Source organism: Bradyrhizobium sp. SOJA106, from assembly GCF_059448745.1.
On the sequence record NZ_CM182549.1, the window covers coordinates 1,185,766 to 1,647,138 of the forward strand.

Genomic DNA, 461,373 nt, shown 5'->3' on the forward strand with positions numbered 1-461,373 from the left:
CCATGCCCTATAGCGGGCCGGTGTCGGCCTTTGGCGCGCTCGGCAGGGGCGAGGTGGGCTATTTCAAGATGCTGAACGAGAAGGGCGGCATCAACGGCCGCAAGGTCAACCTGATCTCGCTGGACGACAGCTATGCGCCGCCGAAATCGGTCGAGCAGACCCGCAGGCTGGTCGAGAGCGACGAGGTCGCGCTGATCTTCTCCTCGATTGGCACCGCCCACAACACAGCGATCGCGAAATATCTTCAGTCCAAGAACGTGCCGCAGCTGTTCATCGGCTCCGGCGCCTCCAAATTCGCCGACATCACGCAATATCCGCAGGCCACGATGGGCGTGCAGGCGCCGTTCCGTTACGAGGCGCGGCTCTATGCGCGCTATGCGCTGGCGAAGAACCCGAATGCGAAATTCGCGGTGATCTCGCAGAACGACGATTTCGGCCGCGATTATCTCGCCGGCCTGAAGGACGTGCTCGGCGAGAAATACGATGTTGTCGTCACCAATGCGACCTACGAGATTCAGGATCCGACCATCGATTCCCAGATCGTGAAATTGAAAGCGTCAGGCGCCGACGTGTTCGTGATCGCGGCAACGCCGAAATTCGCCGCGCAAGCGATCCGAAAGTCCTTTGAGATCGGCTGGCGTCCGATGACGTTCCTCTCCAACGTCGCAGTATGGATTTCGACGGTGATGGAGCCCGCAGGGCTCGAAGCCGGCACCGGCATCCTCTCCACCGCCTACGTGAAGGACCCCGACGATCCCGCCTGGAAGGACGATCCCGGCGTAAAAGGCTGGCGGGAGTTCATGACCAAGTATGTGCCGGACGCCGACCAGCACGATACCAACTACGTCAATTCCTACAACAGCGCGATGGCGCTGGAGGCGGTGCTGAAAGCCTGCGGCGACGATCTGTCGACCGAGAACATCCTGAAGCAGGCCTATGCGATTCGCGATCTCGAACTGCCGATGCTGCTGCCGGGCATCAAGGTCAACACCAGCCCGACCGATCATGTCCCGGTCGACCAGATGCAGTTCATGCGTTTCAACGGCAAGAGCTGGGAACGTTTTGGCGAGTTGCAGACGGGGAATTGAGGGTAGGGCGTGTACTCAAAAATCCGAGCGTCCGCTTTTGGGCCATGAGGCGACCAAGCTCGGGTCAGTCCGGGATGCCTGATCGTGACCCAAAGCGCACGAGTTGTCCGAAAGACAATCGCGTGGTCAGTCGAACTATTTTGAGACATTTAGATGTGAGCTACTTCACGTCTCTGAATGCCGAAGAAATGTACTTTGGTCCTCTGGTCATGTCCCTGGGAGACATCATGAGGAGAGCGACATGTCGAACCAGTATCGTCCTATGACAAGGGAAGAACTTGAATCGTTGCGTCCCATCAAGGCGACCAAAGAAAACCCCTATTTGCAGTCAAAGCGCGTTTTCGAGGGGGCGTATGTTTATGCTCCGGCAGGCTCTGAATTCACTTCGAAAGTGAGTCGCCAGCGTATCGGCGAACGAGCCGATGGACAGATTCTGTGGAAGGTCGGAATCGAGATTGCAGGCGGGACCACTCCTGGATTTCCCTTGGGCAATACGGTCCAGAGACATGAGCGAACCAGGACAGCGGGGAAGATTACAGGCCATTCATCGTACCGGCCTGAGTGGATGGATGTGAATTTTTCCCCCAAGACTGGAGTGCGCCCGCCGAAGCCCAAAATTCGCGATAAAAAAGGCCGCAAGGTCACACCGCTCACCGTGTTCCCCGGGGACGGGCGCCACATTCTATTTGACACGAGTTGGCCGTGGCTCCTGACCGGAAAAATCATCACGAGTGACAATGACACGGGTTCCGGCGTGCTGATCGGCGATCGGCTTGTCCTTACCGCCCGTCATCTCCTGCCCTGGAATAGCATTTCGACCGGGAGCTGGTGGATGAAATTTACGCCGCACTACTTCGATGGGACAGAGCCGTTCGGTTCTTCGTTCGTTAGTGACGCGCGCCACTACGGAACTGACGACACCGAATTCAATCTATCGCACGATTACGCGGTTCTGAGGTTGTTCGAACCTCTCGGGCATCAGCTCGGCTATATCGGCACGACCTCCTTCGATGACGATTGGCGAAATCTCAACGTCTGGTCCAACATTGGCTATCCTTTTGACGTCGGCGGTGGGGAACGCCCCGCTGTACAAAACTTCCAGCCAATGGAAGACGACTACGAAGATGATGATGGGCAGACCCTCGAAACGGAGGCCAGTCTGAACCATGGCAATTCCGGCGGGCCGTTTTTTGCATGGTTCGAAAATGGGACGCAGGTGCGCGCGTGTGGAGTGGTATCAGGCGAAGTGAGTTTCAATGGCGACGTCGACAATTCCGTATCCGGTGGCGACAACCTGGTGAACATAGTGGACTGGGCACGAGCGAACTGGCCGTTATAAGGGATGGCAGAATACTTGCGCGCTTAGTTCTTGTATCTCCGAGTCGGTTGAGCGAGATACGCACTTCGCCATCGCGACAAACTCGGCATGGCGTGTCGATGTCGGGGATGAGGGGCAAGGGCGATGCGGCGTCGACAAGCCGACGCGATTGACCGAAGCGCTCAGTCCAACGGCGCGGCTTGGTTCGCAGTGGCCGAGACGACTAGTTGTTTCATTCCCGTTACGGAATCTCAAAGACCGTCATCTCCTCAGCGATGCCGCGCAACGCCGCTCCCTTAGCGACTGGTTTGAGATTGTTGGCTTCCAGCAGCATGGACGTCTGCAGATTCTCGACCACGCGTCCAGTGACTACAATCGAGCGAGAGACTGCCAGCTCCCGCACGCGAGCGGCGATATTGACCGTTTGACCAAAGTAATCCTGGCGACCGTTCTGGATGACTGCGAGGCATGGCCCTTCATGAATCCCTATTTTGAGAACGAGATCCTCCCTCTTATGCTCTACATTAAGGCTCAGCATAGCCTCGCGCATGCGCAGCGCCGCAGCGACCGCCCGATCGGCGGTCGGAAAAGTCGCCATCACTGCGTCACCGATGGTCCGTACGATTGCGCCGCCGTGGGCGGCGACGATTTCTGTTAGGACGTGGAAGTGCTCGCGGACTAGATGAAATGCAGCCAAATCGCCAAGGCGTTTGTAGAGCGCCGTGGATCCCTTGAGATCGGTGAACAAAAACGTGAGGTTGGTAATTTGTAGTTGCTGGTCGGCGTCAAGCGTTTCGGTACCGTAAAGGTCGCGGAAGGTCTGGTTACACAGCAGACGCTTTCCAGTTAAAGGGTTTCCGGTGGGCAAGGAGATTGTGGACCGCGGTACCCATAACCCACACTGTGGGCAATATCCGGAAATTGGTGCGATTCTCCAGCAAAAGATGCAATGGCCCTGGACGAAGTTGTATAACCTCGGTTGGGGCTCTCACATTGTTGTAAACGACCGAAACATTCTGGCGCTCGCTCGTGGGCTCGCCGCTCACGTCAAGGAATTGGGCTGCATGTATCACCGGCTCAAAGACAACCACATATGCCGCTGGGATCGGCAAGGATAGCTGAGCCCTTTCGCCAGCCGGCAGCTCGACTGAATCAAGTATAGCGTTCTCCATTACCTGCTCAAAAGCTTCGGGGAGATCGACTCCCGAACTCCAAAGAACCTGTCGGTAATACTCCCAAATGGGAAGTGTTTCCGGACTGTGCCCCGCAATCCTGCGCACGCGCGCGGACACCGTGAACGCCACCTCGACCAATTCATCGAGTGTGAGCTTGAATCCCGCCGCACACAGTTCACATGCGTATTCTTCACGGCGCACGGTCCTCAGCGTGGCGTGGGTGTTGAGAACCCCTCCGCAGGCGGGGCAGAGCACGTTCCAAGATAGCTCGAATATGCCCATCTGCGTGGCATGCAGAAATGCTGCAATGGCACGCTCCTCATCGAGGCCGGCCTTCGACGCAAAATCCAGCACGTTGATGTGGCATAGCTTGTGGTCAGGAGCCTCACGGATGAGCCGCTCAATAGCATCCATCGCGTTGCCATCAACCGACTGCCGCAGCTCGTTAAGCAGTGCATGAGTTTCGCACGCCATCAGCACGTCCATCAGACGGAGACACTAGCGACATCTATCTCGTTGAGTCCGGTGATAATGCCGCCGGCGAGGTATTTGCCTTGCTATTCAATCGAACAAACGTCAGGAGAGTGTAACATGGAACTCTCCGTTACCAGACGCGTCCTGCGGACTACCTCGTCTGCTTGTACTACATTGTGAATTAGGCCCCACCGCCGCGGCCCAGCCGAATGCCCGTTGGGGCGTCGGCTGTCGGGCGTCGAGCAGAAGCTGATCGCGGCAGTCTGGAGCTCGTAGGTGTTCAAACTAGACTCCGGTAGCGCGCAGGAGTTCTAATGGTGCCTTGATCTACTTCACAATGGGAGGAACTCACATGAGGGAACTCTTGGTGATAGCAGGCTTGGTCGCATTCTCACTGCCGGCGACGGCACAAGACACGCCGATGCGGGTCACGCCAGAGGCAATTACGTGGGCCGAGAACCCGGCCTTCCCGAAGGGCGTCCAGACTGCAACTCTCGTGGGCGACCCGACGAAAGCAGGGGATGTGGTCGTCATACGGATCAAGTTTCCCCCAAACTTTCAAATGCCGCCGCACACTCACCCCTATTCCGAAGTTGTGACTATCATCAGCGGCAACGTCGGGACTAGCCACGGTGAAAAATTTGAGAAGAAAGGCGAGCCGTTAAAGCCGGGCTCGTTGTGGGTCTATCCGGCAAAACACGCTCACTACGCTTGGACCGGAAATGAGGAGGGGATTCTCCAAGTTCAATTCGTCGGTCCTGGAGGCATCGATTACATCAACCCAGCGGACGATCCGCGCAAGAAGTAATCGCAGACGCAGCGTCTGGTGCGACTCGGCGCTTCCGAAATAGAGGATGTGCAAACAGCGGGCTCACGTCGGTTCGGGACCCTTCTGCGAAGTTGCCCCGCGTCTGCCGTAGGTCGGCTCACCGCTCCAGAGCGGACCATATTTGCTCAACCTGAGTTCTTCGCATTTTGACCCATGGGCGATATGGGCCGGATTGAATCATGCAGTGCAGCAGGAGAAGCTCCCATTGTGCTATAAGTAGCCCGTCAAGGGCGGCGGATAGCTCGCGACACCCGGCGGAAGCTGGTAGGTTGTTGCCGTCAGGAGCTTGGCGATGACATCCATCGACGAACGCCTTCTCGAAAACAAGATGACCCAGATCGAGCAGGCCCGTACGTGGAGCCCGCGCGTCATCTCCAAGTTTGAAACGCTTATCCGCAGCGGCGACGAGGTCAGCCTCTATCGTGCCAACCCCCTGGCCTTCGCACGTGATCGCGGTGTGACCGAGCCGGAATCGATCGATCTCTTCCTCCACGCTGCGCGCGCCGGGCTGGTCGACATGCATTGGGACATTCTCTGCCCTCACTCGGGCCTGGTGCTGGAAAGCTTCGGCAGGCTGCGCGCGCTCCGGAGCCATTTCGTCTGTGGGCTGTGCGATATCGACGGTCAGACAGACCTGGACGACTTCATCGAGGTTTCCTTCTCCGTCTCGCCGCAAGTCCGACGCCTTGCCTTGCACGACGTGGACAATCTCTCGATCGAGGACCTGCACTGGAAGCTGAAATTCGCCAGCGGCGGTCGGCTGCCCGGCGGACAAACCCGGTTTGTCGATGTCCTGCGCGGCCTCGTCCGCGGAATGACCTATCTGCCATCCGGCGTGGTGACCACTGTGCAGGCCGAAATTGGGCCCGGCGCGCTATCAGGCGTCAACGTCCAGACGCAGGCCGGCTTCACGATTTCAGTCGTGGACCCCGCTGCCGTAGCGATGCCCAACGCTCCGACGATTGTCCGGATCGCCTATGATGGGCAGCGTTTCGCGCCCGCGGTTTCGATCGTGCCATCGGGGCCTGTGGTCTTCGAGATCAGCAACACCGGCCCCAAGCGCGGTTCGCTGCTCCTGATCAACTGGCCACCTGAGATCGTGGCCATGCCGGAGAAGCCGACGCTCGAATTCGACCCCTACGTCTCCGGCGGCATGCTGCTGACGCGTCAGACCTTCCGCAAACTCTTCCGCTCCGAGCGAGTGGATGAGGAGGAAGGTCTCGGGATCAGGCAGGTGACGTTTCTCTTCACCGACTTGAAGGGTTCAACCGCGCTGTACGAGCGACTCGGAGACCTCAATGCCTATGCCCTGGTCCGGCAACATTTCGCGCTTCTCGACACGGTCGCCCATCGGCATGCCGGTGCCATCGTGAAGACAATCGGCGACGCCGTAATGGCGGCGTTCTCCCGGCCGATCGACGCCGTGGCAGCGTCGCTCGACATCCTGCAGGAAATCGGCCAGTTCAACCGCGAGCACGGCCAGCCCGCCATCATTCTCAAGATGGGCGCCCACTGCGGCCCGTCCATCGCCGTCACTCTCAACGAGAATCTCGACTACTTCGGCCAGACCGTCAACATTGCAGCGCGGGTGCAGTCATTCGCCGGCGCCGGCGAAATCTGTCTGACGGAAGCGCTCTACACGGCGCCCGGCGTTCGCCAACTGCTGGCAGGCCACGATGTCGAGGAGTTCGACGCCCCCCTGCGTGGCGTCGAGGGCGACGCGCGAGTCTATCGCACTACTGGCCGATCGTAGCATTGGCTTGCGTGGAGGAGCACCGGCGGTTTCAATCGTGAATGTCAGCCTTTGTGCCCTTAGCGGTCCTCAGTCTTCGAGGACGTGATGTCTCCCTTCAGAGATGGAACAGACTCGTGCTGGAATGATAAGGACAAACCTAGCTCGTCGTGCCCGGGGTTGTCCCGGGCATCCACGTTCTCTGTGCTGCATCGCAAGGCGCGAATGACCGGGGACAAGCCCGGCCATGACGACGTATTCCAGCTTGCTATGGCGGGCAAAGGTGCGTAGGCGCCGTGCCCACCATCTCTCTCGGCAATCCCGCTGGAAGTGGTGGGCACGCTTGCGCTTTGCCCGCCCTACGATCTCACTTCGCCGCCGCTGCCTCGTCCGCCTTCTCCCTTACATGCACCACCGCGACATCGTCCGCATAGATCCGCTTCCAGCCCCTGAGCTGGTCGAGGATCTGCGGACCCGGCGCATCGGCGACCAGGATCGTCGCGTCGATCTTGGATTCATCGAGCAGGCGCGGCAGCAGCTCGGGCTTCTTGCCTTCGGTCGCCTTGAAGAAATCCATGATGAACTTCTCGCCATAGAGCTCGGCGCGGCCGTCGACATAGACGGGGATGTCGCGCGAGATCAGATAGCCGCCGAATTGATAGGCGTTGAAGATGCGCTTGGCGCCCACCTTCTCGATCAGATCCGCTGCCGCAACCGGTGTCTGCGTCATAGTGAAGATGAAGCGATGGTGGTCTATGTAGAGCGCGGTCGTGGTCCAGCTCGCGGCCGCGATCATCAACGCGCCTGCTACAGTGACATAGCGGGCCGGCCAGCGGGCGGCGCCGGCAGCATCGGCGGGCGGGCGCGGGAACATCTCGCCGAGCGGTTTTGCCAGCACCAGCGGTACCAGAAAGGCGAAAGCCTCGATGCTCCTGACATGGCTCAGCGCGCTCCAGGTCAGGAACAGGATCAGGAAGATGCGCGGCGCCGAGAGCACGAGGCCGCGGTAATAGCCGAGCGCGATGAGGCCGAGCAGGGCGCCTTCGAACGCGGTGAAAGTGGCAAAGTTCGCCGGCATCCATTCGAAGATCACGGTGAGCAGCTCGCCGAGGCTGAGGATGTTGGTCGCGCCCATCAGTGTGCGCCAGCCATAGGGCGTGGCACAGCTCGCGATCAGCGCGGCGATGCCGAACAGCACCCAGCGCATGAACAGTGAAAGCCGCTGTCCCTTCTCGGCATGCTCGACCGCCTCGAGCGAGATCGGGCCGATCAGCGCGAGGCCGAGCACGAAGCCGCCATGCAGATTGGCCCACAGCGCTATCAGCGGCAGCCAGGTCCACGACGGCGCGCTCCTGCGGTCGGCAGCGGCCATCAACAGGCCGACCCACGCCACCATGACCGGCAGCGCCAGGATATGCGGCCGCGCCAGCACGTGATGGATCGACAGCATCAGCGCCAGCATCGCGAACAGCACCGCGCGTGGCGCCGCGATCTGCGCGTCGAGCAGATGGACGAACACGGCGACCGTCAGCGCCATCCCGATCGCTGTCAGCATCACCGGGCCGGCCCAGTCCCATTGCGCATAGGAGAAGGCGAACAGGACCTGCGACAGCCACGACGTCGAAATCCACGGCGCACCGGTCCGCGTGAAGGAATAGAAGTCGGTGTACGGCACCGCGCCGTGATCGAGGATCCATTGCCCGATCTTGATCTGCCAGAACGAGTCGGAGTCCTGAAGCAGCGTGTCGCCGACATAGAGGAAGAACAGATAGGCTCCGGCGCTGGCGCACAGCGGCACCAGGGCGCGCGCGCGGCTCTGCACCGCGATGCTGTTGGCGAAGGAAAGGGACATGCCGCCTCGTCGTCCTGCTTGTTCTTGTCGGCTGGAGCATGATCCGGCCGCGACGGGCCGCGTTAGCGCAAAGTGCGTAGCGGTTTTCCGGGAAGATCATGCTCGAACAATAACCTGAAGCGCGATGAGCGATTAATCCATCGCGCGCCAGGCGGCATTGGACCACGGCCGGTCATAACTTGGGGTAAATCTGTGAGGCTGGCTTCGCTGCGAATGCGGACAATTTAACCGATCGTTTTCAATTCCCCTTTACCATCCGCGAATACGCGCAAACCGCTCCGTGTTTACGCAGCCGAGTTAACTGCGACGCAAGTCTTTGCCTCTACGTTCGGTTCCATGGTCGGGCGGCGCTGGGAAGCCGGGAAGACCAGATCAGTTGTAGCCTCGTGTACTCTTTGGAGCAGTCTATGAAGAACCTCGTTTCGCGTTTCGTGAAGGACGAATCCGGCGCCACCGCGATTGAATACGGCCTGATCGCTGCTGGCATCGCGCTGGCGATCATCACCGTCGTCAACAATCTCGGCAGCTCGCTGAACACCAAGTTCGGCTCGATCTCGTCCAGCCTGAAGTAAGATTGGACGACCTGGGAATTTGAGAGCCCCGCCCTGGCGGGGCTCTCTTCTTCTGGAGCTGTTGCACTCGAACGATCTCGACCCGCACGGTGCGCCGGCGATGCAGGGCATCGCCCTTGGCGACCTCTTCACCATGAGGGGCTTATCTCGCCGCAAAACACGACCTCGTCCAGAGGCGGCATTTTTCTTCGTATGCGTGTCCGGGGTCCGCGAGAGCTGGCGGCCTCGTGTTGACTCACCGTGACTGAGAAGGAAGCTGCGCCGGTGCGTCGTCGCGGACGTGAACCACAGCGATATCGTCCCCATAGAGCCGCTTCCAGCCTGGCAGATGGTCCATGATTCTGGCGACGGGGGCGGTGGTGTTCAGCAGCGTCGCGTCGATCCGGTAGGTCTCGAACAGACGCAGCAGAGTCTCCACGTTCTTGCCCTCGACGGCGTCGAAATAGTCGAGCACGAACTGCTCTCCATACAGCTCGGCCCGGCCATCGATGAACGTCTTGATGTTGCGGGTAATCAGATAGCCGCCGATCGGAGCCGTGCTGAATATGCGTTGCGCGTGCCGCCGTTCGAGCAGGTCGACTGCGGCCGCAGGACTGTTAGTGCCGGAGAAGGCATACCGGTACGGCGTGGCATAGGAGCGTGTGATACCCCAGCCGGCCGCGACGACCGCGAGCGCCGCGATTGCGGTCATTGACAGGGAGGACCGCGCTTGTTGCGCCACGGCTCTCGTCAATCGCAATTGTTCTGCGATCGGCTTCGCGACCACGAGCGGGGTCAAGAGTGCAAAGACCTCGATGTTTCTGACGTGGGTGAGTGCCGCCCACGTCAGGCCGAGCAGCAGGAGAATGCGGGTCCATGGCAGCACCAGCCCGCTGTAATAGCCGATGGCAATCAAACCCAGCAGTGCGGCTTCAAACATGCTGAACGAGCTGAAGTCGGCTGGCGTCCACTCCGAGATCAACGAAAGCACCTTGCCGAGGTTGAGGATTTTCGTGGCTCCGAGGAGTGTTTCCCAGCCGTACGGCGTGCAGCAGCTCGCGGCAACCGCAGCAAGGCCGAACAAGGCCCAGCGCGCTGCTAGTGCGAAACGGTCCTTGCGATCGGTGGACGCGATCGCATCGAGGCCAATGGGTCCAATCAATACCAGCCCGAGGACGAAGCCGCCGTGAAAATTGGCCCATAACACCATCAAAGGCAGCAACAGCCAAGAAGGCGCGGCGCGCCGATCGGCGGCCGCCAGCAGCCCGCCGACAAAGGCCAGCATGACGGGCAGGGCCAGCATGTGCGGGCGGGCAAGAAAGTGGCCCACCGACATCCAGAGGATCGGGATGACGAGCAGAAAGGCGCGCACGGGCTCCAGATAGGGCTCGAGCAGGTAGACAAAAATCGCCACGGTCGCACCGATCGCGAGCGATGTCAGGATGACTGCGCCCGACCAGTTCGATGGCTCGTAAACAAGCGCGAACAGGACTTGCGAGAGCCACGAACTCGAGATCCAGGCCTCACCGGCTCGCGTGAACGAATAAATGTCGTTGTAGGGAAGTGCGCGGTGTTCGAGAATCCACTGGCCGATCTTGATCTGCCACCACGTGTCGGTATCGCGCAGCATGACGTCGCCGATGCCCAGAAAGAACGCGTAGACAATGGCACCGATGCAGAACGGCATGAGCCAGCGTGCAACTCCACGGACGGGAACGCTGCTTGTAGCGGAAATCGACATGGGACTCTCGGGAGTTGAACGGCCACGCGGAACAGCGACAGCACGTGAGCATGCTCTCCTTTAAGTTGTGGTAAACTGGGCCGGTTCGCCGTGGCACGCGGTGCAAGGTTTCGTTTACCCGTTGCTCGTTTGCAGCGCGGAATTGCGTGGCGCCCATATGCTCATTTGCATCTTGTCATTCATCCTGAATAGTTGTTCAGTCTTTGCGGGGCGATTTGCATCTTTGCGTGACGAAGCGTTTGGTCGCAGGGCGTGCGGCCGGCGTGTGGGACAGGAAGCGCGCCATGGTTTATCGGCGGACGCATCAAGTGGTTAAGCGCCTGGCGGCGCGACGCAGCGCGATACTGGCCGCAGCGCGCGAGGCGGCGGCGGAAGGCGGCATGGCGGCAGTGCAGATCGCGCCGGTCGCGGTCCGGGCCAATGTCGCGGCCGGGACTGTCTACCGCTACTTCCCCTCCAAGGCCGAGCTGATCTCCGAACTGATCGCCGAGGTCTCCCGGGACGAGCTGGCGGCGATTCGCCGGGCGGCTGACGCCGCGCCGGGCCCGTCCTCGGCGTTGGCCGCGGCCGTCACCACCGTGGCAGTCCACACCCTGTCGCAGCGCCGCCTGGCCTGGGGCATCCTCGCCGAGCCGGTCGATGTCGATGTCAGCGCCTCGCGCCTTGCCAGCCGGCGCGAGATCGCGGGCGAGATTGCCGCCAGGATCGATGCCGCCGTCCGCGCCGGTCATTTGCCGGCGCAGGATACCGCGCTCGCCGCAACAGCCCTGCTCGGCGCGCTGCATGAGGCCCTGGTCGGGCCGCTCGCGCCCGACAATCTCGAAGATCCCGTGAAGATGCGCGATGCGGTGCAGACCGTGACGCTGCTGGCGCTGCGCGCGGTCGGCGTCATGGACGCCCGGGCCCGGGGTCTGGTGGTGCAGCAGACGCTGCTGCCGACGACCAAGGCACTGGTCGGGGCTGCCGGCTGAGCCGATCGATCGGAAGTGCTCTAATCTCGGATCGGCAGTTTTGCGCCGCGTCCCAGCGCGAACTGACCGACCGGCCCCTCGACGTGGAATTCGAGCCCCGTCATTCTTGCAAACAGGTCAATATTGCTGGTGCCGATGGCGCAGCCGCCAAGGCCCATGTCAGCCGCCGCAAGGTAGAACGTCTGGATCATGCAGCCGACATCCTTCAGAACCAGCGAATATGCGATCGAGCTGTATTTCCAGGAGATCCGCCCGAAACGCGCGGCGATCGTCATCAGGACCTGCGGCGGCCCGGATGCGTCCATGGAAAACTCGGCCGCCGCGAGAAGCTCCCGGAGCTGCTCGGGGGAGGCGTCGAGCGTGACCAGCGCGTGGCCCCCGGCGTCGTAATGGTAAAATCCGCGTGCCAGGCCCTCGCAGTTGGAGACCGCCAGATACAACTCCAGCTCATACGCACTGCCGGCCGCTGGATACGGCCGTGAGGTGTAGGTGACCTCGGAGCCACCGCCGGAATCGTCCCCGCTCTTCCATTCCGACAGCACGCGGGCGGTCGTGCCGAGAAACTGCGCGAGCTCGGGAAGCGTGACGGGATTCTGGTCGTCGAAATCCCGTGTCGAACGGCGGGCGCGCAGCAGCTTGGCGAGCGGTGACACTGGCGCGACCGAGGCGAATTTGTCGAGGGAGATCATCTTGCCGGGCCAAGGCGGGCGCAGCGCGGGCAGGGACGGAACGGCGGCGGCATAGGCGTATGCACCGCCAACGGGTTCGGTATGCCGGCCCTCCGTGCTCCGCGTGTGAAACAAAAGATCATGGAAATCCCAGAGAACGAGATTGCCGTCGCCTTCGTTCACCCGGAGGCCGTCTGCGTCTTTCGTATCGAGCTTGATCAACATCCCGCCGTTGAGCAGCAATCCGAGCAGATCGAGATCCAGCGCAGCTGCCTGCCTGCGCAGATTGCCGATCTTCTGAGGACGTGACAGGGCAGCGAGCGTGGCGGCGATGGCAGGATCGCAAATCCGGAACAGCGCGCCAGCGCGCGGCGATTCCAGCACCATTTCGTTGCCGCGCCGGCGCAGATAGGCAAAGCGCGACAAGGCGAGGGTATCGCCATTCGACAGCTTTGCGGGCTCCGGCCAGTATTCGGCAATCTGTGGCTCGATGATCACCACGTCTTGCATGTTACGCGGCGAGAACAGGCGATAGTCGAGGAGCCTGTGCCGCGCCAGCCGCTGCACCAGAGCATGAACCTGCCTCGCGACGATGCTCCTGTCGGCAAGTGAGGCGAGCGGCAGGCCGGTGGCGAGGGAGCCTGCGCGTTCGATCGCCGCGCGACTGTATTGTCCAAGGTTGAGCGACGTATCGCCGGACACGGCGGCAACGCTTCCGTCGGCCTGCATGTGCAGGGAGAAGCGGCCGTTCAGCCGGGCGGCGATGACAGGTGGGACTTTCCTGGCCAACTTTTTCCGCGAGGTGCGCACGGAGGCAGCCTTCAAGTGTGCGGCAGGAACGGGGTCAGCTCGCTTTCCAGGCGCGGGCGATCCAGTAGCCCAAGCTTCACCGGCACATCGTAGAGCCGGCCGGGTCCGAAGCGACGATAGAAATGCCGCAAGCCCGGGACGAGCACTCTGACGACGGGGACCTCGACGTCCGGCCGTGTCTGGTCGAGCACGAGGAAGTCGTATCCGGCGCGGACCGCGATCTCGACGCAGGCATTGACCTGGTCGCGCGTATTGTCGTGAAGCTGGATGTCGGGCGCCGGCGGGACGACCGGGTTGTCGCTCGGGATCAGAAACGGATAGTCCTCGAGCCGCAGGGGCGTGATACCGTCGAGCGACGGCTTCTCGCCGCTTCCGCCGCCCATCAAGCCAATCGACATGAATTGGGTCAGCTCGGTGAGCGAGCGCAGCAGGGCGATGCGGCGATCGAAATGCGCGCCGGACCCGAACTCGATGTTCTCGTGCCCATTTTGCATCCAGTGCATGATCGCAACATAGGAGGGAATGCCGAGATCGCTGGTGATGTCGAGGACCCAGAGCCGGCGTCCAGCATCGGCAAACTGGCGCTGCAGATCCCGTACGTAGGAATCCTCGAATTGCGTGAGATCGACTGCCGCACGTTGCACGCGATTGTACCACCAGATCGCATAGGCATCGCGTTCGACCAGCTCAAGAAAGCCCTGAACGATGGCTTCCTCGCGCGTGTTACCGGCCGCGCATCCGTTCGAATCCGTGTGGAAGCCGCCATAGAAGAAATACAAGAGGCCAGTCGGAAGATATTTGAAACGCTTGTCGCGCAGCGACCAGACCGGTGACCATTCGGTCCTCGTCGAGGGATCGAACGGCTCGGGGACCGGATGTGAATCGTCAGGCAGAGGGACATGCCTGTTCTGGAACTGCAGGTCGCTGAAGAATTGGACGTCGTTGGGCAGCAGCGCGTCGCCGGGAGCGAAGTCGGCGAAGCGTCGCGTCGCCCTGATCTCGTCACCCTGGAAAATGCCGGAGTAGCGCTCGATCGCTTCCATCAGCGCGCTGGCCTCGCCCTGCTCGGCCGTGGAGCCCTTGCCAAAACTGCCGCCGCTCAGGCCGGACCTGAGTTGGTCGACATTCCACGCCGGCGCAGAGAAATTGTGGTAGGCGAAGAAATTGGTGTTCATCGGCAGATCGACCTCGATCCGCTCGAGCCTGGACACCACGCCGGTCAACGGACTGACGTGTTTGCGGAATCGCGCCACAGTGGCTCGCGACGTCACGGTCCGGTATCCCCCGCTGGTCATGACGAGACGTTTGCCTTCGGCAATCTCGATCGGCGCTGCTGCTCGCCGCGGATTCCTCAGTTTCTTGCTGCCACAGGTCCGGCATTGCGGACGTTTCGCAACGTAGTGCTTGGCGATCGCGGCCCCGGTGAGGTCGACGCTTGCAATGTGGTCGCTGAGATCAGTACGAAATCCGGTGGCGATCGCCTTCGCGATTTCAATGGCAGCGAAGTGGACCGCGGTCTGCCCGACACTGTTGTTGACCAGGGGCGATGTTGCAATCGCTTGCGCCGCTCCACGGTCGAGAAATCCCTTGATCTCGCGATTGCGGATCATGCGATCGTGCAGGCAGGTCCAGCAGGCGCTTTCGCCCGGCTTGAACACCGGTCCCACCAATGGAAACACGCCGGAGGGCTGGACCAGCAGCCAGGGCGTCCCGTCAGCCACGCGTTCCTCGTTCAACTCGGCGAGCCTCGGTTCGAGGTAGTCGTTCACAAGCGTGACGATGAGCTTGGGCGACCGCCTGGTGATTTGGACGCCAAGCTTGGTCAACGCCGCGCTCAGTTCGCTGGCACCGCTGACGTCGACCGATTCCACCCGCACTGGCCAGTTGCGCAGGTTCTGTTCGGCGATTTCGGCGGGCAAGCCGATGCTTGCCCAGTATCCATCAATGGGGCTCGCGCGCGATGCTTCGCTGACGACGTAGCGACGCTCCAGCAGGCGCCTGATCGCTTCCTCGATCTCGGTCACGGGAAAATTCTTCGAGAGCTGGCGGATGATATCCTGGCCAGCACGGCCATTCTTTCCGATCGCGCTCGCGATTGCGCAATAGAGATCTCCGTGCAGGAAGAACTTGCGGTTCTCTGAATAGAGACAGACCACATTGGGAGGAAGCAGATAGGCGGTGAAGTTTGGCGCGAAACGCAAGATGTTCTTGCGCGGCGGCTTCGCGGTGCGGCTCTTTCGCTTGACTGTCATCGGGGCCGTACGCTGATCCTGTTTCCGCCATGTTCGATCGTCGGTGTACGACGAACGCCTTGCTGGCCCGACTTGTGTCGAGCACCACCGGATTGATTGATATGAGTTGGAACACACTCGCTCGCCATGGGCAAGCCGAGCAGGGAGGCGAAGCGAACGCGGTCGCCGCAAAAGCAAATTGGCCGAGTCGCGTGCGAGCCCGGCCAACGAAATTGCATCATGCCGATGTTGAGTCAGATGCTCAAGCCTAGCACCAGCGGCAGCGCCCCCATGATGCGCAGCATCCTGTGCAAGCTACCACTGGCCACGGCAGGCCGATCCAGCCAATGCCGCAGCCGCCACAACCACCACAGCCACCACAACCGATGCCGCAGCGACAGGCTCGGCAACCTGCGCAACCTCTGCAGCCACCACATCCTCTGCAGCCTCCGCAGCCGTGACAACCGCCGCATCCTCGGGCCAGCAGCACATGGCTCAATTCTTTTTTGTCGTAGGCCAGATGAAAAGTGGCGAGGCTGACATCGGCGAGTTCTTCCTCGCTGAGCGCCGTGTACCGACCGGAATTGGAGTTCGGGCTTTGTTGAACCTCGCCTGTCGGCAAAGCGGACGCTGCCGCGCTTCCCGCCAGCGAAAACGTCAGTCCGGCGAGGCCCAGCGCCGGCATTGCGGATTTGGTCTTTCTGTTCTTTTTCGAAGCCTGTCTCGTCCGCCGCATGGCCGCATCCTCCAGGGCTTCAAGTCCGTTCTTCGCGGAATGATCCTACGCCGAGCAAAAGGGGCGAGCAAGATTCGCGGATACACAAAATGGTATGAGCCCATTCGCACGCATTCATCTTCATGAACGACATCGCGGCAGTTTTTCGTCGATATCGATGGACGGCCGTGATGCGGTGCGCAATCGTGAGCGTGCTCAACGGAGAAGCGAACTTGGCCGATCAATTTGGACGCTTCGTTTGGTATGAGCTTCTGACGACGGATGTGCCGTCGGCAGCTGCTTTCTACGCGGAAATTGTCGGCTGGACCGTGAAGGATGCGTCGAGTCCGGAACTTGCCTACACGCTGCTGACCGCGGGTGCTGCTCCGGTCGTCGGGCTCATGGATCTTCCCGAGGAGGGGTTGCGGATGGGGGCAACGCCGAGATGGCTGGGCTATGTCGGCGTGGATGACATGGATGCGACGGTCGCGCAGATCCTCCAACTCGGAGGCGCCATCCTGGTATCTCCGACCGACAGCAATATCGGCCGCATTTCGGTGGTCGCCGATCCGCAAGGGGCGACGTTTGCGTTGGTCACACGGCTGGCATTTGGCCAGGCGCAAACAAGCGGGTCGGATCAGCCCGGGCGCGTGGGCTGGCATGAGTTGCTGGCCGAAGACCGACGCACGGTCTTTCCATTTTACGGCAAGCTGCTCGGCTGGCGACAAGTCGCATCCGACGTGGATCCGGCAAGCGTGTATGATTTGTTTTCGGCGGCCGGGCAGACGATCGGCGGCATGCTCACCAAGCTACCGAGCGTATCGCACGCCTGTTGGCTTCATTACTTCAATGTCGAGGACATCGGCGCCGCGGCCCGGCGGGTCATGACCGGCGGCGGGCGGGTCCTTCAGCAGCCGATCGAGTTGCCCGATGGCGGCTGGATCGTGCGATGTGTCGATCCCCAAGGCGCCCTGTTTGCGCTGCAGGGCGCTTGGGATCAAAAGGGCGTCGAGAGATCCTCCAGCTCGGAAGTCAGCTGGTCCTCCCAATGGGGCAGCATTGCTTCACGGGGCAGGATGGTGATCCCCAAGACCAAGCGCTGAAGCGCAACCAGCCGGCTACTGTGCATGGGGTTGTTTTCACGGTTTTGGTCAGCAGCCGGCCGGCCGCCTCAGATATTGGCCTCGCCCTCGGGCCCGACCGAGGCGATGCGGACCATGTTGGTGGTGCCAGGAATGCCAAGCGGCACGCCGGCGACGATGATGACGCGCTGGCCGCCGCGGACGAACCCGTCGCGGAACGCGATCTGACCGGCGCGGCTCACCATGTCGTCCTGGTCGCGCGCGTCCTCCGCCACCACGCAGTGCACGCCCCAGACCACGGCAAGCCGGCGGCCGGCGGTGATGTTGGGCGTGATCGCCACGATCGGCGGCTTCGGCCGCTCGCGCGCCACGCGCACCGCGGTCGAGCCCGAGCTGGTCCAGCAGATCAGGGCCGGCAGGTCGAGCGTCTCGGCGATTTGCCGGGCGGCGTCCGCAATGGCATCGCCCGCGGTGGCTTCGGGGGAGGGGCGCTGGGCGGCGACCACGGAGCGATAGGTCGGGTCGCGCTCGACCTCCTCGCCGATGCGGTTCATGGTCGAGACCGCCTCGACCGGGAATTTGCCGGCGGCCGATTCCGCCGACAGCATGATGGCGTCGGCGCCCTCATAGACGGCGGTGGCGACGTCGGAGACTTCGGCGCGGGTCGGCACCGGCGCCTGGATCATCGATTCCAGCATCTGGGTCGCGATCACCACCGGCTTGCCGGCGCGGCGCGCCATCCGCGTCATCTGCTTCTGCAGGCTCGGCACGCGCTCCAGCGGCAGTTCGACGCCGAGATCGCCGCGCGCCACCATCAGCGCGTCGGAGGCCTCGATGATGTCGGCGAGGCGATCGATCGCCTGCGGCTTCTCGATCTTGGCCATCACCGCGGCGCGGCCGCGAATCATCTTCTTGGCTTCGATCACGTCATCGGCGCGTTGCACGAAGGACAGCGCGATCCAGTCGACGCCGGTGACCAAAGCGGCCTCCAGGTCGGCCTTGTCCTTCGAGGTCATCGCCGAGACCGGCAGGTCGGTGTCGGGCAGGCTGACGCCCTTGCGGTCGGACATCTTGCCGCCGACCACGACACGCGTCACCGCGTGCTCCTTCGAGGTTTCCTCCGCGATCAGACGCACCTTGCCGTCGTCGAGCAGCAGCGCATGGCCGGGCCGCAGCGCCGCCAGGATCTCGGGGTGGGGAAGGTTGACGCGCGTCGCATCGCCCGGCGTCTTGTCGGAATCGAGCGTGAAGGTCTGGCCGTTCTGGAGCTGCACCGCGCCTTCGGCGAAGGCGCCGAGCCGCAGTTTGGGTCCCTGCAGGTCGACCAGGATGCCGATCGGCCGGCCGTAGCTGCTCTCGACCTTGCGGATCGTCGCCACGAGCTCGCGCATCTTGTCATGCGGGGTGTGGCTCATGTTGATGCGGAAGATGTCGGCGCCGGCCTCGAACAGGCGGCGGATCATCGCGAGGTCCGACGAGGCAGGTCCGAGGGTTGCGAGAATCTTGATACGGCGAAGACGCCTCATGGCTTACTTCCAGATGGGGGCGGGGGAGCTGGCGCGAGGCCAGGCGCGGCGGGGGGCGTACCACCGGGCGGACTATTGGGCAAACCGGGCACCCCGCCCGGGCCGACCGGGCCTGGCAGGCCGGGCACGCGCTGCTGCTGTGACGGCTGCTCGTTGGCGTCGGTGAGCTGCACCGTCCAGGCCCGCTGCTCGCCGGTATCGACCTCGAAATAGCCGGTCCGGTCATAGCCCCGTGCGAGGCAATCCTCGGTGCCGCGGATGGTGAATTCCTTGTCCCGCGAGCACATGAAGGCCTGGCCCGACCATTCGCCGCCGCGGTCATAGTCGATGGCGTAGATGTAATAGTAGCGGGCGACCAGCGTGCCCCGCAGCAGGGTCTCGCAGGAGCGGGAGGAGATGTTCCACCAACCCTCAGTGGTCCAGCCCTCGGCATCCTTGTAGCCGAGCGCAATGCCAACCCGGCTCGAAGTGTTGTTGCAGAGGCGGAAATCAGCGGCGGCCGGGCTTGCCGAAAGACACAATAGGCCAACCGCCAGCACCGGGACCAACCGGGCGAGCAGGCGAAGGGGGGAGCGGGAAGATTCGGCGATCATTGTCGCGGAACGTATACCAGATGATTGACGATTTGGCGTAGGGCCGGGGGAACCGCCCGTCAGGCCCCTGGGCTCGTGTGAGCCGCGATATGGCAAAATCTGTGACAGGACCCACCTGATCCCGTAAGGGTGACCCGATCAGGGGTCAGAGCCAATTCAGGGATCCAGCCATGGCCATCGACGACAAAACCAGAACGGAGCTCGAGGCGGCCGCTTTCCGCCGCCTGATCGGTCATTTGCGTGAACGGACCGACGTCCAGAACATCGACCTGATGAATCTGGCCGGCTTCTGCCGCAACTGCCTGTCGAACTGGCTCAAGGACGCCGCCGACGCCCAAGGCGTCGCGATGAGCAAGGACGAGAGCCGTGAGGCCATCTACGGCATGCCCTATGAGACCTGGAAGTCGAAGTACCAGGGGACGGCCACGCCCGAGCAGATCGACGCGATGAAGAAGGTTCATCCCCACGGCCACTGACTCTGTGTCCGTCATTCCGGAGCGGTCCGCAGGACCGAACCCGGAATCTCGAACTTCCGGGTTCGATGCTTCGCATCGCCCCGGAATGACCGTGTCATCTCCTGTGGGCGCGCTGTGGACGAGCGCGATGCTTGCTTGAACGCTGGGAGTGCGAACCCTAAGGGTTTTGCCAGCACGCGCGGTGGATGCCGGCGTCACCTCGTTTTGCCAGTTCCATTGGGAGTACCAAGATGGCCACCTCCGCCGCCGTCCGCGACGACGAACCCGCGACGAAATTTGCCAAGGACCAGCTCAAATCCATCATCGAGCGCATCGAGCGGCTGGAGGAAGAGAAGAAGGCGATCTCCGACGATATCCGCGACGTCTATGCCGAGAGCAAGGGCAACGGCTACGACGTCAAGGCGCTGCGTACCATCGTGCGCCTGCGCAAGCAGGACCCGAACGAGCGCGCCGAGGCCGAGACCATTCTCGAGACCTACATGCAGGCGTTGGGCATGCTGTGAGGCGTTTCGCCTCGAGTACGAACTGCCCTAGCCCCGGATGGAGCGCAGCGAAATCCGGGGTCTCGCGCAGCACCGCATCATCGTCCCGGATTGCGCTTCGCACCGTCCGGGCTAGGAAACCGAGCTCTTGGAAATCGTCGTGACGCTCAGCGCAGCGCCGCCGTGCGCACGACGAACGACGTCGTCTCGAGCTTGGCGGTGGCGCTGCCGGTAAAGCTGTCGCAGGACAGGCCCTGCATCGGGTCGTCGACAAAGCCCATCGCGATCACGGTCTGCGGCTTGACGAAATAGCTGCGCAGCGCGGCCATATCGAGCTCGCCCATCAGCGTCACTGACATCGTGCGGCTGGCGCTCGGCGACAGCATCACGATCTTGAGCCAGATGCTCTCGCCCTTTGCCGCGGAGAGCCGGGTCGCGGTGGCGACCAGGCCGTCGACGCTCTTGCCGACCACACTGTTGATCTCGGTGGCGGGCGCGGCGCTGCGCGAGGCGGGACGGGTGGAGCGCGGGATCGGCGCCGAGGCGGCAACCACGTTGGCGCGATCGACCGGGGAGGCCGCCGGCGCGTAAGCCAGCGCCTGAAGCGTTGTGTTGGAGACGCTCGCGGTTGGCTGCGGATCGGTCGCAGCCGCAAGCGCCTGGCGGGCCTTCAACGCCGCCACTTGCGCCGGGGTTGCCTGCTGCGGCGTAGCCGGGATGTCATCCCAGAAGCCGCGGGCATTGATGATATCGGCCGGCGTCTCGGGCTTGACGTCGGCAGATTTGCCGGCTGCGGGCTTGTCAGCCACCGGCGCGGGCTTCGGCTTGGGCGGCGCGACCAGCTGCGCATCGGCAGAGGCGAGCTGGAGGGTGGCTGCGACCTGCGGCGGCTTGGCGCGCGGCGTCGGCACCGGATCGGCGGGCTTGGCTGCGGCGGCGACCACGGTCGGTGCCGCGGACTTGGCGGTCGGGGCGGGTGCGCCCTCGTCGTCCTCTTCGGTGCTGGTGGCGGCCGGCGCCGATTTGCTCTTGAACAGGGCGGCAAAGAAGTTCGGCTTGCTGCCGGACTCATCGCCGCTGCCGCGGCGCTCGATCTCGGCCTTGGCGAGCTCATAGCCCTTCAGCGGCACGCCGTCGGTCGGCAGATGCACCGTCTTTCCGTCCGGGAAGACGCGGGCGAGCTGGTCATGCGTCATGCGCGGCCAGTGCCGGATGCTGCCGGTGTCCAGATGCACGAAGGGCGAGCCGGAGGTCGGATAGAAGCCGACGCCGCCGCGCTGCAGGCGCAGGCCGGCGAAGCGGATCTGCTCCAGCGGCACGCCGGGGATGTAGAAGTCCATCGCATGCCCCAGCATGTGCTGGCTGAAGCGCGCCACGCCGGAGGAGCGGCGGCGGAGCATGGCGTTGGTGGCGGGGGAGCGGTAGGAGGAGATGATCTGGATCGGCTGCTTGCCCTCGACGTCGCGATACACTTCCCAGAGGATGTCGAAGAGGTGACGGTCCATCACCGTCTCGTCCTGGGTGCGCCAGTCGCGCAGGAAATGGTTGAGCGTCTTCAGCGCCGCTTCGTCGTAGCGGCCGTCGCGCTTGAAGGTGATGGTGAGGTCTTCGCCGGAATGAGTGTGGTGGAACGAGAGCGTCTTGGTCTCGTTCAGCGCGGTGGCGTTGTGGACCGAGCCCGCGGCGGCAAGCAGCAGCACGGAAGCGAGGCCGATCCGGGATCCGGCCTTCACTCCCGCATGGGACAACGACAGCACAGCGAATTGGCGTGCGAGACCAGTCAGCACGTATGAGCCCACCCAGTCGACGAGCGTTCAAAATGGACTCTCCCGCCAACCCCGTTAGCGCGCGAAAGAGGATGAACGCTTTCTTAAAGCGAGAAGGTTAATTCGAGGTTGACCTTCCCGCCCCCAAACCAAGTCAGAATACGAACCTAAACGGTTGACTGTGGCAAAAAAACGCCCGGTGCCCGCATGCAGGTTGCACAAGGGTTAACGCTAAGCGGCCCCGTCTCTGAGACGGGGCCGCTGATTTCATTGCACAATTTCTGGAAGTGAGGCGCCGGGCCGGGCTCAGCGGGTAAACACCCGCTGCGGCCGGCGGCCGACCGGAGCCGGCGGCGGGGTCGGTGGACCGAACAGACGCTCGAAGAAGTTCGGACCCGACGAGCCGAAGCCGCCGCCATTGTTGGCGACCGCCACGCCCGAGGGCAGCGTGGTCGCCGGGCGCGAATAGCTCGGCTGGGAGTGCGCGACGACGTTCTCAAGATCCTTGCCGCGGCCGTTCTTCAGGATGTTGAGCATGGTCGCGTCGCGGCCATAGACGTCCTTGCGGAATTGCAGCTTGCCGGCCTCGTCCACGAACGCGGTCTGATAGGTCATGTTGACCGGGATCGGGATGGGGAATTTCAGGTCGATCTCGCTCTTGCCGTACATGCTGCGCACGCGCTCGGGCGTGTACTTTTCATTGGGCATGGCGATGTTGAGCAGCACGGAGGCGTACTGATCCGGGTACTGCACGCGCATGCAGCCATGGCTGAAGGCACGGTCTTCCTTGGCGAACAGGTGCTTGTCCGGCGTGTCGTGCTGATACACCAGGAACTTGTTTGGGAAGTTGAAGCGGATGCGGCCGAGCGCATTGGCTTCACCGGGCGGCTGCGAGATGTGCACCGAGCCGTCGCGGTTCTGTTCGAGCTTGAGGCCCATGCGCTGGAGCACGGTCGGGTCCTGCTGAAGCGCCGGCAGATATTCGTTGTAGACGATCGACGGCGGCACGTTCCAGGTCGGGTTGACCGTGATGTACTTCATCGTCTCGGTCAGCAGCGGCGTTGCGTGCTGGCCCGGCTTGCCGGTGACGACGCGGGTGGTCCAGATCTGCTGGCCGTGCTGCATCACCTTCAGCGTGTAGTCGGGGATGTTGAGGATGACATAGGCGTCGCCCAGCGCGGGCACGCCAAGGTCGCGCGGCAGCCAGCGCCAGCGCTCCATGTTCACCAGCACCACGTCGATCTGCTTGTCGCGCTTCGGCGTGTTGAGCGCCTTGACCGTCTTGTCATCGAGGATGCCGGTCGGCTTCATCTCGGCGCCGTTCTGGAATTTGCGCACGGCTTCGGCGACGGTGGCGTCGTAGCGGGTGTCGCTGGCGTTCTCGGTGATGCCGAGCTTGGCGCGCAGCTGCGGCACGCGCGGATCTTCCACGACGATCTCGGCCTGCTTCTTGCCGGCCGGGGTGTATTTCAGGGCCGGACCGTCGGCGATCTCGATCACAGGGCCGTTGCCCTGGCCGCGCAGCTCCGCGAGCTTGGCCTTCAGCTCCTTGTAGAGCTTCTGCGGTGGGTTGTAGCTGTCGAGCGCCGCGGACGCGTCCGCCGCGGTCGTGACCTTCGTGAGCACCTCGCCCGGGTCGACCGGATGCTCGGGATAAAGGATGTCGGCGCTGACCTGCGACCAATGCATGCGGCCGCTCTGCGCCTGGCGCGCATAGTCGAACATGCTGGCGGTGAGCTTCAGCTCGGCATCGGCGAGCGCATCGGGCGTCGTCGCGGCAGCGAAATCCGGCACCGGATAGTCGGCTGGATTGAGGCCGTCGGACGCCGCGTCCTTCAGCCGCGCGATCACCCCCTTGGCCGCAGCGGTCAGGCTGCCGCCTTGCGTCCATACCGGCGCGAAGTCGCGCGCGCCGTAGAACTTCTCGACGGCTGCGCGCTCGTTCTTGCGATCGAAATGGCGCGAGGCCTTGGCGCCGATGAGGTCCTTGAGCCTGTCGGCGACCGGCTGGTCGGCGGCGGGCACGTTGCTGGCGGCCTTCACGGGCTCGGGGGCCGGAGCCGCTGCGGCAGCGGGCGCGGCCGGCGTTGCCGTCGCGGTATCGGCCTTGGCAGGTTCGGTCTTCGCAGGCTCGCTCTGCGCAGGTTCTGTTTTTGCGGTCTCGCTCTTCGGCGCCTCGGGCGCGGGCGTGGTGGCGAGGTCGGCAGGCTTGGTCTCGACCTTCTCCGCGGCTGGTGCGGGAGCGGCTTCGGCCTTCATTGGCTCCTTGCCTGGTTCCTTCGCGGAGTCCTGAACCGTGGCCGTGGTATCGAGCTTGATGTCGGCGGCGGTCGGGGGTGGGACGTTTGCGGGCTCGGGACGCGGGATCGCGGCTTCGATCGCGAGCTCGGCAGCGCTGCTGCGCGCCTGATCCTGCGCCAAGGCCGAGCTGGCCGACACCGTGAGGAATGTCGCCGCGACCGTGATCAAGACACGGTCAAAGCCTGCACGGTGGTTCAAACAGTCACGCATTGTGTCGCACCCCTCGGGTGAACTGTTCCGCGTGGAACAGCTTCGTTGTCGTCCAAATGAGCTTCGGCTAGACCGCGCCGGCCTCGCGAAAGTTGCACGCCTGCACGCAACGACTCCTGAGCAGAGACTCCTACGCAGACGATACACAGGCCCCGGTTTTGCAGCCAGCGCTCCCCGGGGGCAACTCACCACAAACTGACTTCAGGGAGGCCTGTTTGCAACGGATTGTGCGCCCCCGCGGCGCGCTTTTCCCTGTGTCTGTCACTTCCAGGTCACGGTTCGGATCGCTGGCGAATTTTGACGTATTTCAACGGCTTGCGGCGGCCTCGCCAGCTCAGGCGAACCTCCGTTCGCATCAGGTTCAATGCGTCTCCTCGCCGCTTTTGCCGCCATGACCGGGAACCCCGGCCTCGTCGAGTTTGCGGTAGAGGGTGGAGCGGCCGATTTTGAGGCGGCGGGCCACCTCGGACATCTGCCCGCGGTAATGCGAGATCGCGAAGCGGATGATCTCGTTCTCCATGTCCTCCAGCGCGCGGACGTCCCCGGTCGCGGTCAACATGGAGAGCGAACCAGCCAAGGGCAGGGGCGCGATCGGTATTTCGCTACCCGATACCACTGGGGCCGCCGCCACCGGCTCCAGCATCAGCGGGGCGGTCGGGATCTCCGTTGCGGGATGCGGCTGCGTGCTGAGCAGCGGAAAGTCGCCAAGACCGAGCTGGTCGCCGTCGCTCATGACCACGGCGCGGTAGACCGCGTTTTCGAGCTGGCGGATGTTGCCGGGCCAATCGAGCTGGGAGAGGTGGGCCACGGTCTCGCCGCTGATGCCGGTGATCGGGCGGTTCTCCTCGGCCGCAAAGCGCGCCAGGAAATGCCGAAGCAGATGCGGAATGTCCTCGCGCCGGGCGCGCAGCGAAGGGATCGTCAGCGGCAGCACGTGGAGGCGGTAGAACAGGTCTTCGCGGAAATGGCCCTGCTTCACCCGCTCCAGCAGCTTGCGGTTGGTCGCCGAGATGATGCGGACGTCCACCTTCAGCGGCTTGCGGCCGCCGACCGCCTCGACCGCGCCTTCCTGCAGCGCGCGCAGCAGCTTGACCTGCGCGGTCAGCGGCAGCTCGCTGACCTCGTCCAAGAACAGCGTGCCGCCATGGGCTTCGACGAACTTGCCGGTGTGCCGTTCGGTGGCGCCGGTGAAGGCGCCCTTCTCGTGGCCGAACAGGATGGACTCGACGAGATTGTCGGGGATCGCGCCGCAATTGACCGCGACGAACGGCTTGGCCTTGCGCTCGCCGCTGCCATGGATGGCGCGCGCGAACATTTCCTTGCCGACGCCGGATTCGCCCTCGATCAGCACTGGGATCGAGGAGCCTGCCGCCTTCTGGGCGGCGCGCATGACCGGTGCCATTGCTTCGGCGCGGGTGATGATGTCGGAGAAGGTTAGCCGGCCCTCGCGGCTGTGGCGGATGCGCTGCAATTCGCCTTTGAGCGCGCTGGTGTTGAGCGCGTTGCGAAGTGAGACCTGGAGCCGCTCCACGCCGACGGGCTTGACGACGAAATCGGCCGCGCCGGCGCGCATCGCCGAGATGACGTTGTCGATGCCGCCATGGGCGGTCTGCACGATGACGGGGGTGCTGAGGCCGGCGTCGCGAATCTTCGCCAGTACGCCCATGCCGTCGAGGCCGGGCATCACGAGATCGAGGATGACGGCGTCGATGGGCGGCGCGTCGGGGGCGGTGAGGGTGGCGATCGCGGCGTCGCCGGAATCGACGACCACCGTTTCGTAGCCGCATTTCTGCACCATGTTCTCGACCAGACGGCGGGCTACAGCGTCGTCGTCGGCGATCAAAATACAGGCAGCCATGGTGTTCCCCGCACGCTACTACTATTTGTCTCGAATCGGGTCACTCTGGCCGAAGCCGATTAACGCACTCTTAAACCTTGATGCCCCCGCTCGCCGTCGCGATTGTTGAACACAGGTTTCCCTCACAATGAATTCGCGCTCCAAATCCGCCTCGAAGAAGTCTGCTCTCAAAAAGCCCGCCGCCAAGCCAGCACTCCGCAAGCCAAGCACCAAGAAATCTGCCGCCAAGGCAAAACCCTCCAAAGCCGCGAGCAAGACCGGCAGGCTTCCCGAGTGGAACCTCGCCGATCTCTATTCCGGGATCGATGCGCCGGAAGTGGCGCGCGATCTCGAAAAGATGGATGCCGATTGCGTCGCGTTCGAGACCGACTACAAGGGCAGGCTCGCGACAGGGACAGCAAACGAAGATGGCGGAAAATGGCTCGCCGTAGCCGTCCGACGCTATGAGGCGATCGACGATCTCGCTGGCCGGCTCGGCTCTTATGCCGGCCTCGTGCACGCCGGCGACAGCGTTGATCCCAAGATTTCAAAGTTTTACGGCGATGTGTCGGAGCGGCTGACGGCGGCGTCCACGCATCTGCTGTTCTTCGCGCTCGAGCTCAATCGTATCGATGACGATATTTTGAACCGCGCGATGCAAGCGCCGGAGCTGGCGCATTACCGTCCCTGGATCGAGGATCTGCGCAAGGAGAAGCCGTATCAGCTCGACGACAAGCTCGAGCAGCTGTTCCTGGAGAAGGCGCAGACCGGCTATTCCGCCTTCAACCGGCTGTTCGACCAGACCATCTCCGGCCTGCGCTTCAAGGTCGGCGCCAAAGAGCTCGCGATCGAGCCGACGCTCAATCTGTTGCAGGACCGCGACGGCTTAAAGCGCAAGGCTGCCGCGGAAGCGCTGGCAAAGACCTTCAAGGCCAATGAGCGCACCTTTGCGCTGATCACCAACACGCTCGCCAAGGACAAGGACATCTCCGATCGCTGGCGCGGCTTTCAGGACGTTGCGGATTCCCGCCACCTGAACAACCGCGTCGAGCGCGAGGTGGTGGATGCGCTGGTCGCCTCGGTGCGCGCGGCCTATCCGAAGCTGTCGCATCGTTATTACGCGCTGAAGGCGAAGTGGTTCGGCAAGAAGCGGCTCGCCTATTGGGACCGCAACGCTCCGCTGCCCTTTGCCGCAACCGACGTGATCGGCTGGCCGGATGCGCGCAAGATGGTGCTGACGGCCTATCGGGGCTTCTCGCCGAAAATGGCCGATATCGCTGAGCGCTTTTTCACCGACCGCTGGATCGATGCGCCGGTGCGCCCGGGCAAGGTGCCGGGCGCGTTCTCGCATCCGACCACGCCGTCGGCGCATCCTTACGTGCTCATGAACTACCAGGGCAAGCCGCGCGACGTGATGACGCTCGCCCATGAGCTCGGCCATGGCGTGCACCAGGTGCTGGCGGCCAAGAACGGCGCGCTGATGGCGCCGACGCCGCTGACGCTGGCGGAGACCGCGAGCGTGTTTGGCGAGATGCTGACCTTCCGGCGGCTGCTCGCGCAGACCAAGAGCGCAAAGCAGCGCCAGGCCCTGCTCGCCGGCAAGGTCGAGGACATGATCAACACGGTGGTGCGGCAGATCGCGTTCTATTCCTTCGAGCGCGCGGTCCACACCGAGCGCAAGAACGGCGAGCTCACCGCGACGCGGCTCGGCGAGATCTGGCTGTCGGTGCAGGGCGAGAGCCTCGGGCCCGCCATCGAGATCAAGGCGGGCTACGAGAACTACTGGATGTACATCCCGCACTTCATCCATTCGCCGTTCTACGTCTACGCCTACGCCTTCGGGGATTGCCTGGTGAATTCGCTCTACGCCGTCTACGAGCACGCGGCCGAAGGTTTTGCCGAGCGGTATCTCGACATGCTCGCTGCCGGCGGCACCAAGCATTATTCCGAGCTGCTGCGGCCATTCGGGCTAGATGCCAAGGATCCCAAATTCTGGGACGGCGGCCTCTCGGTCATCGCCGGCATGATCGACGAGCTGGAGGCGATGGGCTGAGGCGGCGGCGTTGCCGCGGGTTCCAACGGCCTGGGCCGAGACCTGGTCTCGCGGCTTCCCCCAACATTTTGCTACGTGGGATTGAACGTTGGCGCAAACCGCCAGACTAACTCAAGAGATATTGCGAAATTGCTTTTCAACTATTGATTGTCGATTGGTCGATTTTTGCCTGGTGAGGCACCCATGCTCGATCAAGGACCTGCCGCGCCGACTCCGGAGTCGAAAAACGCTGCCGCGATCGAGCAGGAAATTCCCTGGTGCGAGAAGCACCATCAGATCGTCCGCGACGAAATTGCGGCGATCAACACCCGGCGTGAGCCAGATCGGCGAATCGATCCCGATCGCCTTGAAAGCTGCCAGTTGCTCGACGTTACCGGGCTCGCATTGTCCGGCGGCGGCATCCGCTCGTCGGCCCTGTGCCTCGGCGTGCTGCAGGCGTTGAACCACCACAATTTGATCGGGCGGATCGACTATCTCTCCACGGTATCGGGCGGCGGCTATATCGGCACCTCTCTCAGCGCCACCATGACGGCTGCGCGGCGATTTGTATTCGGCGAGAGGCCGGTCGGTGGAACCGTCACGGCCGCCGAGATCAGCGACACGCCTTCGGTCGGACATCTCCGCAACTATTCCAACTATCTGATCCCGGCCGGGGCCCGCGATCTTCTCACTGGAATTGCAATCGTCGTGCGCGGGCTGGTCGCCAATGTCGGCCTGACGTTACCCGTCGTGCTGCTCTTGGCCGCCGTGACCGTGTGGTCGACGCCGCTGCGGAGCTGCCTGACGGATGCCAATGTCTTTGGTGTCAGCCTCAGCAACAGAAAGCTGTGCGAGTTGTACAATTTCGGCAGCGTCGATCGCTATGGTTTCAGCACGTTCGGCGCCGCGATTGCCCTGGTCATGTTCCTTTGCAGCGGGCTTGCCTATTTCGCATTGCGCTCTGTCCGCGGCAGCGGGCCCAGCGTCGTGCTCGCTTACGTTGGCGGGATCGCGTTGTTGCTGGGTGTTGCCTGCGATTTCGCGCGCCTCCTCCAGGTCCGACATTTTGCGCTGACGCTCGCGATCGCCATCCTCGGGGCCGTGCTGTTTTTCGGATGGGCTCTCAAGCAGTCACTCGCAAGCCCGCAGAATCGGCAGGAGTTCCGTTCCCATTGGCCGAGCGTGGGGGCGACCTTCCTGGTGCTGCTGGCAGTGATCGCCTTCTTCGAATTTCAGCCCTTCATGCTGGAGCAGATGTTCGATGTCGCCGAGAGCGCCGCAATCGGTGGACCGGCCGCCGGTGTTGCGATCGTCTGGATCAAGTCGCTGGCGGCCGCGGCTGCGCCAATTGGTGTTTTCGTCACCGCATTCAGGCAGCAATTCGCAGAACTGTTGAAGGGAAACGGCGCATCCTCGCAGCGCAGCTCGCTGATCCTCAAGATCGTCGCCAAGGTCGCGCTATGGATTGCGGGCCTCGCGCTTCCGCTCGTCGTCTGGGTCGCATACCTCTATCTGTCCTATTGGGGCATCTCCAACGACTTGTTCGAGAAATGTCCGGCGGGTCTGGGGGCAGCCTCGCAAAGAGAATGCCTGGCGAATGCCAAGTCGAACGTTCCCTCCGGCAACCTCGCCGGCAGGATCCAGTTCGATGCCGGCAAGGGCACATTGTCCGCCGAGATTACGCCGAAGGCCGCGCCGCCGGTCGTCGACGACACCGAGCGGTTGACGCCGACCTGGCACACGCCTGCTTGGCTTGAATTCCTGGCCGAAAAAGTCGGACCCGTGGTCCAGGTCCGTTTTCCCGATCTGTTCAAGGGCGAGGCTTCGGAACTCGCCTATTCCTACAGTCTGCCGAAGGTGATCCTCTACACGTTTGCCGGCATCGTCCTGTTCGCCATCTCGTTCCTGCTGACGCCAAATGCGAATTCGCTGCACCGGCTCTATCGCGATCGTCTGAGCAAGGCGTTCCTGTTCGACCCGACACGGTCGGCCGACGGGGGCGTCGCGCGCGCCGAAGCGAGCCTCGATCAGGGGCGCGATTTCCGGGCGCTCGATCGCATGAAGCTGACGGATCTCTATGCAGTTCCGGCCGAGGCGGCGCGAATTCCGGGGCTGCCGGCCACGCCGAAGCTGCACGCGCCCTATCAGCTCATCAACACGGCACTCAATATCCAGGGTTCGGACTTTGCCAACCGGCGTGGCCGCAACGCGGACTTCTTCCTGTTCTCCGCGCTGAATGTCGGCAGCGAGGCCACAGGCTATGCGCCCACCCGTCTCGTCCAGGACGATGAGCAAAGTCTCGACCTCGCGACCGCAATGGCGATTTCCGGCGCCGCGGCTTCCTCGAACATGGGGTCGAGTTCGATCAAGTCACTGACGCCGACGCTTGCGCTCCTCAACGTACGGCTCGGCTACTGGCTGAAGAATCCGCGCTACGTCGACGAGCGTGTGCGGCCGCAACGCCGTTCCACGCCGCTCTATTTCTGGTCCGAAATCTCAGGGCGCCTGTACGAGAACAGCGACAGCGTCTACCTCACGGATGGCGGCCACATCGAAAATCTCGGCGTCTACGAACTGCTGCGCCGGCGCTGCAGGCTGATCATCGCGGTCGACGCAGAAGCCGATGCGCCGATGAATTTCGGCTCCCTGATGACGTTGCAGCGCTATGCCCGCATCGATCTCGGGGTGCGGATCGACCTGCCGTGGATGCCGATTCGCGAGCGCACGCGTAAGCTCATGGCCCGCAATGCCGCCAAGGCAGGCGATCCCGCGGCGGCCGACGATCATGACGAGATGGTGCAAGACCACGTGCACGTCGCCATCGGCACCATCGACTATGGAGGCGATGAAAGAGGCTATCTCGTCTACATCAAGTCCTCGCTCAATGGCGACGAGAACGACTATATTCGCGATTACGCGCGCCGAAACGACCGTTTCCCCCACGAGACCACGGGCGACCAGTTCTTCTCTGAAGAGCAGTTCGAGGTCTACCGCGCGCTCGGTTTCCACATGGCTCATGGTTTCCTCTCCGGTGACAATCCGGTGGCGGTCGGGTCCGGCGTCGCGCCGCGGACGGCCCGGTTCACCGCGGCGGGCGAGCCCGCCGTCGATGCGGTGCGCGAGGCGCTTGGTCTCGCGGTGCTGCAGCGGCGTACGGCGAGCGTCGCCGCCACGATGATCGATCAGGGTTGAGCCGCACGAGAGCCGGATTCGCGGCAATCGGAATTCCAAATGACCTGATTTGCGGCAAAACCGCGCCTGCCTGCCGTTGCCCTGCCGGAAGGTTTGCGGTATCCCAGCCCAATATTTCGGCTCTCGACTGGGGACAATCCATGGCTGACCATAGCGAAGTGGCGTACACCACCGCCGACGGCAACGACTACGTTGCCCACGAGCAGACCTATGAGGGCTTCATCAAGCTCGTGAAATACGGCACGGCGTCGGTCGCGCTCATCGTGATCCTGATGGCGATCTTCCTGACCTGATCTGATCGATCTGGCGGCTGCCTGCGTCTGCGGCGGCAGCTGCCTACAATATTTGCATCCAAGCCGGTTCTAAAACCGGTAACGAACGTTGCGGGAGTAACGCTGTTTTTTTGTGCGTGCGCTGTCCCGCGCCGCCGGAGGGACTATGAAGATCGCCGTTGCCAAGGAAATCGATCCGTCGGAGCCGCGCGTCGCCGCTTCGCCTGATACGGTGAAGAAATTCAAGGCGCTGGGCGCCGAGGTCGCGGTCGAGCCAGGTGCCGGCCTCAAATCGGGCCTCCCGGATTCCGAATTCACCGCCGTCGGCGCCACCGTCAGCGCTGATGCGCTGAAGGATGCCGACATCATCATCAAGGTGAAGCGCCCTGAGGCGTCCGAGCTTGCGCAGTACAAGCGCGGCGCGCTCGTCATCGCCATCATGGATCCCTATGGCAACGAGGCTGCACTGAAGGCGATGGCCGATGCCGGCGTCGCCGCCTTCGCCATGGAATTGATGCCGCGCATCACCCGGGCGCAGGTGATGGATGTGCTGTCCTCGCAGGCGAACCTTGCCGGCTACCGCGCCGTCATCGAGGGCGCCGAAGCCTTCGGCCGCGCCTTTCCCATGATGATGACCGCGGCCGGCACCGTGCCTGCCGCAAAAGTATTCGTGATGGGCGTCGGCGTCGCCGGCCTCCAGGCGATCGCGACCGCGCGCCGTCTCGGTGCCGTCGTGACCGCGACCGACGTTCGTCCCGCGACGAAGGAGCAGGTGGAATCGCTTGGCGCGAAGTTCCTCGCCGTCGAGGACGAGGAGTTCAAGAACGCGCAGACCGCCGGCGGCTACGCCAAGGAAATGTCGAAAGAGTATCAGGCCAAGCAGGCCGCGCTCACCGCCGAGCACATCAAGAAGCAGGACATCGTGATCACCACCGCGCTGATCCCAGGCCGGCCGGCGCCGAAGCTCGTCAGTGCCGACATGGTCAAGTCGATGAAGCCCGGCTCGGTGCTGGTCGACCTCGCCGTCGAGCGCGGCGGCAATGTCGAGGGCGCCAAGCCCGGCGAGGTCGTCGACCTCGATGGCATCAAGATCGTCGGCTACACCAACGTCGCCGGCCGCGTCGCGGCCTCGGCCTCCAGCCTCTATGCCCGCAATCTGTTCTCCTTCATCGAGACCATGGTCGACAAGAAGGAGAAGAAGCTCGCCGTCAACTGGGACGACGAGCTCGTCAAGGCCACCGCCCTCACCAAGGACGGCGCGGTGATCCACCCGAACTTCCAGCCGAAGGTTTAAGGAGACCCGTCATGGAGCATGCAGCACAGGTCGTCGACCCCTTCATCTTCCGGCTGTCGATCTTCGTCCTCGCCGTCTTCGTCGGCTATTTCGTGGTCTGGTCGGTGACGCCGGCGCTGCACACGCCGCTGATGAGCGTCACCAACGCGATCTCCTCGGTGATCGTGGTCGGTGCGCTGCTCGCCGGCGGCGTCGCCAATGTTTCGAGCGGTTCGGGCTGGGCACGCGCCTTCGGCTTCGTGGCGCTGATCTTTGCCTGCATCAACATCTTCGGCGGCTTCCTTGTCACCCAGCGCATGCTGGCGATGTACAAGAAGAAGTCGAAGTAAGCGGCCACCTCGGGCTGATGGGATCAATGGGGACCTGAGATGAGCGCCAACCTCTCTGCATTTCTGTATCTCGTGGCGGGAGTGCTGTTCATCCTGTCGCTGCGCGGGCTGTCGAGCCCAGCTTCGTCGCGCCAGGGCAATCTGTTCGGCATGATCGGCATGGCGATCGCGGTCGCCACCACGCTTGCCAATCATCCGCCGGCAGACGGCCTCGCCTGGGTGCTGGTGATCGTCGGCATCGCGATCGGCGCCGCGATCGGCGCGGTGATCGCCCGTCGCGTGCCGATGACCTCGATGCCGGAGCTGGTCGCCGCGTTCCACTCGCTGGTCGGCATGGCCGCGGTGCTGGTCGCCGCCGGCGCGTTCTATGCGCCCGAGGCTTTCGATATCGGTACGCCCGGCAATATCCATACCCAGAGCCTCGTCGAAATGTCGCTCGGCGTTGCCATCGGCGCGCTGACATTCACCGGCTCGGTCATCGCGTTCCTGAAACTGTCGGCGCGGATGAGCGGCGCTCCGATCATCCTGCCGGCCCGCCACGTGATCAACGTCGTGCTCGCAGTGGCGCTGGTCGCCTGTATCGTCGGCCTCGTCGTCACCGGCAGCGCCGTGTTCTTCTGGCTCAACGTCATCCTGGCGCTTCTGCTCGGCGTGCTCATGATCATCCCGATCGGCGGCGCCGACATGCCGGTCGTGATCTCGATGCTGAACTCCTACTCGGGCTGGGCGGCGGCCGGCATCGGCTTCACGCTGGGCAATTCCGCGCTGATCATCACCGGCGCGCTTGTGGGCTCAAGCGGCGCGATCCTGTCCTACATCATGTGCCACGCGATGAACCGGTCCTTCATCTCGGTCATCCTCGGCGGCTTCGGTGGCGAGACGGCCGCTGCCGGCGGCGGCACGGGCGAGCAGAAGCCCGCCAAGCTCGGCTCGGCGGATGATGCCGCCTTCATCATGAAGAACGCCTCCAAGGTCATTATCGTGCCCGGCTACGGCATGGCGGTGGCGCAGGCCCAGCACGCGCTGCGCGAGATGGCCGACATCCTGAAGAAGGAAGGCGTCGAGGTGAAATACGCCATTCACCCGGTCGCAGGCCGCATGCCCGGCCACATGAACGTGCTGCTGGCCGAAGCCAACGTTCCCTACGACGAGGTGTTCGAGCTCGAGGACATCAACTCCGAGTTCGCACAGGCCGACATCGCCTTCGTGATCGGCGCCAACGACGTCACCAACCCGGCGGCCGAGGAGGACAAGTCCTCGCCGATCTACGGCATGCCCGTGCTTCAGGTCTGGAAGGCCGGCACCGTGATGTTCATCAAGCGCTCGCTGGCGTCGGGCTATGCCGGCATCGACAATCCGCTGTTTTATCGCGACAACACCATGATGCTGCTCGGCGACGCCAAGAAGGTCACCGAGAACATCGTCAAGGCGATGTAAGGCAAGAGGATGTGAGGCTGCGGCGATGGCCTTGAACCGGGAGTGGCATCGCCTTCATCGCATGCCGCTCCGGGCGAGGCGCGAGCGGCGGATCCGGTGGCACGTCGCGCACGCACAAGCCTGTGCGTGTCGCGGCATTCCCGCCAGCATCAAGTCCGACGTCGAGAAGCTGGTCGAGCCTCGGCGCGGCAAATAGCAGGGCAGGTCTGGATTGCGCATCGCGATGACAATCCTGAAATGGATCCTGATCGTCAGCGCCGTTCTCTATCTGATCGGACTGGCCGTGCTGTTCTTCAGGCAGCGCGAGATGCTGTTTCCGATCCCGCCGGTCGGCCGCACCGCGCCTGCCGCCGCCGGCCTCCCCGAGGCCGAGGAGCATGTTCTGACCACCGCCGATGGCGAGAAGGTCATCGTCTGGCACGTGCCGGCCAAACCCGGACGTCCCGTGGTGCTGTTCTTCCACGGCAATGGCGATTTCCTCGCCGGCCGCGTCGCCCGCTTCAAGGCGATCACCGCTGACGGTACCGGCCTCGTGGCGCTTTCGTTTCGCGGTTACGCCGGCTCGACGGGATCTCCGAGCGAGCAGGGCCTGCTGCAGGACGCCGCAGCCGCTTACGCGTTCACCGCGCAGCGTTACAGCGCCGATCGTATCATCGCCTGGGGCTTTTCGCTCGGCAGCGGCGTGGCGGTGCCCATCGCGGCCGAACATCCCGTCAGCAAGCTGATCCTGGAGGCGCCCTACAGCTCGACGGTGGATGTCGCCGGCTCGATGTTCCGCTTCGTGCCAGTCAGTCTGCTCATGCGGGATCAGTTCCGTTCCGACCAGCACATCGCACATGTCACGGCGCGTCTGCTGATCATGCATGGCACTAACGATCCCGCGATCCCGATCGCCTTCGGCGAGCGTCTGTTCGCGCTGGCCCAGGAGCCGAAAAAATTCGTCCGCTTTCCGGGGGGCGGCCGCGAAAACCTGGATGACTTCGGCGCGATGCAGACGGCGCGGCAATTCATCAACGCTCCCGGAGGCTGACGGCGGCGATTGCATGTCGCATAATCCTGTCGATGGACATGGGGGACACGACGACATGAGCGCACACGGACCGATGCCGCGGTCGGCCTGGCTGTTTCCCGCACTGGCGGTGCTGCTCTTCCTGATTGTCACCGCAACTGGCTACGGCTTCACCGTTTCGGCCGGCGGGATCGTGTTTGCGATCGTCCTGCTGGTGATCCTGTTCGGGACCGTGTTCGCAGCCGTGCATCACTCCGAAGTGATAGCGGAGCGGATCGGCGAGCCTTACGGGACGCTGCTCCTGACGCTTGCGGTAACCATCATCGAGGTCGCGCTGATCACCACGATCATGCTCGGCGACAAGCCTGCGCCGGAGCTCGCGCGCGACACCGTGTTCGCGGTGGTGATGATCGTCTGCAACGGGCTGGTCGGCCTCTGCGTTCTGATTGGGGGACTGCGCTACCGCGAGCAGGGGTTTCAGGTCTCCGGGGCCAACGTCTATCTCAGCGTCCTGTTCGTGCTGGCGACCATGACCCTGATCATGCCGAACTATACGCTGACGACGCCGGGACCGGTCTTTTCGGCGCTCCAGCTCGGCTTCGTCGACCTCGTGACGATCGTTCTCTATGGCGTGTTTCTCTACACCCAGATGGTGCTCCACCGGGACTATTTCGTGCACGAGTCAGAGGGCGGCGAGGGTGGCGCTGGCCATCTCTCGGCAAACATGCTGGCGCTCAGCATCGTGCTGCTGCTGATCTCTCTCGGCGCCGTGGTGTTGCTCGCCAAGAAGTTTTCGGTGGTGGTCGATGCCGTCGCCGCCATGATCGGCGCGCCGCCGGCCTTTGCCGGCCTCGTGGTCGCGCTCCTGATCCTGATGCCGGAGGGCGTCTCGGCGATCGCGGCGGCGCGCAAGAACGACCTCCAAAAGAGCATCAATCTGGCGCTCGGTTCCTCGCTTGCAACGATCGGCCTGACCATCCCGGCGGTCGGGATCGCCACCTATGCGCTCGACCAGCCGCTCGTGCTGGGCCTCAACCCCCAGAACACGGTGCTGCTGTTCCTGACATTCTTGTTGAGCATGCTGACCTTCGGCACCGGCAGGACCAACGTCCTGTTTGGGCTGGTCCATATGGTCGTATTTGCCGTCTACGTGTTCATGGTGTTCGTGCCCTGAAGCGCCACGCCCCAAAAAGAGGTTCCGATGCTACCCGCCAGCTCCGAGGTTCAGGTCGACAATGAAGAGGTCCGGGTGACCGAGTGGCGGCTTGCGCCTGGCACCGCCACCGGGCATCACACCCATGGCATGGACTACGTCATTGTTCCCGTCGTGGCGGGGGAGATGACCATCGTGGCGTCCAATGGCGAGCGGTCCAAGGCGCAGCTTGCGGCGGGAAAATCCTACTTTCGCAAGGCCGGCGTTCAACATGACGTACTTAACGAAACCTCAACCGAGATCGTGTTCCTTGAGATCGAGCTGAAGCCGTAAGGCTGGCATAACCATTTGCCATCGATCTGTCGCAGTTGATCCCTTACAATGCCCCAAAGTTCCCGCATCAGATCGCGCGGGGAGTGGCCGAGAAATGCTGAAATACCTCGCTAAAATCTCGATGGATATTTTCCCCTCGGTGCTCGCGACGATCATCGGGGCCTACATCGTTAATCATTACATCAATGCCAAGCCGGCCGACGCCCCTGCGGCCGTGGTCGCCCCCGCCGACGCCGCCAAGAGCGGCAAGCCCGCCGACGTCGCCAATGTCCCGGCGCCCGGTGTCAAGGCCAAGGGTGTCTCCGAGAAGAGCGTCTCCGACAAGGCCGCGGCCGAGAAGCCCGCCGACAAGTCCGAAACCAAGGCTGCGGACACCAAGGCTGCGGATGTTGCCCCCGCCGAGACCGCTTCGCACGCTCGCCCTCCCGCCCGTGAGAAAGCGGCCGCCAAGTTGCCGCCGGCAGCTTCTGCTCCGGCCGCACCGGTGGCGGAGGCCAATTCGGCACCGGCATCCCCGGCCGCGACGCCCGATGCCAACGATCTGGCGCGCGCCGCCATCGAGCGCCTGCGCAAGTCGCCTGAAGGCAGGGCTGCCGAGGCGAAGGCTGCCGAGACCAAGCCGGTCGAAAGAGCGCCGGAGCCTGCGATGCGAGACGCCGCCCGTGCCCCGGAGGCCCCCCGTGTCGTGACGGCGGAGCCGTCTGCGGTCCGTCCGTTGCCACCGCCGATCACGGTGTCCACGCCGTCCCCCGAGGCGTACGGCAATGGCACCTCGTCGCCGTCCTACACGGCCTCGGTCGGCAATGACGATCCGAATCGAATCACGCCCCCGGCTGACATTCCCGTTCCGGTGATCGCACCGCCGCTCGACCTGCGTGCCGACGCCGGCGCGTCCATGCCGCCGCAGAAGAAGACCAATGTCGCCGACGAGATGCTGTCCGGCATGAAGTCGATGTTCCACGCCGTTCTGCCGAAGAGCGGGACCCCCGATTAAGACGGCGCCTGCGCGGCGCCAAGAGCGTCAGCCGCCGACGCGGGCAAGACCGCTGCGGGCGGCATCGTCGCGCGGTCGAAGAGCAACCGCCTTGTTGTACGATGCCGCCGCCTTGGATTTGTCGCCGAGCCGCTCATAGGCCTGACCCCGGGCGATCCAGACGTGGGCATTGTGCGGATCGGCCTCGGAGGCCTCGTCGAGGTCGGCCGCGGCCTCCTTGAATTTGCCGAGCGCGAGATAGCTGTTGGCGCGGCCGAGCAGCGGCTCGGCCTTCTGCGGGTTGAGCCCGCTCGCGGCGCTGAAATCGGCGATGGCGAAGTCGTGCTGGTTATTGCCCTGATAGATCAGGGCGCGGCCATAGAGCGCCTGCGTATTGTAGGGATCGAGCCCGACCGCGCGATTGAACTCGTCGAGCGCCGACGCCGTCTCGCCTGACTTGGCGAGGGATTGGGCCTTCGCCGTATGGGCCTGAGCTTCGGTGACGTTGCCGGCGCTGACCGCGCTCTCGGCAGCGGCGGCCGCCTTGGGCGCCTCCTGCGGCTTGTCCTTCTCCGGCATCAACGATCCCAGGTCGAAAGAGCATCCGCACAGCGCAACTCCCATCAAAGTCAGCGCGAGCGGCTGCTGCCAGATCTGGCGGAGCCGCGCCAAGCCGCGCTCGGGGAAAGGGAAGGCCATCTACCGTTCGCTCGCGCTAGAACAGGATCCGGAAAAGTGTGCAGCACTCTTCCGAAAAGATCATGCTCGAACAACAATCCAAAGCGCGATGACGATTTATCCCGATCTCGTCGCGCGCCAGTGCCGCATCGGTAGCGCCCTGTCCCAGCAAGGCACCGCTCACAAAACAATAACGCGGGCCGGAGGCCCGCGTCATCGAAAACTGAGATCTTACACGTTCGGCAAATCAGCGCGGTCCGCGCGGACCAGCACCCGGACCGCCACGGCCACCGCGCTCACCACCGGGACCGGCGCCGAACACCGGCTTCGGCTTCATCGGCAGCAGGCCTTCGCGCTGCAGCTTCTTGCGGGCCAGCTTGCGCGCACGGCGCACGGCTTCGGCCTTTTCGCGGGCCTTCTTCTCGGAGGGCTTCTCGTAATGACCGCGGAGCTTCATCTCGCGGAAAATCCCCTCGCGCTGCATCTTCTTCTTCAGCGCCTTGAGGGCTTGATCGACGTTGTTATCGCGAACGAGAACCTGCACGCGGCATCCTCTTCAGTGGATCGGATTTGAATTCTGGTAAGTCAAAGGGGATGGCAAAACGCGCAAGCCCTTAACCTGAGGGCGCGGATGTATCAGACAAAACCCCTGATGTCCACCGGGCAAGCGGGTTTTCGGGCCAAGTTCAGCCATTAAATGCGGCGAAAATGCCCCATGCGGTCCTAATTTGGGGTGATTTGGTGCCCAACACGGGCCGTTTTCCGGAAGTTGATCCGGAGATCTTGCAATCAGGGGAGACGCCACATGGATATGAAGAAATACGCCGCCGAGGCCATCGGCACATTCTGGCTCACATTCGCAGGCTGCGGCAGCGCGGTGATCGCGGCCGGCTTCCCCCAGGTCGGCATCGGCCTCGTCGGTGTTTCCCTGGCGTTCGGCTTGAGCGTCGTCACCATGGCCTATGCGATCGGCCACATCTCGGGCTGCCACCTCAATCCGGCCGTCACGGTCGGCCTTACCGCCGGTGGGCGCTTTCCGGCCGGCCAGATCCTGCCTTACGTCATCGCGCAGGTTTGCGGTGCGATCGTCGCCGCCGAGCTGCTTTATGTGATCGCAAGCGGAGCTCCCGGTTTCGACGTCACCAAGGGCTTTGCGGCCAACGGCTATGATGCGCATTCGCCCGGCCAGTACAGCATGATCGTTTGCTTCATCACCGAGGTGGTGATGACCATGATGTTCCTGTTCGTCATCATGGGCGCCACGCATGGGCGCGCGCCCGCGGGCTTTGCGCCGCTCGCGATCGGGCTTGCGCTGGTGATGATCCATCTCGTCAGCATCCCCGTCACCAACACTTCGGTGAACCCGGCGCGCAGCACGGGCCCGGCGCTGTTCGTCGGCGGCTGGGCGCTGGCGCAGCTCTGGCTGTTCTGGGTCGCACCGCTGATCGGCGGCGCGCTGGGCGGGGTGATCTATCGCTGGCTCAGCGAGGAGCCCACCGGCGTCGTCGCCGGCGTGAAGACGGCGTAGCGGAGAGGCGGGATCGCAGCCTCAAACAATAGTCGCGGCTGCGGTCCCGCTACTTGAATTTCGGCGGCCTGACTTCGGTGACATGGCCCATCTTGCGGCCGGGGCGCGGGGCGCCCTTGCCGTAGATATGTACGGTCGCGCCCGGCACGCTCAGCCACTTCTCGTAATCGTGGATCTCGTCGCCGATCAGATTGGTCATGGTAACGACCTCGCCGTGACGCACGGGCTTGCCGAGCGGCCAGCCTGCGATAGCGCGGATGTGCTGCTCGAATTGCGAGACCGAGGCGCCGTCGAGCGTCCAGTGCCCTGAATTGTGCACGCGCGGAGCGATCTCGTTGACCAGCACCTTCGGCCCGGTGCCGTTGGCGAGCACGAACATCTCCACTGCGAGCACGCCGACATAGTCGAGCGCGGTTGCGATCTTGCCGGCGATGCTGCGCGCTTCCTCGGCGAGCGCATCCGGGATCGGCGCAGGCGCGCGCGAAATCTTCAGGATGTGGTCGCGGTGCTCGTTCTCGGTGACGTCGAAGCATTCGACCTCGCCGGTGGCCGAGCGCGCGGCGATCACGGAGATCTCGCGCTCGTAGGGCACGAAGGCTTCCAGGATCGCCGATTTGGTGGCGAGGCTGGTCCACACCTTGGCGATGTCGTCGCCCTCGCGGATGATGGCCTGGCCCTTGCCGTCGTAGCCAAAGCGGCGGGTCTTCAGCACCGCGGGCAGGCCGATCCTCAGGATCGCCTCGCGCAGCGAGGAGACGGAGGTGACATCGGCATAGGCCGCAGTGCCGATGCCGAGCTTGGTCACGAAGTCCTTCTCGGCGAGCCGGTCCTGCGTGGTCTCGAGGATCTTGCGGTTCGGCAGCACCGGGCGGCGCGCGTCCAGCACCATTGCAGCCGCGGACGGCACGTTCTCGAATTCGTAGGTGATGACGTCGACGTCGCCCGCGAACAGCTCCAGCGCCTCGACGTCGGCATATTCGGCGCAGGTCGCGTTCAGCACGACGTCGAAGGCGGGCGAATCCGGATCGGGCGAGAACACCTGGCAGCGCAGGCCGAGCCGCGCGGCGGCCATGGCCAGCATCCGCCCCAATTGTCCGCCGCCGAGGATTCCGATGGTGTCGCCGGGCTTCAGCTTCACCTGCTTTGCGTCGGTCACGCCTGGTCCTCCGGGCGCTCGGCAACCGCCTCGGTCTGCGCCTTGCGCCAGGCGGCGAGGCGGTCCGACAGAGCCGGGTCGGACAATGCCAGCACGGAAGCGGCAAGAAGCGCCGCGTTGATGGCGCCGGCCTTGCCGATGGCGAGGGTGCCGACCGGAATGCCTGCGGGCATCTGCACGATCGAATAGAGCGAATCGATGCCCTTGAGCGTCCGGGATTCGACGGGAACGCCAAACACCGGCAGCTCAGTCAGCGCCGCGGCCATGCCGGGCAGGTGGGCCGCGCCGCCGGCGCCAGCGATGATGACCTTGTGGCCGGCCGCCTTGGCGCCCTTGGCGAAGGCAAACAGCCGGTCGGGGGTGCGGTGCGCCGAGACGATGCGGGTGTCGGCGGCAATCCCGAGCGCTGCGAGCGTGTCGGCGGAGTGCCGCATCGTCTCCCAGTCCGACTGGCTTCCCATGATGATGGCGATCGGCGCGGTCATGACGTCAATTGTGCTCGGAAAACAGAAAGATAGGCCAGATTAACGGTTCCGGCCGGCGGCTCGCAAGGCGGTGGCAAGGAGAAGGGAATGCACTATCCTGTCTTGGTGAATCCCCGCAAGCCTTCATTGAGCAGGATGCCCATGAAGAAACCAAAAAGGGCGCATGCTGCGAAGGCCAAAAGGGGCCGGAAGACCAGCGTCAGCCGATCCAAAGCCGCCCCCAGGCGTCCGGCCAAGCATTCTGCCGAGCCGGCGCGGCGCGGAGCGCCTGACGGCAGCGCCAGGGAGAACGCAAACGCCATCCGCGATCTCAGGGGCAGGCTGAAGGCGGCGTTGCTGCGGGTTGCGGAACTCGAAGCCGCTGCCGATACCGATTTCTTGCTCGAGATTCCGAACCGGCGCGGTTTCGAGCGCGAGCTGGCACGCGCTATCGCCTACATGAAGCGCTACCGCGCCAGCGGCGCGCTGATCGTGCTCGATGTCGACCGCCTCAAACCGATCAACGATTCCTTCGGCCATGCGGCCGGCGACGAGGTGCTCAAGGCGATCGCGGCCACGCTGACGCGGCAGGTCCGCGCCTCTGACGTGGTCGGCCGGCTTGGCGGCGACGAGTTCGCGCTGCTGCTCTGGAATCTCAGCGAGACCGATGCCAAGGCGAAAGCTGCGGCCCTCGAGCAGGCGATCGACGAATTGACGTTCAGCTTTCGCGGCCAGAGCGTGACCGCGGGCGCATCCGCGGGCGTCACGCTGCTCGGAGCGCACTCCGAGGCAGGCCGCGCCCTGGAGGAGGCAGACGCTGCCATGTATGTGCGCAAGGCACGCCGGCGGCACGAGCAGATCAGGCTCGTCAGCAGCTGACTCTACAGCGTCGAGAGATCTTCCGGCACGTTGCCGAATTTCCGCAGCAGCGTGGCGTCGCCGAATTCGCCGGTCATGGGATCGCCGCTTCGGCTGAACGCGACCGCGCCGATGTGGCCTGCAACATGCGACATGATCTCGGCGCGCCGCAACGCGGCCGTCGAGCTCTGGCATTCCTCCGCGGTGCCTGCGACCGGCGACCCATCGGCATCGATCAGAAAGGGCATTGCAACGTAGTAGGTCACGTCCGACATGGCGTTGCTCCGGGACTAGAAATCAGGCGGCGCTGCTGTTGCTCCGCATCTTGCTGCGTGAGGTCTCTGGAATGCAGCCGGCCGAAATCGCCGCCTGCAATTCCTCGAGCTCGGCTTCGAGATATTCGTTGGCCATGATCAGCGCCTTGATGGTGCTGCGCAGATTGCCGTCGCACATCGCGATCGCCTGATCGCAGGCCTGTTCATAGTGGCTGTTGTCGAGAAGAGCGGTTGCCGACATCTGCGTTGTCCTCATGTGGGCTCCTTGCGGAGCCCTCTGGCTTTCCTGGGGGCGTTGAGCTCTCGAATGTTCCTATTTTGTTCTTTTGGAGTCAAGCGGATTTGGAAGGCGCTGAAGCTGCCGCGAAACGCCGGCGCGGGTCAGGCGATGATGTCGGGCGTGATCTGGTCTTCGATGAACGCGATGCGGTCGCGCAGCAACAGCTTGCGCTTCTTCAACCGCTGCAACCGCAACAGGTCGGGGGCGGGCGATTGATGCAGTGCATCGATCGCCGCATCGAGATCTCGGTGTTCCTGCTGCAACCGGGTGAGCTCGGCTTCGAGCTCACGCTCGTCTTGATTGGTCATGTCTGCGGTGGCCGAAAACCGATGGGCTTGAGATTAAGGCTGTGGATGCCCTGTGGAAATTATCGTCCTTGCGCGGCGTGATCGCAAGCGATCTCGGGCCGCTGCTCACCGATCTCCCGCGAGATATTTCAGCGATTCGCGGCAGCGCTGCGCAAGCGCATTGATATCATGGATTTTTCCAGCGCGGTTCCTTACTCACGGTTCGTTACATATGAATTTTCAAAAATGAAGCTGCGACAACGGATACTTATCGACAGAACGAATCGGTGATGTAGAGTTGCGCGTCCGGATCGAATCCTGAGGTTCAACCCTACCGAGGAGGTTTCGAATGACAATTCAGGCACATCTTGTTGAATTGGAGCGGAAGCACAAACTTCTCGAAAACGAATTGCACGAAGCTCTCGTGCACCTTTCAACAGACGACCTGCAAATTGTTGAGTTGAAGCGCCGGAAGTTGATGGTCAAGGACCAGATCGAGCGTCTGAAGCAAGGCGACACGCTCCACTAGTAACCCCCATAACAGCGTAGAGTTGATAGCTCCCTTTCATGCAGGGATGAGCGCTGTTGCGCTCGTCCCTGCTGGAAGGTCTGCACCGCGCAAGCAGGGATGTTTGCGCGGCGCTTAGAGTCCTGCGAGCTCGGCGACGTGGTCGGCGATCGCGAGCGACGAGGTCAGTCCCGGCGATTCGATGCCGAACAGATTGATCAGGCCTTCGACGCCGTGATCGCGCGGACCCTGCATCAGGAAATCCTGCGTGGCCACCGCGGGCGGCACGATCTTCGGGCGAATGCCCGAATAGCTCGGCATCAGCGCGCCGTCGGGCAGCGTCGGCCAGTATTTGCGGATCGCCGGATAAAAGCGCTCGGCGCGTGACGGGTCGACCTCGTAGTTGATCGTCTCGATCCATTCGACATCGGGGCCGAAACGCGCTTGCCCTGCCATGTCCAGCGTCAGATGCACGCCTAGTCCGCCGGGTTCGGGCACCGGATAGATCAGGCGCGAGAACGGCGCCTTCGCGTTGCAGCTGAAATAGTTTCCCTTGGCGAGATAGGCCGGCGGAATCCGGTCGATAGGCATGCCGTCGATGTGGCGCGCCACGGCGGTTGCCGAGAGCCCCGCGGCATTGACGAGCAGGCTGCACTGCAAGGTCATCGGCGCTTCGCCGCCGGCGTCGATCGCGATCACGCCGCCGGCCGCCCTGGCGCGGATCAGCGGGGTGTGAAAGGCGAAGGCCGCGCCGGCTTCCTCCGCCTCGCCGCGCAGCGAGAGCATGTAGGCGTGGCTGTCGATGATGCCGGTCGAGGGAGAGAGCAGCGCGGCGTCGCAGGCCAAGGCCGGCTCCAGTGCGCGCGCGGCCTCGCCTGACAGCAGCTGCATGTCGAGCACGCCATTGGCCTCGGCATGCGCCTTGATCGATTGCAGCTTCTCGGACTCTTTCGGACTGGTCGCGACGATCAGCTTGCCGCAGTTCTTGTGCTGGATGCCGCGCTCGATACAGTAGCGGTAGAGCGCGTGCTTGCCGCTGACGCACATGCGCGCCATCCAGCTGCCGGCGCGGTAGTAGATGCCGGCATGGATGACCTCGCTGTTGCGCGAGGAGGTGACGGTGCCGATCGCCTCGGCCGCCTCCAGCACGATGACCTCGCGCCCGGCCTGGGCGAGCTTTCGAGCCACCGCGAGCCCGACCACGCCGGCTCCGATGACGACACAGTCGACCCTATCCATGGTTGTGCAGCATATCCGCTGGAAGCGTTGGTGGCATCGAACCCGGCTGCAACGGCGCGGGGCCGTTTTCCGTTAAGGAAGCATTTATCATGTCAGGGCAATTGCCGTACTTCACGTCACATTTTTTCTGTTGCGCGTACAGGCGTTTACCCGATCCAAACCCGCGAGGCCAGACAATCCGACGTTGAAATCGCGGGTGGCTGATGGCTGAGAAGAACTGGCATGTGGGCAGCACGCTTCCGATTGCTGTGCAGGCGGTGCTGTGCCTAGCCGGCGCGGTGGCGCCCGCGCGCGCCTCTGCCCTCTCGGACAGCTTCGCTCCTCCGAGCTATCTCGGCCAGCTCGATCCCAACGTGGTCTGGGAGGTCCTGATCGCGGGCATCGTGATCTGCGCGTTCCTCGCCGCCATTGTGCTGTGGATCCATTCCTCGCTGCGGCGGACCAGGCGCCTGCAGTTGCGGCGCAATGCCTTCGTCTCCTCCGCCATGAACAATCTCAACCAGGGCGTGGTGATGACCGATGCGCAGCGGCGCATCATCTTCTGCAACGACCGCTATCTCGAGATCTACGGCCTGACCCGGTCGGATCTCCGCGCCGGCATGACCGGCCACGACATCCTCGAGCTCAGGCGCAAGCGCGGGGTGCTCGGCGGCGTCTCCGACCAGGAGTTCTACGAAAAGGCGGCAAGCCCCAACGGCCTGGTCACCGAGCTGCCTGACGGCCGCGCCATCCTGGTCAAATATTTCGTCCTGCCGAACGGCGGGTCGGTGGCGACCCATCTCGACGTCAGCGAACAGCGCAAGCTGTCGCGGCAGCTCGCCTCGACCAAGCAGTTCCTGGAAACCGTGCTCGACAACGTGCCGGCCTGCGTCGCCGCCAAGAACATCGAGGACGGCCGCTACATCTTCGCCAACAGCGCCTATGAGCGATTCTGGGGCTTTTCGCGCGACCACGTCGTCGGCAAGAACGCGCGCGAGCTGTTCACGCCGGCCTCGGCCGCGCGCATCGAGGCGACCGACCGGACCGCGCTGCTGGCGCCGGACGGCCAGTATCGCAACGAGTTCGAGGTCGAGCGCGGCGGCGAGCGCCGCATGGTGGCCTCGATCCGGATCGTGGTCCGCAACGAGAGCAACAAGCCCGAATTCCTGATGCTGGTGTTCGAGGACATCACCGACCGCCGCTCGCTGTCGCAGGAGCTGGAGAGCACCAAGAAGTTCCTGGAGCTCGTGGTCGACAACATCCCGGTGGCGCTGATCGTCGAAGAGGTCAAGGACGGCCGCTATCTGCTCGCCAACCGCAGTGCGGAGACGATCCTCAACCGCAGGCGCGAGGAAGCTACCGGCCTGACCGCGTCCGACATCTTCAATGCCAAGGAAGCCAAGCTGATCATCGCGCGCGACGAGGCCGCGATCAAGAAGCGCGGCATGATCACCGAAGAGCATCCGATCTCCACCAAGGACGGCCTGCGGCTGTTCCTGACCCGCCGCGCCACCGTGCTCAGCGATGCCGGCGAGCCGCAATATCTGATCAAGACCCACGAAGACGTCACCGACCGCCGGCAGACCGAGTCGCGCATGGCGCACATGGCCTATCACGACGGCCTGACGGACCTGCCGAACCGCGCCGCCTTCCTCCAGGCGCTGACTCAGATGATCGAAGCCTGCGAAGGCACCGGCGAGGAGTTTGCCGTCCTCTGCGTCGATCTCGACGGCCTCAAGGAGGTCAACGACGTCTTCGGCCATGCGCTCGGCGACAAGCTCCTGATCGAGGTTGCCCGGCGGCTCCAGGACTCCGCGCGCGGCGGCGTGGTGGCACGCCTGTCCGGCGACGAGTTCGGCCTCATCATCGACGGCAAGCAGCCGGAAGCGGGTCTCGCGCTGGCGCGGCAGATCGGCGAGGCCGTCGCCCAGGAATTCCAGATCGACGGCCGGCCGGTCCGCGCCGGGGTCACCACGGGTATGTCGATCTTCCCGCACAATGGCGCTGACGCCGCTTCGCTGCTCGCCAACGCCGGTGCGGCGCTGTTCCGCGCCAAGCAGAAGTCGCGCGGCACGATCAGCCTCTACCAGCCGGAGATGGACCAGCAGATCCGTGACCGCCGCGTGCTGCACCAGGACCTGTCGATGGCGATCAAGAACGGCGAGCTCTCGCTCGCCTTCCAGCCGCAGGGTATCGCGCGTCACAGCGTCGCCGAAAGCGACATCATCGGCTTCGAAGCGCTGGCGCGCTGGCAGCATCCGGTGCGTGGCCAGGTCTCACCGGGCGAATTCATCCCGATCGCGGAGGAGAGCGGCCTGATCGTCGAGATGGGCGAGTGGATCCTGCGCGAGGCCTGCCGCGAGGCGGCGTCCTGGCCGAATCCGCTCCAGGTCGCGGTCAATTTGTCGCCGGCGCAGTTCATGCATGGCGACGTGGTCGGCCTCGTCCATTCGATCCTGATCGAGACCGGCCTTGCGCCGGGCCGGCTCGAGCTCGAAATCACCGAGGGCGTGCTGATCGAGGACTTTGACCGCGGCCTGGCGCTGCTGCGCCGGCTGAAGGCGCTCGGCGTGCGCATCTCCATGGACGATTTCGGCAGCGGCTATTCCTCCCTGAGCTACCTCCAGGCGTTCCCGTTCGACAAGATCAAGATCGACCGCGCCTTCATCATCAATCTCGGCCGCAATCCGCAATCAGCCGCGATCGTGCGCGCCGTGATCGATCTCGGCCACGGCCTCGAAATGTCGATCATCGCCGAGGGCGTCGAAACTGTCGAGCAGCTCGCCTTCCTTGCCAAGGAAGGCTGCGACGGCGTGCAGGGCTATCTGCTCGGCAAGCCGCTGCCGATCGGGAAATATGCCGGCCTCGTCGGCCGCGCCGAGGCCATGGAGCTTGCGCTCAAGACAGGCTAGAGGGTTCGAGCGAAGTGGCCGCCGGTTCGCGTCAAGAAAACGCGTAAAAAGCAAAAATCTAGAGCCCCGTTCCGATTTCATCGGAACGGAAATGGCTCTACTGATGGTGAGCTTCGCTCCCACTCGACGGCTTCATGGCGGATTACGACCTTGCGATCATCGGCGGCGGCCTGAATGGTGTCAGCCTCGCCCGCGATGCGGCCGGGCGCGGCCTGCGGGTCATCCTGCTGGAGCAGGGCGATCTCGGTGGCGCGGCCTCGTCGGCGACGCCGCGGCTCATTCACGGCGATCTGTCGGTGCTGGAGCGCGGCGGGTTCTGGCGGGTGCGCCGGGCGCTCGCCGAGCGCCGGACCTGGCTTCGGATTGCGCCGCATCTGGTCCGGCCGATGCGTTTCGTCATTCCCGCCCATTCCGAGGAGCGGCCGCCCTGGCTGCTGCGCGCCGGCCTATATGTTTATGACGGCCTGACGAAGCGAGGCGGCCTGCCGCCGTCAGTGACCCTCGACATCACGCATCATCCGGTCGGCAACGCGCTGAAGCGCCCGTTCGGCATGGCGTTCGAATATTCGGACTGCGTCGTCGACGATTCCCGCCTGGTGGTGCTCGCGGCGCTGGACGCAGCCGAACGCGGCGCTGCGGTCCGTACAGGCGCGCGCTGCGTGCGCGCCGACAGGACCGACAGCTGGCGGCTTGCGGTGGTCGATCGCGGCCATCGCCGCACCATCACGTCGCGTGCGCTCGCCAACACCACCGGCGCCTGGACCTCGCTGGTCGCGGACACCGTGCTGCGCCAGCCGCAGCCTGCGATGGCGGCGACGCAAATGAGCCAGATCATCGTGCCCCGGCTGTTCGAGTCCGACAACGTCTACGTCTTCCAGAACAGCGATGGACGGCTGATCTTCGCACAGCCGTTCGAGCGCGACTTCACGCTGATCGGCACGGTCACGCATGACTTCACCGGCGATCCCGCCATCGTTGCGATGCCGGGCGCCGATGTCAGCTATCTCTGCGAGGCGGCGAGCCGCTATTTCCGCGAGCGCGTCGGCCCGACCGACGTGGTCCGGACGGTCTCCGGCGTCAACCTGACGCTGGCGTCCGCACGAGGGCGCGACGGGACGACGCTGTTTCACGCACGTCGGCGCAAGGCGCCGCTGATCACTATGTTCGGCGGCGACGTCACCACCTCGCGCCTGCGCGCCGAGCGCGCGGTGACGCGGCTGACGCCGTTCTATCCGATGTCGCGGCCCTGGACGGCGGGTTCACCGCTGCCCGGCGGCGATTTCGCCTGGGATCGTTTCGACACCGAGGTCGATCTCGCGCGCGACCGCTGGCGGTTCCTTTCGGAGCCGGAGGCCCGGCGGTTGGTTGCGGCCTATGGCTCGCGGCTGCCGGCAGTACTCGGCGAAGCGAAGAACCGCGACGAACTCGGCCCCGCGTTCGGACCCGAGTTGACCGGCGCGGAGGTGCGCTATTTGATCGCCCACGAATGGGCGCGCTTTCCGGAGGACATCCTGTGGCGCCGTTCCAAGCTCGGCCTGACCATGCCTCAGGCGGACCGCGATGCGCTGGCGGCGTTCATGGCGAATGTGATGTGAGGGATCCGCCCCGAACCGGTTGAGCAAAGGCCAATCGGCCGCTAGCGTGCGCGGAATCGGGGTTGGCAGGGATCATGACGGACGAGTTACCCAGAACGAATGCCGCGGCGGCGGGCGGAGATGCGCTTCCAGCGGCGGGCCAGCCGTTGCTGCGCATCGAGGGCATCGTCAAGACCTTTGGAACGTTCCGGGCCGTGGACGGCGTCTCGCTGGAGATCAAAGCGGGCGAATTCTTCGCGCTGCTTGGACCGAGCGGCTGCGGCAAGACCACGCTGCTGCGCATGCTCGCCGGCTTCGAGGCGCCGGACGAGGGGCGCATTTTGCTCGGCGGCAAGGACATCGCGCAGGCGCTGCCGCATGAGCGTCCGATCAACATGATGTTCCAGAATTACGCGCTGTTCCCGCACCTCTCGGTGCGCGACAACATCGCCTTCGGCCTGAAACGCGCCGGCATGGCGCGCGCCGAGATAGCGAGGCGCGTGGGGGAAATGGTCGCGCTGGTGAAGCTCGAAGGCCTGGAGACGCGCAAGCCTGACCAGCTCTCGGGCGGCCAGCGCCAGCGTGTCGCGCTGGCGCGTGCGCTGGCGCGCCGACCGCAGCTCCTGCTGCTCGACGAGCCGCTCGCAGCGCTTGACAAGAAGCTGCGCGAGAGCACGCAAGGCGAGCTGATGGATTTGCAGCGCCGGCTCGGCATGACCTTCATCATCGTCACCCACGACCAGGAAGAAGCCATGACGATGGCGAGCCGGATCGGCGTGATGAAATCCGGCAAGCTTGCCCAGGTCGCGCGTCCCCGCGAGCTCTACGAGGCGCCGCGCTCGCGCTGGATCGCGGAGTTCGTCGGCGACATCAATCTGTTCGACGGAGAGACCAAATTGCGCGACGGCCATCGTCTGGTGATCGGCACGCGTGACGCAGGTGCGCTGGTGGTGGCCGAGCCGCGCGAACAGGTCGGCGCGGGAAAATTCTCGGTCGCCGTCCGCCCTGAAAAGGTCAAGCTGTCGCGGCGTGCGCCCGTGAGCGAGGCCGGTCGCGAAACCGCGATCAATGCCCTCGACGGCGTGATCGCCGACGTCTGCTATCTCGGCGGCACCACCACATACAAGGTGAAGCTCGACACGGGCGGGACGATAGAGGCCTCTGTCGCCAACAGCGCGCGCCTCGATGTCGACGCCTTCAGCTTGAACCAGCATGTCATTGCCTGGTTCACGCCTGATGATTGCGTGGTGCTGCCGTCATGAGCACCCGCCGCATCTTCGCAAGGCCCGCGCGCTTCGCCGCCATCGCGCCCTATGTCTGGATGGTGCTGTTCTTCCTGGTGCCGTTCGCCTTCGTGCTGAAGATCGGCCTGTCGCAGACCGCGATCGCGCAGCCGCCTTACGAGCCGGTGTTCGACCTGACGGCGGGATGGGAGGCGCTGAAGACGGGCCTTGCCGGGCTGTCGATCGACAATTTCAGGCTGATCGGCTCCGACGACATCTACGTCTTCGCCTATGTCCGCAGCCTCACCGTCGCCGTCACGGCGACCGCGCTGTTGCTGCTGATCGGCTATCCCATCGCCTACGGCATGGCGCGCTTGCCGAAGCGCTGGCAGGCGGTGGCGATGGTTCTGGTGATCGTGCCGTTCTGGACCTCGTTCCTGATCCGCATCTATGCCTGGATCAACATCCTCCAGCATGACGGCCTGCTCAACCAGATCCTGCTCGCGCTGCATCTGGTCAGCCAGCCCGTGGTCTGGCTCTCGACCGACAGCGCGATGTACATCGGCATCGTCTATTCCTACCTGCCATTCATGATCCTGCCGCTCTACGCCACGCTCGCCAAGATGGAGCCGGTGCTGGAGGAGGCGGCCTCCGATCTCGGCGCGCCGCCCTGGCAGGTGTTCTGGCTCGTCATCTTCCCGCTGTCGCTGCCCGGTATAGGCGCGGGCGTGCTGCTGTGCTTCATTCCGATCGTCGGCGAGTTCGTCATTCCTGATCTCCTGGCCGGCTCCAATTCGCTGATGATTGGCCAGACCCTGTGGCTCGAATTCTTCACCAACAAGGACTGGCCGGTCGCCTCCGCCGCGGCGATCGTGCTGCTCGTCGTGCTGCTGCTGCCGCTGCTGCTCTACGAACGGCTGCAGAAGCGGCAGCTGGAGCAGGGGCGCTGAGGCGATGCGCAAGGTCTCCCGCCTGTCCCGCTTCAACGTCGTCTCGCTCGCACTCGGGCTGGCGTTCCTTTATTTGCCCATCCTGATCCTCGTCATCTACTCCTTCAACGCCTCGCGGCTGGTGACGGTGTGGGGCGGCTGGTCGCTGCGCTGGTACCGCGAGTTCTTCAATGACCGCGCCATGATCGAGGCGGCCTGGATGAGCCTTCGGGTCGCGGTCGCCTCGGCCACCATCGCTACGCTGCTCGGCACGCTCGCCGCCGTCGCGCTGTCGCGCGGCGAGGGGTTCCGCGGCCGCACGCTGTTCTCCGGCATGCTCTATGCGCCGCTGGTGATGCCGGAGGTGATCACGGGACTGTCGCTGCTGCTGCTGTTCGTGGCGCTGAACGCCGAGCGCGGCTTCTGGACGGTGACGATCGCCCACACCACGCTCACGATGTGCTTCGTCGCGGTGGTGGTGCAGTCCCGCCTCGGCTCGCTCGACCGCTCGCTTGAGGAGGCGGCGATGGACCTCGGCTGCAACCCGGTCCGCGCCTTCGCGTCCGTCACCCTGCCGCTGATCGCGCCCGCGGTCGTCGCGGGCTGGATGCTGGCCTTCACGCTGTCGCTCGACGATCTCGTGATCGCGAGCTTTACCACCGGCCCGGGCTCGGCGACGCTGCCGATCCGGATCTATTCGGAGGTGCGGCTCGGCGTGAAGCCCGAGATCAATGCGATCTGCACGCTGGTGATCGCGTTGATTGCGCTCGTCATCGTGATCGCCTCGCTCGCTTCGAAACTGTCGAGCTCGCAGGGCGAGAGCGCGGCGCCGCTGTAGGAGAAAGCGTCATCCCGGGCGATGCGGAGCATCGAACCCGGAATCTCGAGATTCTCAGGTGCGCAATTGCGCACCATAGTTCGCGCTACGCGCGCCCCGGAATGACAGCCTGTTTACGATTTCACCGCACCTGCGGTAAGCCCGCCCACCATGTAGCGGCGGAAGGCGTAATAGACCGCGGCCGGCGGCAGCGCGTAGATGAAGCCGGTGGTCATCAGCAGCTCCCAGGGCGAGTCGTCGGCGGCGAGGAAGTTGCCGAGCGCCACGGGCAGCGTGATCTCGCGGTCGTTCGACAGCAGTAGGAACGCGTAGAGATACTCGTTCCAGGCCAGCAGCACCGCATAGGTGCCGATCGCGACCAGCGAGGGCATCATCAGCGGGAGGTACACCAGACGGAATATCTGCAGCGTGGTCGCGCCGTCCATCACTGCGGCTTCATCCAGCTCGACCGGCAGCTTGTCGGAGGCCTGCTTGAGCACCCAGATCGCATAGGGGCTGGCGATCGTCACCATGGCGAGGATCAGCGACCAGTGATTGTTGAGCAGGCCGTAATTGCCCATGGTGCGATACATCGGCACGGCGAGGAACGCGGCGGGGATGAAATAGGTGAACAGCGCGAGGTTCAGCACCATGCGCCCCCCCGGCACCTTCAGCCGCGAGATCGAGAACGCCGCGGCCGTTGCGATGAACAGCGTCAGCACGCCGACCGCCGCTGCAATCAGCGTCGAGTTCCAGAACTGCACGTAGAAGTCGCGCAGGAAGTAATGCTGCTGCTTGAACACGATCTCGAAGTTGTGCAGCGTCGGGTGATCCGGCCACAGCTTGCCCGAGAACGCGTCCTCCTTCGGCGAGATCGCGAACAGGAACATGTGATAGATCGGGATCATCGTCCACAGGAAGACGGGAATGCCGATCAGCAGCAGCCGCGCTTCCGTCGCGACGTCACGGAGAGAGGGAAGCTTCATCGCGACAACCGTTTCATCATGAAATACACGAGCGGCAGGACGAACGGCATCGCGCAGACGATGGAGGCCATCGCCAGCGAGAGCTGGTCGAGCCGGAGATAGCGGATACCCAGCGTCGACAGCACATGCGTGAGGTCGGCCGGACCACCGCCGGTGAGCAGGTAGACGCTGTTGAAGTCGCCGAGCGTCCAGATCATCGAGAGCAGCGTGCAGGTGACGTAGAGCGTCTGCATCGACGGCCAGGTGATGTAGCGGAATTTTTGCCACCAGCTCGCGCCGTCGACCTCGGCGGCCTCGAACAGGTCGTGCGAGATCGCAAGGCGTCCGGTGATCAGGATCAGCGTCCAGAACGGCAGCGACTTCCAGATGTGAACGCCGATCGCCATGCTGAGCGCCACGGTCGGATCGTTCAGCCAGTTCGGGCCGTCATCGCCGGTGAAGGCGAAGATGAGGTGGTTGACCATGCCCCATTCGGGATTGAGCATGAAGCGCACCGACAGAATGGTCGGGATCGACGGCACCGCCCAGGGCAGGATGAAGATCACCGAGAGCCATTTGATCCAGGTGCGCTGCATGGCAAAGAAGCCGGACAGGAACAGCGCGATCAGCATCTTGATGTTGATGCCGATGACCAGGAAGACCAGCGTGTTGACTGCGGCACGCGCGAAGATCGGATCGTTGTACAGCGCGACATAGTTCGCCGGAGCGCGCGCCAGCCAAAGCCCGTAGCAGACGGGATAAACGACAAAAGCGAGGAAAACCAGCAGATATGGCGCGAGCAGGATGATGCCCCAGACCTGCGCCGGGGTCAGCCGCGACGACAGGGGTGGGCCGGGGAGGGCCTGATCGCCAGAGAGCGTGATCGCCATTCTTTCGGACTCTTTAAAGAGAAGCCGGCCGCAAAACGCGGCCGGTGTTGCTGTTGCACCTCTCCCCGCAAGAACGGGGAGAGGGAAGGATACATTAACCCGCGACCTGCTTGATGCGGGCGATCAGCTCGTCGACGGCCTTGTCGACCGGAACCTTCTCGCTGACGACCCGGTTCATCGCCTTGGCCCAGACGTTCTCGTTGTTCAGAATCGTGAACTTCCAATTCTTGGTGAAGTCGAACGCCGCGGTGCCGCCCTTGAACTGGGCGTAGACGGCCTTGCGGTGCTTGTCAGCCTGCCAGAACGGGCTTTCCTGGCTTTCCTTGGTGACCGGGAACCAGCGGCCGAGCGCGCCCTCGATGTAGGGACGGACGTTCTCTTCCTGGAGCAGGAAGCTGATGAACTGCTTGGCCTCAGGCTTGTTCTTTGCCGCAGTGAAGATCAGTCCGGTCTTGACGTCGGAGCGGTAGCGGATGGTCGAGCCATCCGGCGCCTTCGGGAAGGACGCCGTGATGATGTCCTGCTCATAGGCCTTCTTGCCGGCGTCGCGCTGCTCCTGGGTCAAGGCCTGGTTCTGCGAATCCTCGAACCACTTCGCCGCGATCGAGATCGTGAAGTTATGGGTCATCACGATGGTCTTGTTGTGGAAGGCGACGTTGTTGTCCGGGTCCTTCCAGGTGGTCGAGGAGGGCGGGGTGCAACCCTTGATGTAGGTGTCGGTGTAGTCCTTCATCGCCTTGATCAGGTTCTCGCGCACCTGGGGATCGTCGACGAGCAGCTTGCCGTCGTCATCGACCAGCTTGACGTGGTAGGCGTCCATGAAGGTGTAGAATGACTGGAAGGCGTCGGTCGATTCCACGCCCATCGGCTGGCCGACGGCGTAGATGCGCTGGCCCGTGGCCTTGCGGATCGCCGGCTGCACCTTGTCGCACCAGAACGTCCAATAGCCCGACCAGTCGTTCGGGATGTCCGAGAGCTTGAAGCCGGCCTTCTCCAGCATGTCGTTCCAGATCTGGACGTGCATGCTCTGCTGCTTCAGCGGGAAGCCGTAATAGGCCTTCTTCTTGGTAACGTCGTTGTAGAGGATCGAGGCGTCCAGCGTGTTCTGCACGAACCGGTCCTTGATCGGCTCCATGACGTCGGTGAGGTCCTCGAGCTTGCCCTCATAGGCCCACTTGCCCTGCGCCTGCACATCATAGGAATCGGAATAGGCGACATCGGGCACGGTGCCGGCATCGAGCGCGGCGACCGTCTTGGGAATCATGTCCTGGATCGCGTATTGCGACAATTCGACCTTGATGCCGGTCTTGGCTTCGAATTTCTTGATTGTCTCGATCAGCGCGTCGTCTTCGGAGCGGTAGAAGCCCTTGCCCCACCAGACCGTAATCGTCTTCTGCTGCGCAAAGGCAGGTGCAGTGACGGCAAACAGCCCAGCCGCAGCAACCGCCAGTGACACTGCGCCAATAACCTTGGATCTCACGTTTTTCTCCCTCAAACGGCCGGAGTTTTTAACCGGACGTATAAAACACTAGCGCATGGCGCTGAGCCGATCTAGCGGCATCTTGTCAGACCTAGGTCGTGGGGGCAGCGGGCTCGACGAGATGCTTAATGCGTGCATCGATCCAATCGCCGCATCAATTCGGCCGGATCAATTCGCAGCGGATCGGCCAATGCCGGCCGATCCGTGCTCAATTGGATTTCGCGTTCTCTTTCGTGTTCTCGGCCGTCGGCGAGTCCGACGGCGCGGGGCGCTTGACGCCGGTGATCTTCTCGATGACCGAGCGTACCGTGTCGCCGCTTTTGTCGTCCTTGCCCTTGAGCAGCGGTGCGGCAAACGGCGAGCGGCGGATCAGGACTTCCGAATCGGGGAGGATCAGAGGATCGTCCCAGGGGCCCTGCACCACGAAGGGCAATTGAAAGCCCGACGCCGTGTTGAGGCTCGCGACGCCCTTCATGTCGTATTCGCGCGCCGGCACCGACGCGGTGCCGGTCAGCGTGATCTTCGCCGAAGGTCCCTCGATGCGGATGTCCTCGGCGGTCGCAACACCGTCGGCGAATTTCAGCGCGATGGTGAGGTTGTCGTAAGGCGTCGAGCCGTTGCGGAAATTGCCGCCGCCCGACAGCGGCCGCCGCTCCAGCCGCTTCAGAAGCTGCTCGGCGTTGATGCCGGCGATTGCACCACCGTGCCCGGTCACGGTGGCGGTGCCGTCGAGCGACTGCACGAGGCCGAACGGGCTGGAGCCGGAGGCGACGAGGGAGACGTTGATGTTGCCGCGGCCGGACAGCTTGTTGAGTCCGAACAACTCGGAGGCACAGGCCTGGAGGTCGACATCGGTGAACTGGAATTGCGCCTTGACGTCGGCGACGGTGTCGGAGCGCGCGATCCCGAACGAGCCCTTGGCGATGCCGCCATAGACCTGGGCCTCGCCCACCGAAAGCGCCAACGTGCCGTTGCGCAAATTGGCTCCGATCGCGGTGCGGCCGAGCTTCGATGCGCCGACCGTCAGCCTGGCTGCCGACAGACGCATGTCGAGGTCGGTGGTCGAGAGGCCGTTGAGATCGAACAGCTGCCTGTTCCAGTCGCGCGCGCCGCTCGCGAGCAGGCGGAAGGTGGAAATATAGGGCGTGAAGTCGAGCGCGTCGGCGGCGAGCGTCGCCTGAAGCGTCTGCCGTCCGTTGTTGGCGTAGGTCATGACGCCCTCGGCGGTGTTGCCGTCGAGCTCGACATTGACGTTGGTGAGCGCGATCGATGGGCCGACGACATTGGCGCGCGCCTTCAGCGCGAAGCGGCCGAAGCCGCCGCTGCCAGGCTGCGGCTGGCCGGTCCAGCGCAGCGCATTGCGCAAGGACGGGCTGTCGATGGTGAGCGTGCCCTCCATCATCGCGCTGGTGCGGTTGGCGACGCTGCCATCGAAGGCGAGCTTGAGCGGAGCGCTGGCGATCCGCGCCTTCAGGCCCGAGCGGTCGCCGGAGAGGGCGGCGACGAAATCGGAAAAGCTGATCGAGCCGTCGACGCGCTCGCCGCGCCAGTCGAACTGTCCGGTCGCGGCGAAGGAGCGCGAGATCGAGGGCCAAGCCAGCGACAGGTCGATGTCCTCGAGCTTCTCGGTGGCGTGCGTGGCGGCATCCTCGTAATTCAGCACGCCGTCCTGGATCCGGATCTCCGAGAACGAGATCTGGTTGTCGGCGCCCGGCTTCATGGTGCGCGCGATGGTCTGGATGAACGGCGTCCAGTTGCTCTCGCCGTCCGGCTTCAGGCTGACATGGATGCGCGGCCGCAGCAGCGCCAGGTCGGCGATTTCGAACCGCTGCAGCAGCAGCGGCAGCAGCCGCAGATTGGCAGTGAGCACGTCGACATGGAGCGCGGGATCGGTCGTGCCGCCGCCCTTCAGGCCGACGTCATGGAAGGAGATGTAGCTCGCCGGCAGCACCGAGATGTCGATATTGCCCGCGACATTGAGCTCGAGCCCAGTGACGTCGCGGATCTGCGCCTCCACGGCCTTGCGCAGCGCGTCGCGGTTGATCAGCCATGAGGTCGCGATCAGGGTGATCAGCGCGATGCCGAGCAGCGCCGCGATCGGCGTCCCGAGGCGCTTCATTCCTTGGGCCATGGTCAATGGCATGTCCTGGTCGGGTTGGTCGTTGGAGCCGGAAGGGCGGGTCGGGAAACCTGCGTGCCCACGCCCAACCCCCGCAACTTGATGGGTTTTCTTGTCGCTTTCAAGGCCGCGGGCGGGTCTGCCCACGGTGTGGGCAGCTTCTACCACCGGTGACCGGAACGGAGAACCCCGTATCATTGACGGCTTCGGAGGATTTCGCCTAATAATCGCCGCCAATAAGGCGCGACGCCTGCCAGCCCAAGGTTCAGTCGAAGGTTTTTGCATGAACAAGGTCTATCCCGACGCCAAGTCGGCTCTTTCTGGCATTCTCAAAGACAACATGATGATCATGTCGGGCGGCTTCGGCCTCTGCGGCATCGCCGAGGAGCTGTCGGACGCGATCCGCGAGTCCGGCGTCAAGGGCCTGACGGTGGTCTCCAACAATGCCGGCGTCGACGGCATCGGCCTTTCCCGCCTGCTCGAAACCCGCCAGATCAAGAAGATGATCTCGTCCTATGTCGGCGAGAACAAGCTGTTCGCCCAGCAATTCCTCGCCGGCGAGCTGGAACTCGAATTCAACCCGCAGGGCACGCTCGCCGAGCGCATCCGCGCCGGCGGCGCCGGCATCCCGGCCTTCTATACCAAGACCGGCGTCGGCACGCTGATCGCCGAAGGCAAGGAAGTGAAGGAGTTCGACGGCGAGAAATATCTGATGGAGCGCGGCCTGTTCGCCGACCTCGCCATCGTGCACGCCTGGAAGGGCGACACCGCCGGCAACCTCATTTACCGCAAGACCGCGCGCAACTTTAACCCGATGATGGCGACCGCCGCGAAGATCACCGTGGCCGAGGTCGAGCATCTGGTTCCGGCCGGTGAACTCAATCCCGACCACATCCACACGCCCGGTATCTTCGTGAAGCGCATCGTCGAGGTCGGCACGGCCAAGAAGCGCATCGAATTCCGCAACACCCGCCCGCGTACCGCCGCCTAAGCGCAGGAGACTCACATGGCCTGGACCCGTGAACAGATGGCTGCGCGCGCCGCGAAGGAGCTGCGTGACGGCTATTACGTCAATCTCGGTATCGGCATCCCGACGCTGGTCTCGAACTACATCCCCGACGGGATGGACGTCTCGTTGCAGAGTGAGAACGGCATGCTCGGCATGGGCCCGTTCCCCTATGAGGGTGAGGAAGACGCCGACCTCATCAATGCCGGCAAGCAGACCGTCAGCGAGCTGCCCTCGACCTCGTATTTCTCGAGTGCGGATTCCTTCGGCATGATCCGCGGCGGCCACATGGATCTGTCGATCCTCGGCGCCATGCAGGTGGCGCAGAACGGCGATCTCGCCAACTGGATGATCCCCGGCAAGATGGTCAAGGGCATGGGCGGCGCGATGGATCTCGTCGCCGGCGTCAAGCGCGTCGTCGTGGTGATGGAGCATTCCGCCAAGGACGGCCCGAAGCTGCTCAAGAAGTGCAATCTGCCGCTGACCGGGGAGCGCGTGGTCGACATGGTCGTCACCGATCTCGCCGTCTTCACCATCGACAAGCACGGCGACGGCGGTATGGCTCTGATCGAGCTCGCCGACGGCGTCTCGCTCGACGAGGTCAAGGCAAAGACCGAAGCCGAATTCCGCGTCGCGCTGAAGAATACGTAAGGCTGTCGCGAAGGGGCGCGCATGACGATACGGTCTGCGCGTCCCGACGACGCCGGTCTCATCGCACTGATCATCCTGCGATCGATGCGTGGCTACCGCCCGCGCGGCTGGTTCGACGTTGCGCTCGGCTGGCCCGAAGCGGAATGCCTCGATTTCGTCGCGCGCGGTGTCGATGTGGCACGTCTCGCAGTTCTGGATCGCAGAGGTCGATGGCAAGCAGGGCGCGGCGCTTTGCGCCGTGCCGGCGGCAGGCACTGGTCCTGCGGCCTGGCGCGCGATCGAGGAAGTCGCTTCAGCGACCGGGCTCCCCGCTTCCGAGCTCGATGCCATCCGCAGACGCGGTACCTACACGCGCCCCTTGCCCGCCTTCGCGGGCAAGGGCCGCAGCAAGAGTTCCGCTACGACCTCGCCGCCCATACCTTGCCCCAGCGCGCCGACACGCTCGCCACCCACGACTCCTCGCGCACCAGGCGGAAGCCGAGATTGGCGGGCGGCACGCCTTGCGCGCAGCCGCCGGCGCGGGCGTCGCGGATGAAGTCGGTGACGTAGGCGCGGTGCGCACCTTCGGCGACGCGCACGCCGCAGTTGACGGTCGGGCGGCCGGCCCTGCCGGCTTCGTCGATCCGCGCGCGCACGAAGCAGGTCGAGGTCCATTCCCAGACATTGCCGGCGATGTCCTCGATGCCATGCTCGTTCGCGCCAAACTTGCCGAACGGATAGGCGGTGGTGTCGGAGAGGTCGCGCTCGGATTCGCGCTCGTAGCGGCTGAGCCAGCGCTTTGAGGGATCCTCGGCGTCCACCGGCGCGCCGTCGTCCTTGAATCTGGAGCCCGCGGCAAAGGCCCATTCCGCATCGCTCGGCAGGCGATATTTGTGGCCCGTCTTGCGCGACAGCCAGGCGGCATAGGCTTCGGCATCGTGCCAGCTCACCTGCACGACGGGGCGATCGAACGCGATCGCGACGCCGCGATCGAGCGCGCGGCAGCCGCCGTCCTGCACACAAAGCTGATAGTCGGATGACGAGACCTGATTGCGCATGATGTGCAGTGGCCGGTTGAACCGCATCGCGCGCAGCGGCACTTCCGCCTGCTGCCCGCCGCGAGTGAAGTCGCCGGCCTCGCGATAGGCGATATTGCCCGGCGCCACCCTCACGATAGCGGTCTCTTTCGCCGTGCCATGTACGCCAGCCATGTCGGAGACCAGCGGCGCCATCGCGATCGGCCCAGCGAGTCCAGCGGCGCAGGCCAATGCCAACTTCAGCTTGAATGCGATCAACATGGTCATCCCCGAAGGGAACAAGGGGCCGGTGATGACCGGCCCCTCGTCGCCTCTAGTTGGTGTTGGGAGCCGGTATCTCCGTGGGCGCCTTCACCTGGGTCATCAGATCGTCGTTCCACTTGCCTTCGACCTTGAAGTGCGCGGTGGCACCGAGGTCCGCGGCCTCGATGAGGTTATGCGTGACGTAGGCATAGATGCCAGGCTGCAGGAACTTGTACATCGCCGCTCCCGCGGAGCCGCCGCGGATGAACCAGGTCTCGAGCCCGACTTCAGGCGCGTTGGAGAACTTGCCGGTCTCCCAGACATAGTCGCCATGGCCGCCGATCAGATGCGGACGGCTGTCGCGATTGGCCTGCGAATGCACGATCAGCACGTTCTCGCCGACCTTGGCCGTCAGTGCGTTCTTGCCGGTGAGCGCGCCGACCTTGCCGTTGAACACGACGTGGGAGGGGATCAGCTTCTTCATCACCTCCTCGGTCTCGGTGAAGGCCTCGCCCGGCGAGTCGTAGGACTTGAACTTGCCGTTCTCGTCGCGCGGCACATACATATCCTGCTCGCCGATATAGTAGAGTTTGTCGTACCTCAGCGCGTGGCCCTTGCCGTCGTTCAGCCCGTCGCGCGGCAGCACCATCACTGCGCCGTTCATGCCGGAGACGACGTGCCAGGGAATCATCGGACCGCCCGGCGCGCAGTGATAGACGAACACGCCGGTGCGCGTTGCTTTCCAGCGCAGCACGACCTGCTCGCCGGGATTGACCAGCGTGAGCTCGGCGCCGCCGAGCGCGCCGGTCGCGGAGTGGAAGTCGATGTTGTGCGGCATGGAGTTGGTCGGGGGGTTGACCAGCGTCAGCTCGACATAGTCGCCTTCATGCACGACCATCAACGGGCCCGGCATCGAGCCGTTGAAGGTCATGGCCTGGAAGGTCGTGCCCTTGTCGTCGATGACCACCTTCTTCTCCTCGATGGTCATCCTGAATTCCATGATCTTGGGACCCTGCGTCGTCGCCTGTTCGTGCGGGTGCACGAAGGGAGGGGCGACCAGCTCGACCTTCTGCCGCGGCAGCTTGAGATCGCTCGCAGCAAATGCGGGTGTCGCGAGCATCAGGGCGGTCGCGGCGGCGCTGATCAATGCGGCTCTGCGGGTGAACATCGGAAAGCATCCTTCATGTGAAAGGGTTTTGATGACGGATGCAGTGTGCGCCGATCTACGCAGGCGTGTTTGCGCTGCGACAAGCTTTTGCTGGATTCGGCTCCGGTGAATTTCTGCAGAGGTTTGCCGAAGCGACATCGGCGATAGGGGGAGCATGACAACGCATCGCGCGACATCAGCCGCGCCAGCGGCAAGTGGTTCGCATGTTCGGTCACGGTGATGGTGAATGGCTGGATGCGCCGGCTAGAGCAGATGGATCGCAATCCAGACCGTGCCCCAAATCGCAACGGAGAGTGCGGCGAACACCGCCGCCATGACGGCCAGCACGCGCACGAGATGATTTGCGCCGGCAGAGGGCGTGGCCGGCACGGGACGAAAATCGTCGAAGCGCGGAATATGGCCGCGAATGCCGATCAGCCAGAGAACGAGATCGAGCGCGAACGACGCCATAGCCTATCTCCAGGAAGCGATCATTAAACGTCATCATCGGCCAAATCCGGCGCTCGGACTTTGAGCAAGCGCAAGGTGGCGCATCCGGAAACGGGTAATTCAATGCCGTCCGTGACCTGCCGCGCCATGGCGCGGCATCGATTTACGAATGGGTAAGACATGAGGACCGATCTCGCAGCGAGCTATGGCGAAGAACGTCTGCCGCGCTACACCAGCTATCCGACCGCGCCGCACTTCTCGGCGGCGATCGGCGCAGACACCTACGCCAGATGGCTGTCCGAGCTGCCTGCGGGCGCCAGCGCATCGCTCTATCTGCACGTGCCGTTCTGCCGCGAGATGTGCTGGTATTGCGGCTGCCATACCCAGATCGTCCGCCGCGACGGGCTGATCGCCGCCTATCAGCGGACGCTGCGCAGCGAGATCGCGGAGGTCGCGAAGACCATCGGCCGCCGCATCAGGGTCGAGCACATCCATTTCGGCGGCGGCACGCCCACGATCATGGCGCCGGACGCCTTTGCCGAACTGATGGCGGCGATGCGCCGTTGGTTCTTCGTGCTGCCCTCGGCCGAGATTGCGGTCGAGATCGATCCGCGCACGCTGACCGCCGAGATGGTCGAGGCGATGCGGCTCTCGGGCGTCAACCGCGCGAGCCTCGGCGTGCAGAGTTTTGATCCGGTCGTGCAACGCGCGATCAACCGCGTGCAGAGTTTTGAGCAGACGGCTGTTGTCGTCGGCATGCTCCAGCGCGCCGGCATCAAGGGGATCAATTTCGACCTGATCTATGGGCTGCCGCACCAGACCGTCGCCTCATGCCTCGATACAGTGCAGCGCTCGCTCGAGCTCGGGCCGGATCGTTTCTCGGTATTCGGCTATGCGCATGTGCCAAGCTTCAAGAAGCACCAGCGGATGATCGATGAGAACCATCTGCCTGACGGCCTTGCCCGTCACGACCAGGCCTGCGCGATCGCCGATGCGCTGAAGCAGACCGGCTATGTCCAGATCGGGCTCGATCATTTCGCGCGTCCCGACGACGCCATGGCGGTCGCCTTCGAGGACCGAACGCTGCGGCGCAACTTTCAGGGTTACACGACCGATCGCGGCGAGGTCCTGCTCGGATTCGGCGCCAGCGCGATCGGCCATCTGCCCCAGGGCTACGTTCAGAACGAGGTGCAGATCGGCGCCTATGCGCAGAGCATCACATCGGGCTGCCTCGCCACCGGCAAAGGCTACGGACTGACCGACGACGACCGGCTGCGCGCCGACATCATCGAGCGCATCATGTGCGAGTTCAGCGCCGATCTCGGCGAGATCTGCGCGCGCCATGGTGCCGAGCCCGAAGCCGTGCTGCAATCGGCTCCGCGCCTCGAGCCGCTGATCTCCGACGGCGTGGTGAGGCTCGACGGCGCCCGTCTCGCGGTCGCAAGCGACTCGCGCTTTCTGGTGCGCAGCGTCGCCGCCGCGTTCGACGCGCATCTCGATCCTGGAAAGCAGCTGCACAGCCGAGCGGTGTAGCCCGTCATTCCGGGGCGTGCGAAGCACGAGCCCGGAAATCCATCATGGAGCGCGTGACGTCGAGGAATGGATTCCGCGCTCGCGCCGAACGGCGCGCCCCGCAATGACGGCGGAGGAACTGGCATCAGCTTGCGCTCCAGCAAAGAAACCCACACCCGCTCCGCTATCGTCACTTCGGAACGGAGTTGTCCATGCCTTTCCGATCCGACGATCTGGTCGATGACATCATGCGCACGGCGCCGCACACGATCCGCGTGTTCCTCGCCTTCAGGATGGCATGTGTCGGCTGTCCGATCGCGACCTTCCACACCGTGGAAGATGCCTGCCGCGAGCACGGCATCGATCAGGACAAATTCCTCGCCGCGCTGTGCCAATGCGTGCCGGCGTGAGGCGGGTTGGAGTTCGCGCGGGTCGCGCGCGGATTCCCGCGTGAGGGCGGTCTTTCGCCGTAAGCGGAGCCGCCCTCACTCCTAATTTCAAGGTCGATGTGGCGTTCACCTCTCCCCGTAAGAACGGCAGGGATATCGCATATGCGGATAATGCTGCAGGTTCGATGTGCCTTGTGAACAGCCGATCGCGCCACAAACTCGTCATGCCCGGGCATAGCCGTCCGCAAGGACGGCGTCGCTTCGCTCGCCTATGTCCCGGCCATGACGATGTGGAAACGGTAGCGCCAAAAATCACACCGTTTTCATATGCGATTGCCCTGGTAAGAACGGGGAGAGGGTGAAGAAGAGTTATTTCACGCCGCACCGCTGTCCGCCGTCCGCTCCGCCAATACGACGATCCGGTGCGGATCGCGCAGGATGATGCGCTGGCGGCCGCTCTCGACGAGGCCCTGGCTCTCCCAGCCGCTCAGGATGCGGCTCACCGTATGCAGCGTCGTGCCGGTCATCTGCGCGATGTCCTGGCGGCTGATCGGGAAGTCGATCTCGATGCCGTGGCTGAGCTTCTTGCCGGATTGCTTGGCGAGCCGCAGCAGCGCATGCGCGACGCGCTGCTCGACCTGTTGGGTCGACATTTCCAGGATGCGGGTGTGGCTCTCCTGCAGCCGCGCCCCGACCGTCTGCAACGTGTTGGCGGCGAGCGAGGGAAATCGCTCGACCAATCGCGGCCAGGCCGAATTCGGCCAGATCAGCACCACGCTGTCGTCGACCGCCATCGCGGTCGCCGGATAGCGCACGGCGCCGATCGCCATCGCGAGCCCAAAAGTCTCGCCCGGCGCGACATAGCGCACCACGATCTGCTCGCCGGTCGGCGTAGTCTTGGCGGCGCGGACATGGCCGTGCAGCAGCAGGAAGAAGGATTGCGCGTCCGCGCCCTGCTCGAAAATGGCGGTATTCTTCGGATAGCGCGCCGAGCGCGCCTCGCGCAGGATCTCCTCGAGGTCCTCCGGCTTGACCCCGGCGAACAGCGGCAAATGCGCAACCAGCGATGTGTCGACCTTGGCCATTCTGCCTCCTTGGCATCAGGGAGTGTGATGGCACCTGCAATCGTTCTGCAGTTTGCGATAGCGCAAAAACGGGCCGGCCGGACGGCAGTATTTTTCCAGGCAAAGGTCCGAATTCACAGGAGTTGCCTCATGGCTGGCGCCCGATCCCGTAATTTTCAGGGCTGGCCGCTGTTTGCGAACAGTTTTCGGCCCTTTTTCCTGCTGGCCGCGATCGAGGCGGGCCTGTCGATCCTGGTCTGGCTGCCGATGTTCTACGGCGAGCTGTCCGTGAGCTCGGCCTTCGCGCCGCGCGACTGGCACGTCCACGAGATGCTCTACGGGTTCCTGCCGGCGGTGGTCACCGGCTTCCTGTTCACGGCGATCCCGAACTGGACCGGGCGGCTGCCGATTCAGGGCACGTCGCTTGGCGCGCTGCTGGTGGTGTGGCTTGCCGGGCGTGCTGCCGTGACCCTGTCTGCCGATATCGGCTGGGGCTTCGCACTCGTCGTCGATGCCGCCTTCCTGGCGCTGGTGGTCGCGGCCGCAACGCGCGAAATCATCGCGGGCGGCAATTGGCGCAACCTTCCGGTGGTGGCCCTGGTGCTCGTGCTGCTCGCGGGCAACGTCGCCTTCCATCTCGAAGCGCACTACGAGGGCGCGGCGGATGTCAGCATTCGAATCGGCATCACTGTGGTGTTGCTGCTGATCGCGCTGATCGGCGGCCGCATCATCCCGAGCTTCACCCGCAACTGGCTGGTCAAGTTCAATCCCGGCCGCCTGCCGGTGCCGTTCGGACGTTTTGACGGCGCTGTGATCGGATTGAGCGCGCTGGCCCTCATCGCGTGGATGGTGACGCCGCTCCACATGATCACTGGCGCCGTGATGGGGCTCGTCGGCGTGCTGCACCTTGTGCGACTTGCGCGCTGGGCCGGAGATCGCACCACGCGCGAGCGGTTGCTGCTGATCCTGCATGTCGGCTACCTCTTCGTGCCACTTGGCTTCATCCTGAATGGGCTGGCCGCCTTCGGCGAACTGCCGCCGAGTGCGGGCATTCATGCCTGGATGGCCGGTGCGGCCGGCACCATGACGCTCGCGGTGATGACGCGTGCGAGCCTCGGCCATACCGGTCAGGCGCTGACGGCCTCGCCCGCGACGCACGGCATCTATCTCGCGATCATCATCGCGGCGCTGGCACGGGTCGCTGCCGTGGTGTTGCCTGCGCACGGCGATGTGCTGCTGCACATTGCCGCGTGCGGCTGGATCGTCGCCTTCCTTGGCTTTGCGGTCGCATTCGGGCCGTTGCTCGCCGGCAGCCCCCGACGCGCACTCGCCATCATGGGCCTGCCGGCGCCTGCACGCTGAGCCAGGCTGCGTTCGCCGACAGCGGCCGCACGCCGCGCCGCCATTCCGTGATGCTGCAGCCGAAGCGACCGCGAAACCAGCGCGCCATCGCGCTCTGCGCGGAGAAGCCGAGCTGGGTGGCGATATCGGACAGCGGCCGGTCGGGATCGTCGATCAGCTGGATCGCGAGATCGGCGCGCTGCGCATCGAGGATGGCGGAGAAGCTGGTGCCGGCTTCGGCCAGATGCCGATGGATAGTGCGGCGGGTGCAGGCGAGGTGCTCGGCCACGCGCTCGACCGTGCAGTCGCCGCTGGGGAGCAGGCTGCGCACGACCTCGTCGACCTTCGCCTCCCAGCTTGCCGGCCGCGTTTCGATCGCCTCGATCCGCTTGCGCAAGTAGCTCGCGATCAGCGGGTGGGCGCTCGGGATCCGCCGCCGCATGTCGTGCGCCGACAGCAGGATCGCATCGTCGTCGGCATTGAAGAGTACACGGCAGCCGAAGAAATCACGGTAGCGCTTGCGGTCGTGCGGCGGCGGATAGTGCAGATGCACCTCCTGCGGGCGCCAGTCGCTGCCGAACAGCGACTGGATGATGCGGTGGATGCTGCCGAGCGCCATGTCGATCGATTGCCGTGGCGCAGTCGGCCGCCGGCCGCGCAGATGCAGGGTGACGGTCACCGTCTGCTTGTCCTTGATGACGTCGAGCTTCATGCCGTCATGATGGACATGAATGAAGCGCGAGAACGCTTCGATGGCCTCGCCGAGGGTCGCCTGCTCGCGCACAATCAGGCCGACGGCGCCAAAGTTGGTGAGGCCGCCGCGCTCGGCGAGCCGCAAGCCGAAATCTTCGGCACCCGACGCCTCTGCCGACAATTCGAGCAGCCGGCGCAGGCTCGTCACGGCAATAGGCGTATCAGGCTTGTCCAGCACGGCCAGTGGCAGCCTGACCTTGCGCATCATCTGCTTCGGGTCGAGCCCGACTGACCGGGCGACCTCCGCGTAGTAGCTCAAGCCTGCGCTGCGAATGAGGTCGGTCATGTGAACCGCTCGTGCCAGCCATTCCCGCAGATGTCCCGAAATGTAAAGTTTCTGTCCCGATCCGTCAAATCCGGGAACACGATGGAACGTACATAAGGGAAACCGAAGCACCGGCGCGAATGCCGTGCTCACGACGGCGTGGCAGGGCGATGCGGCCCGCCTCCGGACGCATTTGACCAAGACATTGCTGGATCGGGATTATGCCTGGGAACATGCTTTCCAAGGGTGAGGTATTCGTCATCGACACTGACGCCGCCTCCCGCGAACAACTTGCCAATGCGCTCCAGCAGAGCGCGTATGACGTGATCTGCTTTGCCGATGGCGCATCGCTGCTGTCGGAAGCCAAGGCGCGGATGCCGGCCTGCGTGCTCCTGGAGATGCCGCCGGATCGCTCGGCACTCGATGTGCTCAAGCGGCTGCGCGAGGAAAACTGCATGGCGCCGGTGCTGGTGACTTCGGCCAACGGCAGCATTTCCATGGCGGTCGACGCCATCAAGAGCGGCGCGGCCGATTTCATCGAGAAGCCGTTCCGCACCCACGACATCGTCGGCCGGATCGATGCCGCTATCGACGAGTCCGGCCAGCCAACCTCGAACCGCCAGCGCTGGTTGCCCGGCTGCGAGCCGCTGACCGGGCGTGAAGGCGACGTGCTCGAGCATCTCGCCGCCGGCCTCACCAACAAGGAGATCGCCCGGCGCATGCATCTGAGTGCGCGGACGATCGAGGGCTACCGCGCCAGCATCTTGAAGAAGGCCGGCGCCAGGAACGTGACCGATCTGCTTCGTCGCATCTTCGGCCAGGGCTCGCCCACTCAGGGCTAACGGCCTTCCGCTGCGGGACGATTCGTGCCGTGGCCATGGTGCCGCCGCAGCGGTGCCCCATGGAAACCTCAATCGAACCGGTTCCTCCGCTGCCGCGTCCAATCATGTTGGCGAGGCACTTGATCGCGCGTCCGGCTGGCGGCGCGGCGATACCGGCAGAGAGGAATTCATGCGCATCACCGTAAGATGTTTGGCAACGACGAGCCTGGTTCTGGTGACCACGGCGTTCGCGTCGCATTCATGGGCCGCCGATGTGGACGCCACATCGGCCATCGACGCCGTCACCGTTTACCCTGATGGTGCGACCGTCACCCGCGTCATCACGGTCGATTTGCCGTCCGGCGACTCCACGCTCGTGGCCAAGGACTTTCCGCTCGGCCTCGATACGTCCTCTCTCCGCGTCGAGGGTGAAGGCGGCGTCAAGCTCACCATCGGCACGATCGATGCGCGGCCGCCGCGCGCGGCGCCGGTTAACCTGCCTGAGCTCGAAAAACGCATCGAGGCCCTGAACGACCAGCGCGCCGATCTGCAGGGCGCGATCGACGCGGCCAATGCACGGCGCAAATTCGCGGAGCACTTTGCGGAAGCCGCTCCCGTCGGCATCGGCGAGAAGGGCGAGGCGCGGCCGATCGCCGAATGGCGTACGGCGTTCACCGCAGTCGGCGACGAAATTGCGAGCGCCGATACTGCCATCCGTGAGGCCACACGCAAGATGCGGGAGATCGACCGGCAGATCGCCCAGCTCGAGGTCGAGCGCAAGGCCAAGCCGCCGAGCAAGCTGGAGGTCCGCATGGACATCGCGTCGCCCGCGGCGACCAAGGCGACGTTGCGGATCACTTATAATATGCGCAATGCGCGCTGGCTGCCGCTCTATGATGCCCGGCTCGACACCGGCGCCAAGGATCGCAAGCCGCAGCTGGAGCTGGTCCGCCGCGCCGAGATCACGCAGTCGACCGGCGAGGACTGGTCCAATGTCGCGCTCGGTGTTTCCACCGTCCGCATCAGCCGCGGCGGCAGTGCCCCGGAGCTGGGCTCGCTGGTCGCACAATATCCGCAAATTCCCAAGCCGATGGCACTCGGCGCGGCCTCGGACTTGGCGCGGCCCGCCCCCGTGGCGCGGCAGATGCAAAGTCCATCCTTCGCAGCCAAGCTCGCGGAGTCGCCCGAGCCGCGTGAGCGGGCCGACGAACAGCAGGCGATTGCCGAGATCGGCGATTTCCAGGCGACGTTCAAAATTCCCGGCCGCGTCAGTCTCGGCGCCGCCGAGGGCGCCAAGAGCCTGCGCATCGCGTCGATGACGGTGCCTGCCGATCTCGCGGTGCGCGCCGCGCCGGTGGCGGATCCCACCGCCTTCCTCGAAGCCAGCTTCAAGCAGGCCGACGACACGGCGCTTTTGCCGGGCAAGGTCGCGATCTATCGCGACGGCGTCTTCGTCGGCCGCGGCAAGCTCGCGGCTTCGGCCAAGGACGACATCGTGCGGCTCGGCTTCGGTGCCGACGACAAGGTCAAGATCGAGCGCGCCGTGCTCAAGCGCAACGAAGGCTCGGCCGGCGTGCTCGTGACGACGTCGAAGACCGACGAGCGTTCGTTCAAGACGACGATCCGCAACGGTCACGACCTCCCAATTCGCGTGGCGATCGAGGATCAGCTGCCGGTCAGCGAGAACGAGGACATCGTCGTCGAGATGCTGCCCGCGACCACGCCGCCGACCGCCAGCAACATCCGCGACAAGCGCGGCGTGCTGGAATGGTCGTTCGATGCCAAGCCCGGCGAAGTCAAGGATATCAACTTTGTCTGGCGCGTCCGCTGGCCGAAGGATAAGGGGATGGTGATCGTGCCTGCGGGGTAGGGTGCTAGCCGAGAGCGCACCGCCTATGCGGAAACAGGATGGCTAAATTTCGGTCTGAATCGCCCGCATCGACTGCGGCAGCACATACGGCACGCCGTCATCACCCCTATGAACGATGGCGTCGATCTCGAAGATCTCGCGGATCCTCTCGCCCGTGACGATGTCCGCACGCGGGCCGTCGGCGGCAAGCCGGCCGCCGCTCAGGACGACCAGCCGGTCGGCAAAGCGGATCGCGAGGTTGAGGTCGTGCAGGATGGCGATCACGGCGGTGCCGCCAGCCGCGCGGCGGCGCGCCGCTTCGACGAGGTCGATCTGATGACGCAGGTCGAGGCTCGAGGTCGGCTCATCCAGCAGCAGCACGCCTGGCCCGTGCTCTGCCTCGCCGCCGGCGAGCTGCACCAGCACGCGGGCGAAATGGGCGCGCTGCTGCTCGCCGCCGGACAGCGTCGGCAATTGCCGGTCGCGGAAATGCGAAAGGCCCACCTCGTCCAGCGCCGCGTCGACGAGCTTGCCTGCCTCGCCTGGGCTGCGCTCGCCCGCGCCCATCAGCACGATCTCCTCGACCGTGAAGGGAAAGGTGACGTTGATGTGCTGGGACAGCATCGCGCGGCGCCCGGCAAGCTCGCGCGGCGTGTAGCTGCTGATGTCGCGCTGCTTCAGCCGCACCTCGCCCTCGCTCGGGCGCAGATCGCCGGAGAGCAGCCGCAGCAGGGTCGATTTGCCGGCGCCGTTCGGGCCGATGATCGCGACCGTCTCGCCGGCCGCGACCGTCAGGCCGACGCCGTCGAGCAGCGTCGCGCAACCGGCGCGCTTGCTGAGGGCACGCGCCTCGATCACGGCGCTCATAGCGAGGCGAGCCCGCGCTGCCGCAGCAGGATGCCGAGGAAGACCGGCGCGCCGACCGCCGCGGTCAGGATGCCGATCGGCATCTCCGCGGGCGCCACGATGGTGCGCGCCAGCGTGTCGGCACCGACCATCAGGATCGCGCCGAGCAGCACTGAAGTGGGCAGCAAAAGGCGATGCGCCGGCCCGATCACGAGGCGAAGGAGATGCGGCACCACGATGCCGACGAAGCCGATCACGCCGCTGATCGACACCGCGACACCCGTCATCGCGGAGACCATCACGATCGAGATCTTCTTGAAACGCTCGACGTTGACGCCGCCGTGAAAGGCATCAGCTTCGCCGAGCACCAGCAGATCGAGGCCGCGCGCGATGAACGCGCAGGCGGCAAGCCCGATAACGAGGACCGGCTCAAGCACCGCGGCCTTGGTCCAGGTCGCGCCGCTCATCGAGCCCAGCATCCAGAAGGTGATGTCGCGGAGCTGGCGGTCGTCCGCGATGAATACCAAGAGCCCGATGCCGGCATTGGTGATCGCGGTGATGGCGACGCCGGCGAGCAGGAAGATCGCGATCGAGGTTCTGCCAGCGCGACTGGAGATGCCGTAAAGGATTGCGGTCGTCGCCAGAGATCCCGCGAAGGCCGCGAGCGGCAACAGCTCGGTCTGGAGAAAGCGCAGTGTCTCGCCGAAGCGCGAGTCGGTGAACACGATCGCGCTCGCGGCCGCCAGCGCCCCGCCGCTGGAGACGCCGACCAGCGCGGGATCGGCGAGGGGATTGCGGAACAGGCCCTGCATGATGGCGCCGGCCGCGGCGAGCAGGCCGCCGACCATGGCGGTCGCCGCGATTCGGGGGATGCGGATCGACCACAGCACGAGCTGGTCGCGCGCCGTCATGGCATCGGCGGGCGTGCTGCTTGTAAAGCCGAGCGCCGCAGGCAGACGGGAGAGAGGGATGCCGGCTGCGCCGACCGTCAGCGCAACGACGGCGGTGACCACCAGCACCGCGACAAGGAGAGGGATCGCCACCGATGTGAACCGACGGCCCGCACCAGCTCGTCGCGGGCTCCGCGCCTCGACTCCGACCGCCACGCTCATTGCCGGCAATTAGCCGCCGACAGGGCCGACGTGAACGCGCCGCTCTCGGCCAATGTCGGATAGAGTTTGACGGCGAGATCACGCGCCGCCGCCGCCGTGCGCGGCCCGAAGCCGAGCAGGTAGAGCCCGTCCATGGTGATAAAGCTCTTGTTGGCGGCGACCGGCGTCAGGGCGAAGCCGGGATGGGCATAGACCGCATCGGCCTGCAGCGAATCCTTGCCGCGCTCGATCGAGAGGACGACATCGGGCTTGGCGGCCACGATCGCCTCGTCGCCGATGATCTTGTAGCCGTCGTAATCGTCGACCGCGTTCGCCGCGCCCGCGAGCTGGATGATCTCGTCGGCCGCGGTCTTGTGGCCGGCAACCATGGCGCGCCCGTTCTGGAGCGACATCACGAACATCACGCGCACCGGCTTGGTGACCTTGGCGCGCAGCGTGCGAAGCTGGGCGAGATCGGCGCCGACCGCGGCGCTGAGGCACTCGGCGCGCGCATCGACGCCCATGGCATGGCCGACCAGCTTGATCTTTTTGAGCAGGCCTTCCTCGGAGAAAGTCTCGGGGACCAGCACCAGCGGCACCTTCGCCGTCTCCAGAATGTCCATGGTCTCGCGCGGGCCCGAGCCCTGGATCGCCAGGATCAGGGTCGGATTGAGGCCGAGCACACCCTCGGCCGAGATCTGGCGCATGTAGCCGACATTGGGTTTGTCGTTCAGCGCTGCCGCCGGATAGAGGCTCGTGGTGTCGACGCCGACCAGCCGGCTCTCGAGCCCGAGCGCATAGAGGATCTCGGTGATGGCGCCGCCGATCGAGACCGTACGCGCGAAGTCGGCAATAGTGACGTCGCGATTGCGGGCGTCATGCACAATGATATCGGTGGCGTGCGCTGCGGAGGCGAGCGCGATCGTGCCTGATAGCAGGAGATTTGCGAGGGTGCGACACAATGTCATTGCGATCTACTTCGTCAGGATCAGCTTGTTCTGCGAGGTCAGGCGCAGGCGATAGCTGTCCTCGCCATGCGCGATGATGATCTCGCGCTCCGCCGCAAACAGCTCGCGGCTGTCGATCCGGCTCCCTCGCATGATGAGGGTTCTCGTTGTTGCAGAAGGGCTTTGCGCCGGCCCTGCCGCATCGCCGCTATGGTCTCCGGACGCTGCCGACATGGTCGTGTGATGCGCTTTCGAGTTCTTGAGTGCTGCCTGTTTGTATAAGCGGCGCGAAGCGCATTCCAACGGCTGCAATTTACAATCGATATAAACTGCAACCCGATGTCATTGACCGCCTGGGTGTTGCCGCGTAACCAATTGTGACAGCGGACAGCAGGTTCGCGACTCGAGAAAATCAGCCAGCCAGTCGTTCGCATGCGAACGCGCGCCAGCCAGACGACTCCAAAAATTGAAGTGAAGTGCAGGCTGGGGCTGATATGGCTGACGGGGCTAGGTATTCGCGCGCCCTGATTTTGGGCGCGTCGGTGGTTTCAATGGCGGCAGTGGTGACGGAGAGCAGCCTTGCGCAGGCCGCTCCGCCGCAAGCCGAAAACGCGTCGTCGGAACGGCCGAAGCAGCTCAGGCGCAAGCCGCCCAACCCGCAAGTCGCGCAGCAGGCAACGCCCGAAGCCTTGAACGCGCGTGCCCAGGCTGGCGGCACGGCGCCGGTTCAGGTGCTTGATACAATTACTGTCGCCGCAACGAAGACCAAGGAGCGCGCGATCGAGGCGCTCGCGCCGGTCAGCTCGATCTCGCTCGACCAGATCCAGGGGCTTCAGCCGAACCGGCTGTCGAACATCTTCTACGCGGTGCCCGGCGTGTCGTTCCAGGAGCGCGGCGACGATCCGGCGACCGTCATCAACATCCGCGGCTTGCAGGATTTCGGCCGCGTCGCCGTCGTCGTCGACGGCGCGCGGCAGAACTTCCAGCGCACCGGCCACAACGCCAACGGCTCGTTCTTCCTCGATCCTGAATTGATCGGCGGAGTCGACGTCGTGCGCGGGCCGACGGCCAACATCTACGGTTCGGGCGCGATCGGCGGCCTGGTCTCGTTCCGCACCAAGGACGTCACCGACGTGCTGCGTCCCGGCGAGCGCTGGGGCATCGATCTCTCCGGATCCTACGGCACGAACAATGCGCGCGGCCTCGGCTCGGTATTCGGCGGCGTGCGCGCCACGCCCGGCGTCGACATCTTCGGCGGCGCAGTCTACCGCACGCAGGGCAATTACAAGGACGGCAACGGCACCGAGATCGGCAACACCGGCAACCAGGTCGAAGCCGGATTGCTGAAGCTCACGGTGCGCCCGGCGCTCGGCCACGAGGTCAAGTTCGGCGCCACTTTCCAGGACTATCAATACAATATCGGCCAGTTCAACACCGGCCCGGTGGCGACCGCGGCCCAGCGCGCGCTCTATCAGGGCTCGTCGGTCTATGCGTCCGACGTCAAGAACTACACCGGCACGTTGACCTGGAACTATTCGCTGCCGAGCGACAATCTGTTCGACACGCACGTGTCGGTCTACGACAACCGCACCGACCAGGATCAGACCAAGACCTATCACTATTCGACCTCGGGCGCGGCCTATTGCGGCGCCGGCAATTTCGGCAACAACATCTCCGGCTGCATCGGCGATAAGCGCGGCTACACGCTGAACACGGTGGGCTTCGACGCCAACAACACCACGCGCTTCAATGTCGGCGACTGGCGCAACGCCGTGACCTACGGGGTCGATGCGTTCCAGGAGGACGTGATCACGACCGACAGCCGCGGCAATTCCAACATCACGACGCCGAGCGGCATCCGCACTGTGTCGGGCGGCTTCCTGCAGCTCAAGCAGAACTACGGCACGTGGTTCGAGGCCATCAGTGCGATCCGTTACGACCGTTACAATCTGCAGTCGGGCACGACCAATACCGGCGGCGACCGCTTCTCGCCGAAGATCACGCTCGGCGTCACGCCGGTCGCGGGCTTCCAGCCCTATGTCAGCTATGCCGAAGGCTATCGTGCGCCGTCGATCACCGAGACGGTGATCTCCGGCGCACATGCGACCGGCGGCGGACCGGCCTTCTTCGTCTGTCCGAACGGAACCGTCGGTCTGTTCTGCTTCCTGCCTAATGCGAATCTTCGCCCTGAAGTCGGCAAGAACGAGGAAGTCGGCATCAACCTGAAATACGACAACATCTTCAGCGCGAACGACTCGTTCCGCGGCAAGATCAACCTGTTCCGCAACGACGTGTCCGACTACATCGATCTCGTCGCCTCGGCGCCGGTCGCGGTGCCGCCGTTCGGCTCGTTCAGCCAGTTCTACCAGTACCAGAACATCGCCAATGCTCGCATCGAGGGCTTCGAGGCGGAGACGATGTACGATGCCGGCGACTGGTTCGTCGGCGTTGCCGGTCACTACATCAAAGGCAAGAACGTCCAGACCAATATCGGGCTCGCCACCATCACCCCGACCAAGGTCGTCACCACAGGCGGCGTCCGCCTGCTCGATCGCAGCCTGGTCCTGTCGGCGCAGTGGGCGTCCTACGGTCCGAACAACGACATCCCTGCCGGCTATGTGCCTTCGACCGGCTACGACCTGATCAACCTCTACATGACGTATGCCGCGACCAAGGACGTCGTGTTCTCGGCCTCGATCGACAATCTCCTGAACCAGTACTACCGGCCCTACGCCATCCCCGGCAGCTCGACCGACGGCACCACGCAGAACGACGTGCTGTGGACGAGCCCGGGGCCGGGCAGAGTCTACAAGGCCGGCCTGAAGATCCACTTTGGAGGTGCGTGAGCCCTGGGGGCCGCAACACCACAAACTTCCGCCGGGCCGCGCTGATGCTCCAGCGCGGCTTCGGCGCGTTTTCGTCTTGAGAAGAAGGAGAGACTCTTGTGTTCATCGCCATGAATCGCTTTCAGGTGAAGAAGGGCGCGGAGACTGCGTTCGAGACTGTCTGGGCTACCCGCGAATCCTATCTCGCCAACATGCCGGGCTTCGTCGAGTTTCATCTGCTGAAGGGACCAGAGGCCGAGGACCACACGCTGTATTCGTCGCACACGAGCTGGGTCGACAAGGCGGCCTTCGAGGCCTGGACGCGCTCGGAGGAATTCCGCCGCGCCCACGCGCGCGCCGACAACAGGACCGGCGAGAGCCTTTACCTCGGCCATCCCAAGTTCGAGGGCTTTGAGGTGATCCAGAGCGAGCGCAAGGCCGCGGCCGCTTAGATGGTGCAGGAGAGGAGCCGCACATGCTGAGCACCGATCTCGCCGAGCTCAAGGCGTATATGGCCGACAACCCCGGCGCGGTGATCGAGGACGTCGCGCGCGAGCGCAAGGTCACGCCGCGTGCGGTGATCGAGGCGCTGCCGTTCACCATGGTCCGCATCGGCAGTGGCGAGCATTTTGCCGCCGCCATGCAGGACATCGCGGAGTGGGGCGAGGTCACGCTGATCGTCCACACCGACGATGCGGTCTTCGAGTTCACAGACAGCGTTCCCGCGGGCGAGATCGGCCGCGGCTACTTCAACCTGATGCAGCCGAAGGGACTACACGGCCATCTCCGCCACGAGCGTTGCGCGGGCGTCGCCTTCGTCGAGCGTCCGTTCATGGGCAAGACCTCTGCCTTCGTCGCCTTCGTCAATGCCGACGGCGGCATCATGTTCAAGGTGTTCGTCGGCCGCGACGAGACCCGGGCGCTGCGCAGCGACCAGCACGCGCGATTCCGGCAGCTTGCAGACCGCATCGCCGCGTCGCCACTTTCTATCATCGGAGGATCAGGATGCAGGGCATCTCCAGGCTGCGGCAAATGATCGTCACTATCGCGCTGGCGCTTGCGCCGGCGCCGGCCTACGCAATCGACGAGGCGCTATTGCCGCGCAATCTGTCGCCCTGGGGCATGTTCCTCGGTGCCGACATCGTCGTGAAGACGGTGATGGTGGGCCTCGCCGTCGCTTCGCTGGTGACGTGGACGGTGTGGCTCGCCAAGAGTATCGAGCTGCGCCGCAAGGGCGCGCTGGCCCTGCGGCGCACGCGCGCGCTCGAAGGCAATATCAGGCTGGCGGAGGCGGCAGAGAAGGCCGGCGATGCGCACGATCCGGTGGCCCAGCTCATCCAGTCCTGCGCCAGAGAGGCGGAGCTTTCCGGAGGCGTCCTCGAAGACGGTCTTGAGGAGCGCGTGGCCCTGCGGCTGGAGCGGGTCGAGGCGGCGATGTCGAGGCAAATCGCGCGCGGCACCGGCGTGCTCGCGACCATCGGCGCCACCGCGCCGTTCGTTGGGCTGTTCGGTACGGTCTGGGGCATCATGAACTCCTTCATCGGCATCTCCGAGAGCCACACCACCAGCCTTGCGGTGGTTGCACCCGGCATCGCGGAGGCGCTGCTCGCCACCGCGCTCGGCCTTGTCGCCGCGATCCCGGCGGTCGTGATCTACAATCACCTCGTCCGCGGCATCGCGAACTACCGCGCGTTGCTCGGCGATGCTTCGGCTCAGCTGATGCTGCTGGTCAGCCGCCAGCGCGATCACAGGGACTTCCGTTTGGCGCGGGCGGCGGAGTAGGGCCATGGCTGCGAAGCTCGGCGCCCGCACCGGATCGCCGCTGAGGCGCGGCGACCCCGGCGATCTCGACGTCACCCATGAGATCAACGTCACGCCGTTCATCGACGTGATGCTGGTGCTCTTGATCATCTTCATGGTGGCCGCCCCGCTCGCCACCGTCGACATCGGCGTCGAGCTCCCGGCAACCGCCGCCGAGCCTTCGCCGCGGCCGGACAAGCCGACCTTCGTGACGGTGAAGCCGGATCTCACCGTCGCCGTTGGCGAAGACACCATGGCTCGCGATGGTCTCGCTGCGGCACTCGATGCCGCTACCAAGGGCCGCAAGGACGAGCGCATTTATCTCCGCGCCGACAAGGCGGTGAGCTATGGCGATCTGATGGAGGTGATGAACACCTTGCGCAATGCCGGCTATCTCAAGGTCGCGCTCGTCGGCCTTGACGGACGCAGCTGATGGCCGCCGCGAACGCCTTTGCCCTGCACGAGCCGCTTGGCGAGCGCGAAACCGCGCGGTGGGGCGTCGCGGCCGCGGTGATCGTGGCGTTGCATGTCGCCGCTGCGCTGATTGCAATGAACTGGATCAGGTCGGAGCCGGAGCAGGGCGTCGGCCTGCCGGCGATCATGATCGACATGTCGCCGGTCACCACGGCGCCGCAGCCGACACTGGACAACGTCGCGCCAGGTCCGCTGATGCAGGAAGCCGACGCTTCGCCGCCCGAGCCGGTGCAACAGCAGGCTGTCGAGGAGACCATCACGCCGACCCCGCCGCAGGAAAAGCCTGACGTGGTGGCGCCACCGGAACAGAAGCTCGAGCCGACATCGGCGAGGCCCGCGCCGGCGAGGATCGTGCCGGTCGGAAAGCCGGCGCCCGAGAAGCCCAAGGTGGTTCGCCGCGAGGCGAAGAAACCGTCGGACGCAACACCCGCGCCGCGCACCAGCGCCCCGCCGCGCGCCGAGCGCGAGGCGCCGATGGCATCGGCCATGAGTGCCGGCTCAGTCGCTTCAGCGATCGCGTCCTACAATCAGCGCGTCCGCGCGCATCTGATGCGCTTCCACGCATATCCGTCCGGCGGCAATGGCCAGCGCGGCGTCGCAAGGCTGAGCTTCACCGTCAGCCGCAGCGGGCAGGTGACATCGAGCCGTCTCGTCGGCTTGTCAGGCATCGCCGCATTCGATGCCCAGGCGATGTCGATGGTCCGCCAGGCCTCGCCGTTTCCGCCGATCCCCGACGAGATCAAGAACGGCTCGATGAGCTTTTCGATTCCGGTGGAGTTTACGGTGAGGTAGCCCCCGCTGTCATGCCCCGGCTTGACCGGGGCATCCAGTACGCCGAGGCCTCGCGATCTAATCGCTGGCGCCGCGGCGTACCGGATCGCCCGGTCAAGCCGGGCGATGACAGTTGGAAGGAGGCGGGCCTTACCTCGCCTTCAGGAAATCGGCGACTTCGAGCAGCATGAACTCGTCGTCGTCGGCCTTGTTGGGATCGCGGCTGGAGGAGAACGGCAAATTGTTGTCGTTGCCGACAATAATGTGGGTGTCGTCGACGCGATCGACGTTCTCGATGGTGAAGAACGGAAAGGTGTAGACGCCGTCGTTGAGCGGCTTCCTGGCCTTCTTGTCGGGGTCCTGGATCTTCAACAAATCGATATAGCCGATCTTGCGCACGGGCTTGCCGACATTGGCGTCCGAGAGCTCGATCTTGTAGATGCGCTTGAACTTGGCGATGTCAGGGAAGCAGTTCTCGCCGCGCTGGCCTTGCGGGCAGGCCTTGTCGGCGGTGCCTTCGCCATTGTCGCGCTCGATGATCAGGCCGGCGGTCGGGTCGATCATGTTGAAATCGCCGATGGCGTTGCCGTTCTGCTCGAACACATACTGCCAGTAACGCCCGGTGAATTTCTCCGCGGCGACGTCGAATTCGAGGATGCGGGAAGCTTCCTTGCCGTCGACCTTCTCCCAATCCTTCTTCTCGGCATCCCACAGCGGGCCCTCGAGCAGGCCGTAGAGGAACTTGCCGTCCTTCGAGGAGGCAAAGCCTTCATAGCCCTTGGAGCGGCGTAGGTTGACGTTGGTGTAGGTCTGGCCCGGCGCGCCCGGCGTTGCCACTGCCCAATTGTCGGGCGAGCGCACCGGCTTGCCGTCGGCAACCGTCTCGAACACGGCGAGGATCTTGCCCGATTTGTCGGCTTTCAGGATGTACGGGCCGAACTCGTCGCCGATCCAGAAGACATCGCCGATGATCTGAAAACCTTCGGTGTCAAAGTCGGAGCCAGTCAGGTAACGCTTCTGGGTGTCCTCGTGCACGATGCGGAAGGGGACCTTCTTGTCGGGATCGTGCAGGAAGACGGTCTCCTGGCGCTCGATCTTGCCGCTGGCCCAATCCATCTTGTAGCGGTTCAGGTACAGCATGGAATCCGGCGAGTTGGCGCGGGCGCCCATGCCGTTGTCGGTGATCACCCAGAAAGTGCCGTCGGGCATGGTCTTGATGCCGGAATGGCCCTGCAGCGGCTGTCCCTTGAACGGCAGCGAGACGCCGGTCGGACGCTCATAGGACTTCCCCATCACGGTGCCCAGCGCGTCGACACGCTTGCCGGTGGTGTACTTGCCCGACGTCTTGAGATCGGCGGGTGCGTCGCTCGGCGCGTCGATGAAGGTGGCGGCTGGCATCACCACGTGGCCGGCGAGCTTGGCCGGGAACTCGCTCTCGTTCTGGGCGAGCGCGGTGCTCGCGGTGAGAATGATCGTTGCGACGGAGGCAAGAAAGGTCGCGCGCATGTGCGTCTCCTGTTGGCGGACGACGCCTTATGCGGATCGCATATTGCAGTTTTGTGAAGCCGGACCAAACGCCGCAGCGCTCTTCGCCTCTCCGCGCTCGCGGGGAGAGGCCGGAATTTGCGCCAGCAAATTCCGGGTGAGGGGCTGCTTCCGCGAGTCCGTCTCTCATTGTATTCGCGGAAGCAGCCGCTCACCCCAATCCTCTCCCCGTAGGAACGGGGAGAGGAACGAGAGAACGAGTCTACTCCTTGACCGCACCGGTCAGCGAGGACACGTAATAGTCCACGAACAGCGAATAAAAGATCGCGACCGGTAGCGACCCGAGCAGCGAGCCGGCCATCAGCGCGCCCCATTGGTAGACGTCGCCGGTGACGAGCTCGGTCAGGATCGCGACCGGCACGGTCTTGTTGGCGCCGCTCTGGATGAAGGCGAGCGCGTAGATGAACTCGTTCCAGGACAGCGTGAAGGAAAAGATGCCCGCCGAGATCAGACCGGGCACCGCCAGCGGCAGCGTGATCCGGCGCAGGATCTGCAGCCGCGTCGCGCCGTCGACCAGCGCGCATTCCTCGAGCTCGTAGGGGATCGACTTGAAATAGCCGATCAGCAGCCAGGTGCAGAACGGCACTAGGAAGGTCGGATAGACCAGGATCAGGGCAAGCGGCGAATCGAACAGGCCGAACTGCACCACGACGGTCGCAAGCGGAATGAACAGGATCGACGGCGGCACGAGATAGGCGAGATAGATGCCGAGGCCGACATAGGGGCTGCCGCGGAAGCGCAGGCGCTCGATGGCATAGGCGGCGAGCGTGCTCGCGATCAGCGACAGCGTGGTCGAGCCGATCGCGACCAGCATCGTGGTCTTCAGCCAGCGCGGGTAGGCGGTGTTGAACAAGAGGTGCTTGATATGCGCCAGCGTCGGCGAGGAGATCCAGAACGGATTATGATCCTTGTAGTTCATCAGCTCCGCGTTCGGCTTGAACGAGGTGATCGCCATCCAATAGAACGGAAACAGCAGGATCAGCACGAAGCAGCCGAGCGGCAGATAGATCATCATCAGCCGTCGCAGCCCGGAATCCCAGGCCATGGTGTCGGGAGCGGCTTTGGCCACGGCAGAGCCTTGCGCGACGGTATCAGTCATTGCTCTCTCCCTGCTGCCATTTGCGGCGCGCCAGGCCGAAATAGGAGAACACCGTCGCGAACACCAGGAACGGGATCATCGACACCGCGATTGCGGCGCCTTCACCGAGCTCGCCGCCGGCGATGCCGCGCTGGAACGCCAAGGTCGCAAGCAGATGGGTCGAGTTGACGGGCCCGCCGCGGGTGATGGCATAGACCAGCTGGAAGTCGGTGAAGGTGAAGATGATCGAGAAGGTCATGACGATGGCGAGGATCGGCATCATCATCGGGAAGGTGATGTAGCGGAAGCGCTGCCAGGCGCTGGCGCCGTCGAGCATCGCGGCTTCATAGAGCGAGGGCGAGATGGTCTGCAGGCCCGCCAGCAGCGAGATCGCGACGAAGGGAATGCCGCGCCAGATGTTGGCCGCGATCAGCGAGAACCGCGCCGGCCAGGGCGAGCCGAGGAAATCGACATTGCCCGATCGCCAGTGCAGCACGTCGACCAAGAGATAGGAGATGATCGAGAATTGCGGATCGTAGATCCACCAGAACGCCAGCGCCGAGAGCACCGTCGGCACGATCCAGGGCAGCAGCACGATGGCGCGCAAGAGGCTCTTGAATGGAAAATGATTGTTGAGCAGCAGTGCGAGCCAGAAGCCGAGCGCGAACTTCCCGAAGGTCGCGACCGCCGTGTAGAACACGCTGTAGAACACCGCGTTCCACCACAAGGGATCGGTCAGCAGGTACTGGAAATTTTCGACGCCGACGAAGATGCCGCGCCGCCCGATCGTGGTGTCGGTGAAGGCGAGCCAGATGCCGAGGCCAAGCGGATAGGTCAGGAACACGGCGAGCAGCCCGAGCGCCGGAGCAAGACACATCGCGATCAGGAACGGCTTGTAGTCGAACAGCCGCACGACCCAGTTCGGCTGCCGGGCCACCACGCTGTGCGTTGAAAGAGCGGTTACGGACATCGGATCTTTGTCTTTTCAGGGCGCCACAAGGTCATTCCGGGACGATGCGCAGCATCGAACCCGGAATCTCGAGATTCCAGATGCCCAAATTGCGCACCTGAGGTCTGGTGCTTGCGCACCATCCCGGAATAATGGCCTGTCATTGCTCGCGCAATGATGTCCGTCTTGCTTGCCTCTCACCGGCCCTGCCGCCGGAAGTATCGCTTGCAGCGCTGCTCGGCTTCGGCGGCCGCGGCCTCCGGCGTGGCAGCGCCGGTGGCGACGGAAGCGCACATCTGGACCAGCACGTAATCGGCGCTGACCGCACCGGTGGCGGTCGAGATCGGGCCCTTGTAGCCGTCATAATAGGTGCTGTTCATGGTGTCCTTGAACAGCTTGACCTTGGGATCCTGCGACCAAACGGCGGCCTCGGCATAGGCGGCCAGCGGCTGGGACCAGTAGCCGCTGTTCGCATTGAGCCACGGTTCGTACTGGTCCTTTTCGAGCATGTATTGCAGGAAGGCTTTTGCGGCGTTGGGGTACGGGCTATGCTTGAACACCATGGCGTTCAGCGTCAGGCCCGCCATCGGTGATACCTTGGCGAGGCCCTTGGGCAGCAGCTGATGTTCGCTGTCCTCTGCGATCGCCTTGGTGGCCGGGTCGTTCTTCAGCGAGAAGTATAGTGAGACCCCGTTGGCCGTCAGCGAGATCTCCTGCGAGGAATAGGCGCGGTTATTGCTGACGTCGTTCCAGGACGGCGTACCGGCGATGAAGGTCGGGTACAGCTCCTTGACCCAGTTCAGCGCTGCGATCGTCTCCTTGCTGTTGATGGTAACATTGCCCTCTTCGTCAAGCAGGGAGGCGTTGTGCGACCACAGCGCCCAGTTGGCGAAGCCGTTGCCATCGCCCTTGGCATTGCCGAGCGCGAAGCCCGCCGGCTTGCCGGCCTTGTGCAGCTTGCGGCACACGTCGACCACGCCGGCATGATCTTCCGGAACCTTGTCGAAGCCGACCGATTGCAGGACTGACTTGCGGTAGATCAGGGGGCCGGCGGTGGCGCCGAACGGCAGGCCGATCCAGGCGTCGCTCTTGTTCCTCTTGCCGTAGCGCTGCGCCAGCGGCAGCCAGCCGCCATACTTCTTGCCAAGGTACTCGGCGATGTCGGTGAGCTCGATGAGCTTGTCGATGTAGATGTGGGGTGCGTCGGAGAAGCCGATGATGACGTCGGGGCCGGCGCCGGAGTTCGAGGTCACCGCGGTCTGCTGGTTGATGTCTTCCCAGCCGACGAAGTCGACCTTGACCTCGACGCCCGTCTCCTTGGTGAATTTCGCCGCGTTGGCGCGGAACACGTCCTCGTCGGCCTGGACGAAGCGCACCGGGCGCAGCATGCGCAGCGATGCGCCTTTCTCGATCTCGAGCTTGGGTGCCGGAACATCGGCAGCTCTGATATTGGATGTTTGCGCTGCAGCGCCGGTGGCGGCAAGTGTTGCGGCGGATAGGCCCAGCGCCAAGGCGTCACGACGTGTAAGGTCGCTCCTCATCAGTTCCTCCCTGTTGTCGTCCCTTCCCGGCGTTGATCGCCGGTGAAGGGTCTCGTCCGTTTGTGGCGCGTATGCGCGCCGTCCGCCTAACTGTTCGGTCCGCGATCCATGCTGACGGGCTGCCAGCGGCGAAGCGCGGTGTTTTGCAGCACCGACGGGTTGACACAGCTTACTGGCCACATGCCCTGAAGCACCAGTGACAATTCGTAGCCCACGCGGCGCTTGCGCGCCTCGTCAAACCGTGCCGAGGCCGAGGCGACATGGGCGGTCAGGGTCACGTTCTCCATGCCGAGCAGCGGGTTGTTGTGCGAGGGCGGTTCCTTCTCGAGCACGTCGAGGGCGGCATGGGCGATCCAACCCTCTTGCAGCGCCTTGATCAGGCTCTCCTCGTCCACCGTGGCGCCGCGGCCGGTGTTGATGAAGATCGAGCCTTTCTTCATCTGCCGAAAGTGCTTCTCGGTCAGCATGTGATGCACCTCGGGTCTTGCGGGAGCGTGCATCGAGACGAAGTCGGATTGCGACAGCACCTCGTTCAGCGTCGCCGGGATGACGCCGTGGTCGTACATCAGCGTCTCCTGGATGAACGGATCATAGGCCATCATGCGCAGGCCGAAGGGCGCTGCGCGTTTCGCAACCGCGCGCGCGACGCGGCCGAACGAGATGAAGCCGAGCGTCTGGCCCAGCAGCCGCGGGATCTTCAAGAGCGCTGGCCGGCCTTCGGCCCAGCGGCCGTTGCGTACCATGCGATCCTGCTCGACCAGGCGGCGGAAGCCGGCGAGCAGCAGCATCATGGCGTGGTCGGCGACCTCCTCGATGAAAGTGTCGGGGATGTTGGTGACGGGAATGCCGCGGGCGGTCGCGGCCTTGACGTCGACGCTGTCGACGCCAACCGACCCGAGCGTAATGACCTTGCAGCTCTGCAGGCTGTCGATGATGGTCTTGGTGATCGGGATACCCTTGGCATAGATGGCATCGGCATCCTTCGCGGCGGCGATGAACTCGGCCTCGCTCGCGGGGGCTTCGATGATCTCGGCATCGATCGGATCGAGCGCCTCGCGCTCGTAGGAATAATCGCTGCCCGCGACCGTGAAGCTCGCGCCCTTCGGCGTCACCACCCTGTATTTCGGCATTCTCTGCTCCCGATTTGGTTTCTTGTTGTGACCCGGCCTTCTCCGGGCCTTTGCGTCTTTTACGCGAAATCGAGGCGGGTGCGTACAATTGCCGGTTGTCCGGACCGATGATTATTCCCGGTTTTGCCGGCATGGTCAGGGCTTCTACGGAGGCACGTAAGTAACTTGCTAAGGGTCCCTCCCTAAAAGTTGATTCAATTTCGATCGATTCACTCGCGTGCCGATATCCTTTTTTTGCCCGGAGCCATCCCGTGAAGTTGAGCAATCTGAAGATCGCCCCCAAGCTTGGCATCCTTGTCGGCGTCACCTTGTTCGGCCTTTGCATCTCCGGAGTTCTCGCCGGCTATCTGATGAAGCGCGAGATGGTGAATGCGCGTATCGACCAGACCAAGGCAATCGTCGAGCTGGCCCGCAACTATGCCGCGACACTGATGAAGCGGGTCAATGCCGGCGAGATAACCAAGGACGCCGCACTTGCGGAGCTGCGTCGCTACGGCAACGCGATGACTTACGACAAGGGCTCCGGCTATCTATTCGGCACCACCTATGACGGCATCACGCAGCTCGCGCCGGATCCGAAGCAGATCGGCCAGAACCGCATGGACGTGGAGACGAACGGCCGCAAGCTGTCCCGTGAGATCATGGACGGCGTCAGGGCCAATGGCGACATCCTTCTGTTCTACGAATATGTGAAGCCCGGTCAGCCGGAGCCTATCCGCAAGCTCGGCTACGCGGTCGCCGTGCCCGGTTTCGAGATGTATCTCGGCACGGGCGCCTATCTCGAGGACATCGACCAGAAGATGGGCCCGGTCTACTGGCTGCTTGGCCTTGCCATGCTCGGCATCGTCATCGTCGCAGGCAGCGTCGCCTGGATGATCGGCCGCAGCATCAGCCGTCCGCTGGCATCGCTCGGCGCCCGCATGAAGGATCTCGCCGAGGGCAAGCTCGAGGGCGACATTCCCGGCGTCGGCCGCAGCGACGAGGTCGGCGCGATGGCGTCCACAGTCCAGATCTTCAAGGACAACGCGTTGCGCATCCGCGACCTCGAGAAGACCGAGGCGGATGCCAAGGAGCGCGCCGCGGCGGAACGTCGCAGCGCGATGGAGGACATCGCCAACGACTTCGAACGCAGCGTCAACGGCATCGTCCGCTCGGTCTCCTCCGCCGCGGCCGGCATGCAGTCGACCGCACAGTCGATGACCGCGACCGCGAGCGACGCCTCCTCGCGCGCGGCCACCGTCGGCGCGGCCTCGCAAAAGGCCTCCGGCAATGTCGGCACGGTTGCCGCCGCCGCCGAGGAGCTGTCGAGCTCGGTTGCGGAAATCTCCCGCCAGGTCACCCGCTCGACCGAGGTGGCGAGCAAGGCCGTCAACGACGCCGAGCGCACCAACGCCACCGTCCAAGTGCTCTCCTCCGGCGCGGAGAAGATCGGCGAGGTGGTCAAGTTGATCCATTCGATTGCGGCACAGACCAACCTCCTGGCGCTCAACGCCACCATCGAAGCGGCGCGTGCCGGTGAATCCGGCCGCGGCTTCGCCGTCGTCGCCTCCGAGGTCAAGGCGCTCGCCAATCAGACCGCGAAGGCGACCGAGGAGATCTCGGCGCAAGTGGCGGCCATGCAGACTTCGACCAGCGACGCGGTCGCGGCCATCGCCGGCATCACGCAGACCATCGCCGAGATGAGCGAGATCACCGCCGGCATCTCCGCCTCGATCGAGCAACAGGGCGAAGCTACGCGCGAGATCGCCCGCAACATTCAGTCGGTCGCGGCCGGCTCGAACGAGATCAACGCCAACATCGGCAGCGTCACCTCGGCCGCGGAAGCGACCGGTGCGGCTGCCACCGACGTGCTCGCCAACGCCCGCGAGCTGGACAGCCAGTCCGGCGCGCTGCGCAGCGCAGTTGACGGCTTCCTCGCCAAGGTGCGTGCGGCGTAACACAGGCCTCGTGCCCCGGACGCATCAGCGCGTTTACGCGCGTCTTCGACGCGCTATGGCAGCGCTTCTTCAGCGGCGCGCCGCAGAGCCGGGGTGCATGCTGCGGCAATCCGGGTCCCGGCTCAGCGTCGCACCGCTTCGCGCTGCGCCGCGTCCGGGACACGAGACCGTTCTACTGCTTCTCGATCCCCGCGTCCCGGATCAGCCGCTCCCACAGCACCAGCTGCTCGTTCACGAACGTGCCGAGCTCCTCGGGCGTGCCGGAGAACGCGTCCATGCCCAGCGTGGCGAGCTGGGCCTTGATCTCCGGCTTCTCGACGATCTTCCGGATCTCGGCATTGAGGCGCGTCACGATCTCCCTGGGCATGCCGGCCGGGCCGAAATAGCCCTGCCAGGACGAGATGTCGAAATCAGGCACGCCGGCCTCCTGCATCGAGGGCAGGCTCGGGATCAGCGGCGTGCGGTCCTTGGTGGTCACGGCGAGCGCGCGCAGCGCGTTGCCCTGGACGTGGGGCAGGCCGGTCAGGATGTCCACGAACATCATCGAGACGCGGCCGCCCATGACGTCGTTGAGCGCCGGCGGCGAGCTCTTGTAGGGCACATGCAACAGGTCGAGCCCGGCCTTGTGCGCAAAAGTCGCACCCGACACGATCGCCGAGGATGAGCCCGAGGCGTAGCTCAGCTTGCCTGGATTGGCCTTGCCGTAGGCGACCAGCTCGGCAACGCTCCTGGCCGGCACATCGGGGTGGATCACCAGCATGAAGGGCAGATCGCCGGTGCGGGCGATCGGGGTGAAGTCCTTGACCGGATCGTAGGTCAGGCTCTTGAGCAGATAGGGATTGGCCGAATGCGTGGTGTTGGTCGTCACCAGCAACGTGTAGCCATCGGGCGCGGCGCGCGCGACATAGGTTGCGGCGATCATGCCGTTGGCGCCGGCCTTGTTCTCGATGACGATGCCGACGCCGAGCGCCTGCGACAGATGCTGCGAGATCAGCCGCGTCGTGGTGTCGGTGCCGCTGCCGGCGGCGAACGGCAGCACCAGCGTGATGTTGCGGCTCGGCCAGGTCTCGGCGTGCGCGGCGCATGCCGCGGCGAGGCAGAGCGCGGCCGCGCCGGCGGTGCGCAGCGTTCGGATCAATGATGTCAGCATGTTCAGACGTTCCCTCTTTTTCGTTGGCGGGGAACCTAGCTTGTCCAGCTAAAAATCAAAAGACGAGAGTAACTCGATCTCGTGCCCCGGACGCCATCAGCGCGTTTACGCGCGTCTTGGACGCGCTATGGCAGCGCTCCCTGGCGATGCGAAGCATCGTCCAGAAGCGGTGCGCTACAGAGCCGGGGCCCATGCCGCGGCAAGCTGGCTCCCGGTTCAGCAGCGCATCACCGCGTGCTGCGCCCCGCTCGGGACACGAGACTTGTCGTGCGCCCGCGGCGCGGAATTACTTTACCGCAGAGCCCTGCCGCGAGGCGATGATGACGCCGGCGAGCACCAGGGCGTAGCCGATCAGATGAAACGGCTGCAGCTTTTCGCCGAGCAGCAGGATCGCCATCGCGGAGCCGAACACCGGCACCAGATGGAAGAACGGCGCGGCGCGGTTCGGGCCGATCAGCGCGACGCCGCGGTTGAAGAAGAGATAGGCGAGCGTCGAGGGGAAGATCAGGATGTAGCCGAGCGTCATCAGCGTCACGCTGTCGAATTGCAGCGCGCTGCCGCTCCTGGCTTCCCAGATCGCGGTCGGCAGCAGCATCATCGCGCCGCAGCAGGTGGTGAAGGACAGGAACGAGAGCTGATGAACTTTCGGCCGGCGCGGGATGAAGGCGGAGTAGATTCCGAATGCCACCAGCGAGGAGGCGAACATGAGGTCGCCCCTGTTGAAGCTGATGCCGGCGAGTGCGGCGAGATCGCCGCGCAGGATGATGATCAGCACGCCGAGCAGCGAGATCGCGATGCCGGCGAGTTGTGCTCCGGTCAGCCCGACGCCGAACAGCACCAGCGACCACAGCGCCACGAACAGGGGACCTGCCGACTGGATCAGCAGCGCGTTCAGCGCCTCCGTGTATTGCAGCGCCCAGTACGAGATCGCGTTGTTGAAGGCAAAGCCGACCAGCGAGAGGAACAGCATGAGGGGCAGGCTGTTGCGCAGGGCGGGCCAGTCGCGCTTCAGATGCGGCCAGGCGAACGGCAGCAGGATCAGGAACACGCCGAACCAGCGGATCGTAGTCACCGTCAGCGGCGGCACATGCGCGCCGACATGGCGCGCGAGCACGATGTTGCCGGCCCAGAACAGCGAGCTCAGGCTGAGCAGCAGATAAGGCTGGTTGTTGAGCCAACTGGCCGGATTGGCGGCCTTTGGCGCGGGCGAAGCGATCGTCATTGGCGTTGGCAACGAGCTTGCGCCGGATCGCCGATATGACACAAGTCACGCCGCCGCAATGCTACAATGCGTGCACCAGCTGCGGAGGTGTCATTGGCGGTTAATATGTTGAACATCGAAGGCCTGACAGTCTCTCCGCGTCTGACAGATCGTTAAGAGTGGGCGAAGGCGCGCTCTTCGCGCGCCGTGCTCGCCATCCTCTCCGTTGCGGCTGGCATGGCGGGCACGCTTCGCGTTGCCCGCCCGACGAGGGCGAATTAACTCGCCTGCTTCCTCGACGCCACGAACACGCCCGACAGCACCAGCGCAAATCCGATAAAGTGGAAGGCCTGCGGGTGCTCGCCCAGGAACGCCATCGCCATGATCGAGCCGAACACCGGCACGACATGGAAGAACGGCGCGGCGCGGTTGGCGCCGATCAGGCGGACGCCGCGATTGAAGCAGAGATAGGCGAGCGTCGAAGGAAACACGGCGACATAGAACAGCGTCAGGAGGTTCGGCCCGTCGAGCTTCATGACCGGGCGCGCCGACAGCTCCCAGATCTCCAGCGGAATCAGACACGCCGCGCCTGCGCCGAAGGTGAAGGCGAGGAACGACAGGCCGTGCATCGGCGGCCGCTTCAGGGTCAGCACCGAATACAGCGCGAAGAAGATGAGCGCGACGATGAAGATGAGATCGCCCTTGTTGAACGCGATGTTCGACAGCGCGGTGAAATCGCCTTGCAGCAGGATGGTCAGCACGCCGCACATCGACAGCAGCACGCCGAACGCCTGGCCTGCGGTGAGGCGGACGCCGAGGATGGCGAGCGACCACAGCGCCACCAGCAGCGGCGCGGCCGATTGCAGCAGCAGCGTGTTGAGCGCCTGGGTATGCTCCAGCGCCCAATATTGCAGCGTGTTGAAGGCGCCGATGCCGATGATCGAGAGCGTGATCATGAGGCCGAGCCGACCCCGGATCGCGGGCCAGTCCTGGGCAAGGTGCTTCCAGGCGAACGGCAGCACCAGCACGAAGGCGAAGGTCCAGCGCAGGAACGAAAGCGTTACCGGCGGGATGTGGCCGGCGGCCAGGCGCCCGACGATGGCGTTGCCGGCCCAGCACAGCGCGGTGATGCTGAGCAGCAGATAAGGCTGGTTGGCAATCCAGTTGTGACCGGAGGTCTCGGTGCCCGTGGTCTGCCCGGTGGCGGTCATTGTGATTGTTATGGCCCCGCGTCATGCGCCGGGGCCCCGACCCGGCGATAGCAGGGCCGGCTGATCGCCCGGCCTGGCCCAAAGACACGGAAATCGCGGTTGCATCAACCTGGGGCGGGTGCATCGCGACCATGCAGCGGCGAAGGCGGCTTCTCACGCTTTGGTCGAAGGTGTGGCGCCGGCCGCCAAGGTTGCGAGATTTTAAGGGGATATCAAAGGCTTGGGCCGGCCTCCGGGGCCCGAAAAAGCCCCGTTCTTGCTTGCCTAGAAGGGCCGCTTCCTTTATCCGGTGGGGTTGCCTCGCGTGCGAACGGCCTTGGGCCGGGAATAGGGCTGGGCGCTAGGCACGATCTTAGGAAAAGTGGGTCCCGGTTTTCCGTTCGGATCGTGCCACCTACAGAGAAATCTTCGAAGGATTACCCGCGAATGGCCAATGTTGTCGTCGTCGGCGCCCAGTGGGGCGACGAAGGGAAGGGCAAGATCGTCGACTGGTTGTCGGAGCAGGCGGACATCGTCGTCCGCTTCCAGGGCGGTCATAACGCCGGCCATACGCTGGTGATCAACGGCAAGACCTATAAGCTCGCGCTGTTGCCCTCGGGCGTGCTGCGCGAGGGCAAGCTCTCCGTGATCGGCAACGGCGTGGTGTTCGATCCCGCCGCCTTCCTCGACGAGGTCACCAAGCTGCGTGCGCAGGGTGTCTCGGTCTCCCCCGACAATCTGCGTGTCGCCGAGAACGTCACCCTGATCCTGCCGCTGCACCGTGAGCTCGATGCGTTGCGCGAATCCGCGAGCGCGGCGACCGCGATCGGCACGACCCGCCGCGGCATCGGCCCGGCTTATGAGGACAAGGTCGGCCGCCGCGCCATCCGCCTGATGGACCTCGCCGACCTCGACACCCTGCCGCACAAGATCGACCGGCTGCTGGCGCATCACAACGCGCTGCGCCGTGGTCTCAACCTGCCGGAGTTCGACGGCAAGGAGATCCTGAAGGAGCTGAGCGCGCTGGCGCCGCAGCTGTTGCCCTATGCGGAAACGGTGTGGCGGCTGCTCGATATCGAGCGGCGCGCCGGCAAGCGCATGCTGTTCGAGGGCGCGCAAGGCGCGTTGCTCGACGTCGACCACGGCACTTACCCCTACGTCACCTCGTCCAACACGGTGGCGGCGCAGGCCGCGACCGGCGCCGGCCTCGGGCCGGGCGCCGTCGGCTACGTGCTCGGCCTGTGCAAGGCCTACACGACCCGTGTCGGCCAGGGCCCGTTCCCGACCGAGCAGGACAATGAGACCGGCCGCAAGATCGGCGAGCGCGGCCGCGAGTTCGGCACCAACACCGGTCGTCCGCGCCGCTGCGGCTGGTTCGACGCCGTGCTGGTCCGCCAGGCGGTCCGCACCTGCGGCATCAATGGCCTGGCGCTGACCAAGCTCGACATCCTCGACGGCTTCGACACGATCGAGGTCTGCACCGGCTACAAGCTCGACGGCAAGGAGATCGACCATTTCCCGGCCGGCGAGGGCGCCCAGGCCCGGGTCGAGCCGATCTACGAGACCATCGAGGGCTGGAAGGAGCCGACCGCCAATGCGCGGTCCTGGGCCGACCTGCCGGCCCAGGCCATCAAATATGTCCGCCGGATCGAGGAATTGGTGGGGTGTCCGGTCGCGCTGCTTTCCACCAGCCCTGAACGTGAAGATACTATCCTGGTGCAAAATCCGTTTGAGGCTTAACGATATCTTACCGGGAGGCGCGTATAGTTGAGTAGAAATGGCTGATTACTATCCGCTGATCGCCCGCGCTATTGCCGCCCTGGACCCCAACGCTCCCGGCGAAAGCCGTCGTGCGCTCTATGAGCGCGCGCGCACGGCGCTGATCGCGCAGCTGCGCAGCGTGCAGCCGCCGCTCTCCGAATCCGAGATCACCCGCGAGCGGCTGTCGCTGGAAGAGGCGGTTCGCAAGGTCGAATCCGAGGCCGCCCAGCGCGCCCGCGAGGCCTCGCGGCCCGGTGGCGGCGGTGGGCGCGGCGGCAGCGGCGATGCCTTCCGGAGAGCCAGCACCCGCGCCGCCGAGGGCAATGCGGCCGGGCCTCAGCCGGGTAGCCCGCCCCGCACCCGTCCGGCCCCGCCGCCGCCGCGGGCCGACCGTCCGTCCTTCAATGCCGATGACCAGGGCGATGCCCAGCGTCCGCCGCGGGCGCCGCGTTTCGACGCCCCGCGCCAGCCGGGTCCGCCCGCTCCGCCGATGCCGGAGCCGCCGGCACCTCCGCAGGCCGGGCGCGATCGCGCCGGCGGGCGCCGTCCGCCGGACATCGGACCGCCGCCGCTGCCGCCCGCGCCGGGCGTGCGCGGCTTCCGCGACATCACCGCCGACGCCAACGATCTCGGGAGGGCCGCTGCGCAGGCCAACCGTGCCGCGCGCCGCACCTACGCCAACGTGCCCTCGCCCTCGCCGGAATTCGACCGGCTGGAGCCGAGCCTGGAAAACCGCGCCGGCGAGCAGGACGCGCCCTATTCCTACGACGAGTCGGTGGAGGAGGCCGAGGGCTACACGCCACCGTCGCCGCGTCCGCGCATCGGGCCGGAGCGCGACGCCAAGAAGCGCGCCCGCACCGGCTCGATGTTCCCGTTCAAGAGCGCGATCGCCATCGGCATCGTGTTGATCCTGGTCGGCGCCGGCATCCTCTGGGGCAAGCAGCTGGTCCAGACCGCGACCAATCTGTTCAAGTCCTCGCCGACCCAGGTGGTGGAGGCGCCGAAGGATCAGTCACAGCCGCAGAGCAAGCCGAAGATCCCGGATCGGGTCGGCCAGCCCTCCGCCAGTGACCAGCCGGTCGCGCCGGTGGCGCAGAAGGTCGTCCTGTACGACGAGGATCCGTCCGATCCGAAGGGCAAGCAATATGTCGGCTCGGTGGTGTGGCGGCTCGAGCCGATCAAGGCGTCGGGCAACCAGAAGGCCGACGTCGCCGTGCGCGCCGACATCGAGATCCCCGACCGCAAGTTCAAGATGACGATGTCGTTCCGCCGCAACACCGACTCGTCGCTGCCGGCGAGCCACACCGCGGAATTGACCTTCATCCTGCCGCCGGATTTTTCGGGCGGCAGCGTCTCCAACGTGCCGGGCATCCTGATGAAGTCGAACGAGCAGGCGCGCGGCACGCCGCTCGCCGGCCTCGCGGTCAAGGTCACCGACGGCTTTTTCCTGGTCGGCCTCTCCAATGTCGATGCCGACCGCGCGCGCAACGTCCAGCTCCTGAAGGAGCGCTCATGGTTCGACGTGCCGCTGGTCTACGCCAACCAGCGCCGCGCCATCATCGCCATCGAGAAGGGCGCCCCGGGCGAGCGCGCCTTCAACGACGCCTTCGCGCAGTGGGGCGACTAGCCCAACTACTTCGACGTCGAGCCGATTGGATTTTCCGGCGAGCCAAGGCCCGAGCCGGAGCTGCCGATCGGTTGCCCGTTGGCGGTATGGCCGACGCCGACCCCGGCCGCACCGACGGCACCCGTTGATTGGTCCGCTCCCGGTGCCGTGTTCGAACCGTTGATGGCCGTACTCCTCTGAGCGGACGCCGTCGCGCTCGGGCCAACGAGCGACGGATCGGACGGCACGAAATAGTTCGTCGCCTTCCTCGGCGGCGCGATTGCGCCTGTGGTGCCCGTCGTTCCCCTCGTGCCGCCTGTGGTTCCGCTGGTGCTGCCCGTCGGTCCTAAATTGGTCGCCGGCCTGATGGTGCTGGTCCCGCTGTACGCGCCATAAGTGCCGGCACCATAGGCTCCGTTCCCGTAGGCGCCCGTTGAACCCGCGGCCGCCGCGCCCGCGGAACCGGTGCCGCCCGAGCCGGCGGCAGCTCCGCTTGTGCCTTGCGCAAGGGCCGGCGTGATGATGCCGTCAAGGACGATCGCGACCAGCGTTCCAAATGTCCGTGAAGCCATGATCCGCTCCGATTGCTCGTTCGAAACGGATCAATGTCGGGAACCCGACAATGTTTCCCGTGAGGCCGGACGCGCGGCGAGCGCGCGTTGTCGCACCCGCCGCTGCTCGACGCTGTCGGCCGCCCGCTTATTGCGCCGCCGCTTCCCGCTTGCGCGCGGCTGCGGCCGCCGCGTGCTCGCGGTCCATCACGGCGCGGCAGCCGGGGCTGACACGCGACTTGTTCCGGACCATGCAGGCAGTGATCCTGGGGATGTCCGGGATTTCACCAGAGCACAACCGCATCGCGTCGGCGGAGCACATTTGCTGTGCTTCGGACGAGAAGGCAAGGCCGGGTGACGTCTGGAGTGCGATGGCGGCGGTGAAGGCGAATAGCGAAACGATGGTGTGATAGCGTGACATGTAGAATGGTCCCCGAGTTCCCTAGGGCTTGAGCCACTTTGATTTTGGGGCGCCGCACGCGGCTTGATCTGCCGCATGTCACAGCCTTCACGCCGGGAGCTTACTCCCGCATGTGGTCGCTCGATTTCCTGATGTCCGAATCGAAAAGTGCTGCGCCGCCCGATTCGAGTATGCGCCATTGTCACGCAGCTGCAATGGTCAACGAGAAGGAATTCGCAGTTGTTGCGCGCACGTCACGCGGAAGGCAGCAATGCGCGGGTCACATCGGCCGATCCGACGATGCGTCCGCGTCGTCCGCATCATCAGCGCCGAGCGCGGCGGCGTGTTCCTCGAGGGCGCTGACGCCTTTTGGCGTGAGCTCGAACAGATCGCCGTCCTTCATCACATAGCCGCCCGCAATCAGCTCGCCGATCTTGCCGTGCCGATCGTCGGCGAAGGCAACCGATTGGCTGATGTCCCTGAGGATCGATAGTTGCTCGTCGCGCAGCATGTCTGACATCGCCGATCTCCGCAGGGGCTCGATCCTCACATGCCGTGGCTCTGGAAGACCTTGCTGCAGGCGCGCGACAGCTTGGCGCGGTTGGCTTGCAGGCAGCTTTGCACCGCGCTGTCATTGCCGAGGTCCTTGCGGCAGAGCCGCGAGGCGTCCCGGGAGCACGCGTTCTGCTCCTGCGGCGTGCCCATGTGGCCCTGCGCAAGAGCGGGAGACAGGCCGCTCATGGCAACCAGCGTGATCGTCGCCAAGACAAGTTTGCGGGACATTGGCGGCTCCAATCCGGCAGCAATGATTCAGGTCCTGTCTGAACTCGGCGCCTTGCCACTTGTTCCCCTTGAGGAGGGGCCCGCGCCTGCTGTTCAAGGTTCCCGCGGCGCTGCTATAACGAGGTGGAGTAACGAGGGGTTCGATGAAACGCTATCTGGTGTTTGCGCTGGTCGGTCCGTTCGTCGGCGGGTTTCTCCTGCTGCTGACCACCACCTACCAGTCCGGCTATTGGGCCCAGACCAGCCTCGGCGAGGTCGGCAAGCTGTTCGCGGTGTTCTTCAAGACCCTGCAATACAGCTACCTGTTCGGCTTCCTGCCCTCGCTGATGATCGGGGCGGTCGACGACATCCTGCTCCATGTCAGGCGGATCGGCCCGGTCGTGCGCATGCTGCTGGTCGGCCTGTTCGCCTTCCTCCTTGCCTCGCTGACCTACAGCTCGCGCGGGCCGGATTCCGGCGTGGTTCAGTTCATCCTGTACGGCCTGGTCGGGCTCGTGCCGGCCGTGATTTCATCCTGGCTCGTGCATAGATATATCGAGGAGCCGCAACCGGCAGCGGCCCCGACCTGAGCGCGCGACGTTCGAGCGCGGCAGCAACCTCCGTCACGCCGTTGCGTTCTCCAGAGACCATGACCATGTCCGATGACGACATCCTTGCTCCGCGCAAATCCCGTTCGGGAGGGCGCTCGCGCGCGGGTTTTTCGGACCGCGAGGCGCGCGGGCCGATCATCGACCAGGAGGGGCATGAGATCCGCCCCGAGACGCTGGATCAGGGGTTTCGCGAGTTTCGCTTCGAGTTCGGCAAGGACAATCCGTTCGCCGGCAGCCCGTTCGGCAGTCTCACCCGTGAGCAGCGCATCGCGCGGCTCGAGGCGATCGCCAAACTGCTCGACGTCGCCTTCATCCTGCCCGGCACCAATATCCGCTACGGCATCGACGGGCTAATCGGGCTGATCCCTGTCGTCGGCGACATCATCACCACTGCGATCTCGCTGTGGCTGGTGCGCGAGGCGCGCGCCTTGGGCGCGCCCTGGTACATCACCGCGCGGATGCTCGGCAATGTCGCGGTCGATGGCGTGGTCGGCATGGTGCCGTTCGCCGGCGACGCCTTCGACGTCATGTTCCGCGCCAACATGCGCAACGTGCGCCTGCTCCGCCGCTGGCTCGACAAGCAGCCGCGGATGTAAGGCTGTTTGCCCCCTCTGGCTCCCCTCTTTTTTGTCCCGGACAAGGTGCAGCGCGTAGGCGCTGCGCCGCAGAGCCTGGACCCAGGAAAGCCGCAAGTGACGTTGATGCGCGGGCCCCGGCTCTGCAGCGCACCGCTGAAGGAGCGCTGCACTGCGTCCAGGGCACAAGAGTTCGCCTTGTTTCTGCAAGCGGGGGGAGGGAGAACCAAAACGCAAAAAGCGCGACGACCGTTCGGCCATCGCGCTTCCTGCGCACATCGGAGGCTTGCGAAGAAACTTACGCCGCGTCGGCGTCGGTCTCGGCGGCCTGCGCCGGCTTGGGACGGCGGGGCAGCGGGAAGGCGTCGCTCTCATAGAGCGAACGGATCCCGTTCTGGTCGAAGCGCGCTTCCTCGACTTGGAGATAGGCGCCGTTCAGTGAATCCGTCGGCAACTGCTCCATCGCGAACTGCACGGCCTCGGCCGCGGTGCCGAACCGGCGATAGGTGAAGCCGGCGCGCTTCTTCTTGCGGATCGCGGCGGGGAACAGTTCGGCGGAAGTGTTGAAGTTGAACGGACGCAGTGGACGCATGGTCAAAGACCTCGTGATCTTCTCTGGGGCTTCAAGCGCGTGGGGTTTGGGAGGGCAGGGGCCGCAATCGAGCGAGCCCGCCGCACATGTCATTTTCGCTCTTTAATATAGGCCGATTTGACGGAATTGCGACCCCTGCGGCGGGAAATGATGAATCCATGCATGGCAGCCCCGCAGGCGCGAGAAATCCAGTAATTGCAATGACTTGAATGGTTTACAGTTTGCCAAGAAGCAACAGCACGATCAGCACCACCAGAACGACGCCGCCGATTCCCATGCCGGAATGGCCCATGCCGTAGCCGTAGCCGCCGATCCGGCCGGACCAGCCGCCCAAGAGATAGATGATCACCAGGATGATCAGGATGGTCCCAAGCGTCATGGCATCCTCCCTGGCGGCCGGCGGACTGTGCGCATCGGCCCCACCGCCAGGAGAGAAAAGCACATGAGTGTCATCGGGTTTCACTGGGGAACCCAATGATGCGCAATAATTATTTCGGCTCGAGCTTCAGCGCCGCCGAGTTGATGCAATAGCGCAGGCCGGTCGGACCGGGACCGTCGGGAAAGACATGGCCGAGATGGCCGCTGCACTTGGAGCACAGCACCTCGGTGCGGATCATGCCGTGGCTCAAGTCCCGCTCCTCGTCGATATGGCTCTCGACGGCGGGCTGGGTGAAGCTCGGCCAGCCGCAGCCGGAATCGAACTTGGCATCGGACTCGAACAGTACATTGCCGCAGCCGGCGCAGACATAGGTGCCGGCGCGGTGGTCATGCTCGTACTCGCCCGTGAAGGGACGCTCGGTCGCCTTCTCGCGCAGCACCGCGTACTGCATCGGCGTCAGCTCGCGCCGCCACTGCTCCTCGCTCTTGATGACTTTGTCGTCGGTGGTTTTCGCCTTGGTGTCGGGCATGGGTCTCCCGTTTCTCTTGCGATCTTTCGATCAGTTGGTCGCCTTGCTGGCACTGACCAGCGTCGGCTTCTCGATGTAGTTATCCGCGAACAGCTTTTTCAGGTTCTCGACCTTCGGAAGGTCGTTGTAGGCGATGTAGGGCTGGTTCGGGTGCAGCGTCAGATAATCCTGGTGATAGGCCTCGGCCGGATAGAACGCCTCCAGCGCGCCGACCTTGGTCACGATCGGCCTATTGAACACCTTGGCGCTGTCGAGCTGGGCGATATAGGCCTCCGCCACCTTCTTCTGCTCGTCGGAGGTGGTGAAGATGGCCGAGCGATATTGCGTGCCGGTGTCGGGGCCCTGGCGATTGAGCTGGGTCGGATCGTGCACCACCGAGAAGTAGATCTGGAGAATCTTGCCGTAGGAAATCTTCTTCGGGTCGAACTTGATCTCGACCGACTCGGCGTGGCCGGTCCGGCCGCTCGAGACGCTCTGGTAGTCGGCGGTCGCCTTGGTGCCGCCGGCATAGCCGGAGACAGCGTTGACGACGCCGGCGGTGTGCTGGAAGACGCCCTGCACGCCCCAGAAGCAGCCGCCGGCGACCACGGCGGTCTGGATGCCGGTTGCCGGCGCCGCGTCCATGGCGGGAGCGGGGATCACGACCGCGTCCTCGGCGGCCCGTGACGGCATGGCGAAGGCCAGTGTCGCGGCGGCGGTGGCGGCGAGCAGGGACAACAGGACAGGTCGGCTCATGGCGGATCCTCTTTCGGAAGGCCTGACAGTCTAAGGCGGTTAGCGGCGGGCGAACAGCCTGCCCGGCGATTTCGGACATCGGAGATACGGAACGAGCGGGCGATTGTTACAGAAGGAGAGACACGACTGCGTGAGGCCGCTGGAGCGGCGCGCCCTCACAGCAGCGAATTGAACCAGTCGAACGCCGTGGATTGTCCGTTCAGCGTGGTGCTATCGCCATAGAGGCTCGCCAGGAAGGTGACGCGATGGCTGGCGCCGCCGACCGGAACGCCATTCGCGAAACGCCCGCCAGCGGCGACCGCCGGCCTCACCAGGCGCGGGTGCAGCGCCTCGTCCGCCAAACCATAATAGAAGCGGATCGGGGAATCGTAGCCCCAGAAGGTCGCGCCATTGTTGCCGAGCCGGCGCAGCAGCCGGCTGTTGGTCTCCGTGGTGAAGCGCTCGAACAGCCCATCCACCGGGAAATCGGCTGCCGGAGGAACGCTGCTCGCGGTCTCGCCCGCCAAGCTATAGTCTGCCCAGTATTTTTCCGCGAACGCCTGGTATTGCGGCTTGATCGCGGTCTTGAACAGATCGCTCAAGCCGCAATACCGGCGATAGCTTCCGAGCAGCACGATCAGGCAGGGCGTGATCCAGGCCGGAGGCATCGGATAAGACGTCTCGGTGGCTGGAATATAAGAGGCCGGGTTCACCCAGTAATGGAAGCTTTCGGCCAGATTGTTGAAGGGGCTCTGCACGGCGGTCGCCGTCACCTTCATGCTGCGGCGCTGCATCTCCTGCTTCAGCCATTGCGTGTTCAGCGCGCCTTGCGACCAGCCGTTCAGAAACAGCGCCGATGGGCGGAGGCCGGCCGTTCGCAGCTCGCGCAACCCGGCAGCGAGCACGTCGAGGCAGCATTGCACCGTGGCAGCCTTGACCGCATAGGCCTCGCCGCGACCGTCGCGATAGGGGCCCTTGCCGATGTAGTCGGCGGCGATGACGGCATAGCCGTTGCCGGCGAAGCGCTGGATGTTGAACAGCGTCTCCAGCGAGTCGACATTGTCGCGGAGCTGATAGTTCTCATCGCCGAGGTGCAGCAGGTTCGACGGAACCTGGTCGAACGACAGGATCGTGCCATGCTGCCAGGACACGACCGGCAACGCACCTCTGATGCCGACGGGGAGTGCGACGAGCGCGCTCACCTTCACCCGCTCCCCGGTTTCCGGTACGCGCGTGAAGGTGACGATACGGCGCAGCTCGACGTCGTGGTGCGCGGCATGCTTTTCGGAGAAGTCCTTGGGCAGGATGTCGTGTTCGTTGAACACGCCATAGAATTTTGCCGCGAGCGCATTCAGGCGTTCCTTCGAGACCCGCACCGGCTTCTCGGAGTGCTCGATGCGAAGCGGCGCGGACTGCGCGATCGCCGGCGCGGCGAGCGAGGCAGCGAATGTACCAGCCGCGACGCCGGAAGCTTTCAGAACGTCGCGACGGCTCGCGCGGGCCTGATCAAACGTGTTGAGGTAGTCGGGTCTTCCGGTGTTCATGCGCGTGCCCCATGCGGATCGCATGGTGATACACATCAAAGCCTAGCGCATGGTGAATGCATTGCGCGGCGCGTCACCTTAGTCACACCACCACGCTCAACCGCTTCGCCGCCCGCGTGATTCCGGTATAGAGCCACCGTGCCCTGGAGTCCTGAAACGCAAAACTCTCGTCGAACAGCACGACGTCGTCCCATTGCGAGCCCTGCGACTTGTGCACCGTCAGCACGTAGCCGTAGTCGAACTCGTCATAGGGCTTGCGCTGCTCCCAGGCGATCTGCTCGATGCCGCCCTCGAAGCAATCGGCGCGCACCGACACCTTCGTCACCTTGTGCCCGAAATCCTCGTCGGGCGAGAGCCGCATCGACAGGATGCGCGATTTCGAGCGCGAGGTATTGCGCGACTTGACGCGCCACAGGCCGCCGTTGAACAGGCCCTTCTTGCGGTTGTTGCGCAGGCACACCAGCTTGTCGCCGGCGACGGGAAACTGATCCTCGATGTTCTGCCGCTGGCGCACCCGCATGTTGTACGCGCGCCGCGTGTTGTTGCGGCCGACAAGCACCTGGTCGGCGCCCATGACGCGATCAGGGTCGAGCTCCTTGCGCGACACCACCTCGCTCTCGCCGTAACGGCCGATGTCGAGCTCGCGGCCCTCGCGCACGTCCATCGACATCCGCACGATCGGATCGTCCTGGGCCTGGCGATGCACCTCGGTCAGCATCGCGTCCGGCTCGCAATTGGTGAAGAAGCCGCCGCCCTGGATCGGCGGCAACTGCGCGGGATCGCCCAGCACCAAGAGCGGACATTCGAACGACATCAGGTCGCGGCCGAGTTCGGCATCGACCATGGAGCATTCGTCGATCACGATCAACTTGGCCTTGGACGCCGGCGCGTCGTCCCACAACTCAAAGCTCGGCTGCTCCTCGCCGGATTCGCGGGCGCGGTAGATCAGCGAGTGGATGGTGGAGGCCTGGTCGCAGCCCTTGTTGCGCATCACGAGCGCCGCCTTGCCGGTGAAGGCGGCGAACTTCACCTCGCCGTCGACGCCTTCTGCGATGTGGCGCGCCAGCGTGGTCTTGCCGGTGCCGGCAAAGCCGAACAGGCGGAACACCGGCGGCGTGCCGCCTCGTCCGGGTTTTGCTTTCAGCCAGTCGCCAACGGCCTTGAGCGCGGCGTCCTGATGCGGGGTGAAGGTGGCCATATCTGTCTTGAAAGGGCGAAACGAGGCGATTCGCCGTCCTCCCAAAACTAACCATTCGCCCTGGCGGTTCAAGCGCAGGGCAACCGCATCTCAAGACACGTCCCGTGGCCCATCCTCCGAGACGCCCGCCTTCGGCAGGCCCTCAGGATGAGGACGGCGTGCGCGGCAGCGGTTTCAGAGGGCAAAGATCCCGCTCAGCCTGATCCTGAGGAGGCCGCGAAGCAGCCGTCTCGAAGGTGCTTGCTCGGACCTCACCAAGCGCGGACTGCCTTACTGCCAGCCCGGAACGCCGCGCATGTCGGGCAGGTGGTGGGCGATGCCCTTGTGGCAGTCGATACAGGTCTTCTCGCCGGTGAACAGGAAGCGCTGGTGCGCCACCGAGGCCCGCGGCGACTGCTTGGTGATGTCCATGGAATCGGCGCTGTGACAGTTGCGGCACTCAAGAGAGTCGTTGGCCTTGAAGCGCGCCCATTCATGCGCGGCGAGCTCGAGGCGGTGGTCGAGAAACTTCTCTCGCGTGTCGATCGTGCCGAAGATCTTGCCCCAGACCTCCTTGGAGGCCTGCATCTTGCGCGCGATCTTGTCGGTCCAGTTGTGCGGCACGTGACAATCCGGGCAGGTCGCGCGCACGCCGGAGCGGTTGGTGAAATGGATGGTCGACTTTAGCTCGGCGTAGACGTTGTCCTTCATCTCGTGGCAGCCGGTGCAGAATTTCTCGGTATTGGTGAGCTCCAGCGCGGTGTTGAAGCCGCCCCAGAAGATCACGCCGGCTATGAAGCCAGCCAGCACCAGTGTGCCCAATGCAAACACCGTGCTCGGCCGCGTCAGCACGCCCCAGAGCTCGAGCGCGAAGTCCGAACTTCGCGCGATGAAGCCGCGCTTGGCCTTCAGCTCCTGCTCCAGCTTTTCATTGGGCCCGTCAGCAGTCGTCGTCATCGCCGGCCACCGGGGCTTGCGCGCGACAGCAGCGTGTCGATGTCGGTGAAATCGTTGCTGACCGGCGGCGTCGCGGTGTTCTGCGGCACGTGGCATTCGGTGCAGAAGAACCGGCGCGGCGATATCGAGGCCAGGAACTGGCCGTCGCGGTCCATGAAATGCGTGATCGAGACCATCGGCGCCTGCGATTCCGCCGTGCGCGCCCGCGCGTGGCAGGACAGGCATTTGTTGCCGTTGAGGTCGATCTGGTAGCCGTCGATCGTGTGCGGGATGACCGGCGGCTGCTCCGGATAATTGCGCGACTCCCGCTCGGAGGTGTTGCGGTTCGGCAGCATCGGCGGCGCCGGGCCCTCGTCGTTGAGCGGGGTCGCGCCGCGCAGGCCCGACGTCACCGTCTGCGCGGTCAGCGAGCTCGCGCCGGCCGCGATCGCGACCGCGAGCACGGCTATGCCAAATCGTTTCATCATGACAGGTTCACCCGCTCGATACGCACGGCGCATTTCTTGAAGTCGGTTTGCAGCGAGATCGGATCGGTGGCGTCCAGCGTCACCTTGTTGATCAGCTTGGACTCGTCGAACCAGGGCACGAACACGAGACCGCGCGGCGGCCGGTCGCGGCCGCGCGTCTCGACGCGGGCGCGGATGAAGCCGCGGCGCGAGACCACCTTCACCTCGTCGCCCCGGCGCAGCTTCATGTCCTGCGCATCGTCGGGATGCATGAAGCAGACCGCCTCGGGGAATGCCTTGTAGAGCTCGGGCACGCGGCGCGTCATGGTGCCGGAATGCCAGTGCTCCAGCACGCGGCCGGTCGAGAGCCAATAGGGATATTCGTTGTCGGGCGATTCCGCCGGCGGCTCGTAAGGCAGCGCGAAGATGCGCGCCTTGCCGTCCGGATAGCCGTAGAACTGCACGTCGGTGCCCTGCTTGACGTAGGGGTCGCTGCCCTCGCGGAAGCGCCAGCGCGTTTCCTGGCCATTCACCACCGGCCAGCGCAGGCCGCGCTCTTTGTGATAGCTCTCGAACGGCGCGAGGTCGTGGCCGTGGCCGCGGCCGAACTGGGCGTATTCCTCGAACAGGCCCTTCTGAACATAGAAGCCGAACGCCTTGGATTCCTCGTTGGCGTAGCCCTCCTCGATCTCCGCAACAGGAAACTTGTCGACCTGGCCATTCTTGTAGAGCACGTCGAACAGCGTCTTGCCGCGCAGCTCCGGCTTCTTGGCGATCAGCTCCTCCGGCCACACCTCCTCGGTCTTGAAGCGCTTGGAAAACTCCATGAGCTGCCAGAGGTCGGATTTGGCCTCGCCCGGCGCATTGACGAGCTGGTGCCAGAACTGCGTGCGCCGCTCGGCATTGCCATAGGCGCCTTCCTTCTCCACCCACATCGCGGTCGGCAGGATCAGGTCGGCGGCAAGCGCCGTCACGGTCGGATAGGCGTCCGAGACCACGATGAAATTGTCGGGGTTGCGGAAGCCCGGATAGGTTTCCTCGTTGGCGTTGGGGCCGGCCTGCAGGTTGTTGTTGACCTGCACCCAATAGGCATTGATCAGCCCGTCCTTCAGCATCCGGCTTTGCAGCACGGCGTGGGCGCCGTTCTTGTCGGGAATGGTGCCTTCGGGCAGCTGCCAGATGTGCTCGGCGTGATCGCGATGGGCCTTGTTGGTCACGACCATGTCGGCGGGCAGGCGGTGCGAGAAGGTGCCGACCTCGCGCGCGGTGCCGCAGGCCGAGGGCTGGCCGGTTAGCGAGAACGGGCTGTTGCCGGGCGAGGAGATCTTTCCGGTCAGGAGATGGATGTTGTAGACGAGGTTGTTGCACCAGACGCCGCGGGTGTGCTGGTTGAAGCCCATGGTCCAGAACGAGACCACCTTCGTCTTGGGATCTGCGTAGAGCTCGGCCAGCGCCTCCAAGCGGTTGAGCGGCACGCCGGACATTTTTGCCGCCTTCTCCAGCGTGTAGTCGGAGACGAACTTGACGAACTCGTCGTAGCTCATCTCGGTGGAGTCGTTGGCCTTGGCCGCGCCCGTGGCCTTCTTCTGCAGCGGATGCTCGGGCCGCAGGCCATAACCGATGTCGGTCTGCCCGCGCCTGAAGATGGTATGGGCGTTGACGAAATCCTTGTTGACCTGTCCGGTCGTGATGATGTGGTTGGCGATGGCGTTGAGGATGTAGAGATCGGTCTGCGGCACGAACACCATGCCGATGTCGGCGAGGTCGAACGAGCGGTGCTCGAAGGTGGAGAGCACGGCGACGCGGACATGCGGCGCGGAGAGCCGGCGGTCGGCGAGGCGCGTCCACAGGATGGGATGCATCTCCGCCATGTTGGAGCCCCACAGCACGAAGGCGTCGGTGGCCTCGATGTCGTCGTAGCAGCCGGCCGGCTCGTCGATGCCGAAGGTGCGCATCATGCCGGCCACCGCCGAGGCCATGCAGTGCCGCGCGTTGGGATCGATGTTGTTGGTGCGGAAGCCGGCCTTGAACAGCTTCGAGGCCGCATAGCCCTCCCAGATCGTCCACTGGCCGGAGCCGAACATGGCGACGCCGTTCGGCCCGCGTTTCTTGATCGCCTCCTTCCACTTCGCCTCCATGATGTCGAAGGCTTCGGTCCAGGACACGGGTGTGAAGTCGCCGTTCTTGTCGTATTTGCCGTTCGTCTTGCGAAGCATCGGCTGCGTCAGACGGTCGTGGCCGTACATGATCTTGGAGAGGAAGTAGCCCTTGACGCAGTTGAGGCCGCGATTGACCTCGGCCTTGATGTCGCCATGGGTGGCGACGACGCGGTTGTCCTTGGTCGCGACCATCACGGAGCAGCCGGTGCCGCAGAATCGGCAGGCGGCCTTGTCCCATTTCAACTCGCTGTTGTCGCGCTCGGTGACGAGATTGGCGGCAAGCGAGGGCGCGGGCATGCCGGCAGCGGCGGCCGCGATCGCGGCGGCCTCGAGCTTCAGCATCTGGCGGCGGTCGAGCTTCGGCGATGTCATGATGGCTCTCCGGCCCTTAAGTCGTTTCGATGGCGTGGAAGACCAGCGCCGCGGAATAGACGTGGCGCAGCGACTGGATGGTGTTGAGCAGGGTGCCGAGGCTGCCGGTGTCCGGCGCCTCGGTCACGACGACGAGTTTTCCGCGTGGATCCCGTCCATGAATTTCGCAGCCGGGGAGCGCGGCGATCTCGGCTTCCAGCTCGGAAAGACGCTCGGGCCGCGCCTGCACGACGATGCTGGCGATCTCACAGCCAGGCGGGGAGATGACGCCCTCGGTGCTGAGCACCCGGCCGGTGATCAATGCGCGGCGGTTGAGTGTGGCCTTGTTGAGTAAGCCCTGGGCCATGATGGCTGTCTTTCGCTTGTCGGAATCAATGCGGGGAGGGTGGCGGGCCGGGAGGACCGGCGAACATCTGGTAGATCCAGACGCCGAGGCCGTAGGAGCCGACCGTTCCGACCGCGAGGACCGGCATCACGACCGCGGTCAGGAACAGGAAGGCGAAAATCTCCATGCGCCTACGGCGCACGCGCGAGGTCGTGTCGTCAGGGCCCGACATATTCGGTCTCTCTGAAATTCTATGGGAATTGGGACGGCATCCGGGCCGTTGCCTTGCCGCACCTTAGATGCAGCAGGATCGCTAACGCGTTGATCTGGATCAATTCATCGGTTTGCGCGGATGTCGCAGCACCCCGCCGAAAGGCTGCTGATTGCGACCTACAGCCGAAGGATCGGGTCTCCCGCGCGGCGGAATTGCCGCTCCATGGACAGCGCCGCCTCGCCCATTAAGATGCCCGCAACAACAAGCGGGCAAGAAAACTGGGAGAGGCGTCATGAAGTTCGGCATCTTCTACGAGCTGCAGCTGCCGAGGCCCTGGGCCGCGGGGGACGAGCTCGCCCTCTACCAGAACGCGCTCTCGCAGATGGAGCTCGCCGACAAGCTCGGCTACGACCACGCCTGGGTCGTCGAGCATCACTTCCTCGAAGAATACTCCCACTCGCCCTCGCCGGAATCCTTCCTCGCAGCTGCAAGCCAGCGCACGAAAAACATCCGCCTCGGCCACGGCATCCTCCAGCTCACCACCAACCATCCCGCGCGCGTTGCCGAGCGCGTCGCGGTGCTCGATCTGCTCTCCAACGGCCGCTGCGAATTCGGCATGGGCGAGAGCGCCTCGATCACCGAGCTGACGCCGTTCGGCCGTGACATGGAGACCAAGAAGGAGGTGTTCGAGGAGGCCGTCGCCGCGATCTTCCCGATGTTCAAAGACGCAGGGTCCGAGCATCACGGCAAGTATTTCGACATCCCCTTGCGCAACGTTGTGCCGAAGCCCGTGCAGAAGCCGCATCCGCCATTGTGGATGGCCTGCTCGCAATTGCCGACCATCGAGCGCGCCGGCCGTCACGGCTTTGGCGCGCTCGGCTTCCAGTTCGTCAGCGCCGATGCCGCACACGCCTGGGTGCACGCCTACTACAACGCCGTGACAAAGCGGCTGCACAAGCTTGCCGATTAAGAGATCAATCCGAACATGGCGCTGGTCTCGTTCTTCATGTGCGCCAAGACCGACGAAGAAGCGCGCGCCCGCGCCGACGGCGCCACCTTCTTTCAGTTCGCGCTACGCTTCTACGGCGCCTCGCAGAACCGACAGCGTCCCGCGCCCTACACCGTCAACATGTGGGACGAGTACAACAGGTGGAAGCGCGACAACCCGCAAGCGCAGGAGGCGGCGCTGCGCGGCGGCCTGATCGGCTCGCCCGAGACGATCCGAAAGAAACTGAAACGCTTTCAGACCTCGCACATCGATCAGGTCATCCTGCTCAACCAGGCCGGCAAGAACAGCCACGAGCACATTTGCGAATCGCTCGAGCTGTTCGGCCGCGAGGTGATGCCGGAATTCCGGAACGATCCGGCGCAGGCTGCGTGGAAGCAGGGCGTGATGAGCGGCGAGATCAAGCTCGAAGAGATCGACACCGAGGCTTTCACGGATCGCTACGGCAAGCTCGCGATCAATGTCGCACCAGCCAAGACGGCGGCGGAATAGGCCGTTCGACAGGTCATGTTGCTGACGCAATCTCTGTCTTAACCGGCGGCAACTTAAAACACTTCGTGGGAACCACTCTGGTTCGCGCGACGGTTCCATAGCCAAGGGGTTGGCGCGATTCCGTAAAACACCGGTGCAAGCTTCATGAACGCGCCTGCGTTCGCTTGCCCCGTTTGCGACGTCGGGAACCGACGATCGAAAATCACAGGAGATATGATGCTGTTCCGCTCGAGCGCCGCAATCTGCGGCGCCCTGATCGCGCTTGCCGTTTCCGTTGCCGTTGCCCGGGGTGAAACGCGGGGAGTTCACTCAAACGTCGTCGATGCCGCCTCCGGAAGCACGGTGGTCGGCGCTGCATCCATGTACAATCCGTTCAAGCCCGGCAAGGAGGAGGGCGGTCCGAGGACAGCTTCCGGCGAGCGCTATGATCCCTCTGGCTGGACGGCTGCCATCAAGACGAGCTTGCGCAGGAAATTTGGTGGGGTGCTATTTGGCGAGAGGCCGAAATATGCCCTCGTCGAGGCCGTCGGCAAGAAGGTCATCGTCAAGATCAATGACGTGGGACCGCTCAGGCCCGGCCGGATCATCGACTTCAACGAGCGCACGATGCGCCATTTCGATCCGAGCCTGGAGCGGGGCGTCATCAAGGACGTGAAAGTGAGCCCGCTTTCAGGAGACGATTGGACATTGGGGCCGGTGGGCTGATGCAGCAACGAGGGAGGAGCGCTCCCTCTCTGCTTGCGAGAGAGGGTGTCTGCGCAAGCGAGAACCCCGGTGTGGGCAAGCCAGTCCGCTTTAGCTTCTGCCGTACTGGGCTTGATCGTAGGACTGCAGGATCCGGACAAAATCAGCCATGCTGGATCGATCCCGGTTTTCGGCGATAGCCGCAACCTCGGGATTCGATGTGGATTGGCTCTCTTGCCAAAACCGCATCAGGAGATCTGCGATGTTTCTCATGGCGTACTCTCCGGCCAAGCGTGGCAGCGGACACCAGTTGAGCGGCGACGCGCCGCTAAAGCATGATCCGGAAAAGTGCGAAGCGGTTTTCCGGATAGATCATGCGTAAAATCCAAAAGGTCGAGAAAGGCCGGCGGGCACGACGCCGCCGACCTTGCCCCGCAACTGCCGGCTCGCAAGACCGGTTCCGTTGCTTTTCACTCCGGATTGATTGGTAGCATCAGGCACTCGGATCGCGCCATTGCGCACCGGTATGAAGGGCACATACTTAGGTAGGCGCGGGCTGGTGAACCGGCTCAGTTGATCGCAGCCGCTGCCTACGCCGGCTTCCGGTAGAATTTCCTTGCTGCTATCCTCCGGCAAAAGGCATCTGACGGAGGAAGCGATGCGTTCCCAGGGGGCAGGCTCCGGCTTGGCGGCCGGCGACGTCACGCCCGCAGTGCTCGCCATCGGCCGGTCCGACTTTCCGAAGGTCCTGATCGACACGCTGCGCCGGCAGGCCGGGGTCGGTCACTGCATGGTGTTCGCGCTGAGCCGCGCCGGCGCGGCGAGTTGCCTGCTCGATGCCGGCAACATCCCGATCGGCGGCGATCTCGGCGCCGCGTATGCCGGGCAGTTTCACGAATCCGATCCGAACCGCGATGCGCTGTTCGAGGGCGATGGCGGTGCGCCGATCATGCTGCCGTCGTTCGCGCCGCGCATGTACGGTGCGCGCTATCGGAAAATCTTCTTTCAGGATTCCGGCATCGTCGACAAATGCGCCACCGCGATCTGGAACGGCGACACCTGCTTCTATGTCAATTTCTATCGCATCACGTCCCAGGGGCGCTTCGGCGATGTCGAGCGCGCGCGGCTGCAGACAATCGCGCCGGCGATCGGCGCCAGCGTCGCGCGTCACTTCCAGCAGGCCGCAGCGCCCGACCAGAACCTCGCCGCCCTGTTCGCAACGCGCGCTCCATTGTCCGCGCTGACGCCGCGCGAGCAGGAGGTCTGCCGCCGCATCCTGCTCGGCTTCAGCTCCGAGGCGATCTCGAAAGGACTCGGCATCAGCCTGCATTCGACCCTGACCTACCGCAAGCGCGCCTATCAGCGGCTCGGCATTTCCTCGCAGAACGAACTGTTTGCGATCGTGCTGCGCCTGCTCGCGGGGCCTGATGGTTTGAACTGAGGAGACTCATCGTCCGGGATGTCTGCTTCCGAGGAGCAAAGCGGACATGACTTCTCAACTGGTGCGCTGGCGAGGTTAAAAAAGCAACCGTGCGAGCCTCGCAAGGTTCTTCCTAGGAACCGCCTTTATACTTCTTCGATTAAGTATCGTCGTTTGCGGAGCCGACGATGTGTGAGAAGTGCAGCGAGCTTGACGAGAAGATTGAGCACTACAAGGCGCTGCTGTCCCGCATCACCGACAAGATCACGCTAGACGGCATAGCCGAGCTGATTGCCGAGCTGTTGGCGAAGAAAGCTGAACTCCACCCGGAAGCCAAAGAGTAAGGCCGCCTCAGTTGGCGTCCGGTACTGCCCGTATTGACCCGCGGCGTCCTGACTCAGGTTTGATTTTGTGCTATTTGGGCCTGTGGAAGGGGAACGCATGGACTGAGCGTCCATTAATGACGTGAGCAGCCAAACAGGGGGTCGCTCATGGGTATCGAGCGTATGCATCCGCCGAAGTACTGGCGGGATCGCGCGGAGGAGTTCCGCACCAAGGCCAATAACTGCGAGCACAAACAGGTCGCGCAATCACTCCGGAATGTGGCCAAGAATTACGAAGATCTAGCCAACAGAGCTGAGCTGATCCGCACCGTCCAAGACGCCGCAGAATAAAGCCGCTTCGTTGGCCCTGCGCTCAGAGGAGCAGCGGCCCCGCCAATACTCTTACATATGGCGAGGTCGCCTGCTCGACGGGCTCCGGGGCTAGATGATTCGAGCCCGAAGGCGGTTAGACTGTACGCCTATCCGCCTCGGATGAGGATTGCGCCAAAGGAGCACTCAATTCGAGGTGTCCTAAGTCGCCAGAGCAGGTGGCCTCATTCAGTACCCCACGGGCGGCGCTGGCCGGTTCCGACCACAGTGGCCTGTTTTGTTCTTTAGAGTGGCCTGATTAGGCGTATGCTATCCGGATGGACCTTCGGCTTGTCCGGGCACACATCTAGCTCAGGCTGAGCGCCACGTTGCGCTGAGGGACAAGCATATTGCCGCCAGATCGAAATTATTGATGGGCTGGAACGCGCGGGCCGATCGATCGACCTCGCCTTAGACATTCCAACCGCGTACCGGTTGCTCCGGGCTTCGCATGTTGAGCACAGGGATACGACCCGCAGAGCGCTGGGAATGAGAGACAGCTTTCTCGGCCTATCCCAAGCAGCGCAACCCTCCACGCCGGACCGTCGGCCATGCCCGTACCTGCCAAACAGATTGCCAAGCCGCGGAACAAAGCTAACGCAGGTTAATTAATCCGGTACTGAAGCCGGAGGCTGCCATGGAGCGAAAGCTGGATCAGCTTAAGCAGCAGGCGTTAGTCGTGGTTGTTTTGAGCACCGCAACCTTAGTGGTCTGTCTCTCCTTCGTCGTGATCGCACCTATGCGGTGACCTATGACGAGGCACTATTTCGACTTGAGCGATGGCTATTCGCTCGTCGTTGACGAGGAAGGGATCGAGTTGAAAAATTCGAAAGCAGCGCAGGACGAAGCCCTGCGCGCTCTCTCTGTTTCGTCTCTCAGGCAGAGCAAGAGGCGTCGAGTTCCTACCTTGGCGAGATGACAATCCAAGTGCGAGACGAGAAGGGGCGCGTGGTTAGCGAAGTTTCCCCCGGCTATCCCGACGAGACACTAGAAAGACGCCTCCGTTGGCGGCTTCTTTCATTTCAGGCCACGTTGACGTCCGCTGCTGCCGCATCGCGACAGGCTACGCTCGACGCCTAGACGTCGGCCCTAAGGGGTAAACCCGGACGCCATTTTGGCCGGGCCGACCCGGCGCGATTGACCCCCAACAGACATTCCGCTCAGCATTTGTTTGATTCAGGAATATGCGCCGCGAGCTAGCGCTGTCCGTATTCATCCGACGCCGGCGACTAAGTCTGGGCCGCTCGCCATTCGGATGAGTTCGTGCAGGAACCTTGCCCCTGCCTGGGATGTTGGAGAGCAATTGCAATAACTTAGGAGGAACTCGCATGAGAACTCTGCTATTGGCCGGTGTACTGGCGGTCGCTGGTTTCGCGATCGCCACCCCGATCTCCATTGCACCCGCGTCAGCTCAAGTTGCCGTTGATACTCCGCTCGGCGGCGTGAGAGTGGGCCCGGAGCGGCGCTACTATCGAGAGTACGATCGACCCGCTTATCGCGCTTACGGATATGATCGCGGATATCGCGGTGAATGCCGCACCGTCACGATCGAGCGCGACGACGGTTCGGTCCGCAGAATCCGCCGTTGCGACTAGCAGTACCGGACTAGAAGATTGATGCCGGGCTCTTCGCAAAAGAGCGCCCGAAAGAATTGGGAGCTATACTAAGGCCGCTTCAGTTGGCGGCCTCTTTCATTTTACGAATGTTGCCTCGCCAGGAGCGCAACCCTGGCGTCAGCTCATTGAGGTGGACGGAAATATTCGGTCGAGTTGCCAATCGGCGATCATGACCGGAAGCGACAGTTTGGACTACGGACAACAGGCCAGTTAGGAACGTGCGCGCTTAGCGCGGATTTCAGTCTTGGTAGTTTCGCGCGGTTTCAGGGACCATCCGCGATGGCGCTCCAGACCCGCCATGGGAATAGGCTTTTGGCGGCGTTGCCCCCAGCCGATTTCAACTTGCTTGCGCCCCACCTTCAGAAAATGTCTTTCGGCTTCGATGATGTGCTGGTGCGAACAGGAGACGAGTTCAAGCAGGTCTATTTTCCCCTCAGCGGCGCCATATCGTTCTTAGTCGAAATGTCGGACGGTCATATTGTCGCGTCCACTCTCATGGGCTCAGAAGGAGCGGTCGGCGCTCTCTCCGTTCTAAGTCCCTTGCGGTCGAGGTCGCCAGTCACGGCAACGTCCTATGTGGCCGGAACCGCGCTCCATGTACATGTTCCGCAATTGCAGCGTGCCTTTGAGCAAAGCGCTGCGATCAGGCGTGTTCTTCGTTTCCATTTTCGCACGCAATTGTTGCAGCTTCAGAACGTAGCAGCCTGCAACGCGGTCCATTCGGTGGAATGCCGTATGGCCCGATGGCTGCTCGACATTCACGACCGAGTTGCGGATAGCCGAATTCAGTTAACGCAGGAGGCGCTAGCACAACTCCTCGGGGTGCGCCGAACGACTGTGACGCTGACGATGCGCAAAGTTCGAGCCGCCGGCGGCATCATTTCAGAACAGCGAGGAATGCTGGAGATCGACCGAGCGCGGCTCGAGACGATTGCATGCGAGTGCTATGGCGTAATGCGAGACAGGGTCAACCGCCTGTATGACGAGGAGCTGCCTGTGGGCTCGCCGAACACTGCACATGCGCAGCACTCGCCTTCCTCATGAAATCTAGTAGTTGGACTGCGCCGGTGGAGCGGAGGTTTCTTGCCGGTATTGCCCTGTTCAGTCCCTGCCGAACGGGTGGTGAACGAGAATCCGAACCGTCACGCTTGGATGACGCTCACCGTCGAGGAGTATACCCTCGAGCTGCGGGAGATTATCAAGAAGCTCCCCCGCAAGCTGTATCAATCCAGCGGTGCTCGGCGTAACGTCCGCAAGAGCCCGTCGCCGGCCAAATATCAAGTGGTGCCCACAACTTTGATGTCGCCGAACAAGAGTCCGGCGTTAACCATAGCGAACGGCTCCCGTCCGAGCGAAATCGCTTCGAAGTTTCTTAAATTTTGCTGGGTACGTCTCTTGGGCATGGTGACCTGGGCAGAGACATGAGTAAGCGGGCGAAGCGTGGAAAGGCAGCGGCCCTCGCGATACCCATGGCCGCGAGAGTCGCAATTGGCGCCGTAGCCGTCGCCGCATTGGGCTACGGTTTGCTGTCTCGCCCGGCGAGCGTGCAACCGGCACGCAAGCCGTCCGCACAGGAAGCCAAGGCATCTTCAACGCCGGTCTACGTCGCACCGCCAGTTCATGCATCCGCGCCGGCTCCGGCTCCGATTCCGACCCCGGCGCCGCTGGTCGAACCACCAAAAGCCGACGCTGAGGTTCCCGGAGCATTGGTCCGGCAGGTGGTTGACTATGCCAGCCGCCAGCCCCCAGGCACCGTGATCATCGATACCAAGAACACGTTCCTTTATTTCGTTCTGAGCGACACGCAAGCGATGCGCTACGGCATCGGTGTTGGTCGCGAGGGCTTCGCATGGTCAGGCGAGCAGACTGTGGCTCGTAAGGCAGAATGGCCGGATTGGCGTCCGCCCGCGGAGATGATTGGGCGTCAGCCTTATCTGCCGCGGTTCATGGCAGGCGGTCCCGGCAATCCGCTCGGCGCGCGGGCGATGTATCTCGGCGAGACCGAATTTAGAATTCACGGCACCAACAAGCCCGACACGATCGGCAAGCGGGTGTCGTCCGGCTGCATCCGGCTGACCAATGAGGACGTCGTGGACCTCTATGAGCGGGTGAAAGTCGGAGCGAAGGTGATCGTGCTCCCGGCAACCGTTGCCCGCCGGCCATTCCAGGGCGCGCCGTCCGACGCCGCGTTCCGGTTGCCGGACCCGGCATCGCCATCGAAGCGGCCCTTGGCGGCCAACGCGCAGATGCTGTCATCCGGACCGAGGATCGCCGAGGCCCAGTAGCTCCGCCTGTCCCTGTCGCTAGGGACAGACGCCGGCGCCGCGGCGCGCTAGTCTGACCTGGAGGAAACGAGAATCCAGGGGAGCCAGGCTTGAGCACCGCGCCGCGTATCGACATCGACCCGGCCGCCTTCTGGGCCGACCCTTATCCGATGCTCGCCAAAATGCGCAAGGAGGCGCCGATCGCGTTCGTGCCGCAGCTCGGCTCGACGCTGCTGACGAGCCGCGACGACATCTCGATCTCCGAGAAGCAGATCGACGTATTCTCCTCGCACCAGCCCGCCGGCCTGATGAACCGGCTGATGGGCCACAACATGATGCGCAAGGACGGCGAGGCGCATCAGGCCGAGCGGCGCGCGATGTTTCCGACGATCTCGCCGAAGACGGTGAAGGCGCACTGGACCGCGCTGTTCCAGGCTCATGCCGATCGCATCCTCGATTCGATCGCCCCTGGGCGGATCGACTTCATGCGCGACTTCGCGCTGCCGTTCGCCGGCGAATGCCTGAAGTCGATCACCGGCCTCACCAACATCCGATACCAGGACATGGATGTGTGGTCGCAAGGCATGATCGAGGGCATCGCCAACTATGCCGGCGATCCCGCGGTCGAGGCGCGCTGCCACGCCGCGACATCGGGCATCGATGCGGCGATCGACGACATCCTGCCGGTGATGCGCAAGAAGCCCGACCAGAGCATTCTGGGTGTTCTGCTCGCCTCCGGCATGCCGATGGAGAGCGTACGCGCAAATGTAAAGCTCGCGATCTCGGGCGGCCAGAACGAGCCGCGCAAGGCGATCGCGGGCACGGTGTGGGCGCTCTTGACCCATCCCGAGCAGCTCGATCTTGTCAGGCGCGGTGAAGTGTCCTGGCTCCAGGCCTTCGAGGAATATGCCCGCTGGATCTCGCCGATCGGCATGTCGCCGCGCCGCATCGCCAAGCCGTGGAACATCCGGGACGTCACGTTCGAGCTGGACGAGCGCGTGTTCCTGATGTTCGGCTCGGCCAATCGCGACGAAGCGCATTTTGAGCGCGCCGATCAGTTCGACGTGCGGCGCGACACGTCCAAGAGCGTCGCCTTCGGCGCCGGCCCGCATTTCTGCGCCGGCGCCTTCGCATCGCGCGCGATGATCGCCGACGTCGCGCTGCCGACCGTGTTCGCCCGCGCGACGCGGATCGAGATTGCCGATGACGAGCCGGTACGGATCGGCGGATGGGCGTTTCGGGGCTTGCAGAATTTGCCGATGAGGTGGTTGCACTAGGCCGGCCCCTGCGCACGAACGGTGTCATCGCCCGCGAAGGCGGGCGATCCAGTATCCCAGAGACGGTCGTTGGATCGGAGGCGCCGCGGCGTACTGGATTCCCAGCCTGCGCCGGGAACGACAGCGGAGGTGATGGAGGGAGCTCCGGGCCACGGTGATGCCGACCGCGATGATGGCATTATGCCCCTGTTTTGCCCGACGTGTCAAATCTTCTTCGGATAAACGGGAGGCATTGTTTGCGCTCGCCCCAATCTACTGTGCATGGGGTTGTTTTCGCGTTTTTGTTCTGACCGTGAGAGCGTCGGACGAATCCGTGCCGCTCTCACATTCGCGTGCGGAAAAATTCCGTCTGCATCACTGCGAGCGGTTGAAAGATTATTCATGCGCGCCGCCACGCGCGCAGTGCGCGCATCGCTATTTTTCCCGATGTCTCGACAGCTCCGCCGACCCACACCATCATTGCCGCATCGCAATGAACGACGGCCACGTGCGGCCTGGAGTGATGAATGCAGCGTCGTGACTTCCTCAAGCTTTCCGTTGGAACGGCCGCCGCCGCTGCGTTCGCATCGCCCGCAATCGCGCAAGGCGCGGTGAAGGAGATTCGTATCGGCTACCAGAAGAACGGCGTGCTCGTCATCACGCGCCAGCAGGCCGCGCTGGAAAAACATTTCTCGGCGCAAGGCATCGAGGTGAAGTGGGTCGAGTTCTCCTCGGGGCCGCCGATGATGGAAGCGATGAATGTCGGCAGCATCGATTACGGCGCGGTCGGCGATTCCCCGCCGGTGTTCGCCCAGGCCGCAGGCGCCGCGATCGTCTATGCCGCGGGACAGCCGATCACCAACGGCCAGGGCATCCTGGTGCCCAGGGATTCGCCGATCCGCGCCATCGCCGAGTTGAAGGGCAAGCGCATCGGCTTCACCAAGGGCTCGAGCGCCCACAACATCGTGGTGCAGACGCTGGAGAAGGCGGGGCTCACCTATGCCGACATCACGCCGGTCTACCTGACGCCGCCCGACGCCGGCCCCGCTTTCGCCAATGGCAGCATCGAGGCCTGGGCGATCTGGGATCCGTATTTCGCGATCGGCGAGACCAAGCAGAACGGCCGCATCCTGATCAATGCACGGGAGGTCACCAAGACCAACTCCTTCTACATCGCCAACCGCGATTTCGCGAGGAGCCACGGCGCGGTCCTGCAGCAGATCGTCGACGTCACCACCGCGACCGCGAAATGGGCCGAGCAGCACCGCGACGAGGTCGCGAGATCGCTCGCTGCCGTCACCGGCATTCCGCTTGATATCCAGACCATCGCGGCCAACCGCTCGTCCTTCGTGGTCGGCCCCGTCACCGACGACATCGTCGCGACCCAGCAGGGCGTCGCCGACCGCTTCCACAAGCTCGGCCTGATCCCGAAGCCGATCGTGATCCGCGACATCGTCTGGCGCAACCCGGCCGCCTGACCGTGCCGACCAACCTTCCCACGCACAAGGGTTTGAACATGAGGCGTATCATCCAGCGTCTGATCGCGGCCGTCATGCTGTCGATCGGCATCGTCGCCGCCGCGGTCGGCACCTCCTACGGCCAGGACAAGGTGGTCCGCATCGGCTACCAGAAATATGGCAAGCTGGTGCTGCTCAAGAGCAAGGGCACGCTGGAGCCGAAGCTCGCCGCCGACGGCTACAACGTGGTGTGGACCGAATTTCCCTCCGGCCCGCCGCTGCTCGAAGCGCTCAATGTCGGCGCGATCGATTTCGGCAACACCGGTGAAGCCCCGCCGATTTTCGCGCAGGCCGCCGGCGCGCCGATCCAGTATGTCGCCTATGAGCCGCCCGCGCCGAAAGGCGAGGCGATCCTGGTGCCGAAGGACAGCCCGCTGAAATCGGTCACTGAGCTCAAGGGCAGGAAGGTCGCGCTCAACAAGGGCTCCAACGTCCACTATCTCCTGGTCAAGGCGCTGGAGAAGGCGGGCGTCAAATATTCCGAGATCGAGCCGATCTTCCTGGCACCGGCCGATGCCCGCGCCGCCTTCGAGCGCGGCGCGGTCGATGCCTGGGTGATCTGGGATCCGTTCCAGGCTGCCGCGGAAACCGCCACCGGCGCGCGCACGCTGGCCGACGGCACCGGCATCGTCGCCAACTACCAGTTCTACTTCTCCTCGAAGAAATTCCTCGACGCCAATCCGAAGGTCGTCGACGCCGTGCTCGCCGAGCTCAGCGCGGTCGACGACTGGGCCAAGGGCGACATCCACGCGGTCGCCGAGCAGCTCGCGCCGGCGATCGGGCTTTCGGTCCCGGTGGTCGAGGTGGCCTTGAAGCGGCAGGCCTACGGCATCAAGCCGATCACCGATGCCGTCATCGCCGACCAGCAGCAGGTTGCGGACGCGTTCTTCGCGCTGGGCCTGATTCCCAAATCCATCAAGATTTCCGACGTCGCGCGGAAGTCAGGATCGTGAGCAGAATCATGAGCAAGCCAAGCAACGCCAACATCCTCTGGTTCCTGCCGACCCATGGCGACGGCCGCTATCTCGGCACCGGCATCGGTGGCCGCGAGGTCAACTTCAACTATCTGCGCCAGATCGCCCAGGCCGCCGATCAGCTCGGCTATTACGGCGTGCTCTTGCCGACCGGGCGTTCCTGCGAGGATTCCTGGATCGTCGCTTCGAGTGTTGCGCCATTCACCGAGCGGCTGCGCTATCTCGTCGCCGTTCGCCCCGGCCTGCAATCGCCGAGCGTTGCCGCGCGCATGACCGCGACGCTGGACCGCATCACAGGCGGCCGGCTGCTCGTCAACGTCGTCACCGGCGGCGATCCCGTCGAGAACAAGGGCGACGGCATCTTCCTCGCTCATGATGAGCGCTACGAGGTCACCCGCGAGTTCCTGGGCGTCTATAGCGACCTGCTCGCCGGCAAGGCGGTGAACGTCGAGGGCAAGCACATCCGCATCGAGGACGGCAAGCTGCTGTTTCCGCCGGTGCAGTCGCCGCGTCCGCCGCTCTATTTCGGCGGCTCGTCGGATGCCGGTATCGATGTCGCGGTGGACACCGTCGACAAATATCTCACCTGGGGCGAGCCGCCGGCGCTGGTCGCCGAGAAGATCGCCAAGGTGAGGGACATCGCGAGCGCACGCGGCCGCGAGCTCTCCTTCGGCATCCGACTTCATGTGATCGTCCGCGAAACCAACGAGGAAGCCTGGCGCGCTGCAAATGATCTGATCAAGCATGTCAGCGACGACACAATCGCACGGGCGCAGAAGAACTTTGCCCGCATGGACTCCGTCGGCCAGCAGCGCATGGCGCAGCTGCACGGCGGCAGGCGCGACAAGCTCGAGATCGCCCCGAACCTGTGGGCCGGTGTCGGCCTGGTGCGCGGCGGCGCCGGCACGGCGCTGGTCGGCGACGCCCAGACGGTGGCGGCGCGCATCAAGGAATATCAGGATCTCGGCATCGATACCTTCATCATGTCGGGCTACCCGCATCTCGAGGAAGCCTATCGCTTCGCCGAGCTGGTGTTCCCGCTGCTCTCGCTGGAGCAGCCGAGCAACGTGACCAAGCTGCACTTCAATGGTGGTCCCTTCGGCGAAACGGTCGGCAGCGACTACCGTCCGCAGCACAGGGTGTCCCAGTCATGAGTCTGATCGACAGCGTTTCACTTCCGCGCGGCGTCCGCCTGCCGCGCGTCGACGGTCTCATCCAGTGGATCGTGCCGCTCGCCATCATCGCGATCTGGCAGGTCGCCAGCGTCACCGGCTTGGTGCCGACGCGCGTGCTGCCGGCACCGAGCGACGTCGTGCTCGCCGGCTGGAAGCTGCTGCTTTCCGGCGAGCTCGGCCGCAACATCTGGGTGTCGTTCTGGCGTGCTTCGATCGGCTTTCTGATCGGCGGCGGCATCGGCTTCGCTTTCGGGCTCGCCAACGGCCTGTCGCAGCTCTCGGCCAAGCTCACCGACACCACGCTGCAGATGGTGCGCAACGTGCCGCATCTGGCGCTGATCCCGCTGGTCATCCTCTGGTTCGGCATCGACGAGAGCGCCAAGCTGTTCCTGGTGGCGCTGGGCGTGTTCTTCCCGATCTACCTCAACACGCTGCACGGCATCCGCACCGTCGATCCGCAGCTGATCGAGATGGGCCGCATCTACGGCATGACCGACGGCGAATTGTTCCGCCGCGTGATCTTCCCGGGCGCGCTGCCCTCGATCTTCGTCGGCATCCGCTTCGCGCTCGGCATCATGTGGCTGACGCTCATCGTCGCCGAGACCATCGCGGCCTCGTCGGGGCTCGGCTACATGGCGATGCAGGCGCGCGAGTTCATGCTGATCGACGTCGTCGTGCTCTCGATCCTGATCTACGCCCTGCTCGGCAAGCTCGCCGACAGCGCCTCCCGCGTGCTGGAGCGTCTGACGCTCTCCTGGCACCCCGCCTTCCAGAAACGTTGAGCAAGAATACTGGGAATCACATGCAGACAGCGCTTCGTACCTCTCTTCCCGAGACCGAGCTCGCCAGCCGCGCCAGTTTCGCGCCGCACGCCCGCGTGCTGCGCGAGGACCGGCCGGTGCAGGCCAGCGGTCTGCCGCTCAGCATCTGGGGCCTGCGCAAATCCTTCGGCGACAACGAGGTGCTGCGTGGTATCGACCTGCACATCCCTGCCGGCCAGTTCGTCGCCATCGTAGGCAAGAGCGGTTGCGGCAAGAGCACGCTGCTGCGTCTCATCGCCGGCCTCGAAAAGATCGATGCCGGCAGCATCAGCTTTGGCGACGAGGTGCAGGCGGAAGACATTCGCGTGATGTTCCAGGAGCCGCGGCTGTTACCCTGGGCACGCGTGCTCGCCAATGTCGAGGTCGGCCTTGGTCGTGATCGTGCCTCCGCCGATGCGCATGCGCGGGCCGAGAAAGCCCTGGGCGAGGTCGGGCTTGCCGACAAGCGCGACCAGTGGCCCTCGGTGCTGTCGGGCGGGCAGAAGCAGCGCGTCGCGCTCGCTCGCGCGCTGGTGTCGCGCCCGCGCGTGCTCGCCTTCGACGAGCCGCTCGGCGCGCTGGACGCGCTGACCCGGATCTCGATGCAGCGTCTCCTGGAGCGGGTCTGGCGCGACCAGGGCTTTACCGCGATTCTGGTGACCCACGACGTCTCCGAAGCCGTCGCGCTGGCCGACCGGGTGCTGGTGATCGAGGAGGGTCGCATCGCCCATGACGTCACGGTTAACGCCGTCCGGCCGCGCGAACGCGGCTCGGTCGAGCTCGCCGGCCTCGAAGGCTCGATCCTGAGCCATCTTTTGTCGGCGGACGATCGTACCTAGATAAAGAGGAACCCCGCTTCGGGGAGCATGCCATGAATGTAGTGCCCCGCGACCTCATGACCGAAATTCCCGTCTCGCCCGCCGATTTCCGCGGCGCCATGCGCCATCTCACCGGCGGCGTCAGCGTCATCACCGCCGGGCGGGGCAAGGACATCAGCGGCATGACGGTCACATCCGTAACCTCGCTGTCGGTCGAGCCGCCGACGCTGCTGGTCAGCATCAACCGCGATGCCTCCTCTTTCCCGCTGATCAAGCGCCACGGCGCCTTCGGCGTGAGCATCCTCAATGCCGACCAGCTCGATATCGCCGAGCGCTTTGCCGGCAAGGGCGGGCTGAAGGGCGCCGATCGCTTTGCCGGCAGCCACTGGGTGACGGCGGTCTCGGGTGTTCCGCTGCTGGTCGGGGCCTTGTCGGTGTTCGACTGCGAGGTCGAGGAGATCGTCGAGCGCCATTCGCATGGCATCGTCATCGGCCGTGTCAGGGACGTCAGGAACTCGACCCGCAACGCGGCGCTGGCCTATTGGCACGGGCAATATGTGGCGGTCGACCAGGACGAGGACGCGGCAAAGCTCGCCGATGTCAGCGTTCCCTCGCGCGCCCGCCGCGGCGTTTGATCGCCCTCCCCAGGCTGGTCTTTTGCTCCTCATCGCTCTAGAAGCGCCCTGAGCCGTTCCGCCGGGACGGCAATGGAGCGGAACGATGAAGCGCGTCGCGACCTTCGCCTTCTACGCCATCGGCGCGCTGGCGATCGCCTATCTCGCGCTCTACGCTTATGCGACGTTCCGCGGTCAGCCGATCATTCCCGGCGACCCCATCCACATCTTCCGCAAGCCGGATGCGCCGAGTTATTCGTGAGGCTCTCTCCTCGTCATCGCCGGGCTTGACCCGGCTTGTCCCGGGCATGACGACGAGGGTGTGGCTACCCCCGCAAAATCGCCAGCGCCAAGGCCTGCGCGCGCGGCACGATGCTGTCGATCTCCAGATATTCCTCCGGCGTGTGCGCAAGACCGCCGACCGGCCCGAGGCCGCAGATGGTCGGCGTGCCCACGGCAGCGGTGAAGCCGGAATCGGCGCAGCCGCCCGAGAACTCGCCCTGAAGGGTCGTAAGGCCGACCTGCCTTGCCGCCGCCTGATAGCTCTCGAACAGCGCCTTCGACTCCGCGCTCTGCACCACCGGCACGAACTCGCCCTTGATCGTCAGCGTCGCGCTGGTGCCCCGCACGTAAGATGTCGCGACGATCGCCTCGATCGCGCCCATGATCCGCGCGCGATCGGCGGGATCGACATAGCGCAGGTCGATTTGGCCTTCGGCGTAAGGCGCCGTGGTGTTGACCGACTGTCCTCCGGAGACCAGGCCGACATTGAGCGTGATGCCCTTGTCGAGATCGGTCAATGCGTGGATGTGGACGATCTTGTGCGCGAGCTCGCCGATCGCGCTGACGCCGGCGGCAAAGTTGGCGCCGGAATGCGCGGCCTTGCCGGTGATGGCCATGTGCATGAAAATGCCGCCCTTGCGCCCGGTCACGACATTGCCTGTGGGGCGGCCCGGCTCGGAATTGAACACGGCACGCGCCGCGCGTCCCTCGCGCTCGATCACCGGACGGGAGGATGGCGAGCCGATTTCCTCGTCCGAGGTGATCAGCACCTTGATCGGATGCGGCGCGCCGCCGAATTTGTGGAACGCGGTCGCCACGAACACGTTCATGACAAGACCGGACTTCATGTCGGCGACGCCGGGCCCGTAGGCGCGGCCGTCCTTGATCGTGAACGGCCGCCGCCCGGCCTCGCCCTTGCCGAACACGGTGTCGCGATGCCCCATCAACAGCACCGGCTTCTCGTTGCTGCCGGGTTTTGCGACTTCGGCATGAATGGCATCGCCGAACGTGGCATCGCTCTCGCGCCGGCAGGGAATGCCGTGCTCGGCAAAATGCCGCTCGAACCGCGCACCGACCGCATCGACGCCCTCCTTGTCATAGGATCCGGAATCGATGTTCACGACATCGCGCAGCAGGTCGATCATGGCCTGCTTCTGCGACGCCAGCCAGTCCGTGATTTGAGCTTGAGACATTGTCATCCTCGCGTGGTTCTCACGGGAGGTTATAGGACCTTGCGCAGGCGCGACCTAGTCGCCGAATGCGATGCGGCCATGTGTTCGGCGCTTCGAAACGGCAGCCGGCCTAGCGGCTCGGCTGTGCCATCGCCTCCACACCGCGGAGCTGCGTCGCGACGGTCAGCGCGCCGATCTTTCGGCCCATGTCCTTGCCGACTTCAGTCGAGAAGCGGTAGTGAAAGCCGGCCCAGATGCGCGCGTTGGAGACTTCGTCGCTGTAGTCCTGGAGCCGCGACCATTTGCGCGTGACGCCCGGTGCGGTGGGGCTGGTCAGCGAGAACTCGCCAAAATCTCCAACGACAGTTTGCAGCACGGTCGAAATCGCGGCCGAGACGATGCAGTGCGCGCAGGGATATTCCGGATGCATCGGCGTGTCGCCGAGCGGCAGCCAGGACGGATCGCGAGGCGTTGCGGCGTTCGCCGTCAGATCGGCATTGCGGATGGCGGTGATGGGGCGCCAGAAATTGTAAGTGTACTTGGCGTCGAACACGGCGACGATGGCATCGTTGCCGGTCATCGACGTCAAGGCGAACAGACGGGCGCAGTCGACGAGATCCATGCCCTTCGCCATCGCAGCCTGCCTCACGATCGGGTTGTAGGTGCGGGCGCCGACAAAGAGCCAAAAGCGGCCGATCGTGGTTTGCTCAGGCGTCCGGGTCAGGCTGCCTCGGCCGCCGACCTCGCGGATTTCGTTGACGTCCCTGGTCCAGACCTCTGAATCGAGCGCCGGCGGCGGTCCGGGGCGGAACTGCGATCCCGACGTCATGACCCAGGGCGTCGTCGCGCCAGTGGTCGAGAAGAGCGGGACCGCGGTTGGAACATAGGCGCCCGGCGTGGTCAGCGGTCGGTACGTTTCCACGGCGCTGCTGCCGTCCCTGGCGCGAAGCTCGATGATCCGCAGCGCAGCCTCTTTCCCGAGCGCGATGCCGGCGGTCTTGGAGTCGCTGTCGGCAATCGGTGCCAAAGCATTCGTCAGCGTCGCATCCAGATCGGGCTTGAGGTCTGGGTAGATCGACAGCAGCACGTCGTGGGCTGCAACTGCCGCTGCGGCTTCGCGCGATGTCGAACGGTCGGCGGACAAAGAGAGCTTATAAGGCGCGTAGCGGTGGTCGATCGCGTTGACCGCTTCGAACATCGCGACGTGCATCATGGACAAGGCGCGGCTGTGCGGCGCCGGAAGAATTTGCTTCTCGGCGGCGATCGCGTCGGCCTTGGCGTTCCAGTCCATGATCACGTCAGCGCGCGCAAGCGGCGCCGCGGCTATGATCAGCATTGCAATCAGCGACAGGCGGGAAATCGTCCACGACGAATAGTTCATGGCTTGTCCTTTCGGTTTGAAGGACGTTCGCAAGGTGGATGCGGCACCCGGCGGACATCACGCCGCGCTGCATCCACACTCTAGCGCTCCCGGCGCATCTGGCTTGTGAACTGCTTCACTTTGCTTGCAGCCGCCGATCGGGTTGGTCCGTCCGGTTCGAGGCCTTCTGATCCGTCACCTGAGGTGCTTCTCAGCGGCCTCGAAGGACGACACCGGCTGCCGCGGTGGCCGTGCATCCGTCGAGGCGCCGCGCCCGATGCGTTGCATCGTGCTTCGCCCTTAGCATCACGGAGCCGGCGCTAGTGCGTGTGGTGAAAACGAAAATGCCCGGGACCAGCCCGGGCATGCGTATCGCTCAACCAGCGTGGGCGCTTTACGCCCCCACCATCGGCATCCGCGGATATTCACCCGGCGTGCCCGCCGGCGGGATCGGGATGCCGCCGTCGGCGTATTCATTCAGCTTGTTTCGCAGGGTGCGAATCGAGATGCCGAGGATGTTGGCAGCGTGGGTGCGGTTGCCGAGGCAGTGCTTCAGCGTCTCCAGGATCAGGTCGCGTTCGACGTCGGCGACGGTGCGTCCCACGAGCGCGCGCGTCACCTGCTCGGCGGCCATGGTGGCGTGCGCCACGGCCGGGGGCGTCTTGGCGAGGTCGAGACGATCGCCGTCCGGGGTGATGATCGCATCGGGGCCGATCTCGTCGCCCTGCGCCATCAGCACCGCGCGATGCATGGTGTTCTCGAGCTCGCGGACGTTGCCCTGCCAGCGGTTGGTGGAGAGCACCCGGCGCGCCTCCGCCGAGATCGGGCGCATCGGCACGCCGTTGGCCTCGGCATATTTCTTCACGAAGTGCTGGGCGAGCTCCATGATGTCGGCGGGACGCTCGCGCAGCGGCGGGATCTTCAGGTTCACGACGTTGAGGCGGAACAGCAGGTCCTCGCGGAACGTGCCCTCGCGCACGGCTTCGGCGAGGTTGCGGTTCGAGGTCGCGATGATGCGGATGTCCACCGGCACCGGTTTGGTGCCCCCGACGCGGTCGATCACGCGCTCCTGGATGGCGCGCAAGAGTTTGGATTGCAGGCGGACGTCCATCTCCGAGATTTCGTCCAGCAGCAGGGTGCCCCCGGTCGCCTCCTCGAACTTGCCGATACGGCGGGCGACCGCGCCGGTGAAGGCCCCCTTCTCATGGCCGAACAGCTCGGATTCCAGCAGATGCTCGGGGATCGCAGCGCAGTTGATCGAGATGAACGGGCGCTTGGCGCGCGCCGAGCGGGTGTGGACGTAGCGCGCCAGCACTTCCTTGCCGGTGCCGGATTCGCCGGTAATCATCACCGAGGCATCGGAGCCTGCGATCTGCTGCGCCAGCTTGATCACGCGCGCCATGGCGTCGTCACGATAGACCAACTCGCGGGAATCGTTGGCGACGGCGGCCAGCACCGCGGCGATCAGCTCCGGCTCCGGCGGCAGCGGGATGTATTCCTTGGCGCCGGCATGGATCGCGGCGACCGCGGCGCGGGCATCGTTGGTGATGCCGCAGGCGACGATCGGGGCGTGGATGTGCTCGGCTTCCAGCCGCATCACGAGGTCGCGGATGTCGAGGGCGACGTCGACCAGCAGGAGGTCGGCGCCCTTGCCGCCGCGCAGCACGCGCATCGCCTGCTCGTGATCCTCGGCATGGGTCACGGTGGCGCCGTTCTCCATCGCGATTTTGGTGGCGGTGGTGAGCTGGCCCTTCAATGTGCCAACGATGAGAAGCCGCATGTCAGTCTCCTGTCCGTCTGGTCGCGCTATTGCGCGTTATCACGTGCGCTCGGTCTTGATGATTTCGGTCATGGTCACGCCGAGCTTGTCCTCGACCAGGACGACTTCGCCGCGGGCAACCAGCTTGTTGTTGACGTAGATGTCGATGGCCTCGCCGACGCGGCGGTCGAGCTCGAGCACGGTGCCGGGCCCGAGCTTGAGCAGCTCGCCGACATCCATCTTGGAGCGGCCGAGCACGGCGGAGACCTGCACCGGCACGTCGAACACGGCTTCGAGGTCCGCGGCTGCGCGCGCCGCATATTCGTCCTCGTTGTAGCCGATGTCCGCGCTGGTCGGCGGCAGCGGGCCGTTGAGATCGGGCAGCGGGACCTGTCCGTCGGTGTCGCTCATGGCTTAGCTCCCCCTCCGGGACGCGATATAGCGTCCGACCATTTCGTCGATCTTGGCCGCGATGGCGCCGCGCTCCAGCACGACACCGCCATCGGCCCATTCGATCCGGCAATCGCCGGTGGCAATTTCAGGTTCGGCCAGGATCACCAGCCGGCCCTCGAAGCCGCTCTGCTTGGCGAGCCGCTCGATCTTCTCGCGGGCCGCGTCGTAGAGCGCATCGTTGATGCGGACGACCAGATGCGGCGTCGCGACCAGGTGCGAGAAGCAATCCTTGACCAGCGCCATGATCTCGCCGAGCGGCTCGGCGGCGACGAGGTCGGCGCACAGCTTGCGCGCCACCGCAATCGCGACCTCGACCGCCTCGGTTTCCATCCTGGTTTCGATGTTGCCGATGCCGGCAGCGACGCCCCGGATGCCGATGTTGATCTCTTCCATGGCCAGGGCGACGCGGCGATCGCTCTCGGCCTTGGCTTCGCGCTGGCCGGCGGCAAAGCCATCCTGATAGGCGCGCGCCTCGGCTTCGGCGACCTTCTGGGCGATCTCGGCCGCGCTCGCGGCCTTCTCGCGCGGCGAGCGCTCGGGCGCCGCGAAGTCGGTATCGAACAGGAATTTTGCCGGGGCGGCCATCAGTACACCAGCTCGTCGTCAGCGCGGTTCTTGGTCAGCATGATCTCGCCCTTGGCGGCGAGGTCCTTGGCGAGATTGACCAGCAGCGCCTGCGCCTCGTCGACGTCGCGCAGGCGAACCGGACCCATCGCCGCCATGTCGTCCTGGAGCATCTTAGCCGCGCGCGAGGACATGTTGCCGAAGAAGAAGTTGCGGACGTCCTCGTTGGCGCTCTTGAGCGCGACGCCGAGCTTGTCCTTGTCGACGTTGCGCATAAGGGTCTGGGCCGAGCCGGAATCGAGCTTCACGAGGTCGTCGAAGGTGAACATCAGTGCCTTGATGCGCTCGGCGGATTCGCGGTTGTCCTCTTCCAGCGAGGTGATGAAGCGGGTTTCGGTCTGGCGGTCGAAATTGTTGAAGATTTCCGCCATCACCTCGTGAGCGTCGCGGCGGCGGGTCTGCGACAGGTTGGACATGAATTCGGTGCGCAGCGTCTTCTCCACGCTCTCGATCACCTCCTTCTGCACGGCTTCCATCTTCAGCATGCGGTTGACGACGTCGAGCGCGAGCTCCTCGGGGAGGATGCCGAGCACGCGGGCGGCGTGCTCCGACTTCAGCTTCGAGAGCACCACGGCGATGGTCTGCGGGTATTCGTTCTTGAGGTAGTTGGCGAGCACCTCTTCCTGCACGTTGGAGAGCTTCTCCCACATGTTGCGTCCGGCCGGGCCGCGGATCTCGTCCATGATGCCGTTGACGCGCTCCGGCGGCAGGTACTGCTGCAGCAGGCGCTCGGTCGCATCGAAATTGCCCATCAGCGCGCCCGAGGCCGACATGCGCGAGACGAATTCGAGCAGCATGTCCTCGACGGTGTCGACCTCGACGGTCCCGAGGGTGGACATTTCCAGCGAGAGCTGGCGCACCTCGTCGTCATCGAGCAGGCTCCAGATCTTGCCGCCATATTGCTCGCCGAGCGCCAGCATCAGGATCGCGGCGCGCTTCGGGCCGGACAGCGCCTCGGTCTTGCCGCCGGCACGGTTGCCGGCGCGTTGGCCGAGCGTGGAGATCACGCTGGTGATGTCGTTGGAGTTGGCATTTTGCAGCGAGGCGGCCATGTCAGATCACTTCTTGATTCACTTGGCTAATTACTTGGCTGGCTCAGTGAGCCACTGGCGGATGATGGCGACGGTTTCGTTGGGGTTGCGCTCGGCGAGCTCGCCGACGCGGTGAACGGACTGGGCGTGGACCTGGCCCTGAATGGTGGCGACGTCGATCGCGCTGGCGGCGCCGCCCGGCAGGAGCGGCTGGCCGCCGGCGGCAGGCGCGGCCTCGTCGCTTGCGGCGGGACCTGCGAGGACGCCGGAGATGGCCGCGGCAACCTCATCGGAGGCGAGGATACGCTTCACCAGCGGGCGGATCACCATGAACAGCACGACCAGGCCGAGCAGCATCATCACACCGAGCTCGACGAAGTACATGACGTCGTCCTTGGTGAACTGGAGCATGCCAAGGAAGCCGCCAGGTTCGCCGATCGGGGCGGTGGAGGGCGCATCCGCAAAGCGCAGGTTGACGACCTCGACCTGGTCGCCGCGCTTCTGGTCGAAGCCGATCGCCGAGCGCACCAGCGCGGCGATGCGGTCGAGCTGCTCCTTGGTGCGGTCCTGATAGGCCAGCTCGCCCTTCTCGTTCTTGGAATAGATGCCGTCGACCAGCACCGCGACCGAGATGCGGTTGACCCGGCCCGCTTCCGTCACCTCGGTCTTGGTGGTGCGGGAGATCTCGTAATTGTTGGTCTCTTCCGTCTTCTTGCTCTGGTCCTTGGCCGCAACGCCGTTGTTCTGCTGGTTGCCGGGCAGCTCGTTGTTGACGGTGACCTGGCCGTTGTTGTCGGCGGTCATGCTCTGCTCTTCGCGAGTCTGGCTGGAGCGCAGCACGCGGCCCTCGGGGTCGAACTTGTCCGAGGTCTGGGTGACCTTGTTGAAATCGAAATCGGCCGAGAGCTGGACGCGGGCGCGGCCCGAGCCGACCACGGAGGAGACGATGTCCTCGACCTGCTTGCGCATCCGCTTCTCGAAGGCGATGCGGCGCTCATCGCCGACCGCCTGCTCGGGGTCGGTCGCGGCGCCGTCGGCGAGCAGCTGGCCGGCCTCGTCGACGATCGAGACCCGCTGCGGCTTCAGCCCGTTGACGGCGGAAGCGACGAGATGGCGGATGGCGCGGATCTGCTGCGCCTCCAGCGAGCCGCGGACGCGGACCACGATCGAGGCCGACGGCTCCGGCGCCTCGCGCGCAAACAGCGGGCGCTCGGGCAGCACGAGGTGGACGCGGGCGGCCTGGATGCGGTCGATGGCGCGGATGGTGCGGGCGAGCTCGCCTTCGAGGGCGCGCAGGTGGTTGATGTTTTGGACGAAGGAGGTGGTGCCGAGCGCGTCCGACTTGTCGAACACCTCGTAACCGACGCCGCCGCCCTTGGGCAGGCCGCCCTCGGCGAGCTTCATGCGCAGCCGCGTGACCTTGTCCTTGGGCACCATGATGATGCTGCCCTCATTGCGCAGCTCGAACTGGATGCCCTGGCGTTCCAGGTCCTTGATGATGCTGGAGGAATCTTCGACGCTGAGGTCGGTGAACAGGGTCGTCATCTGCGGCGTGGTGACGCGCATGATGACGAAGGCGAAGAAGCCGATGAGCGCGGCGGTGACCGCGATCATCGCCCCGAACCGGGCGGCACCGATACTTTTTAAGAAATCCGCAAGACCTTGCAAGCAACCGCCCCGACAGCTTCGACCCGCATTCCAAGAGCGGCCGACTGGGCAATTATTGCCTAGGTGATGGTTTCGATATGGTTAACGAAGATTAAGAGGTGGGACAAAAGTCGCGCCAAAAGGAAACATGAAAAAAATCGGCCTCGCGGGGCGAGGCCGATTTTGTTCAAAAGCCGCAGTTTTCCGGATCGCTTACTGGCGATATTGCTGGATGCGGGTGGTGCGAAGACCCGCCAGACCGTGCTGGTCGATGGAAAACTGCCAGGAGAGGAATTCGTCGACCGTCAGGGTATAACGGCTGCAGGCCTCCTCGAGCGAGAGAAGTCCGCCACGCACAGCGGCGACGACTTCGGCCTTGCGGCGGATGACCCAGCGTTTGGTGCCGGGCGCGGGCAGGTCTGCGATCGTCAGCGGACTGCCGTCCGGCCCGATGACGTATTTTACCCTCGGGCGATGGGGTTCTGTCATGGCGTACTCACAAACTCTCAACCACTGAACTCACGCGGTAACCCTACGCCGGGCGGCTTAAAAATCCGCTAAGCCTAAGGCTTCAATACAATTCTCGTTGAATCTTGCGGGAACGCGGCCGGCCCGGGGGGCCGAAAACGCGGTTTCGCCGGGCCGGGCAGGGCAGAAGGTAAATACTTTACTAACAAACAGAGGCCTGAGCGCAGTGCCGCAAGGCTCTCTACCGTCATCACGTGGCGCGCTCCGCGCGAGCCCGGCACCTATAACCCCAGGGAGTAGTTTGGCGAAGACTTGGGGGTTACGACCGCATGCGAAAACGACTTCCTCGGGTCATGAAAATTCCGCCTCTGTGCGCAATTGCGCACCAGGCGTGGAGATGACAGCTCGTGTTCGGCGACCGTAGTGGGCGTCAATTGCTGCTGGTCGCGATGATGCTCTTCACCTGGCTCAGCGTGTAGCTGGCGCCGTCGATCGTCAGCAGGGGCGGCGACTGGGTCAGGTCGACGGAGGACACCACGCCCTGGACCTGCGCAGCGATGCCGACATTGTTGTTCGCGACGTCCTTGCCGGTGGCCGAGATCGTGTACTTGCCGTCGGGCCATTGCGTGCCGTCATTGCCCTGGCCGTTCCAGGTGAAGGGAATGTCGGTGCCGGCGGCCGCCGTGTATTTGCCGGTGAACACGGTCTGGCCGCTGGCATTGGCGATGGTGATGTTGACGGTGGAGTCGGTCGGCACGTTGAGGTGCCAGGTCGCTGACGATTTCGTCATGGTCGCGGTCGAGCCGTCGACCAGGGCCGTCTTGCCGACGAAGCCCAGCGCCTGGGTCGCCTGCGTGGTCTGCTGCAACGTGACGAGCTGGGACAGCGAATCGTTGGTCTTGAGCTGCTGCTCGACGCCGGCGAACTGCACCAGTTGCTGAGTGAACTGGTTAGTGTCGAGCGGATCGAGCGGGTTTTGGTTCTGGAGCTGCGTCGTCAGCAGCGTCAAGAAGGTCTGGAAGTTGCCGGCGAGCGTCGAGCCCGTGCTCGAGCTCAGCGACGAGTTCGATGAGGATTTCGGGATATCCGTCGTCCCGGAGACGGGCGTAGGCGCGGTGGTGGCATTCGTGGTGGTCATTGTCGAATACTCCTCACACTCTGATGTCGACGCCGCTGCTCGATCCGAGCATGCGGCCGTAGCTGCGCCCGACCGGCGCGGCGGCAACGCTTTCGTCCTCGCTGATGATCAGCCGGCGGGCGTCGCCGCCATTGTCGTTGTTCTGGCCGGAATTCTGGCCCGATGAATTCTGGTCGCGCAGGCTGAAGGAGAGGCCGTTGCTGCCGGTCTTGAAGCCGGCATCGTCCAGCGCGCGCTGCAATTGCGGCGCGTCCTGCTTCAGCATCGCCAGCGTCTCCGGCTTCTCGACCGTGAGATGCGAGGTGACCTGGCCGTTGCGGTCGACATTGATGCGCACGTCGATGCGGCCGAGCTCGACCGGATCGAGGCTGATGTCGAACCGCGTCTTACCGGCGCGTGCGGCGGCGGCGATCTCGATCGGGACGGCGTTGAGCGGCACGGCGGTATTGGTGGCCGCGGTCGCGGTGAGCGTCGCGGTCGAGGCGGTCGCGGCCGACGTCGTATTGGACACCGGCGCCTGGATGGCGGAGGCGGCCTGCGCGCTGGTGTCGGTCTGCGTCGTGACGGCTTGCGCGCCTGCATGGGCGTGCGTGGTCGTGGCGGCTGGCGTCGCCTCGGTGGCGCCGGCCTTCGCATCGGCCTTGGCGTCGAGAGGACCGGAATCGGCTTGCGGCTTGGTGCCTTGCGCATGCGCGGCGTTGGCGGTCGTTGCCGCCGCCGGCGCTTGCGTGCTTGCGCTGGCCTTACCGGAGTCCTGGCCGATATTGGAGACGTCGGTCTGGCCTTGCGCGGTAGCGGCGGCCTTGAACGAGGTTTTGGGCGTGCCGAGGTCGGCGACGGCGATCAGCCCGCCGCTGGTCTTGGCGTCGGTCGCGTTGGCATCGGTGGTGGCGGCTGCCGTATCCCCGAGCGTTGCCAAGGTGTCGGCATCGACCCTGGCGCCGGCCGTCTTGGCGCTCTTGTCACCGGGTGTCGCGGTATCGGTCTTGGTGCCCACGATCTGCGCCGCGGTGGAGGCGCTGGCGGCTAGGCCGGCGGCCGCGATCGTCAGTGGCGAGGCGGTGGCATCGCTGGTCCGGCTCGCGGCTGCGTTGGGGTCGACCGGCACGACGGGTGCGGCAACCATGACGTTCGGATCGGGCACGGCCGCCTGCGTTGCGTCGCTTTGTGCGGCCGCCGCGGCATCGACGGCGGCGGCAAGCCCGTCGGTGGAGTCGGCCTTGTCAGCCTTGGTCTCGTCGGATTTGTCGGCCGGCTTGGCGTCGGAGGTCTCGGACTTGTCCTTGGTCTTGCCGGCCTTGTCCTGACCCTTGTCCGGATCGGTCGTTGTGTCCGTGCTGGCGCTCGTGGACGGATCGGTGTCGTCGCTCGCTTTGCTCCGCGAGGAGGGATCGGGCGATAACGTCTCGCGCGTACTGTGGTCGGAAGCGGACGAGGACGACGTCGCGGAATCGGTCCGGCGCGGCGCGGTGTCCTGCGTGCCTGCGTTGTTGCTGATCCCCTGGGTGTTGCTGTCGACCAGCGACCCGAAGGAGTCGGAGGTATCTTTGCTGCCCTGCGACTTGGCAGGCTTTTGCTGCGCGCTCGGAACTTGCACGCTGGCGGCTACATCTGACGTCCGACCGACCACAGGCGACCCCTTGGAAACATCTTCGGCATAGGAGGTAGCAAGGAGTGGGCCAGCGTCCCCAGCATGTATTTTAGATAGCAAAATCAATACGTTGTTGAGTCGTCATCAGCGCCCGCGGCCCCATCCAGCCTCGCCATTTCTGCCGCCCCGGCAAGAATTGCCCTAGGCTGCCGTCCGGCGTGATTGCTTCACCGGAATAGCGCCTATATTAAAGAGGTAGCTCTCAGCCGCTTTCGACCGGGCAAGCCGTGCTCTTCGGGAACCGAAGTTCCCGGGAGCGCCGATGCTCCGGTCAGAAGCAAATTGCGGATCGACGAACGCCGCCGTCACAAGCTTTAAAGTCATGCTCAACAGTCTGGATCTCGAAGGCCGTCCTGAGGATACCAGGGTCGTCGTTGCCATGTCAGGCGGCGTCGATTCCTCGACGACGGCTGCGCTGCTCAAGGCTGAGGGCTATGACGTCGTCGGCATCACGCTCCAGCTTTACGACCATGGTGCGGCGACCCATCGCAAGGGCGCCTGCTGCGCCGGCCAGGACATCCACGATGCCCGCGATGTCGCTGCCAAGCTCGGCATTCCCCATTACGTGCTCGACTACGAGGATCGCTTCCGCGAATCCGTCATCGACAACTTTGCCGACTCTTACGCGCTTGGCGAGACGCCGGTGCCGTGCATTGAGTGCAACCGCTCCGTCAAATTCCGCGACCTGCTGAAGACCGCGCGCGAGCTCGGCGCGCAGGCGCTCGCCACCGGCCATTATGTCGCCTCGCGCCGTCAGGGCGACGGCTCGCGCGCGCTGGTCTGCGCCGCAGACGGCGATCGCGACCAGAGCTACTTCCTGTTCGCGACCACGCAGGAACAGCTCGATTTCCTGCGCTTTCCGCTCGGCGACATGACCAAGCCCGAGACGCGCGAGCTCGCGCGCCGCTTTGGCCTTGCTGTCGCCGACAAGCACGACAGCCAGGACATCTGCTTCGTGCCGACGGGCCGCTACACCGATATCATCACGCGCCTGCGCCCGAACGCGATGGACCCCGGCGACATCGTCGATCTCGACGGACGCGTGCTCGGCCGGCACAACGGCATCGCCAATTTCACCGTCGGCCAGCGCCGCGGCCTCGGCATCGCGGCTCACGCGCCGCTGTTCGTGGTGCGGCTCGATGCCCCGGGCCGCCGCGTCGTCGTCGGCCCGCGCGATGCGCTGAAGATGCACCGCATTTCCTTGCGCGACGTCAACTGGATCGGCGGCGGCGACATCGACCGCGCCATCGGCAATGGCCTCGAGATGTTCGTCCGCGTGCGCTCGACCCGCTCGCCGCAGCCGGCCTGGCTGCGCGGCGGAGGCGGTCATTACGAGGTCGAGCTCGTCGCCGGCGAAGAGGGCGTCTCGCCGGGACAAGCCTGCGTGTTCTACGACGCGCCCAGCGGCCAGGCGCGCGTGCTCGGCGGCGGTTTTATCCAGAGCGCGGCCGCGAAGGTGACGGCGAGTTCAGCGAGGCCACTCGCGGAAGCCGTCCGCGGCTAGTAATTTTCCGGGGCAGGGGGCATGGCAGCAGACATCTCGCGGGCCGGGGTCGAGAAGGCCTATGGCCGCTGGGCGCCGGTCTACGATCTCGTGTTCGGCAAGGTTTTTGACGCCGGCCGGCAATCGACCATCGCGGAGGCTGACCGCATCGGCGGCCGCATCCTCGACGTCGGCGTCGGCACCGGTCTGTCGCTGTCGGATTACGCGCGCACCACGAAGATCTGCGGCGTCGACATTTCCGAGCCCATGCTGCGCAAGGCGCAGGCGCGCGTGCGAAGCTTGCGGCTCTCCAACGTCGAAGTGCTCTCGGTGATGGATGCGAAGAATCTCGCCTTCCCCGGAAACTTGTTTGACGCAGTGGTCGCGCAATATGTCATCACCGCTGTGCCCGACCCCGAAGGCACGCTCGACGAGTTCGTGCGCGTGCTCAAGCCCGGCGGCGAATTGATCCTCGTCAACCACATCGGCGCCGAGAAGGGCCTGCGCAAACTCTCCGAGCTCGCCTTCGCGCCGCTCGCCCGTCGCCTCGGCTGGCGCCCGGAATTCCCGTGGGCCCGCCTTGAAGGCTGGTCCGACAGGCACGGCGGCGTCACACTCACCGAGCGCAGGCCGATGCCGCCGATGGGCCATTTCTCGCTGATCCGCTACCGCAAATCGTAATCGCGAACGGCGGCAGTGCACCACCCCCCTTTCGCTTGCCAAGCGGGAGAGGTGAGCGGAGCGCGTGGCGGCGACCGAAGCTCATCCTGGCATTCGCAAACCCGGATCACATCGCACTCCGGCTGGGAACACCCCGCGAGCCCCGCGCGTTTCCTTCCCATGCGCACGACATCAAACATCATCCTGGCCAGCCTCATGATCGCCACCTCCGGCAGCGCGATCGCGCAGGCTCCGCCCGCCCCGGCGACGCCGCCGCAACAGACCGCGCCGCCATCCCCGCAACATGCGGCCGGTTGCACACCCCAGGACCGCCCGAACCGCGCTGCGCCCGATGGCACCACCACCGGCCAGTCCCGGGAACCGCTCGGCGACAAACTGGCGAAGTCCGATGGCGTGATCTGCCCGCCCGCGGGCGTCGACCCCGAGATGCACGCCCCGGCGCCCGAAACCGGTGGCAACACCCCGGTTATCCCGCCCCCCGGCAGCCCCGGCGGCGACCCGAATGTAAGGCCGAAATAGGTTCCTTCTCCTTCGCCTCTGCCCGCGCTTGTCCCGGCGAAGGCGGATGCGGGAGAGGCTCAACTGCGCACGGATCGTGATTTCGGGTGAGTGGCTCTCCGCGAGTCTGGTGCACGAAATGGGCGCGTTCGGCCCCGAACGGCGTGACTTCGGCTTGAAAAACGGGGTGAATCACCCGTCAATCGCCGCCAGCTTGCTTGACTTCCCGCCGCCCCCTTCCTTATATGCCGCGCGTTCGCGAGATCGGCCTCATTGGCTGCCGCGATCCCTGTGGCGGGGTAGCTCAGCTGGTTAGAGCACGGGAATCATAATCCTGGGGTCGGGGGTTCGAGTCCCTCCCCCGCTACCACCTTTCCCCACACTCCTTTGACTTGGTTGGGATAGGCCTTTTCCCCGAGCAGGGCATTTAGCCGGCCTGCTATCTCCACGGCTACACCACCTGGGCGCGCTGGATCGCGGAACACAGTGACCGTCTCGACTAGGTCTCTGATGGCTTCTGCGGCCTCTCCGTCGCCCGCACTGGCACCTTTTGCTAGTGATTCTTCAAGCCGACCGAGTTGCTCCTCGTATCGTTTGAGGATGGCCGGATGTAGCGCGACTTCCTTCGGGGCGAGCGGTTCGCTCTGCAACTCCTCGGATATCCGCTTTCGTTCCGCATCCAGTGCGGTTGATCTCGGTCCGAGAACAGACGGATCGCCATGTCCTTTTGCGATCGCATCCACCAGCCGGTCGATCTCGCGGTTTAATTGCCCAAGTTGCTGCTCAAGGCGCTGCCGTTTTGCGTTTGATGTAGCTGCGAGGCGCTTCCGCTCCTCTAGATATGTGTGCACGTACTCCGAAAGAACCTTCGGCGCGCGCAATTCGGCCTTTAGCCCGCTGAGGACTGCACTCTCGACGGTGTCTAAATAGAACGTCTTGGCGTCAGGACACGTGCCACTTTCGGTGGCCGCCGAGCAGCGAATCCGAACGCGCCCCGATTTGTCCCGTCCATTCGTTGCCATACCCGAGCCGCATGAACCACAACGGAGTAAGCCAGATAGCATCCGACGGGGCCGACGTTGATGGCTGGGGTGGCCGTGGCTGCGCTCCCCTTTGCGTTGCTGGGCAGCTGTGAACAACTCTGGACTGACAATTGCAAGATGCGGCACTTCAGCAATCTGCCAGTCACTCCTCGGATTCGGTCGTGACAGGCGCTTTCCCGAGTCGGGATCTTTCACCATCCTGACTTTGTTCCAGATAAGGCGCCCCATATAAAGTTCGTTCAGCAGAATGCCGGCGCCCCTCTCATGATTGCCATTGATTGTTGAGGCATTCCAGGCTCGCCCGCGCGGAGGTGATACCCTCTCCTTATTGAGATCATGCGCGATTTCCCGAGGCGTACGACCGTCCACGTATTCCTGAAATATGCGCCGGATCACTTGTGCCTCAGTCTCGACAACCACTCGTTCGCCGCTTCTTCCGGTGACCGCGGCGTACCCGTACGTCAGGCCGCCGCCAGCCAAACCTTGCTTGACCCGCCCCGCTTGGCCGCGACGCACTTTGTGCGCATTGTCCTCACGATAGAGTTGTCCGACCAAACCGCGAAGGCCGACCAGCACGGTGTTAACGACTCCCTCGTGGACCGCCCGGATCTCGATCCCGAGAAATGACAGCCGCTTATGAATGCCAGCGAGATCTTCCATGTCGCGAGACAGGCGATCGAGCGCTTCGACGATTACCACGTCGAAGGATCTCTCTCGCGCCTGGTCCAACATCCGCAGAAGGCCTTCACGGCCCATGACGGACCCGCCTGAACGAGCCCGATCTTCATGGATACTGACAACAGTTAAACCTTCGCGCTCGGCATAGCTTTGACAAAGTGAAAGCTGATCCTCAATCGATCGCTCGTTCTGCAGATCGGTCGAGAATCGAGCATAGATTGTCGCTCTTTTCCTTGTCGTCTCTTCGATTAGCGAGCTCTCTTTCATGATCTTCCCTCGCGGCCACACGAGCAAGTACTCGCGCGAGACGTAAGATCGCCTTGTCTGGATTCCTCTGCAAGAAAAATTTGCGATCAGCTTCCCGCACGATCGAGCCTCTACGCCATCGCGAGGCTCAACGAGGTGCACGCACCTGCGCTGGCGCCAGTCGACAAGTGGTGGTGGGCACTGATCATCTCGAGCATCCTGCTCGGATGATAACTAAGTGCAACGGCCGCTATGAGCTCGTCGTGCAATCGGGTGCTTAAGCGATGAAAAAGAGAGGAGCGAACGGCTTGCTTGTGCCGAATTGATACTGCTCGGAGGGGCATATCGTCTCAATCTAGCGAATACCAGGGTGGAAACTCCGGGCTCCGTCACGGGACTCTGTTCCAGCTATCGATTTCGCCACCAGTTCGCTCTGATTGGACCCGATGGCTCAAATGTCTCTAGCAGGTCTATCCAGGCGAGCGGAAATGGTCTTCCCGGGTCGGGGAACGATCGGCGGACTACTAGGGCCAGGCCTATGAGCCCGGATATTGCGTGAAAACGGGTACCGGAACGAAATTCAGTCTTTGGAGTCGCTTCTTTTTGAAGACCCTCGATATCTCCCGCGTCGCCGCGTGCGCGGCACCCGAAGCTTCTTGTGTTACCTGAGAATCTCGCCGAACTGACGAGCTAAGCGCGTCGGGAACTATATTGTTCGGCGCAGTTACAGCTTACGAACGGCATCTTGGTCTAGGGACCGACCGCACGCGGTAAGCGCGCTTGACACAATCGTCACCGGCGTCGAGAGACAACCTTCAAGTTTGACGAAGTTACCTCGTGGCCCTTCGCCACCAGATAACTTCCTCGATGAAACAGGCGTTCGAACAAGCAAAGCGCACCATAGGTACCGACCTTTGATGGAATCGATGCCCTTCGCTGGCCCAGGACCCTTGTCCATGAGCGAAAGATGCACCGACGAGAGGCGGGAATGACGAGCCGCAGGATGAGACCCGAAGGTCCGATCAATTGATGTCCTCCTTTGCTTTACATGCGTCTCGGTGACGGCCAAAGGCGGCGACCTACCAAGCTTGTTGACTTTGATGCGACTATTCCTACTCCCGTTTGCATTGAGGATTGGGTCTCATCGTGCCGATGAGCTCTGATGCGTCTTCAACACGTCGGCCACCGCGGAGGACGGGTCCACTGTCGCGATGTTCTCGACGGTTTACAACGTAGTGCTATTGCTCACGGCAGCCGTGTGCGCATCGGAATGACCGATATACGATCGACCTCAGCGTCAGATCCCAGAACCCATCACTTGCTTATCTTAAGTGAGAAGCACCGCGGGCAATCTAGGCTGAGGAGGCACCGTCATCAGCTGTCCATCCGGGCACCCACCGGAGCAGCGGCAAGTTCAACCTGCCCGGGATCAGCGGAGTAAACGCGCATATCTTCAAGTTTGACCAGCAGTTTCTCGATTGCTGTGCATGACCACCAATGCTGGTAGGTCAACCGAGGACGCTCTATCGCTAAAGTGCCACCGGACCCTTAGGCGACGGGCCTCGCGGGAAGGCCGGGTGCCTAACCTTGTGATCCCCCGGGGTTAACTACTGAGCCAGCGGCACGATAGGGAAAGCTCCTTCCTTCCTTCCTCCACTGGGGCCGAGTCATCTCGCCCCTACCTGAGCGAAGCGGATGCGGCAGAGATAGCGCATTTGTCCACCCCCCGGGTGGATATAGGCGCCGAGTCACATCCGCGCTGCTGTCGAATTCGCCAGCTACCAAGCCTCATCAGGCCCATTAGCCGGTAAGCGTCAAAACTAGACTCAATCGCATTCTGACGAAACGGACACAATCGTCTTCGGTACGAGAACCCAGCGTGGAGCGCGCCCCGGTAAGCGGGCGCGACGTATTCGGGTTCGAAAGCAACTGATGGGCGATCCGAATGGCCAGTCCTGCGGGTCAAAGTGCCGGCACGAGCCGGGGCGTGAGGTCAATCAGTCATAAACGTGCAGTGGATTGGCTGCGCGCTATCCGGCGCAGGCCCGGCGCGGCTGCCGCTGATCGCAAACATGCCGAGTGGCTACTATCCGCGGCGTAAACGTCGATATTGCTCTCGGCGGCAAGCGGCCACATGGGCCGCTTTTGATTATGTAAATTGCTGCGCAGTCTGTCAGCTTTCGGTAAGCCAGCCCCGATAAACAATCGTTGGGTTTAACGGGGGCGTGGCAGGGACAGCGCATGAGCTGAAGGACCACCATGTGCCGAGTTACGCTTCCGTTAAGCTCATTGCACCGCGGATGCTGCAGGGATCGTGCCTCATGATGCCCCGAGGCGCCGAGCCGTGTTCGCACTGCTGCTTGTAGCCGGTTAGCGGGGTTGCAGGGACAGCGCTGCCCCGTGGGGGACGAGCGCCGAGTGCTAAGTTCAATTAGCAATGAGGGCGAGCAGGGACAGCGTCTGCTCCAGCGCAACCAAACGGAGCCGGCCGCCGCATTGCACTGCTTCCGATCAATCATCACCAACCCTCTGGAAGGGAAGGAGGTTGCCTGCGAGGCCCGGCCGCTGTATCTTGGTGGTGCAATTGTGTCCGCCATGTGTGTGGCGACGCCGACGCCGACTGCGTTGCCGAGTTCTTTAACGCGGTACTCCCTGTCGTGGCTTTCGAGGTCTCGGATAATCTTTCCAAAGGAACTGCTTCTATCGCGCTCCGTCTGGATTTACTCCGTCAACGTTCTCGCGTCTCTCATGCGCATTTGTGTCATTCTTGTTTACGCAAGGCGCACGTGTCTGGGCATGCTGGTGTCTCAATTTCTCCAAGGCGAAGACCCAGCTTAGATTGCCGCCGGTGAGGACGGGACCGACCGATTATGGTAGGTGCCCTTCGGTACTTCTAGAAGATACAAGTTGATAGCCTTGAGGATTTGAGCCTCCCGGGAGCAAAGGTGGCCAGCTCCAGTCTTCGTGACCGGGTTGGCCACCAGCGCTTGCGCGCAGCTACAGGCGAACAAATGCATATATTCGAGCGGCATATCGCATCCTTGCGGTCGCAAGCCCTTGCGGTGCTTGCGGCCAATCAAGCCCGTGCCGCCGATCAGTCTCTGGGACCATCAGATCGCAACGCTGCTACATTTAACATCGACGAAGTTCAGGCGATGCTAGCCATACTCGATTGCATGAAGCCCAACCTGCGGCCGAAGGAAGCACGGCAGATCGCTGCGCGCATACGCGCGCTTCTAGAGGACCACAGGGGGCAGCCGCTTCGAATAGGATGTCTGTGAGACCACAAGATGTGAGTTTTCGGTCGGTTGTCCATCCCTGAACGAGGAAGAAGATGTCCATTAGCGTACTCCCCGTGAGGATCGAACGGATACCCAAAAGAATGCGCCTCTGACGCTGAATGGCGGAGGGGCCATAGTACCAATCGTAATCGTAACGTGGCGTGACGAAGACTGCAGCGGGCTGAACGTTGTGTCCGGGCAACCCTGTAAGCCTTGTTGCCGGCGATCAGCGGCCAATTCGACAAACCTTGGTTTAGTGCTTTGCAGCCGATGCTATATCACCCACTTACCTTTGTAGAGTTGAGCGCCGGTTAGATCGTTTGTACTTTCGATGTCGAACCTGGATCATTCGATTTGCGGTTCAGTGCGAAGTCTGAACTGATGCCTTTGCCAGAAGTCGGCGCGTTCCAATCAGGTGTTGAGACGAACATCTTGTTGCACGCAAAAGGGCAGGAGCTTCCTAGAAGGTGCCACTATCGAGATCCCGATCAGCCCCCGATCAGCGGAATAGTACTCTATTTGAGCGACGAAATTGCAAGCGGAGGATAGGGCGTCCTGCGCTCGCGAGCGCCCTTAGAGTAGCCAATAACGCGGCGCTTGTGCTCGGGTCTTTAGTACAGTCGCCGCATTGATGATCATCGCTGGTGTACGTTGCCGGCGAATTTGCATCCCCCCTCTTGAAATGCGAGTCGAGATGGCATTTACCGAGCTTTTCATCAAACGTCCGGTATTGTCTGTCGTCGTTAGTTGCCTGATCTTACTGATCGGCTTTCGTGCGGCCACCGTACTGCCGATCCGGCAATATCCCAAGCTATCTAATACGGTTGTCAATATCACGACTTCCTATCCTGGGGCCTCGGCCGACATGATTCAGGGGTTCATCACCACTCCCCTGGAGCAGGCAGTCGCTTCCGCCGAGGGCGTCGACTACGTTATTTCCTCATCGGTGCTCGGTACCTCCACGATCCAAGTCTACATCAAGCTCAATTTTGATCCCAATGAAGCGCTCACCGAGGTGCTCTCCAAGGTAAACTCAGTCAAATACTTAATCCCGAAGGAATCAAACGATCCGGTCGTCACTAAGTCAACCGGTCAGGCGACCGCTGTCATGTATATCGCCTTCTCCAGCGAAGAACTGGCGGCCAGCGCGATCTCCGACTACCTCTCGCGCGTTGTGCAACCCGTCATGTCAACCGTCGACGGCGTCGCAGCGGCAGACATCCTGGGTGGCCAGAGTTTTGCGATGCGGCTATGGCTCGATACCGCGAAAATGGCAGGGCACGGCGTGTCGCCGGCCGAAGTTTCGGCTGCAATCGCCGCTAACAACTTCCAGGCCGCGGCCGGCCAGACCAAGGGCTATTTCACTATCTCCGATGTCACGGCAAATACGGATCTGCGGAGTGTCGATGACTTCAAGCGCATGATCGTCAAATCCAATGACGGTGGCTTTGTGCGCATAGCGGACATTGCGACAGTCGAGCTTGCCGCGCAGACCACTGACACTAGCGTCGCAATGAACGGCGAGCACGCTGTCTTTATCGGCGTCCGGGCAAGCCCGCAAGGCAATCCGCTAAACATAGCGCGAGGCGTTCGGGCTCTGTTTCCAGAAATGGAGCGTAACCTGCCGCCGTCACTGAAGATGAACGTGGCCTACGACTCCACCAAATTCATTCAATCGTCGCTCGATGAAGTGGAGAAGACGCTCATCCAAGCCGTCGTGATCGTGGTGGCGGTAATCTTCCTATTCCTGGCCTCGCTGCGGTCGGTCATCATTCCTGTGGTCACTATACCGCTCTCGCTTGTTGGAATCTGCAGCATGATGTTGGCGCTGGGGTTTTCATTCAATCTCCTGACTTTCCTTGCGATGGTTCTCGCAATCGGTCTCGTGGTCGATGACGCGATCGTTGTGGTGGAGAACATTCATCGCCATTTGGAAGAGGGCGCGCCGCCTCTAGAGGCTGCTATAAGGGGCTCGCACGAGATCGTCGGCCCCGTTGTCTCCATGACGATTACCTTGGCTGCGGTATATGCCCCAATCGGGTTTCTCGGCGGCCTCACCGGCGCGCTGTTCCGCGAGTTTGCGTTTACGCTGGCAGGAGCGGTGATCGTGTCAGGCGTGATTGCTTTGACACTGTCGCCGATGATGTGCTCGGTCTTCCTGAGGCGCGCAGAGGAGGGGCGGTTTGCAACATTTGTGAACCGCGGGTTCAGCACCATGACACGATGGTACGGCCGAAAGCTCGACCGCTCGCTCGACTATCGTCCGATTACCGGCCTGTTTGCGGTGACCATGCTGGGCCTCGTCGGCTTTCTTTATGTGAATACTTCCAAGGAGCTCGCACCCGAGGAGGATCAAGGTATCGTATTCGCTCTAACCAAGGCGCCGAGATACGCCAATATCGACTACCTCGATTATTACGGCACCAAGCTAGAACACGCGCTCCAAAAATTTCCAGAGACCGATTTGAGCTTTGTGCTCAATGGTGTTGGCGGCCAGCAGAGTGGCATGGCCGGCATGTTGCTCAAGGCATGGGACGAGCGCAAGCGCTCATCGATCGTGCTTAAGTCGCTTGTCCAGGCCGAGCTGTCCAAAATTGAAGGCATCAACGCGTTTGCCTTTAGCTTGCCGCCACTTCCGGGCGGTTCGGATGGCCTACCAGTGCAGATGGTGATCAATTCGACGTTTGACTTCCAATCCGTCTACGAGCAGATGTCGAAGCTGAAGGAGGCCGCGCGGAAGAGCGGTCTGTTCATGGTGAGCGACTCCGACCTCGAGTTCAACCAGCCGGTGGTACGAATCAAGGTTGATCGATCCAAGGCCAACGAGCTTGGCATCACCATGCAGACCATCGGAAACGCGCTCGCCACCTTACTTGGCGGAAACTACGTCAACCGCTTCAATTTGCAGGGCCGCTCCTACGAGGTGATCCCGCAGGTGCCCCGCGAAGAACGCCTGGCGCCGCAAGCAATCGGGAGCTATTATGTGAAGACTGCGGCAGGCTCGATGCTTCCGCTGTCGACCGTAGTCTCCATCGAGACTGCAACCGATCCGAACGCGCTCACCCACTACAATCAGCTCAACTGCGCGACCTTTCAGGCTGTGCCGATGCCCGGCGTCACGATCGGTCAGGCTGTGGACTTCCTGGAAGCGGAGGCGAAGAAACTGCCCGCAGGCTTCAGTCACGACTTCCTTGCCGACGCGCGCCAATATGTGCACGAGGGTAACCAACTGGCCATTGCCTTTGCATTTGCACTCATAATCATATTCTTGGTGCTTGCGGCACAGTTCGAAAGTCTGCGCGATCCCCTCATCATCCTGATCAGCGTGCCGATGGCAATCGTCGGCGCCTTGATCCCGCCATTCTTTGGCTGGGCGACGATGAACATCTACACACAGATCGGACTGTTGACACTGGTCGGGTTAATTTCCAAGCACGGCATCCTGATGGTTGAGTTCGCCAATGAGCTGCAGCTCAAGGAGAGACTTGACCGTCGCTCGGCTATAGAGATGGCGGCGCGCGTCCGACTGCGTCCAATCTTGATGACCACTGTGGCGATGGTCACCGGCTTCATACCCCTGATGATCGCAACGGGAGCTGGCGCCGCGAGTCGCTTCTCGATCGGGCTCGTGCTCGTCGCGGGCATGTCTGTCGGCACGCTGTTCACGCTCTTCGTGCTGCCGGCGGTCTATGTCGCGATCGCGTCCGATCATCGTGCCGATGCGAGCTCCGGCCGCGCGAAGATCGCTGCCGATCTCGACCTAACCGGCGCTGCTGATGCCCAGATGGCCAAGCAATGACGATAAAATCAATCCCGGTTCGCTCAGTGTGGATGCGCGAAGGAGCCTGCGATCGATTCACGCTCCCTTACGAATCGAGATCTTCACGCGGCGTTGGCTTTGCGAGGTTTGTAGGCTTTGCGACAAAGCCACAGTGAGCGTTGCGCCTCAGGTTGTCGCAGATCAGCAAAAACTGTCACCCTCTTATGGCCAGCTTAACTCGGGAAGGAATAACCGAAGCACCCTATCCACGGGCTCGACGATCACCGTCCGCTTGCCTAGTGAGGTAGTCCACTAGTGTTTGTGACGGCATTGCATTTGCAGGGATAAAGAATGCCAGCTTGAGGCCATCATGGTCGAAGCGCCGCCTGCAGGCGACGCACGCAGGATGAGGGGCGTCGCGCTCGCGAGCCCGTTCTCTCAGGAGCGCCCGTGATACTGCCTTCTAATTGGTCTGCCGGCCTGCTTGGGACTCGGCTCGCATTTTTTGTGGCCGGATTCGGCCTCGCGGCCTGGGCGCCTTTGGTGCCACTCGCCAAGGAGCGGCTCGCGGTCGGTGACCGCATGCTTGGTTTTTTGTTGCTCTGTCTCGGAACCGGATCCGTTATCGCTATGCTTTTGACCGGCGTATTGAATGCGCGGTACGGCAGCAAGCCCATTATCCTCGGGGGTGGACTTGGACTCGCGATCATGTTGCCGTGCCTCGGAATTGCCAACACACCTGTCAGGCTCGGTGCTACGCTGTTTGCTTTCGGCGTTTCACTCGGCTCGATCGATGTAGCCATGAACATTCACGCGGTTGAATTGGAGCGCGTCACGGGCCGTCCATTGATGTCTGGCTTCCACGCCCAGTACAGCATTGGGGAATTCACCGGCTCTGCCGCAGTGACCTCGCTCCTGTCGCTGCAACTTGGCCCGCTTTTTTCGACGTTGGTCTGTTCGGCGTTGATGACGATCGCGATTGGATCGGCGTGGCCGGGGTTGCTCGCGGCGGGGGCGGGGCGGCAGGGGCCATCGTTTGTCTTGCCCGATCGCAGTGTGTTGCTAATAGCTGTGCTCGCGGCTATCACTTTCCTTGTCGAAGGTTCAATGCTCGATTGGAGCGCTTTGCTTCTCGTTGAACGAGATCTTCTCGCGGAAGCGAGTGGGGGCATTGGTTGTATGCTCTTCTCACTCGCAATGGCCGCAGGCCGTCTCGGCGGAGATGCCGTGGTGGCGCGAATCGGTGACCGTGCCACATTGATGCTCGGGACTCTGCCGATCGTAACAGGGTTCTTGGCTGTGGTGGCCGCGCCCGTTGCGTTAATTGCTATGGCGGGGTTCCTTCTTATTGGATTGGGTATTTCAAATGTTGTACCTGTACTTTGTCGACGCGCCGGCAAACAGAAAATGATGCCCCCAGCCGTTGCGGTCGCGGTCATCACGACAGCCGGCTATGCGGGTATTCTCATTGGGCCCGCCGGCATTGGGCTCGTCGCACACATGTTTGGCTTGGGCGTGGCATTTGGGATGTTGGGCGCGCTCATGTCCATCGTTACGCTGTCAGCGAGGATGATGAGAGACGATCGCTAAGGCGTTGGCCGAGTGGAAAGGGACACCAGCACGCTTCCGACTAATGGACGTCCAGCGGTCGGCACTTAGCGGCTAGAGACGATGAGCTCTCAACTTCATGGTAGCAGGTCTCGATCATGGCGATTCTCCTTTTCCTGCAAGTGGTTGGCTGCGTTGTAGCTAGAATACACCGCGTCACGTGGGTTCTTGGCGTCCGACCGAGCCCGGTGACAATGAACGCTTGTCAACTGCGAAGCAAAGAAGGACGTGAGCGGCAAGTCCGCTAGGCTGGACATTCACCGCGGATTGATGCCTAGAATTTGGCCGGTTATTCGCGGAACAGGCAGATCACTTTGGTGCCGTTCATCGCTGTCGGCGCGATACGCCCGGTATGCCAGCTGAATGCCGTCCTCAAGCGAGGTCGTGGCGCGCCAGCCGAGCCCGGACAGACGCCCGACGTCGAGCAGCTTGCGCGGTGTGCCGTCAGGGCGCGACGTGTCGAATCTGATCTCACCGCGATAACCGATGGCGGCCGCGACCATGAGCGCTAACTCGGCGATGCTGATGTCCTCGCCGGTACCGATATTGACCAGTTCCGGCGAGGAATAGGTCTTCATCAGATGGATGCAGGCGTCGGCGAGATCGTCAACGTAGAGAAATTCGCGGCGCGGCGTGCCGGTGCCCCAGACCACCACGCTCTTCGAGCCCGCGAGCTTCGCCTGGTGGAAGCGGCGGACCAGGGCGGCAATCACGTGGCTGTACTCGGGATGATAATTGTCGCCGGGACCGTAGAGATTGGTCGGCATCACGCTGATGAAGTCGCTGCCATACTGGCTGCGATAGGCCTCCGCCATCTTAATACCGGCGAGCTTGGCGATCGCATAGGGCTCGTTGGTCGGCTCCAGCGGGCCGGTCAGCACGGAATCCTCGCGCAGCGGCTGCGCCGCCAGCTTCGGATAGATGCAGGACGAACCGAGAAACATCAGCTTCTCGGCGCCGTTCAGGTAGGCGGCGTGAATCACGTTGGCCGCAATCGCGATGTTGTCGTAGATGAACTCGGCGCGCAGCGTGTTGTTGGCGACGATGCCGCCGACTTTGGCGGCAGCAAGGAAGATCACCTGCGGCCGCACGCGGGCGAACCAGTCGAACACGGCGGCCTGGTTGCAGAGATCGACCTCGCGGCGATCCACCGTGACGAGCCTCGCATCCTCCCGTTCGAGACGGCGCACCAGCGCGGCTCCGACCATGCCACGGTGGCCGGCCACATAGACGCTCTTGCCTTTCAGCTCAAACGCTGTGCTTGCCACGGCCAGCGTCCCGTTTTGCGTCCGCCAGATCGCTCGCCACCATCTCCTCGACGAGCTCTGCAAACGTCCGTTTCGGCTTCCAGCCGAGCACCTGGCGTGCCTTGCTGGCGTCACCGACCAGGAGATCGACCTCGGTCGGGCGGAAATAGGTGGGATCGATTCTCACCACGGTCTTGCCGCTCGTCTCGTCGAGGCCGGTCTCGTCGACGCCCTGCCCGCGCCATGCGATACGGCGGCCGACATGGGCGAAAGCCAGTTCGACCATCTCGCGCACCGAGCGCGTCTCGCCGGTGGCGAGCACGAAATCATCAGGCTTGTCGGCCTGGAGGATCATGTGCATGCCTTCGACGTAGTCCCTGGCATGACCCCAGTCGCGCTTGGCTTCGAGATTGCCGAGATAGAGCGTATCCTCGAGGCCGACTTCGATGCGGGCGACGGCACGGGTGATCTTGCGGGTGACGAAGGTCTCGCCGCGGATCGGGCTCTCGTGGTTGAACAGGATGCCGTTGCTTGCGAACATGCCGTAGGCTTCGCGGTAGTTCACCGTGATCCAGTAGCCGTAGAGTTTGGCGACGCCGTAAGGCGAGCGCGGATAGAACGGCGTCGTCTCCTTCTGGGGGACCTCCTGCACGAGGCCATAGAGCTCGGAAGTCGAGGCCTGGTAGAACCGCGTTTCCTTCTCCATGCCGAGGATGCGGATCGCCTCGAGGAGGCGCAGCACGCCGACGGCGTCGGCATTGGCGGTATATTCCGGGCTCTCGAAACTGACGGCGACGTGGCTCTGGGCGGCGAGATTGTAGATCTCTGTGGGGCGGATCTGCTGCATCAGGCGGATCAAATTGGTCGAATCGGTCATGTCGCCATAGTGCATCAGAAAGCGCACGTTGCCGGCACGCGGATCCCGGTAAAGATGATCGACCCGCGCGGTGTTGAACGAGGACGATCGGCGCTTGATGCCGTGCACGGTGTAGCCGAGATCGAGCAAATACTCGGCGAGATATGCGCCGTCCTGCCCGGTCACGCCCGTAATGAGCGCAACGCGCCGCTTTGAGTCCTGAGCCGCCATGGTCTCCCTTAGTGGCGCCGCAAAGAAAAACCATTGCGAAGCCGTTTTTCGAAAAATCTAGATGCGCATGCGCGCTTCACCCGCAATTAAAGGACAGCGTTGGTTAGCTCCAGTCATACACGTCATGCAGGAATGCGCACTATATACATTCATTTATATTTGGACTGAAGGATGCCAACACATTCAGATTCAAAAATGAAGCCCAGTACCCCTAGCAGCGCGATGTTCCTAAGCAGGCGAGACGGATGGCAAAACGCCCTTACGCGTGCTCGGGCGCGCTTGCCCGTGGCGATATTTGCAATGAGACAAAAGAGAGAGTCTGTGCTCCTAATCTATCCTCAGGAGCATGAGTTCATTTCGCGTGGTCTCGTCATGGCGCGGGAGATCGACAAGCTGAGGTCGCATTCGTCAATGCATTTGTCGGAATGACGGCACGCAAGTCAGCACACAGCCAAAGCCTGCTCATAGAGCCGCAGTCTACAAAGTGTTGTTAACTTCCAAATAGAATACGCAATCTTGTAGGTCGACGCATCGACCATGATCAGTGCCGTTGCCAATATCCAACTCGTGGCAGGCGGTGAGAGTCGACGCGCAACAAAGTGAGAAAGAGTAGAAAACGTTGGTATAGATCGTCGAACGTTTCGATATCCAGAGCTTACTTTCGTACAATGGAGCTTCGGCGCCGATCCTTTAACCTTGGCTGAGCGTAAGTTGCCTCGGTCCAAGTATGATAAGTCTCCTAAACCCGTGCCGGAAAACGTCTCCAGTAACTGGGACAATTCAAGCTAGAGCTGCTGCGTCGTTTGTACTCGATCGGCAGCCAAAAGCGCAATGTAGCCGGGCGAAGCGATGATGGCTGAAGGAGATCTAACTCACGCTTGTGAATGCGGCGGAGATACAGGCGGCCGCGAAAACCGAACTTGACACCTGTTACCATCGGGCAATCGAATTTCATGACGGGTTCCTGACCCCTTAAACTTGGGCTGCATTGATCGATATGTGTGGAATTGTTGGTATTTTGGGGCGTGGTCCGGTCGTTGGACAGTTGGTCGCCTCGCTCAAGAGATTGGAATATCGTGGGTACGACTCCGCAGGCCTCGCGACTCTCGAAGGTCTCCATATCGAGCGCCGCCGCGCTGAAGGTAAGCTGAGAAACCTTGAGGAGCGGCTGCGCTATTGTCCGCCGTCGGGACACACGGGAATCGGTCATACCCGCTGGGCGACTCATGGAAAGCCGACCGAGAGCAATGCTCACCCGCATGCGACGGAAAATGTCGCGGTCGTTCATAACGGGATCATTGAGAATTTCCGCGAGCTGCGAGCCGAACTGGAGCGGAATGGAGCCAATTTTAACTCAGAGACAGACACAGAGGTTGTGGCGCATCTCGTCGAATCTTATCTCAAGGAGGGTTACTCGCCACAGGATGCGGTACAAGCTTCGCTGCCGCGGCTGCGCGGTGCCTTCGCGTTGGCATTCCTTTTCAAGGCCCACGACGATCTTTTGATCGGCGCGCGTAAGGGGTCGCCCCTTGCGATCGGACATGGTAACGGCGAAATGTATCTCGGATCGGACGCGATCGCGCTCGCGCCTTTGACCGACACCATCACCTATCTTGAAGACGGCGACTGGGCCGTGCTTACGCGCACGATGTACGTGATCTATAGTGCAGACGGATCTGTCGTCGAGCGGGAAACATCAAAGTCTGGCGTATCGTCACTCCTTGTGGATAAAGCGAATTATCGCCACTTCATGGCCAAGGAAATCCACGAACAGCCGACAGTGGCCGGCAAGACATTGGCGCACTATCTCGACACGGCGGCCAAGCGCGTTGCCCTGCCGCTCACATTACCGTTCGACTTTAAATCCATTCAGCGCATCTCAATTACCGCGTGCGGCACTGCAAGCTATGCCGGGCACATCGCCAAATACTGGTTCGAGCGGCTCGCGCGCTTGCCTGTCGAGATCGATGTAGCGTCCGAGTTCCGCTACAGGGAGGCGCCATTACGCCGGGGCGATCTCGCGATCGTCATCTCGCAGTCGGGCGAAACCGCTGACACGCTAGCTGCGTTGCGATACGCCAAGGACCAGGGCGTGCACACGATATCTGTGGTCAATGTCCCGACGTCGACGATTGCGCGGGAGAGCGAATCCGTTCTGCCGACGCTGGCGGGGCCAGAAATCGGCGTCGCCTCCACCAAGGCATTCATCTGCCAGCTGATGGTATTGGCTGCGCTTGCCATAGCAGCAGGCAAAGAGCGCGACAAACTGTCTGAGATCGATGAATCGAAGCTTGTCCTTGCGCTTATCGAAGTGCCGCGGTTGATTGCTGCGGCGCTGTTGATTGAGCCGCAGATCGAGAAGCTCGCGCGTTATATCGCCGACACAAGGGACGTGCTCTATCTCGGTCGTGGCACATCGGCCCCCCTGGCGCTGGAGGGCGCACTCAAGCTGAAGGAAATTGCCTATATCCACTCAGAAGGTTATGCCGCCGGCGAGCTCAAGCACGGACCGATCGCACTTATAGATGAGGCAGTGCCTGTGGTGGTGATCGCGCCGTATGACGAGGTCTTCGAGAAGACCGTCTCGAATATGCAAGAAGTTGCGGCTCGGGGCGGCAAGATCATCCTGATCACCGATTCGAAGGGTGCTTTGGAAGCGACGGTGGACACACTAATGACCATTGTGCTGCCGGAGATGGTCGCAAGCTTTACGCCGATGGTCTACGCCATTCCGGTTCAGCTCTTGGCTTACCATACCGCACTCGTAAGGGGCGCGGACGTGGATCAGCCGCGTAATCTGGCAAAATCGGTGACCGTGGAATGAGGCGGCAGTGCTATATTGGAGCATTGAGGCCATTAATGGAGTGGGCGAGCTCAAGGAGAACGATCCCAGTATCAACAGGTCTCAATCATAGACCGATCCAGCTCGATGAGCAGAGTAAGTCCTGCTTGCGTCATCATCGTCAACTGACCAACGCCAAAGGGGGTGAGCGTTACGTTCCTGTCGTTCGAGCGGAACGGGCGATAACAAGTGGAAATTACACACAATTGGGAGATCCAAGTCGCCTCTTCGGTCACCCAGCCTACTATCTGCTTTGCAGGGCCAAATCAGCCTGAAGCTCGGTGCACAAAAGTGGCTCTCTAACTCATTCTCCCCCTTGCCGAAGCCGACCAACAATGCATGCACTTCGAGCCCCGGTGACGATCGCTTAGGATTAGCAGTCCAGTTTGTCGCTTCGGCGCGTAGCAGCGGATCACGCAATCCGGTTGGACCATAGCACCACCGCGACCCTCCCAGCTGCTACGCGTCACCAAATGGATTGTTAAGCGCACATTCCCGCGCAAGGTCGAGGACCTAAAAGACGGTTTTCCCAGGCGAGGCTCCGTTATCATCGTCCTGCGGTCGGGCTGCGGACAGCCAATCTCTTGCTTTGTCGAGCGCTCTCGCGCCAGCTCCACTCTGTAATGGAGTATATAGCCTCGATCCAGACGAGTTAAGAAGGGCTTAGGGTCGTCGATTGCTTTGGGTGAGCATTACGTTGAACGTCGACCTGCAGAATGAATCGAGCTAGCGTGCGCTTCCGGCCCTCGCAGCGATGAGGTTGTTCTGCACCAACGTAGCCGCCCGGCGATAGTCGGTAAAACATGGACAAGCCGACTAATTTGCCACTCGCTCGCGTTTTAGCCCAAGTAGCGTGTTTCACCGCGGAGTGGTTGATCGGTGGCGAGATCGACGCGTGGGGCGTTTAGATCGGAGGTCCGCTCAAGCCGCAGGTTGATTGCATCAGATGCGGTCTCCGCCGTCATACGCGTTTAGTGCGGTGTCGAGGCACTGGATTAACGCTTGGCCGGCAAAGGGTTTGGCGAGGAAGCCAATCGCTCCGGCGCCCAGCGCTGACGCGCGCACGCGGTCGTCGGGGAAAGCCGTAATGAAAATGAATGGTGTGTCGTACCCACGTGTCCGCATCTCTGCCAACAGCTCCAGGCCGCTCATAGCCGACATCTGCACATCGGCAATGACACAGGATGTCTCGTCCAATTGCGGGGACCTCAGGAGTTCCTCGGCCGACGCAAATATCCGGGCGATGTAGCCACGCGATTTCAAAAGATTCTCTGTCGCCGCACGGACTGAGGCGTCGTCGTCAACGACGGAAATCAAAGGCGTGGACAAGACGAGCCCTCCTGAAGGGGGAATAGCGGCTGCAAGCATTAGCCACTTTCGGCGAAAAGTGGGCTCGACCGATGAAGTTGTAAAATCATACTTGGGTTTGTTCAGGACGATTAGCGCCAATTCCCAGCGTCTCAGTCATTCTGATCAACTCGGCCAGCGAGCGTGCACGCATCTTTTTCATTACTTTTCCGCGGTAGATCTTGACCGTAATCTCGGCGAGCCCAAGCTCGGCGGCGACCTGCTTGTTCATCAGGCCGGCAGCGACCAGTTTCATCACCCCCTGCTCCCGGGGGCTTAAGTTCTCAAATAAAGACTGCAGGTTCGCGACCGTCTGCTGAGCCTCCCGTCTTTTGCGATCGCGTTCGGTCGCCGCAACAACGGCATCAAGCAGTTCCTGATCGCGAAACGGTTTGCTGAGAAAATCGACGGCTCCTTCCTTCATGGCTCTGACGGTCATTGGAATGTCGCCATGGCCGGTAATGAAAATGATCGGAATATGTATGTTCAACCTCGCTAGCTCAGTCTGGTAGTCAAGCCCGCTCAAGCCTGGCAGCCGGACATCAAGAACTAGACAGCTAATAACGTCCGGAATTGTGCTCTGCAGCATTTCGCGGGCGGATCCGAATGCAATGACGTCTAACCCTACCGATTTAAAAAGATTGGTAAGCGAGCGACGCATTGAGATATCATCCTCGACGACGAAGACGGTCGCCTTCGTCGAGGCCTCGGGATTGCTGCCTTCATCTGGCGCGTCAAATCGTGCTGTCACGAGACGGCCTCCTTATGCAGCGGCAAGGCAAACTGGAACGTCGCGCCCGGTCCATTTTTGTGGACCATTGACAATCGTCCTCCATGAGCTTCCACGATCGACCGGCAGATCGAAAGACCCATTCCAAGGCCAGTCGATTTGGTGGTGAAGAAGGGATCCAAGACGCGGTCCGCGTCGTTCTCGGCGATGCCGACGCCGCAATCGGTCACGGCAAGGTGGACGTGCCCCACATCGTCCTTCGATGATTGAATCAGCAGTTCGCGCTTCCTGTCTGTAACTGCGTCCATGGCTTCGATTCCGTTCATCACCAGATTGATGATCACCTGTTGAAGCTGAATCCGATCGCCGAGGATCCTAGGTAGTCCTTCCGTCAACTCGGTTCGTAATGTCACTCGGTGGCTCACCAGCTCTCGTGTTACCAGCGCAATGATGTCCTTAACGACCTCATTGATATCGAGCGGCACCATCTCAATCTCGCCTTTCTTCGCGAGCGCGCGAATACGACGGATCACCTCGCTTGCCCGGATTGCGTCTTCGATGATCCACTCCACCGAAGAGCGCGCGGCGGAAAGATCAGGCGCTTCCCGGCCCATCCAACCGAGGCACGCATCCGCGTTGCTGATAATAGCGGCGAGTGGCTGGTTTATTTCGTGGGCGATGGAGGTTGTCAGCTCTCCTAAAGTCGTTACACGCGTCACATGCGCAAGCTCCGACTGCGCCTTTCGTAGTTCTTGTTCGGCTTGATCGGCGCGAATGGTAGCGGTGATGTCGGTGCTGACGCCACGGTAGCCGAGAAACTTGCCCTTTCCATCGAAAAAAGGCTTGCCACTCGTGCGGACATAGATCGGAGAACCTGTCCGATTCACGGTGCGGTAGACGAGATCCCGAAACGGAAGATGGGCCTCCAACGTCGCCCGATGCTGCCGCCACTTCTCGGGTTCCTCTTCGACGTCGCACGCAATGTCCCAGCGAAGCAGGCCCATCAATCCTGTCGCCAAAATTCCCGCAGCGCTGGTGTGCTCGGACAAGCGAGTGACCTGATGATCCGGCCCGGTCTCCCAGAGCCAGTCGGAAGCTGTTTCGGCGTAGTCGCGAAAGCGCTGTTCGCTCTCGCGCAGCGCGGCAAGTGTGTTTTCCAGGCGTTCCCTAGCTGCGTGTTGCTCGGTCACATCCATATGTGTTCCGATCAGCTCGCTGACGTTACCATCGCTGCCGATCACCACGTGCGCAACGGAGTGTATGCGTCTTATCCCGCCATCTGGTAGAAGGATACGAAAATTATATTCGAACCGCCCCTCCTTGTGTTCAATCGCCTGGCGCTGCACCTCCTGTAGCCGCGGCAAGTCCTCCGGATGGATGCGCGATCGAATGGTCTCGATCGATACCGGCTCTTGTGGGCTAAAGCCAAACAGGCGATCGACCTCGGCGGAGCGATATATGAAATCTAGACCGTAGACGTCCCAGGACCAGCTGCCTGTGTGACTGAGATGCTGGGCCTCGGCCAGATAGGCCTCGCTGCGGCGCAGTTGCTGTTCTGCTCGCCTCGCCGCCGTAATATCCGTAGCTGCCCCAACAAACTCGATGTCCCCGGAGGCTGTTCTCGTCGCTCGTGCCTGCGCATGGATGTGCTTTACCGAGCCGTCCGGTAGTAGAAGCCGGTATTCGTGCTCGAAATCGCTCGGGTCTCGCATCGCGCGATCGATAATTTCTTTAACCGAAGCCCTATCATCTGGATGAGTGCGCTCAACGACGAGCTGCGGCCCCGGCGGCACCGTGTCAGGATCTAATTGGAAAATCCGAAACGTTTCCTTGGACCAGAAGGCCTCGCCCGTAGTGGGGTTCCAGCTGAAGCTGCCTGTGTGGCTCAACTCCTGCGCCTGGGCCAAATGTGCTTCGCTCCGCTGCAGAGCAAGTTCGGTCCGCCTTCGTTCCGTGATATCTTCGCAGGCGATAAGGACAATGGGCTGCTCATCGCCCCAGAGCATGGCTTTGGCGTTTTCACGTACCCACAACACCGAGCCGCCCTTCCTGACTTTCTGGACGTCCCACGTGCGCGTTTGTCCGATATCCGCCAGGCACGTCCGAACGCATTCGCGAACGAACGCGCGATCCTCTTCGAGGAATACGTCCAGCACGGATCGACCGATCAGTTCAGCACGAGCATAGCCGAGTTGTGTCGCGCCGAGCGTATTGACGTTGAGGACAGTGCCAGCTTCATCGACCATGAAGTACATGGCCGGATTGTGCTCGAAGATGGCGCGCCACCGTTTCTCGCGATCCTCCAAATCGGCCGCACTCCGCTGAAGCTTGGCCGCAACCACACGCGCAGCCTCTCTTTCCTGGCGGAGCTTTCCGATCAGGTGCGCTCCCACAATCGAGGCAATAAAGAATGCAACAACCACCGGTAGATCTTGGGGGTCATCAATTCGCAGGCTGAACGCCGGCGGCGCAAAGTAGTAAGCGAGAGCAGCGATGGCTACGATGCAAAGTGCGGACGACGCGATGAAGCTGCCCATCAACGAAAACAGCAATACCACTAACAAATAGGCGAACGCCGTCGCGGCGAAATGCGCGTGAAGGTATAAGCAAACCAGTGTTACCACGGCCAGCGTTAAGCTGCCGAAGGTAAACTGAGGGGCTGAACGTTCCAAACTGCTGATCTGGCTACGCATTTTGATACCGTCCGGCCTGTTCTCCGGCGGGAGAGCTATAACATTTTAGGCAAAAATAGGGCAATATCCGGCACCAGCACCCGCTGCCGAGCGCTTCCGAGATCGTTTGTTGGTGCTGAACTGAGCACGCCCGGGAAAAAAATGCATCACAGACATACGTATAGTTGTCCTAAACCTTTCAATATGGCGCACTGACGCCTGCAATCGAAGATTAGATGTCTACTTTCGTGCGCTGCCGATAATTGTGGCCAGGCGCTCGAGGCTGCAGCCGCGGATAACTCCCTCACGCCAGCCACGAGGATAGCGGCTGCAGTTCAGTCAAGACGTTGAGCCGGAACAATCAGGCGCACCTCGCCGAACCGGAAAGAAACACTGACAAGCTGCCGGTCCACTCATCTCGCTGGTACGATCGGTCATGCGGAAGAAAGCGCAATGGTCATGTGCCGAGATACGAGGCGAAGTTTCGCGACTGCTTTGTATGCGCTAGCGCCATCACGCCTAGGTGCGAAGCACTTGTCTCCGAGTGGTTAGCCGAAACGAGCGCGCGCAGCGACGCCGAACCGACACTAGCCGTGCACGAGCTGCCACGGCTCTGTCGAGGTGCCATCTTATCCGCGCTCATCACACCCGTCACGATCTGAGGCGGCAGCGCGGACCGTAACAAGGGACGACGAGTTGCGTCAGCACGATCGCGACCACGTCATTGGTCTGACGAGGCAAGCGCAGTGACCGCGCACATGGCGATTGTCCGGAGCAACGTCTAGAGCCGTCAGGCTGGACACATTCTGTCGCAGTCCTGTTATCTGGCAGCGCAAAATGCCGCAGAAGCGTTCAGATGGCCGGGAGCTTGACGGGGAAAGACGCGCTTAAAAATGACTATAAAAAAGCTCCTACTCTTTTGCTCGGCTGGCATCTTTTTTAGGGCAGCCGCCCGGGGGCGGCGCAGGCAGGGGCTGCGCACTGGAGATCGCGCGAGATAGTTCCGGCTACTGTCAAATCGACTTTGTCGATTCGAACTACGAGAAATATTGCTGCGCTTGCCTTCGACGCGTCTTTGAATGGCGGCGGTTAGGATCCGGGACCTATCTCATCGTGTGTCAATAGTGGTGGACACGTTGGGCTGGTTGAGCCGAGCTTGCAGCGTCGCGTGCTCGAGCTCGTCCTCCCACCAGGATACGAACACGGCGGCGATGCCATTGCCGGTGATGTTAGTAAGGGCGCGCACCTCGCTCATGAACTTGTCGATCGAAAATACGATTGCCATGCCTGGCACCAGCGCTGGATTGACCACCGACAACGTCGCAGCGAGCGTGATGAAGCCCGCGCCGGTGACGCCGCTTGCTCCCTTCGACGTTAGCATTGCCACGAGCAGGATCGTGAGCTGCTGGCCAAAGGTGAGATCGACCCCGAGTGCCTGCGCAATGAACAATGTTGCAAGTGTCATATAGATATTGGTGCCGTCGAGATTGAAGGAGTAGCCAGTTGGCACCACCAGGCCGACCACAGGCTTGGAGCAGCCCAGCCGTTCGAGCTTCTCCATTAATTGCGGCAGCGCGCTTTCAGAGGACGATGTGCCGAGCACGATCAGAATCTCGTCCTTGATATAGACAATGAACTTGAAGATTGAAAAGCCGACGAGGCGCGCGATCAAACCGAGCACCACCACAACAAATAACGCCGCCGTCGCGTAAAACAGCGCGATCAGACCGATCAAATTGCCGAGTGCTGCCGGCCCGAACTTGCCGATAGTGAAGGCCATGGCCGCGAAGGCGCCGATCGGAGCCGCTTTCATGATAATAGCGATCACGCCGAACACCGCGTGCGCGACGTCGTCAATCATGCCTCGCAGTCGCTCCCCACGGTTTCCCAACGCCATCAGTGAAAAGCCGAATAGGATCGCGAACAGGAGAACCTGCAGAACATCGCCGCGGGCGAAGGCGCCGACCACGGTTTCGGGAATGATGTTGAGAAAGAAATCGACGGTCTTCGACGCTTCCGCCTGCTTGACGTAATCGGCGACCGCGCCAGCATCGGGCTTGACCGCAAGGCCATGACCGATTTGAACCAGGTTGCCCATAAGAAGGCCCAACACCAAGGCAAAGCTGGAGACGATCTCGAAATAGACCAGCGCCTTGACGCCGACGCGCCCGACTTTCTTCGCATCCTGAATATGCGCAATACCAGATGTGACGGTGCAGAAAATAATCGGCGCGATCACCATCTTGATGAGCTTGATAAACCCGTCACCGAGCGCCTTGACCCAGTCGTTGGTCGCGACAGACGGCCATAGGCAGCCGACCATGGCGCCAATCAAGATCGCGATCAGCACCTGCACGTAGAGAATCTTATACCAAGCTTGCGACGCGCGTGCGGGCACCGCGGTTGCTATGGTGGTCATGACGCTTCCTTCCCGAATATACTCGCATGCGAGCCACCGCGTCATTGAGAGACGACAGCGTCATACGAGACTCATCATTTTAGCCGTGTCCGATGAAGACGGTTCCGAGAGCCGGTGCGTCGTTCCAAAGGCAGGCGTTTAGTTGCGTTATCCTTTCTCGTTAAGCAAGATATGCACCAGTTGGCCAAAGTGCGCCCGATTAAGCAGTCTCGACCAAACCGTCTGTCTCCGTGCGGTATCGGTTTGATTGCTCGGCTCGCGTTCGCAAGGTCGAACAAAAAGTTGTAGCCAGACGCGTAACTTGGTCGGCTGAGCGCATTAGCGAAGTCCCTTCTCGGGATGGAAATCCGAGCGTGATCGATATGCGACAACTGCTGATGGATGCAACAGTAGATGACATTGGTAAAATTGATAGTTTGGATTGTAATCATCCACGCGATGGAAGCCTGGTTTAGGAGCTCGATTGCGCGGCAATGATCTTGAATCGATGCACTGCCTTATCGCTAGCGGCAAAGCTCGTTCGTGCACGGGGCATTTGCCTCCAGGCCTGTGCTAACGATGCGCATTAGGCAGGTTGATCGAGAAGCGGCCTTCGCTCTCGGCCTCTCAGCGCCTTTTGCAACGTCGCAGAAGCAGCATCACGATGATTACTCAGCTAGTTCGTTCGCGTTGCTTCCAAGGGGGCAGGCTTCCTGCGATCCCCTCCACTGCCGGCCCGGCGAGAGCGGCGTTTGAGTCGCCGACAAACCACATAGGCATCTTTGGCAGCGTCAAATTCTCCCGTTCCGTTGCGCAGCCGTCGCTGTCTGCTCGGGAACAGAGATGCCAGAAATCTGACATAGCGTTAGGTCCACGCCACAGCGACATCGACGTCTATGCGAATTTCTCCCATGTTGCGCATATCGCGCCGCGCAGTTCGCACGCGGCACGGGAATTGCTGATTTCAAACGAGGAGGCGCCGCTGTCAGATGGATGGAGCGGCCCTGTCACAGGAGTGCCGATGAGACTTGCGACGCTGTAAACGATGCGCGTGAATGTGGCGGCCGCCATGAAGTGCGGCGCGACTAAAAGGCGATCCGCACCACATACCTGGGCGAGCTGGACGTGCAGGCGATCACTGGGCCCGTAAGGCGACCTGCTTTTCACTTTTTGGCTGACGCACATGGATGTCTTTTCGGCAGAGATTGCGCAATCCGTTGCGCTCACGATTGAGCTAGCCAGCGTAACGACCGTGATCCTCCTCGTGATTGGTGTGCCCCTCGCTTGGTGGCTAGCGCGCTCAAAGAGTCTTTTGAGCGAGGCGGTGGCGACGATGATCGCGCTGCCGCTAGTGCTACCGCCGACGGCTCTCGGCTTTTGCGTACTCGTGTTGCTCGGCCCAAACGGACCGGGTGGCGTTCTCGCCTCTTTGTGGGGCGAGCGCACGCTCGCTTTTACCTTCGCAGGAATCGTGATCGGCTCGGTCCTATCGGCGCTGCCGTTGGTGGTGCAGCCGATCCGTAACGCCTTTGCTGCGATAGGAGACCACGGGTTGGAAACTACGGGGCGCGTTTCGTCGTTGTACGGCTTCATTACCGCCAGGGGGCCGCTGGCACGATTGGAGTTTGTTAGAGCCGCCGTGGTCGGCTTTTCTCATACGATCGGCACATTCGGCGTCGTGATGATGATCGGCGGCAACATTCCTGGGCGTACCAAGGTTTTGTCAGCCTACGTCGTAGACTTCGTTCAAGCGTCGCGCTGGCGCGAGGCGAGTGTGGTTGCCGGCGGTATGGTGATGTTCGCCTTTGCGGCAATCGTCACCTTAGCCCTAATCGACAGACACTGTGCCAGGAGAGGCGCCGAACCCTCTTAGGTTAGCCGGCTGGACATATCCGATCACGACCGAGCAACAGTATTGCAAGCCGGATGCATCAATCCTTGCGAGGTTACAATGAACAAGCTTATTATCGCCGCGGCGGCTGCTGGGATCGGCTTCAATTCAGTGCACTCCGCGCCTCTGCCCGAAGCGGCGGCCCATGACGTCGGCGTTTCTCAGCAGCGCCTCGCCAAGCTCGACGAGTTCTTCGCTCGCGAAATCGCTAGTAAACGCGTGCCGGGTGCGGTGGTTGCAGTCGCCAGGGACGGCAAGCTGATTCACTACAAGGCATACGGGCAACTCGATCCTGCAAAAGGAAAGTCGATGCGGCTCGACGCGATGTTCGCGCTTGCGTCTATGACCAAACCGATGGTGGCCGTTGCGGGACTTATCCTCATGGAGCAAGGTCGCCTGCCTCTACGGGCCAGGCTTACGGATTACTACCCGGAATTCGCAAACATGAAGGTGGGGGTGCCACAGCATGACGGCTCATTGGAATTTCAAACGCAGAGTTCTCCGATCTACATTCACGACCTCTATCGCCACACATCCGGGCTCACCTATGGCGCGCCTCCCGAAAGCTCAGACCAAGTGGCGCGTCTCTATCCCGATTTCGCCGCTCCGCCACTAAGGGGCGATAAGCAGGCGTTCATCGAAGCCATTACTAAGCTGCCGCTAGCGCACCAACCGGGGACGGAATTCGAATACGGCTTCTCGATCGATGTGCTGGGAGCTGTCGTGGAACAGGTCAGCGAACAGCGATTGGGCGACTATCTTGCCAGAAACCTGTGGAAGCCCATCGAAATGCAGGATGCCACTTTCCATTTGTCTGAATTGCAACGCGAACGCCTCGCTCATCCATTTCCAGCCGACCCGCTTACGGGAAAGCCACAAGATATCGAGCTCCTCGAAAGTTCGACTAAGTTTGACTGCGGGGGGGCTTGCGCATTTGCCACAGTCGGTGACTACGTGCGCTTTGGACAAATGCTGCTCAACGGCGGGGAGCTGGATGGGCAGCGCATTCTCGGTCCGAAGACGGTGCGCCACATGATTTCCGACCACCTCGGGACAGAGATCAAAAATAAGGTCGCCAATGTGGAGGCGCACCGTGCCGGCTTCGGCTTCGGGCTCGGAGTAGCTGTACGCATAAACGAGGGTCTCTCGGCGGTTCCGGGCAATCCAGGTGAGTTCACTTGGACTGGCGCCTACGGGACACAATTTTTCTGCGACCCAAAGGAGCGTCTCGTCGTGGTCGTTGGAACGGCAGCGCCCGGAGAAATCCGGAAGTATTACCGCGAACAAGTTCAATATATCGTCTATGCTGCAATAATCCGATAATCCGCTTTAGGCCGAAAGGCTCGGCCGATCGTTTTCAGGGGTCGGCAGACAGTGCTGCTACTGCGCATCGATGTCGACTGAAGTCGGCGCCGTTACCTGCTATCAGCGTTAGCGCGGATCACGCCATTGCTTCAACAACGGGATCGCCTCCGCTATCGCGAAGAAGCTCTTGCAGGCGGGTTTGGTGTCGCGATAAGCCAAGACGATCGCGAATTGCTATCGATCGGCTCGCGGGACGAGCGCTCCTGTGATGGCTCTGAAAGCCCAAGCTCTCGCTTACGATCCTGCGGCGATGCCGTGCGGCGAGGCGCTTTGAATCACAGGCAGATTGGATCGATCAGACCTAAAAAGCGAGGGCGGTGTTCGCGCCGCGGCTTACCTTCGTCGCTCGAGAGCCCCTTTGGTACGGGCTGCTTGCGCAGTTGCGACTATGAGCGGATTAACGCCCTTGGTCAGCAATCGGCAAGTCTGATTAGCACTGGAGGCAGTTCGGGCCCGTCAACTGACACCAATTCCATTGAACAACCAGCATGACGCGCGAGTGTCGCGGTCGTGCAAACGCGAGCAAGACGTAATCGCCGTGCAGTGGTAAAACATCGCGATGCCGTGTTGAAGTGCTCACATGGACGTCCAAAACCGGACACCATTGGCATGACAGATCAATCGCGCCGCTTGTGGCTCGCTGGCTGCTTTCGACAGTCCGCAAATCCCGAAGCGGTGACATGGTATCTGTTAAGGGTTTCCCTTCGATGGCTTGTTTCTTGCTGAACGTCAGTAATTCGTTACGACCGACGACAACTCACATGGAACGCTTCATGGGTGGTGCAACGGAAACGTTCTACAGCGTGATCAGACGTCAGGGTATGACACGTCGTAGTTTCCACAAATTCTGCAGTTTGACTGCCGCGAGCTTGGGACTTGGTCCACTCGCCGCAAGCAGTATTGCTAACGCCCTGGAGACCAAGCCGCGTTTGCCAGTCATTTGGCTGCACGGGCTCGAGTGTACCTGCTGCTCGGAAAGCTTTATCCGCTCGGCCCATCCCTTGATTAAGGACGCGCTGCTGTCGATGATTTCGCTCGACTATGACGATACGATCATGGCGGCGGCGGGACATCAGGCCGAAGCCATCTTGGAGGAAACTCGTGCAAAGTACAAAGGCAGGTATGTGCTCGCCGTCGAAGGCAATCCACCGCTGAACGAGGGTGGCATGTTCTGCATTGACGGCGGCAAGCCGTTCGTTGAAAAGCTCAGGTCCATGGCGGAAGAGTCCATGGCGATCATCGCTTGGGGCACGTGTGCGTCTTGGGGATGCGTGCAAGCGGCCAAGCCCAATCCGACTGGCGCGGCGCCGATCGATAAGGTGATCACCAACAAGCCGATCATCAAGGTGCCCGGGTGCCCGCCTATCGCAGAGGTCATGACCGGCCTCGTGACTTTCATCACCACGTTCGGAAAGCTTCCGGAGCTCGATCGCCAAGGGCGTCCAAGTATGTTCTATTCCGAGCGCATTCACGACAAGTGCTATCGGCGTTCCCACTTCGACGCTGGCCAATTCGTCGAAGAATGGGACGATAAGTACGCACGCAAGGGCTATTGCCTGTACAAGATGGGCTGCAAGGGGCCAACCACCTACAATGCCTGTTCGGCCCTTCGGTGGAACGGCGGCGTTTCATTTCCGATTCAATCCGGCCACGGCTGTTTTGGCTGCTCCGAAGACGGCTTCTGGGATAAGGGGTCATTTTACGACCGACTCACAACCATCAAGCAGTTCGGGATCGAGGAGAACGCCGACCAGATCGGCATGGCCGCTGCCGGCGTAGTTGGGCTAACCGTCGCTGCCCATGCGGCGGTCACCGCCGTGAAGCGGTTGACCCACAAGTCGGATCCCGCAGCCCACAAAAGCAAACCGAGTTGAGGAGGGGACGACGGTGGCCGTCCAGACACCGAATGGGTTCAATGTTGATCGTTCAGGCAGGCGAATCGTCATCGATCCGCTGACGCGGATCGAAGGCCACCTGCGTGTCGAAGCCAATCTCGATTCCGAGAATGTGATCCGCAATGCGGTCTCGAGCGGAACGATGTGGCGGGGCATCGAAGTCATCCTGCGCGGGCGCGATCCTCGCGACGCCTGGGCGTTCACCGAGCGGATTTGCGGGGTCTGCACCGGCGCCCATGCGCTCACCTCCGTGCGCGCAGTTGAAAATGCACTAGGAATTGCGATTCCGAAGAATGCCAATTCGATCCGCAACATCATGCAGCTGTGCGTGCTCGTGCATGATCACCTCGTACATTTCTATCATCTGCACGCGCTGGATTGGGTCGACGTGGTCTCCGCGCTCAAGGCCGATCCCAAGTCGACCTCGGCGCTCGCGCAGTCTATCTCGCCCTGGCCGCTGTCGTCCCCTGGCTATTTTAAGGATTTGCAGATCCGGCTCACCAAATTCTTCGGATCAGGGCAACTCGGTCCGTTCAAGAATGGCTATTGGGGGCATCCGGCCTACAAGCTGCCACCGGAAGCGAACCTGATGGCTGTAGCGCATTATCTGGAAGCGCTGGACTTCCAGAAGGAGATCGTCAAGATCCAAGCTATCTATGGTGGTAAGAACCCGCATCCGAACTGGCTGGTCGGCGGCGTGCCCTGCGCGATCAACACCGAGGGACCTGGTGCGGTGGGTGCGATCAATATAGAGCGACTGAACATCGTGGCCTCGATCATCGACCGTTCGATCGAGTTTGTCGAGCAGGTCTACCTGCCCGACATTGCCGCGATCTGCTCGTTCTATAGGGACTGGCTCCATGGCGGCGGACTTTCGAGCAAGAGCGTGATGTCCTATGGCGACATCCCCGAAAACGCAAATGACTATTCCGCCAAAAGTTTCAAGCTGCCGCGCGGGGTCATACTTGGTGGCGATCTCAAGGAGATCCTGCCGATCGACCATGGTGATCCCGAGCAGATCCAGGAATTCGTCGCGCATTCATGGTATAAATACCCCAACGATTGCTGTGGACTGCATCCCTGGGACGGTATCACCGAGCCGCGTTTTGAACTTGGGCCAAAACTCAAAGGCAGCAAGACGGATATCGAGGAACTCGACGAAGGCGGCAAGTATTCCTGGATCAAAGCGCCGCGCTGGCGCGGCCACGCAGTGGAGGTCGGGCCGTTGGCGCGATACATCATCGGTTATGCGCAAGGCAAAGCCGAGTTCAAGGAGCCGGCCGAGAGACTACTCAAGGGGCTCAATCTTCCCCTGACTGCGCTGTTCTCGACGCTTGGCCGTACTGCGGCGCGGGCGCTCGAATGCCAATGGGCGGCGCATCAGATGCGTTATTTCCAGGATAAGCTGGTAATCAACATCAAGGCAGGCAATACGGCAACTGCTGATGTCACCAAGTGGAAGCCGGAAAGCTGGCAGAAGGAGGCCAAGGGCTACGGGTTCAGTGAGGCCCCGCGCGGCGCGCTTGGGCACTGGATTAAGATCAAGGACGCCAAGATCGACAATTATCAATGTGTCGTGCCGACGACGTGGAATGGATCTCCTCGCGATCCCAAGGGCAATATTGGCGCCTTTGAAGCCTCCCTGATCGGTACCCCGATGCTCGATCCGCAGCGGCCCCTGGAGATCTTGCGCACGATCCATTCCTTTGATCCGTGCTTGGCTTGCTCGACCCACGTGATGAGTCCTGACGGCCAGGAAATGGCTTCGGTCAGTGTTCGTTAGCGACATGCTTGATAGAGCCCGGAAGCTCCTTGCCAGCGTCGATGCGAAACCCACTGAACGAAGCATCGGCGCTGGCACCGCCTTCGCGCCGGTGCGACTGTGGCATTGGGTTAATGCGGGGGCCATTCTGATGCTGAGTTTAACCGGCTATGTCATGGGAACCGGTACACCCGCGATGTCGGGAGAGCCAAGCGACAATTTCCTGTTCGGCTATATCCGCTTTGCTCATTTCTCGGCGGGATATGTGCTCAGTATCGGCTTTCTTCTGCGGATCTACTGGGCGTTAATCGGAAACGCGCATGCCATGCAGATCTTTTGGTTGCCGCTCTGGCGTAGGTGCTTTTGGCGCGAGGTGTACCACGAGATTCGCTGGTACGCGTTCCTGACAGTTGAGCCCGAGAGGTGGCTCGAGCACAACCGTCTTGCTCAGCTCGCGATGTTTTTCATGTTTACGCAGACGATCACGTTCATGGTCGTCACAGGCTTTGCACTCTATGGGCAAGGTGCCGGTACTGACAGTTGGCAGTACACGTTATTCGCCTGGGTATTTTCAATTTGGCCGAACAGTCAGGACGTCCATACCTGGCATCATCTCGGCCTGTGGGTGATCGTGACCTTTGCGCTGGTCCACATCTACGCGGTGGTCCGGGAAGACTCATGCCGCGCCGGAGCATCGCTTCTGTGATATCGGGTGAGTGCGGGTTTCGCGATTGACTGGGAAGCGGATGCATCCGGAAAACAAGAAAAGGATCCTGGTGCTCGGCATCGGCAATATCCTGTGGGCGGATGAGGGATTCGGCGTACGGGTGGTCGAGGAGTTTCACCGGCACTACGCGATCGATGACAACGTAACCGTCCTCGATGGCGGCACACAGGGACTCTACCTCATCAGTTTTCTGGAGCAGGCCGATTGCCTGATCGTGTTTGATGCCATCGACTATGGATTGCTGCCCGGGCAGTTGAGGCTGGTGCGAAATGACGAAGTGCCAAAATTTACGGCCGCCAAGAAGGTGAGCCTGCATCAGACCGGCTTTCAGGAGGTCTTGAGTGCGGCCGACCTGCTTGGCCGTCGCCCGCGAGAGCTCGCTCTCATTGGCTGTCAGCCGATGAACCTGGAGCATTGGGGCGGTCCGCTGACCGCCCCGGTACGCGTCCAGATTGCACCTGCGATTAAACTGGCTTGCAAACTCCTGGCGCAGTGGGACTCGCCGGCAAAGCCGCGGACCGCGCCGCTGCCTGCATCAGAAGGGCTGTTGGCGAACAATATCGACCGTGCAAGCTATGAGATGGGGGCGCAGCCGATCTAGCGGCCGCGACCGACCATGTGTCTTGGCTTGCCAATGACGATTGTCGAGACCGACGGCATCATGGCGCTTTGCAAGTATGGCAATGAACAGCGGCGCGTCTCGGTCATGCTGCTCTCCGACGCCTCGGCCGGCGCCAAGGTGCTCGTTCATATCGATACCGCGGTGCGGCTTTTGGACGAAAATGAAGCAAGGCTGATCTCGGAAGCACTTGAAGGGCTCGAGGCCACCCTCAACGGCCAGGACTGCGATCGCTTCTTTGCGGACTTGATCGGTCATGAGCCGCAATTGCCCGAGCACCTACGCTAGCAGTTCCGCTCGCCGGTTGCGCCGACCAAGCTTGCTCACAAATCGAATTCCAGTCGCACGTAACCTCGGCATGGAAAATGTCAGGGCTTCTGATTGGCACACGCCTTGCTATTACCCTCCTAGCAGAACCGAACAGTATCAGAAAGGCGTGTGATGAAGTTGCAGCCGGCACAGCATGGTCTGGCGCGGCCCGCTGCGTCCGACGTGGAGCGCGTCAGCGTCGATGCGCGCCTGGTCGCGCACGCTCCCGTGAGAGTGGCCGTGATGCCGCTGCCAGCGGCCGATCCCACATATCTGCTTCGGATCATCCAGGTCGCATTCTTACTTTCTGAGATGGTCAAGACGTTTCGGCGGCGCAGGCAAGGAGCAGTGCCTGCGCGCGCTGTAGGTGGCGAACTGGTTAAGTGGCTCGACCTGCGAGGCCCGCCGACGCCGATCCTCTGCCGACGGCACGATACACTCCGCCTGATCGGTAGGAGACCGGTCCGTTTCGTCGCGATCGATCGCATTTCGGTACCGAGGGTTCGGCCACACGCCGGCAGCGCTTGTGTCGGCAAGTGCATTGCCTCACGATGCAGCCAACGGAACATCGCGTTATGAAAACAGCGATCCGCGTTGTTTCCGACGTCGCCGTCGGGGCGGCGAATGACCTTGCCACAGGCGCTGGAAATCTCGATGTATTCTATAGCGGGTTGACGAGTGCGACTGCGCTCGCCAAGCGCGCTTGGCGCGACGGCGACGAGCTTGCAGGAACCTATCCGAATGCCACCGCGCTATTATCGAATGCCGCTGCTGCCGTTGGCAGCCAGAGAAGCGGCGGTCGGACACAACTGTACGGGCTCGCGCATCTCAGCGATCCCGAGCGCAAGCTGATAAGCGAAGTGCTCGGAGCGGGTGAGGTCGCCGGCGTGGTTGCGCTGCCGGATGGCTCTTTGGCGCATATCCGTGAGTCCGTGCTTGCAGGAATTTGGCGCGTGCGCATCGGAAGCGAGCCGGCGCGCGAATATCTTGAGGTCGGAGCGATCCCGCAGATTGTCCGGCGCGCCGCAACTGACCTGACGTCCGCGGACCTTGCGATCGGCCCGGCGCCGGACGGCGCGATGAACGTGCGACCGGTGCTCGCTGAAATACGCGAGCGGGCCCGCGTCTGGCGCGTTGGAATGCGCGCGCATGTCATCAATCTCACCTTGCTGCCGATGAGCGTTATCGACCTGGCATTCCTGCAGCAAAGCCTGGGCAATGGTCCGGTCCAACTCATCTTCCGCGGCTACAGCACGTGCCGAGTGCAGGCGACCGGGATCAGGAACGTCTGGTCCGTGCAGTTCTTCAATTCTATGGACAATATCATCCTTGATACGCTGGAGGTCGGCGGCGTGCCGATGGTTGCGTTGGCTGCCGACGAGGATTTCCGGGACTCTGCCGAGCGCATGCAGGAAATTATTGCGGCGTACTTCACATGAAGAGCTTGGAGAACGTTCGCCGTCCGGTGGGATCCCGCAGTCAGCGACCGCCGGCATACGTGGCGCAGGAGTTGGTGGAGCGGTGCGCATGAGCCTCGCTGCCAGCAACAAAATCGATATCACCGTATCGCTAGCTGCCGACGTAGTCGCCGCGATCGAGATCCTGCCGCGAGTCCGGCCGCCGCTGGCACGGCTGTTCGCTGGGAAACAAGCCTCGTCGCTGCTCAAGCTGCTGCCGCGGCTCTTCGCATTGTGTGCCGCTACACAGCAAATTGCACTGCTGTCCGCGGTCGAGATGGCGCGCGACGAAGTGATCACCCGCACAACAAAGCAGCGCCGTATTGCGCTTATCGTTATTGAGCGCGTTGCGGATTTGCTACGCGGCCTGCTTGTCGGACATCTTGCGCAAGACATCGCGGGCGCGGCGGCAATCCGCTCCCTGGTGCGGGGAATGTCAGCGCTTCTCGGCAGCGCACACTCACCCTCGGGCTCTGCCCAACGCGAAGCAACAGCGCGGATCGTGGGTGCGCTGAACGCGCTCGGTATGTCGGATGAGGGGCGCGCGGTGAGGTCCGGTAGCCCATTGGCGCTTCGCATTGCGGCGCTTGATGAGGTCGGCCTCAAGCCAATTCCGGCGGAGCACTCGTTCCTGTCCGTTGCTGACGACCTCAACATCGTTAAACGGCTGCTCGTGGATGGCCCGACATTTTGCTATCGTCCAGATCTTGACGGACATGTGCCTGAGACGGGTCCATGGGCGCGCCAAATGACGCGTGATCGGCTCCCGCCGAGCCCCTCCCCGGCCGAGCGGCTGGGTGCCAGAATTGCTGAAACCCTCCGGTTATGTGCCTGGCTCAAGACCGGTGCTCAGATTGACTCGGCAGAGCATGGGATTATCGAAAGATACAAGTTGGGGCCCCGCCGTGCGGCGGCCGCGGTCGAATGCGCCAGGGGGCGTCTCTACCACGGGGTTGAGCTCGATCCTCAGGGCCGGATATCCCGCTTCGAATTCCTTGCGCCGACGGAGTGGAATTTCCACCCGTGCGGACCGCTTGTCCGCAGCCTGCAGGGAGCGGTGCTGACGGTTGGACGACGTCGGGATGCAGTCGATGCGGTAATTGCATCGCTCGATCCGTGCGTCGGGTTCACTCTCAATTTTCGCGAAGTTGGCGATGCATGAAATGGCGATTTGTCTCGGCATCATTCAAATCGTCGAGGAGGAGGTACGTCACCGACCGTTCTCGCGGGTGCGGAGCGTCTGTCTAGAGATGGGAGCGTTGAGTCATGCCGCGCCTGAAGCGCTCAGGTTCTGCTTTGCTGTCGTTGCAACGCGGACGGTTGCCGAGGGTGCAGTCCTTAATATCGTCGAACTGCCTGGCCTTGCCTGGTGCATGAGCTGTTCGAACAGCGTCGAGATTGCGCGCCGCGGTGAGCGCTGTCCTTGTTGCGGCAGCTATCAGTTGCAGGTAACCGCGGGCGAACAGATGCGCGTGAAAGAGCTGGAGATCGATTGATGTGTACCGTTTGCGGCTGCACCGAAGGGACGCCGTCGACCAAACGCGCCAAGGCGCATGATGTGGAGCGCCATGAGGGATACGCTGCCCATGTGCCGGGCGATTGCGATTGCCATTGTGCCCGTCCGCATGGCGACCAAGGCCCGCAGCGTTCAAACCATGCTGGCGATAGTCATAGTCGCCATGCTCAGTCTGCCCATCACCAGGCTCATGGTGGGCAGGCGCTTCTGAGCGGCGCCGGGCCGGCTGGCTTGAAGGTCGCGGGCATGAGCAGAGAGCGGGTCATTCAGATCGAGCGCGATATTCTTAGCAAGAATAATGGGATTGCGGCGCACAACCGCGCGCTCTTTCTCGCTAATGACCTGCTTGTATTTAATCTTTTATCCAGTCCCGGTGCAGGTAAAACGACGCTACTCGTTCGCGCGGCGTCTGAGCTCAAGCGCAGCCGGCCGGTAGGGGTTATCGAGGGCGACCAGCAGACCTCGAACGATGCCGAACGCATCCGGGCCGCCGGCGTGCCAGCCATTCAAGTTAACACCGGCAAGGGCTGCCATCTCGACGCCGCCATGATTGGCGAGGTTTATCGCCGGTTGCCGCTGCTCACGGGTGGTATTCTCTTTATCGAGAACGTCGGTAATCTGATTTGTCCTGCAGCCTTCGATCTCGGCGAGGCTTGCAAGATCGTACTGCTATCCATTACCGAAGGTGAAGACAAGCCGCTCAAATATCCTGATACGTTTGCCGCTTCTTCGCTGATGGTGATCAACAAGATTGATCTGGCCCCGCTGCTTGAGTTCGATTTCCGCAAGACGATCGAATACGCAAGACGAGTCAATCCAAAGATCGAGGTGCTCCTAGTTTCGGCTCGTACGGGTGAGGGTCTTGGCGCGCTCTACGCCTGGATCGATAGACAGGCAGGGCATCAAAGGCGCCCCGTAGAGGATATAAGGCGATGAGCGCCGCAACCAACTGCGACCGAACGCGGCTGAGGGTGCGCGTGACTGGGGCCGTGCAAGGGGTCGGCTTTCGTCCTTACGTCTATAGACTCGCCATGCGCTACGGATTGGCGGGGTTTGTCATCAATGGCGCCGAGGGCGTTACGATCGAGATCGAGGGCAACCGTGCGTCGGAGTTTGTAGCAACATTGCCCCTCGAGGCGCCTCCATTGGCACGCATCGACAACATCTGCGTTCGGGAGACTTCCGCGCTTGCGGCAAAAGAGTTTTTTATCGGCATGAGCGAAGCCGGCAAATTGTCAACCCAGATCGTCGCTGATGCTGCTGCCTGCCAGCAATGCCTCAGCGAGCTGTTCGATCCAGAAAGCCGGTATTACCTTTACCCCTTCATCAGTTGCTGCCATTGCGGCCCACGCTACACCATCGCCGAACGCCTTCCGTACGACCGCCGCAACACCGTGATGCGGGCTTTTAGGCTGTGCGCCGCCTGCGCGGCCGAATATGCCGATCCGGCGAGCCGCAGGTTCCATGCGGAGGCGATCGCGTGTCCGGCATGCGGGCCTCGGCTCAGCCATGGGATCAGCGCCATTGTCGCGGCAATCGCGGGGGGACAAATCGTGGCGATCAAGGGGCTCGGAGGATACCAGCTTCTTTGCGATGCGCGTAACCAGGACGCCGTGCAGCGTTTGCGCAGGAGAAAGCAGCGCCTTCAGAAGCCGTTCGCGGTTATGGTCGATTCCATAGAGCGCGTCAGCACCATCGCGGAGGCGAACGCGCCCGAGCTTGCGCTGCTCCAATCCGTAGCGCGTCCCATCGTTCTTCTGTCTTCGCGCAACAATTTGGCGCCCGCCATAGCTCCTGGCTTATCGCGCGTGGGTGTCATGCTGCCTGTAGCGCCGCTGCATCACGTCATCCTTCATGCGCTTCGCTCGGCAGGAGCATGTGCGCGGACCGGCCCGGTTATCGTCGCCACCAGTGCCAACCTTTGCGGCGAACCGCTCCTGACTGACGACGCGCAGGCGCTGCGGCGGCTCAAGGGGATCTCCGACCTTATCGTGACCCATGATCGCGACATAGTGACCCGTGCTGATGACTCCGTGGTGTCGGTGGTGGCTGGCCGGCCGCAATTTATTCGTCGTGCCCGTGGCTATGTTCCCGAACCGATCAGGCTTGCGAAGTCTGTGCCGCCTGTGCTCGCCGTCGGCGGTGCACTGAAATCGACCGTCACGATCACGCGGGACAACGAAGCGTTCGTCTCCCAGCATATTGGCGATCTGGATACGGCCGAAGGCATCCGTGCGTTCGAGGAGACGATTCGACACCTCACATCGAGCCTTGATGTAGAGCCGGTCGCCATCGCCCATGATCTGCATCCTGATATGGCTTCTACCCGGTTTGCGGAAGCAAATGGCCGCGTGCTGGTCGCTGTCCAGCATCACCACGCACACGCTGCCGCAGTGATTGCCGAGCATGGCCATGCGGGACCAGTGCTTGCCCTGGTGCTCGATGGCCATGGCCTTGGCCCCGAAGGAGGTAACTGGGGTGGCGAGCTATTGTTGTGCGAAGGGACGGGGTTCCGACGCATCGGGCACTTAGCGCCCCTGCAAATGCCCGGTGGAGATCGTGCAGCCCGCGAGCCGTGGCGGATGGCCAGCGCAGTATTACACGGGCTCGGCCGGGGTAACGAAATCGGGCTGCGCTTTGCGGCGCGACGACAGGCCGGATCTGTGTCGGCCTTGCTCGATCAGCCGGGCGGGACCACCACGACCAGTGCGGGCCGGCTGTTCGACGCGGCAGCGGCGCTGCTGGGGATTGCGAGTTTGCAAACCTATGAGGGCGAAGCGGCGATGAAGCTCGAGGCGCTGGTGCGGCGGACTGCAATTCTCGAAGGCGGCTGGACGATCGATGGCGGCGTGCTGTCACTTCGTCCGCTGTTTGCGCGGTTGATTGGAGATGACACTGACGCGGTGGGCGGCGCCGGGCTGTTTCATGGCACCTTCGCCGCTGCCTGCGTTGACTGGGTCACGCGGTCTGCGCGAACAACGGGCGTTAATACCGTCGTTCTGAGCGGCGGCTGCTTCCTGAACGCGGCGCTGGCGGATGAAATCCCGCGCGGTTGCAGCGCTGCCGGCCTTACCCCGCTCGCGCCTCGGCGGGTGCCGCCCAATGATGGTGGTTTGAGCCTTGGCCAGGCCTGGATTGCCGCTCTGCAGATAGCTCAACAGTCGTCCGCCAGGGGAGGAACAGCCTGATATGTGCCTTTCGGTTCCGGCAAAGATTGCGAAAATTCTTCCCAACGACATGGCCATAGTGTCCATCGACGGCATCAGTCTGGAGATATCGATTGCTCTCCTCGACGAGCTCAAGCTCGGCGATTGCGTTCTTGTCCATGTCGGCTATGCGCTTGCCAAGATCGATCCGACGGAAGCCAAGCGCACGCTGGAGCTGCTGCAGGAGCTAGGCAGCGCAGGGGAACGCCGATCATGAAATATGCCGACGAATTTCGCGACAAGGCCGTCGCGCAGGGAATTGCGCGTGCGATTGGCGCCGAGGTCGGTTCGCAAAGAGCCTATCGCTTCATGGAGTTCTGCGGTGGACACACTCATGCGATCTCCCGCTACGCCCTGGAGGATCTGCTGCCCGCGAACGTCCGCATGATCCACGGGCCCGGTTGTCCCGTCTGCGTTCTGCCCGCGAGCCGAATCGATATGGCGATCCGGCTTGTTGACCGACCAGAGGTCACTCTGTGCGTCTACGGCGACCTGATGCGCGCGCCTGGGTCGCACGGACAGTCCCTATTGCGAGCTAAAGCGCTCGGCGCCGACATTCGGATAGTCTACTCGACGCTCGACGCTATCCGGCTCGCCGAACAGGCGCCGAGCCGCGAGGTGGTCTTCTTTGCCATCGGATTTGAGACCACGACGCCCCCAACGGCCGTGATGATCCGAATTGCCGAGAAGAAGCGGCTGAAGGGCCTCAGCGTGTTCTGTAATCACGTGCTTACACCCTCTGCGATGCACAGCATTCTCGAGAACCCCAAAATCCGCGACACCGGCGGGGTTGCAATTGACGGCTTCATCGGGCCTGCACATGTCAGCACCATTATTGGAACGCAGCCTTACGAGCCCCTGGCGGAACAATTTGGCAAGCCGATCGTGATCGCGGGATTTGAACCGCTCGATGTGTTGCAGGCGATCCTGATGCTGGTGCGACAGGTGAACGAAAATCGCTGCGAGGTGGAGAACCAGTACAGTCGCGCGGTGACGCGTGAAGGCAATCGGCGTGCCAAAGACGAGATATCGCAGATATTCGAACTGCGCGAGCAGTTTGAATGGCGTGGGCTCGGACTCGTACCCAACAGCGGACTGAAGCTGAAACCGGCTTACGCGCAATTCGACGCTGAGACGCGTTTTGCGATCCACGACCTGCATGTCGCAGACAATCCAGCCTGCGAGTGCTGCGCGATCCTGCGTGGCGCCAAGCGGCCAGTCGACTGTAAGCTGTTTGGAACCGTCTGCACGCCGGAAACACCCATAGGTTCCTGCATGGTATCGTCGGAAGGCGCTTGTGCTGCGTATTGGACCTATGGCCGAGTTCGCCATGAATCCTTGAGGCCGACGTCATGAGCGTAGAGGGCTATCAACGCAAGCTCGACGTCGAGAACGGACGCGTTGATCTTTCCCACGGATCCGGGGGCCGTGCCATGGCACAGCTGATCTCCGGCCTTTTTCACCAAGCCTTTGGTAATGAATGGCTCGCCCGTTCCAATGATCAGTCGGCGTTTGACGTCGCGGCAGGCAGGATGGTGATGACGACCGACGCCTATGTGGTCTCGCCGCTGTTCTTTCCCGGAGGCAATATCGGGTCATTGGCTGTGCACGGCACGATCAATGATGTCGCGATGTCCGGCGCGCGTCCCCTCTATCTGTCGGCCAGTTTTATCATCGAGGAGGGCTTCCCGTTTTCTGATCTGAAGGCGATCGCGGATTCCATGGGCGCTGCAGCGCGCAGGGCCGACGTTCACATCATTACCGGAGACACCAAGGTTGTTGAGCGCGGCAAGGCGGATGGTCTGTTCATCTCTACAACCGGGATCGGGATTGTGGCCGATGGGCTCGATCTCTCGGCCGACAAGGCAAGGGTCGGGGACCGTGTGCTGGTGTCCGGTAGCCTCGGCGATCATGGGGTGGCGATCATGTCAAAACGTCAGAACCTCGCTTTTCAAACCGAGGTCGTCTCGGATTCCGCAGCGTTGCATAACCTCGTAGCGCTCATGGTTGCCGCCGGCGGTAGCGGCATCCGGGTGATGCGCGACCCCACGCGGGGTGGGCTTGCCGCGACCCTCAACGAGATTGCGCATCAATCCAAGCTCGGGTTCCGTCTGCAGGAAGCATCTATTCCGGTGAAGCCGGCGGTTGGGGCTATCTGCGAACTCCTTGGACTCGATCCGATCCATGTCGCCAACGAAGGCAAGCTCGTTGCGATCGTCGAGCCTGATTTGGCCGATGCCGTGCTTGCAGCCATGAAGGCGCACCCGCTCGGGTCCGACGCAGCTGATATTGGCGAAGCGGTGGCTGACAACCGGAAATTTGTGCAGATGGCGACCGGTTTCGGCGGTCGACGAATCGTCGATTGGTTGTGGGGCGAACAATTGCCTCGGATCTGTTGACCAGCTGCGCATCGTCCAGAACCAAGTTTATGATCAACGGTCATGAGCCGTGACCCATCGCCATTAGCTTTGGAAACGATCCCTTCTATAGGCAATCTGCCCAACCGGCAGACTGCGACTTCGCTCTTTGGGCGTGCTGAATTTGAGTTGTTAGCTTTTCCACGAGACGAGAACGCAATTCGAAACGATTCACCGCGGTCGCGCAGTTTCGACGGTTGCTCAGCGAGCATGGTCACACGATCCGCTCGGCACCCGTGGGTTTGAAATCCTGCGAAGCTTGTCAAATATCGTTGAATTTCTGCGCCATTTTGACGGCGGCGTCGCAACATCGCTGCTCGCTTCCGATTAGAAAGGCGCTTCAGGCACGGAGTTTTCAAATGAAGGTCGGAGTCCCCAAGGAAATCAAGGCACACGAATATCGCGTGGGCCTTACCCCGGGAGCTGTCCGCGAATACGTGGCAGCGGGCCACCGCGTGATGATCGAGACCAATGCCGGCGCTGGCATTGGTGCAACCGATGACGATTACCGCATTGTTGGCGGAACGATTCTCACTTCCGCAGCTGAGGTATTCGCATCGAGCGAGATGATCGTAAAGGTTAAGGAACCTCAGCCGTCCGAGTGGTGTCAGCTGCGGGAAAATCAGATCCTGTTCACTTATCTGCATCTGGCCCCCGACCCGGATCAGGCCAAGGGTCTCCTGAAATCTGGATGCACTGCGATCGCCTACGAGACCGTAACTGATCCGCATGGCGGTCTTCCGCTGCTGGCGCCGATGAGCGAGGTCGCGGGTAGGCTCGCGATCGAAGCGGCGGGCAGCGCCCTGAAGCGGAGTGCAGGCGGACGAGGGCTGTTGATCGGTGGGGTGCCCGGTGTTCAGCCTGCCCGAATCGTGGTGATCGGAGGTGGCGTCGTTGGAACGCACGCGGCACGCATGGCGGTTGGTCTGGGCGCAGAGGTGACCATCATCGACCGTTCAATACTCCGGCTCCGCGAGTTGGACGAGCTATTCGAAGGACGCGCTCGCACCAGGTTTTCAACTATCGACTCTGTGGAGGAAGAGGTATTTGCGGCGGATGTGGTGATTGGCGCGGTGCTCGTTCCAGGTGCGAGCGCGCCGAAGCTGGTCCGCCGGAGCATGCTGAGCTCGATGCGCAAGAGGGCGGTGCTCGTGGACGTCGCTATCGATCAGGGCGGCTGCTTTGAGACATCGCACCCAACCACTCACGCTGATCCTACTTACGAAGTGGATGGCATCATTCATTATTGCGTGGCCAATATGCCCGGGGCCGTGCCGCTGACCTCGAGCCAGGCACTGAATAACGCGACGCTGCCGTTTGGTTTGGCTCTGGCCAACAAGGGCTTTTCCGCCGTGCTCGAAAATCCGCATTTGCGCGCAGGCCTCAACGTCCATCGGGGCCGGCTAACTTACGAAGCGGTGGCCAAAAGCCTCGGGCTGCCCTTCTCACCAATCGAACAGGCTGCGGCCTGATCCCAGAGGCCCTTAGGGGCATTTCCTCCCTGACTTAGGCCACCCTCCGGGGTGGCTTTTTTTTTCGGCTCCATCGATCTGCTGACCGGCGCCGGCATGCGTTTCGAACGTGGAGCGAAGCGGAGGATCGCTAGACGAACACCTCGCTTAAGTCGCCGCACGATGCGAGACAATGTACTTTCGGCCCATACAGCGCATATGAATGCAGTTTTTCCAAGTAATCCGAGCCAATTGAGAATGCGTCCGTGGGGGGCCGCGATAACCGGAGCGACTTTGTCTGGCTTGATCGGCCGCGATTCTGACTGTCTGCGGAGACGCCAACCGGGCCGGTGATGACTGCGCGGGTTATTTACCGTGGTGCGGTCGCCGGAGCCGCCGCTGTACCGCTGAGTGGAACCATCAAGATGCGGCTCGGGGTCGACCCGACACACCGGCGGAGAACTTTTTGAAGTCGCGCGGCGCATCCATCATTGCCGCGGCGCGGCGGCCTTAGCAAAGGATCGCAGATCGTTCCCTGAGTTTGGCGAACGCGGTTCACCTGATCGCTGACTGCCGTGAGATGGACCGTGCGCAAACCACGGCATCGAGCTCAAGCTACTGTCATGCGCGTTGTAGGATTTACGACACAGTGTCGAGGCGGCGAGTTGCGCTATCAAAAATAGCTCAGACAAAATCAAGTTAAACTGTCTGGCACAAGATTTGAAAGCAAGAAGCTGCCCGCAACTTTCGCTCATGGAATCGCAGTGATGGCCTACAAGATAATCGCATCCCAGTGCTCCGTCTGCGGTGCATGTGAGTTCGAATGTCCCAATGCCGCGATCAGCCTGAAGAACGATATATATGTGATCAATCCGACCCAGTGTACCCAATGTGAGGGCCACTTTGACGTGCCGCAATGCGCCGTCGTTTGCCCGGTGCCAGATACCTGCGTGCCGGCATAGGTGGAGTAGTCGATGAGAGGAGCTCCTGCGCGAAACATGATGAAGACGCTATCGACAGCGGCCGTCCGTCGGATTCGTCTTCTGATTCTCTCACTCGCTGGCCCCGAGTTGCCGGCGACTTGCGCGATCCGCTTGGATCGATTGCGGCGGAATCCCCGCCGGCGGGAGTTGTCGTTGCCCCAGTGGAGCGGGCAATGGTAGCTGTACAAGAGACGGTCGAGCGCGTCCGGCGCATCGACGTCGACGAGTATCGATATGGCTTTGAGACGCTGATCGAGTCCGACAAGGCTCCGAAGGGGCTGTCGGAAGAGATCGTAAAGTTCATCTCGCAGAAAAAGAATGAGCCCGCCTGGATGCTCCAGTGGCGGCTGGAAGCCTATCGGCGCTGGCTGACCATGACCGAGCCGACCTGGGCGCGCGTCGACTATCCCAAGATCGACTTCCAGAACATCTACTATTACGCGGCGCCGAAGCCGAAGAAGACGGTCTCATCGCTCGACGAGATCGATCCGGAGATCCTGAAAACCTACGACAAGCTCGGCATCCCGTTGCGCGAGGTCGCGGCGCTCGAGGGCGTTGAGTCGCCACCCGGCGGCGAGCAGACGCCGAACCGCAAGATCGCGGTCGACGCGGTGTTCGATTCGGTATCGGTTGCGACCACCTTCAAGGCGGAGCTGAAGAAGGCCGGCGTGATCTTCATGCCGATCTCGGAGGCGATCCGCGAGCATCCCGAGCTGGTTCAGAAATACCTGGGCTCGGTGGTTCCGACCTCCGACAATTTCTACGCGACGCTGAACTCGGCGGTGTTCTCCGATGGCTCGTTCGTCTACGTGCCGCCCGGCGTGCGCTGCCCGATGGAACTGTCGACCTATTTCCGCATCAACGAGCGCAACACCGGTCAGTTCGAGCGCACGCTGATCATTGCGGACAAGGGCTCCTACGTCTCCTATCTCGAGGGCTGCACCGCGCCGCAGCGCGACGAGAACCAGCTGCACGCGGCCGTGGTCGAGCTCGTCGCGCTCGACGACGCCGAAATCAAATATTCGACTGTGCAGAACTGGTATCCGGGCAATTCGGAAGGCAAGGGCGGCATCTACAACTTCGTCACCAAGCGTGGCGACTGCCGCGGCAACAATTCCAAGATCTCCTGGACCCAGGTCGAGACCGGTTCGGCGATCACCTGGAAATATCCGAGCTGCATCCTGCGTGGCGACAATTCCCGCGGCGAGTTCTACTCGATCGCGATCTCGAACGGCTTCCAGCAGGTCGATTCGGGCACCAAGATGATCCATCTCGGCAAGAACACGTCGAGCCGGATCATCTCCAAGGGCATCGCCGCCGGCAAATCGCAGAACACCTATCGTGGTCTCGTCACCGCGCACCGGAAAGCGACCGGCGCGCGCAACTTCACCGCCTGCGATTCCCTGCTGATCGGCGACAAATGTGGCGCGCACACCGTGCCGTATATCGAGGCCAAGAACTCCTCGGCGACGTTCGAGCACGAGGCGACGACCTCGAAGATCTCCGAGGACGTGCTGTTCTACTGCACCCAGCGCGGGCTTTCGCAGGAAGAAGCCGTCGGACTCGTCGTCAACGGCTTCGTCAAGCAAGTTCTGCAAAAGCTGCCGATGGAGTTCGCAGTGGAAGCGCAGAAGCTGATCTCGATCTCGCTCGACGGATCTGTCGGATAACCAAACCTCCCGCGAGCCCCTCGAATGCGGTTCGCCAGATGACATTTCAGGGATCAGATCAGAATGGCTCTACTCGAAATCCGAGATTTGCATGTTGGTGTCGAAGACCGCGAAGTTATTCGCGGCCTCGATCTTAACGTCAATGCGGGTGAGGTGCACGCGATCATGGGGCCGAACGGCTCCGGCAAGTCGACGCTCTCGCATGTTATCGCTGGCAAGCCCGGTTATGAGATCACCGGCGGACAAATCCTGTTCAGGGGCGAGAGCCTGTTGCGGATGGAGCCAAATGATCGCGCCGCCAAAGGCGTGTTCCTGGCATTCCAGTATCCGGTCGAGATTCCCGGCGTCACCACGATGAACTTCCTCCGGACCGCGCTGAATGCGCAGCGCAAGGCGCGGGACAAAGAGGAATTCTCCACCCCCGAATTTCTGAAAAGAGTCCGCGAGTTGGCCGGTTCGCTCAGCATTCGCCAGGACATGCTTAAGCGTGGCGTTAATGTCGGCTTCTCCGGCGGCGAGAAGAAGCGCAATGAAATTTTGCAGATGGCGTTGTTCGAGCCGAGTCTGTGCATCCTGGACGAGATCGATTCCGGCCTCGACATCGACGCGCTGCGTATCGTCGCCAGCGGCATCAATGCCTTGCGTTCGCCGGAACGAGCGATGATCGTGATCACGCACTATCGGCGGCTTCTCGACCATATCGTTCCGGACGTTGTGCACGTGATGTCTAAAGGGCGGATCGTGAAGAGCGGCGGCAAGGAACTCGCGCTGGAGCTCGAGGCTTGTGGCTACGGCCAATTCGAAGACGCGGCCTGACGGCTCTAGGAACTCCGATGAAGCAGGTTTTACCCAAAGCCGACCCCGAACGCGCAATTGGCAATGTTTTCGCTGCGGCGCGTGGACGGCTGCCTGGTGCAGGCCTTGTCCCCCAAATCCGGGCGAGCGCATTTGATGTCTACGAGCGTACCGGCCTTCCGCACCGGGGCATGGAGGACTGGAAATACACAGATCTGCGCGCCCTGATCGGCGAGGTGCTGCCACTCGCTCCGCGACCGGATGCGGAGGCGCTGGTGCGCGCAAAGGTGTCGGCCGAGCAAGTGTCTGCCGATCACGCGGTCAAACTGGTTTTGGTGGATGGCATCTTTGCGCCGGAGCTATCCGACCTCGGCAGGCTGGAAAATGAAGTTGTTGTGCGGTCGCTGCGAGATGTTCTGGAGAATTCGGTCCCTGGCGACATGGCAGGTCTGGTGCTGTCGACGACGAGCGATTCCGCTATCTCGCTCAACGCCGCAATGGCGACGGATGGCCTGGTGATTACGGTCGCCGACGGCAACGCGGTGAATCGTCCAATTCAAGTCGTTCACGTCGCAACCGGCGTGTCGGTGTCCACCTTTACACGCTCGTATCTACAGCTTGGTCGCGGAGCACGTGCGGCCATCGTGGAAAGTTTCGTCTCGGCTGAACGCGCGAGCGGCTATCAAGCCAACGATGCGATCATCGCGCTGGTTGGTAACGAGGCGAGCCTTTCGTATATCCGCGTCGCAGCCGCTGCCCCTGACGCCGTGAATATCTCGTCGGCGATCATCGCAATCGGCTCCAGGGCTAAGCTCGACCTCTTCAGCATGACCTGCAGTGGCTCCATCAGCCGCTATCAGGGATTCATCTCGCTGGCTGGCGAGGGAACCAAGGTCTCGGCGAATGGAGTTAATCTCATCAGGGGCGAGCTTCACGCCGACACAACGATGGTGGTCGACCATGCCGTGCCACATTGCACCAGTCGGGCGAAGTTCCGCGCGGTCATCGACGATCGCGGCCGGTCGGTATTTCAGGGCCGAATTGTCGTTCGTCCTGCCGCCCGGAAGACGGACGCCACCCTGACAACGCGAGCGTTGCTCTTATCCGACCAGGCCGAGGCCGACAGTAAGCCGGAACTTGAAATCTTGGCTGACGACGTGACCTGCGGGCACGGCGCGACATCGGGTGCCCTGGACAACAGTCTTGTATTCTACCTGCGCGCTCGAGGGCTATCCGAGAAGGGCGCGAAGTTGTTGCTGATTAAAGCGTTCCTTGGCGAGTCGATTGAGGAGATCACTTCCGAGAATTTGCGCGATTTCGTGACAACTCAAGCTGAACACTGGCTGCAGGCGGGGCGATGAGCGCACATCCCGCCGTGAGCAACGGCAGTTACGACGTCAACCGTGTCCGTACGGACTTTCCTGCGCTCGCCATGACGGTGTATGGCAAGCCGCTTGTTTACCTCGATAACGCTGCATCCGCGCAAAAGCCCCACGCGGTGCTTGACCGTATGATGCAGGTGTACTCCAGCGAATACGCCAACGTTCATCGCGGTTTGCACTACCTCGCTAACGCGGCGACCGAGGCGTATGAAGGCGCCCGTACCAAGGTGGCGCAGTTTGTGAACGCGCGTACAAACGAAGAGGTCATCTTCACTCGGAGCGCCACGGAGGCGATCAATCTGGTCGCCCAGACGTTTGGCCGTGAACGCATTAATGCGGGTGATGAGATCGTTCTCTCGATTATGGAACACCACTCGAACATTGTGCCATGGCACCTTCTCAGGGAACGACTCGGTGCAGTGATCAAATGGGCGCCAGTGGATGATGACGGAAACTTCTTGCTCGATGATTTTGAGCGACTGCTGACCCCGCGCACCAAGATGGTTGCAATCACACAAATGTCGAACGTGCTCGGCACGGTATTGCCGGTGAAAGACGTGGTGAGGATCGCGCATGCTCGTGGTATCCCGGTGCTGGTCGACGGCTCGCAAGCTTGCGTGCATCTGAGCGCCGACGTCTGCGACATTGATTGCGATTTCTACGTCATGACGGGCCACAAGCTCTATGGTCCGACCGGGATCGGCGTGCTGTACGGCAAGGCTGAGCATCTGGGATCGATGCCGCCCTTCAACGGTGGCGGGGAGATGATCCGCGAGGTCTCGCGTTCCTGCGTCATTTATGGTGATCCGCCACATCGGTTCGAAGCGGGTACGCCGCCGATCGTCGAAGCCATCGGTTTAGGGGCGGCCATCGATTACATCAATTCAATAGGCAAGGTTCAGATCCGCAGGCACGAGAGCGTACTGCTCGATTACGCGCAGGAGAGGCTGGCGGGGATCAATTTCATGCGCATGATCGGGAGCCCGGCGGACAAGGGACCGATCATTTCCTTTGATATGAAGGGGGCGCATGCGCACGATATTGCCACCGTCATCGACCGCGCCGGTGTGGCGGTGCGGGCGGGGACCCATTGTGCGATGCCGCTGCTCAAGCGCTTCGGCGTGCTGGCAACGTGCCGTGCGTCCCTCGGACTTTACAATACACGTCAAGAGATCGATGTGCTCGTGCGTGCGCTTATCAAGGCGCGGCAGCTGTTCTCATGATTTGGCGAGCCTACGATGTTCAGGTGGCAAGGCAGCTCGCATTGAGGTCTGGAGGATGAGGTCATGCACCTCATCGCATAACAGCAGGTAAGCACCTGTAGGTCGCAGCAAGCATAGATAAGATTGGCAGACCTGTGTCGGCCAGCCGCCCTTGCGGCCGGCCTTCCTGTGCAGCGCCTTCGGCGAGGGCGATCGCAGAGTACTGCGATCGCGGGACACGTTCGAGAATTGGGCGGACAATTTCACGCATAGCCAGCCCTTGTTCCATTTCGAACAGGGCCAAGCCAAGAGTTCTCTGCCTAAAGCGTAATGTCGGGTTCGCAACAAGAACCCCCATACCCGCACGAGGCCCGCTAAGCGATTTTGATTGCTATGTTTTCGGTGCTCATGAGGCGCTGGCATGCTGGTTGCAAAAGTCTTGCCCAAGAAAGCCGCTCTCGCAACAGCTAACATTTGAAGGACATCAGATGAGTCTCGCCACGACCCAGAGCATCGAAGAAATCAGGGCTCGCAACAAAGAGCTGATCGAGGAGGTGCTGAAGGTCTATCCGGAGAAAACCGCGAAACGGCGTGCCAAGCACCTCAACGTTCACCAGGCCGGCAAGTCAGATTGCGGGGTGAAGTCCAACATCAAATCCATACCTGGCGTGATGACGATCAGAGGCTGCGCCTATGCAGGGTCAAAGGGAGTGGTCTGGGGACCGATCAAGGACATGGTCCATATAAGTCATGGCCCGGTAGGCTGCGGTCAATACTCGTGGGGCTCGCGACGCAATTATTACGTTGGCACGACGGGGATCGATAGCTTCGTGACCCTGCAGTTCACCTCCGACTTCCAGGAAAAGGATATCGTATTCGGTGGCGACAAAAAGCTGGTCAAAATTCTTGACGAAATCCAGGAGCTGTTTCCGCTCAACAACGGCATCACAATCCAATCGGAATGCCCGATCGGATTGATCGGTGACGACATCGAGGCCGTGTCGAGAGCAAAATCCAAGGAATACGGCGGCAAGACGATCGTCCCGGTCCGTTGCGAGGGCTTTCGGGGTGTGTCGCAGTCACTTGGCCATCACATCGCCAACGACGCGGTGCGCGATTGGATTTTCGACCAGCTCGAGTCCGATGGCAAACCAAAGTTTGAGCCGACGCCGTACGATGTTGCGATCATCGGAGACTACAATATCGGCGGCGACGCCTGGTCATCGCGAATTCTGCTAGAGGAGATGGGCCTGCGGGTGATCGCGCAGTGGTCAGGCGACGGTTCACTAGCTGAACTCGAAGCAACGCCGAAGGCAAAGCTCAACATTCTGCATTGCTACCGTTCTATGAACTACATCTCGCGCCACATGGAAGAGAAGTTCGGTATCCCCTGGTGCGAGTATAACTTCTTCGGACCTTCAAAGATCGCGGAGTCGCTGCGCAAGATTGCTGGCTATTTCGACGACAAGATCAAGGAAGGCGCCGAGCGGGTGATTGAAAAGTACCAACCGCTGGTGAGCGCTGTGATCGCAAAATATCGCCCGCGCCTGGATGGCAAGACGGTGATGCTGTACGTCGGTGGGCTACGTCCGCGTCATGTGATTGGCGCATACGAGGACCTCGGCATGGAAGTCATTGGTACCGGATACGAGTTCGGTCACAACGACGACTATCAGCGCACAGCTCAGCACTACGTAAAGGACAGCACGCTCATCTACGATGACGTTAACGGCTATGAGTTCGAGCGCTTCGTCGAAAAACTCCAGCCTGACCTTGTCGGCTCGGGCATCAAGGAAAAATACGTTTTTCAAAAGATGGGTGTGCCGTTCCGGCAGATGCACTCCTGGGACTATTCGGGCCCCTATCACGGCTATGACGGCTTTGCCATCTTTGCCCGCGACATGGACATGGCCATCAACTCGCCCGTCTGGAAGAAAACGAAGGCTCCCTGGAAGGAAGCTTCGAGGGCCAAGCTCCTGGCTGCAGAATAAACCAACTCATTCTCGCTCTGTGGGAAAGCCGGGGCGACACCAATCTCGATAGTGAAGGATTTCAACAATGGCGCAGAGTGCCGAACACGTGCTCGATCATTTCGAACTGTTCCGAGGTCCAGAATACCAGGAGATGCTGGCCAAGAAGAAGATATTCGAGAATCCTCGCGATCCCGCCGAGGTCGAACGCATCAAGGAATGGACGAAGACGGCCGAATATCGCGAGAAAAACTTTGCGCGGGAGGCGCTAGCGGTAAATCCAGCCAAGGCATGCCAGCCGCTTGGCGCCGTATTCGCTTCTGTTGGCTTTGAGGGCACGCTGCCCTTCGTCCACGGCTCGCAAGGCTGCGTGGCCTATTACCGCAGCCATCTGTCGCGGCACTTTAAGGAGCCGTCTTCCTGCGTCTCCTCGTCGATGACGGAAGACGCTGCCGTATTCGGCGGCCTGAACAACATGATCGACGGGCTCGCGAACAGCTACAACATGTACAAACCCAAGATGATTGCGGTCTCGACCACCTGCATGGCCGAGGTGATCGGCGATGACCTCAACGCCTTCATCAAAACGTCGAAAGAAAAAGGCTCGGTTCCGGCGGACTTCGACGTGCCATTCGCCCATACGCCGGCGTTCGTCGGTAGCCACGTCACCGGTTATGACAATGCGCTCAAGGGCATTCTGGAACATTTTTGGGATGGTAAGGCCGGAACAGCGCCGAAGCTGGAGCGCAAGCAGAATGGGACGATCAACATCATTGGTGGGTTCGACGGCTATACCGTCGGGAACCTTCGCGAGATCAAGCGCGTCTTGGCGTTGATGGGCATCCAGCACACCATTCTCGCGGACAATTCTGAAGTCTTCGATACTCCGACAGACGGCGAATTCCGGATGTATGACGGAGGCACGACGCTGGAAGATGCGGCCAATGCGGTTCACGCCAAGGCGACAATCTCCATGCAGCAGTGGTGCACCGAAAAAACGCTGCCATTCGTGGCTGAGCATGGGCAGGACGTCATATCCTTCAACTACCCGGTGGGCTTGTCCGCAACGGATGACTTTATCGTGGCGCTGTCACGCATCAGCGGCAAGGAGATTCCCGAGCAACTGGCGCGAGAACGTGGCCGCCTGGTCGACGCCATCGCTGACTCCAGCGCGCATATCCATGGCAAGAAGTTTGCGATCTATGGCGATCCGGATCTTTGCTATGGGCTGGCTGCGTTTCTGCTCGAACTCGGCGCCGAACCGACCCATGTGCTGTCTACGAACGGCAGCAAGGCATGGCACGAAAAAATGCAGGTGCTGCTTGCGAGCTCGCCATTTGGGCAGGGCTGCCAAGCCTATCCGGGCCGAGACCTCTGGCACATGCGCTCACTCTTGTTCACCGAGCCAGTCGATTTTCTGATTGGCAACACCTATGGGAAGTATCTGGAGCGCGATACTGGAACGCCACTGATCCGCATCGGCTTTCCGGTTTTTGATCGGCATCACCATCACCGCTCCCCCCTATGGGGCTATCAGGGCGGCCTGAATGTGCTGGTGAAGATCCTGGACAAGATCTTCGATGAGATCGACAAGAAGACAAACATTCTTGGCAAAACTGACTACAGCTTCGACATCATTCGTTGATGAGCGACCGTGGCTGTGCCATCGCCCAATCACTCGGCGATGGCACAAGCACACGACCGTTGACCATGCAATTAGTTTGCGCTGAGAGGAAAAATGGATGAGTTCACTAGCGACCGCGGTCCAGAATGTTTTTGACGAGCCGGGCTGCGCCAAGAACGGCAGTAAGTCGGAGACTGAACGCAAGAACGGCTGCACCAAACAACTCCAGCCGGGTAGCGCTGCCGGCGGCTGTGCTTTCGATGGCGCCAAGGTTGCGCTGCAGCCGTTCACCGATGTCGCTCACTTGGTGCACGGTCCGATCGCGTGCGAAGGCAATTCCTGGGACAATCGCAGCGCGGCGTCGTCAGGCTCGAATCTGTGGCGCACCGCGTTCACAACCGATTTGAGCGAAACCGATATTGTATTCGGAGGCGAGAAGCGGCTCTGCAAAGCGATCAAGGAGATCATCGACAAGTGCGACCCTCCCGCCATCTTCGTGTATCAAACGTGCATCCCTGCGATGATCGGCGACGACATCAACGCAGTCTGTAAGGCAGCATCTCAAAGGTTTGCAAAGCCGGTGATCCCGATCAATTCCCCGGGCTTCGTCGGCTCGAAGAACCTCGGTAACAAGCTCGCAGGCGAGGCGTTGCTCGACTATGTAATCGGGACGCAAGAGCCAGACTACACCACTCCCTACGATATTAACCTAATCGGGGAATACAACCTTTCGGGAGAGCTCTGGCAAGTGAAGCCATTGCTAGACGAGCTTGGAGTACGGATTCTCTCCTGTATCTCCGGCGATGGCAGGTATTGCGAAGTCGCTTCATCTCATCGCGCGCGGGCGGCGATGTTGGTGTGCTCAAAGTCCATGATCAACGTCGCACGCAAGATGGAGCAACGCTACGGCATCCCGTTCTTCGAGGGGTCGTTCTACGGTATTCAAGATTCGAGCGAATCGCTGCGTCAGCTTGCCCGGTTATTGGTTGAGCGCGGCGCGCCTACAGATCTGCTCGGGCGCACTGAAGCGGTGATCGCGCGTGAGGAAGCGTGGGCCCGGGCTGCGATAGAACCGTACAAGCCACGATTCGAAGGCAAGAAGGCCTTGTTGATTACCGGCGGCGTCAAGTCATGGTCAATCGTTGCGGCACTCCAGGAAGCCGGGCTTGAGTTAGTCGGAACCAGCGTCAAGAAATCAACCGGGAAAGACAAGGAGCGCATCAAGGAGCTCATGGGGCAGGATGCGTACATGATTGAGGACATGACGCCGCGCGAAATGTATCAGATGTTGAAGGGAGCAAAAGCGGACATCATGCTATCGGGCGGCAAGTCGCAGTTCGTCGCGCTGAAAGCGGCGATGCCCTGGCTCGACATCAACCAGGAGCGTTGCCACGCCTATATGGGCTATGTCGGAATGGTCAAGCTGGTGGAGGAGATCGATAAGTCGCTCTCCAGTCCGATGTGGGAGCAGCTTCGTCGACCGGCACCATGGCAGGCATTGGCCAAGGCGATGGAGCAGATGCAATCGCCGGCGGCGATCGCCTCCGATCCGGCGCTCGGCGAAACCGAGCGCCGCTCGAGGAAGATCTGCGTGTGTAACACGGTCGATCTGGGCACTATTGAGGATGCAATCTACGCGCACGGCCTGAGGAGCGTCGCAGCGGTGAGAGAGCATACCAATGCGGCCGGTGGCTGCTGCCAGCGACGCATCGAAGGTATCTTGGTGTCCGAGCCATCTGCCATGCGACAGGCGGCAGAATAGGGAGGCGTCATGGCCATCGTCACGGCGACGACGAAAGCCTGCGCTGTGAACCCGCTGAAGATGAGTCAGCCGATCGGCGGCGCATTCGCCTTCATGGGGTTGCGCGGCGCGATGCCGCTTCTGCACGGTTCTCAGGGATGCACATCCTTTGGGCTCACGCTCTTCGTCCGGCATTTCAAAGAGGCAGTACCGCTGCAGACCACCGCAATGAGCGAGGTCGCGACCGTACTCGGCGGGTATGAGAATCTCGAGCAGGCGATACTGAACATCCACAACCGTACCAAGCCAAACATCATCGGAATCTGCTCGACCGGTGTCACCGAGACCAACGGCGACGATGTGGATGCCTACCTCAAGCTAATCCGGAACAAGCATCCGCAACTTGCAAAGTTGCCACTGGTGTATGTCTCGACGCCTGATTTCAAGGGCGCGTTCCAGGACGGGTGGGAGAAGGCTGTGGCACGCATTGTGGAGGTGGTGGTGGATGGGCCCAATGCCAATCGGTTGCGGGATCCATCCAGGGTGAATGTTCTCCCGGGATGTCACCTGACGCCCGGCGACATTGATGAACTTCGTGTCATACTGGAAGATTTCGGGTTGTGCCCGTCCTTCCTTCCTGACGTAGCAGCATCGCTCGATGGACATATCCCCGATGAGTTTACGCCTACGACCATCGGCGGCATCGGCGTCGACGAAATTGCGAGCATGAGCCGCGCCGGATGGACGATTGCAATCGGGGCGCAGATGCAGCGTGCGGCAGAGGTCATGCAGCTCAAGACCGGCGTGCCTTTTCGTGTCTTCGAGCGGCTGTGTGGTCTCTGTCCGAACGACGAATTCATGACGTTCTTGAGCGAGATCAGCGGTCGCCCCATACCCTTAAAATATCGGCGCCAGCGCGGTCAGCTAGCCGACGCAATGCTGGACGCGCACTTCCACATCGGTGGTCGCAAAGTTGCTATCGGCGCTGAGCCAGACCTTCTGTTCGATTTGTCCGGCATGCTGCACGACATGGGCGCTCAGGTGGCAGCGGCCGTGACGACCACTCAGTCGGAGGTGATCGAGCGGATCAAGACCAAGGAAGTACTCATCGGCGATCTCGAGGATCTGGAAGCGCTTGCCAAAACACACCATTGCGACCTCTTGATCACGCATTCGCATGGCAGGCAAGCGGCGGCGCGGCTGAAATTGCCGTTCTATCGCACGGGTTTTCCGATGTTCGATCGGCTTGGTGCGGGACACCAACTATCCGTGGGCTATCGTGGTACCCGCAATCGGATCTTCGAAATCGCCAACCTCGTGATCGCGCACCGCGAGGAAAACGATCAGCCTACGCCCGATAGATGGCGGACTGCGTCCGGACTGCCACGTTACTCGGGCGATCGCAGCTCCACCGGCGAGGCTGGGGAGGCGTTTGGATGAAGGTTGCGTTTGCTACTCAGGACCTGAGACGAGTCGATGCCCATTTTGGTTGGGCGAAGAATATCGCAATCTACGATGTCACACCTGGCGGGCACGTGTTTCTCAAAGCGATTGAGTTTGAGGGCGATCTTAAGGAAGACGGCAACGACGACAAGTTGGCGCCGAAGATCGAGGCGATCAAGGATTGCGCAATCCTTTACGTCGCCGCCATTGGTGGTGCCGGAGCTGCGCGAGTGGTGGCCAACAAGGTCCATCCTATCAAGGTGAACAAACCAGAAAGCATTCTGGTGTTGCTCGAAAAACTCGAGCGCGTACTGAAGGGCACGCCACCTCCCTGGCTACGCAAGGCCATGGCAAAGGACCGACGGCGTACGTTCGAGTTCGACGAATGAGATGATATGACCGCAAAAAGTGAGCAACAGGACAGCGTCGTCGACGCGCCGTTCCTCAAGGAGTTGATCAAGATTTGGCGTGCTCAGGATACCAACGGAACCTGGGAGGCGAAGAGCGATCTTGACCTGCTCGAACCGTATATCCTGGACAAGAAGAAACGGCGCGCGTTGCCGATTATCGGTGATCCTGATCCTGATACGCTGTGGCGGCTTAAGCTGTTCTTCGATGCGGTCGCGCTCTCGATCGAGAGGGAGACCGGCGTGATGATCCAGCCGATTCTGGATCTGCATCATGAAGGCTTCGGCCGCATGGTGCTCATCTCAGGCCGGCTGATCGCCGTGAACAAGCAGCTGCGCGATGTGCATCGCTTCGGATTCGATAATTTCGTAAAGCTCGCGCAGGAGGGCGACAAGTATGTCAGCCACGGAATCGACCTGATTCGGAAATTTCCGGACGTGGCAAACTATCGGGGATACTCATGAGCGATCGTGAAACACTGAAGGCAGAACTAAGGAAGGTGTCCGCCAAGGCGATACAGGCCAAGATGGATCTGCACGACCTTTCGGAAGAATTACCCATCAACTGGACCTCGATCATGGTGGTGGCGCAGAAGGCGTACGATGCCTATGCGGAACTTGAGCGGAAGGGCCTCGACTTGAAGGCGCTTGAAAAGACTTAAAGGGGCAATGCATGTCGTTTCAAACACGAGACGGACGCGACTGGACGCCACAATACCTGATCTCGATCGATCCCAAGAAGTGCATCGGCTGTGGCCGCTGTTTCAAGGTTTGCGGCCGTGATGTCATGACGTTGAAAGGAATCAGCGAGGATGGTGAATTTGTCAGCCTCGATGACGACGACGATGAGATCGAAAAGAAGATCATGGTCCTGAATGATCAAGGCGCCTGCATTGGCTGCGGTGCATGCGCCAGGGTTTGCCCGGCCAACTGCCAGACTCACACGTCAGCCATACCTGAAGCGGCGTGAGAGAACACAACTCGTCCTGTCGCGGCACGCGAGATATAGGTGAGGAAAGGTGCAATTTTGATCAGGTGAACTCATGGTGAGGACGGCGCGCCAGAAGGATCTCGATTAAACATCGAATAGCAAGATCGAGCGAGCTAAAGCGCAAGCAAAGCCGGTGGGCGCCGGCTATATTATGCCGATACAACAGCTGTTGTTCACAAACCACTCGTCTCCAAGGTTCGCCTATCGTACAACGCGCGCCGCGTCGCGCAGCGCTAAGTAGATCGAAGTGCCTGTCATGATGGAGTCCGAAGAGCATAGTTGAAGGCAGGTAGCCACTACGTTGGCGATTTGATCCGAGGCGATGCAATGCATGTCTGCTTGCGATCGGGAGAAGCTTACGTGTCCGCCGCCGATCGTGGACAATGATGTCTGCCTAGATGGTCGATTCTGTAGAGAACGTGATGTGCCGGGAACACCTTAGTTGGTCTTCTTGCGCACGGGTGACGGACGCCATTTCGCTGCCCAGTTACACAAGTCTTTGCAATAGAGCATGTGGACATCGAGAGCACATCGTCAATCAGACGCGGAACACTTGGCACGCAGGTCTCTAATTGTCGTTGCGCGGGTCCCTGGTCAGGCCCGGTGCCCATCTGTAGACGTTGGTCTCTTTGACGGATCGGCAGCCGGCGATTTTACGTGCGATTCTACCCACAGATCGCGGCTTGTCGCAGCGACTATTTGTAACTCACGCGCAGAGTGCGTCGGGTAGTCACGCCGAAGCGCAGAGTGCTTTGGTCAGGTTGTGGTCAGCTAGGAATCCTATCCTAGCCGCAGAGCTTGCACGGCACGAGCTCACTTGCGTGCAACTTTGCCGATAGGAGAGCGCTCTCATGTATGGCAGAAGCGTTGGCTCATCCAGCCAGTTCACAACCGGTAACCAAACTGACGATTCGTCAGAAGCGGGAGATAGTCCCCGGTTTGCCGAAACAGTTGCAGGAATGGAGCGAGGTGGGTCGTCATCCGCACCAGCGGCGTCATACTCTCTCGTTTCCGAGCCGCCCATTAGAGAGATCGACCGAGAGTCCTTCTTGCGCGGAGTTGAGAGATTCTTGCGCAATGATATCAGGCACATCGCCGACAACCCAGAAGAGTACTCGGACTTCGTCTCCCAGAAGGCTGAGCGCGCAGCGACGGTTGCTGGAAGTTACGCCAACACCTACGACGATCCAAATAAGCCAGCACGATTTTACAGCTACCAGTTGGGCGACGAAATCGTTGGGCTTCTAAGATCAGGAGGCCCGGCTCGGATTAAAGGAGACCATTTTCAGCAGCAGTTTGGGCGCAACGATATCACGTCCGTCGTAGATCTTAGGGTGACTCACCCGCTTGTCGAGAACGCTGGCGATATCTTGCTAGAACATCAACTGCGAGAGGACGGGGACCGTCCGCTGATCATGTCGCGCCCGGCCCTAGCAGGCATGGAACCTCGTCTAGCGGACATGGGCTTTGTTCCCGTAGGTCGTAACCACTGGGTGCTTGATCCTCACCAGCGCCCCGATGTGTGGGCGAAGAACGAGAACGATGAGTGGCAGCGGGTAGGCAAGCCTACGAAGTATCTTTCCAAAGATGGGGGCAGCGATGTCGGTCCTCAGAGAAGCTACGAAACGGATTCATCGGACGATGACCCTTCATTTTACTTGGAGCGCGCTCTTAGGGGGATGCACATGGAATAAATCTGCTGCAATAGCAGTAACGGGTCTGAAATGACGGACATTTAACCGTTCTATCTGAGCTCAACGGTCTTGCTTCAAAGGGGGCGCACGCTCGCTGCGTCGCCCCCGCCGGCTGAAACGTTCGTTCAACCTTTCTCCGAAGGCGCTTACGAAGCTGCGGTGGGATGCGATCCGAGTGGCGTAACGGGGGCTTCCTACAGTGGCCATCAACGAGCAGCAACGACCAGCCACCGCAGGCAGCTATCGCGCAATGGTGCAGAGGGCTTGGACCCGAAAGCTGCAGCTGCACGGCCTCCATAGAAACGGCAGCAAGGCCCAAATTGTCGAACTAATCGGTCCGGATTATGCGTCGGGTAATTGGGTGAGCCAGCAATGGCTGGCTTGCGCGTTGGATTACCACAGACACTATCAGCCCGGCACTTGTACGGTTCTTGCAGGTTGATTGCACAGCGGCAATGAAAAGCGTCTTGCAATGAATGGGCGATAAATGAAGCCAAATCCCGTCTACGCGATCTGCAGCTTTAACGACATTCCGAGCCGCCAAGCTATGGGGTTCCACCTTATGGTCGTGGATGATCACGGCAATCACCGGCCGTGGTCCATCGTTGTGGTGCGCTGGGGCAAAAAGGTGCTTGGCTACACCAATAAATGCCCGCACAACGGCGTCAATTTGGACTGGGTACCGGACGAATTCCTCGATCCATACGGTATACGGCTAATGTGCGGCAAGCATGGTTCGACCTTCGAACTCGGCACCGGCCGGTGCGTCGAAGGTCCATGTCAAGGTAGGGCGCTCACGCCGATCGCGTTGGCAGTTCTGGACGGTGATATCTGCGTGGTTGGTGTGCATCTTGTCGAAGACGATGTATCGGCCAACAACTGAAGACCGCGCTCAGACCGGCCGATTCTCGTTGCGGTTTTTCACAGGCTCCATCCTCTTTAGCCCGTCTTCGTACGAGATCTCCTCACAGGACAGGTCGAGATGCTTTGCGGCATCGAGGAGGTAATCAAGCTTTCCGCCCGGATCGAGCTTCTTGATATCGTCCTTGTTGAGCCCAACCAGGTCCATCATCTCCTTCCAGACCGTGGATTCATCGCACGGTAGGACGTGAAAGCTAATATCACCGAACCTCACTCGGTACTTCGCCAGTAAATCAATGTTGTTGCAGAAAATGAAGTAGCTGCCGGTTGGGCTTAAGGTGCCGTCAAGGACGGTCGCGATGTCAGCAAGATAGGCGAAGGAATGCAGGTAGCCGGCCAGCACCGGAATAGTGCGTTCGCCGTCCTGCGCGATCGTCAACACCTGCTCAATCGAATAGTCTGGCGGTCGCTTCTCGTCCGCGACCTGAGTCTGGAATTTTAGTGCCACGTCGCCACGAAAGCCGAACCGGCCCGGCTTGGTAGTCCCGCCTTTGAGTACAGCATTGAGCAGGCGGCCCTCCTTCTCAAGTCTGCCGAGTGCGGTGTTCTCGATTGCAGTCATTAAATTCTTCCTCGATCTAAACCCTTCACCGACGCCTTGGCCGGTGCCAGGTGCGATGCAAATTGCTTGCCGTCGCATGCGTAGCGGCCTTCGCCGTAGCTTAGAAAAAAACGCGTCCGTGGCTGCTATCGCCTCAAGGAGCCTTGTCGGGAACCCGACAACAGCTTCAATGCCAACAGGCGCGATCCAAAGAAGTGAGCATCATCAAGCGTCTGCCCGCTGGCACCTGACTTGCACTTTCCAGCTAGATCCATGCTGATGAGGGAAAGCCGTGATCAACCTGACGGATAGCGCAGTGAATGCAATCAAGAGCGCGATTTCATCGTCGACCCGCCCGACCGGCGGTCTGCGCGTCATGATCGAAGCGGGCGGCTGCAATGGACTCAAATACAAGATGGCTCTGGTCGAAGAACCGAAGCCTGACGACACCGTGATCGAATGCGATGGGCTGAAGGTGTTCGTCGATAACAAGAGCCGTGACCATCTGATCGGGACGACAATCGATTTCTTGACGGCAGTAGAGACTTCTGGCTTTACGTTTCACAACCCGAACGCCACCGCGAACTGCTCATGCGGAAAATCGTTCAGCTGATGAGGAGGGCATCGAAGTATGCCGGCCGAACCGGAACAACTGAGGCAATCGTCACCCATTGCTACAGACCGAGAGCGTCGCTTTCGCGGCGCCATCGAAGCGATTGGACCCAATCTGCAACGCGATGGTGGCGACTGTCACCTGATCGGGATTGCTCGCAGCAGGGTCATGGTCAGGCTGTCCGCTGGCCGCAGGTTGTGCAAGCGTTCAAGCGTGACATTTAAAGGCATTCAGGCGCGGCTTGTCGATAAACTCGGCGAATTGGTTCGCCTAATCCCCGTCGCGGCTGCAGGCGAGGTGGCCGATTGAGCGAAAATCGAATGCTGATTTACCTCGATAATAATGCAACGACGCGGACCGATCCATCCGTCGTGCAAGCCATGTTGCCGTTCTTCACCGAGCAATTCGGCAATGCCTCGTCCACGCATGCCTTCGGCAGCGGGGTCGCAGTCGCTGTGAGGCAGGCCCGGCGTAGCTTGCGTATCCTGCTAGGGAACGCATGCGATCATGAAATTGTTTTCACCTCGGGAGGGACCGAGAGCAATAATGCCGCGATCCTCTCTGCGCTTGCGATGCAGGAAGATCGCGACGAGATCGTCACCACCGCGGTAGAGCACTCCGCCATTCTTGCGCTGACCGAGCAATTGGCGACAAGAGGAGTCAAGACGCACATTGTACCCGTAGATTCCCGCGGCCGGCTCGACATCGAGGCGTTTCGCGGTGCACTCGGGCCACGCACAGCGATTGCCTCGGTTATGTGGGCCAACAACGAGACCGGAACGATGTTTCCCGTGGAATTTCTGGCGGGGTTGGCCCGTGAGGCCGGCGCGTTGTTTCACACTGATGCGGTCCAGGCCATCGGTAAGGTGTGCGTGAACCTGAAGGACAGTGCGATCGACATGCTGTCGCTATCCGGGCACAAACTGCACGGCCCGAAGGGGATCGGCGCGCTATATTTGCGCAAAGGCATAAAATTCCGGCCGCTGATCTGCGGCGGATCACAGGAACGAGGGCGCCGAGGCGGGACTGAGAATATTCCCGGCATTGTCGGCCTGGGAAAAGCCGCCGAGCTTGCGGCGGAGCGGCTTGAACCCGAACGCAATCGCATTGGCGCTTTGCGGGACCGTCTTGAGCAGGGAATCTTGAAGAATGGCGAGTGCGTTGTGCTCGGCGACGCTGGCAATAGGTTGGCGAACACAGCCAATATTGCATTCGACCATCTCGAAGGCGAAGCCATCGCCCACCATCTCGATCGGGCAGGCATCGCTGTGTCGCTCGGATCAGCCTGCAACTCCGGCTCCATTCAGCCATCGCATGTTCTGCGTGCCATGGGGTTGCCGCAGTGGCGGATACACGGCGCCGTGCGCTTTTCTCTGTCGCGTGAAACCTCTGTCGCGGAGGTCGATGAGGTCGTGTGCGCAGTGTCCGACATCATGGCTCGCCTGCGCGCCACCTGCCCCGTCGCAGTCAGGGAGTAGACCTCATGAAAATCATGATCCGCCGGTCTCCGGACGCGGGCCTGTCGATCTACGTGCCAAAAAAGGATCTCGAAGAGCCAATCGTTGAATCGGAGTACGAGACGCTATGGGGCGGCTGGATCAAAGTAGCTAATGGCTGGGTGCTTGATTTGCCTGAGATGCCGAGCGGCACACCGTTACCGATCACAATTAACGCTAAAAAACGGGGCCAGAAGGGGGACGATCCGTGAAGGCGCCTCCACAGATCGACTTTGTCGATGGTGCCGATGCAAAGGCGAGCTCGTGGACATCGCTGCCGGGCTGAGGGCCGCGCGCGCCATTCCCTATGTCGCTCCTAGCCTCGCCGAATCGCGCAGATCCGATATGCCGACCACGCCGGAGGCGTTGGCCAGCTTCTTCGCGAGCAAGGCTACGCCGCCGCGGCGGGCTAGGGACAATGCGTGGGCGCAGCATATCGAGATGAGTCGAGGCGTTGACCGAAATCGACATTCAGACACCAATTCCGGACATCATCAAGGAAGGGCGAACACCGGACAGACCTTTCTCTTCATCGGCTGTCGCTTCAACGACCAGCCCTTGCGTAGCTATGCCCGGCAGATCATCAAGCGCTCGGCCGACACCCACTATGCGATCATGGATCCGGGCGCGCTCTCTCGCAACGAGCTTCGCTTTCTACTCGAGCAAGGCCTTACACCGCTTGCGACCGGGCTCCCTTGCGCGGTTGAGATACTGATCACGCATTAGCGTCCTTGTGAAGCCCGAATCCCCCAGCTCGTGTCGAGCTATTTGCGAGAGCCGCAACGCGAGAAGATCCGTTCAGTGGAGCCGGGTTCCGGTGAGCTCAGCGCGAGAATGAATGCGCAAGCCATGAAGCGCTGCGTGAGAATGACGACGTATCTGTCGCACTGACAACAAGCGCATCATTGCATGTTCTTACATGAGTCAGCGCCCATCGTTTCCGCTAATTCGTGGAGGTATGGCTGCAATTTCATCGTCTCCGCCATGGCATGCAAGTTGCTACCCAGCTTCTTGAGGCTGGCTCACGGATGGTCTTGGGGCCGATGATGCCTGAAGGGAAAAATGAAAAATGAACGCGGTCGTCGGACGCGGAAAATATGTCAAAGCTGCAGTGGATGGCGGCAAGATGAAGTCCGCCGCCGAGCATAAGGGCTGCCGCGCTTCGGCCAACACCGGGCAGGCGAGCTGCGGCTCGCAGGCAGGGCAAGGCGATCTGCCGATCGAAATCTGGGAAAGGGTCAAGAACCATCCCTGCTACAGCGAAGAAGCGCATCATCATTACGCTCGCATGCATGTCGCGGTAGCGCCTGCCTGCAACATCCAGTGCAATTACTGCAACCGAAAATACGACTGCGCCAATGAATCGCGTCCGGGTGTGGTAAGCGAGAAGCTCACGCCCGAGCAGGCGGTAAGAAAAGTGCTCGCGGTCGCGACCGCCATTCCGCAGATGACGGTCCTTGGCATCGCTGGTCCCGGCGACCCCCTGGCCAATCCGGCAAAGACGTTCAAGACCTTCGAGCTGGTCGCCAAGGCGGCTCCAGACATCAAGCTTTGTTTGTCCACCAACGGACTGGCTCTGCCGGACCATATTGATGCCATCGCCAGGTCCAAAGTTGACCACGTCACCATCACCATCAACACGATCGATCCCGAAATCGGCGCCAAGATCTATCCGTGGATCTTCTTCAACCACAAGCGCTACACCGGCATCGACGCGGCAAAAATACTTACAGATCGCCAGCTGCAAGGCCTCGAGATGCTTAGCGAACGAGGTATCCTGTGCAAGGTCAACTCGGTGATGATTCCGAACGTCAACGACCGCCACTTGGTCGAGGTCAACAAGGCGGTGAAGTCGCGCGGTGCCTTCCTTCACAATATCATGCCACTGATCTCTGCGCCCGAGCACGGCACCGTATTTGGCCTCAACGGTCAGCGCGGACCGACTGCGTGGGAATTGAAGGCGCTGCAAGATGCTTGTGAAGGGGAGATAAAAATGATGCGGCATTGCCGCCAGTGCCGCGCGGATGCGGTCGGTCTACTCGGGGAGGATCGCAGCGCAGAGTTCACCACCGATCAGGTCATGAAAATGCACGTTCAATATAACTTAGACATGCGCAAGGCATATCAGAGCAGGGTAGAGCGTGAGCGTGCCGCCAAAGTCGCGGCCGGCCAAAAGGAGCTTGCCGAATGTGCCGGAGAGGCGAGCGCGATCACTCTTCTAGTGGCCGTCGCAACCAAGGGCTCGGGGTTGATCAACGAGCACTTTGGGCATGCAAAGGAATTCCAGGTTTACGAACTTTCTACATCCGGCGCTAAATTTGTCGGCCACCGCCGCGTGGACGTTTACTGCCAGGGTGGTTATGGCGAGGAGAACAGGCTTTCCGCCATCATGGGGGGCATCAATGACTGCCATGCGGTCTTCGTGTCCAAGATCGGCGGCTGCCCGAAAAGCAAACTGATCGAGGCGGGGATCGAGCCCGTCGATCAATACGCCCATGAGTTCATTGAGAAGTCGGCGATCGCCTGGTTCAAATCCTATCTGGACAAGGTGAAGCGCGGGGAGATCCAGCACATGCAGCGCGGCGGCGCCGCGATCCGGCAAGGATCTGAGATCTTTGCAGCGTAAAAGGGGGAATATGTGCCATTCAAGATTGTCGCCTCGCAGTGTACGAGCTGCTCAGCCTGTGAACCCTTATGCCCGAACGATGCCATCTCGGAGAAGGGGGAGCTTCGTCATTGAAGCAGCGAAATGCACTGAATGTGTTGGCCATTTCGACGAGCCGCAATGTGTCGCCGCCTGTCCGGTCGACAACACCTGCGTGGTTGACACATCCTTGCCTCGCTACCAGGCGCCAGCTTAAAGCGTGAGGCCCATGAGTGGCATGCCAATAGCTGGTTCAGAAAGCGTCATTAGCTACGTGCTGCGCGTTGGCGGCGGCGCAGTCGCCGACGTTCGGTCCTCCATCACGGACGAGGACTGCGCTGGATTGCCGTGCGTTCGTGCTGTAGCTGGTCGACAGCACGGCCTTGGCGGGCATTTCATTGCGCGCGGTTGTGCAAAGGCGGCTCGCGCTGCCGAGAGCGGCCTTCTCGACAGGGCTGCCATCGTCGATGTAACTAACGATGCCGCGTGATGATGAAGTGATGCAGGATCTTGGCTGCGGTAGCCGCGGCGGCCCCCCCGCATCTCAAGGAGCGATGCATGAGGAGCGATACATGGACAGCATCGTTCGCGACAGCGACGTCGTCGAGCTCACCGAGCCGCCTGTCTTCAGCTTTGGCCAAAAGGTGCGAGCCAATCGCACCATCCGCAATGATGGCACCTATCGCGGCAAGGAGATTGGCGACGTCTTAGTCAAGAAGGGAGAGGCGGGTTACGTCGTATCGATCGGCACGTTTCTGCAACAATTCTACATCTACGGCGTCGAATATCTCGAAAGCGGCTACCGAGTTGGCATGAAGCGCAGGGAACTGGAACCGGTGGACACCTGCGAGGAGGTCGATGATCTGCCATTGCCGGAGGAGTCGTGACGCAGCGCGGTTTTCCGAAATATCGGCGTGGCGAGCGGGACACGACCGCAGTCGACCTCGTCAACGACCGCTCATTTCCCGATACGGAGCCCGAGGGAGTCTTGCTCGCCGCCGGAGCGACCGGCGAGGTTATCAACGTGGCGATCCATACCGAAGCGAACGTGCCGATCTACGTTGTCGATTTTGGTAAGCAGCTGCTCATCCGCTGTCTTGAGGAAGAATCACAGTGCTTTGAATGGAGACTTTCGCCATGAATGCTGCCCTGATGAGAAAGATAAAGGCGGGGCTGGTGCCTCACCCCAACGAGCTCGATCGCAAACGGATCGAGCGCGGCTTGAGCTCACGCAGGCGCTATCTCTACGTCTCGCCGAACGTGACGCCGGTGAGGGGGGGCTACCTCGTCGAGAGCCCATGTTGCTCGCGCAACATCACCAAGGATGGCGCTCTCATCGATGTCGCGCTGATTCTTTATGATACCGTGTGCGGGGTCTGGAAGCTGTTTCGCAAGAACCACGCGCGAGGAATCTGGGAATTTTACAGCCTTTGCCATCGGTTGACTTCTGCAATCGACGAATTGAATGCGGATCCCGAGCGTCTGTTTTGGCAATGACGCCCCACCTTTTAGGAGTCAAAGAGGAGCCACGATGGCGCTCACCGCGGAGGAAGTGATCGAAATTGAGCGGCTGCTTGCAGCCGAGGGCGCCGAGATGGGTCCGTTCGTCGAGCTGCGCCGCCGCTTTCCGCAACTTGCTTGGGTGCGCTGTGATGCGTCGGATGTGACGGATCGGCCCTTCCGGCAGTTTCCGCATTTCGACCTTCATCTGATCGATGGAGCGGATCACTGCGTGCAGATTACGGCCGATCCGACGCGGGCGACCGGCATCGTATTGGCCAAAAGGAATGTTGGGCGGTGAGCACTACACTAGCAGAGTATCGGCTTGATGGCGCGCGCACTGTGGAGGAGAATACATCATTCATTCCACTGTCCGATCCCGATATCACCTTCGCCGAGCTCTCTGCAGTTGAAACGCTGCTGTGTTCGCCGCAAATCTCCAACGGGTGGACTACTGAGGCGTTTGAGCACGCTTTCGCCGCCTATCTTGGTCGCAAATATGCTGTTGCGGTCTCGAGTGGTACCATAGGGCTCCTCCTTGCGCTGAGGGCGCTCGGCATTGGCCCCGGGCACGAGGTTATCGCCTCGCCCTACTCCTTTCGTGAGACCGCGCACGCCATCAGTCTCGCAGGCGCACGAGCGGTATTTGCAGATATCGACTATTGGTCGGGAGCATTAGTCCCAGCGAAGGCCGAAGAGCGCATCACGGCCAACACGCGGGCGATTGTCGTCGGCAATCCCAACGGTCATCCAGCGCCATGGTCGGAGCTGCGCGCGGTCGCGCAGCGCCATCAGCTGCTGCTTTTGGAGGATTCCACCGAGGCGATCGGATCGAGCTACAAGGGTGAGCTCGTCGGCCGGTTTGGCGATATCGCGGTGTTCGACTTTGGTCAGCCGGTGGCCCTAACCTGTGGCGAAGGCGCAATGGTGGTGACCGACGATATCGACATCGCGCTCGGCTTGCGTCGCCATCGCGCCCATCGCCTGGACGAGCGCTCTTCCGTTGTTGTCGGTAGCACGGCACCGTATCAGGCCGGCATGAGCGATCTCACGGCTGCCTTGGGCCTAGCGCAGCTCAAGCGTCTCGACGAAATCCTGGAGCGGCGTCGGTTCGTCGAGCAGCTCTATAACGCGCATATGCAATCGTTTGAGGGCATCAAGCCACCTTATGTTGGCCCCGATGTGACCGAGGTGAACTGGTTGCTTTATCTCGTTCATCTGGGGACGCGCTTCACGCGATCAGGGCGCGACGCTATTATCGATGATTTGCGCGGTGCGCAGGTTGAATCCGCCGCTTATAGCCAACCGCTGCACTTGCAACGCCACTACTTCGACTTTGGCTACCGGCGTGGCGATTTCCTGGTTGCGGAAAAAATAGCAGATCGCGCTCTTGCGCTTCCGTTTCACACCCATCTCACGAACAAGCACATCGAGTTTATCGTCGAGACTATGAAAGATGCGTCGATAAACGTGGGAGCGGGTGCCGCGATTTACTAAGATGATCGTCATGCACGGCACCGAACAACGAGGGTTGAATTGCGATGTGCGTGGTAGGTCTCACCGCAAGAAATGAGCGACGGACCGAGGATCGTCGTTTGCGGCAGCGTTGTCGGATACATCGTGCCCCACATGCCGGGAGCGCGCCGCATGCCGCTGGAGGCATGCACTCGTCTTAAGGCCGCAAGAAAAATGCTCCTAGCGAGCGCGAAGAAGACCTGCTCGATAGCAGAGAAGGCGGCGCGTCCAAGGCGCGGCTTGAGAGCCTACGCGCCAAGGTGCCCAAAACCAAGCACATCAAAGTCGAGAGTCTCAGTGTCCGCTCAGGATCGTTTAGAGTTACCAAAAACAGGGGATCGGTATGAACTCGCAACAAGTCATCATCCACGTCCGCTTCGCTCCGAACGGAAGGGTGATCCAAATCAGCGAGCGTCCGGCGAAGCTCACGCCGAACCAGTGGTTTGACGTCCTCAACACCCGTGCCCGCTCCGCCTATCGAGCGCTCGCTCGTGGTCGTGGGATTTTTCAGCTGAGCCGGACTGCGATCGAAGCCTTCAAGCAGGAAAGTGCGAGGCCCGGATGAGCGAACCTATAATCAGCAACCTTATGAGCGGTAAGATCGAGGTTTTTGTCGTCTGTCCGGCCGATGCCATCGAGCGGAGTGGGGCCATGAGCTTTAGCCTGTCGCGGATTGACGATAGGGGCGAGAGCCGGCCGTTTCCGATTATTGTGGTGCGCACCTTCGGCAATGACTATTTTGGTTACGTGAACCGTTGTCCGCATGAGCGCGTCTGGCTGAACATCGGCTCCGGTACGTTTTTCTCGGCGGACCGCTCCTTTCTTAGATGCGGCCGGCACGGAGCGAGATTCGAGATCGACACTGGGATGTGCATCGACGGCCCCTGTGATGGACAATCGCTTGAGCCGGTAGCGCTCGCCGTGATCGAAGGTGACGTTTGCCTGTGCGGCGTCAAGCTGCTCGAGGACGATCGGTTTGCCGACCTCTTCGGGGACAGCGACGAGACCATGGATATCACGATCCATCCGGACTAACGGGCCTATCGGTTTGTTGTGCTCCAGCTGCCTGAGGCGCTTTGCCCTCGAATGAGGGCATTATACTCGTGAGCGTTGGTAGACGCGTGTCACAGCTTTTGATTGGTGAGACAAAAGAGGCACGTCGTCAGTTGCGAACCTGCACTCCGCGACCTCCGCAGCACCAACAAGCTGCTCTTGCGCTGGCTCGTCAAATCGAGGCCGGCGGACGGGACATGCTTCCTATCGCTGTCGATATCTTTCAGGGGAAATGCCCCCGGCGGCTGGAAGTTCGCCGAGGGCATCGTCTGGGCTTGGAGAATGGCGGGACCCAGACTGACAGGATCGTTTGGGGGATGAGGAACGACGATCCTGTGTCAGAAGGCCGGCCGGTGCAGCTGGCGTTGTTGCCTGCGCTGCAACTGCCATGCCAAACCTCGGTTCGTGCGACGCTCTTAGCGAATCGCGACACCATCGTCAGTCCCTGCCTCGTTGGGCTCGCGCGACAGGCGCTATCTGTTGAGCAAACGATAGATGGGCAGCGGCGCGGCGCAGCGTCCAGCTTCAGGGCGAAAAAGATGCTGTGGGCTCACGCCAGTCAATGCGCCCAGCACCCATGGCAGAACACGGCGCTCGATTCACCGCGCTATCTTCGAGCTTCTCGCTGGGCGGCTCGAGGGTCATGAAGATCGCTGCTCATTCCAAGATTTGATAGCGCAAGAGCTGGGCAAAATAACCGAGCTTGTCGGTTATTCTGCGTACGAATTGCAGAAGGTTGACGCGGGAGGTCAAACCGCTACGCGAGGTTTGTCGTGTCCGAAACAGAACCGAACGACATTGTCGCGACCTTCGTAACAATTGTAGGTCGCGCAAAGCAAGAGATCGTTCCAGTAACGAACGTTACGCATCTGGTGTGCAACTTGCTTCGGAGAAGTTGGATGGTGAGCAAGTTAAGAGGGAGCAAAAAGATCGAGGTGAGCAGAAGAGGTTGATCTTCAGCGACGACAATCACTAGGGTGCTCACTTATTTAGCCTGCTTTGGCAAGCGTGAGTTGAAATCATTAGCACCAATTGCTCGCTGCGGCGTTCAATCGTAAGAGATTGTGGGTTGCGATGTGCTCGCATCTTGCCTCTTCTCAGATGAAGCACATTGATCACAGGAAAGGCGCATGAACACAGAAACCGAATTCGAGCTTTCTCAACTTTATAGGCATCATGTCTTTGCCTGCAACACGCAGCGTCCGCCAACTCATCCGCACGGCAGCTGTGGCGCCTCCGGCGCGCAAGCCCTGTGGGATCGAATGGCCAAGGCGATCGAAGCGGAAGGCCTCAACGATATTGGCTTCACGATGGCAGGGTGCCTTGGCTTTTGTAACTCGGGTCCCTTGATGGTCGTCTATCCTGACGGAGTGTGGTATCGCGCGACCACGCCTGAGGATGTTGACGAAATCGTAAACTCCCACCTCAAGCAGGGAAAACGTGTTGACCGCCTTGTGATGGTGTTAAAGCGAAGCTAGACGCCTCCACTAGCGGCCACTTGCCCGGGCCAGCAAGCATTGACGGCTTGTCCGGCGATGAGCTGGCCGCTCGGAGGTCAGATCGTCTGAGATTGAGCGTAGCTATCGCGCCCCGGATGAGAACAGCAAGTCATTGACGTTTCGCGGCGTGCCGCCCTTCTTCTCCGGCCGAATCGGCAGATAGCGCGTTTGCGGGGCGCACTCTGGGCCATCTGCTTGTGTACTGTCGCTCCATGTCGCGCGATCCGTAGCTCACAGCGAGATCATTGCTGCAAAGGGCTCCCGGCGTCTCGCGAAATGACGCGCCCTTGACGCGTCATCTCGCTCTGCTTGCGCTGCGGTGAGGTTAGGGGACGCGCTCGATGAGCTCGCCGCGTCCGGGTTGATCAAAGGGAGTCCCCTGTCTGATCCTGTTCTAGTGTCAGAACTTGTAAGTGACGCCGCCGCTGACGAGCCATGGGTCGATGTGGGCGCGCCCGGTGACGGGAATCGAATTGTTTACGGTCGCGGTGTACTCCGGCCGCAGCCATAGCTTCTTCACGTCAAAGTTGAGGCCCCAGTTACGATCAAGCATGTAATCGAAGCCGAATTGGACCGCCGCGCCGAATTGGTTGCTGATGCGCAACTCCGTAACGGCAAGACCGCCGAGCGACGTATTGGCTGCCGATTGGTTGAAGAACGCAGTGTAGTTGATGCCCGCGCCGATATAGGGCTTGAGGGCGCCGAAATCGGTGAAGTGATATTGCAGGGTCAATGTTGGCGGCAACAGCCAGGCTTTGCCGATATCGAGGCCAGTGAGCGCGCCATTGCCGCTGATGTGATGGCTGGTCACGCCAAGAATGAGTTCGGCAGCAACGTTTCTTGTGAAGAAATAGGTGATGTCGAGCTCGGGTATGGCTTGATCGCTGATCGAAAGCCCAGAACTTGGTGAGGACAGCGAGGGCACCCCGGCGACGCTGACTGAGCTGCCTGCGGTATCCGGCAAGACGCCAAGCACGCGCAGGCGGATCATCCATGGATTGAATGATTGGATCGGGGGCGCTTTATAGTAGATCGGCCGGGCCAGATCTGCAGCCTGTACCGGGATGCTGGCGAACGAGGTTGCTAGCGCGAGGAGTGATGCCCTCGTCAGAACTGTCCTTGTTCTCATCGAATTCTCCATTCCAAAAAATCGCGCGAAGAGCCGCGCGAAATCTCTGTCACACAAGGCTAATGGCGGGGATTTGATACCGATCAAAATGGGAGCGAGCAGCGCGGAATTATGCCGCTACGTTGCATAAGGATCACGGCGGCAAAGCGTAGAGATCTGTTCTGATCGTTGTTCAACCCAAGAGAGCCGGGTCTCTTCAAGAAGCCGCATCTCGGCTTAGTGCTCCGATCCAATCCACGGCGGACGTCATGCGCGGTCGCGGCCTCTCACAAGAGCGAGCAGCGCGGCGATCGAGCGCAATATAGGCGATGCGCCCTTACGGGCAGCCACTCGCGCGGGCCGTCTCAGCGAAGGTCCCGTCGCCTCTTGCCCAAGAAGGAAGCCGGAAGTGGCAAACGTCATCTTTGGCTTGTTTGATGCGCTGGGAGCCGTTCCTTCGTTTCCTCAGGTCTGCGGACAGCGCGTGGGGTTTGCTTCGTGCAGGCATCCCTCGAGATCATCTTGCGTCTTTCGGCCAAGCAGCGACAGCACGGGCTCATGATCGAACCCGGCACATCGTGCCCCGTCTACGTCGATCAGCGGTCGTCGTATCAGGAGCGGATCGCCCACCATCAATGCGATTGCGCTTGCCGCGTCGATAGTATCGGGATTGATCTCGCCTGACTTGATACGTGTCGCCGCTCGGTTGAACCAGGAGGCAACGGGCATATTGCCGAAGAAGCGGCGTAATTGCTCCGCATCCCAAGGCTCCTTAAAGATGTCTTGGGCGATCACCTCGTGGCCGGCGGACTTCAGCGCTTGAATCTGACGCGCGTTAGTGGCGCAGCCGGGCTTCTGATAGAAGATGATTGTCGCCACGATATACCTCTGTAGGCGTGCAGAGCTGAACGATTGGCACAGCGCGGCTGCTTCGGGAGCCTCTTCAATTTCTTGCCGATCATCTCCAAAGTCGGCGCACCAAGCGCCGTGCCATGTAATGTGACATCGCCGCCGGTGCGCCAGGTTTCGGGCCCGACCGGCATACTCACTGTCGTCGTATCGGAGCAACTTCCGTTCCACACCTGAAGGCAGCGGGACAGGTCGCGCAAATCGGCTTTTCGCGTTGATCGTTGTGGTCGTTGTTAGTTTTCTGACAGCCGCGCAGATCTTGTTAGATCCAAAACAGCCGCGGCCTTGCTCACCAGCTAGTTGATTTTCAGAAACGTAATCAGAAGCTTAAGGATCGCGGTCAAGCGTTGGCACGGCGGTTGCTAATAAGCGGCAGCAACACTGAGTGAGGGCTGAGCGCACGCCGACGCGTAAGACGAGCGATGTGCTCCTTCCCTTGGACCCGTGTGCCCCCGTTTCTGAGAGAGAAACAAGCTCGCGCGCAAGAAGCGCGCAACTTTTGGCAAATCGGTTGATGGAGAGCAACATGTCTTCACTGAGACAAATCGCGTTCTACGGGAAGGGCGGCATCGGCAAGTCGACCACTTCGCAGAACACACTGGCGGCGCTGGCTGAGATGGGGCAGAAAATCCTGATTGTAGGGTGCGACCCGAAAGCAGACTCGACCCGGCTGATTCTGCACGCAAAGGCGCAAGACACGATTTTAAGCCTTGCAGCGAGCGCCGGCAGCGTGGAGGACCTCGAGCTCGAGGACGTAATGAAGGTCGGCTACAAAGACATTCGCTGCGTGGAGTCCGGTGGTCCTGAGCCGGGTGTCGGCTGCGCCGGCCGCGGCGTCATTACCTCGATCAATTTCCTGGAGGAGAACGGCGCCTACGAAAACATTGACTATGTCTCATACGACGTGCTCGGCGACGTCGTTTGTGGTGGCTTTGCGATGCCGATCCGCGAGAACAAGGCGCAGGAAATCTATATCGTGATGTCCGGTGAAATGATGGCGATGTATGCCGCGAACAACATTTCCAAGGGAATCCTCAAATACGCAAACTCTGGCGGGGTGCGGCTGGGCGGTCTGATCTGCAATGAGCGGCAGACTGACAAGGAGCTGGAGCTGGCGGAAGCGTTGGCCAAGAAGCTAGGAACTCAGCTGATCTACTTCGTGCCGCGCGACAACGTGGTGCAGCATGCCGAGTTACGCCGCATGACCGTGCTTGAATATGCACCCGATTCCAAGCAGGCCGATCACTATCGCAATCTTGCGACCAAGGTTCACAAAAATGGCGGCAAAGGCATCATCCCGACTCCAATCTCCATGGACGAGCTCGAGGACATGCTGATGGAGCATGGCATTATGAAGCCTGTGGACGAATCCATCATCGGCAAGACCGCCGCCGAACTCGCGGCCTCGTAAAGGTCGCGAGTCGCGGCCTTGCGAAGGTGCGCGACGAATGCCGGTCTCCCTCATCGCCCATCCCGGGAGGCCGGCATTCTGACGATCGACCCTGATCAAAACCAGGATGCGGCGGCGCAAGCCAGACCATTGTGGAAACTCGCAAAATTATGTCCCAATCGCACTTCCTTCCGTTGATGGCTGATTGTGCCGTTGATACCAACAGTCAGATGCACAGGGGAATTGCAACCTACCGCCTACTCACCGGTGTGCCTCCTGCAGATGCCGATATTGCTATTGACAGCAATTTTGATCGCCATGTCCTGGCGTCTATCTTGGCGGCTGCCACAATGGATGGTGGCTTCCTTCCCGAGAAGACCGGCCTGTCCCGCCTTGAACTGGCGGCCCTGCTGGAGCAGTACTTTCCCTCGTTTGAGATCAAGCTCGCGGAGCGGCTCTCGGTTTTCAAGTGCGAAGAGGACGAAGAGATCGCAATGCTGCGCGACCTCTTGCTCGAGCAACGCTCGATGGAAGGGGATATCGGCCACTGGCTGGCTGCGATGATAGCGCGGCGCGCCATTGAGCCTGGCCATCTGTGGCAAGCTCTCGGCTTGCGCAACCGCAGCGAACTCTCCCGGCTGCTGAGCCGCCATTTCGCGCCGCTCGCCGCCCGCAATGTCAACAATATGCGCTGGAAGCGCTTCTTCTACCGCATGCTTTGTGAGAATGAAGGCCTCGTGATGTGCACAACACCCGTGTGCAACCAATGTGAAGACTTCAACATCTGCTTCGACGAAGAAAGCGGTGAGAGTCGGATGGCCGAGCGCCGGCGCGATTTTCTGTTGCGGGCGGCTCGGCCGGTGGTTGCCGGCGACTGGCCATCTGAACTGCCACAAAGGTCCGCTATCGCCCCGTCATCAGAGAAAGCCTCGCCGGATTTGGTAAGCCGCGCGGGAGGTTGAGGGCGCGGCTGACGCCGTTTCAGTGCGAGCGATTGACCATGTGTGTCGAAGGAGGGGCGGCGGCCAGAAGTGCTCCGCGACTATTCTCTCATCCCGGCGCCCGGCAATTGCATTGCGTTCGAACTCGGCGTGGCAACAGGCAAGGCGCGCGCTTCATGAGCCTGTCGCATTTGCGGCAATCCATTTGCTGAAGAGGGGGCGAAGACCGAAGTGTTAGCTTCGCCCGTGGGTTGCCTGCGTCGACGGGCTGGCATGCTGGTTGCTGAGGCTTAGGTAGGTCAAACAATGAGGAGCTCTCGCGTGATTGCTGCCAACACGGCCGCCAAATCGTCTTGCTTCGACCAGGTGCGCGCCAAGCCCACCGTGCTCAACGACACGACATTACGCGACGGCGAGCAGGCACCTGGCGTTGCGTTCACCACAGAGGAAAAGCTGGCGATCGCGCGGGCGCTGGCGCGGGCCGGAGTCACGGAGATCGAGGCGGGAACGCCGGCGATGGGCAACGAGGAGATCGCCGCCATTCGCGCGATTGTCGAAGCAGATCTTCCGCTGACCACCATAGGCTGGTGCCGGATGCGGGAATCGGATGTCGATGCGGCGATCGAAGCAAAGGTGTCCATGATCAATCTGTCGATTCCGACCTCCGATGTCCAGATCGCGGCCAAGCTAGGTCGTCATCGCGACCTGGCGCTGGAACGGGTCAAGCGAGTGGTAGGCTATGCCTGTGCGCGCGGACTTGAGGTCGCCGTCGGTGGTGAGGACTCCTCCCGCGCCGACATCGATTTTCTCATCAGACTGATGGCAACTGCAAAAGCCGCGGGCGCGCGTCGCTTTCGTATTGCAGATACGCTCAGTGTGCTCGATCCCGACGCAACCTACGCGCTGGTCAGGGATTTGCGTGCGACCACCGATCTCGAACTCGAATTTCACGGTCACGATGATCTCGGACTCGCAACCGCCAACACGCTCTCCGCGGTCAAGGCTGGCGTGAGCCACGCCTCAGTGACCGTCATCGGGCTGGGCGAGCGGGCCGGAAATGCCCCGCTTGAGGAAATCGCGGTCGCACTCAAGCAGCTATACGGGCGCGAGACCGGCATCATACTCCCGGAGCTCGAGAACGTCGCCGCGGTGGTAGCAGCCGCGGCCGCACGTGCGATTCCTATGAACAAGGCCATCGTCGGAGAGCATGTATTTACGCACGAATCCGGCATTCATGTCGATGGCCTTTTGAAGGATCAACGCACCTATCAATCGCTTGATCCCGTTTTGCTTGGCCGCTGCAACCGCTTTGTGATCGGCAAGCATTCCGGACTTCGGGCGATCACCGCGTTACTCGATGAACTGCAGCTCGTCGCCAGCGCCGATCAAGCCAGACAGATTCTGTCTCAAGTCCGCAAATATGCCATCGAGCACAAGCGGCCGGTCGAGCGCGAAACCGTCGCGGCGATCTGGCGCGACGTGTGCGGATACCTGGCAACCCACCCCGCGTGAAAAGCCGTGTCCAACAGCATTAGCGTCGACCATTCGCAAACCGACGCGCCGAAAGGACGGTGTGCAATGGCGCTGATGTGCGCGAACGGCGTCCAGCTTTCGCACATCAGATCCCCTGGCGCGATCTCACCTCCAGATCTTACTTGCCGTTCCGCCATACATGCTGTGATCTCCTACCCAATGCCGAGCCGTCCCGGGACTGCCAATCGGCGTCTTTTCGCGCGGCTGATTTCCGGTCCGGCGACCGTCCTGATGAGCGTCAACCTCGATCGTGGTTTGGCAATTGATCTCGGAGCTTCATCGGAACTGACGTCGTCACCGGCGGACCTGCCGATCTGGAGCAGCGAAGTTGAGGGCACCGCTTTCCGGAGTCAGGCTTTGGCCATGCGGACAGCTGTGCGAGGCAGGACGGCAGCAGTCAGCGGGAGCCGCCCCATCTCGTTAAACGTCCAGAGCTAATCCGAAGGAGGACTTTCGATGATCAACTCACCCCCGCCAGCCAGTATCCTGAATCGGCTCAGCAAGGCCTCGTCGGCAGAGGATTTTTTTTCGCTGCTTGGCGTCGATTACGACCTTAAAATCGTGAATGTCGCGCGCCTTCACATCTTAAAGCGCATGGGACAATATCTTGCAAAAGAGCAATTTGCTGGGGCCCCAGAGGCGGAAATCAGAGCTCGGTGCAAGGCGATGCTGGAGCAGGCCTATGCCGATTTCGTGGCATCGTCACCGATCGACCAGCGAGTGTTCAAAGTTTTGAAGGATGCCGTCGCAGATCCTAAGAAGGCCGCGGCCTTTGTCCCGTTGAGCGAGCTGAAGTGATCTCGCGCTCCGCTGCAAGCAAGGTTTGCCCGACGGGGCACCTGGCAACCCCATTCGCGGCCTTCGTCTTTATCCGAGTCAACTCTCCGCAGCCATCACCCGAGCGGCGGCTGTCGTATTCCCGACCCATGTCTGAACTGGTCGTGTCCACGGTATCAGCGGATATTTCAAGTGTCTGCCAAACCATCACTTTCGGCTGACTTTCAATGGTTCTTGCAACTGGTACGACACTTGCTGTTGTCCTGCCGATCCGATCATTGATGCCGGCAGGTGGTAGCCGTCCGAGATGAGCTTGAAGGAAGACCCATGATGATGCTTTTAGTGCCTGCGGAGTCCTGCGCCAACCTACGATCTCGCCAGGTCCGTTCGAAACGGTCTTCGACGCGATCGAAAATTCCGTATCGACGGTGAGATGGTGGTCAATGGATAAGTCGCCTGTTCGCGCTACACCTGGAGAGGGTATGCACTGCGTCGTCCGCATCAAACCGCCCCCCGATTCCGCTCGGATTTGTCTCCATCTCATGGCGGATGGCAGAGAGGGCCACCGTCGGCCCATACAGGTTGTCGGCGCTGGAGGCTCCGCATGGATTGCGTGACAGGTGCGTTGCCAGGATCACCCTCGTCGTCACAGTCAATGTGGCGCCACTGTACCGAAAGCGACGCGCAGGTATTGCGCAGCGAACGGCCTCGCCAACTCAGGCATGGAAGCGAACGGTCAGAATCACCGCGGCACCCTGGCCGCCGCGGTGCCGCTCGTCGAACGCGAAGCGCAAGGGTTCGGTGTGGAAGACCTCGCCAAATCCGGCCGGACCAGTACGTCTATCGCGACGACGCGTCTTGTTGTGAGGCCGGTCCGACCAAGCATCCGGGGCCGAGCAGCCGGCCGCTTGCTGACCAAAAGTGATCTTCAGTTAACGAAGTTAAAAGGCAACCTGTGGCGCGGGCGCGCCTATCTTTCAGGGGAATTTAGAGTATGAGCAATGTCACCAGAACGGCGGTGCCGGCGGCGTCCGGCCGCGCAGCAGCCAAAAAAGAACTGCCGGAGCACTTCAAGGCGTACAAGCACGTCTGGGTCTTCGTCGAGCTGGAGCGCGGCCAGGTTCATCCGGTTTCCTGGGAGCTCATGGGTGCGGGGCGCAGGCTTGCCGATAGGCTAAAGGTGAATCTTGCCGCTGTCGTTATCGGTCCGGAGGGGCAGCACACACGTAACGCCGCGCTTGACGCATTTTGCTATGGCGCCGATATGGCCTATCTCGTGAGCGACAATGTTTTGTCGGATTACCGCAACGAATCCTACACCAAAGCGCTAACCGAACTCGTCAACACCTACAAGCCCGAGATCCTACTGTTGGGGGCGACGACGCTCGGTCGCGATCTCGCGGGTTCCGTGGCGACGACCCTGTCGACGGGGCTCACTGCAGACTGCACCGCGCTGGACGTCGACGCCGATGGTTCGCTTGCGGCGACGCGTCCGACCTTTGGCGGCTCGCTGCTCTGCACGATCTATACCTTGAACTATCGTCCGCAGATGGCAACGGTCCGCCCGCGGGTCATGCCGATGCCTGAGCGCGTCGTACGCGATGCCGCTCGTATCATCGTCCATCCGCTCGGCCTTGTCGAAGACGATATTGTCACGAAAGTATTGTCGTTCCTACCCGACCGCGATGCAGAAACCTCCAATCTGGCCTATGCTGATGTCGTGGTTGCGGGCGGCCTGGGACTGGGATCGCCTGAGAACTTTCGGTTGGTGCGCGAGCTCGCAACTCTGCTTGGCGCTGAATATGGCTGCTCGCGTCCTCTGGTACAAAAAGGGTGGGTGACGTCTGACCGGCAAATCGGCCAGACGGGGAAAACCATCCGGCCAAAGCTCTATATTGCCGCCGGCATTTCCGGCGCGATCCAGCACCGGGTTGGCGTGGAGGGCGCGGATCTGATCGTCGCCGTCAATACTGACAAGAACGCTCCGATCTTCGACTTTGCCCATCTCGCGATCGTCAGCGACGCCATCCAACTGCTACCGGCGCTGACGGCCGCATTTCGCGCCCGGCTTTTGCCGAATTCGCGCGCCCGGATCGCGGTCTAGAGGAGATGATGATGATTGAAGAGAGATTTGATGCGATCGTGGTCGGAGCCGGTATGGCCGGCAACGCGGCGGCATTGACCATGGCCAAGCGCGGCATGAAGGTGCTGCAGCTCGAGCGGGGCGAATATCCAGGATCGAAGAACGTGCAGGGGGCTATCCTCTATGCCGACATGATGGAAAAGCTGATCCCCGAGTTTCGAGAGGAGGCGCCGCTCGAACGTCACCTGATTGAGCAGCGGTTCTGGATGATGGACGATCGTTCCCATGTCGGCATGCATTACCGTTCAGACGACTTCAACGAGGAACGGCCGAACCGGTACACGATTATACGCGCCCAGTTTGACAAATGGTTCTCGTCCAAGGTGCGGGAGGCTGGCGCGACCTTACTGTGCGAGACGACCGTCACCGAGCTCCTACGGGACGAGCGTGAAAGAATCGTCGGTGTTCGTACAGATCGCCGAGACGGCGAAATACATGCCGATGTCGTCGTGCTGGCTGAGGGGGTCAATGGCCTGCTCGGGACGCGCGCGGGCCTGCGCGCGCGGCCGAGGCCCGACAACGTTGCGCTCGCGGTGAAAGAGATGCACTTCTTGGCCCGCGAGACCATCGAGGCGCGGTTCAATCTCAAGGGCGATGAAGGCGTCGTGATCGAGGCGGCTGGTACCATCTCCCGCGGCATGACCGGGATGGGTTTCATCTATGCCAACAAAGAGTGCATTTCGCTCGGCATCGGTTGTCTCGTCGCCGACTTCCAGCGCACGGGCCAGACGCCCTACGGCTTGCTCGATCAGTTCAAGAGCCATCCCTCCGTGGCGCCCCTGGTAGCAGGGTCAGAAGTCAAGGAGTACTCGGCCCATCTCATTCCTGAAGGCGGGTACAAGTCGATCCCGCAGCTTTATGGGGAAGGCTGGGTCGTAGTAGGGGATGCGGCCCAACTCAACAATGCCGTTCATCGTGAGGGTTCCAATCTCGCGATGACTTCCGGCCGCATCGCCGCCGAAGCGATAGGTCTGGTGAAATCGCGCGGCGAGCCGATGACTGCAGCAAATCTGTCGATCTACAAGAAGATGCTAGACGATTCCTTCGTCATCAAAGATCTAAAGAAGTACAAGGATTTGCCGCCCCTAATGCATACCCAGTCACAAAACTTCTTTCTCACCTATCCGCAGCTCATCTCCAAGGCGATGCAAAACTTTGTGCGCGTCGATGGTACGCCCAAGGCTGAGAAGGAGAAGGCGACCCTGAAATCCTTTGTCCAGGCGCGGTCATGGACAGGTTTGTTCGGTGATGCTTGTCGTTTTGCCCGGGCCTGGCGCTGACCGCGACAGTGTGAAGCCCAACGATGGAAAGTCAAAGCATGAATGTCGAATCCCCAGTGCGCGTCGAAGACAAGCTCTATTACAACCGCTATCTTGTCGACATCGGTCACCCTCACGTCAAGGTCCGTGCGCACACGACGCCATCGCCGCAGCTACTTGCACTCTTGAAAGCCTGCCCCGCGCGATGCTACGACCTCAACGACGACGGCCAGGTCGAGATAACAGTTGACGGCTGCATCGAATGCGGTACCTGCCGCGTGATCGCCGAGCCCACCGGCGACATCGAATGGAGCCATCCGCGGGGCGGATATGGAGTACAGTTCAAGTTCGGGTGAGGGTGAAACAGGGCCGTGGTGCGACCGAGTTAGGCGATCGGGTCTCACCGCATCAGTGGCGCACTACGCGTCACTTGCGCGGCGCCTGGAATTCGAGCAAGACACTCTTGGTGGGGACGCTACACAAGCCGTGGCGTGCAGATGTGCCGCTCGTTCGGGAGCCGCTAAGGACTGGTTGTGGCGTCACTGAGTGGCACCACAACGCAGTCGATCGGATGGCAGAGGAAGGATCAGCCCCTCGCCTGAGAGGGGTTGGGCCCAGCGGCTTCGATTGCGATCGCCACTGACTGCATGATCGCCGCAAAGCGCACGGCGGTTTGGATCGCTTCGGAATTGACACCCGCGGCTCTCAGTGTCTTCTCATGGGCATCCATGCAGGCCCCGCAGCCGTTTATGGCGGAGACCGCAAGCGACCACAGCTCGAAATCGGACTTGTCCACGCCGGGATTGCCGATCACGTTCATACGCAGCCGTGGCGCCATCGTCTTGTATTCCGGGTTGGAAACAAGGTGAGCGAAGCGGTAGTAAACGTTGTTCATTGCCATCAGGCTGACTGCGGCTTTCGCTGCGGCGATCGCTACAGATGTCATCACAGCGGACGCAGCCGATTCCATCGCGGCAATCAGGGCTGCATTGCGGGTGGCAATCGCGCTCGCCAGCAGCAGCCCGTATTTTCGTTGCGGCGAAAGCGTCTCATCAGCCACCAAGGAGGTCAAGTTAAGCCTGACATCCTTCGCGAAATCGGGAATCTGGTCGCTTAGTTGTTCGATCGACGACATGCTGCCTCAAGCAACCTTCAAGGTTTCGCCGCCGATTTCTCGGTTGCATGGACAGAGCTCGTCGGTTTGCAGCGCGTCCAGAACGCGGAGCGTGTCCTTAGGACTGCGCCCCACGCTGAGATTGGTCGCATAGACGTGCTGGATGGTATTTTGGGGGTCAACAATAAGGGTGTAACGATAGGCAACCCCTTCTGGTGAACGCACGCCAAGACCGTCGACGAGCGTTCCCTTTGTGTCGGCAAACTGCCAGATTGGAAGTTTGTGCAGGTCGACATGTGAGCGCCGCCAAGCGAGCTTGCAGAACTCGTTGTCAGTCGAACCACCCAGTACAACCGCATCGCGATCGGCGAATTCCTTGGAAAGCCGGGCAAACTCAGCGATCTCTGTCGGGCAGACGAAGGTAAAATCCTTCGGATAGAAGAAGATGATCTTCCATTTTCCTGGAAAGCTCGCTTCGGTCAGCGTCTCGAATGCACTCTGTCCTCCTTCTTCTTGCGTTTGAAAACCGGGCTTCACGCCTGTGATCTCGAACGGCGGCAACTGACTTCCAATTCCGAGCATGCTGTCCTCACAAATTCGCTTTCTGTAGAAGGTGGCTTCACTGTTGAAGCAAGCTATGTGCCATCCGTTCTCAGGAGTGGAGTCCAGCGGCTTTGATACAGACATGCCCGGGCGCTTGGAGGGTCGATCTGAGAAAAATCTGTAGCCAAGCGCTTCCTTGCCAAGGTTCATGAAAGCAGTCTTGCTTTGCGCGTCCGCCTGAGATGTTCGCGCTGCGAGCGTCTGGTCAAAGACCGTTCTGCGCCCCTTAGAGCAAACCGCCTCATCTCGCCATCAATGTGATGAATGACTGTCGGCCTGCTGAGATCTAATGGAAATACGGAGCCTGACGAGGCGCGAGGTTCGTAGCATCTGGCGCAAACAAGAGCGGCTGTATCGCCGGCGACAACAGATCTCGCCAGTAAGGCCACATGCTCGCTTCTGCCAAACAAGGTGCGAGTAATCAGAGGCTACGGCGCTTCGCGCATTGAGACGCTTCAAGCGGCGCTAGATCACCAGGCTCGAGGGTTTGCCGGATTCTAAAACGCTTAAAAGCCAACCAGGCTCGCCTTCGCCGGCGATTTGGGGCTTGAACTCTACGTAGCGTCAGGTTGTACAGTCTGGATGATACATGCGGCGATCACTCTGAAGCTCCATGATCAGAAGGAGAGACCTCAATGTCTCAAGATCTTAGGTGCGTTAGGTATGTCGCTGTGCAGGCACGACCCGATTTGTCGCGGATGTGAGGGGCATTGGCGTGAAGAATTGAGTGAGAAGCAAAACTGTCAGTCGGAAGTATCAAATCCCGGTAGGTCTTCCATCGGCAATGGATCAGCCAAATTTCGACGCCGAGGTGCGGCATGCGCCCTTGCCGGGGGGTAGTGCGGCGAATGCCGTTGCGTTTCCGATGAGGCAAGTTGGCTTTCGTTTTCTCTTGGACAATTTTTGGTTTTAGCGATGCCACTCAGGAGCGAGCGCTCCGCTGCAGTTGGCCAGCTTGGGCAGGTGTGAGTAATGCACGAGCTCGGAGCAGCGTGCGTTGGGGTCTCTTTTGTTCGGCATCGATCTCGTCGGGCGGCTTTTTTGAGCTGGAGTCTACATGGTCGGTGCACCAGAGTGTGACCTTGGGTCGGCGATGAAGAGTTATGTCATCTAGGGAGAGTGGTATGGAGCCGGGTTATAACGATCCGAACTATTGGATGCGCTGGTACGCCGAGCAACAAGAGCTGCAGCGCGCGCGGCAAGAGGCCGATGCCCAGCCTGCAGATCGAGCTGTCTTCGAGCAGCAGTTCGACGAGCTGCAACTCCGCTCTTCTGAGGAGAGTTCGCCTGAGGCGAGTTCCCCCGAGGCTCCAGCCGCCCGGTCGCATGGAAATATCCACCGTACGGATATTGGTGGTTCGATGCGGATGCCGCCCAGGTCCAACCTGCGGGACAGTTCCTTCAGCAGCACGCGTTATAGTGTCGATGTTCCGCACGCTCATCTTGGCTCGGCCGCAACCAATTACCAATCTGACTTGCGGGACAGGCCATTCAGCAGCATGCGCTACACAGCGCCGTCGGAAGTACAACCGGAGGCGCGGACCAAGGAGAGCAAGTCCCGTGGACTGTTCTCGCGGGTCAAATCAGGGATCGGCAAGGTCTTTGGAGGAAGTCGCCGGGAGAAGTCGTCCGGGGGCTCGTCCTCGGACGCCGTCTATTCAGAGCTCCGCATGGATTTCGCAAAGCGCAGTCGACCGTCCGAAGAGGACCTGGAGCTGATTGAAGAGTTCAAGACGGCGTTGGGTAGCGCGGACCGTAAGACCAAGACCATCGAGAACTACGTGACGGCTCTTCGAATGTTCAGCGAATTCCTCCGACCCCAAGGCATTACGCTAAAGGACCTGCTTGGCAACGCTGATCGGCTAGCCGCCTATAAAGATGAATTCATGAAGGTGGCCAGCGCCAACAGCAGGAACTATGTGGGTGGAGCATTGGAAACACTCCAGAATTTCCTGGCTGGAAATGCCATTCCGGCCCCAGCTTTTGTGAATACGCGAGAGCAACCGATGCATCCCCAGGACGAGCGGATGATCCGCCAGTTCATGGAAAACGTCAAAGACTACAGAATTACTCCCGATGGTACCAGAGGCCGCGGGACTGGAAAGGTCCCGGCTGCTACGATCAAGTCCAATGTGCAGGCGCTCAACACGTTCGCTCGTTGGCTCCGAGCCCAGAATAAGGGGCCATTGGCTCTTCGGGCGTTCAATGAACCAAGGTCGCTAGCCGCCGACATCGACGAATACGTCGACGCTGGTGGCGATGATCGTGACCGCCTCAGCGCTGCACTGTCTCACCTGCGCAGGATCGGGGCTGACGGGCTCCAGGCCGTCGGTGCCGGGGCCCGCCTGATGGGGCGCGAAACATTGTCGGCTCATCCGGAGGACATCTCCACGATCGATGACTTTTTGACCGACGCTCTGTCCAAGCTTGGATCTGACGCGACCAAGAAAGAGAAAGCAGCCGTTTCGACGATGGTTTCCCGGCTACGCTCTTTTAGTGATTGGCTTCAAAGGGAGGGCAGGCCGAGCATCATGGACCGAATCGGCGGCGATCCTGCGCAGCAATCGTCATTGAACGCAGATTATGCGGCGTTCAGTAAAGCCACAAAGCGGACGGCCCCACTCGATCCATTTAGAGAATACCTAGGTCTTGAGCCCCAACAAGGATTTCGCCCTTACGACGATGACGCCCGCCTCATCGAGGGCCTCGCTAACGAAGAGCTGAGCAAGCTTGACCCGAGTTCCCAGCACAGGAGAAAAACCATTCAAGGTACTGCCTCGGCGCAACGCAAGTTCAGTGACTGGCTCCGCGCAGAGGGCAAGGAGAGCATCGCGAGCCGAATCAGCGGCAACAATGAGCAGCAACGCTCGCTGGATGCAGACTACCGAGCTTACGCCGAAGCCAAAGGGAAATCTGGCGTGACTCTCAAGAAGCTGAGGCAGTATGTGCAAGTCCTCGAGGCAAACCGAGCGCTGGGAGTATCCTTTCCTCAGCAAAGAGCAGGCTCGGACTCAACCTCCATCCCGACCTGGATGCGAGATTTGCCGACGCCGCCGTCCGAAAGTGAGTGGCCGCCGATAGTAGGCCCGTTTGGTCAGGCCGGCTTGCAGGAACCGGCTGGCTCGAGCTCGACCTCGTCCTGGCTGCGAGATTTGCCGACGCCGCCTTCCGACAGTGAGTGGCCGCCGATGGTAGGCCCGTTTGGGCAGGCCGGCTTGCAGGAGCCGGCTGGGTCGAGCTCGACTTGGTCCCCACACCTGCCGACCTATTTCGACTTTCCAACGCCAAAGGGTGAGCCAGCTCGGTCCTCAGACATCTATCGGGGTCTCGGTTCTCTGGTTGACCTGCCGTCCACACCGCAGGACATGCGTGACGATGCCCAGTCAGGACCGGTGCAGAGCCATGCCGGCAGACCTCCGTTCTTCATCGGGCCATCAGGCGTACCTCAAGAGCTGGAGGATATCGGATATCTCGTCGGCGAGGATTGGCAGCATGGCTCACAGCCGGTGCCGGATTTCCTGCTCGATGTACTGGACAATAAAATGCTGTTGCCGAGTTCGCGAATGGCTCCCCAGCCGGTCTCCATCAACGGAGAGACCTACTCCATCACGTTGGGTCCGCGAGGACGCCGCGACGCTCAGCTGATCCATCATGCTGGCCCATCCTCGGCTCCTAAGGGCAGGGTCGGCGGTTCGGCTGCGAGTGCCTCTGCCGGCGACCGCAGCGGGCGGGTGCTCGGAGCCAGGGACTGGCTGGGCGACGAGCATATCCAGCGGGACTACGAACTCCTGGCGCAGGAGTTATGGGCGAGCAATCCAAATCTTGCCGCCCGGACCCGGTTTGTAGATCCTCTCATGGCCTTTCGGGTGGGCCAGGGTACCAACGCCGACGCGCTATCCGCATTCCATCAGATTGTCGATGATCCCCATGGTAACGACACAGCCGACTTTCTGTTCTTGCCGGTGAATGACGCCAGCACCATGGACCTCGATGACCGCGGGTCCCATTGGTCGTTGCTGCTGGTGGACCGCCGCGATCGCAACAATCCGGTCGCCTACCACTACGACTCCGCCCGGGGACGCAATGACAGACCCGCAGCAATGCTCGCAGCGCGGGTGGGAGCCGGAGACAACCTGCAAAACGCCCCGATACGCCAGCAGAGGAACGGCTACGATTGCGGTGTCTTTGTGCTCGACGGTACGCGCGCGCTGGCCAGGCGGTTAGCGGGCAGACGTCAGCCAGACCTGAACCTAAGCAATCTCGTCGTCGACCGGCAGGCACTGCAGAACCGATTGAGGGGTTGATATGGGCGGAACGGGCAGCTGGTTGAACTCTCGCCATAGAAGGTCCGCAATCGGCACGTTCGCAATGCATCGCGGTGGCGCAGAGCGTGGGAGCGGACGCAAGAGCTAAGGCTGTTTTCGCAGGCGGCGAAAGAGCCCGATGGGCGATTTCGGGGACGAAGCGGTCGACAGTCTAATTGTCGTCATCAAGCGATCCGGTATCATCGTCCCCAAATAATCGCAGCTGGGGCTGAAGGCCCCGCTGCGCGCCCGGCGCGTTGAGATCTCGCGCCACCACTGCTGCAAGGATTGACGATCACAAGGCAGCAGCGTGCTAACGCCGGCGGTGAAGGTTCGCCAGTCGGCAATGCATTTTTTCGGAACGGCTGTCAGGACTGGTACGCCTTGGGTGATCGCGTCAACGAATTCGGCGCGCAGGCCCCGGCCAGCGGCTTCTTGTTTGGCGAATTTGTTGATCACGAGAAGATCTATATTGTCGCGAAGTGCCCGGGAAACGACAGCTGCGGCCTCGGCAAGTCCATTTGTATCGAGATTACAGGACATAGCTCCGCTGCCGAGCGGCTGGGAAATCGAGATCTCTTGTCCTGTCGCAACGTCGATCGCGAGCATGACGTGCGTGCCATTTGCGCACCTCGCGTGTCGCTGCACGATGCCGCCGATGCGTACGCCTTGCAGCGCGATCTCCTGCGCGAAATCGGCGAGTAGCCTATCCACATCGTCTTTTGGACGGTAGAGAATAGCCCCCACACTATTCGGATCTATCTCATCCAGATTATCGATCACGGCCGGGCCCCCTGTTGATGTGTTCCTCGTATCGAGCCATAGCTGTCGAACGCTCTCATGCGGATCGTGGCAGGCGTTGCAAGCACCGCTCGGCAGCAGCGAGCGGAACGGCACGCGCGACCTCCGCAAAAACGTTCGCTCCATTGCTGAGCCGTAGCGCATCAAACGAGCGGCGCGTGATGCGCGCCAAAAGCGGCACGCCAGAACGGCCGGTTTCAAGAGCCAGAACCAAGGTGACCTCCGCCTCGTCGAACGGCAGAAAGGCTTTGATGCGTGCAGGAAATACATTGAGGATCGAGCTTGCACGTGGGGGCTCGCACGCGATGCTGACATCGCCGGCTGCGATGCGTAGCCGCAGCTGTGCGCCCGGTCTAAGCGGCACTCCAGGTATCAGAAAGCGCGCCCCGTTGAGGCGGAGCATAATCAGCCCATAGCGCCCGTCATAGCCGCCGACCAAGGTATCAAGACAGACTGCCGCTTCGCCGCGCCCGGCAAGCGCCGGATCGCTCTGAACGACGTTGAGCGGCCCGGCCGCAGTCACAACGCCATCTTTCATCATGACAAGATGATCGGCAAAACGCTCGATATCAGCGTAATCTTGGGTGATGTAGATCATCGGCAATGGGAGCTTTTCCCGCATGCGCTCGAGAAATGGCAAGATCTCGCATTTAGCGGCGCGGTCGAGCACAATGAGTGGATCGTCCAGCAAAAGGAGCTGAGGCTGGCCCAACAGCGCGCTGCCAAGGGCAAGTCGCTGTCGCTCGGCCGCGGAAAGATGTGATGGCGAACGCTCGAGCAGCGGCGACAAGGCAAGCAATTCGACCACTCCATCAAAATCGATTAGTGTTGGTGTCGATGTTGACGCCTTGTATAGGAGGGTGCGCCGCACAGACCAATGAGAAAGAGGAATTGGTGGTCGGAATACATATGCGATGGGACGCAGATGAGGCGGTCGAAACTTTGTCTCGTCCTGCCAAATCTCTCCATCGACCGCACAAAATCCAGTCGGCACATGCTGCACGCCAGCGATGCAGCGCGCGAGTGTGGTCTTGCCGCACCCGGGCGGACCAAAAATTGCTGTGACGCCTTTGGCCGGCAGACTGAATTGCGCATCTAACGGAATGTTCGCGAGAGAGCCGTTGAACGCAACCTCAATATAGCCCGCTCTTGCTTCTCTCATGAACCTGCGCCTGTGCTGTGTCTTCCCATCCAAGTCACGAGCACAATCGCTGCAATAGAGATGATCGCCCTGCCTCAGATAATCCGGCCGGTGCCGTTCCAGCACGGCGTCTCTGCTCGCCTGAGGGCATAAGCTGCGGCGGCGGACTGCAGATCTGTGTTAAGATCAGAGGCTTCTTGAGCATCTCCGCGCAGCGACGATCGTGACAGTCGGACGCTGCCCAGTGCGCTCGCGAATGAGAGGGAAAGCGCCTCTCCCTTAGCGCGAGGTTTTCAGCCTGCTTCGCCGGCCCGGGGGCTTTTGCTGAATGTCCAAATCGCGCGGGTTGAGAGGTTTGGCGGTAAAGATGTCGGCTCAGGCCAGAGCTGAATACTGGCTCGGGGCCCGAAATCCGCATCAAGGATCCCACGGCTTTGCTAGCCGATTTGAAGTTTGCGCCGGGAGCCACGGTCGTGGCTTCTGCATTCTCGGGTGCGACCAGCATCAAAGCCAGATCAATCAAGATGAATCGGATAAATCTCATTGAAACTCTGGCTCCCCGCGCCCCTTCCTTGGTGGCGACTGGTTGATCCCTACCCAGCAATCCGCGTGCCGTTTCAAGGAATATCTGCGCGTCTTGCGCAAGGGAGGTTTTGTATCGGTCTCCACCCGACATCTTAATTCGTCACATCTTATTGTAGGACTGTGGACGCTCGCGTCACCATGCGCACATGTAGGAGCTACCACATGAAAGCTTAGGATGATCCATCGCCTTTTGGATTGGGGATGGTGCTGTGGCGAACATGCGACCGTAAAACTCGTCAATGAGGGACAAGTGCATGCCATCCGACCTGGCGCACGTTGCGATCTGTGCGGAGGAGAAGGTCGGCGGCCGGGCGCTTGAAAAAAGGGCTGATGTGAGATGATATGCGGTGCCCGCGAGCTACGGCAGAACGTCTACCTAGCAGCACGGGTTGCCGACGTATTTCAGGGCGCGCGGGCCTTCGTTGCCTCGCGAGTCGACGCAGGATTGAGTTGCCCAAGACGGATGATTTGACCCGCTAAGGAACTCTGGCTCGGCGACGAACGGGTTGGGGCGCGAGGTCCGCAATTTGAGGCTACTGAATGCTCCAGCTTGGATCGCCTAGGGTGTCGCTATCGTGAAGGCCTATTTGTCTAAGGAGGGCTTTGGCGTTGCAATGGTGCGCGTGGGCAGTATCGGGTACTCGATCTTCGGCAGCTGCCCGGTGAGCGAATTCAGAAAGGCGACAATCTCGTCAGTTTCTTCATCGCTGAGCTTTGCTCCAAGCTGAACCTCACTCATGACGCCGACCGCTTGCTTTAGACTCCAAACCTGACCAGAATGAAAGTAGGGCGGGCGCAATGCGACGTTGCGCAACGGCGCCGAGCGGAAAACATAGTCGTCGCCGAGATCCTTAGTGACGGCAAAACGACCCTTGTCCTCCTTTGGAAGCAGGCTTTCGGCTGGCCTTTCAATGACGCCGAAGCGAAAATAATCCTGTCCACCGACATTAATTCCGTTGTGGCAAGAGGAACATCCCTTTTCGATGAATAGCTTTAGCCCGGTTTTCTGCTGATCGCTGAGAGCATATTCGTCGCCCTCGAGGTACCGATCGAAGGGTGCGGCGGGAGTAATCAAGGTTGCCTCGAAAGCCTCGATGGCCTTGGCGAAATTTTCAAACGTAACGGGCGCCACTTCGTTTGGAAAAGCCTTACTGAACATAACGACATAATCGGTCATTGAATTCAATGTTTTGAGCACGTGATCGGGCGTCGCATTCATTTCGACGCTGGCCTGGACAGGGCCTGCGGCTTGCGCCTTAAGATCCGCCGCTCGCCCATCCCAGAACTGCGCCACGTTGAAGACCGCGTTATAGACTGTTGGCGCACGACGTGACCCCAGCTGCCAACGATGACCAATCGACCTCGGCCCGGCATCTACCCCGCCCGTCCCAAGGTTATGACACGTATTGCAGCTAATAACGCCGCTCGCCGATAGCCTCGAATCGAAAAACAAGGATTTGCCAAGTGTGACCTTTTCATGGGTGATAGGATTGTCCTTCACCGCTGGAGCGACTGAGGGAATTGGCTTGAAAATCCGCTTGGCGACGCGCATCAAATCCTCATTGGCGCCTGCTGCGGGGGAAACCAGAATGGCTGAGGCCACAACACTTAACCTACCGGCCCTGGAAAGCTCGCGTACCGCTATTTTCCTCATGTGATGTCTCGCTTTTTTCCTAGATCGTGGAATCGCAAACATAGCGCTCGGTCCGCGTCCCCCCGCAGAACGACGTGCAGCAGTCAACGAATGATCCGTATGTTGGGCTAGGCTGCACCCAGGCCGACGCTCCGCCGGTGCTATAGCAACCGGCGTGCCAGCGGGCTCAAGGTCGAAGCCTACTGAGCTGGTTTCAAGCAATTGCGCACTGTGAATTGCAGCAAGCGGCTTGAGGCTGTCGAATCGACGGTACGTGACGGGTGCGACGAATCATCATCCAGCCACGGGAATCCTGGCCTGTCGGTCCAAGCCTCCGTGCTTCTCGGAAACTCACCCTACGGCACTCTTTGACTCTGCCGGTCAGCTGGCTGAGAACGCGAACAAAGCGAGCTGCGCCGGCGGAGCTTTTCGCTGCTCGGCTCGATGCGTGCGCTTTGAGCCTTCAACCCCCACACTAAGCTGATCGCCAGCAACATCAGTGACGTTCCTACCCGCGGGGCAGTCGGTCAGGCGTGCAGTTGTCAGGAGTTCGTCCTACTGCCAAACAATGTGGGTACGCCCGTCTCAGCACGTATTCACACGTGCCGGACGCTCAAAGTGCTTGAATCGACCGTAGCGTCAGGTTGTAGGCATTGCGAAGCAGAACGCCGCCGGGGAGACAGCATCGCCACACATGCGCTAAACGGCCGATCTTTGTCGTACCTCCGTCTTCGCAATGAGCATGTTGTGCGTGGCGGGACGATGATTCGGAGGCGGTAATCATTGCGGCTGCCCCGCAACGGGCGCGATCATGCTGCCGAGGCGCCCAATCCGGCAAACAGATTACGCTCGCGGGGCAAAGAATAATAGTGAAGGATATGCGGCTTAAGACAGGTTTGGTGAATCAAGAGCGACGAATGAGCTGGATTTGCAATGCGCATAGCTGTGCATCCGCCCTCGCTGCGATCGTGATCGCGATCGCAGCCACATGGTGCACAGAACAAGCTCGTGCGCGAGATCGTGGGGCCGAGCAAGTCTTAATGTCATGCAGACTAGACGTGATGCGCTTCTGTGACCGCTTTCGAGGGCCTAGCGATGTGGAGGTAGCCATCTTTTGCCTTAGGGACAATTTCAAAAATTTACGCGGCGAATGCCGCCGCATCATGCCAATTGCGGCGGAGAGAAAAGAAGGACCAAGACGGCGTCTCAATAGGCTTCCGGTCGTCCTCCATCGCGAGTGAGGCGTCCGAGTGGCAGTTGCAGAAATTGAGCAACAGTGGGGTGTTCAGACCTGCGGGCCAGAGTTTAACCAGCGTGGCCGAAAGTCGATCGGGCTGAAGCATCAGCCTGCCGCGCCGCAATTCATCTATCCGGGGGCTGAGCTCCGTGAAACGATTGGCCCCGATCAGCAATGGATGTGCGCCCACGCGTGCTACGAGATTGCAATGCGCTCTGAACTTCAATTTCGTACTGAAGCAGTTGCGCTCTTCATCGCTGCAGCGATCCGCCGAGTTTGGGCTCGCCGTGAGATTGCCATCGGCTTGGTCGTGGCTGTCGGAAGGACAATCTGCGTAACTGTGGTGGTTACGGCAGGACATCTGCAGGAATTCGTGCTGCCCATCAATCTATGGCGTTGTGGTCGGCAACGAAGTATTTTCCGGCAGGTGGCTAAGTCGGCTATAACTGGGGAACGTTAGCGTTGGAGGTTGTTCCGTCGTGGTCTTCTTCAGGTTTCTCAGCTGGAGAATAGCGTGGTTTCGACTGCCGGGCTCAAGACACAGATAGAGCCAGGAAACCTCTTTTGTTATCCGCCCGTCGACTTCCCGAAGGAACTCCTTGATGCCATCGCGGCGTTGTCGATGGGCGCTTCAGGGGAATCAGTTTGCCCGATCGTGATGCTCTTGGCCGAATACCGTTTCGGGCTCAAGGTCAAAGGAAACGCCGTCGCCACGAGCCGTTCAAAGGCAGAAGTTCAACCAGACGATTCTCGATGGCGTTGCGCTCCGCGCCAGGTAGGTCCGCTTTAAGGAGCCGACGGCACCGCCAGATTTCACTCCGGAGCGATCTGGTCTCACTTAATGCATCATCAATTGAAGTCATCACAGATGCGTCGTCCCTGAACTATCAAGCATCGCGATGGTCATCGAGCGTCCATTCGTTGGCTCCGCATTCCTGCCGAATAATTGCACCCGAAGACTCGCGACTTTCCCGCCCATTCGTTCGGTGAGCAAAGATGCGCAGTCTACTGAAGAGTCGTAAATCGCAATTCATGCGTTCGAGACCGTTCAGAGCGCCATCGAAGACGACCCTTAGGCCGGACGAATAGATGGCAGGCAGATCGCAATCTCAAGTAGCCCTTGTGCAACGTAGGCTGTCGATATCCGTGCCCCGAGATCGATAGATCTTTCGCAGCATCACACTCGAATCCAGATCGCGAAACATGCTGTAGTTCCGTCGGATCCATTGATGCAGCTCGGTGGACCAGTCATTCTCGTTGCGTAGATATCCGGTGAAGGAAAAGCCAAGCCGGTCTATATATCTCTTCAGGAACAGCGGAAGCGCGGGAATTCGAAGCACCCGCTCGCCATCCATCGCTTCAGGCAATTCGCCACGAAGCACGAATTCATTGTGGACGGTGACCAGCGACGCCGGCGGAATTCGGCGCCGCAGCATTTCATAACCGCGAAAGGAGATGCGGTCAGCGCCCGCGATGAAGAGAATGATGGGGGCGACATAGCAGCGCGCCGTCTCCTTCATGAAGCCGATCTCTTCGCACATCCTGAAGAATTCATCGAAGGCGTGAAAGCCGAGATCGATGACCTTGGCTACCCGGTCGTGGATGATAAGAGGGTCCATCAGCTGCATCTTGCCATAAGTGTCGATCACATCCGCGGTCTCCGTGATGTTGGGCAGGTAATCGAGCAACGACGGCTCTTTCAAGTTGACATCAAACGACAGCGCTGTGCCGTTTTTCAGCAGCAAGAACTCGCTCATGGCCCGAGCGATGAGAGTTTTACCGACCTGCGGGCTAGGAGAGCAAATGATGTAGATGGGGGTTGCTAACATAGCCAGCAGATCAATTTCGTTTCGTACGTGGGCCCGACCTGAGCTCGCCGATATGCGACTACTTCTCGCCGGCCCGGGTGGCGGACTTGGCGCCGGCCAATTCCGTCAAGTTGATGCGATCAAATTCGCTCCAGACATTTGCCAGCCAATGCCGGACATAACCGCGCAGCACGAAGGAGTTGTTCGCGGGTTCATCGTTCCGCCCCTTGTTCGCGACGAAGTCTACGAATGGGACGGATGCAACTTCCACCTGCTCGTAAGCCATCTCGTTGAGCTTCGGTATGACCAACTCAGTCGCATGTTTGATGCGGTGAAAATAGGAATTATAGGTCGCTTGATCCCACTGGAAGAATTGAGTGTCGTTGATGAAGTTCTTGACTAGGTAGTACTTTGCGCCGTTCATGAAGGTCGCGGTCTCCGCGATCTCGTCTAACGAAGCGATGGATGATCCCAGAATATGGAACACGGCGAATGTTATCTGGCCAGACCGCGCCGAGTCCAGAAATCCGATGTCACGCAAGGAAGCCAGCGCAGAGGACAGCAAGCCTGCGCGAGCATCAATGACCGTGACGGACAGCCCTGAGTTCAGGGTATCGAAGATCTTCATCTGGTCCGCTGTCGCCGTCATATCAACGATCTCGGTGATCTCGGGATAAAAGCGCTTCAGCGTTCCCCGTGGCGACTCAGTGTCGAATGCGCGTGTTTGCACGTTGTTGACGCTGAAGTAGTCCAGTAGCGTTCGTGATACGGTGGTTTTGCCGACCCCTCCCTTGTCCGCACCTACCACAATTACAACTGGCTTCACCATGGAAATCTCCTGAGACACTCGCTATTGCCGCGCGCAAACTGCGCAACCGACGCGTCTCTGCTTTGGATGCGAACATGGCAGAAACAAGGGGCAATGAACCTTCGGATGCGAGAGATATGCAACCGATGAACATTTCAACATCAAAGCGAGTGACGTCCTTGAATTGCAACGACGATGCAAGCCGATAATGGGGAGTAAATCACTTGTGGTGGCGATCTACGTGAGCTTTGTAAGCGGTTGGAATGCGTGCCGCCGAGAACCAATGGCCCGCCTGTGGTGATCGTTGCGTTGCCAGTGATCTAGCGACGCCGCAATCTAGATTGGCATAAAGCGACGGAATCTTACGTAGCGTTAGATTGCGAGCTCGAGGAAGAAAAGGCGGTGCTACGCGGCACGACTATGGCTTGGTAAATCGTCAAAGGTCCGCTGGATCAGATCGTCGTCTTTTCGGCAGACAGTGACCCTGAACGAGCGAGCTCTTACTCTGCTGAAGAGATCGAGATATGCGAGCGGTGAAACGGGCTGCTGACGCAAATAGCAAGCACGCATCTGTTTGCGTCGAGGCGAGATTATCGTCTCATGAGAACGAGATCGAAGGGTGGGGGCACGCCCGACGGCGCAACATCGGTGGCGAAGCGAGATCGAGGACGCTGCGTCAAAAGAAAGCCGGCGTCGAGCGAATAGGACCGGCGATCCTCCCTTCGGGCACTGCGGGAAGCTCGCACGGAATGAACGATGGCCTGGCGCGTGTGCGCGCTCGCTTGGCCGCTTCCTTGGGTGCGGCGGACGGTGTACGTTACAGTTTTGAAGCGCCCACTCTGATCACCCTTTCAATTTGGTCGGCAAACGCGCTTGAAAGGGAGTGCGAGGTGCGCGTCCACTTCTCGTTTCTTCTGGTCGGTCGCGCTTTATATAGTTGCTCTGCATATTCGGCCTCGGGTAAAGCTACACCACGCTTGCCTTCCTATGGGGCAACCACCGGAGCGCTGCCAGACACCCCCTAGGGGTTGCGCTGGAGGGACATCGATGCCGCTGGCGCCACGGTACAGACGTGCCGGCTTAACGTAGCTCGAGCACAGGCCGAAGGCGGTCGAAAGTAGCGATCCTCGGGCGCTGCGAAGAGCTCCGATCCGGCCATCGCTGATAGCCTGGAAATGAAAGAATTGGGACAAGCCATTTGGTAAGGGGTTATTTCCACGCCTGAGCTATTGCCCAATGGCAGGACGACAGTGCCTCATCTTACTGTTCGCCGGGCTATTTTCTATCTTGCATTTGGTTGCCCTGAAGACGTCAAGCCGGACTACTTGTTTGGCAACGCGATTGAGCAAAAACCGTGCTCGAGCGGCCGCATGGTAACTGTCCACGAGCGATATCTCCGCGAGCTAAAGGCGGGCGGCTAGGCGCACTCTGTGCGGAGCAGCCAGGCGCTTGCTAAGCGCCTGGCTGCTAGAAGGTTAATTCGGTGGCGCCATCGGAGCGGCATCTAGCTGCTCGGTGCCTGGCGGAGGTATGGTCGCCGGTGGCATGGTGGTCGGCTGCGTTGCGTCCTTTGGGGAGCGGCCAACGATAATTGTGAGCAGACCATCGCCCCACAGCCGCCGCGCTGCTCTCTTCGCGTCCGCCAACGTCACCCCATCGACCACGGCGTTGTGCTTTTCGAAATAGTCGATGGGCAGCTTGTCAAGCTGCTGCTGCTGCAGCGTCCGCGCAAGCTTTGATGATGTGTTGAGAGCCAGCAGTTGCGAACCCTTCAGGTAGGACTTTGCATCATCGAGTTCCTGCTGAGTCGGTCCCTCCTCGGCGATGTGGCGGACCTGCTTCTCGATTTCTTCGACCGTTTCGTCGGCACGATCGGCGCAGGTGCCGCTATTGCCTAGAAACATGGCTGAATGATCCAGCCAGACCATGTTCTCACGAACCGAGTAGGCTAGTCCGCGCTTCTCGCGGACTTCGCGGAACAAACGCGACGTCAGGCCGGCGCCGCCGAGGATGTGATTGACGACATAGGTGGCCATGAAATCGGGCTCGGTACGACGGACGGCTGGACCGCCAAAAGTTACAACTGTCTGTGGAACGTCGAGCGGAATAAAGACCCGCTGCGGCGGCTTTGCTGCGATGACGTCGGGGACTGGCGTCGCTTCCGCTTTGGTCGGCAGGCTGCCAAAGGTTTTGTCGAGCAGCTTGCAGAGGATCTCTGGATCGACGTCGCCGACCACCGCGAGTTTGAGCGTGTCTTTTGCGAGCACGCGTCGGACATAGCCCTTGAGATCCGCGACTTCGATCTTCGGCACGCTTTCCAGCGAGCCTCCGACTGGGCGAGCATAAGGATGATTGCTAAAGGCGACTTCGAGGAACTTGCGATGGGCCAGAGACGAAGGATCGGTCGAGTCGTGCCGAAGGCGCGCAAGGACAGTGGCACGGATCCGTTCGACATCGGCCGCGTCGAAACGCGGCGAGGTCAGCGCCATCCGTAAAAGGTCGAAGGCGTCGTCTGCGTTGTCCTCGAGCGTGCGCAAGGAACCGCGGAAGTGATCATGGGTCGAGTGAAAATGCAGATCAATGGCACGATGCTCGAGCCGCTCATGAAAGGTCTTGAAGTCAAGCTCGCCGGAACCTTCCTTGAGCAGGCCAGCAACCATGTGGCTTACGCCAGGTTTTTGTTCGGGGTCCTGAGTCGCGCCGCCGGTGAAGGCAAATTCCATCGCGATCAACGGGACAGTGGAGTCCTGCACGAACCAGGCTTCTATACCGCAAGACGAAACCAGGCGCTTGATCCTGGTCCGGGCAAGCGTCCTCGTGGCGGCAAGCGAATTGGGCGAAGCGAGCGTGGCGATTGAGAGCGAGCCTCCCCCAAGGAGGACCTCACGTCGTGTGCAAGGATGGATCATTAGAGCTTCTCCCCGTGTTTTGGGGTGGACTCTTTGATGAGATAGCCGGTCACCGCTCGCTTCTTGTCGAACCATTTCCGCGCGGCCTCCTGCACCTGCTGGGCACCGACCGCGCGGATGCCATCCGGCCAGCCCCGAATATCGTCGATGGATAGTCCCGTTGTGAGGCCGCGGCCATACCAGCGCGCGAGCATCTCCTGATCATCCTGGGCGTAGGTTACCCGCGCGATCAGCCGTGTCTTGACCCTCTCGAGATCTTCGGTGCTCGCGGGATTACCCGCAATGTCGGCTATTACCTCGTCGATGGAGCGCTCGATCTGGCTGAGTTTGACGCCGGGTTTTGGTACGGCAGAAACCGCGAATAGCGAGGGATCGAGCGCGGCAGAGTGGTAGCTCGCTCCGGCAGTGACCGCGAGCTGCTTTTCGACCACCAGCGAGCGATAGAGATATGAGTTGACGCCGCCGCCCATCAACTGCTCGAGCACGTCGAGCACTGGACCCTCGCCGGCAGCCGCGGTGCGAGCCGATGGTATAAGATAATAGCGGTGCAGGGCTGGCTGCTCGATGCGGGCATCGGCCAACGTCACTGTGCGCGGCGCGGCCGGCGTCGGCTCCTGCGGCCGCAGGCGTTCCGGGGGAATTGATGCTTGCGTGGGGATGCCACCAAATGTCTCCGTCACCATCGAGCGGATTTCCTTAGGGGCGAGGTCGCCAGCGACAATCAGGATCGCGTTGTTCGGTGCATAAAAGCGCTTGTAAAAAGTAAGCGCATCCTCTCGGGTAAGCTTTTCGATTTCGTGGCGCCACCCAATAATGGGGCGACCGTAGGGGTGGTTGAGGTAAAGCGCCGCCATCATCTGCTCGGCGAGACGTTCACGCGGATTGTTGGCGACGCTCATATTGAATTCCTCCAGAACGACGTCGCGCTCGCAAAGCACGTCCTCATCTTTGAGAATGAGACCGGTCATGCGGTCGGCTTCAAATTCCATCATCTTACCGAGGTGCTCGCGCGGCACGTGCTGGAAGTAGCTGGTGTAGTCGAGCCCGGTGAAGGCGTTGTGAGTGCCGCCGGCGCGCAGGACGGCCTTGGAGAAGGCATCCGCCGGATGTTTGGAGGTGCCCTTGAACATCAGGTGTTCGAGGAAATGCGCAAGCCCCGATTTGCCAGACGGCTCGTCGGCGGAGCCGACCTTATACCAGATCATCTGAGTCACAACGGGTGTGCGCTGATCCGGGATCGCGAGCACCTGGAGGCCGTTCTGAAGCGTGAAGCTAGCGGGCCGATCTGATCTGACCCTGTCGGCAAAGACGCTCTCCTCTTCAGGTAGATATAAGTCACTGCTATCATCCATCCTGTGCTCGACCGCCGGCGCGGTGAGCGTCGTCGAGCCGGAGGTATTAGCGGCGGTACCTCCTGCCTTGGCGGTGACCGAACTCAGAGTCTTCATGGTATCGCCTTTCATTCCATGCTGATCCACGTTCATGGCAGGCAAATCCGACAAAGCGCGGAGCCGCCCGTTTTGCCAAACAGCAGAGCAAAGACCGGACCAGTTGCTGGAGTGGCGTACTCACGGCCGCGCGCACGCCAAGTGGATACAGCACAGAACTGGCACCTACCATCCTGGCAAAAGGTGAACCGTCGACGTGTCGTGAACACGACATTTACGCACGACGCGTCAAGAAAACCTGGCGTCAACTGGCAGAATGGAAACTTGCAGAAGAGATCGATTGAGCAGCGGTATGAGGTCGGACCAACTTTCCGCAGGCTCGCGGCTATAGATCTCGCTCTATACGATGAGTGGCTTGGCGATATTTCTCATGGTCGCGAGGCGGGAGTCGGCGAGCAGCTCCCTGGAGTACACTGCGCCGAAGTAGTCCAGGACAAAGGTACCAGAATAGCGTAGAGTATCGGCCGCGCGGATTAGGTTATCAAGAATTGTGCCGACTTGGCCGATGCGATCGCGATAGCGCGAGCGGATAACATTAACGGCGTTCATCGAGTGGACCGCCTCGTCGGCAATTACCTCCCGCAGCCAATGATGGAATGTGTTGTTCCCAAGGGCGTCATAAAACGGTTTTTCTGCTGCATAGGCGCGGCAAGTGCACATTTCATCAAATGCGATCATAACCATCACGGAAAATTCGTCCTTCAGGTGTTCAACGATCGGCCCAAAATCATGAGATCGAGCATCCAATCTCTCCCGAAGAGTCTTTTCGGATTCATTAGCGACAAGTTCAATGATCCGGATGAATCCGTCGGTGTGGCGCTCTTCGTCAATCGCCCAGGCGTTAAAGAATGCAGCAGCTTCATCGGAAGCGATAAGATTTCGCGCCACTAATTCTTGTTTCAAGTACCGGGCGTCATATTCGGTGTACAGATCAGGCCACAATTTGTCCCAACGTGCGCGGACAGCCGACGGCTCGGCGGCGAACATCGCTGGCGTAAGAGTATTGAATAATTCTTTTGGACTCCAGTTCCGTCGGAACGGCGTGATCATCCGAGTGCCCCTAAACGCGTAGGATGCGAGCGCGCCGGCGCACAATTGTTGTCATCTGTTCGCTCGTGTCATCCGTCGCTCGCATAGCATATGCTACAAACAAGAGGCCGTCGTCTCCCTGTTTTGGTAGGCTGATGGCCAGAGGTCTTTCGGCTGGCTGAAGCGTCCCCTTGGATGGCGCAATAGCCTTTTGTGATCCACACAGCCGCAAAACCCGGGACACTTGTCATTGCTCGTTGCGGGTCTAAAACGGCCTCCTTGACCTCGCGAGGGGCGCTCTGGCGGGCCGCCATGCTGACAGGCACGATAGTTTCAGCAGATCCACGACGCCGCCAGGGGTAAAAGGATGGCGACAAAGCACCGGCTCTCTGTCTTTCAAGTCACCAATAAACGGATTGCCTAAATTAGTTAGTGAAGAGTCGAAAGACAGGCCAGTTCACAGTCATCCCGATTGAGATGCAAGCCGAAACGTGCCTCGCTCGCGCTAGCTATCGCTAACTCCGCTATCCAACCAAATAAGCTGAGCCAACGGGGTGCAGAAGCGCCCGGATGGAGCACTGCCGAGCGGTTTTATGTGGATGTGATCCTTGTGGAAGACATTCATTATCGGCCCCCGTCATGCCGGCAAGATTCTGCCAACCATTCACGGCTTCCACTCCGACCGCTAACGGATCGAAAACGGTTTTCGAGCAAGTTCTTGCCCGGGATAGCAGGGGAGGAGATCCACACATGAGCGGACCGGCCGTTATGGAAAACGTGCGCCGCTATCGCGCGATAGCTTCGTTGTGCCGTCAGTCCGCCGCATTTCGGCCAATCCAACGGGACTCGTTGCTAGCCCAAGCTGCAGAGTGGGAGGAACGCGCGATCGCAGAGATCGAGAAATACTTCAGTTGTTCTGCTGCACGTCCTGCTTGATTGCGCTCGACGATGAAAAGTATCCACCATCTGGCCAATAGGTCGGATCATGAAAGGCAATGCTGGCCAAACGATCCAGTCGCGCAAGCGGCCGCGCTGGGAATTCATCGGTGGGAGCTTCGAATAGAACGCTCAAATAACTTCATCATCTCCGCCAGCACATCCCGGGCCCTCGTCCGGCCACCGGATAGCTCAGCTCTATTGCTTCCGCCCGGGCCGACGCTGTGCCAAGGGGCCCATTACGTTGCCCGGGGGATGATGCGTTCGCATTCGGCAAGAAGGAGTCCTTGGTTCGGCGCCGTTCGTCGCGGTGCCGTGCAAATATTAAGCCCTAAAGCCGACCGTAAGAGGGCCATGCCGAGTAAATCTGCTAGCCGCCGGGAGCTCAGATATGTTCAATGATCGCCTGATGAATGTCGGCGCGCGCTGGACATCCGGAAGATCCGATGTTGCGCCGCGCAAGGAAAACGGAAACTCCGGCTTATCAAAAGCGCGATTCCGCCGTCCCCTGCGGATGCAGAAATCATTGATCAAGAGTTATATGGCGAGGGCATGATATGCGAGGCTGACCTCGCCAAAGTCGATCTGGCCAATGACGTCGGTTATCTTCGTGTAGAGCCTGTACGCTCTACATAAAATATATTCATCATACGGATCGCTCGCAGGCTTTACCGCACTCTCGGTCCACCTGGCATTGCCGCTATTGTCTTCAGTTGCGGCAAGTACAAGGGCGGTTTACCGGCTCGTTGCCTTGTCCTTTGTTTTTCTATTTGTCCTCGTGCTTGGTGGAATCAAGTGCCATCATCGAGTCACTTACCTCAACAGCTGCTGCGCGGGCTTTCGCTTCCGGATTGAAAGAGTGAGAGAGAACGAGGGTTCGCTGCCGTCGATCCGGAGCTGATGTTCAAGCAAGATATCGCCCGCGTTATCGACAAGCGGATGAGTAGCCTGGAAATCCATTATTGAGGTGAGTTCATCTCACCCAGGTAATTGTTCGCGCCAAAGTTTCTTGCGCTTAAGCAGCTCCCTCGGACGACCTCCGGCTTCGGTTCTCAGGAACCCGGCGCTCTTGTTCCCGAGCTGATAGCTGAAATATCGCGCTTTCTCCGAACCAGACTTCGTGCGGAAGAAAAACGCAACGTCCGCTGTGCGTCGAGCCTTTCGGGACACCGGAGCTCAAGTATCGCTGCGGATTCGCAGCAATATCCTCTGTGTCTCCGCCATAAAACTCTGCCAGCTTGTTCTCGAATGAAGATCTTGAGATCTCAACCGCCGGTGGCTCGTCAACCAGCGCGTATGGCAGGACTGCAGTCGAAAAATGAATCAGAGGATAAACTCGATGGCGCCGAATTCAGGAAGGAGAGTATATCCAGCGAATCCTTGGCGATGCGCGTAGTACCGGTCATCAGTCCCGCTCGTTCTCATTTCATCGGCCTCGGAAGCGCATTTTGTATCGGATAAATTGCTGGTGCGCTGAAACATGAAGCCTCCCATTTGTATCCGCGAGGTCGCGGGGGCTGCCGCCGATTGAGTGTTCCGCGTTCATGGCAAGCCGAGCTGTCGGCATGCTGACAGCTAAGCATCAAGACGTCACCATTCCGATCCGCTCCCGCATGGGCTTGTTCGAGATAGCGCCGCGAAGCGCGGGCCGTCCGCCTGCGGTGCTGGGTTGGCGCCGCCGGTCTCCGTCTGACCTTCAAGGGCGATGGACAGTTTGAAGTTATTGCGCAGCATCGGGTTTGCGGGTTCCGCTGCGAGAGCTTGGCGGTAGAGTTCTTGGGCCTCCCGATGTCGGCCCTCATGATCGAGAACAACTGCTTTGGCGTTCAATGCGCGCAGATCGCCAGGGGCTGCCAATAGGATGCCGTCGAGCACCTCAAGCGCATCATTGGGGCATTTGCGTGCCAGCAAAGCCCGCGCAAGAGGAATCGCGGCATCAACATTGTCCGGTCGTTGCTTCAGCGCATCGCGCAAAGCCTTCTCGTCAGCATCCCGACCGAGGGCGAGAGCGATGCGCTCGCGCATAGCTGGATCGACCTCCTTGGCCCCGACCAGCTCTGCCGCAGACGTCGGCTCCTGTGAAAGACCCGACTTGTGCGAGTTAACGCAACCTGCGAGCAGCACGATGGCAAGCATGGGGAGGAAGGCCGAGCACGAATAGCGACGAAAGTTACTCCAGCGCCGCAGAACGTTAATGTTACATAGATTCATAGGCGACCTCACGATCCCAAACCTGTGCTCGTCAGCCGGCCGCAGGGAGGAGGTCACGACGCCCGCCTGTAGGAGTCTTGTCCTTGCCAGGCGCAAGTTTGACGGAGCCAATCGGCTGGATGGTGAAATCCGAGGCGAGATCCTGATAGGAGAGAACAGGTAGGTCTATTCCATTGCGAGTGAGAAAGCCGCGGACGAAGCGTCGGATATCCATCGATCCCAGGATAACTGGCTGATTCTGACTGCGTGCGATGCTCGAATGGATCTGGCGAAATTGTGAAAGCAGCATCTCGCTTTGCCGATCCTCCAAAACGAGATAGGGACCGACAGCGGTCTCGCGCACCGCACTGCGCACGATATCCTCGGTCTCGCGCTCGACGATAAAAGCCGCGACAACACGATGGGCGTTGGCGTAGCGGTGACAGATCTGCCGCTTCAGGGCGGAGCGGACATATTCGGTGAGCAGTACGGCATTTTGTTCCCGTTCGCTCCATTCTGCAAGCGCCTCCAAAACCAAACGGGTGTTCCGGATCGGGATGCCCTCGTCCAGCAAGCGACGTAGGACATCCGCGATGCGAGGGATCGGTGTCGTACGCAGCACCTCTTTCACCAGATCGGCATATTCCTGCTCCATCCGGCCAAGCAACTGACGCGTTTCCTGAATGCCAACCAGGCGCTGTGCATAGCGTGTCAACGTTGACTGGACGCGCAAGGCGATGATTTCGCTCGGATGGTGGTGCCCTATTCCGGCTGCTTTGAGAGCAGGCGCATGGACTTGTTTGATCCAGATCCGATTCGTGTCTGGGTCGTGCCAAAAGGGGATCCCGCTCAAATCAATGTTCGCCACGTCGTCATTAAGTAAGAGTTGTGTGGGGTCAATGGCGCCCTCTTCTACGGGCACTCCTTCGACGTCCACCCGGAATTGCAATTGGGCCAGGTGCTTTGCGCTTTGGGCGGGAATGCGTGGAATTGTGATGCCAAGATCAGCTGACACCAGTGCCGCAACCCGAGCGACGCACTGCTCGAGTTCCCCTACGTCGATTGCCTGCATCAAGCTCGGCGCTAGCAACAGCGTAATTGGAAGTGCCTCCGCGGGCACGGCTTGCTTCTGACCCTGTGCGGAAGCGGGAGCCGAACCGGTGGGACCGGCGCCGGCTTTGGGAGCGGTCTTGCCCTCTTGCACGCCAACCTTGAGAAAGCTGGCGGCGGAGAAGAGCGCGGCCAGTATGACAAAGGGGGGCAAAGGGAAGCCAGGAACGAGCCCCATCACAAGCAAGACACAGGAGGCCAAGCGTAGCGCTTGTGTGCTGGCCGTAAGTTGGTTGACGATATCGGCGCCGAGATTGAGTTTGGAAGGACCGTTGACACGAGTAACAATGGTTGCGGCGGTAATTGACAGTAGCAGAGCCGGAATCTGCGAAATGAGCGCATCACCGATCGTCAGGATGGTGTATTGATGCATCGCCTCCTCGAGGGACATGCCCTTGGAGAGTGATCCGATCGTGATGCCACCCAGCATGTTGATGCAGATGACTATAAGTCCGGCTATGGCGTCGCCCTTCACGAATTTCATAGCGCCGTCCATCGCGCCGTGCAGTTGGCTTTCTCGCTCCAGCGCGCCGCGCCGGCTGCGGGCTTCGTGCTGATCGATATGGCCGTTGCGCAGCTCCGCGTCGATCGCCATCTGCTTGCCCGGCAGCGCATCGAGCGTGAAGCGCGCCGATACCTCCGCCACCCGTTCGGCGCCCTTGGCGAGGACCATGAACTGCACCATGGTCACGATCAGGAATATGACAATGCCGACGGCGATGTTGCCGGATATGACGAAATCGCCGAAGGTATGGATGATGCTGCCGGCATCGCCCTCGGCTAGGATCAGTCGCGTCGTTGCAACGGTAAGAGCGAGACGAAAGACGGTGGAGATCAGGATGACGCCCGGCAGGGACGAAAAGTCGAGCGGCGTGTTGAGATACAAGGCTACCATCAACAGCAATATGGCAAACCCTAGATTGAAGCCGATCAGCATATCGATCACGATGATCGGGATCGGCATGATCATCATTCCGATGGCCAGAAGAAGCATCAACGCGACCATCAAATCCGGGTGAGCCGGCGCGCGCGTGATGAGATTTCGTAGAAGGTTGGCCATCAGAAGCCTTATTGTTGTTCGATTGCAGCTGTGCCGCCCCGCAACAAAACGTAGCGTTTGAAGACGGCTTTCGCTTCGGTCATGCGGCCAGCGTGACGCAGGGCGTGGCTGCGCATCAGCATCAAGGGCAGACACGAAGACGGCTCGTCATCCAGTTTGTCAAGCTTGTCCAATACCGACAGTGCTTCGTCACCGCGACGCTCCGAGATGAGAGCGTAGGCCAGGATGCGGAGCAGTCCGATGTCTTGGGACTGTTCGTGAGCGACCAGCCGCAACAGAGCCAGGCTCTTGGCGCTCTGTCCGCACGCAAGGTAGACATAAGAAAGCACGCAGAGCAAATCTCGCTCCGGCCCGGAGATCAGCTCGACAGCGCCGGCTTCGGAAACGCGCTGTGTAGATGTGAAGTGTTGCACTTTGTCTGGCCCGGCCATCGCTAGCCTTTGATCAAGCCGTTGTGACTCTGCCGGAGCAGGATTAATCGCTGCAGCTCCAGTTGCAGAAGCGCGGCCCCTTCACGTGACACCAAATCCTCTGGCGCGGCTGATAGCGTATCAGCCAAACGCTCCAGAAGAAGGCCGTGTTGCTCTGGACGCAGAACATGCGAATGACGTAAGCGCGGCGTGACGAAGGAGAGCAGACCGTGCGCGAGATTGGGCTCATTAAGCCAAGCGAGTTCCGAGCCTGGCTCGACCTGACCTGGCGGGGCGCGCGCCTCGTCGAGATTGACGCGCGAAACTGCATCGATCGAACTGAGCTCGAGCGCGCTCTCGATCGTGGCGTCCACCAACGGATCCAGCACGTCGCTGTGACGAGAAATTGAGGTGTGGCTGTTGTTATCATTGCCACGCGTCCGATCAATCCCGATGGACTTGCCTCGAGGACTAACGGGCGTGATGGCAGATGCATGATGATCGACGTTTGGCTCCTGAAAAGAGGTGCCAGGCTTGACGGGATTCGGGGGCAGCCTAGTCATGGCACGTTGCTTCCTTACCTGCGGCCTAAAACGCTAATAGGGTAGGGTGGCAAGCCGACCATCCCGGCTCAGCAAAACACGCCCTTCCTCAATCCCGCAGACGGTCCATCCATTGCTCAAGAGCGCGCCGACGAAATACTTTTGACCAGCAACGACAATATAGGGTTCGCTCCCGCGCCAAACAGCTTGGACCTCAATTGCTGGGGGCGTCTTCTCAACCTTGATGGCGACCGCATTGACAAGCGTATAAGCGCCATTGCTATTTTGATCAAACCGCTGCTGGACGTCTCGCCATGTGGCGAGCGAGGCGGGCGTAACGGTGCCGTCGGCGGTGACAACGCCCGCCCCAGAGCCGACCTTGATGCCGACAAGGCCCGCTCTGTCAACTTCCTCTTGCAGCCGCTCGGCAGCTGCATTGGTGGCCAAAGCATCAGGAGCGCTGAGCGCCGGCGTGGGTGCAATGGTCGTAGCAGGGGACGACCGACTTGACGCCATGGTGGTGTCGGTCTGGACAAAACTGGATGAGACTGCGCCAACCGCGGCAGAGCTGATCAGGACAAAAGTGAGAACGGCGAGCGATATACGCCGGCGGTCGATGGAGCCAGCTTGTTTGCAGTCCTCGATCGTCCAGCGAATGGACATCGCCCCGGCATGCAAAACGACAGGAAGAGGGACAACAATGGGCTCATTCCCTAAAACAGTCTCGTGCCCCTCGATCCTGACGTCCCTCGCAAGGGCCTCGATCTCGATTGAATTGGAATGCGGGGTGACACGGAGATGGTGCGGTTCGAGGCCTTGTTCGACGAAGATTAAGTCTGCATCGAGGCTGCTGCCAATCAGACACGATCCGATCCCCACTTTACTTGTCAGCCCAGAATAACCCCCCGACAGCACTTCGAAATGCAAGCAATTTGGTTCATTCACGGTCAGTTTCCTGAATAGCGAACGGGACCGTACGGCAAAACCGTACGGCCCGTTGCGACTTCACAGACTAAGCAGCCGGGGAAAGTGGGGCGGCGACGCCGCCCCATCTCATCCCTTACTGCACCCGCTCATCGGCCGCTTTTTTGATAGTCGAAAGTTCAGTCGAGACAACGCGAAGTTCCACATCCCTCTCAGCAGCCTTTGTGCTGGTCGCAGTCAGAGCGGCGATTTGCTTTTGGAATGCCGCCTCTCCAGCAACTTCAGCAGCCGTGGAAGCTCCTGCAGCAGTAGCGGTGCCGGCTGCCCCACCTGCAGTCGAGGTACCAGACGCACCAACTCCTTTACCCATACTATTCTCCTGTTTGCTCGATTTCGCCGCCACGTGCGGCTCCTATTTCCTAACGTCGCAACATGCGACGTCAGGAATCCTCTTCTGTCTCGGCCATGACATCGTCGAAACGGCTCATTGCACTATTCGCAAATTGGAGAGCAACGGCTCCAAGAGCGACGTTGAACGCTTGCTGCATAGCGGCTTCATGCGAGCTACCGCCCGCAGTGGTCGCGCCGCCGTTTACAGGAATGTTTGCATCAGGCGATCGGCCATGATCGTCGCGCTCGCCAGGCTTGTGAGATGCGTTTTTGCCGCCGCTTTTGCCGCCAGCCGCATGGAGGTCAGCATCAACGTGCCCAGCGGCGCTAGAGCTAGCAACGCGCATCGGGTTCTCCTATGTCAATTCGATGTGCCAATCGAGGCAGGTTCCTCCCTCCACTCTGCAAGTATTAGCTTTCGACAAGCTGACGAGTCGTAGAAAATACAATGAGCCGATGGTGGATCGTCATTAGACGTTTCACCAGCAGACCGTATTTGAAAGGTTGCCGGCGAAAGCTGGAGATCAGATGGTTAAGACAAACAATCGTTTGTGGAGCTTGATCGGGTGAGCACGTTGCTCATCGCTTCGAAAGCGTTAAATTGGCGAAATATCAAAGCCACCACTAATAAAAGCGTTTTTGGGCTGAACGTGCTGCAATCTCTGGCTCACGTCCCTTGCGGTGCCTCCGAGCTCTTTGGACAATTTGCTTGCGGTCAGACGATGCGGCACGGAGCTTGACCTCGTCGGGAGCGAGGCTGGAAGCCAGAGTGACGGCGGGATTCAGCGGCCAGAGCGGTCCATCGGCCCTGGCGGGCCTATGGCAGATCCGTCAATCGCGACCCATTTCAGGGAGACCGAGCAGGAGCCCACTACTCAAGAAAGAGCCCTTTGGTTCCTACCGCTCTGGACCAATGTGCTCTCGATCCTTGCGCAACCGGCAGGCTCCGCGGCTGTGGCCGGTCTGTCGGGTATTGTTAATGCATCGCGATGTTGACAGGCGGCGTATGCAGTCAATGGAACTTCACAGCGGCAGACTGGGTTTGAGGTCGGATTCGAACGATCGAGTGCGGCCAACATAGTTTATGCGCAGCGAAGGGCCGAAATAAGTTTCTCGGATTCGGGGGGCGGTCTCAAGTATGCTGGTGGAGCTTGCGCGACCTACTGCTCGGCAGAGAGGCCCAAGCGCGCGGAGGTCGCGCAAGCTTAGTTTCCAGCGTGATCCTGAGAGGCTAGCGTCCTTCCGCCTAGGCGTAAGCGCCTGCAGCTTGCAAGCGCTCGGACTCGATGCGAGCCTTGAGGTTATTCAAATAATCCTCCGCGTAGGACTGGGCAACCGAAACCGGCAGGTTGATGCCGGCCGTCGCGGCTTCTTGAATTGCCTGCTTCACCAAGCCTTCTCGCATTGCTAATTTGACCTCAGGTCCGGCGATGCAGCCCACCGCCTGTGCCGCAAGGCTCAGCCCGGCTTCTTCCAGCGCTTGCTTTATGTTGCCGCCACTGATGGCAGTGTGAAGAAGATTTGCAGCTTGGGCCTCGGCTTCGAGCACCATTGACGCCAGATCGGCCAATTCACCCAAACCTGGAATGAAGCCAAGTACACCGACTGCTGTCGCGGCCCAGTCGAATACCTTAGAGCCAACTTTGAGCACGTCGTTAAGTGCGTGCATGAAGGCGCCACCGTTCTTTTTGGGAGACTTGATGTCGGGCTGGTCTGCCACGCCCATCGTCATATCCGCGACCGCGTCCTGCTCGGCTGGCGTTCGGACGGCATGCGTCTTCACTTGGTGGACGGTGCGGTTCGCACCCGACATGTTGTTGAAGAACTGGTTGAAGTCGCTGTTGCTGATGTTGCCGGAATCGACCGTATGCCCGCCGCCGAAGTCGAAGAACTTATGGTGGGTTTTGTAGCCCGTAATCGCGTTGTTCATCAACCCGAACAACACGGGATCGGAGAGCAGCTGGGAGGCCGCCTTTCGCACCTCGGGCGTGAGGCTCTTATCATCGACCATGCTCGCCAGCTTTTCCCGGGTCAGATCACCGTTCCCGAAGAAAGCTTTTTGGTTCTTGTTGATCGTATTGAGCGTATCGAGCTCGGCCTGCGTGAGAGTCATCGATGATGAAGCAATCTGCAGGAAGTCCTCTTTGTGGACCTTGTCTATCGAGCCACCATACAGCTGCTTCCATTCATCCGGGTGATCGAGGAAGTATTGAGCGGCCGCGAGGACCTGTGGCGGGCATTTTCCGGTTTTGGCTTCGCCGTCGACGATCCGCTTGAAATCCGCAAGGCTCAGGTTCTTAGGCAGGTTGTCGGAATACCGATAGAGCTCGCGCAATGCATCGGTCTGGGTCATAACCGATGGCTCGCCATTGCCGGTGCCGTCGGAAGGGATGTAGTTTTGCGTATAGCTCTTTGCCCGCTGCTCCTGGAACGCACCAACCTGAGGGTGGTGATCGGAGAAGCCGGAGAGATCACCTGCTTTAATCTTCCCGCCGCAGCGGCCGTCACCTTGCGAGCCTATCGCATAGAAGAGCTCTGGGTCCTGTTGCAGAGCCTCGATCGCCGCTTTTAGATCCGGTGGTGTGGAGGGATCGTTGGCCAAATCTCCAAGAGATTTCCAATCCAGCGGGCACTTGTCTTTGTGTCGGTTCAGCACCGACACAATATGCAGCTCGGCATGAGTCAACGTGCCGCTGTTCCACGTGATCCTGGAGCTTTGTACGGGTGCCTCTGCAATCTTCGGTGCGCTCTCAGCGGGGGAGGACTCCGTGGAGGATGGCTCTGGCGCCTGCTGACTTGCGTCCAGGGCGGCCTTGATCTCCGGCGGGAGGATGTTCCGCACCTCCCGCGTGAGTTCCTCCGTCAGCTGCTTGGCTGAGTCTGCAGCCGCCGGATCTTGCGGTGCGGAATGGTCATCGACTTTGTCTTTCAACGAGAAACTAGCCAGCATCGCCTCGAAATTTGAAAGATCCCGCGCCGATGAGGGCCCGGGCGCCAGCCCGGACAAAGTGGAGCTGGCGATTAGCGACAGGTTGTTGACTGACATTATACGTCCTCTGATTTGAGATCGCACCACAAGCCGGTCATGTGGCGCAGCCCGAGAATCGCGACGAACAACGAGCAATAAATGTTGATAGGATTCGATGGCACCTACCACTTGCTTCCGATTGCTCAGTGCGCCCCAGCGCTCAGTTCCGCTACAATCTATAGGCACATCGCCGTCTAGATATTCACGCCGTATGGTAGGTTCGATTAGCTTTCCAAAAGCTGACGGCATTCAAAGGTTTCATAACAAGACGCGAAATGACAGTGGAAAGGCGGTGATGGTTCTTGATATCGGAATCGGCTTTCCTGCTTTGTTTCGATCGCTCGCCTCCACGCCAATTAGGTCGAATTAATGAACCCGAGTCTGCCGCTTTGCGGATGGTCACGTGCGCTGATTCCTGCAACAACGTCGCAAGTCTCCGCAGCATCTGAGGGTGAAATCACCCACGCGTAGCGACCTGGCGCCTGCGCCCGACGAGCGTGTTGGCGTCTGCCCGATGAGCCAGATACAGAATGATCGTATCAGATTGACTGGCGTAGATGCTCGAAAGAGTCCGGCGGTATTGTGCCGACCATGTTGCTCCGAGCGGATGGAAGCTCAGCTGCGCCTGGCATTCTTTATGTCACCATGCTTATCCGCTTGGCGAGTGTTCGCTCGAGCCTACAGGCCAAAGGGCAGAGTTTAGCGATGGTTTGATACGAATAAACCTGCTTCTCGCCTTTCCGCCCTGTCAGGCACACCCAGGTTGGTGAATGTGGTTGTCCGGGCAGCCCTGGTCGGGATGCTGTTGGCCAGGACTCTGGTTCGCATCCGTGGCTCCGGCCTGGACGTTTATTTGCACCGCCCTGCAGCATCGGCCATCTACATATCCGCGCTCTGACACTGGCAGCAGTAGCTTTCGAAAAGCTGACAGAGGGCACTAGACAGACGCATGGCATCTCTTCGTAGGCGATCTGTTGTCATCAGGTCATTTCTTACCTGCATCGGGTAGGTGGACCATGCCGTCTTGATGTGGTGCCTCCGGCGGAGGAGCGTCATTCGGTCGTCCTTCGCGAATGACCACGCTGGAGGATCCCCGAAACAGCATCAAAACTGACTCGTGCGGCGGCTTTTCGCCACCGCTCGGGTTTCGCCGTGCCTGTGCCTCCGCCGCAAGTCCTTTGAGTGTTTGCTCCACAAGCGCGACAAAGCGGGGTGGACCAGAGGCGAAGACGAGGCCATCTCCCGGTACGGCTCTCACGATGTAACGCTCGTCGGAGATGTTGAGCGCATCGAGTGCCGCCTTGAGCGCATCAAAGCTGATTGGACTCAAGACCAAAAGGCGGCTTTGCGCCTCATGCGCGTCGGATACATAGAGCACCAGCCCATCGTAGTACCATTGAAGATTGTAGAGATTGATCAACCGTTCGAGGAACTCTCGCGGTGGGAGATCGGGCATTCGCCCGCGAATCCGCCCCTTCACCCCGGTGCTGACATTGACTCTGATATTTAGGTTGTTGCCGAATTCCTGCAGTGCGGCCGCGAGGTCCTGATCCAGAACTATGTAACTGTAAGGCGTCGATGGCAGCTCCAGGGGAGCGCCGAGGGCCTCGACGACGCCCAAGCAAATGAAAACACCAGCATAGAGAAGTTTCTTCAAGATGTGCCGCCTTGTGGATGGAATGAGCATTCCTGCTAGTTTTACGCTTGGGAACAAGCACCAGAATTCGTCCCAAAATTTGGAAGCCGCTGCTTCGTCGCAAATTGGAAGCTGACCGTGATCATTAGATGACAGCTGCTCGTCAGTTTTTGGTCAGCTTGCTTCTCTAGCGTGCCGGCCCGTTCGTGTGAACTGACGGCTCACCTCACTACGTGACAGAAATGATTTCCTCCATCTTGTTTGGCATTACGTCGACCCCTGTCAACTCCGTCGAGTGTGCCTCCAGCGGCTGTTCGCCGGCACACGCCCAGTTTGATGAGAGTCTTGCGCAGGCGGGCTCGAACCAAGGTGTCGCCTCTTCTGTGACCGAGCGCGCGCCAGCTCCATTGCTGCCGGAAGTGCAGCGCGCAGTCATGTCAGCGAGCCCGCTCGGCGATCGCGTCCTTCAGAGCATTTCTGCTATCCATCAGGGCAAGCCATTTCCGTCGGGTGCAGTTTCGCCGACGCTCGTCGGTGAGCCTGATCCTACCAAGGGTCTCCAGCTTGGGCCGGCAGCGCAACCAGTCTTGCGTGTTCAGCAAGTCGAGGTACATCCAGCGGGCAAACCGGAAGGTGCGGATCATTTCGACTCGGCGCTGGCGAATCTGCGGGATGTTTACAACGGCGTCATCCAGGTTTCGCTCCTCTCCAAGGGGACAGGTGCGGTCAGTTCATCTCTGAACAAGCTTCTATCGGCGGGCTGAGCGGGCCGTTGGCTGTCTTGACGAAAGACAAGATCGGTAACGGCTGTCCCGCAAGAAAGCGGCTTCATGCTCTCGTCCTGTTGCCGCTTTTGCTGACCCTCGCCGGTTGCAAAGCTGATCTGTATACCAAAGTTCAAGAGCGCGAAGCCAACGAGATGCTTGGGCTGCTCCTGAGCAAGGGCGTCGATGCCATCCGTGTTGTCGGTAAGGATGGGACCAGCACAATTCAGGTGGAAGAAAAGCAGCTCGCCTACTCGATCGAGATTCTGAATGACCAGGGCTTGCCGCGCCAACCCTTCAAGAGCCTTGGTGAGGTGTTCAAGGGGGCGGGCCTCGTTGCCTCTCCGGTTGAGGAGCGAGCCCGCTACGTCTATGCTCTCAGTGAAGAATTGTCGCGTACGATCAACGATATCGATGGTGTTCTCTCCGCCCGTGTTCATGTCGTTCTGCCGAAGAATGATCTTTTGCGACAGGATGCAACCCCGTCTTCGGCGTCGGTGTTCATTCGATACGCCTCGAACGCGAAGCTCTCAGCCTTGCTGCCGCAGATCAAGATGCTCGTCGCCAACAGCATCGAAGGTCTATCATACGACAAGGTGGCGGTCGTGTTCGTGCCGGTTGAGCGGGCTCAGCATGAGGTCTCCGTTGTGCCAGCGGCAGCTTCCGCCGAACCAACCAAGTTCAATGCAACCCACATTGCGATCGGTGCAGGAGGTGGGCTCGCCGCGTTGGGCATTCTATCTTACGTGCTGCTGAGCACACGTGGGCGACAGCTTCGTCAATCCTGGCGCAAAGTGACGAGTCTCGGCAGAGATGCCAGCAGCCCAGCGGTCCAGTCCGCCGGCAAAAAGCTCTCCTCCGATCCGAAATAGCGGCAGCAGGTCCGTATCGATGGCATCCACTAACCCAAGTGTTTCATTCAACCCGCATTCCGATCGCCTGCGTGAGCTTGCCGCTTTGATCCATCCCAGCCGGTTTGCCGGCCATCTTGATGAGCGCCTGTCGACCGCCACAGTGCTGCAGTTGCAAAAGTCTCCCAGACTGCAGAAAAGACTGGTCGAATTGCTGCTAGGTAGTGAGGAACTGGTTTCGAACGGAACCGATTGGGGTGGGGACGCTCTGCTCGGGCATGATCCGCGTCGGGCGGCGCTGCTCGCTGGCAGTATCTGGCATGCCCGTTCGGTGCTGAAGCTTGTGTCAAGGCATGATGTGGCAATTCTGATCGAAAATATTGGTGCCGAAGCACATGCTTTCGCAATCCGACACTTATCCAGCGCTGTCGCAACCACATCGATTGACGATCCGCAGACGCTGGCGAGCCAGATTGAACATGACGGACTTGCCTGCCTTGGCGCTTGGCTCAACGACGCATCGAAGCTTGACCGTGTGCGCGTTCTTTTCCGCTTACCTGTGGGGACCACCGCCGAATCTCCAGCACCCGAACACCACAACTCAGCGGGGCAGTTACTGTCTTTGGTGGTGGCCCACTTAGCCACGCAGGAGCCAGCGGCATGACGGCCAATGAAACAGTCTTGCCAGATAGCCCGCAGATACGGCCGCTCGGTCCGCTCATACCAGCCGCGGAACTTGGCATCTGGTACGATGCGGTGCAGACGCGCGCGCTAGCCGAGCGATACCTGCGGCAGGTTCGCAGTTGGGCAAGGAAGGCCTATCAGCAGGAGCGGGAGCGCGGGCACTGCGAGGGTCTAAGGTCAGGCTCGGACGAAATGGCACGGCTGATTGCCGGAGCTGCTTCCGATGTGGCCCGGCGAAAAGCCGTTCTGCAACAGGAGTTACCACAGCTCGTCATTGAGATATTGACCGATTTGTTGGGCTCCTTTGATCCGGGTGAGATGTTGGTAAGGACCGTTCGTCACGCCGTCGAGAAAAGATATGGCAGCGGAGAAGTATGCCTTCACGTGTCTCCTGTGAACGCTGATGCACTAAGACATGAATTCCTGGCGTTCGATGGAGCGAATGGTCGGCCGAAAGTCAGAATTGATCCGGACCCTGCCGTGGGGCCGGACCAGTGCGTTCTGTGGAGTGAGTTCGGCAGTGTCGATTTAGGACTTGCCGCGCAGCTCCGCACATTGCGTCTCGGCCTTAATCCATCTTCTCAGGAAAGCTATCCGTGACGACGCAACGATCAGGCCATGATCAAGCCGGCGGAGAAGGAGATGTGCATGCGGCGATAGCATCTCTGAGATTCGCAGCAAAGGATGTCGATACGCGTGCCGTGCGGGGACGGATCACGCGTGCGATCGGCACCTTGCTCCATGCCGTGTTGCCAGGGGCCCGTGTTGGAGAACTTTGCCTATTGCAGGATCACGCTTCCGGATGGTCACTTGAGGCGGAAGTCATCGGTCTGCTGCCGGACGGGGTATTGCTGACGCCGATTGGCGATATGGTAGGCTTGTCCCACCGCGCGGAAGTGGTCCCGACCGGGCGCATGCAGGAAGTGTCAGTCGGGCCCGACCTGCTCGGCCGCGTGATCGATAGCTTCGGCCGTCCACTCGATGGCAAGGGGCCAATAAAAACGGTCCACACTTGTCCGCTCCGCGGTAAGGCGCCCAACCCGATGAGGCGGCGTGGCATCGAGCAGCCGTTTCCGCTCGGCGTTCGCGTGCTGGATGGACTTCTGACGTGTGGCGAAGGTCAGCGGATCGGAATCTATGGAGATGCCGGTTGCGGTAAGTCGACGCTGATGTCGCAAATTGTAAAAGGCGCGGCCGCCGATGTCACCGTCGTTGCGCTCATAGGGGAGCGTGGACGCGAGGTGCGTGAATTCATCGAACGTCATATTGGAGATGCCCTCGCTCGCACGATCGTTGTCGTTGAGACATCCGATCGATCGGCTATGGAGCGGGCGCAATGCGCTCATATGGCGACCGCACTCGCCGAGTATTTTCGTGATCAAGGGCTGCAGGTCGTTCTGATGATGGATTCGCTGACGCGCTTTAGCCGTGCGATGCGCGAAATCGGCCTTGCCGCCGGAGAACCTCCCACCCGGCGCGGCTTTCCTCCTTCCGTCTTTGCGCTGCTTCCTGGTCTATTGGAGCGAGCCGGTATGGGCGAGCGGGGCTCGATCACGGCATTCTATACTGTGCTTGTCGAAGGTGACGGCACGGGCGATCCGATCGCCGAAGAGTCGCGCGGCATTCTCGATGGTCATATCATTCTTTCGCGCGCGCTGGCCTCCCGAGAGCATTTTCCCGCCATCGACGTGCTGTCGAGCCGAAGTCGTGTCATGGATGCGGTCGCCTCTGGTCCACATCGCAAGGCGGCATCCGCATTCCGCGATCTGCTCTCGCGCTACAATGAGGCTGAGTTCCTGATCAAGGTCGGTGAATACAAGCCAGGCAGCGATCCACTGACTGATCGGGCAATCGAGTCAATCGAGGAACTGCGCGCATTCTTGCGCCAGGGACAGGACGAGCCGTCTAGCTTTGAGGAGACCGTTTCATGGATGTCACGTCTGACGGCCTGAATCTCGTGCAAGCGTCGAAATTGCGGCTGGTGAAAGACATGAGAGAGCGAAGCGCGCTTCGTGAATTGTCGAACATGGAAGCCAGGCGCCAAATTGCGGTCGCAGCGCTGCAGCGAGCGTCTGAGAATGTTAAACGCGCGGAGAATCGTCGCGCCAAGGCCGAAGCTGACCTTTATCAGGAGCTGGCGTCGCTCGAGATGATGTCCGTGACCGAGCTCGATCGTCGCTGTCAACTCGTCCTTGGGCGGCTGGCAGCAGAGATCGAATCGGCACGCCAGGCGCGTGAGCAGGCGCGCATCGCGCATGAGCAGGCCCAGCGGGCGGTGAATGAGGCGCGGACCATATGGGCCAAGCGTTCGGCGGCGAGCCAGAAATGGCAGGAGATTGAGGGCGATGTCCAGCGCACTACCGCTGTCCGTTCGGAGTTTGCAGCCGAAGTCGATGCCGACGATGAGGTTTTGCTCCGATATCAGGGTGGTTCGCGCAGCCAGACGGTCGATGGCTCGAATTAATGGCTGGTTCTCTTACCGCGTCGCGAGCTGCACCCGCGGAACCTGTGATAAATGCCATGGGTGAACCCGCACTATTTCAGCCAGCGGCAAAGCTGTCGCATGAAGTGGTCTCCTGGCTCAACGAGACCGCCGCACCGCGCACGGTTCTGCAGAGCCGCATTGGCGATAAGCCGCTATCGATCCGTATGAGCCGGCTTGTTTGGCAGGCCGAGCCATATGCCATGCCGGTGCTCGACTGCGTATTTTGCGCCGGAGGCGAGACCGCTGTGTTGTCCTTGCCCCGCCTTCTCGTCGAGGCACTGATTTCAACGGTCCAGTCTGGCCTTACTTTACCTTCCGACCCAACCCGCTCGCTCCTTCTCGAACTTGCACTGGAACCTTGGCTCGCTGCATTAGAGATCGTGCTCGCGCGGAATTTGCAGCTGATCCGCATCGAAGACGCAACGGCCAAAGACCCCTATTTGGAGTTCGACGTTGCTTTCGGGCAGCTGGCGGCCAAGGCTCGCCTGTTCTTGTTCGCGCCTCTTGACGGTCTGGTTCCGTCTGCGTTTCGTGTCTTAGGCGAGTTGATCGGCCAATTGCCGCGAGATTTAGGTAAGATTTCTTCGGAATTTCCGGTCGTAATTGCGAGAGAGATCGGCTCGCTGCGTGCGCCCATCAAGCTTCTTCGCCAAGCACAGCCCGGCGACGCACTGGTGCCCGACGTCATTCCCTTTGCCCATGGCCTGCTCATCCTCGCTGCGGACAAGTTGTGGGCGCCGGCGCAGGTCGCGGGCGACAGACTTATCCTTCGGGGACCATTCCGCCTGCAGTCCCATCCTCTAAGGTATGCAAATATGACGATACGCCCCCAAGCTGAACAAGCAATCCCGCCCTCGGAAGCCGACATCGATAGTGTTGAGATCACGCTTGTGTTCGAATGCGGCCGCTGGCCGATCCCGCTGGGTACGTTGAGAAGCATCAACGAGGGGCACGTGTTCGAGCTTGGCCGGCAGGTGGACGGTCCGGTCGACATTGTTGCCAATGGTCAATTGATCGGCCGCGGCGACATCGTACGTGTCGGTGAAGCGTTGGGCATCCGGTTACTTAACAAGTTGGCGGTCAATGGCTGACATTCAACCGAGCATCCTTGCGCTTGTTGCAGCGACCGCCGGTCTTGGCCTGCTGGCGTTCGCAGTTGTCACAACAACGGCGTTCATCAAGGTTTCCGTCGTTCTCTTCCTGATCCGCAACGCGCTCGGCACTCAGTCCATACCACCGAACATCGTTCTGTATGGTGCTGCATTGATCCTTACCGTGTTCATAGGCGCCCCAGTATTCGAGCAAACCTACAACCGCGTGACCGATACGCAACTTCGTTACCAAACCGCCGATGACTGGCTGACCGCCGCCAAGGAAGGTAGCGAGCCGCTGCGCGCCCATCTCAAGAAGTTCACCACTGAGGAGCAGCGCACGTTCTTCCTCTCGTCGACGGAACATATCTGGTCGGAGGAGATGCGCGCCAACGCAACAGCCGATGATTTTGCGATCCTCGTGCCGTCTTTTTTGATCTCGGAGCTTAAGCGTGCGTTTGAAATCGGTTTCCTTCTCTATCTTCCGTTCATCACGATCGACCTGATTGTGACGACAATTCTGATGGCCATGGGCATGTCAATGGTATCACCAACAATGATATCCGTTCCTTTCAAGCTCTTTCTGTTCGTCACAATCGACGGCTGGTCGCGGCTCATGCACGGATTGGTCTTAAGCTACGCATCCCCGGGGGGCGGGTGAGATGGACGAGGCCAGCATCCTCACCCACCTGAGCCGATCATTAGTCCTGTTCATGATCTGGGTTCTACCGCCGCTCCTGGCAGCCCTCGTGGCCGGATTGGGTATTGGCATCGTGCAGGCAGCGACCCAGCTCCAGGATCAAACCTTGCCGCTTACCGTGAAGCTCCTCGTCGTCGTCGCCGTGCTCGTTCTGTTTGCTCCGGTGCTGAGCGCGCCGCTGATCGAGCAAGCCCAGCGTATCTTCACTGAGTTCCCCGCGCTCACAGCGAGGTATTAGTGCACGCGGAACGCAAGCCTGTCTAAGTTTCAGCTATGGAGTCGCGTTTGTCGGCCTTCATTGCGAACCACAAATGGGCGAGTTCGTCATCTTATCGAAAGCTCGCCTCACTATTATGAGACGGATAGACATCCGGACTGTCCTGTTCGGCTCTATGAGCTGCCGTATTCGGAGGAAGAATGACTCCATTTGGAATGTCTATCCGTTCGATTCAGGTTTGCTTACGAGGTGATGGAATTACCTGCTGAGACCTGGTCCTCGATGCGCACAGCCTGGCGAGTTGTCGACGCAAGTGAACGGGAAACCGCTTTGATTGCAAGCGGCCCCACGATTCTGGCATTCTGGTGAATGAGCCAGCGAATGAAGGTGCCGCTCGAGACCGATCTCCATCGACTGCGAAATTGATGAAAGCTTTGAGGCCCTCAGATCTCCAAACCGCGCTGCGGCCGGTGAGAGCGGAAGAAGCGTGGCTTGTAGGCCGCGCGCGATTTCGCGGGTGCTTTCATCGAATGGCCATACCTCTGCGCCGGATGGCTGTAGTCATATGGATAGCTGAAGCCGAAGTCATCTGCCTTGGGAGGCCTGTCGCTCTGCCACCGCTGGAACACGAGATCTGCAGAGTTCTTGGCGTCTCACATCATGGCGACGTGAGTGCGACGGTTGCATTGGCTGAAGGAACGACGAGCTGAGCTCAAATGGATGCCTTGTCACCCACCGAGACGCAAGCTCTGATTCAGACTGCTGTCGAGTTCGTCGTTGCGGCCGGTCTTGGCGCGGCCCGGGCGCTCGGCATTATGCTGGTTCTTCCGGTATTCACGCGACCGCACATTGGCGGGATTATCCGCGCAAGCGCGACGATTGTGATTGGATTGCCTTGCTTGATGCAGATCAGGAACGGCTTGCAGACACTAGATCCGGGCACCCGTATGATTGCGGTCTCGCTCCTCGGTTTGAAGGAGATATTTATCGGCCTGCTGTTCGGGTTTCTGCTTAGTATACCACTTTGGAGCATCCAGGCCGTTGGTGACATCATTGATACCCAGCGTGGCATCTCCAGCCAGCTGGACGACCCTGCGACACGCAGTCAAACTGCCGCGATGGGACTCTTTCTCGGGACTGCCGCGGTTACGATCTTCGTTGTATCAGGAGGTCTGCAGACCATGGTCAGATGCCTCTATGGAAGTTATCTGATCTGGCCCGTGGATCGGCTGCTACCGCCCCTGACCCACCGCGGGGCAATGGAGTTTATTGGGCTTCTCGACCATATCATGCATGCGACCCTCGTGGTCGCCGGGCCCGTGCTGGCTCTGCTGCTTCTGATCGACGTATCCCTCATGCTGCTCGGGCGCTTTGCGCCGCAAATCAAGCTGAACGATCTCTCTCCGACCATCAAGAATGCCGCTTTTGGCATCATTATGGTCAGCTACGCGGTCTTCCTGATCGAATATATGGGAGCAGAGATCATTCGGTTTAACGGCGTGCTGGAGTGGCTCGAGAAGTTCTTGAAATGAACGACACGAGCGAAGAGAAAAACCTTCCACCAAGTCACAAGAAGCTGCGGGACGCGCGTAAGAAAGGCCAGAGCCCGCGCAGCGCCGACTTTGTGACCGCGGCAAGCCTTTGCGCTGGTTTCGGTTGCCTGTGCTTCAGGGCCAGCTCGATCGAAGACGGATGGCGCGAAGCCGTGCGGCTCATCGACAAGCTGCAGGAACAGCCCTTCAACAATGCGGTCCGGCAGGCGTTGGTCGGATTGATGGACCTTTCTATAACAGCCGCGGCTCCCATCCTAGGTGCGGCGGTTGTCGCGGCGATTCTGGCCGGTGTCTTGGCCGGCGGCGGGCTGACGATTTCCGTTGAGCCGCTTAAACCCAGCTTTGAGAAATTGGACCCCGTCAAAGGACTGAAGCGGATTGTCTCCCAGAGGTCGGTTGTCGAGCTTGGAAAGTCTATCGTCAAAGTTTTGGTTCTTGGCGCTACGTTCGTTTTCACTGTGCTCGCAAGTTGGAGGGCACTGGTGTACTTGCCCGTGTGCGATTTGAGCTGCTTTGGTTTTGTCTTTAAAGAGCTTAAAGTGCTGATCGCGATTGCTGCCGGCGCTCTTCTGATTGGCGGCTTGGCCGATCTGCTCATTCAGCGTTGGTTGTTCTTGCGCGACATGCGCATGACGCAGAGCGAAGCCAAGCGCGAGTCCAAGGAACAGGATGGTAATCCGCAGATCAAGGGTGAACACCGCAGGCTCCGCCGGGAGTCCGCCAACGAGTCTCCGCTCGGCATCCATCGGGCGACATTGATACTGACGGGGCGAGCGACATTGATTGGGCTGCGCTACGTTCGGGGCGAGACCGGCGTCCCGGTACTGGTGTGCCGCGGCGAGGGCGAAACGGCTTCACAGTTACTGGCGGAGGCGCGCGCCCAACGTCTGAGCATTGTCGAGGATCATGTATTGGCGCGTCAGCTGATCCGAAAAGGTGCGATGGGCAGGGCAGTTCCGATGGAGTGTTTCGAGAGGGTTGCAAAGGCAGTCTTTGCCGCCGGCCTCGTTTAGCGTCGCACAAAACAGCGATGCGCTCAAATCTCTGGTCAACGACCCAACTGTCCCAAAACCTGATCTGCAAGCTGCACGATCCCAAGAAAAGGATCGAGAAAAGATTCGACTCCAGGAGGCTCTTCGGCCGATTCCAAGACTGATATGGACAAGAATGGCCAACCGAGCGTTCATGCTGCTCGGGTCTTACGAGCCGCTTATTGGGTTTCTGGCGCAACCCTGTTATGCGTTTCATCCTCCAAATTGCTCCTGTTGCCCGCCGACGTGGCCCCACGTGCGGTGATGGGAAGCACTGCACGATCACCACTGGTCGGCATGACAGCGCCATTGCCTAACAAGTCGCCGGGGTCATTGACCATGACCGCAAGGTTATTCCGGACCGAGCAGCCAAGGGTTGGATTGAACGAATTGTCGTTCACTGTAGGACCGACGATGGAGAGCGAGGGGCAGACCGGAGGATGGGCTTCGAAAGTGATCGCTTCGATCCTCACCCCGGAACGAGCCGGCAAATCCACACGAGAAGCGGACAGGTGGATGTTGTAGGTGGCAACGCCCATGGCACGAGCCTCGTGGGCCACCTGTGCAATGAGTCTGGGTGGGCCGATGACACCCACATGGATGGCATCCCGCCGGCCGCGACTGGTCGCTGCAATAAAGCTTCGCAGCCGATGCCGTTCGGGGCCACGAAGGCTCTGCAGGAACAGCACGCTACTCTTCTGCTCCACCTGGATCTCTTGGTCAGCCGGCGCGGGCTGGATCGAGGCAGTATTTGCGCAGCCCCCCAATGTTGCTCCAATAACGATCGGGTAGCACAGATGTCGCAAAGTCATTTGGCGATCCTCATTCGATAATAAAGCCGGCGCTGCCGGTCAATCCTGGTGCGCTGGCGCGAGGCGCATCGCGCTCTCGCGGCGGCCGGGCAACCGTGTTCGTCAAAATCCGCCCCGCGTCTGAGGGCGGTGAGATGCGGTCGCTCGGCGCACTCATCCGCTTCGGATTCGGTCCGGGCCGAACAATGTAGGGCGTGACAATAATGACCAACTCGGTTTCACGTTTTTGAAACGATGAGGAGCGAAAAAGCGCGCCCAGGATCGGCACATCGCCGAGCCAGGGAAACTCGCCGATATCAGTGTTGAAGTTGCGCCTGATGAGGCCGCCGATTGCAAAGCTCTGACCGCTGGCGAGCTCGACCACGGTGCTCGCCCGCCGAGTCGAGAGGGCAGGGACCGCCATGCCATTGATTTTGACTTCGCCTTCGCTCGACAGTTCGCTGACTTCGGGCTTCACACGGACATTGATCTGATTGTTGTTGAGAACCGTCGGAACGAACTCGAGGCTCACGCCGAACTGGCGAAATTGGACCGAAACCTGCCGGTTGTCCTGCATCACTGGAATAGGGAATTCGCCGCCGGCGAGGAAGCTTGCGGCTTCGCCGGACATTGCCGTCAGATTCGGCTCAGCCAGGATTGAGGCGAGGTGCTCGCTTGCGAGAGCGTCCAGAACAGCGCTCAAGTTGGTGTTGCCGGCGCTAAACCCAATCCCGATCGTGCCGCCGCCGCCGGCTGCGCCGGACCCTCCCCCTTTGCCGGTGACAAGAAATGCGCCGTTTGGGCTCGAGGCGGTGAAGTTGATGTTGAGATCCTTGACGGCGCTGCGGGAGACCTCTGCCACCCGTACGCTGAGATTCACCTGTAGTGAGCCGGCGACCTGGATCTTGTTGGCAACCAGCGCGCCAGCCCCAAGAAACTGCTCAGTGACCTTCCTGGCGGTCTCGACGACCTCGGCATTAGGCGCCGTACCGCTAAGGATCGCGCCGCGCGGGGTATAGCTGACCTGAATCGGATAGTCGCCGACCTCGGCCTTCAGCGCGGCCCGCAGATCCTCGATCGGTTGGGTGACGACAACACGCAGCTCGGCGAGAGCCTCTCCGTTGTCGTTTAGGGCGAACAGGCTAGTCCGTCCCGGCTTTTTGCCAAACACGAAAATCGTGGTGTTCGAGGGCGCCTGATAATCCGCAATGGCCGGGTCGGCAATAAAAATGCTCGCAGCCGGTCCGGTCAGATGAACTGTCTTTCCCTGTGAGGAGGTAAGGTTGAGCGTGCCGGTGGTGCTGCCAGGCGCCGCACGTGGCGGTTCTCCTTTGCCATCTCGCTTTACCTGAGCTGCGACAGCAAGCGGAAGTAGCAGAGCGACTGCGCACAGGGCGTAGCAGAGGCGGGGAAAAGCGGCAGAGTGCGAGCTGCTGGCGGCCATCGACGGCTCATCGGCGCCGGCGTCATTGTTAACGACGTTCAAGGGATTGTTGCCTTCAAGTGAGCCTGCTAGGCAGCCGATGCTGCGCCGATGAGTTCAAGGGTGTAGCCGACACCGCGCGCGGTCTTGATCCTGAGCGTTGCCCCCGCCTGGTTCAAATGCGCTCGTAAGCGGTAAATCCCGACTTCCAGCGCATTGGTCGAGACCTCGTCGTCAAATGCATACAAGCTTTCTTCGAGCGCTGTGCGGGGCACAGTACGGCCTGCGCGGTTGAGCAAATGTTCAAGAATGCACACTTCGCGGCGCGCAATTCTCAGTACTCGTCCACCGACGGAGACTTGTCTCGCGATCGGATCGAAATGCAGATTCCCGAATGTCACCACCGGCGCGGTCATCTGCGTTGATCGTCGTAGAATAGCTCGCATGCGAGCAACGAGCTCGTCGATAGAAACGGGCTTGGGCAGAAAATCATCCGCTCCGGCGTTGAAGATCGCAATCCGCCGACCGAGATCATTGAGATTGCTCATCATCATAGTCGGCATTGATCGTCCTTCGCGCCGCAACTGCTTCAACCAGTCCAAACCATCTCCATCGGGCAAGAAGGATTCGAGCAGTATCATGTGGTAGTTCGCGCAATCCAACGCGGCCGACGCCTCATCCAGCGTACGCGTCACGTCGACGGCGAACCCGCAATTCAGCAGCGCTTCCTTTACGGCGCGGCCAAAGTCCGCATGATGATCAACCAATAGAATTCGCATTCATCGCCTCTCGTCCATCCTCGGCAGGACTTGAGCGTGTCACGCTTGACCATGACGATCGGCGGAACCCAGAGGATGCCGCTTTGGCGTGAATTTGAAATCCTGAGCGCGATACGCACGGGCTTGCTGGCAGGCAGCCAATGTCTGCACGGCCGCCGTCGGCGGATAGGCGGGGGCCTGCGGCGGATGGTTCCAGCCCGCGGCGCGGCTCAAAATCTCCTTTACGCCGGCAAGAGATTTGCAATCTCTCACGAGGCTGAGAGCCCCGGCGATGTGCTGATTCATCTGCGGGCCGAGCATGGCGGTGGCTGCATGCATTACGCGAACGCCTGCAGTGGCGATCGCGCCAAACTCGCGGAGCGAAAGGAAAGCGCAGGCGAGAGCGGCTGTATTTGCCGCCGAACGGACTTGCGAAACCGACATTGGAACTCCCAAATCGTCTTGATCCGCGGTCAGTCCTGCAAGGCTGTTGAGCCTGTAGTGTCGTCAAGTCACTACGATACAAGTTGTCCGCGTTTAAGACAGTTCACGCGCTATGCGTCGGACGACGGGCTGTAAAAGGCCAAGATGCGATGAAACGATCAACACGCCCATCGGCGGGTTAGACATTGTCTCGCCAGCCGGTGATAATGGCCAAACATGGTGTCAACCGTCCTGAAGCTCGGTTGCTTCCAAGATCTTCTCCGCGCCAGCCGAGCGAAGGCTGCCAAGGAAGGAAAAATTGAGCCTGGCATTGCTGTCGCGCATTGTCTGAGGTGTCGGCTCAATTTCGTCAGACGGGTTGAACGGCGCAAGAACGATCTAGTCTCGAGCTTGGACTCAGCCGGTGATCGGTACGGCGATTGATCGCCTTGTTCTCGTGCGCTGGATCCTGGTCTGGCTGCGAAGAGCGCGCTTCGTCTTGCGTTCACAGAGCAGATTAACGATGCAAGCTCTGTATCGGAGCAGTCGAGAAGTGTCCCAAGCCGTATCGGCCGAGCATTGAGGTTCTGAGACGTTCGCAATTGTCGCTACCTGTCAGGAAGAGTTCACGCGAGTGGATTCTGTCGCGAGACTGTCGGAAATCCTACAATCTGACGCTGGGTGAGATTCAAGTGCCTTTAAGGGCTCTTTGTATCGGCGACATCAACATCGGACTCCTTGTGAGGCAATGACGACACAGGCGGCCATGCTGTCGAGCTGTGCGAGGGTCAATCGCGCTCTGTCCAAGGTCGTGAGCATTTGTGCCTCCAATCAAGTGTAGCGCCATAACGCCTTGAAGCGCGCGAAGAGGCAGTCGTTCGGCTATGACGCCAAAGATCGGCCAATCCGATCTGCCTCATGCTCGGCAATTTAGTGGGAAAATCGGGGCGGGCGCGTGACGTCGATGTGACGCGCAGGACCTAACGTCCGAGATCCAGACTGCCGATCGCGCGAGCCAAGTTGTTCGGCACGGGACTGAGGAGAGAATCGATTGCCAGACGTCATCTTGAATGCGGTCTCCATACATCGCGATCGACTATGAGGCCTTTAGGCATGCTCGGCAAAATCGATTGTTTTGATGGAACGCATCCAGGTTGCGGATCGGCTGTAATGCAATAGCGCCACTTGCTACGGCTGAGTGAATGTATGATGCGATCGCGGCCGAAACACTGTTGGTTGACGCGCGATCATTGTCAGAAGCAGTTAGCTAACGCGAGGGATGCTGCGCTTGCAGCGGCTTACCTGGCCAAATCCGCGTGCCAACCGCTGAAGCCGGCTGATAAATTCCTGCCTTGCGACACAATGCATCCAAGATGCCACGATGCTTCAACGAGCGGAAAGGGATGAGGGGACAAGATCGGTGTCTTGCTGACCTTCCGTCGGAACTGTCACCCGCTGTACGGCTCGATCGGCGCCTTCATCGGGCCGTCGGGCGCCCCCTTTACGCTTAATCTGTTGTGCATGAGGCGGAGCTGATGCGCCGCTTTTCTTCGTTGCAGGGTGTTGTGGCGCTTGGTCGCCAACGAACCTGCCAAATGGCGCGATCGACCATCTACTCATTACTCTCGCGCTTGTAGGGATTTTCTTCGCTACTGGTGCGGTAGCTTTCCAAATTGCCTCCGAGGAACAGGCGCTCGGTTTCCCGGGTCGGCGTTCTGCCCAGCGAGCACATCAATTCGACGTCCCCATCGATGGTGTCCTGATCCTCGGCGTTCATTCCAAGCCCAATGCTACTCAGCACGTCGTCGGGCGTCCAGATTGTGGTCTTCGGTACGGTATAGGTGTGTAGCGCGTCCGCATTGTTGGCAATCGCTCTCGCCCACGGATCGCGAGAGACGACGAGTTTTGACGGATCCTCGACTAACGATACGAAGGGTGAGGCTGTAGTCTTCCCCCGCATATGCCACCCAGCTTGGCGGGCTCGGTCCAGGGGATACCGCTCCAGAGGATCTCCAACGGAAGAATGATCCCGAGCCGTGTTGCGGACATGAGATATTGCACTCGTGTTTTCTTCCGTGTGCGGCTTGCAATCAGTGTCCTGATTCTGAAAACGCCGCAGCGCGACATATGACGACCCCGCCACGTCGTCGAATACGCGATCTCGATCAATGGCAGCGGTCGCCGATGACCAACGTGCTGCTTGTTGCACGGCAAGTTCGATCTCGTTCCGAAGTGCTTCAAGAGTGGCGCCCGTCAATGTTGCGGCAAGCTGAGCGCGCGCACTGACGTATGATGAGGCTGGATAGCGACTGGGTTCCGAGGTCGCTTCGTTTGGCGCAGATGAGGGCGCGGCGCTCGCGGAATCTGCCGCTAAGGAGACTGGCTCCGAGGTTGGGTAAACCGAATCCAAGTCATCTAGAGCCAAGTCATTCAGCTGCTGCTCAAAGTTTGCTTGGTCTTCTGAACTTGTCCGTGCGCTAAGCTCGTCCTGCTGTCGAGCGACGTGGTGCGGCCGCTGAACCTCAAAGGAATTGTCTGCGGCATTCCGTGGATCAACATTCATCTCTCTACTCCCTTCGAAGTGCCGCCTATCGGCGTGGATTGTTGCAGGTGCAGCTTTCGAGAAGCTGACGATCGATTAAGCTGAGACGGGGTTCCTCGACCGCCGCGCCGCGTACTCTTCACCTGTCGCCTAGGACAGACAGTCCTTGCAAACGAAGAGGGACACGCAAGCGCATGCGGCTGATCGAGTGCTTCCTTCGTAGATCGTCTGCTCCTGCACATGTGACGGCTGCGTGTTCTCGCTCATTATTCCCGAGTGGACCAGCGCGACCGTTCGTCGTTTGTGGTTTCCAAGCGGTCGACGATCGAACAAATCGTTCTAGTCGACGCCCGCACGGCGAAGTCCCCAGAACCTGACCTACGAGGTTGTGATGTCGGAATAGCCGTCGCAACTACTTGCGCCTGATTGCGGCAGGCTGTTTTTGTACAGGCGCGAGCGCGCTTGCTGAATGAAAGCCAAACAACGCGCGAGCACGACATCTTGAAAAACGCAAGCTGTGGTACTTTTCGAGGGAGAAGAGCATATGAAGATTACCGGCAAAAGACTGCCGATCCTGTTGTCCTTGCTTTCGGTCGCGAGCGCTAGCGCTGTGGCGAGAGCCGATGAGCCTTCGCCGAAATACACGGAGGTTCTCAATGCCCTGCAGGCGGGGAAGAATGTGAAGCTCATACTGGACATGAGCCACTGTAACCCCGCGGAGGGCGGCAAACCTGCATCGGCGACGCAGGCCGGTCTGGTTATCAATGCATTCAGGGTGACGGTCCAGAACGGAATCAGCTTCTCCAATGCTCACCAAACGGTCGACAGCTCTGGACGTGCCGTGACCGAGTACATCCGCCATAGCCTTAGCCGCGAAGGCAAGCTGACGGTGCGAGCCTCGAAGCTTGTTGTCGGAACGACCGAGCTTGTGAACCAGGGCGAATTTATCTGCGAACTGCCGGATGGCGCAAAGTTCGTCTGGTAACGAAGAGCACAGAGAAGAGGGGCGCTCCGAAGAGTTGATCCGTTAATCGTGTGGAGGCCTTCGCAGTATGACACGGATCCTTTCGATCTCAGGGACGCTCAGAGTTTCTCTGGCCGTCTTTTCGTCTACGAAGGATCGAGTTGCGCCAACTTGCTGCTGTTTGACCAACGTGGGGCATAAGGGCCGTCGATCCCCATTCGTCTCAGCGATTGGAGGATCGGCGGTTCGGGCCTTCATCATATGGGTTGGAGCCCCCAGCTTTTCAGTCGAACGCTCCAGATGAGCCGGGCAAGGTACGTCCCCCGCCCTCCGCGGTCCTGTTGGGGAGTGTATTTACAAGCCGATCAACCGGCGGGCTCGCGATGATTTCGCTCTACCCTCTGGTATCTTTCATGCCGCGTCTTTGGGGTTCTTTCACTTGAAGCTTCCGTGCTGCCGAATGCAGCCGCAGGGTGATTGAACCATCCCGCTTAAGATCATGTGAATGGCGGCTACGGGCTTTACTCGCCGTCTTAATTGTCGTTCGGAGGCGGTTCTGATTTCCGAAAATAGGCGATCCGAGTGGATTCGGGAGCTTGTGGGGCTGCCCGAGGTGCCCCACAGCATATCGTTCAGCCAAATTGCGGCCGATGGAAGAGAAGAACGCGGCCACCGGGTAGGCTTTCAGCCGTGTAGGGCTCGCCATGGATCAAAAAGCGGGTCATGGGGACGCCCTGGCTCGGCAGAAGGCCCAGGTTTCGGAGCATGTCAATCACGAGAGTCGAAGCTTCTCGCGGGCCGTGCCTCCAGTCGAGGCCGAACCACTCTCCGAGTTCAGGAACTTGCGGGAGCAGGTGGTGGCCCAAGCGGGGCGGGGCGGACGGCGGTTGGAGGTTCGCCGCCTGCAATTCGAACCAGACGGGCCGATCAAGGCCAGATGCGAGGCTGTCGTATGTATGAGGGGGAGCCATCGGCGTCACCGACGCAGCTTCACTCCTCGAAGCGAACCTTGGGTGATGGATGAGTTGAACGTCATTGGATCCTCTCGGCCCCAGCACGGCCGTATAGCGTTCCCCGCCAATCTCATAGTTCATGAGCGGATATTCCGCATTAGGCAAGAAGTCCCACTTGCCCAGCTCGGAAAGCATCATGTCGGGAGCCAGCTGGGTGCGATGGGAAAAATCTTTGGGCACTGCGAATGAAACGTCAAATGTATCACCAACAGCAGGAGAGCGCAGATGGATGAGCTGAAGATCGCCACGCCCACCCGGTCCTAGCACGCCCGTATAGTGTTCACCATGAATGTTGTAGGTCTTTACCCGATGTGCTGCATCCGGCATCTGACCCCAGCGGCTGAGCTCGGAGCGCATCATGTCCGACGCGGGCTGGGTGCCATGGGAAAAACCTTCGGTGACGGCAAAGGAGGCGTCAAAGCTCTCGCCGGCTGTCTCCCCATCTTGATCCATCGTCCGTCCAAAGTCTTTTTCAGAGGCGGGACCCTGCGGCCGTGAGCTGGGCTGCCAAATCACGGCTTCGAAAGGATCCGCCCCGCCGGCGCTATGGGTTGTCGCCTCCATTGCCCACCATAACTTCGATGCCTCCAGATCGAAAGCAGGCGCAAACTGGTCTCGATATGGGACATCGAAAAGCTCTTCCTGGGCGACACCTTGCTCATGCGAATGGGTGACTGAACCAGCGGTTGGCCAGCGCACCGGTGCATCGTAGGATGTCGTCGGCAAGCCCTCCCGGTCAGCAGCACCTAAAAGCTGTTCCTGGGCGACATCTTGCACGGGCGAGTAGGCGACCGAACTCATGCTCGGCCAAAGCGCCGGTGCGTTGATTGGCGGCAGGACCTCGCGATCGGCGGCATCGAAAAGCGCTTCCTGAGCGAAACTCTGCAGGGTCGAGGGGGCGGCGGCACGCATTCCCTGCCAAAGTGCCGGCGCATCGACGCTGGAAGGTGGAGGCACATCGTTTTGGCGCACAGCCTCGAAAAGCATATCCTGGGCGACACGTGGCGCGGGAGAACGAGCGGTTAAACCCGTTCCCTCCCAAAACGGCTGAGCATTGAAGCCGCCCGCCGGCAATGAGCCGTCCGCGTTCCCTGAAGGCTGCTCACGTTCGAAAAGCTGGACGGGCAAATCGGCGGCCGGCTGCATTGGCTGGCGCGAGTCGCCCCCGTAACTCGGCGAGTTGTCCCGCCCCGCGATTCGGCGGTAGTCATTCAGCCTGTTCAACGCGTAGATGAGTTTCTTGTCGTTCGGAAACAAAGCATCGGCATGGCCGAGCAGCGCTTTGTGGCTGAGCTTAGCAATCCCCAAGGGGCGCAGTGCTGCCGCTAGCTTGCGAAGACAGCTAGCGTAATTTCCGGCGGTTTTTGCGTCCATTGCTCGACCAAAGCCCGCTTCGATCGCCTCTCTGATGAGGTTGGCGTCTTCCTTGGACGGACGATAATGTGTTGTGGGCGACGGAGCGGTATCGCTGGGCGTCCGGTACCTACTCACCATTGACAATGCAGAGAAGATCACCTTGTCGTTTGGCAGTAGCGTCTTGGAGCGCTCGAGCAACGTGTCGTCATCGAGCTCAGCAATCGAGTGACCAGACTGCTTCAGCAGCTCTGCCAATTTGCGAAGCCGACGGTCATAGATTTCGATGGTAATCGCCTTTGGCGGTGGGCCTCGGTCAAGGGCAGCACCAGACGCTGCTTGGATGAGGCGATCGTCTTGTTCGGTGATGTCATAAAGCCCACTATGGGAATATACCGGGCCGAGCTGCCGCGCCTCTCGCAAGTGTTGCTCGAACCCCGCTTGCGGTTCTTTGGGCTGTTCAACCGTGGTATCTGACGCAGCGGAATCGTTATGCGCTGGGTTGATCGCGTTGTTTCGATCCATGCTGCAGTTCGCTGGCTTCGTTTCCTCGTCCTTTCGCTACTCACGTTAGCTTTCCAAAACCTGACCCGGCCGAGCCGAAAGTTAGAATGAATATTGGTCGGCAAGTGCCTTTTCGAACCCGACGACGAGTGCGGCGAACGTAAAGACGGTACAGGCGTCGGCTGAAATTCCGATTTTCCAGGTGCGGTACGCGGCCAGCTCCCTGACGGCCAGCTCGGCGGGAGCAGTATAGACGGGAGCGAAGGCTGCTTTCGATTTTCCGAGCATCGAAAACAGCCAAGTTACCTTGCTAAGCCTCCACCCTCAATCTTCTTTCCCTGACTTTCTGTAGGGATTCGACGCGCTCGCGGTCCGATAGTCATCCAGATTCCCGCCCAGAAACAGTACCTCGCGCTCCTCAGTTGGGGTATCGCTCACCCAGGCTAGATTGGGTTCATCATCTTCAGTCCCGTCCTCAAGAATACTGACGATCTCATCGGCCGTCCAAGCGGTGATCCTCGGCACCGTGTACGTGTGCAACTCATTCGCATTTTCAGCGATCACTTTGGCGCCATACTCGTTGTCGTCGTCTGGCGAGAGGAGCAATTGTGAGGCCTCCTCGGACAATGACACAAAGGGCGAAGAAGTGGTGTCGCCCCTCATGTGTTCTGCCGCTGCGCGACCCAGATCAAGTCGTTGGCCTCCCCAGATATTCCAGGGGGCGGCGTCGAAACGCGAAGCCGCCATGGAACGCAAATGAGCCATCGCGCTTTGATTGGCCAATCCGCGCGGCTTGCAATGGCTGGGGTGGTTTTGAAAGCGTTGCAGCTCCAAGTATGAGGATGCCACTACGTCGTCGTAAACGCGGCGACTATCCACGTCGCCGGCCGACGGTCCAGTCCCTCCTGACCATGGTGTCGATGTCTGCGCAGCGAGTGCGATTTCCGTTCTGAGTTCCGCAATGTTCGCGCAGGTCAGCGTTGCGGCGAGTTGAGCGCGCGCTTTTACAAAGGATCCGGCTGTGCACCGTTCGTTTTTCGGGATAAGATCCGCTCTCCTATTGCCATCCGTTGCAGTTCGGGTCGATCCAGCGCCGGCTGAAGCTGGTGCTGGGAGGACTGGCCGATGCTCTCTAAGCCGCAGCTCAAAGTCTGCTTGCGGCCCGGTCTCTTCCTGTTGCGGCTCGACGTAATAACTGATGCGAGCCGCGGACGGGTTGACGTTGTCAAATGGGTCCATTCCCTTCTCCCACGGGTTGCCTTGTCAATGTCATCGAGCAAAGTTGGTTCGATAAGGATCAGAGGCTGGGCCGGGCGCAACTCTCGATAAAATTGCAGCGGACGGTATGTTGAGGGCGTACGGAACGGGCTGAGCCAGGATCCAGATCCTTCTCTTCCTGGTCTTGCGCCATCAACTGGGCCTGCTAGTCCGATAGAGATGTTGCTATGCTAAAGAGCTTAGCTGTCGAATAGCTGACCAGGCCTATTGGTTGAAGTAAAGTTCGGGCCCTTGCCGCTGTGCTGTCGTGCCTGTTGTTCATTGCAGAGTTGAGTTTGGCGAGATGGATCCTTCGCCCCAATCTAGCTCCACGGCAGCGCGGTGTGAATGGTCTGGGAGAAGCGGTGCGCGATAGCGCTGCAATCGAGAGCTTGCGCTGGGTGGATAAGTTTATCTGGGGCAGCTTGCATTGTGCGCGAGTCGATCTCGTAGAAAGGTTCGTCCAGGGGCTAGCTCTGATCCGAGTAGCCGATGCCGCAGCCATCGGGCTTGTGATTGCGCCGGTCTGGCGTGAAGCTCACTGTGCTTTGTTGACTGCTGTTTGGGACGAGAAGTCGCGCGGGCGCGGTGAAGGCTGGTCGCAAAACACGACCCGCTCGATGCAATTTCAACCCGGGCCTCCGCCGCGAGACGTTGAGTTGCCAACCAGACGTGACAAGACCACGAACGATCCATCCCAAGAGGCGTCCACTCCCATGTGCCGGTAAGGGACGCGGTCCGATATCCAGCTGGGTGATTTCGTCGACGTTGATGCCGCCGCGCTTCTTGATGCTCAAAGGCGGCTGCGCCCAAGATAGCTGAGTCCCGTGCACACATCGGTGCGCTCGCGGGGCCGTGAAGACGGGCGTTCTTGGCAAATTGGCGGTGCGTCATCACGCCCGTAGCGTACGCGAGGACATGCGCCGCGCGCGCGAGAATTAACGACGCTCCAGCATCTTCGAATCCAGCGCAGCTTCGAAGCGTTGCCGTAACGCGGCATCTATAATCTAGAATGGTTCATCACATTATTAGATGTTGGGCTTGGCGGCGCCTTATTGATCGGATGTCACTTTGCAGCGCGGCAGCAAGCGGTCGACCAATTGTGTCGCTCCAATACTGCCGTGTGTTCTCGAGCCCATCGAGTCATCTCTTTTGCGTCGCGCCGGCGCTCCCAATTGCAGTCGCTGCAATTACGCAGCGCGTGTTCGGTGGGCCTGATCAGAGAACGCTTGGGATTAAGCGAGGGAAGGTTAGACACGGCAATAGAAGAGGATGCCAAGGGACGATAGTAGATTGAAATACTCAACTATTGCGTTTGCACGGTCTGGACCTCTAAAGATCCTCTAGCGTGATCATTGCTCGCTCGGTCGGGAGTCCAAACGTTTCGATCGCGAATCCCATCCAAAACATCTTCCTGAAAAGAAGCTGGCTTCTTGATGAATTCTGGAGAGCCGATGTGAATGTACTCGTGTGGAAGCAACCCGCCGCTGGAGACAAGCTGTCACGTCGGCGTCAATCGGCAACCAGCGTGGTCGAAGCTCTTCTCGGCCGCGCCCGCTCGGAGAAGATCGCAAGATCTAGCAAAAGCTTCTTTGGTGACATTCTTCTCACATCAGCCGGCTGTTGGTTGTCTATCCCTCAAATTGGCTGCCCGGAGCACATGCAAGGTACGCTTGCGCGAAAGCGCAGGCTGGCGGCCGAGATCAACTCGTCTACAAGGCCTGCCAAGCAGCTCAGATGCCGCCGCATGAGGGGCTGTTATGTCTTCGGGTAACTCCATGCTTCATCTTGGCTTAAATCTTCATGGTGCCGGTGGTCATTCCGCCGCATGGCGCTGGCCGGGCACAAATCCAAGCGCCTTTTTCGACATCGAGCACTACGTCAGCGCTGCGAAGATTGCGGAGCATGGTCTGCTGGATGCTGTATTCCTCGCCGATACCCCCGCGATAAGTTCCGACATCACGCACCAGCCGCCGCTTAATGGGCTCGAACCGACGCTGGTTCTCGCTGTGATTGCACGTGAAACGGAACGGATTGGTCTGATTGCGACAGCGTCGACTACCTACAACGAGCCATACAATCTTGCCCGGCGCTTCCAATCGCTCGATGTCATCAGCCGCGGGCGCGTTGCGTGGAACGCGGTCACGACGTCGAGTCCGGCGACAGTTGCGAACTTTGGCGGTCGAGAGGTTGGGCGAGCAGATCGCTACAGACGTGCCGAGGACTTCGTTGAAACGGTCCGTGCTCTCTGGCTGAGCTGGAGCGGCGAGATGGTCATCGCCGATCAGGCTGCGGGTGTTTACGCAGATCAGAGCCAATTCCGCCTGCTCGATCCCGCTACCAATAGCTTCGGCATCCGCGGCCCACTTACGCATCCCGCTTCATCCCAAGGCCACCCAGTCATCGTTCAGGCCGGCGGTTCGGATCCCGGATTACAGCTTGGTGCCCGCAGTGCAGATGTCGTGTTTGCGGCAGCCGGGGACTTGTCAACGGCTCTGCAGGAGGCAGAGCGCCTGCGCGCTCTTTCTCGGCAATTCGGCCGCCCTGCGGCCCCGCTCATCCTGCCAGGCCTTGTCACTTGTATCGGGGGCACCGAGGAAGAAGCGGCTCGTCGCAAGCAAAACCTTGACGGGCTCCTCGATATGGAGCGCGCCATCGTCGCTCTTGCACGAAGCATGGCCGTGCCGGTCGAGAAGCTCAGCCTCGAAAGGCCAATCCCGGAGGAGATTTTGCCTGCTGCAGATGATGTTCCGTTTTCTGTCGGTCACCATCGCACGATTGAGACTCTGGCGCGTCAAGGTCGGACGGTTCGCGAAATCATTAGCAGCGTTCAAGCGTTTGGCCACCGCTTGCTCGTGGGTGCGCCCGAACAGATCGCGGACTCGATTGAGGCATGGTTCCGCGCTGGCGCGGTTGATGGTTTCAACATCATTCCGGACGTGCTGCAAGATGGCACTTCAGCGTTTGTCGACAATGTGGTGCCCATCCTGCAGAAGCGCGGGCTCTTTCGAAAAGAATATCGAGGGCAGACGCTGCGAGAGCATTTCGGTCTTTCCATTCCTTTCGGGCCGGCATGAGCCACAGCGAGCTCAGCGCTATGACGCTTCCTCAACATCAAATGATTTGGAGACTGGATATGCATTTGTCGAATGCGCGGTCAACGAGGCGATTCACTGGAAAGTCGAGCTATCCAGCAAGAACCGTGAAGGCAACCCTTCTCGTGCTCATGGGCCTGTTGCAACTGCCGTCAAGTATTCATGCTCAAGAAGGGGTAGCCGGCAGCGTAAAGCGAGGAGGCGTTGTTCGTTACGGGCACTTTCAAGAGCCGACGTGCCTCTTCGGAGGATGGGTACAGCAATGGTATCTGCAACGCCAGTACAGCGATAATCTGGTCGCCCGCAGCGAGGATGGCAAGATTGTGCCATGGCTGGCCGAGTCATGGACAATTTCCGATGACAAGAAGATATACACATTCGAGATAAAGCCGAATGTGAAGTTCACGGATGGCACTTCTCTGGATGCGCAGGCCATCGCGGACAATATCAACGGATGGCTCAGCAACGACCCTGATCTGCGTAATCCGACTGCTGCTCCGTATCTTAGCGATAGCTTCGAATCGGCAAGTGCAATCGCTCCTCTGAGGTTACAGGTGACCTTGAAGGTGCCATTTCAACCCTTGCTGAACGTGTTTGCTCAATCCTCACAAGGCATTCTCTCACCATCCGCGCTCAAACGCGGACTTGCGGTGAACTGCGAGAACCCAGTCGGCTCAGGTCCATTCATTGTCGACAAATGGCGTCATGGACGGGAGGTCACCTTCCGTCGCAATCCCGACTACAACTCGGCGCCGGCCACCGCGAAACATCAAGGGCCGGCTTACATTGACGGAATCAGCTGGAAGTTCCTGCCAGATCAGACCGTCCGGTACGGCTCGTTCATCGCGGGCGAGACCGATGCCATATACGATATCCCAGCTATCGCATGGAAGGAGGCCAATTCCCGTTTTCCAGTATTGCGGCACATTACTGGCGGTACCCCGCTGCGCCTTGCGTTGTATACGGCACGGCCCCCATTTGACGATGTGCTCGTCCGCAAGGCGTTTGCCTATTCTACGGACCGGAAGGCCGCAGTCGACACATCATTCCTTGGCTCTTTGCCGTTTGAAGGCAACGGTGCGCTGAGTCAGAGCTCGCCGGAATACCTGCGCGAGCTCGGGCAGTCGTATACGTACGATATTCGGAAAGCCAATCAATTGCTCGATCAGGCGGGTTGGACCGAGCGTAATCCTAGCGGCGTTCGTGTTAAGAATGGCAACCCGCTCATCGTGCGCGTGTCCTATTCGAACGCTTTTCTGAAGCCAGATGGCGAGCAAGCCTTGCAAGTTATCCAGCAGCAGGCAAGAGCGGCCGGTTTTGACGTACGTCTTCAGCCTACCAATCCAGCTGATTTCTTCGCAGGAAAAAACCTCGGACCCGACGATTATGAGATTGTTCTCCTCTATTGGGTTGCCCCCGGCGCGGAGATATTCCGGATCTCGTGGAAGCCCGATCAGAAGGGCGAGACTAATCGCTTCAATCCCTCACGCTATCAAGATCTGACGCTTTGGGACGTCATTCAAAGGGCAGAGCAGGAACTCAATGGGGCGCAACGTACCGCCCTCTATCAGCAGGCGGAACGGAAGATCGTGGATGAGGCTCCTGTGATTGGCCTCACGGTGCTGGACGTAACGTTGGCGACCAAGGCGAACCTCAAAGACGTGTGGCTGGACCGCGGCTCCGTTGGCGAACCCGTTTTCTATGACGCTCATTTCGATGATGGGAAGTGACGCCGTGAAGATAGTAGCCCATCATCCCATTGTTTGGTTCGCGCGCCGGATATTCTCCGGTGTGGTCGTGGTGTGGGCTGCCGCAACCTTCGCGTTCTTGATTCAATGTGTGCTCCCTGGGGACCGCGCCCAGATCATCATCAATGCGACAAGCGGCAACGTCGGACTGGCGTCGTCGGCAGAACTTGCGGCGATCAATGCGAAATACGGATTTGATCAACCGCTCGCGATTCAGTACGGAAAATACATACTGCGAATCCTGCATGGAGACCTTGGCGAGTCATACCAGCAGCATCGGCCTGTCGCAGGGATCATCGCCGAACAGATTGGCCCAACCATCATTCTGGCGGTCACCGCGCTGCTGTTCGCATGGATTATCGCAATCCTGACGACCTTGTTCGTCGCCGGCAGAGACAACATTTGGGCGACGTTGCTCAATGACACGCAGGTCTTTTTTGCAACCGCGCCGCCCTATTGGCTGGCCACAATTCTGCTGGTTGTTTTTGCGGTAAAGCTGCGCATTTTTCCGGTCATCGGTGGAAATTCTCCGGCCGGGCTCATTCTGCCGACACTTGCGTTGGCTCTTGAATTATCGGGCTTTTTCGGACAAGTCGTTCAGAACGAGTTCACGCGCGTGCTCGAGCAGCCGTTCGTTGCATCCGCTCGGGCCCGAGGCATGAGTGATTTTGGCGTCAGGCTTCGCCATGTCCTCCGCCATGCCGCATTGCCTGGCATTACTTTATCAGGTTGGGCGCTCGGAAAACTGCTTTCGGGCGCGATTTTGATCGAGGTGGTTTTCGCCCGTCAAGGCCTAGGTGGAGTCCTTGTTGCTGCAACGTCCTCGCGAGACGTTCCGATTGTCTCGGGAGCTGTTTTGATCTCTGCGGGCCTGTTCGTTCTTGTTAGTTTGATTGTCGATCTGACTTACCAGGTGGTCGATCCGAGGATCAAGTTGACATGAGCATGTTCGCCGAAGCCACCGTGTCTCGGTCGCTCAAAGAGGTCCTGGCAATCGTCCGCCATGTGCCGTTCCGAGTTGCCGCCTGTCTCAGCATCATTGGCCTCTTTGCCCTCGCGGCTGTGGCGCCAAAGGTGCTGCAGACGCATGATCCGCTGGCTATTGATTTGAAATCGTCATTGCAGTCTCCGTCGATCGCCCATTGGTTGGGAACTGATCAATTGGGTCGAGATCTTTACTCTCGAGTAGTCGAGGGGGCAGGCCAATCCCTGGCTATTGGACTAGGCGCGACGGCGCTGAGCATGTCCATTGCGATCGTTTTCGGCGTCACCGCCGCACTTTCTGGTGGCGTATGCGACAGCATCCTGAGCCGGATTGTCGACGTGCTCTTCGCAATTCCCACGCTCCTGCTCGCCCTTGTGTTCGTGACCGTTTTTGGGCCGTCGGTATTGACTGAGGTCATAGCTGTCGGAATCGGCACGGCGCCAGGGTATGCGCGCATGATCAGGGGCCAGATGCTTGCCATCAAGGGGACAGCGTATGTGGAGGCCGCTAAGGTGCTGGGCCATCCATTTCCCCGTATTGTCTGGAGGCATATTCTTCCCAACGCCATGAACCCGCTGACGGCGATGATGACGATCGGTGTAGGTCAGGCGATTATATGGGCTTCCGGTCTTGCTTTTCTGGGACTCGGCGTCGCTCCCCCGGCGCCTGAATGGGGCGCGCTGCTCAACGCCGGGCGCAACTATGTAATCTACGCCTGGTGGCTGGAGATCATACCCGGTCTGGCAGTTACGGCGTTTGCCCTCAGCCTCACCATCATTGGGCGTCATCTACAGGACCGTCTGGAAGGAAAAACGTGAATGTCGCAGGGCCGCCCCCAGCCTGTCCCGCAGCAGCCAGACCTCCTCACGGTCGATTCGCTGCGTGTTTCCTTCGGTTGCGCCATCGACGAGAAGGCGGTTGTGCGCAGTATATCCTTCTCCCTCCGACCGGGACGGTGTCTTGCGATTGTCGGTGAATCCGGCTCGGGCAAGAGCGTGACTGCGCGGACTCTGATAGGCCTCGCTGGTCGCTACGCCAATGTTCATGCACGCCAGCTAAGCTTCGACGGGAAGGACCTGATGGGTCTTAGCGATCGTGCCTGGCGACGCATCCGCGGCAACGAGATTGGCTTTGTATTACAGGATGCACTCGTCTCGCTTGACCCGCTTCGCCGGATCGGCAAAGAGATTGGTGAGGGCTTGCTCCTCCACGGTGCGGTATCATCGCGCGAGGAGCTCGCGCAGCGCGTCATTGCTCTCCTTAAGCTCGTCGGTGTCCCTGACCCCGAGATCAAGGCCGAGCAGCTGCCGCATCAATTATCCGGCGGCCAGCGTCAACGAGCTCTTATCGCTTCGGCACTTGCGCTCGATCCCCGCATCCTGATCGCCGACGAGCCGACGACCGCTCTCGATGTGACGGCGCAAGCCCATGTGCTGTCACTCCTTGAGGAGACCAAAACGAGGGGCAAGGCTCTGATCCTGATCAGTCACGATCTGGCAGTGGTCTCCCGCGTGGCGGATGAGATCCTCGTCATGCGAGAAGGCGAGGTCGTTGAACGCGGTAACGCCGGCCAAATATTCAAAGACCCGGAGCACCCCTATACTAAGCAGCTCCTGGACGCCGTGCCATCAGGCCGGCCGCGCGGCTCACGCCTCTCACCATCGGCGATTGTGCGTTCGCCTGCCCGGCAAACGCAGCTAGCCGTGCAATCGCCACCGAAATCTCGTCCCATCCTGCTCGAAGCGACAAGTCTGGTGAAGCGCTTCAAGGGCCCGGATGGCACTTCACGGACGGCTGTGGACGGCGTCTCCTTCGAACTGCGATCCGGCGAGACTTTGGGCATCGTAGGTGAGTCCGGATCAGGAAAGTCAACGATGGCGCGCATGGTCCTGGCGCTCGAGGAGCCTGACGAGGGAGCCGTTCAGTTTGCAGGCCGGCCTTGGACCGCGCTCGCCGAGCGCGACCGGCGGGCTCGGCGGCGGTCACTATCGATCATTTACCAGGATCCTCTTGGCTCGTTTGATCCACGTTGGACTGTCGGACGCATCATATCCGACAGCCTTTCGAGCGACGTTGAGACACGGGGCAAGCGGCAGGAGCGCGTTATCGAGCTGCTCGATCTGGTCGGGCTATCCCAGGCCCTGCTGGACCGACGACCGCTCGAGCTCTCGGGCGGTCAGCGCCAGCGCGTCGCGATCGCCCGCGCGATCGCACCAAATCCTGCCGTCATCGTCTGCGATGAGCCGGTTTCGGCGCTCGACGTCTCGATCCAGGCCCAGGTCTTGGACCTGCTCGGCTATCTGAAGGACCACGTCGGCGTAAGTTATCTCTTCATCTCGCATGATCTCAGTGTTGTTCGTCACATCAGCGATCGCGTCATAGTTATGCGCCGGGGGAGAATCGTCGATAGTGGCGCCACTGAAGAGATATTTCGCAATCCACAGTCTGAATATACCAAGAGCCTTATCGCCGCCATGCCGCGTCTTGCGCGCGACCACCAGATAGATCATCCAGCTACGATCCTCGAAGAAGGCATCGCATGAACGCCTTCGAATCCAATCCTTTATGGTCTATCTCCGATCGCGGAGCATTCGCCTTTGCGCGCCGAGTTGGTCACGATTACGCGCTCGTTCACCGCTCGAACAGGACAGTCTGTGGCACGGGTTCCCGCTAGATGGACCGGTCGGCGCGGATTGCGTGCTCGCAAAGGACGGGCGGCTCTTGCGCTCCTGCAGACGAGCTCGCAATCTTCGCTTTCACGATAGCCTCGGCCATCATGGTGCGGTCCCTGACAACGAGAGAGTGTTTGTCAGGTTCAAAACATTCGGCGTCAATATTGATTTCATGACGCCTGTTCAGCCGTTAATTGCGACTGATGCGGCTGGCACGGTCATTGCTATCGGAAATGAGGTAACGCCGAATAGGGGCCTACTTCAGCCCTGTGAACAATCACGTTTCCGCCCGTAACCCGTGGGTCCATTCTGAAAAACAAGAAGGGCCCTGAAGTTTTCGCATTCGGTTTGATGGAGAGCGAATTGGATTTGCCTAGAAGAGCCGACGAGACAAATCGCAACGTCTGGCCATATCGGCAATGTCAAAAGACGATTGCGTCGTCAACGTTGCCGGACTCGGTGAACAATCTGAGCGCGCGGCGGTGGGAGCGCATGACTAGAATTCGGCTGACGTGCTCAAGCGTACCGGCTGCGGAGGTCACCGACACAATAGGCGCCTCATCGAGGCATCGTGTCGTCATTTCGCCGACGAGTTCGCCACAGGTCGCATAGCGTACCTCCAAGGCGGAGCAAAAGAGGTCGATAACAGGCCCCCCGTAATCCGGGCAATACGGAATCGTCATGTCGCAAACGATCGGCCCTGATAGCGAGTGCACCGCGAATGAAGAAGCAGAGCACTGGTCAGATCCGAAACACAATCTTTCATCAGATGGCGACTTTGTTCGGTACTGGAGCCGAGCTGCCGATCGGCTGCGCGCGGTGGCTGCGGTTGGGAGGCGAACCGAAGAGGCGATCAGAAGGACCGGGATTGGCTTGCAGCTATCGTCCGAGAACTTTAACGGTCACGACTTGTCAGAGTTCCCGTTGCGACGCTGTACCCTCAATCGTGCGCAGCTCTACGGAGCAAAGTTGGATCGGGCAGACCTTTCTGGCGCGAATCTCATCTGTCCGGGGCTAGAGAGGGCAAGTTTCCGCGGGGCCAAGCTCGATTTTGCGTATATGCATGCGATTGCAGCGCAGGTCTGCGACTTCGACGATGCCAGTCTGCGCAATGTAATTGACGCAACAGGCAGCCTGTTTCACGGTTGCAGCATGAAAAGGACACGCTTTGATAACGCCATGCTCAGCGGGCTTCTCGCTTACCAATGCGACGCGAGTGATGCTGTATTCGATGGCGCGGAGCTACAGGGTTCGACCATTAATGAATGTTTCCTTCCTTCCGCTTCCTTCCGCTTTGCCAAGCTGAGCCAACTCACGATCACGAAATCACATCTGGCGTCTTGCTCGTTCTTCCAGTCAAAGGGGAACTGTTTATCGATTGTGCGTCCCACCTCGATTGATGGTCTTGTCCTGGAAGGCGCTCATCTTCCGTATCTGAGACTCTCAAAAGTAAGCGGCCGCATCGCAGCGAGAGGCATGTGCGCACCATCTGCTGATATTCACTTGTCAAATCTTCCAAATGCGGAGCTTGAGCAGACGGACCTGACCGAGGCGCGGCTTTTGTCCGTAAGCTTGTCCAACGCAAACCTCGTCGGTGCCGTGCTCAACGGTGCATCCATTCATTCCTGCGAGCTCGACGGAGCGGACCTGTCTCTGGTATCAGGCGAATGCATTTCTATAACAGAGAGCACAATGCGAGCCGCCAAATTATTGGGTTTTCGTGGCCGCTCTAGCTTTGTGCGCGACTGCGATCTCGAACGCGCAGACCTATCCAATGCTTACCTTTACAGGTCGATGATCACCGGTGATCCCCCGCAGTCAATGGCACTGGATGAGGCAAATCTCGAAGGATCGAATCTCGTTCAGGCATATCTCGCCGCAGGAATGACGAGAACCAATCTGGAGGCATCGCGGGCCGCGTACGTTCGCATGAACCAATCGTCCTTGCGCGAGGCGAACCTGAGTGGGATGTCGCCGTTCCAGGCCAGCTTCGTAAAGGTGGACTTTTCGGGCGCTAAGATAACCACATTCGAGCCACCGTTCTTTGCAGACCGATGTCCGGGCCTACAGGCCGCTCTGAAGGAGGATCAGCCACGCGAGCCATTAAGCTATCTGACTGAATTCTCATCGTTGATCAGACGGGGTCGAGAAGGGTCTACCTGACGGCTTCGGAGACTGCAAAATCGAAGGGAATGCAGTGTCGGCGAGCTTAGGACAGGTCTGGGCGGTCGTTCGAGCTGTGAGCGAGCGCTTAAGCGCTATGGGGCTCCTTGGCATCGCCGGCGGATCCGAGAGGCGGGGCAGACCTTCTGTGCGATCCGACCGACGATCTTTTGGCGTTCAAAGAGACTGGAGTAGAAAATGCATTTGGCATGTCTTTCCGCAGGTAAAGCGTTCATCCGGGAGGTGGCGAGAACAGGGCAGACCATCGGGACGGTACATACTCTCGGCGCCCTGCATCTTGGGCATGCAGAACTGATCAGACGGGCGGCATCGGAAAATGACGTCGCGATCGTCACAGTGTACCCGAACAAGATCCAGCTTAGACCGGGTGGGAGCTACGACTTCAATTTGGACGAGGATATTGGACTTGCATTGCGTTCGGGAGCAACTGCCGTAATGTCCTCCAACGACACCGAAATGTTCCCGCCCGGCTATCGAACCTTTGTATCGCAAGGCGACTGTCATTTGCGTCTAGGGGGGCCCGAGGCCTATTTAAAGGAAGCCGTTACCGGGGCAATCCGCTGGATCTGCTATGCAAGGCCGACTCGCAGCTACTTCGGCCTCAAAGATATCGGTCAGGCGATCCTGGTGAAGCGCGCCGTCGCAGATCTCCTTCTGGATTGCGAGATAAGGTTTGTGCCGACCGTGAGATACAAGAACGGAGTGCCCATTTCGTCGCGTTTGAGGCGATTTAGCCGTTCCGAGCTTGATGAGCTGTCTTGCCTTTTCACGGCACTCGACCATTCGAGGAAAGAGATCGCGCAAGGGATATCTAGTGTGAAGGATCTGGTCGCGTCCGCCACATCTAAGATCAAGTTCCGGCACTTTAAACTCGATTTTGTTCGAATCGTCGGCGCTGACAACTTCGAAGACCTGGAGCAAGTCGAGCTCCCTTTCATAATTTTTGGGGCGGCAACGGCTCATGGTCTCAGGATCTTCGATAATATCTACGTTCCAGATCAAGATACTCTCGTGAAGGGTCCTTCGGATATCTGGATCGATCTGCCTGAACAGTCCTAGCCGGACGATTATTCATCCATGACCTTGAGAAAGCTATCCGTTCCGGCCGTATCCCAAGGCCAGCGTCACCTTATGAAGGTGTACTCGGCTTGATGTTGCCTCCAGCGCATAGCCATCTTTAACCAGCGCTGAGAGCTCTCATTGATCCATTGAGAACATCGACTTGGAAAGTCAATGGGATCCTTACTGCCCGACATGGTAGGGCGAGGCTAGCTGCACTGTAAGGTAGCCTGGTCGAGCCTCCCGTCGCAGCCGAGCGCTGCGGCAGCTCGAAGGCGACGAATCGCACCACGCCGTAAACTCTCGAGAGCAGAATCTGCAGAGATGATCATGACAAGGCGATCGGAAGATTATAGAGCTGAGGATCCGTGTGTCATCCCGCTGAGCAAGCTGGATGTAAGCGAGGGCAAGCGCTTTCAAGACGACAGCATGTGGGCTTGCTTTGAGCGGTTGCGAAAGGAAGATCCCGTTCACTACTGTCAAGACAGCGCTCATGGTCCATATTGGTCCGTGACGAAATACCGGGATATCGTAGCCGTAGACACAAACCACAAAGCGTTCTCGTCCGAACAAGGTGTCACTATTGTCGACGTGCCTGGCGAGCACTGGACTCCGAGCTTCATCAAGATGGGGCCTCCCAAGCACGCCGAGCAGCGCAATACCGTTGACCCGATCGTCGGACCGGAAAGCTTGACGAAGCTCGAAAGCTTGATCCGGTCTCGGGTCAGGGCGATTCTCGCAGGCTTGCCGCGGAATGAGGCCTTCAACTGGGTGGACATGGTATCCATAGAGTTGACGACGCAAATGCTCGCCACGCTGTTCGACTTTCCATTTGAGGATCGGCGACTGCTGACCTATTGGTCAGACGTCGCTGTTACGGCTCCGAAAGCAGACCATGCAATCGACAGCTGGAACAAGCGAAGCGCCATCTTGTCCGAGTGCCTGGAGTATTTCACCCGGCTTTGGAACGAGCGCATCAATGCCGAGCCGCGCCTCGACCTGATTTCCCTGATGGCGCATTCGCCAGCCACGCGCCAGATGGAGCCGAGCGAGTTTCTCGGAAATCTGATTCTGCTGATCGTTGGGGGAAACGACACCACGCGCAACTCAATTACCGGGGGTCTCCTGTTCATGAGTCAATACCCCTCCGAGCTGCGAAAGCTAATTGACAATCCCAAGCTGATCTCAAGCGCCGTGTCCGAGATTATCCGGTACCAGACGCCAATCGCACATATGCGCCGTACCGCCGCGATCGACAGCATCATAGGCGGAAAACAGATCAGGAAAGGCGACAAGGTCGTCATGTGGTACATCTCCGGTAACAGGGACGAAGAGATCATTGAGAACGCCGACAACTTCATGATCGACCGCAAAAATGTGAGGCAGCATCTCTCGTTCGGATTCGGCATCCATCGCTGTCTTGGTCGACATCTTGCGGAACTACAGTTGAGAGTCCTCTGGGAAGAGATTTTGTCTGCGCAATTGGGGTTCGAGGTTGTCGGCGAACCCGAGCGGATTGCGTCTAACTTCGTGCACGGCTATTCCGCTCTCCCCGTGCGGATTGCGGCCTAGGCCCAAATTGTTCTGCTCACGCAGGCGGCGGAGCGGGCTTGCCCTGAACCATCTTTGGTTTCTGCAAGCAGCGCAGCTGGGGTGATCGACGGAAACAAGATGCTGCATGTCGGAAGCCAATTGCCGGCCCTGCAAACGGTTGGAAGGACCTGCGAGAAGCGATAGGTGAGGCGCGCGTCTCCGCAAGCGCTTTGGCATGCCGAAAATTGAACCTCAACGGCTACTCCGATGCAGGTCTCCGGGCCACCCTCGAATAGCCGAAACCATAGAGGGCAATGACCTTGATGTTCAAAATTGTAGCTGTGGCAGCAATTTTCATTGGAGAAGCTCTTTCGATATTCGCCGAGTTAATTGCCTCAAGGCAATTCGGAAAGGCCGGTGGCGATCTGGCGATGCTTTGGCCGATGTTTCTCCTGGTATGCTTGGGTGGCATCCTCCTCGTTCTCGGATACGCGCTGGGCTACATGCATCTGAAGAATATCTGGATCATTGTCGCGATATCGGTGGGAGCGATCCTGGTCGTGGAACCGATACTCACGGTTCTGCTCTTCAGAGACGTGCCGACCGCCGGTTCGCTGATTGGGCTGGTTCTCGGTGCGTCTGGTGTGCTCGCTGCGATGTTTCTATGAAGCTGATCTCACCGGACCCGGATGGGCGCCGCACTTTTGTGAAATGCAGCTTGAGGATCTCCGGAAGGTCGAGTCAGCCGTTAGGACGAGGAAAAGATCCATTCTGAACGACCTTCAGCATCTCGTCATCGGTGTACGGCCGCTAGATTGTTAAGCTCTTATGTCAAAGTCCTCTTACCGTTAGCAGGACGTGTGTGGCGAGCGAAGGTCTGCCAATCTATGAGCTGGCCATTTCTGCTTGACCAAAATTCGCCGATTAGGCCTCGACTTTTCTCCCGGCTACCAACGTTTGGGGACGATTTGACTCAGTCGGTGTGGACGGAGCTAACGGCAGAGGGGCGACGCGCGTAGTGGAGCGCGTCGAGGCCAGGGCACCTCAGCCGCGATTACGTCGCGGCTGCTTACACGGACGCACTTACCCGCATCGCGCTCTTCAGCGACATTGGAGGTCCGATGGAATGGAACTTCAGGTGACATTGGCTTTCTTGTGCATTCGAAAGAACGCGTTTTGGTCAGCTAGCCGTCAGTCACACGGTCTATCCAGACGGGCTGCACATTCGCGACTTTATCGGAGACGAAGCATGACAGGCATTGGCCGAGCCGGCGCATCGGAAGTTGGAGCCGCAGGAGCTGGCAATACCGGAGATGTGAGCGGTTCGAGCGTGGAGCCCAGCCTATTCCCGGGAGGACACAGTCAATCTTTCGATGTCATCATCGAGCGGATGCGCTCTGGGCCTCCAGACAGGACCGACAACTCAAGTTCGGAGGTGGTAGCGCCCACCCGAGACGAGATAAAGGCAGCAAGGCGAAAAATGGGCGGCCTGTTTGAGGAGCTTGAAGCTAGCCGTCGAGCGGCCCCGCACGGCCAAACCTTCCAAGAGGCGCAAGAGCTGATCGATCAAGTCATCAAAGCAGGCTCAACAGTTCTGGAGTACTACGCGGATTTGCCTGCCAATTTGGCGCGCCGCATTCTGCCCGACGATCGGGCTCGCCGGCTCCGCGATGACACGCTGAACGCGGGCGAAGAATGTAACGCAGTGGCCACCCGGATTATTTACGAGCTGGAGGACAAAAGAAAGGAAGCATTAAGCTGGCTCCCGAAGATCCAAGACACCGGTACGCCCGCCCAGGTGGCCGGCGCGTTTAAAAGCGTGGCGAAACGCTATGCAGCCTGCATGGAATGGTGGGGGAAGAAGGTGTTGCGCTCGGAGCGGATGCAGTCTGTCTGCGCGGCTACTGCCAACTTGCCAAGCAGCACGCCCGATATGCGCAAGGCCGAAGAGGCCGCACTAAGACTGCATACCGGCTGGGCTCTCAATACGAAGTGCATGTATCTGCAAGCGCGGATCGCTCTCGCGGAGCTCTTGATTGACTCGCGAGCGAGCACGCTCGACCCAGACGTGCGCGATGCCTTGATGGAGGAGAGCGGGCGGGCGCGTCTGCTCGGGACCTTCGTCGAGGATGTTTTTCCGGCATTCGTCTCCACGTGCGAGGCCGTTCTGTATCGCGATGGAGCAGTGCTTGACGCGGAGCATCGCGCCGTTCTGGAAGGAGTCCTGGAGCGGCTTTCGGAATTTGCATCCGGGCTGAGCGGCATCGTTGCCAGCCTGAGGCAGATCGGAACGGGAGCTGAAGTTCCCCTGCAGTTGCTAGACGAGATCGTGGAAGGGGCGTGGGTGACCGCGAACGAGGTTATGCGGCTGCTGGCATTGCAGCCAACTACGCCAGCCACGATTGAACCCCCGGCTTTGGCTGCGCTGCCGGAAAATACTGCCGCGGTAAGCCAAGGCAATTCAGGTCGCAAAAAAGGAAAACAAAAAGGAAAAGGCAGGCGCGCAGCGGCTGCAGGCGAGTGGAGCTCAACGACCAGCTCATCCGAGCCGCACCTCGCCAGGCCCCATGCCGCTACGGCTCCGACGCGCAAGGTTATCGTGCGCTCAGATCTCGGTACCAAGAAGCTCGCCACCACCGAGGAAGCACGTGCCTCATCCGCTGCAACTGATCACCTGCAGATGTGGCAGGCGCCGCCGTCCAAGGAAGCACTGGCGGGATTACTTGAGCGATTGGACAAGCTGCTGCAGTTCGATCTGCCGGTTCAGCAGAGGTCGGTCTCGCAGGCGCGCCAGATGAAGCCCGAGGACGCCGAACACGTCTTGGACCGCGTTATCACGCACTTCCAGATGCAGGCCGCCGAGATTGAAGTCTGTGTGGCCGCGCTGCAGGAGCCCCGCCGACGTGGCTTGCTCACGCCTTCGCAAGTTCCCGAAGTGCACGATAAAATAGTCCGGCTCAATGGGATGTGGTCCGAGCTGCAGGGGCAGGCGAAATCATTGAAAGAGCGAAAGGCAGCAATCACGAGCGATTGCAGGAAGAACTACCCGTTTCCATCGCAAGAGTATCTCGAGCAGATGCGCGCGGCGGGGGAACTGGACTCGGTAGGTCCGCCGCTAGCGTTGAAGGCAGAGCCAGGTAAGCTATTCGAGATCAAGCTGCAGGCTAAGGCGCTTAGCAGCGGCGCAATGCCAAGGCCGATGTGGGTGCACATCCACACCGAGCGGCCGGTTTATGCCTGGCAATTGGCAACGCTGGGCGATCGCGCATTCGCCGCATGCCACGTGAAGTCCGACGAACAGCGCGGATACAATCAGCATTGGCAGAACGCTCGAGCCGCCGAGGGCTACGAGAACGTCGTGATCCACCGCGGCAAGCTGACGCCTGCGTTCTGCAGGTCCTTGTTGAGCACCGCCCCTGGCCAGCCGTGGCAGCCCCTTCCCGATCCCGTGCACGTTTCAACGCAGATCGCTCGAGTGGGAATCTAGTGAGCTGGTTCCCTTGCGGCGGTGAGCCGTTCGTGGCAGCGTTCATGCCTCCCGGACCGGCGCGGCGGATTGCCTGAGCAGCGCCGAGCCCATCTTACAAAAGGATGAAGCTCGGGAGAGAACTCACCTCACGGCAAGGTATCAGCCGGCGGTCCGGAGGATTGTCGGTTGTTCCACAAGCAAGCTGCCAGTCCGGGCTGTGGCGAACATCGGCGCCCATGCGAGAAGTTAGGCGCTGAATATTGCAGATGGAAAACATGTACCTGATGCCGGCGGCGATCGGCCCGGATGTAACAGGGCTTTCACCTGCCTGCCCGGGGAAAACTGGCGCGCAAACCCTCGGCAGAGCTTCAACAGATCGGGGATGCTCCGGGTGCAAGGGGGCTGAGCATTCCAGCCGCTTTGACGAATCGAACCAGGCGGTGCACAACAACGCTGCCTGTTTGCTACTCTTGCATAAGGCTATGACGGCCCCAGCATCACGCCTCCTTGGCCCCCAAAAGATGCTGGGGCTCGTCGTTCTTCCTCGAGCGCCTCAAGCCGAGTGACGTCGCAACTGCTCCGGTTCAACTGCCAATGCGCACCCAGCCGTCCCGGCAATCCCAATATATCGGCGTATGGTCAGCCATGTCGCTGCTGTTCAGTCGCCGTCATGAGCGACCGACCCAACGCGCCCCGAGGGGAGAGCCGGGTTCTGAGGTTTCGGATTGGGACGCTACGGAGTCGGAAATCGCGAAAAAAACATCTCACGACGATCCATCGAAAAGACGAAGCGGACGACCATGAAGCGCGGCTCAAGCTGGAGGGCGCCGAACGCGCTCGCTGATCCGGCGCAGCAATGATGGCGCCCAGACATTCGCACGATTCCGGTTCTCAAACGGCTATGTTGAGGGCGGCCGGCTCATTCTCCTCCCTCGGATCGAGCTGATCAGGCGAGCCTCTTGTCTGGATCGAGATCCTCCTGCTCGGACCCTGAGCTGTCGATAAGCTGGCTAGTCTCATCGCTTGCGAAATTCCGAGCCCTTGCAGCTGTGCTGGCGCCTTGTTCTCACTGGCGGAGATGAATCTAGCCAAGATGCCGTCATCGCCACTGTCGCGTCTTTGGCGAGCGCAGTCCCGCCAGGTCGCTAGCATGCCGCCGCGGCCCGCCTCCGTCGAAGCCTTCTCTTGTGGCCTGCAGCGCAGCCGAAAAAAAGTCGGTAAGCGATTTTCGCGGTCCTCTCGCTCGGTGATGAACAATCGCGCGTCCAAGCGTAACGCACGTGCGTTCGGGCAGCGCATCTTCGGCACCATGCAAGCCGCCTGTAGCCTTGCTCGCACAATAGAGCTCCGAGACATGCATCGGCCACTCCGAGCCCCGTCGAGCGTTCGATCATGAAGAGCCATACGGTGAAGTCCGAACTATCCATTCCTTAGATAGATCTGATCAAGAAAATCAATTTTACCGTCTACAGCGTCGTCATATAGACCCGTCGAGGACGGTTGGGGCTAACCTAGGGAAGCGATTTCTCGGATGAAAAAGTCTGTGTTAGTGACGGCGAGCGCTCTCGCGCTTGCAACGGCCGCGGTGCCTCCTTTTGCTGCAAAAGTTGCCGCGCAACCAATTGCCGGCAGGGTGGAGGTAGCCGATACATCATATCCTCAGTGCGCGGACGACCCGTTGGATGGTATCTGCGACCTGTTCTTTTGTTTGACCGATCCCTCGTGCGTGCGGCACTGAGGACCGAAAATAAGTCAAACAGTGAACGAGGGTGAGCCTCGTGCGGCCGCTAGCTCCGACAGCGGCCGCCTCCTCATCGCGTACCGTTAAACTGGCAGGGCAAGCGGCGCCAGCTTAATTCTCATAAGATCATCAAAGCGATTGGTCACTTTCAGCCAGTCGGTGAATACCGCCAATGGCGCAGCCGCCGCATCGGCGTAGGTTGGGTAAACGGGAAAGTCATTTTAATTCGCGGCGCTGTGTTCCGATGCGAGCCGCAGCTCGATCTAAAACTGGTCGAATTTTTATTGCTTTTCCATGCCACTCCCATAGCGCCCTTCGGTTCGATGGTTCGCATTTCGGACGTCATGGATGTCCATTGTTCCCGCTATACCTAGCGGGGCCGTTTTGGCGAAGGTTCGTTTGTGGTTGGGTGTGATTGAGTGGCGACGTCTCCGGCATCATGAGCATGGCAAAGAGCCCGGCCGCGCTCGCGAAAAGCATGTACCATGCGGGCACGAGTGCGCTCCCGGTAAGGTGGATCAGCCAGGTGACGATTGGTTGAGCTGTGCCACCGAAAATCGCTATCGCAAAAGCGTAAATCGTCGCGAAGGCGCCACCACGAATGTTCCTGGGCAACCCCTCGGCCATGCTCACGTAGAAGGCGCTATACGGAATCGTTCCGATCAGGGTGAGGGCGCCAAGACCTCCTAGAAGTGCGAAGGCACTACGGCTCTCCGCAATCCAGAAGAATACCGGATAGGTCATCAGCAATGCAGTGACCTGCGGCCATATCATGATGCGATGACGGCCTGCGCGGTCGGCGAGCAGGCCGCCCAGCAGTGCTGCAGCAATTCCGACCGCATTGCTGATGAGCGCGGTACCAAAGGCGACCGGCGCGGAAACGTAGAGAGTGTTCATCGCGTAGGTGGTCATATATCCCGTAACATAAGTAGTGATCGTGCAACTGGCCAAGATGACAAATCCCAAGCACATGATGCGGCGATCGGCACGCGATTGCTCTCCAGGCTCGGTGACTAGAACAGGCGCCTCGGGCCGGTGCAACGTTTCGGGCAGGACGCTCCGCAACCAAAGTCCAAACGGCAACGTAGCGGCACCGAGCAGCAGCGCGATCCGCCATCCGTACGCATTGAGAGCTTCGCTTGTCATGGTGAGCGACAGTATTTCTCCAACCAACGCTCCGGCGGTCGCAGCTATCTGTTGGCTCGCGGGCTGAAAGGACACAGCAAGACCGCGGGCCTCAGCGGGGGCCACTTCCAACAGGTAGGCGGTCGTCGGACCCACTTCACCTCCGAGGGCAAATCCTTGCAGCAAGCGTGCGAAGACGACCAGTGACGGGGCGGCAAGTCCTATTGTCTCATACGATGGCGTGATAGCTAACAATAGAACCGCGGCACTCATCATGGTAAAGCTGGCGGTCATCGCGGGCCGTCGGCCGGCCCGATCCGAATACGAGCCGAGCACGATGGCCCCGATCGGTCTGGTTACAAAACCTGCGCCGAAGGTTGCGAGTGACAGCATGAGGCTAGCGAACGAGTCGGTTGCCGGGAAGAACGCTTGGCCGATCTGTATCGCGAAAAAGCTGTAGGTCCCGAAGTCGTAGAATTCGAGAATATTGCCGATGGTTGCGCCCAACACGGCACGGCTCGTCAAGCGTTCCTCTGCGGGATCGAGGACCGCCTCCAGCCTCTCTCGAGTAGATTGCCTCGACATCCTCGACCTAATTTGAAGCGCGATCCCGACCCAAAATTGTGGCCAGGCAGGTCGCACTGTTACATTGCACTGCTCGCTCCCGTCCCTCACGGCCATTTCGCGAGGCAACGTGGAGGCTGAAGCGTGTCACGACGAAGCTCATCGTAACGTCTGCAATAAAAATGCCTGCCTCTCCGCCACCATTTAGCCCTTGATCTGATCGTTGGCCCGGCCGGCAAAGACAAATATGGGCTGCATCCGTCAGGTGGCTGCAGACTTTTGCGCTGCTGTGGCGAGTGTGCGACAAAATTGACAGGCGTCGCACACGACTGACGACGACTCGAGCCACTCCGCCTCGGCCAGAGGCCCTTCATCGCCTAGGCGCTTGCCGTCGCTCAGCGCGCCTGCGGCGGTTTCTCGCGGCGTGCAAGATCACCGCTTATCGGTGCTCCACCTACGGCCGCGTCGCCAGCGGGCGGGCGACCCGTCTAGTCAGGGGCCGCTCGCATCTGGCCACAATCAATGCCCAGACCGTCCGTCATCCTTGCGTTCGGCGCTGCTCGCCGTGCATCTCGGCTATCTCCGCGAGAGGGTCCCCGGGACGGGGACAAGGCGCGGCGTATTCGGGCCCGAGGCCGACGATGTCGATCTCACGTTGTTCGGTGAGCGCTGCCAAAGTTTCAAGGTCGTACATTTTGGTCAACCACTTGGGAAGCTGTTAACGGAAATAAATGACACCACACGTAGGACTACCGCTCGTGTGCCAGGACGGCCGAGCACGCATGCGGCTTACATCTCTTCGTCAACGGACCGTTGGAAGGGAATTCACTCGTGTCCCGAATAAGGTAAATCGTCGTAATTCGTGCGCGTGATGTCGAAGTGGCCGCTGAAATATCCGCTTCCTCTAAGTGCGCCCTGACACGAGCGCCATCTGCATGACGCAGAGCGTCAATAGCAGCCAAGACAAAGTTGCCTGTTCGTATCGGCTCACCTGAGAATGTAGCATTCCGCCTGCGTAATCCGATGCAAGCCGGCCACTGATTCCGATGCAATTCCGCCCGACCGATGTAGCTCCGCCTGGCAGTCCGAGGTTGCATCATGACGCGCAGGATCAGAGGCAGTGGGGACGCCGCCCAGGCTCATTGCACGCAGTGCCATCCGCGTCCCGGGATCACCGGCGGCGCCGAGCCTGAATGATCGTCTCGGCTGCTTTGCGTCTGAGTGATTTCGTTCTTCATCCAATCAGGTGAGCAGTTCGCTCCGCGGTCGCCGGATCTTCATCAGGCCGCGCTCTCGTCTGTTTTCGCGCTGGCGCGGCTACGGTTAGCGGCCAGTGCATAGGCTCGAAGTGTAAGCCAGAACGACTGATCGCGAGCAGAGATCGAAATGCACGCGTTCGGTGGAAGGCTAGATCTGGCCGCGGTCCGCATCCCTCCTAACCAGCTTTACCGCCAGGTGAATGCGATGCATGACGCAGACCTGCGCGCCGACTGGGAGGTCAGGCCGGAACGAGATTTGGCTGGGAGATGATCGCATCAGACGTGGCAGATGCGGCCGCGAGTTTGTCTCCCTCCTTCGACGTTTGTCAGCTTCTCGAAAGCTAGCCTCTTTAACACTCAAACTTGGCCTCTCGATGACGAAGCCGCCATGTCTGACACGAACTTCAGCTCACTCGCTGGGGAGATCTTCAAGAGGCCTTTGTTCTCATAGTAGAAAGGAGAGCTCTATGGATCCGAACCCGATCAACAATGCCCGTTCACCAGAATCACCAACGGCGCACGTCTGGACACAAGAAGATCATGAGTTGTTCAGTCAGGTCATGAATGAAGCGGGACCATCATCATCTGCCGCACCTGAGGAAGCGGTAGATGTCTCATTCGCCGCTCCCCAGAGATTCTCACACGGTTCGCAAATCGCGCCTGACTTCATGGTCGAGAGGCTGTTCCACCAGGGTCTCTTGCCTGACTCGGACCAGCCGACGATGACCTATGAAATCCGAGGTCACCGCTACACGGCCGGTTTGGATGGGTCCAATCGCGTTCTTCTTTTTCATAACCCTGCGGAGGACCAAGTGGTTGGGGCCGGCCGGGCGGGGCTACCGGAATTCGGAGCTTTCTGGACGGAGCACCGGCGCTTCGGAACGCCGCTGCCACAGCAATGGGCCACCCCTGCCCTGATGGACAAGCTGCGTGAAGAAGGTTTCATGCCGACCGAAAATAACCCGACAACAATCCAGCTTAACGGACGGGCCTACAAAGCCGAATTATCCGAAGGAGGGTTCGTTAAGCTTACGCGGGTATGAGACGCGACCCGACGTGAAGCAATCGCGCCGGACTGGAGCCCTGCGGTCACTTCGGTTGTCCTTACCCGGATAGATAATTGACCGCTCAGCAGTGGGGTGCTCGCGCCGCCGGTGGGTTCGCATCATCGGACCCACTGGCAGCCCACGAGATTCACGGCCATCCTGGCCATTTCGTCTGGATGGTGCCGACGTATCATCCGGGCTGCAATATTACCCCGTATTGCCTCAGCTGAGGATGTTGCTTTCCCTTGAGTGATGTAGCTACGGCTGTCGACCAGTCCAAGGTTGCAGCATGGCACGCAGGCGCGGAGGACAGGGGCCCATTACACCGGCCAGCGCCATACCTTTAGCCGTGCGCGGGATGATCGTCTCGGCTGCTTTGCATCTGAGCGATCCCAACAAGCGCTGCACAATGGCGTGCTTGCGGCAGGCCGAGCTGTACGGTGTTGCTCAGCGAGGCGGAGACTTGCCAGCGCGCTCAGGCAGGGCTACTCGGCCGCCGACCAGCGCTCGATGTCGGCAGGGTTCGCGCAAATTGGATAGCGAAACCGGCGACCGTTGAGGATACTCGGAAGCGGCGTAGGCGCTGCCGGCGCGAGCCTACATAGTCTTGGTGGGCGCGGAGTATTTCTCAAGGAGGTAGAAGCAAAGGTCACGCATCTGCAACGATCGTCGCAAGTGGCGGAGTCGCTTTGCGTAGTAGTGGGATTGTGCGAGCTAATCGGATCGAAATCCTGTCAATTGGCACTACCAGATCTGGGCGTTTTGTAAGCACTGCCTTCTCCGTAGGATCACAGCAAAATCGCATGCACATAGCCGTGTGCGAACAGCCTCGAACCGCGGAAAAGAACGCCATGACGAACATCAATCTTACCTCCGCATCTATTGCAGGTGCACGCGACGGACAGCCAGCCATCGCCGACAAAAAAGCCTTCAAATGGAGAGCGCTGGCCCCGAGACGTCGGGGCTTCCAGATGATACGAGGAATGAAGCCGATGGCGCGGATGGCTGTAGCAATCAGGCGCGCGCTCGCCATGTACGAACTCGACCGGTGCCGCGCAATCTGGTGGCTCTATCGTCTCCATTTCGGAGTCGCCGGCGACGTGATGTTGGGGCTCGCCCCGGTTACGGTTGCTCAGAAGAGATCCCGCGGCGGAATTTAGGAATCGTGGCGTCGAGCGCCTTCCATACGGGCTCGGCTGCCGAACCTACCGCAGGTTACGCGTGTGGCTGGCGGACAAAGGCGTTGCCAAACGCCAATGGCCTCAAGTCTCTGCCAGCCAACAAGGCCGCAAATCACATCGAGTACCGGCGGCCTGCGCCCGGCACTGATAGTGCCGGCAAACGCGACCAGCAGGCCGCGAAGATCGAACCTGTGCTCGCACTTCACACCACAACTTGAAACTGGTCGACGCATGATGGTGCCCATGGCCGAGTTGTGAGCGACCGAACGGGGGGCGCAAGCGATTGCCGAGGAGTTACGTAATGCGGAGCAAGGCGGCCGCTGGGCCAACATGCCGCCCCTACTAAGAACCGATTGTCAGGTTTGAGACGGACGTCCAAAAGTCGACACTTACATGGGTTGGAAACGCCTGGAGAAGCTCCAATTTTCAAGCGGCACGCTGTTTGCTCTGTCGAAAGCCAGCGGACGCAATTCCCGGATGCCCGCGCTTTGAAGCCGAGTGTGCATCTTCCGAATGCTTCCACTCTCCTAGCAAGACGCCCAAGTCCGGCTGGCTAACTTCAGGACAACTCCCATGAAAAATTCGCTTTTTCTCGCCGCGTCGCTATCCATGAGCTGTTTGATGGCTGCGGGACTGTCCCAGACGCGAGCGCCTGCGACCGGCGCCGACGATCCTTTGCTTTGGCTTGAGGAGATCGAAGGGCCGCGCCCATTGGCTTGGGCTCAGACCGAGAACGACAAGACACTCAGTGCGCTCCAATCCGATCCACGTTATCCACGCTTTTACGGGAAGGCGCTCCACGTTCTTCAGGCCAAGGACCGGATTCCGTACGTCTCATTGGGACGGCGCGGTCTCGATAATTTCTGGCAGGACGAGAACCAGGTGCGCGGCGTCTTGCGGCGTACGACGCTTGAAAGCTATCGTACCCACAGCCCTAGATGGGAGACCATCCTCGACGTGGATGCTCTCGCTGACGCAGACAAGAAGAACTGGGTCCTTAAAGGGGTGAGCTGCCTTCCGCCCGAGGAGCGCCTATGCTTGCTCAACCTGTCCGAGGGCGGAAAGGACGCTGTGTTCGTTCGGGAGTTCGACGCAGTCGCCAAAACCTTCGTCACGAAGGGCTTCGCACTTCCCGAGGGAAAACAGGAAGTCACTTGGGTAAATAGCGACACGGTCCTAATTACACGAGAGTGGGGCGAAGGGACCATGACTCAAGCCGGTTACCCTTTCGTTGTGAAGGAGCTCAAGCGCGCTCAGTCGCTCGCGGAAGCGCGCGAGGTCTTCCGTGGCGAGCCGACCGACGTCGGGGCCACACCATTTGTGCTGCGCGACAATGAAGGCACGATCCATGCGACCGGCGCCGTGCGCGGCATCAGTTCGTTCGAGCATGAGTATGTGCTCTTTGGGCCCGAGCCCATTAAGCTCAATTTGCCAAAGAAGGCAGTCATCGGCGGCATCGCCAGTGGTCGCCTCCTGGTGACGCTCAACGAAGACTGGATGCCACCGTCCGGAGACGCCCCCTTCTCAGCCGGCTCGGTCATCTCGTATGACCTGGCCGAATGGAAGCAGGATCCGCTGCGCGCCACACCCACGCTCGTTTTCAAGCCTGGGCCTCGACAAGCGCTCAGCGGATTCACTGCCACAAGAAACGTGTTAATCCTAACGATTCTCGACAATGTTCAGAGTAAGGCGTTCGTCTACAAGTACCATCAGGGCGCCTGGCAGGCCACGCCGATCCCGCTTCCAGAGAATGCAAGTGTCGGTCTGGCTGCAGCATCGCATGAAACGGACGAGGCGATGTTCACCGTCTCCAGCTTTCTTAGCCCGACGACGCTCTGGTACTTCGACGCTGCAACCGAACGCCTTGAGATACTGAAGGCGACACCTCCTAGGTTCGACGCCTCGAGACTTGTCGTCGAACAGTTCGAGGCAATATCGCGCGATGGCACCCGCATTCCTTACTTTCTGCTACGACCCAAGAGCGCAAGGTTTGACGGATCAACTCCAACGCTTCTCTATGGTTATGGTGGCTTTCAGACCCCGCTCATCCCCTCTTACGTCGGCCTCACCGGACGACTCTGGCTCGAGCAGGGCAACGCGTATGTTGTCGCGAACCTGCGCGGCGGAGGTGAGTTCGGGCCCCAATGGCACCAGACTGCCCAAGGAGCAACGAAGCAGCGCACATGGGATGATTTTATCGCCGTCGCGGAGGACTTGATCCGGCGCAAAATCACTTCTCCCCGCCGGCTGGGCGTAGTCGGCGGTAGCCAAGGAGGCCTCCTGGTAGGGGCAGCAATCACCCAACGACCCGAGCTCTTCAATGCGGCCATCTTACAAGTTCCGCTGTTCGACATGATTCGGTTCACTAAGCTGGGCGCCGGAGCCTCCTGGATCGGCGAGTATGGCGATCCCACCATTCCCGAACAGCGCAAGTGGCTCGAGGCCTACTCGCCCTATCAGAGGTTGGTGCCAGGCAAGACCTACCCGTCCCCCTTCATTCTCACGTCCACTAAGGACGACCGCGTGCATCCAGGGCATGCCCGCAAGGCAGCGGCGAGGCTCGCTGCGTTGGGCCAACCGTACCTCTACTATGAGAACATCGACGGGGGGCATAGCGCCGCCGCCAACCTCATTGAACAGGCACGCCGGATCTCTTTGGAATATACTTATGCATCCCAGCGGCTTGTCGATGAGTGATGTCGAGGACTAAGATCTACTTCAATGATGACGCTTGGCGGACGACGTTATCGGCAGCGGCGGTGAGCAAGCCCGTCTTTGCTCATTCTCTTCACACTTTGGTATTTCCCTAGAGATGAATCCGAGCGATCAGCAACGCCCTCGGTCTTGCCTATCAGCCGGGTAGGTCCATTCAAGGGCGATTTCTCGTTACGTTAATGCCCGCAAGGCATTTCGTGTGAACAGCCCTCAGGACAAACCGGTGCGTTAGCCTCTCGATCCCGTGGTAACTTCATGGCAGTGCGGATGCGGATAGGGATAGCGCCTTTCTCATCAGGTCCGCTCGATAGGCGGCAAGTCGCATCCGCGCTGCTTTCCATCTATTGCTGATCGGCCTTATGTCGCTCAGTCGTGCGATGCTGTATTTCTGTTGCATCACACCAGCCTACAATTTAAGTGTGCGATCATCATCTGGCCCGCTTTTTCCTCAATCCGCAGAATTCCCCGGTTGAAGGCTTACTTGAATTCCACAAATGCACTCCGACAATCGACCGATACGCGGAGTGCGAAGAACGTGGCAGTACAATATGCACGCCGGAGGTACGGGCGGGCGCAAAGCACCGAGTTCGCAATTTGACCCCACAGCGAGACCTGTCCTCTAGCGGGTGCAGTATCTACGATGGTACGGTCCGCAACCGACAATGTGTCACTGATTGGCAGCCTGAACCTTCCGGATGATCCTGAAGTCGTGACGGCCGACTGCGTTGAGAGCATGTCTGAGTGGTTGCAGGAATTTCCGTGGCAGATTGAGCGGTATTGATAGCCCACACCTACCATTGGCCGACTGAGAAGGCCTGTCAGCTTGCGGTAAGCTATCACAGATACAGAGCCCTTTGGGGTTAACGGGATGTGGCAGGGACAGCGCTATTGCTCCAGATCGATCAGCGCCGAGTCATCTTTCCGCTAGTCTCAACGGCAGTGCGGATGTGGTAGGGACTAGTTGGCCTGGTTTCAGCCCCCGGGTCGGCTAGGACCGAGCCGCGCCCGCACTGTTTTATATCTCGCTCCGACCGATCGCGGTGGCTATCTCGACAAGCTTCGCAGTACTCTGGCGAAGGTCGGTACACCACCTGAAAAGGTGACGGCCACCTATTCCATTTCTGCCGCGACGCGCGCGATGAGTGGCGTTGGAGACTACATACCGCGACGAGAGCCGCCTGAATCGCGAGTTCGGCCAACAAGCGCTTCGGCGATGAAGACATGCCATGGAAGAGTTGGTCGCGTGGAGGCTCTGATGCTCACGCCAAGAACTATTCATTGCTTCTGGCCAGCGGTCCTCTCGTGCGTCTCGCCCCCTTTTGCGACATCGCCAGCATTCTTCCTTACCAACATGTCGATCAGCGCAAGATCAAAGCTCGCCATGGAAGTCGGGGGTGAATACAAGCCCGATCAAATTGGCTTGCGCCAGTGGCAAAAAGTTGCGCGCGAGACGCGTGTTGATGCGGACGTGCTCATTGCTATCCTGATCTCTATGACCGGGGAGCTCCCCGAGCTGGTGGCGGACATTCGCACGCGAGCGCGAAAGGAGGGATTGGAGAACGCTGTCGTCGGGCGATTGCCAACGGCTTTGGGTACGCAAGCCAAGTATTGCGAGTACGCTCTGAGAGGATATCTATGATACGGATCATCCACCAGTTGAACGTAGCGAGCGCGACCACGAGCTCATTCATTCCGATATCGGCGCGCTCACCGAACGGCTCCGTGATCAGGTGCTGCGCCGGCTCATGCTCGTCCGAGTTACGGTTGCATGCACTCAGCCGGCCATCAACTTTGCAGGTCGAAACTAGCAAGCCGCTGCCGGTCTAGAATCATGATCTCGCGTTGAGTATTGCCGATGAACTCAAGAACGCCATCACTATGCAATTGCGACACTGCGCGTGAGACGGTCTCGATGGTCAAGCCAAGGTAGTCCGCGATGTCTCGCCGAGACATTGGCAGTGACATAACATCAACAGCCATGAGCCGCACATCCATCTCATGCAAGAAAGCGGCAACGCGCTCCAGAGCAGTCTTGCGTCCAAGCAGCAGCATATGGTTCTCCGCGTGCTGCAATTTCATCGTGGTCATGCTAAGCAAGGTGCGCCAGACGACTGCATCAGTCTGGGCGATCGCATCAAGAGTGTGCCTCTTGATCAGGCGAACAGTGCTCTGCGTAACGGCTTCCGCGGTAAATCGGTGTACCCCACCGTTCTCGAATGCAAAAATGTCACCTGGTAAATGAAATGCGCCAATCTGGCGTCGCCCATCGGACAGCAGTTTGTAGGTCCGTACCGTCCCTTTTATGACCTGGTAGACGTACTCGGCCGGGTCACCCTCGATGTAGATCGTCCTACCCTTCTTGTAACAGAATTCACTCAAACTGACGATCGGATTTGACAGGCTCGATATGCCGAGGTCATTGAGTGCATTACGGCAAGATCTTTGGTCTGCGGTGATACTTACAGACATAAGCCGGCACTCCTGATGCACTGAAAGATTATAATGACTGAATCGATCGTTGTTCAATGTCGGGCGTAATCTGCGGGGCAGTCAGTTTGCGACAAGCTTGTATGAAAACAAGAAGTCGCATCGTTGCAAGGCAGTGCCGCGCACCAGCGTGGCGCGACACAAGTGCAGCCCGTTTGTCCAAGCACACGCTATATACGCTGAACTGGTTCTAGAATCAGCCCGCCGGGACCGAGCTGCGTGAGCACGCCGTGCGCTGCAACGGAATCGATGTGAGCCTTCGTTCGGCTTGCGTGGTCAAGCCTGCGGCAGAGAATCGGCGGCGAATAGCCGGACGACGCTCTACAGCTGCGCGAGAATGCATTGTTTAGGACAAATACGCGCATAAGAATGTAGAAGAGCCAGCTTCTTCTTCCGTTATCGCGGCGCTCTGCTCTGGGTTGCCTCGAGAGCGATCGCCCGGGTTGAGGATTACGCCTTGACTTCACCGGGATCGGGCGAAGGGCAGACTAGGTCGGGGAGTTCTGCTCGATCCTATGGAGTTGCTGCGCACCTACACTGCCTCGCCCGCCGGCACTGTGGGATCTCGAAATGTTGAACGCCGCTACAACTGCGCTGTTACGGTCCGCCCTCGATGATGAGGTCTGCGTGAGCGTCTCCCGGTACGAGACGAGCTCTCGCGTCGAGGTCACCTCGAAAACTCTGGAGGTGCCAGCACAGGTGAGACGGGGCCAGATCGGCAGAAACAAATTGGTCGCGAAGCGCTTTCCAATGCCTCGATAGCGGCGCGTCCTCAGCATCACGCAGGCCTCCCAGAACGTTCATGATGTTGGCCGCGCACGGTGTTCGTCACGGGCAGCTAAGCGAATGTAGCGGTTGTACATTTTGCCTGGTAGCAAATCTGCACAAACATGCCGAAGCGCGCCCATAAGAGTCGTTCTGCCGGGGAAAGTAGCAGGAAAGCTGCGCCAAGATTTGACCGACGTTCGAGGCCCCCTGACCGCGGGGCTGTACCGTTGGGCTGTCTTATTGCTTGCACCTTTGTGTACCCACGGTCCCGCTCAACTTCGGTCGCGCCCGGCGGCACCCGTCACGCTGAATCCTCTTTCCGGCGCTAGCCCGCGGAGTGACCCCGGCAATCGGCCATTGACTAAGATCAAGGGGTGCAATTCAGATCCTGTATCTTCTGGTGAACTTAACGGAGGCAAGAGGTCTCATGCGCTACCTTCTCATCGGAGTGCTCGCACTTCCCATCCTCGTCGGCTCAGGATCGCGTTCGACGGCTGGTTCGCGGACTCATTCGTACACGCCACCGGTACGCCAGGACGTCTATTGTCTGCAGGGACGCAGTTGGGGATATCCGGGCAATTGCCAGTTCTCGACCTATGACCAGTGCATGGCTACTGCATCAGGTACATACGCCTATTGCGGGATCAATCCGACCTACGCTTTCGGGCGGCAAGGAAGACAATCGCGGTGATGTGAATCAGAATTGCTGGTACAGCAAGCGGCGGATTTGAAACATTTGTCCGGGCGGGCTCCTGTTGCCGTTCGTTCGCCTCACCTTTTCTGCGCTCGTCTTTTCTCAGATGCCGGCCAAGCCCCGCGGATATCCAAAGCCCTGTGCTTCTCCGCTACAGACAAATGAGGAGAGGCGGTTGCTGAGCGGAGATTCATCAAGACAGCCCTTCAGGAAGCCGAAAATTATCGGGCGATATGTCTTAACATTAGTGGGCCGGCTGCGTCTGTCGATTTAAGGCGGGTGGCCGTAGCAGATTGGTGACGGGCCGCTCTGTGCGCTGAGCCAGGCGGTCCCGCGGCTCTGATTGGCTGCCCGAGTATGGATGCACTCAGCCACTCGCCGCCAATTCCGAGCAGAAATACGGCGCCTAAGACTTTGCAATCGCCGCTATCCTGCTTGTTGCGATGCTAGTCGCCAAATATCCCTAAGGAAAACCGGCCATTGATTGGATCGCTGTATTTCGCTGTCGCGGCGGTGCTCTTTTGGGGCGCTCTCGGGTGCCTTTTCTTTTCTACTCTCTTTGGAAGTTGCCGTTCTAATCGTCGCGCGGCCTGGTCTCACGCAATTTCATTCCGAATCGGTGCTCTCGCAACATTTGCGGGTATTTTCAGTCTTGCGCCGGCCCGAAGTCGCTTGCCAGGAATTGCTCGTGGGTCCATTGCTTCAGCGCATCGTCGTTGAGTACCGAGTTGACCAAGGCATTCCAATTCTCACCTGCCTCTCTCCATTTCGTTTTTCGGTCCGGAAGGTTACGCAGCAACCGAAATGCCCTGGTTGCGAACTTGCTTGCCTCTTTCCCTTCAGCAGCCTCGCGGATCATGTCTTTGAACAATTGTTCGGGAAAGGTCCACCCGGCGGGGGTGAAGCGGTCGGCAAACATGTATTCGAACGAGGCGCGAAACACGACCGCGGCTAGCGCATCCTCATATTCCGTGCCTGCGCTGCGCAGGTCGAACCATTGCAGCAGTCTTCGAACGGCTGCAGCAGGCGAAAACTGGTAGTCTCCGAGCGTGAGAGATACGAACATATACGCGATGTCTGATTGAAGTTCGTCGTCCAGGGACACGTACCAATGTTTGATTGCTTCAATAGGAGTCATGTGACAATTGCTATGAAAACGGGACAGGATGCGCCCCTGCTCAGGCGGGCTCGACCACGTAGCGCCATGGCTCTCAACCAGCCGACTGTCGCAGGGGAAGTTGTCCAGCAATCCCTGCTTCTCTGCTGTAAGACATCGACGATGGTGCTCGAGGCAATTCGATGGCACGTCGTGGTTGGCTGCAAAATAATGCGTTCTTAACAGAAGAGAAGTATCAAGAGTGTAGAGTGCTGTCTCGTGCAAAATGAAGGTATCTCGGTCAGTTGTCCTCACATTAGACGGTGGAATCATTCTTGCGATTAGTCCAAACTGCGCAACCGAGAACGACGCGACGAGCTGTCGAGGATAGCCATGGCGCTCTGGGGCGGCGCTTGTAGAATACCGCGCATCCGAGAAGGATTGACCAAATGCCGCAGAGTTATCGCTAATCACCGTCTCACGGAACAAGGTGCAGAAACGATTGCCAGAATCGACGTAAATCGCTGCGTTAGAGTTTCTGTCGGCCCATGGCTCCTTCAGCATGCGCACAGCCATAGCTTGGGGCACCGAATTTGGTCACTCGGCTCCGGATCGAGCTGTTCAGAGCGGCGGAGGAAATCCAAGCTCCTGATCCAGGGTTGGATTAGTGAGCGCCCGGCGAGTAGGTTCGTGGTCTCACGTTGTTGACCGCTAGGCGTCCCGTAGCTGCTGCTCTCTTGAAGGTTCTTGCATCTTTAACGCGGCGTGCAGGCGGGCTTTTTCCAGCCGTTGCCTGACTCCGCTAAGGCAACTAGCCAGCTTCGCAAAGTCCGTAATATCGAGATAACCAGAAACAAACTCATCGAGTTCTTCATGCTGTGCCGCGATGCTCGCAAGTTGTCTGCGAGCGCTGTCGGTTAGCGACAGGTTGACGATTCGTGCATCGTTCGCGCAGCGCTTACGCTGCACAAACCGCTTATCCTCAAGCTGTTTCGAATGCCTCGTTATGAAGGCCGACTCAACCTTCATCAACTTTGCAACGACGTTTACCGGAACTCCGTCGCCCTGTTCCAAGTCGATCAACGCCATCAAGATCATCATTTGTGGTGAAGCAAGACCGAGCGCATGCGCCTGGAAAGAGCGAAGGTCGTCCAGACATACATTAATGGCTCTGATCTCCCACGTGAATCGCCTGAACACATCCTGACTCGCGACAGGGCTCTTCCCGAGCCGTCTTTTCATTCCTGGCAGCTTGGACGGCATCAGATTTCAGGGAGCCTCCATCCTAAAACTATTCCCGAACGACAGAGCGCAGTTTGGCCTGGACTAAATATGCGCCTACTTCGAAGCGTCGAATCTCGGGTCAATAAGCAATCCAACTTGCAGACACGTCCGTGCCGAAGCTGTTTAGGTGCAAGGCAGCTTTACACACTTTCTGATGCGAAATCGCTCAAAACCACCTTTCGTGCGCAGAATTCCGGCGTCACAAACCGCTCTTTCACGCGATCACAGCGTACAACGCGCTGACAAAGCAAAGTCGCCAGACTGCGGCGATAGCTCCTTATTCCACGATAAGTCACACCCTGGATCGAAAGATAAGTAATCGCAAGTCAGTTCCTCACCAGGTTGTACGTCACGGGCTGTGAAAATTCGGCAATGATCGTCTTGATATGTGTTTGGGTGACTGCTGTGATTCATGAACCGAGCGTTGTCCGCATTGTACTCTATAACACCGTCGTTAGCCTTGTAGTCTCTCGGGTAGGCGTGCTTATCAAGCAGAGCTTGAAATGTTGGAGCTAGTTTTTGGTATTGTTCGGGCGTCACCGCAATGTCAACGAGGGGGTTGTGAATCCAAACTAACGTACCTTCAGTCAAAGGAGTAGCGGAGAAAAGTCCAATGCCGCCAAACTGGTCTGGCTTCAAAATAGTTTCAACGATCAACATCGAAGTAATCTCCCAAAGCACTAACGCCCAGCAAGCTAACTGACGTGAGCTGCGGGATCTCCTGCACGAATTGGTAGGGTCGTCTATCGAGCCTCCATCACAATTTGGAGTTTCCTCACCGTTCATGTCGGCTGCCTACTGCGGATCACCATCCGCGGCACGCCATCGTGGTGATGCTGGAAGGAGGCTGCAGGTCAGTGGGATGCCGCGCGAAGATCCGCGTCGACGAAGGTAGCGAGTTCGTGTCGCGCGATCGTGACCTGTGGACTTTCATCGCGGGGGAAGCTGGACTTTGTCGCGGCCCTGCAAGCCGCCGGCAAGGGCTTCATCGAGGCCTTCAAGAGCAGGTTTCGGGCCCGAATGCGTCCATGCCCCCTCGACCTGTGCGTTGCGGATGCCCAGAAGGAAACTGGAGACATGGGCAGACATTATAGCAACGAGCGGCTCCGAGCGGTCGGCAGTCACCTCCCGGGTCTTCTGCACTATTACCTCGCCGCCACCAGCCCGCCAACGTGATCACTCTCTTGACAAACAAAAGGGCCATGGCTGTTCGGCTCACCAAGGAGCCGCTAAGCGATGGCGCCCGCAAGTTCATCGGGGCCGGCTGCGCTTATCCGCACCGCTCAGAACCTCACTGAGCTCGCAAGAGTCGCTAAAGCTAGCTATCGTCCATCAACAAATCCGCTATCTGAGCGATCTGGACTGGCCCCTCACGTAGGGACTGTCCCTGGTGTCTACATCTGTGGATGGTGGATGAGCCGAACGTCATTCGGTCCTCCCGGCCCCAAGAGCGCCGTGTAACGCTCGCCGCGAATGTCGTATTGCTTCATCGGCTCCTCTGCGTCCGGCAAGAGGCCCCAGCGGCCGAGCTTTGATATCATCGTGATTGGGGCGGGTTGTGTGCCGTGCGAAAAGCCCTCAGGAACGGCGAATGATGCGGCGTAAATCTCGCGGGCCGTCGGCCGCGTCGTCTCAGCTCTGGCGGACGCCGGAGCGGCTTGTTCCATCGTCTGTGCTAGCAGTGCTGGCGAGGGCCGATTCGCCGGCTGTGCGCTCGGCTGCGAAACGCTTTCCGGTCGAGATCCGAAATGAATGGGTGCGCCTGACAGATTGAGTGGAGAGCTGCTCCTCATCGCCGCCGCGGGCACGAACAGCGCCGTGAAGCGGTCGTTATGAACTATGAAAGGACCGGGTGGGGTGTCCTGACTCGGCGGGACGCTGCTACCCTCATGCGTGCCTGACGTGCGCTGGTCGTCCTGCTGCGAGTTGAAGGAGCGAACGGCCGCTCCGGAATCCACGGCGTGGTCATGACGCCCGGTGGTCTCGAGAGACGACGATGAGCCGGCGTTTTCCAGCATCGCCCACAGCAGATCCTGAGCGTAGTCTTCCGCAGGAAGGATCAACGGACCGCTGGCCCGAAACGGTGTGCCAGCCTCTTCAATCAGCTCGCGAGCGGCCGAATTGCTAGGCTCGCTCGGCTGGTGCTCGATGGCATCGGCTTGCGCCTGGCTTAGTGTCCTCTGCCTCTTCGCAGGCCTCAATTGGCCGGTGTAGTCCTCACCCATCAGGGCAGCGGCGTCCTCGCGTCCGGTGACTGCGTGTTCGGGATGAGAGCCGTCGGCCCTCTGGTGCTCAAGTCCAAACATCTCGGCGAGTCTGAGGCCTTCTTCTGACAGATGAGGATAGTAGGGATCAGCAGAAACAGGATCCTCTCTGACCGCAGAGGTGCCAACTTGCGGCACTTCATCCAAGTACGGTTCAAACTCCGCTTGCTGCTGTTGTGCTTGCGGGGCCACGGCGTTGTAAGCAGCGAACTCTGGGTCGAATGGCTTGATGCTGTTAAATGGGTCCATGTTCCCCCCTCGGCTCGAGTGTGTCACTCTCGCTCTATTAGGATCAGCTGTCGACAAGCTGACGCACTCGGAGAATTCCGTGAGCCAAATGGGCCTGCCCGACCGCCACACTTCGCTCGAAAAAAGCGCAAGATGCCGGATTGCGCCTCAAATGGCACGGTGTCCTAATGGATCGAGGCCGACCTGAACTAAAAGCAGTTGAGACCTTTGCCGGCCATAGCAGTCTTTAGGTCAAGGACCGCTACGGTTATCTGTTCAAATCGGGCGACCACAACACTCGCTGGATATGATCGCGAACAGTCTCTTTGAATCAACTTCGGACATGCCCGAAAGACGGCATCGAGGTGCAGGCCTAAGACTACGTTGAGGCCTTCGCGGAAACGTCGGGGCCTTGGCCCAGCGTACGCGCCCGCGCAATCTTTACGATGTCGTGAATCTTTGTCGAAACGCCGGCCGAGCGGACAGAGTGTTGTCTCGATCGAGCGGCGTCCCCTTAACGGCGCCATAAATAGTTGCAGGCCGACCGCCTGCCTCTTCGGGCTCATGCCTATTGTGAGGCAGAGACTTATGGTGGCCGCCTCGCGACGTCACGATAAGAATCGAATTAGAGGCTTTCACCCGTTCTGTCGAGGTAAGATAATCTGGACTTCGGCCCGCGTTTTCCCAACTGCAAGCGCGTCGAGATCAGATATATTCACTCGACCTCGTGGTATTCGGCCGCGTCGAAATCCGAGCCGAACAGCGCTGCTGCGGCTTCGTAGAGCGCGATGGTATTGACGGTTGATTGCATGGCGTACCATGCGCGCAATGCCTCGATCGCCGATGCATGGGCTAGCAACTGTCGCGACTGGGTTTGGCAATCGAGCACCTTCAGCTGGGGCGCCTGCCGCTTCGTGCCGCTCTCGAGGATATTCTGATCGATTGTCATCTCTCTGCCTTCGCTGTGCTACTTGGTCCGCGAGATTCTACGCGCTCGCTACCAGCCTGCCAGTCAGCGCCATGTTGACGGATCATTTCGCGATGGGACCGTTTGATGAAGGCGCGCTCGACGCAAAAGCCGGCGGCGACTGAAGCGGCTAACGCTAGGCCGCAGGCGACGTAGTCATCCAGCAAACTCCAAATTATGTTACTGCCGGCGACGACGACAAAAGTGAGTCCCATGACGGTATCGCGAAATGCCTTAACCATGCTTGTTCCCCCAGCCGATCGGCGAGGATGCTAACATTGCAACCAGGACGTTCCGCGGCGTTTGAGGGGCATGATCGGTCGTATTTGCGCTAGATCAGCTTGTTCTCCTGCTCCTCATCAAGGGCAGCTTCATCAAGCAGTTCGTCAAGCTCGTCCTTCAGCTCGTCCGCAGCAAGTTGTAGCTCGGGTTTCCTACGAAAGCGCGCTGGTCGAGCTCATCAACCAGAAGCGCGCCGGGAAGGTCATCCGCCCGAAGGAGCGGCCGAAGGACGAAAACGTCGTCGACCTGATGGGGCTTGAGGAGAGACATGATGCGGAGAAACGCCTCGGGGATCTCGAAGTTTGGATCTTTGCGCTTCTGATCGAGGACGAAGCGGGCGCTGGCGGCGAACGTCTGCCAAAATTGCTCGGGGTTCGGATTATCATGCGCCGTCGCTGTTTGATCTCGCCGAAGTAGCTCGGCCACGGATAGTCACGGCTCCACTCGCGCTCGTCGGACTTCTGCACAAAAAGCCTTCTTCTCCAGTAATTGGTCGGCTCCATCCGCTGCTCGAGCTCTTTTTCGATCAACGTGAGAACGCGGTGATCGTAGGGTTGGACATACGGAAAGAATCTGCGCTCGTCGATGCGGATGTAGGCGTCTTCGACGCCTCGGTAGTCGCCCCGCTCGTCCGCTTCGTACATTCCGAGATGCCAGTTGCATCCTGAACACGCGAGTCCGCGGACATTGTAAACGCTGAGTTTGTCGCCGCTGCCGCGCTCCGGATAATGATCGTGCTCGATAATCAGGCCTTGGGTCTCGTCGCAGAACGCGCACTTGGGCGCGGGCGAGTTCGACGACCAGTTTCCGGACACCGCGGTCGAGGCGCATCCACCGGCGGCTTCCCTACTGAAAACATTGAGGATTTTCGCCTCGCCGTTCTCGCGTGTGTATCAGTGGCGCGAGCAGTTGTCACGCCCATCTGCGGTATCGCCAAGCAAAGCCACACCGTAACTCCCGCTCGCGATAGGCGCAGCGGCGCTGAACCCGGACCAAAGGATGAGGAGCGGGGCCATTTGCCTCCTCGGAACCCTGCGATAGAAATGTCAACTCCAAGTCGAGCGATTCGTCCATGCACGCTTCTGTCCTGTTTAGCGGTGGAATTGATTCAACCTCGTGTGTCCATTTCTTCAAGAAAGCGGGACACGAGGTCCGCGGCATTTTCGTCGACTTCGGCCAGGCGGCGGCGCGGCGTGAGGATGCGGCCGTTGATGTTCTGAGTGAGAAACTCTCAATCCCGGTAATCAAAGTTAGGGTGTCTTCTTCGATAAGGTTTGGCGCAGGAGAGCTTGTTGGCCGCAACTTATTTTTGATCGCAAGTGCGCTGCTGCTGGGAAATTGTCACGATGGGCTGTTGGCGATTGGAATCCATTCTGGGACCAACTACTACGACTGCTCTCGCTCCTTCTTGTCTCGTGTTGAAGTGCTAGCACAGGAGTGCTCCGACGGACGCGTATCTGTCGTTGCCCCCTTCGTCGATTGGTCGAAGGATGACGTCTTTAGTTATTTCAAGGCGGCAGCGTTGCCGCTCAATGATACCTATAGCTGCGAAGCAGGCGCCGTCCCGACGTGTGGGAGCTGTGCTTCGTGCAGAGATCGTGTGAGGCTTTATGCTGGCTAGTCGTCGATTTCTGCGAATAGGCAACGCCCCTTCGATAAAAACCCCTCTCTTGTTGCCATCCTTTTCAAGCAAGGGCTTTCCCAACGTCGCTAAAATTTTGCAGACGATGGAGGAGTATATATCCGACGAGGTCCTCGTCAGTGCCTATGATGTTCACAACAATCATATAAAGCCGCCGTTTGATTTCGCGTCAGCCATCTTTTTAGACAGTGGTGGTTACGAGGCATCCAAGGAGACCGAGCTTTCTGATACCTATGAGAAGGAGTATTTCGGAAAGGAGTGGTCGCTGGACAAGCACCAACAAGTCCTGGCCCAATGGAAATCCAACTCGCCGACGGTGTGTGTCAGCTATGATCACCCAAACGACCGCGTGCCAACGGGACAACAAATTGAACGTGCAAAGGCGATGGTGCTCCCTTCGGGAAACAGCGCACGTGCTTTGTTGATAAAGCCTGAGACCGAAACCTCCAAGCGTCTGCACCTAGAGAATATACTACCGACTGTGAAGCAAATGACTGGGTTTGCGGTGGTCGGTGTCACAGAAAAGGAAATTGGCAACTCTACATTGAGCCGAATGATCAATGTCGCCAAGCTGAGGAAAGAGTTGGACGTACACCATCCCGGTCTTCCAATTCACGTCTTCGGCAGTCTCGATACTATCTCGACGTTCCTATATTTCTTGGCGGGGGCGGACATTTTCGACGGCCTGACGTGGTTGCGTTATGCATTTTCCAACGGCGACACCGTGTACAGGCATCACTTTGGATCGCTCTCGCTACCAATTACAACCAACTCAGACATTGTCGAAGGTAGGTGCTGGACGAACAACTATCAGTACATGCAGGAAATGAGGCTCAGCATGATTAAGTTTGCCGTAGATGGTCGCTTCGAGCATTTTGGTAAGCATCATGAGAGTTTGAAAAGGGCCTACGATGCAATGATTGCCGAGCTGGGAGGAGTCTAAAATGGGTGGTGGTGGAGGCGGTGGCCCATTTGTTAATAGAACGCCCGAGCAGCTTCGTCAGCAGGTGCGTGAAACCGAAGATCAGACCGCCATTAAGGTGTTCGAGACCGAACTCGGCGGTCTTCTCAGCGAACTTCTTGCGTCGGCAAATAGCAGGGATGTTGAACAAGTTAGGGATCGTCTAGATGACATAAAGGACGCTCTCGAGGGGCCGCTCGAAACAACGATCGATTCCCTATTTGGCGGCTCGGTGGCGAAGCATACTTACGTTGACGGGTTAAGCGATGTTGATTCGCTGCTCGTGCTCAATGATCCAGACTTACAAAATTCAAGGCCGTCAGAAGCGATCAAATCGGTTGCGGATATTCTTTCGACTGAACTAGGAGGCGGCGCGAAGGTTAGTTCGGGCAAGCTTGCTGTGACCGTGACGTATCCGGATGGGCAAGAAATTCAGCTGCTACCCGCATTCAAGACGACCGAAGGCTTGAAGGTCCCTTCCTTCATGAGGGACGGGTGGTCTGGCATATCGCCGGAAAAATTTCAGGCTGCGCTAACGGCTAGAAATGAACAATGCGGTGGGAAGCTCGTTCCGACGATCAAGTTGGCTAAAGCCGCAATTGGCGCATTGCCGGAGCAACAAAGACTGTCGGGCTATCACGTGGAAAGTCTAGCGATTGCTGCCTTTCGCGATTACGACGGCCCCAAGACGACAGCGGCGATGCTTCCAGTCTTTTTCGAACGAGCGCGTGAACTGGTGACCTCGCCTATTCGGGATAGTACGGGGCAATCTGTCCATGTGGATAGTTATCTAGGAGACGCCGGTAGCCCTGAGAGGGTCGCCGCCGCGCATGTCTTGGGACGCATCGCAAAGCGCATGCGAAATGCGAGTGCCCATATGTCGAGAGAGCAGTGGGAGGCACTTTTCAGTACCAATGACAATTGAAGCAGAGATCGGCTCACGAGAGGAAATCGAGCGCATACGCCGCGTTTCAGATCAGCTGTGCACCGCGCATGCTGCGTTGTCCGACAGGTTTAGCCGGCGGGCTCTTCTGTTGGATATCGTTGTTTTGGTTCTATCGGCTCTGGTGACGGCGCTTGCGTTTGTCGACCCAAAGGTGCTCCACCATGTCATGCCTGAGACGGTTGATCCCGCAATCGTGGTGGGCGTTTTCGGCCTAGTCGTGTTTTGTCTTACCTTGGTCCAATCGAAAACCGATTGGCGTGGGCGCGGAGAGGCTCATAAGCGCAGCTTCACCATGTACGCGGAAGTAAAGAGAGAGGCCGGCTACTTACTCGCGTCCTCCAGCGACATTCCTTCGCGCGAGTTCCAGCGCCTTGCAGCTCGATATGATATGGCGAGTGACGTTGGTAGCGGCGTGCCGGAATCGGAGTTTCTCCGCCTGAAGCAAAAGCACCTCACCAAGGTGGAGATAAGCAAATTGCTCGACAAAAAGCCGGGAGCGAGTATCTGGTTAACAAAATTGAAGCTCCTGATTCGCGATAATTGGCCATGGTCGAGCTAACGGCACGGCAGTCTGAGCTTGTTGCATATTACCTCAAAGCGAAGTGTTGGGTCGAAGGTTCACCTTTTGTACAAGAGGTCGAGTATCAGAAACGGGTAGTCAGTGAGGCCGCAATCTCGGAGACTGTGTTTCTCAGAGAGTATGCCTGGGTCGTGCTCAATTCCGGCTTCCGAGAGGCTGTCGTCAGGAAGCACTTCAATTTCATCTCGTTGAGTTTCTGCGATTGGGAGTCTGCCGAGGTTATAAGCCAGAATCGAGATGTTTGCGTGAGGTGTGCATCGTCGGTCTTTGGCCACCGAGGAAAGCTTCAGGCGATCGGTGAGACTGCAACCCTAATTGCTAGAAATGGGTTCGGTTGGCTGCGGGAATGTCTTGAGGTGGATGCGCTGTCGACCCTAAGATCGCTGCAGTATATCGGCGACGTTACTAAGTGGCACTTGGCAAAAAATATAGGACTAGACGTTGCCAAGCCCGATCGACATTTAGTCCGAGTAGCTGAACGGTTCGGCTACTCCGATGTCCATAGAATGTGCCGCGAGATAAACGAGCAGTGCGGAGACCTTGTCTCTGTTGCGGATTTGATCCTCTGGCGGTTTGAGGAGCGCTCGGCGCATACTCGGCGGCATGATCACACCGAGTTACTCTCATAGGCCTTGATCTAGGTTCTCGCCGTGGACGCGCGGACGTATTATCGAGGGCGCGCCTAGAGGTTGCAGATTTGTCGAAGACGTAGCATGATTGCGCGTCTTTCAGCGAGTTTTGAATGCCCGACTTCATTTCCTTTCGCTCCCTACAGATATCTAACTGGCAGCAGTTCGCCTCGATCGATATAGACTTCCACCCCACCCTCACGGTGATTACCGGCGCGAACGGGGCTGGCAAAACGACAATCTTGAATCTCCTTTCCCGCCACCTGGGTGCTGCAAGACCCCACTTCTCTATTCCGAGAAGGAACGAGTTCGGCGCCGTTACCTACGTCACCGGTAGGCTGGGTGGCCTTTGGACGCGCATTCTGAATTTTTCTTGGAAAGATCGCGGGCCGCAAAATCAAGTCGGTGAGATTGAGTATTCGAACGGTGAACGGGCGATCGTCACGGTCCCTGAAAATGTCTCAAGCTCGTATCAGCTCAACCTGTCCGCTCAGCCTCAGATATTTGGGGTGCCCGTCAGCTCTCATCGCTTGCTATCAGGCTATCAAGGCGTAACCGCAATCCCGTTCACTGGCGTCGCCCCTGAAAACGCATTTCCCGCACTGATCAACGAAGCCCGAAGCCGCTATCAAGGCGGATATAGCGATCGCTCGATCATCGGGCACGTCAAACAGATTCTCGCGTCGTGGGCCATCGTTGGCGAGGGAAACTCAACGGTTCAAGCCGACAAGAGGCAGAGGGATGCATTTATGGGCTTCGTCGAGAAGCTCAAAGCGGTGCTGCCCGAAACGTTGGGTTTTCAGGAAGTCTCGATTCGCCCTCCCGAAATCGTCCTAGTGACTCAATCTGGCGAGTTCATCATGGACGCCGCGTCTGGCGGAATTACCAGCATCGTCGAACTGACCGCGCTGCTCTATTTTGCCACGCTTACCAATGAAATGTCGGACGGCAAGTTTGTGGTGACGATTGACGAGCCTGAGAACCATCTCCACCCGTCTCTTCAACGGGACCTTCTCCCGAACCTGACGCAGGCATTCCCGGGTGTGCAGTTTATTGTGACAACGCACAGCCCTTTTATTGTTTCATCGCTTAAGGAGTCCACCGTCTATGTACTTCGATATCGCCAGCTTCGAAATGAAAACCCCACGCTTCGTCGTCGCATTATTAGCGAGAAGCTTGACTACGTGAATCGAGCGGGAACCGCTTCCGAGATTCTTCGAGAAGTGCTTGGACTTGTTAGCACCCTTCCTCAGTGGGTCGAAGCTGACCTTCAGCGAATAGTTCAAAAATACCAATCAATAGAATTGAACGATCAAAGCCTCTTGGAGATGCGTTCAGAACTTAAATCAGCTGGTCTGGATGAACTGTTTCCCGAAGCTCTGTCTAAGTTGGCTCGACAATGATTGGCTTAACGAAGGGGCCTATTCCTCCAGCGCTCCAACAAAACGCAGCCGCTTGGACCGCAGAACTCCTTGCTGCGATAGCCGCAGGTACCGCTGCGGAAGAGATGAGGAAAGCAAAATACAATAGACCCGAGATCAAGGCGGCGATTAAAGCGGAAACTCACAACAAGTGCGCGTATTGCGAGAGTGATCCGATGCACGTCTCGTACGGGGACATTGAGCATATCGTCCCCAAATCAATCGAACCCCAGCTTGCCTATGCTTGGGACAACCTCACGCTCGCTTGCGATATCTGCAACACAAAGAAGAGTGACAAGGTGGGGATACTCGATCCCTACACTGCCAATCCAGAAGAGCATCTTGAGTTTGTCGGACCGATGCTGCGCTCTAAGTCCGAAACAGGCAAGTTAACGTGTGTCGCCCTGGACTTGAATAGGACTAAGTTGCTTGAGCGGCGACACGAAAAGCTTGCTGATCTGGAACGCCGATGGCACGAAATCGCCTCGACTCATAATGAACCCCTAAAGGCGGTGCTTCTCGGTGCACTGGAGACATACGCCAGCGATCCGGCAATTGAATACAGTGCATGTATTTCTCGCCACCGTTCGAAAGTGCTTGGCAATGGGGCATAGGCCTATGCAGACCGCATCGGTGATCCGCGCGCAGGAGCGCGAGATCCGGATGCTGCAGCGCGCCAGCGTCACGACGGCATCGGCCGAACTCCTGCTGACGCGTATGCGGGCGAAGGTCGAAGATCTCTGTCGGGAGCGGGAGGGGCTGCGAAAAAACGCCTCCGGTTCAGCCACCGCAAGCCGAGCTAACTCAAGGCGATGCGTTTGATGCCGCAAGGACGAATCGGGCTTGCCTTAGATCGACAAGGTGATCCACCCGTCGCCTTCGTCGGGATACTGGGTGGAGTAGCCGTAGGTCTTCTTCGTCCCCATGTCGTTCTACCTCCAAGCTTCGCGGTGCTCGGAATTGAACACGAAGCGCGGGCGGTTGTCCGATTCTTTGCGGGTCAGAATTCGCGCGATCGACTCTCCGTGCGGAAATAGGTGCTTGCCTCCGCCCTGGGTCGAAATGGTCCACGTCGCCGAAACAATGCGCTCCGCCAGGTCGGGGCTGGTGTTCCGGCGGGAGCCGTGATGCGGAAGCGTGGCGACGTCCACTTCCAGGCGACCACCGAAATCCTCGACAATGGAGGCCACGAGCGTCTCGGCATGCGAGTCCGCCGCGATTAGGATGCGCCGGTTGCCGTGGCCAAGCACGAAGGCGATGCTCGATTGGTTCGGGACGGTATCGTCGGCCGTGTAGTCCGCGTCGGCCAGAGCCTCGACATCTGGGGGCGGTTCGATCCCCATCGCGACTTCCGAAGGCTCCTCATCCCCCTCGGTTTCCTCAGGAACGTCCGGCAGCGGCCAGATTTCCGCCAATGCGGCGAGCCCCGAGGGCAGAGGACCTAACAGGTGAGCGGTGACCTTGCCGCTCTCGCCGAGGTCGATCGGAGCCGTCCCCGGTTTGCGCACGATCGCTTCGCCGTCAGTTTCTTTGTTCCAGGCCCATCCGTTCTTGTCGATGAGTTCGGCGAAAGTCTTGCCCTGGCCGACGGACAGCTATGTTGCCCGTCGCCATGGGCTCTCCCCGAGCCTGGTCTTCCGATGGAGACGGCTGATGAGCGAAGGGGGCAAGGAAGCGGTTCGGGCAGATGAGGATGTGGTCGCCGCATCCGAGGTCCGGCGGTTGGAGGAACGGGTTAGAGACCTCGAACGCCTGCTGGGCCGCAAGACCATGGAGGTCGAGATCCTCAAGGAGGCTCTTGATCTTGCACGGGTAAAAAAACCGACCTTGCTGTCGCGATCGCAAGCGCCGGAGGATACCCCGTGAAACGGATACGGCGCTCCTGTGAAGCTGCTTGCTTGACTTACCCAGTGTTACCCAACTTCGATCTGAATGGGTGCATATGGGCGGAAAATGACGGTTTAGCGTTCCCAACACTCGCGGCCCTGGAAGAGCAGGGCACGTGAATTTGCGGGCCAAAGAGCCCAGAGGAGGGACTAATGCCAAGGACGCTAGCCGCTTTGCGCGGCCATTCGGCTCATTTTGTCAAAACCGCTCTGGTTTGCTCAACTCTCTTGGCCGGTGCGGCCGCATCTTTCGCCCAGGCCAAAGCGCAGGATATCAACTGGCGCCAGTTCGAGGGCTCTTCGATCGTGTGGGCTTACGACATCCATCCGTATGCTGACGCCGTTGCAGCACAGCTGCCTGAGTTCGAGAAGCTAACAGGCATCAAGGTGACACCCGAGCTTTATCCGGACGACGCCTACTGGAATAAGCTGACCATCCAGCTGAGCACAAAGTCGCCCTCGTGGGACGTCGTCGGCACGGGGATTCAGCCAGCTTGGGATCTCGCGCCCGGTCAACTGCTCGAGCCACTCGACCGCTATCTAAGCGACCCCAAGCTCACCTCGGCAAGCTATGACTACCAGGACTTCTTCCCCGCATTGCGCGACGCGCTGACTTGGCAAGTCAAAGGCGGGCAAATCGAAGCAGGCCGGGGTCAAGTGTGGGCTATCCCGCACGGGTTCGAAAACATCCAATTATTCTACCGCAAAGACATTCTGGACAAGCACGGTATCAAGGTTCCGGAAACCCCGCCGGAAATGTCCGCGGCTTGCGAGAAGCTGAAATCTGCGGATCCGGCGATCACACCTCTGGGCGTGCGGGGAGTCCGCTTTTGGAGCAGCATCCACACGGCCGCAATCTCGATTGCCAAGTCTTACGGTGTGCACGACTTCGTCGCCAAGGACGGCAAATTAGAAACTGGTCTCGATTCGGCTGAGTCGGTCGCCTTCCACAAGGACTATGTGGAGATGATCAAGAAGTGCGCTGCTCCATCCTTTGCCAACGACAACTGGTATCAGGTGGTCGATGGCATCAATTCGGGTCGGACAGCGATGGCGATCGATTCCAACATGTTTGGGTTCTGGAACGATGTCGCCGGCAAGCCCGCTTCTGGCAAGATTGCATTCGCTCCCCCTCTGCGCGCTCCGAATGGCAAGAATTTCGAATCGAACATCTGGATCTGGTCCCTGGCCATGAATGCGGCCTCTCAGAAAAAGGGCGCAGCTTGGCTGTTCATCCAGTGGGCGACGTCAAAGCAGGTCGAGCTCAACGGTGCCGTCGCCGGGAAGCTCGTCAACTCTCCGCGCGCCTCGACCTGGAGCGACAAGGTTTGGCTCGACTACGCGGCGCAACCGGAATTCACGAACTTCGTGGATACCTTCAAAATCGTGCAGGACAGGGCTGCATTGGCCTTTACGCCGCGCGCAGGATTTGCCGAGGCAATGAACGCCTGGGCAGTCGCCATGCAGAAAATGGTCAACGGCGCGGACGTGAAGGCGACTTTGACCGACCTCGCCTCCGAGATCCGCTCCTCCATGTAACGCGGTTTGGGGGGCGGCATAAGGGTTTGCCGCCCCCAGCAGGCCCGACTATCTTTTGAGAAGTGAGCGATGGACCTTCAAGGCATCGACGCAATCGTGACGCTACAATCATCGGCAGACCAGCTGGCCTCGTCCAAAAACGAGCAGGCGCAAAAGGCCGAGCAGAATGCTCTTGACTGGTGGAGCCTTGCTGCGATTGCCCCCGCAATCATCATCCTGCTTGGTTTTCTTTTTCTTTTTTTCTATGGGGTGTTTCAATCACTCACCGATCTTAAGTTTGGCCGTCCCGTGGTTCGCTTCATTGGAGTGACCAACTATGAAGTGGCAATCAAGAGCCAAGATTTCTGGAATAGCGTGCGGGCGACTATGGCGTATGCCTGCTCCGCCGTGCTCGCCGAAGCGTTCTTTGGGCTTGCGCTCGCCAAATTGTTCGCAAGTGGGGTGTTCCTTGCCCGGCTGATGCGGCCCGTCATTCTCCTTCCTCTGGTTCTGCCGCCAATGAGCGTCGCCTTGATGTGGACCACAATGATGGATCCGCAGAATGGGATCCTGAACTATTTGCTTTCGCTCGTTGGGATCGGACGGTTCGCATGGATTTCGGACGCCAGCACGGCGATGTTCTCACTGGTTCTCATCGACATATGGACTTACACACCATTTTTTGCGCTCATCATCTTCGCCGGCTTGCAGGGCATCAACGATGAGGTCAGAGAAGCCGCACGGGTCAATGGAGCGGGGCATTGGGCAACGTTCCTCCATATCGAGCTTCCCCTCATCGCACCGTACATCCTGATCGCCGCGGTATTTCGGCTCATCGAATCCCTCAATCAGTTCGATATCGTCTTCGGAACAACACAGGGCGGCCCGCATAGGCGTTAAGTTTATTCTTGAGTGTTGGAATCACACGTGATTCCAAGGGGCATGGCAGACGAATCGCTTCTAAATGAGGACTGGACGAGAGTGGTTGCGCAGCTGGGTGGGGCTGAGCAGCTTGAGATAAGCGCGCGCCAGACGAAGGCTTTCGCGCGGCGGCGCCAAATTCCAGACGCGGTGGCGTTGCTTCGGCTGATGCTGGCCTATTGTTTAGGGGAAAGAGGATTGAGATCGACAGCTGCGTGGGCGGCTTCTGTTGGCCTTGCGGACCTCAGCAGCGTGGCGTTGTTCTATCGCCTGCGTCAATGTGGCGATTGGTTTGCAGTGCTGGTGGAGAGCTTGCTCGATGCGGCAGCGCCGAAGGCGAGCCGAGGCCGCCTGATCCGCATCGTCGATGCGACGACAGTACCTCAGGCCGGGCCGACTGCCCGCAGGAGCAGTGAGCTTTGGCGGCTTCATAGTGCATTTGATCTGCCAAGTGAGCGCTTTGGTCACTTCGAGCTAACGGATCAGCAAGAGGGCGAAACGTTTGACCGGATACCAGTAGTCAAGAACGAGATCCGCATTGCTGACCGCGCTTATCTGCAACCTGACCGCATCGCGGCTGTCCGCGCGGCTGGTGCCGACGTTCTGATCCGAGCAGGCTGGAAGAACGCGCGCTGGCTTGATGCCCAAGGCCTTCCATTCGATCTGATGGCCCAATTGCGTGCGGCAAAGGCACGCGGACTGATCGATCGGAGGATTTGGATCAAACGCAAGGACGGGGCGCCTCTGGCTATGCGTCTGGTTGCGGTCAAGAAGCCCACCGGTGCGGCCGCGGCTTCGCGTCGTAAAGCTCGGCGAGACGCACGAGACGAAAACCGCATCATCTCCAAAGGGACTCTGGAAGCCGCGGATTGGGTCATTCTGGTCACGTCGCTCGCACGGGACGAGTTCTCCGCCAAGGATGTGCTTGCACTCTATCGACTGCGATGGCGGATCGAACTTGGCTTCAAGCGACTGAAAAGCCTGATTGGTCTCAAGACACCGCCTGGAACTGATCAGCGTTCGGCGAAGCCCTACCTGCTGGCTCACCTCTTGATTATCCTGCTGCTCGAGCCGCTTGTCCGCGACTTCGAGGACTCTCCCCACTGGAAGCAGGCCGCCTGACGACACCTGGCGGTTGGCGTATCTTGCAACAACTCGTTGCATCCTTGCTGCAAGCAATCATTCCACAACCAACCATCCGCCGCTTGCGCCGCAGTAAGCGAGCGCTCGGGCGGCACCTGCGCGAGCCTCCCCGAAAACGTCAATATCAATCAATGCTTGCGCTACCTTAACGCCTATGGGGCGGCCCGGGCGACAGTACCTCGGTGCTTTCGGTTCGCGCCTACATCACGGCCTTTCAAAATCTCGCCTTCGGGCGTGGTGCCGCGCTCATGGTTGTCAATTGGATGATCGTGCTTCTCGCGACCTTTGCCATAGTGAGATTGTGGCGGTTGCTCCGTCAGCGCGTAAGCTAGAGGAGGCTCACATGCGTTTCAATCGCTCAACGCCTGCAAGCTTGTTCCTTAACCTGCTGATTGTTGCTTGTACACTGATCCTGACATTTCCGTTGGTCTGGATCGTGATGATGTCGCTGAAGCAGCAGGCCGAGGTCATGACGTGGCCGCCGCGCTTTATCTTCACTCCAACATTTGAAAACTTCCGCGTTTTGTTCGATGCCGCCCACGCCGGGGCAACAAGCTACGGCACCATCAAGGTTGATTTCTTGACACCGGTCACCAATAGCGTCGTCATCTCGCTTGGTGCGGTGCTCGTATCGCTCGTTGCCGGGGTACCGGCAGGCTACGTCCTGGCGAGGCGTGATATCCCTATGAAGGAGGACATCGCATTCTTCATTCTGGGCTTCCGCTTCGCGCCGGCTCTCCTTGTCGTCATACCGCTGTTCAGCGTGTTTCAGACAGTCGGCCTTTATGACACCTATTTCGGTATGATCTGGGTCTATCAAGTCGTCACGCTGCCAATGATCATTTGGCTGAGCCGTTCATATATCGAGGACATCCCAAAGGACATTGAGGAGGCGGCCGCCATGGATGGCGCAAAGCCATTGCGGGTTGTCTGGCACATCGTTCTTCCGCTTCTAAAGCCCGGCTTGATAGGCGCCTCTTTGCTTATCTTTCTGCTCGCGTGGCACAACTTCGCGCTCGGCCTGATCCTCAGTTCGACGAAAGCGCCAGTCACGGTCGCCCTCCTCAAGCTGCTCAATCCGGGCGTTCAGTTCTATCCGGTGATGGCTGCGGGTCTGGTGGTGACCATGATTGTGCCGATCGTCCTGATTATCCTTGGCCAGCGTCATCTCGAACGTGGTCTTACCTTCGGGGCCGTGAAATGAGCCCCAGACCATTGATGTTCTTCGGAACGACCAATCTCGACCTCTGCTTCAACGTCGAGCGGCTTCCAACGCCGGGTGAAAGCCTGATGGGAAGCTTAAAGCGGAATGCGGGAGGCAAGGGCGCCAATCAGGCGGTCGCCGCCGCTCGATTGGGCCTTCGGCCGAGCTTCTACACCCGGCTTGGCGATGATGACGCCGGTCGATCGTTGCTGCAAGCGCTGCGTGAGGCAGGTGTCCGTCTCGATGCCATTGCGGTATGTCCAGGGGAGATATCGGGGTCTGCTCTCGTCCTGGTCGGCGACGACGGCTCCAACATCATTGTCATAGACCCGGGAGCCAATGCAAATGTCACACCAAGCATGGTCGAAAAGGCGGCCGAATTCATTGAGCGGGACGCAATCGTCGTTGCCGAGATGGGCATGCCCGTCCCCGCGCTCAATCACCTCTTTGCAATGAAGAGCAGCAAAGGATTTGAGCTCATTTTCAATCCGGCCCCTGTGAGGGCAGGCCTGTCCGCGGCGGCGTGGAGGAGTGTCGATTTCCTCACTCCAAACCAGACGGAAGCTTTCGAGCTCACCGGTGTCGAGGTGCACGACTTCGACAGCGCAGCTCATGCGGCCGGAAAGCTTCTCGATCTCGGGCCGAGAGCTGCCCTGATCACGCTTGGTGCGCAGGGGGCCTACTACACCGATGCCAGCGCGTCTTTTGCGCTCAGGGCATTTCCTGTGAAGGTCGTTGATACGACCGCCGCTGGCGATGCCTTTAATGGAGCCTTCGCAGCCTCTCTTGCCCACCGGTTGCCGATACGAGAAGCGATCAAAAAGGCGCTCGCGGTTGCCGCCTTATGTGTGACGCGACGCGGCGCCCAAAGCTCGATGCCCAGCAGTGGGGCCGTCGACGAATTCTTAAATTCTCAAACGATCTTGGAGTTGGAATGACCGAACAGTTCTCAGTTGCAGACAGGACCGTGCTCGTGACCGGTGCGGGTGGGGGCATTGGCTCAGCCATTGCCAATGCTTTCCGTCAAGGCGGTGCAAACGTCCTGGCAACCGACGTAAATGTGGAAAACCTTCGGGACATTCTGACGCGCTTGCCGCACGGCAATGGCATCCTGCCGATGAGCATGGATGTGTCACGAGAAGATGATGTCGACAGGGTGCTTGATGAGATCGCCCAGCGCTTCGGCAGGCTCGACGTCTTGATCAACAACGCCGGAATAAAGTCGGCTCAGCCGCTTCTGACCGGCGATTCCGATAGAATCGAAAAGACCATACAGATCAACTCCGTTGCGGTGCTTCGCTGTGCGAAGCTAGCGATCGAGCGCTTCATGAAGAGCAAGGGCGGCCGCATCGTCAATGTCGGGTCCTCGTTGTCATCTCAAGGCGCGGTTTTCAACTACCAGGCTGGCGGCGCTGATTATTGCTTGTCAAAGGCCATTGTGCACGACGTGACAAAGCTGCTCGCCTATGAATGCGCTCCGCTCAAGATCAACGTCAACGCGATTGCACCCGGGATCATCGATACCCCCATGCACGGGCGTCCGCGGGAGGAGACCGAAGCGCGCCACAGTGGCCGAATTCCGCTGGGCCGGGTCGGATTGCCCGAGGATATCGCAGGCCTCGCCGTGTTCCTGGCCAGCCCCGCGGCCTCCTACATGACCGGGCAGATCGTCCATGTGAATGGCGGGATGCTGATGCATGGTTAGCACCGGCTCAAACGTGAACTGGCCGCCAATAGAAGGGATCATCTCGGACCTGGATGGCGTGATCTATCGTGGCAGCACCGCAATCGCGGATGCGATAGAAGCATTTACGCGATGGCAGGAAGCCGGCGTGCCGTTCTGTTTCGTGACGAACAATTCCACGCATACCCCCGAGGACGTCGTCCGCAAGCTGAGAGAATTTGGTCTTTCCATCGCACCGTCAAAGGTCGTTACAAGCGCCATCACCGCCGCAGAGCTCATTCGAGCGAATTATCCGCAGCTGACGCGAATCTATGTCATCGGCGCTCCCTCGCTTGTCACGGCCATGCGCGATGTTGGGCTGGAGGTCACTGACCGAACGCCTGAAGCCGTTGTGATGGGGCTTGACCGGGATATCACGCACGAGAAGATGCGAATTGCCGTTGAGGCGATCCTCAATGGCGCTCTCTTCATCGGAACCAATCCCGATCTTCTGCTGCCGACGGCCAGCGGCTTCGAGCCTGGGGCTGGTGCGACGATTGCAGCTGTGGCTGCCGCTACGCAAGTGCAGCCTACGATCGTCGGAAAGCCGCAAGGGCCGATGATAGAGACAGCGCTCTCACGCGTTGGTACGAACCGCGGCTCGACCATTATGATCGGCGACCAAGTTGCTACGGATATTCAAGCTGGACAGAGGGCGGGCCTTGTCACGGTGCTTGTTACAACCGGCGTGCCGACGCGTCAGGATCCGTCCTTGATGGCCCCCGACTTCATCGTATCGAGCTTGCGCGAAATTGAGGTAAGTGCTGCCCGCGCGGCCGAGGTGCGACAGAGGAGGGCATAATGGCCAATGTTCGCCTGGACGGCCTGAAGAAGGCCTATGGGACCATCGAGATCCTGCGTAATATCGACCTGACCATCGCTCACGGCGAGTTTGTCGTCTTCGTTGGTCCGTCCGGGTCAGGCAAATCCACGCTTCTGCGCATGATTGGCGGGCTCGAGCCCATCAGCGGTGGGCGGCTCCTCATCGACAATGAGCTCGTCAACGACGTCGATGCGGCCGATCGCAACCTCGGCATGGTCTTTCAGAGTTACGCTCTCTATCCGCATATGACGGTGAGAGAGAACCTGGCCTTTCCCCTGCGCATGGCCAAAGCCTCGAAAGCGGAGATCGCCGCCAAGATAGCCACAACAGCGGCGCTATTGCAGATCGACCATCTATTGGATCGCAAGCCTCGACAACTTTCAGGCGGGCAACGCCAGCGCGTCGCAATCGGGCGGGCCATCATGCGAGAACCAAAAGTGTTTCTGTTCGATGAGCCCCTGTCCAACCTCGACACCGAGTTGCGCGTGCAAATGCGGGTTCAGATCGCCAAGTTGCACAAGCAGCTCGGAAATACCATGATCTATGTGACGCATGACCAGGTCGAGGCGATGACCATGGCTGACAAGATCGTCGTCCTCAAGGACGGCAACATCGAACAGGTCGGCAGCCCCCACGATCTATATCACAATCCGGCCTCGCGCTTTGTGGCAGGATTCATCGGCTCGCCGAAGATGAATTTCCTGGGCGGCAAGGTCGAGGCAGCTCACGAGCATGGCCTGGACGTCCGATTGGACGCCGGTTCTACAATCTCCGTTCCGGTCCAGCCGGACCAAATGCTAATTGGCAAGCCGGTCACTGTCGGAATTCGCCCGGATGACTTCTCCTCACCGGCACCCGAGCAGCAGGAGATTTCTATTGGCCTCGAGGTGGATTTCGTTGAGCATCTCGGAAGTGTCACGTACATCTACGGTAACGTTGGAGACGAAACGGTCGTCGCCAGGGCACCAAAATCCGGCTCGCGCAAAGGCGCCGGAAAGCTTACCCTCACCGCCGCTCCAGCCGATTGCCACTTGTTCATGAGCAACGGAAAGGCGGTTCGGCGGTTGCAAGCGCCTGCGACTTGGAGCTAGTCTCGACGTCGAGCCGTGCGATGATGCCGGCTCCGGATGGACACGCGGACCACTGAGGTGAAGGCAGCCGGCATCAGGCAGTTCTTCCGGAATTCCCGTTCGTTTGTCCTTGGTGCGGGGATCGGATCGGGCATGACGGCCAGGGCCGCGGAGCGGGCGGGCGCCGATTTCGTGCTCGCACTCAATGCTGGCCGTTTTCGTGCCATGGGCGGGGCCTCGCCCGCCTCGATTCTTCCAATCCGCAATAGTAACGAGTTCGTAGCGGGGTTCGGACGGACCGAGATCCTGCCAAATACGAAACTGCCGGTCTTCTTCGGCACCTGTACATTCGACCCCGAGCTTAATCTGGATCGATGGCTCGACCGGATCATCAAATGGGGATTTGCTGGCGTGACCAACTTCCCTTCGGTCATACACATCGATGATGACCGCAGGTCGTTGCTCGAGAAGTCCGGCCTTGGCTATTCCCGGGAGATTGAGCTCCTTGTGAAGGCTGCAAAACGCGGCCTGATGACGATTGCCTATACTCGCACTCAATCTGAAGCGCGTCGAATGGTCGAAGCCGGCGCCGAGGCCATTTGCATCAATTTCAATCTAAACCGCGCGGTTGAAAGCGGGGCCGATCCATCGATCAGCCTGTCTGAACTTGCAGCGCGTACGAATGCCGTTGCGCGCGTTGCTCAATCCGTCAATAAGAGCACCATCTGCTTGCTTGGGGGCGGCCCGATCACAAAGCCGGACGAGCTCCTGGACATCTGCCGCGAAACCGGAATCCAAGGGTTCATCGGAGGCTCTTCGCTGGACCGCGTGCCTCTGGAGATGTCGGTTCTCGAGGTGACGTCGGGCTTCAAGACCATCCACCTGTTGCGCGAGAAGGTGGATCTGCTCGAAAGGAAGCTGCAGTTGAGTGGCTTTAGGCACGGCGTCATCGCGCAGTCCTCGGCAATGAAGCGCGTCCTCGAGATGGCCAAACGCGTTGCGGCAACCCCCAGCCCAGTCCTCATCTGGGGCGAGACCGGCTCCGGCAAGCGTAGAATAGCAAGCCTGGTTCACGCGTTCAGCGAGCGCAGGCACGCCAAGGCGACGCTGTTTCATTGCCGACCCGGTCCGGCGATGGATACACTCGGCCCGTTTTTCGGCGCCGAGCGGCTTGAGAGTGGCAGACGCCAATTGTCGCTGCTGGAGGCATCGAGCGACGGCGCCGTCTTGCTGCTGCATGTTGACCAGCTTTCGCGCGAAGGCCAGGAGCGCCTTGCCGATTACCTGGAGACAGGCGGGTTTACCCCTCTGAACGGGGTAACTGTCATGCGCTCCCACGCCCGGATCATTGCGACCGCGACGGTGGCCCGAGGCGCTGGCCTTGAAACGGTTCTGTGCGCGCGGCTTCTCGACCTTTTTACCGGGTTGGATGTCCAGTTACCTTCGCTACCCGACAGGCTTGAAGATCTGCCGCAACTCGTTCAACACTTCACCGTCGAAGCCAAAGGAGATTCCAGCGCCCAGACGCTCACGATAGAAAACTCTGCATTCCTTGCGCTCGCCGGGCACGACTGGCCAGGCAATTTGCGCGAGTTGCGGCAGATCGTGAACCAGCTCGTGACCCTGCCATCAAGTCACATCACCGGTGAGGTGCTAAAGCCGTTGTTGCAGCCCCCTTCAGGCGCACGGCCCGCGGCCTCCCTGTCCGAGCGGGACTGGATTATCGAGGGCCTGAAGAGAAACCGGCTTCACCGCGGCAAGACTGCTCGCTCTCTCGGGCTTTCGCGCAAAACCCTCTACAACAAAATCAAGAAACTACGGATCCTCGAATAAGGCCTCATGCCCGTCGAAGCGGCTGCTTGGCCGTGGAGGCCTGCTCCAGAGAGAACTTCGGTACCGACGACGATCCATGAGAGCCAAGGCTTATGAGCCTGATGTCCGATCCAATCGGCAGCGCAAGCGCCTCGGGTCGCAGATAGACGGACCCATCCAGTTGCGAACCTAGCCGTTGCTCCGCGGCTGTTATCTTTGCCTCGTCCTCCCCGACAAACAGGACTTTGAACCCTCGGCTTGCAAACCACTCCATACGGCGAAGCTCGAGCTCCTGAGCGCGATCGAGCGGCACTCCTGCCGGTGTCCGTTCAATCATGGAGGCAGGCGGAAAGTTCGTCACTCCGGTCATCCTTGCACCTTCCAACAAATCACCAAGATCTTCCCAGCATGCAAACGGGTCGATCATGACGATCGCCGCATAGCAGGAAGAGGGCACTTTGGGCCCCGCTTGCAAGTCCCGCAGGAGACAGTCGTTCCAGTCGATGACGGGAAGCGTGGCCATGACCAGCATGGCGTTCTGTGGAAGGGTCCGCAGTGACGGCGCATAGATCGTCATCTGATCACCGCGAGACGAGGAGAGACTTGCGGCAAGGCGACCTAAGACGTTGGCTCTCACGGTTTCTACCCAACCCTACCCAATTGATGCTTCCGCCGATCTTACACGCCGCTTCATCCAGGTCTAGACCACGACGTCGATCGTTATCGGAGCATCGCACTGCTTTCTTTTGCGCAGGAGCCAGGTTCGGCCGGGAAGGGATGGTCGTCGGCGCCGTTTCCTCCTGGCTGCTTAACTGGGCTCTCCGCGCCCGTCCTGAGTGCCGGATGCGATTTGCTGCAGGGTACTGAGCGAGCTCCGCTCGCGATGAAAGAGGGCCCGTGAAGCGTCTCGGGTAAAGAAATTTCGGGCGAACTATCTGTGCCCTACGGATCCGCTAGCAGACCGGCTCGTCTGCTTCCTCCCTGACTGGCGCCGCTGCTGGAAAACTCCAGCAGCGGCATCTTTTTGACTCGGAGCGCGCCTCGCCGCGCGCTCGGGAACTGGTGTCGCGGAATTGGACGTCCTTGCGATCATGCGGGCGGCTTAATCCATCAAAGATCCGCCAGCTACGCTTGCCCCGGTCGGTTCATGGGAGGCGGCTTCCAATCCACACGGTGGCGCTCAATCACCTCGTTTCGGAACTGCTGTACCTCATCGGGCGCCTTCATCGAAACGCAGAGGGCCCCGTCAGGTCGCTCCATCGCGAGGGATCCTTTCGATGATGCGGCAGGCCCCGGCACGCTCTTGGCTGGCTAAGGACCTCGGACGCTAATATCCCCAATGAGCCTACCATGTGTGTTAGTTCAATGGGTTATCGTAGCCATAGCCTTGGGGTGTTCGCCTAAGATCCGCACCTGGAGGTCGGTGCCAGCGGCCCAGTTTGGGCTGAAGCGGTTCGGGATGCTCGGATTGGATCCGGCGGCTCTGAAGAGACGTTCCAAGAGATGTTTCCGAATCTCGCCGAACGCAAAGAGGCACCCCTCGCCAGTCTGAAGTGGATCATTCTCTCGATTTCGGAGGCCTGGACCGGCGGCTATGCCGTACGTAGATTTCTGCTCACGGTCGAATTCGTTTCAACACCACGCCCGCGCCGATCGGCCTCTGAGGCCGAAAAGCAAATCCGAATAGCCGCTTCATTTCAAGCTGGATCGGCTGATTATGCCCTGTATCGTGTTCGCATGAGAGAAACTTATTCCCATATCCAGCGCGAGCTTGAAAAATTGTTCGACGGCTTCGTGCTTGGGAATGCGGTGCCGTCGGCAAATTGCGATCGCCTTCTTCGCAAGATCGATCCCATCGCTCCCGCTGACCCACTCGGGATTGTCGACTTCCCGTTCGAATTCGGAAATTACCCCGGTCGGTAATTCGCATCCGTGCAGAAAATATCTAAGATACGGCTTGAAGTGAGGGTGCTCGAAGATCTCTTCACCTCTGGTGCCGTTTCTTTCGAAAAGGCTTTGCCGAGACCCCTTCAGGTGGCCTGGCTTGTACTTGGGATCCGTGAAAAAACTGACGCGATGCTGAGGTATCGCCCCACGATCGATGAGAGATTTCATCAGCGCCAAAATCGGTGCGCGATTGCTTTGGTAGACTGCGTGTGGATCGATCGCACGGGCAAGTCATCCCGAAGATCAATCTTACTCAGAAGCTCTTGTTCTTCGGGTGTTAAAGCAATGTGGTACCTGTTCATGCGGTTGTTTTGGGGCACGCCCAACTCTCCGTTCGACTAAGGCGAATGGCGGGGATCGATATGCGCTTATCCTACTTTCCAGTCAGGTTGGCCTGCGGCTTCCAACATTGGGACCTCTAGACTGGGAATCTCCGGCATCGCCTTGCCGGCAATCGCTTGCAGGTCACCAACCATGCCGACGGTCGATTCGATCACGGCCAATATTTGCGTTTCGCGCTTGGCCCACTGCCTTCCCAAGAATTTGCGCTCCTTATCCAAATCCTCGCGCATTTCGTTAAACTTCTCGACCACGGCATCCACCCGTTGGCGGAATTTTGTGCCGGTCAGGTATTGGTAGACCTGCTCCATCTTGGTCTGCTGTCCCTGTTGAACCATGCGCGAACTGTTGACGTCGATAAGTCCCTGGCGGAGAGCCACTGCAACCGGGAGCGCACATCGCGGATGAGCAACCCAGATGCCGTCGATGAGATCGAAATGCTCTACATGCTTTGGTAGAGCCAGTGAGACGATAAGCGCCACGTCCGCGCCACAGCGGCGTTGATCATCGCGAAGTTTTGCAAGCCAGCCGTCGCTCCATGCCTTAGTCCGCTTCGACTCCCATAGGATGATGCCGGCGGGTTGACTGATCGAGCCGTTCACCTGCTGCATCACGTCGGCACCGAGCTCACCCTTACCGACAGGCTCAATCAGATCTGTGGGAAACCTTCCCCGGAGCAACTCCTCCAGCTCAAGTTCGAGAACCTCACCTTGCGACTGTTGCGAACCTTGCTCGGCCTTGCGCTTCAACTCTTCGATCGTGCGGGCCATGGACTCGATTGTTTGGTCCTTTTCCGCAACGCGCAAGCGCGCGGCTTCGTCGGCATCCTGCCTTGCCTTAGTCTGGATTTCCCCGAGGGATGCGTGCACGCGTTTTTCTATGGTTAAGTCGAGCTCCCGCTTTTCCTCTTCGAGCGCTCGTTGTTGTCGCATCAACTCGGCTTGTTGCTTCTGGGCCTCGGCCAGCTTGAGGTTGTTGTTGGCCAAGCTGGCCCTTAGCTCTGCAGCCTCCGCTTCCTTCGCTTGTAGCTCAGCGGCAGCCGCCTCGCGCGCCTTCCTTCCCTCGCTAGAGGCAAGTTGCGCCCTCTCTATCGCCAATCGTTGTGCGACCCGGTCTTCAAGTTGCTCGCGTTCCCTCGTAAGTTGCTCGCGTTCCAGCCGCAGCGCCTCGACTTTTCGAGCCAACTCGGCGTCCTTGCTCGCCAGCTGTTCCTGAAAGCGCTGACGCGTTTCCGCGAGCAGCGGAGCAGCCAATGATTCCGTCAGGTGGATCTCGTGATTGCAGTTGGGGCATTGCAAGGTCGGTTCAGTTGAAGCGCCGGCTGCGATTGCTTTAAAGTTCATGAACTTCCCCATTCCGACCGGTCCCGATTGAAAATCATCCAAGTGCGGTTGGGCCGTCTGCGGCGGCGATGTCTACATGCTGTTTGCCGGTCGCCGCCCTTTTCCACGCAATCCGCACTTTTGAGGCGGGCAGAAATCGCCCGCTCTTTGGCAAAGAACTGGCTTTGCCGCATTGAGCGAGGTTGAAAGGGCAGTCTTCGATGTTCCTGTTATGTACTCGCGAGGCCGCCGTCGCGGGCCCATGTTGAGGCGCAAGGTGCACACGGGTAATTCTAGCCTTTAGGGAAGTTTTGGCGTATTAAGGCGCCAATATGTGGATTTGCGGTAGCTTAAGGCGCCAAGTAGTTGACACAGCCGAGAGGAGTGATATATTTCTTGGTGCCGTAAGGCGCCAATAAGCCATTTAAGGGAGCCTTAAGACGCCATGCCTCCTCGCAGTCAGTTTATCAGCGCACCACCCTCTGCCGTTCAGGAAGCGATCAAGCGCTTGGGCAACAATCTCCGGACCGCGCGCCTGCGCCGCAACCTGAGCCATACAGAGCTGGCAACTAAGCTGGGCGTAGATCGGCACGTCATCGCCGATGCTGAGAACGGAAAACTGAGCACCAGTGCCGGCGTGTATCTCGGCATGCTGTGGGCAATGAATCTTCTCCCGTCTCTTGCCGACGTTGCCAACCCGAAGAACGATGAGGAGGGGCTCGCTCTAAGCGGCCTCGATGAGCGCGAGCGTGCGCGACAGGGGGGGGGACCAAGCAATGCCTTCTGAGGAATGTTTCGTCTATATCACGCTGCCAGGCCAGACAGAACCGGTTACGGCCGGGCGGTATCAGCTTGACACGACACGCCAAGGTGCCGCCGTTGGACAATTCGTCTATGGCCGCAGCTACCTCGAGCGAAAGGATCGCGTCGAGTTCGATCCGGTCGAGCTCAAGATTCAAGTTCCGCCATTCCGGACAACGAAGCTGCGGGGCAATTTTGGCGCGTTGCGCGACAGCTCTCCGGACGCCTGGGGACGCAAGCTGATCGAAACTCGTTTGGGCAATCCGTCGCCGAGCGAAATTCAATATCTGCTCAATTCACCCGACGATCGCGCCGGCGCTTTGGGTTTTGGTCTCAACGTGCAACCGCCGGCACCTGTTCGCACGTTCAACAAGACGGTGGACTTGGCGCGTTTAATCGAAGTAGCCGACCAGATCGTTGCCGCCGAGAAGGATCCAGCAGCAGCAGCACCAGCAGGTGCTGACGCTGAACAGGCAGAGGCGTTGATGCGCGCGGGCACTTCGATGGGGGGCGCGCGGCCGAAGGCTACTGTCGAGGACGAGGGTGCGCTTTGGCTCGCGAAATTCCCCCACCGCGACGATCGATGGAATAACCCTCGGGTCGAGCACGCTATGCTGACCCTTGCTCGCGGGTGCGGGATCTCGTGCGCAGAGAGCCAGATGACCACGATCGGCGATAAAGATGTCGTCCTGATTAAACGGTTCGATCGGAATAAGGCGGAGAAGGGTTACCACCGCAGCAGGATGGTGAGCGCCTTGACGCTGCTCGATGCCGATGACACGCCTGATACTGTCGATAAGCGTCGAAGATGGTCATATCTCCTGCTGGCTGACGAAATTCGGCGAGCCGCATCCGGAACTCAGTCGAAAGATCTGCCAGAGCTGTTTCGGCGGGTGTGCTTTAACGCTCTCATCTCCAATACCGACGATCATCCACGTAACCACGCCATCTTGGCAAAGGACCAAGCGTGGTCTCTATCACCGGCATACGACCTCACCCCGAACCCGATGATTGCCTTGGAGCGCCGGGACCTGGCGATGGCGTTTGGCAACTGGGGGCGTTACGCCAACCGGCTCAATTTGCTCTCGCAGAGCGAACGTTTCCTCTTATCAAAAGAAGAGGCAACGGCAATCGTAGACGGCATGAAAGCGACCATTGGGGAGTCCTGGTATAGGGTCTGCCGACAGGTTGGCGTCAGCGAGCGTGACTGCGAATTGATCCGTAGCGCGTTCGTTTACGAAGGCTTCGGTTACGATTTGGCGGATCCGACGATCGCAACCGACGACGCCGAAGAGCTGCCAACGACCCGTCCGCGTTAAAACGAACGGGAAATCTGCCGAAGCGCGATGATCGCGCGCTCACAGGCGGTCGCCACAAGGCGCCAACCGACGGTGGACAAGACATCTAGGTCGCTAGTCGTGAGCGTGGCCGGAGGAACGCCGCAGATGCCCGATAATATCTGAATAGCGGCCAGCTTTTTCGACGCGTCGGACCAACTGCGCCAGGATCGGTAGCTTGCTTCTGGCTGTTCGAAACGCCTCATAGTCGTCCGTTAAGAATCTGGTTTGAGCGCGGGTATGAGAGGGAGCAGCTGCATCAAAGCGTTCAGTATCAGGTGCAGCAGAAGCTTCAGCCAGGCGAGGACGAGGCGAAGATTGTGGCCGACGGCGGTCAGGACGACATTGGCCGCATCGCCGTCGCGGCCCTTGAGATGGCAGCGGCCGAGGTGTCCGTCGGTCTTCATATGACCGATCACGGGCTCGATGGCGGAGCGGCGTCTGAGTTCGCATTTGATCACCCCGAAGACGCCACGCTTTTGGCCAGAGATGAAGACGCAGCGCGGGTTTTCTGTTTCGTGACCGCGATAGCCCTTGTCGACATAGGCGCGCTCGATTCCGCAGCCAGTGAGCGCCTCGGTGCTGTTGATGACCTCGCCGAGCGTGTGCCCGTCATAGGGGTTACCCGGCAGCGCCTTGGCGTGCAGCACGAACTGGCCGCCCGGGGCGCGGGCATTGGTGGTGACGATCGAAGCCTTGACGCCGATCTCATAAGGCGCTGAGGCCTTGCCCTTACCGATGCATTCGACCTCGGGTGCGTGGAAGGAGTAAAGCTTGTATCCGCGCTGCCGCTGCTCCTGGGAGCGGATCTGGCCTGCGCGCGAAAGCGGTTGCTCGAACGCAGCTTCGAGTTCTGGCTGGCCGGCGATCTTGCGGCGGATGTCTCGGATCAGGCGGCCGAGCCGCGACCGCAGCAGGCGCAATTGCCGACGATGGCACTTGAACTGTTTGGCATGGGCATAACGACCCGCCATCATCGCCGCCTGCTTGGCGATGCGCCGATAGGATTGCCGCAGCTCAAGGCCATGCGCGCCGGCCAGCCGGTTGACCCCCCTGATCGCCGCATGGACCAGCTTGGCATCGGTCGGGAAGGTGATGGCCTTGGGCTGCACGGTAGTGTCCACCGTCACCCGCTTGAGATCGCGCGTCCGCAACGCGCCGGTTGGCACCTACCCAATTTTACCCAGTCGCGCTCGTATCCGGCCTTATGAGCCATTTTACTTCGATCTAGACCTCCAAATGTCCAGAAACGTCTAGGAGGAAGATCGTGTCTCACCATTGCGCGGGCGACCAGAGGTCGGTCCGGGATGGTCACGCCTCCGATCTTGCGGGCAAGGTCGCGATTATCGCAACCTTGGACACAAAGGGCCGCGAAAGCACTTATCTCGCGCGCGTCATCGAACAGTGGGGCCGCAAGACTCTTACGATCGATGTAGGCACATCAAACAGAAGGTGCAGAAGCGAGGCGGATAGCAGCGATGCACGGGTGGCTGCACCCGCCGAGCTCTTACGGGAAATAGCTGCAAGCGCGCGTGAAGAAGTCAAGGAGCTCCTGCGATCAGGTGCGATCGACGCAGTCGTCGGAGTGGCGGGCGGCAAAGGCAGCGCAGTCTTCGGTGAAGTTGTATCGGATTTGCCATATGGATTCCCAAAGCTGCTGGTGAGCAGCGCGAGGCCAGCCCTCCTGGCCGAACTCGCCCTCCACAATGACATCATCCTCTATCCGACCCTGGTCGATCTCTTCGGAATCAACGCGTTCACCGAGCGCGTTCTCGACAACGCAGGGCGGGCCATTGCGGCGATGCGCTATGTGCCTGCTCGAGAGCGGCGGAAGACAAAGACTGTAGCGATCACGGCCTTTGGCGTGACGACCCCGGCGGCAAATCGCTGTGTAGCGCGGCTAGCAGAGGCAGGCGTCGACGCGATTGTCTTTCCGGCCAATGGCGCCGGGGGCCGCAAGATGGAGCAGCTCGTGTCCGCCGGTGAGTTCGATGCGGTGATCGATTTGACCACAACCGAGCTCGCTGACGAGCTCGTCGGCGGCACCGCCAGTGCAGGTCCCGATCGGCTCAAAGCAGCTTCTCGCCGGTTGATACCTCAGCTTATCGCGCCGGGAGCTGTCGACATGGTGAATTTTGGCCCTCCCTCGAGCGTGCCTGCCGAGTTCAAGGGGCGCCAATTCTATTCGCATACTCCCTTCACGACGCTCATGCGCACGACCGTCTCGGAGAACGAGCGCATAGGCAGGCTCACAGCAGAGCGTCTTTCGCAAGCAAAGGCGCCTGCCCTCGTGTTGTGGCCGGCCAAGGGGGTGTCTGACTATGACCGAGACGGTGGAATCTTTCGAAACCCTGAAGCCGATAGAGCCTGGTTCGACGCTGTCAGGCAAAACCTACCGCCCTCGATTATCGCCCGCGAGCTGGATTGTCACATCAACGATCCGGAATTTGCAGACGCGGCCGCATCGTGGATCGTCGAACGATTGACACCAGGAGGGTCCTCGCGTGCGGATGTTTGATCGGGCCGAAATACTCGCAAAGATCACGGTTCAAGTTGCGGCGGGAAAGGCAGTGCTTGCCGCGGCGAGCAGTTGCGGGCTCGTCGCAAAATGCGCAGCTCTCGGCGGGGCTGATATGCTCGTGGTCTACAGTACTGGGTTATCGCGGTTGATGGGGCTGCCGACGAGCCGGATCGGCGATTCCAATGCGCGGACGCTTGAGCTAGCGGCGGAGATCCGCAATGTCGTCTCCTCCGTTCCTGTTATAGGCGGTGTCGAGGCCTGGGATCCCCTCCGGCTCGACCTCGATGACCTTCTGGACAAGTTCTGGGCTGCCGGCTTCTCCGGCGTGATCAACTACCCGACCATTTCAACAATGGGTGAGAAATGGCGTGAGCGTCGAGACCGCGTCGGGCTCGGCTTTGAGCGTGAAGTTGAGATGATCGCGGCGGCCCGCAAGAAGAACATCTTCTCGCTCGCCTATGTCGCAAGCCCGCACGACGCCAAAGCGATGGTAACGGCGGGAGCCGACTGCATCGTCCCACATGTCGGCGCAACCCGCGGCGGGCTTGTGGGGCATGAGGAGGGACAGTCGATTGAAGAGGCCATCAGGCGCATCAACGACATCAATGCTGCAGCTCAGGCCGTCCGCCCGGACGTCACCCTCCTCTGCCACGGCGGCGCAATCGCTGAGCCCCACGATACCTCGGAAGTCTACCGATCGACCGGATGTGTCGGCTTCGTTGGCGCCTCCTCCATCGAACGGATCCCGATCGAGCGGGCGGTGAAGGCTGCAGCCGAAGAATTCAAAGCCGTTCCGCTCCCGCGAGAGCGTCAGCATTCACTGCAGACTCCACACCGAGGCGCGAATGAATAGCCCGATCACCGAATTGAACAATGCAGCTTCCTTCTCCAAAGCGAGCAAGCCAACGCACGATTCGCAGACGGACATGCTCGTGATCGGCAGCGGCGCCGCCGGACTGTCCGCAGCGCTCTATGCGGCAAAGGCCGGACTTCGCGTCACGGTCTGCGAGAAGTCTAACCGGCTTGGCGGCACGACCGCGCTCTCGAACGGCATGATCTGGGTTCCATGCTCAATGCAGGCCCGAGCCGCGAAAATCGATGATTCGATTACGAAAGCGAAGACCTATCTGCAACACGAACTTGGCAACTACTATCGCCCGGAGTTCGTGAACGCCTATCTTGAAGACGGCCCAACGGCGCTCGCCAGCTTGGAGAATGGGAGTGAAGTCAAGTTCACACTGGCCTCCGCTCCGGATTATCATTCGAGCCAAATCGGCGGGGTCGACAAGGGCCGGGCGCTGAGCCCAGTACCTTACGACGGACGGCTCCTTGGCAAGGATTTCGACCTGATAGGTGATCCGATTCGCGTCGTGCTCGGCGGTATGATGATTTCGTCCGGCGAGGTCAGAAGCTTCCTCAACCCCTTCCAGTCAGTTGCTTCGTTCAAACACGTCCTCGGCCGGGTCAGCCGCTACGCAGGCGACCGGCTGCGCTACAGGAGGGGGACTGAACTCAGTGGCGGCAATGCGCTGATCGCGCGGTTATTGGTAAGCCTTCGTAGATATGGCGTTGAAATCTGGCCACGTTGCCCGGCGATCGAACTCACGAGGGAAGGCGGGAGAGTTACTGGCGCAATCGTCAAGCGAGATGGCGCCGATCTCCGGGTCCGCGCCTCGCACGGAGTGATCCTGGCAACCGGCGGCTTTGCGCGCAACGGAAAATTGCGAGCTCAGCTCAGCGGAGCCCACCAGCACAATGATACGCTCGCCCACAGCGATGTCACTGGCGATGGCATTGCGCTCGCAGGCAAGCTCGGAGCTGCGATCGATAATGACGTGGCATCGAGCGGCTTCTGGACGCCCGTCTCGATCCTCAGGAACGGCCGCTCCTTGCAAGTGGTCCCGTACGGCTGGCTTGATCGTGGCCGTCCAGGCGTCATCGCGGTGGGGCCAAATGCCAAGCGCTTCGTCAATGAATCCAATTCGTATCATGATATCTGCCTTGCCATGTTCAACAACGGTTATCCGGCGGACAAGCGGTTCTATTTCATCTGCGACAAGGAATTCGTCCGCCTCAGGGGCATGGGATACCTGCTCCCCTGGCCATGGACATTGAGCATCAAGAAGTATGCGCGGTTGGGCTACATTGAGATTGGCCGGACTATTGCGGAGCTTGCGGCGGAATTGGGCCTCGACCCGACAGAGCTCGAGAAGACCGTTGAAGAACACAATGCCCACGCAGCTGAAGGACGCGATCCGCTCTTCAACCGCGGTGAATCGGCTTTCAACCGTACGCTGGGAGATCCGGCGGTCGGAAAGAAAAACCCGAACCTTGGGGCTATCAAAACCGGCCCATTCATTGCACTCCCAATTGTCCCGGCAACCCTTGGAACGGCTACCGGCCTCTCAACCGATGCCGAGGGACAGGTCCTGAATGGAAATGGCGCGCCGATCGCAGGTCTTTATGCCTGCGGCAATGACATGACCTCGCCGATGCGTGGAATCTACCCAGGGGCAGGCATTACGATCGGCCCGGCGATTGTGTTCGCCTACCGCGCAGTCGACAGCATCGTGCGGTCGGCGCGACAGGAGCAGCTCGCGGCGGCATCGGGAGCGTAAGCCGAATGTTCTCTCCTGTTCCCCTGCGACGACGGACCGGGGGTAAAGTCAAGGGTGTGGATGGTCCAACCAGCACCGCTTTGAACATCTTATGAACAGCCCTGCCGGGTTTCATGCAACTATGATCTCATGATTTGGAGGGGCACGATGCGCCGCTCACGCAACGCCAAGATCGTCGCAACCGTCGGCCCGCATCAAAGCTCACCGGGAGGCAGTTGCGAGCCTCCGGTGATGCTGAACTGGTCGGTGAAGGAGTTCGCCGACCGAAGCGGGTTGTCATGCGCCGTCATCAGGCGGCTAGAAGAGTATAATGACACGCCTCCGGCGTCCGACGAGTTGCTTCAAACCTTGTAAAACACGTGTGCAAGGGAATTGAATCTACATTTCCGCTGATTGGCAAGGCAGGTGTTCGGCCGCGGGTGCAATGTCGGTTGCCCAGCGAACATTACTCAACATTACTCACATCTCCCCTACGTTTCTCTAGGAAATCTCGCGCTGGGTGTCGTGAATGAAGTGTCGACAGGCGAGCCGCCCAAGTAGCTCACGTTCGCCTGCAACTCCCATTGCCGGGATGACCTTCTAGGAGCGCTCTCGTGGCAGAAGCCCTTCGCATTCCAACGAGTAGCCCACGCCGTCAAGCGGTCGGCGTGAAGAGGATGTGCTCGCAATCGCCGGGAATGTGACGCAGCAGCATGGACACGCTACCTATCGCCATCTTCGAAATCTTGAGCTTCGGCGCGATCGTTGTGCTGGTCGTGCTCGGCCTCGGGATCATTGCCAGCATGATGGGTATCTTCAACTTCGCCCAGGGCGAGTTCGTCCTGCTCGGCGCCTACGTCACTTATCTCGTGCACAGCGTCGGTTTGCCGGTCCAGCTCGGGATGCTTGCCGCGCCCGTCGTCGTCGGCGCGCTTGGTTTCATCCTGGAAAAGCTCGTGGTGCGACGTTTCTACGCCGCTCCAATCGTCGCCATGCTCGGCACCTATGCGCTCGGGCTGACCATTCGCGAAGTCGTGCGCGGTCTGATCGGCGGACTCTATCTCTCGGTGCCTGAGCCAATCGGTGGCTCCATCACGATCGGAAGTCTACATTTCGCCACCTGGCGCGGCGTCATCGTCATCATCACTTTGCTGGTGATGGCCGCGAGCCATGCATTGCTCGCCTACACCTCGTTCGGCCTGCGAGTCCGCGCCTCTCTGGAGAACCCGTCGCTGGCGCGTGCCTCGGGCATCTCCACGGGCATGATCTACAGCCTCACCTTTGCGTTTGGTGCGGCGCTCGCGGGCCTCGCGGGCGCGCTGATCGTGCCAGTCTTTTCACTGTTCGCCGATCTCGGCATCCGCTTTCTTATCCAGGGTTTTGTTGCCGTGATGGTCGGCGGCGTCGGGTCCTTTGCGGGCCCGGTCGCTGGCGCCAGCGTCATCGGCACGTTCAGTGCCTCGCTGCCTTGGCTGATGTCACCGGTCATCGCCGACGTTCTGGTGTTCGTGCTCGCCATCATTTTTATCAAGTTCCGGCCGGAAGGCCTAGTTTCGGGAAGAGGGGTCAACCGATGATCAACGCCAGCCGTCAACCAAGCCGCCGCCGCTTTCTTGGTAGTTTTGCCCTCGCTTCGGCAGCAATCGCGGCGGGCCCGGGTAGCTGGCTGATCCGCCCGGACTGGGCAAATGCTGCAGAAGGCCCGATCAGGCTCGGCATTGCTACCGATCTTACGGGGTCGCTCGGCTTCGCCGGCAACACCGACGCCAATGTCGCTCGCATGCTGGTCAAGGAAATCAACGATTCCGGCGGCCTGTTGGGACGCCCCATCGAACTCCTGATTGAGGATACTGCCTCAGACGAATCCGTCGCCGTGGGAAATGTGCGCAAGCTGATTCAGCGAGACAGGGTCGACTTGGTGCTCGGCGGTATCTCGAGCTCGATGCGCAATGCGATCAAGGACGTCATTATCTCTCGCGGCAAGACGCTCTATATCTATCCGGAAGGTTACGAAGGTAAAGAGTGCACCCCCTATCTTTTCTGCACGGGGCCGGTACCGGCTCAGAACTGCGATCAGTTCATTCCCTGGTTGATCAAAAATGGTGGCAAGCGCTTTGCGCTGCCTGGCTCGAATTATGTTTGGCCGCAAACCATCAATGCCTATGCGCGCAAGGTGATCGAGAGCAGCGGTGGCGAAGTCGTCTTTGAAGAATACTACCCGCTCGATCAGATCGACTTTTCCTCTACGGTTAACCGCATCATATCCAACAAAGTAGACGTGGTTTTCAACGCCATTGTCCCGCCCGGCGTTAGCCCGTTCTTCAAACAGCTCTACCAAGCCGGCTTCTCCAAAAACGGTGGGCGTCTAGGCTGCGTCTATTACGACGAAAACTTCCTGGAAATGAACGAGGCTCACGAGATTGAAGGACTTGCGAGCAGCCTCGACTACTACAAGGTGCTCGCGGCGGAGGATCCAGCGAGCGCCAGGATTCAATCGGCTTACGACAAACAATTCCCTGCCAAGTTCCGGTTCTCGGCAGGCAGCGCCGCGACCGGCACCTATCGTGGACTGAGGCTGTGGGAGGCTGCAGTGAAGGAGGCCGGTACAATTGACCGCGACGCGGTAGCCGCCGCCCTCGACCACGCGAAGATTGCGGAAGGGCCGGGCGGGCCTGCCGAGATGGCGCCCGGCAAACGCCACTGCAGGATGAACATGTACATTGGAGTGGCGAAGGGCGGCCAGTACGAGATTGTCGCGCGTAGCGCCGGCCTGGTCGATCCGAAGGAGTGCTGATGTCATCGACCGGCACTGGCATACAGCCCCCGCCACGGGTCATTGAAGCTGCTCATTCGCCCGTCCTGGCATCTGCCTTCGCACGGCGAAAGAAGGTGCTTCCGATTCTCGAACTGGCATTGCTGATTGCCGCTTCCATCGCACCTCTCGTGCTGCGGGATTACATCACTGTCTATGCGACACGGGTGCTCATTTTGTGCCTCTTCGCGTTGTCGTTCGACTTGGTGTGGGGCTATGCGGGTATCTTGAGCTTGGGTCAGTCGTTGTTCTTCGGCATGGCCGGGTACGGTGTGGCGCTGCTTTCACGCGATTTCGGGGTTGGATCGATTTTTGCCGTTCTTCCGGCCGGAACGCTGATAGGCTTTGTGGCGGCATTGTTGCTGGCAGGCTTTCTGCTGCTCGGCCGTCATCCCTCCAGTGTGGTCTTCGTTTCGCTTGGTACTATGACGGGAGCGTACGCAGCTGATCGGCTGGCGAGAGGTTCACAATATCTTGGCGGTCAGAACGGTATCCCTTCGATCCAACCGATGACCATCGGTTCGCACGAAGTGAGCGAGGGACCAGGTTTTTACTACCTGGTGCTCGCCATTCTAGTTCTGATCTACCTTCTGTCGCGCTTTCTGTTGCGCTCCCAGTTCGGCCTAGCGCTGGCGGGATTGCGAGAGAACGAACAGCGGATCGCCTTCTTCGGGTACAAAGTGCAACATTTGAAGGCGATCATATTCGCAATCAGCGGCGCGATCGCTGGGACTGCCGGTAGCCTCTATGCCTTTCACGAGGGGTTTGTCTGGACCAACATGCTGGGCGTGGTCATGTCGACTCAGGTCGTGCTCTACGTGTTGTTCGGCGGCTCTGGGACATTCATCGGTGCGGTCATCGGCACCGCGATTGTCGAGGGCCTCAGCTTCTGGCTCTCCGATAATTATCGCGATATCTGGCCGATCATTCTCGGCGTTCTGCTGTTGCTCGTCATTCTGTTCCGCCCCCTCGGCTTGATCAGCCTCGTGCTGGGCGAGCGAGAACGTGTCGGTCATTTCGGCCCGAGCCTCAAGGAGAAGCGCAATGCCGCTCCTTGAAGCTGCCGGCATCTCCAAGGTCTTTGGCAAGCTCACCGCGCTGGATGGAGCGGCGCTCACGGTCGGCGAGAGAGAGTTTCATGGTCTGATCGGGCCGAACGGCTCGGGCAAGAGCACGCTGATGAAGTGTCTTGCAGGTGCGCTCGTGCCGACGCGAGGCAAGGTGACGTTCAACAATACTGACGTCACCTCGTTTACGCCGCCAGAGCGTGCGCGAGCCGGCATGAGCCTGAAATTCCAGATCACCGCCGTGCTACCGACCCTCACGCTTTACGACAACATCCTGCTCGCGCTGCAGGCACGGTCCCCACTGCTGGATCTGGCGTTCTCGCGCACCCGAGGACGACTGCACGAGGAGGTCATGACGATGCTGCTCCAGTTCCGGCTCGCCGACCGCGCCTTTGATGCTGCGGCGACCCTATCTCACGGGCAGCAGCAATGGTTGGAGATCGCGATGGCGCTCGCATGCCGACCGCGCCTGCTGCTGTTGGACGAGCCCACCGGCGGCATGAGCCTGGAAGAGCGCCGCGTCACCGGCGAATTGCTGCAGCCGATCAAACAGCACTGCTCGCTCGTCATCGTGGAGCACGACCTGGATTTCATTCGGGACATCTGCGACCGGCTGACCGTGCTCGATCAGGGCAAGGTGCTGGCGTCAGGAACGGTTGCCGAGATCCAGGCCAACAGAAACGTCCAGGAGATTTATCTGCGCCGTGCCTGAATTCCTCAATATCAAGCATCTCGATGCCGGCTATGGACGCAGTCAGGTCCTGTTCGGCGTCAATATGGCCGTCCCACCGCGCGGCGGTGTGGCCGTCCTCGGCCGCAACGGCGCCGGAAAGAGCACGCTCATGAAGGCCATCGTTGGCGAACTGCCGGCATGGAAGGGCGCCGTGCAGTTCAACGGCCAAGACATAGATAGCCGCCGCACCGAAGAGCGGGTCCGGGCCGGCATTGGATACGTGCCGCAAGAGCATTCAGTGTTCGCGCGCCTCTCCGTGCGCGACAATCTCGCCGTTGGATCGCTTTTGAACCGCGATGGATCGGCACTGGACCGGGTGATGAGGATGTTTCCAAAACTCGGCCAGCGCCTGGATCAACCGGCCGGCACTCTGTCCGGCGGCGAGCGCAAGATGCTCGCAATCGCCCGCGCGATGCTCGGAGCCCCTAAACTCCTCCTGTTGGATGAGCCGACCGAGGGGGTCTGGATCGGCGTCATCGAGGAGATCACCGAGCGCTTGATGGAGCTAGCCAGAGAGATCGCCATCATCATCGTCGAGCAACATCTCGATCTCGCAATGCGTGTGGCGGAGCAGGCCTATGTGCTCGATCGCGGCCGTGTCGCCCTTGCGGGTCCGTCGCAGCAGCTGCGCGACGATCCGCGGCTCTTGACGTATTTGGCGCCGTAGAGGCGTCCCCCGGCTGCCATCACAGCCTAAAGATGGCGCCTTGAAGTTCCTTGCGATGGCTGAACAGAGAGGGTCCATGTCTAAAACCATGAGCGACTTTGTGAATGCGTGGCAGGTCGTCGATGTCCATGAACATCACATGCCTGAGGTCGCCCATAGCCGGGACGTCAATCTGTTGAAACTGTTTCAACAGAGCTATGCGGCTTGGACAAGCCACGTCCTGCCATCCGAGCCCAAGGCGACGGGCGATATGTTATCGACCGCTACCGAGCCGACCACCTGGGAAGCCCTTGCTCCGTTCCTGGAGAAGAGCGGGTCGAACGCGTTCGTTCGCAACCTCGCCGGCGGTGTTGCCGAGCTTTACGGCGTCGCCGAGACCGGAATCACGCGCGACAACTGGGAGGCGGTAGATGCTTCAGTGCGCTCGCGCCACAAGGAGGCGACATGGCCAAGTGAGGTGATCGGGCGGGCCGCCATCGGAAGGATCGTAACGGACCCTTTTCTCGATCCGTTGATGGATCCGCGGCCGGTCCTAGGGCAAAGTTACGATGCGGTCCTGCGGATTAACGCATTCGCGCTCGGCTGGCACCCCGAATCTCGCGATCATAATGGAAATTGCGGGCATACGTTGCTGCGGCGCCTCGGCCTCGAGGTGAAAACCTTCGATGATTATTGCGACGCAATCCGCGAGCTCGTTGCCGGCTGCTCACGGCGCAATCACATCGCGCTCAAGAACGCACTCGCCTATGACCGGGATATTAGCTTTGACGAACCCAACGAGGAATTGGCTCGGCAGGCCTGGGGACAAAGGTCTCCATCCCCAGCGGCGCGCAAGGCGTTCTGCGACTTTGTCGTCGACTTGTTTTGCCAAATCGCAGGCGAGGCCGACCTGCCAGTCCAAACTCATCTTGGAACGGCAATCATAAGCGGCTCCCACCCCCTACGCATGACTGCCTTGATTGAGCGTCATCCTCGGACCCGCTTTCTGCTGATGCATTTGGCCTATCCGTGGAGCCGGGATTTATTGGGAATGGCCTTTGTGTATCGAAATGTCTGGCTTGATTTGTGCTGGTCCTTTCTGTTGAGCCCGTCCCATTTCAAGCTCGCCCTTCATGAGGCTATTGAAGTCCTGCCGGATGAATCGCGAATGATGATCGGAGGAGATTGTCTTCACGTTGAGGAGACGTTTGCCGCGATAAAGGGCGCGCGCCAGCTTATCGGCGAGGTTCTGAATGAAAAAGTCGCGAACGGTTACTTTCGGTCGAGAGATGCAGAGCGCTTGGCGATCAGGATCCTTGGCGAGAACGCGAAGGAGTTTTTCAGACTGTCCTGAACCGTGCCCTTCGTTACGCGATTTTACCCAAACGCGAGCGGAAGAGGCTGCTTGAAACCTAAAATGACGGATAGCTTTCAGGCTGCCGGGCCCCTGGAAAGAGCAGGGCAGGTGGATTTTAGGCTGTGAGCCAAGGGGGAGGTCAGTTCGATGTTGAATGATCGCCGACAACTCAGCCGCCGCCGCTTTCTCTGCAATTTCGCCTTTGCGTCGGCGGCCATTGCGGCCGGCCCGGGCAGCTGGGTGATCCGTCCTGACTGGGCCAACGCCGCCGAAGGCCCGATCAGGATAGGTATTGCCACCGACCTTACGGGGGCACTCGGCTTTGCCGGGAATACCGACGCCAATGTCGCTCGCATGGTGGTCAACGAGATCAACGAGACTGGTGGTCTACTGGGGCGCCCCATCGAGCTCCTGATCGAGGACACCGCGTCCAACGAGTCTGTCGCTGTTGGCAATGTCCGCAAGCTGATTCAGCGAGACAAGGTCGACCTGGTGCTCGGTGGCATTGCGAGCTCGATGCGCAACGCCATCAAGGACACCATCATCTTTCGTGGCAAGACGCTCTACATCTATCCGCAGGCCTACGAAGGCAAGGAGTGCACGTCCTATCTGTTCTGCACCGGCCCGGTTCCGGCGCAGAATTGCGACCGGTTCATCCCCTGGCTGATCAAGAACGGGGGCAGACGCTTCGCGCTGCCTGGCTCCAACTACGTCTGGCCGCAAACAATTAACGCCTATGCGCGCAAGGTGATCGAGAGCAGCGGCGGGGAAGTGGTGTTCGAGGAGTACTACCCCCTCGACCAGATCGATTTTTCATCGACCGTGAGCCGCATCACGTCCAACAAAGTAGACGTGGTCTTCAACAGCGTCATTCCCCCGGGTGTCGGCTCCTTTTTCAAACAGCTTTATGAAGCAGGTTTTTCCAGGAATGGGGGACAGCTGGGCTGCGTCTACTATGACGAGAACACGCTCGAAATGAATCAGGCTCACGAGATCGAGGGCCTCGCCAGCAGCCTCGACTATTACAAGGCGCTGGCGGTCGAAGATCCGGCGAGCGCCAAAATCCAGTCAGCCTACGAAAAGCGGTTTCCTGGCAAGTTCCGGTTCTCAGCAGGCAGCGCCGCGACCGGCACTTATCGAGGATTGAAGCTGTGGGAAGCCGCAGTCAAGGAAGCCGGTACGCTTGACCACGAGGCGGTCGCCGCCGCGCTCGACCACGCAAAGCTTGCGGAAGGGCCTGGCGGGCCGGCGGAGATGGTGCCGGGCAAGCGCCACTGCAGGATGAACATGTACGTTGGTGTGGCAAGGGCCGGCCAATACGAAATCGTCGCCCGTAGCGCCGGCCTGGTCGACCCGAAGGAGTGTTGAAACCCCAAGTTACGCGGTCCAGCTTCGCTGGCGCCGCATGCGAGCAGATCGCGGTAGCTAGTTTCCGCGATAGTTCGGCGGCCTCTTCTCAAAGAAGGCGTTCATGCCTTCCTGCTGGTCAGCTGTGCTGAACGCAAACCGGATCGCCTGGCGTTCAAACTCGAGCCCAGCGTCCAGCGTGGTCTGAAACGCGGCGAGAACTGCAGCTTTGGCAAGTTCAGCCGAACGGGGAGGCTTTTGCGCAATCAGCTCGGCGAGTTCGACCGCACGAATCTGCGCCCTGCCGCTTTCGACAACTTCCGCCACAAGGCCGGCCTGCATCGCGATCTGCGCCGTGATGGATTGGCCGCTCAGGATCATCAGCATGGCCAGCGATTTGCCAGCCACGCGTGTCAGCCTTTGCGTCGCGCCGTCGCCCGGCAATATCCCGATGTTAATCTCAGGCTGTCCAAATACAGCCCCTGCGCCTGCTATCACGATGTCCGCGAGCAGTGCCAATTCGTGGCCGCCGCCGAAGCAAATGCCCTCGACTGCGGCAATGAGAGGCTTGGGGAAATTGGCGACATCCCGCCAGGCAGAACGTCGCGCGGAATTGTCGATTGCCTCAAAGCCGCGCTCTCGCATCTCCTTGATGTCGGCGCCGGCAGAGAAGAATGCATCGCTGCCACAAATCACGACACAGCGGACATCTTCGTCAATTGCGGCATCGCGCAAGGTCGCGCCTAGATCCACAATCAGTTCGTTGCTCAAGGCGTTGCGTTTCGATGTCCTGTTCAGCGTCAAAAGGCGCACGTGGGGCGCGACAGATGTCGACAGGATAAGATCGGACGTCTTGGTCATGGAGCGGTTCTCCTGAAGGAATATAAGAACCAGCGCATAAACTGAAATCGATTTCTTGGCAACGACGCTTCCAGAAAGCTGTTTTGGGGCTGAATCAGCCCCGCGCCGCTGGCGCCACTCGCTCAAGGCGGGGCTGACGGCGCCCGTGAGGCGCGCCTTAGCCTTGAAAAGCGGGCTTGACTCCGCAGTTTCTTATTCTTATTGATTGTGAAATCGATTTCAAAGATCGGCTTCGAAATGGCCGATAAATGCGGGAAACCGGAAGCGTGCGCCCGGCGAGAGTGGGGTGCATCTGAAGGATTTCATTGACGCTGCGGCGGTCTTTGACGCCGCGCTGTCCAACAAGAACATCAGCTTCTTCAGAAGCGCGCTTAGAGCAACAGGAGGAGGGTTAGCCATGGGAATGGCACGGAATGTCGCGCGCGCTTTATGCGAGCCGCCGCGCAAGTCGGAGGCAACGATGGACGCGTCCTGCGCCGTTGGGGGCGTGCAATGGCCGCTCCTGAGGCGAGGCCCGCAAATACGTGGAGCGAGGCGGGCTTTCCACCGGCATCCTGGGCACCTTTTGCGCCTGCACTTGCGCGGTCCGGCCTGCTCAAGGCCGCTGCTCTCGTAGACCCCGCCGCTGCGGGCGCAGTTGAGCCGACGAGCGGCTGCTCGTTCTCGCGCGATCCGCAAAATTAATGACGCATCAATAGAGCCCGAGGACCCATGAACATCATTGCTCAGCCCAGCGCCGTACCCATCCAGCTTGACAAGCAAACTGCCAACAAGCGGATGACCGCTGGCCTTGGAGGAGGGGTGGCGCTGGAGTGGTACGACTGGAATGTCTACGGCGTAATGGCAGCGTTTCTCTCGCCGCACTTCTTCCCTTCCGATGATCCCACCACCTCGCTGCTAGCGGGACTGGCCGTGTACGGGGCGGGTTTTTGCGCTCGGCCGCTGGGCGCGGCTTTGCTGGGGCCGGTCGCAGATCGCATCAGCCACAAGCGCGTGATGTTGATCTCGGTTACGGCCATGGCGGTTTGCTCGCTTTTGATATCCTTGCTGCCCACCTACAAGGACCTCGGCGTCACGGCGGCCATAGCGCTGCTGATCATGCGGCTCATTCAGGGGCTTGCCACTGGCGCTGAGGCTGGTGTCGCCAACGCCATTGCAATTGAATTGGCGCCACCTGGAAAGGAGGGACACTACCTCGGTCTGATTGGTGGCACATTCATCCAGTTGGGAAACCTTGGATCGAGCCTGGTTGCCTTCCTGGTGAGCGCCTCGGTCGCACCTGAAGCCATGCGCGAGTGGGCCTGGCGCATACCCTTTGCGGTCGGTGGCCTGCTGGGCCTTTTGATCATCTATCTGCGCACGACGGTGCCGGAAACCTTGATCAATCGAGCCATGCATCGGCAAGACGAGTCTTCGCGCATTCAGGAAACGACTGGCGGTGTGTGGAAAACGCTATGGAGCGTCCGTCTTTCGCTGCTCGCCGTCATCCTGGTGATCGGCTCGGTGCAGATCGCCAACTATGCGTGGAACACCGGTCTGCCCAACATGGCCAACACGGTCTTCAAGGAGAACAGCACGTATGTGTACGGGATCATGACGCTGATGGTCCTGATCTGGATGTCAACGGCGCCTCTTGTCGGCGCTTTCGCCGATAACGTGCGACCCTCGCGCGCGTTCACGCTGCTGCGCCTGTTGCTCATCCCATGCTTCTTCCTGACGCTGCTCTATTCGGAAAAAGGCATCGTCACGTTCTTCTTCGTCACGGTGTTCGGCGGCGCGATCGTGGGCTTCAACATGGCCCTCTATAACTTCATCGCCACCACGCTGATGCCGCGCGCCGTGCGGACCACCGGAGTGGCTCTCGGCTATGCGCTCGGCGTCTCTCTGTTTGGCGGGACGTCACCCTATCTGCTGGTTTGGTTGCAACGCGAGCACATCGCCTGGATGTTTCCCGTCTACGGATCGTTGATCGCGCTCTTAAGCGTGCTGGTCTACCAAACCGCCAAGAAGCGCGGCCGCCTCTACATCGGTGAATGAACACTCTGCCACTGCGCTTCGCCGCGACAGACGCAAAGTGTTCGCATCAGGTGCAAAACATAAGGGTTGGCGCGTATCCCTTCATGCTGGGCATGGGATTGGCGCAAGCCTCCTTGCGCGAGCAGTCATTCACAAGACAAAGACTGCTTGCGCGGCACCAGAGTTCCTGAAGCCGGAGTTCGAAGCATGAAAACACCTTCATCGCCGCACTTCACGCCTGTGGACTTGAAGCGATATTTCAACGCCAGGCGCGCAAATACCGGTGAGGGTTTCGCCAGCCGCCCGGGTGACACCGGCTGGATCGATTCGCTTCGCGGGCTCCAGACCCATCGCGGCATGCCCTTTCTCTTCGGCAGCGAAACAGGGCCGGATGTGCTGGAGCTGCGCCCCGGGGCCCCTCCTGCCGTAATTGCGTTGCCGCGGGCAATGGCGAGCTATGTGATTTTCGTGCAAGTGGCGGCAGACCGCCCCAGCGCAAGCCCCGATGGTTTCGGAGAGATCGGCCCGGCTACGCTACCTGTAGAAGGCAATCCACTCGGCGAGCGGGTGGCGACATACGGGCTCCGCTATGCCGACGGCAGCGAGACCGACTTGCCGGTGCTGCGCCGCTTCGCGATCCAGCAGAACCACATCTCCTGGAGTGCGAGTGCGTTCGCCGCCCTGCCGCTACGCGGCCCCATCGTGCATGCAAGCACGGGCGAGGACTTTATACTCGGCAGAGCGCCGGGGGCGAGCTTCTTCCAGGGCGAGGCCCGCACCCAATCGGGACGCATGGATCGACAAGGTGAGAACCTGTGGCTTTACGCGCTCCCGAACCCCTATCCGGACAAGGAGCTTTCGGCGCTAAGCTTGCGCGCGGAACAGGAAATCTCGCTTGTCTTTGCGGTGACCACGACAACGCTCACCCAGCACCCGCTGCGCCTCCAGGGCCGTCGCAAGCTGAAGGTGAGGCTGCCGCCCGGGGTTCATCTCAATAAGCTTGGCGAGCTCGATGTCGACGATCGAGGCGAGCAGATCGGCATGGACCTCGGCACGGTCATTTCGGCCCGCGCAGTGCTCGAGTACTCCAGAGCGGATTGGCTGGGCGGCAAAGTTGATGTGCAACCCGTGCGCTCCGCCAACGAAGTCATCGTTGAGTACTCCGCGCATCCCGACGCAAGACTCTATCTGCGCTCCGACGATGGCCGCTTGCACATGTTCGATCTTCGATCGCTGGAAGATTGCGGTAACGCAGGCGGCGTCTCGATGACCGTGGCAAGAGTCGAACCGGCCACAAGGCCGGTCAAGATCCGCATCGTTGAGAAGGGCAGCGGGGTGCGTGTTGCCGCGCGGCTGCATCTCCATGGTGAGCACGGGGAGTATCTGCCACCCAAGGGACATCACCGCAAGGTCAATACCGGCAGGTTCGAGGACTTCTCGGGCGAATTTGCCAATGGGCTGAACCAGTACGTCTACGTAGACGGCAGCTGCGACGCTGACCTGCCGCTCGGGCCCGTGTTCGTAGAGATCAGCAGGGGTTTCGAGGTGCGCCCGCTGCGCACCATCGTTGAAATCACCGCAACGACGGACAATCTCACCTTTGAGCTCGACCGTGTGCTGCGCTGGCGCGAACAGGGATGGGTCAGCTCTGATACGCACGTCCATTTCTTGAGCCCGCAGACAGCGCTGCTTGAGGGCAAGGCGGAGGGTGTCAACGTCGTCAACCTGCTCGCCGCACAGTGGGGCGAGCTATTCACCAACGTCGCCGATTTCGACGGACGCACGACGATCGGGGCAAAGGATTTCGGCGGGGACGGAGAATTCCTGGTTCGGGTCGGCACGGAGAACCGGATGCAGGTTCTGGGGCACATATCGCTACTCGGCTACGAAGGTGAGATGATCAATCCGCTCTCTTGCGGCGGGTCCAACGAAGCTGCGATCGGTCATGTTCTGGAAGCGACCATGGCCGACTGGGCGGAGCGCTGCCGTCGGCAAGGGGGGCTGGTCGTGATGCCGCATGCGCCGAACCCGCAGGCGGAGCGGGCGGCCGATATTGTGCTCGGCCTTGTTGACGCCGTCGAAATGATGTCGTTCAACCCACGGACCGCGCAGATCAGCGCATTTGGTCTTGCCGACTGGTATCGTTATCTCAACATCGGGTACCATCTACCGCTGGTCGCGGGCTCCGACAAGATGGACGCGGCCGCACTCCTCGGGGGCTCGCGGACCTATGTGCGGCTTGGCGAACACGACTTCACGTATCGCAACTGGATGGATGCCGTACGTAGGGGGGACACGTTCATCACTGTCGGGCCTCTGGTTGAGATGACCGTTGAAGGACGGCGCCCTGGAGGAACGGTGGCGCTTCCCCATTCAGGCGGCACCCTCACGATCGACTGGCGGATCGAATCGGTCAGCGTTCCGCCAGCGCGGGTGGAGCTGATCCAGAACGGCCGCGTCGTCGAGGAGATTCGATGTGGCGGCTTGTCGTGCAAGGGACAGCTTTCGCTGCCGATCAGCGAGTCATGCTGGATCGCGCTGCGCGTTCGGGGCAGTGTCGCCGGACGCGAGGCCGACATTGCGGCGCACACCAGTGCGGTATATGTCAAAGTAGGCGAGATGCCCATCTTTGCCACCGCGGATGCAGTCTCGGTCCTTGCACAAATCGAGGGATCGATCGCCTATATGGACACGCTGGCTCCCAAGTCCGACGAAGCGCGACACTCGCGGCTGCGAGCTGCCCTGGAACTTGCGCACCATCGCCTGCATCATAGACTGCACGAACTGGGCGCCAGCCACCACCATGCGCCCGTTCACTCCGTTCACGTTGAACGCGAGCATTGAGGAGCCTCTTGTGCCATTGACGATCGCGCAGGCGGCGCGTCGCATGCTCAGCCACCTCTACTTACGGCCGAATAATGTTATGGGGCGAGCAGCTTCCGTCACCGGGTCTTGGGACGCGAAGGCCAGGCTACGGTTCTGAATAGTTTTCAGGAACCGTGGCCCGATCAATGATCTCGACTGCGCCCGCGCCGGGCGGCACGGACGCTGGACCGCGGCGGTGCGCTCGATGAGCGCACGACCAGCCGATAAGGCAACACGACACTTCTCGGGACAGGACTTCCAGCGATGGCATTGATGAGATAATCGGCGGCTCCCCGGCCGATTTCTGCTGCCGGAACACTGACCGTTGTGAGCGGCGGGTCCATTTGCGCCGCCAGCTCCACATCGTCAAATCCTGTGATGGAAAGCGTTGCAGGTACGGCCAGACCCATCTTACGAGCCTCTGCCATTGCACCGATGGCAAGCGTGTCGGTGGTGCAGATGACTGCTGTCGTGTCCGGGTGATCGGTGAGGAGTTGACGAAGGGCACTACGGCCTTGGACAAGCGAATAATCGGCCTTGACGATCTGGGTTGGCTTGAGCGGGAGGCCGGCGTCCGAGAGCGCGCGCTGAATTCCCTCAAGCCTGGCGCGGGATCTGTCGTTTGATGCAGCAACAACGTTGGCAATTGCGCCGAAACGGACGTGTCCAAGCCTTAGCAGATACTCCGTCATCTCGCGGGTGGCGCTTTCGTTGTCGATTCCGATCGCGGGGATGCCGCCGCCGGCCTTGGCAACATAGGTGGTGATGACGGGTACGCTTGCCTGTTCGATCAGGCTCCTCAGCTCCCGTCCGTGAGAAGCTCCGACCAGCACGATTCCATCGATGCCACGTTCAATGAGACTTTGCAGTTCCTGAAGTTCACGCCGCTGGTCATATTGCGAATTCGCAATGAACAGGGTGTAGCCGCTTTCGCTGAGGCGGTTCTGGAGCGCTTCGACCCCTTCTGCAAAGATACCGAGCGCCAGCGTCGGAACGATGACGCCGACGGTCCGCATGCGTCCCGATTTTAATGCTCTGGCTGCGCTATCGCGCGTGTAGGCGAGGTCATTGATATGCCGCATGACCCTATCGCGAAGCTCCGGCCGTACGATATCGGGATGATTGAGCACCCGCGATACCGTCGCCGGCGACACATTCGCCTTCCGGGCAACGTCCTCGATCTTCACGCGCGGCTGCTGGCGGCCTTTTGGCGCGATTACAGGTTTCTTGTCCATTTGCGTTGGTCAACCAGGAGAAGGAGAGGGTCACCCCGTCAAAAGGGTTAAACCATCACGAGCGCCACCTTCTCAAGCCCTGTATGCGGGCCATTGGCGCTATTTCTGGCCCTCTCATGCGCACATCGAGCGGGAGGGAAGCGAATCTCACTCGAAAGTTGGTTGATTCCCTTGACTCCAGTTCTTGCAACGCCTAAGTCTGAAATCGATTTCAGGAATGCGAGCCCAAACAGCTCGATTCAGGCAAAACCGAAAGCAATGACGTATGGTCGATCTCTTGAAGGGCATTCGTGTCCTCAGCCTCAACCACTTTCTGATGGGTCCGGTCGGCGTGCAGTTTCTCGCCGACCTCGGTGCGGACGTGATCGCCGTGGAACCGCCCGGAGGGGCCTTTCAGAGGAAGTGGGGCGGGGCGGACAAGCGGGTTGATGGCCAGTCAATGTTGCTTCTCACGGGCAACCGCAACAAGCGCAGCCTCACGCTCGATCTGAAAAAACCCGAAGCCGTCGTCATCGCCAGGCAACTGATCGCGAAATCGGATGTGATCGCAGAGAACTTCCGCCCGGGTGTGCTCGACAAGCTTGGTCTCGGCTACGAGGATGCAAAGAAGATCAATCCGCAGATCATCTATGCGGCTGCCTCCGGCTACGGTCCTGACGGGCCCTACGTCAACCGCCCAGGCCAGGATCTCTTGATCCAGGCCCTATCAGGACTTGCGATGATCACCGGAAGTCGCGAGCAGGGGCCGCGGGCTGTGGGCGTTTCCGCCATCGATCATCACGGCGCCGCCTTGTTTGCGGCGGGCATCCTAGCTGCCCTGGTGAGGAAAGCGCGCACGGGGCAGGGCTGCCGCGTCGATGTTAGCCTACTGTCGGCTGCACTCGACCTGCAGATGGAATCTTTTACCTGCTACCTGAACGGCCAAAGGCCTGACGACGTCCGTCAGCCGGGTCCGGTGGCGGGCTGGTACTACGGCGCGCCCTACGGCATCTATGCGACGCGCGATGGACACATTGCGATCTCTTTGGGATCGCTGGAGGCGCTCTCAGACGCGCTTGGCCTTCCGGTCGACCAGCGAATTCCTGACGAGGAGGCGTATCGCCGGCGGGACGAGGCCTCAGCCATGATTGCGCCCAGTGTCGCCAAGCGCACAACCACCGAATGCATCGCCTTGTTCGAGGCGCGTGGAATTTGGCACGCTGCGGTGAACGATTATGCCGACGTCGTTGCGGATCCGCAGATTGCACACAACAGGAATTTTCAGGTCGTGACCGGCGCGACCGGAACTCCCATCACCCTCGTCAGCCATCCCGTGCGCTACGATGGCGAGCAGCCGGACGTGCGTTTGCCGCCGCAAAAGCTCGGTGCGCAAACGGAAGAGATTCTGAAAGAGCTGGGCTATGACGCCAGGAAATTGAAGCATCTTTACGATACGGGCGCCATCGGGCCAACGGACTCGTATCACTAAACGACCAAAGTGACTTCTCGAAAGTAGCGCGCGTACGTCAGGAGGGCATGGTGATCGGCATAAACTCGCGCGCGGCTTTCCCTGCGGTGTTGCTGACGAGGCGTGCTCCTCGGCAGCGATGCAGCAAGCACACGCTTGGAAGTCTGGTGAACATTAACCGTTCACCCCAGTCCAGGACCTGTTGGTAAAGAGCTTTAAGTTGCCGCCAGGCCAAAGCCGCGCGGCGAGTTTTATGTTGGACCAGAAGCCATGTCGGAAAGCGAATATCTGACCGCGCGCGAGCGTATGTTGAAGCGCATTGCCGAGACCAGGGACACTGCACGCACGGGCTTGCCGCACTGGGCGAGTGCCGCCGACGGAACGTGGACGTTTACGCCCGATGGTGATTGGACCGGCGGGGCCTTTGTCGGCGAGCTTTGGCTCGCGCATCTCGCTAATCCCAGGCAGTTCCCAATCGAAGACGCGCGTGCTGCGCTAAGCCGAATGTTGCCGCGTGCCGAGCGGCTAACGGCCTTCAAGGGTTTCGGCTTCTATCATGCTGGCGCCCTCGGCAGCATCCTGTTCGAGGACGAAAACGCGCGCGAGGTGGCTCTGACAGCTGCAAGGTCGCTTCGTGATATGTTCGATCCACACCTCGGACTGATACCGTTGGGCAGGGATGCCGAGGAGGCGAGCGCAGTCGGAGCCTCCGAAAGCAGCATCGACTCGCTCCAGGCGACAGGCCTGCTCTATTGGGCCGCGGACGAGCTTTCCGATGCCCGGATGGAGGAGGTTGCCAATGCACATATGCGGCGTGTCCTGGACATCCATGTGCGGCAGGACAATTCGGTTATCCAGTCTTCCACCCTTGATCCACACACCGGCAAGGTACTCAGAACGCACACGCACAAAGGCTATAGCGATGTCAGCACCTGGGGCCGGGCGCAGGGATGGGCGATGCTCTACACCGCTCACGCCGCCATGGTCCGCCCGGACGAACCACTATGGCGCGACTACGCCGTGCGCCTTCTTGACTGGTGGATCGACCATGTCCCTGCGGATCTCATTGCCTTCTGGGATTTCGACGATCCGGCGATCCCCAACACCAGCAGGGATACTGCGGCCACTGCTATCGCTGCTGCCGCGGCGCTGCGCCTCGCATCCGCACTTGGTCCTGAGCGGGGCGCCAAATATCGATCATTTGCGGAGCGCACAGTTACTCAACTGAGCTCGAAATACCTGACGCCGACTGCTCCCGATGACGCGCGCCCGCCTGGAATGCTCACCGGCGGCTGCTTCACCCGAAAGGCAATTGTGCGCGATATCGATGCGGCCCATAACGTCGAGCTGATCTTCGGAAGCTACTTCCTGTTTGAATGTCTTGCCGTCCTCACGGACCTGGTGCCGCCTGGCTGGATTTAATGAGGAGGCACGAAAGGCGTCCAACGCGAGCAAAGCCTCAAACCAATCTTGTTTGTGACGCCACGCTAGTCAATCTGTCAAAAAAGTGCGCCGGTATCGGCGCCACTCCTTAGATGTTTGCGATGGCTGACCCCGATCGACAGAACTGACCGCCTCCTGTCTGGAATCCTCTACATGAGAAATGCGAAAACTCCCATCTATGGCGGCTTGTTTCCGGTCGCTCCGACGCCGTTTACGGAGGCTGGAGATCTTGATCTTGAAGGGCAGCGGCGCGTTATCGATTGCATGATTGATCAAGGCGTGGACGGGATCTGTATTCTAGCCAACTACTCCGAGCAGTTCCTGCTGTCGGATCAAGAACGCGACACTCTGGTCGAACTCTGTCTTTCGCATGTCGCGGGCCGCAAGCCAGTCATGGTGACCTGCAGCCATTTCAGCACCCAGATTGCGGTGCAACGCGCCCGCTATGCGGCCGAACGTGGCGCAAGCCTCCTCATGATGATGCCGCCTTATCATGGTGCAAGCCTCAAGGCGGATGACGGGGCCATGATCGGGCATTTCGGCCGGGTCGCAGACGCGGCAGGGATTCCAATCATGGTCCAGGACGCGCCGCTCTCCGGCGTTACATTGACGGTCCCGTTTCTCGTCCGCCTCGCTTGCGAGGTGCCGCTCGCCAGATATTTCAAGATCGAGGTCCCGTTTGCTGCTGCCAAGTTGCGCAGTCTGATCGAGCTCGGCGGTGAGGCCATCATTGGTCCTTTTGACGGGGAGGAGGCCATCACCATGATGGCAGACCTCGACGCCGGTGCGACCGGAACGATGTCGAGTGCGCTGCTGCCCGATCTGCTTCGCCCGGTGCTCGATCACCACAAAGCGGGACGCAGGCAAGAAGCCGCTCTTGCCTATGCAAAGGTGCTGCCGCTCATCAACTTCGAGAGCCGCCAGTGCGGCCTGCGCGCTGCCAAGAGCGTGATGGCTGAAGGTGGTGTGATCAAGTGTGAAGCGGTGCGGCATCCGCTCGATGGGCTCCATCCGGCGACGAGAGCTGGATTGATCGAGCTTGCGCACGAGCTCAACCCGCTGGCTCTTCGCTGGGGACATTGAGGCATGAACAATCCGGAACAAGCGGTGCAGGCACAACCTGTGTACCCTCAGATCAAGATGTTCATTGCCGGGGAATGGACGGAAGGGGAGGCAGAGCGCTCGGAAGAGATCCTCAACCCCGCGACCGGACAGCCCATCGGCGAAACGCCTTATGCCTCCCGCGGTGATCTTGATCGTGCCCTCGCGGCGGCCGCGGACGGCTTCGAGATCTGGCGAAAGGTTTCGGCCTTCGACCGGTACAAGACCATGCGCAAGGCCGCCGAGCTCATACGCTCGCGCGCAGCCGACATCGCTGCAATCATGACCCTCGAACAGGGTAAGCCGGTGAGCGAGTCGAGTGCTGAAACGCTCCTCGCTGCCGATATCATCGACTGGCTCGCCGAAGAAGGGCGGCGCGCTTATGGGCGGATCGTGCCGGCGCGCTTTGGCAATGTTGCCCAGCTCGTGACCAAGGAGCCTGTCGGGCCGGTTGCGGCATTTACGCCCTGGAATTTTCCGATCAACCAAGCCGTGCGGAAGATCTCGGCGAGCCTTGCAGCCGGCTGCTCCATCATCGTCAAGGGACCTGAAGAGACGCCAGCGAGCTGCATGGAGCTGGTGCGTAGTTTCGCGGATGCGGGCTTGCCGACGGGCGTGATCAATCTCGTCTTCGGGCTGCCATCCGAAGTTTCAGATTATCTCATACGCCATCCTATCGTCCGTAAAGTCTCCTTCACCGGTTCGACCGTAGTAGGAAAGCATCTCGCAGCCCTTGCCGGCGCCCACATGAAGCGCGCCACCATGGAGCTCGGCGGGCACGCGCCTGCCATCGTTTTCCCAGATGCCGACGTCGAGAAAGCCGCAAGAATCTTGTCGGCGAACAAGTTCCGCAATGCCGGCCAAGTCTGCGTCTCGCCGACGCGGTTTCTGGTGCATGAGAGTGTCTATGAAGATTTCGTCAAGAGGTTTGTTGCCGAGGCCAGCGCCATCAAAGTTGGCAATGGCCTAGAGAGAGATAGCCGCATGGGACCGCTCGCCAACTTGCGGCGGATCGACGCAATGGAGAGCTTTGTCGCGGACGCTCTCGATTGCGGCGCCCAGTTGCGCACCGGCGGCAAGCGTATCGGCAATGCGGGGTACTTCTTCGAGCCGACGGTCCTGACCGATGTTCCACCTCAAGCGCGCATCATGAATGAAGAACCGTTCGGCCCTGTCGCCCCGATTACGCGGTTTAAAACCTATGACGAGGTTGTCGCGGAGGCCAATCGACTGCCTTACGGGCTCGCCGCCTATGCCTACACGCGATCCGCCGCAACCATGGCCGCGATCGGAGCCGATCTCCAATGCGGGATGGTATCGATCAATCATCATGGGCTTGGGCTTCCGGAAGTGCCCTTCGGAGGAACGAAGGAGTCCGGCTTCGGCTCGGAAGGTGGCCTCGAGGCAATCGAGGGCTATCTCGACACCAAATTTGTGAGCCAGGCGAGCTAGAACCGGAATACCAGGTCCCAAACCGGAGCAGAACGATTGTTCGACAGTGCCGCCGGATCGCGTCAAGCGCTTTCCCCTTCTCCGCTGGCAGACCGGTATGTCTGCCTTCTCCCCAGACTTGAGCCGCTGTCGGAGAAATCCGGCAGCGGTTCTTTTTCTTTGCTGGACTGACACCTTATTGTTCATTCAGGCGGAAGCAGAAGTAAGATACTTTGTCCGGCAGATCGGCGCGGACGGATAACAGCTGCGTGTGCCAAAGCCCTCAAGCCTCCGCGCCAGTGATAGCCCGCGAGCACCACGAATATGGCGCGGCCCAGCATGACCATCGCCTGGAATTTCTCGGCGATGACCATCTCACGCGGATAAGCGCGCAGATGCGGAGCAGGAACATCGTGGAGATCTGACAAGTCCATTTCCAGTAGACCCGGTTCGACCGCATCATCAAAGGCCATATCGCGGGCCTTGGCGGAACAATACGTCGGCGGTGACACGCAGTCCGCCATACTCGGTTTCCTCGCGAATGCGATTGACCTTGAGGCTGTTTGGATCGAACTCCGCCCATCCTTATATGAAACGCCGCTGACTTCTTTGAAGATGCGGACCGTCTCGTCCTAACCATCGTTCTCTGACGAGGGAGTCGAGGGGCACCACGGACTCGTGGAAAAATGGCCCGCTTGGAGCCATACCAAGCGTTTACGATAGGGCCAAATGTGGTAGGGTCAGTTCACCTTTGCCTGCGACAACTGAGAGGTTGAGTTCCTGCGCGGCAGCATCCAGGACCGGCACGGAAACGGCACTCTCGCGCGCTAGGCGCACAGCACACTCGATGTCCTTTGCAGCATTTGCAATCGAGATCGCCAGTGCATCCGGTTTCTCTCCCAACAAAAAGGCGGCGAAGGCTTGGAATATTCCACTGTTCGTAGCGCCCCGACTGACCAAAGACCGTAGTGTTACAAGATCTATCTGAAGACTATCCGCGAATTGGCAGACCTCAGCGGCGACCGCAGCTATGCCCATAGTCATGCTGTTGTAAACAAGCTTGAACTTGTGGCCGTGTCCGACATCTCCAACATGCATCACGGTCTCGCAAAACGCAGCAAGAATGCGTTCAGCGACGGGAAAAAGTGTTGTATCCGATCCAACCATCGCATTGAGAAGGCCGAGCTCTGCTTGCTCGGGGCTTCGTGTTACTGGAGCATCAATAAAGCTTAGACCTCGTTTTTGCGCCGTTTTCGCCAATGCAATAGTCGAGGCAGGATACGAGGTTGTGCAATCAATTATCAAGCCTCCTCGGCACATGTGGACAAATAATCCATCGTCATCAAGGCACACCGTCTCAACTTCGCGGCTGGACGGTAAGGACAACACCACCACACTTACATGCTGCGCCAACTCAGCGATCGACGGATGTTCGCGGGCCCCTGCACTTATCAGGCGATCGGCACCGAACCGCTTCTTGTTGACTTTGATGTGGAGTTCGCGTTGCTGACGCAGCAGGCTGATGCCTATACCTGTTCCCATGCGCCCCGCTCCGATAAGCCCTACGCTCTGCTTGATCAGTCTGGGAGCCGCGCTCGCTGATGATCCCTTGCTCATGACTTAGCATTCCGAAAAGTAGCCACGGCTTTGCAGGATGGGCAGCAGCTCGTGATGGTTGTTGATCGTGTAATCTGGACGCGCGGCTTGCAGGCGCGAGGTCGAAACAAATCCTCCGGTAATGGATATGCTCGTCAGACCGAGATTACGTGCAATATCAGTCTCCACGGGCATATCGCCGATGATGAAGGTTGAGGCGGGCTTCAGGTCGTACTTTTGCATATAAAGCCGAAGCCGCTCTCCTTTGCTCATCGATTTGTATTGCGTGGCGCGGCTTTCAAAAGCGAGCACATCGGTGATGTAGTGATCTACTCCAAGCCTCCTCAGCTGGGACTGTAAAGGCGCGACTATGTGGTTGCTGAGGATGATGAGTGGAGCGGATTGTCGTCGCGCCATCTCGAGCAGTCTGCGCGCCCCCTCACGTAGATCGGCCTTGTCCGCAAGAGGCTCGTATAAGTCGTGAAACAGTGCGCCATCGTCACGCTCCACTGCCTCAATCTCTTCGCGCGACATTCCAAGGCTAAGGTAGAGACGAGAGAGGGGAACATCACAACGATCTCGAAAGGTCTTTATATCGATGCTCGGACGACCAAAGCGGTCCAAAATGACATTGGTCGTTTCGAGCAGCGCATAGGTGTCATCGAGCAGTGTTCCGTTCCAGTCAAATACGAGAGCGGGTTTCATGATCCTGACCTCAGACGGGTATTGACAGGAAGAGCGGCCAGCAACGCTTCCAAGTGTCTACGCGCGCGCTGCCGTCCAGCGGGGGTCGGCATGTCGAACGTGAACGGTGACAGATCGATGCCCTCTAGCCTGTTGGCCAGAACGGATACAAGGGCGCGGAAAGGCAGATAAGTTATCGATGCTGCTTGGATCGCCGTCGCAATGTTGGTCTCAATGATTCTGAGCGCTGGCGGCTCCATCCTGTGGAAGCGAAGGCATTGGGCGCGCAGTTCGGATGGAAGCCGCTTCAATGCCTGCCAGAATGCGAGCTCATCTAGCGTATCAATACCCATGCCGTAGTAGTTTGGCGCAACTATAGGGGGAGAACCTATCGCCCAATGTACGTCTTTGGCTCCAGCGGCAAGGAGCATCGTTGTGACGGCTTGGCTGGTGTCGCCTCGAATGAGGGCTTCGTCGACAACTATTACGATCCGTTCAGCTACGGCGGGTTCCGACACTCGATACTTCCGGGCAATGCAAGATTGCCGGGCGCTGGTTCTGCCGAGGAGCGTTCGCTCATGAAATTGCGTTGCCACTACGTCACTACGCTCGGCAAGCACACCCTGTTCGGCGAGAGAGTCAAATAGACCATCGGCGTACGGGCCCCCAGTATTTGGCATTGAGGAGACGATTGGCGGCATCAAGAGTGGCTCTGCTTGAAGTCGCTCCGCAACGATTTTTCCCAAAGAGAGCCCGATATTGTAACGTGTTTGGCGATGTGAATGGCCCTCGACCGACGTATTTGGACTTCCCAAATAGAGAGCTTCGTACGCGCAGAGCTTGGCCTTATGTCCTCCGCAGTTCAGGGCATGGTCAACGCTGGCGCCGGTCTTAGCATCCACGCGCTGTATGCTCCCAGGCAAGAGCTGGCTGATCTCACCTTCAAAGCCTGCGAAGGCACAATTTTCAGAAGCAAAGAGCAACAAGCCATTACTTGCTCGCATAGTCTCCAATGGTCGCAAACCGCTTCGACTGCGGTATGCAACAAGATCTCCATCCTTATCTAGCAAAAGCGCACTAAGGGCACCATCGATACGATTATCAAGCTCGCGAAAGATAGCTTCGTAGTTTGCGGGCCGGCCGTGACGCCAATAGTCTCGTTCGCAAGAGTGTTCAATCCACCTCAGCAAGAGCTCGGCGTCTGTGTTCGTATCTATCAGTTGGCTTCGAGCGAGTAATTCGCTCCTGAGTTCATGAGCGTTCACCAAGGCGCCGTCCAGAGCAATGGCAAAATGGCGGCCAGGAATTGACTGCACGTCGTCGCCATTCCCAGCTCCACAGGATCTGCTACGGATCTGCGCGATTGCAACATGAGGCCGAAAGCACGGGTCCTGTTCGATGCAGTCAATGCGCACCGAGCCATCGTTCGATTGAAAGGCCCTTCCATGTCGGAGTCCACGCTCTTGCATAAAGGCAGAGACGACGACACCCGCTTGCCCACGGAGTGCAAGTGTCGGAATCATTTTGGTCAGCTGATCAACGACACGCGGCGATGGTTCGCTTGAAGCGCAGAAAAACGCACCGGCGACACCGGACATATAGTCACCCACTTGTTAAGGAGTCGCTCTGGCGGGGCGCCTCGATGGCACTTCGCTTCATCCTAAGCAAGCGTCGTACCAGCCTTTTGCATGTGCTGGGTGGCATTTCCGGAACGAGGAGAGTTGGAAGACAAGCCGTTCCAGCCATCGAGGGGATATTGTGCGTCGTTTAAGCACCACGCGGATGTTCAGGATGCTACGACCATGTGCGAAACGCGCCACACCGGAGCGAGTAGGAACGGGGGCTTAAAGTCGACGAAAGCCTTCTGATCTTTCACTCTTGTCTTTTATTTCTTGCGTCCAGCCACCAAAGCGGGTCTCCAAAGACGACCAGCCTAAGAAAGGGAGCTCTAAGCAGCCAGAGAGTGGCGTTCGACGCTCGTCTGATCAACCACTAACACTGGTGATTGATCAGGACCATGAATCGTGGCCAGAACGACTCGTGTCGCTTGCGCGCAGCAACGCATGACGATGCGCCTTCAAACCGTGTGGTCAGAAACTGCAATATGTCAGCTTCAACCGCTCTGTCGCGGCGCGCGCGGCCAAATTATCTTGTGTGCGAAATCCTTCGAGCCCGAGGTGACAGGTATCCACGTCCTTGGCGGCAAAACGCGGCTCGATCGGCGGCGCTGAGATAAAAGGTGGGTAGGCGGATATACCAAGCCGCCATGATCCCGGATCCTGTACTGCCGAGCCGTAGCCGTCGATGGCATCCTCGTCCCTGTGTCTTCACGCAACACAGACGACGGTGCAACGATCAGGGCTGTTCGCGACGTTGAGCGAGACACGACTTAAGAAGGAGCATCTGTTTGTTTTCTCCAAGTGCCGTCACTCCCAAAGCGGTGCAGACTAGTGCATCGGTGTTGCCGACACTGCCGAAATCTCGGCACATGGCACCTACGATATGCGCAGTCGCCACGATGCATAATGTCGTGCTAGCGCGAATGCCTAGGCGCTAACTGAATTACGAAGCGCGTTCGTTTCACGGTAAGCCATTTCGTGGCAGCCATGATCTCGTTTAGCCGGCAGAGAATTTCGCTGCACTCGTTCGCTCTACCTCGCTAGGCATAAGGGAGGCCCCCGGTCGTGCGCATGGAAATTGTTGCTGTAGGCCCTAGTGCTTGGTCCGAAACCGAACACGTTGGGTGTCACGAATCGGTCAAGCAGCCTCCAATCTCGACTTTAATCAGACAATTGCCGGCGATTCCTCTGATTGGAACTGGCCCAGAGCGTGCATCGTGAAAGATGGGAGCCCATCTGAGTCTCGCGACATGAGCAGCAGTTGGGGAGAGCGTTCAAATCGAGTGTATCTGACATTAGGTTCGGAGACTGTATGCGAATCTGCGGTATCAAACTGACTCATGACGGAGCAGTCGCCCTTGTCGAGGACGGAAGGCTGGTCTTTTGTGTGGAGCAGGAGAAGCGGGACAATAATCCGCGATATCAAAAGCTCCACAATCTCGATGCGGTTGTTGTCGCCTTGGCAGAACACGGTTTGGATCCGCGGGACGTTGACCGGTTCGTCATCGATGGATGGTGGGGCGAGAGTGAGTCACAATTTCAGGTTCTCAGCGGGACTGCGCCCATTACCCTGAAAGGGGCGCCGTATGTTGAGGGCGATGCCGACGGCCTCCTCATAGCGCACGACGGCGCTGGGCTGATGCTCAAGGAGAGCGCCTTCCCTTATAAAAGCTATCCGCATGTCACAGGTCACGTGGCTTCCGCTTTTTGTACCAGTCCTTTCGCCAAGGCCGGGCAACCCGCGTTCTGTCTGGTTTGGGACGGCGCCTCCTTTCCACGGCTCTACCATGTGGAACGCCACGCAGCCAGGTTCGTCGAGTGCCTCTTTCCGCTGATCGGGCATGCTTATGCTGCCGCAGGCTATCACTTCGGACCATACAAGCAGGCTAACCGCATCAGGTGGGACCTCGGTGTTGCGGGCAAGTTGATGGCCTACATCGCGCTCGGTTCGGTCGATGAAAGCATCGTCGAGGTGTTTCAGGAGCTCTATGAAAAGCACTTTAGCATGTTCACGGAGCCAGTCGGTCGTTGCAGCGAGGATGCCGCGCTTGAGCCTGTCCATGCGTTCTTCGATGCCTGCGTGCTACGGTTAAAGGCCAAAGCCCCCACAGATGTGCTTGCATCCTTTCATTGCTTCCAAGAGCGTCTGCTCGTTAGCAAACTGGCGAGTGCTATACAGAGACATTCGAGGTTTCCCGCGCGCAATCTGTGCATAGTCGGTGGCTGCGGTCTCAACATAAAATGGAATAGTGCACTACGAGCTGCCGGCTTGTTCGATGCTATCTGGGTGCCACCCTTTCCGAATGACAGTGGCTCGGCAATAGGTGCTGCTTGCTCCGCATTGGCCGCGGACCAAGGTTTTGTACCATTGGAATGGTCCGTCTATAGTGGTCCAGCCGTGGAACGAGGCGACATGCCGCCCGGATGGGGCGGCTCACCATGCAGCATGCGTGAACTTGCAACCATTCTCGCCAGCAACAAACCCGTCATTTTTCTTGCCGGCCGCGCGGAGCTTGGACCTCGGGCTCTCGGTAGCAGAAGCATACTGGCCGCGGCGACATCGCCGCAAATGAAGGACCGTCTCAACGACATCAAACTTCGCGAGCACTTCCGGCCTGTAGCGCCAATATGCCTGGAGGATCGGGCGCCGGATATTTTTAGTCCCGGAACGCCAGACCCTTACATGCTGTTCGAGCACCTAACACGAGCAGAATGGCGGGATAAGATCCCCGCTGTTGTGCATCTGGACGGATCTGCGCGATTGCAGACCATTTGCAGGACCTCTCGGCACAAGATCGCCGAACTTCTCGTCGAATACGAAGGCCTCACAGGCATTCCGCTACTATGCAACACCAGCGCCAATCACAATGGACGCGGCTTTTTCCCGAATGCGGCATCTGCCTGCCAGTGGAATCGCGTTGACCACGTGTGGTGCGACGGCGTGCTGTGGACGAGACGCGAGGGCGGCGACTGAGCGCTGGTCAACGGCATCTTTCTCTCTAAGCGCGGGGCAGTGGGACCGTACGCCGAGTCATATACCTCCGCGAAAGGCCACCTAGTTTGACGAACGCGATAGCAGGCCCCCGCGGTAATCCTACGAGAAGCGGCGTCGCGGTGATCGCTGGATGAGAAGGAGCGGCTTGTTGCAGCATCGCTGCAGCTCGGTGCCAGTGTTTCCGAGGCAGCTCGCATGGCCGGCCTTCGTCTCAGCCAGCTATTCAGGTGTCGCAAGGAGCATTGCAGGCACGCTGAAGCGAGGTCGAGATTGGGTCGTCTGTGCCACCGCGGGAAGTGGCCGAAGCGCCATTGACGACGATGGCAGCGCGTCGAGGAGATTGCTGCTCAAAATGAGCAATTTGAGCAGTCCTTGAGATCAAGCATCTCAACCTTGATCCGTTGGGCACTCCGGACAAGTATCACCGATCGAGGCGTAGTATGTCGTCGATGGCAGCTATGGCCTCGTCAGGCGAGAGGCCGAAGGCCGGTTCTTCGCGCGCGATCCGACGGGCGCGATCACGCGCATGCGGATCGGCACGATCTTTCATCCAGTCATGGTCTTCGCACTCGCGAATAGCGCCCGCGTCCTGGAGGACACTACGCGCCCAACCTTCGACCCTCCGGCTCGCCTCCTCATCATCAGCATGTCGATCACTCCCGCCAGGGCGGACGAACCCGGATCGGTCGTGTCCCGTCCCGGCCGGCTAGCACAAGGCAGGGATTCGCAACCTATTCCCACCGTCTGTGGTCGGTGCGGCTACTTTTCCAGGCCGGCCTCTTCACGAAGTTGGTCAATTAGCTCGGACGCTTCGGCCTTGGTGAGCGTCTTGCCCGTCGGGTCGGGCTTATGCGCCTGCTCGCTGAGGGTCCTCAGATAGGACTGCTGGGCGCCAGTCATTGGATCATCGCCGGAAACCCAGTCCTCGGGGTCTTTTTGGGTATTGTCCGCCATTTGAACCTCCTAAGAGTTTGCCTCCCTCAACGTTTAAGTTGATTGTGTGTTCCGTTTTTGTTCTAGTGGCCTCATTCGAGGTTGAGAGGCGAGAAATGCCGAACATTGACTTCATCCGGAGTGAAATCGAGCTCATGCACGCGCAGGTGGGCCGGCAGCGCAGGGAGATCCTTCTGCTCCAGCGCGCGCATTGCCACCTCATCAGCCAAAGCCCTGCTCAGCGCATGCACTCCAAGATCGAAAGTTCTCTCCGCCCAGCGCGACGCTTTGAAGAAGCTTCAGCGGGGGCCGGTCAAGGGCAAGGTGCTTGGTGGTCGGAGATGGTGATGAGTGAGCTGAAAGCCTTCACCGACAGCACCGACGGCGCGCCATTTCTCAAACCATTGGGGAAGTCAGGCGCGTCGGCGTGCTATGAGGCCGGTGCTGCATCATGCAGGGAGGCTTCGCGCGCAGTCAGAGAGTTGCCGTGCTACGGTTTTCGAAGTGCCTGATTCAGGATCATGGCGAGGCGTACCCCCGCCTTGCTCAGCTGTAGGGCGGCATCATTTGTCGCCGTTGTGACGTAATCGTCGGTCAGGCGAAAGCTTCCGCGCGGGTTCGGGGAGGGAAGGGCGCCATAAGCGTCGTCTTTCGAAATCGCAAAAGCTTCCTTCGCCCAGTCGGCGGGCCCTCCGGTCTGCCACTGCGTCTGCTGCTGCTTGGTGATATGGCCAATCAGGTCAGAGGCGATCGTTCGCGCATCCGGACCAAGTTGGATCACGAATTCGGTGTCCCAAAAGTGATGCAGATTGCCGGCGCTCAGGCCGGCGGCCGAGACGCGTTTGTCGTTGCCGCCACGATCGTGATCGTCGGAGCTGTGAAGCGGTTGGTGCACATCGCCCACAAAGTGAAGCAGGAATTTCAGGGCCACCACGCGCTCCTCGGCATCGGTCGAGGGGTCGGCAAGTTCCGCCGAAAATTGCTCAATCTTGTCGACAACGCAGTCATCCTTGTCGCCATCTGATGCGGGCTTGCCGCTGGGCAGCGCGGGATGATTGAAGCATGCCTGATCGAGGTTCGGCGCCGAGACCTCAATGTCGACAAAATGCCATTGCCGCGTGCGCTCGCGGGAATTGTCAATATTGGCATCGCGGTACTTGTCAGCCCATGTCGCGGCCGAGGCAATGTCATGGCCGGTCAACGAGTCGGTATCCGCGGCCAATAATGCGTTCACGCGCTTTCGCACGTCAGGCTCCAGGAAAGACTGGGCAACCAGAGCGACCACTTGATGACCCTCGTCACCCCAGGCGCGGGCACTGTCCGTCTGAATGCAGTTCAGGAGCGCGCCACAGGCGAAAGCGGTAAGGCTCAGGGCAACTCGCATGGATCGAATCCTTTCGAGAAAAAAAGACAGCAGTGCAAAACCGATAACGACGCATCCATTGCGCCCGAAAATCACGTCAGAAAGTACTGGGTAATGTCGCCCTTGGAGCCGTCGACGTACCGCTTAAGCCAGTCATCATTCAAATCAATATGCCCCTGGAAGACCGGCTTTCCCTCGAGCTTGTTCTTCGCCTGCCAGGCGCGATAGCGGTAGTGATCGTACACATCAAGAATGTGCACCGCATAGGCCTGCGCCAGTTTCTTGTCGCCCCTGATGATGAGCATGTTTTCATCATTTTCGTAGGAGGCCTTGTAGCCAAGGTTATGACTTCCCGTGACAATGGTGCAGTTGTCCGAGAGCGGATCGATGACGACGACCTTGTCGTGGACGATGGCAGTGCCGAGCTTGAGGATCTCGGCCTCAAAATCTCCGAGTGCCGTTCCGGCGCCGAGATTGCTCGCGCGCACGATATGCGTGTGGCGCTCGTCATAGACATAAGGCTTCCGCGCCGCGGCTTCCTCCGGGGTTTCGTCCTCCTCCTCGCCGTCCTCCTCCTTCTTTGCCTGATAGCCGGGCATGGCGGTGGGATCGCTAATGGCTCCGACGACCAGAAGATTGGGATTGGTCTCGCCGGCGCGCCGTGCGGTCTCAATGATGCTGTAGAGGCCACCGCGCGAGGGCAGGAAGGCAAGAAAGAAGATGGCCTGCTCAGCATGCGTCATCAGATTGAACAGCTCATCGAGGTCTGGCGGCGCCTTCTTGATGTTCCGCGTTTTCCCTTTTGTATTCGGAGATAACCAGAGACGCGCCTGCGACGAAGTCAGGTTGGCGGCGACCGGCTTCTGATCTTCGGTGCGCAGCTCTTCACCCTGAACATTGCTCCCACCGGACGCGGAGGGTGGATCGGGGTCATCGATCTCATCATCGTGTAATCGTTGCCAATAGGCGCGGTATCCCTCCGCGATGTCGGCATTCTCGATGATAATGGAGTTGTTTGTCTGGCCGCAGAGGCCGAGCGATGTCCAGTTGGTACTGCCGGTCATGACCGCCTGAGCGTCACCATGACTGTCGAGATAGACCGCGAACTTGTTGTGGCCAATATGCCGATTGTTGAAGAGGCGGTTCTGCACTTCCACCTTGTTGGCCTTGAGCTTGGTACGCGCAGGAGCGTTCCGCTTATCCCATTCCCCCGTATCCCGATCTGCACTCGAGTTCGAGAGGATTATCCGCACGATCGCCTTATTGCGGATCAGAAGGTCGATCAGCTCGGGATCGTCCAGTTCATAGAGCGCGAGCAATACCTTGCCGCCGCTCTCAAGAGCCCGGTCGATCATGCTCTTGAGAAACGAGATCAGATCGCCGGACAGATATTCCCGTATCGCACTATGCTGATCCTCCACCTCGGCGGTCAGCACATCCTTGTTGAAGTCCTTGTTCTCTTCCTCAATGGCGTGCCGCAGCCACTGTCCGGCAATAATGCCATTGTTGAAGGCTGCCTTCACATCCCCGTAGTTGGAGGTGATGAGGATAGTGTTGGTCTCCACAGCGTCGCCGAGATAGCCTAGCGAGATGACCGGACCGTCATAGGTCTTCTTCTGTCGAACCGGCACCGGCTCCAGCCCGTCGGCCATGCGGCCGACCGGCCGGATCTCATATTTGACCCTAACGTTGTCCGGGCGGCGCTCGGCCCGATCCCGGCGGCGGCGCAAGGTCAGATCGCGCCAGTTGGTCTTCTGAACGGGCCAGACGCCCGTATCCTGCTCTTTCCAGCCATGGTTGTGCTGCCCCTCAAATGGCACCCAGGCAGACAGGGCCCGCCGCTCGCCCGTGTCGGGATAGACCCGGACGATGTCGAAGCCGAGACAGCCGGGGATCATTTCTTCCACGTCCCAGGCGATGAAGGCGACCTCATTATTGCAGTACGCGACTGCACGCGTGATCCTACCCACCGGCCCCTCCCGTTGCTTTGCCGAGCCAATTGTTGCTGCAGTATGTGACAATCGCAAGATGTGTCACAAAAATTATTCGCACCCGGCGACGGGACTTCCCCCTCCAGCAGGCAAGCCCTTCAACGTACGGCAACTAGGCCGACGCTATTTGTCTTGGGCAGGCTGTCCTTCGAGGTCGCCATCACAATGGCTTGTGATACGACATCCAGCACCTGAAGCGATCGGGCTTGCTCGACCGTGCCCAGCTGTGGTCTTGGTATATAGAATCCCTCGCCATTCAACATGACCTGAACAGCGGCGCCGGCGGACACGCCTCGCTGCACGACGAAAGGTCGACGAGGCGTGCCTACCTCGCTCACAATGAAGAGCTGTGGCCGGTATCGCTGGACCGAGTAGTTTTGCGCTGCGATCAGCTCGCCAAGAGAATAAAGATGCCTTCTGGGCCGAAACGGGATAATTCTTTTCCTTCAGGAGACGCAGCATTCGCAGCGTATATTGAAACTTGTTCATAGTGCAGAACACGCGCGCCGAGTTGAGGATAGTGGCGTCGTCGAAGGTCAGCCGTCGCCCCCTGCAATCCTGTCTTGCGTGCGTCCAGCTGTGTCGCTGCTGCATTTGGATTTCGTGGTGCGGATCAACCATTAATACTCGGTTGGCGGCATCTGAAAGCAGGTTCATCATCTCAATCGGCCAATTGAGCTCGTGAAAATATTCGACAAGCTTCGGAATCGATCGGCTTTCGCATCGCTGTCGCGAATTTCTCATGATTGAGATTATTGATCGTGCATTGCGAGAGGCCGCCCGCGTAGGAGACGGTTGGATTGAGCGCATAGTTGCTCAGGCCCGACGGGGAGAAATTGAATGTACCCCCGGCATTTCAAAAAAAATGTGGGCTGGCGAGCACGTCGCCATAGCCGACAAACGACATCGGTGCCCATTGCCTCGCGCGCACCGCATTGAGTAGGATTTGCTTGTTGCTGGAGTCCCAGATTGCTTGGTCATAAGCGTCGGCCTTGTCCACGAGCTCGGCCCGTGTGCACGCGTTGCGCGTCAGCGTCGCGAGAAAGAGCCCAGCCAGAACTGAGATAGACATGGATGCGATGACGTTCATCCCCATAGTAGGCCCCTGAAGATATGGAACGCGCTCAAGTTGCGGGCTGCGTCGCTGTCCGACGAACCCACCGAAACGGTTTTCATCGACTGCGCCGTTGGCGCACGCCTGGTCGGGCCTGCCGTTGCGAGCGCATCCGTATCATCGTCGGGCGGGATTTCGCGCTCGATGACCCAATAGTTTCCGGATTGAAGGATCATTCGAATTCGCTCCTTAGCCAGTTAGCGGAGCGACTTGCGAACTTTCCGTTCAAAGCTATCCGTCATCATGATGCCTGGACGTCCCGATTATGCTGGGAAGTCCTTCTCGCGCGCAGAAAGCTCAAGGACGCTTGGCTTTCGTATCGTTCTTTCCGATCTTCCCGTGCCTGCTTGAGGACCTTTTGACGGACGCAGTAGTAGTCGAACACGATCTCAGCTCGGCCGAGCCTATAAAGGACGATGCCGCACGGCGGCCGTTCCTAGGCAGGTGCCGATCGCGGTCTTAGCAGCAGGGGGAGTAAATCCCAATTGGCTGCGTCAAAAATTTGTCGAATATCCATTGCGTGGTACGCCGAGGGCTAATTGTGAAAGATCGTCCAGGCCCAACCAAGCGCCGCACTTGCCCCGGCAACCGTCGCGGCCAAAGCCGCAAACGTGTCCAGAAGACCTGCCGGTTATGCCGCTGGGTTTCCAATGCCTCTCGCCGGCGATCGTGCCACGCGAGCCATTCCTGCGCGAAGCCGATCGTCAATACGACCTGGCTAAGGGCAGCTTGAAACGGCGGGGCCGTTGTTTGACGCGATCCTGCAAAAGACGAGCGCCCGCGATATCCAAGCGATCCTGGGCGACAAACAGGGCGGCCGGGCGTCCCTGCTGCTGGACGCTCGCGACCAATACGGCGAGTACCTCGATAAGCTGAATCATGGCGAAGGCTTCGCTCAGAAGATCGCCGAAGAGCGCATGCAGGGCTTAGCGGCGGCTGTCGATAGGCTCGCGGCCTCAGTCGACTCGGCCGAAAAGCAGATGGTCAAGGCGAATAATCGAATGTCCACGGACCGAGACCGGCTGATGCAGCTTGTCGGCTTGTTGTCACAAGGCATGTGTGGGTAAGGGCTCAGTGCCGAGCAATTGCAGGAGAGGCTCTCGTCCGTACTGGACCAGGGTCGCCGCCATCTCGTCAAAGTCCGCCAGGCGAGCGGAGGGCGACTTGGCATCGAGTTCGATGCCGGACTAGGCGACGTAGAGCAGGCCTTCAAAAAGGCCGCGAAGTCATCGCCGCGCAGTCGGCCCAATTGAAGCGCGCTCGGACATTTGAGGAGCGGCCGCCCGATCAGCAGATCGTTGCCGGCTGTTTGCGAGATCGATTTTGAAAACGAGATTAGTCGCGCGACCCTTAAAGCGGAGCACAGGCGGGCCAACCTCGATATTTTCAAAATCGGTCGGTCGTACTTCACGACGCGGCGGCACTTCGAAGCGATGATAGATAAGTGTCGGATTTGCGTCTCAGTGAGACATCGAGCTGCGCTGGCGGCGGTCTGACTCAGCGTCGAGAACTTAAAGGCAGCCCTAAGGAAGGGACACCGAAATGCCCACACGACGAGCGTCACGTGGTTGAAGTCTCAAGGACTATCTCCGGACGATGTAACTCTTGGAGCCCGATATGATCAGCACCATCTGGCACTGCCTGCCGTCTTGAGCGGAAGGTCCCTTCTTGGTGCACCGGAGATCGTGATTGGCGGTCTCGTGCGTGGTGGCCTGCTCAAGGCCCTTCCGAACTCGCGTGTGCCAAGTGGGATGCAGTATAACGCCTATTCATTCGACCGTAGCGACAACCCTGACCTGGCCCGTGCATTCTGTCGCTGGCTCGTGAGACTTTGCCGGGACGAGACCAAGCTGATCCCATCATGTGCTCCGATCCCTTCTCGGGATATTTAATTGATTTACTCCTTTTGCATCGGCCCGATCGTTCAATCTCTTTAGCATCTTCCAAGCGCGAATGGGCGCAAACCCGTTCACGAGTAAGGCGATGCAAGTGCAGCAAATCCCGCAAGCAAATCGTCACGGCGCCACCATTGAAGGCCACCAAGGATGCTGTTCGGGAGTTCAGGAAAGGGTCGCGCCGATCTCACTGTCAGATACCCACAGTGAGCGAACCCACTTAGGCTCCTTCCAGGCCAGGGCAACCCAGACGCGTTATTGATTGCGGATCGCTTTGGTGGAAGGCTGTACAGTCAAGCGATAAATCACGAGGTGAGCCGCTCCGAGCTCCTCGATCAGTGTGCCGCAAGCAGGGCAGTGGTAGTTTCCTTGGATGCCGCGTTCAGACGTAAGCTCAAGACGGCGAAAGCCAGCACCGCATCCAAAGCACGTCACATCGCTCTTTTTCATGCGTGGCCTCCTCGCGCTGGCAATCGTCACATTTCTTTAACATGCGCTTCGTTATCGCGCATCTCCCTGGGAGGGCCTTTCAAGCACAATCAACATTGTGGACCTGCTGACGCCTGCGACCGTCCATAAATAGTGGTCGCACAAATCCGACATCCGACAAAAAAATCGAACGAAACTGACGGCGCTCCTTCGTAGAATGCGTGACGCTCAAATCGTTAGCTACGAAGCTTCTCGTCGTCATCGCGACACTGGCAACGCTTTTCGTCGAATTCTGGCTTATCGCCGCAGAGTTTCTGCGTTGTGAGGCGCGAAAGACGATCGGGCCCGATGTTCCAGGCAACGCCATCGATCAGCAGGGCTAGAGCGCGACCGTCGCATCTTTTAAGAGCGAATTAAGCCAAGCTGGATTTTATGCCGTCCGGGCAGGAAGCTTAGGTCAGCGGGGCGTGTGATGAGTGCTGCGAACAGGCAATCCGTGGAATCAGATACCAGGCTGCTCAATGACATGCCGATCCTGCGGCGCAAGTGGCAAGCTGCGCTCGAGCCCGGCGAAACGCTTCCCCGCTACGAAAATGTGCTGCTGGGGAGCCTCGGGCGGCTTGCCGATCATCTTGTGCTGCTCAGGTGTGACGATGGCGCGTTTGCTGTTTCGCGCACTGGCCGTTATGTGCAGAACTGGTTGGGCGATGCCCGCTGGGACATTCCGCTTGATGCGTTGCGTCCAGACTGCGCGACAGCCCTCACCGAGGCGGCCTCGAATGCGATTGCAAACAACCATCCCTATCTCGCAACCGCTCATTGCGTGCAAGCCGGCATGGTACGGACCTACGACGTGCTGGCGCTGCCGACCTTATCGCGTTGGGCCCGTACGCTGGTCGGCGTCTATGTCAACGAGCGCGCTACAGAATACAATTTGATCGATGCAATCTTTTCCAAGACCGACGATGGCGTTATCGCGCTCTCAACCGTTCGCGATTCCGCGGGCAGGCCATTTGATTTTCAAGTTGTGCACAACAATCAGGCAGCCGCAAGGCTCCTCGGTGTGGAAGAGGGCAGCTTGCTGTGGCAGCGCCTCGGCAATGCAGACCATCTGCTTTGTTCGGAAGAGGTGATGGAGCGGTTGGGCGCCGCGGTCGCGAATGAATTCGGTGACCAGTTCGAGCTCGAATACGGTGATCAGAGCCTGCGCTTGCGCCTCAGTGCCTTCGGAGACATCGTGTCCGTGGTCATTTCCGACGTTACGTCGTTCAAGCGCCGGGACGCCTCGTTCAGGTTGCTGTTCGACAGTAATCCGATGCCGATGTGGGCGTTAGATGCCGAGACAATGGACTTCGTGAGGGTCAATGACGCGGCAGTGCAGCACTATGGCTATGCTCGCGAGACCTTCCTGCGAATGAAAGTTCAGGAGATCTGGCCAGACGACGAGCGGGTCAGCTATACGCGGGCGCTGCGAGAAGCGGGCGACATCTCTCAGTCCGAACATCCCTGGCGCCATGTCAGGGCTGATGGCACTGAGATTTCTGCGCTGACCTTTGGGCGGCGCCTCATGATCGAGGGACGCGAGGGTTATCTGGTTGTGGTGGTCGACATCACCGAACGGCGCAAGGCCGAGGCCCGCATCGCCCATATGGCACTTCACGACGGGTTGACCAACCTCGCTAACCGTGCACTCCACCAGAGGTGGCTCGGAGAGGCACTCGAAAGCGCTAATGCAGCCGGCAACCGCGTTGCGGCGCTCTGTATCGACCTCGACCTCTTCAAGAACGTCAACGATTCGTTCGGCCACCTCATCGGCGATCACCTGCTCGAGCAAGTGGCCGACCGGCTGCGGTCCAGGGTGGCCGGCAACAATCTGGCGGCACGGCTCGGCGGCGACGAATTTTCGATCATTCTCACGGATGATACCTCGCCGACGCATGTGAGCCAATTCGCGGACGACCTGATCAGAACATTGAGTGCGCCATACGAGATTGACGATATCGAGGTCATTATCGGTGCCTCGGTCGGAATCGCGCTGTCACCAGGCGACGGCGCGAGCAGCGCCGAGTTGATGCGTAACGCCGATATCGCGCTCTATCGCGCCAAAGAGGATGGCCGCGGAACGCATCGCTTTTTCGAGCCGGAGATGGATCAGCAGGTGCAGCGACGGCGCGAGATGGAGCTTGATTTGCGCCACGCCTTTGCCAGCAACGAGTTCGAGCTCTACTATCAGCCGCTGGTCGAGATCGCGAGCGACAAGATCTCAGGTTTCGAAGCGCTTCTGCGCTGGCCGCACCCAGAGAAGGGCATGATCTCGCCGGCCGAATTCATTCCCCTTGCGGAAGAAATCGGGCTGATCGGGCCCCTCGGAGAATGGGTGCTGCGCGAAGCCTGTAAGGAGGCGGCAAAGTGGCCTTTAGAGATCAAGGTCGCGGTCAACCTGTCACCGGTGCAATTCCGTAGCCGCAATCTGGTTCAGGTGGTGATTTCAGCGCTGGCGAATTCCGGCTTGGCCCCGAAGCGGCTCGAGCTTGAAATCACAGAATCGGTGTTTCTGGCGGAGACGGAGGCAAATCTTGCGATCCTGCACCAGCTCCGCGACCTCGGCGTCTCCATATCGCTGGATGACTTTGGAACGGGCTATTCGAGCCTCAGCTACTTGCGCAGCTTTCCCTTCGACAAGATCAAGATTGATCGCTCCTTTGTGAAGGATCTGGCGAAACGCTCAGATTGCGGGGCCATCGTGCGGGCGATCTCGGGCCTCGGCCGGAGCCTCAACATCACGACGACAGCGGAAGGGGTGGAGACCACGGAGCAACTCGATTGGCTTCGGGCCGAGGGTTGCAACGAGGTGCAAGGATTCTTGTTCAGCGGCGCCAGGCCAGCCGCCGAAGTGGGGCAGCTCTTGTTTCGCTTTGGCGCAAAGCCGCCCAGGGCGGCATGATCGCCGTGCCGCAGGAACAGCTTCGTCACGTTGAGGCTTCGCAAATCGAACCCGATCAGGCCACAAGGTCGCCCGTAGCCGTCTCTGCCCCCAGGAGGTGATCTCCGACACTTCTCGCGCGCCTTCACTGCGGGAAGGCGCGGTGCCAAGACTTCAAGGGGCTTCAGCGCTCTTGGCGGCAGCCGGCACCAGATGCACGATCCGATACCCGTTCTGATGCAGGTAACGCAGGAACGCAGGCAGCATGGCCGCCGTCCGCGTCTGCGCATCATGCAGCAGAATGATGCCCTTACGAGCGGCCTCGAGCCGCTCGATCAAGGTTGTGAGCTCCTGCTCTGGAGTTATGTTCTCCCAATCGCTCGCCCAAAGGTCAGCTCCGAACACGACAATTCCGCGCGCCTGCAAGAGATCGAGCGTCGCAGGTGTCGCGTCGAAGTAGGGGAACCGGAAGAACGGTGTCGAGGGCATTTTGGTGGACACACCGTTGAGTGCCATTTCGACGGCGGCGATACCGCGCTCGATGTCCTCTTTCGCCTGCTCGAACGAGATTTTCGACATGTTCGGATGCGACCAGCTGTGGGACGCTACGGTGTTCCCCTGGGCGGCCATACGCCGCACGAGTTCGGGAAATTCCGCCGACGATCGGCCGACCAGAAAGAACGTGGCTCGCGCGCATTCCTGTGCGAGCGCGGCCAGTACCTTATCCGTGTTCGGCGGCCGCGGTCCGTCATCGAAGGTGAGGACGACTTCATGGTCCGCGAGAGGAAGCGTCTCTGGAAAGTTCTGCAGCCCCACGCGCGGGAAGAGCGCGGCATCGACAGCGAGCACCCGCCCCGTGCCGAGCGCATCCCGCCGATTGCAGCTAGAGGTGTCTGGCATGGCAGTACCGGCGAGCAACGCCAGCCCAGCGCAGCCGATGCGAAAAGCTAATCTAGGCAGGCGCAACTCCGTCATTACGCGTTAGTGCGACCTCGATTGGTTGGTGAGCCCCGTGGTACTCAGCAGACTATCTGATCGGCATCGCGGGATTTCGGCGCATCGAGGCCATGTCGTGCGCACAAAGGTCGTCGAACGTCCGTTATCCGCTCGAACCGCGCCCGCTGCCTGACTTGCTTGAGCTGGGGGTGGCCCTGATGCGACATGGCGTGTGATCGCTGATGTAAGCGTGACGGGATGGATTTCCGGGTTCCTGTGGCGATAATCCCTTGCCAAGCTTGCCAAGCGGCCGTGCCGCGATGATCGCTCCGCTTCTTCGCGTGTGAGGCGCTGCTTCTCGCGTACGCGCTTATCAAGCTCGTTGGAGTTTTTCCTAGCTTTAAGGTCAAGTCGGGAATGCAGGTCAATGTGTTGGGCGCCGAGATCGGCGGCGATCGAGTTACGACGAGAAGGTCCGCCTTGTCCAAGAGACCTTGCAGCCCGGCGAGACGGTCTGCGGGGTGACACGCGGCACGGGGTGGCTCATAGCCTGCTGTTCACCTGGCGTCGACAAGCGCGCCAGGTCGGGGCGGTTGGACAACTACCGGGTTGTCATGAGGTCATTCAATGCGATCGACCGGCCTCCCTTGAGTGACGGCAGAAGAGGCTTCACCGAACCGTGAGCTCCCAGATGATGCGAATGGCCCCCTTCAATCGATGGTCGGAAAATATGCATGTTTCTAACGCGCAGCTTACTGAAAGCGGTGCGCGTCAATACGGGAATCGTCACCGAAGCTTGCAACGGCATCCAAGTCGCCCTGCAAACCGTGACGGATACGAAGGCCAAGGTCGATCTCTTATCGGGCAAGATCGAAGGGGTGCTGTGACGGAGGAGCCGATGAACCTTCGTTCGATCCTGCGCAAGATACGCATCCTCTATCCGTTCGACATCGAAGACGTCGATCAGGCGGAAGCTGAGAACTCGCTACGTGACCATGATGCCGCGATGAGCCGCATCAACACGATCGCGACGGGTGTTTGAGAGGTGCAAGGAAAACTCCTGGAGTCGATAGCGTACTCGCGGACGTCGAGCCAGACGGCAAGCAATCCAGACATCTTGGCCGGACTGGTCCACGGCATGAAGTCGATGGGGCTTGGTGGACGAAAGTGGACGCATTGAAATGCTGATGTCACGATCCCTCGAAGGGACGTTCGGAACGCTCTTCGTCCTGCTGCTCTTCGCCTGCTTCATGTTCGGCTCTACATTGCTCGCGTAGGTCAGGAAGAACGGCTTAGGGCCCCGATGACCCTGAACGGACCGCGACGCCGCCGATCGTGCTTAATGCGCTGCGTGCATGGAAGCTCCAGTGCTACAAGACCGAGCTCGGGCTGGTATTTCCGAGCCCGATGGAGGATGTAGAAATCATCGGCCCCGACTACATTCTCAAAAGGGGCCTGTAGCCGGCGCAGATTGCCGCCGGGATCACCAGACGGCGAGCTCGAATTGCCGCCGAAGGTGGTTCCGGAGCGCCTTGGTCATTCGACCATCGCGATGACCCCGGATATCTGACAGACACCCATTTCCGCGTCATCATGACAGCCAGGAATTGGCTGCAGCGGAGCGGGCGTGGTTAATGCGGGGTTAAGCCTGCTGTAGGCCCTTGAAAATGTCGGGTATCTGAGTCAACGAATGTCGTCGATTGACGACATTTGGTAATGTCGACGAACGGCGACATTTTTGAATGTCAGCGAATGGCGACATCTGATAATGTAAAGCGAACGCTGACATTCGGATTTCCCATGCTTACACGTACCGCAGCCGATTTTGGCGCCGTCATCCGCGACCGGCGCAAACGCCTCAAGCTCGATCAGTCGACGCTGGCCAAACAGGTTGGTGTCAGTCGCCAATGGCTCATTGAAGTCGAGCATGGACATCCGCGCGCAGAACTCGGGCTAATCCTCCGCGTCCTCGATGCTCTCGGCATTAAGCTCGATGCAGACAGCAATCCCTCCGCGGGCCGCAGTGCCCCGAAAACCGCCGTCGATCTGGACGCCATCGTGGCGAAAGCCAAAAAAGGCAAGCCTTAATGGCTGAGCTCATTGCACTCTTGGATGGCAACGAAGTCGGTCGTATCCGAAGTGACGCACGCGGCCGGCTGACCTTTGTCTATGACAATGCATGGCGCAACGCTGAGGGAGCCTACTCGCCACGCCACATTTGCGAAATGGGATGCGCGCGCCGACAAGTTCGTGCCGTGCGACTGCCCGACGGAAGTCGCTCGCATGATCCTCGCGAGCAAGGGTCATGGCTGGACCGTGCCGCGCCTGCGGGCCATCATCAGCGCGCCGACGCTGCGGCATGACGGAACGGTGCTCAGCGCGCCTGGATACGACAAGGCCACTGGCCTCCTGCTGGTCGGGGACCGCATCTGGAGGCAGGTTCCTGAAAACCCATCTAAACGCGACGCGGCGAAAGCTCTGGACGTGCTGGTAGAGCCGATCGACGGGTTTCCCTTCGTTGATAACTCTGACCGCGCTGCCGCCTTGGCGCTGCTCATCACCAGTGTCATGCGTCCTAGCCTGAAAACGGTCCCGATGTTCACCGTGACCGCGCCTGCGGCGGGGACCGGAAAGAGCCTTCTGGTTGACATCGCCGCCATTTTGGCAACGGGCCGCAAGGCCGCAGTCGTCACGCCGACGCAGGATGAGGCCGAACTTGAGAAACGGATCGGCGCTGCCGCGCTTGCGGGCGATCAGATTATCAGCATCGACAACGTGACGCACATCCTGCGGAGCGATCAGCTTTGCCAGCTTCTCACCCAGGAGGAGGTTCAGGTCCGGGTGCTCGGCGCGTCCAAGAATGTCCGCATTCCTTCGACCGCGCTGATCTGCGCCACGGGCAACAACCTGTCGATCCACGGCGACTTGAACCGCCGCTCCGTTCGCATTCGACTGGACGCTAAATGCGAGCGGCCTGACGAGCGCCGCTTTGACCGTGATGCGACGGGCGTCGCGCTGCGGAAGCGCTCCGAACTCGTTGCCGCCGCGCTGACCATCGTCCGAGCTTACCTGTCTGCCGGTGCGCCAAGCCAAGCCTCGCCCATGGGGGCGTTTGAGGACTGGTCAGATACCGTGAGATCGGTCCTGATCTGGCTGGCTATGGGCGATTGCCGGGGCGATGTCGATGCGATGCGAGCAGAGGACCCCGAGAAGGCGGAACTTGCTGAGATCATCGAGGCTCTGCCGACCGGCAGGTTCACGGTCCGCGAAATCGCGCATAATGTCCTCGGAGAGCACCGAGATGCGAGAGGTGTTCGCCGCTTTTCTGGGGCGCAATGGCGTATTCGCCTCAAAGAGTTTCGGCCGCTATCTGGCGCGGTTTCGTGGCACCATCATCGGCGGGCGATCGATTGAACTAGTGACCAAGGACATTCACGGCGCTGTGTGGCAGGTTCGTGGCCAAGTCGATCAACAATGGTGAGGTCGCCGTACGGATCACTTTCCCTCTGTCGTGCCACTCGCATTACCGGCCATAATGGTCAGTGGAAGTGCGCCCACGAAAGCGTCGGGAAATGAGGGTAGGTAAACGCCATCGTTAATCCCAACCTCATGCCATGCTAGGTACCATTGAGAGCGATGACCCATCCCCTTAGTTGCGTCTGGCCTGACAAAATCGATATTGATCTGAACTGAAGCCATCTCACTCGGAATTTTGAGTGCGAGCACTTCCGATTCCCAGCGTCCCCTCATTGATCCGGTAGCAGTCTTAAGGCCGGAAACGGGGCCTGACGTTGCTTTTATCCATGGCACCTCCAAATCCTGCTGCAGCATAAGTGGAATATTTGCGATGCCTCGAAATGACGCATCCTGTGCGCGCTGGCCTTTGCTCTTTAGGTGAAAGTAGTTTGGCGCATGCCACGTTAGATGAGGGTTAACGACCTGAACTGCAGCCGAAGGGTCTGAGACCACTTCGAACGTCGTCTTTACCCGGTTGTAGGCATTCCAAATACCGACAATCGCCTCAAATTTCGGCGCAATATAGGTGTTGTCACTGAGGCCGAAAGATATATCGCCATTCTTTTGGAACGAGAGCCACCCTATTCTGACGCGCCTGCTTGGCGTATCGCAGCATAGTGATTTAATCATGACATCCACAATGGACGCGATCGAGCGCTTTGAGCGCGCCGCGAACGTAGGTTGCGTAAAGCAGTCAATTCGTACTCCAAAATTAGAATTCTACCCATCTGAGGTTTGTGAGGTTTCTGAGCTTTCTCCCAACCCTAACGCGGAAACTGTCAGTAGAGCTGGTTATATACCGGTGTACACATGACAATTCCTGAGGAGCAGCTGAAACAAACATCAGAAACCTCCGAAACATCATCGCTCCGTGCGATTTGCAATGCCATCAATAGCCCGTTGCGCGCGTTCAATCTGGTCGTCTTCTAGGTGGAGCCGAAGGGGAGCCATGTCGAACAGTTGGCGGCAGGCTTTTGCTGCTGCTCCGAACATCCGCGGCAAACCGGCGATCTCCAGTGACCATCCGCGCGGCTTGACGTGCGCCAAGTCGTTCCGGAAGCCATTTAAGCTCAGAAGATCGTCCTTCTCCCCTTCTGTGAGCACGAGCGTTCCATGCATGTCGTGAACGTTGGCCGCGTCGCATGCGCGGCTCAGAAGTTCTCCGAATACAACCACCCGCTCCTCGGCAGGCGGCTCAATGTCGGCATCATTCCTGGCCTTGAAATAGTCCAGCCATTCCTTCTGTAACTTCTTCGGCAGAGCGCCTATCCCAGCTGTGCCACTGAGCGTCTCGACCAGCGCCGCTGTCAGAGCTTGATGAATGTCTGTGATTGCGAAGAACCACCGTGCCGTGTCGCCCGAGGTTGCTGCATCATATTCAGTGGCGGCTCTCTCGCAGGCGTGCACTGCTAAAAGAGCGGGGCTGGTTCGCGCATAGAGATCATCCGACACGCTTGGTTTCATATTGACGCTTCCTCCCTCGGCGAACTTCAAGCCTACGCGGGGACGCCTGTTCCCAGAACATTATTCAGGAGAGTCACGGCGCCGCTTGCAATGAGGTTGCCCGCGGCTCCGGACAAGGCGGCGCGAATGTCCGTCAGAGCAGCCTTTACCAACGACGGGTCAGGCTTAGGCTTCATGACTTCCTGATCGACCTTCTGAAGTCGTTCGTTGAAGCCGGCCGGATCGGCCGTCAACTCGGCAAGGGCAGCAGCATTCGCCCTGAGTTGGGACACAACAGATCTTGCAGCGTCGATGGAGATCGTGCCTACCGTGATGGACCCGACGGAGTTATGGTTGCCAATCGAGCCGACAAGCGAATGAATTGCCGATCGTGATATTGGCAGCGGAGCTTTCGGCTATCTTTTTCTCATTCTCTGAGAAGCTCATTCCATCACCTTTGATTCCGCTCTTTTCGAGGTTGATCGCCCAGTCCAAAACCAAATTTCTAACGGCCGATAGCACACCGGAAAGCTGTGCTCGATCTATAAACAGCGCATAAGAAGCTTGGCCGCCGCCAGCAGCCCTTGAAATGATTTCCGCGAGCTTCCCACTGAACTGGATCTGGAAAGTCCGATTATCGGCGGGCTCCAACATCGCTTCGATCTGAGCGACAGGTTGACCGTTTCCCTTTTCCAGAGAAGGAACTTGTGTCGCCGAGAAGGGTCTGCCAGCCGGTATAGCCGTTGTTATACCGGACGGTACCTTTCATCATTCGATATGCTGGGACCGCTGTTTCATAGCCGTCGAGCTCGTTCGATACCCAATCTTCGACGGTGTCGAGTTTCAACTTTGCTGCGGCAAGTCTGACCTTGCGTAGTAGAGTCGATACCGGGATCGTGGGGTCGAGGGCCTCTTTCTGAATTTCTTTCGATCAGTGAACTCACTTTAGCTTCTTATAGCTCCGATCACCAGTACTTCGGAATAAGGGCAGAAAACATGTAAGAGGAGCCATTTCGCGGTTGATTCGCGAGCGACGTCCCTGATTACCGGGCGAAATGGCACCGAAGGGCGCCCTCCGCCAAGCCATAACAGACCTTGCGGCAAGCGGCGGCGCTTACGTCATTGCTTCAACCAGAGATAATCTTTCGGATAGCTCGCTGGCTGATCGTAAGGCTGCGATGGAACTATGTTTGTCTAGCTTTTCCCTGGCCGGCAAAGTCGAGGTAGATTTCTTCGATTGTCGCCGTAGGCGAGGGGGAGCCTTGCAGGGCTGCCATGTCCCGGCGACGAGCCAATGTACCGTTACGGCGCAGGCGCTGCTGTCGCCTTCGCTATCGAGAGACGCGCGAGAAGCCCGTCCTTGCCACCCGTAAGGCCGTACTCGTCCGCCGACTTCCCGTCGAGTTTCGCCGCTTCGGCGACACCCTTCGAGAGCATGGCGAAAGTGTCATCGGAAAGACGTAGGGCGCCAACGCCAAGGCGGCGTCGCCATCTCGCTCCGCGTTCCCATGCCTCCATCCATGCGAAGCCTAGGTCACTTCCGCGCTTAACGGTATCGAACGCCTGAATGAGCGCACCGGCTTGGTTGATGTCCTTCTTCGCCTTGTCCGCAAAGAAGACGTTCCTCTTGGTTGCGACTATGAGCTTGTGGATGGCGTACCGCTCCGGCGCCGGTACAAGGACCGGTACGCCTGCATCGTGCAGAACGACGGAGCGGATCGGCTCATGGATCAGGTAGTCCAAGAACCGTAATACCTGTGCGCCCACCGACGGCCCCAACGACGGCATCTTCGTTAGCCTGGAGGAGTAGTCCTCGTCGCCGCGGTTCGGCGTGAGGAATTCAACTTTGAACCCGGTGGCGTTCGCGAAACCGCTGAACAGCTTCGTCTCGTCGGGGGAGAACGAGGGCGCGAACGTCGGATCGACCTTTTTCAGGATGTCTTCAATGTCCGGCATGCTCTCATCGATAAAGATCGAGATACCGTAGAACTTGGCGATATCCATATCCTCGGTCGTGACGAGTTCGTCGCGAAGCCTGACGCCGAGGACGCCACTGTATGTTTGATAAGCCATCGAACCGACAAGCGTGGCGCGAAGTCGAAAAAGTCCCGCTCGCGCGAGTTCGCTGACAACGAGACCTTCCATATGAGGCGGAGCCGGGTAGCCCGCCCGCCTCAACTTCGCAGCCAGCTCTCGACGCGCGCGATATCCGATCTTCGTGCGCTGAAACGCTTGGGCGCGCTTGGCGATCTCCGGATCGTCGGCCGGCCCGACGTATTTGAGGGCCGTCTTCGTCGGTCCCTGGCCGCCGGAGGTCTCATAGGCCTTGTAATAGTAGTATTCGCGATTGGCCCGCTTCTGTTTGAGAAAGGTCCCGTTCTCCGGGAAATTCTCATCGAAGTCGGCGTCGGTCGCCTTTTGAACCAGGTCGGAAAACATGACTTGGTCGATGTTTGAAAACTGCTTCATGGGTCTTTGTTACCATGTTGGCGAAGTGGTAACAAAGGTCTTTTTGTATCCATTCTGCCGAAATGGTAGCAAGTCCCTTGTGTCCATTTCGGCAAAATGGTAACAATAATAAAATCAACAGTTTACCTGAAATTTGTTCCAGGTTCACTATTCTGGAACCTTGGCTCCGCCTCATTCGCCTCCCTGCGGATGAGTTCGGGCACGAGGCCGGACCGAGGTCCTCTCCGCTGTCTGGGCACCCCGGGGCGGAGCCGCCCGACGCGGCGGCTCTGGAAGGCCGCGCCAGACGCGGGTCGGCGCGCGCTTTGAGGTAGCAGCTGCTGGATGATCCTTTCGCGCACGAACAGTCTCTTGAGCCAATCTGTAGGGTTAGCTAGCTGCCGCCACAGCAGCTTCGAAACGATCGCGGGTCGAAGCTGCCAGCCGCCCTAAGCCGAAGTGCTCCTGCATGCCGCGGATGATATCCTCATCTTCCTCGAGGCCAGCGCTCCGCAGCATCCCAGCGAGATCCGCCAATTCGGGAAGCGGAATGTCACTGTGATCGCGTCCCCCAGCGCCCCTGTAAGGAGCCCTGTCCTGCGCCGCGGCATCCTGAGGCCAAACAATCTGCCGCTCGCCGTCCTTGGACATCGGAAACCGATTTCGTCCGAGGGATGAGGCGACGATGTTTTGGACCGTCTCACCCGAGCGCATGAAACCGTGTGCACGCGCAATGCGATCTACAATCACGTCGAAATAGATCGGGCCTTCGGTATCGACAACATGATCGACCATACTACGGAGTGTCCCGCGGTAGCTCGCCTCGTAGAAGCGCTCCCGATCAGGGGGCGCCACATTTGCGGGATCGGCTTTGACATACGTGGCCGTCCCTCGATCGGGCTCCCGCACCTCGGTCATCGGTCCTCGAGCGTAGACCTTCGTTTCCCCGACAGGCGCTCCGTCGTCGTTTACCAATTCCGGCGAGACTTCGGTTTGCTCAGATTCGGGGGCCGCCTCTGCGACCGACGTTTCGGCGCCAGCCGGCTCGCCGGTATCATTAACGGACGGGATTCTCTCCGGCGGAGGCGCTGGTTCTTCACTTATCGCGGGAGCTCGCCGAGAAGCACGGTCGGCTTCGAGATCGGCGACCAGCCTTGCGTGGATCTTTTCCGTCGCAGTAGATGAATCCATCCACCATTCCGTGCTCCAGATCCGCCGAATTCGCCAACCAAGATCCGTAAGCACCATTTCGCGCAGACGGTCGCGGTCGCGGGCGGTGGCCGATCGGTGGTAGGCAGCGCCGTCGCATTCGACGCCGGCAAGATATCGCCCGGGGAAATCCGGATGAACGACGCCGAGATCGATCCGGAAGAAGGAGACGCCCACCTGAGGATGAACCTCCCAACCCTTCTCTTGGAGGGCCCGCATCACAGCGTCCTCAAACGGCGATTCCGCGTCGCGCCCGGTTGACGAGAAGGCCTCGGCGATAGCCCGTGCGCCGTTCTCAGCGAACTCGAGGAAGTGTTTGAAGTCGACTACACCTTTGGCGCCGGTCCGCCCGAGATCGATCTGCTCGGGCCGCAATGTCGCGAACACCAACAACTCGCGCCGCGCACGAGTGACCGCGACGTTGAGGCGGCGGTGGCCGCCCTCGCTGTTCAGCGACGAGATCTGAGCTGTGACACGTCCAGTCTTGTCCGGTCCGACCGCCACCGAGAATACGATCACGTCCCGTTCGTCGCCCTGCACGTTCTCGATGTTCTTGACCAGGATCGGTTCCCTGGACTGGTTGCGATCGAAGTGCGGCTCCAGCGATGGGTCAGAGCGGCGGGCTTGATCGAGCAAGTTCTCGATCAGCCGTTGCTGTTCGCCATTAAATGTGACGACGCCAATTGAATGGGACGACGTTTTCATGCGCCGAACGACCTCGGCCACCACGGCTTCGGCCTCCTTGCGGTTTATCTTGGCGCCGCCTCGCTCGTAGACGCCGCCCTCTACGTGAATATAGCGGACCGCGGTATCGCGCGTCACGGGCGAGGGGAAAGTCGTCAGCTCACCCCGATAATATTTGACGTTGGAGAAAGCGATTAGACTCTCGTGGCGGCTGCGGTAGTGCCAAGACAGCCGCATGCTCGGAATGTTCGAGGCAAGGCATTCGTCAAGTATGCTCTGTTGGCTCTGGATGGTCGAACCGTCGTCATCTTCGTCATCGACGCCACGCTGTCCGACGTTCGTCGGGGGCAGCTGCTCCGGGTCGCCGACGATCACAACTTGAGTGCCGCGCGCAATCGCTCCGATTGCGTCCCATACCGGGATCTGAGAGGCCTCGTCGAAAATTACGACATCGAAGGGTTTGGCGTCTGCGGGTAGGTACTGCGCAATAGAAAGCGGGCTCATCATAACGCATGGGGCGAGCTGGGTTAGCACCGTCGGGAGGCGGCCAAACAGCTGCCGAAGCGGCATGTGCCGAGCTTTCTTATTGATCTCGCGCGCGAGCGTGCCCCATTCCGGATCCTTGCCGAAATTAGTCTGAGTTGGCACCCCCGCCCCAATTCGTGCCTTTACGATGTCTCTGGCGAGTTCTCCAACCCGCTTGTCAGCCGCGATGAACGCCTCAATGGTGGCTTCGTGCTTTTCCGCAAGAAAGCCACTTAGAACCTCGTCCTCGTTGACGATAGCTTCGGCAATCCAGCGCGCATAAGAGTAATCGAAGACGTTCGAGAGGGCCGTCCCATCTACGATTCCGTTTTCGACGGCATCGACGAGAGGGGAAAGTCCCGCTGCGCGTGCCGATCGAGCAGCCCAACGCCAAGTCGCCCATTGCGGAGCCTTGATGACGTTTGATCTCCAATTCGCGGTTCGTTGGAGGAGGGCCTCGATCCAGCCAGATTCGATCTTGACGATGTCCTCCGGGTCATCAAGGCCGATGCATGCACCCAGCTCTTTGGCCGTCCGGTGCATAGTCGGAAATGCCCTGTACATAGCCTCGAATGCATGGCGGACCTGTCCGCTCGGCCGGAAGCGAGGATTGTTGCGAAGCAGCATATCTTGGATATGCAGGAGCAGCTGATGCGGCTGCATGCCATCGATAGGATATGCATCGACCGCATCGCGTACGCTTGTGGCCCAGTCGATCAGCCCTTGGAAACGAGACACCTCGCTCTGCGGCCCGCGCCAAAGGCGCTCCATGCCCCTGAAGCGAGGTTTCGTATTCTCGATTTCGCGCAGCAAGCCAGCGAGCTCTTGCAGCACAACAATGTCTCGACCGATGTCCTTAGGCACCTCGTCCGGGCAATATGGCTTCAGAGCCAATCTGACCTTCTTTTTCCGGCCGCTTCGCACGAGAACATTCGACGCGCATGCATCCGTCCAATCGCGCTCGAGCGATGGCAGATCCAGCAGCGCCGCCCTGAGCTCGTATTGGACGGAAAGCTGCGAGTTTTTCTCGTTTAGCCGGCCTACGGCGTCGGCAAGGTCGTGCAACGCGTTCACGCGTTCTGGTGCGTCGGTCGAGAGCAAAAGCGATCCGTCCGCAGCATCGGTGTGCAGCAGCAACGAGACGAGCTTGATCAGTTGCGGCAACAGACCATCGTTGCGAGCGGCGCCATCGAGCCCAATCGATAACACCAGATCGTCGGCGGCCGTCCTAACTTCCTGGAGGGCGAGATGGAGACGGTCGACCAGCTGCTGAAGCGACTGTACCCACGCAGGACTCCATTTGGTCTGCTCGATGCCTTTGAGTGGATGATTGACAGGATCACCCACGGCTTCGAGGGCGGTGCGAATATCTGAGCAAATCTCGCGCATGCGAACGAGATCTTCGGGGGTATGTACCGTACCGATAGGCCATGTCAGGCCGATGTCTGGAAACCGATCGCGATCGGCGACGACCCGTCCGAAGGCCTCGTATGCTGTCATTCCATTGGCGCGGCGCCGGTGTAGCGCGGAAACAAGCTTGTTCAGTTGGTCGCGTCGCCGCTTCAGCTCGCTAGCCGCTGCCGACCAATGTTCCTCGGTGACGAGATTGCGCTCGCGCCAGGCGGTGGCCAGCTGCTCCAGCACATTAGACTTCTGGGCTTTGGTCGAATGAACCTCGAGACAGTAATTACCGAGACCGATCGCCTGCATTCGCTGTCTTACGACTTCGAGCGCAGCAGTCTTTTGCGACACGAAAAGAACCGTCTTTTGATGAGCGAGGCAGTTCGTGATCATATTCGCGATAGTCTGGCTCTTGCCCGTGCCCGGCGGGCCGAAGAGCACGAAATCGCCTCCACGCTGCGCGGCGAGCACGGCAGCAACTTGGGAGGAGTCGGCCGAGAGCGGCGTGAAGAGTTCGGCCGGATCGATGACTTGGTCGATGGTGTGCTCTGCGACAAAGGCGGCGCCCGAGCCGTCATAGGTGTGGGTGGGGGTGTCTATCAGATGCCGCACCACCGTATTTCGCTTCAGGATTTCGGTGCGGTCGACGAGATCCTTCCACATCAGGTACTTCGTGAAGGACAGCGTCGCGAGCACGACCTGCTCGGTAACCTCCCAGCCTTTGATACTCTTGATATGACGCCTGATGGTCTTCCAAATACCTGCAACATCGAGCCCAGTTGCGTCTTCCGGCAATTCTCCTTCGAGTTCGGGAATCGAGAGGTCAAAATCCTGCTTCAGCATCTGCAGCAGGGTCGGATTGAACCGAGCCTCATCCTCGTGCAGCGCGAGGCGGAAGCCGGAGCGCACGCTCTTGCGCTCAAGCTGGACCGGGACAAGGATCAACGGAGCACGGTAGGGCCCGGCGCCATCCTGGGGCGTCCACTTTAGGAAGCCGAGGCAGAGGTACAGTATGTTGGCTCCGCCCTCCTCGAAGGCGAGGCGGGTGGCCCGGTAGAGGTCGGTTAGCCGACCTTCGAGTTCGGTCTCCGGAACGGCGGTGTGGAGTTCGCCGCGGACCATGGCGTCAGAGATGAAATTTTTGCGGGCGTCGTCCTGCAGCCGCTGCGCGAGCAGCGCAGTATCGCGGCCATCGCTGCCATCGAGCACGCTGGCTCTTCCGAGCAATTTGAAGCGGTCTCCACCTGAGAGCTTGTCCTCCAATATCGCCGCATCAGGGCACTCGATCCCGATGGTGGATTTCGAGTCCTTGAAGTTCAGCAGGCGGTTCCTCAGCGTGAGGTCTAGAAGATTGCGTTTCCAAACCTCTAGCCGATCCAGGCTCCGTTCAGAAACGTCTTCCCGTGGTTTGTCGAGATTCTCTTCAAATTTTGGTATTTCGCCAAGTTCATTCGGGACAGACGGTGCGCCAGAAGGGGTTATGGTCGGCTCGCCGGACCTCGTTAGATCGAGTGGCCGGATCTTAGCGCTTCGTGCACGCTTGACGTCGATGGCAAGCTCGAACTCGGACGTTGCCTCCTCGGCGATCAACTTGGCGCCGGCATCGACAGCTTGTTTGAAACGGCCTGGATTTGACCCCGTGAGGATCGTCGTCTCCACCAGGACCATCTCATCGAGCTGCACGCGCTTGCGCAGCATCTGCGCGTCGTCGATTACAAGGCTTGAGAAGTCTTCGTCAACGAGCCACACGCCAACGAAAGCGTGACCTTCAGTTAGGACAAGCACAGGATTGAGGCCTGCCTGCTCAAGGCAGGACGCATAGAGGAGAGTAAGATCCAGACAGGTTCCGACCTTACGAGACAGGATTTCGCTGGGGCCTCGGATCTGCTGGCCCGACCGTTCAAAGCTTTTCGCGGGGAGGACGTAGGCGATTGAGTGCGAAACCAGAGCTGCCCAGACGGCATCGGCTATCTCCCAGGCCCGCGCCTTGGTCTTCTTGTGATAGCCATCTATCGCATCATGACGGCCTGCTGCTGCCAGCTTACCCGAGGCTTCCCGAAGGATGACATCGATGGTGGGATCCGTCGGTCTAACGAAAGCGGCCAGCAGCTCGGGCGCGGCGTTGACGCCGCCCCAGTGCGAGGGAGGGAGCAGATTGAGCTCGACTGCGCTCTCGATAAGCGTTTCACCCGCGGATTCTACGCGAATGCGCAACTGCGCTCGCCTGGACGCGGTTACGCCGGCCAGGAACGCAGGATCCAGCTTCAGGTCTGGGCTGCGGATATGATGATTGGCGCGATCGGCAACGTATTGGATCTGTGACACCGCGGGTGTCAGAAACGGAGGCTCCGCTGTGAGATGTACGGAGAGCTCTGAAAGATCGCGCCCCGTGCCGTTCTCGATTGCCAATTCGCGGACTATTGGGACAGCGTTTTGATAGAAGGCGATGTTGACGTTGTCCGCAGCCGTGCAATTGATTTTCAGTCCGCCAGCTGGTTCCTTGATTTCAGCCCTCTCCGCCATATTGTGCGCCCCCAAAAAGAAAATTCGGCAACTGTAGACCATCTTCGGCCAAGAACAATCATGCGCAAGCTAGACTTGACTGGGCTTGACATAATGGTGGCCGCCTAAAGAATCGCCCTATTGCCTCCCGGCGTCTTCTACTCCTTTGGAGCAGGTGTAAAGTAAGTCCTTCGGATGCGCTAAAGAACGTAGGGAGATCCCCAGGGCTGGTCAAAAGTCTCGCAGTCGGGCCACACAATCAATAACGGCCATTGCCATTGTGATTGCGAGCGCCCGAGTTCACTGGGGATGCGCTACTTAATACAACGAAGTCGCAACGATGGCCGTGTCGCAAGCGCTAATGATCCATTCTCAATGCGTGTTCGATCAATACCCGATTTCCGTGCAGGGTCGCCCCCTCATCGCCAATTGAGGCAGATAACCCAATGAACCCCCGCCCGGCCCCACGTGGCTTGTATCCTATCGCACCCAACGCGATGACCGCTAAAGTTTCGGTCTGTGCGAATGCCTGTAATCTGCTGCCGCACTTTCTAAAAGCCTCCCCGGCATCGGCCAGTCTTTTTTTATCGCCTCGACCTGTGGGTCTCGTGGCCTGAACATATTTGAGCGTAGCTCAACAGGTACTGCGCTTACATTGCCGAAATGTATGAGGGTCTCTATGGATTCCTTCTTTAGATCGAAGAACGCGCGAACAGGTTTGCCGACAAACTCCGCAGTGATCCAGCCAATGGCCGCTCCTAAGGCGCCCAGAGCGACCGGTTCAAGCCAAGCAAGAAAGTCGCTCACTGTACGCAGACCTCAAGCGGAAAGGTCGGTGCACCGATTCTGCCGCTTCCTATGCGGTTGATAGCTGCTGTCATCAAAAGAGCCCCAAAAGGGGCAATCAAGCGCAACTAGCGGACGAGTGCAAGTGGTGAAGGTTTCGATCGCATCCCGAATGGCACGCGCGCTGACGAGGCGCGCGCGACGTCGGCGGAAGCTCGAGGTGGCGGCGCCGACACACAGGCCGACGGGTAACCCATCGCTCATAAAGTCTTGAGATACTCAACAAGCGCTCGGCGCTCGGCTTCGGTCAATTCTGGTCCGATGACGCCAGGCGCCAGCTTCGTTAAGTCGGTTTCCTTGCCCTCGAACGAATGTCCGCGATTGCTGTTGCCAAGCAGCGACACATCAAAGTTCGTAAGGCCGGCCGCACAGCTCTCGATCGCCTTTGCTTTTGTAACAAGCCCGACCTTGACCGGGTCGAACGCACGACTGCCGACGCAAAACGACCTCGGCCGTTCGGCTTGCGGCACCAACATGTCTCTCAGTGTCGGAACGGACCCATTGTGAAGATAAGGAGCCGTTGCCCAAACACCATCCAATGGGCGGGCCCGGTACTGAGGCTCAAGGGCGAGTACTGTCTCGTCCTTGCCGTTGTGGCTCGCACGCGCCCCGACATAGACCCGCTGGTTTTGGCAGTTCTTCCGAGGCCCCCACATTTGCCGCTTGGTCTCTTCAGAAGTGTCGTTCGCAATGATCCATTGATCGATCGTTTTGCTGACCACGTCCATGAGCGCGAGTACAAACAGAGGATCTACGCCTTTATCTGCCAGAAGGCCACAACCTCCGGCTTTGTTAAGGTCATCTGCAGGATTTAATCCGAGTGACTCGGGTAGGTGAACGCGCCGCGTCGTGAGGACGTTAGATTGTTGGCGGTCGGTGCCGATCGCCGAGACCGGCATCTGGACGACATTAAAATAATGTCGTCCCCCGATCTCTACCCAATTCTTCTCGCTCTTGGCTGAGCGATCGGGGTTCTCTGCGCGCCAGAACGAGTCTTCCGGCCACTTTTTATCGAAGGCAGCATCGTTCACCGGGCCTCGGTGGCATTCAAAGCAGTGAGCACGATAAAGATCGCGACCCTGTTCAACGAGCTTTTCATCGATCGCCCAGGCCGGGTCACTGCGGAATTTCTCCTGCGCGTCCTTCCATCGGGGGGCTACGAGCCCGGTGAATTTTCTGCCTCCTGCATCTTCAGACGAAAAGGGATCGGTGCCGCGTAGAAGCTCTTCGAACCGCGCGATGTCGGAGAGATGTATGGATGAGGCAAAAAGCGGCCTTCCGGGCGCGACAGCGGTCATATTAATTTTTGCGCTGACACCGAGCGCTTCGCCTGCATTTCGAACGAGTTCGTTGAGAACAGATGCGTCATACTGTGCCCAAAGGAAATACGGCGTGTCCCAGATCGGTGGAAAGCTCACGGGGGCATCGTGGCGCGCGAAGTTGCCCTTGAGGAGTGGCTCGGACAGTTCGCCGGTCAAGGGATCGAGTAGATTGCTATAGAAAACCTGGTTCCCGATCCGATTCAGCGCATCAAGTCGACCGAACCCTTCATCGAGATCCGCTACTCCCTGTCCCATCAAAAGTCTGTCGGTCTCTGCCTTTTGGTTCTTGATCTTTTGGAGTGCTAGCTCAAGATCGCTTCGAAGCTTATTTCGATCGACGCTCTGCCCTTTGATCTGCTCCAGCTTGCTGGCGAAACGCTCGAAACGCCATGGCAAGATCAGCGTGTAGCCGATAGACAGCCCGACGGCTCTTTCAACCTCGCCAAGATTGACCATCGCCGGCCCGCCGTCGAACCGTATGCTGACATTCTTGTATTCGAGATGACCCGTATGACAGGCGGCGCAGGTTAGCCCGATCTGATCTTCATACGGGACGCCAGTCGCCGGATCGACACCGCCCTTGAGTATGGCAAAGCCGACCGGCAAAGCATTTGGGTTGGCGGGCGCGCTTGGAGTCCAACCGGGGTTGGCTATATCCCCATTCGGCGCATCGTCCTGATAACCGTATGCGGGCGCAATACCGGCGAAGTCCTTTGAGCCAGGACTGGGAATGAAGCCGAGGCGGCGCAGGTAGTTCTCGTCCGTTAAGCTCGTGTAAGAGAAGGACAGCTCCGGGCGTTCCAGGGCCAAAAACCACTGATAAGGGACAGGGATGGTCGCTGTCCCCTGCGATGTGTGGTGAAACCAGTAACGCTGGCGGGCGCTCCAATTTTGCGGGAGCCAATAAGCGCTTTCTATTTTTGATGGCTCGGGCAGGGTCGCAGGCAGTAATTGAGCGACGAGATTGGCATCGTTCTTGATCTTAAGGGTTGCGTCGCGAACCTTCTCCGGGGCGAAATACACCAGGCCGGCCGCCACGATCACGACAACGACGGTTGCTAATAACAGGCTGGTGATATGAGGCCAGCGCATCCACCAGGAATAAAGACGAGAGCCAAAAGAAGGTCTGCCCATAGCAAGGACTCCATCCATCTTTTTCGTCCGTCCAGCCGGCCCGGCAGGCTACCGGAAACGGCGACGGCGTCTGTTACTTGTTCAGCGATTGGCTATTGATGAAGGCGACCACGTCGGACGTCTCGGCTGCCGCGCGCCTGGTTATCGTCGCCGCTGCCGGGCCGCCGCGCAAAAAGGATGGGAACCAACCGAAGTTGCGAACATTCCAGTTTTCTTTCGGCCACACCGCGCGGTTGACGCCCAGCGCTACGAAATTTGGAATTTTCCTGGCGAGTGGCTGTGCCGTCTCGGTGTGACAGCTCACGCAATCGGTATTGAAGAAGTGGCTCTTCTTCGTATCGGCAATGGTATTGACGATCTCGATGATGCGGCTGTTGGGCGCGTTACCATCGATGAACTCGGAGGTCGAAACACCCTTACGATTAGCTTGGGGCAAGGGCGGATTTTGCAATGCCGCGTGTCGACAGGTGACCGGGTTTTGATTGTTCGTGCCCGGTTCGGGGACCACGTGCTTTCCGCCGACGGCGCTGAACATCTGTGCCACGTGCATGCCATCAAGCGTCGGGCCGGGGACTGGGATTAGGCCTGCTTGCGGGACCCTTAACATCGACACGAAAATCCAGGGTTCGGGCGGGGCGATGCCCATCACGGCCATGGTGTTGAGGCGCTGCGGCGAGAGGTGCTTCTCAATCAAAGCCTTGAGCGCATCGCGGAACGCCTTTGCCGATGCCCCTACAAGACCCGGGTGCACATTCAGATCACCCGCAGTCGAGACTTTGACATTGCCAAACTGTCCGGCCCCAAGCTGATCGCGCAAGGTCGCGACGTCACGAATGATCGCCTTGAATGCTTCGTCGTCCGGTTTGGATCGCGGGAACGGCGCACAACCGTCCAGAGGCGGGTCCGGGGCGAGAGTGAAGCTGAAGATAAGGTGGCCTGCAGTGTCATGAACCCTGAGGCCGTCCGGCCCATTGGTCACCGGCTGAATGATGAGCCGGATCTGTGGTTGTCGGCCAAACTGCGCGATGATCTCCGGCGACAATCCCGGCGCGCCCGGATCGATCCGGATGCCGGCCACAAACCAGGCGCCAATCTTTTTCACGGCATCGGGAAACTGAATGCGCCGTGCACCCGAATCGGGCACGCCCGGATGCTCCGGATTTTCGGCGTTGGCGATAAAATGCGCGAAATCCGCGTCGGAAAACAGCCGCTGCGGCGATCCCGAAGGGCCTGCAAGATCAGACACGGCGATCAGATTGGCGAGGTCGGCCGCCGACTTCGGCGGAGGAAAGAGAATAGATACGTCATTGGGCGCAAGCGGCCTGGACGCCGCTTGCGCCGGAGCCGTTCCTACCTCCAAAGCTGCGACGAACATCAACCCCGCCGCTAACAAGCTTGCGAGCCGTCGCGGAAACAGAGATCCGTTGATTTGACCCCTCGCGATCATTGGAAAATCCCCCTGCAAGAGCAAAAAGTTAAACATCAGCTGTCGAACAACTACATCTCGCCGCTACGCGCCTCGCCATGGCAATGCGGGCGACCGGATCAAACCCTTCATTCCTCACCGTAGAATTGGCTTTGCAAGGTCTTGAGTTTCGTCGGATGCAACGCCTCCTCGATACAGCCGAGGAACATCTCACTGCGTGCATTGACCCGCGCGTGATCGGCTGGATGCGTCATATCGGTTTGCAACGCGCGCACCGTTGTCCAGTCGTTCGCACGATCCTTGAGCAATTCGAATAGCGTTCGGCGGTTGTCCGGCGGAGATAACCGGCCGTCCTTGTACCGGTGCAGTCGGAAGTGAGCGAAGGTAACCTTAGCCGAGATCTTCGCATCAAATAGCGCGTCGGGTAGCGTTAGCAGATCAAGTCCTTGCAGCTCGCGTAGCTGCACCATCTGATCCTGCGCTTCCTGATACTGCTCACGGCCGACCAATTGATACATTCCTCTCGGGCGAAACAGCCAGCCGTCGTCCGTGCCGGGCTGGTTGCCAAAGTCGTTGTCATCGTAAGCGAGCACGAAATTGGCCAGTTCCTTGGGATGATTAAGCAAAGAGTTCACGTCCACCGCGGGCTTGTTTGCGGCCAGGAGCCTCGAATTGTTCTTGTCAATGCGATCGCGCCATTTCTGTGGGAGTTGAGAAACCGCGCTGTAAGAAAAGTTCTCGCTGCTGCGAGTAAAATCGGCGCTGTCGTAAGAGACGGATCCTAGAATATAGGCAAGGATACGGGGATCCGTTTCCTCGACGCGATCCCATTCCTGCAACAAGGCTTTGACCTGCTCGGCCTGATAGTAGGCCATATAGCTCTTGCGATATGGCGGAACGGGTGGAGGGGCCGGCGAATGATCTTTGCGCGATTGACTCAGCTGGTGCTCGTAGGCGGCGACTTTTTCCTGATATTCCTCATAACCGCGCTGTTGCAACCAATTGCTCTCATAACAAGCAAGTAATGGCTGCGGCTTGATCTTTGGAGTTGGTTGATATTCCTTCGCTAGCTCGTCGGCGTAGGCAGCGCGTGCAAGTTTAGCATCCTTCAGCGTTTCAAATGCGGTCGCGACGGATCCATTCAGAAGATGGAACAACTTCACCTGCAGGCAATCCGCATTGCTCTGCCTTTCGCGGGACTGATCGAAGTCGTCCTTCGGCACGCAGTCCCAAAAGCGGCCGCTGCTCAATGAGATGATATCCTCGGTCTTCTGGGACAGTGTCCAGCCGAGCGGAAGGCTATAAAACAATCCTGTTATGTCCGTCCGGCCGAATGTTGGAAAGCGCTGAACACTTGGCGTCACTTCGGCGTCGGGGCGACGGTCGATGCTGGTTGCATGATTGAGGGCCACATAGGTTCGGGAGGTTCGTGTGCTTAGAAGCGCGCGTACCGGCTCCATGAGCTCACCGAACATAAATGAACCATGATCACCGAACTGCCCGCTGACGAGGGACAGCAGGTAAATCCTGAATTTCGGCGCATCGGAGGTGCCCTTGATGGCGTTAAGCTTCTCAATCAAGTCGAGCGCTGTCTCAATCCCAGAGTTCTCCACATATCCGCCGTCCACCAGGCGCGCCTGCGGATGAGAGGTTATGCAGTCATTTTTGACTGAGACGGTCGCCGCTGGCGTCACCCACGGAAAACGCGCGCTCGTGAAAGCGGCCGTGCTGAGCGGAATACGCAGCGAGTGGCTCTTGACCGTTTGGTCCGTCCCAGTGCCCGCACGTTCAAGCGCTGCAAGAACACACAGGTCTGTGTCTTTGGGGTGCAGCGGATCGAAATCAAATGGAGCGATGACGGCCCGTTTGCCGCTGCCGGCATCCGTCGTGTTGAACAACAGGGCCGGCATGTTGTTGTCGGGCGTCCAATGGGACTGGAAGTCAGCCCTTAGCAAATTGAATTGATTGCCGCTGCCCTTGTTGCTGCGGAGGACTCTGTCACCGGCGTTCTCCAACGTGTATTCGAGGAAGCGCGCGCGATCGAAGGCCGGGATCGCGAACGGTGAAAACATCTGAGTGAAGTCAGTAAAGAGAAAGCCAGCAACCAAAGGCGACAGAAAATCTGTTGCCAAGATGCTTGCAACCCGCTGCTCGACCGGCCCAGGAGCATCAAGATCTTGGACCCGTCCAACCCCTGCCAGGAAATCCGCGATTTTGGGGCATGTTTTTGCGTCGACGGCATTCGGATCAAGGGACGCATTTTCGGCGTGGAGCGCAGCGGCGAAGATTGCCGAGCCGACGCTGCCCCCGGACACACCGCTTATCGCAAACAGATGTTGGCGAAATGCCGGACAGAGATCCTGCATCCGCGCAAGAAACCGCGCCGCATTATTGGCGGCATAGATTCCTCCGCCTTGAGCCGCCACAATGAAGACGGGATATTCGCCCAGCCTCTTGGCTTCCTCTACCCGCGGTTTTTGTAAAAGCCACTCGCGGAATGCGGCGGCTGCGGACGTGCGCGCCTTTTCCGGCGAGCTGTTTGCTTCAGAGACGTTACGCAGTTCGTGGTCGTCACCTCCCAACAAGGAGGCAAGCAGAAACAACCCACCGAACACAACCGGAATAAACGGAAACGCAAATCTGATGGTCAGGAGAGCAAAATGGACCGTGAGACCAAGGACGCAAACCGCAAAGAGGGCGATCACGCCAAACGATCCGACAAATTGTGCAAGCCTATCAGGCAGCATAAGGAATGCTGCTGTCAACAGCACGATGCCGCCGATCGAGAGCGCGAGAAACCTGTAACGGATGAAGTAAGCGTTGTTGGCGCGGCTCGCGAGATCAATCGAGCGATCTCGTGATCCTATTCGCCAAGTAAATGCCACGAAACAGACGAGCATGATCAGCATGGCAATTGCGAGGATGAGCAGCATGTTCCGCTCAAACGCAAGCGCCTGGTCCTGAATGCGGAAGATACTTCCGACTTCCTCGACCTCGCCAATCTTTTGCGCCGGCCGCGAGGCGAATTGGCCTGCTATGGCCGCGATGATCGGCAGAGCCCCAAGCAGGACGGGAGCAAGTCTTATATAGAAAGCCATGCGCCCCGAAGGCTTGGGGATTTGCGGCAGGGATGCAGTTGTGAGCTGAAACGCGCTTGCCCAAATCGCCGTCGCAATTACGCCCAAGGCCGCAAACTCCTTGAACGTCACCCAGCCAAGGTCGTCGGCGGCTATCCGGTAGAGCTCCTGAATCTGATCTGGCAGGTAGAGCAATGCTGAGATAGCTACCGACAGGACAATGATCCATCGAAGGTTGCGCAACAAAGTAAACAGCTGCTCGCGCACAGTCATCGCGTGATCTCCTCACACTTTATGGAGGTTGCTGGCAAGCTGGTAAAAAAAGCTCGCGTACCAGGCATTCGCGCCAGCTCACATTGAACACATCCCAAGCATCAGGGCGGCTTGAAAAAAATTGAATTACCGTCACGCTCCTAGGTAGCGCATGTAATATTGTGCACTTCCCTACAGGAGTGTTCTAGGTTTGTCGATGTCTTCTACGCAGCAATCGCAGAGTTTTCCTCCGAATGGCCGTGACTTGCTGATCGCCGCGCAATCGATGGCTGACGTATGACTCCCGTTGAGGCGGATGGCCAAGCGTGATCGCAAACGATCAGTACGAAACGCGTCGTTCCCAGTAGGAAGATTGCGCTGTTGCCAGCACAGGATGCGAGATGGCCCGCGACTAAGCTGGGATCGAGTGGACCCTCGAGAGCGACGTCTTGCGGCTTGAAACGCCGCCCTCAGGCTCTTGTTCAGCGTGACTCGGGGTAGAAACGCAAAAAACAGGCGACGTTGCTGCTCTAAGCTGTGGGGTTACGAAGTTTGGGAGCCTGCTGTGTTGCGCGCCCTGCCGACGGCATGGCTGAAGAATCTCAGTCAATTCAGTGAGGATGCTCATCAGGATCAAGAACGGGCTTCTGTGACTCGCCGTCTGCCTCACGTACTCAAGCTTTCCTCGCGGATGTGATGATTGAGCCACAAGCTGAGAATTTGTAGCGCACAAATCCGTAACGCGTTTAATACTGTGAAGGGCTGCCGTAAGGTGGCCGGCGACTTAAACGCTATCATAGACATTTCCTCCGGCCCGCGGTCCGGCGGGAGTGGCATTCGTCGCTTGCTCTGTATTCATGCTTTGTTTCACCAAATTTCTTGAGAGTAGTCATGCTGCATAGGCGGCCTAAGAACCCGAACATTCGCGCGAAATTCTTCAGCCAAGCATGGGATGAAACGCGATGGCAGCCAGCGTTGGCAGGCATTACAACGGTCTTTCTTGCGGGCTGTTCGCTCCATCCGGTCCAGCAGGATGTTACTGGGGTGCGCACATCCGAGCTTGTGCAATACATTCGTTGCGAAAGCCGACTGGCAATCCAGGACAAGGCGATCGCTCTCTTCCGGAAGGAGAATCAGGCCAACCCTTTGATTGATGAGCTCAGCGCTCTCCGTGGAAGACAGTGGCCTTCGAACCTCAGGACTCGTTTAAACGGAATCGAGCAGGTCATTTACGATCGATACATCCGGACTGGCATAGCCTATGATTTTTCCTTCGACATTACTGAGGACAACGGCGCCTTCGGCGGCGCCGACCCCGTCAAGTTGTTCACCAATGGGGCTGCGGGACTCGGCTTGTCGGCAAGCGGCGATTTCAGGCGCGAGAACCTCAGGCATTTCGTTGTCAGTGAGACAGCCGAAGATCTTTTGGAGAATGGCCAGCTGGAGTGCGGGCCGAGCTACGACTACAAATCATCCAACTACACTTACCCGATCGCAGGAAAGATCGGAATCGACGAACTGCTTTCGACGTTCTTTGACGTCAACGAGATCAAGAATTTGTCGCCTGACAAAACGAGCGCGACGGTTTTTGCAGACACATTGACTTTCACCACGACCATTACAGGGTCAGCCTCTCCGCATGTTATCGTAGCACCGTCGGGAAACCGGTGGGGATTGGCGAGCGCAGCAAGCCTCGGCGTCTCCGGATCGAGGGTGGATAAGCACGCGCTGATCATTGGTCTGTCGCTCGACACGACGAAACGAATGGCTCCACGGCAGACAGCTGCGGCTGCGATCGTGGCTCCTGGATTGGCAGCAAGGTCCGCCCTTCAAAGATCCAATGTGCGATCAGCGAACGAGCAGAGCGCGCTTGATGCTGTTACTCAAGCGCGTCTGGACGCTTATCTGGATCGGGCGTTTCGCTAAACCAGGAGTCCTTGCTCTCCGCGACGGCGGCATCGCATGCAGCCGGCGCTTTGACGGGCAGTTGAGTTTGGATCCACAGTGGCTCCGCTGCCTCCATTCCGCCGTGAGCGCGAACACTCTTGTGAGTCTTTGAACTGCCGTTTTGGGGGCTGGCGACATTCCTTGGCGACCTCATCGCGGTGCTCCTGGCGATGTCGCTTGCGCTGACGGTCACGATGTGGCGGGCATTCTCCTGTTCTACGAAGGCCACGGACGCGATCTCGAGGTCACCATCTCGTAGAATGCCTCGTGGGACTATTTCTGTCATTATGGATCCGGTCGACCGATGGTCAGTCTTCGGCATTCCGCGGCTCCGATTGCCGACAATACCGTACTGTTCACCGTCTTTTTTCAAGCACGACCAGTCGCCCCGTTGGGATTGGCTCCGGCGATCTCTTAAAAATGGCAACCGTACTTGGGTTGCGTAAAGTCTCACGGGCAACCTTAACGAGTGTTAAGTGCAGCCCACCGAGGAGGGCTTGCTGTGGGAGAAGGGAGATGTCGCGGGAGGGCTGATTGTCACCGGTCTAACCAAATCGTCTCCCGAGGGAGGCTCAATCATCGCTGTTGCTCCGGATGGGGATTTGGTAGCCGTGGCGACGTACGCCATCCGCCTGTTTAGGACGAAGTAGCGCGGTAGCCAAGAGTGGGTTGTAGGCCATGGCACCAGCTAACGCGTTACAGGAGTCCTGTTCGATTGACTATCGACTTGAGAATGGACGTGGGTAATCGGTTTGGGTAAGAGCATAAACGCTAGCGGCGCCTACGAGGCCAAAACAGCAGCCTGGTCCGGGCGTAGTTCAGTGGTAGAACGGCAGCTTCCCAATCTTTTGTGAAGCCTCTCCACCGTTCTACATAGTGCCCGTAAACCCCTTGTAATGCAGTGGTTTCTGCGACTCGACCCTCGTATACTTCGGCATGGTTATCCGCCTCAATCCACGTGAAAGGCGTGCCAAATCGTGCCAATTCTTGGACTCACAGATCTCACCGTTCAGTCACTGAAGCCCGGCCTATACATGGACCGGAAGACGCCGGCTTTTGGCTTGCGCGTCGGCAAGCGTCGAAAGACCTGGATCGTCCTCAAAGAGCCCAACCGGACCAAAATCCGGCTGGGTCACTATCCCGATCTGAAGCTGGCAGAAGCACGCCGCCGCGCCTTCGTGGCTCTTGGCACGCCGGTCGGAGAGGAAGAAATCAGCATTGAGTTCGAGCAAGCGAAGCTCGTCTTCATTGAGGAAAACTACAAAGGCAAAGCCGAGCGTACGAAGTCTGAGACGCTTCGTCTCCTTAGCCGCTTGGATTTTAGATGCACGCTCGCTGATCTCGACGATGCGACCATTGAGCGTGAACTTGGCAAGCTCGCCGACGTGCCCAGCGAGCAGCTTCACGCCTTCCGCGCACTCCGGACGATGCTCCGATGGTGCACGAAGCCTCCCCATCGCTACATCAAGCGGAGTCCACTTGAAGGCTATCCGGCTCCAGGGAAAGACAAAAAACGCAGCCGTATCCTGAGCGACGACGAAGTCAGAAAAATCTGGCAGGCATGCGATGGTTTCTTCGGCGACATGATCCGCCTCATCTTCCTGTGGGGATGCCGCAACGGAGAGATAGGCCGGCTGCAACGAGCCTGGCGAGAAGGCCGCGTAATCACGATCCCAGGTGAGTTTACTAAGAATGGACGCGCGCACGCCATTCCGATCCTCCCAATGGCGCGCGCAATCCTGGATCGGCAAGAAAAGATCGGCGACAACTGGCGAGACAAGAATACCGACTACTACTTCCCCGGCCATATCAAGGGTACGCACTTCAACGATGGCTCGTGGGGAAAGCTGAAAAAGGAGCTCGACAAGCAATCGGGCGTGAGCGGATGGCAAGTGCGGGATTGTAGCGCGGCAATCTGGGTAGGAAGTGCGCGGCAATCAGGATAGCGAGGTAGTGTCGCGGCCTGATGATGATTGCCGCGATGATTGTCGCGCGCAAGAGTTTTGTTGAACTCTGATTGTCGCGCAGCGTCAATCAGCGACGGTTTTGGGTGTCGCGTGCGATGGCGGCCGTCCGGGACCGCGTTTTCGTTCGAGGGCGGTCCGTCTGCGATAGCTCTCGACGTTCATCTCGACGATGGTGGCGTGGTGAACGAGGCGATCGATAGCGGCCAGGGTCATGGCGGGGTCCGGGAAGACCCTGTTCCATTCGCCGAATGGCTGATTGGCGGTGATCAGCATCGCGCGGCGCTCATAGCGTGCGCTGATGAGCTCGAACAGCACGCTGGTCTCGGCCTGATCCTTGGTAACGTAAGCGAGATCATCAAGAATCAGGAGATCGAAGCGATCGAGACGATTGATGGCCGCCTCGAGGTTAAGCTCGCGTCGCGCCAGCTGGAGCTTCTGCACGAGATCGGTGGTCCTGGTGAAGAGGACGCGCCATCCGTTCTCGATGAGGGCCAGGCCGATCGCTGCCGCCAAGTGGCTCTTTCCGCCGCCGGGCGGCCCGAACAACAGCAAATTGGCGCCCTTGCCCAGCCAGCTGTCACCGGCGGCGAGCGCCATCACCTGCGCCTTCGAGATCATCGGCACGGCTTCGAAGTCGAAGCTGTCGAAGGTCTTTCCGGCGGGCAAACGTGCTTCGACAAGGTGTCGTTCGATCCGACGGCGGCCGCGTTCGGCGATCTCGTGCTCGGCGATGGTCGCGAGGAAGCGGCCGGCCGGCCAGCCTTCCTTGTCGGACTGTTCGGCAAATTGCGCCCACAGCACCTTGATGGCAGGCAGCCGGAGCTCATTGAGCAACAGATTGAGGCGCGCGGCATCAACCGTGTTCGTTACGGTCATGCGGCACCTCCGGTCTCGGCGGTACCGATGAGGCATTCGTAGGTCGCAAGCGGCACGAGCTGCACCACGACGTTCGGCAGGTTGGCGGGATCGGGGGCGAAGTGAGCACGTAGCCGGTTGAGGTCGGGCAGTCGGCCGGCGTCGAGGTCGGCGGTGAGCTGATCGGCGAGTTCGGCCTCGCAGCCGCGCTCATGAGAGAGCGCGAGAAGATCGACCATGATCCGGCAGGCTTTTTTGTCCGGCAAGCGTTCGCGCAAGCGATCGAAGGTCTTCCGATAGGCATCGCGCGGGAACAGCCGATCTCGGTAGACCAGATTGAGAAGCGCCATCGGCTTGCGCCGCAGGGAATGGATCACGTGCCGATAATCGACGACCTGGTCGTACTTGCCATTGGGATGCGGCCGCCCACGCGGCAGGGTGACGAGATGGGTGCCGCCGACGAACACGTCGAGACGATCGTCGTAAAGGCGCACCCGCAGCCGGTGACCGATCAGGCGCGATGGCACCGTGTAGAACACCTTGCGCAGGGTGAAGCCGCCGGACGATGTCACGCGGACGATCACCTCTTCGTAGTCCGAGGTGCGGCGATCGGGCAGCTCCTGCAACTCCATGCGCTCGCTATCGATCCGCTTGGCCTTGCGGGCATTGCGGCGGCTGACGATCTCGTCGATGAAGCCGCGATAGGTGGCAAGATCGTCGAAGTCGACAGTTCCGCGCAGCAGCAAGGCGTCCGCGATTGCTCGCTTGAGATGACCGTGGGGGCCTTCGATCGAACCATTCTCGTGAGCAACGCCTCGATTGTTGCGGGAAGGCCGCATGCCGTAGTGGGCACAAAGGGCCTCGTATCGCTGCGTCAGATCGTCCCGTGCATCACGATCGAGATTGCAGAATGCGGCCGACAGACTGTCGGTCCGATGCTCCCGCGGCGCCCCACCCAGCGACCAGAGGGCATTCTGCAGGCCTTCGGCCAGGGCAACGAAGCTCTCGCCGCCAAGCACGACGTGGGCGTGCTCGAACCCGCAATAGGCCAAACGGAAGTGATAGAGACGATGATCCAACGGAGCACCCGCGATCGTCACACCCAACTCGCCCATGTCGGTGAAGTCGGAGAGGCCGAGCTGGCCAGGCTCGTGGGTTTGGCGGAAGATCACCTCCTGCTCCTCGCCGTGGACCGCCCGCCATGCACGGATCCGACGTTCCAGGGTACGACGGATACCGCTGCCGAGATCCGGATGACGCCGTAGCATCTCCTCGAACACCGCCACCGGGCGTAAGCCAGGGGCCGCCTTCAGGATCGGGACGATCTCGGTCTCGAACACGTCGCTCAACGGGTCCGGTCGTCGCCGGCCGCGGGGCGCCTTCCTTTGCGATGGAAATCGGGGATCTCTCTCGATCCGATAGGCGGTCGACGCACTGAATGACGCCTTGGCCGCCGCCACTGGCGGGCTATCGGTCTGACGGTACTTCATGTAGAGCCTCATCTGGTGATCTGTGATGTGTCGGCCGGGCAAGCGAGTGATTCCTCTTGGCGGAAGAACCACTTGCATAACCCCGCCGGCCGCGATCACCAGTCGGCGCGGTCCTCCTCGGGATCGCGCCGACGCTGGGCTCGTAACTCCGGTCGGGCTACGCCCTCCCTACGTCACGAGCCCAGCGAAACTCTCTCACCTTGAATGACGCTGCCTTCCATCCTGATCGCCGCGCGACAGCGGGATTCTGCGTCGGACGTTTCGTTCGACGCTCGCGCGGTTGGGGATCTCGCGCGAGATTGCGGAGATCATGCTCAACCACGTAACCGGCGGAGGCAAAACCGACCTAGACGAAATTTACGATAGATATGACTATCTACCTGAGAAGCGCGCCGCACTGCAAAAGCTTGAAGCTCACCTCAGAAAGATACTGGCTCACAAAGAGGTCTGATGCCCGAAAACAAAGTTCATGTCGAAGTGGGTGAGTAAACTCCATTGAGTATCGGCAAGCATCCCTCTTGAAGGAGGTGGATGTTGAGCCAAGTGCGTTCGATTTTGTTTGTTTCCGTCGTCTCAAGCCAATGAAACAGAAACGCGACACCCAGTTCGGTAGTGGTTGTCTTCTGAGGGTTGTCTAAATGCTCTCCGAACCGACGACGCAGGTCATCGGTCAAACCGACATAAAGGACAATGCCCGCGAACGTGGTCAGCACGTAGCAACCAGCCTTCCGTGGCACAAAGCGTTCTCTGCTTCTACTAAATCGTTCTTTGTTCATTGGGGATGGGATCAAATGCTCGATGTTCATAGCTCAATAGCGGATGAAAGGGACACCTTGTGAAGGGCCTTGGACATCTCCTGAGAAACCACGTTAATCGCTCCGGCATTCAGAAAACTTGCCTTGCTCCCTTTTGCCCACCAATCAGGATGGCCAACTCCGGCATAATCGCCTTCGACATTGTTGAAACAGGAGGCCAATAGCTCCTCCATGGTGGAAACGGTGAAACTCTTGCGGTCAAGGAGCTTAGTAAAGAAAGGTATTGAGAATTTACAGAAGAGCTCGACCCCATTGTACTTGTAAAGAACTGATGAGTTGCCATCGTCCAGTTGAGCAGCGATGGCTTTCCAGTAATTCAGAAATATCTTCTTTTCCTTGTCGAAGTCATTGAAGCTCGCCAAAGGGTTGTTAGCCGTGAGAACATACTTCACGATAGCTTTAACGAATGAACGCTGGTTGATTGTTGCTCCATCCATGTCTGCATTCGCCATTAGGATTTTGCTCTTCCAGGGCGATCCATCCGCTTCATTCAGGTAGTCAACAAACCGAATGGCCTTCTCGACCTCGCCTCGTTCGACGGTTTTGAGTATCCACCTCGGCAAGCTCGGCAGGTCTTCAACATCGAGCGCATCGCTTAGTCGAGCAATGATCCGCTGCTCGACCGACTTGTCTACGCTTTTCTGAGTCGTGTTCACGATCAAGAAGTGGCACATCTGGGCGATCTTCGGCAGGTTCACCGCGATATTTACGGGAACCTCAAACTCCAGAACACGGCTATCTTTTTGTGCCGCTAACTTGAGCCCCTCAAGTCGATGCTGACCGTCCACAACGCTGAAGGGGCCCACTGAGGAGATGTCAAACGTTATGGAGTTATCTTCAGTGTTGAACTCGATCGATTTATCAGTGGCCAGGAAGACGGATGTTGGCAGAAATGCATCTTTGCTGCCTTGTCCACTTACGATGTAGTCGGCGAGCTTCTTGGCCCGCGCTGTATTTAACAGACGCTGATATCCGGTCTCCGTGTCCTCCGGGTCCAGTGTGTCCACGCTGTAAAAATCTTTTGCGATCAGGTCGCTTACCTTCAGAGCCGTCGTGTACAGAACCAGCGCACCCTGTCGGACCCGCGCAGCCGGGATTTTCAACTTCGTCAATCGAGCCCCCATTAAATGCAAAATTACTCCAGGTTGCAATAGGAGCACATACCGTGGCTCAGTGGAAGGCCGATGCTTTCGTAATGACTACAATCGGTAAACCGCCGACGAGGCCACAAACCGGCCCTTTGCCCGAGCGGAAGCACGCAGCGGCTAGCCACCCCCGAGGTAGCAATAGCCGTCAACGGCTTAGATCGCCAGTTCTGACAGCTTTCATGACCTAAAAAATCGAATCCACGAGATCTCAACCTAGAGTAAGGTTGCTTGTCGGCTGACTTAACCAGCCGTCGCGACGGCTCCAACCCAACGGAGTCTAGCGATGTCTGAGAAATCAGTGGTCACATTCAAACGTCTGCGTTCAGATTTCGGAATACCTTACAGTCGTACTCACCTGGACCGCTTGGAAAAGGCGAAGAGGTTTCCGCAGAGTTTTAAGCTCTCGCCCTATCGCGGTTCCCCGCGCGTCTGGTGGGTGATTGAGGTTACCGAATATCTGGAGAGATGCGCGAAGGCCAGGTCCGACGCTCCGAAGTAAGAGGAGCGGGCGGTCAGATAAGGCCAGCATTCCAACGCTGCCCCCACGCTGACCGCCTCCTCTAGGGAGGGACCAATGTCGGACAATTTACAACTGGTCCGCGTGCTTATCGGCATGGCCGGTCTGCTCGTCGGTTTTGTTGGGACCATGTACATCGTGATGCCTTGGTGGTTCGAAAGCACTCGAACGACCGGCTACGTCATCACTGCCGTTGGCGTTCTTATGTGGCTCCAGGCCATACCGGTCTTGAAGGCTTCCGATAGAGCCGAAATGAAGCAGAAATTCCTCGAGGAGCTTAATCGAAGGAAATAGCCTCATGACAAACATAGGCCTTCTTCGATGCTTGATCGGAATGGTTGGCGCGGTGTTTTGCTTTGTAGGCGTCATTAGCTTGTGGGCCCTTTGGATTGGTAGCGAGGATAAGGCCAGCACATTGATATTCACCATGGCCGGCGCGCTCATGTGGCTACAAGCGGTGCCCGTTTCGCGGGCTTGCGAAAGGGCGGAGATGAAACAGCGATTCCTTGATGAATTGAATCGAAAGAAATAGCGATGCCTATCGCAGAGGATAGATGTTTGACCTGTGGCACTCGTCATCGACCAGGCAATCTCGACACGACTGTGTCGTCTTGCGAGGCTCTTGATGCAGACGGGACCTTCTTTGGGCTCCCCTACTGGTTTTGCTCAGTGGACTGTTACAAGAAGGCTGTAAGCAAATACATCAAAGACAAACGCTACGGTTTCGATAAGACGCCTCAAGATGATGACGACGTCAAAGCTGCTGTGAAAGATGCTTATGCAGAATTGATGGTCGAAATGAGTACAGGCAACATCATCACGCATTTCTTCAACCGTAAGCTGCGTATGTCTGAGTCCGAGTTCGTCCAGCAACATATCAAGCCGACCGTCGACAATTTCTACTCGCTTCAAAGTGAGCAAATATTCAACGCTGAAATAGAGCTGCAGCAACATCTTAATGCCGAATGGATGCACCAAATCGATCAAGACAGCGCTCAACGTGAGAAGGAGCGAGCCAAGCTCCACGAGCAATTCGACAAAGAGTGGAAGAAGCTGAAAGAAAGAGAAGCAAAGGAAGAGGCTGAGCGCGAAGCGAAGCGACAGGAGGAGGAGCGCTGGCAGCCGAGGCCGTTTAAGCTATGAGCGAAGTCAGATTCTCAGGTCATTGGATCGTTGCCGCTCAGGGGATGGGCAAATCTAATCTCTTGCTTCATATGATCTCGGAAGACCTTCCGACGGATGCCGCTGTTATTGTCATCGACCCGAAGGGCGATGTCATCAACGCGATCAGAAATCTCGCGCTTGGTACGCTTCTTGTCACCCTTGACCCGACGTTCGTTCCATTCGCCGTAAATCCGCTTGACGTCCCCAAGACCGACACGAAACGAGCCGTAGACCAAATCGAGTACATCTTCGGCGCAATCCTCGGAGCAGGCATTACCCCTAAACAACAAGCATTGCTTCGCTCGCTGTTGCGAGCGTGCATCCTTTCAATTCCCAACCCTACCCTCATAACTGTTCAAGATCTCCTCACGCGAGGTCCAGAACCGTATCGCTCTCATCTCAAATCGCTTCCACCCGATCTTCAGCACCTCTTTGACACGAGTAAACATGGAGGCTGGAGCACATATGATGCGACCAGGAATGAACTCAGTTGGCGAATTCAGCTGCTCTTTGAGATCGACATCATCAGAACGATGTTCTCGGCGCCCAAGACACGCTTCAGCATTGCGGAGTGCATGGATGACGGCGATGTCGTCTTGATCGATAATTCCTGGGACAAGCTTCACATAGAAGGATCGAAATTTCTCGGTCGCTACATCATGGCGCAGATCTGGGCGGCGGCCACGGCGCGATCATCGAGGCCACGACACGAGAAGCGGCCTGTCTACGTCTATGTCGATGAAGCCGACACTATCATCGATAGTACTGTTGCTGAGATCATTTATCGTTGCAGCTCGCAGAATATCGGCCTCATTCTCGCTCACCAATCGTATTCACAGATCAAAGACCCGGCCGTCCTGAGTGCGTTAGAGAACTGCGCCATCAAGATGGCCAATGTCGACGCCGAGGCTAACTATTTCAGCAAACTTCTGCACGTCCCAGAGGAGCGAATGCATAACCTGCCCCCTGGGCAGTTCGCTATGCATGTACGTGGCGAAGAGCCTCAAATCGTAGAAACCCCCATCGCAGAGATTCCTCTTAAAGAGATGTCACCAAGCGAGCGCGATGAACATCGAGATTGTATGCGGCGCCTGTATGGTCTTGAAGAGCAAGTAGCGCACGAAGCCAGCCCTGCAGAGTCGGATTCAAAAGCCACCTCGAGCGAAATGCGTGACGCAGTGAAGTGTGATGATCCCGGTGTCTCTCCTTCCGACGATGACAACAAGCCGTCTACTTGGGGAGAATAGTTACGCAAATTTAATCAGAATCGAGCGCTACAACATAGCACTCCACGGCGTGTCACAGTCCTCCTAGGACCTCCATAGTTGCCGACTTAACGAGCCGCCACGCGCGGACTTACATTCGGCGCTATGAAAGCCATCAAGCCAGACGTACCCGGTGATCTCGAGATCCTAAAAGCAATTGGGCGGCACGGCGTGCTTTTGCCTGACGATCTCTGCGCGATCACACAGCGGTCGTACTCATCGGTCATCTTCCGCACCAAGAAGCTCAAGGACCACGGCTTCATCCGGTGGAGCGAGACACAAGATAAGAACCGCGCCGCCTGGCTCAGCTATCCGAAAGCCTTTCAGCTCACCAACAAGGGCGTTGGAAAGCTCATGGAGAAGGGCTGCGAGCACCGGGTGCCCGAATCTTCCAAGCAGTTCCTTCACCAAGTGACCGAAGCGCACGTCGCGGCGTCTTTTGAGATTGGAGCCCGCAACCGTCTTATTACTCACTCTCAAATCCTCGACAATCCAAAAACCCCCGAGACAGCGAGTGACTTCTTCCCGGTCGTGTTTCATTTCAAGGGCAAGGACCACAATTACAAACTCAAGCCCGACATAGGCCCGATTGCGATCAAGTACGCGAACGGCACCTACCGTTTTCTCGTTGTCGAAGTGGACTTGGGTACCGAGCCCCTCAAATCCGCAAACCGCGACAGGCAAGCAATCGAAACAAAGATCGCTGCCTACCTCAATGTCCTTGAACAAGCGACGTTTCGCTCGCAGTTCGGGATACCGAATCTCACGGTCCTTTTCACCTCCACGAACCAAACCCGCGTCAACAACATCCTCAGTCTCTGTGAGACGATGGCCGGAAAGTTCGTCAGCAAATTTGGCGCTCAAGTGGTGCCCACAATCACCTGTGGCGTCAAACCCCCCATGCCTGGATATGCCGTCAACCAGCCATGGCTCCAACCCGGCGGCAGAACGCTGAACATAGGAGAAGCGTAATGGATCGACTGAAGCGGATAACAGAGTTGGTTGCACAGAAGACGGCAATCGACGCCGAACTCAAGACGCTTAAGGAGCAAATCGCTCAAGAAAGCGCGGCTCTCAAGAAAGCGAGGAGGCCACGTCAGAAGAAGGAGCCGCAGAATGTCTGAGTTTCTTTGGTGTCCAGAATGCCGACAGGCGTTCATCGATGAGGAGCGCATGTTCTTCGCCCAACGATGCACCGACTGCGGCGGCCTCTTGGAAAGAGATGAACCTGGCCGATGCGAGGTCGACTTCAAGGAGCTCGACATCGGTTATGAAGAGGAAGATCAGGAGGGAGGGGTGGAAGAAGAGGAGGGACAGGAAGACGAAGAGACCGACGAACAAGCGGAAGATCAAGAAGACGCAGACGACACAGAGACTGAAAGTGAAGCCGAGTGACCTCTGAAGAGCCGCGCAAATGCGGCTCCATGTTCGTACCGGCGGCACCACGCCCATCCTCCACTGCAAGCCAGCGAAGCCCGGTCACGACGTCATGGTCGATTTTCTCGTGCAAGGATGCCTTGCGCTCGTGCCGCCCGATCTAAGGCAACAGCAAGTCGTCGGGCCTGCTCACGAGTGCACCGCGAAAGAACTGCGGCACGGCGGAGAGCCGTCGATAGCGCTGACACAATCTCCCGCGTGGACAGGCCGCCTTTCGGAGACGTGGATTATGGGCTTGCCACGTTTTCCCGGTCTGCTGTAGAATCCTCTTCGTGTGAGGAGTTCGAGGCATAGCCTCCGTTCAGTTCCAGATTTCGCAAATTCATTTGAAACATTCTATGGGGGACATTGCGATGGCAAAGCCTTCGGTTTCCCGTGAGGCCTTTCGTGGGTTGTTCGCCTTTTATGCGGCCAAGGCCCACCATGATCATAACGATGTCGCCGAAGGCCGGCTTCTCAAGCTATTTGGATCGAGCGAACACATTCCCGACGGGCTGTTGGAGTTGTGGTCATCACGGACCGAGCTGATTGGCTCGGAGGCCATTGGCAACATAATGTCACCGCTCGCTCATCAGATCCTGGACGGCGGCGCACAATACAACCACGCCAGCGACTTCCTTCATCGACTGTTGCGCGAGTTAGACCGAAACGACCATTAGCCGCGGTTGCTAGTGGCTGACGCTGACCTGTGGGCGTAGCCCATCGCCTAGATTTTCGTTCGACGCTACACCTCGAAACACGAGCGATCGCCGTCCCAAAGCTCAACGTCGTGCACGCTATACATTTTTTCGGCTCGACGTCTCGCCGCCTGCTCGTCGATGCAGTCGAGCTTCGCAGCGCAAATCGCTTGCCGGTTGCTGTCCACCACGAACACTTAAGTCCCATCCTAACGCCGTCGTAGAAGGTTCGTTTAAGGCAGCGCCAAAGTGTCAAACATCTTGCATGAGCAATGTCCGTAAAGGGATCACGAACCGTACTACTTCTTCAGCAGTGTTCCGATCGTCCGCGCCATCTGCCTCACCGAGCCGGCGTGGCGGCCCAACTCGGCAGCGATCTTCGATACAGCGGCTCCCTGCCGAGCGAGCGCGGCTAAGCGCCGAACCTCCTGCTCGGTCCACTGCTTTGGCTTTGGTGTTTTCATGCGGGGCGCTCGACCACGCTCATGGTGAGCCGACAAGACCTTTTCCTGCATTCGTCTTGGCCTTCGTCCTTGCTGTGACGAACTGAACTCCGACGTGAGATCCATCCACCCAAATCAGTTCGCAGCGCCGAAATGCCAGACCAGTTGAGGACAGAACCAGAAAGAATTCCTGTGCCTTCAGGGGGTCCGTTGAGCCCTCGACCTCAAGCTTGGCGCCGCTCGCAGAAGCGTCGACAAGAACGCAGCTTCGCCGCCACGTCCCATCGACACCCATGATGCTCACGATGTGCTTGTGTTCAAACCGAACACGGTGCGCCTTTCGATTGTTCGCCATCATCTGCAATCTCCAAATTCAAATCATCCTCTCCAAATAATGCGCCGCCCTCCCTGCGCGTCGTTGTTATAAGCAAGTCGATCTTTGCCGACTGAGCCAGTAAAGTCCTTCTGGTCGTTTCATCCAGTTTGGTTTGTCCGATGAGCAATCGGATGCAGCCATTCGCGAGTTCGAGAATGAAGATGGCCTGACGGATGTCATCCGTTGTTTGGACGTCCAGAGCGTGAACTTGCGACAACAGAGCGGCGACATTCGCCAAAATGTTAGGCAGTTTCTGGCGCGAGGAGTACGTCTTAGACTTCGCCCTGTGGGGCTGTCGAAATTGAAGCACCGACGACATTGTCGCGAATCTCTATTTCGTTCGGCGGCATTGCCGAAAAAATGATCAAAAAGGCACGTAAGAAATACAGCTATACACGAGCACAAGGAGAGGCCGATTAGAGTAGGCCCGCAACGATGGGCTCCCCGAGCATCTTAGAATAAGCAGAACTTACGCCACACCGGTTGATAAAAAGTAATGAGGTTTCGCGCAGCAGGTACTGTAGTGTGCAGGTTGCTTCCTGAACGCTAGCGAGATTCGGCGAGAATGCCTATGCAACGCGCAGCCCCGGGGGATATCAAAAAGCGAGCATGCCGGCTTACGGTCGCGAGGTTGCTGAGATCCCACCCGAAGAGGCGCAAGCGTCTGAACTAAATCGGTCGCTTCCTCGCGATCGGGAGACTGCGGACGTAATACCCTTGTGTCTGAACCTTGGACCTAATCTCCTCGCTCACTTTGAAAATGCGCTTTCTGCTCTTGCGCCATTTCCTTGATCCGCATGTCATGCCCTTACGGAACGTGCTACAGTTGTGCTATGTTGAAGTCGTTCGTTGCGGCAATCGTCATTATTCTTGCGGGCCTGTTATCCAAACAATATCAAAAATTCCAAGGCAGCTACCCTACCATTTGGCAGCCACCACACTGCTGCCACGTCGACTTGTCCCCGACTTCTACCCACAAAACTGCAAGAGTCTTCGTTGATCTCTGCCACCTCAACTCCGGAAAATCCACAAGCAGTAACTTTCTTAATCTCTTCGGAGCATGCCGGTGAAAACGATTACTACGCCAATGGACTGAGCATTAGTTTTGGAGACGGAACGTGCGCCCATCCTTTTGTGCTTCTTGGCAACTGCGGTGATAAGCCGCGCTGCTTCACAGGAGCTATTGCGTACCACACGTATGCGGTACCCGGGACATACACCGCGCAGCTTCTCATTCCGGGCAGCAAGTGCAATCGGCGAGATGTGACATGCGTGTGGCAAGCAATTTCGGTCACGTCGATTGTCATCAAAAACAGCTCACTAGTGCACGGCAGTGATTAGAGTAGAAGTACTCTCCCGAGACTCAGCCTGTCTGACTGCCAATAACGGATGCGGGAAATTGAACCATCAAATTCAGAGCCCGAACGAAGGTCGCGTCGAATTAGACAAGCAAATGGTCATTTTGCACTGTGACGGGTTTCCAACCTAGAACATCCATGATTTGGAGGTCTGTTACTGTGACTATCTCCTTCAGTCCGCGCTCTCCGGTTCCGAAAGCGTCGATACCATCTATATAGCGCACCACACCGCTCCAATCCGCGAGGTCACCGCCACTCTTAGTTGTAGTGGACCCCATACGTTAGACACCAAAGAGGAGCTTAGAGAGCTCTCAGAAAAAACACGGCGGTGCGACTGCCCACCCGATGATCCGTATTGCATATACCTCGGCTGAACTTCCGACTTGGTCGTTGCTTCAGACTTGATGGCTGATCGGAGGGTCCAAAGCTACAATTGTAAAGCGCCCACGAAGTGGGCGCCTTAGCGAGATTCAGCGCAGTTCACGCATCTGACGATAGGCTGCATATGCATAAATTGCCGAGAGAACAAGGAGCATGAGTCCTGCTGCGATCATAGAGCCGAATGCAATCAACGGTCCAGAGCTCAATAATGCTGAGAAGGAAAGCACGACAAGCGAGGCCAAAGCGGCCTCTATCGACAGCAAGAGTACGAGCAATGGGACGATGAATGCATCGGGTGGGCTGCTCTTCATGGGGCGGCTTTCTCCGAAGGGTGGGCTCGTATTATCCTAACAGGAATTAATACCTAGGCAACGAGCGCGGGTGAGCAACCGTAGCTTCGCCTAACGAGCCGATGAAGGCTTGCCTTTTTGTGGTTGCCAGCCAAAGGTGGTATCATGGCGACGCTTATCGGATCGATTTTCCGTGGAGGAATCGGAGGAGCCGATGGAAGCTGATGCCGCCTCAGATGAGGCTGGAAAGAATCCGCCCCCATCCAGCAATACCGAGAATGTAGACGCTAGCCGTCGGACCGGCACGGTCAGCTTTAGCGACAAGATCGCATTAGGTACTGCTGCAATTCATTTTTTAATTTTGGTCGCTGCCGTAGCCGGACTGCTGTATGCGGCCGAACAGCTGAAGGTTGCTGTGAAGGGCACACAATATCAGAACGCAATTCTTATTGTCGACCAATCCGCCGAGACCGCGGATCGGCTCAGAAAAGAGAACAAGCTCTTAGATGTGCTAGAAAACAAGAGTTCTGAGACAACGTCCGCTGAAGAGGTGGAGGAGGCTCTGGAAAGATATCAGTCCCTTCTATTCAAGGCCTCAGTCTTGGAAGACAACGAGCTAATGCCCGGGGAGTTTTGGACGGCTTTTATTACCGATTTCTGCGACCGCATGTATAACCGGTATCCTTATATCCAAGGCTGGTGGGGCCGACAGAAAATTCGTGAGCCATACGCGTCTCTGTCGCAACGATATAAGAACTTGAGCTACGAATGTGTGGAGCGTGGCACGAAAGCAGGAGGAGCACGATGAAAACTCGGTGGCTAGCTGCTCTAGTTGCAACGTTTCTGACGATATCCGCGTACGCGTTCGTTGGCGATAGGATGACAAAAACCATCGGCGATCTTGGGGTTGAATTGGTGCGAGCGGTGTCGCTTACAGGTGAAATTCAGGCGGACATTGCAAGGCCTAGCGCGGACGATTTAATCAAGAACAAAGACAGGATACAGAGACAGCTTGCTGACCTTAAAGAGGAGACCGAAGCCATTTCGCAACTTCTTCTGAGGATGAGAGATCAGCCTTCGTTGAGTCTGGAAAAGTTAGATGCGGCAAAAAGAGCTGACTTTCTTAGGCTCGTGCCTGTAGATTTCCGGCCAGATGTTGAGAAGAGAAATGCACTTGATTTGGCACTCGTACTGCGAATCTACGCAGGCATAAAAAGCGACGTTCATCGGGATGCATCGCTGTTTAACAGAGCTCTCGCAGAAATTACGGATAGTTCAAATATCGGATTAGTCGATAAGGTGGGAATAACTCGGGGGGCTTTAACAGCAAGTTTAGGCCGCCTCGTCGAATTCTCAGGGCGAGTTCAGGAATTGGCTTATTTGCAGGAGATGAGGTCGTAACGCAACGGGCAAGTTGCGAAACAAGTTCGTTCGGAGGGCGAAATGGCGGTGTGCGGATAGGACCGTAGCGCATTCCCCTCCCAACAAGCGAGGACTTGCGGTAGGTTGCGGACCTCCGGGCGTATAGGATCGATGCAGGATGAATCCGCTTCGGACTACCGTAGTCATGAAGACTGACATCAGCGGCTCGACATCGGATGCCGCCTGCCCCCTTTGCTGATCCAACGGCAAGCCGAGAAACGGTGTGTGCCCCGCTGGCTTAACCCATGCGGCCGGTCAACCCCGAAGGGCGACCAGCCAGTTCGGCGGTCGAGCTTGCCCGAAGCAACGTTAGCCCTGATCCTGGCAGAGGTGAGGTTTGCTCATTGGCCGAGGTGGAAGCGTCGAGATATGTGGAGTTAGTTGGAGCGGTCATTTAATCCCCCGTTGACTTGCGAAATACCCACATGGCGCAAGGGCAAAGCATCAATGACATGCAATAATAATTCTAATGCAGAGATTGGTAGTGCGCTTGAAGCGCCCTTTTAAGTACGCCAGCATCACATACTGGTCGCTCTATCTTGCCGCGCTGATCATGCCAGCGCTGATGCTTCCACTGGATCAATTCAGCTGTAATTCCTTTAAAGGTAGGGACAATTTGTTAGGCTTCAACGATCCTCTTGTTTTATCAACTCCCTGCACCTCGAAGATGGAGTATGTAGTGACTAACATTATATATGGTCTGCCTCTCACAATTCTGCTCTGGTTGTCTACTTGCCTTATGATTTTCATCATCGTGGCGATCGTCTTTCTGTTCACGCACCAATCCAGCGATCAAGGTAAACATTGAGGCCGTCCCGTGCGTCAGCGGCAGGTGCCTTTTCCCGAATTGTTGTGACAGTAGAAGGTGTACCGCGCGTTCCCGGCAGTTGCAGGCGCGCAAGGCTTCCCTACGTAATTGGAGCCAGCGATTTGCGCAAAACAGTGTGCCGCTCCGGCACTTCCCCAAATCTTGGTGCAGAGCGCTTTGCAGTTAGCCTCACACCAAGCGCCATGCTGACGCCGTACTTCTCGCCAGCTTCGCGCAGGGTGTGTAAGGCACCGCTCTTCGATGCGCCGGACCACGGTATCAGTCCACCGAAGTACTAGGCTCGGGCGAGTTAAAAATAAAACCGAGTTGCCGCCACAGGGCATCGGCACGAGCCGCAAGTGCGTGACCGACGTCCTCCAGATTCTTACTCTGCGAGGATAATCCCTCGATCTTGGCGGTCGTCTGGTCGTCTGATAGGTCAGATATTTCGCCCGGTCTTTGGAGTTCGCTTGCCGACCTCAGTTGCACAATGTCCCGCTCCAATTGATCACGTTGCAGTCGCACAGCCCGCATTTCCCGGACGAGGTCGGTGAGCTCCCCGAGTTTGATCAACCGGGCACCGAGGAAGGAGAAATAGGCGATCTCGCTCAATATCATTAAAGTCACTAGGCGCCACCCTACCGACGTGAACGACTCCGAAGCACTGACGAACGGAAGCACAAATCCAACAAGTGCTAGTTGAAGCACCGCAAGATCTATCCTGCCATATTCGCCCAGAAGTGATCGGCGTGCCTGATGCGTTTGAAACGGACGATCCTCGGTACGGCGTGATTCAGCGACGCCGGTACCGCGACCACTTTCGACAAGCCACCTCCGCAAGCGCGCTGGCATGCGAACTAGGCGCGTCTCGAGCGGCAGCGCCACTGCACCCGCGATCGCCATGATAGCCACGATAATGAAAGCAAATATCGGCGCGGGCTCAGATAACTTGGAAGGTGCTCCGGGTATAATTGACATGAGAAAAAGAGTATAGATCCATGTGAAAAACAGCGACAGCGACCAAACCAATTGGCACCGCGCGACACTGAGTCGCCCGTCCACGGCCCATAGCGATCGAAGCGCGAACATATGTAAACTCTAGCGCTACGGCGTCCCACCGGCCGGCCTGCAGCTCGGTTTGAAGTCTTTCTCGCGAACCATTTGGAGGGCATGGGTCAGATCAGCGCCACTGAGATTCGCTCCCGACTCTCCGAAGTCCGCGTCCTTGATATTGGCGTTTGCAAAGTCTACTGCGCTGAGATCCTTGGGCAGTTTTGCATTACTGAGTTCGGTCCACTGCAGCGAGGCACCGACGAGCGTAGCACCCGACAGATCGGCACCGCGCAGATCCGCACCGCAGAGGCACGCGCCGGACAAATCAGCGTCTGCGAAAGGTCCGCGTAGAATTGCGCCCGTCAGGTCGGCGCCCCTTAGCTTCGCCTTACTGGCATCCCTGAGATTAACAATGGTCGCACCACGCAGAAGAGCATTGCTGAGATCAGCGTCCGTCAGTTTCGCGCCCGTTAGGATCGCGTTATTGAGCTTGGGGCCGGTCGCGGCAGTCGCAGGTCGGTTGCAAGCGTTGGCAACCGGCGCCGCAGGGGGCGTTGCGGTCGGAGAAGCTTGCGCCAAAAGGCTGCAACTTCTGTCGTTGACGCACGATAGATCGGCGTTACGCAGATCTGCCTCCATCAGCACCGTTCGCGCGAGTCGTGCACCCAGGAGCGACGCGTCGATTAAATCGGTGCGAATGAAACTTGCGTCCGAAAGGTCGGCGAGGTCGAGACGCACCTTAGGCATAACGGCACTATCGAACGACGTGCCGACAAAACGCCACCTCCGGTAGTCGAGGCCTCGGCCGAAACTCTCCCAAGCCCTCATCCGGGCATTTTCCGGCCAATTTTCCTTGCGCACTGTGTCAAAAAGATCGCCAGTGCTGGCACCTTGACCGCGCGTCGAGGTTATCATCGCCGCCATGATCGTGTCGCTCGGTTCCGCAGCGACAAGCTTTGCCCCGGCGAGATCGAGCGCCCTTCCGAGATCCGGCAAGGCAACGCTCACAAGCAAAAGTACGAGCAAGCATAGGTAGACCGGCATGGCGATAACCTCCTTCTCCGTGGCGGTTCGGCCGAAGCGAGGCAGATCACCAGGGATTTTATGAAAGCGACGGATCAAGACGAGTACCGGTGCTACGCTTATGGCGAGCACTATTGCTAGGCCAATTGCGAACGTCGTATTGCTGATACCGAGGAGATTAGGGGAGAAGTCCTGAGGCGACTCGGTGTGTTGAGCCGCCACCTTGACGAAAGTTGCCGCCCCGAGGGCCGCTACTCCGAGCAACCCGGCCGCCCTGATTGATACGAGCGCGAGACCAATCCGTCTCATGACGGCGGAGCGCATCGCGATGGCAGTATCGTACAGCGCGAGAGGCTCAATGCTCGCATAAATGAGCAGCGCAGCGTCGGCGATCAGCGCGAAGGCGTGAGCAAAGCTCAGCATCCCCGCGGCCTGAATATCGGCGATATCTGAGGGCCGAGAGCGCCCGTAGGGCGCGAATTTCCAAAGCATGAGAAACAGCGCCAGAGGCGCCAAGACATTTCCTGCCCAGCGGAGCGCCAGATCCCACCGTTGTCTTGCTGCTGGTCGGGGCGTCAGCAATTCAAAATGAAGCGCCAGCACCAAAATCGGCGCGAACGCATAGAACCACAAAATCGACAGCTTGAGGCCGAGAAAGGGTGTCAGAATCCAGCCGCTCGGTAGGTTCACCCTTTGGGCTGCCGCCTCAAGCGACACCTGTGTGTCGGGCCGGACTAGATCCGAGTCCGCCTGACTCGCCACCGTCATGACGATATAGAACAGTAGAAGCACGATCGCCGATGGGGCGATTGACGCGGTAGCCTTGCCTTCCTGGACGCCTTCGCCGGTCGGCATGTCACTTCCCGATCACATTGTTGGTAGAGAGTGGCGTGCACGCCGCGCTGGGGAGCCTTCACAGACGAAGACAGGATCGTTCGGCCGGTCAGACGAACGGCCGCTCCGAAATCGTATTCTAGAACGTGAGGCTCAGTAACAGTGGCAATCAACGCAACGCGCCAAAACGACTCCACTTACCTATGTTTGAGTAAAGTCCTGCTTCGAAAATCAAACTCGCCGTTCTTTGTGAACTGACATAAAAAGCGATGCCAGAAAGTAGGTGGTTATCCCAATTTCGTCCCGTCATTGGGCAGGTGTTATTAGTTGTCAAATTCTATCATCGGTTGTTCGATCGTCAATCGCATTGTTGACGGTCCGGTTGCAGGTAAGAAGCGCTGACTAATCTAGACGTGCCGCGGTGACTTCTAGCCCTTCTCCGAACCGCAGCTATCCTCGATATCCGATGGATGCTCCCCTTTCAAAAACGAGCGACCGCAAATACTTCATACGCCGTGATCATAGAGCTGAGAAGATGAGCAGCTTGCGCGCGCCGGTTTGACGTAGTGGTCGCATCAAGGACGATATCCAATATCTTCCAGCGATCTGGCTCTGAGGTCTGCGCTCCGCTGCTCCCTTGAATCTTCCTGCCTGGAGCAGTTCGATGCGACAAGATGTCCGGATGGCTCGAAATTCTTTGAGATCAGGATCGTTTGCTGCTGCTCGGAGCCGCTGAACGAGGGCGTCGCTTGGATATGCGGACCTGTAACCGGCAATCGTTTCTCGCGCGTTTACACGTTTGCCCGAGGTGAGAACTGCAAAGCAGTCCGGCCGTAAAAGAGCTCCCGCGGCATACATGCCGTACCAAAGAGACTCGAACGCGGAAACGCCATTGCTAAAGAACCCAAACAGATCTCGCTCTTGTGCATAGCGCTCCTCATGCGGAGGAGCTGCGCCGTGCTTCAGAATGGATTCGGTAAATAGCTGATCGTATTCGGCGAAGGCTTTGTACCGATAAGAGATAGCCTTCCAGGCGCCGGCGAACGCCGAATACACCTCCTTGTGCGTATCAGCGTACGGAACGATCTTTAGATGGATTGCGCGATACACTTCAGCAGGAAACTCGGGTGGCATTTTGATCCCGGTAGCCATCAAGGTGCCCATTTCCCAGCTTAGACTAAGTGAAAGTCATTCTGGTGTGTCTGCAGCTGTGCGACCGTAACGCCGCTGATCGCGACTGAATCTCCGTGGCCATCATCAATCACGGCACCGAGCGACGTATTAGCTGTGTTACGTAACAGGTCTGCAGTGCTCGGGAAGATCGATTTATCTAACTGAAGCACATCATTGCTGATGTTGAAATCGGTAATCGTATTAGCTCCGAAGTGCGGACGGAAGAGGAACGCATCCGGCCCATTGCCCCCCGTCAGAATATCTCCATTCCCACCGATCAATATGTCAGGCCCATTGCCGCCAAATAGCTTGTCATTGCCAGCCGAACCATCCAAGACGCCGCTGCCGTCTCCACCGATAATGGTCGTGTGGATGCCAGAGCTGTACGTGACGCCTGGATTTGAGACCACGATGCTCAGCGTCGAACTCGCAGTACCTCCGTGCCCGTCGCTGACCGAATACGTGAAAGTATCTTGGACAATAAACTTGGCTGGCAGCGCGCCCTTGTTGGCGCTGTACACGTAACTGCCGTCCGCATTGAGCGTTAGCGAACCGTATGTGCCAAAGATCGGGTGGCCGACACTTGCAGCGTTTCCTCCCACCGCGCTTACGGTCAGCTGATCGTGCACATCCGGATCCCCGTCGTTCGCAAGCACCCCGGCCGCCGCAGATACGGAGAGCAAGGCGCCTTTTGCTACTCCGTTGCTATCAGGAAGCGCAAACGGATTGTCGTTGGTGCCATTAATGAGGACCGTAACTGGCTCAACGCTCGTGCCGCCTTGACTATCAGTGATCAAAATATTGTAGCTCGCCCGCAGCGACTCCCCAGCCCCGAGGAAGTCAAAATAATGATCCGCGCTCGCAAAATGCCAGGCTATCTCCCCAATGGCTCCGTTCGTGCTGTCGCTAACTAGCGTGTTTTGGAGCGCATGGAGGAGGGCATCATACGTATCCTTTGGGAGCGCGGTCGAGGACCCGGTACCGTCGGGCGCCATCCACGTTGGTGACGATGGATCCAAAGCCGCACTAACGTGGTGCGTGTCAGTAACGTCCTGGTCCGTGAATAGAAGCTTTCCGTTGGCCGCGTCGAGAACGTTATTGCCGGTGGTTCCTGCAACCTCGGCAATCGCGTGGAAGGCCACGTTGTCTGTGGCAAGCCACGGCGCGTGGCTTGCGCCCGAAGCGTGTGGAGCAAGCGCATTGGCGAGGTTAGAGCCAGTGAACGCGTTCACGATAGCATCAATGAGGCTCGGATCTGCCGCAGCCTTCTGGAGTGCGTCTGAAAGTGCGCCTTGGCCGAGACGCTCGATGTCGCTCACCGCATCCAACAAGTCTTGGCCAATTAAGTGTGACGCGTTCTGCTCGATGACGGAGTCGGTTGTTGCTACCACGGTCGCCGCAGCTGACGCAATTTTTGGATCGATTGTCACATTCAATGCGAGCGCAGCAGCCGCAATGATTTGAGAAATGGCAGTCGCATCGGTCAGGTCGAGTGGTGCCGAACTGTGATTGCCGATGATTGCGGCGAGTGTGTTGAACACCTGAACCGAATTGTGTGCGATCGGTCCGGTACTCGTGAGGGCCGATGAGATCGCCGCGACGGTGTCCATGATCTCGGCGTTTTTTGAGTAGATTTGCGCCGCGTCCACGTCATTGACGAGCAGCTGCTCAACTGGATCGTAGGTCGTTATGTCGACAGCCGGATTGATGGAGAGCGCCGAGAGTATCTGTGCGTTCGCGTTGGAGACCCCTTGGTTCTGCAGTGCGAGAACTAATGTTGAGATGGGACTGATCTTGGTCGAGCCTCCCGGAGCTTCAAGTATTCCCTTAAAGGAGAGGCCCGTAAATGTGTCCGTACCGCCGTATGCGAGCAGCGGCCCGGTACCTCCGATCGGTTCGAAATTGCCTCCATCGTCGGTAATGGCGAAGGATTCGTTTGGATCAAGGGCCCCGTTATTGTTGTCGTCCGCGAATACGGTAGCGCCGGCAATTTTCCCGCCGACGACACTCGACAATGGGATCGAGCGCAAATAGGGATAGCTTCCATTCTCGACCCAGGCGGCAGGATCAAAACCAGCCGGCAATACCCCGGATCTCAAATACGCGGTCGGCTCAAGTAGGCCCCCAGCACTCTTCAGCTGTCCCGTCGTTTGGTAGTCCCAATACGAACTCGTTGTGAAGGCGCTGCTCTCTGCGGCGAGACCTCCGGCAATGGCAAACGGGCCCGTCGTGGCAACTTTTCCCGTCGCATACGATTGGCTTATCGTGCCACCATAGGAGTGCGCGACGAGGCCACCTACGTCGGTGCCGCTCGTGCCAGTTGCAGCACCCTTGGCATACGATTCAAGTATCGCGCCCGCATTCATCTGTCCGACGAGGCCGCCAGCATCGCCAAGAGTGCCGACCGTCACCGAGCCTTTTGCGAAGGATTGCGAGACAGTCCCGTTAAACAGAATGCCGACGAGCCCACCGTCCCAGCTGGGACCGCCTGTGATCACCGATCCGGTTGCGTAGGATTGGAAGATCGTGCTGCTGCTTACGGACGCGCCCACGAGGCCGCCCGCCGCCGTATTTGAGCCGTCACTAATTACGGAACCGGTCGCGTAGGAGTGCAGGATTGTGCCGCCCGCTGTGCCAAGGCCGAGCGAGCCGACTAGGCCACCAATCTCAACGAGACCCGAGCCGTACGCTCCGCTGTGGCCAATGATCGTTCCATTGGCATGCGAATGGTCGATCAGGCCGGAGTTGCCTCCGGCGAGACCGCCCAGATCGACAAAAATCGTGCTTGCACTCGTGATACTTGCAGACGAATACGAGTCCTTGATCGTACCAAAATTCCAACCCGCGACGCCGCCGATAGCGATGCCGTTTAGTCCAGCAACGAAATTTCCAGCGGTAGCGCTGATAGTACCAGTCGTATAGCTATTCTCTATTGTTCCGAGGTTGCGTCCGGCCAAGCCACCAACGTCGTATCCGCGCGGAGCGGAGACAGTGAGGTTGGTCAGCCCGAGGTTCGATATCTTCCCGCTAGCTCCCACCTCCGCAAAGAGGCCAACGTAGATGCCATTCCCAGCTATATGGAGCCCGTTAATCGTATGACCATTCCCGTCGAATGTGCCGGTGAATGGATTGGACGAAGAGCCGATGGGCGCGATAGTGACGCCCGTGGCATCAAGATTTGCACCGAGAATGTAATGCCCAGATAGGTTATTCCTGACAGCTGCTAGATCGGCAAGTGAATTGATAACTATCGTATCTGTCGTCAACGATATGGGAGCATGAAAGACATCAAGAACGACTTGGACCGAGTTGCCCCGATGAATTCCATCGAGCTTTGCGATTGTGACCCAATTTGCCCCGCCAACCGTACCGTTCGGATCGATCTGAAGTAGTGAGAATGTTCCGCTTGTATCTTCGACGACGCGAACTAGCGAATTGACGGGCTGTCCATTGCTATAAACTGAGCTGAGCAGCTGTGAGAGATCAACGAGATCACCTTCACCGAAGTTAAAAGTGCCCGAATTGCCTTGGTCGTAGTCGACTATACGATCAAAGATGGGGCTGGCGGACCGCGCGTCAGCTAACGCGGTACCATCGAAAACAAAAACATCCGCTCCAGCGCCGCCACGCAGAATGTCGTTGCCAGCCCCCGACCGGATCGTGTCGTCGCCGCCGCCCCCATCGATGCTGTCTGGCCCATCGCTGCCATAAATTGTTTCCGCCGTTTGAATTCCAATATATGTTCCTTTGATGTGAATGGTACCATCAGCCGGAGGAGGGACTAGCTGGATCATCTGCGCATAGTTGGAGTAACCGGGCACTTCAAACGGAAAGACACCCAATGGAAGGCTCGTAGTAGGGTCTCTCCCTGCTGCTGCGATTAGTGCAGCAATGAACGTGTTTGAATTCAGACCATCAAGCGAGTAAGAGACCCCCGTCGCTTCCAACTCGTGAGCATACTTGCACATCAAATTCCAGGTATCGTCTGCGGATCTCGGAAACACCAGGAGCGTACTGTCGCGATCTTCCGGAGTGAGAGGTATTAGGTCGAAGGCGACGCGCGCATCACCTGAATCTTCGAGCCTGTCATTTATTTCAAATTCAAATGGGCCACCCAAGATGCCAGCGATTGAAGATGGTCCCGAGCGAAGAACCCATTCGCGACCATCATCCGCTCGATAAACGAGATAGAGGTGATGGTCGATGAGTAATTCGATATTGTCCGCCGGCTTCATCTCTATGTAGATTGCTGACATTCGAACCCTCCTGATTCGCAATCTGGTCGGATATTCAGGGGTGCAATACGGCGTACGTACTCGACTTGGTAGAAGCTCTTGTACCTATCGAATGTGTGCTACTATTTGTGGCATGTCCGCGTGGCCGCGAATACTGCGTCTTATATTTGCGATCTCAACGTTTGCCGCGGGTTTGTTGACTTGGCTTGTGATTGCATCTGTGGCCAGTGAACTTGATTCCGACTATCAGTTTGTTGTTGCCGTTCTTTCCGGTTGTTCAATTTGCATCTTGTGGTGTCTGATCGTGCAAAAGCTGATCTACAAATAAGCCCGATTCAGCGACGAGTCCCCGTGCCCGGATTGTTGTGCCGACAGACGGTGTATCGTGCATTCACGACGCCGCTGACGCGCAGGCCTTGCCGACGTAATTAGAACAAGGGATCTTTGCGAAGCAGTCTGCCGCTCCAGCACCTCCCCAAATCTTCAGCAAGAAATGCTTTGCGCATGGAAGGCCCCTTCAAAATAACGTCGCCGTAGTCGCATACGTTGAAGGCGCGCGCCAAAACGATGGGCGCATCAATCAGGTTCTCGGTCCACGCGACGGTGGGCGAGCCAGTCACACTCAGGAATTGTCGCTCGAGGTGCCTGCCGATGGCATCGACGCTGCCAGTTGAAATAACGGCGAACTCGGTGCGCCGCCGTTTTGCGGGCAGCTGTCAGGCGCTCAATTGCACCTGTTTCAATTTGATGCTCATTTTCGCAGACATGCAAGGAGAAATTGCGCCGTGAGGCCGCTCCACCATACTGAATTACGCGGTGCGCTTCTCGTTTGATCCAAAGAATGTGAGTGCTAAGGCCGCTGCATCAAACAGGCCCATTCGCGGGTCTTCACTCATCCAGGGCTTTCGCGGTGGCGGAAGATAGAGACTAAGGCACGGGAGTTGCACCGCAATTTGCTTGGCGATCTGATACTTCGTAGCTCTGCCGTGCTCCTCAAGGAGCTCTACGATTTGCCCGGGAGAATACTTCTTTACTTCAATGCCCCGATGAGCGGCGTTCTCCGCTGCAGCACTGCTGAGCGTGCGGATGCGTCTAATCCGGCGGGAGGCATCTCCCATTATCAAGGTGTCAGGAGTGTGTAGCTCAAAGAGAGCATCAAGGCGGCGTAGACAATTGGCGTTCTTGTTCGGGCCGCGTGCGTTAAAGACTCCCCCATCGATAGGTATCATATCGCGATCAAGCAGGACAAAAGCGATACCGCGCGATTGAAAGTGGACGGTGAGTACTAGACCGACCGCGCTGTGCGACCTCATATCCGAGGTGCCTGCTTCCTCTGCTCGGCTCGCGCGATGGCGCCTTCGAACAACTCGATTTTGGTTCTTGTCTTTCTCGACGGCTCTCCTTGTATCCTTTCATACGCCTCCCAAACCCGCATCATCACGCTCGCCTCGATACCGGCCGCGAGGTCGGGAAACAGCTCAGCTGCAGGGGCACCAAACAGAATGAAGCAGGCCATGACAAATTTGAGCGTAGGAGGACGTTGCTTCTTCTCGATGCGCGAGACGACCTCGGACCCTTTCCATCCGAGTAGGTATGCGAGCTCACCCTGCGAGAGGCCCCATCGCAGGCGAAATGACCGCAAGTAGTTTACCGGTTTTCGAGTTTTCATGACGGGTGTTCGCCAACTGAGAGGCGTTGGAGAACACGCGGCATGATCGTCAAATGCTGCAGGGTTGGGGAGGGGCGAGAATTTGCCAAGTTGGCAAATGAGAATGGCCTCCAGAAGCGATGATTCGGGGCGGTTGTGGGGACAAGGGGACGTGGGGAGCTAGCTCCTTGGGTCAAGGTACAGTGTAAGGATGCCTTGTCGTTCGCTTTTGATGAGATGGGTGCGGAGGCTAGGAAGTCCCCACGTCCCCATATCTCAAATTGTACTCCTAAACACTCAGGTGCGTAATCACCCAGTGGATAAGTGGGTCATGTGCTCATGCGAAGAGATCACCTGAAGGTCGCAAATGCACTCGGCTTGAGCATACACCGACCCTGCTTGTCGGCGATGAGGAGGTTATCGAACAGCTCTCACCTTCGGGGCATGGGTGCGCTGTTGGCCAGCTCACAAGTTTGGGATGTCTACACCGTACCGCCTACACAGCAGCTCGATCTTCGTTCGGTCTGCAATCGGCACGGCATAGACGCCGTGGCGTTTGTACGTGGGTATATTGAGCCGCTTTCGCAGAATACTGCCAACCCATCGATGCGTGATTGGCCGTTCATACTCGGATCCATATCGCTCGATCAGCTTCGCCGTAATGTCCGCAACAGGGATCGCAGGGGCCTCAGAATGGATCAGAAGCTCGAATAGGATTTCCAATACATGGGCGTCGATTGAGAAACTCCGTTCGGTAACGAGGCCGAGCTGGGCAGTTCTCGCGACGGTGCGGAGATCGGAGCGGAGGCGCTCATTCGAAACGACGCTCAATAGTGGCAGCATGATTTGGTTGAGACGCGGCTCAAGCGCCGGATCGACCAGGCGCTCGTCCAGCCTGACATGCATCCGTCGATGAAAGCGATAAAGGAGTAGCTTGTTCCGAAGCTCACGCGCGTCCTCTTTAAAACTCTCCGGGAGGCTTATAGGAATATCCGACCGGAGGCGCCTTGATCCCATCTCTTCAGTAAGGAACCTGCTCTCAAGAGCCTTGTCGTCATAGCTGCCGCGCGTCGCGATGATTTTAGGCCCAAACACGTGGAAGGCTTGCGGGTTGAACTCGCGTTGCTGGTTCATGAGGGTGCGCAGCACGGGTAGGCCACGGACATTGCCATTGTTCAATATCTTCACAATTTCCGCCTTCTCGTCGCTAAAGCGAAAGTCTGCCTCGTCAAAAATGAGCGTGCCCCGAAAGGCGTTCAGCGTGTGGAAGATCGGCGAAACAGTCGATGCGCCGCTGGCGAAGAATCCTTTGTAGCACAATGATCCGATCGTCAGCAGCGCGCGCGTCTTGCCACTTCCGAAGTCGCCGCGCAGACGCAAGTACGGTAGCTCATTGAACGCATCGTACAGCCATGTGAGGAGAACGTAGTAGGTAGCCACTCTTTCGAATGCGGGATCGAAATCAACGTGCCGGTGAATGAATTGCTGCACCTCTGCGACCAACGCTTCTTCGCTCCCGTAGATAGAAGGCTCGGTCGGAAGTAGCACAACATCATTTTTGATGAGGTTGTTGTTGGCGGAGTAAGGGACGAGGCGAGCGTTCTGGCCGATTTCGATGCTATCCTGCAGCGTCCAACGCCCAGCGGTAAAGATCGCGAAGACTGTTCGGCCTGCCTTTGCCGGGCACACCATCTCTACGATCGATCCGTCTTCGAGAATTGCTGACGCGGTAGGGACAGTCTGCTTGCCTTGCTCGCGGTTACTCTCCATCGGAGGAGCGTACTCGCCCCTTCAGGTCTCGCTAGGCGGGCTGAGCAGCCTAACCGGCAAATACCCCTCTCTATTCCGGGCTACTGACATCCAGCACCATTGCGCGATGCTTACAATCAACGTGAACTGGGAATATTTCTTAGCGGTGATCGGCACTCTCGTCGCGCTTGCCTACTATGCCAACGGGAGGTTTACAAAGCTTGAGACGAACGTTGAGTGGCTTATGAAAGCGATTGAGACGCTCACGCAAAGCCGACGGGCTCCACGACAGGGCGAAAGCGGCGGCCGGACATCAAGGGATAAGCAAGAGGCGCATAAATCGCTCAAGCAACTAAGTCTTTGGTAGAGCAGCCAAGCCAACTCGGATCATGACCAAAACTGCATGCTTTGCCGTCACCCCTACCGGTATAGGTTTGACATTCTGTTGCTTCAACGTCGAATGCGAATCTTGCTTGCAAGATGATCGGCTACGCGTAGCATCATAAGAGAGATGGCCTGCGGCAATTGTGCGCGATCGATCGCACTCCGAATTGACGGGCCGCTTCATCTCAAAATTACCAGATCATTTGCTGAAGGAGGTATGACAAAGGTAGAAGCAATCGCAAAGATCTTGAGGGCAAACGGCGGCAAAGCTGATTGGTCGCGGATCTATAGGGAGATAGGTCGATATTACAAGGGCGCCAAGAACTCTAAGGATTGGCAGGCTGGCATTCGAGGTGTTCTCTATCGAGAAATGCGGAATGGGCGCGTATTCAAGAAAGTCGCGCCGGGCACTTTTGCGCTCAAGTAGATCGAAAAATCATCTTTGAGCTACTCGTGCTATCATTGGCGGATACCGAAGCCTTCGAAAGTCTCGGTCTATCTATGGATATCAAAATAGTGCTAGCATGGGCGGGAAGGCGCGTGCCAAAAAGCTATCAAAAGAACGTCGCTCAGAGATCGCGAAGATCGCGGTCGCCGCGAGGGAGAAGAAGCGCATCAGCAGCAGGAGACAATCTTGATTGCTTGCGCACTCAGCTGCAATAGGTCACAGCTCTGCGGCTTGTTTTAAACCATTGCTCTGCGATCCTCTTTCCTTGTCATCCGAGATATGATGTGCTCCGCGCCGACGCGGAAACTGTGCCGATTGGCACAAGACACCCTCTCGCCCATTATGCTACGACGCGCTGAAATACAACTATAGAGCAGATTTAGCACTATCCCCGGAGTGCCGCGATCATAGTAGGTGCCCGTTGGAGAGGCGTAGAGTGCTGAAGTGGCTATCGCCCACTTAGATCCATCACCTCCCCAACCAGTTCCGGTGTTAAGAGATACCGAAAAGCTTCCGCCGCCGGTCACCCAGTCGTCGAGTCCGTCGCCATTGATGTCGATAAGTTGTTGTACTGCTCCATCTGAGGCTAAAGCGGGAAATGAGGCGTTGGGACTGAAATTCGATGTCGAGTCCCAGGCAGAACCATTGCCAAGGTACGCTGCGGGGCCGACATAGCTCGGAACATTCTGTTCGAAATCTGGGAGACCGTCGCCATTCACGTCACCAAAAATTCCAGTTGTGTCATTGTGGACGGACCCCGAGCCATCGACATCAAACGCCGGTATTGTGCCGTTCCAGGATGTCGAAGCAGTCCAGCTCAAGCTGCTCCCTGACGAACCGTTTATATACATCGCGTTGGAACTCGTGCTCGTCGTATAGTTGTAGTAGCCCAGAACAACGTCAGCCTTCCCGTCACCATTGACGTCGACGTATCTGACACCGCGTTCATAGGGAGAAAGCGGGTGACCGCCGTCGCCTGCCCAATAGTCTGGTGGAGTAACGCTTGTGCTGTACGAGGTATTATCTAGTTCAATATTGGAATGTTTGTTGAGATCGCCGGAGGAATAGTAGAACGCATTTACATCGGCGATACCATTGCCGTTTGTATCGGCAATTACGTACGCCTGACCCCACGAACTGATTTGACTGCTCGGCTTATAAAACTGAGTAGACGAACTCATGTACCCAAATGTGGCTGCCGGAAGTGACGTTAGATTGCCGTTTTCGTCGTACCCTAGCTGCTGAATACTAGTAAGAAGCGATCGAGCGCCGTTGTTGCCGGCTCCATAACCGAGGAGAAACTTTCGAACGATCGAGCCGTTTACTGACGCGTCAATCTCGGAAATGCGTTGCGTTGTGGTAACTGAAAATACGGGAGCATAGCTCACCCGAGTATCAGGACGAGTACTCGTCGCAAAAATGACTTGCAGCGGGCCGTCGGTAGAGCCCCGTCCGGTGTAGGTTATTTTGTATGGATAGATCTCGTTGCTGTCCTTGAGATACGTGTACTTGACGTAATTGTCGTTCGTATCCCGAATCTCTTGGAGCATCCACTTATAGGTCTTAGTCGACGTACCTGCGCCAGTGTCATACTGCCTGCCCGTATCATCGAAACCGAAAAGGTACCGTGTTCCATTCTTATCGTATACGGTCCATGTATTCCCCGAGAACGTATATGAATTGCGAGAGCTTTCGGTAACGCGACCACGATACGTCGTGGTATCCTGTTGAACCAGTTCGCCATCGAGAGAAGACGTGAAGTACGAACTTGTCGCGTAGAGATTTTGAGAACCTGTTTTGTTGAGACGTTGAATGTAAGGTATCGAAAGTGACCAGCCGTACCCGACAATTCCATCGGTCGTGTTCTGACTATTGTAGTTGAGAGACACATCCGGCTGCAGACCATTGCGGCCAGGCGGAATATCTAGAGAAAACTTCTGAGTGAAAGCGCCACTGGCTCCGTCGATTCTTTCTTGATTGATTGGCTCACCGAAGACGGACTGATTTGGAATCGTAGGAGAACCGTCGCCGAACGATGCGAATGCGGTAAGCGGCGTGAAAAGTAGGGGCGCAAGGGTAAGGAGCGAAATTACCTTCGATTGGACTGACCCCGGATTCCAATGAAAAAGTTTCACAAAGAAGAAATTGCCAACACTTGCACAATAGCATGCGCAAAATAGGCGCGGCCGCGGTCAAACGCACTGCTGTGGATAGTCAGCTATCTGTAATGGGACGATCTAATCGCTAACCCTAGCCGATCCTGTGCGGTTTATTCCAGAAGAACTCCCGATTACCGAGAGCGGCTTCTGCGTACTGATCTATTGAAACCATGATTGCCTGAACGTGCATCGCGCACCAACCCTCAAACGGAGCGAGGCGGCGGACGTGAGCCAACGCCTTCACGAACTCGGAATGATCTTCGCTGTCTGAAAAATACAATGGTCGCTCCTTCACCATTTCCGGCCTCCCAATACCTTCTCCTTCGCCAGGCCTGGCTCCATCTTTCTCAACTCATCGCGCTGGCGGCAAAGTCGCTCCACCTTCTCTACCATGCGCTGCAGCAGGATCTCAGCAGCGGCGGTTGCTATACCTGCTCGCTGAAGCTGGAGGATTTCCTTGCGCTGGCGGCCTATCTGCGCGCGCATGTGCTCGATCTCCGAGCGAATGAATTCGAGGGTCGGCATTTTTGGCTCAAAGGGGTAGCGTGTCGAAATAAGAACAAAGTGAGAACGGAGAGTCAATCCGTTTGATCGCCATGATTGAACGGAAGGGCCTGGTTGCGAGTTTTAACATCGGAGCAGGTTCATAGATGGGTCACCCGTCAAACGTCTCCCGTTCGGGCAGAAGATGTCGCTTAAGGCCCCGCCTTGATCTTGAATTGAGGGCATGCACATGCGCGCGAATTGGCTGCAATCCGTAGCAGGGCTCGCGTTCGATGCGCTGTTGGCAAGCGGCATACTTGCCTCGTTTGTCTTGATCGTTGTCTTTCTTTCGTTGACACAGGACGCGCACCACGCTGATCTGCGGACCGTCGCGGCGATCTTTTTGTTTTTTGCTGGAATTCTATACGCACTGCGCCACTTCCGTCGCCGGGCGCGTATGGCTTTGCCGAAGTCGGGTTCGCTATCGGCTTTTTTGCGTATGCGCTGTTCACAATGAATAAGCCCGCCGAACTCATGAACTTGATGTTTCAATGCGCCGCGGCGGTTTATGTAGCGATCCGCGGCTTCGACAATATCGTGCTCTTTCATAAGAGCAGATCGGGCCGATAAGGCATGCATCGCGGCCCCTCGGATGCTGATTGCAAAACGTGATGCGGTTTGCTCTAACTACCGCAGAGGCCGACGATGACCGTGCCAAAATCGTGCCACGCTGATTTGGTTGACGCGGAAAAGACAAGCAATCTCAAGGGATTGCGGGCGTAGTTCAATGGTAGAACGGCAGCTTCCCAAGCTGCATACGAGGGTTCGATTCCCTTCGCCCGCTCCATACAATTTCCTTAAATTACTTCAACCGTTTAGCCGGAAGTGGAGCAGCCTTTCAACGTTTTCGGCGGCTGGTGCTCTACAACGTTTCTACAACATCCAGCACCACGCGCATTGCTGCGAAGAGTCGGACTGCAGGAGCGGGTAAAGAGGCAAGCACGATTAGGATGTGACGTGCCGTCGGAAGTTGCAGAGATTGCTCTAGTCCGACTTGGTGAAGCGCTTACGCAAGCTCCCCTTTTGTTCGGGCTAAGTGTTGGCTGCGGAGCACACGTCCAGCAAAAGAAGAGGGCGAGAATCCCTCCCTCTCCGCCATCTGACCGCGACGTGCGAAAATCCGACAAAACAAGGGCATCGAGAGCCACCGGATTCGGACGGTGGAGCGCGGTGGAGAATCGCGGCCGGATCAAGTTGCCATCATTAAGGAGCCGGCGGAAGCTGAATCCTTGCAAGCCAGTTGGTCGGAATCGCCCTCTTTTCTTGGGCCGAATCCTTGGACTAATTCGACTTTCGGCGCGTTGATCCTGAATCGATCGATGCTTAATCCGTTCGCGTGGAAGTTCCGGGGGCGTGAATCCTTGATATTCAGTGCAAAATTATTTTGGTCGCCATTCGTTAGGGCGCGCTACGTGTTGGCAGGTCATTTTCCGGCTAATCGTGGAGCATGCCAATTCTAGCTTGGTTCGCGAGGTTTTGGCGGAAGTCGCTCGAAGCAACATCGACAACGTAAGCCGGCCCGAGTTCGCCTACGCGCTCGCCTCGGAAATCGTGCGCTGCGCCGTCGCGATCGCGTTTCGCCCTACTCCTGGGCGATGTACTTCCGATCCGATCGCTCTTGTGGCTGGCCCGTCGCAAGGTGGAGAGGCTGAAGGACCAGAAGGAATTCGAGACCAACTACGACGGGCTCAACCAGTCGCTTGCGAGTGATCCGCTCATTGGCAACGCTTGGTTTGCCTATTCAAAGACCCACGTCAGCGAGAAAGTGAACGGTAGAGTCATTCGGTTCGCGACGGTCCGTCCCCAGAACTTCTTCAATTCCAACCTGGCGCGCGAGCACATGTTCAGTCTGCGCCTCATGCCAAGTATTCCAGGTTACTTCGTCGGGCTCGGTCTGCTCCTCACCTTCATCGGTCTGGTAATCGCGCTCTCGAAAGCTTCTCACGGCACGGGCGCATGCGCGAACGACATGACGCAGTCCTTGCGGGAGCTTCTGAACGCCGCGACCTTCAAGTTCTCGACATCCATCGCCGGACTCTTCTCATCCATCGTGCTGAGCATCTTCTTCCGGTCGTACGGCATCGTCATCGACATGGGATTCGAGCGATTCTGCCGGGCGCTGGAGGCGCGCACATCCGCCGTTTCGGCCCAGGCGTTGGCGATCAAAAACTTGGACCTTGGCCAGCAGCTTCTCCAGCTTCGCGAGATGAACACGGATCAGTACTTCCAGAAGTTGGGGGCGGCGATCGGTCCCACGATCGGAACGGCGGTCGCCGAAGCCGTCGCGCCACTCTCGCGGACGCTCGAGGCGACGGCCACTCAGATGGAGAACGCGACTAGGACCGGCACTGAAGGGCTGCTGGAGCACTTTAGCGAAGTGGTCCAGGGCAGCGCGGGGCGGGAGTTGCGCGAGATATCGACTGCCCTCGCAAACAGTGGCGAAGTTATTCGAGCCATGCAGGAGAAGCTGGCTTCGACAGGAGACGCGTTCGCGACAAAGATCGAAAGCGCGACCGACAACTTCGCGCGTCTGGTCGCGGACGCCACCGAGAACTTTCACAGTCTAGCGCGAGCGGAAAGGAGGCGGTCGAGCACGCTGTCCAGACCCTCACGTCGGCCGCCCGGGAAGCTCGGAATCTAGTCCAGGCCAGTACGGAAGCTGCATCGAGAAGTGCCAACGGGATCATGGAGGAAGGCCTGCGGGACGTGCTGGCGAAGGTCGGCAATCAGATGGATGGCTTCAAGCAGGCCATGTCGGGCCTCCAGGAGGTGATGACGCGCGAATCCGCCGAGGCTGCCGCCCGATCTCGTGAGGTGATCGAGAAGCTGGCGAACGCGACGGTGAAGGCTTCGGAGGACGGCGCCGGCGCCATCCGCTCGGGCATCGGGGAGATGCTCGATGGGGTCCGGACCGAAGTCGCGCGCGGCGGAGGGCTTCCGCACCGCCGAAGAGGCAATGCGCCAGCGATCGCAGGAACAGATGGACGTCCTCCAGGCGCACTTGCGTAAGGTCACCGAGATGGCGGCGTCCGAGGCGAACGCGTCCGTGGATCGCTCGCGCGCGGCCCTCGATGACGTTGTGGAGGCGGCTTCCAAGGCTCGGCAGCTGGAGGTAAGCACGGTCTGAACCAAACCTTTGCGGCAGCTCAGACCGGCAGATTATCCGTCATTCCGGGAGGCACCTCGCCCAACTCCCTCCGCTCGGCAAGAAGCTGCTTCTCAGCCTCGTACCAAAATGTGTCCATCTTTCCCGCCGGCTCCCCGGCCTCTGTCCAGAGATGATACGCCCGAACGCGGATCTCTTCTTCGCTTAGATCAGCCATGACTTCCTCCTTTCAGAAGCAAGCGTTGGCGAAGCGCGCCGGTTCCTTTTTGCCGGAACGAGCTATCAAAACCTCCGGCACCTTACTCTATGGACGGAGAGGCGGTCGTCAGAACACCGCATCGATCATCGCATCGCCGAAGGACGCAATGACTGCGGGATCCTCACTCGGTGACGCAACGAAGGGGAAATGGATTGTCGCCTCCGGCTGGGCGAAGGGGAAACGGGGTTATCGCCCCCGCCGTCGAAACACGACAGCCTCGAAATTCTTGAGGACCGTAAATTTTTTGACCCGATCTCCGGCCTTTGACAGCGCAGCCTCCCTCCACTGGTGTCTGGTAAACAGCGTAGTGTCGGCGTGAAGGGAAAAGGGCAGTCTCTGCATCTCTGAGCGGAATTTGCCGAGGCCCCCCATACTGAAGCAAGGCCAATGAGCGCACACATCCAGAGCGTTTACATTTCACCTGCTGGATAGCCGGTTATCGAGACTGTTCGCATGACGGGCCTACCTTTGGCTTGATATCGGTAGCTCCATCTTTTTCGGCATCACATGGTGTCGGGTACTCTTTTCGGCGGCCGTCTTTGGTCCCACAGGATATCACTTGGGCGCATTCTTTCGTTTGAGCCACTCGTGATCGAGCCTGCTGAGCTTGCGAAGATGCGCTCCAACATCCGATGGTGATTGATAGGCACAATCCTGTTGTAATGAGCAATCTCATTGGACATCTCCAAGCATGGTGGTCCGATTCCAGCAGATCCAATTCACTACCAAGGCCAGGGCCACGGATATTGCGAGGCCCAGGGAAATGGCCATGGGCCCGGCATGCCATCCGCTGCCTGCATGTGTATGGCTGAGCTAACGGATGACCGCGACGGAGCCGTTAGACTGCTCGCCTGGAGCACACTGAAATTGTGGTCGCGCGCCTTTTGGAGGTCTGCAGCGTCGATTTCAAAAATATTGATGGCACCAGTTACTGCGCCGCAGACGAACGGATGCATAAGACCGTCGTTGCCTTTGCGCTGTGCTATAATCTTAACTCCCGCATCCGTAAGCTCTTTGGCCATAACATCCAGCGAGACAGGCTCGACGCCGCCGCACTGTACGGAGCCGTCATACCTATAGACGCTAACAGAATTGCTGGAAGCGGGGTCCCACAATGCAAAACCAGCAGGTCCTACAAAGCCTCTGAGTATCTTTGACCAGTCGGCTGCTGAGATCACGTATGTATTTGCTGCGCCTGTTGGAGCTCCGCAAACTGCAATGATTGCTGCCGGTACGGCGCGTTTTTCTTCGCTGATTACTTTCGCGCCGAGCTGCTCAAGAGTCTGCCGGTCTTCTGCAAGTGTCCTAGCTTTTCCCATGCCGCATTGCAGACTGCCGTCGAGACGAAAAACTCGGAGGTTGGACTCCTGGCCCAGAGCCGGGCCGAACAGAAAAAGCGACGCAAGAAAAACCATCATGTATCGCATGTTCAGTATGTCCCTACTTGAATGAACACGGGAAACCCAACTGCGCAGAGGTGAGCTCAGCTTGTATCCACAATCACGAGTAGTCAATCTTTTTGCTTTGTGCAGTTGCTCACCACCACGCTGGACCCGGCGACCGCTACTTTTTCTGGTTTGAGTCCATTGCAGCGGCTGCCTACCGCCGCCTGAGGCACAGAATTCGGAGCAGGAAGTACCAATGCCTCAAAAGGTCGTCGGTGCCTCGGCGACGTCGACTGCTTTGATTTGCTTTAGCTGTGGCCCCGTTGGGTCTCTACGATGCTGGATAGGCTGATCCGCTCGCCCGAGAGAATGCGCTTATCCAGACGATGACGAACCTCAGCAGGCAGTGTGGGGCCTGAAAGGGCCACAAGGGCACGCCACGACAGCCGGGAGGCGACTTCCTCCCGCTCACCGTAGCAGCGAACAACTCGCATCATTTCCGAGGCGCCGGAGGCTTCAAGGTTGTATTTGGCCCGCACAAGCTCGCCGAACTTCCTGCTGTTAGGTGTCTGTCCGACTCCGCGTAGCGGTTGATTAGTATCCGCATGATCGGGTCTGAAATGCCTTGAGCGACTGCGTGCAGCGCAAGGCCGATCGAGACAAGCACAATGCCAGCTCCTTTGCCCGAGGCAAACGAAAGGCTCATGATCGCAAACGCGGCCACGATGAGGGCCGTCTGGGTGTGCAACAGGCCGAAGCGTCATTGAATGAGAGGTGAGACCCGGTTCGGGCGCACTGGTCGTGTCATTATATCGGGTGCTGCTCTGGCCGGAGGTGCCGGGGTCGCTGCGGCCGGCGCACCCGGCACGGGCGCTGCAACTGCTTTCTTTGGCCGTGCGGGGACGCTTTGCGAGACCGTTATCGGCACGCGCCGATCCGCATATTTGGGCGCGAATTCATCGGCGTAGCTGATGCAATAGACTTCGGGAGCCGTGAATCGCAACTGCTTGAACGTGTTCTCCCTCGACCGGGCATCTTGGACGCAAAGGTTATAGCGCGCACGCCAAGGTGCAGGCCTTTCGAACGGTGCGTTCAAATCTCCGTCGACGCGCACAACGCCTGTGATCGCATTGGGGGGATCCGGCTGCGGAAACGCGAGGCTGATGGTCAATTTGTGAATGTCCAGCCGCGAAGCGCTAACCCCTGCCGTCCCCGAGACGATCCGAAACTGGTTCGACACGGGCTCCAGCTTGACGGTCGCGTCCGCACCGCCGCTGGCCTGTGTCGTGAAGGTCATCGTGTCGACGAAATTGTCCTTGGCTCCGCCCTGGTCGTCGATATCGATGAATGTCTCGACGACCCGACCGACACCGATCGATCCGGTCAGCGGATAGACGAAGTGTTCCGATCTTCGCCAAGGGTGCTGGTTGCACAGATCCGGATCGGTGATCAGGTCTTCCCAGCTGTCCTCGGTGCCGAATACTCGCGAGCCTTGACGTGTCAGGTCCAGCGCGCCCGTAGCTCCGGCGTCGAGCACGTTCGAGGTCAGCCACGGGAGCCTGAATCCCGCGCTTGCGCCGGCCTTGTTGGTCTCGGTGATGTTGAAGTCGAACGAATAGACCACGGCGACTTTCGCCAACCGCAACAGTTTGGTTACCTTGCGGTCCAAGGGAATCTTTGCCTTCTCCTTATCCTTCTCCTCCGCCTTCGCCTTCTCGAGCCGCTTCGCCTCCTTGATCAGCTTCTTGATGTCCTCCTCGTTAGATGCCTCGGTGATGATTTCGTTGTTCAACATGTGGAGGAGAACCGCGTTTCTCACCTCGCAGCGGCCATAGCGAACGATCTTCTCGGTGCTGTATATGCTCACGTCGTCGGGGATGGGATAAAGCGAGCAGCCCGCGACGCTTGCCGCAAAACCACAGACGACCCAATTGATCTTACGCATACGCTGAGCCCCGCAACTCACACCGTCAATCGTCGCGCACGCGGGGGTCCCCCGACACATCATCGCTTACGCGAGCGCGCTGGTTGATGTGCCACGTTCAATTGACAATTCTTAAAGTACGCCCATAGCGTGTCGAAGCGACCTTCCCTCGTCAAGCCCAAAAGGTTTGCCCGGTTTGTTTGGCCGGGCGTGTCGTAATTCCATCACAGACGGCGAGTGCGGCAGCCGAGAGGAGTCGAGATGTGCTGCCCGCACGTTCGGTGCCGAGACTGCCCGTCGATGGTTCTCACTGAACGCCGTGATCCCCGCAGCGCCGTGACCGCCGGCATCATGATGCCGCGGCCGGTGGTTCCGGCAGTGGTGGCCGTGGCCCTCGGAAGCGGCCTCGATGACCGATCGGCGAAGAACTCCGAAACGGCCGTGAAAAGAGTTTCTCCCGATGCAGCGCTTCGCCTCCGGCGCATCCGCGCGGCTTTTCTTTTGCCAAGAAAGCGGCAATGCCGACCAGAAACCGGCCAGCGCGCGACGTCCGACTCAGCCTCCGTCCGGCTCGCGCTCGGCAAAGGCGTTGACGACGCCAAAAAAGAGCAGCTATCATGTGAAGCAACGTTAAAGCGAGTTTCCGATCGCGTTTTAAAGCGTGGAGGGGGCCGCTTCCTGCAGCTCTGTCGGCTCAGGCGTCGTTAGTTATTGTGGCTTCTTCTGGCTGATATTGCCGATTTCATTCCCGGAGTTCGCATGCTCGCAGCCATCACGGAACGGAAACGGGATGTGAGGCGCCGCGTCGGACGCCGTCGCTGGCCAGTCCGATTTCGAAACCCAGTGGCGGTAGTTGCCGTTGGCCTCTGCCTCCTGACGCCGCAATCGGCATTCGCCGCAGAACTAGTCCAGCCGCTCGTGTGCTCGGCCGTCACCGCAACGCCGCCCGCGCTCGCCGGTATCTGCACCGTCACGCCTGTCGGAAACGGCCACAACGACGTTAAGTTGGAGTTGACGGCGGCGAGCGCCGCGATCGACGTGGGCGGCTACAAGGTCGTCACCGAAAACTACAACGGAAACTATTTGACGCCGGTCATCGAAGCGATGCCCGGCGACACGGTCTCAGCGCGTCTGGTCAACGGGCTGTCTCCGAAGCAGCATCAGGGCATGGGCCACGGGGGCGGGCACGATAATCCGACGAACCTTCATTATTTTCACGGCGGAATCGTATCGCCCAACAATGCGCGGCCCAAAGCCGCAGAAACCGGCGATGGCGACAACGTCTATGTCTATCTCAAGTCCGGTCTCAATGCCCAGGGAAAGCCGAACAGCTTCGACTTCAAGGTGCCGATACCGGGAGAGAAGACGCTGGACGCGCGGGTCCTGGAGACCGAAGGCTACATCGCGCATCCTCTCGGCCTGAACTGGTACCATTCCCACATGCACGGGATTTCGTCCGATCAGGTTATGGGCGGCATGTCGGGTCTGCTGTCGGTCGGGGACGCCGCCGCCAACGTCAGGGCAGGCTGCCTAAAGGACCCGAACAATCCAGGCGGTTGCCGCAACGACGTGGATAGCGACACACGCGATCTGCGGAAGAGGACCGAGGTGCGTTATGCGCTGCTTCGCGATCTCCCCGTGAAGGTCACCAAACGTCCCGATCAGGCCAACGGCGATATCGCCCAGTGGGATCCGGACCCGGGCGCGCGGGATTTCCCGACCGGTGGACGCTGCGGTGTGTGGAAGCCCGACGATTCCGGACTGGACGCCGATCCGGCGCTGCGGACCGGGTTCTGTCAGCGCGCCAAGGATTCGGCGTTGCTGTTCACGGTGAACGGTCAACTATTCCCGACCATTACGGTGGAAGGCGATCGAAACCTTCTCATCCGACTAGGCAATCTCAGCGCCAATATTCCCTACTGGCTCGAATTGCGTAACGAGGCCGATGGATCGGTCCTGCCGCTAACCATCCTGAGCCTCGACGGTGTGGTCCCCGCCGCCCCGGTTCCTCCCGGGCAGGCCGAGAAGCCCGTTTTGGCGGTCGACTACGACAACGTGCTAATGATGCCGGCCACGCGCGCCGAGATCTATGTCCGCAACGACGAGAAGCCTCATGCCGTCCGGCAGGTCTATATCCTCCGAAGCAAGAAGCACGTGGTCGGAACCGACGAATGGCCCGAGGTTCAGCTCGCGCGCATCGTGCTGGAGCCGAACGCCGGTGCGAGCAAGGTATCGGTCGCGCTGAACGCGCCGGTCGCCAGCCATCGTGTCGGGCCGCAAGCGGCCGGGCCGCTTGGAGGTGCGAGGGCCACCTTGCCCGAAGGCTGTGTCCGCGACCTGGATCCGGCTTTCCGTGAATTCCGTCGCGTCACCTTCATTCCCGGAGGGGAGACGTCGAGTGGATTGAAGACGGAGTGGAGCGTCCTCACCGAGATCATCCGCCCGACAGGGACGCAACTGAAGGATGAAGGCGAGTACGTACCGGCGGACGCCCAGGAGACTACGGTTGCGCTCGGCCTTGAACCTGGAGGTACGCCTCGTGGCTACCCGTTCGAGGAATATGTCGGGGCCGACGGGCTGGTCGATTGGACCAAGCGGCACGTGTGCATCTTCATGGACGACACCGCGCACGCGGGCAGTCACAAGCAGCTTTGGATTCTCTTCAATGCGACAGGCACCCTGCACAACTTCCATATCCATCAAATGAAATTCCGTCTCGCGACGGCCGAGGAGCTCAAGAAGAACTACCTTATCGAACCGCCCAGCCCGGCGCGTACCTGCGACCCCGGCGGATGTCCGCCCGATACGCCGAATTACGATCTCTACGACGATCAGACGTCGGGCGACATCGATCCCGGAGCGACGCGTCGCTGGCACGACACGATTCCGATCCCTCCGTTCGGCAGAGTCTTCGTCGTCATGAGCTTCGACGCCAGAGAGCAGATCGGACGGTTCGTTTTCCATTGCCACATCCTGAAGCACGAGGACAAAGGATTGATGGCTCCGATCGAAGTGTGGTCCGACACGCCCGGACCGTTGGTGCAATAACATCACCGCGAATGGAGGAACGCCGAATGAGAAAATCGTCGAAGCGCTTGTCCGTTTCTTGTCTTGTCGTAAGCGGATCTCTTGCCTGTGCCAGCCTGGTGTTCGCGGCAGACACGCTCATCATCGGTACTCAAGGAGTCTCGTGGACCTACAAGGACAAGAAATCGACACCTGCGGCACCTCTCGTCGTCGACGAGCTGAAGATCGCCGATATCGTCGAGGTCAAGATCGCCGGCGCTATTCCGCACGGAATCATCACCATCAAACGTAGCGACGGCGGGCCTCCGGTGGAGGACAAGAGCCCGGTACTGGCATGCGGCGAAGACGGTAGTGCAAAGCCGAATGCCGTGCTGCGCGAACTCGATTGCGGCGCCGCCAGCAGATTCGGGGTAGCGTTCACCGGAAGCCTGCGGCTGGAAGTCATGAATACGTTCAAGGATCCCGTCGACTTTTATTGCGTGATCCATCACGCCGGCATGGCGGGAACGCTCAAGCTCCAACCGTGACGCCAGCAGGCCCGGCCTTCCGCGGCTCGCGCCACCGCCGTGTGGCGCCAGGGTGCTAGTGACGGGGCGATCCGTTGCACTCAGCCGCCCGAACGCCGTGTCAACTCCACCGAACCGATGGCCGGCTCCGACTTCGGATCGACGGTGCCCGCCGTCGGCACGATCGTCACCCTGATCGGGCCGCCTCCCCAGTTTTGCCTGCGAAGAATGGCCGTGACATCCCGCTCCCACAACGGCGCCTCGACACCGTGCCCTGCATGCCGCCCGCCGGACGAGCTTCCTCTGCGCGCGGCGTAAAAGAAGTCCAGCTCTCCGACAAAATACTCCGCTGGTTCAGACCGGCCCGGATCTGTGGCTTGGCCATCGGGCAAGTTGAGATAAACGGCGAAACTATCCGCGGGGCTTTGCACGACGGAAAGGTCTCTCAGCACGAGAATCCACCGATCGTTCGACGCCGCGCCGGCTGGCACCGCCGCGGCAGGCCCAGAAGGCGTCAATGTGACTTCCTTCGGTTGTCCCGACAGCGCAACCGCCTCGACCTTAGCGATCGCCGGCTGTGAAGCGGTCGCCGCAGCCGGTGCGCCGGGCTGCGGGGCCGAGCGCGGAATCGGCGCCTCGCCCGCTACGGTCGTAACGGTCGCCGACGGCGTCGGAGCTGGGCCTGCTGCCAAGATCAACGTCTCCTCGTGATCATACTCATAGCCTTGCTGCAGGATCTGAGCGGCTACAAGTACCTGTTCGGTGGTCAGCGACGTAAGCTGGCCATCGGGACCGGCGAATGAATGCTTGTCCGTACGCCAGCTCGGGGTCGTCGGACTAGCGTGCCCCGGTAGCTTGGACCAGCTTTCCCAAAGCCGGTCGATGTTGGCATGGTGCAGCCAGAAGATGGGATCGCGCGCCGCCGCTTCGAAAAAGCCCATGCCAGTGTCGTCGCCCACCGTCGTGTGCACGGGGCCATGCGGCCTTTGCTCGATTCTCCTTCCAAAACCGATCGTATCGCCGGCCTGCAGCCGTTCGTCCAAGATCGGATCGGACAGCATTTCGATCCTTACGTTGGACTGGGTAAGCGTTCGGGTCGGAGGCGAGCCGTCGGCGCCGCCGTTGATCCCGGGGTTGCGGTTGCTCCAGTACAGAGCGTTCTTGTCTTGGGTCCCGTCGACGCTTTCCCAGAACGGCTTGGGCAAGGATCTGTCCTTCGTCCAGTTCCAGTAAGGCAGCCCGAACGTCGCGTCGCCCGCAGCCGCGGCGACGGTTCGCTCGAAGAAATAAAGATAGACCCGATGCCAGGAAAGGAAGCTTGCGGGTCCGTGCGGGCAGGTATTCCAGACCGTCCGCGCCATCTGAAGACGCCGTGCTCTTTCTGCGGCTGAAAGTCCCGGAATGGTATCCGGGAAGGTTTCACGAAACTCCTTTTCGGGATCGTCGTTCATCACGCCCTTGCTGCCTGGATAGGCGTGGATGTTGGCTTGAAAGGTCCAACTGGTCGGATCGTGAGGTGGCCTTCCCTTCATCACCTGAACGCCCCGGCGATAGGATTTCACCGCAGCGGCGGCACCGGCATCCGTGCCGTTCACGTCGCGCCGCTTAACGGGGGTCGCAGCTTGCGCCAGCAGCGCGTCCGCCAGGCTAAGGGGCAAAACGCTTGCCATCGACAACAAGGAACTGGAAATAAATGTTCGGCGCGAAATCGCCATTATGGCCTCCCTGATCTCGGCAAAATCCCAAGGGTGAGACGGAGACACTATAGCGCAGACCGGACGCAACCAAAAGTCGATTAAGTTGACTCGATCCCGCACGGAGCACATAATGTTTCATATGACTCTGATACGGGTGTTCGAGACCCCGCCAGCTTTCTTCAAGTCGAGGGGTGATAGCAATGCGACATACTCATATTGCCGGCCTCGTTGGGCGGCTTGCAATCGCCGGTTTCGCCGCAGTCTTATTGTCGGAAGTCCGAACGGCAGATGCACAAGGCATCGATCATCCGCTCTGTGTGCGGAACTTCAATAAGATTCCGCTCACCGACGCAGACGTAGACGACATACTATCGCGCGCGTCCGCAATCCTGAGCGACGTGGGCATGACGAGGTTGCCGTGCCAGGGAGTGAAGTTGTCGCGGCAGGGCAATGTCGCGTCGTTCGACGAATCTGTTTTTCCAAGGTCTCTGGCACTTGAAAGCGAATTCCCGAAATTTACCGGCGACGCCTGTGTCAAGGTGGTCGAGCGGATCATCTGGTGCGGAGGATTGGTGCCTGGCGCATTGGGCTGCGCGCCCGTTCCGGGCCAGGGCCTCGTCGTTGTCCGCCGGGTGCTCGGCCTGACGGACAGCTTCAATCGCGATGTCGAACCCGTCACCTGGCTGCATGAGTTCGGTCATACCCGCGGATTGCAACATAATGCGCTCGATAGTCTTTCCGTGATGGCGCCGGGGCTCGGGCCAACCAACCGATCCATCAACGACAACGAATGTACGGTCCTGGCCAGCACCGTGCCGGCCGCGGGCGCCGCGCCTTTGGCGGCAGCGATGCCGATGCCGGCCGGCGGCATGATCGAACTGGCCCAGGCGACCGGGGTCGCGCCCCAATCGGCCGAGCAGGCTCGCATGCCAGTGGAGGAATTCGTGAAGCAGACGTTCCTCCATAACCCTCCGCCCGAAAAGCTGAAGCAATACGAGGGTGATCTCCCGAAGGTCCAGGAAATGCTCTTCGATCCGAAGTTTGCGGCCTATCGGAGCAACATCATCGTGCTGTTGGGCGCAATCGGAAACAAGGATACGATACCGCTGTTGGCCAAGATCATCGACACGAACATCTCGCCCGACAAGACCGACGTGGACATCGGTGCCCGGCTTGCGACCCCTCTGGCTATGGGAACGATCGCGAACCGGAACAATCTGCCCGAAAAGGATATCGCCATCCTCAGGAGTGCCTCGCAACAGGCCTTCTGGGAGCAACGGTTGACGTTGGTGAGGGCGCCGTCCCCCGGATCGAAGGGGCTCGACGACGACGATGTCCGCGCCCTCAGTCGCGATCTGGCGATTCAGTCCACTCGGGGATACGCGATTTCGGGTTCCGACGAAGTGCGCAGCAAACTTCAGGAAGAGCATGCAGGCACCGTATCGGCAGCGCTCCCAGAACCGGTCCGGCAGGAACAACTTTCAATCCTCAATGATGCACTCAAGCTGAATAAAACCAGCAAGGAAATGGGCGCCTACGCGACCTTCTCGAAATAGGCGCGGACGCGGGACGATCGCCGTTGCCGGCGCCTGTTTTTTGGCGTTGCGCGCGTGTCTGCAATGATCGCCCCACATTTCAACGGCTGCTTGCGGCCGATTCTTGCAACGCAATCGATGCATGCGGACGTGCCCGCGAACGTCATCCGTCGGACGCGGCGCCCTTGATGCGACGAGGATTCGCGAACGCTAAGGCGTCGGTCGCGGGCCTGGCGCGCGGGGCATTCCTCCCCCGATGTCGGAGGGCTCGTGGGCGTCGAATTCCTTGAAATGATCTTCGGCGCTGGTGGCCATCATTCTCTGGACTCGCTCCGCCGTGGCGGTCGGTCCGGCTGAGCGGGCGAATTGCCAATAGAGAGCAGCCAGGCCGGCGATGTGCGGGCAAGCCATGCTCGTCCCGCTCAAGACCGACAACTGCTCGCTGATGCCGGCGGATACCACGTCCACGCCGGGAGCAACGAATGTCGGATCCGCATTGGAAAATGGCGCGACCGCAAGCGTCGCGTCGACAGCGCCGACGGCGACGATGCTATCAGCCTCCGAAGGGCTGGCTTTGCCCACCACGAATGCCGGGCGGCCGCTTTCATTTCCGCTCGCCGCGACGACGAGAGGATCGAAGCCGTCTTTTCGTCTTGCCCTCAGCTCGTTCATCCAGGCATCGAAAATCCGTATGTTGTCACGGAACGCGATCAGGGCCATCGAGGTCGCCGCATCCTCGTGGACGTTTACCGCGATCAGAGACTTCCGGTACTCGACGAAGTCGAAGCCGAGCGACATCGAGATGACGTCGGCCCGTACCGTGAAGGCGGCCCAGTTCAGGGCGTCGAGCAGCGCGGCGGAGCCGCGCGTTCCGCCTATCGCCTTGGCGACGAGAAGCCTCTCGATGCTCGGCGCTACACCGATCTGAACTCCATCGACGTTGCCGCCGCAGATCGTCCCGGCACAGTGCGTTCCATGGCCGTCGGTGTCGAAGGCGACGCCCTCGCCGAAGGTACCGCCCGGCTTGGAAGTGAAGTCGGCTTCATCTATGGCGCCCTTCAGATGTACGAATGCAGGATGGTCGCGCCTGATCCCGGTGTCGATGATGGCCACCTTCACCCCTGCGCCGTTGAAGCGTTTGGTGTCGACGCCCAACGTCTTCAGGCCCCACGCGGTGCCGGCGGCTTTGGCGTCGCGCAGAACCGCGTCGGCGGCCTTGGTCTCAGCCACGATCGGCGCGATCAAGGACACGGGCATCGGCCCGGCGGCCATTCCGATCTCCTTCGGATTGGCGAGGTGATCTCGGCTGGGCGCTTGCTCGAGGGCAACCCGAGTTGCGGCGTCGGGCGTGGCCGGCGCGGATGCGGTTTTCGCTATCGGCGTCGCCCCCCGCCGCCGAGAACTGCCGCTCGGCTGAACGCGCCTGACAACCAGCCATTCCTTCATAATCGCACTTGTCCTATCGTTTCAGCGTTGGATCTCGGCCATACTACCTGAAATCGTCATTCCGAGAATGGGCGCGATGGGCATAGATAGAGCGATGGGGATCATCGAGATCAAGCGTCCCGATCCTACCGATCCCGAGTTGCTCGAGCATTGCGGCATGGCGATTCTCGTCTCGCCTCGGGTCGCGATCACCTGCGCGCATGCAGTCAACGCGGCGATGTCCCGGATGCCGGAGGCGGAGGAGCGTCCGTCGGACGATACGCGCATCATTCTGCTCTTTCCGATGGTGGCGGGACGCCAGACGCGCCTCTGCCGCATCACGAAGTGGAGGAAGATGGGGGCCAATCCGCTTGACGATATGGCGGTCCTGGAACTGGAGGAGCCTGCGCCTCCCGAGGCCGGGGTGAACGTGCTCGCCGTCGTTTCGCAGGAGCGCGACGAGCGCGGAGCTCTCAGTCTCTTCGGCGTTCGCGGCGATCGGGAGCTGGGCGAACACGTGCCGGCGAGATTGATCGGACAATCGAGTCCGGCCTGGCGACAAATCGTCGTCGAGCAGGGCGGCAGCGTGGAGCCCGGCTTCAGCGGCGCCGGTGTGTGGGACGAAGCGCAGCAGGCCACGATCGGCATGGCGGTCCGCCGTCACGACAGCGATGTGGCGTTCTTCCTGCCTGCCGAAGCGCTGGTCAGCTTCGCCGGCGACATACCGCACGAGCGGCGAAACCTTTCGTCCGTGTTCGCCCGCGGCTTCACCGTGTTCGGCGCGGCATTCTTCATCGCGCTCCTATTCCATCTCCTTGCCGATCGGATCCGGGAGTTTCCGAAATTCCTGTCTCTAGGGCTCGGCAACGAGACCTTGGCATCGTTTTGGGGGGTGCACCTGATCGCGGTGTTCATGCCCTTCCTCCTGTGGATGCTGCTATCGTTCGCGGAGGCCTATCGGGAGCATCCCTGGTGGATGCGCCTTCCCCAATTCGGCTATCTGGGCGCGCCGGCACGACCGACCTCCGGCAGATTTGCGGCCATTGCGACGCTGATCCTGCTGGTCGCAGGCCCGCTCTATCTGAGCGGCCACTTCCTACGACGGATGCACAGCAACGAGACCAAGGTTTACATCGACGCGAAAGCGTTCGGCTACGAGCCTGCGGGGCTGGTCGCGGCCGGCGAAAGCTGCGGGCCCGATCGCTCGGCCGGATACTGCACCCACCCTCGCGCAGGCCTATACTCTCTCGTCCCGCCTGAGACCGCCGGCAAAGGCGGATATGTCGACAACTATTATCAGATCGGGGGACTTGACCGTCATGTTCCGGGATCGGTGACCTTCTATCCGATCGCACAACCGGTCCTTTGGTGGCTGCTGACGGCGCTATGCTTCTGTTTGTCGGCGCTCCTCGTCCGGCGCATCGCGAGGCCGCCGCGCAGGCTGATCGTCGCGCCCGCGCCCACCGACTATTTGCAGTAGTCCTTGATCTGCTTGGCGGCGGCCTCGCGGAGCTTGGTCTTCAAGTCGGCGATCTGGATGCCCGCCTGGCTCGCGAACTTTCCCGCCGAGACGTCGGCATCCAGTACCTGGCAGGTGTCCAGATTTGCGGACGCGGTTGCGGTGACGTCGTCCTCGAGGTCGGCCGCGATCAAGGCCTTCTCGGACGTAGCGCACCAGACATGCGCCGTGATGGCGGCGCTGACGATCGGGCCGTTCTCGCACAAGGAGAACTTGCGCAGCTCGAGGGCTTTCGTCTTGTCGATGCCGAAAGGGCCCTTCTTCAGGCCAGCGCATGCATCGTCGCGATGGTCGGCGACAGCCTTTTCGGCCGCCCTCTTTGCTATCCTCGTGAGCGCCGTGTTGCAGTTCTCCTGGGTCTGCGCCACCGAAGGCTGGGCCGAAAGGGCGAAGACGGCGACGCTCAACATACTCGGCCATCGCAGGGGGCCAAGGCACGACCCGAGCAGCGGGATCTCGGCTCGGACTAATTCCCGACAATGGCGCATGGGTCACCATAGAAGCAGTAGGCGGCGAAACTGTCTTTGCCGAGACGGCGGTCGTAAGCCTTTGCCCGAATTCCCGCGACGATCTTGCTGAGCGGAATGCCACGATTGGCTCTCACTGCGGCATAAAACTCGCGGGCGACCTGATGCGCGTCGACGTCGTCCACGCTCCACACGGGAGCGATCACCGCGGCGGCGCCCAGTCTTATGAACGACGGCGCAAAACCGCCCAGACCGATCAGGGCCGGAGCTCCCCGGCCGACTTCGCAGGCGTTCAGGAATACGATCGGCCGGGTCGCGGCAAGAAGGCCGGCGATACCGCGCAATCTGACGATGTTCGAGGACGTGAGCTTGCCGCCGCACTCCAGGTGCAGAGATTGTATCCCGTCCCGATCGTCGTCGCCGTGGCAAACGAAGTGGATCAGCGAACGCCCCACGGTCCCCAACGTATTCTCGACGGTCTCGAAATCCGCCGGCGTCACCACGTCGCCGGGATATTGAGAGATCACCATCGCGGCTTCCGCGGGCGCTTCCTCCAGCCTCCGATCCCCATGATAGGTCGGAGCGATCACATGCGAGTCGACGAGCCTGATGTCCCTGGGCGGAGCGATGACGCGCTCGTCCGTCCAGCGGCCGACATCGAACTCCACTCCCAGCGGCATCGTCCGATCTTCGTAGCGGCCGCTCGTCGCGCGGTTCGGGATCATGAGCTCCCACGGCATGTACGGCTCCGCGGATACGATGGCGATGGAGTTGAATTCGATCTTCGCGTCGATCAGCTCCCAAATGACCCTCTGGAATATCGGCGGAGCCGCTTCGAAAAGCTTGATCCCGGCACCCGAAAGCTCGGCCACCAGCTGCGCCTTGCCGATGCCGGGCGCCGTGAACTCGCGCATGTACGCGGTCACGATCTCCCGAGCGGCTTGCGGCAGATTCCAGCGCTCTGTCGCCCGTCGCGCATATGCCGGCAGATGCGGCGTGCTGATCGAGCACCAATAGTGGCGTCCGTCGTTCTCGGGGTCGGCGACGATGGTGACGGTGAGGTCCGCCGGAGGGAGTCCGTTCCTGCCGATTTGGACCGAGGCGTCGTTTTCGCCATGCGTCGGCCTCGTCGGCAAGTCGAGGACCTCGACCGTGCGCGCGACTTTGCCGCATGGTCTGTCGTCGACGTAGAACATGGCGACGACGGACGGCGCATCGTCGTCCCATTGCGACCGCTCGACGCATCTCATCTCGAATGGCGGGAGCTCGTAACGATCGTTCTCCGCGGTCATTATGAAGGACGCGGTCGGCGCGCCGGTGACGACGAAGTGGCTGCTCGCGAGTAGTTCGACCTCCACGAGGCTCCCCGCCGGCGCCGCCACATCGTAGCCGACCTCGTCGGGGCGCCGCGATTTTCGATCAAGATAGACCGAAACGCCGAAGGAGGCCCCGGGGCTTATCGGTCCATCCGCCAGGATGTCGATGTGAGGCGTCCGCAAGATCGTCCCGCCTTGATCACGCTCCGCCAGAGCGTGGCCCCAGCCGGTCCGGACGAGCTCGTCGGCGCTGATTTCGCGGGCGAGGCTTCGCAATCGTTCTCGCATGACCGGGATATCGTCCGGGCTTCGACCGAGCAGATGCGCGATCTGCTCCAGCGCCCTCGCTTCCCTCGGACAATCGGCGTACGTGATCTTCAGCAGCGCGACGACGCGCAGAAGCCTTTCGCGGGCGCGCAAGAGCCACTCGTCGCGTGTCGCCGCCAAGCCGACGAGCAGGTCGAAGGTCGCCAGCACTTGCCCGTCTTCGTAGAGCTCTTCGGCTCTTCGAAAGTCGGCTTCGGCTTTCGATTCACCCTCGGACGGTCGGAACATCGTAGGCAATACCACCATTTCGGGTCGGCGACAGGCGCGCGATCGCGGCTTCGCGATAGCCTACATGGCGCCGTTCCCACCGCAAGGTCGAGATGGCCGTCGTTGAAGCGCGGCGCGCACCCTCCCGGCGCCAGCGGCCCCCCGAGACGGCCGGCGGGATCTGTCGTAGGGTAGGCGGAAAGCGACGCCCCAAGGACGTGTTTTCGGATGGATAATCGGGAGATCAGAGGCGCCGTCGAGGCTGCCGGAGCTGGTTGGACGCTGACGGACTATGGCGGCAGTGACGATTTCCGCTCGATGGTCGGACTTTCGCTGGGGTCGGAGACCGCGGAGCTCTTGAAGCCCGCGAGCCGCGCCGCGTTAGACTTCAAGGCGCCCCATCTGCCCGATCGGTTCGATTGGCGTCTGCACCAGGGCAAGGATTGGACAGGCCCGGTCAGAGCCCAGGGGCGCTGCTTGAGCTGCGTGAGCTTCGCGGTGACGGCAGCGATGGAGGCGGCGATCCGGATTCGCTCGGGCATGCCGGATCCCGAACTCCATCTTTCGGAAGCCGACCTGTTCTTCGGCGCTCTCGGCCGCTGCGACACGGCGTGCGTGGAGCCGCCGGCGATCCTGAACCGAGCGCGCGATCATGGCGTGTGCCTGGCATCCGATTTTCCGTACGAACCGAGGCAGCTTTCGCACCGGCAAGTCCCTCCGAGGTACAAGCTCGATTTCTGGCAAGCGCTGAGATCGCGGTCGCAGCGGCGGGCGGCCATCGCGGAGGACGGCCCCGTCGTCGCATGCATGCAGATATTCGAGGACTTCATCGTCTACGGTGGAGGGGTGTACCGGCACGTCGCGGGGAACGAACTGGGGCTGCACGCGGTCTGCCTGGTCGGCTACGACGATGTCGACAAGTATTGGATCGCCAAGAACAGCTGGTCGGAAAGGCACGGAGAGGGCGGGTACTTCCGGATCGCGTACGGCGAATGTGGTATCGACGACGCGCTGTCATCGTACTCGATCACCCTAGGCGAAGAGTTGTCCTGACATGAGGACGCTCACGACGGCGACGGAGAACGAGGTGGCGATCGGCGAAGATTTCGAGGTCGCTATCGAGGAGCCGGGCGCGTCGGGGTATCGGTTTCGTGCCTCGTTCGATCATCGATTGCTCTCGCTATTGAGCGAACTCCATTCGGTCTCGAGACCGTTCGGGAACGATTGCACGGCCAAGTTCACCTTTCGGGCTCGCGCGTCGGGCAACTGCGAGCTGGCGTTCCGTCTCTGCGCGCCTTGGGATCGGGAGCCGGCCGACGTCCGTACATTTCGCCTCCGGATCAGAAGCCGAGAGGATTGATTTCGGTCGAAAAATAGCATAATGCATATTCATTATGCCGACTGACGTCGAGTTGATATCCGCCCTGAGGGACCGCATCGAAGCAAAGCTGGCTACCCAGGCCTCGCTTGCTGCGGAGCTCAAGATGTCGCAGGGGCACTTGTGTAAGCTATTGAAAAAACAAAAGCTCGCAAAGAAATCGCGAGCCCGGATCTCCGACTATCTACAGCGGCCCGACATTGCCGACGGGTCGCATGATGAACTCATCGTGACACGGCGCGTGCTTCAAAGGTGTCAGCAAATAATGCATAATATGCAATATTTATTGACCGACGTGCAACGAATGTGTGATCAGATCGCTTCTACCGGACAGAAAGCGAAATCATGAGCGAGCGACCCAAGCCGAGCAGTGTGTCCGTTGCCTCCGCCGAGCAATTGCTGTCGCTCGTCCGCAGCTTCGTGAAGAGGGACGACAAGCGCTTCGTGTCCGTGGCGCTGCAGGTCGCGGACAGTGCCGCGAAGCGGGGGCACAATCGGGTCGCCGAAGAGATGCAGTCGATCATTGCGCAGGCGCGGGCCTCCCTGTCGGCGGTGGAAACGAGCAACGATCCGATCCCGCTGGTGAGACCTCGCGGCGAATTGGCGGGCATCGTCTCGATCTCGTTTCCGCGCCTGAAACTTGCCGACCTGGTGTTGCCGCACGCCCTTTCCGATCGGCTACGCAAGATCGTCAAGGAGCACACCGCGCGAGCCCGCCTGGGCGACTTCGGCCTACAGCCGAGGCGCAAATTCCTCCTCAGTGGTCCTCCGGGGACCGGCAAGACCATGACCGCCGCCGCGATCGCCGGAGAACTGCAGCTCCCGCTCTTCACGGTCCTGTTGGACGGACTGATCACCCGATTCATGGGCGAAACGGCGGCGAAGCTGCGTCTGGTGTTCGATGCGATGGCGAACACGCGGGGCGTCTATTTTTTCGACGAGGTGGACGCGTTGGCGACGGCGCGGGCGGCCGGCAACGACGTCGGCGAGGCGCGTCGCATATTGAATTCGCTGCTGCAGTTCCTCGACGACGACAAGAGCACGAGCGTCATCTTCGCGGCGACCAACCATCCGGAATTGCTGGATCGAGCCGTGTTCCGGCGCTTCGACTCGCAGCTTCGCTACGCGCTTCCGGGCCGCGATCTGATCCGGCCGCTTCTCGAAAATAGCCTGTTGGCGTTCGATCTTTCCTCCATCGATTGGGAGGCCGTCGAACGCTCGGTCGAAGGCTTGAGCCAGGCCGATCTGGCGCTGAGCGCCGACGATGCGGCGCGCGAAGCCGTTCTCGAGCATAATGGCGTCCTCGGCACGGAGCTCCTTATTTCCGCCCTGTCCGAGCGTGGAATGCACCACAGATAGTCGACATGGCTGCCCGAGAACGGGCGCGCCCGCTCCGCACCGGCGGGGCCGAGCTACCCTCCCGTCGATAAGGAAGGGGAAAACCGAAAATCGGCGGAATATTCCGGATTGCCCAAGTTTCCGAGTGGGTTAGATACTCCGCCGTATGGCTTCCGACGATAAGCACCTGATTCTCCCCCGCCTGGGCAGAGGCGTCGACTTCACCCCGGTCGGCAAGCCGATCACTCCGATCGTACCCGAGCCGGTCGACGACAGGCCCGAGCACGCGCGCAATCTGATCGAAAGCCTTCATTCCGCGCTCAAACGATCCGCGAGAAGGCTGGATGCCCAGAGCGAGGTCCTGTCGCCAGATCGAAGGGGCCTTCTGCTGGTGCTTCGGCCGCGCTACGGATCTGAGATCGACCTGTCCTTCTTCCGCGGCACGTCTCACAAGATCGAGCTTCTCGCGGCTGGCGGAAGGGGGCGTCGTCAGATGGTGCGGGTGTTCATGCCCGAGCGGAGGGTGGCCAGGATTTCGGAGGCTATCGCCAAATACGGCGACTGGGAGGAAGGAGAGCGAAAGCCCCTTTTCACGGATTTCTTCGAGCAGCTCGGCAACATCAATCTCGCCGCTGTTTCGCGGTTCTGGAACGGGCCGGACGAGGCGCTACCGCCCAAAACAAAGATGGCGGACTGGGAAGTGTGGGTAAGGCCGGCGGTCGCGGAAGACGTCAGGCGCGTCGCCGCGGACTTCGATGTCCTGGTCGATCCTCACGCGACGGACTTCAACCGCGTCGTCGTCATGCAGATGCGCGCGCGGCTCGCGGACCTGGAACGGCTGCTCATCGCCACGGCGGCGGTGGTCGAACTTCGTCCGGCGTCGGAACTGACGGTGCCGCCGACATCCATGGCGCCGGCGCAGCGGGCGGCTTTGGCGAGGGCCCTCGCCGGCCGCATCGTCCCTGCCGCCACGGGTGCGCCGCTCACCACCATTCTCGACACCGGCGTCCGATACCAGCACGTCATGCTGAGCGCCTCCCTGCCGGAAGATCGCGCCCACACCCTGCTTCCCGCCTGGCGCAAGGACGATACCGACGGCCACGGAACGCAAATGGCGGGCGCGGCGCTGTTCGGCGATCTGGAGAAGCTGATCAGAAGAACGGATCCGATCGTGCTGCAGACGGCGCTCGAGTCCGTCACGCTCTTGGGTGCTTCGGGTTCGCGCAGGCCGAATCCGAGTCACCAGCTTCGCGAGGCCGTGCGACGGGTCGAGCGCACGCCGGGGCGTCGGATCTATTCGCTGTCACTGGGAATGCCCAAGAATCGAAACGACGGCCTGCCCACCGAATTCTCCAGCACCATCGATCAGCTCGCGTTCGGCGAGGGAACGCACCAGCGGTTGTTCTGCGTCGCGGCCGGCAATCTGATCGATACGAGCGGTCTCGTCGTCGGCGACTACATCGGAACGAACGATGCGACCGGAATTCAGACTCCCGGGCAGGCCGCAAACGCGCTGACCGTCGGCGCCTACACCGAGAAGACCGATGTCGGTTGGGGCGAGCGCGCGCATGCCCCTCACGGAGATCTGTGTCCGTCGTCGCGAACGGCAATGGGCTGGAGCACGCACCTCGCCCACAAGCCCGACATCGTCACGGAGGGGGGAAATCGGGTCGTGGAAGCCGACGGTGTTTCGACCCGCATCGTCGAGAGCCTCTGCGTGCTGACGACCCACCATGAGATACCGGGAAGGCCGTTCGCCGCAGCGGCCGAAACCAGCATCGCCAACGCCGCGGCCGCGGGCATGGCGACGCGCGTCGCCGCACTCTATCCCGAGCTCTGGCCGGAAACGATCAGAGGTCTCATGGTCCATTCGGCCCGCTGGACGTCCGCCATGATGAACAGATGGGAGGGGTCGACTCGAGCGGCCGCGCAGGACGTGTTGCGCAGATTCGGGTGGGGCGTGCCCAGCGAAGAGCGTATGCGACGTTCGGTGGACAACGTTCTCACGATGATAGAGCAGGACCGTCTGTCTCCCTTCACGCAAAAGCCCGGACGAAAGCCCACCTACGACAAGATGAACTTCTACAGGCTGCCGTGGCCGCGCGAGGCCCTGGAATCAATCGCGAGCGAGAAGGTTCGGCTGCGCATCACGCTCTCGTACTTCGCCGAACCGTTCCCCTCGGCGATCACGTTCGATAGCGAACAGGACTACTTCTCGCACGGTCTGACCTTCGACGTCGGCGAACCGGACGACGACGACAACGAAGCGATCGCGCGCATCAACGGACGACACCGCAAGGCGGGCCACGTGCCCGGTGGAAGGCGCCGAAAAAATAGGTGGGTCCTGGGATCGGAGGCGCGCGCCGTCGGAACGCTGCGACAGGACATCTGGGAGGGCGCGGCAGGCGATCTTGCGACCATGAACCGGATATCGGTGTTACCGGAACGGGGCTGGTGGTCCTCGTTCCGGACCGACAAGGACGCGGACGAGACCGTTCGGTATGCTCTCATCGTCAGCATCGAGGCCCCCGAGGCGGCGGTCGATCTCCTGACTGAAACTTCCCAGGCCATCGCGAGACTGCCTACTGTGGTCGAAGTCTGACGGGCCCTGATGAAGTCCTCCTTCTCAGAGGCCCATTGCCCGCCGGAAAGGGCTCGTTCCAGGCAGCCCCATGACCGGCGGAGAAGCGAACATCGCACGACATGCTTTGCATCCGCCGCGCGATCTCGAAGTCCTGCTGCCGGATCTCTATCCGCTCAGGCCGACCGACCAGGAATATCTGGCAGCGCGCCGGAGGCGACCTTTCCTTGCTCTAACTGAACGGAACCGGCAAGTCGAATTGGTTCTCCGCCTTGCGGGCCCTGCGGCGCGGAGGTGGCGGTCGCACCATCGACAGGCGTTCGCTGATCGCGACGGCGCTGGACGACTACCCCGAAGCATGGCGAGCTGCTCGCTCTCGACTCCTCGGACGACCGTTTGGAGGCCATGCGCGTGCTTCAGGATTCCTACGGTCGTCTTCAGGTCGACGCCGAACATCGACCCTATCTCAGGGACGCGGCTCTCGCGCACCTCGGAGTATCGCTCGAGCGCGGCGTGCGCTCGCCGGTATATGTGGTGGTGTATCCGAACTCTCTCGGTCTTCTTTCCGTCGCGGCGCGGGAATTCAGATTGAAGCACGCCACCGCGTTGGACGGCCTGCCGGCATAGCTGGCTGCGGCGTGCGCTCATGATGGTGCCTGTCTTGCCGCGCTGGCGAGCGGATCGCCGAAGAAGCAATAGGCCGCGTACGTGTCTTTCGCCTCGCTGTAGGCCTTGTCCCGGATCTGCGACAGGATCAGGCTGAACGGCTTGCCGGGATCGTTCTTCACGGCCTCGTAGAACGCCCGGGCGACCTGATGCGCCGTGCCGTCCTCCACGCTCCACAGCGGGGCGATCACGGCTGCCGCTCCCAACTCGATGAAGGCGGAGGCGAACCCTCTCACGCCCACCAAGGCGGGCTTGAGCCTGCCGATCTCGCAGGCGTTCAGAAACACGAGGGGGCGCTTGTCGGAGATGATCGCAGCGAGGCTGGGAATGCCCAGCAGCGTCGTGGTCGTGATGCTCGAATCCTCGAGGCGTATCGTCTGGTCGACCGCGGACGAGTCTCCGTGGCAGACGAAATGGATGAGGGATCGGGACTGCTCCAGAAGTTCCTTGCGGAATTCCTTGAACGTCGCCGGTACGACGCGCTGGCCGCCGTACGTGGAGAGCACCAATTCCGCTTCCTGTTCGGCGTTGGCAAGCTTGGCGGCGCCGGAATATCTGGGAGCGACCACGAAACTGTCGACGAGTTCGACGCTCCACGCCGGCGATACCAAGTCCCGATCGGTCCATCTGCCGATCCCGAAATCGACGCCGAGTGGATTTCGCTCCTGCCACTTCTTGCCGACCATCCGGCGCGGAACCATGAGCTCCCAGGGGAAGAAGGCTTCCTCGGAAACGATCGCTATCGTCGACAGCGGAGCGTTCGCGTCGATGAGGTCCCAGAATGCCTGCTGGAAGTTTCTCGGCGAGGCGGTGAAGAGCTGCTTGCCCGCTCCACGCAGTTCGTCCGTGAGCATCTCGGCGGGCGTCTGGTCCGACGTGAAGCGGTCCATGAAGCCGGCGACTATCCGGCTGGTGTCGTCCCCCAGGCTCCACGGGCCGGTCTGCGGAGTCCTATACTTCTCCAGATGCGGAGAGCTCACCAGGCAAACGAACTGTCGACTGCTGCCTGGTGGATCCGCGACGATCGTGACGACGAGATCGGCTTGGGGAGCGTTCGGTGGCGGAATCACGACCTTTGCCGGCGGGTCCGCCGCCGCACCCGACGTCGGGCCGAACTGCACGAAGCGGCCGATCTTGCCGCAGGCGCGTTGCTCCGCGAAGAATATGACGATTATGCAGGGCATCTCCTCCGCTGCCTCTTGGCCCCGCACGACCTTCAAGCCGAACGACGGCAACGATACCTTGGTCTCGACCGGATCGAGGATGAACGTGGTCCGGTCGTCACCCTCGACCTCGAAGTGATCGGAGGCGACGAGAACGGCTTCGATCCTCGTTCCCGCTGGCGCGGCCACCTTGGTCGCGATCTCGCCTTTTCTGGCCGCCGAGACGTCGAGCCACACATTCACGTTGAGGGTCGAGCCGGGCCCCAACGGCCCTTCATGGATGATGTCCATGTGCGGGGTCCGCTCGACGATCTCGCGAAGCGATCGCTTCGTCCGGTCGCCGCTCTGCCGATCGGACGATGGCGACCGGAAAGTGCCCGGGAAAGGCAGCCCGGGCAGATGTTCGAAGATCAGCGTCTCTTCAGGCGGCCTCGGCACCACGCCTGCGCCCTTCGTTCGCGCCTCACGATTGAGCATCCTCGCGATGACGTTCGCTTCGATCTTGCGCAGCTTTTCCGACGATCCGACTCCCTTCCGCAGGAGCTCCGAACAGATAGCGAGGATGTAGGCGGAGCAACGATCGAACCATTGCTCCGACTCGGCGAGCCGCACGAATTCCGGGAGCGCCTGTTCGAAGCGTTCTTCTCGGAACAGATCGATCGCCCGCTCGAAAGCCTCGGTCCTACCCGGATCGGCGTTCCAATCCCTGGCATCATTCATGGCGTTCCGTCCCGCGGATGCGCCGGCGGCACGACCGATGCGTTTGCGGCATGCTGAAATTCTATCGAGCGCAAGTCGCCATCCCCGATGTCCCCATCATCCGCGGACCCGTCTTATAGGACGCGATCCGTCCGCTTCGCGGGCGGACATTAGACCATTCCTCCGCCGTGAACCACCCGGTCGCTCTCCGCGCAATGGTCCTCGAAGACCGCCGTCGTGCGGCCGCGATCCGTCGCGGGCGGATGCATTGCCGTTCACGCGGCGGGATTTATCGTCTCGTCGTGGCAGAGGAAACCATCCTCGTCGAAGTAACGCTCGCGCAACGAGGTGCCGTAGAGGTCGACGACCGAGAAGCCCATGTACGCCCAGCGCTCGAGGCCGCTTGCGATGTAGCGGCGGTCCTCGAACGTCGCCGGCGCCGGATACTCGTCTCCTTGCGCGTGCGTCATGTAGGTCGGAACGCCTCCGTTCCCGACGAGCCGGGCATATTCGAGATCGCCGTGGGCGGAGTGGAGCACGCATCGATGTTCGTGTCCCCAGATCGCGCCGAAGATCGCCTTGCCGGCCAGAAGAGGACCGAGCTTCTCGCGCAGAACCTTGCCGACGCTGGGGGCGTCCTCGTATGCGCTGAAGAATTGATGATGCGTGAGCAATACCGCGCGCTGCCGGCTTCCGGCCAAAGTATCGGCCAGCCAGGCCGCCTGCGGGTCCTTTAGACCGTCGTCGTCGTACGCCGTATCGAGGCCGATGAACTGCCAATGGTCGTTGGCCAGGCGGAAGAAGCTCGAGCGGGCCTGCCTCGCGAACCGCACGTCGGCAAGCAGGGTGCCGTAGTACGCGTGGCCGCCCGAATACATGTCGTGATTGCCGTTCAAGGACCAGGATCCGATCCTGTCCTCCTCGCCCGGCTTGACGGGCCAGTACGGTAGGAAGCGCTTTCGGTATTCGTAATCGAAGCCGGAATAATAGACGTCACCCAGGTGAACGACGTGGCATTCCGTCCCGGCGGCCATCGCCTCCTCGACGAACTTGCGCATCTGCTCGGCGACCTTCTGCGCTCTCGGCAGGCCGCTGCCCCAATCGCCCACGAACACGAGCCGGCATCGGTCCGCCATGACGTGCGTGGGCGCGGGTTCGGGATTGAACGGATGAGGGTTTCGGAACTTGGAGATGCCCATGGCGACGAGCGAGCTCACCCATCCGGGATCGGTCACCGAAAACTTGTCGAGGACGCGGCGGGAAGCAGGGGGAAGGCCGGCGGCCAACGATCTGTCGGTCACCGGAGCGGTCGCGTCCGGACCGCGGCGCGCGGAGCCCCTATCACTCTCGGCGACGTGGTCCCGGCTCTCGGGATGGTCGAAGTATTCTTCCAACGCGCTCTGAGTGATGCTGACGATGGGATCGCTGCTGATGAAGCACGTCTCGTCCAGCGACGGCGAAGCTTGGCCCCGTCGCCGCGGTCCGGGTTCGAAGCCGGTTGCTCCCCAGGATCCGGCTTGCTCGCGGTCCTTCGCGGCCTCCACGTCCGAGGCCGCGCGCGAGTATTCCTCCCTGTCGAGGGCCGGCTCCTGACCCGACGTCGTCCCGCCCCGGCGCGACGACGCTCGCTTCTTGAGCTCCGCCAGCACGGCGTCCATCTGCGCAAGCACGAATTCGCGGTTCAAGACCTCTCTGATCATTCGAGCTCCGTACCTCCGATGCGACTCCGATCCGCCGCGGTCGCCGCTTGGCGAGGCGGATTCGGGATGGGATAACCTAGGGGATTCCCATGGATAGGCAATCTGCGAAACCGTATCATCTTAAGGTGGCGGCAAAGCCGGTGGCTAATCGGAACCGGACGACGGTTCGTTTCGTGCGGCCGACCGTGCTCGCGGAAGACATCTTGTTGGAGCAACGAATCGTGGAAGCTGTCCGGCCGCCGAAGACGCCTTCGTCGGAGCGACGTCGCAACGCGCGAAGGTGTTCGGCATGATCACCCGAATGACGAAAGCGCGCTTCGACGCGTTCGGGATGTGGGGCCGGAGCCCGGGCACCCATCACGAACTGGCGAACTGCTCGTACTTCTCGGCCGACGGCGAACGCCTGATCGGGGCGACCTATTACGTTCGCCGGGCCGATCGTTTCGCGTACGTCGTTCTGGCGCGCGATGCGCACGGCCGATTTCAGGGGTTCGCCAATCATGGTCCTTATCCGTCGCTCCGAAGCGCCGAGGCGGCGCTGATCGGTCGCTTGACGACTCTGCTCGGTGAGCCGACTCCGGAAGTGCCGATGCGGAGCGACACGCGACCGGGCGTGGATCTCTTCGCGACCATCGAAGGGGCGCGGCTCAACCCCAAGTTCGTCAATCTGCGCGACGGGCGCAATCCATCCGCGGCTCGCGAGTTGCTGCGCGAAATCTCGCCCTGGGTGATCGACCTGGACGGCAATCTGGTGCGCGATTTCCAGACGACCGGCTTCGACGCGAGAACCTGGGAATTGTATCTGTTCGCGGCGTTCCGAGAGCTCGATTTTGGGTTCGATCGCTCGCACGCCGTGCCCGACTTTCGCTTGATCAGGGACGAGACCAGGATATTCGTCGAAGCGGTGACGGCGAACCCGACCGGAAACGTCGAGTTCGACATCAGAAAGCCTCCTCCGGAGCCGCCCGAGGACTTCTGGCCATACCTTCACCAGCAGTTGGCCCGCAAGTTCGCGTCTCCGCTGCGATCGAAGCTCGCGAAGCGATACTGGGAACGCGAGGACGTGGCCGGTCACCCGTTCGTCCTGGCGATCGCCGATTTCCACGCCCCGGGATCGATGATCTGGTCTCAGTCGGCCTTGCCGCTCTATCTTTACGGGATCGAGATTCATCGGACCGATGCCGGGGCCCCGCACTCGGTGCGCAGAAAGGACGAGGTCGTCGACGGAAAGGTCGTCCCGGCGGCGTTCTTCGATCAGCCCGAAGCCAGGCATGTTTCGGCCGTGCTTTCCTCCAACGCGGGCACGATGGCGAAATTCAACCGGATGGGCGTGTTGGCCGGATTCGGCGACGCCGACGTCAGTTTGGAGCGCAACGGAGGCTTGAGCGATCCTTCGCCGGGCGCTCTCGACGCCGTTCCATTCGAAGTGAACATCGAGGATCCCGACTACGAGGAGGGATGGGCCGACGAAATCCAGATCTTCCACAATCCGAACGCTGCCGTGCCGCTCCCGGAAGATGTCTTCCAAGACGTCGTTCAGTATTTTCTCGAGCATGGGGAGGCCGTATGGCGCGGGCCTGCGCCGCGGGTCCTCTATTCCTCGACGACGTCGCGCGCGCCCGCGAAGCGATAGTCTACTCGGCTGGAGAGAATATCGGACGCGACCGGCGGCCGAACCGTGCAATCGCCCGTCCGATCGGGCAATTCGATGCCGAGCGGCCTGTCGCCGCGACAGCGAAACGCCAAGAGGCGCCTGCACAAGGTCGCCTGGGCGCCGTCGCGGAGCGCCGGACTTCATCGTCGAACCTGCGCAGCCGAGATGGGGCACCTGGATGAGGGCGCCGGCGCGAACCGGCGCGATGTCTCCTTGCGATAAGTCCACCTCATCGGATGGCGTTATCCCACCCCGTCGTGGGTCTAACCGCCCGGTGACGTCGAGAATGCGGGAGGCGTCGCATCGAACGGAGCGAGTTGCGCGCCGAAATCCGCCAATCTGCAGAGTCTGGCGTGCAGATCGACGAAGCGAGTCAACGCATCGCACCTGATTTGGGTGCCGGGGCGCTCGTCGATCTCCATCGTGATCGTCCTGATCGGACCGGTCGAAGCGTCACGCTGTTCCAGGTTCAGCCAGGGTGCCATGGCTCCGATGTGTTCGCGATGCAGAAATAGATTTCGATACTCGCCGATATCGTTCAACCAGGGATCCGACGATGTCGCGTCGGAGGCCTCCAGAAGACGCCGGATGAAGGGATCGCTCGACGCGGCCGAATTGACCGGACGGTTCAGCCATTGCCGGAGCCGGGCGAGGGAATCGATATTGTCCGGTGCGCCGACGCGCAGTCCCGCCGATCTGGCCAGGTAGTCTCGGGCGCTCGCCATTTCGCTCAGCAGCGCGTGACATGCGAGATGCAGATCGTCCATAGCGAGGTTGGAAAATCTGCGTCCGAATTCCCGATCTCCTGCCAAAGCTGCTTCGAGCTGCCTGTTGTACTCGTTCGATACGTTTCGCAACTGAAGTCCCGCGGCGCGCAGGCTGGCGGACAGACTGCGCGCGAGCCTGTTATACCCTTCGTCGCCGGCGGCCCGGGCGCCGGCCGAGATCATGGCCCAGGAATCGTCGGCGGCGCGAGCCAGCGTGGGTGGACCAAGGAGCGACCTCCAGATCCGGGCGGGCAAGTCGTGGTCGACCGAGACGATCTACTCCGCGCCGAAGAGCACGACCCCCAGTGTTGGCGTGGTCGTCTCGGAGATGCTGATCTCCTCTGCCGGCATCGGCTATCTGATCTCGCGCTATCGCACCATTTTGGATAGTCGCCTTCATATCGCGATCTCAGGCACTCCGGCGTCGGTCAAAAGCTGAAAGAGTTCCGCCACACGCTGGCGCTGCCCGCGCTCACGGCAGAAGGCGAAAATCGCCCTTTGCTTGGCGCGGGAGAGCGCAACGAAGAAAGTGGCGAGACCCTCGGGATCTCCTGGTCGATGAGCCCACCACGCTTGATCATCGAGCCCCACGAAGACAATTGTGTCGTATTCGAGCCCCTTGCTCTTGTGGACGGTCATAAGTGGAATCTGTCCGATGCCTTCGAAGGCGTCGAGCGCCTCCGTCCATGTCGCGGCCCCGTCCACGGACGCGGCCAGGTGGCACTTAAAGGCGTCGACCATGATCGAGAGAAGGTCGCCGGTCGAATACTCGACGTAGGTCCGGGCTATCGCGACCAGATCGAGAAACGCAAAGAGCCGATCGGCAAATATGACCGCGCTGGCTGGCGACGGCGGAGTGTTGCCCATGTCAACGCGTAGCGCAGTGACGAATGTGGTGAGTTGTTCCTCCACTCTGGCTGCGCTGAGATCGTCGTCCGTCGCGATTGCGTGGATTTCGAGAAGGGCCGCCGCCGCAAGCTGCCAAGCGGAGGCGGCGCGCCGGGTCGAGCCGAGGCGAAGCAACGCGATAGCGATCTTCGCGAATGTGTCGGTGAGGAGGTCCTGCAGCGTCGTGGAGCCGAGCGCGTGACTTTCGTTGCCCAACCGCAAGCCTCCCTGAGCAAATGCGCCGGCGAGGTCGGCTTCGAAGTCGTCGGATTTTTGCTTGACCAAAATGGCGTAATCACGTGGCGCACGGCCCCGCGTGGCCATGTCATTTGCCAGCCACTGGGCGAGGTGTCCGGCCTCGCGCGCCTTCGTCGGGCTGTTCCAAACCTGTGCGACGTCGCCGCCGACCTGACGCTGGGCTTGAGCCACCGTCGCCGCCGCATTAGGTTCTAGAGCTCTGGCGACGACATGCTGAATGCGGACCAGATCCGGTGAGGATCTGAAATTGAACAGCAGCGGGATGCGAACGGCCGCGAAGTCAGCTTCGAAGCGCTCGAAGGCGTCGGCCCGCGCGCCTGCCCAAGTCATGATGCGCTGCTTGTCGTCGCCGACGGCCGTGACCACGATATTCGCCCCAGCGAAAGCCGACAGCAGGAAATCGTGCTGCGCGTAGGTCGTGTCCTGGAACTCGTCGACAAAGACGAAGGGATAGGTGAGTTGCAAGGCTCGCCGAATGTGGGGGCCCGCGCGCAGGAGTAGTTCGGCGAGACGATTGAGACTGACGAACGTCAAGGTTGACCGCGGCTGAGCGCCAAGCTGACCTGCCCACCACCGCTGGATTGTGCGCTCGATGCCGGACTGAGGCGCCGCGCGGACGATCGGCAGTCGATATGCCCCGACGTGTAGGGACTCGAAATCACCGGCGCCCAGCCCCGCGACGTCGGCTCTCCATTCGGGCGGAGCGCCCAGAACTTCTTGCTGAAGGAAGCCCGTTACCTGGCGATAGCTTGGGAACGCGATGTCATAACGTCGAGTGGGTCTCCAATCCGCGGGAATCGCCGGCTGAAACCGATCGAGCAGGCTTTTGGTGAAGGCATCAAAGGTGAAGGAAGTGAAGCGGTTTGCCAGTTCCGGCGGGCAACGCCTTTTTACGCGAGCGGCGAGATTGTCGGCGGCGTCGCTCTTGAACGAGATGGCGAGAACGCGGAACGGCGCAGGACAAAGGCCCGTTTCGAGCAGATAAGCGGCGCGCTGTTCGAGAAACTCGGTCTTACCGGCGCCGGGTCCCGCGACGATGGACGTCGAGCCAGGGTGACGCAAAGCGCGCCAAGCGTCGGGTTCGAGATCGTCGATTCCCCGTGGCCGCCACTCGTCTGGTCGGACTAGTGCCATGCTTAGCGCAACGGTGGCCGCGGTGGATTCTGTGGCGGACGGGGCGGCGGCGGCACGAGGCGCACGGAGATCGATGTCAAAAGTGCGCGCAGTTCTTCTGGTGCGCCTGCCGCCAACGCCTGCGGGGCTTGGTTGCTCAGAACGCGAACATGAGTGCTGGGCTTGCCTCGACCGAGGAACAGATAGCGATACCAGCGCAGCTCTTGCTCGCGGTCGGGTCCGTACAGGGCGTGGTGACCCTCCTCGCCGAGAACTGCGGTGCGGGGGTCTCCTCGTTGCGATGGACCTTGTCGTCCTGGTTCAGGAACTTGATAGGCTGCCGGGAACGCCCGCAGCATTGAGTAGTCGAGATCAAGCGGGGTGCAGAAGAAGACGCCATGCTGTCGGAGCGCGTTTGCCCAATTGGTCAGAGCGGGGAAGTCTTCAGCGGCGT

General features: G+C 60.1%; 387 protein-coding genes, 2 tRNA genes and 9 pseudogenes (2 of these 398 cut by a window edge). 231 read left to right on the forward strand and 167 right to left on the reverse strand.

What is annotated here, in order from left to right:
- Nucleotides 1-1,088: the 3' portion of an ABC transporter substrate-binding protein gene (locus AC5V87_RS05545; RefSeq protein WP_495370224.1), read on the forward strand. 118 nt of this gene lie to the left of the window's left edge; only the last 1,088 of its 1,206 coding nucleotides appear in the window; its start codon lies off the left edge, out of view; the stop codon is at nucleotides 1,086-1,088.
- A gap of 241 nt (nucleotides 1,089-1,329) precedes the next feature.
- Nucleotides 1,330-2,427, forward strand: a complete 1,098-nt coding sequence (locus AC5V87_RS05550; RefSeq protein WP_495370225.1) for a trypsin-like serine peptidase — start codon at nucleotides 1,330-1,332, stop codon at nucleotides 2,425-2,427.
- A gap of 220 nt (nucleotides 2,428-2,647) precedes the next feature.
- Here the strand turns inward: AC5V87_RS05550 and AC5V87_RS05555 are convergent.
- A pseudogene (locus AC5V87_RS05555) lies at nucleotides 2,648-4,055 on the reverse strand (adenylate/guanylate cyclase domain-containing protein).
- Nucleotides 4,056-4,407: 352 nt separating this feature from the next.
- On the opposite strand from AC5V87_RS05555, the gene AC5V87_RS05560 reads away from it, so the two are divergent.
- Together AC5V87_RS05560 and AC5V87_RS05565 are read left to right on the forward strand one after the other, a co-directional pair.
- Nucleotides 4,408-4,863, forward strand: a complete 456-nt coding sequence (locus AC5V87_RS05560) for a cupin domain-containing protein (RefSeq protein ID WP_495370226.1) — start codon at nucleotides 4,408-4,410, stop codon at nucleotides 4,861-4,863.
- 313 nt (nucleotides 4,864-5,176) lie between these two features.
- Nucleotides 5,177-6,637 carry an adenylate/guanylate cyclase domain-containing protein gene (locus tag AC5V87_RS05565; protein ID WP_456840985.1) on the forward strand — a complete coding sequence of 487 codons (1,461 nt, stop codon included), beginning with the start codon at nucleotides 5,177-5,179 and terminating at the stop codon, nucleotides 6,635-6,637.
- Nucleotides 6,638-6,983: 346 nt separating this feature from the next.
- Here AC5V87_RS05565 and AC5V87_RS05570 read toward each other — a convergent pair whose 3' ends face one another.
- The gene (locus AC5V87_RS05570; protein WP_495370227.1) at nucleotides 6,984-8,468 is read right to left on the reverse strand and encodes a hypothetical protein; all 1,485 of its coding nucleotides are present in this window, start codon (nucleotides 8,466-8,468) and stop codon (nucleotides 6,984-6,986) included.
- A 407-nt stretch (nucleotides 8,469-8,875) separates the two neighbouring features.
- Between AC5V87_RS05570 and AC5V87_RS05575 the strand changes: the two genes are divergently transcribed.
- On the forward strand, nucleotides 8,876-9,040 hold the full coding sequence (locus tag AC5V87_RS05575) for a Flp family type IVb pilin (RefSeq protein ID WP_014492421.1): 165 nt from the start codon (nucleotides 8,876-8,878) through the stop codon (nucleotides 9,038-9,040).
- A 235-nt stretch (nucleotides 9,041-9,275) separates the two neighbouring features.
- On the opposite strand, the gene AC5V87_RS05580 is transcribed toward AC5V87_RS05575, so the two are convergent.
- Nucleotides 9,276-10,760 (reverse strand): hypothetical protein, encoded by a 1,485-nt coding sequence (locus AC5V87_RS05580; protein ID WP_495370228.1) that lies wholly within the window; start codon nucleotides 10,758-10,760, stop codon nucleotides 9,276-9,278.
- A gap of 284 nt (nucleotides 10,761-11,044) precedes the next feature.
- On the opposite strand from AC5V87_RS05580, the gene AC5V87_RS05585 reads away from it, so the two are divergent.
- Entirely contained in the window at nucleotides 11,045-11,731 is a 687-nt protein-coding gene (locus AC5V87_RS05585; protein WP_456840982.1) for a helix-turn-helix domain-containing protein, read from the forward strand.
- Nucleotides 11,732-11,751: 20 nt separating this feature from the next.
- Here AC5V87_RS05585 and AC5V87_RS05590 read toward each other — a convergent pair whose 3' ends face one another.
- Entirely contained in the window at nucleotides 11,752-13,128 is a 1,377-nt protein-coding gene (locus AC5V87_RS05590; RefSeq protein WP_495371831.1) for a SagB/ThcOx family dehydrogenase, read from the reverse strand.
- Between the two features lie 92 nt (nucleotides 13,129-13,220).
- A complete protein-coding gene (locus AC5V87_RS05595) occupies nucleotides 13,221-15,461 on the reverse strand; it encodes a TOMM precursor leader peptide-binding protein (protein WP_456840980.1) in 2,241 nt (746 codons plus the stop codon).
- 469 nt (nucleotides 15,462-15,930) lie between these two features.
- Between AC5V87_RS05595 and AC5V87_RS05600 the strand changes: the two genes are divergently transcribed.
- Together AC5V87_RS05600 and AC5V87_RS05605 are read left to right on the forward strand one after the other, a co-directional pair.
- The gene (locus tag AC5V87_RS05600) at nucleotides 15,931-16,302 is read left to right on the forward strand and encodes a hypothetical protein (RefSeq protein ID WP_456840979.1); all 372 of its coding nucleotides are present in this window, start codon (nucleotides 15,931-15,933) and stop codon (nucleotides 16,300-16,302) included.
- Complete coding sequence (locus AC5V87_RS05605; RefSeq protein ID WP_495370229.1) at nucleotides 16,299-17,258, forward strand: VOC family protein; 960 nt, start codon at nucleotides 16,299-16,301, stop codon at nucleotides 17,256-17,258. The genes AC5V87_RS05600 and AC5V87_RS05605 overlap by 4 nt, the downstream gene beginning before the upstream one ends.
- A 68-nt stretch (nucleotides 17,259-17,326) precedes the next feature.
- On the opposite strand, the gene pyk is transcribed toward AC5V87_RS05605, so the two are convergent.
- Both pyk and AC5V87_RS05615 read right to left on the reverse strand, forming a co-directional pair.
- Entirely contained in the window at nucleotides 17,327-18,763 is a 1,437-nt protein-coding gene (gene pyk, locus AC5V87_RS05610) for a pyruvate kinase (RefSeq protein ID WP_456840977.1), read from the reverse strand.
- Nucleotides 18,760-19,356: a DUF1036 domain-containing protein gene (locus tag AC5V87_RS05615; RefSeq protein ID WP_495370230.1), complete on the reverse strand. Its 597-nt coding sequence runs from the start codon at nucleotides 19,354-19,356 to the stop codon at nucleotides 18,760-18,762. Before AC5V87_RS05615 ends, pyk begins: the two co-directional genes overlap by 4 nt.
- Before the next feature lie 170 nt (nucleotides 19,357-19,526).
- On the opposite strand from AC5V87_RS05615, the gene AC5V87_RS05620 reads away from it, so the two are divergent.
- Complete coding sequence (locus AC5V87_RS05620) at nucleotides 19,527-19,832, forward strand: DUF1244 domain-containing protein (protein ID WP_495370231.1); 306 nt, start codon at nucleotides 19,527-19,529, stop codon at nucleotides 19,830-19,832.
- Between the two features lie 230 nt (nucleotides 19,833-20,062).
- The gene (locus AC5V87_RS05625; RefSeq protein ID WP_018641571.1) at nucleotides 20,063-20,335 is read left to right on the forward strand and encodes a DUF2312 domain-containing protein; all 273 of its coding nucleotides are present in this window, start codon (nucleotides 20,063-20,065) and stop codon (nucleotides 20,333-20,335) included.
- Nucleotides 20,336-20,481: 146 nt separating this feature from the next.
- Here AC5V87_RS05625 and AC5V87_RS05630 read toward each other — a convergent pair whose 3' ends face one another.
- The 3 genes from AC5V87_RS05630 to AC5V87_RS05640 form a co-directional block, all read right to left on the reverse strand.
- Nucleotides 20,482-22,113 carry a peptidoglycan L,D-endopeptidase MepK gene (locus AC5V87_RS05630; protein WP_495370232.1) on the reverse strand — a complete coding sequence of 544 codons (1,632 nt, stop codon included), beginning with the start codon at nucleotides 22,111-22,113 and terminating at the stop codon, nucleotides 20,482-20,484.
- Between the two features lie 273 nt (nucleotides 22,114-22,386).
- On the reverse strand, nucleotides 22,387-24,591 hold the full coding sequence (locus AC5V87_RS05635) for a L,D-transpeptidase family protein (RefSeq protein ID WP_495370233.1): 2,205 nt from the start codon (nucleotides 24,589-24,591) through the stop codon (nucleotides 22,387-22,389).
- 361 nt (nucleotides 24,592-24,952) lie between these two features.
- Nucleotides 24,953-26,449, reverse strand: a complete 1,497-nt coding sequence (locus AC5V87_RS05640) for a sigma-54-dependent transcriptional regulator (protein ID WP_495370234.1) — start codon at nucleotides 26,447-26,449, stop codon at nucleotides 24,953-24,955.
- Between the two features lie 127 nt (nucleotides 26,450-26,576).
- On the opposite strand from AC5V87_RS05640, the gene AC5V87_RS05645 reads away from it, so the two are divergent.
- From AC5V87_RS05645 to AC5V87_RS05690, 10 genes are all read left to right on the forward strand, one after another.
- A complete protein-coding gene (locus tag AC5V87_RS05645) occupies nucleotides 26,577-28,481 on the forward strand; it encodes a M3 family oligoendopeptidase (RefSeq protein WP_495370235.1) in 1,905 nt (634 codons plus the stop codon).
- A gap of 183 nt (nucleotides 28,482-28,664) precedes the next feature.
- The gene (locus AC5V87_RS05650) at nucleotides 28,665-31,652 is read left to right on the forward strand and encodes a cell division protein (protein WP_495370236.1); all 2,988 of its coding nucleotides are present in this window, start codon (nucleotides 28,665-28,667) and stop codon (nucleotides 31,650-31,652) included.
- 140 nt (nucleotides 31,653-31,792) lie between these two features.
- Nucleotides 31,793-31,945, forward strand: a complete 153-nt coding sequence (locus AC5V87_RS05655; protein ID WP_008136857.1) for an aa3-type cytochrome c oxidase subunit IV — start codon at nucleotides 31,793-31,795, stop codon at nucleotides 31,943-31,945.
- A 145-nt stretch (nucleotides 31,946-32,090) separates the two neighbouring features.
- Entirely contained in the window at nucleotides 32,091-33,218 is a 1,128-nt protein-coding gene (locus AC5V87_RS05660) for a Re/Si-specific NAD(P)(+) transhydrogenase subunit alpha (protein WP_456840969.1), read from the forward strand.
- An 11-nt stretch (nucleotides 33,219-33,229) separates the two neighbouring features.
- Nucleotides 33,230-33,547 (forward strand): proton-translocating transhydrogenase family protein, encoded by a 318-nt coding sequence (locus tag AC5V87_RS05665; protein ID WP_014492434.1) that lies wholly within the window; start codon nucleotides 33,230-33,232, stop codon nucleotides 33,545-33,547.
- Between the two features lie 39 nt (nucleotides 33,548-33,586).
- Nucleotides 33,587-34,984: an NAD(P)(+) transhydrogenase (Re/Si-specific) subunit beta gene (locus AC5V87_RS05670; RefSeq protein WP_456840968.1), complete on the forward strand. Its 1,398-nt coding sequence runs from the start codon at nucleotides 33,587-33,589 to the stop codon at nucleotides 34,982-34,984.
- A gap of 223 nt (nucleotides 34,985-35,207) precedes the next feature.
- Nucleotides 35,208-36,014 (forward strand): alpha/beta hydrolase, encoded by an 807-nt coding sequence (locus AC5V87_RS05675; protein WP_495370237.1) that lies wholly within the window; start codon nucleotides 35,208-35,210, stop codon nucleotides 36,012-36,014.
- A gap of 55 nt (nucleotides 36,015-36,069) precedes the next feature.
- Nucleotides 36,070-37,167 carry a calcium:cation antiporter gene (locus AC5V87_RS05680; protein ID WP_495370238.1) on the forward strand — a complete coding sequence of 366 codons (1,098 nt, stop codon included), beginning with the start codon at nucleotides 36,070-36,072 and terminating at the stop codon, nucleotides 37,165-37,167.
- A 27-nt stretch (nucleotides 37,168-37,194) separates the two neighbouring features.
- Nucleotides 37,195-37,479 carry a cupin domain-containing protein gene (locus AC5V87_RS05685; RefSeq protein WP_495370239.1) on the forward strand — a complete coding sequence of 95 codons (285 nt, stop codon included), beginning with the start codon at nucleotides 37,195-37,197 and terminating at the stop codon, nucleotides 37,477-37,479.
- Nucleotides 37,480-37,573: 94 nt separating this feature from the next.
- On the forward strand, nucleotides 37,574-38,473 hold the full coding sequence (locus AC5V87_RS05690) for a hypothetical protein (protein WP_495370240.1): 900 nt from the start codon (nucleotides 37,574-37,576) through the stop codon (nucleotides 38,471-38,473).
- 27 nt (nucleotides 38,474-38,500) lie between these two features.
- Here the strand turns inward: AC5V87_RS05690 and AC5V87_RS05695 are convergent, their stop codons facing one another.
- Both AC5V87_RS05695 and rpsU read right to left on the reverse strand, forming a co-directional pair.
- Entirely contained in the window at nucleotides 38,501-39,151 is a 651-nt protein-coding gene (locus tag AC5V87_RS05695) for a tetratricopeptide repeat protein (RefSeq protein ID WP_495370241.1), read from the reverse strand.
- Nucleotides 39,152-39,377: 226 nt separating this feature from the next.
- Nucleotides 39,378-39,674, reverse strand: coding sequence for a 30S ribosomal protein S21 (gene rpsU / locus AC5V87_RS05700; RefSeq protein ID WP_027545547.1), 297 nt, complete (start codon nucleotides 39,672-39,674; stop codon nucleotides 39,378-39,380).
- Between the two features lie 261 nt (nucleotides 39,675-39,935).
- Between rpsU and aqpZ the strand changes: the two genes are divergently transcribed.
- Nucleotides 39,936-40,658: an aquaporin Z gene (gene aqpZ, locus AC5V87_RS05705; protein ID WP_495370242.1), complete on the forward strand. Its 723-nt coding sequence runs from the start codon at nucleotides 39,936-39,938 to the stop codon at nucleotides 40,656-40,658.
- A 49-nt stretch (nucleotides 40,659-40,707) separates the two neighbouring features.
- On the opposite strand, the gene AC5V87_RS05710 is transcribed toward aqpZ, so the two are convergent.
- Nucleotides 40,708-41,814 carry a 5-(carboxyamino)imidazole ribonucleotide synthase gene (locus tag AC5V87_RS05710; RefSeq protein ID WP_495370243.1) on the reverse strand — a complete coding sequence of 369 codons (1,107 nt, stop codon included), beginning with the start codon at nucleotides 41,812-41,814 and terminating at the stop codon, nucleotides 40,708-40,710.
- Nucleotides 41,811-42,299, reverse strand: a complete 489-nt coding sequence (purE, locus tag AC5V87_RS05715; RefSeq protein ID WP_495370244.1) for a 5-(carboxyamino)imidazole ribonucleotide mutase — start codon at nucleotides 42,297-42,299, stop codon at nucleotides 41,811-41,813. Before purE ends, AC5V87_RS05710 begins: the two co-directional genes overlap by 4 nt.
- A 141-nt stretch (nucleotides 42,300-42,440) precedes the next feature.
- On the opposite strand from purE, the gene AC5V87_RS05720 reads away from it, so the two are divergent.
- On the forward strand, nucleotides 42,441-43,157 hold the full coding sequence (locus AC5V87_RS05720) for a GGDEF domain-containing protein (RefSeq protein ID WP_495370245.1): 717 nt from the start codon (nucleotides 42,441-42,443) through the stop codon (nucleotides 43,155-43,157).
- A gap of 2 nt (nucleotides 43,158-43,159) precedes the next feature.
- On the opposite strand, the gene AC5V87_RS05725 is transcribed toward AC5V87_RS05720, so the two are convergent.
- The 3 genes from AC5V87_RS05725 to AC5V87_RS05735 all read right to left on the reverse strand — a co-directional run bounded on the left by AC5V87_RS05725 (nucleotide 43,160) and on the right by AC5V87_RS05735 (nucleotide 43,999).
- Complete coding sequence (locus AC5V87_RS05725; RefSeq protein WP_456840959.1) at nucleotides 43,160-43,411, reverse strand: hypothetical protein; 252 nt, start codon at nucleotides 43,409-43,411, stop codon at nucleotides 43,160-43,162.
- 22 nt (nucleotides 43,412-43,433) lie between these two features.
- A complete protein-coding gene (locus AC5V87_RS05730; RefSeq protein ID WP_456843461.1) occupies nucleotides 43,434-43,652 on the reverse strand; it encodes a hypothetical protein in 219 nt (72 codons plus the stop codon).
- Nucleotides 43,653-43,792: 140 nt separating this feature from the next.
- A complete protein-coding gene (locus tag AC5V87_RS05735) occupies nucleotides 43,793-43,999 on the reverse strand; it encodes a YdcH family protein (RefSeq protein ID WP_456840958.1) in 207 nt (68 codons plus the stop codon).
- A gap of 328 nt (nucleotides 44,000-44,327) precedes the next feature.
- Between AC5V87_RS05735 and AC5V87_RS05740 the strand changes: the two genes are divergently transcribed.
- Nucleotides 44,328-44,507 carry a YdcH family protein gene (locus AC5V87_RS05740; protein WP_025034152.1) on the forward strand — a complete coding sequence of 60 codons (180 nt, stop codon included), beginning with the start codon at nucleotides 44,328-44,330 and terminating at the stop codon, nucleotides 44,505-44,507.
- 114 nt (nucleotides 44,508-44,621) lie between these two features.
- Here the strand turns inward: AC5V87_RS05740 and AC5V87_RS05745 are convergent, their stop codons facing one another.
- Nucleotides 44,622-45,725, reverse strand: coding sequence for an NAD(P)/FAD-dependent oxidoreductase (locus AC5V87_RS05745; RefSeq protein ID WP_495370246.1), 1,104 nt, complete (start codon nucleotides 45,723-45,725; stop codon nucleotides 44,622-44,624).
- A 203-nt stretch (nucleotides 45,726-45,928) separates the two neighbouring features.
- On the opposite strand from AC5V87_RS05745, the gene AC5V87_RS05750 reads away from it, so the two are divergent.
- From AC5V87_RS05750 to AC5V87_RS05770, 5 genes are all read left to right on the forward strand, one after another.
- Entirely contained in the window at nucleotides 45,929-48,616 is a 2,688-nt protein-coding gene (locus AC5V87_RS05750) for a sensor domain-containing protein (RefSeq protein WP_495370247.1), read from the forward strand.
- A gap of 134 nt (nucleotides 48,617-48,750) precedes the next feature.
- A complete protein-coding gene (locus AC5V87_RS05755) occupies nucleotides 48,751-50,211 on the forward strand; it encodes a glycerol-3-phosphate dehydrogenase (protein WP_495370248.1) in 1,461 nt (486 codons plus the stop codon).
- A 74-nt stretch (nucleotides 50,212-50,285) separates the two neighbouring features.
- Entirely contained in the window at nucleotides 50,286-51,452 is a 1,167-nt protein-coding gene (locus tag AC5V87_RS05760) for an ABC transporter ATP-binding protein (protein ID WP_495370249.1), read from the forward strand.
- Nucleotides 51,449-52,363, forward strand: a complete 915-nt coding sequence (locus AC5V87_RS05765) for an ABC transporter permease (RefSeq protein WP_495370250.1) — start codon at nucleotides 51,449-51,451, stop codon at nucleotides 52,361-52,363. Before AC5V87_RS05760 ends, AC5V87_RS05765 begins: the two co-directional genes overlap by 4 nt.
- Nucleotides 52,364-52,367: 4 nt before the next feature.
- Entirely contained in the window at nucleotides 52,368-53,180 is an 813-nt protein-coding gene (locus AC5V87_RS05770) for an ABC transporter permease (RefSeq protein WP_456840952.1), read from the forward strand.
- Between the two features lie 113 nt (nucleotides 53,181-53,293).
- Here AC5V87_RS05770 and AC5V87_RS05775 read toward each other — a convergent pair whose 3' ends face one another.
- The 4 genes from AC5V87_RS05775 to AC5V87_RS05790 form a co-directional block, all read right to left on the reverse strand.
- Nucleotides 53,294-54,145, reverse strand: coding sequence for a carbohydrate ABC transporter permease (locus AC5V87_RS05775; protein WP_018641536.1), 852 nt, complete (start codon nucleotides 54,143-54,145; stop codon nucleotides 53,294-53,296).
- On the reverse strand, nucleotides 54,142-55,014 hold the full coding sequence (locus AC5V87_RS05780) for a carbohydrate ABC transporter permease (RefSeq protein ID WP_456840951.1): 873 nt from the start codon (nucleotides 55,012-55,014) through the stop codon (nucleotides 54,142-54,144). The genes AC5V87_RS05775 and AC5V87_RS05780 overlap by 4 nt, the downstream gene beginning before the upstream one ends.
- A 94-nt stretch (nucleotides 55,015-55,108) precedes the next feature.
- Nucleotides 55,109-56,494, reverse strand: a complete 1,386-nt coding sequence (locus AC5V87_RS05785) for an ABC transporter substrate-binding protein (protein WP_495370251.1) — start codon at nucleotides 56,492-56,494, stop codon at nucleotides 55,109-55,111.
- Nucleotides 56,495-56,702: 208 nt separating this feature from the next.
- Nucleotides 56,703-58,625, reverse strand: a complete 1,923-nt coding sequence (locus AC5V87_RS05790; protein WP_495371832.1) for an AsmA family protein — start codon at nucleotides 58,623-58,625, stop codon at nucleotides 56,703-56,705.
- Between the two features lie 271 nt (nucleotides 58,626-58,896).
- Here AC5V87_RS05790 and AC5V87_RS05795 point away from each other — a divergent pair, with 271 nt between their 5' ends.
- The gene (locus AC5V87_RS05795) at nucleotides 58,897-59,604 is read left to right on the forward strand and encodes a CoA transferase subunit A (protein WP_018317833.1); all 708 of its coding nucleotides are present in this window, start codon (nucleotides 58,897-58,899) and stop codon (nucleotides 59,602-59,604) included.
- A gap of 15 nt (nucleotides 59,605-59,619) precedes the next feature.
- The gene (locus AC5V87_RS05800) at nucleotides 59,620-60,270 is read left to right on the forward strand and encodes a CoA transferase subunit B (protein ID WP_456840949.1); all 651 of its coding nucleotides are present in this window, start codon (nucleotides 59,620-59,622) and stop codon (nucleotides 60,268-60,270) included.
- A gap of 398 nt (nucleotides 60,271-60,668) precedes the next feature.
- Here the strand turns inward: AC5V87_RS05800 and AC5V87_RS05805 are convergent, their stop codons facing one another.
- The 3 genes from AC5V87_RS05805 to AC5V87_RS05815 all read right to left on the reverse strand — a co-directional run bounded on the left by AC5V87_RS05805 (nucleotide 60,669) and on the right by AC5V87_RS05815 (nucleotide 63,147).
- Nucleotides 60,669-61,547 carry an SUMF1/EgtB/PvdO family nonheme iron enzyme gene (locus tag AC5V87_RS05805; RefSeq protein ID WP_456840948.1) on the reverse strand — a complete coding sequence of 293 codons (879 nt, stop codon included), beginning with the start codon at nucleotides 61,545-61,547 and terminating at the stop codon, nucleotides 60,669-60,671.
- A 52-nt stretch (nucleotides 61,548-61,599) separates the two neighbouring features.
- Nucleotides 61,600-62,697: a copper-containing nitrite reductase gene (nirK, locus tag AC5V87_RS05810; RefSeq protein WP_456840947.1), complete on the reverse strand. Its 1,098-nt coding sequence runs from the start codon at nucleotides 62,695-62,697 to the stop codon at nucleotides 61,600-61,602.
- A 243-nt stretch (nucleotides 62,698-62,940) separates the two neighbouring features.
- Nucleotides 62,941-63,147 carry a hypothetical protein gene (locus AC5V87_RS05815; protein ID WP_495370252.1) on the reverse strand — a complete coding sequence of 69 codons (207 nt, stop codon included), beginning with the start codon at nucleotides 63,145-63,147 and terminating at the stop codon, nucleotides 62,941-62,943.
- Nucleotides 63,148-63,306: 159 nt separating this feature from the next.
- On the opposite strand from AC5V87_RS05815, the gene hemN reads away from it, so the two are divergent.
- Together hemN and AC5V87_RS05825 are read left to right on the forward strand one after the other, a co-directional pair.
- Nucleotides 63,307-64,659: an oxygen-independent coproporphyrinogen III oxidase gene (gene hemN / locus AC5V87_RS05820; protein WP_456840945.1), complete on the forward strand. Its 1,353-nt coding sequence runs from the start codon at nucleotides 63,307-63,309 to the stop codon at nucleotides 64,657-64,659.
- Between the two features lie 191 nt (nucleotides 64,660-64,850).
- Nucleotides 64,851-65,048: a DUF1858 domain-containing protein gene (locus AC5V87_RS05825; RefSeq protein ID WP_456840944.1), complete on the forward strand. Its 198-nt coding sequence runs from the start codon at nucleotides 64,851-64,853 to the stop codon at nucleotides 65,046-65,048.
- A 353-nt stretch (nucleotides 65,049-65,401) separates the two neighbouring features.
- Here AC5V87_RS05825 and AC5V87_RS05830 read toward each other — a convergent pair whose 3' ends face one another.
- Complete coding sequence (locus AC5V87_RS05830) at nucleotides 65,402-66,112, reverse strand: Crp/Fnr family transcriptional regulator (RefSeq protein ID WP_456840943.1); 711 nt, start codon at nucleotides 66,110-66,112, stop codon at nucleotides 65,402-65,404.
- Nucleotides 66,113-66,241: 129 nt separating this feature from the next.
- Here AC5V87_RS05830 and AC5V87_RS05835 point away from each other — a divergent pair, with 129 nt between their 5' ends.
- Nucleotides 66,242-67,453, forward strand: a complete 1,212-nt coding sequence (locus tag AC5V87_RS05835) for an NnrS family protein (protein WP_456840942.1) — start codon at nucleotides 66,242-66,244, stop codon at nucleotides 67,451-67,453.
- Here the strand turns inward: AC5V87_RS05835 and AC5V87_RS05840 are convergent.
- Nucleotides 67,425-68,471 carry an AraC family transcriptional regulator gene (locus AC5V87_RS05840; protein ID WP_495370253.1) on the reverse strand — a complete coding sequence of 349 codons (1,047 nt, stop codon included), beginning with the start codon at nucleotides 68,469-68,471 and terminating at the stop codon, nucleotides 67,425-67,427. The two genes, AC5V87_RS05835 and AC5V87_RS05840, sit on opposite strands and share 29 nt — an antisense overlap.
- A 200-nt stretch (nucleotides 68,472-68,671) precedes the next feature.
- Between AC5V87_RS05840 and AC5V87_RS05845 the strand changes: the two genes are divergently transcribed.
- Both AC5V87_RS05845 and AC5V87_RS05850 read left to right on the forward strand, forming a co-directional pair.
- A complete protein-coding gene (locus AC5V87_RS05845) occupies nucleotides 68,672-69,292 on the forward strand; it encodes a response regulator transcription factor (RefSeq protein WP_456840940.1) in 621 nt (206 codons plus the stop codon).
- Between the two features lie 169 nt (nucleotides 69,293-69,461).
- On the forward strand, nucleotides 69,462-71,141 hold the full coding sequence (locus AC5V87_RS05850; protein WP_456840939.1) for a mucoidy inhibitor MuiA family protein: 1,680 nt from the start codon (nucleotides 69,462-69,464) through the stop codon (nucleotides 71,139-71,141).
- 42 nt (nucleotides 71,142-71,183) lie between these two features.
- Here AC5V87_RS05850 and AC5V87_RS05855 read toward each other — a convergent pair whose 3' ends face one another.
- Genes AC5V87_RS05855 through AC5V87_RS05870 form a run of 4 tightly spaced genes read right to left on the reverse strand, consistent with a single transcriptional unit; the run spans nucleotide 71,184 to nucleotide 74,238 of the window.
- On the reverse strand, nucleotides 71,184-71,987 hold the full coding sequence (locus AC5V87_RS05855; protein ID WP_495370254.1) for a heme ABC transporter ATP-binding protein: 804 nt from the start codon (nucleotides 71,985-71,987) through the stop codon (nucleotides 71,184-71,186).
- Nucleotides 71,984-73,078 (reverse strand): FecCD family ABC transporter permease, encoded by a 1,095-nt coding sequence (locus AC5V87_RS05860; protein ID WP_495370255.1) that lies wholly within the window; start codon nucleotides 73,076-73,078, stop codon nucleotides 71,984-71,986. The genes AC5V87_RS05855 and AC5V87_RS05860 overlap by 4 nt, the downstream gene beginning before the upstream one ends.
- Nucleotides 73,075-74,025, reverse strand: coding sequence for a heme/hemin ABC transporter substrate-binding protein (locus AC5V87_RS05865; RefSeq protein ID WP_495370256.1), 951 nt, complete (start codon nucleotides 74,023-74,025; stop codon nucleotides 73,075-73,077). The genes AC5V87_RS05860 and AC5V87_RS05865 overlap by 4 nt, the downstream gene beginning before the upstream one ends.
- 6 nt (nucleotides 74,026-74,031) lie before the next feature.
- Nucleotides 74,032-74,238, reverse strand: a complete 207-nt coding sequence (locus AC5V87_RS05870; protein ID WP_456840936.1) for a hemin uptake protein HemP — start codon at nucleotides 74,236-74,238, stop codon at nucleotides 74,032-74,034.
- Nucleotides 74,239-74,498: 260 nt separating this feature from the next.
- Here AC5V87_RS05870 and AC5V87_RS05875 point away from each other — a divergent pair, with 260 nt between their 5' ends.
- The 6 genes from AC5V87_RS05875 to AC5V87_RS05900 all read left to right on the forward strand — a co-directional run bounded on the left by AC5V87_RS05875 (nucleotide 74,499) and on the right by AC5V87_RS05900 (nucleotide 79,895).
- A complete protein-coding gene (locus AC5V87_RS05875) occupies nucleotides 74,499-76,850 on the forward strand; it encodes a TonB-dependent hemoglobin/transferrin/lactoferrin family receptor (RefSeq protein ID WP_495370257.1) in 2,352 nt (783 codons plus the stop codon).
- Nucleotides 76,851-76,948: 98 nt separating this feature from the next.
- The gene (gene hmuQ / locus AC5V87_RS05880) at nucleotides 76,949-77,281 is read left to right on the forward strand and encodes a heme-degrading protein HmuQ (RefSeq protein WP_495370258.1); all 333 of its coding nucleotides are present in this window, start codon (nucleotides 76,949-76,951) and stop codon (nucleotides 77,279-77,281) included.
- Nucleotides 77,282-77,304: 23 nt separating this feature from the next.
- The gene (gene hutX, locus AC5V87_RS05885; RefSeq protein ID WP_495370259.1) at nucleotides 77,305-77,865 is read left to right on the forward strand and encodes a heme utilization cystosolic carrier protein HutX; all 561 of its coding nucleotides are present in this window, start codon (nucleotides 77,305-77,307) and stop codon (nucleotides 77,863-77,865) included.
- Complete coding sequence (gene exbB / locus AC5V87_RS05890; RefSeq protein ID WP_495370260.1) at nucleotides 77,835-78,611, forward strand: tonB-system energizer ExbB; 777 nt, start codon at nucleotides 77,835-77,837, stop codon at nucleotides 78,609-78,611. The genes hutX and exbB overlap by 31 nt, the downstream gene beginning before the upstream one ends.
- A 4-nt stretch (nucleotides 78,612-78,615) precedes the next feature.
- The gene (exbD, locus tag AC5V87_RS05895) at nucleotides 78,616-79,062 is read left to right on the forward strand and encodes a TonB system transport protein ExbD (protein ID WP_456840933.1); all 447 of its coding nucleotides are present in this window, start codon (nucleotides 78,616-78,618) and stop codon (nucleotides 79,060-79,062) included.
- Nucleotides 79,062-79,895 carry a TonB family protein gene (locus tag AC5V87_RS05900; protein WP_495370261.1) on the forward strand — a complete coding sequence of 278 codons (834 nt, stop codon included), beginning with the start codon at nucleotides 79,062-79,064 and terminating at the stop codon, nucleotides 79,893-79,895. Before exbD ends, AC5V87_RS05900 begins: the two co-directional genes overlap by 1 nt.
- 129 nt (nucleotides 79,896-80,024) lie before the next feature.
- Here AC5V87_RS05900 and AC5V87_RS05905 read toward each other — a convergent pair whose 3' ends face one another.
- The 5 genes from AC5V87_RS05905 to AC5V87_RS05925 form a co-directional block, all read right to left on the reverse strand.
- Nucleotides 80,025-81,380, reverse strand: coding sequence for an esterase-like activity of phytase family protein (locus tag AC5V87_RS05905; protein WP_456840931.1), 1,356 nt, complete (start codon nucleotides 81,378-81,380; stop codon nucleotides 80,025-80,027).
- Between the two features lie 241 nt (nucleotides 81,381-81,621).
- Nucleotides 81,622-82,518, reverse strand: a complete 897-nt coding sequence (locus AC5V87_RS05910; protein WP_456840930.1) for a carbohydrate ABC transporter permease — start codon at nucleotides 82,516-82,518, stop codon at nucleotides 81,622-81,624.
- Nucleotides 82,511-83,467 (reverse strand): carbohydrate ABC transporter permease, encoded by a 957-nt coding sequence (locus tag AC5V87_RS05915; protein ID WP_495370262.1) that lies wholly within the window; start codon nucleotides 83,465-83,467, stop codon nucleotides 82,511-82,513. The genes AC5V87_RS05910 and AC5V87_RS05915 overlap by 8 nt, the downstream gene beginning before the upstream one ends.
- Before the next feature lie 176 nt (nucleotides 83,468-83,643).
- Nucleotides 83,644-84,987, reverse strand: coding sequence for an ABC transporter substrate-binding protein (locus AC5V87_RS05920; RefSeq protein ID WP_456840928.1), 1,344 nt, complete (start codon nucleotides 84,985-84,987; stop codon nucleotides 83,644-83,646).
- Nucleotides 84,988-85,073: 86 nt separating this feature from the next.
- A complete protein-coding gene (locus AC5V87_RS05925; RefSeq protein ID WP_495370263.1) occupies nucleotides 85,074-86,117 on the reverse strand; it encodes a C-terminal binding protein in 1,044 nt (347 codons plus the stop codon).
- Between the two features lie 251 nt (nucleotides 86,118-86,368).
- On the opposite strand from AC5V87_RS05925, the gene AC5V87_RS05930 reads away from it, so the two are divergent.
- Nucleotides 86,369-88,054, forward strand: a complete 1,686-nt coding sequence (locus AC5V87_RS05930; RefSeq protein WP_495370264.1) for a methyl-accepting chemotaxis protein — start codon at nucleotides 86,369-86,371, stop codon at nucleotides 88,052-88,054.
- A gap of 172 nt (nucleotides 88,055-88,226) precedes the next feature.
- Here AC5V87_RS05930 and AC5V87_RS05935 read toward each other — a convergent pair whose 3' ends face one another.
- From AC5V87_RS05935 to AC5V87_RS05945, 3 genes are all read right to left on the reverse strand, one after another.
- Entirely contained in the window at nucleotides 88,227-89,204 is a 978-nt protein-coding gene (locus tag AC5V87_RS05935; protein ID WP_456840926.1) for a Bug family tripartite tricarboxylate transporter substrate binding protein, read from the reverse strand.
- A gap of 286 nt (nucleotides 89,205-89,490) precedes the next feature.
- Nucleotides 89,491-90,426, reverse strand: coding sequence for a DMT family transporter (locus AC5V87_RS05940; RefSeq protein ID WP_495370265.1), 936 nt, complete (start codon nucleotides 90,424-90,426; stop codon nucleotides 89,491-89,493).
- 257 nt (nucleotides 90,427-90,683) lie between these two features.
- A complete protein-coding gene (locus AC5V87_RS05945; protein WP_495370266.1) occupies nucleotides 90,684-91,616 on the reverse strand; it encodes a DMT family transporter in 933 nt (310 codons plus the stop codon).
- Nucleotides 91,617-92,042: 426 nt separating this feature from the next.
- On the opposite strand from AC5V87_RS05945, the gene AC5V87_RS05950 reads away from it, so the two are divergent.
- Complete coding sequence (locus tag AC5V87_RS05950) at nucleotides 92,043-93,335, forward strand: adenylosuccinate synthase (RefSeq protein ID WP_456840923.1); 1,293 nt, start codon at nucleotides 92,043-92,045, stop codon at nucleotides 93,333-93,335.
- Between the two features lie 37 nt (nucleotides 93,336-93,372).
- Nucleotides 93,373-94,983 (forward strand): hypothetical protein, encoded by a 1,611-nt coding sequence (locus AC5V87_RS05955; protein ID WP_495370267.1) that lies wholly within the window; start codon nucleotides 93,373-93,375, stop codon nucleotides 94,981-94,983.
- 5 nt (nucleotides 94,984-94,988) lie between these two features.
- On the opposite strand, the gene AC5V87_RS05960 is transcribed toward AC5V87_RS05955, so the two are convergent.
- From AC5V87_RS05960 to AC5V87_RS05975, 4 genes are all read right to left on the reverse strand, one after another.
- Nucleotides 94,989-95,534 (reverse strand): hypothetical protein, encoded by a 546-nt coding sequence (locus tag AC5V87_RS05960; protein WP_495370268.1) that lies wholly within the window; start codon nucleotides 95,532-95,534, stop codon nucleotides 94,989-94,991.
- 127 nt (nucleotides 95,535-95,661) lie between these two features.
- Nucleotides 95,662-95,934 carry a hypothetical protein gene (locus AC5V87_RS05965; protein ID WP_456840920.1) on the reverse strand — a complete coding sequence of 91 codons (273 nt, stop codon included), beginning with the start codon at nucleotides 95,932-95,934 and terminating at the stop codon, nucleotides 95,662-95,664.
- A 259-nt stretch (nucleotides 95,935-96,193) separates the two neighbouring features.
- A complete protein-coding gene (locus tag AC5V87_RS05970; RefSeq protein WP_495370269.1) occupies nucleotides 96,194-96,424 on the reverse strand; it encodes a hypothetical protein in 231 nt (76 codons plus the stop codon).
- Between the two features lie 35 nt (nucleotides 96,425-96,459).
- Nucleotides 96,460-96,696 (reverse strand): hypothetical protein, encoded by a 237-nt coding sequence (locus AC5V87_RS05975; protein WP_456840918.1) that lies wholly within the window; start codon nucleotides 96,694-96,696, stop codon nucleotides 96,460-96,462.
- A 143-nt stretch (nucleotides 96,697-96,839) separates the two neighbouring features.
- Here AC5V87_RS05975 and AC5V87_RS05980 point away from each other — a divergent pair, with 143 nt between their 5' ends.
- Together AC5V87_RS05980 and AC5V87_RS05985 are read left to right on the forward strand one after the other, a co-directional pair.
- Entirely contained in the window at nucleotides 96,840-97,265 is a 426-nt protein-coding gene (locus AC5V87_RS05980) for a DUF5413 family protein (RefSeq protein WP_456840917.1), read from the forward strand.
- A gap of 59 nt (nucleotides 97,266-97,324) precedes the next feature.
- A complete protein-coding gene (locus tag AC5V87_RS05985) occupies nucleotides 97,325-97,882 on the forward strand; it encodes a DUF4112 domain-containing protein (RefSeq protein WP_456840916.1) in 558 nt (185 codons plus the stop codon).
- A 277-nt stretch (nucleotides 97,883-98,159) separates the two neighbouring features.
- Here AC5V87_RS05985 and AC5V87_RS05990 read toward each other — a convergent pair whose 3' ends face one another.
- The 11 genes from AC5V87_RS05990 to napE form a co-directional block, all read right to left on the reverse strand.
- Complete coding sequence (locus AC5V87_RS05990) at nucleotides 98,160-98,453, reverse strand: hypothetical protein (RefSeq protein WP_456840915.1); 294 nt, start codon at nucleotides 98,451-98,453, stop codon at nucleotides 98,160-98,162.
- 214 nt (nucleotides 98,454-98,667) lie between these two features.
- Complete coding sequence (locus tag AC5V87_RS05995; RefSeq protein WP_235543602.1) at nucleotides 98,668-98,832, reverse strand: DUF3309 family protein; 165 nt, start codon at nucleotides 98,830-98,832, stop codon at nucleotides 98,668-98,670.
- Nucleotides 98,833-98,941: 109 nt separating this feature from the next.
- Complete coding sequence (msrB, locus tag AC5V87_RS06000) at nucleotides 98,942-99,361, reverse strand: peptide-methionine (R)-S-oxide reductase MsrB (protein WP_495370270.1); 420 nt, start codon at nucleotides 99,359-99,361, stop codon at nucleotides 98,942-98,944.
- 30 nt (nucleotides 99,362-99,391) lie between these two features.
- Nucleotides 99,392-100,096 (reverse strand): peptide-methionine (S)-S-oxide reductase MsrA, encoded by a 705-nt coding sequence (gene msrA / locus AC5V87_RS06005; RefSeq protein ID WP_456840913.1) that lies wholly within the window; start codon nucleotides 100,094-100,096, stop codon nucleotides 99,392-99,394.
- 155 nt (nucleotides 100,097-100,251) lie between these two features.
- Nucleotides 100,252-101,619, reverse strand: coding sequence for an alpha/beta hydrolase family protein (locus AC5V87_RS06010; protein ID WP_495370271.1), 1,368 nt, complete (start codon nucleotides 101,617-101,619; stop codon nucleotides 100,252-100,254).
- An 82-nt stretch (nucleotides 101,620-101,701) separates the two neighbouring features.
- On the reverse strand, nucleotides 101,702-102,817 hold the full coding sequence (locus AC5V87_RS06015; protein WP_495370272.1) for an ATP-dependent DNA helicase: 1,116 nt from the start codon (nucleotides 102,815-102,817) through the stop codon (nucleotides 101,702-101,704).
- Nucleotides 102,818-103,087: 270 nt separating this feature from the next.
- Nucleotides 103,088-103,753, reverse strand: a complete 666-nt coding sequence (locus AC5V87_RS06020; protein WP_456840910.1) for a NapC/NirT family cytochrome c — start codon at nucleotides 103,751-103,753, stop codon at nucleotides 103,088-103,090.
- Nucleotides 103,750-104,220, reverse strand: coding sequence for a nitrate reductase cytochrome c-type subunit (locus tag AC5V87_RS06025; protein ID WP_456840909.1), 471 nt, complete (start codon nucleotides 104,218-104,220; stop codon nucleotides 103,750-103,752). The genes AC5V87_RS06020 and AC5V87_RS06025 overlap by 4 nt, the downstream gene beginning before the upstream one ends.
- Nucleotides 104,217-106,730, reverse strand: a complete 2,514-nt coding sequence (gene napA / locus AC5V87_RS06030) for a nitrate reductase catalytic subunit NapA (protein WP_495370273.1) — start codon at nucleotides 106,728-106,730, stop codon at nucleotides 104,217-104,219. The genes AC5V87_RS06025 and napA overlap by 4 nt, the downstream gene beginning before the upstream one ends.
- A gap of 16 nt (nucleotides 106,731-106,746) precedes the next feature.
- The gene (locus AC5V87_RS06035) at nucleotides 106,747-107,076 is read right to left on the reverse strand and encodes a chaperone NapD (protein WP_456840907.1); all 330 of its coding nucleotides are present in this window, start codon (nucleotides 107,074-107,076) and stop codon (nucleotides 106,747-106,749) included.
- Between the two features lie 25 nt (nucleotides 107,077-107,101).
- On the reverse strand, nucleotides 107,102-107,287 hold the full coding sequence (gene napE, locus AC5V87_RS06040; protein ID WP_456840906.1) for a periplasmic nitrate reductase, NapE protein: 186 nt from the start codon (nucleotides 107,285-107,287) through the stop codon (nucleotides 107,102-107,104).
- 274 nt (nucleotides 107,288-107,561) lie between these two features.
- On the opposite strand from napE, the pseudogene AC5V87_RS06045 reads away from it, so the two are divergent.
- From AC5V87_RS06045 to AC5V87_RS06130, 18 genes and pseudogenes are all read left to right on the forward strand, one after another.
- Nucleotides 107,562-108,767: pseudogene (locus AC5V87_RS06045) on the forward strand (LLM class flavin-dependent oxidoreductase).
- A 213-nt stretch (nucleotides 108,768-108,980) separates the two neighbouring features.
- Nucleotides 108,981-109,472: a septal ring lytic transglycosylase RlpA family protein gene (locus AC5V87_RS06050; RefSeq protein WP_495370274.1), complete on the forward strand. Its 492-nt coding sequence runs from the start codon at nucleotides 108,981-108,983 to the stop codon at nucleotides 109,470-109,472.
- Between the two features lie 637 nt (nucleotides 109,473-110,109).
- Nucleotides 110,110-110,892 carry a helix-turn-helix transcriptional regulator gene (locus AC5V87_RS06055; RefSeq protein WP_456840905.1) on the forward strand — a complete coding sequence of 261 codons (783 nt, stop codon included), beginning with the start codon at nucleotides 110,110-110,112 and terminating at the stop codon, nucleotides 110,890-110,892.
- Between the two features lie 167 nt (nucleotides 110,893-111,059).
- Nucleotides 111,060-111,215, forward strand: a complete 156-nt coding sequence (locus AC5V87_RS06060; RefSeq protein WP_456840904.1) for a hypothetical protein — start codon at nucleotides 111,060-111,062, stop codon at nucleotides 111,213-111,215.
- A gap of 147 nt (nucleotides 111,216-111,362) precedes the next feature.
- Nucleotides 111,363-111,545 carry a hypothetical protein gene (locus AC5V87_RS06065; protein WP_495370275.1) on the forward strand — a complete coding sequence of 61 codons (183 nt, stop codon included), beginning with the start codon at nucleotides 111,363-111,365 and terminating at the stop codon, nucleotides 111,543-111,545.
- 769 nt (nucleotides 111,546-112,314) lie between these two features.
- Nucleotides 112,315-112,482 carry a DUF6894 family protein gene (locus AC5V87_RS06070; RefSeq protein ID WP_495370276.1) on the forward strand — a complete coding sequence of 56 codons (168 nt, stop codon included), beginning with the start codon at nucleotides 112,315-112,317 and terminating at the stop codon, nucleotides 112,480-112,482.
- Between the two features lie 409 nt (nucleotides 112,483-112,891).
- Complete coding sequence (locus tag AC5V87_RS06075; protein ID WP_495370277.1) at nucleotides 112,892-113,158, forward strand: hypothetical protein; 267 nt, start codon at nucleotides 112,892-112,894, stop codon at nucleotides 113,156-113,158.
- 300 nt (nucleotides 113,159-113,458) lie between these two features.
- Nucleotides 113,459-114,223 (forward strand): Crp/Fnr family transcriptional regulator, encoded by a 765-nt coding sequence (locus AC5V87_RS06080; protein ID WP_456840901.1) that lies wholly within the window; start codon nucleotides 113,459-113,461, stop codon nucleotides 114,221-114,223.
- A gap of 39 nt (nucleotides 114,224-114,262) precedes the next feature.
- Nucleotides 114,263-114,604 carry a hypothetical protein gene (locus AC5V87_RS06085; RefSeq protein WP_495370278.1) on the forward strand — a complete coding sequence of 114 codons (342 nt, stop codon included), beginning with the start codon at nucleotides 114,263-114,265 and terminating at the stop codon, nucleotides 114,602-114,604.
- A complete protein-coding gene (locus AC5V87_RS06090; protein WP_495371833.1) occupies nucleotides 114,601-115,464 on the forward strand; it encodes a L,D-transpeptidase in 864 nt (287 codons plus the stop codon). Before AC5V87_RS06085 ends, AC5V87_RS06090 begins: the two co-directional genes overlap by 4 nt.
- A gap of 89 nt (nucleotides 115,465-115,553) precedes the next feature.
- Nucleotides 115,554-116,720, forward strand: a complete 1,167-nt coding sequence (locus AC5V87_RS06095) for a cytochrome P450 (RefSeq protein WP_495370279.1) — start codon at nucleotides 115,554-115,556, stop codon at nucleotides 116,718-116,720.
- Between the two features lie 506 nt (nucleotides 116,721-117,226).
- Nucleotides 117,227-118,177, forward strand: coding sequence for a sulfonate ABC transporter substrate-binding protein (locus tag AC5V87_RS06100; RefSeq protein ID WP_495370280.1), 951 nt, complete (start codon nucleotides 117,227-117,229; stop codon nucleotides 118,175-118,177).
- Between the two features lie 38 nt (nucleotides 118,178-118,215).
- Nucleotides 118,216-119,169 (forward strand): sulfonate ABC transporter substrate-binding protein, encoded by a 954-nt coding sequence (locus tag AC5V87_RS06105; protein WP_495370281.1) that lies wholly within the window; start codon nucleotides 118,216-118,218, stop codon nucleotides 119,167-119,169.
- An 8-nt stretch (nucleotides 119,170-119,177) separates the two neighbouring features.
- Nucleotides 119,178-120,344, forward strand: a complete 1,167-nt coding sequence (ssuD, locus tag AC5V87_RS06110; protein ID WP_495370282.1) for an FMNH2-dependent alkanesulfonate monooxygenase — start codon at nucleotides 119,178-119,180, stop codon at nucleotides 120,342-120,344.
- Nucleotides 120,341-121,147, forward strand: a complete 807-nt coding sequence (locus AC5V87_RS06115) for an ABC transporter permease subunit (RefSeq protein ID WP_495370283.1) — start codon at nucleotides 120,341-120,343, stop codon at nucleotides 121,145-121,147. Before ssuD ends, AC5V87_RS06115 begins: the two co-directional genes overlap by 4 nt.
- A 20-nt stretch (nucleotides 121,148-121,167) precedes the next feature.
- Nucleotides 121,168-122,004, forward strand: a complete 837-nt coding sequence (locus AC5V87_RS06120; RefSeq protein ID WP_495370284.1) for an ATP-binding cassette domain-containing protein — start codon at nucleotides 121,168-121,170, stop codon at nucleotides 122,002-122,004.
- A 32-nt stretch (nucleotides 122,005-122,036) separates the two neighbouring features.
- Nucleotides 122,037-122,618, forward strand: a complete 582-nt coding sequence (locus AC5V87_RS06125) for a flavin reductase family protein (protein ID WP_456840893.1) — start codon at nucleotides 122,037-122,039, stop codon at nucleotides 122,616-122,618.
- 85 nt (nucleotides 122,619-122,703) lie between these two features.
- The gene (locus AC5V87_RS06130; protein ID WP_027560941.1) at nucleotides 122,704-122,859 is read left to right on the forward strand and encodes a hypothetical protein; all 156 of its coding nucleotides are present in this window, start codon (nucleotides 122,704-122,706) and stop codon (nucleotides 122,857-122,859) included.
- Nucleotides 122,860-122,923: 64 nt separating this feature from the next.
- Here AC5V87_RS06130 and AC5V87_RS06135 read toward each other — a convergent pair whose 3' ends face one another.
- From AC5V87_RS06135 to AC5V87_RS06180, 10 genes are all read right to left on the reverse strand, one after another.
- Nucleotides 122,924-124,072: a M20 family metallopeptidase gene (locus AC5V87_RS06135; protein WP_456840891.1), complete on the reverse strand. Its 1,149-nt coding sequence runs from the start codon at nucleotides 124,070-124,072 to the stop codon at nucleotides 122,924-122,926.
- A 109-nt stretch (nucleotides 124,073-124,181) separates the two neighbouring features.
- The gene (locus AC5V87_RS06140) at nucleotides 124,182-125,432 is read right to left on the reverse strand and encodes a vanadium-dependent haloperoxidase (RefSeq protein ID WP_495370285.1); all 1,251 of its coding nucleotides are present in this window, start codon (nucleotides 125,430-125,432) and stop codon (nucleotides 124,182-124,184) included.
- A gap of 373 nt (nucleotides 125,433-125,805) precedes the next feature.
- The gene (flbD, locus tag AC5V87_RS06145) at nucleotides 125,806-127,191 is read right to left on the reverse strand and encodes a sigma-54-dependent transcriptional regulator FlbD (RefSeq protein ID WP_456840889.1); all 1,386 of its coding nucleotides are present in this window, start codon (nucleotides 127,189-127,191) and stop codon (nucleotides 125,806-125,808) included.
- A 39-nt stretch (nucleotides 127,192-127,230) separates the two neighbouring features.
- Nucleotides 127,231-127,581, reverse strand: coding sequence for a flagellar motor switch protein FliN (gene fliN, locus AC5V87_RS06150; RefSeq protein WP_456840888.1), 351 nt, complete (start codon nucleotides 127,579-127,581; stop codon nucleotides 127,231-127,233).
- Between the two features lie 3 nt (nucleotides 127,582-127,584).
- The gene (locus AC5V87_RS06155; protein ID WP_495370286.1) at nucleotides 127,585-128,208 is read right to left on the reverse strand and encodes a FliH/SctL family protein; all 624 of its coding nucleotides are present in this window, start codon (nucleotides 128,206-128,208) and stop codon (nucleotides 127,585-127,587) included.
- Nucleotides 128,208-129,299, reverse strand: coding sequence for a flagellar motor switch protein FliG (gene fliG, locus AC5V87_RS06160; protein WP_456840886.1), 1,092 nt, complete (start codon nucleotides 129,297-129,299; stop codon nucleotides 128,208-128,210). The genes AC5V87_RS06155 and fliG overlap by 1 nt, the downstream gene beginning before the upstream one ends.
- 30 nt (nucleotides 129,300-129,329) lie before the next feature.
- On the reverse strand, nucleotides 129,330-130,946 hold the full coding sequence (gene fliF, locus AC5V87_RS06165; RefSeq protein WP_456840885.1) for a flagellar basal-body MS-ring/collar protein FliF: 1,617 nt from the start codon (nucleotides 130,944-130,946) through the stop codon (nucleotides 129,330-129,332).
- 192 nt (nucleotides 130,947-131,138) lie between these two features.
- Nucleotides 131,139-131,414 (reverse strand): CtrA inhibitor SciP, encoded by a 276-nt coding sequence (gene sciP / locus AC5V87_RS06170; protein ID WP_002714638.1) that lies wholly within the window; start codon nucleotides 131,412-131,414, stop codon nucleotides 131,139-131,141.
- Nucleotides 131,415-131,823: 409 nt separating this feature from the next.
- Entirely contained in the window at nucleotides 131,824-132,531 is a 708-nt protein-coding gene (locus AC5V87_RS06175; protein WP_456840884.1) for a flagellar hook assembly protein FlgD, read from the reverse strand.
- A gap of 13 nt (nucleotides 132,532-132,544) precedes the next feature.
- Nucleotides 132,545-134,161, reverse strand: coding sequence for a flagellar hook-length control protein FliK (locus AC5V87_RS06180; RefSeq protein ID WP_495370287.1), 1,617 nt, complete (start codon nucleotides 134,159-134,161; stop codon nucleotides 132,545-132,547).
- A gap of 343 nt (nucleotides 134,162-134,504) precedes the next feature.
- Here AC5V87_RS06180 and mnmA point away from each other — a divergent pair, with 343 nt between their 5' ends.
- The 4 genes from mnmA (at nucleotide 134,505) to AC5V87_RS06200 (ending at nucleotide 137,214) form a co-directional block, all read left to right on the forward strand.
- A complete protein-coding gene (gene mnmA / locus AC5V87_RS06185) occupies nucleotides 134,505-135,686 on the forward strand; it encodes a tRNA 2-thiouridine(34) synthase MnmA (protein ID WP_495370288.1) in 1,182 nt (393 codons plus the stop codon).
- Between the two features lie 21 nt (nucleotides 135,687-135,707).
- On the forward strand, nucleotides 135,708-136,346 hold the full coding sequence (locus tag AC5V87_RS06190; protein WP_495370289.1) for a class I SAM-dependent methyltransferase: 639 nt from the start codon (nucleotides 135,708-135,710) through the stop codon (nucleotides 136,344-136,346).
- Nucleotides 136,347-136,505: 159 nt separating this feature from the next.
- Nucleotides 136,506-136,865, forward strand: coding sequence for a hypothetical protein (locus AC5V87_RS06195; protein ID WP_495370290.1), 360 nt, complete (start codon nucleotides 136,506-136,508; stop codon nucleotides 136,863-136,865).
- Between the two features lie 272 nt (nucleotides 136,866-137,137).
- A tRNA-Met gene (locus AC5V87_RS06200) sits at nucleotides 137,138-137,214 on the forward strand.
- On the opposite strand, the gene AC5V87_RS06205 is transcribed toward AC5V87_RS06200, so the two are convergent.
- Nucleotides 137,171-138,832, reverse strand: coding sequence for a recombinase family protein (locus AC5V87_RS06205; RefSeq protein ID WP_456843457.1), 1,662 nt, complete (start codon nucleotides 138,830-138,832; stop codon nucleotides 137,171-137,173). The two genes, AC5V87_RS06200 and AC5V87_RS06205, sit on opposite strands and share 44 nt — an antisense overlap.
- A 3,954-nt stretch (nucleotides 138,833-142,786) precedes the next feature.
- Here AC5V87_RS06205 and AC5V87_RS06210 point away from each other — a divergent pair.
- Both AC5V87_RS06210 and AC5V87_RS06215 read left to right on the forward strand, forming a co-directional pair.
- Nucleotides 142,787-145,891, forward strand: coding sequence for an efflux RND transporter permease subunit (locus AC5V87_RS06210; protein ID WP_495370291.1), 3,105 nt, complete (start codon nucleotides 142,787-142,789; stop codon nucleotides 145,889-145,891).
- Between the two features lie 501 nt (nucleotides 145,892-146,392).
- Nucleotides 146,393-147,442 carry an MFS transporter gene (locus AC5V87_RS06215; RefSeq protein WP_495371834.1) on the forward strand — a complete coding sequence of 350 codons (1,050 nt, stop codon included), beginning with the start codon at nucleotides 146,393-146,395 and terminating at the stop codon, nucleotides 147,440-147,442.
- Nucleotides 147,443-147,717: 275 nt separating this feature from the next.
- On the opposite strand, the gene AC5V87_RS06220 is transcribed toward AC5V87_RS06215, so the two are convergent.
- Nucleotides 147,718-148,728: a GDP-L-fucose synthase family protein gene (locus tag AC5V87_RS06220; protein ID WP_495370292.1), complete on the reverse strand. Its 1,011-nt coding sequence runs from the start codon at nucleotides 148,726-148,728 to the stop codon at nucleotides 147,718-147,720.
- On the reverse strand, nucleotides 148,709-149,794 hold the full coding sequence (gene gmd, locus AC5V87_RS06225; protein WP_495370293.1) for a GDP-mannose 4,6-dehydratase: 1,086 nt from the start codon (nucleotides 149,792-149,794) through the stop codon (nucleotides 148,709-148,711). Before gmd ends, AC5V87_RS06220 begins: the two co-directional genes overlap by 20 nt.
- Nucleotides 149,795-150,791: 997 nt before the next feature.
- Here gmd and glmS point away from each other — a divergent pair.
- On the forward strand, nucleotides 150,792-152,618 hold the full coding sequence (gene glmS, locus AC5V87_RS06230; protein WP_495371835.1) for a glutamine--fructose-6-phosphate transaminase (isomerizing): 1,827 nt from the start codon (nucleotides 150,792-150,794) through the stop codon (nucleotides 152,616-152,618).
- 960 nt (nucleotides 152,619-153,578) lie between these two features.
- Here the strand turns inward: glmS and AC5V87_RS06235 are convergent.
- The 4 genes from AC5V87_RS06235 to dctA all read right to left on the reverse strand — a co-directional run bounded on the left by AC5V87_RS06235 (nucleotide 153,579) and on the right by dctA (nucleotide 159,804).
- Nucleotides 153,579-154,004, reverse strand: a complete 426-nt coding sequence (locus AC5V87_RS06235; RefSeq protein WP_495370294.1) for a response regulator transcription factor — start codon at nucleotides 154,002-154,004, stop codon at nucleotides 153,579-153,581.
- 46 nt (nucleotides 154,005-154,050) lie between these two features.
- Nucleotides 154,051-154,734, reverse strand: a complete 684-nt coding sequence (locus AC5V87_RS06240; RefSeq protein ID WP_495370295.1) for a response regulator transcription factor — start codon at nucleotides 154,732-154,734, stop codon at nucleotides 154,051-154,053.
- Nucleotides 154,731-157,406 (reverse strand): PAS domain S-box protein, encoded by a 2,676-nt coding sequence (locus AC5V87_RS06245; protein WP_495370296.1) that lies wholly within the window; start codon nucleotides 157,404-157,406, stop codon nucleotides 154,731-154,733. The genes AC5V87_RS06240 and AC5V87_RS06245 overlap by 4 nt, the downstream gene beginning before the upstream one ends.
- 1,087 nt (nucleotides 157,407-158,493) lie before the next feature.
- Entirely contained in the window at nucleotides 158,494-159,804 is a 1,311-nt protein-coding gene (dctA, locus tag AC5V87_RS06250; protein WP_456840872.1) for a C4-dicarboxylate transporter DctA, read from the reverse strand.
- Nucleotides 159,805-160,966: 1,162 nt separating this feature from the next.
- Here dctA and AC5V87_RS06255 point away from each other — a divergent pair.
- From AC5V87_RS06255 to AC5V87_RS06405, 31 genes and pseudogenes are all read left to right on the forward strand, one after another.
- On the forward strand, nucleotides 160,967-161,656 hold the full coding sequence (locus AC5V87_RS06255) for a molybdate ABC transporter permease subunit (protein ID WP_495370297.1): 690 nt from the start codon (nucleotides 160,967-160,969) through the stop codon (nucleotides 161,654-161,656).
- A 78-nt stretch (nucleotides 161,657-161,734) separates the two neighbouring features.
- Nucleotides 161,735-162,997 (forward strand): serine hydrolase domain-containing protein, encoded by a 1,263-nt coding sequence (locus AC5V87_RS06260; RefSeq protein WP_495370298.1) that lies wholly within the window; start codon nucleotides 161,735-161,737, stop codon nucleotides 162,995-162,997.
- Between the two features lie 815 nt (nucleotides 162,998-163,812).
- Nucleotides 163,813-164,913 carry a hydrogenase small subunit gene (locus AC5V87_RS06265; RefSeq protein WP_495371836.1) on the forward strand — a complete coding sequence of 367 codons (1,101 nt, stop codon included), beginning with the start codon at nucleotides 163,813-163,815 and terminating at the stop codon, nucleotides 164,911-164,913.
- Nucleotides 164,914-164,926: 13 nt separating this feature from the next.
- Nucleotides 164,927-166,717 (forward strand): nickel-dependent hydrogenase large subunit, encoded by a 1,791-nt coding sequence (locus tag AC5V87_RS06270; RefSeq protein ID WP_495370299.1) that lies wholly within the window; start codon nucleotides 164,927-164,929, stop codon nucleotides 166,715-166,717.
- Between the two features lie 4 nt (nucleotides 166,718-166,721).
- Nucleotides 166,722-167,431 (forward strand): annotated as a pseudogene (gene cybH / locus AC5V87_RS06275) (Ni/Fe-hydrogenase, b-type cytochrome subunit).
- An 11-nt stretch (nucleotides 167,432-167,442) separates the two neighbouring features.
- A complete protein-coding gene (locus AC5V87_RS06280) occupies nucleotides 167,443-168,024 on the forward strand; it encodes a HyaD/HybD family hydrogenase maturation endopeptidase (protein ID WP_456840869.1) in 582 nt (193 codons plus the stop codon).
- A 15-nt stretch (nucleotides 168,025-168,039) separates the two neighbouring features.
- Nucleotides 168,040-168,330, forward strand: a complete 291-nt coding sequence (locus AC5V87_RS06285) for a HypC/HybG/HupF family hydrogenase formation chaperone (RefSeq protein ID WP_495370300.1) — start codon at nucleotides 168,040-168,042, stop codon at nucleotides 168,328-168,330.
- Nucleotides 168,331-168,926: 596 nt separating this feature from the next.
- A complete protein-coding gene (locus tag AC5V87_RS06290) occupies nucleotides 168,927-169,790 on the forward strand; it encodes a hydrogenase expression/formation protein (protein WP_495370301.1) in 864 nt (287 codons plus the stop codon).
- An 88-nt stretch (nucleotides 169,791-169,878) separates the two neighbouring features.
- A complete protein-coding gene (locus AC5V87_RS06295) occupies nucleotides 169,879-170,970 on the forward strand; it encodes a hypothetical protein (RefSeq protein WP_495370302.1) in 1,092 nt (363 codons plus the stop codon).
- The gene (hypA, locus tag AC5V87_RS06300; RefSeq protein WP_456840865.1) at nucleotides 170,963-171,304 is read left to right on the forward strand and encodes a hydrogenase maturation nickel metallochaperone HypA; all 342 of its coding nucleotides are present in this window, start codon (nucleotides 170,963-170,965) and stop codon (nucleotides 171,302-171,304) included. The genes AC5V87_RS06295 and hypA overlap by 8 nt, the downstream gene beginning before the upstream one ends.
- Nucleotides 171,304-172,260 carry a hydrogenase nickel incorporation protein HypB gene (gene hypB, locus AC5V87_RS06305; RefSeq protein WP_495370303.1) on the forward strand — a complete coding sequence of 319 codons (957 nt, stop codon included), beginning with the start codon at nucleotides 171,304-171,306 and terminating at the stop codon, nucleotides 172,258-172,260. The genes hypA and hypB overlap by 1 nt, the downstream gene beginning before the upstream one ends.
- A complete protein-coding gene (gene hypF / locus AC5V87_RS06310; protein ID WP_495370304.1) occupies nucleotides 172,257-174,512 on the forward strand; it encodes a carbamoyltransferase HypF in 2,256 nt (751 codons plus the stop codon). The genes hypB and hypF overlap by 4 nt, the downstream gene beginning before the upstream one ends.
- Nucleotides 174,513-174,561: 49 nt before the next feature.
- Nucleotides 174,562-174,747, forward strand: a complete 186-nt coding sequence (locus AC5V87_RS06315; RefSeq protein ID WP_495370305.1) for a HypC/HybG/HupF family hydrogenase formation chaperone — start codon at nucleotides 174,562-174,564, stop codon at nucleotides 174,745-174,747.
- Nucleotides 174,744-175,886, forward strand: coding sequence for a hydrogenase formation protein HypD (gene hypD / locus AC5V87_RS06320; protein ID WP_495370306.1), 1,143 nt, complete (start codon nucleotides 174,744-174,746; stop codon nucleotides 175,884-175,886). The genes AC5V87_RS06315 and hypD overlap by 4 nt, the downstream gene beginning before the upstream one ends.
- On the forward strand, nucleotides 175,883-176,929 hold the full coding sequence (gene hypE, locus AC5V87_RS06325) for a hydrogenase expression/formation protein HypE (RefSeq protein WP_495370307.1): 1,047 nt from the start codon (nucleotides 175,883-175,885) through the stop codon (nucleotides 176,927-176,929). The genes hypD and hypE overlap by 4 nt, the downstream gene beginning before the upstream one ends.
- Nucleotides 176,930-177,306: 377 nt before the next feature.
- Nucleotides 177,307-178,419 (forward strand): alanine dehydrogenase, encoded by a 1,113-nt coding sequence (gene ald, locus AC5V87_RS06330; protein WP_456840859.1) that lies wholly within the window; start codon nucleotides 177,307-177,309, stop codon nucleotides 178,417-178,419.
- Between the two features lie 746 nt (nucleotides 178,420-179,165).
- Nucleotides 179,166-179,360, forward strand: a complete 195-nt coding sequence (locus AC5V87_RS06335) for a 4Fe-4S binding protein (protein ID WP_456840858.1) — start codon at nucleotides 179,166-179,168, stop codon at nucleotides 179,358-179,360.
- Nucleotides 179,361-179,554: 194 nt separating this feature from the next.
- Nucleotides 179,555-181,051: a Fe-S cluster assembly protein SufB gene (sufB, locus tag AC5V87_RS06340; RefSeq protein ID WP_495370308.1), complete on the forward strand. Its 1,497-nt coding sequence runs from the start codon at nucleotides 179,555-179,557 to the stop codon at nucleotides 181,049-181,051.
- 63 nt (nucleotides 181,052-181,114) lie between these two features.
- Entirely contained in the window at nucleotides 181,115-181,867 is a 753-nt protein-coding gene (gene sufC, locus AC5V87_RS06345; protein WP_495370309.1) for a Fe-S cluster assembly ATPase SufC, read from the forward strand.
- Between the two features lie 17 nt (nucleotides 181,868-181,884).
- On the forward strand, nucleotides 181,885-183,207 hold the full coding sequence (gene sufD / locus AC5V87_RS06350) for a Fe-S cluster assembly protein SufD (RefSeq protein ID WP_495370310.1): 1,323 nt from the start codon (nucleotides 181,885-181,887) through the stop codon (nucleotides 183,205-183,207).
- Nucleotides 183,204-184,451 carry a cysteine desulfurase gene (locus tag AC5V87_RS06355; protein WP_456840854.1) on the forward strand — a complete coding sequence of 416 codons (1,248 nt, stop codon included), beginning with the start codon at nucleotides 183,204-183,206 and terminating at the stop codon, nucleotides 184,449-184,451. The genes sufD and AC5V87_RS06355 overlap by 4 nt, the downstream gene beginning before the upstream one ends.
- A gap of 467 nt (nucleotides 184,452-184,918) precedes the next feature.
- A complete protein-coding gene (nifD, locus tag AC5V87_RS06360) occupies nucleotides 184,919-186,421 on the forward strand; it encodes a nitrogenase molybdenum-iron protein alpha chain (protein WP_456840853.1) in 1,503 nt (500 codons plus the stop codon).
- A gap of 67 nt (nucleotides 186,422-186,488) precedes the next feature.
- Entirely contained in the window at nucleotides 186,489-188,045 is a 1,557-nt protein-coding gene (gene nifK, locus AC5V87_RS06365; RefSeq protein ID WP_495370311.1) for a nitrogenase molybdenum-iron protein subunit beta, read from the forward strand.
- Nucleotides 188,046-188,142: 97 nt separating this feature from the next.
- Nucleotides 188,143-189,786 (forward strand): nitrogenase iron-molybdenum cofactor biosynthesis protein NifE, encoded by a 1,644-nt coding sequence (nifE, locus tag AC5V87_RS06370; RefSeq protein ID WP_456840851.1) that lies wholly within the window; start codon nucleotides 188,143-188,145, stop codon nucleotides 189,784-189,786.
- 9 nt (nucleotides 189,787-189,795) lie between these two features.
- Entirely contained in the window at nucleotides 189,796-191,205 is a 1,410-nt protein-coding gene (nifN, locus tag AC5V87_RS06375; protein ID WP_456840850.1) for a nitrogenase iron-molybdenum cofactor biosynthesis protein NifN, read from the forward strand.
- Nucleotides 191,202-191,597: a nitrogen fixation protein NifX gene (nifX, locus tag AC5V87_RS06380; RefSeq protein ID WP_495370312.1), complete on the forward strand. Its 396-nt coding sequence runs from the start codon at nucleotides 191,202-191,204 to the stop codon at nucleotides 191,595-191,597. Before nifN ends, nifX begins: the two co-directional genes overlap by 4 nt.
- Nucleotides 191,598-191,603: 6 nt before the next feature.
- Complete coding sequence (locus tag AC5V87_RS06385; RefSeq protein WP_495370313.1) at nucleotides 191,604-192,080, forward strand: NifX-associated nitrogen fixation protein; 477 nt, start codon at nucleotides 191,604-191,606, stop codon at nucleotides 192,078-192,080.
- Nucleotides 192,077-192,277 carry a CCE_0567 family metalloprotein gene (locus AC5V87_RS06390; RefSeq protein WP_456840847.1) on the forward strand — a complete coding sequence of 67 codons (201 nt, stop codon included), beginning with the start codon at nucleotides 192,077-192,079 and terminating at the stop codon, nucleotides 192,275-192,277. The genes AC5V87_RS06385 and AC5V87_RS06390 overlap by 4 nt, the downstream gene beginning before the upstream one ends.
- Before the next feature lie 11 nt (nucleotides 192,278-192,288).
- A complete protein-coding gene (fdxB, locus tag AC5V87_RS06395) occupies nucleotides 192,289-192,585 on the forward strand; it encodes a ferredoxin III, nif-specific (RefSeq protein ID WP_456840846.1) in 297 nt (98 codons plus the stop codon).
- A 980-nt stretch (nucleotides 192,586-193,565) separates the two neighbouring features.
- Nucleotides 193,566-194,300 carry a host specificity protein gene (locus AC5V87_RS06400; protein WP_495371837.1) on the forward strand — a complete coding sequence of 245 codons (735 nt, stop codon included), beginning with the start codon at nucleotides 193,566-193,568 and terminating at the stop codon, nucleotides 194,298-194,300.
- A 487-nt stretch (nucleotides 194,301-194,787) separates the two neighbouring features.
- Nucleotides 194,788-195,183 carry a Rieske (2Fe-2S) protein gene (locus AC5V87_RS06405; RefSeq protein WP_456840844.1) on the forward strand — a complete coding sequence of 132 codons (396 nt, stop codon included), beginning with the start codon at nucleotides 194,788-194,790 and terminating at the stop codon, nucleotides 195,181-195,183.
- A gap of 9 nt (nucleotides 195,184-195,192) precedes the next feature.
- Here the strand turns inward: AC5V87_RS06405 and AC5V87_RS06410 are convergent, their stop codons facing one another.
- The gene (locus tag AC5V87_RS06410; protein WP_495370314.1) at nucleotides 195,193-195,783 is read right to left on the reverse strand and encodes a hypothetical protein; all 591 of its coding nucleotides are present in this window, start codon (nucleotides 195,781-195,783) and stop codon (nucleotides 195,193-195,195) included.
- 271 nt (nucleotides 195,784-196,054) lie between these two features.
- Here AC5V87_RS06410 and AC5V87_RS06415 point away from each other — a divergent pair, with 271 nt between their 5' ends.
- The 15 genes and pseudogenes from AC5V87_RS06415 (at nucleotide 196,055) to AC5V87_RS06485 (ending at nucleotide 206,061) form a co-directional block, all read left to right on the forward strand.
- Entirely contained in the window at nucleotides 196,055-196,375 is a 321-nt protein-coding gene (locus AC5V87_RS06415) for an iron-sulfur cluster assembly accessory protein (protein WP_495370315.1), read from the forward strand.
- Between the two features lie 18 nt (nucleotides 196,376-196,393).
- Nucleotides 196,394-196,684: a NifU family protein gene (locus AC5V87_RS06420; protein WP_495370316.1), complete on the forward strand. Its 291-nt coding sequence runs from the start codon at nucleotides 196,394-196,396 to the stop codon at nucleotides 196,682-196,684.
- Nucleotides 196,681-197,853, forward strand: coding sequence for a cysteine desulfurase NifS (gene nifS, locus AC5V87_RS06425; RefSeq protein ID WP_495370317.1), 1,173 nt, complete (start codon nucleotides 196,681-196,683; stop codon nucleotides 197,851-197,853). The genes AC5V87_RS06420 and nifS overlap by 4 nt, the downstream gene beginning before the upstream one ends.
- A gap of 5 nt (nucleotides 197,854-197,858) precedes the next feature.
- Nucleotides 197,859-198,083, forward strand: a complete 225-nt coding sequence (nifT, locus tag AC5V87_RS06430) for a putative nitrogen fixation protein NifT (RefSeq protein ID WP_495370318.1) — start codon at nucleotides 197,859-197,861, stop codon at nucleotides 198,081-198,083.
- Nucleotides 198,084-198,135: 52 nt separating this feature from the next.
- On the forward strand, nucleotides 198,136-198,597 hold the full coding sequence (locus AC5V87_RS06435; RefSeq protein WP_495370319.1) for an SIR2 family protein: 462 nt from the start codon (nucleotides 198,136-198,138) through the stop codon (nucleotides 198,595-198,597).
- 343 nt (nucleotides 198,598-198,940) lie between these two features.
- Nucleotides 198,941-200,497 (forward strand): nitrogenase cofactor biosynthesis protein NifB, encoded by a 1,557-nt coding sequence (gene nifB, locus AC5V87_RS06440; protein ID WP_495370320.1) that lies wholly within the window; start codon nucleotides 198,941-198,943, stop codon nucleotides 200,495-200,497.
- A gap of 12 nt (nucleotides 200,498-200,509) precedes the next feature.
- A pseudogene (locus tag AC5V87_RS06445) lies at nucleotides 200,510-200,732 on the forward strand (4Fe-4S binding protein).
- 355 nt (nucleotides 200,733-201,087) lie between these two features.
- Nucleotides 201,088-201,402, forward strand: a complete 315-nt coding sequence (locus AC5V87_RS06450) for a nitrogen fixation protein NifZ (protein ID WP_495370321.1) — start codon at nucleotides 201,088-201,090, stop codon at nucleotides 201,400-201,402.
- A complete protein-coding gene (locus tag AC5V87_RS06455) occupies nucleotides 201,399-201,656 on the forward strand; it encodes a nitrogen fixation protein NifZ (RefSeq protein ID WP_495370322.1) in 258 nt (85 codons plus the stop codon). Before AC5V87_RS06450 ends, AC5V87_RS06455 begins: the two co-directional genes overlap by 4 nt.
- Nucleotides 201,653-202,012, forward strand: a complete 360-nt coding sequence (locus tag AC5V87_RS06460; protein ID WP_456840834.1) for a DUF3024 domain-containing protein — start codon at nucleotides 201,653-201,655, stop codon at nucleotides 202,010-202,012. Before AC5V87_RS06455 ends, AC5V87_RS06460 begins: the two co-directional genes overlap by 4 nt.
- Nucleotides 202,013-202,046: 34 nt before the next feature.
- The gene (locus tag AC5V87_RS06465) at nucleotides 202,047-202,316 is read left to right on the forward strand and encodes a DUF6129 family protein (protein ID WP_456840833.1); all 270 of its coding nucleotides are present in this window, start codon (nucleotides 202,047-202,049) and stop codon (nucleotides 202,314-202,316) included.
- Between the two features lie 41 nt (nucleotides 202,317-202,357).
- Nucleotides 202,358-203,512, forward strand: a complete 1,155-nt coding sequence (locus AC5V87_RS06470; protein ID WP_495371838.1) for a DegT/DnrJ/EryC1/StrS family aminotransferase — start codon at nucleotides 202,358-202,360, stop codon at nucleotides 203,510-203,512.
- A 361-nt stretch (nucleotides 203,513-203,873) separates the two neighbouring features.
- Nucleotides 203,874-204,095: a hypothetical protein gene (locus AC5V87_RS06475; RefSeq protein ID WP_456840832.1), complete on the forward strand. Its 222-nt coding sequence runs from the start codon at nucleotides 203,874-203,876 to the stop codon at nucleotides 204,093-204,095.
- Between the two features lie 23 nt (nucleotides 204,096-204,118).
- Nucleotides 204,119-204,565, forward strand: a complete 447-nt coding sequence (locus tag AC5V87_RS06480; protein ID WP_495370323.1) for a Rieske (2Fe-2S) protein — start codon at nucleotides 204,119-204,121, stop codon at nucleotides 204,563-204,565.
- A gap of 1,148 nt (nucleotides 204,566-205,713) precedes the next feature.
- Nucleotides 205,714-206,061 carry a (2Fe-2S) ferredoxin domain-containing protein gene (locus AC5V87_RS06485; protein ID WP_495370324.1) on the forward strand — a complete coding sequence of 116 codons (348 nt, stop codon included), beginning with the start codon at nucleotides 205,714-205,716 and terminating at the stop codon, nucleotides 206,059-206,061.
- A gap of 421 nt (nucleotides 206,062-206,482) precedes the next feature.
- On the opposite strand, the gene AC5V87_RS06490 is transcribed toward AC5V87_RS06485, so the two are convergent.
- Together AC5V87_RS06490 and AC5V87_RS06495 are read right to left on the reverse strand one after the other, a co-directional pair.
- Nucleotides 206,483-207,211 carry an OmpW/AlkL family protein gene (locus tag AC5V87_RS06490; RefSeq protein ID WP_495370325.1) on the reverse strand — a complete coding sequence of 243 codons (729 nt, stop codon included), beginning with the start codon at nucleotides 207,209-207,211 and terminating at the stop codon, nucleotides 206,483-206,485.
- Between the two features lie 444 nt (nucleotides 207,212-207,655).
- Nucleotides 207,656-208,069 carry an ArsC/Spx/MgsR family protein gene (locus AC5V87_RS06495; protein ID WP_495370326.1) on the reverse strand — a complete coding sequence of 138 codons (414 nt, stop codon included), beginning with the start codon at nucleotides 208,067-208,069 and terminating at the stop codon, nucleotides 207,656-207,658.
- Between the two features lie 556 nt (nucleotides 208,070-208,625).
- Here AC5V87_RS06495 and nifH point away from each other — a divergent pair.
- The 7 genes from nifH (at nucleotide 208,626) to AC5V87_RS06530 (ending at nucleotide 216,498) form a co-directional block, all read left to right on the forward strand.
- Nucleotides 208,626-209,510 carry a nitrogenase iron protein gene (nifH, locus tag AC5V87_RS06500; protein ID WP_283081979.1) on the forward strand — a complete coding sequence of 295 codons (885 nt, stop codon included), beginning with the start codon at nucleotides 208,626-208,628 and terminating at the stop codon, nucleotides 209,508-209,510.
- A 149-nt stretch (nucleotides 209,511-209,659) separates the two neighbouring features.
- Nucleotides 209,660-210,451, forward strand: coding sequence for a nitrogen fixation protein NifQ (locus tag AC5V87_RS06505; protein ID WP_495370327.1), 792 nt, complete (start codon nucleotides 209,660-209,662; stop codon nucleotides 210,449-210,451).
- Between the two features lie 300 nt (nucleotides 210,452-210,751).
- Entirely contained in the window at nucleotides 210,752-211,942 is a 1,191-nt protein-coding gene (gene nifV, locus AC5V87_RS06510) for a homocitrate synthase (RefSeq protein ID WP_456840826.1), read from the forward strand.
- 477 nt (nucleotides 211,943-212,419) lie between these two features.
- On the forward strand, nucleotides 212,420-212,761 hold the full coding sequence (nifW, locus tag AC5V87_RS06515; RefSeq protein ID WP_495370328.1) for a nitrogenase stabilizing/protective protein NifW: 342 nt from the start codon (nucleotides 212,420-212,422) through the stop codon (nucleotides 212,759-212,761).
- A 973-nt stretch (nucleotides 212,762-213,734) separates the two neighbouring features.
- On the forward strand, nucleotides 213,735-214,844 hold the full coding sequence (locus AC5V87_RS06520) for an electron transfer flavoprotein subunit alpha/FixB family protein (RefSeq protein WP_456840824.1): 1,110 nt from the start codon (nucleotides 213,735-213,737) through the stop codon (nucleotides 214,842-214,844).
- An 11-nt stretch (nucleotides 214,845-214,855) separates the two neighbouring features.
- On the forward strand, nucleotides 214,856-216,163 hold the full coding sequence (locus tag AC5V87_RS06525) for an FAD-dependent oxidoreductase (protein ID WP_495370329.1): 1,308 nt from the start codon (nucleotides 214,856-214,858) through the stop codon (nucleotides 216,161-216,163).
- 38 nt (nucleotides 216,164-216,201) lie between these two features.
- Nucleotides 216,202-216,498: a ferredoxin family protein gene (locus AC5V87_RS06530; RefSeq protein WP_456840822.1), complete on the forward strand. Its 297-nt coding sequence runs from the start codon at nucleotides 216,202-216,204 to the stop codon at nucleotides 216,496-216,498.
- A 230-nt stretch (nucleotides 216,499-216,728) separates the two neighbouring features.
- Here AC5V87_RS06530 and ahpD read toward each other — a convergent pair whose 3' ends face one another.
- Complete coding sequence (gene ahpD, locus AC5V87_RS06535; protein ID WP_495370330.1) at nucleotides 216,729-217,277, reverse strand: alkylhydroperoxidase, AhpD family; 549 nt, start codon at nucleotides 217,275-217,277, stop codon at nucleotides 216,729-216,731.
- A gap of 6 nt (nucleotides 217,278-217,283) precedes the next feature.
- Nucleotides 217,284-217,838, reverse strand: coding sequence for a peroxiredoxin (locus tag AC5V87_RS06540; protein WP_495371839.1), 555 nt, complete (start codon nucleotides 217,836-217,838; stop codon nucleotides 217,284-217,286).
- Nucleotides 217,839-218,983: 1,145 nt separating this feature from the next.
- Here AC5V87_RS06540 and AC5V87_RS06545 point away from each other — a divergent pair.
- Nucleotides 218,984-222,163, forward strand: coding sequence for a Ulp1 family isopeptidase (locus AC5V87_RS06545; RefSeq protein ID WP_495370331.1), 3,180 nt, complete (start codon nucleotides 218,984-218,986; stop codon nucleotides 222,161-222,163).
- A 105-nt stretch (nucleotides 222,164-222,268) separates the two neighbouring features.
- On the opposite strand, the gene AC5V87_RS06550 is transcribed toward AC5V87_RS06545, so the two are convergent.
- The 3 genes from AC5V87_RS06550 to AC5V87_RS06560 all read right to left on the reverse strand — a co-directional run bounded on the left by AC5V87_RS06550 (nucleotide 222,269) and on the right by AC5V87_RS06560 (nucleotide 226,344).
- A complete protein-coding gene (locus AC5V87_RS06550; protein WP_495370332.1) occupies nucleotides 222,269-222,946 on the reverse strand; it encodes a DUF2478 domain-containing protein in 678 nt (225 codons plus the stop codon).
- A gap of 55 nt (nucleotides 222,947-223,001) precedes the next feature.
- Nucleotides 223,002-224,126, reverse strand: coding sequence for a molybdenum ABC transporter ATP-binding protein (gene modC / locus AC5V87_RS06555; protein WP_495370333.1), 1,125 nt, complete (start codon nucleotides 224,124-224,126; stop codon nucleotides 223,002-223,004).
- A 1,147-nt stretch (nucleotides 224,127-225,273) separates the two neighbouring features.
- Nucleotides 225,274-226,344 carry a cytochrome-c peroxidase gene (locus AC5V87_RS06560; protein WP_495370334.1) on the reverse strand — a complete coding sequence of 357 codons (1,071 nt, stop codon included), beginning with the start codon at nucleotides 226,342-226,344 and terminating at the stop codon, nucleotides 225,274-225,276.
- Nucleotides 226,345-227,573: 1,229 nt separating this feature from the next.
- Between AC5V87_RS06560 and AC5V87_RS06565 the strand changes: the two genes are divergently transcribed.
- Both AC5V87_RS06565 and AC5V87_RS06570 read left to right on the forward strand, forming a co-directional pair.
- Nucleotides 227,574-228,020, forward strand: a complete 447-nt coding sequence (locus AC5V87_RS06565; RefSeq protein ID WP_495370335.1) for a hypothetical protein — start codon at nucleotides 227,574-227,576, stop codon at nucleotides 228,018-228,020.
- 54 nt (nucleotides 228,021-228,074) lie between these two features.
- On the forward strand, nucleotides 228,075-228,350 hold the full coding sequence (locus AC5V87_RS06570; RefSeq protein ID WP_495370336.1) for a hypothetical protein: 276 nt from the start codon (nucleotides 228,075-228,077) through the stop codon (nucleotides 228,348-228,350).
- Between the two features lie 319 nt (nucleotides 228,351-228,669).
- Here AC5V87_RS06570 and AC5V87_RS06575 read toward each other — a convergent pair whose 3' ends face one another.
- The 5 genes from AC5V87_RS06575 to AC5V87_RS06595 form a co-directional block, all read right to left on the reverse strand.
- A complete protein-coding gene (locus AC5V87_RS06575; RefSeq protein WP_495370337.1) occupies nucleotides 228,670-229,389 on the reverse strand; it encodes a hypothetical protein in 720 nt (239 codons plus the stop codon).
- Nucleotides 229,390-229,447: 58 nt separating this feature from the next.
- Nucleotides 229,448-230,197: a P-loop NTPase family protein gene (locus AC5V87_RS06580; protein WP_135174520.1), complete on the reverse strand. Its 750-nt coding sequence runs from the start codon at nucleotides 230,195-230,197 to the stop codon at nucleotides 229,448-229,450.
- 1,454 nt (nucleotides 230,198-231,651) lie between these two features.
- The gene (locus AC5V87_RS06585; protein ID WP_495370338.1) at nucleotides 231,652-233,085 is read right to left on the reverse strand and encodes a M16 family metallopeptidase; all 1,434 of its coding nucleotides are present in this window, start codon (nucleotides 233,083-233,085) and stop codon (nucleotides 231,652-231,654) included.
- The gene (locus AC5V87_RS06590; RefSeq protein WP_495371840.1) at nucleotides 233,085-234,437 is read right to left on the reverse strand and encodes a M16 family metallopeptidase; all 1,353 of its coding nucleotides are present in this window, start codon (nucleotides 234,435-234,437) and stop codon (nucleotides 233,085-233,087) included. Before AC5V87_RS06590 ends, AC5V87_RS06585 begins: the two co-directional genes overlap by 1 nt.
- Nucleotides 234,438-234,872: 435 nt before the next feature.
- Nucleotides 234,873-235,583, reverse strand: coding sequence for a hypothetical protein (locus tag AC5V87_RS06595; RefSeq protein ID WP_456840811.1), 711 nt, complete (start codon nucleotides 235,581-235,583; stop codon nucleotides 234,873-234,875).
- Between the two features lie 729 nt (nucleotides 235,584-236,312).
- Between AC5V87_RS06595 and AC5V87_RS06600 the strand changes: the two genes are divergently transcribed.
- Complete coding sequence (locus AC5V87_RS06600) at nucleotides 236,313-236,498, forward strand: hypothetical protein (protein WP_456840810.1); 186 nt, start codon at nucleotides 236,313-236,315, stop codon at nucleotides 236,496-236,498.
- Between the two features lie 391 nt (nucleotides 236,499-236,889).
- Nucleotides 236,890-237,054, forward strand: a complete 165-nt coding sequence (locus AC5V87_RS06605; protein WP_495370339.1) for a hypothetical protein — start codon at nucleotides 236,890-236,892, stop codon at nucleotides 237,052-237,054.
- A gap of 257 nt (nucleotides 237,055-237,311) precedes the next feature.
- Here AC5V87_RS06605 and AC5V87_RS06610 read toward each other — a convergent pair.
- The 12 genes and pseudogenes from AC5V87_RS06610 to AC5V87_RS06665 all read right to left on the reverse strand — a co-directional run.
- A pseudogene (locus tag AC5V87_RS06610) lies at nucleotides 237,312-237,611 on the reverse strand (hypothetical protein); the annotation flags it as partial.
- Nucleotides 237,514-237,849 carry a hypothetical protein gene (locus AC5V87_RS06615; RefSeq protein WP_495371841.1) on the reverse strand — a complete coding sequence of 112 codons (336 nt, stop codon included), beginning with the start codon at nucleotides 237,847-237,849 and terminating at the stop codon, nucleotides 237,514-237,516. The pseudogene AC5V87_RS06610 and the gene AC5V87_RS06615, both read right to left, overlap by 98 nt.
- The gene (locus tag AC5V87_RS06620) at nucleotides 237,822-237,980 is read right to left on the reverse strand and encodes a hypothetical protein (protein ID WP_456840808.1); all 159 of its coding nucleotides are present in this window, start codon (nucleotides 237,978-237,980) and stop codon (nucleotides 237,822-237,824) included. The genes AC5V87_RS06615 and AC5V87_RS06620 overlap by 28 nt, the downstream gene beginning before the upstream one ends.
- A gap of 108 nt (nucleotides 237,981-238,088) precedes the next feature.
- On the reverse strand, nucleotides 238,089-238,634 hold the full coding sequence (locus tag AC5V87_RS06625; protein ID WP_495370340.1) for a tetratricopeptide repeat protein: 546 nt from the start codon (nucleotides 238,632-238,634) through the stop codon (nucleotides 238,089-238,091).
- Between the two features lie 106 nt (nucleotides 238,635-238,740).
- Complete coding sequence (sctV, locus tag AC5V87_RS06630; protein ID WP_495370341.1) at nucleotides 238,741-240,858, reverse strand: type III secretion system export apparatus subunit SctV; 2,118 nt, start codon at nucleotides 240,856-240,858, stop codon at nucleotides 238,741-238,743.
- 8 nt (nucleotides 240,859-240,866) lie between these two features.
- Nucleotides 240,867-241,289, reverse strand: coding sequence for a type III secretion apparatus assembly chaperone SctY (gene sctY, locus AC5V87_RS06635; protein WP_495370342.1), 423 nt, complete (start codon nucleotides 241,287-241,289; stop codon nucleotides 240,867-240,869).
- Between the two features lie 2 nt (nucleotides 241,290-241,291).
- Entirely contained in the window at nucleotides 241,292-241,831 is a 540-nt protein-coding gene (locus tag AC5V87_RS06640; RefSeq protein ID WP_495370343.1) for a hypothetical protein, read from the reverse strand.
- 33 nt (nucleotides 241,832-241,864) lie between these two features.
- The gene (locus AC5V87_RS06645; protein WP_495370344.1) at nucleotides 241,865-242,755 is read right to left on the reverse strand and encodes a SctD/MshK family protein; all 891 of its coding nucleotides are present in this window, start codon (nucleotides 242,753-242,755) and stop codon (nucleotides 241,865-241,867) included.
- Nucleotides 242,756-242,870: 115 nt separating this feature from the next.
- Nucleotides 242,871-243,137 carry a nodulation protein NopA gene (locus AC5V87_RS06650; RefSeq protein WP_495370345.1) on the reverse strand — a complete coding sequence of 89 codons (267 nt, stop codon included), beginning with the start codon at nucleotides 243,135-243,137 and terminating at the stop codon, nucleotides 242,871-242,873.
- A gap of 37 nt (nucleotides 243,138-243,174) precedes the next feature.
- Complete coding sequence (locus AC5V87_RS06655) at nucleotides 243,175-243,471, reverse strand: hypothetical protein (protein WP_495370346.1); 297 nt, start codon at nucleotides 243,469-243,471, stop codon at nucleotides 243,175-243,177.
- A gap of 899 nt (nucleotides 243,472-244,370) precedes the next feature.
- Nucleotides 244,371-246,170: an HrpF/NolX family T3SS translocon protein gene (locus tag AC5V87_RS06660; RefSeq protein ID WP_495370347.1), complete on the reverse strand. Its 1,800-nt coding sequence runs from the start codon at nucleotides 246,168-246,170 to the stop codon at nucleotides 244,371-244,373.
- Nucleotides 246,171-247,137: 967 nt separating this feature from the next.
- Nucleotides 247,138-247,839, reverse strand: coding sequence for a secretin N-terminal domain-containing protein (locus AC5V87_RS06665; protein ID WP_495370348.1), 702 nt, complete (start codon nucleotides 247,837-247,839; stop codon nucleotides 247,138-247,140).
- Nucleotides 247,840-248,030: 191 nt separating this feature from the next.
- Here AC5V87_RS06665 and AC5V87_RS06670 point away from each other — a divergent pair, with 191 nt between their 5' ends.
- From AC5V87_RS06670 to AC5V87_RS06720, 11 genes are all read left to right on the forward strand, one after another.
- Nucleotides 248,031-248,552, forward strand: coding sequence for a nodulation protein NolB (locus AC5V87_RS06670; RefSeq protein WP_495370349.1), 522 nt, complete (start codon nucleotides 248,031-248,033; stop codon nucleotides 248,550-248,552).
- Nucleotides 248,553-248,569: 17 nt separating this feature from the next.
- Entirely contained in the window at nucleotides 248,570-249,424 is an 855-nt protein-coding gene (gene sctJ / locus AC5V87_RS06675; RefSeq protein ID WP_456843451.1) for a type III secretion system inner membrane ring lipoprotein SctJ, read from the forward strand.
- A 19-nt stretch (nucleotides 249,425-249,443) separates the two neighbouring features.
- A complete protein-coding gene (locus tag AC5V87_RS06680) occupies nucleotides 249,444-250,067 on the forward strand; it encodes a nodulation protein NolU (RefSeq protein WP_495370350.1) in 624 nt (207 codons plus the stop codon).
- Entirely contained in the window at nucleotides 250,064-250,687 is a 624-nt protein-coding gene (gene sctL, locus AC5V87_RS06685) for a type III secretion system stator protein SctL (RefSeq protein WP_456840798.1), read from the forward strand. Before AC5V87_RS06680 ends, sctL begins: the two co-directional genes overlap by 4 nt.
- Nucleotides 250,684-252,039, forward strand: coding sequence for a type III secretion system ATPase SctN (sctN, locus tag AC5V87_RS06690; RefSeq protein WP_495370351.1), 1,356 nt, complete (start codon nucleotides 250,684-250,686; stop codon nucleotides 252,037-252,039). The genes sctL and sctN overlap by 4 nt, the downstream gene beginning before the upstream one ends.
- Complete coding sequence (locus tag AC5V87_RS06695; protein ID WP_495370352.1) at nucleotides 252,015-252,551, forward strand: hypothetical protein; 537 nt, start codon at nucleotides 252,015-252,017, stop codon at nucleotides 252,549-252,551. The genes sctN and AC5V87_RS06695 overlap by 25 nt, the downstream gene beginning before the upstream one ends.
- A gap of 56 nt (nucleotides 252,552-252,607) precedes the next feature.
- Nucleotides 252,608-253,663, forward strand: coding sequence for a type III secretion system cytoplasmic ring protein SctQ (gene sctQ / locus AC5V87_RS06700; protein WP_495370353.1), 1,056 nt, complete (start codon nucleotides 252,608-252,610; stop codon nucleotides 253,661-253,663).
- Nucleotides 253,656-254,324, forward strand: a complete 669-nt coding sequence (gene sctR / locus AC5V87_RS06705) for a type III secretion system export apparatus subunit SctR (protein ID WP_456840794.1) — start codon at nucleotides 253,656-253,658, stop codon at nucleotides 254,322-254,324. The genes sctQ and sctR overlap by 8 nt, the downstream gene beginning before the upstream one ends.
- A gap of 1 nt (nucleotide 254,325) precedes the next feature.
- Nucleotides 254,326-254,601, forward strand: coding sequence for an EscS/YscS/HrcS family type III secretion system export apparatus protein (locus tag AC5V87_RS06710; RefSeq protein ID WP_027563378.1), 276 nt, complete (start codon nucleotides 254,326-254,328; stop codon nucleotides 254,599-254,601).
- Between the two features lie 695 nt (nucleotides 254,602-255,296).
- Nucleotides 255,297-256,112, forward strand: coding sequence for a type III secretion system export apparatus subunit SctT (gene sctT, locus AC5V87_RS06715; protein ID WP_495370354.1), 816 nt, complete (start codon nucleotides 255,297-255,299; stop codon nucleotides 256,110-256,112).
- Nucleotides 256,109-257,146: an EscU/YscU/HrcU family type III secretion system export apparatus switch protein gene (locus tag AC5V87_RS06720; RefSeq protein WP_495370355.1), complete on the forward strand. Its 1,038-nt coding sequence runs from the start codon at nucleotides 256,109-256,111 to the stop codon at nucleotides 257,144-257,146. Before sctT ends, AC5V87_RS06720 begins: the two co-directional genes overlap by 4 nt.
- A gap of 197 nt (nucleotides 257,147-257,343) precedes the next feature.
- Here AC5V87_RS06720 and AC5V87_RS06725 read toward each other — a convergent pair whose 3' ends face one another.
- The 5 genes from AC5V87_RS06725 to AC5V87_RS06745 form a co-directional block, all read right to left on the reverse strand.
- Entirely contained in the window at nucleotides 257,344-257,976 is a 633-nt protein-coding gene (locus AC5V87_RS06725; RefSeq protein ID WP_495370356.1) for a CpaD family pilus assembly lipoprotein, read from the reverse strand.
- A 10-nt stretch (nucleotides 257,977-257,986) separates the two neighbouring features.
- The gene (locus AC5V87_RS06730; RefSeq protein WP_495370357.1) at nucleotides 257,987-259,441 is read right to left on the reverse strand and encodes a type II and III secretion system protein family protein; all 1,455 of its coding nucleotides are present in this window, start codon (nucleotides 259,439-259,441) and stop codon (nucleotides 257,987-257,989) included.
- A 26-nt stretch (nucleotides 259,442-259,467) separates the two neighbouring features.
- A complete protein-coding gene (locus AC5V87_RS06735) occupies nucleotides 259,468-260,157 on the reverse strand; it encodes a response regulator (protein WP_456840790.1) in 690 nt (229 codons plus the stop codon).
- Nucleotides 260,158-260,196: 39 nt separating this feature from the next.
- A complete protein-coding gene (locus tag AC5V87_RS06740; RefSeq protein WP_495370358.1) occupies nucleotides 260,197-260,580 on the reverse strand; it encodes a hypothetical protein in 384 nt (127 codons plus the stop codon).
- A gap of 1,591 nt (nucleotides 260,581-262,171) precedes the next feature.
- The gene (locus AC5V87_RS06745; protein ID WP_495370359.1) at nucleotides 262,172-263,122 is read right to left on the reverse strand and encodes a hypothetical protein; all 951 of its coding nucleotides are present in this window, start codon (nucleotides 263,120-263,122) and stop codon (nucleotides 262,172-262,174) included.
- Between the two features lie 523 nt (nucleotides 263,123-263,645).
- On the opposite strand from AC5V87_RS06745, the gene AC5V87_RS06750 reads away from it, so the two are divergent.
- Nucleotides 263,646-264,086, forward strand: a complete 441-nt coding sequence (locus AC5V87_RS06750; RefSeq protein WP_495370360.1) for a VirK family protein — start codon at nucleotides 263,646-263,648, stop codon at nucleotides 264,084-264,086.
- Between the two features lie 611 nt (nucleotides 264,087-264,697).
- Here AC5V87_RS06750 and AC5V87_RS06755 read toward each other — a convergent pair.
- From AC5V87_RS06755 to AC5V87_RS06765, 3 genes are all read right to left on the reverse strand, one after another.
- Nucleotides 264,698-266,956: a hypothetical protein gene (locus tag AC5V87_RS06755; protein ID WP_495370361.1), complete on the reverse strand. Its 2,259-nt coding sequence runs from the start codon at nucleotides 266,954-266,956 to the stop codon at nucleotides 264,698-264,700.
- An 81-nt stretch (nucleotides 266,957-267,037) separates the two neighbouring features.
- On the reverse strand, nucleotides 267,038-267,223 hold the full coding sequence (locus tag AC5V87_RS06760) for a hypothetical protein (RefSeq protein WP_495370362.1): 186 nt from the start codon (nucleotides 267,221-267,223) through the stop codon (nucleotides 267,038-267,040).
- Nucleotides 267,224-267,259: 36 nt separating this feature from the next.
- The gene (locus AC5V87_RS06765; protein WP_495370363.1) at nucleotides 267,260-268,174 is read right to left on the reverse strand and encodes a hypothetical protein; all 915 of its coding nucleotides are present in this window, start codon (nucleotides 268,172-268,174) and stop codon (nucleotides 267,260-267,262) included.
- A 1,796-nt stretch (nucleotides 268,175-269,970) separates the two neighbouring features.
- On the opposite strand from AC5V87_RS06765, the gene AC5V87_RS06770 reads away from it, so the two are divergent.
- The 10 genes from AC5V87_RS06770 (at nucleotide 269,971) to AC5V87_RS06815 (ending at nucleotide 284,955) form a co-directional block, all read left to right on the forward strand.
- The gene (locus tag AC5V87_RS06770; protein WP_495370364.1) at nucleotides 269,971-271,269 is read left to right on the forward strand and encodes an NtaA/DmoA family FMN-dependent monooxygenase; all 1,299 of its coding nucleotides are present in this window, start codon (nucleotides 269,971-269,973) and stop codon (nucleotides 271,267-271,269) included.
- Between the two features lie 59 nt (nucleotides 271,270-271,328).
- Nucleotides 271,329-273,017, forward strand: a complete 1,689-nt coding sequence (locus tag AC5V87_RS06775) for an ABC transporter substrate-binding protein (protein WP_495370365.1) — start codon at nucleotides 271,329-271,331, stop codon at nucleotides 273,015-273,017.
- The gene (locus AC5V87_RS06780) at nucleotides 272,989-273,978 is read left to right on the forward strand and encodes an ABC transporter permease (protein ID WP_495370366.1); all 990 of its coding nucleotides are present in this window, start codon (nucleotides 272,989-272,991) and stop codon (nucleotides 273,976-273,978) included. The genes AC5V87_RS06775 and AC5V87_RS06780 overlap by 29 nt, the downstream gene beginning before the upstream one ends.
- Entirely contained in the window at nucleotides 273,975-274,838 is an 864-nt protein-coding gene (locus tag AC5V87_RS06785; protein WP_495370367.1) for an ABC transporter permease, read from the forward strand. Before AC5V87_RS06780 ends, AC5V87_RS06785 begins: the two co-directional genes overlap by 4 nt.
- Nucleotides 274,839-276,563 (forward strand): dipeptide ABC transporter ATP-binding protein, encoded by a 1,725-nt coding sequence (locus AC5V87_RS06790; protein ID WP_495370368.1) that lies wholly within the window; start codon nucleotides 274,839-274,841, stop codon nucleotides 276,561-276,563.
- An 810-nt stretch (nucleotides 276,564-277,373) separates the two neighbouring features.
- On the forward strand, nucleotides 277,374-278,855 hold the full coding sequence (locus tag AC5V87_RS06795) for a pentapeptide repeat-containing protein (protein WP_495370369.1): 1,482 nt from the start codon (nucleotides 277,374-277,376) through the stop codon (nucleotides 278,853-278,855).
- 198 nt (nucleotides 278,856-279,053) lie between these two features.
- Nucleotides 279,054-279,935 carry a pantoate--beta-alanine ligase gene (locus AC5V87_RS06800; protein WP_495370370.1) on the forward strand — a complete coding sequence of 294 codons (882 nt, stop codon included), beginning with the start codon at nucleotides 279,054-279,056 and terminating at the stop codon, nucleotides 279,933-279,935.
- A 330-nt stretch (nucleotides 279,936-280,265) separates the two neighbouring features.
- A complete protein-coding gene (locus AC5V87_RS06805) occupies nucleotides 280,266-281,507 on the forward strand; it encodes a cytochrome P450 (protein ID WP_495370371.1) in 1,242 nt (413 codons plus the stop codon).
- A 275-nt stretch (nucleotides 281,508-281,782) separates the two neighbouring features.
- On the forward strand, nucleotides 281,783-282,136 hold the full coding sequence (locus tag AC5V87_RS06810) for a hypothetical protein (protein ID WP_495370372.1): 354 nt from the start codon (nucleotides 281,783-281,785) through the stop codon (nucleotides 282,134-282,136).
- A 581-nt stretch (nucleotides 282,137-282,717) separates the two neighbouring features.
- Nucleotides 282,718-284,955, forward strand: coding sequence for a T3SS effector XopP-like protein (locus AC5V87_RS06815; RefSeq protein ID WP_495370373.1), 2,238 nt, complete (start codon nucleotides 282,718-282,720; stop codon nucleotides 284,953-284,955).
- A gap of 2,065 nt (nucleotides 284,956-287,020) precedes the next feature.
- Here the strand turns inward: AC5V87_RS06815 and AC5V87_RS06820 are convergent.
- Entirely contained in the window at nucleotides 287,021-288,388 is a 1,368-nt protein-coding gene (locus AC5V87_RS06820; RefSeq protein ID WP_495370374.1) for an MFS transporter, read from the reverse strand.
- Between the two features lie 1,705 nt (nucleotides 288,389-290,093).
- Between AC5V87_RS06820 and AC5V87_RS06825 the strand changes: the two genes are divergently transcribed.
- From AC5V87_RS06825 to AC5V87_RS06840, 4 genes are all read left to right on the forward strand, one after another.
- Nucleotides 290,094-290,669: a hypothetical protein gene (locus tag AC5V87_RS06825; RefSeq protein WP_495370375.1), complete on the forward strand. Its 576-nt coding sequence runs from the start codon at nucleotides 290,094-290,096 to the stop codon at nucleotides 290,667-290,669.
- Nucleotides 290,670-291,523: 854 nt separating this feature from the next.
- Entirely contained in the window at nucleotides 291,524-291,832 is a 309-nt protein-coding gene (locus AC5V87_RS06830) for a hypothetical protein (RefSeq protein WP_456840770.1), read from the forward strand.
- A gap of 594 nt (nucleotides 291,833-292,426) precedes the next feature.
- On the forward strand, nucleotides 292,427-294,550 hold the full coding sequence (locus AC5V87_RS06835) for a prolyl oligopeptidase family serine peptidase (RefSeq protein ID WP_495370376.1): 2,124 nt from the start codon (nucleotides 292,427-292,429) through the stop codon (nucleotides 294,548-294,550).
- 1,273 nt (nucleotides 294,551-295,823) lie between these two features.
- Nucleotides 295,824-296,207 (forward strand): hypothetical protein, encoded by a 384-nt coding sequence (locus AC5V87_RS06840; RefSeq protein WP_495370377.1) that lies wholly within the window; start codon nucleotides 295,824-295,826, stop codon nucleotides 296,205-296,207.
- A 146-nt stretch (nucleotides 296,208-296,353) separates the two neighbouring features.
- On the opposite strand, the gene AC5V87_RS06845 is transcribed toward AC5V87_RS06840, so the two are convergent.
- Entirely contained in the window at nucleotides 296,354-297,037 is a 684-nt protein-coding gene (locus tag AC5V87_RS06845) for a helix-turn-helix domain-containing protein (RefSeq protein ID WP_495370378.1), read from the reverse strand.
- Nucleotides 297,038-298,250: 1,213 nt separating this feature from the next.
- Here AC5V87_RS06845 and AC5V87_RS06850 point away from each other — a divergent pair.
- Nucleotides 298,251-298,514 (forward strand): DUF3551 domain-containing protein, encoded by a 264-nt coding sequence (locus AC5V87_RS06850; protein ID WP_495370379.1) that lies wholly within the window; start codon nucleotides 298,251-298,253, stop codon nucleotides 298,512-298,514.
- A gap of 649 nt (nucleotides 298,515-299,163) precedes the next feature.
- Here the strand turns inward: AC5V87_RS06850 and AC5V87_RS06855 are convergent.
- The 5 genes from AC5V87_RS06855 to AC5V87_RS06875 form a co-directional block, all read right to left on the reverse strand.
- Complete coding sequence (locus tag AC5V87_RS06855; protein ID WP_495370380.1) at nucleotides 299,164-300,177, reverse strand: hypothetical protein; 1,014 nt, start codon at nucleotides 300,175-300,177, stop codon at nucleotides 299,164-299,166.
- A 147-nt stretch (nucleotides 300,178-300,324) separates the two neighbouring features.
- On the reverse strand, nucleotides 300,325-300,876 hold the full coding sequence (locus tag AC5V87_RS06860) for a MarR family transcriptional regulator (RefSeq protein WP_495370381.1): 552 nt from the start codon (nucleotides 300,874-300,876) through the stop codon (nucleotides 300,325-300,327).
- A 243-nt stretch (nucleotides 300,877-301,119) separates the two neighbouring features.
- Nucleotides 301,120-301,557 carry an SET domain-containing protein gene (locus AC5V87_RS06865; RefSeq protein WP_495370382.1) on the reverse strand — a complete coding sequence of 146 codons (438 nt, stop codon included), beginning with the start codon at nucleotides 301,555-301,557 and terminating at the stop codon, nucleotides 301,120-301,122.
- A 734-nt stretch (nucleotides 301,558-302,291) separates the two neighbouring features.
- Entirely contained in the window at nucleotides 302,292-303,410 is a 1,119-nt protein-coding gene (locus AC5V87_RS06870) for a hypothetical protein (RefSeq protein ID WP_495370383.1), read from the reverse strand.
- Between the two features lie 694 nt (nucleotides 303,411-304,104).
- The gene (locus AC5V87_RS06875) at nucleotides 304,105-304,338 is read right to left on the reverse strand and encodes a hypothetical protein (protein WP_495370384.1); all 234 of its coding nucleotides are present in this window, start codon (nucleotides 304,336-304,338) and stop codon (nucleotides 304,105-304,107) included.
- A gap of 453 nt (nucleotides 304,339-304,791) precedes the next feature.
- Here AC5V87_RS06875 and AC5V87_RS06880 point away from each other — a divergent pair.
- A pseudogene (locus tag AC5V87_RS06880) lies at nucleotides 304,792-304,890 on the forward strand (non-homologous end joining protein Ku); the annotation flags it as partial.
- A 443-nt stretch (nucleotides 304,891-305,333) separates the two neighbouring features.
- On the opposite strand, the pseudogene AC5V87_RS06885 reads toward AC5V87_RS06880, so the two are convergent.
- Nucleotides 305,334-305,453 (reverse strand): annotated as a pseudogene (locus AC5V87_RS06885) (hypothetical protein); the annotation flags it as partial.
- A 257-nt stretch (nucleotides 305,454-305,710) separates the two neighbouring features.
- On the opposite strand from AC5V87_RS06885, the gene AC5V87_RS06890 reads away from it, so the two are divergent.
- The 8 genes from AC5V87_RS06890 (at nucleotide 305,711) to AC5V87_RS06925 (ending at nucleotide 311,639) form a co-directional block, all read left to right on the forward strand.
- Nucleotides 305,711-306,259 carry a 7-cyano-7-deazaguanine synthase gene (locus AC5V87_RS06890; RefSeq protein WP_495370385.1) on the forward strand — a complete coding sequence of 183 codons (549 nt, stop codon included), beginning with the start codon at nucleotides 305,711-305,713 and terminating at the stop codon, nucleotides 306,257-306,259.
- Nucleotides 306,249-307,223 (forward strand): hypothetical protein, encoded by a 975-nt coding sequence (locus AC5V87_RS06895; RefSeq protein ID WP_495370386.1) that lies wholly within the window; start codon nucleotides 306,249-306,251, stop codon nucleotides 307,221-307,223. The genes AC5V87_RS06890 and AC5V87_RS06895 overlap by 11 nt, the downstream gene beginning before the upstream one ends.
- Before the next feature lies 1 nt (nucleotide 307,224).
- On the forward strand, nucleotides 307,225-308,166 hold the full coding sequence (locus tag AC5V87_RS06900) for a CBASS oligonucleotide cyclase (RefSeq protein WP_495370387.1): 942 nt from the start codon (nucleotides 307,225-307,227) through the stop codon (nucleotides 308,164-308,166).
- Entirely contained in the window at nucleotides 308,156-308,746 is a 591-nt protein-coding gene (locus AC5V87_RS06905; protein ID WP_495370388.1) for a hypothetical protein, read from the forward strand. The genes AC5V87_RS06900 and AC5V87_RS06905 overlap by 11 nt, the downstream gene beginning before the upstream one ends.
- The gene (locus AC5V87_RS06910) at nucleotides 308,734-309,396 is read left to right on the forward strand and encodes a hypothetical protein (RefSeq protein ID WP_495370389.1); all 663 of its coding nucleotides are present in this window, start codon (nucleotides 308,734-308,736) and stop codon (nucleotides 309,394-309,396) included. Before AC5V87_RS06905 ends, AC5V87_RS06910 begins: the two co-directional genes overlap by 13 nt.
- Nucleotides 309,397-309,509: 113 nt before the next feature.
- Nucleotides 309,510-310,799, forward strand: a complete 1,290-nt coding sequence (locus AC5V87_RS06915; RefSeq protein ID WP_495370390.1) for an AAA family ATPase — start codon at nucleotides 309,510-309,512, stop codon at nucleotides 310,797-310,799.
- A 104-nt stretch (nucleotides 310,800-310,903) separates the two neighbouring features.
- Nucleotides 310,904-311,431, forward strand: coding sequence for an HNH endonuclease (locus AC5V87_RS06920; RefSeq protein ID WP_495370391.1), 528 nt, complete (start codon nucleotides 310,904-310,906; stop codon nucleotides 311,429-311,431).
- A 4-nt stretch (nucleotides 311,432-311,435) separates the two neighbouring features.
- The gene (locus tag AC5V87_RS06925; protein ID WP_495370392.1) at nucleotides 311,436-311,639 is read left to right on the forward strand and encodes a hypothetical protein; all 204 of its coding nucleotides are present in this window, start codon (nucleotides 311,436-311,438) and stop codon (nucleotides 311,637-311,639) included.
- Between the two features lie 110 nt (nucleotides 311,640-311,749).
- Here AC5V87_RS06925 and AC5V87_RS06930 read toward each other — a convergent pair whose 3' ends face one another.
- Nucleotides 311,750-312,325 (reverse strand): ComEC/Rec2 family competence protein, encoded by a 576-nt coding sequence (locus AC5V87_RS06930; protein WP_495370393.1) that lies wholly within the window; start codon nucleotides 312,323-312,325, stop codon nucleotides 311,750-311,752.
- A 70-nt stretch (nucleotides 312,326-312,395) separates the two neighbouring features.
- On the opposite strand from AC5V87_RS06930, the pseudogene AC5V87_RS06935 reads away from it, so the two are divergent.
- From AC5V87_RS06935 to AC5V87_RS06980, 10 genes and pseudogenes are all read left to right on the forward strand, one after another.
- A pseudogene (locus tag AC5V87_RS06935) lies at nucleotides 312,396-312,796 on the forward strand (transposase); the annotation flags it as partial.
- 60 nt (nucleotides 312,797-312,856) lie between these two features.
- Nucleotides 312,857-314,242 carry an ABC transporter substrate-binding protein gene (locus tag AC5V87_RS06940; protein ID WP_495370394.1) on the forward strand — a complete coding sequence of 462 codons (1,386 nt, stop codon included), beginning with the start codon at nucleotides 312,857-312,859 and terminating at the stop codon, nucleotides 314,240-314,242.
- A 69-nt stretch (nucleotides 314,243-314,311) separates the two neighbouring features.
- Nucleotides 314,312-315,121: a carbohydrate ABC transporter permease gene (locus AC5V87_RS06945; RefSeq protein ID WP_495370395.1), complete on the forward strand. Its 810-nt coding sequence runs from the start codon at nucleotides 314,312-314,314 to the stop codon at nucleotides 315,119-315,121.
- 42 nt (nucleotides 315,122-315,163) lie between these two features.
- The gene (locus tag AC5V87_RS06950; protein WP_456836948.1) at nucleotides 315,164-316,264 is read left to right on the forward strand and encodes an IS4 family transposase; all 1,101 of its coding nucleotides are present in this window, start codon (nucleotides 315,164-315,166) and stop codon (nucleotides 316,262-316,264) included.
- 364 nt (nucleotides 316,265-316,628) lie between these two features.
- Nucleotides 316,629-317,489: a carbohydrate ABC transporter permease gene (locus AC5V87_RS06955; RefSeq protein ID WP_495370396.1), complete on the forward strand. Its 861-nt coding sequence runs from the start codon at nucleotides 316,629-316,631 to the stop codon at nucleotides 317,487-317,489.
- A 14-nt stretch (nucleotides 317,490-317,503) separates the two neighbouring features.
- The gene (locus AC5V87_RS06960; protein ID WP_495371842.1) at nucleotides 317,504-318,427 is read left to right on the forward strand and encodes a ribokinase; all 924 of its coding nucleotides are present in this window, start codon (nucleotides 317,504-317,506) and stop codon (nucleotides 318,425-318,427) included.
- Entirely contained in the window at nucleotides 318,424-319,194 is a 771-nt protein-coding gene (locus AC5V87_RS06965) for an SDR family NAD(P)-dependent oxidoreductase (RefSeq protein WP_495370397.1), read from the forward strand. The genes AC5V87_RS06960 and AC5V87_RS06965 overlap by 4 nt, the downstream gene beginning before the upstream one ends.
- The gene (locus AC5V87_RS06970; RefSeq protein WP_495370398.1) at nucleotides 319,187-320,014 is read left to right on the forward strand and encodes an HAD-IIA family hydrolase; all 828 of its coding nucleotides are present in this window, start codon (nucleotides 319,187-319,189) and stop codon (nucleotides 320,012-320,014) included. Before AC5V87_RS06965 ends, AC5V87_RS06970 begins: the two co-directional genes overlap by 8 nt.
- Entirely contained in the window at nucleotides 320,014-321,126 is a 1,113-nt protein-coding gene (locus AC5V87_RS06975; protein ID WP_495370399.1) for an ABC transporter ATP-binding protein, read from the forward strand. Before AC5V87_RS06970 ends, AC5V87_RS06975 begins: the two co-directional genes overlap by 1 nt.
- Before the next feature lie 36 nt (nucleotides 321,127-321,162).
- Nucleotides 321,163-322,938 carry a phosphoenolpyruvate hydrolase family protein gene (locus AC5V87_RS06980; RefSeq protein ID WP_495370400.1) on the forward strand — a complete coding sequence of 592 codons (1,776 nt, stop codon included), beginning with the start codon at nucleotides 321,163-321,165 and terminating at the stop codon, nucleotides 322,936-322,938.
- A gap of 4 nt (nucleotides 322,939-322,942) precedes the next feature.
- On the opposite strand, the gene AC5V87_RS06985 is transcribed toward AC5V87_RS06980, so the two are convergent.
- The gene (locus tag AC5V87_RS06985) at nucleotides 322,943-323,494 is read right to left on the reverse strand and encodes a hypothetical protein (RefSeq protein ID WP_495370401.1); all 552 of its coding nucleotides are present in this window, start codon (nucleotides 323,492-323,494) and stop codon (nucleotides 322,943-322,945) included.
- A 926-nt stretch (nucleotides 323,495-324,420) separates the two neighbouring features.
- On the opposite strand from AC5V87_RS06985, the gene AC5V87_RS06990 reads away from it, so the two are divergent.
- Nucleotides 324,421-324,840 carry a hypothetical protein gene (locus tag AC5V87_RS06990; RefSeq protein ID WP_495370402.1) on the forward strand — a complete coding sequence of 140 codons (420 nt, stop codon included), beginning with the start codon at nucleotides 324,421-324,423 and terminating at the stop codon, nucleotides 324,838-324,840.
- A 392-nt stretch (nucleotides 324,841-325,232) separates the two neighbouring features.
- Here the strand turns inward: AC5V87_RS06990 and AC5V87_RS06995 are convergent, their stop codons facing one another.
- A complete protein-coding gene (locus AC5V87_RS06995) occupies nucleotides 325,233-326,546 on the reverse strand; it encodes a DUF2130 domain-containing protein (RefSeq protein ID WP_495370403.1) in 1,314 nt (437 codons plus the stop codon).
- A 424-nt stretch (nucleotides 326,547-326,970) separates the two neighbouring features.
- On the opposite strand from AC5V87_RS06995, the gene AC5V87_RS07000 reads away from it, so the two are divergent.
- Complete coding sequence (locus tag AC5V87_RS07000; protein ID WP_091963993.1) at nucleotides 326,971-327,312, forward strand: helix-turn-helix transcriptional regulator; 342 nt, start codon at nucleotides 326,971-326,973, stop codon at nucleotides 327,310-327,312.
- On the forward strand, nucleotides 327,302-328,645 hold the full coding sequence (locus AC5V87_RS07005) for a type II toxin-antitoxin system HipA family toxin (protein WP_495370404.1): 1,344 nt from the start codon (nucleotides 327,302-327,304) through the stop codon (nucleotides 328,643-328,645). Before AC5V87_RS07000 ends, AC5V87_RS07005 begins: the two co-directional genes overlap by 11 nt.
- Before the next feature lie 233 nt (nucleotides 328,646-328,878).
- Here the strand turns inward: AC5V87_RS07005 and AC5V87_RS07010 are convergent.
- Nucleotides 328,879-329,826, reverse strand: a pseudogene (locus tag AC5V87_RS07010) (IS5 family transposase); the annotation flags it as partial.
- A gap of 104 nt (nucleotides 329,827-329,930) precedes the next feature.
- Between AC5V87_RS07010 and AC5V87_RS07015 the strand changes: the two are divergent.
- From AC5V87_RS07015 to AC5V87_RS07060, 10 genes are all read left to right on the forward strand, one after another.
- On the forward strand, nucleotides 329,931-331,181 hold the full coding sequence (locus AC5V87_RS07015; protein ID WP_495370405.1) for a Tm-1-like ATP-binding domain-containing protein: 1,251 nt from the start codon (nucleotides 329,931-329,933) through the stop codon (nucleotides 331,179-331,181).
- Complete coding sequence (locus AC5V87_RS07020; RefSeq protein ID WP_495371843.1) at nucleotides 331,174-332,037, forward strand: phosphoenolpyruvate hydrolase family protein; 864 nt, start codon at nucleotides 331,174-331,176, stop codon at nucleotides 332,035-332,037. Before AC5V87_RS07015 ends, AC5V87_RS07020 begins: the two co-directional genes overlap by 8 nt.
- Nucleotides 332,030-333,802 (forward strand): FAD-dependent oxidoreductase, encoded by a 1,773-nt coding sequence (locus AC5V87_RS07025; protein ID WP_495370406.1) that lies wholly within the window; start codon nucleotides 332,030-332,032, stop codon nucleotides 333,800-333,802. The genes AC5V87_RS07020 and AC5V87_RS07025 overlap by 8 nt, the downstream gene beginning before the upstream one ends.
- Nucleotides 333,803-334,494: 692 nt before the next feature.
- The gene (locus AC5V87_RS07030) at nucleotides 334,495-335,358 is read left to right on the forward strand and encodes a branched-chain amino acid ABC transporter permease (protein WP_495370407.1); all 864 of its coding nucleotides are present in this window, start codon (nucleotides 334,495-334,497) and stop codon (nucleotides 335,356-335,358) included.
- Nucleotides 335,355-336,575 (forward strand): substrate-binding protein, encoded by a 1,221-nt coding sequence (locus tag AC5V87_RS07035; protein WP_495370408.1) that lies wholly within the window; start codon nucleotides 335,355-335,357, stop codon nucleotides 336,573-336,575. Before AC5V87_RS07030 ends, AC5V87_RS07035 begins: the two co-directional genes overlap by 4 nt.
- 65 nt (nucleotides 336,576-336,640) lie before the next feature.
- Nucleotides 336,641-337,651: a branched-chain amino acid ABC transporter permease gene (locus AC5V87_RS07040; protein WP_495371844.1), complete on the forward strand. Its 1,011-nt coding sequence runs from the start codon at nucleotides 336,641-336,643 to the stop codon at nucleotides 337,649-337,651.
- Nucleotides 337,638-338,372 (forward strand): ABC transporter ATP-binding protein, encoded by a 735-nt coding sequence (locus tag AC5V87_RS07045; protein ID WP_495370409.1) that lies wholly within the window; start codon nucleotides 337,638-337,640, stop codon nucleotides 338,370-338,372. The genes AC5V87_RS07040 and AC5V87_RS07045 overlap by 14 nt, the downstream gene beginning before the upstream one ends.
- On the forward strand, nucleotides 338,365-339,060 hold the full coding sequence (locus AC5V87_RS07050) for an ABC transporter ATP-binding protein (protein ID WP_495370410.1): 696 nt from the start codon (nucleotides 338,365-338,367) through the stop codon (nucleotides 339,058-339,060). Before AC5V87_RS07045 ends, AC5V87_RS07050 begins: the two co-directional genes overlap by 8 nt.
- Nucleotides 339,061-339,136: 76 nt before the next feature.
- Nucleotides 339,137-340,393 carry an amidohydrolase family protein gene (locus AC5V87_RS07055; protein ID WP_495370411.1) on the forward strand — a complete coding sequence of 419 codons (1,257 nt, stop codon included), beginning with the start codon at nucleotides 339,137-339,139 and terminating at the stop codon, nucleotides 340,391-340,393.
- 153 nt (nucleotides 340,394-340,546) lie between these two features.
- Nucleotides 340,547-341,764 (forward strand): substrate-binding protein, encoded by a 1,218-nt coding sequence (locus AC5V87_RS07060; RefSeq protein WP_495371845.1) that lies wholly within the window; start codon nucleotides 340,547-340,549, stop codon nucleotides 341,762-341,764.
- A gap of 57 nt (nucleotides 341,765-341,821) precedes the next feature.
- On the opposite strand, the gene AC5V87_RS07065 is transcribed toward AC5V87_RS07060, so the two are convergent.
- The gene (locus AC5V87_RS07065) at nucleotides 341,822-342,604 is read right to left on the reverse strand and encodes an enoyl-CoA hydratase-related protein (protein ID WP_495370412.1); all 783 of its coding nucleotides are present in this window, start codon (nucleotides 342,602-342,604) and stop codon (nucleotides 341,822-341,824) included.
- A 711-nt stretch (nucleotides 342,605-343,315) separates the two neighbouring features.
- Between AC5V87_RS07065 and AC5V87_RS07070 the strand changes: the two genes are divergently transcribed.
- Together AC5V87_RS07070 and AC5V87_RS07075 are read left to right on the forward strand one after the other, a co-directional pair.
- A complete protein-coding gene (locus AC5V87_RS07070; RefSeq protein WP_495370413.1) occupies nucleotides 343,316-344,641 on the forward strand; it encodes an MFS transporter in 1,326 nt (441 codons plus the stop codon).
- A gap of 186 nt (nucleotides 344,642-344,827) precedes the next feature.
- On the forward strand, nucleotides 344,828-347,464 hold the full coding sequence (locus AC5V87_RS07075) for a CehA/McbA family metallohydrolase (protein ID WP_495370414.1): 2,637 nt from the start codon (nucleotides 344,828-344,830) through the stop codon (nucleotides 347,462-347,464).
- A 164-nt stretch (nucleotides 347,465-347,628) separates the two neighbouring features.
- Here AC5V87_RS07075 and AC5V87_RS07080 read toward each other — a convergent pair whose 3' ends face one another.
- Nucleotides 347,629-348,720, reverse strand: a complete 1,092-nt coding sequence (locus AC5V87_RS07080) for a LacI family DNA-binding transcriptional regulator (protein WP_495370415.1) — start codon at nucleotides 348,718-348,720, stop codon at nucleotides 347,629-347,631.
- 265 nt (nucleotides 348,721-348,985) lie between these two features.
- Between AC5V87_RS07080 and AC5V87_RS07085 the strand changes: the two genes are divergently transcribed.
- The 4 genes from AC5V87_RS07085 (at nucleotide 348,986) to AC5V87_RS07100 (ending at nucleotide 354,163) form a co-directional block, all read left to right on the forward strand.
- Nucleotides 348,986-350,188: a CaiB/BaiF CoA transferase family protein gene (locus tag AC5V87_RS07085; protein ID WP_495370416.1), complete on the forward strand. Its 1,203-nt coding sequence runs from the start codon at nucleotides 348,986-348,988 to the stop codon at nucleotides 350,186-350,188.
- 249 nt (nucleotides 350,189-350,437) lie between these two features.
- Nucleotides 350,438-351,589: a hypothetical protein gene (locus AC5V87_RS07090; protein ID WP_495370417.1), complete on the forward strand. Its 1,152-nt coding sequence runs from the start codon at nucleotides 350,438-350,440 to the stop codon at nucleotides 351,587-351,589.
- Nucleotides 351,590-351,763: 174 nt separating this feature from the next.
- The gene (locus tag AC5V87_RS07095; protein ID WP_495370418.1) at nucleotides 351,764-352,693 is read left to right on the forward strand and encodes a dihydrodipicolinate synthase family protein; all 930 of its coding nucleotides are present in this window, start codon (nucleotides 351,764-351,766) and stop codon (nucleotides 352,691-352,693) included.
- Nucleotides 352,694-352,696: 3 nt separating this feature from the next.
- Nucleotides 352,697-354,163 (forward strand): NAD-dependent succinate-semialdehyde dehydrogenase, encoded by a 1,467-nt coding sequence (locus tag AC5V87_RS07100; protein ID WP_495370419.1) that lies wholly within the window; start codon nucleotides 352,697-352,699, stop codon nucleotides 354,161-354,163.
- A gap of 182 nt (nucleotides 354,164-354,345) precedes the next feature.
- Here AC5V87_RS07100 and AC5V87_RS07105 read toward each other — a convergent pair whose 3' ends face one another.
- The 4 genes from AC5V87_RS07105 to AC5V87_RS07120 all read right to left on the reverse strand — a co-directional run bounded on the left by AC5V87_RS07105 (nucleotide 354,346) and on the right by AC5V87_RS07120 (nucleotide 358,020).
- Nucleotides 354,346-354,666: a hypothetical protein gene (locus AC5V87_RS07105; protein WP_495370420.1), complete on the reverse strand. Its 321-nt coding sequence runs from the start codon at nucleotides 354,664-354,666 to the stop codon at nucleotides 354,346-354,348.
- A 190-nt stretch (nucleotides 354,667-354,856) separates the two neighbouring features.
- Nucleotides 354,857-355,759 (reverse strand): NAD(P)-dependent oxidoreductase, encoded by a 903-nt coding sequence (locus tag AC5V87_RS07110; RefSeq protein WP_495370421.1) that lies wholly within the window; start codon nucleotides 355,757-355,759, stop codon nucleotides 354,857-354,859.
- A 3-nt stretch (nucleotides 355,760-355,762) separates the two neighbouring features.
- Nucleotides 355,763-356,443: an HAD family hydrolase gene (locus AC5V87_RS07115; protein ID WP_495370422.1), complete on the reverse strand. Its 681-nt coding sequence runs from the start codon at nucleotides 356,441-356,443 to the stop codon at nucleotides 355,763-355,765.
- The gene (locus tag AC5V87_RS07120; protein ID WP_495370423.1) at nucleotides 356,440-358,020 is read right to left on the reverse strand and encodes an amidophosphoribosyltransferase; all 1,581 of its coding nucleotides are present in this window, start codon (nucleotides 358,018-358,020) and stop codon (nucleotides 356,440-356,442) included. Before AC5V87_RS07120 ends, AC5V87_RS07115 begins: the two co-directional genes overlap by 4 nt.
- 1,333 nt (nucleotides 358,021-359,353) lie before the next feature.
- Between AC5V87_RS07120 and nodU the strand changes: the two genes are divergently transcribed.
- Nucleotides 359,354-361,015, forward strand: a complete 1,662-nt coding sequence (gene nodU, locus AC5V87_RS07125) for a nodulation protein NodU (protein ID WP_495370424.1) — start codon at nucleotides 359,354-359,356, stop codon at nucleotides 361,013-361,015.
- Nucleotides 361,016-361,795: 780 nt separating this feature from the next.
- Here the strand turns inward: nodU and AC5V87_RS07130 are convergent.
- The 5 genes from AC5V87_RS07130 to AC5V87_RS07150 all read right to left on the reverse strand — a co-directional run bounded on the left by AC5V87_RS07130 (nucleotide 361,796) and on the right by AC5V87_RS07150 (nucleotide 366,613).
- On the reverse strand, nucleotides 361,796-361,990 hold the full coding sequence (locus AC5V87_RS07130) for a DUF3072 domain-containing protein (RefSeq protein ID WP_456840728.1): 195 nt from the start codon (nucleotides 361,988-361,990) through the stop codon (nucleotides 361,796-361,798).
- 469 nt (nucleotides 361,991-362,459) lie between these two features.
- On the reverse strand, nucleotides 362,460-363,353 hold the full coding sequence (locus tag AC5V87_RS07135; RefSeq protein ID WP_495370425.1) for a S1/P1 nuclease: 894 nt from the start codon (nucleotides 363,351-363,353) through the stop codon (nucleotides 362,460-362,462).
- 71 nt (nucleotides 363,354-363,424) lie between these two features.
- Complete coding sequence (locus tag AC5V87_RS07140; protein WP_495370426.1) at nucleotides 363,425-365,302, reverse strand: phospholipase D-like domain-containing protein; 1,878 nt, start codon at nucleotides 365,300-365,302, stop codon at nucleotides 363,425-363,427.
- 877 nt (nucleotides 365,303-366,179) lie between these two features.
- A complete protein-coding gene (locus AC5V87_RS07145; RefSeq protein WP_495370427.1) occupies nucleotides 366,180-366,419 on the reverse strand; it encodes a hypothetical protein in 240 nt (79 codons plus the stop codon).
- On the reverse strand, nucleotides 366,410-366,613 hold the full coding sequence (locus tag AC5V87_RS07150; protein ID WP_495370428.1) for a hypothetical protein: 204 nt from the start codon (nucleotides 366,611-366,613) through the stop codon (nucleotides 366,410-366,412). Before AC5V87_RS07150 ends, AC5V87_RS07145 begins: the two co-directional genes overlap by 10 nt.
- A 570-nt stretch (nucleotides 366,614-367,183) precedes the next feature.
- Here AC5V87_RS07150 and AC5V87_RS07155 point away from each other — a divergent pair.
- Nucleotides 367,184-367,504, forward strand: a complete 321-nt coding sequence (locus tag AC5V87_RS07155; RefSeq protein ID WP_495370429.1) for a hypothetical protein — start codon at nucleotides 367,184-367,186, stop codon at nucleotides 367,502-367,504.
- 1,083 nt (nucleotides 367,505-368,587) lie between these two features.
- Here the strand turns inward: AC5V87_RS07155 and AC5V87_RS07160 are convergent.
- Nucleotides 368,588-368,782 (reverse strand): hypothetical protein, encoded by a 195-nt coding sequence (locus tag AC5V87_RS07160; protein ID WP_495370430.1) that lies wholly within the window; start codon nucleotides 368,780-368,782, stop codon nucleotides 368,588-368,590.
- A gap of 200 nt (nucleotides 368,783-368,982) precedes the next feature.
- On the opposite strand from AC5V87_RS07160, the gene AC5V87_RS07165 reads away from it, so the two are divergent.
- Both AC5V87_RS07165 and AC5V87_RS07170 read left to right on the forward strand, forming a co-directional pair.
- Complete coding sequence (locus tag AC5V87_RS07165) at nucleotides 368,983-369,144, forward strand: hypothetical protein (RefSeq protein WP_495370431.1); 162 nt, start codon at nucleotides 368,983-368,985, stop codon at nucleotides 369,142-369,144.
- A gap of 89 nt (nucleotides 369,145-369,233) precedes the next feature.
- Nucleotides 369,234-371,705: a putative bifunctional diguanylate cyclase/phosphodiesterase gene (locus tag AC5V87_RS07170; RefSeq protein ID WP_495370432.1), complete on the forward strand. Its 2,472-nt coding sequence runs from the start codon at nucleotides 369,234-369,236 to the stop codon at nucleotides 371,703-371,705.
- Nucleotides 371,706-371,858: 153 nt separating this feature from the next.
- On the opposite strand, the gene AC5V87_RS07175 is transcribed toward AC5V87_RS07170, so the two are convergent.
- Nucleotides 371,859-372,659, reverse strand: a complete 801-nt coding sequence (locus AC5V87_RS07175; protein WP_495370433.1) for a polysaccharide deacetylase family protein — start codon at nucleotides 372,657-372,659, stop codon at nucleotides 371,859-371,861.
- A 695-nt stretch (nucleotides 372,660-373,354) separates the two neighbouring features.
- Between AC5V87_RS07175 and AC5V87_RS07180 the strand changes: the two genes are divergently transcribed.
- The 4 genes from AC5V87_RS07180 (at nucleotide 373,355) to AC5V87_RS07195 (ending at nucleotide 376,034) form a co-directional block, all read left to right on the forward strand.
- The gene (locus AC5V87_RS07180) at nucleotides 373,355-373,507 is read left to right on the forward strand and encodes a hypothetical protein (RefSeq protein WP_495370434.1); all 153 of its coding nucleotides are present in this window, start codon (nucleotides 373,355-373,357) and stop codon (nucleotides 373,505-373,507) included.
- Nucleotides 373,508-373,518: 11 nt separating this feature from the next.
- Nucleotides 373,519-373,662 (forward strand): hypothetical protein, encoded by a 144-nt coding sequence (locus tag AC5V87_RS07185; protein WP_495370435.1) that lies wholly within the window; start codon nucleotides 373,519-373,521, stop codon nucleotides 373,660-373,662.
- 674 nt (nucleotides 373,663-374,336) lie between these two features.
- Nucleotides 374,337-374,708, forward strand: a complete 372-nt coding sequence (locus AC5V87_RS07190; RefSeq protein WP_495370436.1) for a helix-turn-helix transcriptional regulator — start codon at nucleotides 374,337-374,339, stop codon at nucleotides 374,706-374,708.
- 195 nt (nucleotides 374,709-374,903) lie between these two features.
- Nucleotides 374,904-376,034 carry a hypothetical protein gene (locus tag AC5V87_RS07195; protein WP_495370437.1) on the forward strand — a complete coding sequence of 377 codons (1,131 nt, stop codon included), beginning with the start codon at nucleotides 374,904-374,906 and terminating at the stop codon, nucleotides 376,032-376,034.
- 81 nt (nucleotides 376,035-376,115) lie between these two features.
- Here the strand turns inward: AC5V87_RS07195 and AC5V87_RS07200 are convergent, their stop codons facing one another.
- The 11 genes from AC5V87_RS07200 to AC5V87_RS07250 all read right to left on the reverse strand — a co-directional run bounded on the left by AC5V87_RS07200 (nucleotide 376,116) and on the right by AC5V87_RS07250 (nucleotide 394,426).
- A complete protein-coding gene (locus AC5V87_RS07200; protein ID WP_495370438.1) occupies nucleotides 376,116-376,766 on the reverse strand; it encodes a hypothetical protein in 651 nt (216 codons plus the stop codon).
- A gap of 231 nt (nucleotides 376,767-376,997) precedes the next feature.
- Entirely contained in the window at nucleotides 376,998-377,600 is a 603-nt protein-coding gene (locus AC5V87_RS07205) for a hypothetical protein (RefSeq protein ID WP_495370439.1), read from the reverse strand.
- 32 nt (nucleotides 377,601-377,632) lie between these two features.
- Nucleotides 377,633-377,872 carry a hypothetical protein gene (locus tag AC5V87_RS07210; RefSeq protein ID WP_495370440.1) on the reverse strand — a complete coding sequence of 80 codons (240 nt, stop codon included), beginning with the start codon at nucleotides 377,870-377,872 and terminating at the stop codon, nucleotides 377,633-377,635.
- Between the two features lie 55 nt (nucleotides 377,873-377,927).
- A complete protein-coding gene (locus AC5V87_RS07215; protein ID WP_495370441.1) occupies nucleotides 377,928-378,233 on the reverse strand; it encodes an AbiTii domain-containing protein in 306 nt (101 codons plus the stop codon).
- A complete protein-coding gene (locus AC5V87_RS07220) occupies nucleotides 378,214-378,501 on the reverse strand; it encodes an AbiTii domain-containing protein (protein WP_495371846.1) in 288 nt (95 codons plus the stop codon). The genes AC5V87_RS07215 and AC5V87_RS07220 overlap by 20 nt, the downstream gene beginning before the upstream one ends.
- A 380-nt stretch (nucleotides 378,502-378,881) precedes the next feature.
- Nucleotides 378,882-380,048, reverse strand: a complete 1,167-nt coding sequence (locus AC5V87_RS07225; RefSeq protein WP_495370442.1) for a nucleotidyltransferase family protein — start codon at nucleotides 380,046-380,048, stop codon at nucleotides 378,882-378,884.
- Between the two features lie 369 nt (nucleotides 380,049-380,417).
- Complete coding sequence (gene proA, locus AC5V87_RS07230; RefSeq protein ID WP_495370443.1) at nucleotides 380,418-386,369, reverse strand: anti-phage protein ProA; 5,952 nt, start codon at nucleotides 386,367-386,369, stop codon at nucleotides 380,418-380,420.
- Between the two features lie 483 nt (nucleotides 386,370-386,852).
- Nucleotides 386,853-387,155, reverse strand: coding sequence for a hypothetical protein (locus AC5V87_RS07235; RefSeq protein ID WP_495370444.1), 303 nt, complete (start codon nucleotides 387,153-387,155; stop codon nucleotides 386,853-386,855).
- 239 nt (nucleotides 387,156-387,394) lie between these two features.
- On the reverse strand, nucleotides 387,395-389,668 hold the full coding sequence (locus AC5V87_RS07240; protein WP_495370445.1) for a di-heme-cytochrome C peroxidase: 2,274 nt from the start codon (nucleotides 389,666-389,668) through the stop codon (nucleotides 387,395-387,397).
- A 55-nt stretch (nucleotides 389,669-389,723) separates the two neighbouring features.
- Nucleotides 389,724-391,025 carry a hypothetical protein gene (locus AC5V87_RS07245; protein WP_495370446.1) on the reverse strand — a complete coding sequence of 434 codons (1,302 nt, stop codon included), beginning with the start codon at nucleotides 391,023-391,025 and terminating at the stop codon, nucleotides 389,724-389,726.
- 179 nt (nucleotides 391,026-391,204) lie between these two features.
- Nucleotides 391,205-394,426: a hypothetical protein gene (locus AC5V87_RS07250; protein WP_495370447.1), complete on the reverse strand. Its 3,222-nt coding sequence runs from the start codon at nucleotides 394,424-394,426 to the stop codon at nucleotides 391,205-391,207.
- An 870-nt stretch (nucleotides 394,427-395,296) separates the two neighbouring features.
- Between AC5V87_RS07250 and AC5V87_RS07255 the strand changes: the two genes are divergently transcribed.
- Nucleotides 395,297-396,331: a hypothetical protein gene (locus AC5V87_RS07255; protein ID WP_495370448.1), complete on the forward strand. Its 1,035-nt coding sequence runs from the start codon at nucleotides 395,297-395,299 to the stop codon at nucleotides 396,329-396,331.
- A gap of 1,055 nt (nucleotides 396,332-397,386) precedes the next feature.
- Nucleotides 397,387-398,298: a site-specific integrase gene (locus AC5V87_RS07260; protein WP_495370449.1), complete on the forward strand. Its 912-nt coding sequence runs from the start codon at nucleotides 397,387-397,389 to the stop codon at nucleotides 398,296-398,298.
- Nucleotides 398,299-398,382: 84 nt separating this feature from the next.
- Here AC5V87_RS07260 and istB read toward each other — a convergent pair whose 3' ends face one another.
- The 4 genes from istB to AC5V87_RS07280 form a co-directional block, all read right to left on the reverse strand.
- Nucleotides 398,383-399,195, reverse strand: coding sequence for an IS21-like element helper ATPase IstB (istB, locus tag AC5V87_RS07265; protein WP_495367623.1), 813 nt, complete (start codon nucleotides 399,193-399,195; stop codon nucleotides 398,383-398,385).
- Nucleotides 399,192-400,706, reverse strand: a complete 1,515-nt coding sequence (gene istA / locus AC5V87_RS07270; protein WP_495367624.1) for an IS21 family transposase — start codon at nucleotides 400,704-400,706, stop codon at nucleotides 399,192-399,194. Before istA ends, istB begins: the two co-directional genes overlap by 4 nt.
- 425 nt (nucleotides 400,707-401,131) lie before the next feature.
- Entirely contained in the window at nucleotides 401,132-401,470 is a 339-nt protein-coding gene (locus AC5V87_RS07275) for a GIY-YIG nuclease family protein (RefSeq protein ID WP_495370450.1), read from the reverse strand.
- Nucleotides 401,467-402,591: a DGQHR domain-containing protein gene (locus AC5V87_RS07280; RefSeq protein WP_495370451.1), complete on the reverse strand. Its 1,125-nt coding sequence runs from the start codon at nucleotides 402,589-402,591 to the stop codon at nucleotides 401,467-401,469. Before AC5V87_RS07280 ends, AC5V87_RS07275 begins: the two co-directional genes overlap by 4 nt.
- A gap of 610 nt (nucleotides 402,592-403,201) precedes the next feature.
- On the opposite strand from AC5V87_RS07280, the gene AC5V87_RS07285 reads away from it, so the two are divergent.
- From AC5V87_RS07285 to AC5V87_RS07315, 7 genes are all read left to right on the forward strand, one after another.
- Nucleotides 403,202-403,438 carry a hypothetical protein gene (locus AC5V87_RS07285; protein ID WP_495370452.1) on the forward strand — a complete coding sequence of 79 codons (237 nt, stop codon included), beginning with the start codon at nucleotides 403,202-403,204 and terminating at the stop codon, nucleotides 403,436-403,438.
- 240 nt (nucleotides 403,439-403,678) lie between these two features.
- Nucleotides 403,679-404,287: a hypothetical protein gene (locus tag AC5V87_RS07290; protein WP_495370453.1), complete on the forward strand. Its 609-nt coding sequence runs from the start codon at nucleotides 403,679-403,681 to the stop codon at nucleotides 404,285-404,287.
- On the forward strand, nucleotides 404,284-405,555 hold the full coding sequence (locus AC5V87_RS07295) for a type IV secretory system conjugative DNA transfer family protein (protein WP_495370454.1): 1,272 nt from the start codon (nucleotides 404,284-404,286) through the stop codon (nucleotides 405,553-405,555). The genes AC5V87_RS07290 and AC5V87_RS07295 overlap by 4 nt, the downstream gene beginning before the upstream one ends.
- 123 nt (nucleotides 405,556-405,678) lie before the next feature.
- On the forward strand, nucleotides 405,679-406,545 hold the full coding sequence (locus AC5V87_RS07300) for a hypothetical protein (protein WP_495370455.1): 867 nt from the start codon (nucleotides 405,679-405,681) through the stop codon (nucleotides 406,543-406,545).
- Complete coding sequence (locus tag AC5V87_RS07305) at nucleotides 406,545-406,697, forward strand: hypothetical protein (protein ID WP_456816911.1); 153 nt, start codon at nucleotides 406,545-406,547, stop codon at nucleotides 406,695-406,697. Before AC5V87_RS07300 ends, AC5V87_RS07305 begins: the two co-directional genes overlap by 1 nt.
- Nucleotides 406,690-406,968, forward strand: a complete 279-nt coding sequence (locus AC5V87_RS07310; RefSeq protein ID WP_495370456.1) for a hypothetical protein — start codon at nucleotides 406,690-406,692, stop codon at nucleotides 406,966-406,968. The genes AC5V87_RS07305 and AC5V87_RS07310 overlap by 8 nt, the downstream gene beginning before the upstream one ends.
- 395 nt (nucleotides 406,969-407,363) lie before the next feature.
- On the forward strand, nucleotides 407,364-407,669 hold the full coding sequence (locus AC5V87_RS07315; RefSeq protein WP_495370457.1) for a hypothetical protein: 306 nt from the start codon (nucleotides 407,364-407,366) through the stop codon (nucleotides 407,667-407,669).
- A 501-nt stretch (nucleotides 407,670-408,170) separates the two neighbouring features.
- Here AC5V87_RS07315 and AC5V87_RS07320 read toward each other — a convergent pair.
- From AC5V87_RS07320 to AC5V87_RS07330, 3 genes are all read right to left on the reverse strand, one after another.
- Entirely contained in the window at nucleotides 408,171-408,488 is a 318-nt protein-coding gene (locus AC5V87_RS07320) for a PilZ domain-containing protein (RefSeq protein ID WP_495370458.1), read from the reverse strand.
- The gene (locus AC5V87_RS07325; protein ID WP_495370459.1) at nucleotides 408,448-408,744 is read right to left on the reverse strand and encodes a hypothetical protein; all 297 of its coding nucleotides are present in this window, start codon (nucleotides 408,742-408,744) and stop codon (nucleotides 408,448-408,450) included. The genes AC5V87_RS07320 and AC5V87_RS07325 overlap by 41 nt, the downstream gene beginning before the upstream one ends.
- 1,590 nt (nucleotides 408,745-410,334) lie before the next feature.
- A complete protein-coding gene (locus tag AC5V87_RS07330; RefSeq protein ID WP_495370460.1) occupies nucleotides 410,335-410,556 on the reverse strand; it encodes a hypothetical protein in 222 nt (73 codons plus the stop codon).
- Between the two features lie 193 nt (nucleotides 410,557-410,749).
- Between AC5V87_RS07330 and AC5V87_RS07335 the strand changes: the two genes are divergently transcribed.
- Nucleotides 410,750-411,343: a hypothetical protein gene (locus AC5V87_RS07335; RefSeq protein WP_495370461.1), complete on the forward strand. Its 594-nt coding sequence runs from the start codon at nucleotides 410,750-410,752 to the stop codon at nucleotides 411,341-411,343.
- Between the two features lie 71 nt (nucleotides 411,344-411,414).
- The gene (locus tag AC5V87_RS07340; protein WP_495370462.1) at nucleotides 411,415-411,936 is read left to right on the forward strand and encodes a hypothetical protein; all 522 of its coding nucleotides are present in this window, start codon (nucleotides 411,415-411,417) and stop codon (nucleotides 411,934-411,936) included.
- 1,108 nt (nucleotides 411,937-413,044) lie between these two features.
- Here the strand turns inward: AC5V87_RS07340 and AC5V87_RS07345 are convergent.
- From AC5V87_RS07345 to AC5V87_RS07360, 4 genes are all read right to left on the reverse strand, one after another.
- A complete protein-coding gene (locus tag AC5V87_RS07345; protein WP_495370463.1) occupies nucleotides 413,045-413,854 on the reverse strand; it encodes a hypothetical protein in 810 nt (269 codons plus the stop codon).
- Nucleotides 413,855-413,869: 15 nt separating this feature from the next.
- Nucleotides 413,870-415,696 (reverse strand): pentapeptide repeat-containing protein, encoded by a 1,827-nt coding sequence (locus AC5V87_RS07350; RefSeq protein WP_495370464.1) that lies wholly within the window; start codon nucleotides 415,694-415,696, stop codon nucleotides 413,870-413,872.
- Nucleotides 415,697-416,194: 498 nt separating this feature from the next.
- Nucleotides 416,195-416,839, reverse strand: a complete 645-nt coding sequence (locus AC5V87_RS07355; RefSeq protein WP_495370465.1) for a hypothetical protein — start codon at nucleotides 416,837-416,839, stop codon at nucleotides 416,195-416,197.
- Nucleotides 416,840-416,847: 8 nt separating this feature from the next.
- Entirely contained in the window at nucleotides 416,848-421,104 is a 4,257-nt protein-coding gene (locus tag AC5V87_RS07360) for a cadherin-like domain-containing protein (RefSeq protein WP_495370466.1), read from the reverse strand.
- 630 nt (nucleotides 421,105-421,734) lie between these two features.
- On the opposite strand from AC5V87_RS07360, the gene AC5V87_RS07365 reads away from it, so the two are divergent.
- Nucleotides 421,735-421,872, forward strand: coding sequence for a hypothetical protein (locus AC5V87_RS07365; RefSeq protein ID WP_495370467.1), 138 nt, complete (start codon nucleotides 421,735-421,737; stop codon nucleotides 421,870-421,872).
- Nucleotides 421,873-423,196: 1,324 nt separating this feature from the next.
- Here AC5V87_RS07365 and AC5V87_RS07370 read toward each other — a convergent pair.
- The 4 genes from AC5V87_RS07370 to AC5V87_RS07385 all read right to left on the reverse strand — a co-directional run bounded on the left by AC5V87_RS07370 (nucleotide 423,197) and on the right by AC5V87_RS07385 (nucleotide 427,996).
- Nucleotides 423,197-424,501, reverse strand: coding sequence for a hypothetical protein (locus AC5V87_RS07370; protein ID WP_495370468.1), 1,305 nt, complete (start codon nucleotides 424,499-424,501; stop codon nucleotides 423,197-423,199).
- A 1,047-nt stretch (nucleotides 424,502-425,548) separates the two neighbouring features.
- Nucleotides 425,549-427,447, reverse strand: a complete 1,899-nt coding sequence (locus AC5V87_RS07375; RefSeq protein ID WP_495370469.1) for a SpvB/TcaC N-terminal domain-containing protein — start codon at nucleotides 427,445-427,447, stop codon at nucleotides 425,549-425,551.
- Nucleotides 427,448-427,562: 115 nt separating this feature from the next.
- Nucleotides 427,563-427,769, reverse strand: a complete 207-nt coding sequence (locus tag AC5V87_RS07380) for a hypothetical protein (RefSeq protein ID WP_495370470.1) — start codon at nucleotides 427,767-427,769, stop codon at nucleotides 427,563-427,565.
- Nucleotides 427,763-427,996, reverse strand: a complete 234-nt coding sequence (locus tag AC5V87_RS07385; protein WP_495370471.1) for a hypothetical protein — start codon at nucleotides 427,994-427,996, stop codon at nucleotides 427,763-427,765. The genes AC5V87_RS07380 and AC5V87_RS07385 overlap by 7 nt, the downstream gene beginning before the upstream one ends.
- Nucleotides 427,997-428,204: 208 nt before the next feature.
- Between AC5V87_RS07385 and AC5V87_RS07390 the strand changes: the two genes are divergently transcribed.
- The 4 genes from AC5V87_RS07390 to AC5V87_RS07405 all read left to right on the forward strand — a co-directional run bounded on the left by AC5V87_RS07390 (nucleotide 428,205) and on the right by AC5V87_RS07405 (nucleotide 431,023).
- Nucleotides 428,205-428,471: a hypothetical protein gene (locus AC5V87_RS07390; protein WP_495370472.1), complete on the forward strand. Its 267-nt coding sequence runs from the start codon at nucleotides 428,205-428,207 to the stop codon at nucleotides 428,469-428,471.
- A gap of 256 nt (nucleotides 428,472-428,727) precedes the next feature.
- Nucleotides 428,728-428,801 (forward strand) — tRNA-Gly (locus tag AC5V87_RS07395).
- Between the two features lie 831 nt (nucleotides 428,802-429,632).
- Nucleotides 429,633-430,655 carry an anti-phage ZorAB system protein ZorA gene (gene zorA / locus AC5V87_RS07400; protein WP_495370473.1) on the forward strand — a complete coding sequence of 341 codons (1,023 nt, stop codon included), beginning with the start codon at nucleotides 429,633-429,635 and terminating at the stop codon, nucleotides 430,653-430,655.
- Between the two features lie 44 nt (nucleotides 430,656-430,699).
- The gene (locus AC5V87_RS07405; RefSeq protein WP_495370474.1) at nucleotides 430,700-431,023 is read left to right on the forward strand and encodes a hypothetical protein; all 324 of its coding nucleotides are present in this window, start codon (nucleotides 430,700-430,702) and stop codon (nucleotides 431,021-431,023) included.
- 137 nt (nucleotides 431,024-431,160) lie between these two features.
- On the opposite strand, the gene AC5V87_RS07410 is transcribed toward AC5V87_RS07405, so the two are convergent.
- The 3 genes from AC5V87_RS07410 to AC5V87_RS07420 form a co-directional block, all read right to left on the reverse strand.
- On the reverse strand, nucleotides 431,161-431,337 hold the full coding sequence (locus AC5V87_RS07410; protein ID WP_495370475.1) for a DUF2934 domain-containing protein: 177 nt from the start codon (nucleotides 431,335-431,337) through the stop codon (nucleotides 431,161-431,163).
- 764 nt (nucleotides 431,338-432,101) lie between these two features.
- Nucleotides 432,102-432,806, reverse strand: coding sequence for a hypothetical protein (locus tag AC5V87_RS07415; protein WP_495370476.1), 705 nt, complete (start codon nucleotides 432,804-432,806; stop codon nucleotides 432,102-432,104).
- Nucleotides 432,807-433,524: 718 nt separating this feature from the next.
- Nucleotides 433,525-434,709, reverse strand: coding sequence for a hypothetical protein (locus tag AC5V87_RS07420; protein WP_495370477.1), 1,185 nt, complete (start codon nucleotides 434,707-434,709; stop codon nucleotides 433,525-433,527).
- Nucleotides 434,710-434,988: 279 nt separating this feature from the next.
- On the opposite strand from AC5V87_RS07420, the gene AC5V87_RS07425 reads away from it, so the two are divergent.
- The 3 genes from AC5V87_RS07425 to AC5V87_RS07435 all read left to right on the forward strand — a co-directional run bounded on the left by AC5V87_RS07425 (nucleotide 434,989) and on the right by AC5V87_RS07435 (nucleotide 438,242).
- Nucleotides 434,989-435,396, forward strand: a complete 408-nt coding sequence (locus AC5V87_RS07425; protein WP_495370478.1) for a hypothetical protein — start codon at nucleotides 434,989-434,991, stop codon at nucleotides 435,394-435,396.
- Nucleotides 435,397-435,531: 135 nt separating this feature from the next.
- Complete coding sequence (locus AC5V87_RS07430; protein WP_495370479.1) at nucleotides 435,532-437,736, forward strand: multicopper oxidase domain-containing protein; 2,205 nt, start codon at nucleotides 435,532-435,534, stop codon at nucleotides 437,734-437,736.
- Between the two features lie 26 nt (nucleotides 437,737-437,762).
- Nucleotides 437,763-438,242 (forward strand): hypothetical protein, encoded by a 480-nt coding sequence (locus AC5V87_RS07435; RefSeq protein ID WP_495370480.1) that lies wholly within the window; start codon nucleotides 437,763-437,765, stop codon nucleotides 438,240-438,242.
- An 80-nt stretch (nucleotides 438,243-438,322) separates the two neighbouring features.
- On the opposite strand, the gene AC5V87_RS07440 is transcribed toward AC5V87_RS07435, so the two are convergent.
- Nucleotides 438,323-439,936: a tyrosinase family protein gene (locus tag AC5V87_RS07440; RefSeq protein WP_495370481.1), complete on the reverse strand. Its 1,614-nt coding sequence runs from the start codon at nucleotides 439,934-439,936 to the stop codon at nucleotides 438,323-438,325.
- Between the two features lie 182 nt (nucleotides 439,937-440,118).
- Here AC5V87_RS07440 and AC5V87_RS07445 point away from each other — a divergent pair, with 182 nt between their 5' ends.
- On the forward strand, nucleotides 440,119-441,474 hold the full coding sequence (locus AC5V87_RS07445) for a hypothetical protein (protein ID WP_495370482.1): 1,356 nt from the start codon (nucleotides 440,119-440,121) through the stop codon (nucleotides 441,472-441,474).
- Between the two features lie 189 nt (nucleotides 441,475-441,663).
- Here the strand turns inward: AC5V87_RS07445 and AC5V87_RS07450 are convergent, their stop codons facing one another.
- Nucleotides 441,664-442,899: a S8 family serine peptidase gene (locus AC5V87_RS07450; protein ID WP_495370483.1), complete on the reverse strand. Its 1,236-nt coding sequence runs from the start codon at nucleotides 442,897-442,899 to the stop codon at nucleotides 441,664-441,666.
- Between the two features lie 76 nt (nucleotides 442,900-442,975).
- Between AC5V87_RS07450 and AC5V87_RS07455 the strand changes: the two genes are divergently transcribed.
- A complete protein-coding gene (locus tag AC5V87_RS07455) occupies nucleotides 442,976-444,358 on the forward strand; it encodes a hypothetical protein (protein WP_495370484.1) in 1,383 nt (460 codons plus the stop codon).
- Here the strand turns inward: AC5V87_RS07455 and AC5V87_RS07460 are convergent.
- Nucleotides 444,346-444,807: a hypothetical protein gene (locus AC5V87_RS07460; protein WP_495370485.1), complete on the reverse strand. Its 462-nt coding sequence runs from the start codon at nucleotides 444,805-444,807 to the stop codon at nucleotides 444,346-444,348. The genes AC5V87_RS07455 and AC5V87_RS07460 overlap by 13 nt on opposite strands.
- A 56-nt stretch (nucleotides 444,808-444,863) precedes the next feature.
- Entirely contained in the window at nucleotides 444,864-446,735 is a 1,872-nt protein-coding gene (locus AC5V87_RS07465; protein WP_495370486.1) for a CHAT domain-containing protein, read from the reverse strand.
- Nucleotides 446,736-446,942: 207 nt separating this feature from the next.
- Between AC5V87_RS07465 and AC5V87_RS07470 the strand changes: the two genes are divergently transcribed.
- The 6 genes from AC5V87_RS07470 to AC5V87_RS07495 all read left to right on the forward strand — a co-directional run bounded on the left by AC5V87_RS07470 (nucleotide 446,943) and on the right by AC5V87_RS07495 (nucleotide 452,638).
- A complete protein-coding gene (locus AC5V87_RS07470; protein WP_495370487.1) occupies nucleotides 446,943-447,767 on the forward strand; it encodes a C1 family peptidase in 825 nt (274 codons plus the stop codon).
- A 1-nt stretch (nucleotide 447,768) separates the two neighbouring features.
- A complete protein-coding gene (locus AC5V87_RS07475; RefSeq protein WP_495370488.1) occupies nucleotides 447,769-448,074 on the forward strand; it encodes a protease inhibitor I42 family protein in 306 nt (101 codons plus the stop codon).
- A 34-nt stretch (nucleotides 448,075-448,108) separates the two neighbouring features.
- On the forward strand, nucleotides 448,109-448,441 hold the full coding sequence (locus tag AC5V87_RS07480; RefSeq protein ID WP_495370489.1) for a hypothetical protein: 333 nt from the start codon (nucleotides 448,109-448,111) through the stop codon (nucleotides 448,439-448,441).
- Nucleotides 448,438-449,451: an AAA family ATPase gene (locus AC5V87_RS07485; RefSeq protein WP_495370490.1), complete on the forward strand. Its 1,014-nt coding sequence runs from the start codon at nucleotides 448,438-448,440 to the stop codon at nucleotides 449,449-449,451. Before AC5V87_RS07480 ends, AC5V87_RS07485 begins: the two co-directional genes overlap by 4 nt.
- 145 nt (nucleotides 449,452-449,596) lie before the next feature.
- Nucleotides 449,597-452,032 (forward strand): S8 family peptidase, encoded by a 2,436-nt coding sequence (locus AC5V87_RS07490; protein ID WP_495370491.1) that lies wholly within the window; start codon nucleotides 449,597-449,599, stop codon nucleotides 452,030-452,032.
- 384 nt (nucleotides 452,033-452,416) lie between these two features.
- Nucleotides 452,417-452,638 carry a hypothetical protein gene (locus tag AC5V87_RS07495; RefSeq protein WP_495370492.1) on the forward strand — a complete coding sequence of 74 codons (222 nt, stop codon included), beginning with the start codon at nucleotides 452,417-452,419 and terminating at the stop codon, nucleotides 452,636-452,638.
- 17 nt (nucleotides 452,639-452,655) lie between these two features.
- On the opposite strand, the gene AC5V87_RS07500 is transcribed toward AC5V87_RS07495, so the two are convergent.
- Together AC5V87_RS07500 and AC5V87_RS07505 are read right to left on the reverse strand one after the other, a co-directional pair.
- Complete coding sequence (locus AC5V87_RS07500; RefSeq protein ID WP_495370493.1) at nucleotides 452,656-454,560, reverse strand: CHAT domain-containing protein; 1,905 nt, start codon at nucleotides 454,558-454,560, stop codon at nucleotides 452,656-452,658.
- Nucleotides 454,561-454,814: 254 nt separating this feature from the next.
- Complete coding sequence (locus AC5V87_RS07505; RefSeq protein WP_495370494.1) at nucleotides 454,815-456,239, reverse strand: metallophosphoesterase family protein; 1,425 nt, start codon at nucleotides 456,237-456,239, stop codon at nucleotides 454,815-454,817.
- Nucleotides 456,240-456,528: 289 nt separating this feature from the next.
- On the opposite strand from AC5V87_RS07505, the gene AC5V87_RS07510 reads away from it, so the two are divergent.
- Nucleotides 456,529-457,872, forward strand: a complete 1,344-nt coding sequence (locus tag AC5V87_RS07510; RefSeq protein ID WP_495370495.1) for a hypothetical protein — start codon at nucleotides 456,529-456,531, stop codon at nucleotides 457,870-457,872.
- Nucleotides 457,873-458,156: 284 nt separating this feature from the next.
- On the opposite strand, the gene AC5V87_RS07515 is transcribed toward AC5V87_RS07510, so the two are convergent.
- Entirely contained in the window at nucleotides 458,157-458,843 is a 687-nt protein-coding gene (locus AC5V87_RS07515; protein WP_495370496.1) for a hypothetical protein, read from the reverse strand.
- On the opposite strand from AC5V87_RS07515, the gene AC5V87_RS07520 reads away from it, so the two are divergent.
- On the forward strand, nucleotides 458,842-459,099 hold the full coding sequence (locus AC5V87_RS07520; RefSeq protein WP_495370497.1) for a hypothetical protein: 258 nt from the start codon (nucleotides 458,842-458,844) through the stop codon (nucleotides 459,097-459,099). The two genes, AC5V87_RS07515 and AC5V87_RS07520, sit on opposite strands and share 2 nt — an antisense overlap.
- Here the strand turns inward: AC5V87_RS07520 and AC5V87_RS07525 are convergent.
- Nucleotides 459,057-460,940 carry a UvrD-helicase domain-containing protein gene (locus tag AC5V87_RS07525; protein ID WP_495370498.1) on the reverse strand — a complete coding sequence of 628 codons (1,884 nt, stop codon included), beginning with the start codon at nucleotides 460,938-460,940 and terminating at the stop codon, nucleotides 459,057-459,059. The two genes, AC5V87_RS07520 and AC5V87_RS07525, sit on opposite strands and share 43 nt — an antisense overlap.
- Nucleotides 460,941-460,942: 2 nt before the next feature.
- A protein-coding gene (locus AC5V87_RS07530; protein ID WP_495370499.1) for an ATP-dependent nuclease crosses the window boundary here: on the reverse strand, nucleotides 460,943-461,373 show its end. It continues 901 nt past the right edge of the window; only the last 431 of its 1,332 coding nucleotides appear in the window; the start codon falls outside the window, past its right edge; its stop codon occupies nucleotides 460,943-460,945.

Coding starts and splice junctions, on each gene's coding strand:
- AC5V87_RS05550 (WP_495370225.1), top strand. CDS start 1,330: ATGTCGAACCAGTATCGTCCTATGACAAGGGAAGAACTTGAATCGTTG.
- AC5V87_RS05560 (WP_495370226.1), top strand. CDS start 4,408: ATGAGGGAACTCTTGGTGATAGCAGGCTTGGTCGCATTCTCACTGCCG.
- AC5V87_RS05565 (WP_456840985.1), top strand. CDS start 5,177: ATGACATCCATCGACGAACGCCTTCTCGAAAACAAGATGACCCAGATC.
- AC5V87_RS05570 (WP_495370227.1), bottom strand. CDS start 8,468: ATGTCCCTTTCCTTCGCCAACAGCATCGCGGTGCAGAGCCGCGCGCGC.
- AC5V87_RS05575 (WP_014492421.1), top strand. CDS start 8,876: ATGAAGAACCTCGTTTCGCGTTTCGTGAAGGACGAATCCGGCGCCACC.
- AC5V87_RS05580 (WP_495370228.1), bottom strand. CDS start 10,760: ATGTCGATTTCCGCTACAAGCAGCGTTCCCGTCCGTGGAGTTGCACGC.
- AC5V87_RS05585 (WP_456840982.1), top strand. CDS start 11,045: ATGGTTTATCGGCGGACGCATCAAGTGGTTAAGCGCCTGGCGGCGCGA.
- AC5V87_RS05590 (WP_495371831.1), bottom strand. CDS start 13,128: ATGCAGGCCGACGGAAGCGTTGCCGCCGTGTCCGGCGATACGTCGCTC.
- AC5V87_RS05595 (WP_456840980.1), bottom strand. CDS start 15,461: ATGACAGTCAAGCGAAAGAGCCGCACCGCGAAGCCGCCGCGCAAGAAC.
- AC5V87_RS05600 (WP_456840979.1), top strand. CDS start 15,931: ATGGCTCAATTCTTTTTTGTCGTAGGCCAGATGAAAAGTGGCGAGGCT.
- AC5V87_RS05605 (WP_495370229.1), top strand. CDS start 16,299: ATGAACGACATCGCGGCAGTTTTTCGTCGATATCGATGGACGGCCGTG.
- pyk (WP_456840977.1), bottom strand. CDS start 18,763: ATGAGGCGTCTTCGCCGTATCAAGATTCTCGCAACCCTCGGACCTGCC.
- AC5V87_RS05615 (WP_495370230.1), bottom strand. CDS start 19,356: ATGATCGCCGAATCTTCCCGCTCCCCCCTTCGCCTGCTCGCCCGGTTG.
- AC5V87_RS05620 (WP_495370231.1), top strand. CDS start 19,527: ATGGCCATCGACGACAAAACCAGAACGGAGCTCGAGGCGGCCGCTTTC.
- AC5V87_RS05625 (WP_018641571.1), top strand. CDS start 20,063: ATGGCCACCTCCGCCGCCGTCCGCGACGACGAACCCGCGACGAAATTT.
- AC5V87_RS05635 (WP_495370233.1), bottom strand. CDS start 24,591: ATGCGTGACTGTTTGAACCACCGTGCAGGCTTTGACCGTGTCTTGATC.
- AC5V87_RS05640 (WP_495370234.1), bottom strand. CDS start 26,449: ATGGCTGCCTGTATTTTGATCGCCGACGACGACGCTGTAGCCCGCCGT.
- AC5V87_RS05645 (WP_495370235.1), top strand. CDS start 26,577: ATGAATTCGCGCTCCAAATCCGCCTCGAAGAAGTCTGCTCTCAAAAAG.
- AC5V87_RS05650 (WP_495370236.1), top strand. CDS start 28,665: ATGCTCGATCAAGGACCTGCCGCGCCGACTCCGGAGTCGAAAAACGCT.
- AC5V87_RS05655 (WP_008136857.1), top strand. CDS start 31,793: ATGGCTGACCATAGCGAAGTGGCGTACACCACCGCCGACGGCAACGAC.
- AC5V87_RS05660 (WP_456840969.1), top strand. CDS start 32,091: ATGAAGATCGCCGTTGCCAAGGAAATCGATCCGTCGGAGCCGCGCGTC.
- AC5V87_RS05665 (WP_014492434.1), top strand. CDS start 33,230: ATGGAGCATGCAGCACAGGTCGTCGACCCCTTCATCTTCCGGCTGTCG.
- AC5V87_RS05670 (WP_456840968.1), top strand. CDS start 33,587: ATGAGCGCCAACCTCTCTGCATTTCTGTATCTCGTGGCGGGAGTGCTG.
- AC5V87_RS05675 (WP_495370237.1), top strand. CDS start 35,208: ATGACAATCCTGAAATGGATCCTGATCGTCAGCGCCGTTCTCTATCTG.
- AC5V87_RS05680 (WP_495370238.1), top strand. CDS start 36,070: ATGAGCGCACACGGACCGATGCCGCGGTCGGCCTGGCTGTTTCCCGCA.
- AC5V87_RS05685 (WP_495370239.1), top strand. CDS start 37,195: ATGCTACCCGCCAGCTCCGAGGTTCAGGTCGACAATGAAGAGGTCCGG.
- AC5V87_RS05690 (WP_495370240.1), top strand. CDS start 37,574: ATGCTGAAATACCTCGCTAAAATCTCGATGGATATTTTCCCCTCGGTG.
- AC5V87_RS05695 (WP_495370241.1), bottom strand. CDS start 39,151: ATGGCCTTCCCTTTCCCCGAGCGCGGCTTGGCGCGGCTCCGCCAGATC.
- aqpZ (WP_495370242.1), top strand. CDS start 39,936: ATGGATATGAAGAAATACGCCGCCGAGGCCATCGGCACATTCTGGCTC.
- purE (WP_495370244.1), bottom strand. CDS start 42,299: ATGACCGCGCCGATCGCCATCATCATGGGAAGCCAGTCGGACTGGGAG.
- AC5V87_RS05720 (WP_495370245.1), top strand. CDS start 42,441: ATGAAGAAACCAAAAAGGGCGCATGCTGCGAAGGCCAAAAGGGGCCGG.
- AC5V87_RS05725 (WP_456840959.1), bottom strand. CDS start 43,411: ATGTCGGACGTGACCTACTACGTTGCAATGCCCTTTCTGATCGATGCC.
- AC5V87_RS05730 (WP_456843461.1), bottom strand. CDS start 43,652: ATGTCGGCAACCGCTCTTCTCGACAACAGCCACTATGAACAGGCCTGC.
- AC5V87_RS05735 (WP_456840958.1), bottom strand. CDS start 43,999: ATGACCAATCAAGACGAGCGTGAGCTCGAAGCCGAGCTCACCCGGTTG.
- AC5V87_RS05740 (WP_025034152.1), top strand. CDS start 44,328: ATGACAATTCAGGCACATCTTGTTGAATTGGAGCGGAAGCACAAACTT.
- AC5V87_RS05745 (WP_495370246.1), bottom strand. CDS start 45,725: ATGGATAGGGTCGACTGTGTCGTCATCGGAGCCGGCGTGGTCGGGCTC.
- AC5V87_RS05750 (WP_495370247.1), top strand. CDS start 45,929: ATGGCTGAGAAGAACTGGCATGTGGGCAGCACGCTTCCGATTGCTGTG.
- AC5V87_RS05755 (WP_495370248.1), top strand. CDS start 48,751: ATGGCGGATTACGACCTTGCGATCATCGGCGGCGGCCTGAATGGTGTC.
- AC5V87_RS05760 (WP_495370249.1), top strand. CDS start 50,286: ATGACGGACGAGTTACCCAGAACGAATGCCGCGGCGGCGGGCGGAGAT.
- AC5V87_RS05765 (WP_495370250.1), top strand. CDS start 51,449: ATGAGCACCCGCCGCATCTTCGCAAGGCCCGCGCGCTTCGCCGCCATC.
- AC5V87_RS05770 (WP_456840952.1), top strand. CDS start 52,368: ATGCGCAAGGTCTCCCGCCTGTCCCGCTTCAACGTCGTCTCGCTCGCA.
- AC5V87_RS05775 (WP_018641536.1), bottom strand. CDS start 54,145: ATGAAGCTTCCCTCTCTCCGTGACGTCGCGACGGAAGCGCGGCTGCTG.
- AC5V87_RS05780 (WP_456840951.1), bottom strand. CDS start 55,014: ATGGCGATCACGCTCTCTGGCGATCAGGCCCTCCCCGGCCCACCCCTG.
- AC5V87_RS05790 (WP_495371832.1), bottom strand. CDS start 58,625: ATGGCCCAAGGAATGAAGCGCCTCGGGACGCCGATCGCGGCGCTGCTC.
- AC5V87_RS05795 (WP_018317833.1), top strand. CDS start 58,897: ATGAACAAGGTCTATCCCGACGCCAAGTCGGCTCTTTCTGGCATTCTC.
- AC5V87_RS05800 (WP_456840949.1), top strand. CDS start 59,620: ATGGCCTGGACCCGTGAACAGATGGCTGCGCGCGCCGCGAAGGAGCTG.
- AC5V87_RS05805 (WP_456840948.1), bottom strand. CDS start 61,547: ATGTTGATCGCATTCAAGCTGAAGTTGGCATTGGCCTGCGCCGCTGGA.
- nirK (WP_456840947.1), bottom strand. CDS start 62,697: ATGTTCACCCGCAGAGCCGCATTGATCAGCGCCGCCGCGACCGCCCTG.
- AC5V87_RS05815 (WP_495370252.1), bottom strand. CDS start 63,147: ATGGCGTCGTTCGCGCTCGATCTCGTTCTCTGGCTGATCGGCATTCGC.
- hemN (WP_456840945.1), top strand. CDS start 63,307: ATGAGGACCGATCTCGCAGCGAGCTATGGCGAAGAACGTCTGCCGCGC.
- AC5V87_RS05825 (WP_456840944.1), top strand. CDS start 64,851: ATGCCTTTCCGATCCGACGATCTGGTCGATGACATCATGCGCACGGCG.
- AC5V87_RS05830 (WP_456840943.1), bottom strand. CDS start 66,112: ATGGCCAAGGTCGACACATCGCTGGTTGCGCATTTGCCGCTGTTCGCC.
- AC5V87_RS05835 (WP_456840942.1), top strand. CDS start 66,242: ATGGCTGGCGCCCGATCCCGTAATTTTCAGGGCTGGCCGCTGTTTGCG.
- AC5V87_RS05840 (WP_495370253.1), bottom strand. CDS start 68,471: ATGACCGACCTCATTCGCAGCGCAGGCTTGAGCTACTACGCGGAGGTC.
- AC5V87_RS05845 (WP_456840940.1), top strand. CDS start 68,672: ATGCCTGGGAACATGCTTTCCAAGGGTGAGGTATTCGTCATCGACACT.
- AC5V87_RS05850 (WP_456840939.1), top strand. CDS start 69,462: ATGCGCATCACCGTAAGATGTTTGGCAACGACGAGCCTGGTTCTGGTG.
- AC5V87_RS05855 (WP_495370254.1), bottom strand. CDS start 71,987: ATGAGCGCCGTGATCGAGGCGCGTGCCCTCAGCAAGCGCGCCGGTTGC.
- AC5V87_RS05860 (WP_495370255.1), bottom strand. CDS start 73,078: ATGAGCGTGGCGGTCGGAGTCGAGGCGCGGAGCCCGCGACGAGCTGGT.
- AC5V87_RS05865 (WP_495370256.1), bottom strand. CDS start 74,025: ATGACATTGTGTCGCACCCTCGCAAATCTCCTGCTATCAGGCACGATC.
- AC5V87_RS05870 (WP_456840936.1), bottom strand. CDS start 74,238: ATGTCGGCAGCGTCCGGAGACCATAGCGGCGATGCGGCAGGGCCGGCG.
- AC5V87_RS05875 (WP_495370257.1), top strand. CDS start 74,499: ATGGCTGACGGGGCTAGGTATTCGCGCGCCCTGATTTTGGGCGCGTCG.
- hutX (WP_495370259.1), top strand. CDS start 77,305: ATGCTGAGCACCGATCTCGCCGAGCTCAAGGCGTATATGGCCGACAAC.
- exbB (WP_495370260.1), top strand. CDS start 77,835: ATGCAGGGCATCTCCAGGCTGCGGCAAATGATCGTCACTATCGCGCTG.
- exbD (WP_456840933.1), top strand. CDS start 78,616: ATGGCTGCGAAGCTCGGCGCCCGCACCGGATCGCCGCTGAGGCGCGGC.
- AC5V87_RS05900 (WP_495370261.1), top strand. CDS start 79,062: ATGGCCGCCGCGAACGCCTTTGCCCTGCACGAGCCGCTTGGCGAGCGC.
- AC5V87_RS05905 (WP_456840931.1), bottom strand. CDS start 81,380: ATGCGCGCGACCTTTCTTGCCTCCGTCGCAACGATCATTCTCACCGCG.
- AC5V87_RS05910 (WP_456840930.1), bottom strand. CDS start 82,518: ATGACTGATACCGTCGCGCAAGGCTCTGCCGTGGCCAAAGCCGCTCCC.
- AC5V87_RS05915 (WP_495370262.1), bottom strand. CDS start 83,467: ATGTCCGTAACCGCTCTTTCAACGCACAGCGTGGTGGCCCGGCAGCCG.
- AC5V87_RS05920 (WP_456840928.1), bottom strand. CDS start 84,987: ATGAGGAGCGACCTTACACGTCGTGACGCCTTGGCGCTGGGCCTATCC.
- AC5V87_RS05925 (WP_495370263.1), bottom strand. CDS start 86,117: ATGCCGAAATACAGGGTGGTGACGCCGAAGGGCGCGAGCTTCACGGTC.
- AC5V87_RS05935 (WP_456840926.1), bottom strand. CDS start 89,204: ATGCTGACATCATTGATCCGAACGCTGCGCACCGCCGGCGCGGCCGCG.
- AC5V87_RS05940 (WP_495370265.1), bottom strand. CDS start 90,426: ATGACGATCGCTTCGCCCGCGCCAAAGGCCGCCAATCCGGCCAGTTGG.
- AC5V87_RS05945 (WP_495370266.1), bottom strand. CDS start 91,616: ATGACCGCCACCGGGCAGACCACGGGCACCGAGACCTCCGGTCACAAC.
- AC5V87_RS05950 (WP_456840923.1), top strand. CDS start 92,043: ATGGCCAATGTTGTCGTCGTCGGCGCCCAGTGGGGCGACGAAGGGAAG.
- AC5V87_RS05955 (WP_495370267.1), top strand. CDS start 93,373: ATGGCTGATTACTATCCGCTGATCGCCCGCGCTATTGCCGCCCTGGAC.
- AC5V87_RS05960 (WP_495370268.1), bottom strand. CDS start 95,534: ATGGCTTCACGGACATTTGGAACGCTGGTCGCGATCGTCCTTGACGGC.
- AC5V87_RS05965 (WP_456840920.1), bottom strand. CDS start 95,934: ATGTCACGCTATCACACCATCGTTTCGCTATTCGCCTTCACCGCCGCC.
- AC5V87_RS05970 (WP_495370269.1), bottom strand. CDS start 96,424: ATGCTGCGCGACGAGCAACTATCGATCCTCAGGGACATCAGCCAATCG.
- AC5V87_RS05975 (WP_456840918.1), bottom strand. CDS start 96,696: ATGTCCCGCAAACTTGTCTTGGCGACGATCACGCTGGTTGCCATGAGC.
- AC5V87_RS05980 (WP_456840917.1), top strand. CDS start 96,840: ATGAAACGCTATCTGGTGTTTGCGCTGGTCGGTCCGTTCGTCGGCGGG.
- AC5V87_RS05985 (WP_456840916.1), top strand. CDS start 97,325: ATGACCATGTCCGATGACGACATCCTTGCTCCGCGCAAATCCCGTTCG.
- AC5V87_RS05990 (WP_456840915.1), bottom strand. CDS start 98,453: ATGCGTCCACTGCGTCCGTTCAACTTCAACACTTCCGCCGAACTGTTC.
- AC5V87_RS05995 (WP_235543602.1), bottom strand. CDS start 98,832: ATGACGCTTGGGACCATCCTGATCATCCTGGTGATCATCTATCTCTTG.
- msrB (WP_495370270.1), bottom strand. CDS start 99,361: ATGCCCGACACCAAGGCGAAAACCACCGACGACAAAGTCATCAAGAGC.
- msrA (WP_456840913.1), bottom strand. CDS start 100,096: ATGAGCCGACCTGTCCTGTTGTCCCTGCTCGCCGCCACCGCCGCCGCG.
- AC5V87_RS06010 (WP_495370271.1), bottom strand. CDS start 101,619: ATGAACACCGGAAGACCCGACTACCTCAACACGTTTGATCAGGCCCGC.
- AC5V87_RS06015 (WP_495370272.1), bottom strand. CDS start 102,817: ATGGCCACCTTCACCCCGCATCAGGACGCCGCGCTCAAGGCCGTTGGC.
- AC5V87_RS06020 (WP_456840910.1), bottom strand. CDS start 103,753: ATGACGACGACTGCTGACGGGCCCAATGAAAAGCTGGAGCAGGAGCTG.
- AC5V87_RS06025 (WP_456840909.1), bottom strand. CDS start 104,220: ATGATGAAACGATTTGGCATAGCCGTGCTCGCGGTCGCGATCGCGGCC.
- napA (WP_495370273.1), bottom strand. CDS start 106,730: ATGACATCGCCGAAGCTCGACCGCCGCCAGATGCTGAAGCTCGAGGCC.
- AC5V87_RS06035 (WP_456840907.1), bottom strand. CDS start 107,076: ATGGCCCAGGGCTTACTCAACAAGGCCACACTCAACCGCCGCGCATTG.
- napE (WP_456840906.1), bottom strand. CDS start 107,287: ATGTCGGGCCCTGACGACACGACCTCGCGCGTGCGCCGTAGGCGCATG.
- AC5V87_RS06050 (WP_495370274.1), top strand. CDS start 108,981: ATGATGCTGTTCCGCTCGAGCGCCGCAATCTGCGGCGCCCTGATCGCG.
- AC5V87_RS06055 (WP_456840905.1), top strand. CDS start 110,110: ATGCGTTCCCAGGGGGCAGGCTCCGGCTTGGCGGCCGGCGACGTCACG.
- AC5V87_RS06060 (WP_456840904.1), top strand. CDS start 111,060: ATGTGTGAGAAGTGCAGCGAGCTTGACGAGAAGATTGAGCACTACAAG.
- AC5V87_RS06065 (WP_495370275.1), top strand. CDS start 111,363: ATGGGTATCGAGCGTATGCATCCGCCGAAGTACTGGCGGGATCGCGCG.
- AC5V87_RS06070 (WP_495370276.1), top strand. CDS start 112,315: ATGACGAGGCACTATTTCGACTTGAGCGATGGCTATTCGCTCGTCGTT.
- AC5V87_RS06075 (WP_495370277.1), top strand. CDS start 112,892: ATGAGAACTCTGCTATTGGCCGGTGTACTGGCGGTCGCTGGTTTCGCG.
- AC5V87_RS06080 (WP_456840901.1), top strand. CDS start 113,459: ATGGCGCTCCAGACCCGCCATGGGAATAGGCTTTTGGCGGCGTTGCCC.
- AC5V87_RS06090 (WP_495371833.1), top strand. CDS start 114,601: ATGAGTAAGCGGGCGAAGCGTGGAAAGGCAGCGGCCCTCGCGATACCC.
- AC5V87_RS06100 (WP_495370280.1), top strand. CDS start 117,227: ATGCAGCGTCGTGACTTCCTCAAGCTTTCCGTTGGAACGGCCGCCGCC.
- AC5V87_RS06105 (WP_495370281.1), top strand. CDS start 118,216: ATGAGGCGTATCATCCAGCGTCTGATCGCGGCCGTCATGCTGTCGATC.
- ssuD (WP_495370282.1), top strand. CDS start 119,178: ATGAGCAAGCCAAGCAACGCCAACATCCTCTGGTTCCTGCCGACCCAT.
- AC5V87_RS06115 (WP_495370283.1), top strand. CDS start 120,341: ATGAGTCTGATCGACAGCGTTTCACTTCCGCGCGGCGTCCGCCTGCCG.
- AC5V87_RS06120 (WP_495370284.1), top strand. CDS start 121,168: ATGCAGACAGCGCTTCGTACCTCTCTTCCCGAGACCGAGCTCGCCAGC.
- AC5V87_RS06125 (WP_456840893.1), top strand. CDS start 122,037: ATGAATGTAGTGCCCCGCGACCTCATGACCGAAATTCCCGTCTCGCCC.
- AC5V87_RS06130 (WP_027560941.1), top strand. CDS start 122,704: ATGAAGCGCGTCGCGACCTTCGCCTTCTACGCCATCGGCGCGCTGGCG.
- AC5V87_RS06135 (WP_456840891.1), bottom strand. CDS start 124,072: ATGTCTCAAGCTCAAATCACGGACTGGCTGGCGTCGCAGAAGCAGGCC.
- AC5V87_RS06140 (WP_495370285.1), bottom strand. CDS start 125,432: ATGAACTATTCGTCGTGGACGATTTCCCGCCTGTCGCTGATTGCAATG.
- flbD (WP_456840889.1), bottom strand. CDS start 127,191: ATGCGGCTTCTCATCGTTGGCACATTGAAGGGCCAGCTCACCACCGCC.
- fliN (WP_456840888.1), bottom strand. CDS start 127,581: ATGAGCGACACCGACGGACAGGTCCCGCTGCCCGATCTCAACGGCCCG.
- AC5V87_RS06155 (WP_495370286.1), bottom strand. CDS start 128,208: ATGGCCGCCCCGGCAAAATTCCTGTTCGATACCGACTTCGCGGCGCCC.
- fliG (WP_456840886.1), bottom strand. CDS start 129,299: ATGGCCGCCTCGCTGCAAAATGCCAACTCCAACGACATCACCAGCGTG.
- sciP (WP_002714638.1), bottom strand. CDS start 131,414: ATGACAGAACCCCATCGCCCGAGGGTAAAATACGTCATCGGGCCGGAC.
- AC5V87_RS06175 (WP_456840884.1), bottom strand. CDS start 132,531: ATGACCACCACGAATGCCACCACCGCGCCTACGCCCGTCTCCGGGACG.
- mnmA (WP_495370288.1), top strand. CDS start 134,505: ATGCTCAACAGTCTGGATCTCGAAGGCCGTCCTGAGGATACCAGGGTC.
- AC5V87_RS06190 (WP_495370289.1), top strand. CDS start 135,708: ATGGCAGCAGACATCTCGCGGGCCGGGGTCGAGAAGGCCTATGGCCGC.
- AC5V87_RS06195 (WP_495370290.1), top strand. CDS start 136,506: ATGCGCACGACATCAAACATCATCCTGGCCAGCCTCATGATCGCCACC.
- AC5V87_RS06205 (WP_456843457.1), bottom strand. CDS start 138,832: ATGAAAGAGAGCTCGCTAATCGAAGAGACGACAAGGAAAAGAGCGACA.
- AC5V87_RS06210 (WP_495370291.1), top strand. CDS start 142,787: ATGGCATTTACCGAGCTTTTCATCAAACGTCCGGTATTGTCTGTCGTC.
- gmd (WP_495370293.1), bottom strand. CDS start 149,794: ATGGCGGCTCAGGACTCAAAGCGGCGCGTTGCGCTCATTACGGGCGTG.
- glmS (WP_495371835.1), top strand. CDS start 150,792: ATGTGTGGAATTGTTGGTATTTTGGGGCGTGGTCCGGTCGTTGGACAG.
- AC5V87_RS06235 (WP_495370294.1), bottom strand. CDS start 154,004: ATGCTTGCAGCCGCTATTCCCCCTTCAGGAGGGCTCGTCTTGTCCACG.
- AC5V87_RS06245 (WP_495370296.1), bottom strand. CDS start 157,406: ATGCGTAGCCAGATCAGCAGTTTGGAACGTTCAGCCCCTCAGTTTACC.
- dctA (WP_456840872.1), bottom strand. CDS start 159,804: ATGACCACCATAGCAACCGCGGTGCCCGCACGCGCGTCGCAAGCTTGG.
- AC5V87_RS06255 (WP_495370297.1), top strand. CDS start 160,967: ATGGATGTCTTTTCGGCAGAGATTGCGCAATCCGTTGCGCTCACGATT.
- AC5V87_RS06260 (WP_495370298.1), top strand. CDS start 161,735: ATGAACAAGCTTATTATCGCCGCGGCGGCTGCTGGGATCGGCTTCAAT.
- AC5V87_RS06265 (WP_495371836.1), top strand. CDS start 163,813: ATGGGTGGTGCAACGGAAACGTTCTACAGCGTGATCAGACGTCAGGGT.
- AC5V87_RS06280 (WP_456840869.1), top strand. CDS start 167,443: ATGCATCCGGAAAACAAGAAAAGGATCCTGGTGCTCGGCATCGGCAAT.
- AC5V87_RS06285 (WP_495370300.1), top strand. CDS start 168,040: ATGTGTCTTGGCTTGCCAATGACGATTGTCGAGACCGACGGCATCATG.
- AC5V87_RS06290 (WP_495370301.1), top strand. CDS start 168,927: ATGAAAACAGCGATCCGCGTTGTTTCCGACGTCGCCGTCGGGGCGGCG.
- AC5V87_RS06295 (WP_495370302.1), top strand. CDS start 169,879: ATGAGCCTCGCTGCCAGCAACAAAATCGATATCACCGTATCGCTAGCT.
- hypA (WP_456840865.1), top strand. CDS start 170,963: ATGCATGAAATGGCGATTTGTCTCGGCATCATTCAAATCGTCGAGGAG.
- hypB (WP_495370303.1), top strand. CDS start 171,304: ATGTGTACCGTTTGCGGCTGCACCGAAGGGACGCCGTCGACCAAACGC.
- hypF (WP_495370304.1), top strand. CDS start 172,257: ATGAGCGCCGCAACCAACTGCGACCGAACGCGGCTGAGGGTGCGCGTG.
- AC5V87_RS06315 (WP_495370305.1), top strand. CDS start 174,562: ATGGCCATAGTGTCCATCGACGGCATCAGTCTGGAGATATCGATTGCT.
- hypD (WP_495370306.1), top strand. CDS start 174,744: ATGAAATATGCCGACGAATTTCGCGACAAGGCCGTCGCGCAGGGAATT.
- hypE (WP_495370307.1), top strand. CDS start 175,883: ATGAGCGTAGAGGGCTATCAACGCAAGCTCGACGTCGAGAACGGACGC.
- ald (WP_456840859.1), top strand. CDS start 177,307: ATGAAGGTCGGAGTCCCCAAGGAAATCAAGGCACACGAATATCGCGTG.
- AC5V87_RS06335 (WP_456840858.1), top strand. CDS start 179,166: ATGGCCTACAAGATAATCGCATCCCAGTGCTCCGTCTGCGGTGCATGT.
- sufB (WP_495370308.1), top strand. CDS start 179,555: ATGGTAGCTGTACAAGAGACGGTCGAGCGCGTCCGGCGCATCGACGTC.
- sufC (WP_495370309.1), top strand. CDS start 181,115: ATGGCTCTACTCGAAATCCGAGATTTGCATGTTGGTGTCGAAGACCGC.
- sufD (WP_495370310.1), top strand. CDS start 181,885: ATGAAGCAGGTTTTACCCAAAGCCGACCCCGAACGCGCAATTGGCAAT.
- AC5V87_RS06355 (WP_456840854.1), top strand. CDS start 183,204: ATGAGCGCACATCCCGCCGTGAGCAACGGCAGTTACGACGTCAACCGT.
- nifD (WP_456840853.1), top strand. CDS start 184,919: ATGAGTCTCGCCACGACCCAGAGCATCGAAGAAATCAGGGCTCGCAAC.
- nifK (WP_495370311.1), top strand. CDS start 186,489: ATGGCGCAGAGTGCCGAACACGTGCTCGATCATTTCGAACTGTTCCGA.
- nifE (WP_456840851.1), top strand. CDS start 188,143: ATGAGTTCACTAGCGACCGCGGTCCAGAATGTTTTTGACGAGCCGGGC.
- nifN (WP_456840850.1), top strand. CDS start 189,796: ATGGCCATCGTCACGGCGACGACGAAAGCCTGCGCTGTGAACCCGCTG.
- nifX (WP_495370312.1), top strand. CDS start 191,202: ATGAAGGTTGCGTTTGCTACTCAGGACCTGAGACGAGTCGATGCCCAT.
- AC5V87_RS06385 (WP_495370313.1), top strand. CDS start 191,604: ATGACCGCAAAAAGTGAGCAACAGGACAGCGTCGTCGACGCGCCGTTC.
- AC5V87_RS06390 (WP_456840847.1), top strand. CDS start 192,077: ATGAGCGATCGTGAAACACTGAAGGCAGAACTAAGGAAGGTGTCCGCC.
- fdxB (WP_456840846.1), top strand. CDS start 192,289: ATGTCGTTTCAAACACGAGACGGACGCGACTGGACGCCACAATACCTG.
- AC5V87_RS06400 (WP_495371837.1), top strand. CDS start 193,566: ATGGAGCGAGGTGGGTCGTCATCCGCACCAGCGGCGTCATACTCTCTC.
- AC5V87_RS06405 (WP_456840844.1), top strand. CDS start 194,788: ATGAAGCCAAATCCCGTCTACGCGATCTGCAGCTTTAACGACATTCCG.
- AC5V87_RS06410 (WP_495370314.1), bottom strand. CDS start 195,783: ATGACTGCAATCGAGAACACCGCACTCGGCAGACTTGAGAAGGAGGGC.
- AC5V87_RS06420 (WP_495370316.1), top strand. CDS start 196,394: ATGCCGGCCGAACCGGAACAACTGAGGCAATCGTCACCCATTGCTACA.
- nifT (WP_495370318.1), top strand. CDS start 197,859: ATGAAAATCATGATCCGCCGGTCTCCGGACGCGGGCCTGTCGATCTAC.
- nifB (WP_495370320.1), top strand. CDS start 198,941: ATGAACGCGGTCGTCGGACGCGGAAAATATGTCAAAGCTGCAGTGGAT.
- AC5V87_RS06450 (WP_495370321.1), top strand. CDS start 201,088: ATGGACAGCATCGTTCGCGACAGCGACGTCGTCGAGCTCACCGAGCCG.
- AC5V87_RS06460 (WP_456840834.1), top strand. CDS start 201,653: ATGAATGCTGCCCTGATGAGAAAGATAAAGGCGGGGCTGGTGCCTCAC.
- AC5V87_RS06465 (WP_456840833.1), top strand. CDS start 202,047: ATGGCGCTCACCGCGGAGGAAGTGATCGAAATTGAGCGGCTGCTTGCA.
- AC5V87_RS06475 (WP_456840832.1), top strand. CDS start 203,874: ATGAACTCGCAACAAGTCATCATCCACGTCCGCTTCGCTCCGAACGGA.
- AC5V87_RS06480 (WP_495370323.1), top strand. CDS start 204,119: ATGAGCGGTAAGATCGAGGTTTTTGTCGTCTGTCCGGCCGATGCCATC.
- AC5V87_RS06485 (WP_495370324.1), top strand. CDS start 205,714: ATGAACACAGAAACCGAATTCGAGCTTTCTCAACTTTATAGGCATCAT.
- AC5V87_RS06490 (WP_495370325.1), bottom strand. CDS start 207,211: ATGAGAACAAGGACAGTTCTGACGAGGGCATCACTCCTCGCGCTAGCA.
- nifH (WP_283081979.1), top strand. CDS start 208,626: ATGTCTTCACTGAGACAAATCGCGTTCTACGGGAAGGGCGGCATCGGC.
- AC5V87_RS06505 (WP_495370327.1), top strand. CDS start 209,660: ATGTCCCAATCGCACTTCCTTCCGTTGATGGCTGATTGTGCCGTTGAT.
- nifW (WP_495370328.1), top strand. CDS start 212,420: ATGATCAACTCACCCCCGCCAGCCAGTATCCTGAATCGGCTCAGCAAG.
- AC5V87_RS06520 (WP_456840824.1), top strand. CDS start 213,735: ATGAGCAATGTCACCAGAACGGCGGTGCCGGCGGCGTCCGGCCGCGCA.
- AC5V87_RS06525 (WP_495370329.1), top strand. CDS start 214,856: ATGATTGAAGAGAGATTTGATGCGATCGTGGTCGGAGCCGGTATGGCC.
- AC5V87_RS06530 (WP_456840822.1), top strand. CDS start 216,202: ATGAATGTCGAATCCCCAGTGCGCGTCGAAGACAAGCTCTATTACAAC.
- ahpD (WP_495370330.1), bottom strand. CDS start 217,277: ATGTCGTCGATCGAACAACTAAGCGACCAGATTCCCGATTTCGCGAAG.
- AC5V87_RS06540 (WP_495371839.1), bottom strand. CDS start 217,838: ATGCTCGGAATTGGAAGTCAGTTGCCGCCGTTCGAGATCACAGGCGTG.
- AC5V87_RS06545 (WP_495370331.1), top strand. CDS start 218,984: ATGGAGCCGGGTTATAACGATCCGAACTATTGGATGCGCTGGTACGCC.
- modC (WP_495370333.1), bottom strand. CDS start 224,126: ATGAGAGAAGCAAGAGCGGGCTATATTGAGGTTGCGTTCAACGGCTCT.
- AC5V87_RS06560 (WP_495370334.1), bottom strand. CDS start 226,344: ATGAGGAAAATAGCGGTACGCGAGCTTTCCAGGGCCGGTAGGTTAAGT.
- AC5V87_RS06575 (WP_495370337.1), bottom strand. CDS start 229,389: ATGTTAGCAACCCCCATCTACATCATTTGCTCTCCTAGCCCGCAGGTC.
- AC5V87_RS06580 (WP_135174520.1), bottom strand. CDS start 230,197: ATGGTGAAGCCAGTTGTAATTGTGGTAGGTGCGGACAAGGGAGGGGTC.
- AC5V87_RS06585 (WP_495370338.1), bottom strand. CDS start 233,085: ATGATCCATCCTTGCACACGACGTGAGGTCCTCCTTGGGGGAGGCTCG.
- AC5V87_RS06590 (WP_495371840.1), bottom strand. CDS start 234,437: ATGGATGATAGCAGTGACTTATATCTACCTGAAGAGGAGAGCGTCTTT.
- AC5V87_RS06595 (WP_456840811.1), bottom strand. CDS start 235,583: ATGATCACGCCGTTCCGACGGAACTGGAGTCCAAAAGAATTATTCAAT.
- AC5V87_RS06600 (WP_456840810.1), top strand. CDS start 236,313: ATGAGCGGACCGGCCGTTATGGAAAACGTGCGCCGCTATCGCGCGATA.
- AC5V87_RS06605 (WP_495370339.1), top strand. CDS start 236,890: ATGTTCAATGATCGCCTGATGAATGTCGGCGCGCGCTGGACATCCGGA.
- AC5V87_RS06620 (WP_456840808.1), bottom strand. CDS start 237,980: ATGTTTCAGCGCACCAGCAATTTATCCGATACAAAATGCGCTTCCGAG.
- AC5V87_RS06625 (WP_495370340.1), bottom strand. CDS start 238,634: ATGCTTGCCATCGTGCTGCTCGCAGGTTGCGTTAACTCGCACAAGTCG.
- sctV (WP_495370341.1), bottom strand. CDS start 240,858: ATGGCCAACCTTCTACGAAATCTCATCACGCGCGCGCCGGCTCACCCG.
- sctY (WP_495370342.1), bottom strand. CDS start 241,289: ATGGCCGGGCCAGACAAAGTGCAACACTTCACATCTACACAGCGCGTT.
- AC5V87_RS06640 (WP_495370343.1), bottom strand. CDS start 241,831: ATGACTAGGCTGCCCCCGAATCCCGTCAAGCCTGGCACCTCTTTTCAG.
- AC5V87_RS06655 (WP_495370346.1), bottom strand. CDS start 243,471: ATGCGCGTTGCTAGCTCTAGCGCCGCTGGGCACGTTGATGCTGACCTC.
- AC5V87_RS06660 (WP_495370347.1), bottom strand. CDS start 246,170: ATGTCAGTCAACAACCTGTCGCTAATCGCCAGCTCCACTTTGTCCGGG.
- AC5V87_RS06665 (WP_495370348.1), bottom strand. CDS start 247,839: ATGCTCATTCCATCCACAAGGCGGCACATCTTGAAGAAACTTCTCTAT.
- AC5V87_RS06670 (WP_495370349.1), top strand. CDS start 248,031: ATGATTTCCTCCATCTTGTTTGGCATTACGTCGACCCCTGTCAACTCC.
- AC5V87_RS06680 (WP_495370350.1), top strand. CDS start 249,444: ATGGCATCCACTAACCCAAGTGTTTCATTCAACCCGCATTCCGATCGC.
- sctL (WP_456840798.1), top strand. CDS start 250,064: ATGACGGCCAATGAAACAGTCTTGCCAGATAGCCCGCAGATACGGCCG.
- AC5V87_RS06695 (WP_495370352.1), top strand. CDS start 252,015: ATGGATGTCACGTCTGACGGCCTGAATCTCGTGCAAGCGTCGAAATTG.
- sctQ (WP_495370353.1), top strand. CDS start 252,608: ATGGGTGAACCCGCACTATTTCAGCCAGCGGCAAAGCTGTCGCATGAA.
- sctR (WP_456840794.1), top strand. CDS start 253,656: ATGGCTGACATTCAACCGAGCATCCTTGCGCTTGTTGCAGCGACCGCC.
- AC5V87_RS06710 (WP_027563378.1), top strand. CDS start 254,326: ATGGACGAGGCCAGCATCCTCACCCACCTGAGCCGATCATTAGTCCTG.
- sctT (WP_495370354.1), top strand. CDS start 255,297: ATGGATGCCTTGTCACCCACCGAGACGCAAGCTCTGATTCAGACTGCT.
- AC5V87_RS06720 (WP_495370355.1), top strand. CDS start 256,109: ATGAACGACACGAGCGAAGAGAAAAACCTTCCACCAAGTCACAAGAAG.
- AC5V87_RS06725 (WP_495370356.1), bottom strand. CDS start 257,976: ATGACTTTGCGACATCTGTGCTACCCGATCGTTATTGGAGCAACATTG.
- AC5V87_RS06735 (WP_456840790.1), bottom strand. CDS start 260,157: ATGCGAATTCTATTGGTTGATCATCATGCGGACTTTGGCCGCGCCGTA.
- AC5V87_RS06740 (WP_495370358.1), bottom strand. CDS start 260,580: ATGTCGGTTTCGCAAGTCCGTTCGGCGGCAAATACAGCCGCTCTCGCC.
- AC5V87_RS06745 (WP_495370359.1), bottom strand. CDS start 263,122: ATGAATGTTGATCCACGGAATGCCGCAGACAATTCCTTTGAGGTTCAG.
- AC5V87_RS06750 (WP_495370360.1), top strand. CDS start 263,646: ATGAAGATTACCGGCAAAAGACTGCCGATCCTGTTGTCCTTGCTTTCG.
- AC5V87_RS06755 (WP_495370361.1), bottom strand. CDS start 266,956: ATGGATCGAAACAACGCGATCAACCCAGCGCATAACGATTCCGCTGCG.
- AC5V87_RS06760 (WP_495370362.1), bottom strand. CDS start 267,223: ATGCTCGGAAAATCGAAAGCAGCCTTCGCTCCCGTCTATACTGCTCCC.
- AC5V87_RS06765 (WP_495370363.1), bottom strand. CDS start 268,174: ATGGACCCATTTGACAACGTCAACCCGTCCGCGGCTCGCATCAGTTAT.
- AC5V87_RS06770 (WP_495370364.1), top strand. CDS start 269,971: ATGCTTCATCTTGGCTTAAATCTTCATGGTGCCGGTGGTCATTCCGCC.
- AC5V87_RS06775 (WP_495370365.1), top strand. CDS start 271,329: ATGCATTTGTCGAATGCGCGGTCAACGAGGCGATTCACTGGAAAGTCG.
- AC5V87_RS06780 (WP_495370366.1), top strand. CDS start 272,989: ATGACGCTCATTTCGATGATGGGAAGTGACGCCGTGAAGATAGTAGCC.
- AC5V87_RS06785 (WP_495370367.1), top strand. CDS start 273,975: ATGAGCATGTTCGCCGAAGCCACCGTGTCTCGGTCGCTCAAAGAGGTC.
- AC5V87_RS06790 (WP_495370368.1), top strand. CDS start 274,839: ATGTCGCAGGGCCGCCCCCAGCCTGTCCCGCAGCAGCCAGACCTCCTC.
- AC5V87_RS06795 (WP_495370369.1), top strand. CDS start 277,374: ATGTCGCAAACGATCGGCCCTGATAGCGAGTGCACCGCGAATGAAGAA.
- AC5V87_RS06800 (WP_495370370.1), top strand. CDS start 279,054: ATGCATTTGGCATGTCTTTCCGCAGGTAAAGCGTTCATCCGGGAGGTG.
- AC5V87_RS06805 (WP_495370371.1), top strand. CDS start 280,266: ATGACAAGGCGATCGGAAGATTATAGAGCTGAGGATCCGTGTGTCATC.
- AC5V87_RS06810 (WP_495370372.1), top strand. CDS start 281,783: ATGACCTTGATGTTCAAAATTGTAGCTGTGGCAGCAATTTTCATTGGA.
- AC5V87_RS06815 (WP_495370373.1), top strand. CDS start 282,718: ATGACAGGCATTGGCCGAGCCGGCGCATCGGAAGTTGGAGCCGCAGGA.
- AC5V87_RS06820 (WP_495370374.1), bottom strand. CDS start 288,388: ATGTCGAGGCAATCTACTCGAGAGAGGCTGGAGGCGGTCCTCGATCCC.
- AC5V87_RS06825 (WP_495370375.1), top strand. CDS start 290,094: ATGGATCCGAACCCGATCAACAATGCCCGTTCACCAGAATCACCAACG.
- AC5V87_RS06830 (WP_456840770.1), top strand. CDS start 291,524: ATGACGAACATCAATCTTACCTCCGCATCTATTGCAGGTGCACGCGAC.
- AC5V87_RS06835 (WP_495370376.1), top strand. CDS start 292,427: ATGAAAAATTCGCTTTTTCTCGCCGCGTCGCTATCCATGAGCTGTTTG.
- AC5V87_RS06840 (WP_495370377.1), top strand. CDS start 295,824: ATGCTCACGCCAAGAACTATTCATTGCTTCTGGCCAGCGGTCCTCTCG.
- AC5V87_RS06845 (WP_495370378.1), bottom strand. CDS start 297,037: ATGTCTGTAAGTATCACCGCAGACCAAAGATCTTGCCGTAATGCACTC.
- AC5V87_RS06850 (WP_495370379.1), top strand. CDS start 298,251: ATGCGCTACCTTCTCATCGGAGTGCTCGCACTTCCCATCCTCGTCGGC.
- AC5V87_RS06855 (WP_495370380.1), bottom strand. CDS start 300,177: ATGCTGAAGGAGCCATGGGCCGACAGAAACTCTAACGCAGCGATTTAC.
- AC5V87_RS06860 (WP_495370381.1), bottom strand. CDS start 300,876: ATGCCGTCCAAGCTGCCAGGAATGAAAAGACGGCTCGGGAAGAGCCCT.
- AC5V87_RS06865 (WP_495370382.1), bottom strand. CDS start 301,557: ATGTTGATCGTTGAAACTATTTTGAAGCCAGACCAGTTTGGCGGCATT.
- AC5V87_RS06870 (WP_495370383.1), bottom strand. CDS start 303,410: ATGGACCCATTTAACAGCATCAAGCCATTCGACCCAGAGTTCGCTGCT.
- AC5V87_RS06875 (WP_495370384.1), bottom strand. CDS start 304,338: ATGACAATCGATCAGAATATCCTCGAGAGCGGCACGAAGCGGCAGGCG.
- AC5V87_RS06890 (WP_495370385.1), top strand. CDS start 305,711: ATGCACGCTTCTGTCCTGTTTAGCGGTGGAATTGATTCAACCTCGTGT.
- AC5V87_RS06895 (WP_495370386.1), top strand. CDS start 306,249: ATGCTGGCTAGTCGTCGATTTCTGCGAATAGGCAACGCCCCTTCGATA.
- AC5V87_RS06900 (WP_495370387.1), top strand. CDS start 307,225: ATGGGTGGTGGTGGAGGCGGTGGCCCATTTGTTAATAGAACGCCCGAG.
- AC5V87_RS06905 (WP_495370388.1), top strand. CDS start 308,156: ATGACAATTGAAGCAGAGATCGGCTCACGAGAGGAAATCGAGCGCATA.
- AC5V87_RS06910 (WP_495370389.1), top strand. CDS start 308,734: ATGGTCGAGCTAACGGCACGGCAGTCTGAGCTTGTTGCATATTACCTC.
- AC5V87_RS06915 (WP_495370390.1), top strand. CDS start 309,510: ATGCCCGACTTCATTTCCTTTCGCTCCCTACAGATATCTAACTGGCAG.
- AC5V87_RS06920 (WP_495370391.1), top strand. CDS start 310,904: ATGAGGAAAGCAAAATACAATAGACCCGAGATCAAGGCGGCGATTAAA.
- AC5V87_RS06925 (WP_495370392.1), top strand. CDS start 311,436: ATGCAGACCGCATCGGTGATCCGCGCGCAGGAGCGCGAGATCCGGATG.
- AC5V87_RS06940 (WP_495370394.1), top strand. CDS start 312,857: ATGCCAAGGACGCTAGCCGCTTTGCGCGGCCATTCGGCTCATTTTGTC.
- AC5V87_RS06945 (WP_495370395.1), top strand. CDS start 314,312: ATGGACCTTCAAGGCATCGACGCAATCGTGACGCTACAATCATCGGCA.
- AC5V87_RS06950 (WP_456836948.1), top strand. CDS start 315,164: ATGGCAGACGAATCGCTTCTAAATGAGGACTGGACGAGAGTGGTTGCG.
- AC5V87_RS06955 (WP_495370396.1), top strand. CDS start 316,629: ATGCGTTTCAATCGCTCAACGCCTGCAAGCTTGTTCCTTAACCTGCTG.
- AC5V87_RS06960 (WP_495371842.1), top strand. CDS start 317,504: ATGTTCTTCGGAACGACCAATCTCGACCTCTGCTTCAACGTCGAGCGG.
- AC5V87_RS06965 (WP_495370397.1), top strand. CDS start 318,424: ATGACCGAACAGTTCTCAGTTGCAGACAGGACCGTGCTCGTGACCGGT.
- AC5V87_RS06970 (WP_495370398.1), top strand. CDS start 319,187: ATGGTTAGCACCGGCTCAAACGTGAACTGGCCGCCAATAGAAGGGATC.
- AC5V87_RS06975 (WP_495370399.1), top strand. CDS start 320,014: ATGGCCAATGTTCGCCTGGACGGCCTGAAGAAGGCCTATGGGACCATC.
- AC5V87_RS06980 (WP_495370400.1), top strand. CDS start 321,163: ATGGACACGCGGACCACTGAGGTGAAGGCAGCCGGCATCAGGCAGTTC.
- AC5V87_RS06985 (WP_495370401.1), bottom strand. CDS start 323,494: ATGACGATCTATGCGCCGTCACTGCGGACCCTTCCACAGAACGCCATG.
- AC5V87_RS06990 (WP_495370402.1), top strand. CDS start 324,421: ATGTTTCCGAATCTCGCCGAACGCAAAGAGGCACCCCTCGCCAGTCTG.
- AC5V87_RS06995 (WP_495370403.1), bottom strand. CDS start 326,546: ATGAACTTTAAAGCAATCGCAGCCGGCGCTTCAACTGAACCGACCTTG.
- AC5V87_RS07000 (WP_091963993.1), top strand. CDS start 326,971: ATGCCTCCTCGCAGTCAGTTTATCAGCGCACCACCCTCTGCCGTTCAG.
- AC5V87_RS07005 (WP_495370404.1), top strand. CDS start 327,302: ATGCCTTCTGAGGAATGTTTCGTCTATATCACGCTGCCAGGCCAGACA.
- AC5V87_RS07020 (WP_495371843.1), top strand. CDS start 331,174: ATGTTTGATCGGGCCGAAATACTCGCAAAGATCACGGTTCAAGTTGCG.
- AC5V87_RS07025 (WP_495370406.1), top strand. CDS start 332,030: ATGAATAGCCCGATCACCGAATTGAACAATGCAGCTTCCTTCTCCAAA.
- AC5V87_RS07030 (WP_495370407.1), top strand. CDS start 334,495: ATGGACACGCTACCTATCGCCATCTTCGAAATCTTGAGCTTCGGCGCG.
- AC5V87_RS07035 (WP_495370408.1), top strand. CDS start 335,355: ATGATCAACGCCAGCCGTCAACCAAGCCGCCGCCGCTTTCTTGGTAGT.
- AC5V87_RS07045 (WP_495370409.1), top strand. CDS start 337,638: ATGCCGCTCCTTGAAGCTGCCGGCATCTCCAAGGTCTTTGGCAAGCTC.
- AC5V87_RS07055 (WP_495370411.1), top strand. CDS start 339,137: ATGTCTAAAACCATGAGCGACTTTGTGAATGCGTGGCAGGTCGTCGAT.
- AC5V87_RS07065 (WP_495370412.1), bottom strand. CDS start 342,604: ATGACCAAGACGTCCGATCTTATCCTGTCGACATCTGTCGCGCCCCAC.
- AC5V87_RS07070 (WP_495370413.1), top strand. CDS start 343,316: ATGAACATCATTGCTCAGCCCAGCGCCGTACCCATCCAGCTTGACAAG.
- AC5V87_RS07075 (WP_495370414.1), top strand. CDS start 344,828: ATGAAAACACCTTCATCGCCGCACTTCACGCCTGTGGACTTGAAGCGA.
- AC5V87_RS07080 (WP_495370415.1), bottom strand. CDS start 348,720: ATGGACAAGAAACCTGTAATCGCGCCAAAAGGCCGCCAGCAGCCGCGC.
- AC5V87_RS07085 (WP_495370416.1), top strand. CDS start 348,986: ATGGTCGATCTCTTGAAGGGCATTCGTGTCCTCAGCCTCAACCACTTT.
- AC5V87_RS07090 (WP_495370417.1), top strand. CDS start 350,438: ATGTCGGAAAGCGAATATCTGACCGCGCGCGAGCGTATGTTGAAGCGC.
- AC5V87_RS07095 (WP_495370418.1), top strand. CDS start 351,764: ATGAGAAATGCGAAAACTCCCATCTATGGCGGCTTGTTTCCGGTCGCT.
- AC5V87_RS07100 (WP_495370419.1), top strand. CDS start 352,697: ATGAACAATCCGGAACAAGCGGTGCAGGCACAACCTGTGTACCCTCAG.
- AC5V87_RS07105 (WP_495370420.1), bottom strand. CDS start 354,666: ATGGCGGACTGCGTGTCACCGCCGACGTATTGTTCCGCCAAGGCCCGC.
- AC5V87_RS07110 (WP_495370421.1), bottom strand. CDS start 355,759: ATGAGCAAGGGATCATCAGCGAGCGCGGCTCCCAGACTGATCAAGCAG.
- AC5V87_RS07115 (WP_495370422.1), bottom strand. CDS start 356,443: ATGAAACCCGCTCTCGTATTTGACTGGAACGGAACACTGCTCGATGAC.
- AC5V87_RS07120 (WP_495370423.1), bottom strand. CDS start 358,020: ATGTCCGGTGTCGCCGGTGCGTTTTTCTGCGCTTCAAGCGAACCATCG.
- nodU (WP_495370424.1), top strand. CDS start 359,354: ATGCGAATCTGCGGTATCAAACTGACTCATGACGGAGCAGTCGCCCTT.
- AC5V87_RS07130 (WP_456840728.1), bottom strand. CDS start 361,990: ATGGCGGACAATACCCAAAAAGACCCCGAGGACTGGGTTTCCGGCGAT.
- AC5V87_RS07135 (WP_495370425.1), bottom strand. CDS start 363,353: ATGCGAGTTGCCCTGAGCCTTACCGCTTTCGCCTGTGGCGCGCTCCTG.
- AC5V87_RS07145 (WP_495370427.1), bottom strand. CDS start 366,419: ATGGGGATGAACGTCATCGCATCCATGTCTATCTCAGTTCTGGCTGGG.
- AC5V87_RS07150 (WP_495370428.1), bottom strand. CDS start 366,613: ATGATCCTTCAATCCGGAAACTATTGGGTCATCGAGCGCGAAATCCCG.
- AC5V87_RS07160 (WP_495370430.1), bottom strand. CDS start 368,782: ATGAAAAAGAGCGATGTGACGTGCTTTGGATGCGGTGCTGGCTTTCGC.
- AC5V87_RS07170 (WP_495370432.1), top strand. CDS start 369,234: ATGAGTGCTGCGAACAGGCAATCCGTGGAATCAGATACCAGGCTGCTC.
- AC5V87_RS07175 (WP_495370433.1), bottom strand. CDS start 372,659: ATGACGGAGTTGCGCCTGCCTAGATTAGCTTTTCGCATCGGCTGCGCT.
- AC5V87_RS07180 (WP_495370434.1), top strand. CDS start 373,355: ATGTTTCTAACGCGCAGCTTACTGAAAGCGGTGCGCGTCAATACGGGA.
- AC5V87_RS07185 (WP_495370435.1), top strand. CDS start 373,519: ATGAACCTTCGTTCGATCCTGCGCAAGATACGCATCCTCTATCCGTTC.
- AC5V87_RS07190 (WP_495370436.1), top strand. CDS start 374,337: ATGTCGACGAACGGCGACATTTTTGAATGTCAGCGAATGGCGACATCT.
- AC5V87_RS07195 (WP_495370437.1), top strand. CDS start 374,904: ATGATCCTCGCGAGCAAGGGTCATGGCTGGACCGTGCCGCGCCTGCGG.
- AC5V87_RS07200 (WP_495370438.1), bottom strand. CDS start 376,766: ATGATTAAATCACTATGCTGCGATACGCCAAGCAGGCGCGTCAGAATA.
- AC5V87_RS07205 (WP_495370439.1), bottom strand. CDS start 377,600: ATGAAACCAAGCGTGTCGGATGATCTCTATGCGCGAACCAGCCCCGCT.
- AC5V87_RS07215 (WP_495370441.1), bottom strand. CDS start 378,233: ATGTTGGAGCCCGCCGATAATCGGACTTTCCAGATCCAGTTCAGTGGG.
- AC5V87_RS07225 (WP_495370442.1), bottom strand. CDS start 380,048: ATGAAGCAGTTTTCAAACATCGACCAAGTCATGTTTTCCGACCTGGTT.
- proA (WP_495370443.1), bottom strand. CDS start 386,369: ATGGCGGAGAGGGCTGAAATCAAGGAACCAGCTGGCGGACTGAAAATC.
- AC5V87_RS07240 (WP_495370445.1), bottom strand. CDS start 389,668: ATGGATGGAGTCCTTGCTATGGGCAGACCTTCTTTTGGCTCTCGTCTT.
- AC5V87_RS07245 (WP_495370446.1), bottom strand. CDS start 391,025: ATGTTCGTCGCAGCTTTGGAGGTAGGAACGGCTCCGGCGCAAGCGGCG.
- AC5V87_RS07250 (WP_495370447.1), bottom strand. CDS start 394,426: ATGACTGTGCGCGAGCAGCTGTTTACTTTGTTGCGCAACCTTCGATGG.
- AC5V87_RS07255 (WP_495370448.1), top strand. CDS start 395,297: ATGCTGCATAGGCGGCCTAAGAACCCGAACATTCGCGCGAAATTCTTC.
- AC5V87_RS07260 (WP_495370449.1), top strand. CDS start 397,387: ATGGACCGGAAGACGCCGGCTTTTGGCTTGCGCGTCGGCAAGCGTCGA.
- istB (WP_495367623.1), bottom strand. CDS start 399,195: ATGACCGTAACGAACACGGTTGATGCCGCGCGCCTCAATCTGTTGCTC.
- AC5V87_RS07275 (WP_495370450.1), bottom strand. CDS start 401,470: ATGAACATCGAGCATTTGATCCCATCCCCAATGAACAAAGAACGATTT.
- AC5V87_RS07285 (WP_495370452.1), top strand. CDS start 403,202: ATGTCGGACAATTTACAACTGGTCCGCGTGCTTATCGGCATGGCCGGT.
- AC5V87_RS07290 (WP_495370453.1), top strand. CDS start 403,679: ATGCCTATCGCAGAGGATAGATGTTTGACCTGTGGCACTCGTCATCGA.
- AC5V87_RS07295 (WP_495370454.1), top strand. CDS start 404,284: ATGAGCGAAGTCAGATTCTCAGGTCATTGGATCGTTGCCGCTCAGGGG.
- AC5V87_RS07300 (WP_495370455.1), top strand. CDS start 405,679: ATGAAAGCCATCAAGCCAGACGTACCCGGTGATCTCGAGATCCTAAAA.
- AC5V87_RS07305 (WP_456816911.1), top strand. CDS start 406,545: ATGGATCGACTGAAGCGGATAACAGAGTTGGTTGCACAGAAGACGGCA.
- AC5V87_RS07310 (WP_495370456.1), top strand. CDS start 406,690: ATGTCTGAGTTTCTTTGGTGTCCAGAATGCCGACAGGCGTTCATCGAT.
- AC5V87_RS07315 (WP_495370457.1), top strand. CDS start 407,364: ATGGCAAAGCCTTCGGTTTCCCGTGAGGCCTTTCGTGGGTTGTTCGCC.
- AC5V87_RS07320 (WP_495370458.1), bottom strand. CDS start 408,488: ATGATGGCGAACAATCGAAAGGCGCACCGTGTTCGGTTTGAACACAAG.
- AC5V87_RS07330 (WP_495370460.1), bottom strand. CDS start 410,556: ATGAAGAGCAGCCCACCCGATGCATTCATCGTCCCATTGCTCGTACTC.
- AC5V87_RS07335 (WP_495370461.1), top strand. CDS start 410,750: ATGGAAGCTGATGCCGCCTCAGATGAGGCTGGAAAGAATCCGCCCCCA.
- AC5V87_RS07340 (WP_495370462.1), top strand. CDS start 411,415: ATGACAAAAACCATCGGCGATCTTGGGGTTGAATTGGTGCGAGCGGTG.
- AC5V87_RS07345 (WP_495370463.1), bottom strand. CDS start 413,854: ATGTTCGCGCTTCGATCGCTATGGGCCGTGGACGGGCGACTCAGTGTC.
- AC5V87_RS07350 (WP_495370464.1), bottom strand. CDS start 415,696: ATGCCGACCGGCGAAGGCGTCCAGGAAGGCAAGGCTACCGCGTCAATC.
- AC5V87_RS07355 (WP_495370465.1), bottom strand. CDS start 416,839: ATGGGCACCTTGATGGCTACCGGGATCAAAATGCCACCCGAGTTTCCT.
- AC5V87_RS07360 (WP_495370466.1), bottom strand. CDS start 421,104: ATGTCAGCAATCTACATAGAGATGAAGCCGGCGGACAATATCGAATTA.
- AC5V87_RS07365 (WP_495370467.1), top strand. CDS start 421,735: ATGGCATCGACGCTGCCAGTTGAAATAACGGCGAACTCGGTGCGCCGC.
- AC5V87_RS07370 (WP_495370468.1), bottom strand. CDS start 424,501: ATGGAGAGTAACCGCGAGCAAGGCAAGCAGACTGTCCCTACCGCGTCA.
- AC5V87_RS07380 (WP_495370470.1), bottom strand. CDS start 427,769: ATGGTGAAGGAGCGACCATTGTATTTTTCAGACAGCGAAGATCATTCC.
- AC5V87_RS07385 (WP_495370471.1), bottom strand. CDS start 427,996: ATGCCGACCCTCGAATTCATTCGCTCGGAGATCGAGCACATGCGCGCG.
- AC5V87_RS07390 (WP_495370472.1), top strand. CDS start 428,205: ATGCGCGCGAATTGGCTGCAATCCGTAGCAGGGCTCGCGTTCGATGCG.
- AC5V87_RS07405 (WP_495370474.1), top strand. CDS start 430,700: ATGGAGGAAGGCCTGCGGGACGTGCTGGCGAAGGTCGGCAATCAGATG.
- AC5V87_RS07410 (WP_495370475.1), bottom strand. CDS start 431,337: ATGGCTGATCTAAGCGAAGAAGAGATCCGCGTTCGGGCGTATCATCTC.
- AC5V87_RS07415 (WP_495370476.1), bottom strand. CDS start 432,806: ATGCGATACATGATGGTTTTTCTTGCGTCGCTTTTTCTGTTCGGCCCG.
- AC5V87_RS07420 (WP_495370477.1), bottom strand. CDS start 434,709: ATGCGTAAGATCAATTGGGTCGTCTGTGGTTTTGCGGCAAGCGTCGCG.
- AC5V87_RS07425 (WP_495370478.1), top strand. CDS start 434,989: ATGGTTCTCACTGAACGCCGTGATCCCCGCAGCGCCGTGACCGCCGGC.
- AC5V87_RS07435 (WP_495370480.1), top strand. CDS start 437,763: ATGAGAAAATCGTCGAAGCGCTTGTCCGTTTCTTGTCTTGTCGTAAGC.
- AC5V87_RS07440 (WP_495370481.1), bottom strand. CDS start 439,936: ATGGCGATTTCGCGCCGAACATTTATTTCCAGTTCCTTGTTGTCGATG.
- AC5V87_RS07445 (WP_495370482.1), top strand. CDS start 440,119: ATGCGACATACTCATATTGCCGGCCTCGTTGGGCGGCTTGCAATCGCC.
- AC5V87_RS07450 (WP_495370483.1), bottom strand. CDS start 442,899: ATGAAGGAATGGCTGGTTGTCAGGCGCGTTCAGCCGAGCGGCAGTTCT.
- AC5V87_RS07455 (WP_495370484.1), top strand. CDS start 442,976: ATGGGCATAGATAGAGCGATGGGGATCATCGAGATCAAGCGTCCCGAT.
- AC5V87_RS07460 (WP_495370485.1), bottom strand. CDS start 444,807: ATGTTGAGCGTCGCCGTCTTCGCCCTTTCGGCCCAGCCTTCGGTGGCG.
- AC5V87_RS07465 (WP_495370486.1), bottom strand. CDS start 446,735: ATGTTCCGACCGTCCGAGGGTGAATCGAAAGCCGAAGCCGACTTTCGA.
- AC5V87_RS07470 (WP_495370487.1), top strand. CDS start 446,943: ATGGATAATCGGGAGATCAGAGGCGCCGTCGAGGCTGCCGGAGCTGGT.
- AC5V87_RS07475 (WP_495370488.1), top strand. CDS start 447,769: ATGAGGACGCTCACGACGGCGACGGAGAACGAGGTGGCGATCGGCGAA.
- AC5V87_RS07480 (WP_495370489.1), top strand. CDS start 448,109: ATGCCGACTGACGTCGAGTTGATATCCGCCCTGAGGGACCGCATCGAA.
- AC5V87_RS07485 (WP_495370490.1), top strand. CDS start 448,438: ATGAGCGAGCGACCCAAGCCGAGCAGTGTGTCCGTTGCCTCCGCCGAG.
- AC5V87_RS07490 (WP_495370491.1), top strand. CDS start 449,597: ATGGCTTCCGACGATAAGCACCTGATTCTCCCCCGCCTGGGCAGAGGC.
- AC5V87_RS07495 (WP_495370492.1), top strand. CDS start 452,417: ATGCGCGTGCTTCAGGATTCCTACGGTCGTCTTCAGGTCGACGCCGAA.
- AC5V87_RS07500 (WP_495370493.1), bottom strand. CDS start 454,560: ATGAATGATGCCAGGGATTGGAACGCCGATCCGGGTAGGACCGAGGCT.
- AC5V87_RS07505 (WP_495370494.1), bottom strand. CDS start 456,239: ATGATCAGAGAGGTCTTGAACCGCGAATTCGTGCTTGCGCAGATGGAC.
- AC5V87_RS07510 (WP_495370495.1), top strand. CDS start 456,529: ATGATCACCCGAATGACGAAAGCGCGCTTCGACGCGTTCGGGATGTGG.
- AC5V87_RS07520 (WP_495370497.1), top strand. CDS start 458,842: ATGGCCCAGGAATCGTCGGCGGCGCGAGCCAGCGTGGGTGGACCAAGG.
- AC5V87_RS07515 (WP_495370496.1), bottom strand. CDS start 458,843: ATGATCTCGGCCGGCGCCCGGGCCGCCGGCGACGAAGGGTATAACAGG.
- AC5V87_RS07525 (WP_495370498.1), bottom strand. CDS start 460,940: ATGGCACTAGTCCGACCAGACGAGTGGCGGCCACGGGGAATCGACGAT.